Raw genomic sequence first — 449,972 nt, forward strand, 5'->3', positions numbered from 1 at the left:
ATGAAGTGGAGTTCGAGTTGCTGTTCCAGGAGCGCTATGTGCTGGCCTGCCGCCGTGACCATGAGTTGGCCGAACGCGACAGCGTAAGCTGGGCCGAAGCCTACGAGCACGACTACATCACCGTCGACAAAACGTCGGGCAACCGCTTCCTGCTGGACCAGGCTTTGCGCGGCGTGCGGGTGAAAAAGCCGAGTATCTGCGAGACCCACCACGTGACCACCATGATCGGGCTGGTGGAGGCGGGGCTGGGCGTGGCGATGGTACCGTCGATTGCGATGCCGGCGTGCGAACACCCGATTCTGGTGAGTGTGCCGCTGATCGAGCCGCAGGTGATGCGCCATGTGGGCTTGATAAAACGCCGCGGGCGGACATTGCCGCCAGCGGCGCTGGAGTTGGAGCGGTTGGTGCGCGAGATGCCGTTTCGGTCAGTGTGAAACCGAGTCCAGGCCGGTGGATTGCACCACCGGTTGCGCTTCGGGCGAGGCCAGGAACTGCAGCAACGCCTTGGCCTGGGCCGGGTGTTCGGCGTTGACCGGAATGCCTGCCGCAAAGCGCGTCACCGACTGCACGTTTTCCGGGATCTTGCCCACGTAGGTCACGCCCGGCACCGGCAACAATTCCGCCACTTGCTGCAGGCCCACCTCGTAATCACCCTTGGCGACCACTGAAGCCACCGGGATGCGTTCGATCATGCTGCCCTTGGCGGGCATGCCGAGCTTCTTGAACAGCTCCTTCTCGACATACACACCGCTGGCGCTGTCCGAATACGCCACGGACTTGGCCTGGCTCAGCACTGCCTTCAGCTCGGCATCGGTGCCGATCGCAGGTTTGGCTGCGCCGGCTTTGACCACCAGGCCGATGCGCGAATCCGCCAGTTCCACACGGGACGCCGGGTCGACCTTGCCTTGTTTGATCAAGTCATCCAGGGCATAGCCGACCATGATCACCACATCGGCGTGTTCGCCACGGGCCAGGCGGTTGGGGATCGCCTCCGGCGCCTTGCCCATCGACGGGCCGAGGATGGTGTCCAGGGTGTCGCCGCTGTGCTCGGCATATTGCGGGCCGAGCAGTTTATAGGCGGCGGTGAAACCGCCGGAGGTCATCACCTTGAGCTGTTCGGCCTGGGCCGTCAGCGCCAGGGCGCCGAGGGCCAGGGCCGTCAGGGTTTTCAATAGCGTCTTCATTACACCGCCCCCTGCATGACTTGGCCACGCGTGTTGGCACGTCGGTACAGCGCCAGGGTCGAGCACAGCGCGCACAACGCGGCAAACATCATCCAATAGGCCGGCGAGGCTTTGTCGCCAGTGATGTGAATGAACCACGTGGAGATCGCCGGCGTGAAGCCACCGAAGATCGCCGTTGCCAGGCTATAGGCCAGGGAGAAGCCCGCCACACGCACTTCCACCGGCATGATTTCGGTCAGCGCCGGGATCATCGCGCCGTTGTACATGCCGTACAGGAACGAGAACCACAGCAGGGTTTCGAGCATATGCGCAAAGCTTGGCGCATTGACCACGAACGACAGCGCCGGGTAGGCGGTGATCACGGTCAGGGCGGTCATTGCGACCAGCACCGGCTTACGGCCAAAACGGTCACTCAGGGTGCCGCCGATCGGCAGCCAGACAAAGTTCGACACGGCCACCAGCAAGGTCACCAGCAGGGCGTCGGAGGTGCTCAGTTGCAGCACGGTCTTGCCGAAGGTCGGCGCGTATACCGTGATCAAGTAGAACGCGGTGGTGGTCATGGCCACCATCAGCATGCCGCCGATCACCACACTCCAGTTTTTCACCAGGGTCGCCAGCACTTCGCGCATGGTCGGGCGATGCTTGCGGTTGGCGAACTCTTCGGTTTCCTGCAAGTTGCGACGCAGCACGAAGATGAACGGGATGATCACGCAGCCGAGGGCGAACGGAATGCGCCAGCCCCAATCGGCAACGACCGAGGGTTCCATCCACACATTCAGGCCGTAGCCCAGTGCGGCGGCCACTACGATGGAGATCTGTTGGCTGCCCGACTGCCAGCTGGTGTAGAAGCCTTTGCGGCCTGGCGTAGCCATTTCAGACAGGTAAACCGACACACCGCCCAGTTCTGCGCCAGCCGAGAAGCCTTGCAGCAGGCGGCCCAGCAGCACCAGCAACGGCGCCCACAGGCCAATGGTCTGGTACCCCGGCACGAGCACGATCAGCAACGTACCGCTGGCCATGATCGACAGGGTCACGATCAAGCCTTTGCGACGACCGACGTCATCGATATAGGCACCCAGGATAATCGCGCCCAGGGGCCGCATCAGGAAGCCTGCACCGAACACGGCGAAGGTCATCATTAATGACGCAAACTCATTAGCGGCGGGGAAGAACGCGGCAGCGATATAGGTGGCGTAGAAGCCGAACAGAAAGAAGTCGAACTGTTCGAGGAAGTTGCCCGAAGTAACGCGGAATACCGCACCAACTTTCGAGCGGGCAGAGTCGGGCCGGGAAGGGCTAGTCATGGTTTTGTGTCTCCAGCGTTCTTTTTAAAGTGCTTGTTTCGCTTAAGACCGCGGATAGTGGCTGACACATTTAGAAATGATAAGTGAGTAATTTGGATGCATTGATGCGTTTTAGCTATCAATCAGCAGGTCCGCCAAAATCTCACTGCTGTTCTATGCTTCAGAAGTGACCAATTTCTTATGGAAGGGAGGTGCGTATGGGTGACGAGCACAAACGTCAGGACGAGCCGGAGCACGAGCAGGCCCGGCGGCAACGCGAAGAAGACAAGCCGCAGACCTGGAAACATCCGGACGACGGCACCGAGCTGTCCGAGCGCGATCAGGAGCGACCGCTCAAGCCGTGAATTCCAAGGCGATGATGATCAAACTGTGGGAGCTGGCTTGCCTGCGATGGCGGCGGGTCAGTCTCTACATCTGTGCCTGACACACCGCTATCGCAGGCAAGCCAGCTCCCACAATGTTTCTGTGTTCAGCCCACTATCGGCGTACACAACTCCACCAGCGTGCCATCCGGGCAGCGCACATAAGACACCACTTGCCCCCAGGGCTTGGTGCTCGGTGGCGACAGCTCCTTCGCACCGTGTAACAGCGCCTTGGCATGGGCGACGAATACATCCTCGGTGACAAACCCCACCTCCATCCCCAGCGGTTTTCGGGAGGCGTGCGCCTCGACGTGCCCGCCGTCGAAGTTCATTTCGCCCAGTTCATGCGCGGCAAACGACAGCGTGGTGTCCCCCGTTTCCAGCTCGCCATAAGTGCCGGATTCATGCAAAAACCGGCGACTGAACCCAAAGGCTGCTTCAAAGAATGCCAGTGACGCGGCAACGTCGGGCACATAGATAATGGTGTAGGCGAATTTCAAGATAGGCAGTCCTTGCAGAAAAAGTGACAGTTCATGAAGCCAATACTGAGATAGGAAAACCCCACGCCAGCACCCAATAGGCCACTGCCGCGGCCAGGCATAAGCCAATAAACACCCGCGTCAGTGTCCTGACGGTAGGGTTGGCAATGAACCGGACGACCCAGAGGCAGAGCCCGGCGACGACCATGGCCAAGGCAATAATGACCAGCACGATGGCGTTCCTTTGACCTTCAAGCGCTGATTTATAGTCCCAAAGGCGCCGGATGAACAGTGTTCACATAGACGCAGCCCCGCGGGCTTTCTAAACTGCGGCTTGTCTTGGGGAAAGGGGCAGGCGCCGATGAATCGCAATGAATTACGCAAGGCCGACATCAACCTGATGGTGGTCTTCGAAGCACTGATGCTCGAGCGCAATGTGACGCGGGTGGCAGAGAAGCTGTTTCTCGGCCAGCCGACCATCAGTTCGGCGCTCAACCGCTTGCGCACCTTGTTCAACGACCCACTGTTTATTCGCGTCGGTCACCGCATGGAGCCCACCGCGCGGGCCGAGGAGATCATCCAGCACCTGTCGCCGGCCCTGGACTCTTTGTCGTCGGCCTTGAGCCTGACCCACGATTTCGACCCGACCCAAAGCACTATGACCTTCCGCATCGGCCTGTCCGATGACGTCGAGTTCGGCCTGCTGCCGCCGCTGCTGCGGGCCTTGCGCCAGGAAGCGCCGTTGGTGGTGTTCGTGGTGCAACACGTCGATTACTGGCGCATCCCCGACCTGCTGGCTTCCGGCGATATCACCGTGGGCATCACCCAGACCCGCGGCCTGCCGGCCAATGCCAAGCGCAAGTTGTTACGGCATATTCGCCCCTGCCTGTTGCGCGCCGACGCCTCGGACACACCGCTGACCCTCGACGAATATTGCGCCCGTCCCCATGTGCTGGTCTCTCACACCGCCAACGTGTCGGGGTTTGCCGACGAGTGGCTGGCCGAGATTGGTCGCAAGCGCCACGTGGTGCTGTCCGTACCTCAGTACAGCGCATTGCCGGCGTTGCTCGCCGGCACCGACATGATCGCCAGCCTGCCGGATTACACCGCCCATGCCATGGCCGCCGGCGGCAACCTGTTTTGCGAGCCGTTCCCGTTCGAAACCCCGACCCTGGACCTGTCCATGGTCTGGCTCAGCCACGTCGACACGGACCCTGCCGAGCGCTGGATGCGTTCACGGCTGGAAGCGTTCATGAGTGAACGTGACAGGCTGCCGGTAATCGCGGAAAAATCTTGAGATAAGCCTTCAGGGAGATCCACCGATGACTTCATCCCGTTCTTTGCTGCGTGGGCGCGGCAGTCATGACAGCGGCAAGGTGGGCATGGTCGAGCTGTTTTTCGACCTGGTGTTCGTGTTCGCCGTGACCCAGTTGTCCCACTCGCTGCTGGCCCACCTGAGCCTCGGCGGCGCGGTGCAGGTGGCGCTGATGATGGTCGCGGTGTGGTGGGTGTGGATCTTCACCTCGTGGATCACCAACTGGCTGGACCCGGAAAAAATCCCTATCCGCATCGGCCTGTTCGGCTTGATGGTCGCCGGCCTGTTGCTGTCTTCATCAATCCCCAAAGCCTTTACCGATCGCGGCCTGTTGTTCGCCGGCGCTTACGTCTTCATGCAGGTGGGCCGCACGCTGTTTGCGTTGTGGGCCGTTCGCGGCGAGTCGCTGAACATGACCCGCAACTTCCAGCGGATCCTGGCGTGGATGCTGTGTTCCGGGGTGTTCTGGCTCACCGGCGGCCTGCTCGAAGGCGAGCAACGCCTGGCTTTCTGGGCGCTGGCGCTGCTGATAGAACTGATATCGCCGTCGGTGTATTTCTGGGTGCCAGGGCTTGGGCGCTCGACCCTGGCGGACTGGAATGTCGAAGGCAACCACATGGCCGAGCGTTGCGGCCTGTTTGTGATTATCGCCCTGGGTGAATCCTTGCTGGTGACCGGCGCCACGTTCGCCGAGTTGCCGTGGAGCGTCGAAGGCCTGGGTGCTTTCCTGGTGGCCGTGGTGGGCAGTATTGCGCTGTGGTGGATCTATTTCGACAGCGGCGCCGAGCGCGCCCATCACCGGATTGCCAGCTCCGCCGACCCCGGCCGCCAGGCGCGTATCGCCTACACCTATCTGCATGTGCTGATCGTCGCCGGGATCATCGTCAGCGCGGTGGCCGACGAACTGGTACTGGTGCATCCAGGGCATGCCAGCCAGGCGGGCGTGCTGGCGATGATTGCCGGGCCGTTTTTGTTTTTGCTCGGCAGTGCGTTGTTCAAGTGGGTGATGAGTGACCGACCGTTGCCACCGCTCTCGCACCTGGGCGGGCTGCTGATGTTGCTGGTGCTGTTGCCGCTGGGGTTGCAGCATATGTTTTCGGCGCTGGCGCTGGGCGCGTTGACCACGGCGGTGTTGGTGATCGTGGCGTTCTGGGAAAATCGTTCGCTGCGGGGGCTGACCGAAGTTTCACATTGAAATCGGTCTGCCTTCGTTCAACTGCATGCTATATGTAGGTTTCTTTTCAAGCCCACTCGGAGCTTTTCATGCCGCACCTGCACCTGGAATACACCGCCAACCTGACCGGCCTTGCCGTCGAGAAAACCCTGCTGCGCCTGAACAACGTGCTGATGGCGTCCGGGCAGTTCGGTTCCGAGTTCGATATCAAGAGCCGCGCAATCAAGGTCGAGAGTTTCCAGGTGGGCACTTCCCTCAGCCCGCGCGGTTTTATTGCGGTAAAGCTCTCGCTGCTCAGCGGGCGCTCACCGCAGGTCAAGCAGCAGTTGTCGGAAAGCTTGTTGGCGGCCCTGCATGACGCGGCTGAGTGGCCGGCCGATCTGCAGGTTCAACTCAGTGTGCAGTTGATGGACATGGATCGTGATTCCTACAGCAAAGTCGCTATCGGCTAAGGGTTACAACAAGCATTGATCGGCGCACACCTTGACGATCTGCTCGCGAAACCAGGTATTGGCGCTGTCCTGGCCACTGGTTTCATTCCACTGCATATCCAGGGTAAACCCCGGCAACCCGTTCGGCGCTTCGCAATGGCCGAACACGGTGGCCGGGGCCAGCAGCTTTTGCACGCGACGGGGCAGGGTGACGATAAAGTCGGTGCCACTGATCATCTTCAAGGCGGCACTGTAGCTGTTGGCACGGGCAATCACCTGGCGCTTGTGAGCCTGGCGTGCCAGCCAGCCGTCGATCATGTTGGTGTCGGAGGTCCAGGGCGCGGGGAACACGTGGCGCCGTTCGACAAACGATTGCAGGCTGAAGGCCGGCTCGCGCGGCGTGGCGCGTTTATCAAACACACACACTAAATCGTCTTCCAGCAGCATCTGGGTCTTGAAGTCTTTGTGGGCACGGTGAAGGTGCGGGCCGAAGCAAATCACCAGGTCGAGACGGCCTTCGCGCAGGTCCTCGGCAGGCAGCTCGGTTTCCAGCTTTTGCACATTGATGATCACCGGCAAGTCGGCTTGGTCGAAGTTCTTCAACAGGCGTGGCAGGATCAGTTGCTCGAAGTATTCCGGGGCACAGACATTGAAGGTCACCGCCTGCTGCGTCGGGTCGAAGGCCTGGCTGCCGGCATGGCACAGGTTGATGCTTTCAAGGATCTTCTGCACGTGTTCGTACATGGTTGTGGCCTTGTACGTCGGGCGCATGCCGGCCCGCGTATTGATAAACAGCTCATCCTCAAAACTGGTGCGCAGCTTCTTCAGGCTGTAGCTCACGGTTGACTGACTGACGAACAGCGTCTCGGACACCTCGGTAACGCTGCTCTGGTCATAGACGGCGATAAACACCATCAAGTCCTGCATATCAAGCTTTCTGAGCAAGTTACTGTTTAGCATCGGTTTCGTCCGTAAACCCTTTGTACCGAACTCAGTACAAGACTGGCAAAAGCTTAACGGAACGGTCGTACCAATAGAAAGCGCTGTAGGGCGTTTCTATGTTTGGTGTGGGACATAAAATGTTGGCAACACGACGTCAGTGAATATGTCGGCTGTAATGCTTTGGGTTCAAGCGTGTGACGATCATCAGCTCCCACAGGGGACCGTGGTGTCAGCTAGCGCGAATCACGTGCTTGATCTCCTGAAACGCCGCCAACCCCCAGGGCCCCAGTTCGCGGCCGATGCTGCTTTGTTTGTAACCGCCCCACGCCGTCTGCGGGAAGATCACCTGCGGTGCGTTGATCCACACCAGGCCCGCCTGCAAGGCATTGGCCACGCGTTCGGCGGCTTCGGCATTGGCGCTCACCACACTGGCGACCAGGCCGAAATCGCTGTCGTTAGCCAGGGCGATGGCCTCGGCTTCAGTGGTAAAACGTCGTACACACAGCACCGGGCCGAAGATCTCTTCATTCCACAAGGCGCTGCCTGATGGCACGTCGGTAAACACTGTCGGGCGAATGAAAAAGCCTTTTTCCAGATCAGCCGGGCGAGCGCCGCCGCACAACAAGCGCGCGCCTTGGTCGATACCACGCTGGATATGCCCCAGCACCCGCTGATACTGCGCACGGTTGATCAGCGCGCCCATCTCCACATCCTCGGCAAACGGGTCGGCCACGCGAATCCCTTCAGCCCGCGCCTGCAAACGCTGCAGGAATTCATCCGCCAGGTTGTCGGCTACCAGCACGCGACTGGTGGCCGAACAGATCTGCCCGGCATTGAAAAAACCACCGCCACAGGCCAGCTCCACTGCCAGGTCGAGGTCGGCATCGGCCAGCACCAGCAACGACGATTTGCCGCCCAGTTCCAGGCTCACACCCTTGATGGTTTCGGCGGCGCGCTGCATCACCTGCACGCCCACCGCATTGCTGCCGGTAAAGGAAATTTTCGCCACGCGACGGTCCGCAGCCAGCGGTGCACCGACCGCCAGCCCCGTGCCACACACCAGGTTAAACACACCCGCCGGGAAGCCTGCTTCGGCAATAATCCGCGCCAATTGCAACTCCGCCAGGGGCGTGACTTCCGACGGCTTAAGCACCACGCAGCAACCGGCCGCTAACGCGGGGGCAAGCTTCCAGGCGGTGGTCACCATCGGGAAGTTCCACGGCACGATCAAACCCACCACGCCACAGGGTTCGCGGCGCAGGCGTGCGCTGAAATCGTCGCTGGGCAATGCCACCTTGCAGTCTTGACCTGCGTCCATTGCGTCGCAGATGCCCGCGTAGTATTCGAAGGTGGCAATCACGTCATCCACATCAATAGCCGCTTCAAACAGCGGCTTGCCGTTGTTGCTCGACTGCAACTGCATCAGTTGTTCACGTTGCTCGCTCACACTTTGGGCGACCTTGCGCAACAGGGCGCCGCGATCACGGCCACTGCTTTTCGACCAGTCGACAAAAGCCGCGCTGGCCGCGTCGACCGCCAGTTCCACTGCTGAGGCATCGCCCACGCTGACATGGGCCAAGGTCGCTTCGGTAGCCGGGTTGATCACCTCCAGCACCGCATGGCCCGCCTGCCATTGGCCGTTGATAAACACACCGTTCAAGACTGCGCTCATACCGCCACTTCCTGCATCCAGAGCCCTTGGTTGATTTCAATCAGTGTCGGCCCCTGGCGATCCGCGGCGGTGCGCAACGCGCTGCGCAATTGCTCGACGCCCTGGATACTTTCTGCTGCGCAACCCAAGGCCTTGGCTACGCCGATAAAGTCCGGGGTGTAGATGTCCACACCGACCGGCTCGATGGCGCGGTTGAGCATGTATTTCTTGATCTCTTCATAGCCCTGGTTATTCCACAGCAGCACAATCACTGGCACCTGCGCCTCTACCGCGCTGGCCAGTTCCGGCAGGGAAAATTGCAGGCCGCCGTCGCCGATCAGGCACACCACCGGCTGGCCGTCACCTCGGCCCAGCCAGGCACCGACTGCAGCGGGCAGGGCGTAGCCCAAGGTGCCGTAGCCGGTGGAGGAGTTGAACCAGCGGCGTGGGTGGTCAAGGTTCAGGGTCAGGTTGCCGCTGTACACCGGCTGGGTGGAGTCGCCCACCAGCACGGCGTTGGGCAGCGCTTGCAGCACGGTGTTGAGGAACAGGGTTTGTGCGCGGGTGGCAGCGTCCCAGTTGGGCGCCAGTTCGGCCCACAAACGCGCGACTCGTTCAGCGCCCCAATCGCGGTTGCGGGCAGGCAATGGGGTTTTATCCAATTCGGCGAGCAAGGCGTCGGCGGCTATCTGTGCATCGGCTACCAGTGCCACGTGCGGCGGGTAGTTGCGTACAGTCTGGTCGGGGTCGATGTCGATACGCAGCAGTGCGCCGGGGATCTCGAAGCCGCCGGCGAAGGTCACGTCGTAGTCGGTTTCTGCCAGCTCTGTGCCGATGGCCAGCACTACGTCGGCTTCAGCGACCAGCGCACGGGTGGCGACCAGGGTTTGCGTCGAGCCGATCAGCAGCGGGTGGGTCGATGCCAGCATGCCTTTGGCATTGATGGTCAGCGCCACCGGCGCGCCGAGGATGTCGGCCAGGCGCGTCAGCTCTGGCGCGGCATCGATGGCACCGCCACCGGCCAGGATCAGCGGGCGTTTGGCCGCTGCGAGCAATTGGCTCATCTGCTTGACCGCCGACGGCGACGCACCGGCGCGGGCAACGCTGACCGGCTCGCTGCCCAGCAACGCGTCGGCATTCTCCACCAGCACATCCAGCGGGATTTCGATATGCACCGGGCGCGGTCGCCCCGCCTGGAACAACGCAAACGCCCGTGCCAGCACACCAGGCAACTCCGCCGCCGACATCAACGTGTGGGAGAACGCCGACACGCCGGCGATCATCGCGCTCTGGTTCGGCAGCTCATGCAGTTTGCCGCGCCCGCCGCCCAATTGGCTGCGCGACTGCACGCTGGAAATCACCAGCATCGGAATCGAGTCGGCGTAGGCCTGGCCCATGGCGGTGGTGATATTGGTCATGCCCGGGCCGGTGATGATGAAGCACACGCCGGGTTTGCCGCTGGTGCGTGCATACCCGTCGGCCATGAAGCCGGCGCCCTGTTCGTGGCGCGGGGTGACATGGCGGATGCCGGAATGCGCCAGGCCGCGATACAGCTCAACGGTGTGTACGCCGGGAATGCCGAACACCTGGTCCACGCCGTAGCTTTCCAGGAGGTTGACCAATACTTCGCCGCAGGTCGCCATACATGTCGCTCTTGTTATGGATTCGAGGCGCTATTGGAGCGGCTGGCCCGTAGCGGCAACAATCGATAAAAAGTCATACTAGCCATGTCCCCACGTCATGGCTCACGCACGATGAAACGCCTTCCGCCGCTGCCTGCGCTGCACACGTTTTGGGTCACTGCCCAGTGCTGCAACTTCACCCGCGCCGCCGAGCAACTGCACATCACCCAGGGCGCAGTGAGCCGCCAGATTGCCGGCCTGGAAAGCCATTTGGGTTACGCCCTGTTTCAGCGCCAGGCACGGGGCTTGAGCCTCACCGAAGAAGGCCGCGAGTGGTCACTGCGTGCGCAGCAAGTATTCGGCCTGATCGGTGACGCGGTGGAGCAGATCGGCAGCCGCCGCGCGACCCTGCAACTCAAGGCCTCCACCTGCGTGATGCGCTGGCTGCTGCCGCGCCTGTTGCAATGGCAGAAGGAGCGCCCGGATGTGCCGGTGGAACTCACCACCACCGTGGCCTATACCGTGGACTTTCGTCGTGAGCAATTTGATGCGGCGGTGATCTATGCACCCATCGCCGAGCAGTCGGCTGAGGCACGGCACCTGTTTGATGAGCAACTTACGCCAGTGTGCGCACCGGCGCTGCTCGGCGCTTTGGATACCCCGGCAGACTTGCAGCAACAAGTGCTGCTGCACCCCACGCGGGACGAGCGGGATTGGGCGTTGTGGTTAAAGGCGGCGAATACGCGGTTGAGCAACCTGGGTCAGGGGCATCATTTCGAAACGCTGGACCTGGCCATGACGGTGGCGTCACAAGGCTCAGGTGTGGCGATTGGCGACAGTGCGCTGATTGGTGAGGATGTGAAAGCCGGGCGGCTGGCGACGCCGTTTGAACTGCGGGTGCCGACGGGGATGGGCTATTACCTGGTGTACCCGCCGGGGATCGAGCCGTCGGCTGGGCTGCAAGCGTTGATGGCGTGGCTGGTGAGCGAGGCACACCAGTCTTAACACTGAGTATCCAACTGTGGGAACCGGGTTTGTGTGGGAGCTGGCTTGCCTGCGATGCGGGCAACTCGGTCTATCTGTTAAACCGAGCTGATGCCATCGCAGGCAAGCCAGCTCCCACACAAGCCAGCTCCCACACAAGCCAGCTCCCACACAAGCCAGCTCCCACACAAGCCAGCTCCCACACAAGCCAGCTCCCACACAAGCCAGCTCCCACACAAGCCAGTTCCCTCAGAGTCAGTAACCGACGGTGAAGCGTTGGCGCGAGTGCTTCGGCGATTCCACTTCGTCGATCAGGGCGATGGCAAAGTCAGCAAAACTGATCCAGCTACGGCCCTCGGCGCTCACCAGCAGATCGTCCTGGCCCAGACGGAATTTCCCGGTGCGCTCGGTTTCAACAAACTCCGCCGATGGCGACAGGAAGGTCCAATCCAGTTCTTTTTCCTGACGCAGCACGTCGAGAAACTCAGCCCCGGCGCTGGCTTCGGCTTTGTATTCAGCCGGGAAACCCTCGCTGTCGATCACTCGACTGCCACCTGGCAACAACAGCGAACCCGCACCGCCCACCACCAGCAGGCGTTTCACGCCGGCTTTTTTTACCGGGCCGATCACGGCGCTGGCGGGCAGGGTGGCGAAGTGCGCCGCACTGATCACCACGTCGTTGCCGCTCACTGCTTGCTGCAAGGCCGTTGCATCAAGGGCGTCGACCTTTTTAACGGTAAGGCCTGGGCGTGCGGCCAGCGTGTCGGTGTTACGCGCAATGGCAGTAACGGTATGCCCACGACGCAGCGCTTCTTCCAGCAGTTGGCTACCGGCACGGCCGGTGGCACCAATGATTGCAATCTTGCTCATGACGTTCTCCAGTACGTTAGGGTTTAAAACCAATCACCACTTCATTTCGCCCTTGGCGACTTTGGCACCCAGTTCCAGGCTGCTTTCGTCTTTAAGGTTCGGGTAACGCTTTTTCATCGCCGCGATCAGCGCAGTCGAATCCTTGGCCTTGGCGGTCTCGATATCGAAGGCCTTGATGTAGTCGCCGGTAAAGGCCACGGACTGCACGGTCGGTGTGCCCAGGTAGTGGCCAGGGATCACGGTGGCCGGTTTCAGGTCCTGGATACGTTGCAGGGTGGCCAGCCAGTCTGTGTGGGATTTGGCGGTTTGCGTGTCGGCCATCCACACGTGGGTGTTTTCAAACACCACGACGCCACCGACGACCGCCTTGATCGAGGGGATCCACACAAAGGTGCGCTCAGGTTGCGGACCGTCCAGGCCGATCACTTCCAGGCTTTTGCCTTCCAGCGTCAGGGTATGGCCCTGCAACACCTGCGGGATGATGGCTTTGCTTGGCTTGTCGTCGCCGAGTTTCGGGCTCCAGAACGCGATTTTTTGCTCGACGGTGGCCTTGATATGGTCCACCACCGGCTGGGTGGCCAGCACTTTGGCGTCGGGGAACGCGGCGGTCAGGGTGTCGAGGCCGAAGTAGAAGTCCGGGTCGCCGTCGCTGACGTAGATGGTGGTGAGGTGTTTGCCGCTGCTGCGGATTTTCTGCACCAGTTGCTCGGCTTGGGTCTTGCCGAACTGGGCGTTGACCAGGATGAGGTCTTTTTCACCGCTGACCAGTACCGAGCTGACCGGCATCATGGCCGAGGTGCCAGGGTTGTAGGCATCCAGCTTCAGGTCGGCAGCCGCAGCATGGGCAGCGAACGCCAGGGCGGCCGAAGCCAGGGCAAATCGTTTAAGTACCGAGATCATGTGCAGCTCCAGCAGCAGGTAAGTGATGCACAGAGCTTAGTTGCACCAAACACAACAAAAAATGCGATGCTTGGACATAGTTTGTTTCTAAAAGCGTGCAAATCATGGATCGTCTTCAAGCAATGCGGGTGTTTGTCACGGTAGTTGACCTGGGCAGCCAGTCCGCCGCCGCCGATCAGTTGGACCTGTCGCGGCCGGTGGTCTCGCGCTATCTGGCTGAACTTGAGGATTGGGTCGGTGCGCGCTTGATGCATCGCACCACGCGCAAGCTCAGCCTCACCGCCGCCGGCAGTGAAACGCTGCCGCGCTGCCGGCAAATGCTGGAGCTGTGCAGTGACATGCAGGCGGCCGTCAGTGAGCCGGATGAAGCGCCGCGTGGCCAGTTGCGCCTGAGTGTCAGCAGCTCATTCGGCCAGGCGCAGTTGGCGGATGCCGTGGCCGAATTCGTCAAGCGCTTCCCGTTGGTCAGCATCGACCTGCAGATGCTCGACCGCACGGTAAACCTGGTGGATGAGCGTATCGACCTGGCCATCCGCACCAGCTTTGAGCTGGACCCCAACCTGATCGCGCGCAAGCTCACGCTGTGTCGCTCGGTGATCTGCGCGTCACCGGCGTACCTGCTGGAACACCCGCAGCCTCGGCAAGTCCACGACTTGGCGGAGCACAACTGCCTGACGCATTCTTACTTCGGCAAAAGCCTGTGGCACTTCACCGAGAACGGCGAAGCAGTCTCGGTGGCGGTGCAGGGCAATATCACCGCCAACGAGGCCACGACCTTGCTGCGGGTGACGCTGGCGGGCGCCGGGGTGGCGCGGCTGCCCAGTTATCAGGCGGGGGACTACATCCGCAGTGGCGAATTGATCCGGCTGCTGCCCGAGGCTGAGCCGCAGCAAATGAACGTCTACGCCGTGTATGCCTCGCGTAAACACATGCCGTTGGCGTTGCGCAGCCTGCTGGATTTTCTGGTGCTGCGGTTCCCGGAAGAGCCGGTGTGGGATATCGGTCTGTAAAGCCGACATAAAGATGTTGAATGACGCCCAATAATGGCAACTCGCCCTGACTGACCTATGCTTTAAACAGCACCGAGTCGATCTATTCAGAGGTGTGCCATGACCCTAAAAATTAGAAAGTACCTGATGATTTTCATCCTGTGCGCGTTGGCTACCGCGCTGTACGGCACAGCCGCCTATCGGGTTGAACAGACCCGTATGCAGCCGACCTTTGCGATCAGTTGCCATCAGGATCTGTGTGTGCCGCGTACCGGTAGTTTCAGCGCGCTCAGGTAGGCTGTGATCGTTCCCACGCTCCGCGTGGTAATGCAGCCCAGGACGCTCCGCGTCCCGCGTCAATCGGCCTTCAGTTGCTCGCGAAACGCCTTGGGCGAAAACCCCACCCGGCGGCGGAACAGCCGGGAGAAGTTGGTCGGGTCGGAAAACCCCAACACCTCCGACATCTCATTGATGGTCATGCTGGTGTAGGTCAGCAAGCGCTTGGCTTCCAGCAACTGGCGGTCATGCATGATCTGCAAAGCAGGCTGGCCACCCAATTCCCTGCACGTACCGTTCAGGTGTGAGACCGAGATACCCAGCTTGTGCGCCAGGTCTTCAATCTTCGGGTGTTCGCGGTAATGCTGCTCGACCAACTGCGTAAAGCGCCGAAAATATTCACGCCCACGCGGCGCGCGCGGATGGCGGCGCTGGATCGCCTGGCGGCTGATCCACACCAGCAGCACGCTGACCAGGGCATGCATCATCATGTCGCGGGCCGGTTGTTCATCGGCGTACTCATCCTGCAGTCGGGCGAACAGGCTGTTGAGGTAATCGCTGTCCTTGCCGGCGGGGTAATTGCCCAGGGCCTGCAAACCGTCCACCGTCGCGCCCAACTGTGTCTGCAAATGGCTGACCAGTGGCGCGGCCAGCGTCAGGATAAAACCTTCCACATCTTCAGAAAACCGAAACCCGTGTACACACAACGGCGGCAGCACCTGCAAGGTGGCTTCGCTGAGGGTAGTACGCTGGCCTTCGATTTCCAGCTGCGCCTGGCCTCTGTGTACGTACAGCAACTGGCACAGGTCCGCGTGCCGGTGGGGTTGGATTTCCCACTGGTATTCCCGGCTCCGTCGGGAAATGGTTTCACAGTGCAACAAATCCGGAGTCGGCCATTGCTGACTTTCTCCGTAAAGCTTGAAGACCGGAATCGCGGTACTGGCAGTTTTGGTCATGGTTTCAATCCGATACTCAGGATAGTGGTGCGGTAATCGCCCCAATTGGCAAAAAGCGCAGGCTTTGTCTCAGTTTTCACCTTCTTATGGCGGCCACTCAAGTGAAAAATGATCAGCAACAGGATGAATGACAACTCTTTCACCCTATCCGTTCGGGTGAAGCTTGCGAGCCATAAAAATAATGAAAACGCTGAAAACCCAAGTCGCCATTATTGGCGCCGGTCCCTCCGGATTGCTGCTCGGCCAACTGCTGCATAACGCTGGTATCCAGACCCTGATTCTAGAGCGCCAGAGCGCCGACTACGTGCAAGGCCGCATCCGCGCCGGTGTGCTGGAACAAGGCATGGTCGACCTGCTGCGCGAGGCCGGCGTCAGCCGACGCATGGACGCCGAAGGCCTGGTGCATGATGGCTTTGAGCTGGCGCTCAATGGCCAACTGACCCATATCGACCTCAAAGGCTTGACCGGCGGTCAGTCGGTGATGATCTACGGCCAGACCGAAGTCACCCGCGACCTGATGGCCGCCCGCGAGGCTGCCGGGGCTGTGACCCTGTACGAAGCGCGCGACGTGCAGCCCCATGACCTTAAAACTGATCGGCCCTGGCTCACCTTCGAACATGCCGGCGAAACCTATCGCCTGGACTGCGACTACATCGCCGGGTGCGACGGTTTCCACGGGGTGGCGCGCCAGGCGATTCCGCCTGAGGCGTTGCAGGTGTTCGAGCGCGTCTATCCGTTCGGCTGGCTGGGCATCCTCGCCGATACACCGCCGGTGCATGACGAGCTGGTGTATGCCAAACATTCGCGTGGCTTTGCGTTGTGCAGCATGCGTTCGCCGACCCGCAGCCGCTATTACCTGCAGGTGCCGGTCGATGAGCCTCTGGATGATTGGTCGGATGAGCGTTTCTGGGCCGAGCTGAAAACCCGCCTGCCCAGCCAGTTGGCCGAGCAACTGGTCACCGGGCCGTCAATCGAAAAAAGCATCGCGCCGCTGCGCAGCTTTGTGGTGGAGCCGATGCAGTACGGGCGCCTGTTCTTGCTCGGTGACGCCGCGCATATCGTGCCGCCCACCGGCGCCAAAGGCTTGAACCTGGCGGCCAGTGATGTGAGCACGCTGTTTCGGATCATGCTCAGGGTGTACCGCGAGGGCCGCGTGGACCTGCTGGAAAAATACTCGGCCATCTGCCTGCGCCGGGTGTGGAAGGCCGAGCGGTTTTCCTGGTGGATGACCTCGATGTTGCACCAGTTCCCGGACGCCGACGGCTTCAGCCAGCGAATTGCCGAGAGCGAGCTTGAGTATTTCATCCATTCGCAGGCGGGGCGCAAAACCATCGCAGAAAATTACGTCGGACTTCCTTACGAAGCTATCGAGTAGCCTGCTATCGTATCCAGCATTCCCGCAGGCTCTTCCTTGCCTGCGGGCCTTGCTCGAAGGTTCTGCCGTGACCAGCCTCAACCAACCCGCTCAGCCCGTTCCTGCCGTTCGCAGTGTGCTCGCCGCCTTGATGCTGGCGATTTTCCTCGGCGCCCTGGACCAGACCATTGTCGCCGTGTCCATGCCGGCGATTTCCGCGCAGTTTCACGATGTAAACCTGCTGGCCTGGGTGATCTCCGGCTACATGGTGGCGATGACCGTGGCCGTACCGATCTACGGCAAGCTCGGCGACCTGTACGGGCGCCGGCCGATGATGTTGATCGGCATGGGTGTGTTCACCCTGGCCTCGCTGTTTTGCGGCATGGCGCAAAGCATGGAGCAGTTGGTGCTGGCGCGGATTCTCCAGGGCATCGGTGCCGGCGGGATGATCTCGGTCAGCCAGGCGATCATTGGCGACATCATCGCGCCCCGTGAGCGTGGGCGTTACCAGGGCTATTTCAGCAGCATGTACGCGGTGGCCAGTGTGGCCGGGCCAGTGCTGGGCGGCTACATGACCGAATACCTGTCGTGGCGTTGGGTGTTTTTGATCAACCTGCCGCTGGGCGCCGGCGCCTGGTATGTGGCGCACCGCACACTGGTAGGGCTGCCGGTGCCGCAGCGCAAGCCGATTATCGATTACCTCGGCACCGTGCTGATGATCATCGGCCTGACCGCCTTGCTGCTGGGCATCACCGAAATCGGCCAGGGCCATCATTGGCGTGACGAGCAAGTACTGGGGCTGTTGGCCTGCGCGTTGGTGGCCTTGACGGTGTTCGTGTGGCACGAACGCCGGGCGCGCGAGCCATTGTTGCCGATGCACCTGTTCGCCAATCGCAGCGCGGTGCTGTGCTGGTGCACGATTTTCTTCACCAGCTTCCAGGCGATTTCCCTGACGGTGTTGATGCCGTTGCGTTATCAGACGGTGACCGGCTCGGGGGCCGACAGCGCCGCCTTGCACTTGCTGCCATTGGCCATGGGCTTGCCGATGGGGGCCTATTTCGCCGGGCGCATGACCTCGGTGACCGGGCGTTATAAACCGATGATCCTCACCGGCGCATGCTTGAGCCCGCTGGCGATTCTCGGCATGGCCTACAGCGCGCCGCAGGCGGTGGAGCTTACGGCGGTGTTTATGCTGCTGTGCGGGATTGCGGCGGGGATGCAGTTTCCGACGTCCCTGGTGGGTACACAGAACTCGGTGGAGCAGCGCGACATTGGCGTGGCCACCAGCACGACTAACCTGTTCCGCTCGTTGGGCGGGGCGGTCGGTGTGGCGTGCATGTCAGCACTGCTGTTGGCGTTGTTGCAGGATTCCAGCTTTGCGCATTTGGCCAGCGGCGCGCTGGGGGCTGAAGGCAGTTCCGGCAACGTGTTGCTCGACGGCCTCAACGCCGCGCCGGGGCCTGCGCAGGATGCCTTGCGCGGGGAGCTGGCGGTGACATTCCGGCATTTGCTGATGGTGAGTGCGGCGGTGTCGTTGCTGGGGTTGGCGGCGGCCATTGCGATGCCCAATCGTGTGCTGCGTGGGCGTGAAGACAAAGCACGTTAACTGACACAACGATGATCAAACTGTGGGAGCAGGCAAGCCAGCTCCCACAATGGATTGCATTCCAACTCAGATCAGGGGCTGTAGTACCCAACCGCCACCATAAAATGCCCGGCCTTGCGCACGTACGCATGCTTGTTCTCAACCTTGTCGGTCACCGGGTTCTTCCAGCGGTACTTGTATTCCCCCTGATCCTGCTCGGCCATCAGCTTCAGAATGGGTTCACCCACCGGCTTGCCATCCGGGTCTTTGATCTTGCGAAAGTCGGTATTGACCAGTCGCAAGTTGGTGCCATGCGCCACATACCGCCCGGTGTTCAGATCGACCACAAACACATACAAATCATCCTGCAGAAACCCGCCCTGCAATGAGTTGATCGCCTTGAGCGTGCCTGCCTCATCCTTGACCAGCGCCTTCACAGCCTTGTTGCGCAACGCTCGGGCCTGTTCCGGTGTGGCCCGTGGCAGGTAGTAACCCACCGCCAGGATGCGTTCACCCACGCGCTGATAAAACACGTGCTTGTGCTCAACCTTGCCGTCGTTCCAGTTCTGCCAGCGGTAGTCGGCTTGTTGGATGCCCTGGCCTTCGGGCACGGTCAGCGCCTGTTTGAACGAAGCTTGCAGGTCTGGCCCGAGCACCTCGGACACATCACGGCCGATCAATGCGGAGGAAGGCCCGCCGCTGGCTAACAACACGCCCTTGGTGTCGACCACGAACACATAGCGGTCATGGTCGATAAACTCACCCTGGCGGCTGAACGCGGCGAAGGCTTTGTCGCCGTTGCTTTGGAAGTAAGTCACAGCCTTTTCCAGTAGAGCCTTGGCGGCCCGAGCGTCCTCATCCTGAGTGGTCGCGTGCACCTGGCTGAACCCCAACAGCAGCAGGCAGGTGAGTCGGAGCAATCCCTTCATTACCGATCCCTCGTTATGGTTGATGTGAGCACAGCGTAGACGGCTCCTGCTCAGGGCGCCGCCAGCCACTGATTGACGATGCCTTCATACACCCCGGTGGCCATGCTCAGGTGCAGCCACTGGTCGACGTAGCTTTTCCACGCCACATCATCGCGGGGCAGCAGGAAGGCCTTTTCGCTGTATTGCATCTGCCGCTCGGGGTTGACCGCACACAGCCCAGGTTTCTGTTTTTGCTGGAAGCGCGCTTCGCTGGCGTCGGTGATCATCACGTCGGCTTTGCCCGCCAGCAGTTCGTCGAAAATCGTCACGTTGTCATGCAGGCGGATTTGCGCCTTGGCCAGGTGGGCGCGGGCAAACACCTCGTTGGTGCCGCCCGCCGGCTCGATCACACGCACCTGCGGCTGGTTGATCTGCTCGACGCTCTGGTAGCGCTGTACATCGGCGCAGCGCACCAGCGGGATCTTGCCATCGACGCCGAGAGGCTGGCTGAAGAAGGCTTTTTTCTGGCGTTCCAACGACACCGAAATACCGCCCACCGCGATGTCGCAGCGCTGGGCGAGGAAGTCCGGCATCAGGGTTTTCCAGGTAGTGGGCACCCATTTGATGTTGGCGTTGAGGCTCTTGGCCAGGGACTCGACCATGGCGATATCAATGCCTTCGTAGCGCCCGTCGGCTCGCAGCGAGGTGTAGGGCTTGTAGTCGCCGGTGGTGCAGACGGTGAGGGTGCCGTTTTGCAGCACCTCGTCCAGGCGTGAATCGGCCAGGGCGTGGGTGGCCACGCTTGCCAGTAAACAGAAGGCCAGGGGAGCTTTCATGCGGTCAAATCCTTGGGGCATGCTCGGGTCGCCATTATTTCCAGCTATGCGCAGGGATGGCAATTGTTTAGCCAGGCTGCAACCAAACTCCGTCAACCCTGAATTGAACAACCTTTGTGGGCGTGTGACGCTGCCGGGCATCTACCTCACTGTGAATCTCGCATGGACGGCTCCCCTGACACTCACCTCGCGACACTGCCGTCCGCGCTGGCCTTCTGGGCCTTGTTCCACTGCCGACACGCGCGCCCACCGGATACCTTTCTCTTACGTTGATTTGCCCCATGAATGACGCGCACCTGTGCGCCTGCCTGACGCAAACGTATGAGAGTTCCCATGAGTGTTTTTGCCAGCCTGCAAGAAGCCCAGTCTTTTCTTGAACAGCACTCGGACATCGAAATGTTCGAGCTGTTTATCCTCGACAACAACGGCGTGCCACGCGGCAAGTTGCTGCACCGCGATGAGCTGCTGGCGGTGTATGAAAGTGGCCGCCCGTTGCCCAGCACCATCCTGGGCCTGACGATTAACGGCGACGACGTGGAAAACTCCGGGCTGGTGTGGGAAGTCGGCGATATCGACTGCCGCGCCTACCCGGTCAGCGGCAGCTTGCAGCGTATGCCGTGGCGCCTGATCCCCACAGCCGCCGTGCAAGTCAGCATGCACCCCACCGAAGGCTTGCCGGCCACCGTGGCTGACCCTCGGCATTTGCTGGCCAAGGTGATCGACGACCTCAAGGCCGACGGTTATTACCCGGTGATGGCGGCGGAGTTGGAGTTTTACCTGCTCGACCAGAAACCCGACAGCAACGGCCGCCCACAACCGGTACGGGATGTGGACGGCAATCGCCCGCGCTCGACCCAGGTGTACGGCCTGCGTGAGCTGGAGCAAATCGAGCCGTTCCTGGCCGACCTCTACAGCGCTTGCAAGCTGCAAGGCATTCCGGCGCGCACGGCGATTTCCGAGTATGCGCCGGGCCAGGTGGAAATCACCCTGGAACATCGCGCGGATGCCCTGCAAGCCATGGACGAAGCGGTGCGCTACAAGCGTCTGGTCAAGGGCGTGGCGCATAAGCACGCAATGACCGCCTGCTTTATGGCCAAGCCGTTCGATGACCTGGCGGGCACCGGCATGCACATGCATGTGAGCCTGGCGGATGCCCAGGGCAATAACCTGTTCGCCAGCGAGGCCGCCGATGGCACGCCGCTGCTGCGCCAGGCGGTGGGCGGCATGCTCAGCACCTTGCTCGATTCGCTGCTGATGTTTTGCCCGAATGCCAACTCTTATCGGCGCTTCCAGACCAACAGCTATGCGCCGCTGGCGGCCACCTGGGGCGTGGATAACCGCACCGTCAGCCTGCGCGTGCCGGGCGGGCCTGCCTATTCCCGGCATATCGAACACCGGATTTGCGGGGCCGACGCCAATCCTTACCTGGCGGCTGCCGCCATCCTGGCGGGTATTCACCGAGGCATTCGCGAACAGCGCGACCCCGGTGCGCCGGTGGAAGGTAACGGATACGCCCAGGCCAAGGAGTTGCTGCCCACTGACTGGCTGACCACCTTGCGTGCGCTGGAGGGTTCAAGCTGGGCGCGGGAGGCGTTTGGCAGTGAGTTTCTCGGCGTCTATTTGGCGGTGAAGCGTGAGGAATATCGTCAGTTCATGGGGGAGGTGGGCGAGCAGGATTGGCGCTGGTATCTGCATCAGGCGTGATCCGCTGGCAGCAGATTTGGATACACCGAAGAGCTGCTTTTCTGTGGGCGCTGGCTTGCCTGCGAAGGCATCAACTCGGTGTACCCGATGTACCGAGGTGCCAGCATCGCAGGCAAGCCAGCTCCCACAGTCGAACGTCGGTGTTTTACAGGCGTCACGGTTTCAACCTTTTTTTCACGTTGCAGTGGTTAAGCTGCGGATCAAGGTCGTTCACCACCGTTCCACCCACATGAGCCCGCGATGTCGCCACAACCTCCATCCTCTATCGAGATCGAATTCACCGAGCGCTGTGACCGCGAGCATGCGCAGGTCTGCGGCGACACGCGTCCGCCCGCGCTGCTCAAGCGTCTGGCGGCCTGGCGCGATGAACGGCTGGTGCGCCAAGCGTTGAAAGTGGCCGGTGAGCCTGGGTTGATCCTCGACCTGGCGTGTGGCTCCGGCCGGTTTTGGCCCGTGTTGGCCGAACACGTCAACCGGGTGATCCTGGCATCCGACAACTCCCAGGACATGCTCGACCATGCGCGCACCCATCACCCGGCGGCGTTGCTCAAGCGGGTCAAAACGTTCCAGGGTTCGGCGTTTTCCATCGGTCTGTCGGCCAACGCCGTGGACTGCATTTTCTGCCTGGAACTGTTTCGTCATGTGCCCAGCAGCGACGTACGCATGGCGCTGTTGCGCGAATTCCACCGTGTCAGTCGCGACACAGTGATTGTCGCGGTGAGCTCGCGCACACCGGTGGAGGACGAATTCCGCCAGGCCGGTTTCAAGGTCCTCCATCAGCAGGAGTTCCTGCCGGGCTCCAAGCTGTGGCGTGTCTACGTCTTGCGTAAGAGAGGCTAAGTCCCGCCTGTCGGACTATTCTTCCTCTCTTGTCAGAGTTTTCATGATGGTGTGTGCACTGCGGATGCTCGCAAGTCCCTTTCGCGATATATACTGCGCGCCATTCTTCAAGGGAGAGCCGTGTGGCCATCGATATTCACTGGATCTGCGACAACGATAGCCTCGGCCAGCATTGCGCCGAATGGCAGCAGTTGCCATTCGTCGCCCTCGACACCGAATTCATGCGGGTCGACACCTTTTATCCCATTGCCGGGCTGATCCAGATCGGTGATGGCGTTCGCGCTTACCTGATCGACCCCCTGACCATCGATAACTGGCAACCCTTGGCCGCCTTGCTGGAGAACCCGGCGGTGATCAAGGTGGTGCACGCCTGCAGCGAAGACCTGGAAGTGTTGTTGCGCCTGACCGGCAGCCTGCCGGTGCCGTTGTTCGACACTCAATTGGCAGCGGCTTACCTGAACCTCGGTTTCTCCATGGGCTACTCGCGCCTGGTGCAGGCTGTACTCGACATCGAGCTGCCAAAGGGCGAAACCCGCTCGGACTGGCTGCAGCGGCCGTTGTCCGAGACCCAGGTGAGCTACGCCGCCGAAGACGCGGTGCACCTGGCCGAAGTCTATGTGCGCTTGCGCCCGCAGCTGTCGGATGACAAATATGCCTGGGTACTGGAAGACGGCGCCGAACTGGTGGCCAACCTGCGCCGCGAAGTCGACCCGTATGAGGTGTACCGTGACGCCAAGCTGGCGTGGAAACTCTCGCGTGCCCAGCTCGCCGTATTGCGTGAGCTGTGCGCCTGGCGCGAGCAGCAGGCCCGTGCCCGTGACCTGCCGCGCAACCGCATCATTCGCGAACACTCATTGTGGCCCTTGGCCAAATCCCAGCCGGATAACCTCGCTGCGCTGGGCAAGATCGAAGACATGCACCCGCGCACTGTGCGTCAGGACGGCCAGTTTCTGCTGGACCTGATCAAGCGCGCCGGCAGCGTGTCGATGGACCAGTGGCCGCCCGCCGTGGCTGAGCCGCTGCCGGTGGACGCTGCTGTGCTGATCAAGCAACTGCGCGCCCTGGGCCAGGCCGAGGCCGAGCGCCTGGAGATGGCGCCGGAACTGATGCTGCGCAAGAAAACCCTCGAAGCCCTGGTCAAGAGCGGCTACCCCGATGGGCCTTATACATTGCCAGACTCGCTGCGTGGCTGGCGCCGCGAGTTGATGGGCCAGGCGCTGCTCGACAGCCTGGCCACTGCCGGAGAACAGCCTTGAAACGTATTTGCTCCATTTATCGCAGCTTGAAAAAAGACGGGATGTACCTCTACGTGCTCAAAAGCGATGCGCTGGAGCGTGTGCCGGAACCCTTGATGACTGCCTTCGGCAAAGCCCATCTTGCATTCGAGATGATACTCACGCCGGAGCGCAAGTTGTCGCGCGAGGACATTACCGTGGTCCTGGAAAACCTCGACAAGCAGGGCTACCACCTGCAAATGCCACCGGCCGAGGACGAGTACATCGAGCACTTGCCCGAAGAGCTGCTGCGCCGCAACGACCCGATGTAACCGGTCAGTGCCCTGTCCCGGGCACATTCTTTTATGGACTCGTATTCGTTTGGCGGTGGCCGTAAGGAAGCGGGCGGCCGTCTGCACTGTTTTTGAAAGGTTTGAACCATGCGTGTTCTGATTGCTGAACAGGATCACCCGCTCTACGCCCAATTGCTGAGCGAAGCGGCCCCGGACCTTGAGGTGCTGACCAGCGGCGACTCGGCCGAACTGTCGCGCCTGGCCGCCGATTGCCCGGTTTGGCTGGGCCAGCCGGACCTGCTCGCCACCTTGCTGCGCCAGGGCCATAAGCCGCAATGGTTGCAATCGACCTGGGCGGGTATTACGCCACTGCTGGCCGATGGCTTGCCGCGCGACTATCGCCTGACCCGCGCGGTCGGCATCTTTGGCCAGGTCATGGCCGAGTTCGTGCTCACCTATATGCTCGGCCATGAGCGCGAAGTGCTGGCGCGACTGGTCAGCCAGGTCGAGCGCAAGTGGGACAACCGCATGGGCCAAAGCCTGGCGGGGCGCAAGGTGCTGGTGGTTGGCACCGGCGATATCGGCCAGAGCGTTGCTGATTTTTTGCTGCCGTTTGGCGTCAAGCTCTACGGGATTGCCAGCAGCGCGCGGGAACAGGCACCGTTTATCGAAGTGGCCGGGTTGGACCAACTGAGCCGGCTGGTGGGCGAGGTGGACTACGTGATCAACCTGCTGCCGAACACGCCTGATACCCATGATCTGTACAACGCGGCGCTGTTCAAGCAATTCAAGCCGACGGGGTTGTTTATCAACGTCGGGCGCGGCGTGGCGGTGGTCGATGCCGATTTGGTCGAGGCGCTTAAAGAGGGGCACTTGGCCGGTGCGGTGATCGACGTGTGCCGTCAGGAGCCTTTGCCGCAACGCCATCCGTTCTGGACCGCCTGGGGCTTGCTGTTAACCGGGCACAGTTCCGCGCCGACGTCGCCGGGGATGATGGTGGAATTGTTTGTGCAGAATCTAAGGGCTTATCAGGCCAAGGACGCGTTGCGCGGGGAAGTCAGCTTCGAAAGGGGCTATTAAACGTGTGAGCTGGGCTTATGTGGGAGCTGGCTTGCCTGCGATAGCATCACCTCGGTCTACCTGATTCACCGAGGTGCCTTCATCGCAGGCAAGCCAGCTCCCACACAAACCAGCTCCCACACAAGCCCGCACATATTGGATCTATGCAAGGCTTACAGGCTGAAATTACCCTCGGACACCAGTTCGCTCAGCGGCCGACGCGGGCTTGGCGCTTCACGACCTTGCAGGTACTCCGGCAAGCTCGACTTGTCCCCCAGCTTGCCCACGGCCACAGCCGCGTGCAGGGCATAACCTTCTGGAATCTTCAGCTCTTTGCGGGTCAGCTCCTGATCGAAACCGGCCATGCCGTGGGTGTGCCAGCCACTGAGGCTGGCTTGCAGCGCCAGGTGGCCCCATGCCGAACCGGTGTCGAAGGTGTGCCACAGCGCCGGGGTTTCTTCGCTGGCGCCGGGGGCGGTAAAGTTGGTTTTTGAAGCGATGATCACCAGGGCTGACGCGTGTTGCGCCCAACCACGGTTGAATTCATTGAGCAACCCCAGGAAACGCTCCCAGTTCGGCGTGTCGCGGCGCGCGTAGAGAAAGCGCCATGGCTGCGAGTTGTAGGCCGACGGCGCCCAGCGTGCGGCTTCGAAGAAGCTCAGCAGCGTCTCCTGCGGGATGCTTTCGCCGGTAAAGGCGCGGGGCGACCAACGTTCGGTGAACTGGGTGTGGATCGGGTAATCGGCAACGCGTGTCATGGGCAGTTCCTGATCGTCAATTCGGCCTTCAAAGCTACTGCGCGCCCACTAGACTGACAAGTGTTGTTACACCGCCAGTCGTAAGCGCTTGGCCCCAGGCGCCTTGGGCACTAGACTGGCGGCCTTTTCACCTTCCGATACTGATGTAGAGCCATGGCCGCCAAAGTCGAACCTTTCTGGATACGCAAAACCCTTGAACACCTCGACCAGGAGGAGTGGGAGTCGTTGTGCGACGGCTGTGGCCTGTGCTGCCTGCAAAAGCTTGAGGATGAAGAAGACAACAGCGTCTATTACACGCGCATCGCCTGCAAATTGCTCGACCTGAAAACCTGTCAGTGCAGCGACTACACCAACCGCCGCGCCTCGGTGCCCGATTGCATCCAGCTCACGCCGGGCCAGGCCGACCAGTTCAAATGGCTGCCGCCGACCTGCGGCTACCGCCTGGTCAGCGAACGCAAGGACTTGCCGCTGTGGCATCACCTGGTGTGTGGCGACCGCGATGCTGTGCACCATGAACGCATTTCCCAGTCCGGGCGCATGCTCGCCGAAGGCAGCGTGCCCGAAGATGACTGGGAGGATTACCTGATCTTCCGCGCAGGCTGAAAAAGGAGTGTGTATGAGGGTGGCAACCCGGCTGGCGGCATCCTTGGTGCTGCTGGCACTGAGCCTGCCTGCGTGGTGCGCGAAGAAAGTCGACCTCGATTATCACGTCAAGCTGCTGCCCCAGAGTGATCAGGCCGAGGTCCGCGTGAGCCTGTCCCAGGGCTCGGCTGTGCGCAGCCTGAACTTCGACCTGGGCCGTGACGGCGACTACAGTGACTTCAAGGCCGACGGCCAATGGCAGGTCACCGGCAGCCGTGGCCTGTGGCAACCCAGCGCCGACAAAGCCAGCCTGACTTACCGCGTGCGCCTCGCCCATGCGCGCAAGGCGGGCGTGTATGAGGCGCGGATGACGCCGAGCTGGGCGCTGTTTCGCGGCGAAGAGCTGGTGCCGGTTGCGCGGCTGGACCAGCAGGACGGTACCGAGTTGGTGTCGCGCCTGATGTTTGAATTGCCGGCCGGCTGGAAGAGCGTCGAAACCGCCTGGCCGCGTATCGGCAAGCACAAATTCCGTATCGACAATGTGTCCCGCCTGTTCGACCGGCCTACCGGCTGGATGCTCGCTGGCAGCCTCGGCAGTCGTCGCGTGCGCCTGGGTGAAACTGACGTCACCGTGGCCTCGCCCAAGGGTCAGGCCATGCGCCGGATGGACGTGCTGACGCTGCTGACGTTCGTCTGGCCGCAAGTCGAAGCCGCACTGCCACGCCATCCTGCCAAGCTGTTGATCGTCGGCGCCAGCGACCCGATGCGCCGTGGCGCTTTCTCATCGCGCGATTCGATCTACCTCAACAGCCGCACGCCGCTGATCAGCGAAAACGGCAGCAGCCCGTTGCTGCGCGAAGTGGTGCAAGCCATTGGCCGTTTTAACGACCACGATACCAGTGACTGGATCAGCGAAGGGTTGGGCGAGTATTACGCCATTGAACTGCTGCGGCGTGCCGGCGGCATTACCGATGAGCGGTATGCGGCGATACAGACGCGGTTGGCCAAGGAAGGCAAGGGCGTGATCAGCCTGCGCGGCAATCAAGTCAACGCTGCGACCGTGGCGCGGGCGGTGCTGGTGTTGCAGGAGCTGGACCGCGAGATCCGCGTAAAGACCCACAACAAACGTTCGCTGGATGATCTGGCGCAGGCGGTGATGCGGGCGAACAGTGTTAATACGGCGCAGTTTGTGCAGTTGGCTGAAAGTGTGATCGGCGAGTCGTCGGTGGTGCTGGACAACAAATTATTGCGTTGACCCAAAACAACTGTGGGAGCTCCCACAGTTGATTGGGGTTGGCCGGGCTATTTAGTGGCTTTCTCTGCCGCCACTTCAGCCTTGGTCTTCAAGTTCTTCAACTCTTCGCCCGCGCGTTCGATCTTGGTGCGCACACTGTTCATTTCCTGGCGGCCTTGCTCCAGCTTGTCCTTGAGCGAGCTGTGCCCGGTCACGCCGCGCACCAGCGCCACGCCACCAATCGCCACCTGGATCAGCCCGAAGATGCCGCCACGGCGCAGGCCTTTGCCGACCATCATCACACCGCCGGCCACCGAAAGAATGCGTTCCGACCCGTGTACGTTTTGCTCGCTTTTGGGGGCTGGCTGCAGGTGTTCGATGATAGGTCGCAGGGTTTTGCTGTCGCTCATGGTTTGTCTCCAACAAAGGCAAGTGTAAGTAGCTGACTGTTTGCAGGCGCCGGATGTTCCCAAAATATCAGTACTTGGGGCCTGAGCGGGTGTTGTTGCCCTTGGCCAGACGGTCGTACAGCACCACATTGACGGTGGCGGCAAGGTTCATGCAGCCGGTGGTCGGGATGTACACCACGTCTTCACACCAGTCGCGGATCTCTTTGTCCAGCGAGCCGTCTTCGGGGCCGAAGATGTACAGCGCGCGGTCCGGGTGCGTGTATTCGGGCAGAGGGCGGGCGCCTTCCACCAGCTCCACGGCGACCGGGATACAGCCCAGCGGCAGGATCTTTTTCAGGTCATCGATGCCGATCAACGGAATGTCGTGGTGGACCTTCTTGGTGTCGGTGATGAAGTCCCGGGCGCGCTCGTAACGCACGCCGGTGTAAAACACCGAGGCCACGCCGTAGCAGCCGGCGGCGCGCATCACCGAGCCGACGTTTTCGGGGGATTTGGGGTTATACAGACCGATGCAGCTGTAGCGTTTATTGCCCACGGGGAAGGGTGCCTTGGAGGAAAACCGCGATTATACGGCCTTGGAGGCATGTGTTGCTTGGGCGATCGCTATCGCGGGCAAGCCCGGCTCCCACACTTGGAATGCATTCCCCTGTGGGAGCTGGCTTGCCTGCGATGAGGCCCGCACAGACAAAGAAGGGCTTCAGTCGTCCTTTTTCATCAACCCCGCCAACGCCGCAAACGGGTTGTGCGTCGCCTTGGCAATCGTCGGGCTGCTGGTGGAGCCTTCGCCGAAATACTGCTGGTCGGTGTAGCGCGAGTGTTCGTTGTCGTGGCAGTACAGGCACAGCAACTCCCAGTTGGAACCGTCCTGGGGGTTGTCATCATGATTGTGGTTGCGATGGTGTACGGTCAGTTCGCTCAAGCGTTTGCCGGCAAACTCACGGGCACAGCGGCCGCACACGTGCGGGTACATCTTCAAGGCTTTGTCGCGGTAGCCCATTTCCCGGTCGCGCTGGGCATCGGCGAGGATGCGGTCCAGCTTGGCGGTGTGGGAGGGCGGGTTGGTCGAGCTCATCATGGCTCCTGGCTATTTGGGGGTTCACGGATAGGGTTGATTCTAGCCGCTCGCGAGGCAAATGACCGCTGGCTTTTTCAGCCGCGGTACAGCTGCGCTTGAGCGAACGTTTGTAGTATCGGCATATTCACTTCACAAGGATCTGAAACCTATGCGTGTGTACACATGGACCGCAGCCCTGCTGCTCAGCGCCCTGGCCGCTCAAGCCCAGGCGTTCTCCACACCCAAGCCCGGCCAGGTGATCGAGGTGGCCCTTGAGCAACTGCACCCGACCCAGGCCGTGGTGGGCTTTGACCAGATCTACTACAGCCTGGGGCTGTTCGCCGACAAACCGGCCAAGGTGTTCGACGAATACTGCGAAACCAACGGCCAGGGCGCCGCCGACAACGTGCCGAAGAAAGCCGACCTGCACCAACCCGATAGTTTCACCTGCAAAGACCCGGTGGGCACCCACCCCGACGACATGAAAACCGTGGTGGTCGGCCCCGGTGGCCAGTTGTACCTGACCGACGGTCACCACAGTTTCACTACCTTGTGGGAAGTGCCCGGCGGCGGCCCGCAACTGAAAATGTGGGTCAAGGTAACCGATGACTTCAGCAACAGTGCCGACATGAACACCTTCTGGCAGCGCATGGAAGCGGCCCGCAAGGTCTGGCTCAAGGACAATCAAGGCCAGACCCTGCCGCCGCAACAGCTGCCTGCGCACCTGGGCTTCAAGAACCTGCAGGACGACACGTTTCGCAGCCTGGTGTATTTCACCCGTAAGGCCGCCTACGGCAAGCCGGACGATGGCGCGATTGCGCCGGAATTCCTGGAGTTCTACTGGGGCAACTGGCTGCGTACGCAGATTGATTTGAAGGCGTACAACTTGAACAAAAAGGGCGGCTATAAGGACGCGATTGAGGCGGTTGCCAAGCGCATGGTCAGCCTGGCGCCGGGTTCGCAGGTGGGGAGCAGCGGTTTTACTGCCAGGCAACTGGGCGGTATGACCCAACTGGACCAGGGCGAGCTGGACAAGACCTTTGAGAAAAAAGTGCCGTATGTGATCGACTATCGAAAATCCCGGGGCTGACACGGGACCAAAATGTGGGAGCTGGCTTGCCTGCGATGCTGGCACCTCGGTGATTCAGGTAGACCGCGGTGATGCTATCGCAGGCAAGCCAGCTCCCACACAAGCCAGCTCCCACACCAGCGGGCTCCTACAGGTTTTTTTTTGTGTCAGCGGGCCTCAGCCCTTGAGCTTCTCGGCAATCCAGATGGTATGCCGGGTGCCCTTGTTGCCATGGGCGAACACCTGCACTTCCTCGGCCTTGAACCCGGCCTTGCGCAGTTTGTCGCTGAACAGCTTGTCGGCGCTGGCTGACCACACCGCCAGCACGCCTTTAGGCCGCAGCGCTTTGGCACACGCGGCCAGGCCACCGGCCGAATACAGCCAACTGTTGGCTTTTTGCGTCAGGCCTTCGGGGCCGTTGTCCACATCCAGCATGATCGCGTCAAAGCCTTGCGGCTCGGCCTGCAGCACCTTGGCCACGTCTTCCATGCGGATCACCGTGCGTGGGTCCAGCAGCGGGCGGCCGGATTTTTCCCCCAGTGGGCCACGGTTCCATTCCACTACGCCAGGCACCAATTCCGCTACCACCACTTCAGCGCCCTTGCCCAAATGCTTGAGTGCCGAGGCCAGGGTAAAGCCCATGCCCAGGCCGCCGATCAGCACCCGCGAACCCGGCCGACCGGCGACTTTACGGCAAGGAATCTCCGCCAGCGCGTCTTCGGAACCATGCATGCGCGTGTTCATCAACTGGCCGCCGTCACCGCCCTGGATCTTGATGACAAAATCCTCGCCGTATTCGAACAGGCACAAGGCACCGCCGTTGTCGGGGATTGGGGTGGTGTCGAGCAGAACGAAACGTTTCATGGAAATCTCATTGGGAAGGGCATTCTTGCGCGGTTGGGAGTAGCCTTACGACATTCCGGTCAGGCCATGGAGCCATCGATGAAGTGCAGCATTCTAACGGTCATTGCGTTGAGCGCGCTCACATTGGGTGCGGCGCAGGCGCAAGAGGCGCAAACCGTGCCCGTGGCGCCTACGCCAACCCCCGGTGCGCCGGGCACGCCGACGCCCACCTTGTACCCGCAAGTCACTCCGCCCGTGGCGCCCAAAACCACCGCGAACGGCTCACCGGCGCTGGTGCCGATTGTGTTGCCAACGCCGCCCAAGGATCAGACGGTGCCTGGCCTGCTGCAAAATGACAGCAAGCCGAAGACGCCCGGCGGTTAAAATTGCTGGGACAGTAATTGCCCGTCGGCCATGCGCAGGCGCTTGGACAAGGCAATCGCAATCGCGCGAATGATCTTGGCCGCTACCCTGGGGGCTTCGTTGAGCATTTTTTCCAGCGCATCTTTGCCCAGGTTCAACAGCACGCAATCACTGGCGGCCACGCAACTGGCGGAGCGCCGCTCGCCGTCAAGCACGGCCATCTCGCCAAAAGCCCGGCCACTGCGCAGGGTGGCGATGGTCAGGCGCTGGCCGGTGTGATTGGTTTTTTGCACGGCCACCTGGCCGCTGTGCAGGATGCACATGAAGGTGCCCGCATCGCCCTCGAGGAAAATCACCTCATCGCGGGCAATGCTGCTGATATTGAAGTAGCCGGCGGCCACGTGAAAATCTTCCGGTAACAGCGGGTCGAACAGGCCGCAATCCATGAGCATGTCGCGGATTTCGTTGTTCATCAGAGTCGGTAGTGGCATAGCTGCAATCTTGGTCCATCAATCAAGTCGGGCGGTCTTGTGTTCAGACAGGACCGCCTTGCTAAGTTCCTTAAACGAGCCCCAGGGCCTTGAAGACAAATCCATATTCGAGCGCTACGTCACGTAATCCCTGGTAACGCCCGCTCATCCCGCCATGGCCGGCACCGAGTTCAGTCTTGAGCAGCAACAGGTTGTGGTCGGTTTTGGTGTCGCGCAATTTGGCCACCCACTTGGCCGCTTCCCAATACTGCACGCGGCTGTCGTTGTAGCCGGCAATCACCAGCATGTGCGGGTAAGCCTGGGCCTGGACGTTTTCATAGGGCGCGTAGGCCTTGATGCGTTCATACACCTCGGGCTCTTGCGGGTTGCCCCACTCGTCGTACTCGGTAATGGTCAGCGGCAGTTCCGGGTCGAGCATGGTGTTGAGCACGTCGACGAACGGCACTTCGGCAATCGCCGCCTGGAACAGCTCCGGGCGTTGATTGAGCACCGCGCCGATCAACAGGCCGCCGGCACTGCCGCCGCTGATAGCCAGCTGCTTGGAGGTGGTCAGCCCTTCGGCGATCAAGTGCTCGGCGCAGGCGATAAAGTCGCTGAACGTGTTCTGTTTGTGTTCCTGCTTGCCATTGCGGTACCAGGCTTCACCCAGCTCACCGCCGCCGCGTACATGCGCGATGGCAAATGCCACGCCACGCTCCAGCAAACTCAGGCGCGCATGGGAAAACCAAGGGTCGAGGCTTGAGCCGTAGGCGCCGTAGCCATAGAGGTACAGCGGCGTGGGTTGGCCAAGCTGATCACGCTTGACCACCAGGCTGATCGGCACCTGAGTGCCATCTGCAGAAGTCGCCCACAGCCGTTGGCTGACATAATCGTCGGCGTTGAACACACCGAGTACCGGGGTTTCCTTGAGCACCACCTGCGCGCCGCTGGCCAGTTCAAGCTGGCGCACCTGGGCCGGACGGTTCAGGGCTTCATAACGCAGGCGGATCTTGTCGCTGGCAAATTCCAGGCTGTTCTGCACGTAAAGGCTGTAGGCGGCGTCAGGCAATTCCACGCGGTAGGCGCTCGAACCCTGCGGGTGCACTTCGATCACCGGCAGGCCGCCGATACGCAGACTCAAGGTCATGGCGCTGGCATTGAGGGTCACGCCGTCGAGCATCACGTCATCGCTGTGGGGGACCAGGTTCTGCCATTGATCCTCGCTTGGCACACTGCCAGTGTCGGCGGCGATGAACAGCGCATAGTTGATGCCGTCACGGTTGCTGCGGATAAACCAGGTCCATTGGTCATCCAGCATGCCGTGGTCGACATCGTATTCATGGTCTTCGACCCGTGGCGCCAGGCAGGTGAAAGCCTGCTGTGGCTGGTCGGCGTCCAGCGCCCAGATTTCGCTGGTGGTCTTGCTGCCCAGGGCCAGCAGCAATTGGCGCTCGGAGCTGGAGCGGTAGCAATGCAGGAAGAACCGCCCGTCGGGCTCGTGGAACACTTCCTGCGCTGCCGTGCCATCCAGGCGGTAGCGGTAAAGCTTGTGCGGGCGATGGGTGTCGTCCAGTTCGCCGAAGAACAGCGTCAGGCTGTCGTTGGCCCAGGTCATGCTGCCGTCGCAGTCTTCAAACTCCAGTTCGCTGACCTTGCCGGTGGCCAATTCCTTCACGTACAGGGTGTAAATCTCTTCACCGCTGGTGTCGAGGCTGTAAGCCAGGCGCAGGTGGTCGGGGCTGATGCTGAACGCGCCCAGGGAGAAAAAGCCGCCGTTTGCCAGCACATTCGGGTCCAGCAGCAATTCTTCGCTGCTTTCGTCCACCGTGTTGCTGTCATCCGCCGGGCGACGGCAGCGGTAGTGGCGGGCGTATTCATCACCGGCGGTGGTGCGTGTGTAATACAGGTACGGGCCCCACGGCGAAGGCAACGACAGGTCGGTTTCCAGGATGCGGCCCTTGATTTCTTCGAACAGGCTTTGACGCAGGGCTTGCTGGCCGGCGAGCTGGTCTTCCTGCCAGGCGTTTTCGGCTTTGAGGTAATCGAGGACTTCAGGTGTGTCACGTTCCTGCAGCCAGGCATACGGGTCCGGGCCTTGGGCCTTGCGGGCGATCGGGGCAGTCGATATAGGCATGGATCACTCTCTGTCTGGCGGATGGTGGCAGGCATTGCAGCCGAGACACGCAAAAGCCGTTATCATAGCCGCCTCTTTGCCAGCCTTGCCATGGACACCATGACCGAGAACGACTATCTGACCGCTTGGGGCCTTTACGCCTTCGCCGCTTTGGGCTGCCTGTTGGTGTGGTGGCGCATGACCCGCTGGATCTGGCGCTGGCTGCGTGAGCCGCTGCAATTGTTGATGGCGGTGTTGCTGTTCAGCCCGACCATCGTCGACCCGGTCAAGACCCAGTTTGCGCCAGCCGTGGCCATTACCGCCCTGGACCTGGTGCTGCACGTGGGCAATAACGCCTGGCGGGCCATCTCCGACCTGTTCATGTACACGATGATTGCGTTTGGCGTGTATATCGTGTTCGTGTTGATCCGCTGGCCCATCGAGCGTGCCGCCAACGCCCGCCGTGAGCGCAAGGCCGCCGCCGACGCCGCACTGGCCGCCGAGCCGGTAGACGAAGACGACGAACCTTTCCGTCGCCCGCCGCCTGCCGGCAATCTGCGGGTTGAGCCGCGTCTTTAACGTTGTAAGCCCTGCAGCGAGAGCCCTGGCATGTGTGAATTATTGGGCATGAGTGCCAACGTCCCCACCGATATCGTGTTCAGCTTTACCGGGCTGATGCAGCGGGGCGGGCGTACCGGCCCCCACCGCGACGGTTGGGGTATCGCGTTTTACGAAGGCCGTGGCCTGCGGCTGTTCCAGGACCCGGCCGCGAGCAGCGAGTCGGAAGTCGCCCTGCTGGTGCAGCGTTATCCAATCAAAAGTGAAGTGGTGATTGGCCATATCCGCCAGGCCAATGTGGGCAAGGTGAGCCTGGCCAACACTCACCCGTTCGTGCGTGAACTGTGGGGCCGTAACTGGTGCTTTGCGCATAACGGCCAATTGGCCGACTTCAACCCGCGCGCCACGTTCTACCGGCCGGTGGGCGACACCGACAGCGAAGCGGCGTTCTGCGACCTGCTCAATCGCGTTCGCGAAGCCTTTCCGGAGCCGGTGGAGATCGAGCAGGTGCTGCCGGACCTGATCGCCGCCTGCGCCGAATACCGCAGCAAAGGCGTGTTCAACTGCCTGCTCAGCGACGGCGACTGGCTGTTTTGCTACTGCTCGACCAAACTGGCGCAGATTACCCGGCGCGCACCGTTTGGCCCGGCGCGTTTGAAAGATGTCGACGTGATCGTCGATTTTCAGGCCGAAACCACGCCTGATGACGTAGTCACGGTGATCGCCACCGAGCCCTTGACCGACAATGAAAACTGGACCCGCTACGAACCGGGCCAATGGAGCCTGTGGCGACGCGGTGAATGCGTCAGCCAAGGCGTTACCGAGTAAGGATATCGACCATGTTGCTCAGTTATCTGCGGTTGGTGCTGTTTGCCATTGGCTTGTTGGTCGGCGTGCAAGTGCCGGGGTTTATCAACGACTACGCCAAGCGCGTTGAAGCCCATTTGATCGAAGCCCAGACCGGCCTGCGCGGCTTTGATGCCACGGCGCAGCAGTTCTTCAATGGGGACTTGCAGGCGTTGGTGGCCCATTACCGCGCCAGTGATGACCCGGTGTTTCGCAGCGATGCCAACAGCCTGGGCACTTTGCTCGATCGTCAGGTGGCGTTGGACAAGCAGTTCCAGGCCATGCAAGGCCCGTGGTACATCCGCGCGCTGCAAGTGGCGGTGGCTGCCGACCCGGATATCCGCCTGGAAACCTGGAATGGCTACAGCTACCAGATTTTGCTGACGCCTGAGGCGATGGGCTGGGGTTTGGGCGGGGCGATGCTGTTGTCGTTCGGCATCGAATGCCTGTTCCGCCTGATCGACTGGGTGGTGTTGGGCGGCAAGCGCCTGCGCCAGAGCCGGCCGATCGAAGAGCGCGACCTTAAAGGCCTCTAAAGATGATCGTTCCCACGCTCTGCGTCACTAGTGTCCGGTAAAAACCAAAGGGGGAGCTTGCTCCCCCTTGTTGTTCGCGACTGTCAGTCATAATCGGATTTTTCAGACTCGATTTTGACCCATGTTTACCAGTACCCGTTTAGCCCACCTACTCAGTGCGATCCCGCGCCAGTTCTTTCGGCAATCCACCGAAAAGCACCAGGCTGATCGCTACGTCAAACGCTGCACGAGCTGGCAATTGCTGGTGACACTGGTCAGCGGCCATATAACCCAAGCTTTAAGCCTGCGGTCCTTGGCCACTTTTTCCGAAACGCTAAGTCCGCATAGTTACCATCTTAAAGCGGGGCCCGTCGCCCGATCGACCCTGTCAGATGCCTTGAACAAGCGAAACTACCGGCCATTCCAGGATCTTTGCCAATTACTGTTGAGCGGCATCAGCCGCCAGCAGCGCAAAGAAGTCGGTGCCATGATTAGCCTGCTTGATTCCACGTCAATCACTTTGCGCGGACCTCACTTTGATGACTGGACAGCCTCCACGAAAACCCGCATCACGCAGGGCCTGAAAGTACATGTCGGACTAGATTTGGCGCAGTTGGCCCCGGTGTACGTCAACATCACTCCTGCCAACGTCAACGACCTGAGCGATGCGCTGGAAATGCCGATTCAGGTCGGCATGACGTATGTCTTTGACAAGGGATATTGCGATTACAACTGGTGGCACCAGTTGCAGACCAAAGGAGCCTTTTTCGTCACCCGCCTGAAAAAAAACGCCAATATCAAAGTGCTGCACAAGCACTCGATCGCAGCCGAGCAAAGCCCCGTCATGACCGACGAAGTCATCCTGTTCGGAAAAAAGCATCTAGGCGGCAAGCGTCTTAATGACTACCGAGAAACGCCGGCAAGACGCGTGGTGGTAGAACGCGAGGGACACGCCACGCCGTTAATCCTGGTGACCAATGACTTCGTAAGATCAGCCGAAGAAATCGCGGGATTGTACAAAGATCGCTGGAAGATCGAGCTGTTTTTCAAGTGGGTCAAGCAACATCTGAAACTCAAACGCTTCTACGCATTCTCTGAAAACGCCGTGCGTCTGCAGATTTACAGTGCCTTGATCAGCTACTTGTTATTGCACCTTTACCATCGTCGCTCAGAATTTACCGGTTCGTTGTTTGAGCTGACGGTTCGCATATCTCATGTCCTGCACGAACGGCCCGCGACGCCAGAGTTGAGGGATCGACGAAGGCAGGAGCGAGAAAAGCTGAAGGCTGCCCAAGGCAGCCTTCAGCTATGAAACATGTTTACCGGACACTAGTGACGCTCTGCGTGGGAATGCCTCTTGTGACGCTCTGCGTCAGGCTTTGGGACGCAGAGCGTCCCGGGCTGCATTCCCACGCGGAGCGTGGGAACGATCATTGGCTTAGTACCATCCTTTCTTCACCCACTTCCTCGGCATACCGCGCCACCACCTTCTGACACAACCCCACAATCTCCTCCACCAACTCCACCCCCACACGCCACGACACCACCACCTGCAAATTCGGCAGGCGTTGCGCCATGGGCAGCATCACCAGCTCTCCGCGAGCCAGTTCTTCCATCACCAGCACCGGCGGTAACGCGCCAATCCCGAAGCCATCGCGCAGCAAGCGGGTAATCGCCGACACCGAGTTCACGCAGTTCATGCGTGGCGAGGCCACCCCGTTGGCCTGCATCAGGCTCAGCACATCCTGGTGCGGGTGGGAATTTTTCGAGTAGGTGATGATGCGCTCCTGGGCCAGTTCGGCGAGGGAGGCGTAGTCACGGTTGTAGATGGAGTGGCTGGCGACTATCCAGGCCATGGGGTGGCTGGCCAGCTCCAGGCTGCGCACGGTTTCCAGGCGCAGCAGGTCGGTTTGCAGGATCAGGTCGAGGAAGCCTTTTTGCAGCTGATCACTGAGGTTAAGCGCCGTATCGGCGACCAGTTCGATTTCTACCCGCGGGAAGTGATCCATCAATTGTGCCACCAATGGGCTCAGCCAAGTGTGGATTACCGTGTCCATGGCACCGATGCGGATGCGCCCAACCTTGCTGCTGGTGGTCTCCAGGGACTGCTTCAAACCCTGCATTGTGACCATCATCTGCTCGGCATAATCGAGCACCTTCAAGCCTTCCGGGGTCAGGCTGACGCCGCGTGAATCGCGCAGAAACAGCTTCACACCCAGTTCGCTTTCGAGCACGGCGATGCGGCTGGAAATCGAGGCCTGGGTGGTGAACAGCTTTTCGGCGGTCAGGCGAAAGCTCTTGAGCTTGGCCACCCAGACGAAAGTTTCGAGGAACTTCAAATTCATGGGATCAACTTTTCTTATGCTTGGATCGGTTTTTATTAGTTGGACGCCGCACCCGGCAAACGCCAAAAATCGAGGCATTCCACGATAAGCGCCGTTAGGGTGTCAGGACAAGTTGCGAGTTCTGCGTAAAAAATCCCACACTACAAAAAATACAAAGCCTACAGGAGCAACCACCGTGAGCCGTCTGCTTTTGAATTGCGACATCGGCGAAAGCTTTGGTAACTGGACCCTGGGTCTGGACGCCGAGGTCATGCCGTTCATCGATTGCGCCAACGTGGCCTGTGGTTTTCATGCCGGCGACCCGAGCATCATGCGCCAGACCGTCAGCCTGGCACTCAAGCATGGCGTGCAAATAGGTGCGCACCCGGCCTACCAGGACCTGCAAGGGTTCGGCCGCCGTTCCATGGCCTATACGCCGCAGGAAATCCAGGACCTCATGCACTACCAGATCGGCGCCCTTGAGGGCATCTGCCGTGCGCAGGGTACCCGCGTCAGCTACGTCAAACCCCATGGTGCGCTGTACAACGACATGATGGCCAAACCGGCGCAACTGCGAGCGGTGATGCAGGCTGTGGCCGCGTATGGCGATTTGCCCTTGATGTTGCTGGCCAAAAGCGACAACAGCGAGGCCCAGGCGATGGGCGATGAATTCGGCCTGACACTGTGGTTCGAAGCCTTCGCTGATCGCGCCTATGACCCTAAGGGCCATCTGGTTTCGCGTCAGTTGCCGGGCGCGGTCCATCACGACGCCGACACCATCGTGCAGCAAGCCCTGACCATTTCCCGTGGGCAAGCCCTGACGGCCAGCGACGGCAGCGCCCTGGTGTTGCAGGCCAACACCCTGTGCGTACACGGCGACAACGCCAGCTCGATCGCCGCTGTGCAGCGCATCCGCGAGGCGTTGAAACCAGCATGAAGCCACGCATTGAAGTGGTGGCCATCGACTGCCTGATGGTGCGTCTGTTTGAGGTGATTGCGGAAGCCAACATGCCGTGGATGCTCGCCGCCACCCAACGTCTGCGTGAAGGTTTTGGTGACGCGCTGGTGGATCTGGTGCCGTCCTACACGACCTTGATGGTGCATTACGACCTGACTGCGCTGAGCCCCGCTCAAGCGCGGGAACTGATCGATCAGGCGCTGACCGACTTGCAACCCCAGGCGCAGGGCAGCGGCCAGTGCCACGTGTTGCCGGTGTGGTACGACCTGAGTGTCGGCCCGGAACTGACGTTGCTCAGCCAGCGCAGCGGGTTGTCGATCGAGCAGGTGATCCATCGCCACAGTGCCCACGAATACCAAGTCTTTGCCCTCGGCTTCGCGCCCGGTTTTGCCTTTATGGGCTTGGTCGACGAAATCCTCGCCACACCACGGCTCAACACGCCGCGTAAACGCGTGGCGGCCGGCAGTGTCGGCATTGCCGAGCGGCAAACCGCCGCCTACCCGGTGGTGTCGCCGGGCGGCTGGAACCTGATCGGTCGCACCCCGGCCAAACTGTTCGACCGCGAGCGTGACGGCTACAGCCTGATGCAGCCGGGCGATACCGTGCGTTTCGAAGCGGTCGGCCACGCCGAATTCATCCATTTGGGTGGCGATGACACGCCGTTGGAGGCGCAGGCATGAGCCGCTTGTTGATCGAGGCCAGCACGCCGCTGTGCCTGTTACAGGACGCCGGACGCTTTGGCGTGCGCCACCTGGGCGTGACCCAGGGCGGTGCGCTGGACTGGGTGTCGATGTCTTGGGCCAATTGGCTGCTGGGTAATACGCTGGATGCGCCGGTGGTGGAAATCACCCTGGGCGGGTTTACCGTGCAGGCCGAAGACTATTGTTTGCTGGCATTGGCCGGGGCGGATTTGGGCGCCTATATCGACGAACGCGCCATCAGTCCCGGGCGCAGTTTTATCCTGCAAAAGGGTCAGCGTCTGCGCTTTACCCAGCCATTCAGTGGTGCGCGGGCTTACCTGGCGGCGCCCGGCGGGTTTGATGCGCCGGCTGTGCTGGGCAGTTGTTCCACGGTGGTACGTGAGGCATTAGGTGGGCTGGACGGTTTCGGCAAGGCCTTGGCCGAAGGCGGGCGGTTGGTTTATTCCGGTACGGGCGGCGCGATGAACGTGCTGAGCACGCCTGATCTGCCGGCAAAAGCGCCGCTGGACGTGATTGTCGGCGCGCAGATCGGCCAGTTCAGTGGGCAGAGCCTGTTCGATGCATTCAATACCGACTGGTCGCTGGACAGCCGCGCCGACCGCATGGGCATGCGCCTGCTGGGCACGCCGTTGCAGTACCAGGGGCCGTCGTTGATCTCTGAAGGCATCCCGTTGGGCGCGATCCAGGTGCCGCCGGATGGGCAGCCGATTGTGTTGCTCAATGATCGGCAGACCATTGGCGGCTATCCGCGTTTGGGCGCACTGACGCCGTTGGCATTGGCGCGGCTGGCGCAGTGTTTGCCGGGGGAGAAGGTGAGGCTGGCGCCAGTGGTGCAGGAGACTGCGCATCGGCAGCACATCGAGTTTTTGCAGCGGTTTTTGAATCGCTAAAAGCATCGCAGGCAAGCCAGCTCCCACAGGGGAATGCATTTCAACTTTGGAATGCACTCCCCTGTGGGAGCTGGCTTGCCTGCGATAGCGTCAGTGAATACACCACCTACTTAGACAGAAAACGCATGCCTTCTTCCAGCCCACGCAACGTCAGCGGATACATCTGATCCTCCACCAACTCGCGCACAATCCCCGTCGACGCCGTATAGCCCCAAGTGTCTTTCGGGTACGGGTTAATCCAGATCAGCTTCTTGTACTTGGCCATGAAGCGCTGCATCCACACATACCCAGGCTCCTCGTTCCAGTGCTCGACACTGCCGCCGGCCTGGGTGATTTCATACGGCGCCATCGACGCATCGCCGATAAAAATCACTTTGTAGTCGGCGCCGTACTTGTGCAGCAGGTCCTGGGTAGAGGTGCGCTCTGAAGTGCGGCGCTGGTTGTTCTTCCACACCGACTCGTACACGAAGTTGTGGAAGTAGAAGTACTCCAGGTGCTTGAACTCGGTTTTGCACGCCGAAAACAGCTCTTCGCAGATCTTCACGTGAGCGTCCATCGAGCCGCCGATATCGAACAGCAGCAACAGCTTGATGGTGTTGCGCCGCTCCGGGCGCATCTGGATATTCAGCAAGCCGGCATCCCGCGCCGTGTGGTCGATGGTGCCGTCGATATCCAGCTCTTCAGCCGCACCCTGACGCGCAAACTTGCGCAGGCGGCGCAGGGCGATCTTGATATTGCGCGTGCCCAGCTCGACCTGATCGTCGAGATTCTTGTATTCGCGCTGGTCCCAGACCTTTACGGCTTTGCCCTGGCGTTTGCCGGCATCACCAACCCGGATACCTTCCGGGTTGTAGCCGCCGGAGCCAAACGGGCTGGTGCCCCCGGTGCCGATCCACTTGTTGCCGCCGGCGTGGCGTTCTTTCTGTTCTTCCAGGCGTTTCTTGAATTCTTCGATCAACTTGTCCAGGCCGCCAAGGGACTGGATCTGCGCGCGTTCCTCATCGGTCAGCGAGCGTTCGAATTCCTTGCGCAGCCATTCTTCAGGGATCAACGCCTGCAGGTGGTCGTCGAGCTTTTCCAGCCCATTGAAATAGGCGCCGAACGCACGGTCGAATTTGTCGAAGTGCCGTTCGTCCTTGACCAGAATCGCCCGGGCCAAGTAATAAAACTCGTCCATGTCAGCGAAGACCACGCGCTGTTTAAGCGCGTTGATCAGGTCGAGCAGCTCGCGCACCGACACCGGCACCTTGGCGGCGCGCATCTCATTGAACAGGTTGAGCAGCATCAGCGATTACCGCGACGGCTCATGAACGCCAGACGCTCCAGCAACTGCACGTCTTGCTCGTTCTTGACCAGGGCACCGGCCAGCGGCGGAATAGCCTTGGTCGGGTCGCGCTCGCGCAGCACCGCTTCGCCGATGTTGTCGGCCATCAGCAGCTTGAGCCAGTCGACCAGTTCGGAGGTGGACGGCTTTTTCTTCAGGCCCGGCACTTTGCGCACGTCGAAGAACACGTCCAGCGCTTCGCTGACCAAATCCTTCTTGATATCGGGGTAGTGCACGTCGACGATCTTTTGCAGGGTGCTGCGGTCGGGGAACGCAATGTAATGGAAGAAGCAGCGGCGCAGGAACGCGTCCGGCAGCTCTTTTTCGTTGTTGGAGGTAATGATGATGATCGGGCGTTTCTTGGCCTTGATGGTCTCGTCGATTTCGTAGACGTAGAACTCCATCTTGTCGAGTTCTTGCAGCAGGTCGTTGGGGAACTCGATGTCGGCCTTGTCGATTTCATCGATTAGCAGGATCACGCGCTCCTCGGACTCGAAGGCTTCCCAGAGCTTGCCCTTTTTCAGGTAATTGCGCACATCGTGGACTTTCTCGTTGCCCAGTTGCGAGTCGCGCAGGCGGCTGACCGCGTCGTACTCATACAGGCCCTGATGCGCCTTGGTGGTCGACTTGATGTGCCAGGTGATGAGCTTGGCACCAAAGGACTCGGCCAATTGCTCGGCGAGCATGGTCTTGCCGGTGCCCGGTTCGCCCTTGACCAGCAGCGGCCGCTCCAGGGTGATGGCGGCGTTGACGGCCAGTTTCAGGTCATCGGTAGCCACATAGGCCTGGGTGCCTTCGAACTTCATCGGTCATTCCTCGAATTCATCAATGCCCGGACTATACCGCGCAGCCCCGGCGACTGTGAACGCAGACGGGTTATTCAGTCTCTGAATGGCCGGTCACATCGCAGGCCAACGGGCGGGGTCATGCTTATGCTTGTGTGGGAGCTGGCTTGCCTGCGATGCGAGCACCTCGGTGATTCAGGCAGACTGAGTTGATGCTATCGCAGGCAAGCCAGCTCCCACACAAGCCAGCTCCCAGGGTTAGTTGGCGGAAGGCTTGGGTTGTTCGTAGCGCGCATTGAACGCCTGGATGAAGCCATTACGCAAAATCGCCAAAAATGCGGAGAACGCGCTGATATCTTGCTGATGCACGCTGCCACTGAGTTCCACGCGGGTGGCAAACTGGTTTTTGTTCTGGTTCTTGAGCACGGTTTCGCTGGTGCCTACCACGGCTTCCCAGATCGAGCGGAAGATGTTTTTGTCCTTGTTCTCCACGTCCTGTTTCCAGTCGAACACTTCTACATCGCGCAGCAGCGGCTTGATATAGCCAGTGAGCTGGCCTTTTTCCGCTTGGGCTTCAATCACCACGTCGCCGGTGCCAGCCTTGAAGTCGAATTTGCCATAGGCCGAGGCGAAGTCGTTCATGCGTTTAAGTTGCAAGTCGCGGGCGCGGAAGCGGAATTCGAAGTCTTCAAAATTATTTAAAGGATCAAAGGTTGCGTTGGCCTCCATAGGGGCCTGGCCCTGCAGCAGGGCCTTGCCTTCGAATCGCGCGTCGCGTTTGCCTTTGAGGTCTACCACGTTGGTCAGGTTGTACAGACTGGCATTGACCTCGGTGGCCTTGATGTTCACCTGGGGCTTGGAGCTGAAGTTATGAAAGGCGATTTTGCCATCTTCAATGCGCACTTCATTCAGCGTGATCGGCAGCAGTTTTTTCAACTGTTGCTGCCAGTCGGTGCCCTTACCGGTTTGGGACGCCTGTTTGTTGGCACCGCCGTCGACGAAGTTGATTTCAGGCTTTACGAAATGGCCCTCGGCGACGACGGCATGGTCGTACCACAGCGAGTGCCAGCTGACCGCAAATTCAATCAGCGGCGCGTTGACGAACGGCACAGGTACTTTACCGTCGACCTTGACGATTTTCAGGCCATTAATGCGGTAGGCGCCACGCCACAAGGCCAGGTCCACGTCAGTGACCTGGCCACGGTAGTCGCCCATGTCGGCCAGCTTGTCGTTCAGGTAATTGCGCACCAGATAGGGCAGGGCCAGGTCCAGGGCGATCAGTACTACCACCAGTACGGCGACGATCCATAGCAGCCCACTGTAGCGACGTTTCATGTCAATGCTCTCCAACGGTATAGGCGATGGACCGCACGCGCGGGCGCAACGTTCCTCTGACTGGACGCCCAAAGGCCTGAGGCATACCCTTGGGGCCTTCTTGAAATTGCCTTAAGGACCCGTCATGAGCCGTATCTTTGCCGACAACGCGCACTCCATCGGTAACACGCCCCTGGTGCAGATCAACCGCATTGCGCCGCGTGGCGTGACCATCCTGGCCAAGATCGAGGGGCGTAACCCGGGTTACTCGGTGAAGTGCCGCATTGGCGCCAACATGATCTGGGACGCCGAAAGCACCGGCAAACTCAAGCCGGGCATGACCATTGTCGAACCGACCTCCGGCAACACCGGCATCGGCCTGGCATTTGTCGCCGCCGCCCGTGGCTACAAGCTGCTGCTGACCATGCCGGCCTCCATGAGCATCGAGCGACGCAAAGTGCTCAAGGCCCTGGGCGCCGAGTTGGTGCTGACTGAGCCGGCCAAGGGCATGAAAGGCGCTATCGACAAGGCTGGCGAGATTGTCGCCAGCGACCCGGCCACCTACTTTATGCCGGCCCAGTTCGAAAACCCTGCCAACCCGGCTATTCACGAGAAAACCACCGGCCCGGAAATCTGGAACGACACCGATGGCGCCGTGGACGTGCTGGTGGCGGGCGTGGGCACTGGCGGCACCATTACTGGCGTTTCGCGCTATATCAAGAACATTGCGGGCAAGCCGATTCTGTCGGTGGCGGTTGAGCCGAGGGTATCGCCGGTGATCACCCAGGCGCTGGCCGGTGAGGAGATCAAGCCGAGCCCGCATAAAATCCAGGGCATCGGCGCCGGGTTTGTGCCGAAGAACCTCGACCTGTCGATGGTTGACCGCGTGGAGCTGGTGACCGACGACGAATCCAAGGCCATGGCCCTGCGCCTGATGCAGGAAGAGGGGATTTTGTGCGGTATCTCCTGCGGCGCCGCCATGGCTGTGGCCGTGCGTCTGGCCGAGAAGCCGGAAATGCAGGGCAAGACCATCGTGGTGATCCTGCCGGACTCCGGCGAGCGTTACCTGTCGAGCATGTTGTTCAGCGATCTGTTTACCGATCAAGAAACCCAGGCGTGATGATCTCCTGTGGCGAGGGAGCTTGCTCCCGCTGGGCTGCGCAGCAGCCCTAAAAAACGGGAGCGCTACGCACTCCAGCGGGAGCAAGCTCCCTCGCCACAGGTTTGATGTATATCAGCCGGTCGGCCTGGGCCTTCTGCATAATGGCCCAAGTGTTTATCATGGCCGGCTGCTACGTCTGGTTTCCCGTTGACGGGAGGTTGCTGGCCAGGCGCTTATTTTCAGGAGTTGCTGCATGACCTTTTCTTTGGCCGCCAAACTGTCGGTGCTGGCGTTGTTTATCGGCAGCATTCTGTATGTGCACTTGCGCGGCAAGGCGCGTTTGCCGGTGTTGCGCCAGTTCGTCAACCATTCGGCGCTGTTCGCCCCGTATAACGCCTTGATGTACCTGTTCTCGGCCGTGCCGTCCAAGCCATACCTGGATCGCAGCAAGTTCCCGGAACTGGATGTGCTCAAGGATAACTGGGAAGTGATCCGCGAAGAGGCCATGCACCTGTTCGACGAGGGTTATATCCGCGCCGCCGAAAAGAACAACGACGCCGGTTTCGGCTCGTTCTTCAAGAAGGGCTGGAAGCGTTTCTACCTCAAGTGGTACGACAAACCCCTGCCATCGGCCGAGGCGCTGTGCCCGAAAACCGTGGCTTTGGTGAGCAGCATCCCGAACGTCAAGGGCGCGATGTTCGCGCTGCTGCCGGGTGGCAGCCACCTCAACCCGCACCGTGACCCGTTTGCAGGTTCCTTGCGTTATCACTTGGGCCTGTCCACGCCGAACTCCGACGACTGCCGCATCTTCGTCGACGGCCAGGTCTACGCGTGGCGCGACGGTGAAGACGTGATGTTCGATGAAACCTACGTGCATTGGGTGAAGAACGAAACTGAAAAGACCCGTGTGATTCTGTTCTGCGATATCGAACGCCCGCTGAGCAACCGCCTCATGACCGGCATCAACCGCTGGGTCAGCAAGCAGCTGGGTCGCGCGACTGCGCCGCAGAACCTGGATGACGAGCGTGTGGGCGGGATCAACCAGGCGTATGCCTGGAGCAAGACGTTCAGTGACAAGTTCAGTGGTGTGGTCAAGCAGTGGAAACGCAAGCATCCCAAGGCCTACCGCATTGCGCGGCCGGTGCTGGCTGTGGTTGTGCTGGTGCTGCTGTGGAAGTGGCTGTTCGGCTGATCTGAACACGGTCAAAACTGTGGGAGCAGGCAAGCCAGCTCCCACATTTGATCTCCCGTGTTGCTTAGGACGCGATCAACTGGCGCAGCACATAGTGCAAGATGCCACCGGCCTTGAAGTATTCCACCTCATTAAGCGTATCAATCCGGCACAGCACCTCAACCTTCTCGCTGCTGCCGTCTTCGCGGGTAATCACCAGTGTCAGGTTCATCCGTGGTTCGATCTCGGCATCGGTAAGCCCAAGAATGTCGATCTTCTCCTTGCCGGTCAGCTTGAGCGCCTTGCGGTTCTGATCCAGCTTGAACTGCAGCGGCAACACACCCATACCCACCAGGTTGGAGCGGTGAATCCGCTCGAAACTCTCGGCAATCACCGCCTTGACCCCCAGCAGGTTAGTGCCCTTGGCCGCCCAGTCGCGGCTTGAGCCGGTGCCATATTCCTGGCCTGCAATCACCACCAGCGGCGTGCCCGAGGCCTGGTACTTCATGGCGGCGTCATAGATCGGCATTTTCTCGCCGGTGGGGATGTACAGCGTGTTGCCGCCTTCTTCGCCGCCGAGCATTTCGTTGCGGATACGGATGTTGGCAAAGGTGCCGCGCATCATCACTTCATGGTTGCCCCGGCGTGAGCCGTAGGAGTTGAAGTCGCGTGGCTCCACGCCTTGCTCGCGCAGGTAGCGCCCGGCGGGGCTGTCGGTCTTGATATTGCCGGCGGGGGAGATGTGGTCGGTGGTCACCGAATCGCCCAGCAGGGCCAGCACGTTGGCGCCCTTGACGTCTTCGATCACCGGCAGTGGCCCGGAAATATCGTCAAAGAACGGCGGATGCTGGATGTAGGTGGAGTCCTCCTGCCATACATAGGTCGCGGCCTGCGGCACTTCAATCGCCTGCCATTGCTCGTCACCGGCAAACACTTCGGCATATTCCTTGTGAAACATACCGGTGCTGACCTGCGCCACCGCGTCGGCAATCTCTTTGCTGCTCGGCCAGATGTCTTTGAGGTACACCGGCTTGCCGTCCTTGCCTTCGCCCAGCGGCTCGCTGCTGATGTCGATACGCACGGTGCCCGCCAAGGCATAGGCGACCACCAGCGGCGGCGAAGCCAGCCAGTTGGTTTTCACCAGTGGGTGCACGCGGCCTTCGAAGTTGCGGTTGCCCGACAGCACCGAAGCCACCGCCAGGTCGGCCTTCTGGATGGCTTTTTCGATCGGCTCAGGCAATGGCCCGGAGTTGCCGATGCAGGTGGTGCAACCGTAGCCGACCAGATCAAAGCCCAGCTTGTCGAGGTATTGGGTAAGGCCGGCCGCCTTGTAGTAATCGGTCACCACTTTGGAGCCGGGCGCCAGGGAGGTTTTCACCCACGGCTTGCTGGTCAGGCCTTTTTCCACGGCCTTTTTCGCCACCAGGCCTGCGGCCATCATCACGCTGGGGTTGGAAGTGTTAGTGCAGGAGGTAATCGCGGCGATCACCACCGCGCCGTTTTTGAGGCGATAGGTGTGGCCGTCGTACTCGTAATCGGTCTCGCCGACCAAATCCGCATTGCCCACGGCAACCCCGCCGCCGCCTTCACTTTCCAGGCGGCCTTCTTCTTTGCTGGCGGGTTTGAACTGCAGGTCGAGGAAGTCCGTGAACGCCTGGCCAACATTGGGCAGTGACACACGGTCCTGCGGGCGTTTCGGCCCGGCCAGGCTGGCTTCGACACTGCCCATGTCCAGCGCCAGGGTGTCGGTGAACACCGGTTCCTGGCCGGCGTTACGCCACAGGCCCTGGGCCTTGGTGTAGGCCTCCACCAACTTGACGGTTTCTGCCGGGCGGCCCGACAGGCGCAGGTAGTCCAGCGTCACCTCGTCCACCGGGAAAAAACCGCAGGTGGCGCCGTATTCCGGGGCCATGTTGGCGATGGTAGCGCGGTCGGCCAGGGGCAGGTCGGCCAAGCCGTCGCCATAGAATTCGACGAATTTACCGACCACGCCTTTCTTACGCAGCATCTGGGTGACGGTCAGCACCAGGTCGGTGGCAGTAATACCTTCTTTCAATTTGCCGGTCAGTTTGAAGCCGATCACTTCCGGAATCAGCATCGACACCGGCTGGCCGAGCATCGCCGCTTCCGCTTCGATACCGCCCACGCCCCAGCCCAGTACGCCGAGGCCGTTGATCATGGTGGTGTGGGAGTCGGTGCCCACCAACGTGTCGGGGAAGGCGTAAGTGCGGCCGTCTTCGTCCTTGGTCCACACCGTGCGCCCCAGGTACTCAAGGTTGACCTGGTGGCAGATGCCCGTGCCCGGTGGCACTACGCTGAAGTTGTCGAACGCACTTTGGCCCCAGCGCAGGAAGGCGTAGCGTTCGCCGTTGCGCTGCATCTCGATGTCGACGTTCTGTTCAAAGGCGCTGGTGCTGCCGAACTTGTCGACCATCACCGAGTGGTCAATCACCAGGTCCACGGGGGACAGCGGGTTGATGCGCTGCGGGTCGCCACCGGCCTTGGCCACGGCGGCGCGCATGGCGGCCAGGTCGACCACGGCGGGCACACCGGTGAAGTCTTGCATCAATACGCGAGCCGGGCGGTACTGGATCTCGCGGTCGGACTGGCGCTCTTTGAGCCAGGCGGCGATGGCCTTGAGGTCGGCGCCGGTGACGGTCTTGTTGTCTTCCCAGCGCAGCAGGTTTTCCAGCAGCACCTTGAGGGACATCGGCAGCTTGTCCAGGTCACCCAGGCTCTTGGCGGCTTCGGGCAAGCTGAAGTAGTGGTAAGTCTTGTCGTCGATTTGCAGGGTTTTGAGGGTTCTCAGGCTATCTAGCGATGACATTACATGACTCCTTATGGTCCGCACGGCTACGGACCTGACGGGACGAACAGAGCTTTCAACTTAGCCCTGTTTTCATTAGCAGGCTAATAACTGGACTCTATCGTTAAGTCCAAGGTTCCGAACTCGGCTATCATGCGCGCGTTTTCATGACAGGTATTGCGATAGCGCAAGGCCGGTTGAGTCACCAGGAGAGTTGATGAACACCCTTTTTATGCACTGCCGCCCGGGTTTTGAAGGCGAAGTCTGTTCCGAGATCGCGGAACACGCCGCGCGCCTGAACGTTTCCGGCTACGCCAAGGCCAAGACCGGCAGCGCCTGCGCCGAATTTGTCTGCACCGAAGAAGACGGCGCCCAGCGCCTCATGCACGGCCAGCGCTTTGCCGAGCTGATCTTCCCAAGGCAGTGGGCGCGCGGGGTATTCATCGACCTGCCGGAAACCGACCGCATCAGCGTGATCCTCGCCCACCTGCGCGAATTCCCGGTGTGCGGCAGCCTGTGGCTGGAGATGGTCGACACCAACGACGGCAAAGAGCTGTCGAACTTCTGCAAGAAATTTGAAGTGCACCTGCGCAAAGCCTTGCTCAACGCCGGCAAGCTGGTGGACGACCCGAGCAAGCCGCGCCTGCTGTTGACCTTCAAAAGCGGTCGCGAAGTGTTCATGGGCCTGGCCGAGTCGAACAACTCGGCGATGTGGCCGATGGGCATCCCACGCCTCAAGTTCCCGCGTGACGCGCCAAGCCGTTCGACCTTGAAGCTTGAAGAGGCCTGGCACCACTTCATCCCCCGCGACCAGTGGGACGAGCGCCTGCATGGCGACATGACCGGCGTCGACCTCGGCGCCGCGCCGGGCGGCTGGACCTGGCAACTGGTCAACCGTGGCATGCTGGTGACCGCCATCGACAACGGCCCCATGGCCGAAAGCCTGATGGACACCGGCCTGGTGCAGCATTTGATGGCCGACGGTTTTACCTTCGTGCCCAAGCAGCCGGTGGACTGGATGGTCTGCGATATCGTCGAGAAACCGGCACGTAACGCCGCGCTGCTGGAAACCTGGATTGGCGAAGGGCATTGCCGCGAAGCGGTGGTGAACCTCAAACTGCCGATGAAGCAGCGTTATGCTGAGGTAAAGCGTTTGCTTGAGCGCATCGAAGACGGCTTCAAGGCTCGTGGTATTCGGGTGGAAATCGGCTGCAAGCAGCTGTATCACGACCGAGAGGAAGTGACTTGCCACCTGCGTCGGCTGGTTGATGCAAAAAAACCTAAAGGTCGCTGAAACCCAATGTGGGAGCTGGCTTGTCTGCGATAGCGGTATAACGGTTGAAATCTATGTTGAATGTGCCCCGGTCATCGCGGGCAGCCCGCTCCCACACTGGAGCGGGCCAGTTTCAGGAGTGATTATGAGTATTGAATTGCCTGTCGACGGCACCCTCGACGCCACCGGCCTCAACTGCCCGGAGCCAGTGATGATGTTGCACCAGCACATCCGCGACCTGCCGCCGGGCGGCTTGCTCAAGGTGATCGCCACCGACCCGTCGACCCGCCGCGATATTCCCAAGTTCTGTGTGTTCCTGGACCACGAACTGGTGGATCAGCAGGAACACGCCGGCAAATACCTGTACTGGATTCGCAAGAAGTCCGCTTAAACCAGGCGAATCCGCCGGCGCGCGCTGCGTGCCAGGCGGATCACCAGCATCGCCGCGGCGCAGCTCAAGCCCACGATCAGCCCTTGCCACAGCCCACTCGGCCCACTCGCTGCGCCCAACCAATCGGTCAGCCCCAGGGCATAACCCACCGGCAACCCCACGCCCCAGTAAGCAAACAAGGTCAGCACCATGGTCACCCGTGTGTCCTGGTAGCCACGCAGCGCGCCGGCCGCGGTGACCTGGATCGCGTCGGAGAACTGGAACAGCGCCGCAAACACGATCAGCATCGATGCCACGTGGATCACCCGCGGGTCAGGCGTGTAAATCGTGGCAATCTGTTCGCGAAACAGCAGCATCAGGCTGCAGGACAGGCACGCGTAGGTCAGTGCCGTGCCCATGCCGACCCCGGCGGCAAAGCGTGCTTCACGCGGCTCGCCACGGCCCAATGCCTGGCCGACCCGCACCGTGACCGCCATGCTCAGCGAATAGGGGATCATAAACACCAGCGAGCTGAAGTTCAGCGCGATCTGGTGCCCGGCGACCACGTTGGCGCCCAGGCTGCCGATCAGCAGGGCGATCACCGCAAAGATGCTCGATTCGGCAAACACCGCGATCCCGATCGGCAGGCCGATGCCCAGCACGCGCTTGATCACGGCCCATTGCGGCCAGTCGAAACGCTTGAACAACTCGCTGCTCTGGTACGCCGGTGCCCAGCGGGTCCAGGCGGCGAGGCCGAGCATCATCACCCACATCACAATGGCTGTAGCCCAGCCACAGCCCACGCCGCCCATGGCCGGCACACCGAAGTGGCCATAAATGAACACGTAGTTCAGTGGAATATTCAACGCCAGCCCGCACAGGCCCATGACCATGCTGGGGCGCGTACGGCCCAGGCCATCACTGAAGCAACGCAACACGTAATACAGGGCGATGGCGGGCATGCCGGACGCGATGCCGTGCAGGTAGGCCATGCAGGGTTTGATCAGCTCGGGGTCGACATTCATCGCGTGCAGGATCGGCTCGGCGCTGATCAGCATCAGCAGGGCAGTGATGCCCACCACCACTGCCAGCCACAGGGATTGGCGCACCAGCGGGCCAATCTCGGTGTGGTGACCGGCGCCGAAGCGCTGGGCGACTTTGGGCGTGGTGGCCAGCAGCGTGCCGGTCATCAGCAGGTATACCGGAATCCAGATCGAGTTGCCCAAGGCCACCGCCGCCAGGTCTCGCGGGCTCACGCGCCCGGCCATCACCGCATCGACAAAGCCCATGGCCGTGGTGGCGAGTTGGCCGATCATGATCGGCAGGGCCAGGGTCAGCAGGCTGCGCACCTCGCGACTGACGCGGGCGGGGCGGGAGAGGGTGGCGGTGTTCAAGTGCGGTTGTCCAGTAAAAGAGTTGCAAAGGACGGCGAAGTCTACGCGTTGACGCTGTGGTCAGGAAAAAACCTGTGTTGCTGATTTGTAATGCGCTTTCCCGGTAGAGGATAAACCCCTGTGGGAACTGGCCCATGTGGGAGCTGGCCAGCTCCCACACTCGAACTACGCATCCCTGTACACTGCTGGTCCGCGAAAGGAGCCTGCCATGCTGATTATTGCCGACGAAAATATCCCGCTGCTCGATGCCTTTTTTGAAGGGTTTGGCGAGATTCGCCGCGTACCCGGGCGTTCCATCGACCGCGCCACGGTCGAGCAGGCCGATGTGCTGCTGGTGCGCTCGGTAACAAACGTCAATCGTGCCTTGTTGGACGGCACTCAAGTGCGCTTTGTGGGCACCTGCACCATTGGCACCGATCACCTGGACCTGGATTACTTCAAACAGGCCGGTATCACCTGGTCCAGCGCCCCAGGCTGCAATGCCCGCGGTGTGGTGGACTACGTGCTGGGCAGTTTGCAGACCCTGGCCGAAATCGAAGGCGCCGACCTGAACCAGCGCACTTATGGCATCGTCGGTGCCGGTGAAGTGGGCGGGCGCCTGGTCAAGGTGCTTAAAGGTCTGGGTTGGAACGTGCTGGTGTGCGACCCGCCGCGCCAGATTGCCGAAGACGGTGATTACGTCAGCCTGCAGCAGATTATCGAGCAGTGCGATGTGATCAGCCTGCACACGCCGCTGACCAAGTCTGGTAACGGCTCCACCTGGCACCTGTTTGATCGTGAACGCCTTGGTCGCCTCAAGCCCGGCACCTGGCTGATCAACGCCAGTCGCGGCCCTGTCGTCGATAACGCGGCCTTACGCGAAGTACTGCTGGAGCGCGAAGACCTGCAAGCCGTGCTGGACGTGTGGGAAGGCGAGCCCGAAGTGGACGTCGACCTGGCCGACCTGTGCGTGCTGGCCACACCGCATATCGCCGGCTACAGCCTCGACGGCAAACAGCGTGGCACCGCGCAGATCTACCAGGCTTTGTGCGCCCATATGGGCCAGGAACCCAGTATCCAGTTGAGTGATTTGTTGCCGCAGCCATGGCTGGCCGAGGTGCACTTGAATGCATCGACAGACCCGGCCTGGGCGCTGGCGACCTTGTGCCGCAGTGTGTACGACCCGCGCCGCGATGATGCGGATTTGCGCCGCAGCCTTGTGGGAACCGTGGAAGAGCAACGCAAGGCGTTCGACCTGCTGCGCAAGCATTACCCGGAGCGTCGCGAGATAGATGGCTTGAAGGTGCGGATCAATGGCGAGTCGGCAGTGTTGTCGAACATCGTCACTGCATTGGGCGCCATGCCTTTATAGGACTGTTACGCCTGTGGCGAGGGAGCTTGCTCCCGTTCGACTGCGCAGCAGTCGCAGGCTTTCAGGGGCGCTGCGCACTGGAGCGCCAGCCCGGCCCAGCGGGAGCAAGCTCCCTCGCCACAAAAGGCGGACCACAAAAAACAGGCATAAAAAACCCGGCCATCAAGGCCGGGTCTGAAAGAGCGTGGGCGCGTCAGCCTTGCTTGGCAGGTTTGACCAGTCGCTGTTCCAGGTCGCTGCACGCTTGCTGGATCATTTCTTCGGTAATCTGCACTTCGCGGCCCTTGGCGTCGATATACGAGCAAGGCAGGTGCTGCGGCTGGCGAATCACTTCAATTTTGGCGTCACTGCTGTTTTGCAAGGTCATGGCCTGTCTCCTCATCAGGTTGTGTGCCTAATCTAATACCTGCGCGTGACCGCGCTATTACAACTGCTTACACGATCACCGCTTCGAACGCCCAGTCCAACAGAAACCGATACAAATTTCCACCCAGGCGTTAGACCGATAGCCTCTAGGCATCAACATCGGCGGGCATAATTAACCTGACGCATTGTTATTTAGCTAAGTTCCCCCAATGTTGGTGTACAGGTTCCTCATCGGTATGCCCGCCATGTTCTCAGTCCGTCAACGCCGTGCCATTCGCCTGGCCAGCCGCTTTATCGCGCCGTACCGCTGGCAGGCACTGGGTGCTTTGTTGGCACTCATCGTCACTGCGGGCATCACCTTGTCCATGGGGCAGGGCATTCGCCTGCTGGTGGACCAGGGGTTCATGACCCAGTCGCCGCACCTGCTCAACCAGTCCATTGGCCTGTTCATGGTGCTGGTGCTGGGCCTGGCCGTGGGTACGTTTGCGCGGTTTTACCTGGTGTCGTGGATCGGCGAACGGGTGGTGGCGGACATTCGTCGGCAAGTCTTCAATCATCTGATCTACCTGCACCCAGGCTTTTACGAGAACAACCGCAGTTCGGAAATCCAGTCGCGGCTGACCACCGACACCACGTTGCTGCAATCGGTGATCGGCTCGTCGCTGTCGCTGTTCCTGCGCAACGCCTTGATGGTGATCGGCGGCATCGTGCTGTTGTTTGTCACCAACCCCAAGCTCACCAGCATCGTGGTGGTGGCGCTGCCGCTGGTGCTGGCGCCGATCCTGATCTTCGGTCGCCGCGTGCGCAGCCTGTCGCGGCTGAGCCAGGACCGTATTGCCGATGTGGGCAGTTACGTGTCGGAGACGCTTGGCCAGATCAAGACCGTGCAGGCCTATAACCACCAGGTGCAGGACGAACAGCGCTTTGCCATCACCGTGGAAGAGGCGTTTGCCACGGCGCGTAAACGCATCGCGCAGCGCGCCTGGCTGATTACACTGGTGATCATGCTGGTGCTCGGCGCGGTGGGGGTGATGCTGTGGGTGGGCGGTATGGATGTGATCAGTGGGCGGATTTCCGGCGGTGAACTGGCGGCGTTCGTGTTTTACAGCCTGATCGTCGGCAGTGCGGTTGGTACTCTGAGCGAAGTGCTCGGTGAGCTGCAACGTGCCGCCGGTGCCGCTGAGCGGATTGGCGAACTGTTGCAGTCGAGCAATGACATCCAGGCACCCGCCGAAGGCAGCGTGCAGTTGCCGGAGCGGGTCAGCGGTCGTATGGAACTGCAAGACTTGCGTTTTTCCTACCCGTCGCGGCCGCACAGCTACGCCATTGACGGTTTGAGCCTGAGCATCAACCCCGGTGAAACCCTGGCGTTGGTCGGCCCATCCGGCGCGGGTAAATCGACGATCTTTGATTTGCTGCTGCGCTTTTACGATCCGCAGCAAGGCCGCATCCTGCTTGAGGGCCACCCGCTGACCGAACTCGAGCCAATGGACCTGCGCCGTCATTTCGCGCTGGTTTCCCAGAGCCCGGCGCTGTTCTTCGGCAGCGTTGAAGAAAACATCCGTTATGGCAACCCGTCCGCCACCCGCGAACAGGTCGAAGCCGCGGCACGCATCGCCCACGCCCATGACTTCATCCTGCAAATGCCCGATGGCTACCAGACCCATCTGGGCGACGGCGGTATGGGCCTGTCCGGCGGCCAACGCCAACGCCTGGCCATCGCCCGCGCGTTGCTGGTGGATGCGCCGATCCTGCTGCTGGACGAAGCCACCAGCGCCCTGGATGCGCAGAGTGAGCATTTGATACAGCAAGCCTTGCCGCAACTGATGCAGGGCCGCACCACGCTGGTGATTGCGCATCGGTTGGCCACAGTGAAGAACGCCGACCGGATTGCGGTGATGGACCAGGGCAAGCTGGTGGCAGTGGGTACGCATCAACAGTTGATTGCGAGTAATCCGTTGTATGCACGGTTAGCGGCGTTGCAGTTCAGTGATGGCGGTGAGGTTGTGAAAAACGAAGGCTAGCTTGATCTATGTGGCGAGCGGGCTAGTGTGGCAGGCAGGCTAGTCGGGTGAGCAGGCTAGTAGGCTGAGCAGGTTTGTTGTGGAGAGCGGGCTTGCCCCGCGTTGGGCTGCGTAGCAGCCCCAAAACTTGCCGACTCGGTCTATCAGTTACACCGTGGCGGGGCTGAATAGGGAGCGCTTCGCACTCCAGCGCAGGGCAAGCCTGCTCGCCACAACAAGGCTGCTCGCCACAACAAGCCTGGTGGCCAAATGAAACCTGTTGGCCACAGCAAGCCTGCTGATCGCACTTCAGTCAGTCTTACTGATCATCAAAATACCGCTCATGCCAATCCACCAGCGGCTGCGGTGAATTGAGTTTCTGCCCGTAGATCACCGAATAAGACAGCACGTTCTGCACATACTGGCGGGTTTCGTCGAACGGGATGCTTTCCACCCACACATCGAAACTCAGGTGGTCGGCACCGCGCAGCCACTGGCGCACACGGCCGGGGCCGGCGTTGTAGGCGGCGGAGGCGAGTACGCGGTTGCCGTTGAATTGGCTGTGTACCTGGCTCAGGTAGGCGGCGCCGAGCTGGATGTTTTTGTCCGGGTCCAGCACCTGGGCCGGGGAGGCCAGTGGGATGCTGAATTTACGTGCGGTTTCTTTGGCAGTGCCGGGCATCAGTTGCATCAGGCCACTGGCGCCGACGCCGGAGCGCGCGTCGTCCATGAAGGCACTTTCCTGGCGGGTGATGGCGAACACCCAGCTTGAATGCAGGCCACGCACCTTGGCTTCGCGTACCAGCGTGTCGCGGTGTGCCATCGGGAAACGAATATCCAGGTCATCCCAGTACTGCGCCTGGCTGATGGTGCGGATCGCCGGGAAGTACCACTTCATGTCGTAGGCCAGCTTGGCCTGGGCGACCATTTCATCGCGGTTGAAGTGACGGCTGACGTGGTACCACTCGCGGCGGCCATCGACAATCTGGCCGCGTGCATAGAACTCCATCGCGCGGCGCACACCGGGGGTGTTGCGCACTTTGTTGATCAGCGCCTGGCTCATCACCAACGGTTTGTTTTTCAACTGGTAGGGCGCTTTGGAGCGATCAGCCGCGAGGAACCCGTAGAAATCACGTTCCTGCGCAAGGTTTTTGTACAGCACCAGCGGCTGCGGGTTCTTCGGCTCGGCCAGTTCCAGGCTACGCGCCTGCCAGTAGCGCCAGCGGTTGGTGGTGGCCAGGTCTTGCGGGAGTTTGCGGGTCAACTGGTAGGCATCTTCCCAGCGAGCCAGGCGCAACAGCAGGCGCAGGCGCCATTCGGAGACGGTGTTGTCACGCAGCTCGGGGTCGTACTTGGTCATCACGTCCAGGGCGCGTGGGTCGTAGCGGCGCGCGAGGGTCAGGCCGATTTCGCGGGCGATCGACACTTTTTCGTCACGGGAGAAGTGCATGCTGCTGGCATAGCCGTCGAGCAGGGCCATGGCCTTGTCCGGGTCCTGGCGTGCCAGGCGGCGCAGGCCCAGGCCCACAGCGTCAGACATGGCCTCGTTGGCCGGCAGGAAGCGCGACGGGTCGCTGAGCATGTCGGGCTTTTGCGCCACGTCGATCATCAAGCGGCCTTGGGCGCCAAGGGTTGGCAGGGTTTTCACCAGGCTGTTGGCCAATGCGTAGTTGCGGGCTTCGGCGGCGAGCTTGGCGCGGTCCCAGATTTTCTGTTCGGTGAGTTGGCCATCGGCGGCCCACTGGCCAAAGGTGGCGTCACAGGCGGCCGGCTGGGATTTGCCGGTCATCCAGAGTTTTTCGGTGGTCTTGTAGCCTTCGGCTTTGAGGTTGTGCGTCAGCTGGTACTGGCCATGCAGGCAGTCCAGTTCGACGAAATTGAGCTTGGCGTCGTAGTACTTTTCGAAGGTTTGCCAGTCACCACGGTCGGCCAGCCAGCGCAACCAACGCAGTTTCATCCAGTTGGCCTGGGGCAGGTCGCCGTTTTTGGCGAGGAACTGTTCGATTTCCTCGTTGCTCGCGGTTTTGAGGCGCGCGGTCAGCTCGTCGTAGGCCAGGTACGGCGTGAGCGGGTAGTCGGCCAGGGCCTGGCTGTATTGCATATACGGGCCGCTGTCGCCTTTGGCGAGGGCGCGTTTGGCTTCATCGTAATACTGACGTTGGGTGGTGAGGTCCACGGCCTGGGCGGATTGAACGGCGGTGGCGGAAAGAAGCAGACAAGATAAAAAGTTGAAAAGGCGACTGCGCATGAGACGTCCGTGCAGAGAAATCACGACTAGCACCGGCACCGCCGACACTGATTGCCCCTAGCTTAGCCTTTTGCCAGCGGCTGGCGAAAGCTTTGCCGGCCGGCTGGCAGCAGTTCACCGTAAATGTCCTACAGAACGTGTCTGTGGCAAAAATGCCGGCCGCATCCCACCCTCAAGTCAGGTAGAATGCGCGCCCAGTTTTTGGAGAAGCGTATGACCCTGCTCAAATTCAGCGATGTGTCCCTTGCTTTCGGCGCTATGCCGTTGTTGGACAAGGTGTCCTGGCAGATCGCCCGTGGTGAGCGGGTGTGCATCATCGGCCGCAACGGCACCGGCAAGTCCAGCATGATGAAGCTGGTAAAAGGCGACCAGAAGCCCGATGACGGCTCTGTATGGCGCGCGCCGGGCCTCAAGATCGGCGAATTGCCGCAGGAATTGCCGGTGGCCGACGGACGGACAGTGTTCGACGTGGTTGCCGAAGGCCTCGACGGCGTTGGCGAGTTGCTCGCGCAGTACCATCACCTGGCGCAGAACTGCGTCACCGAAGCCGACCTGGACAAGCTCATGCACGTCCAGCAAGACCTCGAAGCCCGTGACGGCTGGCGTTTGCAGCAGCTGGTCGACAGCACCCTGAGCCGCCTGCAACTGCCCGCCGACAAGACCCTCGCCGAGTTGTCCGGTGGCTGGCGCCGTCGCGTGTTGCTGGCCCAGGCGCTGGTGTCCGAGCCCGACCTGCTGCTGCTCGACGAACCAACCAACCACCTGGACATCGGCGCTATCGCCTGGCTCGAAGAAGCCCTCAAGGATTTCCAGGGCGCCGTGCTGTTCATCACGCACGACCGCTCCTTCCTGCAAAACCTGGCCACGCGCATCCTCGAACTGGACCGTGGCGGCCTGATCGACTGGAACGGCGACTACGCCAGCTTCCTGGTACACAAAGAAGCCTCGCTGGCCGCTGAAGAAACCGCCAACGCGCTGTTCGACAAGAAGCTGGCCCAGGAAGAAGTCTGGATCCGCCAGGGCATCAAGGCCCGTCGCACCCGTAACGAAGGCCGTGTACGCGCCCTCAAAGCCCTGCGTGTTGAGCGCAGTGAGCGCCGCGAGCGCACCGGCAAGGCCAATATCCAGCTGGACACCGCCGACAAGTCGGGCAAGCAGGTGATGGTGCTGGAGAATGTCAGCTTCCACCACCCGGATGGCCCGTTCCTGATCAAGGACTTCTCGATGGTCCTGCAGCGCGGCGACCGTATCGGCCTGCTGGGCGCCAACGGCACCGGCAAGACCACCTTGCTCAAACTGATGCTCAATGGCCTGCAACCGACCAGCGGCACCGTGGAAGAAGGCACGCGCATCGACGTGGCCTACTTCGACCAGTTGCGCCATCAGTTGGACCTGGAAAAGACCGTGATCGACAACGTTGCCGAAGGCCGCGACTTTATCGACATCGACGGTCAGAGCCGCCACGTGCTGAGCTACCTGGGCGACTTCCTGTTCAGCCCGCAGCGTGCGCGTACGCCAGTCAAAGCCCTGTCCGGTGGTGAGCGTGCGCGCCTGCTGCTGGCCAAGCTGTTCAGCAAGCCGTCCAACCTGCTGGTACTCGACGAACCGACCAACGACCTCGACGTGGAAACCCTCGAGCTGCTGGAAGAGGTTTTGCTGACCTTCAACGGCACCGTGCTGATGGTCAGCCACGACCGGGCATTCCTCGACAACGTGGTGACCAGCACCCTGGTCTTCGAAGGTGAAGGCAAGGTGCGTGAATACGTCGGTGGTTACCAGGACTGGATCCGTCAGGGCGGCTCGCCGCGCCTGCTGGGCGTGACCGAGAGCAAGTCCGGCAAGGCCGACCTGACCTCGGCAGTCGTGGCGCCTGTGGCCGCTGCTGCTGCACCGGTTGCGGAAGCTGCACCGGCGGCCAAGAAGAAGCTCAGCTACAAGCTGCAACGCGAGCTGGAAGCCTTGCCGGGTGATATCGACGCCAAGGAACAGCAGATCGCTGCGGTAGAAGCAGACATGGCTGACGCGGGTTTCTACCTGCGCCCGGCGGCGGAAACCGCCAAGGTGATTGCTTCCCTGGAAACGTTGAACCAGGAGCTGGAAGTGCTGATGGAGCGTTGGGCTGAGCTGGATGCCTGATTGATTCGCACGCCATAAAAAAGCCCGGCGCTCATCGGTATGATCGCCGGGCTTTTTATATGAAATGCGATTCGAAATGTGGGAGCTGGCTTGCCTGCGATAGCCTCACCTCGGTCTGCCTGAAGCACCGAGGTGCCTGCATCGCAGGCAAGCCAGCTCCCACATTAGATCTTCATCGGCCTTACGAGCTTTTTACCAGCTTCACCGCCAGCACATCACACGGCGCGCCGTGCAGCACGTCATTGGCGGTAGAACCCAGCAACAACGCCAGGCCATGACGACCATGGCTGCCGACCACGATCAGGTCGCAGTTCTGCTCTTTGGCCAGGTGATGGATTTCCTGGCGCGGTTGGCCGTAGGTGAGGTGGCAGTCTTCCTTTTTCAAGTGCGGGTACTTGAGAATCAAACGGTCCAGGCGCTCTTTGGCCTGGTCAAACTGCTGTTGCTGCAACTGGGAAAGGTCCATGGGTACGTCGCCACCAAAGGCCATGGCCATGGGCTCGACGATATGCACGAGTGACAGCTTGGCGCCGTTGGCGATTGCTGAAGCCTGAGCGCGCTTGATAACCGGGTCGCACTCTTCGGTCAGATCGACCGCGACCAGGATATGTTTGTAGGAATATTCGTTGGGCATGGCGCGTTCCTCCAGGAGACTGCAATAAGTTCAGTATGGCTGGTTTCAAGCGGATGGGGTTGCGTCAGCTCAAATCCGCGCATCTAGAAATTCGGGAGTACACATATGACGGTCTGGATAGTGGTGTCAATCCTTCTGGTGGTTCTTAGCCCCCTGGCCTGGCTGCGCCCGTCGCGCCATCAGAGCGGGCGCATGGCCCTGCGCATGGAGGCGCGCCGCATCGGTTTGGCCATGCAATTGGCGCCACAGGAGTGGCCGCACTGGCTTGCGCAAGAGCCGCCGAGCCCCTGCGCGCAGTACTGCAGGCCACGGCGCGGCAGCACGCCGGCCCTGTGGAGTTATTGGCAAATGTCGCCAGGCGTATGGGTCAATCAATGGCGTGAAGTGTGTGAGGATGAAAAGTTGTTGCCGCATTTTGCGACGTTGCCGGCCAACGTCTACAAGGTCGAGGCCGACAAGCAAATGATCGCCCTGTATTGGGGCGAGAAGGGTGAGGCCAGTGTGCTGAAGGACATCGATACGCTGCTCAAGGCCCTGGCATGACGCCATTAGCGTTAAAAGACTGGCATTAAAAAGCCCGACATCATCATCGGGCTGGAGTTGGCCAGGCAGGCCGGTAATTCTGTGTTCCTCGCGCCGGGTGTTCATCACGGGGCGCTTTGCGGTTGTCGCAAGCCTAGCGGCATATCCGATTCTGTACAGCCTTTTCCCACATCTTTTTTATTATTGATTCTGTGAATATTTGAATATTGACAGGGCGCAGGCGTGGGCGTGGAGTTCTGAACTGACTGGAAAGTCGCGTTTTTCCTGGCCTTTCGAGCGATTGACAATTGCCCTGAATTGGATGAAGGTGACGTACCCAAATCAAACGGGCGTATGAATTGAGCGTTTGTCTGTCAGACGACTCATACAGAACCCCGACTAGCGCATTGGCGGGTGTGCCTGGCGGATTGGCATGAGCATTGAGGCAACTATCAATGTCCAACCAATAGGCCAGCGTCCAGTGTGTACTGTTCAGCTTCCATATCGTGGAGATCAGTTGATGATTTACGAAGGTAAAGCCATCACGGTTAAGGCTCTTGAAAGTGGCATCGTCGAACTGAAATTCGACCTCAAGGGTGAGTCCGTCAACAAGTTCAACCGTCTAACCCTGAACGAACTGCGTCAGGCCGTAGACACCATCAAAGCAGATGCTTCGGTCAAGGGCGTGATCGTCTCCAGCGGCAAGGACGTGTTTATCGTCGGCGCTGACATCACCGAATTCGTCGACAACTTCAAGCTGCCCGATGCAGAGCTTGTGGCCGGCAACCTCGAAGCCAACAAGATTTTCAGCGATTTCGAAGACCTCAACGTGCCAACCGTGGCTGCCATCAATGGCATCGCGTTGGGCGGCGGCCTGGAAATGTGCCTGGCTGCAGACTTCCGCGTCATGTCGGCCACCGCCAAAATCGGCCTGCCTGAAGTCAAACTGGGCATCTACCCAGGTTTCGGCGGCACTGTGCGTCTGCCGCGCCTGATCGGTGCTGACAACGCGATCGAGTGGATCGCCGCCGGTAAAGAAAACCGTGCCGAAGACGCGCTGAAAGTCGGTGCAGTCGATGCCGTGGTTGCCCCGGACAAACTGGCTGAAGCCGCCCTGAACCTGATCAAAGGCGCCATCAGCGGCGAATTTGACTACAAGGCCAAGCGTCAGCCGAAGCTGGAAAAACTCAAGCTCAACGCCATCGAACAAATGATGTCGTTCGAAACCGCCAAAGGTTTTGTGGCCGGCCAGGCCGGCCCGAACTACCCGGCGCCGGTTGAAGCGATCAAGACCATCCAGAAAGCTGCGAACTTCGGTCGCGACAAAGCCCTGGAAGTGGAAGCGGCAGGTTTCGTCAAACTGGCGAAAACCTCGGCAGCACAAAGCTTGATCGGCCTGTTCCTGAACGATCAGGAACTGAAGAAAAAGGCCAAGGCCTACGACGAAATCGCCCGCGACGTGAAACAGGCTGCCGTACTGGGCGCCGGTATCATGGGCGGCGGTATCGCCTATCAGTCGGCGTCCAAAGGCACGCCGATCCTGATGAAAGACATCAACGAGCACGGCATCGAGCAAGGCCTGGCAGAAGCCGCCAAGCTGCTGGTGGGCCGCGTTGATAAAGGTCGCATGACCGCCGCGAAGATGGCTGAAGTGCTTAACGGCATTCGTCCTACGCTGTCCTACGGCGATTTCGGTCACGTCGACCTGGTGGTCGAAGCCGTAGTCGAAAACCCGAAGGTCAAGCAAGCCGTACTGGCTGAAGTGGAAGGCCAGGTTAAAGACGACACTATCCTGGCCTCGAACACTTCGACCATTTCCATCTCGCTGCTGGCCAAAGCCCTCAAGCGTCCGGAAAACTTCGTCGGCATGCACTTCTTCAACCCGGTACACATGATGCCGCTGGTGGAAGTGATCCGTGGCGAGAAGTCCAGCGAGTTGGCGGTTGCCACCACCGTTGCCTACGCCAAGAAAATGGGCAAGAACCCGATCGTGGTCAATGACTGCCCGGGCTTCCTGGTCAACCGCGTGTTGTTCCCGTACTTCGGCGGTTTCGCCAAGCTGGTCAGCGCCGGTGTGGACTTCGTACGCATCGACAAGGTTATGGAAAAATTTGGCTGGCCAATGGGCCCGGCGTACCTGATGGACGTGGTCGGTATCGACACGGGCCACCACGGTCGTGACGTGATGGCTGAAGGCTTCCCGGACCGCATGAAAGACGACCGCCGCTCGGCGATCGACGCGCTCTACGAGGCCAAGCGCCTGGGCCAGAAAAACGGCAAAGGCTTCTACGCCTACGAGGCTGACAAGAAGGGCAAGCAGAAGAAAGTGGCCGACCCGTCGGTTCACGAAGTGCTGGCTCCGGTCATCTACGAGCAGCGTGAGGTGTCCGATGAGGACATCATCAACTGGATGATGATCGCCCTGTGCCTGGAAACCGTGCGTTGCCTGGAAGACGGCATCGTTGAAACCGCCGCCGAAGCCGATATGGGCCTGGTGTACGGTATTGGTTTCCCTCCATTCCGTGGTGGTGCGCTGCGTTACATCGACTCGATCGGTGTGGCTGAGTTCGTTGCCCTGGCTGACAAATACGCTGATTTGGGCCCGCTGTACCACCCGACCGCGAAGCTGCGTGAAATGGCCAAAAACGGCCAGAGCTTCTTCGGTTAAGCGCCCAGACGACTAGAGCGAGAATATTTATGAGCTTGAATCCAAGAGACGTGGTGATTGTCGACTTCGGTCGCACGCCAATGGGCCGCTCCAAGGGCGGCATGCACCGCAACACCCGCGCCGAAGACATGTCGGCGCACCTGATCAGCAAATTGCTGGAGCGTAACGTCAAGGTCGACCCTAACGAAGTCGAAGACGTGATCTGGGGCTGCGTCAACCAGACCCTGGAGCAGGGCTGGAACATCGCGCGCATGGCGTCGTTGATGACCCAGATCCCGCACACCGCAGCTGGCCAGACCGTCAGCCGCCTGTGTGGTTCGTCGATGAGCGCGCTGCACACTGCTGCGCAAGCGATCATGACCGGCAACGGCGATGTGTTCGTGGTCGGCGGCGTGGAGCACATGGGCCACGTCAGCATGATGCACGGCGTCGACCCTAACCCGCACATGTCGCTGTACGCGGCAAAAGCCTCGGGCATGATGGGCCTCACCGCAGAAATGCTCGGCAAAATGCACGGCATTACCCGCGAAGCCCAGGACGCATTCGGCGTGCGCTCCCACCAGTTGGCCCACAAGGCGACCGTGGAAGGCAAGTTCAAGGATGAAATCATCCCGATGAACGGTTACGACGAGAACGGTTTCCTCAAACTGTTCGACTACGACGAAACCATTCGTCCGGATACCACTCTGGAAAGCCTGGCGGCCTTGAAACCCGCCTTCAATCCAAAGGGCGGCACCGTGACAGCCGGTACGTCGTCGCAAATCACCGACGGTGCTTCGTGCATGATCGTGATGTCGGCGCAACGTGCCCAGGACCTGGGCATTCAGCCGATGGCGGTGATCCGTTCGATGGCAGTGGCAGGTGTGGACCCGGCAATCATGGGCTATGGTCCAGTACCGGCCACACAAAAAGCCTTGAAGCGCGCGGGCCTGACCATCTCCGATATCGACTTCTTCGAGCTCAACGAAGCTTTCGCCGCACAGGCCCTGCCAGTGCTGAAAGATTTGAAAGTACTCGACAAGATGAACGAGAAGGTTAACCTGCACGGCGGCGCGATTGCCCTGGGCCACCCATTCGGTTGCTCCGGTGCACGTATCTCCGGCACTTTGCTTAACGTGATGAAGCAAAATGGCGGCAACCTTGGGGTTGCAACCATGTGCATTGGTCTCGGCCAAGGCATTTCCACCGTCTTCGAACGTATCTAAACGTTTCGCTGACGGAAGCCGGGGCCCAGTGCCCCGGTTTTTGTTTTTTGGAATTTTTAATATTTTTTTTCAACAAATTTTGCACGAGGGCCAAAGCATGAAAGTCGAACCAGGGCTCTACCAACATTATAAGGGCCCGCAGTACCGCGTTTTTAATGTGGCGCGGCACTCCGAGACCGAAGAAGAAGTGGTGTTTTACCAAGCACTGTATGGCGATTACGGCTTTTGGGTGCGCCCATTGAGCATGTTCCTGGAGACCGTCGAAGTTGACGGCGAGCAGGTCCCGCGCTTTGCTTTGGTGCAGGTCGAACCCAGTCTTTTTTCAGGGCAATAACGGCAGGCCGCGCAGAATGCTGCGCTTGACCTCACCTTGTTGCCACTATATATAGCGTTGCCGCGACAGGCGCCAACTGCCTTTCACTTCTCGAATTCAGGAATTTTCCGATCCATGGGCAAATCGCTGGTCATTGTGGAATCCCCGGCTAAGGCCAAGACCATCAACAAGTACTTGGGCAACGAGTACGTGGTGAAGTCGAGTATCGGCCATATCCGAGACCTGCCCACCAGCGGTTCGGCTAGCGCCAGCAAGGAGCCTGCCGCCAAGCGCGGCAAGGCCGCTGCGGGCGAAGGTCCGGTGCTCAGCCCTAAAGAGAAAGCGCGCAAGCAGCTGGTCTCACGCATGGGTGTGGACCCGGATCACGGCTGGAAGGCCAAGTACGAAATCCTTCCAGGCAAGGAAAAGGTCATCGAAGAGCTGCGCCGGCTCGCCAAAGATGCCGACACCATCTATCTCGCGACGGACTTGGACCGCGAAGGGGAAGCCATTGCCTGGCACCTGCGCGAAGCCATCGGCGGTGATGACAGCCGCTACAAGCGTGTGGTGTTCAACGAAATCACCAAGAAAGCCATCCAGGAAGCCTTCTCCAAGCCGGGTGAGCTGGATATCGACCGTGTTAACGCCCAGCAGGCGCGTCGTTTCCTCGACCGCGTGGTGGGTTACATGGTCTCGCCACTGCTGTGGGCGAAAATCGCCCGTGGCCTGTCCGCCGGCCGTGTGCAATCGGTAGCGGTCAAGCTGGTGGTGGAGCGTGAGCGTGAGATCCGTGCGTTCAACCCCGAAGAATACTGGGAAGTCCACGCCGACCTGGGCACTGCCAAGGGCGCCAACGTGCGCTTTGAAGTGGCCCGTGAGAAAGGCGAGGCCTTCAAGCCGCTGAACGAAGCCCAGGCCATGGCCGCGCTGGAGAAGCTCAAGGCTTCCAGCTACAGCATCGTCAAGCGCGAAGACAAGCCAACCAGCAGCAAGCCGTCGGCGCCGTTCATCACGTCCACCTTGCAACAGGCCGCGAGCAACCGCCTGGGCTTTGGCGTGAAGAAGACCATGATGATGGCCCAGCGCTTGTATGAAGCCGGCTACATCACGTATATGCGTACCGACTCCACCAACCTGTCGCAAGACGCGGTGGCGATGGCGCGCACTTATATTGAAAGCGAGTTCGGCAAGAAGTACCTGCCGGAAAAGCCGAACGTCTACAGCAGCAAGGAAGGCGCACAAGAGGCTCACGAAGCGATTCGTCCTTCCGACGCCAACACCGAGCCAAGCAAGCTGAGCGGCATGGAGCGTGATGCTGAGCGCCTCTACGAGCTGATCTGGCGCCAGTTCCTTGCCTGCCAGATGCTGCCGGCGCAATACCTGTCCACCACCGTCAGCGTGGGCGCAGGCGACTTCGAGCTGCGTGCCAAGGGCCGTATCCTCAAGTTCGACGGCTATACCCGCGTGATGCCGCAAATCGCCAAGCCAGGCGATGACGACGTGCTGCCGGACATGGCCCAGGGCGACACGTTGAAGCTGATCAAGCTCGACCCGTCCCAGCACTTCACCAAGCCGCCGGCGCGTTACTCCGAAGCCAGCCTGGTAAAAGAGATGGAAAAACGCGGTATTGGTCGTCCTTCGACCTATGCGGCAATCATCTCGACCATCCAGGACCGTGGCTACGTAGCGCTGCACAACCGTCGTTTCTACTCGGAAAAGATGGGCGACATCGTCACCGAACGCCTGTCCGAGAGCTTCTCCAACCTCATGGATTACGGCTTCACCGCCGGCATGGAAGAGAACCTCGATGACGTGGCGCAGGGCGAACGCGACTGGAAAAACGTGCTGGATGAGTTCTACGGCGACTTCAAAAAGAAACTCGAAGTAGCCGAAAGCCCTGAAAGCGGCATGCGCGCCAACCAACCGGTGATGACCGACATCCCGTGCCTGACGTGCGGCCGCCCGATGCAGATTCGTACCGCATCCACCGGTGTGTTCCTCGGTTGCTCGGGCTACAGCCTGCCGCCGAAAGAGCGCTGCAAGGCCACCGTTAACCTGGTGCCAGGCGATGAGATTGCCGCCGACGACGAGGGTGAATCCGAGTCGCTGGTACTGCGCGGCAAGCACCGTTGCCCGATCTGCAGCACGGCGATGGACGCCTACCTGCTCGACGAGAAGCATAAGTTGCACATCTGCGGTAACAACCCGGATTGCAATGGCTACGAGATCGAAGAGGGCACCTACCGCATCAAAGGCTACGAAGGTCCGAGCCTGGAATGCGACAAGTGCGGCAGCGAGATGCAGCTCAAGACCGGTCGTTTCGGCAAGTTCTTCGGCTGCACCAACCCGACTTGCAAGAACACGCGCAAACTGCTCAAAAGCGGTGACGCGGCGCCGCCGAAGATGGACCCGGTGAAGATGCCTGAACTCAAGTGCGAGAAGGTCAACGACACCTACATCCTGCGTGACGGCGCTTCGGGTCTGTTCCTGGCGGCCAGCCAGTTTCCGAAAAACCGCGAGACCCGTGCTCCGCTGGTGATGGAAATCGTGCCGCACAAGGACGAGATCGATCCGAAGTACCACTTCCTGTGTGAAGCGCCGAAGAAGGATCCCGACGGTCGCCCGTCCGTGATCCGCTACAGCCGCAAAACCAAGGAGCAGTACGTGCAGACCGAAGTGGACGGCAAGCCTACCGGCTGGAAAGCTTTCTACGACGGCGGCAAGTGGAAGGTCGAGGACAAGCGCCAGGGCGCTTGATCGGCTGATCTGCCAGCTACAAAGGCCGCCTGAAAAGGCGGCCTTTTTTTACGCTTGCAGGAAACTTGGCTGATCCGTGACACTGTTCAGCCAGCATCACGCTTATTTCGTTGTGGAGATTGCCGTTATGGCCAACGAACTCTATACCCGTACCAATCAGAAAATTTACTTCGCGGGTTTGTCCCTGGAAGCCCTTGGCCGCGCCGAGGAAGGGAAGGAGATGAATGCCATCGCGCTGGTCCAGGCCGGGCGTGAGGCGGCGTTGTTCCACCTCTATGGCGCTTTGCTGGGCCTGTGCCATGAAATTGCCGGGTTCTACCGCTTGCCCCAGGCGGGCGCACCACGCGCAGAAATGCTCATGAACCGCGAAGTGCTGGACAGCATGGCGATTCCTGAACTGGCCGAACTGGTGGAAATGGCGCAGAGCCCCGACAGTTGGGTTGCTCGATTGCTCAAAGCGCATGCGGATATGTTCCAGCCGCCGCGTGTTCCCCATGTGCCCAAGGGTGATGTGACACAGCCGCTGATCGTGGCCGTTGCGCTGGGAGAGGATGAGCCCAAGCCCTTGAGCCGCGAAGAGCTGGAAAGCTGGCGCCAGGAGCTGAAGAAGATGGCGTTGCGGTTTCGTGAAGGCTTGAACGAGTGTTAAGAGGTTTGCGCTGAACAAAGGTGGGAGCTGGCTTGCCTGCGATAGGCTGGGTCAGCTTGCCGGCCATTTGCTGATGCACCGTAATCGCAGGCAAGCCAGCTCCCACATTGAGAGCAGTCTTGCCGAAGAGCACCATTCATCAAGCCGTTAAGAAACCTGTTCAGATCCTCAGCGAGGCTGGGTGGATGACTGATATAATCCCGGCCTTTCGTGGAGAACAGACTTATATGCCAACGTCCTTTCTGGAAATTGTAGAGTTGCCTGACGGCCGAATCGAGCTGCGCAGGGCCGAGGACGAGGGTTCTCTGGTTATTTTGGATTTTTCCGAAGATGCAAAAGTGTTCCTGCAGGGCCAACATGTAGAAGTGGCAAAAGCCATGTTGAGCGTTGGTGTGCAGATGGCTGGTCGCCTGGCCGAAGGCGAGCCGGAGAAGGAAGATGGGCCGCGGGTGCTTCACTGAGTAGCAATGACGCGCTGTCGGAAGTGTTCTGACGACCGGGCTTCTGTGGCGAGGGAGCTTGCTCCCGCTGGGCTGCGAAGCGGCCCTGAATAGATTTAATGCGCTGTATCAGGTATTCCACGGTGCCTGGTTTTGGGGCTGCTGCGCAGCCCAGCGCGAGCAAGCTCGCTCGCCACAACAAGCTCACCTGCCACAACAGGCTCGCCTGCCATAACAAGCCCATCCATACGGCTGGCCTGCAGCAGATCCCATTACCCCAATCGAATATTCAAACTCTGCGCATCGCCCGTGCGCGCGGCGCTGATCAGCTGCTGCTTGGCTGTTGCATTCAGTGGGTTCAACCAGCTCACCACCGTGTGGCTGCGCCCCAGGCGCAAGGCTTCGCACGTCAGTTGCTGAGCACTTTGCGCACCGCGCGGTTGCAGCAGCAGGATGCGCTCACGGTTGAGCCCGGCGTCCCGCAGCCAGGCCTGGGTCAGGCTGGCGGGTGGGGCAATCAGCGTCAGCCAGCGTGCGTCCTGCTCCTCGCTCAATTCTCGAAGGATCGGCGCCAGCAGGCTCAGGCAGCTCCCGGCAGCACCGCGCAACGACAGTTCACTGAACGCCTCAGGTTCGGAGCCCCAAGGGGCCTCGACCGCTTCCTTGAGAATGGGCGCAAGGGGTTGGGCCATAAAGGCCTCGAACAGCGACAGTTGTGTGTGTTGTGGGGTGTGCACGAGTTGCATGGTGCCTCCTTTAGCGGCGAATAACGCCGACGCTCAAGCCTTCGATCACCAGGTCCTGATCTTTCAGGTTCACTTCAATCGGGGCGAACTCAGGGTTCTCGGCCATAAGCCAGACCTTGCTGCCTTCGCGCTTGAAGCGTTTGACGGTGACTTCGTCGCCGATACGGGCGACGACGATCTGACCATTACGGGCTTCGCGAGTGGTGTGGACAGCCAGCAGATCACCGTCGAAAATGCCCACGTCCTTCATGCTCATGCCGTGTACGCGCAACAGGTAGTCGGCACGCGGATGGAAGAACGTCGGGTTGATGTTGCAGGACTCTTCGACGTGCTGCTGCGCCAGGATCGGCGCACCGGCGGCGACGCGACCGATGATCGGCAGGGTCGATTCGTCGGCCTTGGCTTCAAAGCCAGGGATGCGAATACCGCGTGAAGCACCTGGGGTCATCTCGATCGCGCCTTTGCGGGCGAGGGCCTTGAGGTGTTCTTCGGCGGCGTTGGGGGACTTGAACCCCAGTTCCAGCGCAATTTCCGCTCGCGTCGGCGGGTAGCCGTTGTCGTCGAGGCAGCGCTTGATAAAAGCCAGAATCTCAGCTTGGCGTGGCGTCAGTTTTAGCATGTTGATCGCTCTGTCTTTTTATACAGTGACTGGGATTATATACAGTGAACTGCGCTTGGCAATCATCCTTTTTTGGCACTCCGCTGGACGGTCGTCTGTCACTCTTCCTGCAAGGCATAGACAGCGCTGCCTACAGGGCGCGAAGGATGTGATTAAATAGCGATGAAATAGATGACTGCCCGGCCGGAAAACGGCCTCGCAGGCTTGACAAGACACACCCTGAAACGTATGTTTCAAACAAGTGTTTGTCAGGCGGAGTAGCCATGGCCCAGTCGGAAACCGTTGAACGCATTCTCGATGCTGCCGAGCAATTGTTCGCGGAAAAAGGATTTGCTGAAACTTCATTGCGGCTGATTACCAGCAAGGCTGGGGTTAACCTCGCCGCTGTGAACTATCATTTCGGCTCGAAAAAAGCCCTGATCCAGGCGGTGTTCTCGCGCTTCCTGGGGCCGTTCTGCGCCAGCCTCGACCGTGAGCTGGAGCGTCGCCAGACCAAGCCCGAAAACAAGCCAAGCCTGGAAGACCTGCTGGAAATCCTGGTTGAGCAAGCCTTGGTGGTTCAACCGCGCAGCGGCAATGACCTGTCGATCTTCATGCGCCTGTTAGGGCTGGCCTTCAGCCAGAGCCAGGGCCACTTGCGCCGTTACCTGGAAGACATGTACGGCAAGGTGTTCCGTCGCTACATGCTGCTGGTCAACGAAGCTGCGCCGCGTATTCCGCCGATCGAACTGTTCTGGCGTGTGCACTTCATGCTCGGCGCTGCCGCGTTCAGCATGTCCGGGATCAAGGCGTTGCGCGCAATTGCCGAGACCGATTTCGGCGTCAATACTTCCATCGAGCAAGTGATGCGCCTGATGGTGCCGTTCCTTGCCGCCGGCATGCGTGCCGAAACCGGCGTGACCGATCCGGTCATGGCCGCTGCCCAGTTGCGTGCGCGCAGCAAATCTACGCCGGCCGTCGCCAAGGCGTGATTGCCCCAGGTGTGCGCGGCGGCTAAGCTAGCCGCCATGCCGATTTCAGCTATTTACTCACAACCCGTTGTGCTCGCTGCGCTTATTGCGCCAGGTGAGGGCAACGGGTTGTGTGCGTTATTTAAGGAAAGTTTATGACTGCTGCCCTGCAAGGTTCGTTAATGGTCGATGTGGCCGGTACTTGGCTGACGGCCGAGGATCGCCAGTTGTTGCGCCAGCCTGAAGTGGGCGGGTTGATCATTTTTGCGCGCAATATCGAGCACCCGCGGCAAGTGCGCGAATTGAGTGCGGCCATTCGCGCGGTGCGCCCAGACCTGCTGCTGGCGGTCGATCAGGAAGGCGGGCGTGTGCAGCGCCTGCGCCAGGGCTTTGTGCGTCTGCCGGCCATGCGCCTGCTGGCGGATAAACCCAACGCCGAATACCTGGCCGAGCAGTGCGGCTGGATCATGGCCACTGAAGTGCTGGCGGTCGGCCTCGACCTGAGCTTCGCCCCGGTGCTTGACCTCGACTACCAACGCAGCGCCGTTGTCGGCACCCGTTCCTTCGAAGGCGATCCGGAGCGCGCTGCCGTGCTCGCGGGTGCATTCATTCGCGGCATGAACAGCGCCGGTATGGCGGCCACCGGTAAACACTTCCCGGGCCATGGCTGGGCCGAGGCGGATTCCCACGTCGCGATTCCAAACGACGAGCGCAGCCTGGAACAGATTCGTGCAAATGACCTGGTGCCTTTCGCACGCCTGAGCAAGCAATTGGCGGCGGTGATGCCGGCTCACGTTATTTATCCGCAAGTGGACGCACAGCCCGCCGGTTTCTCGCGTCGCTGGTTGCAGGATATTTTGCGCGGCGAGCTGCAATTTGATGGGGTGATTTTCAGCGATGACCTGTCCATGGCCGGCGCTCATGTGGTCGGTGATGCGGCCAGTCGAATTGAGGCGGCGCTGACGGCCGGTTGTGATATGGGGTTGGTGTGTAATGACCGTGCTGCTGCGGAGCTGGCACTGACTGCGGCGCAACGCATGAAGGTCACGCCGTCGGCGCGGATTGCGCGGATGCGTGGGCAGGCAATTGCCTCTACGGAGTACAAGCAGGATCCGCGTTGGCTGGTGGCGCTTACCGCGTTGCGCGATGCTCAGTTGATCGACTGAATATCGCGTTGCTGCCATCGCAGGCAAGCCAGCTCCCACTCTCGATTTGTGAATACATTCAAGGGTGGGAGCTGGCTTGCCTGCGATAGCGATCTAACCGTCAGCGCTTCTCTTGCTTGTTGGGCAACGGCGCAAACAACGCCTCGATATCCTCATTACCCAACTGCCAATCCCCGGTCGTGCGCCCATCCAGCACGCCTGCTGCCAGATCAGACTTTTCCTTCTGCAGGTGTTGGATCTTCTCCTCCACCGTGCCTCGCGCAATCATCTTGTACACGAACACCGGCTTCTCCTGCCCGATGCGGTACGCACGGTCGGTCGCCTGGTTTTCCGTCGCCGGGTTCCACCACGGGTCATAGTGGATCACCGTATCCGCCTCGGTCAGGTTCAAGCCCACGCCGCCGGCCTTCAGGCTGATCAGAAAAATCTGTAGCTTGCCGCTCTGGAAATCCTTCACCGGCGTGCGCCGGTCGCGGGTCTGGCCGGTGAGTAATGCGTAGGGCACGCCGCGTTTTTTCAGCTCGGCTTCGATCAGGCTCAGCATCGAGGTGAACTGCGAGAACAACAATATTCGGCGCCCTTCGGCGAACAGCTCTTCGAGCATCTCCAACAGGCTGTCGAGTTTGCCTGAGCTGCTGCCACGGGCGGGCAGGGTGGCGTCGTTGACCAGGCGCAGGTCGCAACACACCTGGCGCAACTTGAGCAGCGCTTCAAGAATGATGATCTGGCTGCGCGCCACGCCCTTGCGGGTGATTTCGTCGCGCACCTTCTTGTCCATGGCCAGGCGCATGGTTTCGTACACGTCGCGCTGGGCCTCATTGAGGTCGACCCAATGGATGATCTCGGTCTTGGGCGGCAGCTCGGTGGCCACCTGCTCTTTGGTGCGGCGCAGCAGGAAAGGTTTTATCCGACCGTTGAGGTGTTGCAAGCGCACCTCACTGGCGCGCTTTTCGATGGGCACGCGGTAATCGCGGTTGAAGCTTTTTACGTCACCCAGCCAGCCCGGCAGCAGGAAGTGGAACAGCGACCACAGCTCGCCCAAGTGGTTTTCCAGCGGCGTGCCGCTCAGGCACAGGCGCTGGCGAGCAGTGAACTCGCGCGCGGCCTGGGCAGCCTTGCTGTTGGGGTTCTTGATGTATTGGGCTTCATCGAGGATCAGCACATGCAAGGGCAGGGCGGCGAGCGTGTCGATGTCCTTGGGCAGCAGCGCGTAGGTGGTCAGCAGCAGGTCATAGTCCTGCAAATGGGGGAAATGTTTCTTACGGCCAGCGCCGTATAGCGCCTGCACCCGCAGTTGCGGTGTGAAGTGCGCCGCCTCATCCAGCCAGTTGGGAATCAGGCTGGTGGGCATCACCACCATGCACGGTCGGTCGAGGCGTCCGGCGGCCTTTTCGCTGAGAATATGCGCCAGGGTCTGCAGGGTTTTGCCCAGGCCCATGTCATCGGCAAGGATCCCGCCGACATCGAGCTGACGCAGCGACTGCATCCAGCTCAAGCCTTCCAGCTGATACGGGCGCAAGGTCGCGTTCAAGCCCTCGGGCGCCACGCAGGTGAAGTCCTTGATGTCGCGCAGGCGCTGGGCGAAATTGCGGATCTTCTCACCGCCTTCCCATTGCAGCGGCAGGTCTTCCAGCGGGTTCAGGCGAATGGCGTCGGCTTTGGCCAGACGCAAGCTGGTGGTGCCGGTTTCCTGTAGGTAAAACTCGCCAAGGGTTGCCAGCACCGGCTTGAGCCTGCCGTACGGCAAAGCCACTTGCAGCGGGCCGTGGCCGTTGGGCAGGCCGGGAATATTCACCAGGATCAGCTCGTCGTCACGGCGCCGGGCAAGTTTTTCCGGGTTGAGGATTTCGGTATGCGAACGCATCAAGTTGAGCAAAATCGGCAACAGGCTCAGGCGCTCGCCATTGACGATAATCCCCAGCTCCAGGTCGAACCAGTCGCGTTCCGGGCCTTCGTCGACGGTGGCGTACCAGTCATCGACGGTGCTCAAGTCGAAACCGAAATCCTCATCGATCTGCAACTCCCAACCCTCGGCGCGCAAGGTCGGCGAGGCGTTGAGGGTGAAGTTCAACCAGGCGCTGTCATTGACCATTTCGAACAATTCACCGGCACTCTCCGGCAACGCCTTGCTCTGGCGTGTAGCGATCTTGAAGCCCAGCAGGCGCAGTTGTTCGCGATAGGGTTGCTCCAGTTCCGGATGGCGCTTGATGCGCAGGCTCTGGGTTTCCTGGCGCACGATGATGTCGGCGTTTTTTTGCCCGCTGACATAGTTGCCCAGGTAATTGAACGACAGCGCCGCACGGTGCTGGATATAGCGCTGCATCTTGCCATTACGCGGTTCAAACGCGCTGAACTCCACGCTGGCCAGCCACAGGCGCGGCACTGGCCGCACATCTTCCATCACCACCTGTGGCAGCACCACGCGGTTATCCAGCACGGCCTGGAGTTTTTCCAACAGCTCGGCATCTTGCGCGGCGGCCGGGTAAGCCAGGGTTTCCTGGACCTTGAGCAGCACTGCCGCGATGTGTTTGCAGTTGGTGTGTACCGGGCAGGTGCAGCGGCTGTCCACCAGGATCAGCGTGCCCTTGGCCGATTCGCGCAGCGAGATGGTTTGTCGGTATACATTGCCGCCAGAGCCTTCGCAGCTGGCGATGATGGTGCTGTCGCCGGACTCGACGATGCGCACGCGGTTTTCCAGGGCGTAGCGCCGCCCGCGCTCAAGGCTTTGCTCTTTAAAGCGATTGGCCCACGAAGGGGCCAGGGGTTTGGTCAACGACGACGTCAGGGGCATGGCGCTGGATCAGTCCTGAATGTCGGGCGGTGGCGCACTGGGTGGTTTGGCGGTCAGCGAAGTGATCTTGATCAGCAGCGCCAAGTGGCCGCCATCCAGGTAATTGAGTTGGTTGTTCTTGGTGCGCACGTCTTGCTGGCTCAAGTGTTCGCTGGCAATCACGCTGCCATTGGCGTCGAACTGGTTGATCCAGAAATCCGCGTCGATATCGGTAAAACGCCCCAGTTGCAGGTTCAGCGTGCCTTCGATGGGGAACTGGCCGAACTGCTCCTGGCCGTCGGTAATGGCCAGCTTCACGGGTTGCTCGCCCAGGTTCTGATCCCAGGCCCGGTGCAGCAATACGGTGTAACTATTGTCCGCACTGAGCTTGTCGACGATGTTGCCCAGCCGCGGTGGGCTTAGCTTGTCGGTCGGCAACCGCGCAGCGCCGGCATCCCAGTTTTCCGGCGCGGCGCGGCTGTTGATCACCGGTTCGGCGTTCTGGCGCACCAGGATCATTTCAACCAGGTACGGGCTGTCGGCAAACGCCGAAGGTGCGACCACCACCAACACTAAGCTCAGAATGCGGAACAGGCGCATGGGGGCGTCCTTCAAGCAGATTTCGGGATGAGGCGCTCAAACAGCGCCTCCAGGGTATTGAAGCGTTCTTCGGCACGCTCCATCGGCACCATGAATTTGAACAGCGTAGCCCCTTCGAACTTGTAGCGGTTGGGTTGGCCCTGAATCAGTTTGATCAGCACCAATGGGTCCACCGGCGTTTGCGCCTCGAACTCGATGCGCCCACCCTGCGGCCCGGCGTCGACTTTCTTGATGCCCAGCTGTTCGGCCTGCAATTTCAGCAGCGTCAGGCGCACCAGGTTCTTGGTTGGCTCGGGCAGCAGGCCGAAGCGGTCGATCATCTCGACTTGCAAGTCCTTGAGGCCTTCTTCGTCGGTGGCCGAGGCGATGCGCTTGTACAGAATCAGCCGCGCGTGCACGTCGGGCAGGTAGTCCTCGGGAATCAGCGCCGGCAAACGCAGGTTGATTTCCGGGCCGCCGCCCAAGGGTTGGTCGAGGTTCGGTTGTTCGCCCTTGCGGATGGCTTTCACTGCGCGCTCGAGCATCTCCATATACAAGGTGAAACCCACGGCCTGGATCTGTCCGCTCTGGCCGTCGCCGAGCAGTTCGCCGGCGCCACGGATTTCCAGGTCGTTGGTGGCCAGTACAAAACCGGCACCGAGGTCCTGGGTATTGGCGATCGCTTCCAGGCGCTTTTCGGCATCGGAGGTGATCTGTTGGCGCGGCGGAGTCAGCAGGTAGGCATAGGCCTGGTGGTGACTACGGCCCACACGGCCACGCAACTGGTGCAATTGCGCCAGGCCAAACTTGTCGGCGCGCTCGATGATGATGGTGTTGGCGCTTGGCACGTCGATGCCGGTCTCGATGATGGTCGAGGCAATCAGCACATTGAAGCGCTTGTGATAGAAGTCGCTCATGACTTGTTCGAGTTCGCGCTCGCGCATCTGCCCGTGGCCGATGGCAATACGGGCTTCCGGCACCAGTTCGGCGAGGTCGGCGGCGCATTTCTCGATGGTCTTCACGTCGTTGTGCAGGTAATACACCTGGCCGCCACGCAGCAATTCGCGCAGCAGTGCTTCCTTGACCGTGCTTTTGTTCTGCTCCATCACAAAGGTGCGCACCGACAACCGGCGCGCCGGCGGCGTGGCAATGATCGACAAGTCGCGCATGCCCGACACGGCCATGTTCAGCGTGCGTGGGATCGGCGTCGCAGTGAGCGTAAGAATGTCGACTTCGCTGCGCAGGGCCTTGAGCTGTTCTTTTTGACGCACACCAAAGCGGTGCTCTTCGTCGATGATCACCAGGCCCAGATTCTTGATCTTCACATCGTCCGACAGCAGCTTGTGCGTGCCGATCACGATATCGATCTTGCCCTCGGCCAGGTCAGCGACGGCGGCGTTGACTTCCTTGGCGGATTTGAACCGGCTCATCACTTCCACGGTCACCGGCCAGTCGGCAAAGCGATCACGGAAGCTGTTGTAGTGCTGTTGGGCGAGCAGGGTGGTCGGCACCAGGATCGCCACCTGGCGGCCACCGTGCACGGCAATAAAAGCTGCGCGCATGGCCACTTCGGTTTTGCCGAAGCCCACGTCGCCGCACACCAGGCGGTCCATCGGCTTGGGCGCCAGCATATCGGCGCGCACCGCTTCGATGGTGGTTTGCTGGTCGGGAGTTTCTTCGAAGGCAAAGCCGGCGCTGAAGGTGGCGTAGTCGGCTTTCGGGTCGGCAAACGCATAGCCTTCGCGCGCGGCACGGCGGGCATAAATGTCGAGCAACTCGGCCGCTACGTCGCGCACCTGTTCGGCGGCCTTGCGCTTGGCTTTCTGCCAGGTCTCGGAGCCCAGGCGATGCAACGGCGCCAGCGCGTCGTCGCTGCCGGTATAGCGGGCGATCAGGTGCAGGCTGGCCACCGGCACATAGAGCTTGGCGCCTTCGGCGTATTCCATGGTGAGGAATTCGGCGGCCTGGTTGTCGATCTCCAGGGTCTGCAGGCCCAGATAGCGGCCCACGCCGTGGTCGATATGCACCACCGGCGCGCCTTCGCGCAGTTCGGTGAGGTTCTTGATCACCGCGTCGTTGTTGGCGTCGGCGCGTTTTTCACGGCGCCGGCGCTGCATCACGCGCTGACCGAACAGCGGGCTCTCGGCGATGAGTGCCAGCGCCGGGTCGTCCAGCAACAAGCCTTCGTCCAGCGGCGCAATGGTGATCGCCAGGCGCTCTTTGCTGGCGACGAAATCCGGCCAGCTGTCGACGGTTTTCGGGCGCAGCTTCAGGCGTTCCAGCAATTCCAGCAGCACTTCGCGACGGCCGGCGGATTCGGCGGTAAACAGCACGCGGCCAGGGAAGTCGCCAAGAAAATTCGACAGCGCTTCCAGTGGCTGGGTGGCTTTGGCCTGGATCGCCAAGTCCGGCAGCGTGCTCGCCGGGAAACGCTCGCGACCACTGCCGGTGTCCACGTCCTGCTGGCTGGCGACCACGCGCGGCCAGTTTTTCAGGCGGGCGAAGCAGTCTTCCACCGGCAGGAACAGCTCGGCGGGCGGCAATAAAGGTCGCGACGGGTCGACGCGGCGCTCTTCGTAGCGGTTGCGCACGTCGTTCCAGAAGTTTTCCGCCGCCTGCTCGATGCCCGGCAGCGAGAACACTTGGGTGTCTGCGGGCAGGTAATCGAACAGGGTGGAGGTTTCGTCGAAGAACAGCGGCAGGTAGTACTCGATACCGGCCGGTGTAATCCCGCTGCTTAAATCCTGAAAGATCGGGCAGCGGCGGAAGTCGACGTCGAAGCGTTCGCGAAAGCGCGCCTTGAAGCGCGTGACCGCGTCTTTTTGCAGCGGGAATTCGCGCGCCGGCAGCAGCTTGATCGACTCTACTTTGTCGATGGAGCGCTGGTTGTCCGGGTCGAAGGTGCGCAACGTCTCGATTTCGTCATCGAACAGGTCGATGCGGTACGGCAGTTTGCTGCCCATCGGAAACAGGTCGATCAACGCACCACGCACCGCGAACTCGCCGTGTTCGTACACTGTGTCGACGCAGCGGTAGCCGCTGGCTTCCAGGCGCGTGCGCATCTGCTCTACATCGAGTTTCTGGCCGACATCCAGCACCAGGCTGCTGCCGAGCAGGAACTTGGTCGGTGCCAGGCGGTGCAGGGCGGTGGTGATCGGCACCACCAGCACGCCGTGCGCCAGTTCCGGCAGGCGGTACAGGCTGGCGATGCGCTGGGAAATGATGTCCTGGTGCGGCGAGAACAGGTCGTAGGGCAGGGTTTCCCAGTCGGGGAAATGCAGCACCGGCAAATCGGGGGCGAAGAAGCTCAGCTCCTGCTCCAGCCGCTCGGCGCTTTGGCTGTCGGCGGTGAGTAGCAGGGTAAAGCGCTTGGCTGCGCTGGCAGCCTCGGCAATGGCCAGGCTCAGGGCGGCACCGGGCAGGTTGCCCCAGTGCTGTTTACCTGCCGCGGCAGGGAGAAGCGGTAGACGCAGAACGGGCACGGAAGGTTGAGCTCCAAGCGTTGCGACAAAGTCGGTAATTGTAGCGGTCCAAGGTGCCGCCTGTCAGTTGCTGACTGAGCCTATTACGGTTTGCAGGAAATGTAGTGGCTAAGACAAACAATGGCGGGTTTTGACTCAATATGTAGTGCTATTTTGCGTGGATGTTTCGGAGGGTTACGGACAAGTCGACGTTGGCGCTCAACCAGCGGCCTTCTGGAAGCCGCGTATTTACTGGGCTGCAGCGGGGTGTGATTTTTTCGCAAGCACTTTTTGTTGCCCGACGCGCATTGCTCCGAGGCCGGTCGGGCGGCATAATGTAGCCCCTTTTTTCTGCCCCTACATGTGGAAGGTTCCCGTGACTCAGAAGCCCGACCAGTGTCTTGGTGAATGGATCGACCGTGAAGCACTCGCTGAAGCGATGATTCCGCTTATCGGTCAGCTGTACCGCAATAACAATGTGGTGAGCTCGATCTATGGCCGCAGCCTGATCAACCAGTCAGTCATCGCGATTCTCAAAGCCCATCGCTTTGCTCGCCATCGTTCTGCCGACGACAGCGAACTCTCCGTCCACGAAACATTCCCTCTGCTTAAAGCCATGAGCGAGCTCAAGCTCGGCGCGGCTTCGGTAGACCTGGGCAAGTTGGCTTACAAGTTCCGCAAAGAAGGTGCCGGCCGCAGCGCCGAGCAGTTCGTGCGTGAAGAAATGGCCGATGTGGTTGGCCAGCAAAACGCTGCAGCCCGCAAAGGCACCGACGTGGTGTTGTACGGCTTCGGTCGTATCGGCCGCCTGCTGGCGCGCATCCTGATCGAAAAAACCGGTGGCGGCGACGGCCTGCGCCTGCGTGCCATCGTGGTGCGTAAAGGCGCCGAGAACGACCTGACCAAGCGTGCCAGCCTGCTGCGCCGCGACTCGGTACATGGCCCGTTCAACGGCACCATCGTCATCGACGAAGAAAACAACACCATCACCGCCAACGGTAACCTGATCCAGGTGATCTACGCGAAGAACCCGGCCGAGGTGGATTACACCCAATACGGCATCAAGGACGCACTGCTGGTGGACAACACCGGTGTATGGCGTGATGCCGAAGGCCTGGGCCAGCACCTGGCCTGCCCAGGTATCGACCGCGTTGTACTGACTGCGCCTGGCAAGGGCAAGCTCAAGAACATCGTGCACGGTATCAACCACGGCGAAATCACCGCTGACGACAAGATCGTGTCCGCTGCTTCCTGCACCACCAACGCCATCGTGCCGGTGCTGAAGGCTGTGAATGACAAGTTCGGCATCGTGAATGGTCACGTTGAAACGGTTCACTCGTACACCAACGACCAGAACCTGATCGACAACTTCCACAAAGGCGATCGCCGCGGCCGTAGCGCCGCGTTGAACATGGTGATCACCGAGACCGGTGCCGCCACCGCTGCTGCCAAGGCCCTGCCTGAGCTGGCCGGCAAGCTGACCGGTAACGCGATCCGCGTACCGACGCCGAACGTGTCGATGGCCATTCTCAACCTGAACCTTGAGAAAGCCGCCACCCGCGAAGAGATGAACGAGTACCTGCGCTACATGGCGCTGCACTCCGACCTGCATAAGCAGATCGACTTCGTTAACTCGCAGGAAGTGGTGTCCACCGACTTCGTGGGCTCGCGCCACGCCGGTGTGGTCGACGCTGAAGCGACCATTACCCAGGACAACCGCGTTGTTCTGTACGTGTGGTACGACAACGAGTTCGGCTACAGCTGCCAGGTGGTTCGTGTGATGGAAGACATGGCCGGGGTTAACCCGCCAGCATTCCCGCGCTAAGCCTTTGCGGTAAATGAAAAAGCCCCGACTGGTTCGGGGCTTTTTTGTGGCTGTTGGTTTTGTGGTGAATATCAGGGCCTCATCGCAGGCAAGCCAGCTCCCACATTTCGACTTGTGAACACCGTCAAATGTGGGAGCTGGCTTGCCTGCGATAGCGGTCTATCAGGCGCCGCCAACCACCGAAGCCTGCGCCGTCCGCAGTTCATGCCGATTGCCTTTAAACAGCACCAACGTCGCAATCAGCCCCAACACCGCCGCACCACTGAGCCAAATCCCTGGCGCCGCCTTGTTATCCAGCACATGGATCAGGTAAGTACAGGCCGCCGGCGTAAACCCACCAAAGGTCGCCGTTGCCAGGCTATAAGCCAGCGAGAATCCAGTGGTGCGCACTTCAATCGGCATGATCTCGGTAAGCGCCACCACCATCGCCCCGTTGTACGAGCCATACAGGAACGACAACCACAACAGCACGATCAGCAGATGGCTGAAACTCGGATTCGCCACCAGCCACGACAGCGCCGGATACGCTGTGAGAATTGCCAGAATCGTCGCACCCAGCAGCAAGGGTTTGCGCCCGATCTTGTCGGACACCGCGCCCATCACCGGCAGCCAGATAAAGTTGGAGATGCCCACGCACACCGTCACCAGCAATGCGTCGAAGTCAGACAGGTGCAGTTCGGCCTTGCCGAAGGTCGGGGTGTAAGCGGTAATGAGGTAGAACGACACGGTGGTCATCACCACCAGCGCCATGCCGGCGATGACGATGCCAAAGTTCTGGCCGATCGAACGCACGATTTCCTGCAGGGTAGGGCGGTGTTTACGTGCCTGGAACTCTGGGGTTTCCTCCAGCGAACGGCGAATCACGAAGATCACCGGCACGATCAGGCAGCCGATCAGGAACGGCACGCGCCAGCCCCAGTCACCCATCTCTTCCGGGCTTAGCCAGTGGTTGAGGCCCACGCCGAGCAAACCGGCGAACACCACCGCAGCCTGCTGGCTGGCGGACTGCCAACTGACGAAAAAGCCCTTGCGGCCCGGTGTGGCGATTTCTGCCAGGTACACCGAGACACCGCCCAGCTCGACGCCGGCAGAGAAACCCTGAAGCAGTCGACCGAACAGCACGATCAGCGGCGCGGCCACACCCAATGTGGCGTAGCCGGGCACGCAGGCAATCAGGATGGTGCCGGCGGCCATCAAGGCCAGCGTGATGACCAGGCCCTTTTTGCGGCCGTGGCGGTCGATATAGGCGCCGAGGAAGATTGCGCCCAGTGGCCGCATCAGGAAACCGGCGCCGAAGGTCGCAAGCGATAGCATCAACGAGGCAAACGCGCTGTCGCTGGGAAAGAAGGTCTTGGCAATGGCCGTGGCGTAGAAGCCATAGACCATGAAGTCGAACATCTCGAGGAAGTTGCCGCTGACAACGCGAAAAATCGCTTTGCCTTTGCCCGTGGTAGTGGACATGTCATGCACTCATGTTGGCTGTCTTATTAGTGATCCCTGGTCATCATTCGTCCTTGCTGTAGTTTTGTAACCATATGTGTATTGGCCATTACCGGCAATAAAAATTGATAGCAAGCATGACTAAATGCGCAGTTGTCGAGGGCGATGAAAATCAAATGTGGGAGCTGGCTTGCCTGCGATAGCGGTGTGTCAGTCCGCAAATGAGTGGCTGACCCACCGCTATCGCAGGCAATCCAGCTCCCACAGGGTTCTTTGGTGTTTTTGGGGGCGTTGGTTAGTTCAGGAGGGCGTTGCGCAGGCTGTCCGACAGGCCTTTCGGCGCGAGCCAGATACCGAGGTAGGCCTTTGCCAATTCATCATCGCGACTGCTGAACACCACTTGCTCATTGATCTCCAGGCTCAGCCCACGCCCAGGACGAAAATCCAGGGCGTAACGGTCACCGCTGCGAATGTTGCGGAAACTGGCGTGCAGTTGGTCCAGCTCAGGCTTCAGGCGGGCGAGGGTTGCAGCGGATTGCTGACGTTCAAGGGTAGCCGTAGCGGCCTTGATCACATCATTGCGGTCGATGTCGCGAAAGTAATACAGCGCCAGGCGCACAGCCTTTTGCTGGTCCCAGGCCTGTTTGGCGCTGATATCAGCTGGAGCGTACAGCGCGGCCGCATACACATCCGCCCAGAGATACACCAGCACCGCCTGGTTTTTCAGCGCCAGCTCATGCGTTTGCGCAGCAAAACCGGCTTGCTTAAGCCGACTCGCTTCACTGGCGTGCGCTGTCAGCGAAAAAATCATCATTAAACAGAAAACCACATGCCGCATAATGGCCCCGCCTGCGAAGGTGCGTGTCAGCAGTGTAATGCCAGTTTGCAGTTCCTGTAGTAAAGGCAAGACTGGCCTACGACGCGACCAAGGGTTAATGTGCGCGGCGTTGAGCCTTATATAGACTGTGCCCCGGCTCACACACTTGAGCCAAAAATTTCCTTCATGCCCGCTGGCCGCGGCATGATTTAGCCAGGCGTCCAACCGTACGCCTGGCCTGTTCTGAGGAGTACGCATGGCTGTCTACAACTACGACGTGGTGGTACTGGGTTCCGGCCCGGCTGGAGAAGGTGCGGCAATGAACGCCGCCAAAGCGGGGCGCAAGGTGGCGATGGTCGATAGCCGTCGCCAGGTCGGCGGTAACTGCACCCACCTGGGTACCATCCCGTCCAAGGCCTTGCGTCACTCGGTGCGCCAGATCATGCAGTTCAACACCAACCCGATGTTCCGGGCCATTGGTGAGCCGCGCTGGTTCTCGTTCCCGGACGTGCTTAAAAGCGCCGAGAAAGTCATCTCCAAGCAAGTTGCGTCTCGCACGGGTTACTACGCCCGTAACCGCGTCGACCTGTTTTTTGGCACCGGCAGTTTCGCCGACGAGCAAACCGTCGAAGTGGTCTGCGCCAATGGCGTGGTCGAGAAGCTGGTGGCCAAGCACATCATCATCGCCACCGGTTCGCGCCCGTATCGCCCAGCCGATATCGATTTCCACCACCCGCGTATCTACGATAGCGACACCATCCTGAGCCTGGGCCACACCCCGCGCAAACTGATCATCTATGGCGCCGGCGTGATCGGCTGTGAATACGCCTCGATCTTCAGTGGCCTGGGTGTGTTGGTGGAACTGGTCGACAACCGCGACCAGTTGCTGAGCTTCCTCGACTCGGAAATCTCCCAGGCGTTGAGCTACCACTTCAGCAACAACAACATCACCGTGCGCCACAACGAAGAGTACGAGCGGGTCGAAGGCCTGGATAACGGGGTGATTTTGCACCTCAAGTCCGGCAAGAAGATCAAGGCCGACGCCTTGCTGTGGTGCAACGGCCGTACCGGCAACACCGACAAGCTGGGCATGGAAAACATCGGGGTCAAGGTCAACAGCCGTGGCCAGATCGAAGTGGATGAGAATTACCGCACCTGCGTACCGAACATCTACGGTGCCGGTGACGTGATCGGCTGGCCGAGCCTGGCCAGTGCTGCGCATGACCAGGGCCGTTCGGCCGCTGGCAGCATCGTCGACAATGGCAGCTGGCGTTATGTGAACGACGTGCCGACCGGGATCTACACGATTCCCGAGATCAGCTCGATCGGCAAGAACGAACACGAACTGACCAAGGCCAAGGTGCCTTATGAAGTCGGCAAGGCATTCTTCAAGAGCATGGCGCGTGCGCAGATCGCCGGTGAGCCGCAAGGCATGCTGAAGATCCTGTTCCACCGTGAAACCCTTGAGGTTCTCGGCGTGCATTGCTTCGGCTACCAGGCCTCGGAGATCGTGCACATCGGCCAGGCGATCATGAGCCAACCGGGTGAGCAAAATACCCTCAAGTATTTTGTAAACACCACGTTCAACTACCCGACCATGGCCGAAGCCTATCGGGTAGCGGCCTACGACGGCCTCAACCGGCTTTTTTGAGCGGCTCCGGCCGGTGGCCTGAGCCGGCCGGGGAGACCGATTTCAGTAATTCTCGAGGGTGGCAGTGGCCAAACCGGGAAAGTCTGTAATCAGGCTATCTACGCCGAAGTCGGCGAGCCTGCGCATCAGCGCAGGTTCGTTGACCGTCCACACGGACACGTGCAAACCCTGACGCTGGGCTTTTTCCAGGCGCTCGGGGGTGCACAACGTCCAGTTCAACGCCAAGTACTCACAGCCGTAGTTCTGCGCGACCTTCAACGGGTCGAGCCAGGCGTATTCGGCCACCAGGCCGCGTGACAGGTCCGGGGTGAGCTCAACCGCCGCTTTTAATACTTCCCGAGAACTTGAGGTCACGGTGACCTTGTCCATCAGGCCATGCCGCACGGCCATCTCGCGGATCGCCAGCACAGTGGTCGCGGCGCGGGTGCGCGAGGCACTTTTGACTTCCAGCTGCCAGTGATCGAAGTCGCACTGTTCGAACAGTTCTTCCAGGCGCGGAATCGGGCACGGTTTGACCCAGCCTGGGCCACCTTTGCGCGCGTCCATCTTTACCAGGTCTGCCGCCGAATACTCGACGACCTTGCCGCGCCGGTCGGCGGTGCGCTTGAGGGTCGGGTCGTGGATCACCATCAACTCGCCGTCCATGGACAGGTGCAAGTCCAGTTCGCAACGGCGTACACCGTGCTTGAGGCACTCCTGAAAGCTGGTCAGGGTGTTTTCCGGTGCTTCGCCTTTGGCACCGCGGTGGCCGTAAATCAGGGTCACAGTTGCTCCTTTGCGCCAGATAGGCTGGCGTGTTCAATACGTATTCAGAGGTCGTCGCTTTGTTCCCGCGCCAGACGGCGTTCCTGTGCCTGTTTCTGCAGGATATAGCGCGCCAGCAACTGGCGTTGGGCGTCGGTCATGGATTCGAACTCCGTGCCCACGTCAAAACCATCGCCTTTGGGCTCGCAATGCGTCACGCGTGCGCGCAGCAGCAGGCCGAGCGCCTGGGGCATCAGCACCAGCTTGACCGCCAGGTGCGCGCCGGGCGCCAGCGGCGTGGGGCGCTGGAAGTCGATGCCGCCTTCGGAGATGATCACCGGCTGCGGTGCGCCGACTTCGTCCAACAGACCACGGGCCATGATCTGGCTGAGCAGGTCCACGCGTTTGTTCTGGACTTTGAGAAAGGCCGCCAGGCTGCGATCTTTCTCGCTGATCTGGCGCAGCAGGTGCTGGGCTTCGAATTCGCTGAGGTGCAGTTCGCTGAGCAGATTGAACAGCGGGGAATCATCCAGCAACACTTCCTTGCTCGCCGCTTCCGGGGCAGACAGTGTGCTGATTTGAAGTGCGATCATGTCGTCGATACGGTAGTATTCGCGGCGTTCTTCTTCATCTAATGTCGACATGGCGAACCCCAGGTAACGGTAATGGTCAGAGTGTAAAGCTGCTTACCAGACCCCGCCACCGGGACGTCTTCTTTTCCTCCGAACAAGCCCCGACATGTTCAGACCTCTCTTCGTATTTATCGGCACGCGTTATACCCGTGCAAAGCGCCGCAATCATTTTGTGTCGTTCATTTCCCTGACCTCGATGATCGGGCTCGCCTTGGGCGTGGTCGTGATGATCGTGGTGCTGTCGGTGATGAACGGCTTCGATCATGAGATGCGCACCCGCGTGCTGGGCATGGTGCCCCACGCGACCATCGAGTCCGATGAACCCATCAACGACTGGCAAAGCCTGGCCGCCAAGGTCAAGCAGAACCCCAAGGTAGTGGCCGTTGCGCCGTTTACCCAGATGCAGGGGCTGCTGACCAACGACGGCAAGGTGCAGAAGATCCTGCTCAATGGCGTTGACCCGGCCCAGGAACGTAACGTGTCGATCATCGACAAGTTCATGTTGCAGGGCAAACTCGACGACTTGGCACCCGGCAGCTTCGGCATCGTGATCGGCGACAAGGCGGCGGCCAAGCTCGGCGTGGGCATCGGCGACAAGCTGACCTTCGTCGCGCCGGAAGTCACCGTGACCCCGGCCGGCATGTTCCCGCGCATGAAGCGCTTTACCGTGGTCGGCACCTTCCACGTCGGCGCCGGCGAAATCGACGGCTACCTGGGCCTCACCAACCTTACCGACCTGGCCCGCCTGCATCGCTGGCAGCCGGATCAGGTGCAGGGCCTGCGCCTCAAGTTCAACGACCTGTTCGATGCACCGCGCGGCGCGTGGGAAATCGCCCAGCACCTGGGCGACTCGCAGTACTACGCCCGCGACTGGACCCGCACCCACGGCAACCTCTACCAGGCCATCCGCATGGAAAAAGCCATGATTGGCCTGCTGTTGCTGCTGATCGTCGCCGTGGCTGCGTTCAACATCATCTCCACGCTCGTGATGGTGGTGAACGACAAGAAGGGCGATATCGCCATCCTGCGTACCCTTGGCGCCACGCCGGGCCAGATCATGGCGATCTTCATGGTGCAGGGCACCGTGATCGGCGTAGTCGGCACCTTGATCGGTACCGCCGTCGGCATTCTGGCCGCGCTGAACGTCAGCGCCGCCATTGCCGCGCTGGAAAAAGTCATCGGCCACAAGTTTCTCAACGCTGACGTCTACTTCATCGACTACTTGCCGTCCCAGGTTCAGGCCCAGGACGTGTTGATGGTGGGCGGCGCCGCGTTGCTATTGAGTTTCCTTGCCACCCTGTATCCAGCCTGGCGCGCGGCACGCACCCAGCCAGCACAGGCCTTACGTTATGAGTGAATCGGGCATGAGTGAAAAAGCTATCTTGAGCTGCCGCAACCTGGGCAAATCCTACGAGGAAGGCCCGGAGTCGGTAGTGGTGTTGTCCAACCTGCAGCTGGAACTGCACCCGGGCGAGCGCGTGGCGATCGTCGGCAGTTCCGGTTCCGGCAAAAGTACCTTGCTCAACCTGTTGGGCGGCCTGGATACGCCTTCCGAGGGCAGCGTGTGGCTGGCCGGCGAAGAACTGTCGGCACTGGGTGAAAAAGCCCGTGGCCAACTGCGCAACCGTTCGCTCGGTTTTGTGTACCAGTTCCACCACCTGCTGCCGGAATTCACCGCACTGGAAAACGTGTGCATGCCGCTGCTGATCGGCAAGACCGCGATCCCGGAAGCCCGCCAGCGCGCCAAGGCACTGCTGGAGCGCGTTGGCCTTGGCCATCGCCTGGAGCACAAACCGGCGGAACTGTCCGGCGGCGAGCGCCAGCGTGTGGCCATCGCCCGTGCCCTGGTCAACAACCCAGGCCTGGTGATGCTCGATGAGCCGACCGGCAACCTCGACTCGCATACCGCGCAAGGCATCAAGGACTTGATGCTGGAACTGAGCACCCAGATGCGCACCGCGTTCCTGGTGGTCACCCATGACATGAGCATGGCCCGCCAGATGGACCGCGTGTTGCACCTGCAGGAAGGTCATCTGGTCGCCATCTGACCCGTTTCAAGCCTGGCTTTTTAAGCCAGGCTTTTTCATTTTTTTAAACGGTGCCCGCGAATGTTCAGACCGTTATCGATTTTCATCGGCACGCGCTATACCCGCGCCAAGCGCCGCAACCGTTTTGTCTCGTTTATCTCGATGACCTCGATGATCGGCCTCGCCCTGGGCGTGCTGGCGATGATCGTGGTGCTGTCGGTGATGAACGGCTTCCAGCGTGAAATGAGCACGCGCATCCTCGGCATGGTGCCCCACGCCACTATCGTCGGTGTAAACCCGATTGATAACTGGCAGCCCGTGGCCGCCGCCGCGCTGAAGAACCCCGAGGTCACCGCTGCGGTGCCGTTCACACAGATGGACGGCATGTTCTCCTACAAGGGCGCGATGCAACCTATCGAGATCAGCGGCGTTGACCCGGCCCAGGAAGGCAAGGTGTCGATCGTGGCCCAGCATATCGTGCGCGGCAAACTCGAAGACCTGAAGGCCGGCGAGTTCGGCGTAGTGATCGGCGACATTACCGCTCGGCGCTTTCGCCTGAATGTGGGCGACAAGCTGACCCTGATCGTGCCGGAAATCAGCACGGCCGCACCGGGTGGCATCACCCCGCGCATGCAGCGCCTGAACGTGGTCGGTATCTTCAAGGTCGGCGCCGAGCTGGATGGCTCCATGGCCCTGATCAACATGGCCGACGCCGCCGAGATCCAGCATTGGCAGCCGAACCAGGTGCAAAGCGTGCGCCTGGCGGTGAAAGACTTGTACGCGGCCCCCAAGGTTTCGGCCGACATTGCCGCGAGCCTCGGCGCCGACTACAAGCCGGATGACTGGACCCACACCCAGGGTAGCCTGTTCAGTGCCATGAAGATGGAAAAGACCATGATCGGCCTGCTGTTGCTGATGATCGTCGCCGTCGCTGCGTTCAACATCATCGCCACCCTGATCATGGTGGTGAACGACAAAGGCGCGGACATCGCGATTTTGCGCACCATCGGCGCCACGCCACGGCAGATCATGGCGATCTTCATGGTGCAGGGCACGGTGATCGGTATCGTCGGCACCTTGATCGGCGGCGTGCTGGGCGTGATTGCGGCGCTGAACGTGAGTGAACTGGTGGGCTGGCTGGAGCGCGTGACCGGGCAGCATATCTTCAGTTCCGACGTGTACTTTGTCAGCAACCTGCCTTCCGAGCTGCAAGGCGGCGATGTACTGCTGATTTGCACGGCCGGGTTTGTGTTGAGCTTTATGGCGACGATTTACCCGGCGTATCGGGCGGCGAAGATTGAGCCGGCGCATGCCCTCAGGTATTCGTAAACGCTAAGACCGCTATCGCAGGCAAGCCAGCTCCCACATTTTGATGTGTGAATACATTCGAATGTGGGAGCTGGCTTGCCTGCGATAGGGCCGGCCCAGCTTGCATCAATCCCCCTTGGGCAACTCAATCACAAACCTTGTCCAGCCCATTTCAGACTCACAATAAATCCTCCCCCCATGCGCCCGCACAATCGACTGGGTAATCGCCAACCCCAGCCCAGCATGCTCGCTGCTGCCTTCACGGCGCGCGGGGTCTGCCCGGTAGAACCGATCAAATAATTTAGGCAGTAAGGCCGCTGGAATACCTTCCCCGGTATTGGCGACAGTCAGCGTCACAGCCTGTGCGCTTTCCATAATCCGCACCCGCACCTCGCCACCCACCGGGGTAAACCGCAGCGCGTTATCCAGCAAGTTCGACACGGCCCGGCGCAACATACCGCGATCGCCCGCCGTTTGAGCCGTGCCTTCGCACACCAGATTGACCTGCGCGTCTTCGGCCAACAGCGCAAAAAACTCCAGCAACGCCTCCACTTCATCGTGCAGCGCCAGCGCTTCGCGCTTGGGCATCAGCAGGCCATGGTCGGCTTTGGCCAGGTACAACATGTCATTCACCAACTGCGCCATCCACTGCAACTCCTCCAGGTTGCTGTGCAGCGCCTCGCGGTAGTCCTCCAGCGGGCGCGGCTGGGTGAGGATCACCTGGGTTTGAGTCAGCAGGTTCGACAGGGGCGTGCGCAGTTCATGGGCGATGTCGGCGGAGAAAGACGAGAGGCGCTGGAACGCGCCGTCGAGCCGCCCCAGCATCGCGTTAAACGCCTGGGCGAGTTCGGCCAGTTCCACCGGCATTTGCGCCTGGGGCAATCGTTGGGTCAGGGAGTGGGCCGACACGCCGGCGGCCACTTCACTCATGCGCCGTAACGGCCGCAGCCCGCTGCGCGCTGCCCATGCGCCGAGCAGCGCGGTGGCCAGGGCGGACAAGCCGACCGTGAGCCAGATCAACCGCTGCATGCGTTGCAGAAAGTGCTGGTGGTGCGTGATGTCGAGGATCAGCGACAGTTGCGGCGAGCCGGGTTGGCCCGCCAGCAACGGCGCGTTGTACACGCGGTAGTCGGTGCCCGCGTTTTGCAGGCTGTGCAGGCCGGGTGCTGCGGGCAGCGTGACGCTCGGCGCGCCATCAAACCAGCGTTGGCCGGCGGCGCTGATGCGCAAGGCGAGGTCCGGCTGGCGGCTGAGTTCGGCACGCAGTTGCGCTTCTCGCGGGGTGAAGGACGCCAGTGAGTCGACACCCTGCAAGGTGCTGCGCAGCGCGATCAGTTTGCCGTCGAGTTGCTGCTGGTCCAGCTCGATAAAGTGCGCTTCGCTGGCCTGGTTGAACAACACGCCAGCGATGAGCGAGACCACCGCCGTACAGCCGGCAAACAACAATGCCAGACGGCTGGCCAGGGACAGGCGCGCAATCAATTGCACCGTTCCTCCAGCACATAGCCCATGCCGCGCACGGTGTGGATCAGCTTGGTGGGGAAGTTGTCGTCGACTTTAAGGCGCAAGCGGCGGATCGCCACTTCGATGATATTGGTGTCACTGTCGAAATTCATGTCCCACACCTGGGAGGCAATCAGGCTCTTGGGCAGCACTTCGCCCTGGCGGCGCAGCAGCAGTTCGAGCAGGGCGAACTCCTTGGCGGTGAGGTCGATACGCTGGCCGCCGCGCTCGACGCGGCGGCGGATCAGGTCCAGGCGCAGGTCGGCCAGTTGCAGCGTGGTTTCCTGCGGGGTGCTGCTGCCACGGCGCAACAGGCTGCGCACCCGCGCCAGCAATTCGGAAAAGGCGAAAGGCTTGACCAGGTAATCGTCGGCGCCCAGCTCAAGGCCGTGCACACGGTCTTCCACGGCGTCGCGGGCGGTGAGGAACAACACCGGGATTTCCAGGCCGGCACTGCGCACGGCGTGCAGAATTTGCCAGCCGTCGCGGCCGGGCAGCATCACGTCGAGGATCAGCAGATCGTAATCGCCGGTCAGGGCCAAATGCTGCCCACTCGTGCCGTCGGCCACCAACTCGGTGGTAAAGCCAGCCTCGGTCAGGCCCTGGCGCAGGTAGTGGCCGGTTTTCGGTTGGTCTTCAACGATCAGCAGTTTCATGGGCAACTCGTGGCGACAGGTGGCGATGGGCTTTATACCGTGGGCGGCAGCGTCAGGGCGTAACCTGACAAAGTTGTAATCTAGCAGTCAGCTGGCTGGCAGCAGAGCCATCTTAAAGTGCTGACCAAGCTGGACACACTTTTTGGAGAAGCGTCATGGCGTTGCGTACACCTCTGTTATTGGCGGGCTGTTTGTTGGCATTGAGCGTTAATGCAATGGCTGATGAGGCTCACACCTACGCGTTTGGTCACCCGGCACCGGCCGATAAAGCCACGCGCACCGTAGAAGTAACCCTGCAGGACATTTCCTTTTCGCCCAAGGCTCTGGATGTAAAAGCCGGTGAGACCGTGCGCTTTGTGCTGGTCAACAAAGGCCAGTTGCTGCACGAGTTCAACTTGGGTGATGCGGCGATGCACGCCGAACACCAAAAAGAAATGCTCAAGATGCAGGCCAGCGGCATGCTCACGGCCACCGGCATGGGCAAGATGGACCACGCCGCCATGGGGCATGGCGATATGGGCGAGATGGGTGGCATGAAGCATGACGATCCCAACAGCGTGCTGGTGGAACCGGGCAAGACCGCCGAGCTGACCTGGACCTTCAACAAGGCCACCGGTCTTGAATTTGCCTGCAACATTGCGGGGCATTATCAGGCGGGCATGGTCGGCAAGCTGACCGTTGAGTGAGGCGATTCTTAAGGGCGGGAGCAAAGGCTGGTAGACTGGCGCGGTTTATTTAGCCAGGTTTCCGCCATGCATCCCGCAGCCGAACATTCGCCGCTGGGCAAGTCCAGTGAATACATCTCCACCTACACGCCGTCGTTGCTGTTTCCGATCCCTCGCGCCGCCAAATGGGCCGAGCTGGGCCTGACTGCCGAAACCCTGCCTTATAAGGGCGTGGATTTCTGGAACTGCTTCGAACTGTCGTGGTTGCTGCCATCGGGCAAGCCGGTGGTGGCCATCGGTGAATTCAGCATCCCGGCCGAGTCGCCGAACATCATCGAGTCCAAATCTTTCAAGCTGTACCTCAACTCGCTGAACCAGACCGCGTTTGCCGACACGCAAAGCCTGGAAGCCACCTTGCGCACCGACCTCAGCGCCGCCGCCGGCCTGCCTGTGAGTGTGCGTATCCGCAGCCTGGCCGAGGTTGAGGCTGAAGGCGTGATGGCGTTGCCGGGGGCGTGCATTGACGAGCTGGACATCAGTGTCAGCAACTACGAGCACCCGCGCCCGGAGCTGCTGCGTTGCGACGACTCGCGCATGGTTGAGGAAAGCGTGCACAGCCACCTGCTCAAATCCAACTGCCCGGTCACCAGTCAGCCGGATTGGGGCAGCGTGGTGGTGGAATACCGTGGTCACGCGCTGGATCACGCCAGTTTGCTGGAATATATCGTGAGCTTTCGCCAGCACTCGGACTTTCATGAACAGTGCGTGGAGCGGATCTTTTTGGACTTGCAGCGGTTGCTCAAGCCAGAGAAGTTGACGGTGTATGCGCGTTATGTGCGGCGCGGTGGGTTGGATATCAACCCGTATCGCAGCACGGAAGATGTGCCGTTCCAGAACGTGCGCCTGGCTCGTCAGTAGCCGTCACACAAAACAAATGTGGGAGCTGGCTTGCCTGCTCCCACATTTTGGTTCTGTGTTTGGCTTGGGGCCGGGTTAGATCCCCATGTTGCCCAAGGTGATCATGATATTGCGCAATGTCCCGGAAATGACCGGGTGTTCGGCATCGAACTCTATGGCTGCTTGATTCACATCGTCGGAAATACTGGGCGTTTGGGTGGCCGGTTCAAGTTCGAGTTGTAATTCGAACTTGGCAATCAAGGCTTCCAGTGCTTCACGTTTTTCTTCAGACAGCGGCGGTTGCTGTTCCAACTGCCCGCGCAGGATGTTGACCTGTTCTTCAAGCTTTATGCGGTCAGGCATGACGTTCTTCCTTTTATCGATAGGCACTGGCATAGACCGCGGCACGCCGTGAAAGGTCTACGGGCTGACCTGTAGATTAATCCACCGGCGCCTTGAGTGCATGATCTCTATCAGGGCTTCTCGCCTTTAAGCTGGCGCAGGCTGATATCCGCCAGGCAGGTGCCCAGCTCGCCAAGGTGATCGATCACCGAATGCACGCCCAGCCCATACAGCGCCACCGTGGCTTTGCCGCGCTTGTGCTCGCGCTGTTGTTCGGTCAACGCCTGCCATTGCTCAGGTGACAGGCCGCACAGCGAGCCGCAGGACGCCAGGCCGATGGTCCATAACCCGGCATTCAGGCCTGATTGCAGCAAACGCGGCTCGCCGCTGACCAGCACACAGCCTTCGAGGCGTTCGATATTCAGTGCCATCAAGGCTTGCCAGCAGGCATGTGGCGCCGGCCAGCGGAGGGAGGAGGGCGGTGTTGCCTTCACCCAGTCGGGCAATGCGGCCGACAGGGGTGTGGTCACCGAGGCGGGCAGTTCATCCAGCCAGGCGCAGGGCACGCCTTGGTCCTTGAGGCTGCGCAGAATCTTCAGCGCGCCGGGCGTGGCCTGGGAGTCGGGGCAGGGCGAGTCTGTGCGGGCCTGGGAACCGAAATCCACCAGGCAGCCACTCAGGCCAAACAGCACGGCAGTCAAGGTGGGGGCGCTGGCTATGGCAATTTCGGCGTGAGGCATTTCGACTTCCCTGAAATAGCTACGACGCTATCCGGGCTGCATGACAAGCGGATGACACTTAACCTGTTTGTAGGAATTTTGTGCATTTTGCGTATGTCGTTTCCTCGTTACTGCCTAAATCCACACATCCGTCATATACTGACGGTCTTATTCAGGGCATAGCGCCCATGACAGATCATTCAAGGAGCCAAAGCTATGCGCTGGAGCCAGTACTTCGCTCAGCTATCTGTGTGTGCAACTATCCTGCTCGCCCCCTTCGCGGCCCAGGCTGCGTCGGAAGACGATCCATGGGAAAGCGTCAACCGCCCGATCTTCACCTTCAACGACACCGTTGATACCTACGCGCTCAAGCCGATTGCCCAGGGTTATCAATTTGTAACCCCGCAATTTGTACAAGACGGCATCCACAACTTCTTCCGCAACATCGGCGATGTCGGCAACCTGGCCAACAACGTGCTGCAGCTCAAGCCGCACGCCGCTGGTGTGGACACTGCCCGCCTGTTGATGAACACCACCTTCGGCGTGCTTGGCTTTGTTGATGTGGGCACCAAAATGGGGCTGCAACGCAGCGATGAAGACTTCGGCCAGACCCTCGGCTACTGGGGCGTCGGCAGCGGTCCTTACGTGATGCTGCCGCTGCTCGGCCCAAGCACCCTGCGTGATGCGCCGTCCAAATACGTCGACAGCTACACCCAACCGTACCGCTACATGAACGATATCGGCTGGCGCAACAGCACCTTCGGCCTGAACATCGTTGATACCCGTGCCAGCCTGCTCGACAGCGAGAAGCTGATCACGGGCGACAAATACACCTTTATCCGTAACGCTTACCTGCAGAACCGTGAGTTCAAGGTAAAAGACGGCAAGGTCGTCGACGACTTTTAAGCCGTGACGTTTTGAAATGAAAAAAGGCGACCTCTATAGGTCGCCTTTTTTGTGCGCGTTTTTCAGCGCATTTTCAAGATCCTGAGGCCCAGGTGCTGGCGCTCGCCTTCGTTTTTGGCCCACACCACCTCGGTGTCCGCCTCCAGGCCCGTGAGGGCGGCATGTTCCGAATCGATGCGCACGGTCAGGTGGTCACCCACCTCAAACTGGCGAGGTGCCTCAACCTGCATGCCGGAGCTGGAAAGGTCCACACAAACCCCGGCAATCTCTTGCCCCGCGTGGATCAGCGCCACATCGGCATCCACGCGCATGCGGATGAAATCGCGTTTTTCGTCGTAGCCGCGCTCATGTTCGCTCACGGGTTCCATCCTTACTTTGTGTTGTGGTGGTGACTGTTCTTATAACTCCCGGTGATTTGCGGTGTAAAGACGCCCGGCGACCATCGGCATGAGCTTGAAACCCCTGACGGATGGGAGTACCGTCTGCGCCTTAGAAGGGCACCTCTGCTTTACCGTTGTGCATGGGAGAAATCCCAGTACTTTGTAGGACAGAGAGGCTAGAAAGCGAATCCAGTACGTGAGCCCGGCCATTGCCGAGCCGCCTACGCCAACCTAATTCTGGCGCCGTTTGCCCACATGCAAAAAACCAGTGCCACGCTGCTGATAATCGATGACGACGAAGTAGTGCGCGCGAGCCTCGCGGCCTATTTGGAAGACAGTGGCTTCAGCGTCCTGCAGGCCAGTAATGGCCAACAGGGTCTCCAGGTGTTCGAGCGCGACAAGCCCGACCTCGTGATCTGCGACCTGCGCATGCCCCAAATGGGCGGCCTCGAGCTGATTCGCCAGGTAACCGAGCGTGCGCCGCAGACGCCAGTGATTGTTGTGTCCGGTGCCGGCGTGATGAACGATGCTGTCGAGGCTCTGCGCCTGGGCGCTGCCGACTACCTGATCAAGCCCCTGGAAGACCTGGCGGTGCTGGAGCATTCGGTGCGCCGCGCGCTGGACCGTGCTCGCCTGCTGCTGGAAAACCAGCGCTACCGCGAAAAGCTCGAAACCGCCAACCGCGAACTCGAAGCCAGCCTCAATTTGCTCCAGGAAGACCAGAACGCCGGTCGCCAGGTGCAGATGAACATGCTGCCGGTGAGCCCGTGGACCATCGACGAATTCAAGTTTGCGCACCAGATCATCCCGTCGCTGTACCTGTCGGGTGATTTTGTCGACTACTTCCGCGTCGATGAGCGACGTGTGGCGTTCTACCTGGCCGACGTGTCCGGCCACGGCGCTTCTTCTGCGTTTGTTACCGTGTTGTTGAAGTTCATGACCACACGGCTGTTGTTCGAATCCAAGCGCAATGGCACCTTGCCGGAGTTCACCCCCTCCGAGGTGCTGGGCCACATCAACCGAGGCCTGATCAGCTGCAAGCTGGGCAAGCACGTGACGATGGTTGGCGGCGTTATTGATGAAGAAACCGGTCTTTTGACCTACAGCATCGGTGGTCACCTGCCGATGCCGGTTTTATACACTCCCGACAGTGTGCGTTACCTGGAAGGCCGTGGTCTGCCGGTGGGCTTGTTTAACGAAGCCACCTACGAAGACCACATCCTGGAGCTGCCGCCGACGTTCAGCCTTACGCTGATGTCCGACGGCATACTGGACCTTCTTCCAGAGCCTACACTCAAAGAGAAAGAAGCCGCCTTGCCCCAAAAGGTCAAGTCGGCGGGCGGCAGCCTGGATGGCCTGCGGCAGGTTTTTGGATTGTCCACGCTAGGGGAGATGCCGGATGATATCGCCCTATTGGTGTTGAGCAGGAATCTTTGATGAGTACCGGAAGAATCCAATTCGCCGAGCAAGACGGGACCTTCGTCCTGAAGTTTGTCGGTGAAGTGCGCCTGACCTTGTGTTCGGCGCTGGATGCGACGATTGAGCGGATCTTCACCGCGCTGAACTTCTCAGCGATCGTGATCGATCTGACCGAAACCCGCAGCATCGATAGCACCACCCTTGGCCTGCTGGCCAAGTTGTCCATTCTGTCTCGGCAGAAGGTTGGCCTGTTGCCGACCGTCGTCACCACCCACGAAGACATCACCCGTCTGTTGCAGTCCATGGGTTTTGACCAGGTGTTCAACATCGTTGACCGCCCGATCCCGTGCCCGGAATGCCTGACCGACCTGCCTTCGCAAGACCAGTCCGAAGAAGTGGTACGGGTCAAGGTGCTGGAAGCGCACAAGATCCTGATGGGCTTGAACGAGTCCAACCGCGAAGCGTTCCACGACCTGGTCAACGCCCTAGAGCGCCACTGACCTTCAGTTGAAACCCAATCCAATGTGGGAGCTGGCTTGCCTGCGATAGCGGTATGTCAGCCACCTATTCATTGCTGACCCACCGCTATCGCAGGCAAGCCAGCTCCCACAGTTTGAACGGTGACTGGTTTGAGAACTGCGAACCACAAAAAAGGGCGGCACCTTCACAGGTGCCGCCCTTTTTGTCGCCGCCTGCCTTACAGCTTGGCAGTCAACAACGCCTCCAGCTTCTCCTGGTCCCGAGCAAACTGACGAATCCCCTCTGCCAGCTTCTCAGTCGCCATCGCATCCTCGTTGGACTCCCAACGGAACTGCGCTTCAGTCAAATGCACCCGCGCTTCACCGGCATGGCCTGGCGACAGCTTGCGCTCCAGCTTGCCTTCATCGGCGGCCAGCTTCTCCAGCAGGTCCGGGCTGATGGTCAGGCGGTCACAGCCGGCCAGCTCTTCAATCTGGCTGAGGTTACGGAAGCTCGCACCCATCACTACAGTTTTATAGCCATTGGCCTTGTAGTAGTTGTAGATGCGCGTTACCGACACAACGCCTGGGTCTTCAGCGCCGGTGTAGTCGTTGCCGTTAGCCTTCTTGTACCAGTCGTAGATACGGCCTACAAACGGCGAAATCAGGAACACACCGGCTTCGGCGCAGGCCACGGCCTGGGCAAACGAGAACAGCAGCGTCAGGTTGGTTTGAATGCCTTCTTTTTCCAGCTTCTCCGCTGCGCGGATACCTTCCCAGGTGGAGGCGATCTTGATCAGCACGCGGTCACGGCCTACGCCGGCTTTGTCGTACAGGTCGATCAGACGGTGCGCACGCTTGAGAATCGCGGCTTCATCGAACGACAAACGCGCATCCACCTCAGTGGAAATACGCCCCGGCACGACTTTGAGAATCTCTTGACCTACCGCCACCGCAAAACGGTCGCTGGCCAGGCCGACGTCACCGTTGCAGTCCTTCACAGCCTCATCCAGCAGCGTGGCATAGCCTGGAATCGACGCCGCCTTGAGCAGCAGGGAAGGGTTAGTGGTGGCGTCTTGCGGCTTGAGCTTGGCGAGGGTGGAGAAATCGCCGGTATCGGCTACAACGGTGGTGAATTGCTTGAGTTGTTCCAGCTTGGAAGTCATGGGCGTGCTCTGTCCTGTGGGTCTGATGACATTACCCGAGCGCCGACAAGCGCTCAAGGGCGCAAATACATTCAGTTGTTTGCGAGGGCAACAACCTGAAAACAGCCGTTTGAATGCCCCGTCTTGGTGCTAAATAGGAGACCAAAACCCCCAACAGGTTCAACCCAAGTTCCCCCAACCCACGCGGCCCCGTGTGAGAGCTGGCTTCCTGTGGCGAGCAGGCTTGCCCTGCGTTGGGCTGCGAAGCAGCCCCAGTAAGGCGATCGAGTTTTTCATTCAGAACGCCGTCATAGTCATCAGGGCCGCTACGCACCCCAACGCAGGGCAAGCCTGCTCGCCACAACAGCCCAGCCACCGACCAACCCTGACACCCATCACCCAAAACGGTGGGAGCTGGCTTGCCTGCAATAACGCCAGCCCAGCCACCAACCACCCCCTGACACCCTGCACTCAAACTGTGGGAGCTGGCTTGCCTGCGATAACGCCAGCCCAGCCACCAACCAACCCCCTGACACCCTGCACTCAAGCCTGTGGGAGCGGGCTTGCTCGCGAAAGCGGCCTGTCAGCCTCCAAATAAACCAACTGACACCCAACCCCTCACCGCCCCTCCAACAACTCCCCAGCCTGATCCAACAAAGCCAACGGATCACTCGCCTTATGAATATCCACCGACAACAACTGCCTGAACCGACGAGCCCCCGGAAACCCGGTCCCCAACCCCAACACATGCCGAGTAATGTGATGCATCGCACCACCGCTCGCCAAATGCTCCGCAATATAAGGCCGCAACAACGCCAACACCTGCGCCCGACTCACCACCGGCGCCTCACTGCCAAACAACCGCTGATCCACCTCCGCCAACACATACGGATTGTGATAAGCCTCCCGCCCCAACATCACCCCATCAAACACCTGCAAATGCGCCTGGCACTGCTCCAGCGTCTTGATCCCGCCATTCAACACAATCTCCAGCGCCGGGAAATCCTGCTTCAACTGCGCCGCCACGTCATACCGCAACGGCGGAATATCCCGATTCTCCTTCGGCGACAACCCCTCCAGAATCGCAATCCGCGCATGCACCGTAAAACTGGTACACCCCGCGTCCCTCACCGTGCCAACGAAATCACACAGCTCGGCATAACTGTCCCGCCCATTGATCCCGATACGATGCTTCACCGTCACCGGAATCGACACCGCATCCCGCATCGCATTCACACACTCCGCCACCAGGGCAGGGTGTGCCATCAGGATCGCGCCGATCATATTGTTCTGCACCCGATCACTCGGGCAACCGACGTTCAAGTTCACTTCATCGTAACCGGCAGCCTCAGCCATACGCGCACAGGCGGCGAGGTCGGCGGGGACACTGCCACCCAGCTGCAAAGCAAGCGGGTGCTCGGTTTCGTTGTGGCGTAGGAAACGGTCGTGGTCGCCATGCAGGATCGCGCCAGTGGTGACCATCTCGGTGTAGAGCAGGGCGTGCTTGGAGAGCAGGCGCAGGAAGTACCGGCAGTGGCGGTCAGTCCAATCCATCATCGGGGCGACGGAGAAGCGGCGGGAGAGTGGGGCGGATTGTAGGGGCATGGGGGGATCTGAGTCAGCGGGGTGAATGGGGCGCAGTTTATCAGGGATGGGTATTATGTGTGGGGGAGGCGTGGTCTGTGCGCTTCACCTTTTCGTAAGGACGGTCTTTCCGACTGCCTGAGGGCGGAAACTGCGTAAATGTCGATATGTAGCTGAATAAGATTTTAAGAGAGCTGGACGCCATTCGGCATAATGGGTTCGCCTGGGGCTTGATCTTGGTGAAGAAATGGAGCAATTTTATCCGCGCTTGATGCTCTTTTTGGTTTTTCACTGAGCAGTAATAAACTATATTTATAAAAAACCAGACTGAGCTGGTTTTTTATTCAGTTGTAGCTGGTACTTATTTCTAATAACGGAATATTGCGTGTTGGGATGCCTTTTTTGGCACTGCACAAGTGGGGAAGGATATGGCGACTGTAGTTTCTATGATAAATATGAAGGGCGGTGTTGGAAAGTCTACTCTGACTTTTAATTTAGCTTGGAGGTCAGCGTGGAAAGAAAATCTTCGTGTACTGGCTGTGGATTTAGATCCGCAAGCGAACTTAAGTCAGTATTTTTTGGGGGCGCAGGCATATCTAGAGCTCCTCCAGAAATCTAAAACAATTGTAGATGTGTTTGAACAGTTTTCTGCGCCTAATGCCGCACACGGCGCACCAACATTAGTTCAGCCTCACGAAGTAATCCATAAATTAAGAGAATGGACGGATGGGAGTCTGTTACACCTCGTTCCGTCCAGATTGGAGCTTTCATGGACTTTAAAAAATCCTACTGAGAAAGCACATCTTTTGCCTCAGTTTTTGTCTAGAGTTCAAGATCAATATGATCTGATTATTATTGACTGTGCTCCGACTGAGTCTATTTTAACTGTTGCGGCTTATCGGTCTAGTAGATATGTTTTTGTTCCTGTAAGGCCGGAGTTTTTAGCTACAATCGGGCTACCTTTACTTGCTCGCTCCCTGAATGAATTTAAATTGCAGCATCCAGGTCAAGTCATAGATATGGGTGGAATTATATTCAACGGATTGCGTAGGACGAATACGCCAAATGAGCAAATTCGCTCAATGGCCGATGTTGCTGAAATCGCCAAAAAACAAGGCTGGTCTGTGTTGAAAAATGCCGCCCATCATTCAGACTCATATCCTGCGGGTTCTAGAGATGGCACACCCATATTTCAGACTAACTATGCGCGAGATTACGTTGTTTCGGAGTTCAATAATGTATCTGATGAGTTTCTCAGAAAGGTAGGGTTGAAGTGAGATCGAAAGTAAAGCAAGCAGTGATAAAAATACTTTCGCTTCAAAATGAGTTTACTAAAGGTGAGCTGATTGAAGCCTTTGAATTTATTAGGAAGTCTCGGATAGATACTATCTTTGATAACGTGAGGGCGAACCAGAAGACTGGTACTGGTCAGGACGCAGGTACGAGGAGAGTTTCGGCCAAATCGGCTGGTGGTGAAAGAGTGATTGATCTTTCAAGTTTTCAGGTGGATGATCCTGAAAAACTTGAAGTTCTGTCGGTATTCGTGGCAGGTCTGGAGAGCGGGAAGTACCTATCGAGTTTAGATAGCATCAGGAAATTTGGGCTTTCTTTGGAGAAAAGCTTTTATGCTGGGAAGTCAAGAAAAGACGCAGTCCCTAAGCTAGTAGAGTTGGTCGCGAAAATGCCTGTTGATGATGTGAAGAAGTTTGTACGGCGAGTTATGGATACAAAAGAGGACGCGGGTATGCTCGATAAAGGTTATCAAAATTTGGCGGAGTTTTTATTGCGTAACTGAAGTTGCCATATAGCGAGTCGAATGTTCAGGTTGAGTAGCTAGGGGCTTGAGAAAATTCTCACAGTCTACTCAGCTTGCCGCTCAGACATCTTCTGGCTAACCCCTCCAGCCGCTGCAAACCCAGCGGCTGGATGTGGAAGTCCGACCAAGCTAAAGGCGTTTAATCGCCCATAAACACCTACCTACGTTTTTTTACGCCTGTATGATTGCTTATGGAAAAATAGGGTCAGACCACCATTATCTAAATATGGTCTGACCCTATTTCTACTGCGTGGTGACCATCTCGGTGTAGAGCAGGGCGTGCTTGGAGAGCAGGCCCAGGAAGTACCGGCAGTGGCGGTCGGTCCAATCCATCATGGGGGCGACGGAGAAGCGCGGGAGAGGGTTTGAGGTGGAGCTATATCTGAGAGCATTGGGATCTGGGATGGAGACTACGAGGGGTGGGGAGTTTATCAGGAACGGACCTAAGGGGGCTGGGTGTTGATTGTGCCACGCGCGACCCAGTGTTAAATAAATCTGTCCCACTTTTTCTTTGTCTCTAATATAGCTACGGAATAGCCATTGCTATTTGCGCAGAAAGTGATCGTTGAGGAAAATAGATGGGGGCGTCCAATAGTTCTTTTATTTCTACGAAGTATGTTAAGTTTGATTTGTAAGATTTTCTGTTTTTAGCTTTTGATTTTAAGGAGCGTTGCTTGATGGAAGCGGTTCTCGACTAAGAGGAGTTTTGTGTGGATATAACCTTTGCGTGGTGGAATGTCGGGTTGAAGCCACCAGTGGCATCAGCTAAAGAACCAGCTATATCTAGTGTATTGCGCCCCTGGTTTTTATTTTGCCATTTGGAAGAGACGTTAAAGCTTGATGTTATGGCTTTTGGGGAAGTTTCTGATTTGTTTGTTCAAACATTGGCGATTTCGTTTTTAAGGATGGGGTTTGAGTCGGTTAGTATAACTGGTAAGGAAGGGCGAATAATATTTGATATTGCTATTTTCTATCGGGTTGACAAGTTGGAGTTTGTAAGGAGTCAGAATATAGTGCATCCACATTATTCGGGTGCGTTGCGAGTGGCAGTTAAGCTGGAGTTTAAAAACAAATCTACAGGTGAGGTTTTTTATTTTTATGTTTCTCATTGGCCTAGTCGTATGTCTCGGCCAGACCTGGGGCGAGATGAGCTTGGATATAAGTTGAGATCTGAAATCGATGAGGTATTTGAGGAGGAAGGGTACGCTGCAAAAATTATTCTAATGGGAGATTATAATGATGAGCCATTTGACAAGCCTATATATGATAAGCTAATTGCTACTCGCGATAGGGATGTAGTGTTTAATAAGCCTTTTATACTTTACAATCCTTTTTGGAGAACTTTAGGTGGGATTAAACCGTATAAACGAAAAAATATTATGTCGCCCTGCTATGGGACTTATTATTATAAGGCAAGTGGGCATGTGACTAAGTGGTTTACATTTGATCAGATTATAGTGTCGTCTGCATTCATGGGGCATACCGCTTGGCATCTTGATGAGGAGTTCACATCTGTGTTTAACTATCAAGAGGATGAGTATCTTGATGGTAGTTTTTTTAAAAAATTCGATCATTTACCTGTGTATGGACGAGTGACTAGATATTATGACTGACTTTATGAGTGCGTTAGCTGCGGGCCTTGAATCTGCGAAAAATACTGATAGGCAAAGACGTGAAATTGATGAAAAATTAAATTCGCTCCAGGCTCTGGTGTTACAAGGGACTTTTGGTGCTGCTGAGCTCCAATTCGAACCGTATGCGAACCATAATATGGCGATTCTGGGGCATTCTGTCTTCTCTCTTTATGCAGTATCAACGCATGATACGACGAAGGGGCGGCGGATTGCATATTTTATAATTGATCGGGATCACGGTTATCCATTTGTACTCGAAGCTCCGGATTCTAAGTGGGTATGTGTATCAGTAGACGAAATTGAATATGCTTTTTCTGAACTAGTTCAGGCGACTGCGGTGGCAAATTTCCTCTTTGAACTGATAGAGTTGAAAAACCGATAAATTATTGTATGCAGAGATTTAAAATTTATTTTTTGGAATCCAAAATTTTTTGGAGGCGTGCGCTTTTTCTGGGGTTGACCGCTCTCATCGTTAACTTCCTCAAGCTGCCGCAGATCTTGCGGCCGTATGTGTGGCGGATACAGGGTGCAGGCCACGATATTGCCAGGAACTTTCCCACACTCTTTTAGGCTTGCCCGTGGGACCCTCTGTGGCTAGTCTACCCAAGCCGCTGCAAACCCAGTGGCCGGAGGTGGAAGTCCGTATTGCTAAGGCGTTTTAACTCCCGAAAATATTTGGAGCTTCGCCCATGCATAACAAATCACCCAATCTTTATGTCGATCAAAACACCGCACCCGCTGATGCCAAGCTACAAAAGGCTGCCCAGAGAGCGATCCACCATTACCTGCCGCCATCTGACGCCGCCGCCCCCGCCGACAACCCAACCAGCAACCTATTCTCCGTCAGCCCCAACATCGACACCGAAACCCTCCTAGCCAACGCCGCCGAGCACCTCGATTCCGCCAACCAAATAACCGCCACCCTGGCCTTCGACCTCGAAGACCCGCACCGCGCCATCATCCTCGGCATCCAGCAACTCATCGACCTAAGCGCTTTACTCGTCGCCCGCGCCCAAGAGCAAGTCGCCCCTGCCGCCAGCCCAGCCACCGCCTGACCCCAACCCCGCCGCCTTACTCCAAGGCGGCAACCTGAACCCCTGCTGTCACCGCGCAAAATTTCATAATCCCCAGCGCCTTTGAGGTCTACGATCCTCTTCAAGAGAGGCCCCCCGCACCTCCAGCCCATAGAGAACTGAAAACATGATCTCGAACCTGGTTAAAGTCGCGCTGATTGCTGGTGCGTTGCTGTTGGGCGCTTGTTCGACGGGGTCGTCGGGCGGGAGTGGTGATCCTTGCTTTACTGGCGGATGCCAGGCGTTTGGGGACCATAGCCCGAGCAAGGCGGCCAAGATGAGTTTTGGCGGGAGTGGGTTGGGGAGTAGTTATGGGGAGTATGGGTCGGGGTTGTTGCATGATGATTGAGTGGGCGGGTGGGCAGTCGTTGATTTGTTGACTGGCCCACCGTTATCGCGGGCAAGCCCGCTCCCACATGGGTGCAGGGCTCCCACATTGGTACAGGGGTGGCCTGTGATGTATCAGTGGCCGTCTTTCATGCGGCGGGCGATGAGGTAGATGCCCAGGCCGACCAGCGCGGTGGCGGCGCCAATGTAGCCGGTGCTGGTCCAGCCATATCCCGCTGTAATTGCCATTCCACCTAACCATGGGCCCAACGCGTTTGCCAGGTTGAACGCTGCGTGGTTGGACGCCGCCGCCAAACTTGGGGCTTCGTGGGCAATGTCCATCAGGCGGATTTGCAGCGGCGCGGCCATGGCAATCATGGTGCCGACCAGGCCGATGCCCAGCAGTACGCTCCACAGCGAGCTGGCGGCGAAGGTGAAGAAGATCAGTACGGCCATCGACCACACCATGATCCAGCCCACGGCGCGAAATTGCATACGGTCGAACAGTTTGCCACCGGCGATGTTGCCGATGATGCCACCGACGCCAAACGCGGCGAGGCCGAAGGGGATCCATTGGGGCGAGACTTTGGTCACTTCGAGCATGGTCGGGGCGAGGTAGCTGAACACGCAGAACATGCCGGCAAAGCCAATCGCGCCGATGGACAGGGCCATCCACACTTGGGGTTTGGTGAAGGCGCGCAGTTCTTTGCGCGGGTCGCTGCGCGGTTCGTCGTGGCGGTCGGGGACGAATTGCCAGACGAGGGCGATAGTGCACAGGGCGATGGCGCTGACCAGTGCGAACGCCGAGCGCCAGCCCAGGTGTTGGCCCAGGAAGGTGGCGATGGGGTTGCCGAGCAGCATGGCGAGGGTGAGGCCCATCATCACGCGGGCCACGGCGCCGGCGCGTTTGTCGTTGGGCACCATGCTGGAGGCGACGACGGCCGCGATGCCGAAGTAGGCGCCGTGGGGCAGGCCGCTGATGAAGCGGAAGGCCACCAGCGAGCCGAAGGTGGGGGTGAAGGCGGTGGCGAGGTTGCCCAGGGCGTAGAGTCCCATCAGCAGTAAGAGCATGTGTTTGCGCAGCAATTTGGCGCCGAGGATGGCCAGCAGTGGCGCGCCGACCATCACGCCCAGGGCGTAGGCGCTGATGGCGTGGCCGACTTGGGGTTCGCTTAAGCCCAGGTTTTGGGCGATGTCGGGCATCAGGCCCATGATGGCGAATTCGCCGGTGCCGATCGCGAAGGCGCCCACGGCCATGGCAGCTTCCATTTTGGCGGCGCTGCGCGCGGGCAGTACGTGCCCGGGTGTTTGCTGGATAGTCATGGGTAACTCTGTAGGAAAAAAGTGCACGAAGGACAGTGGCGATGCTACGCAAGCCGCCACGAAGGTGTCTAGAACAGCGTTTTGCGCGAGCGTTCAGTTTGATTAAACGCCCTGTGACCCCAGGTCGCGGCTGCGATGCTTGACACGTGCGCGTTAAAAGCCGCGATTTAGAGCTGTCAATTGGCCAAACGGCGCATAAATGCGGTTCAGCGTGATATTCTGCGCGCCGTCTTGGTCTAGTCTTTCCCCGGTGCGTACACCCGTATACGTCCCGGCGGTCGGCTGTCGCCCAGGTAGCTGAAGCCAATAATGATAAGAAGTCAGCGCAGAAGGGACAAAAACAGTGAGGTCGCTACGTCGGCCTTGTGTGCCCACCCTACGGCCTGCAGAGTCAGGGGCGGTGGGGCGGATGGCGTTTTATCATAGGTGCTACTGATGTTTAAAAAAGTAAACACTGCCCTGCTGGGGCTGGCTTTGTCGATGGGGATCACGTCCGTTCACGCGGAAGAGGCAAAGAAAGTCGATGTGCTGCTGATCGGCGGCGGCATCATGAGTGCGACCCTGGGTGTTTGGCTCAATGAGCTGCAGCCGGACTGGTCGATGGAGATGGTCGAGCGTCTTGATGGCGTGGCCGAAGAAAGCTCCAACGGCTGGAACAACGCCGGTACCGGTCACTCGGCCCTGGCCGAGCTGAACTACACCCCGGAAAACAAGGACGGCACCGTTGAGATCCCGAAAGCGGTCGAGATCAACGAAGCGTTCCAGATTTCCCGTCAGTTCTGGTCCTGGCAGGTCCAGCAGGGCGTGCTGAAGAACCCGCGTTCGTTCATCAACTCCACACCGCACATGAGCTTTGTGTGGGGCGATGACAACATCAAGTTCCTGAAAAAGCGCTACGAAGCCCTGCAAGCCAGCCCGCTGTTCGCCGGCATGCAGTACTCCGAAGACCCGGCGCAGATCGCCAAATGGGTTCCATTGATGATGGAAGGCCGTGATCCGAAGCAGAAGATCGCCGCCACCTGGACCCCGATCGGCACCGACGTGAACTTCGGCGAGATCACCCGCCAGTTCGTCGCTCACCTGCAAACCACGCCGAAGTTTGATCTCAAACTGTCGAGCGAAGTGCAGGACATCACCAAGAACGCCGACGGTTCGTGGCGTGTGAGCTACAAAAACCTGAAAGACGGCACCAAGACCGAAACCGACGCCAAGTTCGTGTTCATCGGCGCCGGCGGCGGTGCACTGCACCTGCTGCAAAAGTCGGGCATTCCTGAAGCCAAGGAATACGCAGGCTTCCCGGTTGGCGGTTCGTTCCTGGTGACCGATAACCCGGCCATCGCCGAGCAGCACATGGCCAAGGCCTACGGTAAGGCTTCGGTTGGCGCGCCACCGATGTCGGTTCCGCACCTGGACACCCGCGTGCTGGATGGCAAGCGTGTGATTCTGTTTGGCCCATTCGCAACCTTCTCGACCAAGTTCCTCAAAGAAGGCTCGTACCTGGACCTGCTGACCAGCACCACCACCCACAACATCTGGCCTATGACCAAAGTCGGTATTCGTGAATACCCACTGGTCGAGTACCTCGCCGGCCAACTGATGCTGTCCGATGACGACCGCTTCAAGGCGCTGCAAGAGTACTTCCCGAACGCCAAGCAGTCCGACTGGCGCCTGTGGCAAGCCGGTCAGCGCGTGCAGATCATCAAGCGTGACGAAGAGCAGGGCGGCGTACTGAAACTCGGCACCGAAGTGGTCAGCTCCGCCGACAACACCATCGCCGGCCTGTTGGGTGCATCGCCAGGCGCGTCCACCGCGGCTCCGATCATGCTGACCGTGCTGCAAAAAGTGTTCAAGGACAAGGTCGCGACCCCTGAGTGGCAGGCCAAACTGCACCAGATCGTGCCGAGCTACGGCACCAAGCTGAACGACAGCCCTGAGGCTGTTGCGAAGGAGTGGGCCTACACCGCCGGTATCCTGCAATTGACGCCTCCGCCTGCGATCCCGCAGCTGACCGCGCCAAAGGCCACCGAGGCTGCCAAGCCTGCGGCTGAGCCGAGCAAGCCGACGTCTGACCTGGCGCTGTAAGCCAAGCCTGATGTTAAAAAGCCCGCTGAACCGGTAACGGTCAGCGGGCTTTTTTGTGGGCGTGGGTTCAGGTGCGGGAGCGTTCGGCTGGCGGCAGTTCAACTGTGCGCTCGGCGGCGGCCAATGCGGCCTTTAAACCGGCTTTATCCAGCGCCACGCAGTACGCAGGCTTGGCCCGCTCAAAGCGCCAGCTTTCATCCAGCGTTCCCGCGTCCACCGCGTCGAAACCCAGCTCGTCGAGCAGCGTGATCACGTGCGCCTTTGCCGTCGCATCATCGGCGGCCACCGGCAGGGCGCGACGGTCAGGCGCGCCGTGGGGGCGTGCATCGCGGTTGATGTCTGAGTCAAAGATCGCATTAAACACTTTGACGACCTTTGAGTCGGCAAAATGCTCGGCCAACAGGCGGCTGGTGGTGGTTTCAAAACGGTCCAGCACCGGGATATGCCCATCGCGGTCAGGGTAGTAATTGTTGGCGTCCAGCACCGTTTTGCCTGCCAGCCACTGCGCGGGCACGCTGCGGTAGTGTTCAAGCGGGATCGCCACCAGCACCACGTCGCCAAACTGGGCGGCATCCTGCGCGCTGCCCACTTGCACACCGGGTATGCCGCTGCGCACGCTGCTCATGGTCTGCGGGCCACGGGAGTTGCTCAGCATCACCGCGTGCCCGGCAGCCAGGGCCAGTTGGGCCACGGCGCGCCCGATAAAACCTGCTCCAATCACGCCAATCTTCATGGCCTTGCTCCTGCGAAGTGGGGGAGTGGCTATGATGATTGGCAACCATTGGGTGATAAATGGGTGGTTTGGAGTCAGTGTAGTTACTGGGAGTAGTTAATTGTGGACCGTCTAACCAGCATGAGTGCGTTTGTAACGGCTGCCGAGCTGGGCTCTTATGCCCGCGCCGCCGAGCGCTTGAACCTGTCGCCGCAGATGGTGGCCAAGCATGTCACCGCGCTGGAGCAACACCTGGGCGCCCGCTTGCTCAACCGCACCACGCGCCGGCAAAGCCTGACGGAGCTGGGTAGCGCGTACTACGAGCGCTGCAAACATATTCTCACGGAAGCCGAGGCGGCCGATTCGTTGGCGCAGATCATGAATGACACCCCGCGCGGCAAGTTGAAGGTCACCGCCCCGGTCACGTTCGGCTCCTACAGCCTGATGCCGCTGATAACCGGGTTTTTGCGTGACAACCCGGATGTGGAAATCGACTTGCACCTGACCGACCGTTTTGTCGACCTGGTGGAGGAGGGTTATGAAGCGGCTTTTCGCATCGGCCCCCTGGCGACGACCGGCCTTACGGCTCGGCCGCTGGCACCTTATCGCCTGGTGGCCTGCGCTGCGCCTGCCTACCTGACCGCACGGGGCGTGCCTTTGGTGCCGGCAGACCTTGAGCATCACGAATGCCTGGGTTATGCGTTCTGGTCACGCCCGGCAGAGCGTGAATGGGTCTTTTACCAAGGCACCACTGTGCACAAGGTGCAGGTTGCCAGCCGTTTGCAGGTCAACGAAAGCCGGGCGTTGATGACGGCGGCACTGGATGGTTTCGGCATCGTGCTTGGCCCTGAAGACTTCTTGCGCACGGCACTGGCCAAGGGCGAGTTGGTGCGGGTGCTGCCAGGCTTCGAGGCGCCGAGCCGCTCCATGCACCTGGTCTACACGGCGAACCGCCAGCGCACGGCCAAGTTGCGGCGCTTTGTCGAGGCGGTGCTGGGGCGTTTCGGACCCGCTTGAGCGCTCAAATACCGGCCCTGTGGTGCGAATACCTCAGGTTCAGCAACCTGACAGACACCACCTGTTAAAAATAACCCAGAGCCAAGCAGGAGCGAGGCTGCAGCAAGGGGGCATTTTTTACCGGTGTATTCTTTGGGCGCTGGCGCCCGAGGGGTGTGTATGTTGCTACGTTATGCGGCATTGGCGGCGTTTGTCGTCGCGGCGTCCGGGTGTGTACAAGAGCGCGTGGTGCACGAGCGCGGGCCGGTGCAACGAGAGTATGTCGAGGTGGTGGCGCCGCAGCCGCCGCCGGTGCAGGTGATCGAAGTCGAGCCAGCGGCTCGCTACGGTTATGTGTGGTCACGCGGCTACTGGCGTTGGGAAGGTGGGCGCTATGTGGCGGTGCACGGCCATTGGGAGCAGGTGCGCGAAGGTTATCGTTATGTGCATCCGCACTGGGTGCAGCGTAATGACGGTTATCACTGGCAGGGCGGTGGCTGGGTTCGCTGAACCTGGCACCTGACAAAACGGCTAGCTCGGCTTTTGGGTGCCTAACAGCTTGACCTCGCGCAGCAGCGCGGCACCGAGTTGATCGCTGCCCAACTCCTGATAGCCAACTATCTGGGTGTCGCCGTGTTCTTCGGCCTGGATGATGATCACCGGTGTTTCCTTGCCGGTGGCTTCATCCACATGCAGGGCGTACTGCGGCACATCCACCTTGATCGGTGAACCCGCGGGCTTGCCTTGCACATTCAGCGTAAACGCCGCGCAGCCGCTGTCGATATCCACGCTGGTCGCGGAGCGGCCGCTGACGAAGCAGGTTTTGGGCAGGTCGGGCCAGGTGATGGTCTCGGCCAGGGCGAGGGTGGGCGCCAGGGCCATGGCAACAAGAAGCAGCATGCGCACGTGGGGAGTTCTCTTGATCAAGGGCAGTGGCGTTTTTTACCAAAGCCCGGCATGCGTCGCAATGCGGCGGCTCAAGCCAGGCGCTTCATTCCCGTGGCTTTTGCCGCATCAAGGTCGAAGGTGGCGGTGTATTCACAGCCGGCTGCATGGGCGCAGCGTTCGATCAGGTAGTCGGCGAAGTCGGCTTTGCCGCCTGTGAATCGTCGCAGTGCCTGCCAGATAATCTCGGCGTGCTCGACGGTCAGTTCACGGGTGCGCAGCAGGGTTTCCAGCACGGTCACCACGTCGCTTTTGGCCGATTGATAGCAGCTTTGCAGCACCCAGACCAATTCCACCACCGACACCAGGCTGACAAAGCCCGGTGACACGCTGGTGAGCGACTCGATCAGCGCCGAGGCCTTGGGCGATTGCACGGGGTCATCCTGGGTGACATAGCGCACCAGCACATTGGTATCGAGCCCGATCATCCGGCGTTTGCTCCTTGCGCGGCGATGGCGCGGTTCATGTCTTCGATCGACACGGCCTGTGCGGGCTTGCGGATCAGCCCCTTGAGGTCCTGCACGGTTTTGCTCGCGGCGATAATGGAAAACTTGCCGTCTTCCGTTTCGACAAATTCAACCCGATCGCCTGTTTCCAGGCCAAGCGCGGTGCGCACTTGCACGGGGATAGTGATTTGCCCTTTCGAGGTGAGTGTGGCGGTGGCCATAGTGAAAATCTCCATCGTGATATTCCTTACGTTAAGGTAAGGATTGATGAAGGACAAGATCCGTTGGTCCATAGGGTGCTCTGCTGGTGTGAGTGAGTGGGAACAGGTAAAACCCTAGCTCGAACTCTGCGCGCTCACACGCCCGCCTGCGACCCAAAGAGATACAAGCTATGACCGAACGTCAGCTCATCATTCCTGCCGCCATGCAACCCATTGTCGAGCGCGCCGGCTACGTGCCTGCGGTAAAAGTTGGCAACACTCTTTACTGTGCAGGCCAGGTCGGCCGCACGTCGCAGCTGGCCGTGATCGAAGACCCCGAGGCGCAATTTATCGCGGCCTGGGAAAACCTGAGGGAAGTATTGAAAGAGGGCGGTTGCAGCTTCGATGACGTGGTGGACATGACCACTTATCACGTGAACATGCGCCAGCACATGGCGGTTTTTCGGGAGGTGAAAAACCGCCTGTTCCCGCGTGGGCATTGCGCCTGGACCACGATCGGGGTGTCCGAACTGGCACACCCCGGCCTATTGGTGGAAATCAAATGCGTGGCGGTGCAGCGCTAGTTACTGCACCACGCGATAGCACGGCACATAGGCTGCGCCGCCCGGCAACTTCATACGGTGCTGGGCGACAAATGCCTGCAACAGCTCGTCCAAGGGTTTCATGATCGCCGGGTCACCGTGAATCTCATACGGGCCATGCTGCTCGATCAGGCGAATACCCTTGTCCTTGACGTTACCGGCCACAATCCCCGAGAACGCGCGGCGCAGGTTGGCCGCCAGCTCATGGGGCGGCAGCGCGTGGCTCAGTTGCAGGCTGGCCATGTTTTCGTGGGTGGGGTCGAACGGGCGCTGGAAGCCTTCGTCGATCTTCAGCAGCCAGTTGAAGTGGAACGCGTCGTTGCGCTCGCGGCGGAATTGCTTCACGGCCTTGAGCCCGACGGTCATCTGGCGGGCCACTTCGGCCGGGTCGTCGATGATGATCTGGTAGTGCGCCTGCGCCGCTTCGCCGAGGGTGGCGCCGACGAACGCGTGCAGTTGTTGCAGGTACGGCGCGGCCTGTTTCGGCCCGGTGAGGATGACCGGGAACGGTACATCGCGGTTATCCGGGTGCATCAGGATGCCCAGCAGGTACAGGAACTCTTCGGCCGTGCCGGCGCCGCCCGGGAAGATGATGATGCCGTGGCCCACGCGCACAAAGGCTTCCAGGCGTTTTTCGATGTCCGGCAGAATCACCAGCTCGTTAACGATGGGGTTCGGTGCTTCGGCCGCGATAATGCCCGGCTCGGTCAGGCCCAGGTAACGGCCGTTGGTAATGCGTTGCTTGGCGTGGGAAATGGTCGCGCCTTTCATCGGGCCTTTCATCACGCCGGGGCCGCAGCCGGTGCACACGTCAAGGCTGCGCAGGCCCAGTTCGTGGCCGACTTTCTTGGTGTATTTGTATTCTTCGGTATTGATCGAGTGCCCGCCCCAGCACACCACGATTTTCGGTTCGACACCCGGGCGCAATGTACGGGCGTTGCGCAGCAGGTGGAACACGTAGTCGGTGATGCCCTGGGAGTTGCTCAGGTCGATGCGCTGGCTGTCCAGCTCGTTCTCGGTGTAGACGATATCGCGCAGGGCGCTGAAGAGCATTTCGCGGGTGCTGGCGATCATCTCGCCATCGACGAAGGCGTCGGCGGGGGCGTTCAACAGTTCCAGGCGCACGCCACGGTCTTGCTGGTGGATACGCACTTCAAAGTCTTTATAGGCGTCGAGGATGGTCTTGGCGTTGTCGATATGCGCGCCGGTGTTGAGGATGGCCAGGGCGCACTGGCGGAACAACGTGTAGATGCTGCCGGTACCGGCTTCACTCAGTTGCTGGACTTCACGTTGGGACAGGGTTTCGAGGCTGCCCTTGGGGCTGACGGAGGCATTGATGACTTGACGTTGGGGCATTCTGATTCCTTGAAAGCACAGCCATCGCAGCCGCCAGGGGCGGCGATGGCTGGAGAATGGTGAGCGCCGAACTCGGTCGCACTAGACAGTTAGTTTGGCCGCCGCAAGGGCAGGGCGCAAACGCCGTCAACACCATCATGCCGCAGAACTTACTGAATCAGCTTCCAGTTTTTGTAGAAAACCCGACGCAGGGTAAACACCAACCCGGCAAAACCCGAAATCACGGCGTTGAGCACTGAGGGCAGCAAGGTCGGCCGCACGATGTCAATGAACAGGCAGTAACGCTTTGCGTCGTTTTTGTTGAAGGAGGCATGCATCAGCGTGTCATCGAAGATGAACAGCGGGTCATCGTGCCAGTAGTGCTTGTGCTTGCCCACCTGGATGTAAACACCGTCGTGATGCGGCGCCGGCGCCATGTTGTAGAGCACGCGGAACATCATGCGCAGCGGGCCGAAGTGGAAGGACGTGGAGCGGTTTTCGTTGAACACCGAGACGCCGATGGTCTTCACAAACGGCAGTTTCTTGCGCAGTTGCGGGATGTCCAGGGTGGTTTCGATCGGGCGACCGTACCACTGGAAGAACAACATGCCGCGCTTTTTCTCGGCCATGCGCTCGTCCAGGTAGCTGATGATTTCGTCCTTGTTGGCCATGGCGTCGTCGATGACTTGTTGCAGGTCTTCGCGCCAGGCGGGCGGCAGGTCGCGCATGGTGTAGACGTGGCGGTTGCGAAGGCTCAACAGGTCGAACAGGGTATTGAACGGCGCCAATATCCAGGTGTTGCGGCCGTTACCGACGAAGTATTTCTTGATGGTGTCGCGGTCGTACAGGCCGTTGCGCAGGAAGTCATAAATGCCGCAGAACAGCACCAGCAGCAGAAACACCAGGCTGGTACGTGGGAAGCAATAGATGAACAGCAGAACGCCGAGTACCCAGGCGACTGAGACCAATTTTTTTTGCACAGCACTTTTACTCATGAAGCGAGGCTCCGGACCTGAAACAAAGCGAAACAATCCCGCCATGATAGTGGGTTATCACGGTGCCGGGCGTTTTAAATATTGCGAATTTGTGAACGTTGAACACAGTTTTTAACCAGGCGGTGCTGCGCGCCAGCTGTTTTGCCGATTGGATTTTGTAAACAGAAGATTTGCGTCTATCGTGACGCTTCGGTTTTTCGCGCGTCATAGACCGGTACGATTGAAGTTGAATGGCCACCACTGGCCGTCGACCCCTTGGAAGAGGCAGAAATTTTATGATCATCAAACCGCGGGTTCGTGGCTTTATCTGTGTGACCGCTCACCCTGTTGGCTGTGAAGCGAACGTCAAAGAGCAGATCGACTACGTAACCCAGCATGGCGCCATCGAAGGCGGCCCAAAAAAGGTGCTGGTCCTCGGTGCTTCCACCGGTTACGGCCTGGCCGCGCGCATCAGTGCTGCGTTTGGCTGCGGCGCCGACACCCTGGGCGTGTTTTTTGAGAAAGAAGGCGAAGAAGGCAAGCTGAGCTCCGCCGGCTGGTACAACAGCGCGGCGTTCGAGAAGTTTGCCGTGGAAAAAGGCCTGTACGCCAAGAGCATCAACGGCGACGCGTTCTCTGACGAGATCAAGCGCCTGACCATCGAAACCATCAAGAAAGACCTGGGCAAAATCGACCTGGTGGTTTACAGCCTGGCCGCGCCGCGCCGTACCGACCCGCAAGGCGTGGTGCACAACTCCACCCTCAAGCCGATCGGCAAGGCCGTGACCCTGCGCGGTATCAACACCGACAAAGGCGTTGTGGTCGACACCACCCTTGAGCCTGCAACCCAGGAAGAAATCGACGGCACCGTGAAAGTCATGGGCGGCGAAGACTGGCAGCTGTGGATCGACGCCCTGCGTGACGCCGACGTGTTGGCCGAAGGCGCCAAGACCACTGCGTTCACCTACCTCGGCGAGAAGCTGACCCAGGATATTTACTGGAACGGCTCCATCGGCGAAGCCAAGAAAGACCTCGACAAAAAAGTCCTGACCCTGCGCGACAACCTCGCCGCGCTGAAGGGCGACGCCCGTGTGTCGGTGCTCAAGGCCGTGGTTACCCAGGCAAGCTCCGCGATCCCGATCATGCCGCTGTACCTGTCGCTGCTGTTTAAAGTGATGAAAGAGCAGGGCACCCACGAAGGTTGCATCGAGCAGGTTTACGGCCTGTTCAAAGACAGCCTGTACGGCAGCGAGCCGAAGCTGGACGCCGACGGCCGCCTGCGCGCCGACTTGGCTGAGCTGGAGCCGAAGGTTCAGGACGCCGTGGCTGCACTGTGGAATCAGGTGACCGATGACAACGTCAACGAGATCAGCGATTTCGCTGGCTACAAGGCGGAGTTCCTGCGTTTGTTCGGGTTTGAAATCGACGGCGTGGACTATGAAGCTGATGTGAATCCGACTGTGAAGATCAAGGGCCTTATCCAAGCCTAAACACGGTCAGAAAATGTGGATGCCTGGCTTATGTGGGAGCTGGCTTGCCTGCGATACAGTCACCTCGGTATATCAGTTACACCGAGGCGATGCTATCGCAGGCAAGCCAGCTCCCACACAAGCCAGCTCCCATACAACCCCGCTCCCACATTTGCCTTGGGTTAATTCAGAACCCTCCTACATTCCCTCGTGCTCCCACCCTTCCTCACAATCTGCCAGACTCCTTGCGCTATCAAGCCACGCTAACGGAGGATCTGATGACGATTCGTGCAGTAGTTTTTGATTTTGGCGGTGTCCTGTTCGATTGGAACCCGCAGCACCTTTACCGCAAGCTGATTGCCGACGACGCCGAACGGCAACACTTTCTCGACACCATCTGCACCCAAGCCTGGAACACCGAGCAAGACGCCGGCCGCAGCCTGGCCGAAGGCACCCGCCACCTTATCGAGCAATACCCGCAGCACGAACTCCTGATCCAGGCCTATTACGACCGTTGGCACGAAATGCTGCGTGGCGCGTTGCCCGATGGCGTGGCCATTCTTGAGGCGCTGCATAAGGCCGATATGCCGCTGTTCGGGCTCACCAATTGGTCGGCTGAAACCTTCCCTTACGCACGGGCCAACTACCCGTTTCTGCAGCACTTGCGCGATATCGTCGTGTCTGGCGAGTTGAAGTTGATCAAGCCGGACCCCGCGATCTATCACGCGAGCCTTGATCAGGTTCGCGCTCACTTGCCGGATATACAGGCCAGAGAAGTGGTGTTTATCGACGACGTTGCCGGCAATATCGAGGCCGCTGAAGCCCTCGGCTGGCAGGGCATTCACCATGTGTCGGCCGAGCGCACTGCGGCGCGTTTGCGCGCGTTGGGCGTGAGCTTTTAGCGCGCCCACTTTTCCATGGCGAAATCCACAAAAGCGCGCAGCTTGGGCAGGCGGTAGCGGTCCTGTCGGTAGAGCAGGTGCATGGGGCGGCTGGGCAGTTGATAGGTGGTCAGCAACGCCACCAGCTTGCCGCTCTCCAGGTCCGGCTGCACCAGGGCATCGGCCAGCATGATGATGCCCATGCCGTTCACGGCTGCCTGGCGCAAGCCTTGGGAGCTGTTGATGGTCAATGCTCCGGCCACCGGCACCTCCACTTCGCCTGCATCGCCGGTCATGCGCCACAGTTTGCTGGTGTCGCGCCAGTTATCGTTCGCCGGGTAGGCAAATGCCAGGCAGTCGTGCTGGCGCAAGTCGTCGGGCGTCTGCGGAATGCCACGTCGCGCCAGGTACGCCGGTGACGCGCAGAGCGTCAGGGTGTAGGCCTGCATCGGCCTGGCGATCAGGCTTGAGGTTTCCAGCTCGCCCAGGCGGATGGCAACGTCGAAGCCGCTGTCGACCAGATCCATGCGCTCATTGCTGAGTTCGACATACAGATTGATCTGCGGGTAGCGCTGGGCAAATTCGCTCAAGGCCGGTGTGAGGCGTTCGGTGCCGAACACGGGTGGCGCGGTGATGCGCAGGCTGCCTTTGGGCGTTTCGCTGTGGATCTGCTCTGCCAATAGTTCAGAGTCGGCCACCAGCCCCAGCACCTCCAGGCAACGCTGGTAATACTGCCCGCCAAATTCGGTGAGGCTCTGTTTGCGCGTGGTGCGCTTCAGCAAGCTGACCCCCAGCCGTTGCTCCAGCGCGCGCAAGTGGTTACCGACCATGGTGGTCGACAGCCCGCATTCCTGCGCGGCGGCGGTCATGCTGCCGGCTTCGACCACTTTCACGTACACCGACATCGACTGGAACAGATCCATTATCAAGCCCTGATTTAAAGTCATTGCAGGAATGCGCAGTTTATCCAGCTCAGGTGGCTAACGATACTGGCAGCATCACAACGATGCACTGGAGCCTGCCACCATGACCGCCGCCTGCCTGATGACCACCTATCAACCCATGGCCCTAAGCTTTACCCGTGGCCTGGGCACGCGCCTGTGGGACCAGCAGGGCCGTGAATACCTCGACGCCGTGGCCGGTGTGGCGGTAACCAATGTCGGGCACTCCCACCCCAAATTGGTCACGGCGATCAGCGAGCAGGCGGGCCTGTTGCTGCACACCTCCAATCTCTACAGCATCGACTGGCAGCAGCGCCTGGCCGAGCGCCTGACGCAGTTATCCGGCCTGGACCGTGCGTTCTTCAATAACTCCGGCGCCGAAGCCAACGAGACCGCGCTGAAACTGGCGCGGCTGCATGGCTGGAAAAAAGGCATTGAAGATCCTTTGGTGGTGGTGATGGAGAACGCGTTTCACGGGCGTACGCTGGGCACCATGGCCGCCAGTGACGGGCCTTCGGTGCGCCTGGGGTTCCAGCGCCTGCCGGGGGACTTTCTCAAGGTGCGCTTTGGCGACTTGGCCGCATTGGCGGCCATTACCGAGCAATTCGGCACGCGCATCGCGGCGGTCTTGCTCGAGCCGATCCAGGGTGAAAGCGGCGTGCTGCCCGCGCCGCCCGGTTACCTGAAGGCGCTGCGCGATCACTGCACGCGCCACGGCTGGTTGATGATGCTCGATGAAATCCAGACCGGTATCGGCCGCACTGGCGCCTGGTTTGCGTTCCAGCACGAAGGCATCGTGCCCGACGTGATAACCCTGGCCAAAGGCCTCGGCAACGGCGTGCCCATCGGTGCCTGCCTGGCCCGGGACGCCGTGGCCCAGTTGTTCACGCCAGGCAGCCACGGCAGCACGTTTGGCGGTAACCCGCTGGCCTGCCGCGTGGGTTGCACGGTGTTGGACATCATTGAAGAACAAGGCTTGCTGCACAACGCCGCGCTACAGGGCGAGCGCCTGCTGGCGCGGTTGCGGGTGGAGTTGAGCGAGCACCCGCAGGTGCTGGCGATTCGCGGCCAAGGCTTGATGGTCGGCATCGAGTTGGCCAGGCCTTATCGTGACCTGGCCCAGCGTGCGGCCCAGGAGCATGGGCTGCTGATCAATGTGACCCGTGGCAAGATCATCCGCCTGTTGCCGCCGCTGACGCTGGATGCCAAGGAGGTTGAGATGATTGTGCGGGCCATCACCCGCCTCCTGGATTGAAACCGGATCAAACTGTGGGAGCTGGCTTGCCTGCGATAGCGGTGTGTCAGCCACTGTAGTTGGCACAGACAGTCCGCTATCGCAGGCAAGCCAGCTCCCACATTGGATCGGCGTGATATTCAGAGATCCGGGCCATTGAGCCATTCCTGGTTCATGGTTTCGGTATCGCCCAGGTACTCCAATAACCAACTCATCGCCGGCGATACCTTATCCTGCGCCCACGCCACACACGACGGGCTGGCCGGAAACGGTCGGCTCAGTTGCAGCGCCACCAGGTCGCCACGCTCGACCCACGGCAATACCTGATGAGCCGGCGCCATGCCCACGCACAGCCCATCGCGCAGGCAATCGAGTGCCGAGGCCCAGTTGGGCACGACCAAACGGCGCTGGTTATCCAGGGTCCAGGTGTCACGCTTGGGCAGGTTGCGCGAGGTGTCGGTCATGCACAGCGAGGCGAACGGGCGCAGTTGGTCGTCACTGAGCAAGCCGTTGACGCTTGCCAGCGGGTGCTGGGCGCTGACCACACACAGCCAGTTGAGCAGGCCCATGTCCCGAAACGTGAAGCGGCTGGCCACCGGCACTGCGCTGGTGGCGCCGATCACAATGTCGGTGCGCTCATCGGCCAGGGCGTCCCACACGCCGTTGTACACCTCGTATTCGAGCAGCAATTCCACCTCAGGGAATTGCCGATAAAAATCCAGCACCAGTTGCCGGCAGCGCTGGGGTTTGACGATGGAGTCCACCGCGACCTTCAACTGGCCGCTCCAGCCATTGGCCACCTGCTGGCACAAACGCCGGGTGCCGAGCATTTTTTTCATCACCCCGCGCGCTTCGTCTATAAATAGACGGCCGGCGGGGGTCAGCTCCACATCGCGATGGCGGCGCACAAACAGCGGCACCGCCAACCATTCCTCCAACTGGCGCACCGTATAGCTGATGGCTGACGGCACGCGGTGCAATTCCTGGGCGGCGGCGCTGAAGCTGCCATGGCGTGCCACGGCATCGACTACATCCAGGGAGTATTCGGACCACATAGCGGTTGCCTTCAAAATATTTGATTCAAGTGTCCAATTATTATCGCTTCACACACAGCCTGTCAGCTTCATAATGGGCGCCAGTCAGCAAATAGTTTGATGGCAGCATCCACAAGGCTTCAATGAAAAATTCTTTTGGTTTCACCTGGTATTTGGCGGGGCTGAGCATGCTCGGTTATCTGGCCATGGACATGTACTTGCCGGCGTTTGGCGCCATGGGCGAGCAGTTGCAGATCAGTGCGGGCGCGGTGGGCGCCAGCTTGAGTATTTTCCTCGCCGGCTTTGCGCTCGGGCAGTTGCTGTGGGGGCCATTGTCCGATCGCCTGGGGCGCAAGCCGGTGCTGCTCGCCGGGCTGAGCCTGTTTGTGCTGGGCTGCGCCGGGATGTTCTGGGTCGAGACGGCGCCGCAGTTATTGGCGTTGCGTTTTATCCAGGCGATTGGCGTGTGTTCCGCCGCCGTGAGTTGGCAGGCGCTGGTGATTGACCGTTACCCGGCCGACAAGGCTCACCGGGTGTTCGCCAGCATCATGCCGTTGATGTCGCTGTCACCGGCGTTGGCGCCGCTGTTGGGCGCGATGGTGCTGAACCACTTTGGCTGGCAGGCGATTTTCGCGGTGTTGCTGGTTGTGTCAGTGCTGTTGCTGTTGCCGACGTTGTTGCTGCGCAAAATGCCGAAACGTCTGGCCGAGGAGGGCGAACCTTCGCGCCTTGGCTACGGGCAGTTGCTGACCTCCCGCGTATTTACCGGCAATGTGATGATCTTCGCCGCCTGTTCAGCCAGCTTCTTCGCCTGGCTCACCGCGTCGCCGTTTATCCTTGGCGACATGGGTTACAGCCCGAATGACATCGGCTTGAGTTATGTGTTGCCGACCTTGTCCTTTCTGGTCGGCGGTTACAGCTGTCGCAGTGCCTTGCAGCATTACCAGGGCAAAACCCTGCTGCCGTGGTTGCTGGTGGCCTATTGCATCAGCATGGTGGCGTTGTACCTGGTTGCGACCTTGACCGTGCCGACCCTGACCACCTTGTTGATTCCGTTCTGCCTGATGGCGTTGGTCAACGGTGCGAGTTACCCCATCGTGGTGGCGAATGCGTTGATGCCCTTTGCGGAAAATTCCGGCAAGGCGGCGGCGCTGCAGAACACCCTGCAGTTGGGCCTGTGCTTTCTGAGCAGCCTGCTGGTGTCGTCGTTGATCGACCAGCCGCTGTTGATCACCGTGATCGTGATGCTGGCGACTGCGCCGCTGGCGGTGTTGGGTTACTGGCTGGCGCGGCCGAAAGCCGATAAGTCGGAACTCGCAAGCGCCTAAAACTGAAACCCAAGCAAAAATGTGGGGAGGGCTAGTGTGGGAGCTGGCTTGCCTGCGATGGCATCAACTGGGCGCACCTGATGTACCGAGTTGTCTGCATCGCAGGCAAGCCAGCTCCCACACAAGCCAGCTCCCACAGTTGATTGGTTTTTTTCAGTTAGAACGTCACTTCCATATTCAGCGTAGGCGTGGAGGTCCGGGTGCCCATGCCACCATCCACCCCGAACTTGTTATGCCAGTACTCGTAACCCACCCCCAGGTACAGGTTCGGCTTCACGCTTTTACCCGGCCGCACCGCCACCATCAGCGCGGTGCGCATCAGGGTTTCCGGCGCGGTGTCGCGGCCGTGGTAGTCCTCGCCCTTTTCCCCGACGTAATTGATAAACCCCTGGAACTTCGCCGCGTGGTTGGCGATGTCGAACGGGCGCATCCAGGTCAGGTTGAGCATGTAGGTGTCGTCGAAGGTGTGGTTCGACTCTTTCGCACCGGGGATGCCGGTGTGGTTCTTTTCCTTGTAGTACATCAGGCTCAAATCCAGCACGCCGACGGTGTTGAACTTCAACGTCGGGCCGATCACCAGCGCGCGTTTTTTAGCTGAGGCGAAGTTGTTGTTGCGGTTGGCGTCGAAGCCCAGGGTCAGGGCGTAATCCTTGACCAGGCCGGTGCCCAGCGGCACATCGAATACCCGTGAGGCGTACAGCTGGTGTCGGTACACGGCGTAGACCTCACTGCCACCGTGGTCGGTGCCCTTACGTGGGTCGCTGCTGTCGGACAGAAACACATCGAGGTTCAGGTAGTTGCTGCCGTACTGGTAGCCGCTGGCGTGGGTAAAGCTGTAGATGCGCTTGCTGAAGTCGTCGGGGTTGTTGGGGTTGGTGAAGTGCTGGCCGTAGCGAAACCCCACGCTGTTGTTCATCCATTCCAGCGCGACGGCCTCCCCACCGCCGAGAAGGGTCAATGCAACGGTGGCGCCCTGTAATGCCTTTTTCATTGTTCTAGGTCCTTTGGCGTTCTGGCTCATGACGGCCGGATTGTTTTTGTAACGCCGATGGAGGGTATCTTGTTCGATTGATTGTATACAACTCTATGGACATCCAGTCCAAACATTGCATACAGTGTTCGCACAACAAAAACAGAGAACCCCTCACCATGACTATCCCGAAGGCGTCACCGCAGCGGCCAGAAGACGAGAATCTCGGCGTCGCGGCCAACATGGCTTACGGCCTGCAGCATGTGCTCACCATGTATGGCGGCATCGTTGCCGTACCGTTGATCGTCGGCCAGGCGGCCGGGTTGTCGCCGGCGGATATCGGCCTGCTGATCGCCGCCTCGCTGTTTGCCGGTGGCCTGGCCACGTTGCTGCAAACCCTCGGCCTGCCGTTTTTTGGCTGCCAGTTGCCGCTGGTGCAGGGCGTGTCGTTTGCCGGTGTGGCAACCATGGTGGCGATTGTCGGCAGTGATGGCGCGGGCGGGGTGCCGGCGATTCTCGGGGCGGTGATGGCCGCGTCGTTTATCGGCTTATTGATCACGCCGGTATTCTCACGGATCACCAAGTTCTTCCCGCCGCTGGTCACCGGCATCGTGATCACCACCATCGGTCTGACGCTGATGCCGGTGGCAGCGCGCTGGGCCATGGGCGGCAATAGCCGCGCAGCGGACTTTGGCAGCATGGCCAACATCGGCCTGGCGGCACTGACCCTGGTGCTGGTGTTGCTACTGAGCAAGATCGGCAGCGCGACCATCTCGCGCCTGTCGATTCTGTTGGCCATGGTGATCGGCACCGTGATCGCGGTGTTCCTGGGCATGGCGGATTTCTCCAGCGTCGCCCAAGGGCCGATGTTCGGCTTCCCGACACCTTTCCATTTCGGCATGCCGACCTTCCATGTGGCGGCGATCATTTCCATGTGCATCGTGGTGATGGTGACGTTGGTGGAAACCTCGGCGGACATCCTCGCGGTCGGCGAGATCATCGACACCAAAGTCGACTCCAAGCGCCTGGGTAATGGCCTGCGTGCCGATATGCTGTCGAGCATGTTTGCGCCGATCTTCGGTTCATTCACCCAAAGTGCCTTCGCCCAGAACGTCGGCCTGGTGGCGGTTACGGGGGTGAAAAGCCGCTTTGTAGTGGCCACTGGCGGTGTATTTCTGGTGGTGTTGGGCCTGCTGCCCTTTATGGGGCGGGTGATTGCGGCTGTGCCGACTTCGGTGCTTGGCGGCGCCGGTATTGTGTTGTTCGGCACCGTGGCGGCCAGTGGGATTCGCACGCTGTCCAAGGTGGATTACCGCAACAACATGAACCTGATCATCGTGGCAACGAGCATCGGTTTCGGCATGATCCCGATTGCAGCGCCGAACTTTTATGATCACTTCCCCACCTGGTTTGCGACCATTTTCCATTCGGGCATCAGTTCGTCGGCGATCATGGCGATTCTGCTGAACCTGGCGTTCAACCACTTCACCGCCGGTAACTCGGACCAGCAATCGGTGTTTGTGGCCGGCACCGAGCGCAGTTTGTGCTTCCACGACGTGGCGGCGTTGCGCGATGGCGATTACTTCAGTGGCGGTAAATTGTTTGATGCTGAAGGGAAGGAGATTCCAGTGGTGGCTGAGGTGCCGAGGAAGGCCGCAAAGCCTGAGACCACCGAGGTCTAAAACTGTGGGAGCTGGCTTGCCTGCGATGGCGGCGAGCCAGTCACTGCACCTGTAACTGATGTACCGCTATCGCAGGCAAGCCAGCTCCCACAGTTGAACTCAGCCGGCCTTGAGTGCTCGGTGCGGCAGCGAACACGCCTCGTCCAGAAACTTCACCACCGTCCCCATGCACGCCTGGCGTTCTTCCACGTGGGGCATGTGGCTGGAGTCTTCAAACAACGCCCAGCGCACGTCGGTGATTTCATCCAGGAACGGCTTGACCACCAAGGGCGTGGCCTCGTCGTGGCGTCCTGATATCACCAGCGTCGGCACATTGATCGCCGACAGGCGCCCGATCACGCTCCAATCCTTCAAGCTGCCGATGATGTGAAATTCGGTCGGGCCGCTCATGGCGTGGTACACCGTCGGGTCGGTGTCTACGGCTGCAAAGGTGCGCGCCACTTCTTCCGGCCATGGGTTGACTCGGCACACATGCTGGTCATAGAAGATCCGCGCCGCCGCAAGGTATTCCGGGTCTTGGTAAGTGCCGGCCTGTTCGTGTTTGAGCAGGGTTTGGTGCACGCCTTCGGGCAACAGTTGGCGCAGGCGGTTGGCTTCGCTGACCCAGGTGCGCATGCAGGTGGGCGAGTTGGCCGGGATAAACGCGCGCAGGCCCTTGGGTCGCAAAATCGCGTGTTCGCTGCCGAGCATGCCGCCCCAGGATTGCCCCAGGATCGCGTAGTTGTCACTGATCTGCAGGTGGTCCAGCAGGTTGTTCAGCTCGTCGAGGAACAGGTCGATGGTCCAGAACGACGCGTCCTTGTCCGGCAAGTGCGTAGAGCGGCCATTGCCGATTTGATCGTAGTGAATCACCGCATGGCCGCTGGCGGCGACGTCCTTGAACGCGTCTACGTAGTCATGGGTGCAACCGGGGCCGCCATGGAGGATCACCAAGGGCGTGCGGCCGGTGCCCAGGTCGCCTGTGACGCGGTACCAGGTCTGGTAGGCGCCGAAGGCCGCGTAGCCTTCGCGGACTTTCTCGATGAATTCCATTTCGTACCCTGCTCTGAAAAAAAAGGATCAGGGATACGATAGTCGGCACGCAGCGTTTAAGTAACTAGCAAAACAGCTAGGTTTTACCGACGGATCAATCTTCGAGCAGGCGGTAATGGGTCGCGCGCACCACCGCCTGTACGCGGTTCTTGGCACCCAGTTTGTGCATGGCCGAGGCCAGGTGCAGGGTGACCACCGCCAGTGAGCGGCTTAACTGCGTGGCGATCTCGGCGGCGGTCAGGCCCTCGGCCGCCCATTTAAGGCACTCGCGCTCGCGTTTGGTCAGATGGATGTGCGGGTAGGTGCGTAGCTCTTTGCTCAGCAGCGGGTAGGCCGCTTCCTGCAAGGCATGGGTGATCAGGCTGAAGTCCGTCAAGGTTTGCTGGGCATCTTCCAGCACCGTGCTGGCCTTGCCGGTGCGCAGGCCGGTCAGCGACGCGAAGCCGCCACGCGGCAGGTGGATCGGCACGGTGACGCCGCAGGTCAGTTGGCGCTCATGCAGGTAAGAGGACACGGGCGCATGGCACGGGTCGATGATCTTTTGCAGCGCAGTGTCGGCTTTGGCCTCATAGGACCACACGAACGGCGACACCGTGCTCAAGGCCAGGTGCTGCACCGGGTCGATCTGGTAAAACCCTTCGCTGCACCATAATGCGTGCCAGTCCGACGGCGTGTTACGCGACTCCAGCACCGAAGGCGTGATCAGCGAACCGTCCTGGTCGATGGGCACCGGCGTGTAGTCATACACCAACGCATCAAAGCCCAACTGCTGGGCGAGGACAAACGTGTTGTCCATCTGTTCAACCAGGCTCCTGCCGGGCATGAGGCGGTTGTTGAAGGCAGTAAGTTTGGACAGCATCCGTTCTGCTCCCGAATTCATTTGAATCTCGACTTGCGGCAAGTAGAATGCCACGCCCCGGCGAAGGACTGCCAGGCCAAACCTATAAGAACTACTAGGTTATGGACGCGCGGCATCCTCGGTAGTGTTGGCCCTGTAAACGGCCGCTACCTGCCAGGCCGATACAACACAAGGAATGTATGCATGTGGCGTGAAATTGCCCCCGACCAGCAGTACAACGTGCAGGTCGATGGCCATAACCTCGTGGCCTACAGCTTTGGCGACGGCGATGAGGTGCTCTTGTGTCTCAACGGCGGCCCGGGCCTGCCGTGTGACTACTTGCGCGACGCCCATGGCTGGCTCAAAGAGCATAACCTGCGAGTGGTTGCATTCGATCAGCTTGGCACGGGCGCATCAGCCAGACCATCAGATGTTTCCCTGTGGGAAATTGGCCGTTATGTCGAAGAAGTCGAAACCGTGCGCCAGGCACTGGGCCTGGGCCGCGTGCATCTGCTTGGGCATTCGTGGGGCGGCTGGTTGGGCATCGAGTACGCCATCCACTATCCCGACGCCCTGAAAAGCCTGATCCTGGAAAACACCGTCGGCGATATTCCGCACCTGTCCCAGGAGCTCGAACGCCTGCGCGGTGCCCTCGGCAGCGAAACCGTGGCCATGATGCAGCGCCATGAAGCCATGGGCACACTCGACCATCCGCAGTATCAGGCCGCTATCACCTTGCTCAACTACCGCCACGTCTGCCGTCTGGACGAATGGCCGGAGCCGGTCAAGCGCTCCCTGGGCGACTGGAACATGGGGCCTTACGAAACCATGCAAGGCCCCAACGAGTTCCTCTATATCGGTAACCTCAAGGACTGGAACCGCATCCCGGAGATGGCCGATTTCAAGATGCCGATCCTGATCACCACCGGCCAGCACGACGAACTGACACCCGCCTGTGCCCATCGCATGAAACTCGCCGCCACACACGCCGAGTTGCATGTATTCCCCAACAGCAGCCATATGCCGTTTTATGAGGAACCCCACGCGTACTTCCCGGTGCTGCTGGACTTCCTCGCTCGCCACCGAGGCTGACGGATGAATCTTGCGCGTTACCGTTTTGTGTTGTCCCGGCCGCTGCAATTGCTGCCGGTGTTGTTTGGCATCAGCCTGATCACGTTTGTGCTGGTGCGCTCGATCCCCGGCGACCCGGCGCGGGCCTTGCTGGGCTCGCGCAGCACGCCGGACGCGCTGCTGAAAATCCGCGCCCAATACGGCCTGGACCAGCCCTTGTGGCTGCAATATTTCTACTTCCTCAAGAACCTGCTCAAGGGCGATCTCGGCCAGTCACTGCTCTATAAGGTCGACGCGTTGAAACTGATCGTCACCCGTATCGAACCGACGCTGGTGCTGGTGCTCGGCAGTGTGCTGCTGGCGCTGTTGATCGCGGTGCCGCTGGCCACCGTGGCGGCGCGCAACAAAGGCGGTTGGGCGGATAACCTGATCCGCGTGTTCACCACGGTCGGCCTGGGCATGCCGGCCTTCTGGCTGGGCTTGATGCTGATTCTGTTGCTGAGTGTGAAGTGGGGGTTGTTCCCGGTATCGGGCTACGGTCGCACGTTTACAGATAAAGTCCACCACATGGTCCTGCCGTGCTTGACCATTGCGCTGGCGCTGGCGGCGGTGCTGGTGCGCAACCTGCGGGCGAGCATGCTGATGGAGTTGCAGGCTGACCATGTCACCGCCGCGCGCGCACGCGGGTTATCGGAGGCGGCGGTGTTTCGTCGGCATGTGTTACCCAATTCCCTGGTGCCGACGGTTAACCTGCTGGCGGTGAATATCGGCTGGCTGATCAGCGGCACGGTGGTGATCGAAAGCCTGTTCGCGATTCCCGGCATCGGCCAATTATTGGTGCGCGGCATTTTTACCCGCGACTACATGGTGGTGCAGGGCGTGGCGATGGTGCTGGCGTGTGCGACGGTGGTGGTCAACTTCGTCGCGGACGTGGCGACCGTGGCCCTCGACCCACGGGTGAAGATGCAATGAGCAGCCGACCACTGATTGCGCCGTGGCGTTTGCGCCTGCGGTTTGGTTTTCGCAACGGCCGGCTGACCGCTGCGTGGGGGCTGTTGATCTTGTTTATGTGGTTGGCCCTGGCGTTGTTCGCGCCGTGGCTCGCGCCGTATGACCCGATTGCGCAGAACACCGATCTGAGTTTGCTGGCGCCCAGCCTTGCCCACCCATTTGGCACGGATAACTACGGCAGAGACATCCTTTCGAGGGTGATCTGGGGCGCGCGGATTGACCTGCAACTGGCCGTTATCGGCGTGATCTTCCCGTTCCTGATCGGCACTTTTATCGGCGCTGTTTCCGGCTACATCGGCGGGCGCTTCGACAGCGTGTGCATGCGCGTGATCGACGTGGTGCTGGCGTTCCCGTTCCTGGTGTTGATGCTGGCGATCATGGCCATCCTCGGGCCGGGCTTGCAGAGTTTTTATATCGCCATGGCGTTGGTGGGCTGGGTGTCGTATGCGCGGTTGATCCGCTCGCAGATCCTGGTTCTCAAGGAAAGCGACTTCGCCCTGGCTGCCAAGAGCCTGGGCTTTGGCCATGGGCGCATTCTGTTCCGGCACTTATTGCCCAACGCGATGTTTGGCTCGATTGTGTTTTCGATGTCCGACGCCGTGCTGGTGCTGCTCAACGGCGCCGCCGTGAGCTACCTGGGCCTGGGCGTGCAACCGCCGACGGCGGAGTGGGGCACGATGGTCGCCGAAGGGCAGGCGTTTATCACCACCGCCTGGTGGCTTTGCACCTTCCCGGGCCTGGCCATTGTGACCCTGGCCATGGGTTTCAGCCTGCTCGCCGATGGTGTGGCGCAAGTATTGGGGGATCGTTCATGAGCCTGCTTCACGTGCAGGACCTCAGCGTGATCGCCAACAATGGTGGGCGAGAGGTCACGCTGGTTGATCGTGTGTCCTTTGATTTGGCCGAAGGTGAAATCCTCGGCCTGGTGGGTGAAAGCGGCTCGGGCAAAACCCTGGCCTGTCGCGGCCTGATGCGCCTGTTGCCGTCGCCCAACCTGCGGGTGCAAGGCGGCGCTGTGCGCCTGGCCGGTCGCGACCTGTTGCAACTCGATGAGGCTGGCATGCGCGCCGTGCGCGGTGGGCAACTGGGCATGATTTTCCAGAACCCCAGCAGTCACCTTGACCCGTTGATGCGCATTGGCGAGCAGATCGCCGAAGGCATCCGTTTGCATCAGGGTGCGTCGAAAAAAGACGCGCGCCTGCAAGCCATCGAGGTGCTGCGCCAGGTCGGTATTCCCGATCCCAAGGCGCGGGTCGACAACTACCCCCATGAGTTCTCCGGCGGCATGCGCCAGCGCGCGATGATCGCCGTGGCCCTGGGCTGCAACCCGCAAGTGCTGATTGCCGACGAGCCGACCACCGCGCTGGATGTGACGGTGCAGGCGCAGATCCTGCGCCTGCTGCTGGAGCTGCGAGACCAGCGTGGCCTGGCGATCATCATGATCACCCATGACCTGGGCGTGGTGGCGCAGACCTGTGATTCCATCGCGGTGATGTACGCCGGACGCCTGTGCGAGCACGCGAGCAAATACGACGTGCTGGCCCATCCACAACACCCGTACACCGCTGGCCTTATCGATTGCCAACCCGCCCACAGCAGCGGCCACGCCTTGCTGCGCACCATCCCTGGCCAGCCGCCGTTACTGGATGCCTTGCCCGACGGTTGCCGATTCAACCCGCGCTGCCCGCAAGTGGCGGCGTTGTGTACTGAGGTGCTGCCCGAAGGTGCGCGCGTAGCCTGCCACTATCCGCTGGGAGAGCACCCATGAGCCTGTTGCAGATCAAGGACCTGGAGGTGCGGTTTGCCGCGTCCGGCACGGGTGTGCTGGGCCTTAATAAACAGTGGGTGAGGGCGGTCAATGGTGTGTCGCTCAACCTGGCCGCAGGTCAAACCCTGGGGTTGGTGGGCGAGTCCGGCAGTGGCAAAAGCACGCTGGGGCGGGCAATTCTGCACCTCACCCCGATCAGCGCCGGGCAGGTGTTGTTCGATGGCGTCGACATGGCCCGGGGCAGTGCTATCGACATCGCCCGCCTGCGGCATGAAACCGCGATGATTTTCCAGGACCCTTACGCCGCCCTGAACCCGCGGCACAGCATTGGCGAAACCCTTGCCGAAGTGCTGCGGGTGCAGCGCAAGGTCGCCCCGGAGCAGATACCGGCTCGCGTGGTCGAGCTGCTTGACCTGGTGGGCCTGCGCCCTGAACTCGCCAGCCGTAAACCCGGCTCCCTCAGCGGTGGCCAGTGCCAGCGCGTCGGCATCGCCCGCGCCCTGGCGGTGGAGCCGCGTCTGATCATTGCCGATGAATGCGTGGCGGCACTGGATGTGTCGATTCAGGGCCAGATCATCAACCTGTTGCTGGAGCTGCAACAGCGCATGAACCTGGCGATTCTGTTTATCGCCCATGACCTGGCCATCGTGCGGCGCCTGTGCGACCGCGTGGCGGTGATGTACCTGGGCAAAATCGTCGAAGAAGGGCCAGTGGAAGCAGTGTTTACTGCGCCACGCCATCCGTATACGGCGGCGTTGATCGAGGCGATTCCCGAGATCGATCCGCACCGGCCGTTGCCCGCAGAACCGTTGCCCGGTGAGCCCCCGAGCCCGCTGAAGTTGCCCACCGGCTGCGCCTTTCACCCGCGCTGCCGGCATGCCCGGACGATGTGTTCCGTGGTGTTGCCGCCGACCCATTACCTGCACGAGCATCGGTACAGTTGCGTGCTTGAAGAACCTCTGTTTTGACCCACTTCTGCCATTCATGAACAAGGAGTTATGACATGCAATCGCGCCACTTGAAGTTGCTCGCCGCCGCGACACTGACCGCCTGGTCCCTCACTGCCGGGCTGGCCCACGCCGCCGGCGTGCTGACCATCGGCTGCCGTGAAGACAGCACCACGTTCGACCCGATCAAAAGCGCACAGAACCGCGATACGTGGGTGTTCGCCAACGTCTACGACACCTTGGTGCGCGTGGATAACCTGGGCACCAAGATGCAACCGGGTCTGGCCGAAAGCTGGGAGATTTCCAAGGACGGCCTGACCTACACCTTCAAGCTGCGTGACGCCAAGTTCTCTGATGGCTCGGCGATCACCGCCGATGACGCGGCGTTCAGCCTGTTGCGCATCCGCGACAACAAGGCGTCGCTGTGGGCAGATCCGTTCAGCCTGATCAACACGGCCAAGGCCAGCGACCCGCAGACCCTGGTGGTCACGCTGAAAACCCCGGCTGTGGCCTTCCTCTCGCAACTGGCCTCGCCGACGGTATCGATCCTGTCGCAAAAAGCCATGACCACGATGGGCGAAGACGCCTACTCGGAAAACCCAGTGACCTCCGGCGCGTTTACCGTGGAGGAGTGGCGCAAGGGCGACCGCGTGATCCTCAAAAAGAACCCGAACTTCTGGCAGGCCAGGAACGTGAGCCTGGATGGCGTGGAGTGGGTCTCGGTCACCGACGACAACACGCGCATGCGCATGGTGCAGAATAACGAGCTGGACACGGCGATCTTCGTGCCGTTCTCCCGCGTGGAAGAGCTGAAGAAAGACAAAAGCGTGGTGATCCACGCCGACCCGTCGACCCGCGAAGATCACCTGCTGATCAACCACGCCCACGGCCTGCTGGCCAAGCCGCAGGTGCGCGAGGCGCTGGACATGGCCATCGACAAGCAGTCGCTGGTCAAGAGCGCCACGTACGGCCAAGGCACCGTGGCCTATTCCTACATCCCCAAAGGCTCGTTGTACCACTACGCCAACAACCTGCAACGCCCGTATGACCCAGCCGCCGCCAAGAAACTGCTGGAAGAGGCTGGCGCCAAGGAGTTGAAACTCAACTACGTGGTCAACGCCGGCAACGAAGCTGACGAGCAGATTGCGGTGATCATCAAGGACCAGTTGGCCAAGGTCGGCGTGACCGCCAACCTGCAAAAGGTCGACCCGACCCAAAGCTGGCAGATGCTGGTGGACGGTGAGTACGATATTTCGGTGATGTACTGGACCAACGACATCCTCGACCCGGACCAGAAGACCACCTTCGTGCTCGGCCATGACACCAACCAGAACTACATGACCCGCTACAAGAACGATAAGGTTAAAGAGTTGGTAGCGCAGGCGCGGATCGAGGCCGACCCGGTCAAGCGGGAGCAGATGTATGTGGAGTTGCAGAAGCTGGCGAAGCAGGATGTGAACTGGATTGACCTGTACTACAGCCCGTACATCAACATCTCACGCAAGAACGTGAGCAACTTCCTGCAGAACCCGCTGGGGCGTTTTACCCTTGAGGAAGTGGTGAAGAACTAACGGTCACCGCTAAGCAAATGTGGGAGCTGGCTTGCCTGCGATGGTATCAACTCGGTTTAACAGATAGACCGAGTTGCCCGCATCGCAGGCAAGCCAGCTCCCACACAAGCCAGCTCCCACACAAGCCAGCTCCCACACAAGCCAGCTCCCACATGAACCCAGTTCCACATTGGGTTCCCTGTTGTTTCAGGTGAACAGTGTCAGTGCTTACTGCGCATCAAACGCCTGCCCATTGATCCCGGCACTGTCCGGCCCCATCAGGTACAGGTACACCGGCATGATGTCTTCCGGTGCCGGCCTTTCCATCGGGTTTTCCCCCGGATACGCCTGGGCGCGCATGCTGGTGCGTGTGCCGCCCGGGTTGATGCTGTTGGAGCGTACCGATGCCACATCTTCCAGCTCGTCTGCCAGGGTTTGCATCAAGCCTTCGGTCGCAAACTTCGACACCCCATAAGCGCCCCAGTACGCCCGGCCCTTGCGCCCGACGCTGCTGGAGGTGAACACCACCGACGCATCCTGGGACAGCTTGAGCAGTGGCAATAATGTGCTGGTCAGCATGAACATCGCGTTGACGTTTACGTGCATCACGCGCATGAAGTTCTCACCGGAAAGCTGCTCGATCGGCGTGCGTGGGCCAATGATCGAGGCGTTGTGCAGCAGGCCGTCGAGGCGACCGAATTCTTTCTCGATCATTGCTGCCAGCTCATCGTATTGATGGGGCAGGGCGGTTTCCAGGTTGAACGGGATCACCACCGGCTGCGGCTGGCCGGCCGCTTCGATCTCGTCATACACCTGGGCCAGGTTGGCTTCGGTCTTGCCCAGTAGCAACACGGTGGCGCCATGGGCGGCATAGGTTTTTGCCGCCGCCGCGCCGATCCCGCGACCGGCACCGGTCACCAGGATCACCCGGTCTTTGAGCAGTTCTGGACGTGCGGAGTAATCAAACATAAAAAACCTCGACAGAATTCAAGCTGATACAGGCCTTGAAGTGGAATCCATTTCATGTGGGAGCTGGCTTGCCTGCGATGGCGGAGTATCAGTCACCGCAAGTGCTGGCTGGCAGACCGCTATCGCAGGCAAGCCAGCTCCCACAGTGATCTCAGTGCTAGTGGGTATCTCGAACAATCAGCAACTGCACAGTGCGTTATCCAGCACCTTGCGCAGCTCCAGCGGGTGGTCCACTACCACGTCGGCGCCCCAGTTGCGTGGGTTGTCGTCCGGGTGGATGTAGCCGAAAGTGACCGCCGCAGTGCGGGTGCCGGCGTCGCGGCCAGACTCGATATCGCGCAGGTCATCGCCCACGAACAACACGCTGGCCGGGTCCAGGTCGAGCATCTTGCACGCCAGGATCAGCGGCTCGGGGTCGGGCTTGCTGTTCTTCACGTGGTCCGGGCAGATCAGCAGTGCCGAACGCTCGGCCAGGCCCAGTTGCTGCATGATCGGTTCGGCAAAGCGCAACGGTTTGTTGGTGACCACGCCCCAGACCAGTTTGGATTTCTCGATGTCTTCCAGTAACTCGGCCATGCCGTCGAACAGTTTGCTGTGGATTGCGCAGCCCTTGAGATAGCGCTCCAGGAACTCCAGGCGCAACGCTTCAAAGCCAGGGGATTCGGGGTCCATCGAGAAGGTCACGGCGACCATCGCCCGTGCCCCGCCGGAAATTTCATCGCGGATGTGCTGGGGGTTGATCGGCTCCAGGCCGCGGTCGGTGCGCATGGCCTGGCAGATCGCGATAAAGTCCGGCGCGGTGTCCAGCAAGGTGCCGTCCATGTCGAAGAGAACTGCTCGCAACTTCACAGGCTTACTCCTCGCGCAGGGTCTGGATCATGTAGTTGACGTCCACGTCGCTCGCCAGCTTGTAGTGCTTGGTCAGCGGGTTGTAGGTCAGGCCGATGATGTCCTTGACGGTCAGCCCGGCCTGACGGCTCCAGGCGCCCAGCTCGCTTGGGCGGATGAATTTCTTGAAGTCGTGGGTGCCACGCGGCAGCAGCTTCATGATGTATTCGGCGCCGATGATCGCGAACAGGTAGGCCTTGGGGTTGCGGTTGATGGTGGAGAAGAACACCTGGCCGCCCGGCTTGACCATACGGAAGCAGGCGCGGATCACCGAGGACGGGTCTGGCACGTGCTCGAGCATCTCCAGGCAAGTAACCACGTCGAACTGCTCGGGCATCTCTTCGGCCAGGGCTTCGGCGGTGATCTGGCGGTATTCGACGCTCACGCCGGATTCCAGCTGGTGCAGTTGGGCCACGGCCAGCGGCGCTTCGCCCATGTCGATGCCCATCACGGTGGCGCCGCGCTGGGCCATGGCTTCGCTGAGGATGCCGCCGCCGCAACCGACGTCCAGCACCTTCTTGCCGGCCAGGTTGACGCGCTCGTCAATCCAGTTGACGCGCAGCGGGTTGATGTCGTGCAGGGGTTTGAACTCGCTTTCGCGGTCCCACCAGCGGTGGGCCAGGGCTTCAAACTTGGCGATTTCGGCGTGGTCGACGTTGCTCATGGTGAATCCTCTAAATCTGATAAATCGGTTATTCAGTCCTGAACGGCGCGGTTCAAGACCTTCGTTATTCGCTGTGCCCGCTGATCCGTTGGCCCCAGGCGATGGCCGTGGCGGTCAACTGCTGTTCATCCATGCGGGTCAATCGCCGGTCGTCGAGCAACTGCTTGCCGGCGACCCAAAGGTGTTTCACACACTCGCGTCCGGTGGCATATATAAGCGTTGAGACCGGGTCGTAGATCGGTTGTTGCGCCAGCCCCGAAAGATCGAATGCGACGATATCTGCCGCCTTGCCGACTTCGAGCGAGCCAATCTCGCTGTCCAGGCCCATGGCACGCGCCCCATTGAGCGTAGCCATGCGCAGGGCGCGATGGGCGTCCAGGGCAGTGGCCGAGCCGGCGACGGCCTTGGCCAGCATCGCCGCCGTGCGGGTTTCGCCCAACAGGTCGAGGTCATTGTTGCTGGCCGCGCCGTCGGTGCCGATGGCCACGTTCACGCCAGCCTGCCACAGACGCTCTACCGGGCAAAAACCGCTGGCCAGTTTCAGGTTCGATTCCGGGCAATGGATGACGCTGGTGTTGCTTTCTACCAGCAAAGCCAGGTCGTCCTCGCTGATTTGGGTCATATGAACGGCCTGGAAGCGTGGGCCGAGCAGGCCCAGACGGCCCAGGCGCGCCAGTGGGCGTTCGCCGGTCTTGTCCACGGCTTGTTGCACTTCGAAGGCGGTTTCGTGCACATGCATATGGATGGCGGCGTCCAGTTCTTCGGCGATCACGCGGATTTTTTCCAGGTTCTCATCGCTCACGGTGTAGGGCGCGTGAGGGCCGAAGGTGATCTTGATACGCGGGTGGTGCTTGAGGTCGCCGAACAGCTCCACGCCCTGGCGAATCGCCTCATCAGCGCTGCTGGCGCCTGGGATCGGGAAGTCGAGGATCGGCAGCGCGATCTGCGCGCGCATGCCGCTGTTGTGTACGCAGTCGCTGGCGACCTTGGGGTAGAAGTACATGTCCGAGAAGCAGGTGATGCCGCCCTTGAGCTGTTCGGCGATGGCCAGGTCGGTGCCGTCGCGCACGAAAGCTTCATCGACCCATTTGGCTTCGGCGGGCCAGATGTGTTTTTCCAGCCAGGTCATCAGCGGCAGATCGTCGGCCAGGCCGCGAAACAGGCTCATCGCCGCGTGGCCGTGGGCGTTGATCAAACCGGGGCTGAGCAGCATGCCCGGCAGCTCGCGCACTTCGCTGGCTGTCAGCTTCAAGGCCGCCGCCCGTGGCCCGATAAACGCAATGCGCCCGTCACGGATGCCCAGGCCGTGCTCCTTGAGCACCACGCCAGCGGGTTCGACAGGTACCAGCCAGGTTGGCAGCAGCAATAAGTCGAGCGGGGCGGCAGTGGAGGTCATCGCAGGCTTCTTCCCAGGCAGCTATAAAAGAAGGGCGAAGTATACCCGAGCGTCCTGGCTGGCGGATCGCTATAATCGGCGGCTTTTGTTCATGAGTGCGGGGTAAGGGATGCGCGACCGACTGTTAGCTGCAGAGAAAGTGAAGGCCATCGATTGGCGTGATGGCGCACTGCACCTGCTCGATCAGCGTGCCTTGCCCTCGCGGGAAACCTGGGTGGCCTGCACTTCGGCGGCTGAAGTCGCCCAAGCCATTCGCAGCATGACTGTGCGTGGCGCGCCGGCTATCGGCATCAGTGCTGCCTACGGCCTGGTGCTGGCCGCCCGCGAGCGGATCGCCGAAGGCGGTGACTGGCAGGCGGCATGGGAAGAAGACTACGCATTGCTGGCCGATAGCCGTCCGACCGCCGCTAACCTGTTCTGGGCCTTGAAGCGCATGCGTGACCGCCTGGATCGGGTCAAAAAACACGCCGACCCGCTGGCGGTGCTGGAAGCCGAAGCCATTGCGATCCATGAAAGCGACCGCGAAGCCAACCTGGTCATGGCCCAATTGGGCCTCGAGCGCATCCGCAAGCACCAGGGCAACGCCCAGGCGATCCTCACCCATGGCAATGCGGGCGCCCTGGCCACTGGCGGCGTGGGCACGGCCCTTGGGGTAATCCGCGCGGCGTTCCTGGAGGGTTTGGTCGAGCATGTCTACGTCAATGAAACCCGCCCCTGGCTGCAAGGTTCGCGGCTGACCGCGTGGGAGCTGGCGGGTGAGGGCATCCCGGCCACGGTCAATGCTGACTCGGCCGGTGCGCATATCCTCAAGACCAAAGGCGTGACCTGGGTCGTGGTCGGCGCCGACTGCATTGCGGCCAATGGTGATGTGATCGGCCCGATCGGCACTTATCAATTGGCGGTGTGTGCCATGCACCACGGCGTGCGTTTTATGGTGGTGGCGCCCAGTTCGACGCTCGATTTGATGCTGGCCACGGGTGAGGATGTCAGCCTGGAGGAGCGCGATGCGGCGGAGTTGCTGGAGGTGGGCGGTCAGCGGCTGGAGGTTGCGGCGTTTAATCCGGTCTTCGATGTGACGCCGGCGGACCTGATTGATGTGATCGTGACCGAAAAAGGCATCGTCGAACGGCCTGATACCGCCAAGCTGGCCAAGTTGATGTGCCGTAAGCGCCTGCATTGAGGGCTTTGGTGGCTGTTGGATCGCTATCGCAGGCAAGCCAGCTCCCACACTTACGGTGCTCGCAGGCCAACATGTGGGAGCGGGCTTGCCCGCGATTGGCCCTGTAAGTCAATAAAACCCTTGGATCCAGCCTCAAAAAACAGCACCCACCCCGCTCTGAGCCTCTCTCGTCCCCCTCAAGCCTGTCATCCGTCAAATTACTAGCCTCCATGCGCATCAGGGGGATAGGTGCGTGGCGGCGATTGTGATAACATCCGGCGGTTTCCAGGGCCGCCCCGAGGGGTTGCCCATAACGTGCAGATCCGTGTCATAACTCGTTGATTTGTCGTAAGTCGTTGTCAGGCACTCTGCCAGCAACGGCGAGCTTCGTTCGTCCCATATGGATGTGACGAGGTTTCACCCGAAAAAGGAATCAGGCTTCTCATGGGCGAACTGGCCAAAGAAATCCTCCCGGTCAATATCGAAGACGAGCTGAAACAGTCCTACCTCGACTACGCAATGAGCGTAATTGTCGGTCGGGCACTGCCTGATGCGCGCGATGGCTTGAAGCCCGTGCACCGGCGTGTGCTGTTCGCGATGAGCGAGCTGGGTAACGACTGGAACAAGCCGTACAAGAAATCTGCCCGTGTTGTCGGTGACGTGATCGGTAAGTATCACCCTCACGGCGACACTGCGGTGTACGACACCATCGTTCGGATGGCCCAGCCGTTTTCCCTGCGCTACCTGCTGGTAGACGGCCAGGGCAACTTCGGTTCGGTCGACGGCGACAACGCTGCGGCCATGCGATACACCGAAGTACGCATGACCAAGCTGGCGCACGAGCTGCTGGCTGACCTGCATAAAGAAACCGTGGACTGGGTGCCGAACTACGACGGCACCGAAATGATCCCGGCCGTCATGCCAACCCGTATTCCCAACCTGCTGGTCAACGGTTCCAGCGGTATTGCCGTGGGCATGGCCACCAACATCCCGCCACACAACCTCGGTGAAGTCATCGACGGTTGCCTGGCCCTCATCGACAACCCTGAGCTGACTGTCGACGAGCTGATGCAATACATCCCCGGTCCGGACTTCCCGACCGCCGCGATCATCAACGGTCGCGCCGGCATCATCGAAGCCTACCGCACCGGTCGTGGCCGCATTTATATGCGCGCCCGCTCGATGATCGAAGACATCGACAAGGTCGGTGGCCGCCAGCAGATCGTTATCACCGAACTGCCTTACCAGCTGAACAAGGCGCGTCTGATCGAGAAGATCGCCGAGCTGGTTAAAGAGAAGAAGCTCGAAGGCATCACCGAACTGCGCGACGAGTCTGACAAAGACGGTATGCGCGTGGTGATCGAGCTGCGTCGTGGCGAAGTGCCTGAGGTGATCCTCAACAACCTCTACGCCCAGACCCAGCTGCAAAGCGTGTTTGGTATCAACGTAGTGGCCCTGATCGACGGCCGCCCGCGCATCCTGAACCTCAAGGACCTGCTCGAAGCCTTCGTGCGTCACCGCCGCGAAGTGGTCACCCGCCGCACCGTGTTCGAACTGCGCAAGGCCCGCGAGCGCGGCCACATCCTGGAAGGCCAGGCGGTAGCGCTGTCGAACATCGACCCGGTGATCGCGCTGATCAAGGCTTCGCCGACGCCGTCGGAAGCCAAGGAAGCGCTGATCAAGATGCCATGGGAATCCAGCGCCGTCGTGGCGATGGTTGAACGTGCCGGTGCCGATTCGTGCCGCCCGGAGACCCTGGACCCGCAATACGGCCTGCGCGACGGCAAGTACTTCCTGTCGCCGGAACAGGCCCAGGCCATTCTGGAGCTGCGTTTGCACCGTCTGACCGGCCTGGAACACGAGAAACTGCTGGCCGAGTACCAGGAGATTCTCAACCAGATCGGCGAGCTGATCCGCATCCTCAACAGCGCTGTGCGCCTGATGGAAGTGATCCGCGAAGAACTGGAAGTGATCCGCGCCGAATACGGCGACGTGCGCCGCACCGAGATCCTCGATGCGCGCCTCGACCTGACCCTGGGTGACATGATCCCGGAAGAAGAGCGTGTGGTGACCATCTCCCACGGTGGCTACGCCAAGACCCAGCCATTGGCTGCGTACCAGGCTCAGCGTCGTGGCGGTAAAGGTAAATCGGCTACCGGCGTGAAGGATGAGGACTACATCGCTCACCTGCTGGTTGCCAACAGCCACACCACGCTGTTGCTGTTCTCCAGCAAAGGCAAGGTGTATTGGCTCAAGACCTACGAGATTCCGGAAGCCTCCCGCGCTGCCCGTGGTCGTCCGTTGGTCAACCTGCTGCCGCTGGACAGTGATGAATACATCACCACCATGCTGCCGGTTGAGGAATACACCGAAGGTCACTTCATCTTCATGGCCACCGCCAAAGGCACCGTGAAGAAGACTCCGCTGGAATCCTTCAGCCGCCAGCGCAGCGTGGGCCTGATCGCCCTGGAGCTGGACGAAGGCGACGTATTGATCTCTGCGGCCATCACCGATGGCGAGCGTGAAGTCATGCTGTTCTCCGATGGCGGCAAAGTGACACGCTTCAAGGAATCCGACGTTCGCGCCATGGGCCGTACCGCTCGCGGTGTGCGCGGTATGCGTCTGCCGGAAGGGCAGAAGCTGATTTCGATGCTGATCCCGGAAGAAGGCAGCCAGATCCTCACCGCTTCGGCGCGTGGTTATGGCAAGCGGACCGCCATCAGCGAGTTCCCGGAGTACAAGCGTGGCGGCCAGGGCGTAATCGCCATGGTCAGCAACGACCGCAACGGCCGTCTGGTTGGCGCGGTGCAGGTGCTTGATGGTGAGGAGATCATGCTGATTTCTGACCAGGGCACTCTGGTGCGTACCCGTGTGGCTGAAGTGTCGAGCCTGGGCCGTAACACCCAGGGCGTGACGCTGATCAAGCTGGCCAGCGACGAAACGCTGGTAGGCCTGGAGCGCGTTCAGGAGCCATCGGAAGTCGAAGGCGAAGAGCTGGAAGGCGAAGACGGTGCGGTATTCGATGGCGAGGTGATCGCAACCGGCGATGACAACGTCGACGAGCCAACCCTCGATGCTGCCGCAGACGAAGAAGAACCGCAGGAATAAGCGGACACACAGGGGGCGGATGAAGATTCGCCCCCTTGTTGTTTGTGTCCCCTTTGAAACACATGTCCTTGGTCTGGCTTCGATCCCTGTGGGAGCTGGCTTGCCTGCGATAGCATCACCGCGGTATCACTGCAACTACCGAGGTGCCTGTATCGCAGGCAAGCCAGCTCCCACAAGGGCTCGCGCCAGCGCAAGGCCGTTGCCGAACATGATTGCAGCCCCAACCAGATCAGAGTGAGATTGGATGTGAGCAAGAGAGCCTATAACTTCTGTGCCGGTCCCGCGGCGCTTCCTGAAGCAGTCCTGCAGCGTGCGCAGGGTGAACTCCTCGACTGGCATGGAAAAGGCCTCTCCGTGATGGAAATGAGCCATCGCAGCGATGAGTTTGTGTCCATCGCCACCAAGGCCGAGCAGGATCTGCGCGACTTGCTGGACATCCCTTCCAACTACAAAGTGCTGTTCCTGCAAGGTGGCGCGAGCCAGCAGTTCGCGCAGATCCCATTGAACCTGCTGCCGGAAGACGGCACTGCCGACTATATCGACACGGGTATTTGGGGTCAGAAGGCGATTGAAGAGGCCTCGCGCTACGGTCACGTCAACGTGGCGGGCACCGCCAAGCCGTACGATTACTTCGCCATTCCCGGTCAGAACGAGTGGAAGCTGTCGAAAGACGCGGCCTACGTGCACTACGTCGCCAACGAAACCATCGGCGGCCTGGAGTTTGACTGGGTGCCGGAAGTGGGTGACGTGCCGTTGGTGTGCGACATGTCTTCGGACATCCTCTCGCGTCCGATCGATGTGTCCAAATACGGCATGATCTACGCCGGTGCGCAGAAGAACATCGGTCCGAGCGGCATCCTGGTCAACATCGTCCGCGAAGACCTGCTGGGTCGCGCGCGTTCGCTGTGCCCGACCATGCTCAACTACAAGGTCGCGGCCGATAATGGCTCGATGTACAACACGCCGCCGGCGTTCGCCTGGTACCTGTCGGGCCTGGTGTTTGAATGGCTGAAAGAGCAGGGCGGTGTTGCCGCCATGGGCAAGCTCAACGAAGAGAAGAAGCGCACCCTGTACGACTTCATCGACGCCAGCGGCCTGTACAGCAACCCGATCAACCTCACCGACCGCTCGTGGATGAACGTGCCGTTCCGCCTGGCCGATGACCGCCTGGACAAGCCATTCCTGGCCGGTGCCGACGCACGTGGCCTGCTGAACCTCAAGGGCCACCGTTCGGTCGGTGGCATGCGCGCCTCCATCTACAACGCTGTCGACATCCACGCGATCAACGCGCTGGTTGCCTACATGGCAGAGTTCGAAAAGGAACACGGCTAATGTCTGAGCAAGAACTCAAGGCCCTGCGTGTACGCATCGACAGCCTGGACGAGAAAGTCCTGGAGCTGATCAGTGAGCGTGCGCGCTGCGCCCAGGAAGTCGCCCGCGTGAAAATGGCGTCCCTGGCTGAAGGCGAAGTGCCGGTGTTCTACCGGCCTGAGCGCGAAGCCCAGGTGCTCAAGCGCGTGATGGAGCGCAACAAAGGCCCGTTGGGCAACGAAGAGATGGCGCGGTTGTTCCGTGAAATCATGTCGTCGTGCCTGGCGCTGGAGCAGCCACTTAAGGTGGCGTACCTCGGCCCGGAAGGCACCTTCACCCAGGCAGCGGCCATGAAGCATTTTGGCCACGCGGTGATCAGCAAACCGATGGCGGCCATCGATGAAGTGTTCCGCGAAGTGGCGGCCGGTGCGGTGAATTTTGGCGTGGTGCCGGTGGAAAACTCCACCGAAGGCGCGGTCAACCACACGCTGGACAGCTTCCTTGAGCACGACATGGTGATCTGCGGTGAAGTCGAACTGCGTATCCACCACCACCTGCTGGTGGGCGAGAACACCAAGACCGACAGCATCAGCCGTATCTACTCCCACGCCCAATCGCTGGCCCAGTGCCGCAAGTGGCTGGACGCGCATTACCCGAATGTCGAGCGCGTGGCGGTGTCCAGCAACGCCGAAGCGGCCAAGCGGGTCAAGGGTGAGTGGAATTCGGCGGCCATCGCCGGTGACATGGCTGCGGGCCTGTATGGCCTGACGCGCCTGGCCGAAAAAATCGAAGACCGCCCGGATAACTCCACGCGCTTCTTGATGATCGGCAGCCAGGAAGTGCCGCCGACCGGCGACGACAAAACCTCGATCATCGTCTCCATGAGCAACAAGCCCGGCGCACTGCATGAGCTGCTGGTGCCGTTCCACGATAACGGGATTGACCTGACGCGAATCGAAACTCGCCCTTCGCGCAGCGGTAAATGGACGTATGTGTTCTTTATCGACTTCATCGGCCACCACCGCGACCCGCTGGTCAAAGGGGTGCTGGAGAAAATCAGTCAGGAAGCCGTGGCACTCAAGGTGCTGGGCTCTTACCCGAAAGCGGTTTTGTGAGGCTTTAACATGAGTGGCAACTTCCTCGCCCTGGCTCAGCCGGGCGTGCAACAACTGTCGCCTTACGTTCCAGGCAAGCCTGTGGACGAGCTGGCGCGTGAGTTGAACCTGGACCCGTCGAAGATCGTAAAGCTGGCCAGTAACGAAAACCCGCTGGGCCCAAGCCCAAAAGTATTGGCGGCGATTCGTGAGGAACTGACTGAGCTGACCCGCTACCCGGACGGTAATGGCTTCGCCCTCAAGTCGCTGCTGGCGGAAAACTGCCGCGTCGAGCTGAACCAGGTAACCCTGGGCAACGGTTCCAACGACATTCTTGAGCTGGTCGGCCGTGCGTACCTGGCGCCAGGCCTGAATGCGGTGTTCAGCGAGCACGCGTTCGCCGTCTACCCGATCGTGACCCAGGCTGTGGGGGCTGACGCCCGCGTCATTCCTGCCAAGGATTGGGGCCATGACCTGCCGGCCATGCTGGCGGCCATCGACGCGCAAACCCGCGTGGTGTTTATCGCCAACCCGAACAACCCGACCGGCACCTGGTTCGACGCCCAGGCGCTGAACGACTTCCTGCAGGACGTGCCCGAGCACGTGCTGGTGGTGCTGGACGAAGCCTACATCGAGTACGCCGAAGGCAGCGACCTGCCGGACGGCCTGGACTTCCTGGCGGCTTACCCGAACCTGCTGGTGTCGCGTACCTTCTCCAAGGCCTACGGCCTGGCATCGCTGCGCGTGGGTTACGGCTTGTCCACCGCGGTGGTTGCCGATGTGCTCAACCGTGTGCGCCAGCCGTTCAACGTCAACAGCCTGGCGTTGGCGGCGGCGTGTGCGGCGGTCAAGGATGCCGAGTACCTCGAAGAAGGCCGTCGCATCAATGAAAGCGGCATGCTGCAGCTGCAGGAAGGTTTCCGTGAGCTGGGCCTGGGCTGGATTCCTTCCAAGGGCAACTTCATTTGTGTGGACCTCGGCCAAGTCGCCGCGCCGGTGTTCCAGGGCCTGCTGCGCGAAGGCGTGATCGTGCGCCCGGTGGCCAACTACGGCATGCCGAACCACCTGCGTATCACCATTGGCTTGCCGGCCGAAAACAGTCGCTTCCTGGAGGCGTTGGCCAAGGTTCTGGCTCGTGGTTGATGTCACTGCATTGCAACCTGCTGTGCCTATGATCGGTCGCCTGGTGGTGGTTGGCCTGGGGTTGATCGGTGGCTCCTTCGCCAAGGGCCTGCGTGAAAGCGGGCTGTGTGGCGAGGTGGTCGGTGTGGACCTGGACCCGCAATCGCGCAAGCTGGCGGTGGAGCTGGGCGTGGTGGACCGCTGTGAGGCAGACCTGGCGCTGGCGTGCCAGGGCGCGGATGTGATCCAGCTCGCCGTGCCGATTCTGGCGATGGAGAAGTTGCTGGCCTTGCTGGCCGGCATGGACCTTGGGCAGGCGATCCTCACGGACGTCGGCAGTGCCAAGGGCAATGTGGTGCGCGCCGCCAAACTCGCCTTTGGCGGCATGCCGGCGCGTTTTGTGCCGGGCCATCCGATTGCCGGTTCCGAGCAGAGCGGCGTCGAGGCGTCCAATGCGCAGTTGTTTCGTCGCCATAAGGTGATTCTGACCCCGCTTGAGCAGACCGATCCGGCGGCCTTGGCGGTGGTGGATCGTCTGTGGCGCGAGTTGGGCGCCGATGTCGAGCACATGCAGGTCGAGCGCCACGACGAAGTGTTGGCGGCGACCAGCCATTTGCCGCACTTGCTGGCCTTTGGCTTGGTGGATTCTCTGGCCAAGCGCAACGAAAACCTTGAGATTTTCCGTTACGCCGCCGGTGGTTTTCGCGATTTCACGCGGATTGCCGGCAGTGACCCGGTGATGTGGCACGACATCTTCCTCGCCAATCGTGAAGCTGTGTTGCGCACCCTGGACACCTTCCGCAGTGACCTCGACGCCTTGCGCGATGCGGTTGATGCGGGTGATGGCCATCAATTATTGGGCGTGTTTACCCGTGCGCGGGTGGCGCGTGAGCATTTCAGCAAGATCCTGGCGCGCCGGGCCTACATGGAAACCGCTGTGAACGCCGATGAGCAGACCTTTCTCGCCAAACCGGGCGGCCGCTTGAGCGGGCAGATCCGGGTGCCGGGCGACAAGTCGATCTCCCATCGCTCGATCATGCTGGGCTCATTGGCCGACGGCGTGACCGAAGTCGAAGGTTTCCTCGAAGGCGAAGATGCCCTGGCAACCCTGCAGGCGTTTCGTGACATGGGCGTTGTGATTGAAGGGCCGCACCACGGGCGCGTGACGATTCATGGTGTGGGGTTGCACGGTTTGCAGCCGGCGCCGGGGCCGATCTACCTGGGTAACTCCGGTACGTCGATGCGTTTGCTGTCCGGGTTGCTCGCGGCGCAGCGCTTTGACAGTGTGTTGACCGGTGATGCATCGCTGTCCAAACGCCCGATGAACCGCGTGGCCAAGCCACTGCGGGAAATGGGCGCAGTGATCGAGACCGGGCCGGATGGGCGTCCGCCGCTGACGATCCGCGGTGGCCAGGCGCTCAAAGGCCTGGATTATTTGATGCCGATGGCCAGTGCGCAGGTGAAGTCCTGCCTGTTGCTGGCCGGGTTGTATGCCGAGGGCAAGACCTCGGTGACCGAGCCTGCGCCGACCCGTGATCATACCGAGCGGATGTTGCGTGGGTTTGGTTATCCGGTTGCCGTGGCGGGGGCTACGGCGTCTGTCGAGTCGGGCCATGCATTGAAGGCTACACATATAGAAGTGCCGGGGGATATTTCCTCTTCGGCGTTCTTTCTGGTGGCGGCTTCGATTGCTGAAGGCTCCGAGTTGCTGCTGGAGCACGTTGGCGTTAACCCGACGCGCACTGGCGTGATCGATATCCTGCGGCTGATGGGCGCGGATATCACCCTGGAAAACCCGCGTGAAGTGGGCGGTGAGCCAGTTGCCGACCTGCGCGTGCGCGCCGCTGAGTTAAAAGGCATCGAGATTCCCGAGGCCCTGGTGCCGCTGGCGATCGACGAGTTCCCGGTGTTGTTCGTGGCGGCGGCCTGCGCCAAAGGGCGCACCGTGCTGCGTGGCGCCGAAGAACTGCGGGTCAAGGAGTCCGACCGCATCCAGGTCATGGCCGATGGTCTGTTGGCCCTTGGCGTGAAGTGTGAACCGACACCTGATGGGATTATCATTGACGGTGGCCCGATGGGCGGTGGCGAAGTGCAATCCCATGGTGATCACCGCATCGCCATGGCGTTCAGCGTGGCCTCCCTACGGGCGGCCGCGCCGATTCGTATCCGTGACTGCGCCAATGTTGCTACGTCTTTTCCGAATTTTCTTACACTGTGTGCCCACGTCGGCATCCGTGTTGCCCAAGAGGCTCAATTGTGAATATCAAAGCACCGGTGATTACCATCGACGGGCCAAGCGGCTCGGGCAAAGGCACGATCGCCGGCATTCTGGCCAAGCGCCTGGGCTGGTGCCTGCTGGATTCCGGCGCGCTTTACCGCCTGCTGGCCTTTGCCGCACGCAACCATGGCGTCGACCTGACCAACGAAGAATCCCTGAAGCTGCTGGCGGCGCACCTTGATGTGCAGTTCGTCGGCGCGACGGAAGGTCATCCGCAGCGCATCATCCTTGAGGGTGATGACGTGACCGATGACCTGCGCAACGAACAAGTCGGCTCCTGGGCCTCCCAGGTTGCCGCTCTGCCGGCCGTGCGTGACGCATTGCTGCAGCGCCAGCGGGCGTTTCAGGAGCCGCCGGGCCTGGTCGCTGATGGCCGTGACATGGGTACCGTGGTGTTTCCCGAGGCGCCGCTGAAGGTTTTCCTGACCGCCAGCGCCGAGGAGCGTGCTCGCCGCCGTTACTTGCAGTTGAAGGGCAAAGTCGATGGTGTTAGTCTGTCGAGTCTGCTAGATGAGATCCGTGCACGCGATGAGCGTGATACCCAGCGTGCGGTAGCCCCGCTAAAGCCGGCGGCTGACGCCATACAGCTGGATTCCACGGAGTTGTCCATCGAGCAGGTGCTGGAACGCATCTTGAGTGAAATCGCCATTCGCGATATCGCCGGGTGATCAAGAAGGCCGCAGGGGACCAGTCATAGTCCTGCGGTGGCTTCTTTTAACTGAAACTGACCCACACCGTCTGGGGTGTGGAGATGGGCGTATTCTTCGCCCTTATCAACAGGAATTAAAATGAGCGAAAGCTTTGCGGAACTCTTTGAAGAAAGCCTAAAAACCCTGAACCTTCAGGCAGGCTCCATCATCACCGGTGTTATCGTTGATATCGATTACCAAGCTCGCTGGGTAACCGTTCACGCTGGTCTGAAGTCTGAAGCTCTGATCCCGCTGGAACAGTTCTACAACGATGCTGGCGATCTGACTATCAATGTCGGTGACGAAGTTCACGTTGCTCTGGACTCGGTTGAAGACGGTTTCGGTGAAACCAAGCTGTCCCGTGAAAAAGCCAAGCGCGCTGAATGCTGGATTGTTCTCGAAGCAGCCTTCGCAGCTGAAGAAGTGGTCAAGGGCGTTATCAACGGTAAGGTTAAAGGCGGCTTCACTGTCGACGTTAACGGCATCCGTGCGTTCCTGCCAGGTTCTTTGGTCGACGTTCGTCCTGTGCGCGACACCACGCACCTGGAAGGCAAAGAACTCGAATTCAAGGTCATCAAACTCGACCAGAAGCGCAACAACGTTGTCGTTTCCCGTCGCAGCGTCCTGGAAGCAGAGAACTCCGCCGAGCGTGAAGCTCTGCTGGAATCGCTGCAGGAAGGCCAACAAGTCAAAGGTATCGTCAAGAACCTCACCGATTACGGCGCATTCGTCGATCTGGGTGGCGTCGATGGCCTGCTGCACATTACCGACATGGCTTGGAAGCGTATCAAGCATCCTTCCGAAATCGTCAACGTTGGCGACGAGATCGATGTCAAGGTTCTGAAGTACGATCGTGAGCGTAACCGCGTTTCCCTGGGCTTGAAGCAGCTGGGCGAAGATCCATGGGTTGCTATCAAAGCTCGTTACCCAGAAAGCACTCGCGTAACCGCGCGCGTTACCAACCTGACCGACTACGGCTGCTTCGCAGAGCTGGAAGAAGGCGTGGAAGGCCTGGTACACGTTTCCGAAATGGACTGGACCAACAAGAACATCCACCCTTCGAAAGTCGTACAAGTCGGCGACGAAGTGGAAGTTATGGTTCTGGACATCGACGAAGAGCGTCGTCGTATCTCCCTGGGCATCAAGCAGTGCAAATCTAACCCATGGGAAGATTTCTCTGGCCAGTTCAACAAGGGCGATAAAATCTCCGGCACCATCAAGTCGATCACCGATTTCGGTATCTTCATTGGTCTGGACGGCGGCATCGACGGCCTGGTTCACCTGTCCGACATCTCCTGGAACGAAGTGGGCGAAGAAGCTGTTCGTCGTTTCAAGAAGGGCGACGAGCTGGACACCGTTATCCTGTCGGTTGACCCAGAGCGCGAGCGCATCTCCCTGGGTATCAAGCAACTGGAAAGCGATCCGTTCTCCGAGTACGTTCAAGAGAACGACAAAGGCGCAATCGTTAAAGGCACTGTGAAAGAAGTTGACGCCAAAGGCGCCATCATCGTTCTGGCCGACGATATCGAAGCGACTCTGAAAGCCTCCGAAATCAGCCGTGACCGCGTTGAAGACGCGCGCAACGTTCTGAAAGAAGGCCAGGAAGTAGAAGCCAAGATCATCAGCGTTGACCGCAAGAGCCGCGTGATCCAACTCTCCATCAAGTCCAAGGACGAGATCGAAGAGAAAGAAGCAATCCAGAGCCTGCGCGACAAGCCAGCTACCTCTGACATCGCTTCGGGTCCGACCACTCTGGGCGACCTGCTGCGTGCACAAATGGAAAAGCAGAACTAAGTTCTGTCAGACCATAGAAAAAGGGCGACTTCGGTCGCCCTTTTTTGTGCCTGAAATTCGTTGAATCAACAAGTTAGAACCAAGGCGTGCAGCCCAGTGTCAGAGCTGACTATAGTTCTTAACAAATGCTCCGCTGTGTTGTTGTTTCAATAAGGATTTGAATGAACAGGCTTATCGTTTTATTTGCAGTGGTGCTGCTGGCAGGCTGCACTGCCACCAGTGCCAAAACCCACGCCAAGCGCGGCGTCAGCGGCATTGAGATCGACTGCTCGGGCCTTGGCAGCAACTGGGACAAGTGTGAGAAGCGCGCTGCCCGGGAGTGCAAGATGCAGGGCTACAAGGTCATCACCCGATCCAGTGATGCCAAGGACGAGGAGGGTGACTATCTGTTCGGCTGGAACCCTGCCGGCGCTGTCACTCGTACCATGTTGGTGATCTGTAATTGAGGGGGTCAAGCATGTGTTCCGGGTATCCGTTTATGCTGCAGATAAGTTGGCAGGTGGGCTGTTCAAATTCACCAAGTCATGCTAAAACCTTCGAAGCGCTTTTCCTAGCTGCTTGAAAAAGAAGGGAAAAATATGACGAAGTCGGAGTTGATCGAACGAATTGTCACCCATCAAGGGCTGCTTTCATCCAAGGATGTAGAGCTGGCTATCAAGACTATGCTTGAACAGATGTCCCAATGCCTGGCTACCGGGGATCGGATTGAGATCCGTGGTTTTGGCAGTTTCTCCCTGCACTACCGTGCACCGCGAGTGGGCCGCAACCCGAAAACCGGGCAATCCGTCAGCCTTGACGGTAAGTTTGTGCCTCACTTCAAGCCGGGCAAGGAATTGCGCGATCGAGTTAATGAGGATGAAGACGAGGTTTGATACTCGTGAGGGAGTGGGCATGAGTAGATTGACGCGTGTTATTGCAATGCTGGTAGTGTTGATGCTGCTGCTGTGCATCGTGGCATTTGTGCTGGAAAATCAACAGTCGGTTTCTCTGCAGTTTCTGAGTTGGGCAGCCCCGCAGTTACCAATTTCTGTTTTCGTAGTGCTCGCTTTATTGGTCGGAATGCTTGTTGGCCCACTGATGGCGTGGGTTGCCAGGGCGCGGCGCAAGACTCGAGTTTGATCCTGGCCACTATTGATGAGTGGAAGGAAGGGGAGGCGATCGCCGCCCCTTTGCACTGGTTCAATTCGGTTCTTTCTCTCCAGCCCTGAACTTTACGGCCAACGCTATCAGCGGCAGATAGGCCACCAGCAGTCCCAGAAAGCCATCCACCGTGCCGTTGCCCACGAGCAGCGCCATAGGTAACAGCCATCCAATGTTGATTGCCGCTACCACCAGGGTAACGGGTGCGTGTTTACCGAACTGGCGAGAAGCGAACTGGTAGGCGTGGCTGCGGTGGGCCTCATAGACTTTGTCGCCTCTGAGCAGGCGGCGCAGCAAGGTCCATGTCGCATCAGTGATAAACACACCCAGCAGGATCAGCCAGCTCCACAGTAGCTGCGGCGAGACCCAGGCCGCTTGCAGCGACAGCACCCCCAGCGTGATGCCGAGGAACCCGCTGCCCGCATCGCCCATGAAGATACGGGCTTTTGGGAAGTTCCAATACAGGAAACCAACCACTGCAAACGCCAGTAATAACGGTGTAAACGCGATCAGCTCATGACCTGTTAGCCAATAGAGCAGCGCACTGCCAAGGCATACGCAAATAGCCTCGACGCTGGCGATTCCATCAATTCCATCCATGAAGTTATACAAGTTCAGCAGCCATACCAGGTAGACCGCTGCCAGCATATGGCCGATCCAGCTCAAGTCGACGGCGAATCCCGCCACCACCAGCGGCGGCAGGCCACCGATCCAGAACAGTGCCCATGCCGCGGCTATAAAGTGCCCTAGCAGGCGCCAACGTGCGCTGATATGGCCATGGTCGTCCAAAAAACCCAATACCGCGATGCCGGTCCCGGCGCCGAATAATGCGTACGTGAGTGGCCATGTAATCAGGCCAAGGCTGGCAGTCAGCAATAGCGCTAACAGAAAGCTGACGACGATCGAGACACCACCGCCCCTGGGCGTAGGCACGACGTGCGAGCTGCGCGCATTCGGGATGTCGATCAGGCTTCGAGCCAGAGCGTAATGACGCAAGGCCCCCGTTAAAAGGAGTGCGACAATCGTCACAGCCGGTAACAACCACCACATATTCATTTAGTTTGCCGTTCCAAAAAGTGTTTACCTGTTTTACTCAGTGCCTGGTCAACGCTGCTCGGCGGTGTCCAGCCCAGCAGTTCGCGGGTCTTGCCAATATCGACCTGCAGGGAGCCGCATAGCCTTTGAGCGAGTGCCCGGCGACCCAGCGCAGTGGCGCCGGTTTGCAGCAACCAACTCGGCACAGGTAGCAAGCGTGCGGGCTTGTTCAGAGCCGTTCCCATTCGACGCAAAAGCGCTGTGGTCGAGAGGTCCTCCCCGTCACTGACCAGGAAGGTTTGATTGGCGGCAGCGGGGTGCTCGGTGCACGTCACAATCAAATCAATCAAGTTGTCCAGGGCAACCAGGCTGCGTCGATTGTTCACGGCGCCAAAGGGCAAGGGCAGGCCTTTATGCAACCAGCACATCATGCTCAGGAAGTTCGCTTGAACGCCGGGTCCGTAGACCAATACGGGACGAATGATCACCACTTCCATGCCAGTTTCAGAAGCCAGTTTTCGCAGGCCTTGCTCTGCTTCCTTTTTGGAGATGCCGTAAGGGTCGGTAGGGGTTGTGGGACCGTCAGCCGTATACGGCGCGCCAGTCGCCGTGCTCTCGCCATTGACCTTGATCGAGCTGATAAATATAAAGCGCTTAACCCCGGCAGCCGCCGCTTGGCGGGCCAGGTTTAAGGTGCCTTCGACATTGATCCGCCGGTATTCGGCAAGTGGATCGGTGGATGCGTCACTCATGACATGGACCCGGGCGGCCAGGTGGATCACCGTTTCTTGGCTCTCGAGCAACACCTGCCAATCCTGATCGTCGGATAGCCCGCCGATAAGGCGCTGGTTGACGCGCGTATCAAGATCGGCCTTGAGCTCGCGTACAGCAGCGGTAATCGAGTGCTGGCGTTTAAGCAGTGGCGCGATTAACCCGCTACCGACAAAGCCACTCGCTCCCGTCAGGAGGATTTGCATAATCAAGGAGTTCCTGTGAGTGAAAGAACATCTTTCGCCATTTCGCGCATGATGCGGCCACGCGCGAAACGCTCGACGAAGGCATGGCGCGGGCGCGTCATAATATTGAGAGTCTTGAAGGACTGGATCCCTGCGGCGGCGTCACACGGCGCAAACACGGCAGCGTTTTCAATATGTTCAGAGACAAAACTGGCTGCGTAACCAGAGATGCCCGCCCAGATCGGTTTGCCCAGTGCAGCGTATTCAAAGACTTTTGATGGCAAGACTTTGCGGAAGGCGTCGTGGTCGTTCAAATGCAGGAAAAGCACATCCGCCGACTGATAAGCCTCGATCAATTGTTCGCGCTTGACCGGTTTCAAGAGTTCAACGTTAGTACAGGCGTGAGTGACAATGGCTTGTTTTAACAGCTCGATCCGGCCTCCGTCGCCGATCACGCGGAATCGCACCTTCCCTTCAAGTTGTTTGGCCAGTTGGGGGATAATGTTGTGCAGCCCCTGGCCTTCACCGATATTTCCCGCATAGACAATGTCCAGGATCGGGCTGGGCACCTTTTCTTCAGCGACGGGTTGCGCATCCAGGAATTCGCCATCGATGCCATTCGTATAGGTGGAGTAGCGTTGGTCGGGATAGCGTGATTTGAAGTAAGGAAGAAAACCTTCAGAGACCAGGTTGACCTTTTGCGCCGAGTGAATGGTAAAACGTTCAACCAGCGATAATAAGGGTTTAAGCAACCAGACTTTTTCTTTGGACAGCACATCCTTGATCGTGTCGACAAAGATGTCGCGTATATCCAAGTAGAGTGGCGTTCGTTTTGTGCGTGCGATCACCGCTCCCAGCGTAGCGGTCATCAGGCGTGAAGAAGTCGCATAGACAAGATCGTAGTCTTGGTTTCGCACAATCTTGCGTGCAGCGTTGGCATACACCAGAAACGCTCTTGCTTGATCGACCATCCCGCTCTTGTGGCCAGGCAGGGCCACTCGGCGGATGGTGAGCCTCGGGTGCTTCTCCAGTTCCGGGGCTTGACTGCTGAAGGAGCTGTAGCGATTCGGCAGGGTTGTGATCAACTCAATATGGGCGTCTGCAGGGAGTTGCTCCAGAAGTGCGTCTACCAGTGCTGTCGTGCGGAATGAACCGGCTGACAGATCAGGCTGGTAGTAAAAGCTCAAAATCAAAAGTTTCACGTAAGCCTCACCAGGTTATGCGGGTGGTCAGTTTGTCTGTCGACATTTCAGCGACGATGCACTGATTGGGAACAGACTTGCCGAATTCCGGATGCCATGTGGAAGACACCACATTGATCCGGGTTGCGCCCTCTAGTGTCGCGACAGCGACCTGACCGCCGGGCAGGGTGATCGTTACCGTGTTGCCTTGTTGAGTGGTGTGGATATCAGGGTGTAAAAATAGCCTTGATACAGCTTGATCGAATTTGCCGGAGACGGAATCTATCACCTGTAATTCACCGGCCATCGCAACCCACTCACGAGCGTGCAGGTTTTTCCCCGGTAGACGCAGGTAGCCGTCATGGCTGCCACTGACACGTACGGTGTCGACTGTGTGTTCCAGCTTATCCACGCAGGTGCGTGCGCGTCGTGCGACCCTGAATCCGGCCCAGACTTCAGATGAGTTTTCACCGTTCACTTCTATTGTGTTGTGCGCTGCCGTGCTGCGTTGCCGTTGACGTTCCGCGTCTTCGCCGTATTGAGACGTTCCAGAGTTGACGAACACGCGCTGTCCAAACAGGCTGAGTTCGAAGCTCAGGGTGTCCGCATGGGTATGACCTGGCTGGTAATCAGGCGCAACCTGCGCAAGGTTCAACAATGCCTTGCACTGATCGCCAAAATTGATCGCCACGTAGCCACTTTCAGCCTGGTGTACAGCTGCAATCGTAGCGGTGGGCATGTCATTGGGCGCACGGCATCCCAATTCAAACGCGTACGCCTCTATATCGAGCAGTGTGGGTGCAATGCCGAATGCCGAGTCATTAAAGAACGCAATGCCACCGTCCGGGTGCTGGAGGCTGCGTAACCAGACCAGGCCTTGCTCAATCTGGTGCTTCCATTGGTTTTTGCGAATGTTAAGTTCCGGCAGCTCGGAGTGAGTGGCCAGGTTCAGCAGGTCGCAGATGTCCCAAAGAAGAGACGCGTGGTACATGGGTGAAAGTTCGAAGTGCGCACCGTCCGCCAGAAACTGCTCCTTGATTTCCTCATCAAGGATCTTCAAACCCTTGGACAGCCAGCTGTCTGCCCGATCGCCGTTCAGAAAGCTCCCGGCAAACACCAGTGCCTTGCCATTCACGAACAAATGGTTAGCGAGAATGTGATATTCGATCTGTTCAGACAGCGCGTAGGCCTGTGTAGCCAGGCTGTCCAGCCAGTGCGGTTCCAGGCTCGGTTGTTGTTGCATCCACTTGATCAGATTTACGATGCGCAAAGAGAGCGTATAGGGTTCCCAGCCGCATCCGTGAAAGGGGGCGTTGTTTGTGATCCAACTGTTGACCAGGCGCGTGTCGAAGTCTCTTCGGTCTTCGCCTGAAGAGGCCAGATGATCCAGATAATGCAGGTTGTATTGCCAAATTTTCGGGCGTGTCTGATCGTGCCAATCAATCGGTGCCGTCAGGCCCATGAATTCAAACTGTTCGTCGGCACCGAAGCGCGAGGCACACCAATGGGGAGCCTTCGCCAGGTTAATTCCGGGGCGCCGGGTAAAGCCTTGTGCCGAAAAAGGCCGAACTTTAGCGAAGCGATAGTAAAGACGGTAAACAACCTGCTTCAATCGCAGCATTTTAACGGTGTGGTAGAGCTTGATTATTCGTTGCATCAACGTCCTGCTTAGGTCAGTCACTTGAAAGTTAAAGTAGTGAGTATTGACTGACGCCAGTTAAGGGAAATTTATTTTCAGCCAGCGCTCGAAGTACAACACCTGCCAGAGTTTGTAGGTGTTGTTTGCGCTGCCTGAAAAATGATTGTTCACTAATTTTTCCACCTCTCCTCGGGCCACATAGGTGTAGATGCGCTCGAACTCGGCGAGCAGGCGTTGTTGGCCTATGCGTTGAATAATGCCATCCAGAGGTGGGTTGAAGCCTGTTTTGGGGCGATCAACCAATGAGGCGGGAAGCAGACTTTTCAGGAGCTGTTTGAGTGGGGCCTTTGGCGCTCCGCCTTTAAGCAAATCTGCACTTGAGGTTGCAAGACCGCTGGCCACCACACGCTCGTCCAGCAACGGAACGCGCAGTTCGATACTGGCCAACATACTGGCCTTGTCCGAGACACTCAGGTTATGGCTCAAGAAGCCTGTCTGGTCAAAATGCTGTGCACATTTGACTTTGTCTTCAACGGCGCCGCTGTACTGATCCATTACGCCGGACAGGCGTTGCTTGTAGTGTCGTTCAAGCTCGTTGTAGTCACGAAAAAAGCCCTGCAACTCTTGGCGGGAGAAGTACCCCAGCATGCGCGAATACGCCAGGGGCCAATAGTTTTCCTGAGCATAGGACACCAACCGTTCGAACTTTTTGTCGAGCCGCTTTGGAAATAACTTGAGTTTTAGCAGTGCACTTAATGCGGGATACAGCAGCCTGATGAGTGTGTGATGCTTGAGTACTGTGTAGCGTGGGTATCCTGCAAACGCCTCATCTCCGCCCATGCCACTGAGCATGACGGTATATCCACTTTTCCTGGCTTCGGTGGACAAGCGGTAGGTTGCCCAGAACGTATAGTCGGATACCAGTTCTTCGGTGTTGGCAGCGACGAAGTCGATGGACTCGAAGGGGTCTATATCTGAGTCGAGAATCTCCGTGACCACCAGCTTTTTGCCAAGGTGTTCGGCGATCCTGGCGGAAAACTTCGTATCGACAGCGGAGTCGTCCGTTGCGTCGTACTGTGCAAAAAATAAGTCAGCATCACCGGTGAAACTTGCCAGGATGCTGGAGTCTGCGCCACCACTGAAAAATACCCCGACCGGGACGTCCGCTTCCAATTGGCGCGTCACGGCAGAACGCACATCCTGCACGAGGCTTTGCTCGGTCTTGAAGTGCATGGCGCTCTGGTAACGCTGGGTTGTCATCTTGCCGGTTGCCAGGTCGAACGCCAGGTAACTACCGGGCATCAGTTTCTTGATGGATGTGTAGCCGGTGTTGGGCTCGTAGAGAAAGCCGTTGTTGAAAAACTCAAAGACATCATCAGGGTCTATGTCGGTGTTTACCTGCGAAAAACATTTCAGGCCGCGGATTTCTGAGCAGGCGTAGAAGCCGTCGACGCCGGTGTAGCAATACACCGGCTTGATGCCAACGACGTCCCTTACCAGAAAGGTTTTTTGGCGCGGCTCATCCAATATGACAAACGTGAACATGCCTTCAAGCAGTGCAAAGGCCTGCTCTTGATGTTCTACGTACAATTGCAGGATAACTTCGGTATCGGAGGTGCCTTTGAAGGTATAGCCTTTTTCGATCAGTTGCCGGCGCAATTCGTGATGGTTAAACACCTCGCCATTGAACACGATACTTACACCATGATTGTCGGCAAACATCGGCTGGCTGCCAGTCGGTGACAAATCCAGGATGCTCAGCCTGTTGTGTCCTAGCCCTACCTGATAGCCCGCGACACTGGCGAAATAGGTGCCGGATGCATCCGGGCCACGGTGCCGTGTAACCGCCAGGCTTTTTTCCATTTGGGCCTGGGTCTCGGGTACACCGTCTTTGACTGCAAAAAAGCTGAGGCCACACATTATACCGACGTCTCCCTGGGGTCTTTGACGACCGTTTCCGGCCTGGTGTTGGAGAGTGACGCTGTATGCCCGTCAGGCAAGGCGGTACCCATCATTTGATTTGAATGCTTATGCGCCAGCATTACGCCCCAAGCTGCTGCGAGCAGTAAGTTGAAAGAGATCAGGCGAAACACCGCGAAGAACAACCCGTAGATCGCCAGCGTCATGACCGCCGTGCGAATCACGGTGAGGTGAGCGGGGTCGGATTTTAGAGTGGTGAACCGATATAAAACGGGAGCACCGAGGACAGTGATGTACATCAGCAGCCCTAAGACGCCGCCGACCATCAGCATGTACAGTGGCCAGTTATGGATATAGCCAACTGACTCCGTGAATGAATCACCGCCGGGTCTCTCCCAGCGCATCTCGTGTTTGATCCCGATACCATTGCCCAGCGCGGGGTGGTCCTGAAACATGCGCCAGGCGATTTTATATTCCTGTACCCGGGAAGAGACGTTGAAGTCCTGCTTCTCGTTGGCAGCGGGCTTGGATTCGGAGGCTACAGGCGCCGCAGCGTCAGGTTGCGTGTGTTTCTCTCCCATGGACGCAATGGAAGAGGTTGCGATAGGTAATGCAGTATTCGCCAGGGAGTTCATGCGCCCGAGCCATACGTCTTGCATGCCGGTGGCAAAAATAAACACAAGGCAAAACAGCGCTTGAATGACAATGCCGGATACTACTTTTAGCCATAAGTGCCTGCGCGCGAAAAAGGTATAGAGCGCGAACAAGCCAATGACGAGAAATGCACTGATCAGCATGCTTCGTGTGAATGTGATCAGCACGGCGGCTGTGCACAGCAGCGATATCAGGCCACTGATCCATGCAACCCTTCGGTCAGGCGTCAGCGTGCCGACGACATAGCCGAGCACCATGCCCAGCGGCAGGATCGCGTCGGTTGCTTGCGCCAGCACCATGGTGATGCGATCACGCATTGGGCCCTGTGCGTTAACGTTGCGCAGCGCTTCTTCATAAGGGATTTTTACCATCTCCCCGTTGACCTCAAGGGTCCAGTACGGCTGCCACAGACCGTGATAGAAGTAATAGAAAACGATGTAGCCTGCGGTCAATAAAATCAGGGTTCCCACCGAAGCGCCGAGCCAACGAACGTTGTTTTCTTCGCGGCCTACAAGAGCGCAGATCGGGATCAGTGCATAGATAAACAGAAAGGGCACGACCCCTCTGAGCCAATCAGTCATCGGAACATGGTGGTACATCGCTACAACCAGGTTCAGCACTAGAAACCCAAGGCCTATTAGCAATGGCGCGGCGAACAGGCGCAGGACCGATGTAAAACCCAGAGTACGGAGCAATTTGATCAATGCGCTGAGGAATACCGTCACCAGCAGGGCAGCAAACGCCACTTCCTGAGCGCCCAACGAAGTGGGCGCGGGGTGGAGAGCAAAGGCCAATGGGAATAGCGCCAATAAACCCAGCCAAGGCGACATGATGGCCGTCAATACCAATAAAGCGCTGCCGATAATGGCCGTGTAGAAAAGCACGCCAGGATCCAGCATAAATAAAATGGCGATGAGCGCTGCCGCCGTGATCGCCATGGAATTTTTTACGCAGTCAGGTTGACGCATTGCGGTACTCCATTGTTCAAGGGCGTATGGCTTTATAGTCGCTGGCTGTTTGTCCAATCACTTTTGCGGGTATTCCCACAACGATTGAATTATCAGGCACGTCTTTCAATACGACCGCTGAAGCGCCAATTTGACAGTTATTGCCGATGACGATATCGCCAATGATCTTTGCCCCGGCCCCTATGTAGCAGTTGTCACCGATGACGGGGCAGCGATTGATCTCGCTGGTGACATAACCCTCAGCGGCGCCGATGGTGATGCCTTGGCCCAGCACACAGCCGTCGCCAACCTTGGCATTTGCGTGCAGTACAACGCCGATCGCGCCATAGGCGAATATCGTGCCCCTTCCGATCGTTGCGGTAATTGGAATGTAAGAGTTGAACAGTAGGAAAATCACATTTCGAACAAGGCCTGGTAATAACGGCACTCGACGCCGGTGCAGCCAGTTTCCAACTCGATAAAGTTTTACTGCGTTCACGGTTAAAACCTCAGCGTGCGAAGATCAGCGGGTCGAAGCTGGAGTGCTCCCACTGCAATGATCATGAGCGAGCACATATACAGCACGGCCCAGACCAGGCTGATGTGTGTCAAAAAGATAGTCAGGGGAGAGAGTAAGGCGACCCAAAAAACTACCGGCAAGCGAATGTCTGGACGGCAGCTTATGTGCAGGAACAACAAGTAGGCCGAGAACCCGATAGCGTAGAACAACTGTGCCTGGTTCAAGTCTTTGACAAACAGAATCATGCTCGTTATGGCCAGTGGGGCAATGACAAGGTTTGCCACGATGACTTTACGGTGCAGGCCGGAGGCGACCAGATAGCGCTCTGTTACCACTGCCCAGTACAGCACTGGCAGGCAGGGCAGCATCACCAGATAGTTCGAGTACTGAGGGAACAGCCAAACCGCTGCGTACCCCGATAAGCCTACCAACGCGAAGTAGAAAATAGCGATCGACGTGATGATTCTATATTGCGCTTGGCGTTGCCCGCCCGAGACGAAGGCGACAAACACTGCCCTGACGTTGATGGGGAACAGGCTGGTAGCGGATTGAATGATCGAGACGATGACCCTGAACAATCCAAGGTCGCGCACGGGCAGGCTCTTGGAAAGAATGAAGGGCAAGATGTTGGTGAACAGATTGAACACCAGGGTGATGGATATCATTCTGGGTAATAACAGCAGCACACCTTGGCAGGTCTGCAGCAGCTGTTTGCCGACGGGCAGTTTCGCACCTTTGAAAAACAGCACCGCTACCGCAAACGCGCACGGAATCAAGTTGGTCAGAATCAGTATGTCGACGATAGTCAGCGAGACTATTTGTTGGTAGCTGATAAACAGGAGCGTGAAAAACACGCCAAGAAATAGCACCAGGTAGGCCACGATCCAGCGTTGCAGGCGTAGCCCGAACAGCGATAACAGGCATGCCGAGCTCAAAAGCATCACCCCAAGCAGGAGTGGGTTGCCAATGTGGTCAATCAGGTTCACAGCGCTGAACAGTACAAAAATCAGTACGGCCATAAATAATGAAGTCACCAGAATGTACTCGGCCTCCACGGTGGCAATCAGCTGCTCATTGACGATATCCAACAGTTTTTGAAATAAAAATACCAGCACGTTGGCCTTGATGAATGCGCCGTACGCTTCCAAGCCGTAAAGTCCGGGAATCACAAAGTTAACAACCAGGCCACTTATCAGTGTCAGCACCTGGATCAATAAATTGACCATGCCAGAACCTCTTGAACCTCATCATGACAAATGCAATTGCATGATCATTTAACAAACGTGCCCAGCTCGGTGCTCGGAAACCGACGCAATACTAACGGCTTGCGTCGATTTCCAAGCGGTATTCATCAAGCTTTTTTCAAGCCCACACACCGCGTGTGTCGATGACTTTGAGCGAGGACAGGCGTGCGCCCGGGATTTTCTTGAATACGCTGTGATCGACCAGCAGGACAATCACGTGCGCAGATGACAGCGCCTGATCGATTCCGCTCAGGGTTGCAATACCTTCAAGGCGAGCCGGCAGGTGCGCGATATTCGGTTCAATCGCCAGAACAGTACCGGGATGGGACTGGGCAATGTGTGCGGTGATCTCTAAGGATGGACTTTCACGCAAGTCGTCGATGTCCGGCTTGAAGGCCAGCCCGAGGCAGGCAACCGTAACGTCCTTGGCGGTTTTCGACGGGTGTTCCTGCAGGAATTGACCGATAGCCAGTTGAACCTGCTCCAATACCCACTTTGGCTTGCTGTCATTCACTTCCCTTGCGGTGCGGATCAGGCGTGCCAGGGCGGGCGTTTTGCTGACAATGAACCAGGGGTCGACAGCGATGCAGTGACCGCCCACACCGGGGCCAGGTTGCAGGATATTAACGCGAGGGTGGTGATTCGCAAGGCGGATCAGCTCCCATACATTGATGTTGAGTTCGTCGCAGATCATCGACAGTTCATTGGCAAACGCGATATTCACGTCGCGAAAGCTGTTCTCTGTGAGTTTGCACATTTCGGCGGTGCGGGCGTCGGTGATGATGCATTCACCCTCAACGAATGTTTTATACAGAGACCGCGCTGCTTCTGAACATTTGCTGGTAAGCCCGCCGATGATGCGATCGTTTTCGATCAACTCCCGCAGTACGTGACCCGGCAGCACGCGCTCGGGGCAATGCGCTATGCGGATGTCCGACTCTGCGCCATGGGTTTGCGGAAATGTCAGGTCCGGACGGGCTTCTGCCAGCCAGGCAGACATTTGCTCGGTAGCCCCGACTGGGGAGGTTGATTCCAGCACGACCAAGTCACCCTTTTTCAGGACGGGAGCAATGGCTCGGCTGGCTGATTCGATGTAGGAAAGATCGGGTTCGTGATCGCCCTTGAACGGTGTCGGGACGGCAATCAGGAAGGCATCGGCCGGCTCTGCGGTTAGAGTTGCCCGCAAATAGCCTTCGGTAACGGCGGCCCGTACGACGATATCCAGATCCGGTTCGATAATATGGATTTCGCCGCGGTTGATGGTTGCAACTGTGTTCGGGTTGACGTCGACGCCAATGACTTTTTTCTTACGTGCAGCGAAAACAGCTGCCGTCGGAAGCCCTATATAGCCGAGGCCGACTACAGAAACAGTTTCAAAGCTCATGAATTAGCCTTTTTAATTCGTGAAAGTACATCGAGAATTCGTGCGGATGCTTTTCCGTCACCATAGGGGTTGTGAGCGAAGCTCATCTGGCCATAGGCTTCAACATCAGTCAGCAAGACTCTCAAGTTAGAGGTAATGGCCTCAATTTCAGTCCCGACAAGTTTGACTGTGCCCGCGTCAACCGCCTCTGGACGCTCTGTGGTGTCACGCATCACCAGCACAGGTTTACCTAAAGAGGGGGCCTCTTCCTGAATGCCACCTGAATCACTCAAAATTAGATAAGAGCGATCCATCAAATACACAAAGGGCAGATAATCCAGGGGTTCGATCAGATGGATATTCTGGATGTCGCTGAGCAGGCGATTGACTGGCTCGCGTACATTCGGATTCAGGTGAACGGGGTACACAATCTCGACATCGGGGAACTCCAGGGCCGTATTGATCAAGGCCTGGCAGATATTCTCAAAGCCACCGCCGAAACTTTCGCGGCGATGACCCGTGACCAGGATCACTCGCTGGCAATCGCCCAGAAACGAGAACTGCTGGTGAAATTGCTGTTGCAGGGCAGGACGGGTCTTGATTCGGCCCACCACATCCAGCAACGCGTCAATGACAGTGTTGCCGGTCACATGGACGCTTTGGCTTGCGACCCCCTCTCTCAGCAAATTCTGCCTGGACGTTTCAGTGGGTGCGAAGTGCAATGCCGCAAGAGCGCCAGTCAGCTTGCGGTTTGCCTCTTCAGGCCACGGAGAATAGAGGTTTCCGGTGCGCAGGCCGGCTTCGACGTGAGCCACAGGAATTTGGTGATAGTAAGCGGCCAATGTGGTGGCGAACGTCGTCGCTGTGTCGCCATGGACCAGGACAATATCCGGTTTGAAGGTTGCGAAGACAGTTTTCATTCCCTGCAAGATGGCACTCGTGACATCGGTCAGATCCTGGCCGGACTTCATGATGTTCAAATCGAAATCAGGCTTGATTTCAAAGAGACTGAGCACTTGGTCGAGCATTTCTCGGTGCTGTCCAGTCACGCAGACCTTGGCAGTGAAGCGCTCATCTGCTGCAAGGCTCAACGCCAAGGGAGCCATTTTGATTGCTTCAGGTCGTGTGCCGAATACACACAGGGTTCTTAAAGTCATCGCAACACCGCTACTTAAAGTAAAAATCAATGCACGCTTACGTCATAATCCGCGGATTAGGGTGCCGTCAGTTGTGATACGTTTTTGCACACGCTATGCCAGGGCGCAGGGCCGCGGGACAGCACAATCAGATAGTGGAAACATGACATCTGATAGTTGTGCATGCGTTATTTTTTGGAATTCCACTCGCAGGCAGTTGCAGGCCCGTGAGTTGAGGTTCGTGCGAATTCCAAGCCATTTGCCTGGGTCTAGTGAAAATTCTCGGGCGTCCTCCTTTCGTCCCGTTTGGCAGTGCGTATGTACACCTGCGATGATCACTCAGCAAGTAGTGCGCATACTCGAAAGTATCCCTCCCATTCGGCTCCAAGGCAAAAATTGGCTTGCATTGGGGCTGGTTAGTTTCGTTAAAACATGATCGCGGATTAGCATCTCTATGATTAAAGTCAACCGTCAAGTGCGGGTGATCCGGTCATTATTTTGTCGCGGCGGATGCTTACAGATTTTTCCTACAGCGCTTTCCGCTGTAGCGGCGCAGGTGAACGCGTTGCGGAGTATAGCCTCTTTAGGCGTGTTTTTTCCAAGATTGGAATGGAACAGCTGTTCGACTGGCTCTAAAAGGGCATTCGCGGGACGTTCTAGATTAAGGGACTTAGAGTCCAGCTATACCATTAATGAACATCGACGGTGGCATCAGCCTCTCTCGTATTGTTTTAAGGGTGACCATTTTTGTTACATTTTGCTATACGATACTGTTGCTGTGCTAGCTAATGATACGGCTGCAACTCAACGTCTCGGGCCAAGCCTAGCAGCTTGTCAGGTGTTCGCCATTTTTTGTTCGTGAGCGCTCGAACCCCGCGGTTTCGTAGGGGTCAGTGCCTACCCGTCCTGGTTTTTTTTGGGGCTGAGAAAGGATTTCAAAGGATTTCCGACACAACAAGGGTATCATCCCATCTATGGTGTTTACTGTAGGTGTCGAGTACCACCGTGGTATTTTCTGTACAGAATAGGGGTTATTAACCCAAGGAAAGGTCGTCAAAGGAGTGCGATTTTTCTGAAAGGAGATTTTCATGCAGTTGCCACGTCTGTACGATTTTTGTTCAGTGCGGGTTATTCATTGTGGATCGCTATTTTCGTCTATTCGCGGGCAGGGTTTTGATTCTAGGAGCGTGGAAAAGTGTTGGAGAGGGGCATGGATAAGATGAGAGTTTTTTTATTAAATCTGCCGCGCCGCCACAAGCGCATTCTTCAGGTGCTTGTCGATATTGTACTGGTGTGGATTTCATTATGGTTGGCCTTCGTCGTACGGCTTGGAATTGCCGAGATGGAACAACCGATCCAGCGATACTTATGGCTGTTCGTGAGCGCTCCGGTTATTGCCATTCCCCTGTTTGTTCGCTTTGGCATGTACCGCGCCGTCATGCGTTACTTTGGTAACGATGCACTTATTACTATTATCAAGGCGGTGAGCCTTTCTTCACTTATTCTTGGCTTGGCTGTCTATCTTTACAGCAACCATCAATACGTTGTTCCACGCTCGGTTATTTTCAATTATTGGTGGTTGTGCCTGGTTACCGTAGGCGGGTTGAGACTAGCGATGCGCCAGTACTTCATGGGGGATTGGTTCTCTGCAGCACAGCATGTTCCCTTTACCAATCGTGATGATGGCTTGACGAAAGTTGCCATTTACGGAGCCGGCTCGGCGGGTAATCAATTGGTTGCTGCGTTGCGCATGGGGCGTGTCATGCGGCCGGTCGCCTTTATCGATGACGACGGGAGTATCGCAGGTCGTGTCATCTCTGGGCTGCAGGTGTTCAAGCCCAAGCATATTCAGCAGATGATCGACACAACAGGCGCTCAGCAGATATTGCTCGCAGTGCCTTCGGCGGGCCGCGGGCGCAGGCGTGAGATTCTCTCGAACTTGGAGCGTTTTCCGCTGCATGTGCGCAGTGTTCCGGATTTTATGGACCTGGCCAGTGGCCGCGTCAAGGTCGACGATATTCAGGAAGTCGATATTGCCGACTTGCTGGGGCGTGATGCAGTGCCAGCCCAGGAAGACCTGCTTGCACGTTGTATCGTTGGCCAGTCGGTCTTGGTCACGGGAGCAGGGGGGTCGATCGGGTCTGAGCTATGCCGGCAGATTTTGACGCAGAAACCCAAGACCTTACTCTTGTTCGAACACAGCGAATTTAACCTCTACAGTATCCTGTCCGAACTTGAACACCGCGTTGCGCATGAGTCAATGCCCATTAAGTTATTGCCCATTCTGGGTTCGGTACGCGACGAGAATAAATTACTTGATGTTATGAAGAGCTGGCACGTCGACACGGTTTATCATGCGGCTGCGTACAAGCATGTGCCGATTGTCGAACACAACATTGCCGAAGGTGTCTTGAATAACATCATTGGTACTTTGAATACCGCCCAGGCAGCCTTGAAGGCCGGTGTGGTGAACTTTGTGCTGATTTCCACCGACAAGGCTGTTCGCCCCACTAATGTGATGGGGAGTACCAAGCGCCTTGCAGAATTAGCCCTGCAAGCCCTCAGCGTTGAAAAAGCGCCGGTGATGTTTGGCGACAAGTCTGGCGTGGCCCGCGTAAACAAAACGCGCTTCACGATGGTCAGGTTCGGCAATGTACTGGGTTCTTCCGGCTCAGTGATTCCGCTTTTTCACCGGCAGATCAAGGCAGGCGGTCCATTGACCGTCACACACCCAAAAATTACGCGTTATTTCATGACCATCCCCGAAGCGGCCCAACTGGTGATCCAGGCCGGTTCCATGGGGCAGGGGGGGGACGTGTTCGTTCTGGACATGGGTGAGCCCGTAAAAATTGTAGAGCTTGCGGAAAAGATGATTCATTTATCCGGGCTGAGTGTACGCACGGATAAAAACCCTCTCGGGGATATCGCGATTGAGTTCACCGGATTGCGGCCAGGCGAAAAGCTTTACGAGGAGTTGCTGATCGGCAACAACGTCGTCGCTACCCAGCACCCGATGATTATGAGCGCCAACGAGGATCACCTGGCGTGGGACGTACTCAAAAGCAAACTGAGCGAATTGCTCGGCGCGGTGAGTGAGGACGACTACACCCGTGTGCGTCAGATCCTGCGCGAGACAGTCAGTGGCTACTCGCCCGACGGCGAAATCGTCGATTGGATCTACCAGCAGCGCCGTTTGGAGCCGTGAGTTAACACCCTGTTACTCACCCGTTTTTGACTCTCTCCCCACATCGCCTAAGTTAGAAAAGCAGCTTTTGGAAAGCTGCTTTTCTTCTACCGATGTCATGGAGTGTCACCAATGCAAAACGCCTATATCTCTTCCCTGATCTTTGCAGTCCTCACCAGCCTCTCCGTAGCAACCACCGCAGCCCCCTCCATCAAACCCGAAGCCCCGGCGCCTATCACGGCCCAGATGGCTAACGTCGAGCAATCCACCAAGGTCAATCTCAACACCGCCGACGCTGAAGTCCTGCGCCGCGACCTGTTCGGTATTGGCGCCGCCAAGGCCAAGGCGATCATCGCCTATCGCGACAGCAACGGGCCTTTCACGGCGGTAGACGAGTTGCTGGAAGTCAAAGGCATCGGTAAGGCGTTGCTGGAGAAAAACCGCGACAGGCTGGCAATCAACTAAGGGTGTAAATCCTGGGCAAGAGGCCGGTCATTGACCGGCCTTCTGTTTGTCCGAGACCTGTTCTTTCAAACACCCGCGTACCACTTCCATGATATGGGCTGCCAGTCCCGGGTTTTCGACGCTTCTGGCCAACACCAATGCGCCCACCAATGTCGACATCAGTACCAGGCTCTCGTGTTCCCCCTTTGGGTGCTCCAATGCTGAGTCGATCTGCGTCAACCTGGCTTCAAGTACCGCATCCGTTACCGGACTATGCTGCCCTCGCAGGCCCAGCTCCGACGACATCGTGGGCAGCGGGCAGCCTTCACCCGGCGAGGTCTGGTGCCATTGCGAAAGGTAGCTGTCGATGAACGCATCCAGTGGCCGTTTCTGGCTGAACAACATTGCGCAATGGGCATCCAGCTCTGCGGCGGCGGCCAGAAGGGCTTTGTCCACCAGTTCATCCTTGGACTTGAAATGCGCGTAGAACCCGCCGTGTGTCAGGTTCAACGCTTTCATCAAGGGCTGCAGGCCGGTGGCGCCAATACCATCGCGGCGAAATCGTACGGAGGCTTCCTTGATGATGCGTTGGTGAGTCTGGGCTTTGTGGTCTGTTGAATAACGCATAGGACGGCCTCGAGAACGAGTGCGCATTTTAGCGGAGTCGAACCTGTTTACCCATAGAGACGGCATTCAGCGGGCTTGGCATGAAAAGTGATTACATCTGCTGCATGAATTGTTCAACAATCGAGACTCGATGATGACGCTCAGCTTGTCTTTAGCCGATCAGATTGCCCTTGAACTGCGCGCCGACATCATGGGTGGGCGGCTGCTGCCAGGTGTGGCGCTGGTCGAAGTGGACCTGGTCAAGCGCTACAACGCCTCGCGCAATACCATTCGCGAAGCGTTACACCGTTTGGGGCAGGAGGGGCTCACCCGTTATGTGCGCAACAAGGGCGTGATGGTCCGGCGTGTGGCGCGCGACGACGTGCGTGACCTGTTTGTGGTCCGCCGTACCCTTGAGCTGCAGGCCATCGCCCAGAGTGGCACGCTGACGGGCGACCACGACATGCGTATGCAAAATGCCATCGACGCCACCACGCTGGCGCGAGAGCGCGAAGATTGGCGCGCCGTTGCCACTCATAGCCTGGTGTTCCACCAGCACATTGTCGGGTTGATGCGCAGCCCTTTATTCGATGAGTTTTTCGCCCAAGTGATTGCTCAATTGCGCCTGGTGTTTTGTGCGGCGCCCGATGAACAACGTTTTCAGTCGCCCTGGCTGGAGCGTGATCGTGAGATCTACACCTTGCTGGCGCAGGGCAATAAACCAGCTGCGCAGGAGGCGATGAGCCTTTACCTGCACGATTCTGAACGCCTGTCCCTGGCGCTGTTTGATTACCCTTGATGGAGGATTGCACCCATGTACAAAGACTATCCGGCTGCCTATCAGGTCAGCAAAGGCTCGGCGCTGCAAGTGGACAAGGCCTTCTACGCACGTATTCGCGACCAGGCGGGTAAACGCACATTGATCGAGCAGTTCGAAGTGCCGATTCGCACGGGCAGGGCGTGGAAAGTGCCGGCCGGGCATGTGTTTCGCGTGACAACGCCGGTAGGGCCACAGGTCGGCGATTTCAACGTGTGGAACGCCAATGACCCGCGCGAACGCCTATGGGCGGCACGCACGCGGCAGTTGCAGGGCGCCCATGTCAGTACCCATGACCGGCTATGGTCGAACCTGCCGTTTCTGCGCCCCTTGGTAACCATCACCGATGACTCCCTGGCGGGCTATGGCATCGATGAACACGGTGGGCGCCTGCACGATTTGCTCGGCACTCGCTGTGACCCGTATGTGAACCGCATGCTCACCGGCGAAGACTTCCACCACCATTGCCATTCCAACTTGACCCGCGCCGTGCTGCCCCATGGCCTGACCGAATTTGACGTGCACGATGTGCTGAATATTTTCCAGTGCACCGGTCTTAATCATGACGACATGTACTTCATGAAAGCCTGCCCGGCGCAGAAGGGCGATTACCTGGAGTTTTTTGCAGAGATTGATTTGCTCTGCGCATTGTCGACGTGCCCGGGCGGGGACTTGTCGCTACCGATGTGGGGGCCGGACGCACAAGACCCATTGACCGTGTGCCGCCCGCTGGGCGTAGAGATCTATCGCTTGGAGGCGGAGTTGCTCAACGGCTGGAGCCAGCCTGAGCGTGCTGCCTACAAAGGGCAGCACGGCTTGCATATTGCCAAGGCAGCCTGGGAATAACCTGCTTCAGCGGTCCTGCGCATCCTTGGCGTCCGCCTGGGCGTTGCGCTCGACCACGCGTTTGCGTTGTTCGTCGGTGAGTTCCACCTTGTTGGCGCTGTCACGCAGCATCAGCAGCCCACCGACGATCGACCCGATCGCTACCACTAAAATCAACCACGCATACCACGGCATAAGGCTCTCCTTGAGGCGGACCAGCGTCGGAGGATGTTCCCACGCTAATAACGGCTTTGAGTAACAGGCGTTCTGAGTAGTTCATTGTAGGCCTGTTCCGCCTCGTTAACCTTAGCGCCCGGTCAACATCGCATCAGCCGGTGCGTCGGCACGGTCTTGGGCGGTCAGCTGGAAGTAGATGAACCCCGCCAGCATAAAGCCCAGGAATATCAAGCCGATCAGCGCATTGAACCAGGCCATGGCCACCAGGCACACCAGCGCCAATACCAGCGCAATAGCCGGCACGATCGGATAGCCCGGTGCGCGGAATGTGCGCTCCAGCAGCGGTTCGGTCTTACGCAGCTTGAACAGGCTGAGCATGCTCATGATGTACATCACAATGGCGCCGAACACCGCCATGGTGATCATCGCTGCGGTCAGCGTCATGCCACCCAGGTTGATCAGGCCGTCGCTGTAGATCGCGGCGATACCGACCACACCGCCGGCGATAATGGCCCGGTGCGGTGTCTGAAAACGCGACAGTTTGGCCAGGAACGGCGGCAAGTAACCAGCACGGGCCAGGGCAAAGAACTGCCGCGAATAGCCGAGGATGATGCCGTGAAAGCTTGCCACCAAGCCAAACAGACCAATCCACACCAGCATGTGCAGCCAGCCAGAGCCGGTGCCCACCACACTTTTCATCGCCTGCGGCAGCGGGTCGTTGATGTTCGACAGGGTGCGCCAGTCGCCCACGCCACCGGCGAAGAACATCACGCCCATGGCCAGGATCACCAAGGTCAGGATGCCGCTGATGTAGGCTTTTGGAATAGTGCGCTTGGGATCTTTCGCCTCTTCAGCTGCCATGGCTGCGCCCTCGATGGCGAGGAAGAACCAGATGGCGAAAGGAATGGCCGCAAACATCCCGGCAATGGCCGGTGCGCCAAAGGTGTCGGAACCCGCCCAGCCGTTCAGGGCAAAGTTGCTGAAGCTGAACGCCGGCGCGACCACGCCCATGAACACCAGCAATTCAGCGACGGCGAGCACGCACACCACCAGTTCAAAGGTCGCGGCGAGCTTCACCCCCAGGATATTCAGGCCCATGAACACGATGTAGGCCCCCACAGCCGCGTGTTTCGGATCGAGTGCCGGGAACTGCACGTTCAGGTAAGCGCCGATGGCCAAGGCAATCGCGGGTGGTGCGAAGACAAATTCGATCAAGGTCGCCAGGCCCGCGATCAAACCGCCTTTCTCGCCAAAGGCGCGACGGCTGTAGGCGAACGGCCCGCCCGCGTGAGGAATCGCGGTGGTCAGTTCGGTGAAACTGAATATAAAGCAGGTGTACATGGCGGCGACCATCAACGAGGTCACCAAAAAGCCCAGCGTGCCGGCCACGCCCCAGCCATAGCTCCAGCCAAAGTATTCGCCGGAAATCACCAGCCCGACGGCAATGCCCCATAAATGCAGGGTGCCCAAGGTGGGTTTGAGTTGTGTGTTCATCGTGTGGCGCTCCCTGAACGGGTTGGAATGATTACTGGGTGTTGCAGCGGCCATGCCATTGCGCGAACTCATGTCGTAAAGGCGCCGAACTGTCGCCATGGGGACGGTTTGGCGTTTGAATTTTTTCGGCGTCGCACCAGATGGGTGCGGTGGTGGCCTCACCGACGCCATCGCGGGCAAGCCCGGATCCCACAGGGAATGCATTTCAATGGTGGGAGCCGGGCATGCTCGCGATGAGGCCCGCCCAGGCGCTGAAAATCCCCCTGTAAACCCCGCATAAACCCACTCTTTACGCCGTCTTTACGCCCCGCCCATACCCTCGCTCTCGTTCCTTTACGCCACTCCTGCCGACAATTGCCCCACACGCGGCAATCGCCGCAAAACGGAGAGACTTCCATGAGCGTTCTGGACGGGGTGTCACTGCTATTGGCCGTGGCGCTGTTCATTTATCTGCTGGTTGCGCTGTTACGCGCGGATCGGAACTAGGAGCAGGCTATGCACAGTTATGACTATTGGCTGATCATCGCCTTCTTTGCCGTGGTACTGGTGCCGGCACCGTTCCTGGGGCGGTTCTACTACAAGGTGATGGAAGGCCAGCGCACCTGGCTCTCGCCCGTGCTCGGCCCTGTCGAGCGCGCCTGTTATCGCCTGTCCGGCGTGGACGAGCACCAGGAACAGAGCTGGCAGAAGTACACGCTGGCACTGCTGGCGTTCAACCTGGCCGGTTTTGTGTTGCTGTTTACCGTGTTGTTGTTCCAGGAATATCTCCCACTGAACCCGCAGAAATTGCCGGGTCAGGAATGGACGCTGGCCTTCAACACGGCGGTCAGTTTCATGACCAACACCAACTGGCAGAACTACAGCGGTGAAGCCTCCCTGAGCTATCTCAGCCAGATGATCGGTCTCACCGTGCAGAACTTCGTCAGCGCCGCCACTGGCCTGGCTGTGCTGGTCGCGTTGTGCCGTGGTATCGGGCGTAAATCCACCAAGACCCTGGGCAACTTCTGGGTCGACATGACCCGCGCCACCCTCTACGGCCTGCTGCCGATGTGCCTGGTGTTCGCGTTGTTCCTGGTGTGGCAGGGCGTGCCGCAAACCTTCGCTCACTATGTGAATGCCGTGACGATGCAGGGCGTGGACCAAGTGATCCCACTCGGCCCGGCAGCCAGCCAGATTGCGATCAAGCAGTTGGGCACCAACGGTGGCGGGTTCTTCGGTGTCAACTCGGCGCACCCGTTTGAGAACCCGACTGCCTGGGCCAACCTGTTCGAGTTGTCGGCGATCATCCTGATCCCGGTGGCGCTGGTGTTCACCTTCGGCCATTACGTGAAAGACCTGCGTCAGAGCCGGGCGATCCTCGGTTGTATGCTGGCCTTGTTCCTGATCGGCGGCGCGACCTCGCTGTGGGCCGAATACCAGCCCAACCCCACCCTGAACAACCCAGCTGTTGAGCAAACCGCGCCGCTGGAAGGTAAAGAGGTGCGCTTCGGTACCACTGCCACCGTGTTGTGGTCGGTCACCACTACAGCGGCGTCCAATGGTTCGGTCAACGGTATGCACGACAGCCTCAACCCCCTGAGCGGCATGGTGGCGCTGGTCAACATGATGGTCGGCGAAGTGATCTTCGGCGGCGTCGGCGCCGGTATGTACGGCATGTTGCTCAACGTGTTGATCGCGGTGTTCCTCGCCGGCCTGATGATCGGCCGCACCCCGGAATACCTGGGCAAGAAGCTGCAGGCCAAGGAAGTGCAATTGCTGGTGGTGACTTTGCTGGTGATGCCGATCGGCACCCTGGTACTGGGCGCCATCGCCGCCAGCCTGCCGGGTCCGGCGGGGGCCATCAGCAACCCCGGCCCGCACGGTTTCAGTCAATTGTTGTATGCCTACACCTCGGCCAGTGCCAACAACGGCTCGGCGTTCGGCGGCTTCAGTGCCAACACCACGTTCCACAACCTGATGATGGGCCTGGGTATGTTGATCGGCCGCTTCGGCTACATCCTCCCGGTACTGGCCCTTGCCGGCAGCCTGGCGATGAAGAAAACCGCACCGATTGGCCAGAACAGCTTCCCGACCCATGGCCCACTGTTCGTGACCCTGTTGACCGTGACCATTTTGCTGGTGGGCGGCCTGACTTTCCTGCCGACGCTGGCACTGGGCCCAATTGCTGAACACCTGAGCATGGCTGCTCCTAAATAAAGAGCTAGAGGGGATATGAAAATGAATATGCCTGCAAAAAATGCGGCCCCTGTGAGTTCTCAGGAACCGGCCAAAACCGCCATCTCCGCTCTTTGGCGTCCGGCGCTGGTCCAGGCTTTCGTCAAGCTGGACCCACGCCAACTGCAACGCTCGCCGGTGATGCTGGTGGTCGAGTTGACCGCCATCCTCACCACCGTGTTGTGCTTTGTGCCGGACACTTCGGTGCCGACCTTTGTGGCGGTACAAATCGCCGTGTGGCTGTGGTTCACCGTGCTGTTCGCCAACTTTGCCGAAGCCTTGGCCGAAGGTCGCGGCAAGGCCCGCGCCGACAGCCTCAAAGCCGGCAGCGAAGGCCTGAGCGCTCGCCGCAAAGAGGCCGACGGCAGCTTCAAGGTCGTGCCGGCCACCAGCCTGCGCAAAGGTGATGTGGTGCGCGTCGCGGCCGGGGAGATGATCCCCGGTGACGGCGAGGTCATCGAAGGTATCGCGGCCGTCAACGAGGCGGCGATCACTGGCGAATCCGCACCGGTTATCCGTGAATCCGGCGGCGACCGTTCGGCCGTCACCGGCAACACGCGGCTGGTGTCGGACTGGTTGCTGATCCGCATCACCGTCAACCCGGGCGAGTCCACGCTGGACCGCATGATCGCCCTGGTGGAAGGCGCCAAACGCCAGAAAACCCCGAATGAAGTGGCGCTGGATATCCTGCTGATCGGCCTCACGCTGATCTTCCTGCTGGTGGTGGTCACCCTGCAGCCGTTCGCCCACTTCGCCAATGGCAGCTTGCCGCTGGTGTTCCTGGTCGCGCTGCTGGTGACGCTGATTCCGACCACCATCGGCGGCCTGTTATCGGCCATTGGTATCGCCGGCATGGATCGCCTGGTACGCCTCAACGTCATCGCCAAATCCGGGCGTGCGGTGGAAGCGGCGGGTGACGTGCATGTGCTGCTGCTGGACAAGACCGGCACCATCACCTTCGGCAACCGTCGCTGTGCAGCCGTGATTGCAGCGCCTGGCGTCAGTGGTCGCGACCTGGCTGAAGGCGCGTTGCTGGCGTCCCTGGCGGACGACACGGCGGAAGGCAAATCCATCGTCGAATACCTGCGTGCTTTGCACCCTCAGGCCGAGCCAACCGTGGAGGAGCTGACCTCCGTGCCGTTCAGTGCCGAAACGCGCTTGTCCGGTGTCGACTACCAAGGCCGTGTGTTCCGCAAAGGCGCGGTCGATTCACTGCTGGCGTTCATCGGCCAACAACGCCGTGACCTGCAGCCGGCACTCTCGCGGGAAATCGACAAGATCGCCCAGAGCGGCGGCACGCCATTGCTGGTATGCGCCGATGGCAAACTGCTCGGCGCGATCCACCTCAAGGACGTGGTTAAACCCGGCATCCGCGAACGCTTCGCCGAACTGCGCAAACTGGGGATTCGCACCGTGATGGTCACCGGCGACAACCCGTTGACCGCCGCCGCGATTGCCGCTGAAGCGGGCGTGGACGACGTGCTGGCCGAAGCCACGCCAGAGAAAAAACTCGCCCGCATTCGTCACGAGCAGAACGACGGTCGCCTGGTTGCGATGTGCGGCGACGGCGCCAACGACGCTCCGGCGCTGGCCCAGGCCGACGTCGGCATGGCGATGAACGACGGCACCCAGGCCGCTCGCGAAGCGGCCAACATGGTCGACCTCGACAGCGACCCTACCAAGCTGCTGGACGTGGTGCAGATCGGCAAGGAACTGCTGGTGACCCGCGGTGCGTTGACGACCTTTTCCATCGCCAACGACGTGGCTAAATACTTCGCGATTTTGCCGGCGCTGTTTGCCTCGATCTACCCGCAGTTGGGCGTGCTCAACGTGATGCATTTGCAAAGCCCGCAGAGCGCGATTCTCTCGGCGATCGTCTTCAACGCGCTGATTATCGTGGTGTTGATTCCCCTGGCACTGCGCGGTGTGCGCGTACAGGCGGCGAGTGCGGCGGCGTTGCTGCGCCGCAACCTGCTGATCTACGGGTTGGGCGGGCTTTTGGTGCCGTTCGTGGGCATCAAGGCGATCGACATGCTCCTGACCGCGCTGCACCTGGTGTAACTGGATCGCACTTTTTGTGGAGAGGGAGCAAGCTCCCTCGCCACAGTGGTTACTCGATTTATTGAGGATTTCAAGATGACTAACATGATCCGCCCGGCCCTGAGCCTGCTGGTCCTCATGACCCTGATCACCGGCGTTGCCTACCCGCTGGTGGTCACCGGTGTCGCCCAAGTTGCGTTCCCCGACCAGGCCAACGGCAGCCTGGTGCGTGACGCCGAGGGCAAAGTGCGCGGCTCCAGCCTGATCGCCCAGGATTTTACCGGTGACAGCTGGTTCCACCCACGCCCATCGGCTGGCGCGTTTGCGACGGTCTCCAGCAGCGCCAGCAACCTGGCCCCAAGCAACCCGGCATTGGCCACGCGTATTTTTGATGACGCGAATAAACAGTTGGTGCCAGGCCAGGGGCCGGTGCCTTTGGCCTCCCTGACTACCTCCGGCAGCGGCCTTGATCCGCACTTGCCACCGGCGGCGATTGCCTATCAACTGGCGCGAGTGGCGGCGGCGCGAAATGTGCCCGTGTCTACACTGCAGCGCTTGCTCGATGAGCACATCGAAAGCCCGTTGGTGGGGCCGCCGGTGGTGAATGTGCTGGCGCTGAACATGGCGCTGGAAACGTTGTAAACCGTGGTGCCGTTATCGCGGGCAAGCCCGCTCCCACAGGGAAATGCATTCCAAATGTGGGAGCAGGCTTGCCCGCGATGACGGCCTGAAGGATTCCAAATAAACACCTGAAGGAACTCCAAAGCATGAGCGACTCCGGCCGCGCCGATGCCCTGTTAGCCGATCTGCCACGGGACGGCCGTGGCCGGCTCAAAGTCTTCCTCGGTGCGGCGCCCGGTGTGGGCAAGACCTACGCCATGCTCCAGGCCGCCCACACCCAACTGCGCCAGGGTGTGCGCCTGATCGCAGGCGTGGTGGAAACCCACGGCCGCGCCGAGACCGAAGCCTTGCTCAGCGGCCTGCCGCAGCAACCCTTGCTGCGCAGCGAATACCGTGGCGTGATGCTCGAAGAAATGGACCTCGACGGCCTGCTCGCCGCCAAGCCCAAGCTGGTGCTGGTGGATGAGCTGGCCCACAGCAACGCCCCCGGCAGCCGCCATGAAAAACGCTGGCAAGACATCCAGGAACTGCTCGCCGCCGGCATCAACGTGTTCACCACGGTCAACGTCCAGCACCTGGAAAGCTTGAACGATCAAGTGCGTGGCATCACCGGCGTGCAAGTGCGTGAAACCTTGCCCGACTGGGTGCTGCAAGAGGCCGACGAGCTGCTGCTGATCGACCTGCCGTCCCGCGAGCTGCTCGAGCGCCTGCGCGACGGCAAGGTGTATGTGCCGGAACAGGCCCGCGCCGCCATCGACGCATTCTTCACCCAGACCAACCTGATGGCCCTGCGCGAGCTGGCCATGCAAACCGCTGCTGCGCATGTCGATGACGATTTGGCCCAAGGCTACCGCCAGCTCGGCCAGGCCGCCCCGGCGGTGCGCGGGCGTTTGCTGGTGGGCGTGGACGGTGATGCGCAGGCCGAACGCCTGGTGCGTCACGCCAGCCGCGTGGCCCAGCGCCGGCATTTGCCGTGGAGCATGGTGCATATCGATAACGGCCGTGCGCACGACGAGCAATCGCGCCTGCGCCTGCAGAACGCCCAGCAGTTGGCTGAACGGCTGGGCGGCGAAGTGGTGTTGCTGCGCGCTGGCGAAGTGGCCAAGACGCTGATCCAGCATGCCGCCGAACGCCGTGCCAGCCTGCTACTCGTGGGGCAGTCGCGGATGCGCTGGCGGCGCAGGCTGTTCGGAGGGGGTTTGGCGGCACGCTTGCTGCGCAATGCGCGGGGTTTGGAGATCAACGTGCTCGACAGCGACGACATGCCCGCGCCGCCACGCCTGCCGGACGTGCGCGGGCTGGTGTGGTTCGACTATGGCCTGGCGGTGGTTGCAACCATCGTCGCGGCGGCGCTGGCCTGGGCGGTAGCCAGTGTGTTGCCGCTGCCGAATATCTCGTTGGTGTTTCTCGCTGCGGTACTGCTGGTCGGTGTGCGCAGCAGCCTGGGACCGTCGCTGGTGTGTGCGGCGCTGTCGTTCCTGAGCTACGACTTTTTGTTTATCCCGCCGAAATTCTCCTTCGCCATCCAGCGTGAAGAAGACGTGCTGACCCTGTTGTTTTTCTTGCTGATGGCGGCGCTGACCGGCAACCTCGCGGCGCGTCAGCGTCGGCAGTTGCAGGCCTTGCGCGACACCCAGGAAGAAACCAGCGAACTGCTCGACCTGTCACGCAAGCTCACTGCGGCCACCGACCGCCAGGCGGTGATCAGTGCAGCGGCCCATCATCTGGACGGCTGGAGTGATCTGGACCTGTGTCTGCTTAATCGCGACGGCCAGGGCGGCTGGAAGGTTGAAACCGGCACCGCGCTGAACCTCACCGAAGCCGAACGCGCCGCCGCCGATTGGGCCTGGCAGCATGATCAACCGGCTGGCATGGGCACCGGCACGTTGCCGTTTGGGCGTTGGTGGTGGTGGCCGCTGTCTGGCGAGGAGGGACCGTTGGGTTTGCTTGGCGTCAGCCCCAAACCCGGCCTGGAATTGAGCGGCCAACGCCGTCGCCTGCTCACTGCATTGAGCCAGCCATTGGCCCAGGCTCTGGCGCGCGCACAGCTGGCGCAGGAGCTGGAATCGGCGCGCCTGCACGGCGAAACCGAACAACTGCGCAGCGCCTTGCTGGCCTCGGTGTCCCACGATTTGCGCACGCCGTTGACCTCGATGCGCGGCAGCATCGACAGCCTGCTGGCGCTCGGTGAAGCCATCCCGCTGGAAGACCGCCGCGAATTGCTTGAAGGCACCCGCGATGAAGCCGAGCGCCTGGACCGCTATATCCAGAACCTGCTGGACATGACACGCCTGGGTCACGGCGCCCTGAAGCTGGCACGCGATTGGGTCTCGCCGGGTGATATCGTCGGCAGCGCCCTGGGCCGCTTGCGCGCGGTACTGGCGCCGTTGCAGGTACACACCGACGTGCCGGCGCAGTTGCCGTTGCTGTATGTGCACGCCGCGTTGATCGAGCAGGCCTTGGTCAATGTGCTGGAAAACGCCGCGCGTTTCTCACCGCCCCACGGCCGTTTGCAGGTGAGTGCCGGCGTGGCCAATGAGCAACTGTTTTTTTCGGTGGCCGACGAGGGGCCGGGGATTCCCGAGGACGAGCGTGCGAAGATTTTCGATATGTTCTACACCGCCGCCCGTGGTGATCGCGGTGGGCAGGGCACGGGCCTTGGCCTGGCGATCTGCCAGGGCATGGTGGGCGCTCACGGCGGGCATATCCGCGTCGAGGATGGTATAGAAGGGCGCGGCACCTGCATCAGCTTGTTCCTGCCGTTACCGACGCAACCTGGCCCGGAGCGCGAGCCTTGAGCTACCCTCTTTTCTCCACGGATTTTGATTGGACACCATGAGCCAGACCGCGACGATTTTAGTCATTGATGACGAACCGCAGATCCGCAAATTCCTGCGTATCAGCCTGGCCTCCCAGGGCTACAAGGTGATCGAGGCCGGCACCGGCAACGAGGGCCTGGCCCAAGCGGCATTGAGCAAGCCGGATTTGCTGGTGCTCGACCTTGGTCTGCCCGACATGGACGGCCAGCAAGTGTTGCGCGAGTTTCGTGAGTGGTCGACGGTGCCGGTATTGGTGCTGTCGGTGCGCGCCAGCGAAGTGCAAAAAGTCGAAGCCCTGGACAGCGGCGCCAATGACTACGTGACCAAGCCCTTTGGCATCCAGGAATTTCTTGCCCGTGTGCGCGCCTTGTTGCGCCAGGCACCGGCGGGAGAGGCTCAGGAAGCGGCGTTGAGTTTCGGCCCGTTGACCGTGGACCTGGCCTATCGCCGGGTGCTGCTGGACGGTGTCGAGGTGGCCCTGACCCGCAAGGAATACGCGGTGCTGGCGCAACTGGCGCGGCATCCTGGGCGGGTGATCACCCAGCAGCAATTGCTCAAGGATATCTGGGGGCCGACCCATACTGAAGACAGCCATTACCTGCGCATTGTGGTGGGCCATCTGCGTCAGAAGTTGGCGGATGATCCGACCCAGCCACGGTTTATCGTGACCGAGGCGGGTGTGGGGTATCGGTTGTTGAATGCCTGAATGTTGCAGTGCCTGAACGGGCCTCATCGCAGGCAAGCCAGCTCCCACCTTTTGATTTGTGAATACATTCAAAGGTGGGAGCTGGCTTGCCTGCGATAGGGCCATCAGCCACATCCACACGTTCAACCCTGCTCACTCTCATACTTGTCCAAGGTATCACTGGCAATTTCCCGCCCCAACGCGATCAACTCCGGCGCCTTGTAGAACTCGAAAAACCGGCACACCCGCTTCGGCACGTTGATCAGCACGTCCGGCGGATAACCGGCAATCTTGTACTGCGCCAACGAGGTCTGCATCACTTCGAAGCTCTGGTTGATCAGGTCCAGCAGTGACGCCGGCCCGACGTTATCGATAATGAACGAGCCGGTCGCGGACTTCGGTGCGCCTTGTTTTTCCGGGGCGGCCGCAGGTTGTTGGGCCTCGGGTTCGGCCGACTCCAGCCACGGGTTGATTTCGGCGGCCTGGGACTGCAAGGCTTCCTGTTCCAGCTTCATCAGTTGCTCGGCCTGTTTGCGCCGAAACGGCAGGTGCGAACCCAGTGATTTGGCCAAGCTGTTGAAGCGGCTCTTGAACGCCGGCGGGCGCTGGATCACTGGCAGGTGGTAGTGCTTCTGGTTGGTGGCGTTGAGGTTGACTGCGATGATCAAGTCGCAATGGCTCGACACCACCGGCACGATCGGCAGCGGGTTGAGCAGGCCGCCGTCCACCAGCATGCGGTTGCCTTGCATCACCGGCGTGAACAGGCTGGGAATCGCCGCCGAAGCGCGCATGGCCTGGTGCAGGCAGCCTTCCTGGAACCAGATTTCCTGTTGGTTGGTCAGGTCGGTGGCCACGGCGGTGTAGGGAATCCGCAGTTCTTCGATATTGATCTCGCCGACGATCTTGCGGATTTGCCCGAAGACTTTTTCGCCACGAATTGCCCCCAGTCGAAAGCTCACGTCCACCAGGCGCAGCACGTCCAGGTAGTCGAGGCTCTCGATCCAGTTGCGGTATTCGTCGAGCTTGCCGGCGGCGTAGATCCCGCCGACCACGGCGCCCATGGAGCAGCCGGCGATACAGGCGATGTCGTAGCCGCGCCGTTCGATTTCCTCGATCACGCCGATGTGGGCGTAACCGCGGGCGCCGCCGGAGCCGAGCACCAAGGCAACACGTTTTTTCATGAGCTGATCCTTCGCAAAACAGTGGCCCACAATGCGCTTACCGGCCGAGGGCATCAAAATATTTTTCCAGAATAGCCATTACGCTCGGGTATGCTCTGGCGGTAGGCATTTCTGAGCAGGCACTGCTGAAAGCACTTTTGAATGGACACTTCTGATTTCAGGCGGCCCCCAAGGCACTTTTCCTTGGAGGCAACGTCTACAGCCTACGACTGTTTTTCTATATTTGAGGTGTCATTGATGAAAGCCTGGATGTGTGTGCCTGTGATCGTGTTGGCCCTGGCCGGTTGTGCCGGCAAAACCGCATACCGCGACAGCTGTGGCACGCAATTGGATGCGGCCTGGCACGAGTTGGATTTGGCCAAGGCCGAAGGCTTTGCCGGCACCGTGAGCTACTCTAAGGCTTTGTCGCTGTTGACCGGCGCCAAGACCCAGCAGCAATTCGAAGCGTTTGAAGGCTGTTCCAACAAGGCCGAGAAAGCGCGCTTCTACATTCGTGAGTCCCGCGCCGGGCGTTGATCGGTAAGCGGCGACTAGGGTTTCATCGTTAAGGGGGAAGGGATGTCAGCGCTGGTTGATCAGTTAGTCGCTCAGGTCATTGGCCTGGAAGTAGGGTTACTGAGCTGCCAGGCTCGCCTCGCCGCCGTTACCGACGATGAAGCCTTGCATGACCTGCGCACCACCGTGCGGCGCCTGCGCAGTTTGTTGCGCCCCTTGCGTGGGCTACCGGGTGTCGAGCAGCTGGAATTGGCCGCCAGCACGGTCGGCCAATTGACCACGCCGTTGCGTGACCGTGAGGTACTGGCGGCGTATTTGCAGCAGCACGGCCATCACGCGGCGGCCGACCGGCGCCTGCGTTTGCAGGCCGATGCTTACCGCCAGGTGGCGCAAAGCCCGGAACTCGCGCATTTGCTGCTGATCCTGGATGCCTTCCCGCGTTTTATCCGCGCCTCCCAACACCAGAGACTGCTCAAAGGCCTGCGCCCGCGCATCGAGAAGCGTCTGGCCAAGCAGTCGCAGAAACTCGATGACGCCCTCAAAGACCCGGATCATGACCGCCACCGTCTGCGCCTGCTGATCAAGCGCGTGCGCTACGCGGCCGAAGCCTACCCCGAACTGGACAAACTGCCGGCCAAGGCGATGCAACGCCTCAAGCAAGCGCAAGGCGCCCTCGGCGATTGGCACGATTGCTGGCAATGGCTGGCCCAGGCTGAACATCAACCCGACCTGCAGCCGTGTGTTGCGGTTTGGCAGCGCACCATGGCCATGGCTGAAGGCCAGGCGGATCGTGTGCTGGACAAGCTCAGCGCGGATTGTTTCTAAACCGGTCCGGCTTTTGGCCGGAATAGGCGCTGTGCCTGCTCAACCTGCTGGTTAAGATCCCGACATCGGTTTTCTGGATGTGAGGTTGCCATGCGCTTTTGTGATTTGCTCGATGCCGCCCGTAACAACCCGCTCGAAGTGAGCATCCCTGCCGAGTGGGCGCAGGGCCGCGCAACCTTTGGTGGCCTGGTGGCTGCCTTGCAATACGAAGCCTTGCGCGCCCAAGTGCCGGCGGATCGGCCTTTGCGCTCGCTGGCCATCACCTTTGTCGGCCCGGTAGCGCCGGATGTGCCCGCCAGTTATCAAGTCGAAGTGCTGCGCGAAGGCAAGGCGGTCAGCCAGTTGCTCGGCCGCGTGGTGCAGAACGGCGAAGTGGCGACCTTGGTACAAGCCAGCTTTGGCGCGGCCCGTGAGTCGGTAATTGATGTGTCGAGCGAAGCGCCGCCGGTGTTCAAACACTGGGATGAGTGCCAGGAACTGCCCTATATCAAGGGCGTTACCCCCGAATTCATGCGCCACCTGGCGATGCGCTGGAGTGTCGGCGGCCTGCCGTTTACCGGTAATAAATCCCGCGACATGGGCGGTTGGGTGCGTTTGCGTGGGGACGTGAAGGAAGAGCCGCTGACCGAGTCGCATATTCTTGCTCTGGTCGACGCCTGGCCACCGGCCTTGCTGCCGCACCTGACCAAGCCCGCGCCGGGCAGCACCTTGACCTGGACCATCGAGTTCATCCAGCCGCTGCAAAGCCTGACCACCCTTGACTGGTGCCAGTACTACGTCAACATCGAGCACGCCCGCGACGGCTACGGCCATGCCGCTGCCGCGCTGTGGAGCCCGAGCGGCGAGTTGATCGCCATCAGCCGCCAGACCGTGGTGGTCTTCGCCTGAGCCTCAGAAGTGCTGGCTGCCCTGGGCCTCCAGCGTGCGGCCGTGGCGTTGCAGCGCCACGCCCGCCAACACGCCGACGACGCCGATGGCAAAACTGGCCAGGCTGAAGCTGAATACGCCAGACACCATCAACAAAAAACCAATGATCAGCAAAGGCACGGCAATCAGTTGCAGGCCCAGGTTGGTGGGGTGCTGGTGAGCCTGTGGCTGAGTGCGCCATTGCCAGGCGGGGAAGTTGGGGTGACGTTTGCCCATGATGATCAATCCTCTGTCCGTTGAAACAACATGGACAAAGTTTAGGTCGCAGGCACCTGGGACGGCGAATCAAGGCTCGCTATGGAGGCCATAGCCAGCCTTGTTTGGCTTATAGCTTCAATTGCCCGATCGCCTTGCTCAACTCCCCGGCCAAGGTCGCCAGCTGATTGCTGGTGGTGGCCGACTCTACCGTCTGCTGCACGGTGTTCTCGGTGACATCGCGAATGCTCACCACCGCGCGGTTCATCTCTTCGGCCACATGGCTCTGCTGTTCGGCGGCCACGGCAATCTGGGTGTTGCTTTCGCGCATCTGGGCCACAGCACTGGTGATTTCGGCCAGTGCGGCACCGGCATCCTGGGCTTGTTGCACACAGTCGTCAGCCTTGAACGAGCTTTCCTGCATGAAGTCCACCGCGTCGCGGGTGCCGGCTTGCAGCGCCGACACCATGCGGGTGATTTCATCGGTGGAGCTTTGCACGCGCTTGGCCAGGTTGCGTACTTCGTCGGCGACCACGGCAAAACCACGGCCCATTTCGCCGGCGCGGGCGGCTTCGATGGCGGCGTTGAGGGCGAGCAGGTTGGTCTGTTCGGCAATGCTGTGGATCACGCCGACCACACCGTTGATTTTCTGACTGTCTTCGGCGAGTTTCTGGATCATTTCAGCCGTCTGCTGCACGCCGGTGGACAGGCCGGCGATAGAGCGCTGTACCCGGGTGACCACTTCCTGGCCGCTGCCGGCGAGGGTGTCGGCGGTCTGGGACAGATCGCGGGTAGCGCCGGCATGTTGAGCGATATGGTAGACGGTGGCGGTCATCTCATTGATGGCGGTAGCCGCCTGGTCGGTTTCGCTTTGCTGGCCGAGCATGCCGTGCTGTACCTCGTTCATGCTGCTGGCCAGGCGCGCGGCGCCGTCATCGAGTTGCTGGGCGGTGCGCGCCACGGTACTGACCACGCGCTGATAGCCGGCCTGCATGGCGTTGAAGGCGCTGGCCATCTGGCCCACCTCGTCCGTGCAGGCCAGGGGCACGCGGGCCGACAGGTCGCCGGTCTTCTCCACGTGCAGCATCACGTCCTTGAGGGTGTTGAGTTGGCTGAGCAGGAAGCGGATCAACAACTGCGAGGCACCGAGCATCGCCAGCATGAGGATCAACACGGCCACGGCGTAGTTGGCGAAGCGTTCGCTGAAGACCTGACTGAGGCTGCGGCCATAGGCCAACACGGCGATCTGTTGGCCATCGGCCCGTGTGACGACGTCGGCACCGATCAGTGGGTTTTCCCCGAGCAAGGGCATGTGATTGAGTTCGACCCAACCGCTGGCGGTGCTCAAGGCGGACAGATCCTGATCAGCCAACGATGGGGTTTGGCCGCGGGCAAAGGTCAGCCAATGTTCATCTTTGGGTAATGGGGTGTTGGCCGGCCAGGCACCGAGTAATCGCGCCTGGGCCTGCGCCGAGGCCCGAGATGCATCGCTGCGGGCCTGTTGCTCGAGCTGCACGGCGTAGAGCACCAGCAGTAAGGTGGTGATGAAAGCGACCGCATTCACGGCCCAGAATTTGTACTTCAGCGAGATATTGCTAAGCCAGGCACCCATGGAAGGTTTTCTCTGATAGCGGAAACAGCATTGGCAAGGTGCCATTATTGTGCCGCTACTCAGGAAAGCGTTTTTGACATGGGTCAATGCGCCGCATCATGTGTGAGCTGGCTTGCCTGCGATGGCATCAACTCGGTACACCTGACATACCAAGGTGTCTGCATCGCAGGCAAGCCAGCTCCCACATTTAATCGGGTATGGCTTCTGAGCTCACGTCGAACCCTGCGTTGCCACCGAGGGCAAACCGAAAAACGCACGGGAGCAGGCGGTGCTGTGCTCGGCCAGGTCTTCCGGCGTTTCATTGCGATGCAGTGCCACTTCACGCAGCACTTCGGGCAAATAAGCCGGTTCATTGCGGCCATTTTTCGGTTTCGGCCGCAGGGTGCGCGGTAGCAAGTACGGCGCATCGCTTTCCAGCATCAGGCGGCCACGGGGAATTTCTTTGACCAGCGGATGCAGGTGTGTGCCACGGCGCTCGTCGCAGATCCAGCCGGTGATGCCGATATGCAAGTCGAGGTCCAGGTAGCTGAACAGCGCCTGTTGCTCGCCGGTAAAGCAATGCACCACGGCGGCGCTGAGGTGGTCGCGGTAATCCTTGAGGATCTCCAGCAGGCGCTGGTTGGCGTCACGTTCGTGCAGAAACACCGGCAGTTTCAGCTCAACCGCCAGTGCCAGGTGCTCTTCAAGGACTTTTTCCTGCTGCGGACGCGGGGAAAAGTCGCGGTTGAAGTCCAGCCCGCATTCGCCCACCGCACGCACGCGGCTTTCGTTGAGCAACCCGCGCAAACGTTGGGCGCTGTCGCCGTTCCAGTCACTGGCCGAGTGCGGGTGGATGCCGGCGGTGCTGAACAGGCGTTGGCCGCTGTCATCGAGGTTTACGCACAGTTCCAGGGCTTGCTCGCTGCCTTCGACGCTGGTACCGGTGAGCACCAATTGTTGCACGCCGGCGGCGTAGGCACGGTCGAGAACGGCCTGGTGCCTCTCGTCGAAACTGGGGTTGGTCAGGTTGACGCCGATATCAATGAGTTGCATGGTGCTAGCTCCGCCTGCGGCCGGAAAGCATATCAGAGCTGTAGATTTATAAGAAAAACTAAGAACTACAACGCGTTATAGCTGTCTTTGAACGTCGCAAGTGACATTGTGGCTGGCCCGCCGCCTGCCCCGACGCCACCGTTGCGTGCCTTGCCAGCGCTTGAAGCGCTCTGTTTCTGACCTCCAGCTTCTCGTCTTTCACGAGATGGCTGGCCAGTATTCTTTCCGGAGAGCGGATGATCCGACCCTCGGCGTTGCTTATGTTGTGCCTGACGTTACTGCTGCCCATGGCGGCGGTCGCACGTCTGGACGGGCCGCTGGAAGTGACCAAGCCCGGCAAGGTTCGTGATTTGGCGCAGATCCGTTCCAGCCGCACCCTGCGTGTGCTGGTCAACCAGAGCCGTAACAGTTCCGGTGAGGTCCAGGGCCAGGCCATCGGGGTCGAATACCATCGTCTGCGAGCCTTCGAGCAATACCTGAACGGCCATGCCCGGGATGGAGAAGCAATCAACCTCAAGATTATTCCCAAGGCCAAGGACCAATTGCTCGGCGCGTTGGCCCGTGGCGAAGGCGACTTGGTGGCGCCGGGTGAATTACTCGATGTGAAGGCCGCGCACAAAATCAGCACCAGCGACCCGATTGCCAGTGGTGTGCCGCTATGGCTGGTGGGCGTGAAGGGTGAGCGGCGGTTTACCAAGCTGGAGCAATTGTCCGGGCGCACCCTGGCGTTGACCACCGGCAGTGCGGCGGCGGACGCGATCAATCAGGTCAACCAGCAACTGGCGCTGCACAAGCGCCCGCCAGTAAAGGTGGAGTGGGTTGACCCGACGCTGGCCGTGGAGGATGTGTTGGAGATGGTCCAGGCCGGGATCTTCCACCTCACCATCGTTGAAAAACCGATTGCCGAGCGCTGGTCGAAAATCCTGCCCAAACTGCGTTTTGATCGGCAGGTGGTGATCAGCGAGCCGGGCGACGAATACTGGTTTGTGCGCCAGGATGCCTCGATGCTGCGGGCCAGTATCGATCGCTTCCTCAAGACTTACCATACGCCGTCCGACCAGGACGTGGCGTTCCAGCGGATCTATCGACGTCTCTACCAAGTGCGCAACCCGCTGGCCCGCGCCGACCGCCAGCGCCTGGAGAAACTGCGTCCGGTGCTGCAAAAGCACGCCCGTGAGCAGGGCATGGACTGGCTGAACCTGGCCGCGCTGGCGTTCAAGGAATCCGCACTCGACCCTGGCGCGCGCAACAGCGGCGGGCCTACCGGCCTGATGCAAATCACGCCATCGGCGGCCCAGCGGGTGGGGGTGAACAATATCGAGAGCCTGGACAGCAACGTGCAGGCCGGTGCGCGCTACCTGGCGATGATCCGCCGCAAGTTCTTCGCCAGCCCCAAACTCAACGAGCGCGAGCGCATGGCCTTTGTGCTGGCGGCTTATAACATGGGGCCGGAGCGGGTCCAGGGTATGCGTGCAGAAGCTCGCCGGCGGGGCTTGAACCCCAATCAGTGGTTCTTCCAGGTCGAGCGTATTGCCATGGAACAGGTGGGAATGGGCGGCGTCAGCTATGTTAATAGCGTGAACAAGTATTACTTGGCGTTTGATCGGGAGCGTGAATCCCTGGAGCCGTCGGCGCCGAAAATTGCCTCACGAAAATAATCGGTTTTATCGATAAGTATTAGGCGATTTTTGCGCTTTTATCATTGTCTGATCCGATTAATATAGCGGCCAACCAACCCCTACTTTGAAAAGGATTCTCTCCATGAGCCCACTGATCACTCGCATTCTGTCCACTCGCGCCGGTTACGGCCTGACCATCCTGCGAATTTTTGTCGGCATCGTTTTCGCCGCTCACGGTTCGCAAAAGCTCTTTGGCTGGTTTGGCGGCGGCGGCTTGGCCGGTACTGCGCAATACATGGAAAGCCTCGGCCTGACCCCAGGCACGCTGATGGCGGTGTTGTCCGGCGGTACTGAGTTCTTCGCCGGCCTGGCCTTGATCATCGGCTTGCTGGCGCGTCCAGCGGCTTTGGGCCTGACCTTCCTGTCGCTGGTGGCAATCTTCTCGGTGCATATCCATAACGGCTTGTTCATGGCCAACAACGGTTATGAGTTCGCCTTGGCCTTGCTCGGTGGTGCGTTGGCGGTACTGTTCGAAGGTGCTGGCAAACTTTCGGTCGACCGCGCCATCGCCCACTGATGACCCGCGTTACCTGCTGAAAAAGCCCGCCATGAGCGGGCTTTTTCATTGCTCGGGATTCTTGACATCGCCCCACCGGCTTCTCTAGGATGCTGCTCATGCGCCGATTTAAACAGCTAATTGCGGGGCGCCACTGGGACTCAATGCAGCCCGACAGAAGCATGCACTCATCAAGAGTCAGGTTTCGAAATACCGCTAAAGCGCTGGTTCGGTGTTGCCTCTCACCTGCCCGCAGACTTTTGAGGCAGAGACACGACACGATGAATGCACCACGCCCCCTCATACGCCTGGCTCCGATCACCGCGGACCTGACTCAACGCAACCCCAAAATCCTCTTGGGTGGCAAGCATCAGCCGACCTTGCTGCGTTACCTCGACGGATGGCCGCGCCGCACCGGGCGCCCTTCAGCATTTCTGATCCAGTTTGTGGAAGATGGCGACTCCCTGGCGCGTTTTGCCAGCAACAGCTTTGATCTTGCCGTTATCCAGGCACCCAGCGCGGGCGATGCCGAGGAAGTGATCCGCCAACTGACGCGCATCGCCCGGCAAGGGCTGATTGCGCGTCGTTGACGGCTGATCAGTGAACGACAGCCGCCGATCGACGACGCCGGTGGTAGAGGAACACTGCACAGGCGATCAGGCATAACGGCAGCGGTACTGCGCCAATCATCAGCAGCTTGAGGTTGCGTTCTGTTCGATGCACCGATGCATACGCCTGGACCTTGAGTGCCTGCAACTCCATGGGCAGCCGCAGGCGTTCCTTGTTGAGCGCCTGCAACTGGATATTGGTGTCCACTGCACGGGTGCCGAAGCCAATACTCGGTGGGTTCAGGCGTTGCCATTCTTGCTCGGTTTGCTCCAGCCGTTTTTGCAGTTCCCCGGCCTTTTGTGCATAAGCCTGTGCGGCCGCCTCGCGCAGTTGCTCCAGTGCGTGGGTGGACTGGCTGCTTGCACGGGGTTGAATGCTTGCGAGCACGTCGGGAGCCGCAAGGTTATCCAAGGTGTTCAAGACAAACATCACGTTGTTGTTGGGCGCAGAGTTGATCACAGCGTCCATCAGTAAATCGGTGTCCGCGACCACCACCACCTCGATCTGTGCGGCCTTTTGCAAGCCTGCAGGCTGCCCGTCAATGCCGTCTGGAAAGGCCGAGTAGGCGGGGCCTTCGAGGCGCGCCGCGATCACGTGGGGTTGCGTGGCAGCCGGTATCCTTTCAGCCAGTAAGTCGTCTGCAGACGTTGCTGCAAAGCGGCCTGCGTCCAGCAGGGTGGAGCGCCTGGAGCTTTGTAACAGAGGCGTGAGTGTGGTGCGGCTTTTCCTCACGCGCGACAGCGCACCGCTGCTTGATACGATGACTGTATCCAATTTCCAGGCACTCACATCGTTGGCCGCCATTGCTTGCCGTGGCAGGTTCAGCTTGGCCGGGTGCAGTACTGCTGGCGCACCTGAACCAAATGCGTGATCGACCAGCAGTTTGTCCGCCGGCATCTGTATGCCCCAAGCCGCCAGTAGCCCGTCCAGCCTTGTGTCGACGGGTTTGGCGTCTGTCTCGGCCTCGCTCACCGGGTCAATAAAGAGCATCAGTTTGCCGCCCCTCAATACAAACTGGTCAATTGCATACAGGGTTTGTTCCGGCAGGGCGCGCGGGTGCACAACCATCAGGGTTTTGATCGATTCGGGCACTGTCGGAGTGCTTGATGCCAGGCCTGTCAGATCAAAATGCTGATGCATCTGTGCCAGCAACTGTTCACCGGACGCGTTCAATGCCAACCCCGTCAATACGCCGACGGTGGGGGGCTCGGGGTGCATCAGTTGGTGGATCAGATGGCTGATTTCGTACTCAAGCAAGGGCTCGTCATCCAGGCGCAGTACATTGATACGTTGCGCGGGCTGGCCTGGGCGGGTGCCGATGAGGCCAAGAAAGCCTTGCTTGTCATCCAATCCGAACAGGCCGGCCTTGTAGGCATCCTCTGAATAAGGAGTAGGATCTATAACATGTAGGTTAATCATGGTTGCTGACGCTTTTTCGAACTCTTTGAGTAAATCTTCCACTCGTTCGCCGAAGCGGTTTATTGCCTGGCTTCTTCTTGGGTCATTACTTGAGTTGAAGTAATACAAATCCAGTGGGTGTTCCAGAGAGGCAAGCAGTTGTCGCGCAGGGGGCGATAACGTGTGGATTTTCTGCTGTGAGAAGTCCCAGCGGATATTCGGTAGTTTGCCGACCCACGCGAGATTGAATGCAAGGAAAAGCAGCAATATGACCACCAGTGTCATACCCGTACTCAGAGTAGAACGCATCGTTTGCTTTCCTTCTCAACTGGTTTTGTAGTTGAGCGTGACGGTGGATGCCGAGAGAAAGGCAAGGATCATGCTGATGTAGTACAAGCCGTCATGCAGCGTTAGTTTGCCGTTGTCGATAGCCCCGAAACGTGAAATCGGGTTAATCGAGACCAGGCTGTCTACGACCCAGATCGGCGCCTGATGCTCAAGTGCGTCGAGAACCGATGAAAGTCCGCTGGCGGCCAGTAACATCACCACCGTTATCAGGAAGACAGCCAAACGTTGGTGGGTCAGGGTAGACGTAAAGCATCCGACAGAAAGATAAGCGCCGGCCAGCAACCAACTGGCTAGAAACTGTGAAGCGATAACACGGTTGTCGGCGGTGCCGAGGTAGTTGGCGAGGATTACCAGTGGGAAAGTAAGCAGCAATGCGATTGCGCACACGACCCACGCAGCCAGAAACTTTCCGATGACCCGCTCTGCGCTGGTGATAGGCAGGGTTTTCATCATGTCGCGCATGCCGGCGTGGTGTTCGTCCGACCATAATTGTGTCGACAACATGGGAATCAGCAGCAGGTAGAGCCAAGGGTGCAATTGGAAAAACACCTGCAGGTCGCCGCTTTCCTGTTCCAGCCATTTGCTTGTGTACAACCCCAAGGTGGCGCACAACACTAGAAACGCGGCAATACCGAGGTACGTGCTGGGTGTACAGGCATAACTGGCCAGTTGGCGCTTGAAAATGACAGGCAGCAGTTTCAAAGAGTGACCTCGTGGCTCAGATGCTGAACGACTTCGTTCAGGCGACCTGGCTCCAGATTCAGTGACGTTATGTTCCAGCCGCGGCTGGCGATAAGTGCGTTGATATGGGGGTAGATGGCGTGCCCGGGCATCGCCAGAACCGTTACGGTGCCGGGCGCATGCCGGTCCTCTTCTATACCTGCCACGCCGGGTAATACGGCAAGGGCGAGTAAATCCAGGGGTGTTTCTGCGGCCAGCGTGACAGCTCGGTAATGCCGGGAGTTGCGCTGCAAATCGGGCAGCGGGGTGTCTGCCACAAGGTGCCCTGCTGCGATAACCAAGGCGCGCGTGCAAAGGCTCGACAGGTTGTCGCAATGCCGGGAGGCGATCAGGACCGTCATGTCTTCGGTCAGCGACTGGATCAGGGTCTTGAACTTGAGCAGTTGATCCGTTGCCAGCCCCTCAATCGGTTCATCGAGCAGCAGCAGGCCGGGGGTGTGCAGGATCGCCTGGGCGATAGCGACTCTGCGCTTCAAACCGACGGAAAGCGTATCGATCGGTGCATCGAGTACACGTGATAATTCCAGGCGCATGGCTGCTCGATCAACCCGGCTGCGTTTTTCAGCACCGCTGAAGCCGCGTACGGCGGCAATGAAATTGAGCACGCCTTTGACCGACATCGTTTGATGGCTAAGGCCGTCCTGGAGTTGATAGCCGAGGGCTCTTCGCGCTTGCAGAGGATGAGCCTGGGTATCAAAGCCTTCGACAGTGACATGCCCGGCCGAGGGGCTGGCCAAACCGGAGATAACATTCAGCAGTGTGGTTTTGCCTGCGCCACTCTCCCCGAACAAGCCGATACATTCCTGGCGTTGAGCGCTGAACGAGAGATTAGTGATGACGTTTCTTTTACCCAAACGCTTTGTCAGGCTGCTTATCTCGAGCATCTTTTTACCGAATAAGTTTTGCGAGGCGTAAGAACTTGTACCGTCATGCACGGTAAGCGCCGAGAAAGATACGTTTAATCATTGGACTTGGGAACAAGGGGACATACTTCTCAGATAATTCCTACGCCGAATCGGATAACTTGCTGAAACAATTGCGTTGTTCCGAGGTTAGTTAATGGCCGGGTATTTATCTGGCGCTTATATAAGGTTTACTCTTTCGCAATAAGGCCTGAATATCATGATGCTTCTTCGCACGCTTGTTCTTGAACGCAGCGGTCAGGACACGCCGGTCAACGGTGCACTGCTTTGTGGGTTTGCCGTTGCACAGACCGATTCCAATTTTTTGGTCTATAGCCTGGATGAAGAGACCGAACCTGGTAACTCCAGGGTCTACATCGCGGCGCTACGCAAGAAACTCGACCGGTACTTCCTCGGCGGGGTCGAGTCCAAGGAAGACCTGCAAGTTGCCATGCAAGTGTTCAAGCAAATCCTGATGGTGGCCGCCGCTTCCGGGACTAAGAACGGCACCGTTATCGAATCCTCGGTGCCTTTTCATTTCATTGATTTGAAAGGCTGCAAGTTACCGCCCGCCAGGCCTGAGGACCATCACTCGATGATCATCAAGAAGGCATTGGTCATGAAGGTCATTACCCTGGGCATGTCGGCACCCGTACTGCCGGCCATCGAAAGTGCTTCGTTGATCGTGCCTTCGATTCGCTTCTCGTCGCAGATGATTTCGCCGCCCAGGGCCACGAACCCAGCCAGGCCCGTCGAGCCGCCAGTTTCAGAGCCGGCCCAGGCTCAGCCATTGGAGGCTCCCGCCGCGATAGCCCCTGCGCCAGAACCTGAACCAGAGCCAGAACCAGAACTAGCGCCAGAGCCAGAGCCAGAGCCAGTGCCCGTCGAGCTCAGCGTGCCACCTGTTCAGGTCGAGCAAGCAGCGCCTGCACCGCGCCCACCTGTGCCGAAGATGGAACATGCCTCGTTGGTTGAGGTAGACAGCACGTTGTCCAGCCTGGCAAAGGTCGCCCAAGAGCTGTCGCAACAGCAACTTGCGGTGAACGAGCGCGATGAAATGCTAACGCAGTGGCAGGCACGACTCGAGCAGGAACAGGGTGAGCTGGACGAAAGGAGCCAGGAGTTGCAGCAACAAGCAACGCAGTTGCAGGCGCGAAACCTTGAGGTTGGCCAAAAGGCTGAGAAGTTGACGCTGGCGCTGTCGCAGGTGGCGGGAATACGCCAGCGCCTGCAGAGTGTACTCCTGGAGCTTGATCAAACCCTGGACGGCCAGGCTTGAAGCTGATGTGTTCTACGGTCTGGCTACTTTTCAGGGTTCATTTATCATCAACCCCAGCCGGCCGGCGCCAGGGCATGACGCCTTGGCGTATCGGCACCATTGGACACTGTCTGGGGATGCACGCGTTTGAGTACCAAGCTGATAACCAAAGAAGGTCATGAGGCGCTGAAAAAAGAGCTGGATTACCTGTGGCGTGAAAAGCGTCCAGATACCACCCGCAAGGTGACTTGGGCGGCGTCCCTCGGTGATCGCAGCGAGAACGCGGACTATCAATACAACAAGAAACTGCTGCGTGAGATTGATCGGCGTGTGCGTTACCTGCGCAAGCGCCTGGAAGACATGCGGGTGGTGGAGTACATGCCCGAGCAGGAGGGCAAGGTGTTTTTCGGCGCCTGGGTCGATATCGAAAATGAGCAGGGCGAGACCAAGCGGTTTCGGATCGTCGGCTATGACGAAATTTATGAGCGCATGGATTACATCTCCATCGACTCCCCGATGGCCCGGGCGTTGCTGCGCAAGGAAGTCGACGATGAAGCCATGGTGCAGACGCCAACCGGCGAGGTGTGCTGGTGGATTACGGGTATCGAGTATGTGAAGTAAACGCTGGCCGGCACGCCGTCGGGCGTGCTGGCCAGCGCTGGTTTTCAACCTTCGCGTAACACCGTCAATGGGCTGGCATTCAACGCGCGACGCGTACCGAATACACCAGCGCCGCCGATCAGCACGGCACCGATCACTGGCAGCAATAGCATCCACGCGTGCGGATGCCACGCCAGGTCAAAGGCGTAACGGTACAGCACCCAGGTCACCAGCTCGGTGCCCAGGGCTGCCAGCAAGCCGCTTACCGCACCCAGCAAGCCGAACTCGATCCGTCGCGCCTTGACCAGCAACTTGCGCTCGGCCCCCAGCGCCCGCAACAGCGCGCCTTGGCGAATCCGCTCATCCAGAGTGGCCTGCAGGCCCGAAAACAGCACGGCCATGCCCGCCGCCAGCACAAACAGCAACACGTACTCCACCGCCAGGGTCACTTGGGCGAGGATGCTGCGCAACTGCTCCAGCAAGGCTTCGACCTGCAGGATAGTGACGGCCGGGAAGGCCCGGGACAGGTCGACGATCTGTTGGTCATGCCCCGGCGCCAGATAGAAGCTGGTCAGGTAAGTAGCGGGCAGGTCCTTCAAGGTGCCCGGCTGGAAAATCATGAAAAAGTTGGGCTGGAAGTTGTCCCAGTTGATGGTTCGCAGGCTCGTCACCCGTGCTTCGCGGTTCTCGCCACCGACGGTGAACACCAGGTGATCATCGAGCTTCAGCTTCAGGCTTTCAGCGACCTTGGCTTCTACCGACACCCCTGGGATGCCATCGCCCGGTTGCTGTGACCACCAAGCGCCTGCAGTGAGGAGGTTGCCCGGTGGCAGGTCGGCTGCCCAGGTCAGGCTCAGGTCGCGCTGCACAGCGCGGTCACCGCTGGAGTCTTTGCTGACAATCTCCTGCACTGGCGCGCCATTGATGCTGATCAAGCGGCCCGGCACCACCGGGTACAGCGGCGCCGCTTGTGCTTGCAACTCCAGCAGGCGGGCGCCAAAGGCGTCTTTATCGGCCGGCAGGATGTTCAAGGCGAAATAGTTGGGGGCGTCCTTGGGTAGCTGGTTTTGCCAGGTGTCGAGTAATTCGCCGCGCAGCAGGGCGATCAAGCCCATGGACAACAGGATCAAGCCAAATGCCAGGGACTGGCCGGCTGCGGCCAAGGGATGGCGCAGCAACTGGCCCAAACCCAGGCGCCAGGGCAGCGAGGCGCGAGCCAGTAGCCGGCGCAGGCTTTGCAGTAACAACAACAGCAGGCCGCCAAGGATCAGCGCGGCCATCACGCCACCGCCGAGCAATGCGAAGGTCAGCACCAGATCGAGGCTCAGGCGCCACATGATCAGGCCGAGGGCGAACAGCGCAGCGCCATACACCATCCAGGTGCTGGAAGGGATCGGCAGCATGTCACGTCGCAATACCCGCAGCGGCGGCACCCGGCCCAACGCTGCCAGGGGCGGCAATGCGAAGCCGGCGAGGGCGACCAGCCCGGTGCCGATGCCCGCCACTGCTGGCAGCAGCCCGCCGGGCGGCACGTCGGCCGGCAGCAAGTCATGCAGGAAATAGAACAGGCCAAATTGCGCCAACCAGCCGAGCACGGCGCCGGTGAGGCTGGCTAACAGGCCCAGTACGCTCAGTTGCAGGCTGAACAGCAGCATTGTTTCGCGGCGTGACAAACCCAGGCAACGCAGCAGCGCGCTGGCGTCGAAACGGCGGCTGGCGAAGCGGTTGGCCGACAGCGCCACGGCCACGCCGGCCAGCAGCACTGCCACCAGGCTGGCCATGTTCAGGTAACGCTCGGCCTTGCCCAGGGCTCCGCCGATCTGCTGGTTGCCGTCACGCGAATCCTGCAAGCGCTGGTTGGCGGCAAGGCCCGGCTTGACCAGGTCGCGATAGGTTTGCAGTGCCGTGCTGCCCTGGGGCGCACGCCACAGTTCGCGGTAGCTCACGCGGCTGCCGGGTTGCACCACGCCGGTGGCGTCCAGGTCGGCGAGGTTGATCATCACCCGTGGCGTGAGGCTGTAGAAGTTACCGGCGCGATCGGGCTCGTAGGTCAGGATGTGCGTCAGCCGCAGGGTTTTCATGCCCACGTCGATGCTGTCGCCGACTTTGAGGTCCAGCGCCGTCAGCAGCCGTGCTTCCACCCAGGCTTCGCCGGGTTTTGGGCCGCCTCCTGCAGTTTCTGCGCCGAACGGCTGCGTGGCGCTTTTGAGTTCGCCGCGCAACGGGTACTGCTCGTTGACCGCCTTGATGCTGGAGAGCTGGATGCCATTATCGGTCGCGATAACGCTGGAGAACTCAACAATGCGCGCGTGATCCAGGCCCAGTTCGGTGCCTGACCTGATTTGCTCGAAGCGGGCCGGCGAGCTGCCTTCGAGTACCAGGTCGGCACCGAGGAATTCGGTGGCACGCAACAGCATGGCGCCGTTCAGGCGTGCACCGAAGTAGCCAATGGCGGTGCTGGCCGTGACCGCCACCAGCAGGGCGAAAAACAACACGCGCAACTCACCGGCGCGGGCGTCGCGCAGTAATTGGCGCATGGCAAGGCTGAACAGGCGCAACAGCGGCAAACGTGCCATCAAGGCTCCAGGGGCGCGACCATCAGGCCGGCTTCAAGGCGGATCAGGCGCCGGCAACGGTGGGCCAGGCGCTCGTCGTGGGTGACCAGCACCAGGGTCGTGCCGCTTTCTTTGTTGAGTTCGAACAGCAGGTCGCTGATGCGCTCGCCGGTGTGGCTGTCGAGGTTGCCGGTGGGTTCATCGGCAAACAGCACATCCGGTTCGGCGGCGAAGGCCCTGGCGATAGCGACGCGCTGCTGCTCGCCACCGGAAAGCTGGCGCGGCGAGTGGGTCAGGCGTTGGCCCAGGCCCACACGCTCCAGCAGGTGGGTGGCGCGCTCGCGGGCGTCCTTGCGGCCGTCCAGCTCCAGCGGCAGCATGACGTTTTCCAGCGCATTGAGGCTGTCGAGCAGTTGGAATGACTGGAAGACAAAACCCACGTGCTCGGCGCGTATGCGTGCGCGCTGGTCTTCGTCGAGGGTGCTCAAGGCTTGCCCGGCCAGCGTGACTTCACCGCTGCTGGGCAGATCGAGGCCGGCCAGCAGGCCGAGGAGGGTGGATTTACCGGAACCGGAGCTGCCGACGATAGCCAGGCTATCGCCCTTGTTCAGTTCCAGGCTCAGTTCGTGCAGGATAGTCAGTTCACCTTCCGCGCTGGGAACCACTTTGCTAAGGTTTCGCGCGGTGAGAATGCTTGCGCCCATGGAGAATCCGATGCGAATGTGGTTTTTGAGTGCTGGCCTGGCCTTGATGTGCATGGCCCAGAACGCAGCGGCGGGTACAGTCCTGATCGTTGGCGATAGTATCAGTGCCGGTTTCGGGCTGGATACCAGCAAAGGGTGGGTAGCGTTGCTGGGACAACGGCTCAAGAGCGAAGGTTTCGACGATAAAGTGGTCAACGCCTCCATCAGCGGCGACACCAGTGCCGGAGGCCTGGCGCGGCTGCCGGCGGCGCTTGCAGAGCATAAACCGGATGTGGTGATTCTCGAGTTGGGTGGCAATGATGGCCTGCGTGGGCAGCCGCCAGCGCAATTGAAACAAAATCTTGCGTCGATGATTGACCAGTCCAAGGCCAAGGGCGCCAAGGTGCTGCTGCTGGGGATGCAGTTGCCCCCAAATTATGGCCCTAAATACACCACGGCATTTGCCGAGGTCTACGGTACCTTGGCCAAGGAAAAAAGCATCCCGCTGGTGCCGTTTTTCCTTGAGGGCGTGGGCGGCCATCCCGAGTTGATGCAGGCCGATCAGCTTCACCCGGCAGTCGGCGCACAGGGCAAGTTGCTGGAAAATGTCTGGCCGACGCTAAAACCGCTGCTATGACGCTTTTCTACCGGCAGGCTTTCGGCTAAGGTGGCGCCCCCCCGATCTGGAGCCCCCGATGTCGCGCCCTGCCTGGTCCCTGTTCAACTACCAACTGATCGAGCCTGACGAGCAGCTGGATCTGTTCGCCTGCCAGGAAGTCCGGGTGCATCTGGTTGCGCGTCAATTGGAGCTGGGTGGCTCGATCGACCGCACGCTGTGCGGCACTTTGTTGCCGGCGCAACCACGCTGGTCATCGGTGGACCGTGCGATTTTTCAGGACCAGCGCCTGTGCCCGCTGTGCCGGGCAATTCTCGAATCGCAAAAGCGTGGCACGCCGCTGATCTGGCCAGAGCTGCGCTTCGAGTAGCAGCGGGGCAGGTTGATGCCTGGATCGCGCTTCACGTATACAATCAGTGTTTTCCTACCCGTCGTTCTGCGAAGGATTTTCCGGATGTTGTCGCGCCTTTCCGTCGTTACCTGCTGCCTGTCTCTTGCTGCCTTGTGTGCAGCCGGTTCGGCGTCAGCCTTGCAGTTGCCCTTGCCCCCGCCGGGTGAAGACATCGTCGGTCAGGTCCAGGTGATCAAGGCCAAGTACGAAGACACCTTTGCCGACCTGGGCACCACCTATGACCTGGGCTATTCGGAAATGGTCGCGGCCAACCCGGGTGTGGATGCCTGGTTGCCCGGCGCGGGCACCGAGATTGTGCTGCCCACGCGGTTTATTCTGCCGCCCGGCCCGCGCGAAGGTATCGTGATCAACCTGGCGGAATACCGGCTCTATTACTATCCCAAGGGCCAGAACGTGGTGTACACCTTCCCGTTGGGCATTGGCCGTGAGGGCTGGGGTTCGCCGGTCGCGCACACCACCATCACCGGCAAAATCCCCAACCCGACCTGGACCCCGCCCGCCTCGATCAAGGCCGAGCACGCCGCCAATGGCGACCCGCTGCCCAATGTGGTGCCGGCCGGGCCGGATAACCCACTGGGGCCGTTCAAGTTCACCTTGGGCACGCCGGGTTACCTGATCCATGGTTCGAACATGAAATTTGGTATCGGCACGCGTACAAGCCACGGTTGCTTCCGCATGTTCAACAACAACGTGCTGGAGATGGCCGACATGGTGCCGGTCGGCACCTCGGTGCGCATCATCAACGATGCGTACAAGTTCGGCAGCAGTGGCGGCAAGGTCTACCTTGAAGCGCATACGCCGCTGAACGACGATGGCACGCCTTCGGTGGTCGACAAGCACACTGCGGTCATCAATGCCCTGCTCAAGCGCGAAGACCTGGCCAACAATTTGCGCGTCAATTGGGATCAGGTGCGTGATGTGGTGGCCGCCGAAGATGGCCTGCCCACCGAGATTGGGGTACCGGGTGCCAACACGCCGGTGGTGTCCAGCACGCCTATCGATCTGCAGCAATAAGCCTGTTCGATCAAAAGCCCGCCAAGGCCTTGCGCTATGGCGGGCTTTTTATTGCGCTGGATTCAGGGCTGAATTGCAGGCAATAAAAAAGCCGATCCAAGAATGGATCGGCTTGATAACAACCCCGAGGGATTATTACTTGCGGCTTGCTTTTTCAAGCATGCGCAGAGCGCGCTCGTTAGCTTCGTCAGCAGTCTGTTGTGCTTTTTGAGCAGCAGCCAGAGCTTCATCAGCTTTACGGTAGGCTTCGTCTGCACGAGCCTGGGAGCGAGCTGCTGCGTCTTCAGTTGCCGTCAGACGAGCTTCGGTTTCTTTGGAGACGCTGCTGCAACCGGTAGCCAGAACTGCGGCCAGAGCCAGAGCAGAGAATTTCAGAACGTTGTTCATCGTGTTCCCCTTCAAGGACTTTCTATTAAATGGCTACTTTCTCAGGGTGAGCTGATAGCCGGCGTACATACTACTCATTACTTGTAGTAAGTAAACTGACGTAGCGCAAGAAGCAAAAAAAATTCTTGTGCCGTATCTATTTTGGCTAATCTTTTGGAGGTTTGTATAAAAACTGCTCAAAAATTTTCATTTCGTCGGGAACTGGATCCAAGCTGAGAGGTCCGGCCAGCCTGTGTCAGGCTGGGTAAGCAGGTGTAAATTTATATATCTACGATGACACTTTTTTTCAGTTGGCCTTTGCCTGGCCCGGCATCTTTTGCGCATGTAGGCGCATCTAGAGGTGACTTTAAGAGCGGCAGTTCGTCTCAAGCTTCAACTGCCGGCAATGTTCAGGCTATCGATCATCGATTGATCGAAGCCCTTTCTGTAACCGCCAGCGGCAAGGGATGACGAGTGCGCCTTGAGCTATTGCAGCATTGGTGCCTACTATTCTCTACGTGCTGGTTGTGAGCGCTATAGGTTTTCTCGTTGTCGAAACCGGCACGGGGTGGCGTAGATGTTCCTTCGCCGGAAAAACATCGGTAAGGTAGGGGTCGAAATCCAAGACCCGCGAGGAGTAGTGATGAGCGAGGCGTTGTCCATCCACCATGACCAGGCTGGTCATCAGTTCGAGACCAATGTGGACGGTCATCGTGCCTATCTGACCTATATGGACCTGGGCAAACAGACCCTGGACATCTATCGCACCTTCGTGCCCAACGCATTGCGCGGGCGCGGCATTGCTGCTGCGTTGACCGAGGAAGCGTTGAAGTTCGCCGAAGAGGCCGGGTACACCGTGATCCCTTCGTGCTCTTACGTAGAGCGCTACATGGAGCGCCATCAGCGCCATGCCGCGAAGCTCTGAATATTGAGTGAGGCGGGACGCGGAGCGTCCATGGCTGCATTCCCACGCAGAGCGTGGGAACGATCAATCAGATGCCGCACACAAAAACGCCGGGCTAAGCCCGGCGTTTTTGTGTGCGCAGTGTAAGGTCAGGTGCGTTTGCGCTTGGGCAACACGTCCTTGAGCTTGGCATGCATGCTGCGCAGGGTGGTCTCGGTGGCTGACCAGTCGATGCAGGCATCGGTGATCGACACGCCGTACTGCAAGTCGGCCAGGTCTTTTGGAATCGACTGGCAGCCCCAGTTCAAGTGGCTTTCGACCATCAAGCCGATAATCGACTGGTTGCCTTCAAGAATCTGGTTGGCGACGTTTTCCATCACCAGCGGTTGCAGGGCCGGGTCCTTGTTGGAGTTGGCGTGGCTGCAGTCGACCATGATGTTCGGCTTGATCCTGGCCTTGTTCAGCGCCTGTTCGCACAGCGCCACGCTGACCGAATCATAGTTGGGCTTGCCGTTGCCGCCGCGCAGTACCACGTGGCCATAGGCGTTGCCCTTGGTGGTGACGATGGACACGCCACCTTCCTGGTTGATACCCAGGAAACGGTGCGGGCTGGACACCGATTGCAGGGCGTTGATCGCAACCGTCAGGCCGCCATCGGTGCCGTTCTTGAAGCCCACGGCCGAGGACAGGCCGGACGCCATTTCGCGGTGGGTCTGGGACTCGGTGGTGCGTGCGCCGATGGCCGACCAGCTGATCAGGTCCTGCAGGTACTGCGGGGAGATCGGGTCCAGCGCTTCGGTCGCGGTCGGCAGGCCCATTTCGGCCAGGTCCAGCAGCAATTGGCGACCGATATGCAAACCATCCTGAATCTTGAACGAGTCGTCCAGGTACGGGTCGTTGATCAAACCTTTCCAGCCGACGGTGGTGCGTGGTTTCTCGAAATAGACGCGCATCACCAGATACAAGGTGTCGGACACTTCAGCCGCCAGCACTTTAAGGCGCTCGGCGTATTCGTGGGCAGCCTTGAGGTCGTGGATCGAGCACGGGCCGATCACTACAAAAAGGCGGTGGTCGGTGCCATCGAGAATGTCACGAATGACTTCGCGGCCCTTGGTCACGGTCTGCAGGGCAGCATCGCTCAAAGGGATTTCGCGCTTGAGCTGATCAGGGGTGATCAGGGTCTCGTTGGATTCGACGTTAAGGTCATTGATCGGTAAATCAGCCATCGTGTTACTCGCCAGGGTCACGGGTGCCGGCCGCCTGCTATCCCCGTGCGGCGGGCACAGCATGATTTGAATGCAGGGGGGAGGAACCTTAGCGCGTAACACGGGGCCGCGACAATGGGCAAAGCCGGCTTTAATCCAGCACCGGCGCCACAAAGGTGTCGTGGGCGAACTCACTGGCATGGCGTGAAACCCACTCACGGGCCATGGTCTCGAGCTGGGCAGGGGTTGGCTCGGCGTCTTCGTGCAGGCGGCAGTAGCGTTCGATCTGGCACACTTGCTCGCCCATGCGCGCACCGAACAAGGCATGTTCATCGGTAAAGGAAATGCCGATACGGTAGCCATTTTCGACTTTGCGACACCAGGCTACATAGCCCGGATAACGGGCGCTGGCACCCAGTGACGGGATGCGCAGATCAACCGCCGTGCCCTGGCGCCAGGCACGCGGGCAATTGCAGGCGACGCCGCCCAGGCCGATAGTGTGCAGGCGTTGGCGGGGAATAGCTGGGGCGGGACGTTGGATTAACTCGACAGCGACATCATCAGGGTGAGGTAAAAAACGACCCATGTACACGGACTCCGAGCACCGTCCAATTGACGGCAGTGGCAGCAGTATAGTGAAGGAACTGGAATTGACCGACCTGGATATTGACCAGCAATTGCTGGGATTGCCAGGTATTTCGCTGCTGGTGTTTACCAGCGTGGGCTGTTCCAGTTGCCGTTGGGCACGCCAGCAACTGCCCGGCTGGACGTTGCCGGTCGAGCGCGTGTGCTGGGTGGATGCCGGGCACAACGGCGGGGCGGTTGAGCGCTACCAGATCTTTCATTTGCCCGCGTTGTTCCTCGTGTGCGAGGGTCAATTCCTTGGGCAATTACAGGCGCGTCTTACCCGGCCCGACCTTGCGGACGCGATTAATCAAGCACTTACCCGTACTCCAGAGGATCTGCCATGACAGCACAGTCGCCCCGCATCGGCATTATCGGCACCGGTGCCATCGGTGGTTTTTACGGCCTGATGCTGGCGCGTGCCGGGTTCGATGTGCACTTTCTGTTGCGCAGTGAATATGCGGCGGTCGCCGAGCATGGCCTGCACCTCAACAGTACTGTGCACGGCAAGTTGCACCTGCACCCTGTGCAGGCCTATGCCCAGGCTGCCGATATGCCGGCGTGCGACTGGCTGCTGGTCGGCACCAAATCCACCGGCAACGTGGAGCTGGCCCCAACCCTTGCCCAGGTCGCCGCACCGGGCGCCAAGGTAGTGCTCCTGCAAAACGGCCTCGATGTTGAAGACAGCCTGCGCGAACACCTGCCATCGTCGCTGCACCTGTTGGGCGGCTTGTGTTACATCGGCGTGCATCGTTCCGGGCCGGGTGTCGTCGAGCATCAGGCGTTGGGCCGGGTGAATCTTGGCTATCACAGTGGCACGGCGGCCAACGATGAGGCGCAGCAGAAGGCCATTGTCGAGGAGGGCGCCGCGCTGTTTCACCAGGCCGGCATCGAGTCCCAGGCCATGGCCAATGTGCACCAGGCCCGCTGGCATAAATTGGTCTGGAATGTGCCGTTCAATGGCCTCTCGGTATTGCTGGGCACCGGCACCAGCGCGATGATGGCCGATGAGTCCAGCCGCGAACTGATCCAGGCCTTGATGACTGAAGTGGTGCAGGGCGCCCACGCCTGTGGCCATGAAATTCCCGGCAGTTACGTCGAGCAAATGCTCACCATGACCGACACTATGGCTGACTACCTGCCCAGCATGTACCACGACCACGTGCACAAACGCCCGCTGGAACTGGCGGCGATCTACGCCCGGCCATTGGCCGCTGCCAAAGCGGCGGGCTGTGAATTGCCATGCATGCAGGCGCTCTACCAGGCCTTGAGTTTTATTGATCGGCGCAATCGCTGAATTGGGGAGAAACACTATGGCGAAAGGATTGGGCGACAAACTGGTGCTGGCGATTTCGTCGCGGGCACTGTTCGACCTGAGCGACAGCCACAAGATCTACCTGAACGAAGGGGTGGAGGCGTATCGCAAATACCAGATCGAACACGAGGAAGAAACCCTCGAACCCGGCGACGCCTTCCCGCTGGTCAAAAAGCTCCTTAGCCTTAACGCCAGCCTCGGGCGTGCCCGCGTCGAAGTGGTGCTGGTGTCACGCAACAGCGCCGACACCGGTTTGCGCGTGTTCAATTCGATCCAGCATTACGGCCTGGATATTTCCCGCGCCGCTTTCGTAGGAGGGCGTAGTCCATATCCTTATTTGGCCGCGTTTGGTTGCCATTTGTTTTTGTCGACCCATGCTGAAGATGTGCGCAGCGCCCTGGATGCTGGTTTCGCTGCGGCGACGATTCTGTCCGGCGGCGCGCGCCGGGCATCGAGTGAAGAACTGCGCATTGCATTCGACGGCGATGCGGTGCTGTTTTCCGATGAGTCGGAGCGCGTGTATCAGGTCGGTGGGATAGAGGCGTTTCATGCCAGCGAGCGCGAGTCGGCACGCGAGCCTTTGCACGGCGGTCCGTTCAAGGGCTTCCTGGCGGCGCTCAACCTGTTGCAGCGCGAGTTCGCGGACGACGCCTGCCCGATCCGCACCGCCCTGGTCACCGCGCGTTCGGCGCCGTCCCATGAGCGGGTGATTCGCACCTTGCGCGAATGGGACATCCGCCTGGATGAGTCACTGTTCCTTGGCGGCCTGGAGAAATCCGCGTTTTTGGAGGCGTTCGCCGCCGATGTGTTTTTCGACGACCAGGCCGGTCATTGTGAGAAAGCCAGGGAGGTGGTAACCACCGGGCATGTGCCCCATGGCATCAGCAATGAGTTGAAAATCCAGACCGAGAGCTAGCTGCTAAGCTCAATCAATCCCCGCCATCCTGGCAGTCCAGGAGGTTCTATGATTCGTTCGATGTTGTATGCCACGGACCTCGGTCTGTATGCGCCGTATGTCATGCAACATGCGCTGGCGCTGGCCCGGACGTTCAAGGCGGATTTGTATGTGATTCATGTGGTCGAGCCGATCGGGTTGTTCGCCGAATCGGTGTTGCAAAGCTACCTTGATGAGAAGGCCCTGAGTGAATGGCAGAGCCAGGGCCTGAACACGGTGATGGCGACCATTGAGCAACGGGTGCTCGACAGTTTTCGCGAGGAGTTGGGGGAGGGCGAGCAAGACCTGCAGTTGATTCGCTCGGTGCGCGTGATCCAGGGGGACCCGTGCGAGGTGATTCTCGACCAACTGCGTAAACTTTCCGTTGACCTGTTGATCGTAGGTAGTCATAGCCACACAACCGCGACCGCCACACCGCTTGGGCGCACGGCGGCGCGGGTACTGCAACTGGCCACAGTGCCGGTTTACATGGTGCCGTCGCTGCAGCGTCGACGCACTGATGACACGTGATGGGTAAAAACGATAAAAAGTTCTAGATTTATCTGTCTGACCTTTAATATAGTTATATACCGTCGCTGATACCCGTGGCGTCTATCCGCTTTGAGGGACATATATGAAGCTTCAACAACTGCGCTACATCTGGGAAGTGGCGCACCACGACCTCAACGTTTCCGCTACCGCTCAAAGCCTTTACACCTCGCAACCCGGTATCAGCAAGCAGATCCGCCTGCTCGAAGACGAGCTGGGCGTCGAAGTATTCGCGCGCAGCGGCAAACACCTGACCCGTGTGACCCCGGCCGGTGAGCGCATTATCACCACCGCCGGCGAGATCCTGCGCAAAGTCGAAAGCATCAAGCAGATCGCCCAGGAATTCTCCAACGAGAAGAAAGGCACCCTGTCGATCGCCACCACCCACACCCAGGCGCGTTATGCCTTGCCGCCGGTGATCCGCGATTTCATCAAGCAATACCCCGATGTGGCCCTGCACATGCACCAGGGTTCGCCGATGCAGATCGCCGAGATGGCTGCTGACGGCACCGTCGATTTTGCCATCGCCACCGAAGCCCTTGAGCTGTTCGGCGACCTGGTGATGATGCCGTGCTACCGCTGGAACCGTTGCGTGGTCGTGCCCCAGGGCCACCCGTTGGCCAAGCTGCCGAAGCTGACCCTCGAAGCCCTGGCTGAATACCCGATCGTCACTTATGTGTTCGGCTTTACCGGCCGCTCCAAGCTCGATGAAGCCTTCAGCCATCGCGGCCTCACACCGAAAGTGGTGTTCACCGCCGCTGACGCCGACGTGATCAAGACCTACGTGCGCCTGGGCCTGGGTGTGGGTATCGTCGCCAAAATGGCGGTCGACACCAACCTCGATAAAGACCTGGTCGTGCTCGACGCCAGCGAATTGTTCGAGTCCAGCGTGACCAAGATCGGCTTCCGCCGTGGCACCTTCCTGCGTGGTTTCATGTGCGACTTCATCGAGAAGTTTGCACCGCACCTGACCCGTGAAGTCATGGCCAAGGCGATCCAGTGCCATAACAAGCAGGAACTGGAAGAGCTGTTTGACGGCGTTGAATTGCCCGTCCACTGATATTGATTATTGCAGGTGTGGCGAGGGAGCTTGCTCCCGCTGGGCTGCGTAGCGGCCCCAAAAAGCTTGCGGGCGCTGCGCACCCGAGCGGGAGCAAGCTCCCTCGCCACGGTAAGCCCCTGTGCTTAGAGTGGTTTACTTGGCCTCGGTAACCGTGAAGTGTTGCCGGGCGCCCGCCACCAGAATCTCCACCTCATCACCCTCGAACTTGCCCAGCAGGCTTTTGCCCAGGGGCGAGCGCGGGGTGATGACGGTCACCGGCTGGCCCACCACATCGACTTTCAAGCCTGCCGCATCCGGCGCCAGGAACAGCCACTGCTGGCGGCTGTTCTCGTCCTCCAGGCCTAGTAGCGTGCCGACCTCAATCCCGCGTTGATCATCGTAGGCGCGTAGTTGCAGGTTCTGGCACAACGCCAGCGCTTGCTTGATCTCTTCGACGCGTTTGGCTTGCCCGGCCGCGAGGTAGGAAGCTTCCAGCCCCAAGGTGTCGTACTTGTTCTCCGCGATGTTTTCTTCGTGGGTCGCGGTTTCGTAGGCGGTCTGTGCGGCACGCTGAGCGATGTCGAGGTCGACGCTGAGTTTTTCCAGGATCAACTGGTGAACGGCATGTTTATTCATGAGTGTGCTGGGTCATTCGCAAAATTGCAGGACATTCGCCTTGCTCTTTTCATTGGGCGCGTTCTGGTCTTGTTGCAGCCAGAACTGGCATTTGGGGTTAGACAGGTTGCGCGCATTGTTGCGCGCCTGGTCCAGGGTTTGTTGTTGTTCCTGCTTGCGCAGGTTCTCGGTGTATTGCTCGAACATACGGTTCGGCGGCTCCGGCGCCACAGCGGCCGGTTTGCCCATCTGTTGAACGGCTTGTTGAACCGCTTGAGCCACGGGTGCGAGGCTTTGCGGGAACAGGTAGCGCGAGGCCAGCCAGGCGGTCAGCACAATGGCGATAAACCCCAGCCACAGGCCAAAGGCCACGGCAGCACTGAGCTTGAACAGCGACAACGGACGTTCGGACATGTTGGCCTCCTGGCAGGCATTGACGGCGTGGCGGCGATTGTCGCACAGCCACTGTGCAGAATAATCGCGATCAAGCCTTCTGCATCGGCGCATTTATGCGGACAATCGAGCCTTTGAATGTTGGAGCCCGGAATGAAAGCCCGCTGGGATATTTTTTGCAGCGTCGTCGACAACTACGGCGACATCGGCGTGACCTGGCGCCTGGCCCGGCAGTTGGTGGTTGAGCATGCGTGCGAAGTGCGCTTATGGGTCGACGACCTGCGCGCCTTCGAACGCATGTGCCCCGAAATCGAGGTGCAGCGCGATCAGCAATGGCAGGAAGGCGTTGAAGTGCGTCACTGGTCGGCCGACTGGCCGCAGACGCCACCCGCCGACGTTGTGATCGCCGCCTTCGCTTGCCAGTTGCCGCCCGATTATATGGAGGCCATGGCCGCGCGCGAACGCACGCCGTTGTGGATGAACCTGGATTACCTCAGCGCCGAAGACTGGGTGGTGGGTTGCCACCGTCTGCCGTCGGTGAAGTTCAAGGGCGTGCAAAAGTACTTCTTCTTTCCGGGGTTTCGTCCGGGCACGGGCGGGCTTTTGCGTGAAGGCGGGCTGTTGGAGCAGCGTCAGGCATTTCAGCATGACGGCGCAGCGCGACAACAATTCCTGCAGTCGATAGGCGTCGTTCCGGCAGCCGGTGCGCGGCTGATGTCGTTGTTTGCCTATGAAAATGCCGGGCTCGCCAGCTGGCTGGACGTGTTGGCGACGGATGGGCATGCCACTCATCTGTTGGTGCCGGAAGGCCGCATCCTCGGCGACGTGCAGCGCTGGCTCGGTGTCGAGGCGCTGGCGGTGGGCGATGTGCATCAACGCGAGGCGCTGACCGTGCAGGTGCTGCCGTTCGTGCGCCAGGAACAATATGACCGCCTGCTGTGGTGCTGCGACTTCAACGCCGTGCGCGGCGAAGACTCGTTCGTGCGTGCCCAATGGGCAGGGCGGCCGTTGCTGTGGCACATCTATCGCCAGGACGAAGACATCCACCTGGACAAGCTCGACGCCTTTCTGGCGCTGTACACCGCCGCGTTGTCGCCCGCCGCCAAGGTCGCTGTGGTGACCCTGTGGCAAGCCTGGAACGCTGATGGCGATATGGCACAAGCGTGGAAAATGCTCATGGAACACTGGCCGGAGGTACACCTGCACGCGCAAACCTGGTGTCTGGAACAAGGCTTGCAGGCCGATCTTGCGACGGCGCTGGTACAGTTTTATGAAAGTTGGATATGATACGCCACCTTGAATTTTGTAAATCCCATCCAAATTTCGGATATATGCAATGAAAACTGGTAAAGAACTGAAACCCGGTACAGTGATCCGTCTCGAAAACGACCCTTGGCTGGTTCAGAAAGCTGAGTTCACCAAGTCTGGTCGTAACAGCGCAATCATGAAGACCAAGCTGAAGAACCTGCTGACCGGTTACAAGACCGAGATCGTCTACAGCGCCGATGACAAACTGGACGACGTGATCCTCGACCGCAAAGAAGCGACCCTGTCCTTCATCAGCGGCGACACCTACACGTTCATGGACACCACCGACTACACCATGTACGAGCTGAACGCTGAAGATATCGAAGCCGTTCTGCCGTTCGTGGAAGAAGGCATGGAAGACGTCTGCGAAGCGATCTTCTTCGAAGACCGTCTGGTTTCCGTAGAGCTGCCGACCACCATCGTGCGTAAAGTTGCCTACACCGAAGGTTCCGCTCGCGGCGACACTTCGGGCAAGGTGATGAAGCCTGCCAAACTGGCTAACGGTACCGAGCTGCAAGTTGCTGATTTCATCGAAATCGACGACATGATCGAAATCGACACCCGTGAAGGTGGTTCGTACAAAGGTCGCGCCAAGAAGTAATTCTGGCCCAACCGTACGACAAAAAAAGCCCGACCTGGCGTCGGGCTTTTTTGTGCGCGTGTGTAAATCAGACCGTCACGTGCAGGCGCACATCGACGTTGCCACGGGTGGCGTTGGAGTACGGGCAGACCTGGTGCGCGGCGTCGACCAGGCTTTGCGCCTCGTCTTGTGCCAGGCCCGGCAGGCTGACGTGCAGGTCGATGTCCAGGCCGAAACCGCCGGGGATTTGGCCGATGCCGACGTGGGCGGTGATCGAGGCGTCATCCGGGATTTTGCGTTTTGTCTGGCTGGCGACGAATTTCAGCGCGCCGATAAAGCAGGCCGAATAGCCGGCGGCGAACAGTTGCTCGGGGTTGGTGGCCTGGCCGCCAGCGCCGCCCAGTTCTTTTGGGGTGGAGAGTTTGACGTCGAGGATGTTGTCGCTGGAAACAGCGCGACCATCACGGCCGCCGGTGGCGGTGGCTACTGCGGTATAGAGCGTTTGCATGGTGTCGTCCTCTTTTGGTTTAGCGCTAAATGTTTGCGCGCTAAGTAGTTGGTGAGGCGAATATATAGCGCTAATATTTAGCGCGCAAGATAAATATAAAAATATTTGATGGGCTCAAAAAAACAAATGTGGGAGCGGGCTTGCCCGCGATGGCGGTGAATCAGTTAGCACATCTGGCGACTGACACACCGCCATCGCGGGCAAGCCCGCTCCCACATTCAGATTTTTAGTGTTTGGAAAATCGCGTCAGACAGCACCCTGCAAATTACTACGCAACGCAATCAGATCCGCCTGTAGCTTGCGCAACTGCTCAAGCTGCATACCGCTCGCCCCCAGAATGCACTGCGGAATCCCCATTGCCTTTTCCTGCAAGGCACGTCCCGCTTCGGTCAGTTCCACCACCACCACCCGCTCATCTTCACGCTTGCGGGTGCGGCTGAGCAGGCCTTCGGCTTCCAGGCGTTTGAGCAATGGCGTGAGGGAGCCCGGGTCGGTGAGCAAGCGGTGGCTGATTTCGCCGACGGTCAAGCCATCCTCTTCCCACAGCACCATCATGGCCAAGTACTGCGGGTAGGTCAGGCCGAGGGCTTGTAGCAGCGGCTTGTAGACTTTGGTCATCAGCAACGAGGTGGAGTGCAGGGCGAAACACAGCTGGTTGTCCAGCATCAGGTTTTCGCACGGGTTGGGATTTTTACTCATGGTGCTGCCTTAAAAAGCGTGTATGCCCAGGAATCTAGCGGGCAAACCTTTAATGCGCCAGATAATTCTGGCGCACCGGTCAGACCAGGCCGCTTTGCAGCGCCAGATCCCATGGCGGCACAGGGCTGAAACGCGATTTGAGGTATTCCAGCAGCAAACGGCTGCGCGCATTCGGTTGCTGTTCCAGGCGCAACGCGTAGATGCCAGCGGTTTCCGGGCTGGGCAGGCCGTTTTCGCAAAACAGCGGCAGCAACTCGCCGCGCACCAGGTATTCGCTGGCCAGCCACGTGGGCAGGTGGGCGATACCCAGCCCGGCAAGGGCGCCAGACAGTAGGGCTTCGGCGTTGTTGGCGCTCATGCGGATACGCCGCGGTCGGTAGAGGGTGCGGCGCCCATCCAGTTCGAAGCGCCACGCGAACATCGGCGCCAGGCCGTCCCAGTCCAGGCCATCGTGCTCGCTCAGCTCGCGTGGGTGGCTGGGCGTGCCATGGCTTTTGAGGTATGCCGGGCTGGCACAGGCGATGCGCACAATGCTCGCCAGGGGCGTGGCCACCAGGCGAGTGTCAACGATATGCCCGGCGCGCAGCACCAAATCGACTTTGCCCAGGTGCGCGCCCTGCATATCGACAAAGCTGTCGATCAAGTGCAGGTGCACATCGAGCCCAGGGTACACATTCAAAAAGTCGGCAATTACCGGCGCCAAGTGCCGTCGACCAAAGGCGGCCGGGGCGTCCACCCGTATCAAGCCTTCCGGCGCATGGCTCAAGGACACGGCTTCGGCACGGGCCAGCTGCAATTCGCTGACGATCCGCCGCGCCCGCTCGGCGAAGGCCAGGCCCGCCGGCGTGGGCAGCACCGCGTGGGTGCTGCGCTGGAACAGGCGGCTGCCCACCGAGCTTTCCAGGCTGTCGATGCGCCGCGCTACCGCCGATGGTGTCAGTGGGTGGCGGCGCGCGGCGGCGGAAAAACTGCCGGTCTCCAATACATCCAGAAACAGGCTCAGTTGCTCGGTCAGAGTGTTGGGGTTCATGGGTGTGCGCTTATGCGAGATTGGCACAGCCATTGTGCGTTGCTGTGCGTTTCCACGCTATAGCCGACTGCGTAGCATGCAAGGCCTGGGCTTCTGGAGTGGTGAGCGGTGATGGATTTGGCGATGTATCTGGTATTGGGCGCGGCGCTCGGTACGGTCGGCGGGTTGTTTGGCATTGGTGGCGGGCTGATCGCAATTCCGGTACTGGGCGTGTTGTTCGGCCTGGATCAACAGATTGCCCAAGGCACGGCCTTGGTGATGGTCGTGCCCAACGTGATGCTGGCGTTGTGGCGTTACCATCAACGCAACCGGATTGAATTGCGTCACGCGCTGCCGCTGGGGGTCATGGGCTTCAGCTTTGCCTGGCTGGGTTCGATCTGGGCGGTGGGCCTGGACGCCGGGGCCATGCGCATCGGCTTCATCGCGTTCTTGCTGACGCTGGCGGCGTACAACCTGCTGCGCCTGTTCACCCGCAACGCACCGCCGACTGCGCAAATGCGTTATTCCTGGCCATGGCTTGGCGTGCTGGGTGCTGCGTCCGGTTCCATGGGCGGCTTGTTCGGCGTGGGCGGCGCGGTGGTTGCCACGCCGGTACTGACCAGCCTGTTCGGCACCACCCAAGTGGTTGCGCAAGGCTTGTCGCTGGCCCTGGCATTGCCCAGTACCAGTGTGACGCTGGTCACCTACGCCTGGCACCATGAAGTGGACTGGATGATCGGCGTGCCGCTGGCGGTGGGTGGCCTGCTGAGCATCAGTTGGGGCGTGAAAGTCGCCCATGCGTTGCCGGAGCGTGTGTTGCGCGGGCTGTTCTGCGCTTTCCTGGCGGTGTGCGCGGTGATGTTGACCTTTAAAGTCTGAAGCCTTCGACGATGTATTGCGCCAGGCATTCGGTGATCGGCGAGGTCATTGCCGGGTTGCGTAACAAGTGCAGGTTCATCGAGGGCAGTGGCGGGAAGCCGTCGTCGCTGCTCAGGATTCGCAAGTCGTCGGTCACCAGGCTTTCCATGCACACCATCACTGCCAGGCCAGCGTTAACCACCGCCTGGATCGCCGCCACATTAGAGCTGTGGTAGGCCATGCGATAATCACGCCCGGCCGCATCCAGCGCTGCACGGGTCCACTGGTAGTAAAGGCAGTCAGTACCGGAACCGGCCAGGGGCAATGCATCGTGCTCGTCCACGCAGAAGCAGGGCGCGGCCGCCCACACCATGCGCTCGGTGCGCAACAACTCGCCGATTTCCTTGCCGGGTTCACGGCTGATGACGGTCAGCGCCAAGTCTCTGCGCTGCATCAACACCGATGACGACTCACAGTGCATCTCGATCTGGATCAGCGGGTAGGCCTTGGAAAACTGTTTGAGAATGCCCGGCAGAAAACGCATCACGTAGTCATCCGGCGTGCCGATGCGCACCAATCCCACCATATGCGGTTCGCGCAGGGTGTTGAACACTTCACTGTGCAGTTTCAGGATGCGCCGTGCATAACCCAGTAATACCTCGCCTTCCGGCGTGAGCCTTACTTGGCGGCCATCGCGCTCGAACAACTTGCGTTGCAGCACGTCTTCTTCCAGCCGCTTCATCTGCATGCTCACCGCCGATTGCGTGCGGTTGACCAACTCGCCGGCGCGGGTAAAGCCGCCCTGGTCGGCGATGGCGACGAAGGTGCGCAGTACGTCGGTGTCAATGCTTGGGTAGCTGGACAATTGATCAATCTCAGAGATGTATTGCATAAGAAACATTCGTTGGATTGATCATAAGGCCAGGCACACACTTGCGCCATCCCCACTGGAGGGCGAGAAGATGAAAGGTCAGAAAGGTTTTGTGTTGCTGGGCAAGCGCCCGTTTTCCGTGCTGCTTCGCAGCATTGCCCGCTGGCAGGCGCTGCATGAGGAGCGCCATGCCCTGGCAAGCTTGAGCGATGAAGCGCTTAAGGATATTGGGCTTAACCGCAGCGATGTCGAGCAGGAGCGTCATCTGCATTTCTGGCAAGACCCGCTGCGAAAATAAGCCAGGATGCAGTAGGGTGGTCGGCGAGCTCACACGGAGAGACCCATGCCCGCCGACCTGTCGTTTTCCCTCAAGCAAGCACGCCGCATGGCGCTGGTGGCCCAGGGATTTTCCGGGCGCCAGGCGCCAGCATTGATCAAGGCTGCGCACCTCAACCGTTTGATTGAGCGGTTGGGTGTATTGCAGATCGATTCGGTCAACGCCGTGGTGCGCTCCCATTACCTGCCGCTGTTTTCGCGCCTGGGCCATTACTCCCCGTTGATCCTTGAACACGCTGCCTGGAGCCAGGGCCGGCGCCGCTCGTTGTTTGAGTATTGGGGCCATGAGGCCTCCTTGCTGCCCATGGCGCTGTACCCGTTGATGCGCTGGCGCATGGAGCGGGCAAAGTTAGGGCAGGGCATCTATTCGCAGATGGCGCGCTTTGGGCGTGAGCAGCAGGCCACCATTCAGCGCGTGCTGCACACGGTCGAGCAGCAAGGCGCATTGGGCGCGGGCAGCTTGTCGACCCGCGAGGAGCGTGCCGGCCCCTGGTGGGATTGGAGTGAGGAAAAACACGCGCTGGAATGGCTGTTCGCCGCCGGTTTGGTCACCGTCGCGGGGCGGCGCGGTTTTGAGCGGCTCTATGATTTGCCGGAACGGGTCATTCCCGCCGATATTCTTCACGCGTCTGTGAGCGAAGCCGAAGCTCAGCGCGGTTTGCTGCTGCACAGCGCGACTGCATTGGGCGTCGCCACCGAAAAAGACCTGCGCGACTATTTCCGCCTGGACCCCGCCGACAGCCGTGGCCGCCTGGCCGAGTTGGTCGAGGATGGGCAGTTGCAGGTGTGCCAGGTGCAGGGCTGGAAGCAGGCGGCTTACTGCCTGCCTGAACCCAAAGTGCCACGCAAAGTGCCCGCAAGCGCCTTGCTCTCGCCGTTCGATTCATTGATCTGGGAGCGCAGCCGCACCGAGCGTCTGTTCGATTTTCGTTACCGGCTGGAGATCTACACCCCGCAACACAAACGGGTGTATGGCTACTACGTGCTGCCGTTTTTGCACAATGAGCGGATTGCCGCGCGGGTTGACCTGCGCGCCGAACGCGCCAATGGGCGCCTGGCAGTGCACGCGGTGCACGAGGAAGAACCGGGGCTGGATGAGGAAGGGATGCAGGCGTTGGCCCTGAATCTGCGGCAGATGGCGGGCTGGCTTGGGTTGGAGCAGGTGCAGCTCAACTGCCAGCGGCCGAGTGCGGCGCGGCTTCGGGTGGCGATGTTGCAAATATGAGTTGTCGAGGGCTTTTGTGGCGAGCGGGCTTGCCCCGCGTTGGGCTGCGAAGCAGCCCCATCACAAACACCTCGGTATATCTGGAAGAACGGGGTGGCTGGTTTCAGGGTGGCTTCGCCACCCAACGCGGGGCAAGCCCGCTTGCCACAACAAGCCTATGAGTCAGCGTTTGACTTGCTTCAACGTCTCGGCAATCAAAAACGCCAATTCCAGCGACTGATCGGCATTCATCCGTGGGTCGCAATGCGTGTGATAACGGTCAGACAAGCCATCTTCGGTAATCGGCCGCGCGCCGCCAATGCATTCGGTGACGTTCTGCCCGGTCATCTCGATATGGATCCCGCCGGCATAGCTGCCCTCGGCCTGGTGGACCTGGAAGAACTCCTTCACCTCGCCAAGAATCTGCGCAAAGTCGCGGGTCTTGTAGCCGCTGCTGGCCTTGATGGTGTTGCCGTGCATCGGGTCCGAACTCCACAGCACCTGCTTGCCCTCGCGCTGTACCGCACGAATCAGGTTGGGCAGGTGGTCGCCGACCTTGCCGGCGCCCATGCGCGCAATCAGGTTGAGGCGGCCTGGGTCGTTGTCCGGGTTGAGGATGTCGATCAGGCGGATCAGGTCCTCAGGCTTCATGCTCGGGCCGACCTTGACCCCGATCGGGTTGTTGACCCCGCGCAGGAACTCGACGTGGGCACCGTCCAGCTGACGGGTGCGGTCGCCGATCCAAAGCATATGGGCCGAGCAGTCGTAGTAGTCGTTGGTCAGGCTGTCGCGGCGCACGAAGGCCTGTTCATAGTTCAGCAGCAGCGCTTCGTGGGCGGTGAAGAAGCTGGTTTCGCGCAATTGCGGCGAGCTGTCCATACCGCAGGCGCGCATGAACGCGAGGGTTTCGTCGATGCGATCGGCCAGTTGGCTGTATTTTTCGGCCAGCGCGGAGTTGGCGATAAAGTCCAGGTTCCACTTGTGCACCTGGTGCAGGTCGGCAAACCCGCCCTGGGCAAACGCGCGCAGCAAATTCAGGGTGGCAGTGGACTGGTGGTAAGACTGCAGCAGGCGGTCCGGGTCTGGCACGCGGCTTTTTTCGTCGAAGCCGATACCGTTGACGATGTCGCCACGGTAGGCGGGCAGGGTGACGCCGTCGATGGTTTCATCGTTGGCCGAACGCGGCTTGGCAAACTGGCCGGCCATGCGTCCAACCTTGACCACCGGGCAACCGGCGGCGAAGGTCATCACGATCGCCATCTGCAGCAGCACCTTGAAGGTGTCGCGGATTTTTGCAGCAGAAAACTCGGCAAAGCTTTCGGCGCAGTCACCACCTTGCAACAGGAAGGCGCGGCCCTGGGTCACTTCGGCAAACTGACGGCGCAATTCGCGTGCTTCCCCGGCAAATACCAGTGGCGGGTAGCTGGCCAGGCTTTGCTCCACTTGCAGCAAGTGCGCAGCGTCCGGGTACTGGGGTTGTTGCTGGATCGGCAGGGCGCGCCAGCTGTCGGGGCTCCAGGGTTGGCTCATCATGAACTCGATAGGTTGATTGACGGTCGGGCGCCAATGTTAGCAGCAATTAGTGCGTGACCTGTTGCCGCCGCTTGGCCGACAATCGCGCCTTTGCCGTGCGGTAAACCCTTTAGGAGTAGTGATGAGCGAGGAGCGTGTCGAGCGCCTGCTGGCTGAAGTCCATGATGATTTCGGCATGATTCGTGTGCTCGAAGTGGCTGATTACCGTTTTCTCGAGTTTGGCGATGCCATCGAGCAAAGCTGCGTGTTTACCGCCGACCCGAGCTGGCTCGAGTACGACTACACCCGCGCGATGTTGATTGGCGCGTTGTGCCATGAGCAACCGGAAAGCGCGCTGTTCCTCGGCCTGGGCGCCGGTACGCTGACCCAGGCGTGCCTCAAGTTTCTGCCGCTGGAAGACGTCGAGGCCATCGAGCTGCGCCCGGATGTGCCGCGCCTGGCCATCGAGTACCTGGGGCTGGATGACGACCCGCGCTTGTACATCCGTATTGGTGACGCGTTGCAATTGCTCGATACCGCCGAGTCGGCCGACTTGATTTTCGTCGACTTGTATACGGATGTTGGCCCAGGCGTCGGGCACCTGGCCTGGACCTTTCTGGAAAACTGCCAGAAAAAACTCAACCCGGGTGGCTGGCTGGTGATCAACCAGTGGGCGACCGATGACGGTAAACCATTGGGTGCGGCGTTGTTGCGCGGGTTGTATCACCGGCATTACTGGGAACTGCCGGTGAAGGAGGGCAATGTGATTTTGCTGGTGCCATCGGAGCTGGATCAGGAACTGGATATGGCAGCGTTGTCGGACCGCGCCGAGGCGTTGGCGCCGCGGTTGGGGTATTCGTTGCAGGCGTTGATCAAGGCGATTCGGCCGGCGACTTAGTTGCCCGTACTGACGCCATCGCGGGCAAGCCCGGCTCCCACAGTTGAATAGCATTTTCCGGTTGAAATGCATTCCACCTGTGGGAGCGGGCTTGCCCGCGATGAGGCCCGCACAGCCTACTCAAATCCCCTTGAACACCCCCGGCCGCTTCTCAACCATCGCCCGCACACCTTCTTTGGCATCTTCACTGTTCAACAATTTCTCCACCACCACCTGCAACCCGGCCGCCGCCACGGCTTCACCTTCCATGCGTGCCTGGCGCGCCGACATCAACGTCGCCTGCACGCCCAGCGGTGCCTGGCGGGCAATGCGGCTGGCCAGTTCGATGGCGCGCGGCAGCAGGTCTTCACTGGCCATCACTTCCTGCACCAGCCCCAGACGCAGCGCCTCATGGGCGTCGAACTCATCGCCGGTCAGCAGCCAGCGCATCGCGTTGCCCCAGCCGGCGATCTGATGAAAGCGCAGGGTCGCGCCGCCAAACGGGAAAATCCCGCGCTGCACTTCCATCTGCGCAAAGCGCGTATTGCTGGCACAGAGGTTGATATCCGCCGCCAGCATCAATTCGATGCCGATGGTCAGGCAGTAACCCTGGGCCGCGACGATCACCGGTTTATTGACGCGGGGGCCGGCAAACACGCCCCACGGATCGCAGCCGCCCAACGGTGGTTGCCAGCCTCCCGACATCACGCCACTGACATTGGCCAGGTCCAGCCCGGCAGTAAAATGTTCGCCGTGGGCGAATACCACGGCCACGCGAGCGTCGTCGTTTCGATCAAATTCGCCATAGGCCAGGCTCAGCTCATTGAGCAGGTCCAGGTCAAAGGCATTGCGCTTGGCCACTCGATCCAGTCCCAACAGCAGGACATGACCCTGTAATTCACGGCTGACGCGACTGCTGCTGGCTTGATTCATCGGGGGTGGCCTCGGGGGCTTGGGTAGGGTTTTAGACCAGTGGGCCTTAATGGGCAGGTGAACCGTTTAAGTGTTGTGACCAACAGGGCCGGGCCTTTGAAAAATAGACCTTGGCGCGGGTATACGCAAAGAAGGTGACGCAGCGCGGTATATCGGCACTTTCGGATAAAAAAAGCTCCCTTTTTCAGCTATTTCCGGTATAGTGCGCGCCGGCCTTTAACCGGGCCGCGTTTAGGTAGCGCAATTCCCCGAAGTCAGCTTCGGCTGCACGTCCGCACAGCGGACTCTCCCTTGACGAATCTTTTTCATTCATTCGTTTTCGCAAATCCCCGCCGACAAAGCAGCCAGGGCGACTCTTGAGTCTCAACACGGCATGCGCAGCTTTGGAGCATGGGTCTTTGCGGATGCACTTAGAGGCAGACCCATGACCCAGGAAACCGGCGGCTTCGCCGCTTTTAATCTTAACCCGAACATTCTCGCTGCCGTCATCGCGACCGGCTACGAAGAACCTTCGGCTATTCAGCAGCAATCGATCCCGATCATCATGGCCGGGCAGGACATGATTGGCCAGGCGCAAACCGGTACCGGTAAAACCGCCGCGTTCGCCCTGCCTATCCTGCACTGCATCGATCCTGCCAAGCGCGAGCCGCAAGCCCTGATCCTGGCGCCAACCCGTGAGTTGGCGCTGCAAGTAGCAACCGCTTTTGAAACCTACGCCAAGCAAATGCCAGGCGTAACCGTTGTGGCCGTTTACGGCGGCGCGCCTATGGGCCCACAACTTAAAGCAATCCGTAACGGCGCACAGATCGTTGTCGCCACGCCGGGCCGTCTGTGCGACCACCTGCGTCGTGACGAGAAAGTGCTGTCGACCGTGAACCACCTGGTTCTGGACGAAGCTGACGAAATGTTGAAGCTGGGCTTCATGGATGACCTGGAAGTCATCTTTAAAGCACTGCCACCGACCCGTCAGACCGTACTGTTCTCGGCCACCCTGCCACAGTCGATCCGTGCCATTGCCGAACGCCACCTGCGCGATCCGCAACACGTGAAGATCCAGACCAAGACTCAGACCGTTACCGCGATCGAACAGGCTCACCTGTTGGTTCACGCTGACCAGAAGACCTCGGCTGTATTGAGCCTGCTGGAAGTCGAAGACTTCGACGCCCTGATCATGTTCGTGCGCACCAAGCAAGCGACCCTGGACCTGGCCAGTGCCCTGGAAGCCAAAGGCTACAAAGCCGCTGCGCTGAACGGTGACATTGCCCAGAACCAACGTGAGCGCGTGATCGACTCCCTCAAGGATGGCCGTCTGGACATCGTTGTGGCGACCGACGTCGCCGCCCGTGGCCTCGACGTTCCACGTATCACTCACGTGTTCAACGTTGACATGCCTTACGATCCAGAGTCCTACGTTCACCGTATCGGCCGTACCGGCCGTGCGGGTCGCGAAGGTCGTGCACTGCTGCTGGTGACTCCGCGTGAGCGCCGCATGCTACAAGTGATCGAGCGTGTAACCGGTCAGAAAGTTGCCGAAGTCCGCCTGCCGGATGCCCAGGCCGTTCTCGATGCTCGCATCAAGAAACTGACCAACAGCTTGTCGCCGCTGGTGGCTGACGCTGAATCGACCCACGGCGACCTGCTGGACCGCCTGACTGCCGATATCGGTTGCACCCCACGTGCCCTGGCTGCAGCTCTGCTGCGCAAAGCCACCAACGGTCAGGCCCTGACCCTGGCAGCGATCGAGAAAGAACGCCCACTGGTACCGAACAACGCGCCACGCGGTGATCGTCCAGAGCGTACCGGTGACCGTCCAGACCGTGGTGATCGTGAGCGTCGCGCTCCGGTTCCATTGGCTGAAGGTCGTGCTCGCTGCCGTACCGCGCTGGGCGCGCGTGATGGCATCGCCGCCAAGAACCTGCTGGGCGCTATCCTCAATGAGGGTGGCCTGGCACGTGAAGCCATCGGTCGCATCCAGGTTCGTGACAGCTTCTCCCTGGTGGAGCTGCCGGAAGACGGTCTGGAAAAACTGCTGGCCAAGCTCAAAGACACTCGCGTTGCCGGTAAGCAGCTGAAGCTGCGTCGCTACCGCGAAGATTGATCCGCCTTTGGGCTGATTGATCGCATATAAAAAATCCCCGACTGGTTCGGGGATTTTTTTTGCCTGGCATTTCTTTCGGATCAGCACCCGATCAAATGTGGGAGCTGGCTTGCCTGCGATAGCGGTGTATCAGTGGCAAATAGGCTAACTGAACCACCGCTATCGCAGGCAAGCCAGCTCCCACCTTTAGATCTCTGTTAGCCGAAACGATAGATGTCCATCCCCAGCGCGCCCAAGGTGAACCCCTGATGCGCCACACTGAAATCCCCTCCGGCGCCCCGTGCAAAGTACAACGGCAACAAATGCTCATCGCTGGGATGGCTGCGCACGGCATGCGGCGCCTGGCGGCGGTAGTCGTGCAGGGCCGCTTCATCGTTGGCGGCAAGTTTATCCACCACCCAATCGCGAAAATCCCGCGCCCACGGCTCGATGCTCTCAGGGCCGGCGCGCCAGTTTAGCTCACCCAGGTTATGGGTGATGCTGCCGGAGCCGATCAACAGCACACCCTGTTCACGCAGGCTCGCCAGGGCATGCCCGACTCGGGTTTGCAGCGCCGGGCCCATGCGGCTGGGCAAGGAAACCTGCACCACCGCAATATCCGCCGCCGGGTACATCAGTGACAGCGGCACCCAGGTGCCGTGGTCGAAGGGGCGGCGTTCATCGAGTTGCGCGTCGAGGCCATCGGCTTGCAGCAGCCCGACGATTTGCGCGGCCAGCTGCGGGTTGCCCGGCGCCGGGTACTGCACGGCAAACAGTTCGGGAGGGAACCCACCGAAGTCGTGCCAGGTTTGCGGGGCGGCGCTGCCAGTGACGAGTAATTGGTCGCTTTCCCAATGCGCCGATACCACCACAATCGCTGTTGGCCGTGGCAGTTCAGCCGCCAGACGCCGCAACGCCGGGCCACTGGCGCCGGGTTGCAGGGCAAGCATGGGCGAGCCGTGGGAGATAAACAGGCTGGGGAGCATAAGTCGGGTCCTGAGGGTTAACATAGGCCCATCTTCAATCAGATCATTGATCTAAATCTAATATAAGTTTTAGCGCCTTTTGATCGATTTTTCAGGGTGATTTATGGAGCCTAAGTTTTGGCAAGAGCGCTGGGCGCGCAATCAGATTGGCTTTCACCTGCCTGACGTCAACCCTTACCTGCAACGGCATTAGCCGAAACTGGTACTGCCGGTTGGCGCAAAAGTGCTGGTGCCGTTGTGTGGCAAGAGCCTGGATATGATCTGGCTCGAAAGCCATGGGTATCGCGTAATGGGCGTGGAATTGTCGGAGCAGGCGGTTGAAGCCTTCTTCAATGAGCAATCGTTGACGCCGCATATCCGCCAGCAAGGCGCGTTCAAGGTGTATGCGTCCGGCTTGATCGAGGTGTGGTGCGGCGACTTCTTCGCTGTCGACGCCGAGGCGGTGAGCGATTGCACTGCACTCTATGATCGCGCGGCGTTGATCGCTCTGCCGCCGCTGATGCGGGCGCAATATGCTGAGCATCTGAATACGCTTCTGCGCCCTGGTTGCAAGGGGCTGCTGATCACCCTGGACTATGATCAGACGCAGAAGGCTGGGCCGCCATTTGCGGTGACTGACGAGGAAGTCAGGGTGTTGCTGGGCTTGCGTTGGGGCCTGAATGTACTTGAAAAGCAAGACATCCTGGGCGAGAGCTGGAAGTTTGTGCAGGACGGCGTTACGCGGCTGGAGGAGCGTGTGTATCAACTGACTCTGCGTTGACTATTGCATCGCCATTGCGGGCAAGCCCAGCTCCCACAGTGAATGCGTTCCAATGTGGGAGCCGGGCTTGCCCGCGATGGCGTTATCAGCACCTACAAAAAAGGGGCGATCAAATCGCCCCTTTCTGTGTCGCATCAGCCCCGACGACGCAGCGCGTCGATACGCTCCTCCAGTGGCGGGTGGCTCATGAAGAAGCGGGCAAAGCCTTGCTTGATGCCACCGTTGATGCCAAACGCGGTCAGGCTGTCGGGCATGTGTACCGGCAGGCCCTGTTCAGAGCGCAGGTGTTGCAGCGCTGCGATCATTGCACCGGTGCCGGCCAGGCGGGCGCCGGCTTCGTCTGCGCGGAACTCGCGTTTGCGTGAGAACCACATGGTGATCGCACTGGCCAGGAAGCCCAGCACCACTTCAGCAAAGATGGTCGCCACGAAGTAAGCGATACCACGGCCTTCTTCGTTCTTGAAGATCACCTTGTCGACAAAGTTGCCGATGATCCGTGCGAAGAACATCACGAAGGTGTTCACCACGCCTTGTACCAGCGCCAGGGTGACCATGTCGCCATTGGCTACGTGGCCGATCTCGTGGGCCAGCACGGCCTTCACTTCGTCGTAGGAGAAGCGTTCGAGCATGCCCTGGCTCACCGCAACGAGCGCGTCGTTCTTGTTCCAGCCGGTGGCGAAGGCGTTGGCTTCATAGGCGGGGAAGATCCCGACCTCAGGCATCTTGATGCCGGCCTCGCGGGACAGTTGCTCAACGGTTTGCAGCAACCATTGTTCATGCCGGGTGCGTGGCTGGGTGATGACCTGGGTGCTGGTGCTCATCTTCGCCATCCATTTGGAGATGAACAGCGAAAACAGCGAGCCGGCAAAACCAAAGACCGCACAGAAAACCAGCAGCTGATTGAGGTTCAGATCAACCCCGTTGGCCGCCATGAACCCGTTGAAGCCGAAAAGGCTCAGGGTGATGCTGGCAATCAGCACGACCGCCAGGTTAGTGGCCAAGAACAGCAGGATGCGCATCATGGTTGTAGAGTTCTCCTCATGCTTAATATGTCGCGTACTGCGGGGTATATAAGGTGCGGCCTAAGGTGATTCAACCGAGCGACTATTTCAAACTGTGTCCTACAGCATCAATGTAGAGCCTTGAAGGGAATTTCTGACCTGGAAAGTGACGGGTGATCACCCCGCTCATGCCTTGGCGCCCTGTAATTACAAGGGGTTGACCGGTGCGTGGTGTGCAGCGGCGAGCGAGGAGGGTAGGCAGGCTAGAGAAGTGTTGCCAGATACTCGCTGTACGACCGAATGGCGGTCGTACAGCGACTTTTAGGTTACTGGCGATAGGACTTGAGGAAGTTGCCGATGCGACCAATGGCCATGTCCAGGTCATCCACACGCGGCAAGGTCACCACGCGGAAGTGATCCGGCCACGGCCAGTTGAACGCCGTTCCCTGCACCACCAGCAGCTTTTCCGACAGCAGCAGGTCGAGCACGAATTTCTCGTCGTTGAGGATCGGGCAGACTTTCGGGTCGATGCGTGGGAAGGCATACAACGCGCCCATGGGTTTCACGCAGCTGACGCCCGGGATCGCGTTGAGCAGTTCCCAGGTGCGGTTGCGTTGCTCCAATAGACGGCCCTGGGGCAAGACCAGGTCGTTGATGCTCTGGTAGCCGCCGAGAGCGGTCTGGATCGCATGTTGGCTCGGCACGTTGGCGCACAGGCGCATATTGGCCAGCATGTCGATGCCTTCGATGTAGCTCTGGGCATTGTGCTTGGGGCCTGAGATGGCGATCCAGCCGGAGCGGAAACCCGCCACCCGGTAGGACTTGGACAGGCCATTGAAGGTCAGGCACAGCAGGTCCGGTGCCAGGGAGCCGGTGCAGATGTGCACGGCGTCGTCGTAGAGGATCTTGTCGTAGATCTCGTCGGAGAACACCACCAGGTTGTGCTGGCGCGCCAGTTCGAGCATGCCCAGCAACACTTCTTTGGAATAGACGGCGCCGGTGGGGTTGTTCGGGTTGATGATCACCAGGGCCTTGGTGTTCGGGGTGATCTTGGCCTTGATGTCGGCCAGGTCCGGGAACCAGTCCGCGCCTTCATCGCACAGGTAGTGCACCGGGTGGCCGCCGGCGAGGGTCACGGCAGCGGTCCACAGCGGGTAGTCGGGCGCCGGCACCAGCACTTCATCGCCATTGTTGAGCAAGGCCTGCATGGACATCACGATCAGCTCGGACACGCCATTACCCAGGTAGATGTCTTCGATGCCGACACCTTCGACCTGCTTTTGCTGGTAGTACTGCATCACGGCTTTACGCGCGCTGAACAGGCCCTTGGAGTCGCTGTAGCCCTGGGCTGTCGGCAGGTTGCGGATCACGTCCTGGAGGATTTCGTCCGGCGCTTCGAAACCAAAAGGCGCCGGGTTGCCAATGTTCAGCTTGAGGATGCGATGGCCTTCCTCTTCCAGGCGTTTGGCGTGCTTGAGCACCGGGCCGCGAATGTCGTAGCAGACGTTGGCGAGCTTGTTCGATTTGCTGACCTGCATGGCGATGTGATCCTGAAAATGAACGATCCAGACGGCGTGGACACTACCGTACTGCGAAACCTGCGGGGCTCGCACCCATAAATACGTTTGAATGCCGGTAGCGCGGGTGCCAGACTGGCGTTTTGAAGAGGCGCAATCATACGTGCCGCCTGATCCATGGAAAAGACACAGATCAGGGTTTTTCAGTTGCCGAGGTGTATCGATGGATAAGTTGCAGAAAACCGTTGAAGAATGGAAGGCGATGCTCGATCCGGAGCAGTACAACGTGTGCCGTCTCAAAGGCACCGAGCGACCTTTCAGCGGCAAATACAATGCCACCAAGACTGATGGCGTGTACCACTGCATTTGCTGCAATGAGCCGCTGTTCGATTCCACCACCAAGTTTGATTCCGGCTGCGGCTGGCCGAGTTTCTACGCGCCGATTGCCGACAGCGCGATGATCGAGATCCGTGACATCAGCCACGGCATGATCCGCACCGAAGTCACCTGTGCCAAGTGCGACGCGCACCTGGGGCATGTGTTCCCGGACGGTCCGCCGCCCACCGGCCTGCGTTACTGCATCAACTCGGTGTGCCTGGACCTCGTTCCACGCTGACTGATCGTTCCCACGCTCCGCGTGGGAACGCCTCCTGTGGCGCTTCGCGTCACGACTTTAGAAGCGGACGCAGAGCGTTCTGGGCTGCATTCCCACGCGGAGCGTGGGAACGATCTATGCGCAGGCATCACTGCGGTCAATTAAATTGCACGCAATTGAATTGCCGACTATCTTTATAGCTCTTTCTCCGTATCCGAGGCGCTGCCATGAGCGACAACCTGCTGAGCATCCCGTGCACCACCATCAAGGGTGAGCAAAAGACCTTGGCCGATTTTGCCGGCAAGGCCATTTTGGTGGTCAACACCGCCAGCAAATGTGGTTTCACCCCACAATACAAAGGCCTGGAGCAGGTTTGGCAGCAGTACAAGGACCAGGGTCTGGTGGTGCTGGGCTTTCCCTGCAATCAGTTCGGCAAACAGGAGCCAGGCAACGAAGGGGCGATTTCCGAGTTCTGCGAGCTGAACTTCGGCGTCAGCTTCCCGCTGTTCAAGAAGATCGACGTGAATGGCAGCGACGCCCACCCACTGTTCGTGCAACTTAAAAAACAAGCGCCGGGGCTGCTGGGCTCCAAAGGTATCAAGTGGAACTTCACCAAATTTCTGATCGGCCGTGATGGCAAGGTGGTCAAGCGTTTTGCCCCGACCACCAAGCCCGAAGCCCTGACCCAAGAGATTGAAGCCCTGCTCAAATGACCGACTTGCCCCGCGTGTCCCTGGCGCTGGACGACCAGCTGTGTTTCAAGCTCTATGCCGCGTCCCGAGCGGTGACGCGGGCTTACAAGCCCATGCTCGATCAGTTGGGCCTGACCTACCCGCAATACCTGGCGATGCTGGTGTTGTGGGAATGGCACTGCGCGACCCCAACGCAACCCACGGTCAAGGCCCTGGGCGAGCGCCTGATGCTGGACTCTGGCACGCTGACGCCGCTGCTTAAGCGCCTGGAACAGCTGGCGCTGGTGCAGCGCCGGCGCAGCGCGCTGGATGAGCGCGAGGTGCATCTGAGCCTGAGCCCCGCGGGCGTACAGTTGCGCGACCAGGCCCATGCCCTGAAAACCCGGCTGCTGTGCGACAGCGGTGTCGACCTGAACCAGGCCGACGTGTTGCGCAATGGTCTGGACGAGCTGCTGGCGCAGATCAAAAACTTGTCGAGTTCGGCACCCACAGGTCCAGCAGGGCTTTGAGCTCTTCGCGGCGAAACGGTTTGGCCAGGTAGTCATCCATTCCCGCCGCCCGGCAGCGCTCGCGTTCTTCCGCCAGGGCGTTGGCGGTCAGGGCGACGATAGGCAGCTCCGGCCAGCGCCCGCTGCGGCGAATCTGCCGGCTGGCCTCGTAGCCGTCCATCACCGGCATATTGCAGTCCATCAACACCATGTCGAAGCGCTGCTCCTCCAGCAACTTGAGCGCCTCGCCGCCATGGGCAGCCACAATCACTTCGCAGCCGAGCTTGCTGAGCATGCCCTTGGCTACCAATTGATTGACCGGGTTGTCCTCCACCAGCAGGATGCGCGCGCGATGTGCCAGGGGCACGGCTTCTATCTGGACAGGGTCGAGGATCAGTTGCGCCTCGCTGCGCAGGTTGCGCTGCAGAATCTGATACAGCGCGTTGCGGCTCAACGGGCGTGCCTGTTGCTGCAGCGGCATCAGAGCCGCGACTTCTTCGCTGGGCATGAAGTTGCCATAGGCCGTCACCAGCAGGATCGGCGCGCTGATGCCAGGGCGCAGGCGGAACAGGCACTCCGGGCAATCGGTGATCAGCAGGTCGGGGGCCAGCCCGGTCAGGTCGTCATCCTGGGAGTAGCAGCGCAGCGCCAGCCCCCAAGCCGGCAGCAAGGTGCCGAGCAATTCCGCCAGGCCACTCCCGGTGTTGGTGATGGCGATGACTTCGCCCAACAGCGGCGCTTGTCGTGCGGCCGGCAAATGTGTGGGCAGCGGCAGGTCGGCGCAGAACTGGCTGCCAAAACCGACTTCCGAGCTGATGCTCAAGCGGCCCTTCATCGCTTCACACAGGTTATGCGTCAACGCCAGCCCCAGCCCGGTGCCGCCGAACTGGCGTGTGATACCCGCACCGGCCTGGGTAAACGGCTGGAATATTTTCACCTGCGCTTCCTGGGCAATGCCGATGCCGGTGTCACAGACTTCGATTTTTACCCGGCCACCCTCGGCACTGAGGCGCACGTCCACACGCCCGAAGCGGGTGAACTTCAAGGCATTGGAAAGCAGGTTGCTGACGATTTGCCGCACCCGTGTCGGGTCGCCAATGACTTGCGCAGGAAACAGCGGGTCGATCAGGCAGGTCAACTCGACACTCGGCGCCGCGTTCTGCGACAGCAGGTTGGCGGTGTCTTCCACCAATGAGCCGAGGTCGAACGGGATGCGTTCGAGCTCCAACTGGCCGGCGTCGAATTTCGACAGGTCGAGGATATCGTTGAGCAGTTCCACCAGCACCTTGCCCGAATCGTGGGCGATGGACAGTTGCTGGCGTTGTTCGGCGTTCAGCGGGCTGTCGAGCGACAGCGCGATCATGCCCAGCAAGCCATTGAGCGGCGTGCGGATCTCATGGCTCATATTGGCCAGGAACGCGGCGCGCGCCTGGGCCATGGCCAGGGCGGTCAATTTGGCGGCTTCGAGTTCATCGTTGGATTGGCTCAAGCGCTGGTTGCTGGCCTTAAGCTCCAGAGTGCGTGCCGAGACGATATCTTCCAGTTGGCCCAGGTACTCGGTGAGGCGGTCCTCGGCATGGCGCCGTTGCTGGATTTCGGTCTGCATGTTTTCGAATTGCTGGTTGGCGACGTTCACCAGCACGCCGATTTCATCGTTTTCGTGACCTGGCGGGCAATCCAGGCGAGCCTGCTTGCTGGTGCTCAGGGCACGGATGATGCGCACCAGTGGCTGGGTCAGCATCACGTAGAACAGGCCCAGCAGAATGCCTGTCAGCAGCAGGCTGCGGGCGAACCCGTTGAGCAAGGTTATCTCGGCGCGGTGCAGGAAACGGCTGCCAAAGGCGTAGGTGTCGACGTCCAGGCGCAGCACGCCGAGGGAATCCTCGGGCATGTGGCTCAGGAACAGTCGATCTTCAAACAAGCGGTTGGCGCCAAACAGGAAGTCACTGATGGGCCGGTAGGCGCTCTCTTTGCGCGGCCGGTTCACGTCGGCCAGTACCACGCCATTGTTATCGACCAGTTGCGCGTGGGTAATGGCCGGCGAGTGCAACAGGCCCAGGGTCAGTTCCTGGGCAAGTTCGGCATCAATGTTGTAGGCGATACGTGAGGCAGGGTTATGGCTGATTTCGATCAGTGAGCGTATTTCACGGTTGATCGAGGCGTCTTCGCTGGCATAATCAATGCCGATTTGGATCAGGCTGAGCAAGGTTCCCAAGACGAAACCGACCAGCACAGTCAATCGAGCTTGTTTATAAGACAAGCGGTGGGCGAACTTGATATCCATCGGGTGTTGAACCACTTCACGTTTCCCTTCGCCCGGCAAGCATAGCTGAACATCCACAGGCTTTGGCTTGGCCGGCATGAATCGTTTTATACGCAGCCTCGTGGGGTCTGCCACAGGGTTGCCAATACGCCATCTTTTGCAAGAACTTGCCAGAGGAATAATCGTGGATTCTCGATTGAATGCCTTTCTTGAGCGGGCCGATGCGGTCCTTGCGCGCCTGGAACCGCTGTTACCTGCACCGCGCCAAGCCATCGATTGGAATAACTGCCTCGCCGCCCGTTGGCAGCGCGAAGGCCGTACTGGCTTTTTGCTCCCGCTGGAAGTGAGCCTGGACATGCGCCTGTCCGACCTTATCGGCGTGGACAAGCAACGTGAGCAACTGGCTCGCAACACTCAGCAATTTCTCGATGGCCTGCCCGCCAACCATGCGTTGCTGTGGGGCTCGCGCGGCACCGGCAAATCTTCCATGGTGCGTGCTTTGCTGGCCCAGCATGCCAAGGCCGGTTTGCGCCTGATTGAAATCGAGCGCGATCACCTGGCTGACCTGCCGCGCGTGGTCGAGCAACTGCTCAAGCTGCCGCAACGGTTCATCCTGTTCTGTGACGACCTGTCTTTCGAAGCGGGTGAGGGCGATTATCGCGTACTCAAGAGCGTACTGGACGGCTCCCTTGAGCAAGCGCCGGAAAATGTGTTGCTGTATGCCACCTCCAACCGTCGTCACCTGGTGCCGGAAAACCAGAGCGACAACGACAATTGGAAGCGCGTGGACGGTGAGTTGCACCCCAGCGAGGCGGTGGAAGACAAGATCGCCTTGTCCGACCGTTTTGGCCTGTGGCTGTCGTTCTATCCGTTCAGCCAGGAACACTTCCTGGATGTGGTCGAACACTGGATCGGCGAACTGGCCAGCAAGGCCGGCTTGCAGTGGCAGCGTGATGAAGCCCTCGACATCCTGGCCGTGCGCTGGGCCACCGGGCGTGGCAACCGCAACGGCCGTTGCGCGTATCAATTCGCCCGTTACTGGGTGGGTCTCAAGTTGTTGGAGCGTCAACCATGATCGATTTACAACAGGCCGGCACCGGCCTGGATGGCTACGCCATGCTCTGCGCGCAGCTGGAATCGCTGCTCGCCGATGAGCGTGACTTTATCGCCAACAGTGCGCAGTTCTCGGCGTTCCTGTTCAACCAGTTGGACGACTTGAACTGGGCGGGCTTCTACCTCAATCGCAATGAAGAACTGGTGCTTGGCCCGTTCCAGGGCCAGATCGCTTGCGTGCGTATTCCCTTCGGTCGTGGCGTCTGCGGTGCGGCGGCGGCATCCCGGCAAACCCAGCGGGTAGAAGATGTGCATGCGTTCCCAGGCCATATTGCCTGTGACAGTGCCTCCAACAGCGAACTGGTGGTGCCATTGGTCAAGGATGGCCTACTGGTGGGTGTCCTGGATCTGGACAGCCCGTCGCTGGCCCGTTTTACCGCGCAGGACCAGGCGGGCATCGAGCAGTTGGCGGCGATTTTCCTGCGGTTGACCGACTGCTGATCCCGCAGGAGAGGGTCGGCCGCCGTTATTGGCTGTCCAGCTTATGGAGCTGCACTTGCAACGTCCTCTCCAGCTCCAGCATGAGTTTTTCCAGGGCCTTGACCCCCATGTCTATCGTGGGGCGCTCCTCGTTGCGGGCGCAGGCCAGCTCCAGTGCTTCGCATTGCGCGGCCAATGCACTTGCCTGGACGATGCGCGCGGCGCCCTTGATCTTGTGGGCTTGCTCAATGATCGCCTGGGGCGCTGCCTGGCGGGCCATCAAGGCCACCAGGTCCTCGCGGTCCTGACGGCTGCTGCTTAACAGTTGCGCAAGCAAACGCTGGCTCAACTGCGGGTCGCCTCCGGTCAGTGCGTCCAGGCAATCGAGTTCCAGCCGCTGGCCGCTGGATCGGGGTTTGATCTGCGCCAGTTGCTGCTCCAGTGCAGTGAGGCTGATGGGCTTGAACAGGCAGTCATTCATGCCCGCCTGCGCACAGCGAAGTTTCTCCTCGGGTTGGGCATTGGCGGTGAAACCGAGGATTACGCAGGGCACCTGCTGTTCTCGCTGCTCGTATTCACGGATCGAACGGCTCAGCTCATAGCCATTCATGATGGGCATGTTGCAATCGGCAATCACCAGGTCGAAGTGCTCCTGGCGCCAGGCCTGAAACCCGGCGGCGCCATGTTGGGCTGCCGTGAACTGGTGCCCGAGGTAACCTAATTGCTGGCACATCAGCAAACGGTTCGCCGGGTGGTCGTCCACTACCAGCACATTGAGCACCGCCGCGGCTGTTGGCGCCTGAGACTTGAGCTCGTCCAGCGCTTCAATGGGCTTGAGGCAGGTCATCTTCAGGCTGACCTGCACTTGAGTGCCCACCATTGGCACGCTGCTCAGGCTCAGTTGCCCACCCATCATCTCGCACAGGCTGCGACAGATCACCAGCCCCAGGCCCGCTCCGCTCCTGGCCAGGTGCCCGGAGTTGTCCGCCTGGGCAAAGGGTTCGAACAGGCGCAATTGGTCGTCCCGGCTGATGCCGATGCCTGTGTCCTCGACCACCAGCTTCATCTGCACCTCTTGGGGCTGCTCGGTGGCTTGCACCTGCACCTTGATCTTCACCTGCCCGCGCTCGGTGAACTTGATCGCGTTGCTGACCAGGTTGGACAGCACCTGCTTGAAGCGCAGCGGGTCTATCAGCACGGCGGTGTTGTCGAGGTTGGGGTCGAATTCGAGTAACAGGCTGAGGGTTTTCTGGCGGGCCAGACCATCGAAGACGCGCACCACCGATTCGATCACTTCGCGCAGGTTCACGCGCTCGGGAGCCAGGCTCAGGCGGCCGGATTCGATACGTGCAATGTCGAGGATATCGCCGATCAGCTCCAGCAGGTCCTTGGCCGAGTTGTAGGCCACTTCGATAGCCGGACGGTCGAGATGGCCCTGATCGGCGCGCTTGAGCGTCAGTTCCAGCATCCCGATCACGGCATTCATCGGCGTGCGGATTTCATGGCTCATGGTGGCGAGGAAGGTGCTTTTGGCGCGGTTCGCCTCGTCGGCGCGTTCCTTGGCAGTGCGCAACTCGTCGAACAGTTGGCGCCGGTCACTGATATCGATCCAGCCACCGATGATGCCCTGGACTTCGCCGTCCGAGTCGCGATAGGGCAGGATCCAGTGGTAGATCGTGAGTTTTTTGCCGTGAATGTGCAGGGTGCGATCAAGGATCAGCGGAGTGCCTTCCACCACCACCCGTTGGTAGTCGGCATGGTACTGCGCGGCTTCAGGCGCCAGGGCCATGTCCATTTGCACCACACTCTTGCCGATGACCTCTTCGCGTTTGACCCCGAACACTTGCAGGTAGCTGTCATTGCAGGTCTGCAACAGGCCCTTGCGATCACGCACATAGATTGGGTGCGGTGTTTCATTAACCAGTGCGCGCATGAACTCGAACTGGTCATTGAGGGCGCGCTCGGCCATTTTGCGGTGCTTGATCTGGCGGCGCATGTAGGCGTTCCAGGTCAGGGAAATCAGCAGCAGCAACCCGGTGCCAATGATGATTTGCGCAATCAGTTGGTGGTAATTGCGCCAGTAACTGTCCGAGGCTGGCGTGTAACCGCGCCAGCGGCTGTTGATCACGCCCATTTCGTCCGGGGCAATGCTCAGCAGCGCCTTGTCCAGGATTGAGCTCAGTTCGACGGCACCGCGCGGCGTGGCCAGGGCGAAGGTGGCGGGCAGCGTGCCAATGCTGGCGCTGATCTGCAGTTTGTCCTGGAACACCTGGGAGGCCAGGAAATAGTTGGCGATGACCAGTGAGTTCACTGCCCCGTCCACGCTTCCCTGAGCCAGCATTTCCGAGGCCTTGAAGGTATCGCTGACTTCCACCAGGCGAATCTGTGGGAAGTTTTCTTGCAAGGTTTTTTCCAGCGGGTTACCGAGGGTGATTGCCAGGCGCTTGCCTGCCATCTGCTCCAGGTTTGTGGCCGCGTCGGGCTCCTTGCGGGTCAGCAGGACGTAGGAGTTTTCCAGGTACGGGCGGCTGAAGCTGAGCTGAACCTCGCGTTCGGTGCTGGGGACGATGGCCCCGATGATATCGGCTTTACCCGCGGTGAGCTGCTCGATCATCGTGCTGACTTCGCGACTGCGCTGTATTTCAAAACGCAGGCCGGTGCGCAGGCGGATCAGTTCCAGCAGGTCGGCGGTAATACCGCGAAAGTTGCCGTCGGCATCGAAGAACGTCAGCGGCGCGAACGTCTCATTGACCACGACTTTTACCACCGGGTGATCTTTGAGCCAGCGCTCTTCACGCTGGGTCAGTTGCAGTTTCTTGTCGGTCAGCAAGATGTCGCTGCCGGCGCTCCAGCGCTTGGCAATGCTGTCTCGTTCATTAACGGGGACGGCCGTCAGCACCGCGTCGACGATGCTCTGTAGAACCTCCTGATCGTGACGCAAGGCGAAGCTGAACCCATAGGCTTCATGCTTGCCGAAGTTGGCCATGTGGATATTTTTGAGGTAGCCCTTGTTGATCATGTAATGGGTGGAAATAGTGTCCCCCAGAAACACATCCGCCTGATCGAACGCCACGGCATTGAGCGCGTTTTGATAGGAAGGAAAGGCGCGGATATCCGCCTGCGGGTATAACTTTTCCACTTCGTTCAGCGGCAGGTAGTGATAAACAAGGCTCAAGCGCAGGCCGGCCAGACCATCGCTTAAACTGCGCGTTTCACCTTCGCGGGTCACCAGTACGGGCTGGTCCACCGCATACGGCTGCGACAGGATGAGTTTCGGGTTGGCGGCCTCAAAGCCATTGGATGAGCCCAGCAGGTCGATTTCCCCGGTTTCCAGCGCATGGATCGCGGCTTCTCGTGTCGGATAACGCAATACCTTGACGGGCAGGGCCATGGCTTTGGCCAGCAGCCCTGCGTAATCGGCGGTCAGGCCTTCATAGTCGCGACCGCTGGAGGTGAGGTCGAAGGGCGGATAGTCGGGTGCCGAGGTGCCCAGTACCAGCTCGCGTTTGTACATTAGCCACTGGCGCTGGGTCTTATCCAGCTGAATATCGAGTTGAACGGTACCCGCGCGGCTCAATAAGGTGAAGTGTTCCGGTCCGATTTGAGGGGCCGCGGGCACGGTAGTGCTCAAGCACAGGCCGGCCAATAATATAATCAGATAGTCCTTTATACGCCTTGGCATCCGCTTTCTCACACTAGCGCGTTTCGTTTTGCCATCTCGATAAGTTCTACCAAGGACTTGGCTTTAAGTTTTTGCATCAGCCTTTTTTTGTAGGTACTTACTGTCTTGTTACTTAGAAACATACCTTTGGCGATTTCTTTGTTTGTACGACCTTGTGCAAAAAGTTGCAGCACCATCAGTTCCCGGTCGTTCACGGCCTTGAATAACTCAAGTTCCAGTGCGTCCTTGCTGTCGGCGCCATTGGAATTGAGTGCCTGGCTGGGGAAGTAGTTGTAGCCAGACAGTACCGCACGAATGGCACTCAGCAGTTCGCTCAGGTCGCCTTCCTTGCACACATAGCCGTCTGCGCCCGAGCGCATGCAGCGGGTGGCAAACAACGTCGGGCTCTGGGCCGTCAGGATCAGGGTTTTCATCGAGGTGTTCATCGCGTTGAATCGGCAGAGCACTTCGAGGCCGTCGAGTTTTGGAATACTGATGTCCAGGATGATCAGGTCGGGCAGGCATTCGCGAACCATTTGTATCGCGTCACAACCGTTGTCCGTTTCGCCAACGATTTTATAACCTTCGTGTTCCAGCAACATGCGAATCGCCAGCCTGATAACCGGGTGATCATCAATGATAAAAACCGTGTTCATAATCATATTCCATGCAAGTGCAAATAAAGCGGGCACATTAGCTCAGAAGAAGAGGGAGGAGGACGAGCGTTGGGGGGAGTAGATATAAAACAGGAGAATTCCTACATAATAAAAGGTAACGACCTACGGTTCGATAAGGCTTTGCGTCGTCGGATGTAAGTAATAGTTGGATCAGTAAGCCTTGGAGCCGTGCCTGGGATTCGGCGATGGTTTTGCGGCGATTGTTTACCGGTGAACGGTGTTTATAGTCCTACAGTTATAACGAGAGCAGTGGCGCAATCAACTCTGTCAGTGCATCTTTATTCAGGGGCTTCAATAAATAACCAAGCAGGGGCAGCCCGCGCCGCCGGGCCTGGAGTGTCAGGTTGGACAACTCTGTTGCGGGCAGCCCGCTCAACAGGATTGCGCCGGTGATGAAGTGTTGGCGGCTGGCAATGTCTACCAGTTCCAGCCCAGGCAGGTCAGGCAGGCATTGATCGCACAGCATCAAGTCAAAGGGGCGGGTGGCGCAAGACATCGAGCGGATCGCCTGCTCGGCATTTTCCGCAAGGGTCAGTTGTTCGAAACCGAAGCTTTTGAGCAGGCACTGCGTGGCCAGGAGTTGAAAGGGATGATCCTCCACCAATAGGATTCGAAGACGGGGTATGGGCATAGAAGGCACATGGCTCAGTCAGAGGGGCGTGACGTAGGAATTGCGTGTCGGGTTCGCAAGAAGCGTGCTCGATTATTCCTCGAGCGGATGTGCGAATTCGATCAGGCCGCTCTGTTCCCGTCGTAGGTAAAGTCTGTACGGGACGCAGGCGGCATAACCTAAGGTTTTACTGTGGGCTGGATCGCCCGGTCATCTCCCGTGCCATTTCGGTGGCGTAGCTGTCGGTCATGCCGGCGATAAAGTCGATCATGCGCAGAAACGAAGCGTGCAGCGACCAGGCTGGGTTCGGCGCGCTGTTGCCCAGCAAGTCAAGGATGCGTCGGTTCTTGAACGACGGCGTGCGCCCGCCATGCTGCTCCAGGGCGGCACCGCAAAACGCGTTCAGCAGGATTTCCAGGGTGGTGTAGGCGCCGATCTCGTGCAGGGTCTTGCGTTTGTCCTGGAAGATTTTCTTGCGCGCCATGTCCTTGGCGTCCAGTACACAGCGCTTGGCCGGGCCGTGCATGTGTTCCACCAGGTCGCCCGGCAGTGTGCCGGCGAGCAATGCGTCCTGCTGCTCGACGAAGGCGCGTGCCGCTGCGTTGGTCAGGTGCTCGATGGCCTTGCCGCGCAGGATCGCCAGCTTGCGCCGGCGTGAATCCTGCGGGCCCAGTTGCCGGTAGGTCTGGGGCAAATCATCACCCACCAGGTCGAGCAGCAGCGACTCGACTTCGGCATATTCGAGCAGCTCCATTTCCAGGCCGTCTTCGAGGTCGATCAAGGCGTAGCAGATATCATCGGCCGCCTCCATCAGGTAGACCAGCGGGTGACGGGCCCAGCGTTGCTCTTCCAGCTGGGGCAGGCCGAGCTTGTGGGCGATCTGTTCAAGGATCGGCAACTCGCTCTGATAACAACCGAACTTATGCTTCTTGTAGCCCAACGAATCCGCGTGGCGGGCGGTCCAGGGGTACTTCAGGTAAGTGCCGAGGGTGGCGTAGGTCAGCCGTGTGCCGCCGTCGAACTGGTGGTACTCCAGCTGGGTAAGCACCCTGAAGCCTTGGGCATTGCCTTCGAAATTGAGGAAATCGTTGCGTTCGGCACTGCTCATGTCATCCAGCCAGCCGCGTCCGGCCGCCTGTTGGAACCAGTGGCGAATGGCATCTTCACCCGAGTGCCCGAACGGCGGGTTGCCGATGTCATGGGCCAGGCAAGCCGATTGCACCACCATGCCCAGGTCGCTTGGCTCGCACCAGTCGGGCAGGGCGCTGCGCAAGGTTTCGCCGACACGCATGCCAAGGGAGCGGCCGACGCAGCTGACTTCCAGGGAGTGGGTCAGACGTGTATGGATATGGTCATTACTGGACACCGGGTGCACTTGAGTCTTGCGGCCCAGGCGGCGGAACGCGCCGGAGAAAATAATCCGATCGTGGTCTTTGTGGAACGGACTACGGCCGAGTTCTTCCGGGCTGTGCAGGGGTTTTCCAAGACGTTCGCGGGTAAGCAGGGTGGGCCAATCCAAGGCGGTTACTCTCCGTGCGGTGAATGACCCTCCCAGCTTCCCGGTTCAGCGCGGCATCGGCAAGCAAAAATCTACAGGCCGGCCGCATCGATATCGATTAACAGCAAGCGCTGACCGTTATCGAAGAACTGCCCGGCGGTGAGGCAGTATTGGTTGGTAGTGGCATCGCGGTAGGTCGACGACAGCGTCAGGCGCCGCTCCTCCCAGCCTTCGGCGAGCAGGTGATAGAAGTATGGCCGCCATGACCAGTTGTGGCCCAGGTAGCGGCTGTCGGCCTGCCAGGCATCCTGGCGCCACTCGAAGTTGGGCGTCAGCTGGGTGCCATGGCGGTCGCACTGGTAAAAGCGCAGCAGCCATGGAAAGTCCGGCAATTGGGGCAGTTGATCGAGCGGCGCGCGGGCCTGTGCCCAGCGTTGGAGGATGCTCATCAGCTCGGCCAATTGCACGCGCAACTGCATCACACGGCCACGCTCGGCGAGTTTGTGTTGCACGTAAACCCCGCGCAGTTGGGCAAAGCGCGCGACGAACGCATCGGCCGCAAACCAGTCCAGTTGGGCCTGGGCAAACAGATAACCCTGCACATAACGCGCGCCGCACTCCAGGGCAAAATTCAGTTGCGCCTCGGTTTCCACGCCCTCGGCGATGATCCAGCAGCCGGTTTTTTCGGCCATTTGCGCCAGTGCCCGCACCACGTCACTGCTCGGCCCGCCTTTGGCGGCTTCCTGGAACAGTCGCATGTCGAGCTTGAGAATATCCGGCTGCAGCGCCAGTACGCGGTCGAGTTGCGAATAGCCGGCACCGAAGTCATCGATGGCGATGCGTGCGCCAGCATCGCGGTAGCGTGCGACCACCTCGGCCAGGCGCTGGATGTCGCCGCCCAGTTCGGTGATTTCAAACACAATGCGCCGCGGATCGACATTGTGGGCCTGCACTTGTTTCAGGCTGGGCAAGGCTTGGCCAGGGCGCAGGCGGTTGATCCAGCGCGGTGAGATGTTCAGGCTCAGAAACCAGTCGGCGGGGGCTTCATGCAGGCGGCTCAAGGCGTTTTCGCGGATCTGCCGGTCCAGACGGCGCAGGGCCACACCCGGTGTGCGTGGGTCGGCAAACAGCGGGCCTACCGACTGCAAGTGACCATCGGCCTGACGCAAGCGGCCCAGGGCCTCGACGCCGGCAATGCGCCCGGTGGCGGTGTCGATGAATGGCTGGAAACAGGCGAGCGGTTGCCCGTCGATCACGGGGCCTCCTTAAGAGAGCTGGCGAAAAAAAGGCCCGGCCCTCAGTGACGAGGGCCGGGCCGATTCTGTTTGCAAGAATGCAGCCAGCCAGCTTCAGCCTTTACGCTGCATGGCCAATTTGATCAGCGGGATCAAACCGGCACCCAGCCGCACCAGGCGCGTCAGGCTGCTGATGCCGCCGCCCTTGGCGCCCTTGCCGGTGAAAAAGCCCATCAGGGTCACCGCCGCCACGCCCCACAGCGGCGCGTGCTTGATGCCCAGGCTGTCTTGCCAGTTGTGGCGCATGTCGCGCATTTTGTTCAACGGCGCCATCAGTTGCTGGGACTCGTGACGGATCTCCTGGCGATGCATTTCCATGCGCAGGCGAATCAACGCCTTGCGCATTTCCCGGCGCGAGGTGTTTTGCGGGATTTCAGTCATGCTCATGGCAGCAGGCGCTCCCGATCATTGGCCAACTCTTCAAGGGTGGCGTGGAAGGGCGTGGACTCATCGAACACCGCCGCTTTCAAGCGCACCCCGCAGAAGGCCGCGGCCAGGCTGTAGAACACGCAAAGGCAGATAATCCCGGTGAGACGATAGCCGGTGTCCCACACCAGAATCATCACCAACGTCGACAACCCCACCAGCAATAACAGCGCAAACACCAGCGCCAAGCCTGCAAACAGCAGCAGGCTCACGGTGCGGGCCTTCTGTTCCTGCAACTCGATGCCAAATAATTCGACGTGGCTGTGCAGCAAGCCCAGAACGGCTGCGCCCAGGCGTCGTGAAGTGGAACTGGTGCCCGTGGACGAGCCGGTTTCGCCGATAGACATGATAGTTAGCGCCTTGTAGCCAGCAGACCGATCAAAAAGCCCACGCCGGCGGCAATGCCTACAGACTGCCAAGGGTTGGCCTGAACGTAATCTTCGGTGGCCGTGACCGCCGCCTGGCCGCGTTCACGCAGGGAATCTTCGGTCAGTTGCAGGGTTTCACGGGCTTTGAGCAGGCTCTCGTGAATCTTGCTGCGCAGCTCATCGGCCTGGTCACCGGCCAGCACGGCGGTGTCGTCGAGCAACTTTTCGGTGTCACTGACCAGGGTTTGGAAATCCGCCATCAGTATTTCTTGAGCAGTCTTTGCAGTTCTTCTGGCCATGGGTATCTCCGTGATTGGCTGATCTGTTTGGTACGTGTGGTTTCGAGTCACCGGTTTCGGTGAAGGTTCAGTTCAATTGTCTGGTACAGCTTTTGCTTTGCCTTGGTGCGCAGGCCCTGGGGCTTGCGCCGAGTCGGGGCGGATCGAGGCCGATGCCTGGAAAAACCTTACCCTAAATCACACAAACTCGCGGAAAAACCCTGTCGGCAACGGCCCATTGTGTTGATCGCTGCGCTAAAGCGGTTCACGCCCTCTCAAGAGGGGCGGTGCCGGTGGTGCCAATTTAGTGCGCGCAACCCTGGCTTGAACCGCTTTGGTGCTTTTTGCCTTGAATGCAGGCCTGCCAACCTCCATGGAAAATTTGCAAAGCGCAGTGGACACCCTCGTCCACAGCTCCAATACCCTGTTTATCCTGATTGGTGCGGTCATGGTCCTGGCCATGCACGCCGGCTTCGCGTTCCTGGAAGTCGGCACCGTGCGCCAGAAAAACCAGGTCAACGCCCTGTCGAAAATCCTCAGTGACTTCGCCATCTCGACCCTGGCTTATTTCTTTATAGGCTATTGGATCTCCTATGGCGTGAGCTTTATGCAGCCGGCGGCGGTGATCAGCGCCGATCACGGCTATGGCCTGGTGAAGTTCTTCTTTCTGTTGACCTTCGCGGCAGCGATCCCGGCGATCATTTCCGGCGGCATTGCCGAACGCGCCAAGTTCGCCCCGCAGCTGTGTGCCACCGCGCTGATCGTGGCGTTTATCTACCCGTTTTTCGAAGGCATGGTGTGGAACGGCAATTTTGGCCTGCAAGCCTGGTTGCTCGCGCGCTTTGGCGCCAGCTTCCATGACTTTGCCGGCTCCGTGGTGGTGCACGCCATGGGCGGCTGGCTGGCGCTGGCGGCGGTGCTGCTGTTGGGCCCGCGCAACGGGCGCTACAGGGAAGGGCGGCTGGTCGCGTTTGCGCCTTCGAGCATTCCGTTCCTGGCGCTGGGTTCGTGGATTCTGATCGTCGGCTGGTTCGGCTTTAACGTGATGAGCGCGCAAACCCTCAACGGTGTCAGCGGCCTTGTCGCCGTCAACTCACTGATGGCGATGGTCGGCGGTACGGTCGCGGCCTTGGTGATCGGCCGCAATGACCCTGGCTTCCTGCACAACGGCCCGCTGGCAGGGCTGGTGGCGATTTGCGCCGGCTCCGACCTGATGCACCCGGTGGGCGCGCTGGTCACCGGTGTGGTCGCGGGTGGGCTGTTCGTGTGGTGCTTTATCGCCGCCCAGGATCGCTGGAAGATCGACGACGTGCTGGGCGTATGGCCGCTGCATGGCCTGTGTGGTGTGTGGGGCGGCATTGCCTGCGGGATCTTTGGCCAGACCGCATTCGGTGGCCTGGGCGGCGTCAGCCTGATCAGCCAGTTGATCGGCACCGCGCTGGGCGTGGCCGTGGCACTGGGCGGCGGCTTGCTGGTATACGGCGTGATCAAGCGCGTACACGGGCTGCGCCTGAGTCAGGAGCAGGAGTATTACGGCGCGGATCTGTCGATTCACAAAATTGGTGCGGTCAGCCAGGATTGATCGACTGTCTGGCAACAGGCTGGCCCGCTCGCCACAGTCAGGTGGGTGGGCTTAGAATGGTTGCCTGTTTTTGATCGGGTCCATTCGCCATGCTTCCTGAATGCCAGTTGTTCGGCACCCTGGGTTGCCATCTCTGTGAGCTTGCTGAAGCCGAAATCATGCCGCTCGTCGAGGGCGGGTTGCTGGTGGAGTTAGTGGATATTACTGACCCCGACGACCTCACTGAAGTTTACGGGCTGCGCATCCCGGTGCTTCGGCGCGCCGATACAGGGGCGGAGCTGGATTGGCCGTTTGAGAGCGAACAGGTGGTCAACTTCCTTAAATAGCGCGAACCCGGTGGCTTGCCGACCACCAGGCTTTGGTTGTTCAAGCGCTTTAAGTGTTCTCCAGACCGCAGCGCTCATGCGCGATCAAGTCATCGTGGGTTTCGCGCCGCCGTATCAATTTGGCGTGTGCTCCCTCCACCAGCACTTCTGGTGGGCGCCCTCGGGAGTTGTATTGGCTGGCCATGCTCATCCCATAAGCGCCACATGAGAAAATCGCCAACAAGCTTGCGTCTTCCAGTACGGGCAAGGGCCGGCCTAATGCGAAGTGATCGCCGGTTTCACAAATGGGGCCAACAATGTCGACCTCTTCCAGAGGCGCGGCTCCCGCCTCACGGACGCTTTCGCTCAACGCCGTCCAATGGCCGGAAAAGTCGCCAAATCGGGTTGGCCAGATGACGTGATTCGCGCCGTATAAAGTGGGGCGCAGCAGGACGTTCATACCCGCATCAACAATTGCAATCTTGCGATCCCAGCCTTGTTTGATGTACTCGACCGTGGTGAGTAAAACGCCCGCGTTCGCGCTGATCGAACGGCCCGGCTCAATGATGAAGCGCAGACCACGACGTTTCAGTTCTTGCAGACGCTCACAAATATGCGCTCCCGTTTCAGTCAATGAACAGACGGGATTGCTTTCGTTTCCGTATTGCGCTGGAAACCCACCGCCGATATTGATGAACTCAATCGGGCAGTCAGCGGCCTGAAGCCGGTTGACCATTTCTTCAATCTTGTCGATGGCAGACAAGTAGGTGTGGGCCGATGGGATCGGGGACCCGAGATGTATATGGATGCCAACGACATCGACGCTCGCGTAACGCTTTGGGGCAAACAGTTCATAGGCGCGTTCAATCGGTATGCCAAATTTCGTCTGGCGGCCGCCAGTGGCCGTTTTCTCATGGGTACCGGCATCCACCACATCCGGATTGACCCGAATGGCCACCTTTACACGCTTGCCGGCCGCCGACGCTACCGCATCCAGGCGCAGCAACTCTGCCTCGGACTCCACATTGAAAAGGAATACGCCCACGTCAACGGCATAGCTGATTTCTTCGTGGGACTTGCCGACACCCGCGAACACTATCTTGTCTGCGGTCACGCCTGCCATCAGTGCCCGGTACAGTTCACCGCCACTGACCACATCGAGGCCGGATCCTTGGTCGACCAAGAGCTTGAGGACGCTGAGATTGCTGCAGCTTTTAACCGAGAAACAAATCAAAGGCGCCAGTGCAGAAAATGCGTTTTGTAGTACGGCATAGTGATTTTTCAGCGTCTGTGCTGAATAGAGATAAACAGGGCTGCCGTGCTGTTCGACAATGGCATTTACATCCACTTGCTCTACATGTAAATGGCCGTTGATAAAATTAAAATGGTCCATCTTCCTACCTCGATTGGATGACTCCGACTAAACGCACTGACAACTTTCTCGGCGCAGACGATGCAAGTGTGCATGGCGAAAAAATAAAGAAAAAATATCAAAATGATGGCCATCTATTCATTTCTGATATGGTTCGACCCATTCAATTCAACGCGTGGGTTTGCTCATGAATTTCAGTTTTCGCCATGTGGAAGTGTTCTGGGCGGTCATGACCACCGGCAGTGCAACCGCTGCCGCGGCATTGCTGCATACCTCGCAGCCCACTATCAGCCGCGAGCTGAGTCGTTTTGAAACTTTGACTCAGTTGACCTTGTTCAAACGCGCGGGCGCGAAACTGATTCCCACCGAGCATGGCCTGATGCTCTTCGATGAAGTTCAGCGCAGCTATGTGGGCCTGGCTCGCGTCAAGAACGCCGCTGAGGCCATCCGGCACTTTCGCCATGGGCAAATTTCGCTGACCTGCCAGCCGGCGTTTTCGAATGCCTTGCTGCCACAGGTCTGCCAGGATTTTTGTATTAAATTCCCGGGTGTCAGCATCAATGTCACGCCGCAGGAATCTCCCGCCCTGGAAGAGTCACTGACGGCTCAGCGTTATCATTTGGGGCTGACTGAAACCCTTGAGACACCACCTGGAACCCACAGCGAAACCTTGTTAAACCTTGATGTGGTGTGTGTATTGCCTTCTCATCATGTGCTCAATGCAAAAGCAGTCCTCACGCCAGAGGACTTCAATGGGCAAAACTTTGTTTACCTTGCGGCGGATGACCCCTACAGGATCAAAACCGACGCGATCTTTCAGCAGGCGGGCATTGAGAGACGGCTGGTGGTCGAAACGCATAACGCCAGCGCTGTGTGTGCGACCGTAAACCTGGGTGTGGGCGTTGCAATCGTCAATCCGCTCACCGCTCTGGACTATGTAGGCAGAGGTTTGCAGATCCGGCGTTTTTCCCATTCGATTTCTTACTGTGTGAGTGTCGTGCGGCCGTTGCACCGCCCTGAATCGTCCAGCGTCATTCACTTTGTGGATGTGCTGCGCAGCCATTGTCAGCGCATAAGTGCTCAGTTGCAGAACCTCTGAGCAGGCCCACTGGTCGCGCACGGGTGGTCTTGATTGCACAGGCGCGTTTTCGCGATGGCGAGTTTCCGAATATTAAGTTACTGTATGTTTGTACAGCGATTGAATAGAGGGAACGCCCGTGGTGAATGTTGAACAACTGAAAAGCAGCGTCAATCGCATGTCCGCCGACGTCGTGCGCGACGCGGTGAATGAGCTGCGCCTCGACGGCCTGGTCACGGAAGGCAAGACGCCGTTTAACAAAGTGCATTTCAATACCTGCTTCGCCGAGATCGAGGCGTTGTTCCAGCGCGCTGGTTACCACAAGCAGCTGGACGTGGTGGGTTACCAGGGCTTGTTGTACGCGCTCTACGATCCCGGCCGCTGGGAAGCGGTGGACGTGTTGCGCTGGCTCAAGGAATTTACCGAGGCGGCCAGCGCCTCGCCGGTGTTGCGAGCGCAATTGGCCAAGGCCTGAGATCCGCCCTAGGCCCAATCGCGTTCCATGCGGGATAATGCCTGCCGGTTTATCCAGGTTTCGAGCATTGCATGTCCACATCCGCTTTCTCTGCGTCCCAGCATCAAGCCAGCACCTTGTATCTGCCACCCGGCCCGTGGGCGACAGTGCTCGATTGCCTGTGCGAGCACTTTCCGGCGATCAGCCGTGAACACTGGCTGGACCGCGTCGCCCGTGGCCGCGTCTTGGACATCAATGGCCTGCCAATCAGCCTGGACCTCGCCTACAAGGAAGGCCTGTGCATTTATTATTTCCGCGAAGTGCCGAATGAGAAGGTGATCCCGGTTCAGGAAAGCATCCTGTATGCCGATGAGCACTTGGTAGTGGCCGACAAACCACACTTTCTGCCGGTGACCCCGGCCGGCGAATACGTCGAACAAACCCTGTTGCGCCGCCTGATTCGTCGCCTGGATAACCCCGCGCTGGTGCCCCTGCATCGCATTGATCGGCACACGGCGGGGCTGGTGCTGTTCTCGGCCAACCCGCAAACCCGGTCGGCGTATCAACAGCTGTTTCCCACACGGCGCATCGATAAATTCTACGAAGCCATTGCCCCGGCCTTACCCGACCTGACCTTCCCGCTGGTGCATAAAAGTCGCCTGGTCGATGGCCAGCCGTTCTTTCGCATGCAGGAAGGGCCGGGCGCCAGCAACACCGAAACGGCGGTGCAAGTGCGCGAGAAAAATGGCGATCTGTGGCGCTACGGCCTGTTCCCCGTGACCGGCAAGAAGCACCAGCTGCGGGTGCACATGACGGCGCTGGGGGCGAGTATCTGCAACGACCCGTTCTACCCCGATGTGCTCAAGGATGCCGAGGACGACTACGCCAACCCACTCAAACTGCTGGCCCAGGGCGTGCGCTTTATTGACCCGGTGACCGGTGAACAACGCCATTTTCGCAGCCGCATCACCCTCGACTGGTAACCGCCAGAAACGACAAGGCCCGCACATGGCGGGCCTTGTGGGCAAACGCTTAAGACTTACAGGTCTTTAACGGTGCGAACCTGATCCTTGTTGATACGGGTCTGCTTGCCGTCAAGTTGTTCGAACTCGTAGAAGCCCGAAGCCTTGTCGTATTTAGGGGTGTCGACGGCCTGGATTTCGCGACCGTCATTCAGGGTGATCACTGTAGGCGAAGCGCAACCGGCGAGAGTGGCGAGGCCCAGTGCAAGCATGAGAGCGGCGATGGTCCGTTGAGTCATGAGTTTGTCTCCAAGAGAATTCTTTTAAATAGCTGACCTTGTGACGCGCATGGCGTCGACAAAGTTCCTTGTGCGAGGTTCATTCTGACACGCCAGACCCAGGGTGCAACAGCTCGGGTGTATTCAGATTGGCCAGGCGTGGGTCGTCAGCTTGGCATTCCAGGCCCACACCGCCCAACTGCAGGAATATCTTGCGCGGGCTGCGCTCACCGGCGTCCCATGCCTGTTGTACCTGGGTTTTGAGGTGGGTGGGGATGATGCAGATCAAGGGTTCCCAGAACTCGCCATGGCGTACCATCACCGGCACCTGCGGGTTGCGGTGTGCCGTCTCACACAAATCGGCCAACAGTCCCACGTCGATGTTGGGTACGTCACACGGCAGTATCAGCACATGCGCATGGCGCGCGGCGGCCAGGCCCGCGCGGATGCCCGCCAGCGGGCCGGGGAAGTCCGGGCTGTCGTCGCTCACCAACTGGTCGGCATAGGGCGCGTACTGCTCATGGTTGCGGTTGCACGAGATGATCAGGTCATTGGTCAGCGGTCGGGTCAGGCGCTGCAAATGTGCAACCAATGGCTGGCCGTGCCAGGGCAGCAGGCCTTTGTCCTGGCCGCCCATGCGTTGGCCACGGCCGCCGGCCAGCAGCAGGATCGAACAAGGCAGGGGCGAAGAATCAAGCGACATGGTGGTTCCGCAGCGGCAGGCAAATAGGGGCCTGTGATATAACATCGGGCTGTTCATTCGACAACCGGACCAAGCCATGAAAGCCAAGGCTGATGCGCCCTTCGTACCCCTCAATATCGCTGTGCTGACTGTCAGCGACACCCGCACCCTGGACACCGACACCTCCGGCCAGGTCTTCGTCGATCGCCTGGCCGCCGCCGGCCACAACCTGGCCGAGCGCGTACTGCTCAAGGACGACCTGTACAAAATCCGCGCCCAGGTCGCCCACTGGATCGCCGAAGACGTGGTGCAAGTGGTGCTGATCACCGGCGGCACCGGCTTCACCGGCCGCGACAGCACGCCCGAAGCCGTCAGCTGCCTGCTGGACAAGCAGGTCGATGGTTTTGGCGAACTGTTCCGCCAGATCTCCGTGGCTGATATCGGCACCTCCACCGTCCAATCACGCGCCCTGGCCGGCCTGGCCAATGGCACGCTGGTCTGCTGCCTGCCGGGTTCGACCAACGCGGTGCGCACCGGTTGGGATGGCATCCTTGCCGAGCAACTGGATAACCGCCACCGCCCGTGCAACTTTGTGCCGCACCTGAAGCAGGCCGAACCCTGCGAATCCCGTGGATAAGCCTGGCAAGTCCGGTGCACTGATGCCGGTGGAACAAGCGCTGCAGCAACTACTGGACATGGCTGAAGCAACGCCGATTCGCGAGCACGACGTGCAGCCCTTGGCCGAGTGTGATGGCCGCGTATTGGCGCAAGATTTGGTCTCCACCCTCGACCTGCCGCCCTGGCCCAACAGCGCCATGGACGGTTACGCCCTGCGCCTGTCGGATTGGACCGGCGAGCCGCTGCCCGTGAGCCAGCGCATCTTCGCCGGCCAGGCACCGCAGCCACTGGCGGCCGGCACTTGCGCGCGCATCTTTACCGGCGCGCCGGTGCCCGAAGGCGCCGATTGTGTGCAGATGCAGGAAAACGCCGTGGTCCACGCCGACGACCGCGTGAGCTTCACCGAGCGCTTGCGGGCCGGCCAGAACATCCGCCCCCAAGGCCAGGAAACCACGGTCGGCGAGTTGGTGCTAAACGCAGGCACCCGGCTTGGCCCGATAGAGCTGGGCCTGGCTGCTTCCCTCGGGCATGACTGTTTAAGTGTGGTGCGCCGGGTACGCGTGGCCGTGCTGTCCACCGGCGATGAACTGATCGAACCCGGCCTGCCGCTGGGGCCGGGGCAGATCTACAACAGCAACCGGCGTGTGTTGTGCAGCTGGCTTGTGCGCATGGGCTGTGAAGTGATCGATGCCGGGATTCTTCCGGATGACCTGGAAAAGACCCGCACACGCCTGGCAAGCCTGGGCAGTGTCGACCTGATCCTGTCCACCGGCGGTGTCTCGGTCGGCGAGGCGGACTTTCTCGGCATCGCCCTGCGCGAAGAGGGCGAACTGGCCCTGTGGAAACTTGCGATCAAGCCGGGCAAACCGCTGACCTTCGGGCACTTTCGCGGTGTGCCGGTGATTGGCCTGCCCGGCAACCCGGCGTCGACTTTGGTGACCTTTGCGCTGCTGGCCCGGCCCTATCTGCTGCGCCGCCAAGGCGTGCAGGACGTGGCGCCGCTGCGCTTCGAAGTGCCGGTGGGGTTCGTGTGGCCTCAGCCGGGCAACCGCCGCGAGTACCTGCGCGGGCGTATCGAGCAGGGCCGGGCGATTATCTACCGCAACCAGAGCTCCGGCGTGCTACGCAGCGCGGCGTGGGCCGAAGGGTTTGTGGAGGTGTTGGAGGGGACGACACTCGATATTGGCGACCGCGTCAATTTCATTCCCTTGAGTGAAGTCCTGAACTGACAATAGAGACCGACTGTGGGAGCTGGCTTGCCTGCGATGCAGACACCTCGGAGTGTCAGGTACACCCGGTTGATGCCATCGCAGGCAAGCCAGCTCCCACATTTGGATTTGCGTGTAGCTAGTAATCATCCCCACGCGCAGTCACATCCCGCTCCATCGGCTCGGCATTCGGGTCATAGCCCACCGGGAATTTGCCCTTGAGCGTCCACGCAAACGCAATAATCTCGGCCACCGTGCGGTACAGCTCCTCCGGGATGCTGTCGCCCAATTCCATGCGCGCCAGCAGTTTCACTAGCTCGGCATTCTCATAGATCGGCACTTCATTTTCCCGCGCCAACTTCAAAATGGCTTCGGCCAGGGCATCGTCGCCCTTGGCCGTCAGGGTTGGCGCTTGCTGGCCGTCGTACTTGAGGGCAATCGCCTGGCGTGGCGGAAGGGAGTTTTTCATGCGGTTTCATCCACCCAGCGTTGCTCCAATCCGGTTCGTGGCCCACGTGGCGGCGTACCGAGGTGGCAGTCCAGGTCGCCGACATTGATGCCCGAGGTCACCAGGCGCTCGCGCAAGCTGCCCAAATGGCTTTCGATCAGGCTGGCGGTAAACGGGCGCGAGGCCCACAGCTGGCTGGACAATTTGCCCTGGGTCAGTTGCGCCTGCACCTGCAACGGCCCCAGCGGCTCCATGTCGAAGGCCAGCTCGACGCGCCAGAGCATTTGCTTGGGGTCTTTCTTTTCCTTGCGCTCCGGTTGGTCCTTGTCCGGCGGCGGTTCTTCACGCTGGAACTTGACCTGCAACGGCACAATGTCCTGCAAGGTGCGCATGGGGATTTCCAGCTGCCAAGTGGTTTGCAGGCGGCCATCGGCGGTAGTGCCGGTTTGCTCCAGGCTCGATAACTGGTGGCTTTGCAGCCGGGAAATGGCCCCGGCGGCCAGGCGCAGCAGGTTTTCCAGGTCGCCTTCGCCTGCAAGTTTGGCCATCAGCCGGTCCGGCAGCGGAAAGCCCGCCGGGGCTTGTCGTGCGCCGATCTGGCCGAGGGTGCTGAGCGGGTTGCGCACGAAGTTGGGCAGTACCTGGGCCAGGGTATTGGCGGCGAGGATGGCGTTCAGATTAGTGGCGGCGGGCAGGGCGGGCAGCAGTTCGGCGACCAGCCGCAGCAGGCTGCCTTTCATGTCCAGCGGTGGCACTTGCGGGTCTTGCCCGGCCAGCAGTTTGGCTTCAAGAAACACGCCGCTACTTTGTACCAACTGCGCCAGCACCTTGGGGTTGCTGACTTGAGCCAGGTCGGGCAGGGCGTTGAGCAAGCGCGCGGCGGCGGCGCGCAGGTCGCTGGAGGTGGTGTCATCGGTAGGCAGGCTTTGCAGCGCGTTGAACAGCACATCCAGCGAGCCTTGTCGACTTTGCTGGGTCGACAGCTGTTGCGCCACGGCCAGTTGATCCTTCAGCCCGCTCAACGGCACGAAATTCAGGGTTTGCGCATTTTGCACCACGGCGCTGAGCAAGCTGCCGACCCGCAGCGGCTGCGGGCTTTCCAGACTCAACGTGGTGCCGGCCAGGGCGTTATTGAGTACGCTGACCAATGAGCGATAGATCGCCGGTTGCGCGGTGCCTTGCGGCAGCATCTGGGTGGTCAGCACCTTGGCCTGCAACAGCGTGCCCACCGGCAGTTGCGTGGTGTCGATGCGGGTCAGGGCGGCCACATTGGCGCTCAGGGCTTGCTGCAAGGTGATGGTCAGGTTGCCGGTCGGCGTCTGGCTCACCGCCACGTTGCTGCCCAGCGGCAACGGCTGGGCGCTGCTGGCCTGTACCAATGTCTGGCGGCCGCTTTCGAGGGTCAACTTGAGCAACAGCTGAAATGCATCGCCGCCTTGTTTAAGCGCTATCACCTCGGCGTTCGCGGTTTTGCCAGGGTCGATCAGGCCGGTCTGCGGCTCCAGCAGTTTCAACAACTCGCCGGTCGGCGGCAGCGGGGCAGGCCCGGGCGTCGGTGCTGGCGGCAGCGTAGGAAGGTTGATCTCACCGGTCATCGTGCGCGTCGTCTCTGGGGAAATTGCCCTCTTTAGAGTAGGGCATCACATGTATAATGCCGCCCGTCTGCAAAGAGAGCGGTAAAAACCTCACAACTATTTGATCCAGCTCTCTAAAATCGGTCGCCAAAGCCGTTATTGTGCACTTCTCTATAACGGCCGCTGCACCGCCGACTTGAACCGTAAAGGCCCGCGATCTTTTGACCAGCCCTCTTCTAGAAGCCGTAGCGCTTGCCTGTGAACGCGACCTGCGCCTGCTGTTCGAGCACCTCGAACTGCGGCTGGCGGGCGGCGACATGGTGCAGATCAGCGGCCCCAATGGCAGCGGCAAGACCAGTTTGCTGCGCCTGCTGGCCGGGTTGATGCAGCCGACGGCCGGTGAGGTTCGACTCAACGGCAAGCCCCTCAACGAACAACGCACCGAGCTTGCGCGCAACCTGATCTGGATCGGCCACGCCGCCGGCATCAAGGACGTGCTCACGCCGGAAGAAAACCTCAGCTGGCTCAGCGCCCTGCATCATCCGGCGCCCCGCGATGCCATCTGGCAAGCCTTGGCCGCTGTTGGCCTTAAAGGCTTCGAAGATGTCCCTTGCCACACCTTGTCCGCCGGCCAGCAGCGCCGCGTGGCGCTGGCACGTTTGTATCTGCCTGGCCCGCCGCTGTGGATTCTCGACGAACCCTTCACCGCCCTCGACAAGCAGGGCGTCGCCCAACTCGAAGAACACCTGGCACAGCACTGTGAACAGGGTGGCCTGGTGCTGCTCACCACCCACCACACGCTGGCGCGCAGGCCCGCCGGTTACCGCGACCTGGATTTAGGGCGGTGGTCGGCATGAGTGTGTTCGCGCTGTTAGTCGCCCGTGAAGCCCGCCTGTTGTGCCGTCGCCCGGCTGAATTGGCCAATCCCTTGGTATTTTTCGCCATCGTCATCGCGCTGTTCCCGCTGGCAGTCGGCCCCGAGACTAAACTGTTGCAAACCTTGTCCCCGGGACTGGTGTGGGTGGCCGCGCTTTTATCGGTGCTGCTCTCGCTGGACGGGCTGTTTCGCAGTGATTTTGAAGACGGTTCCCTCGAACAGTGGGTCCTTTCGTCGCACCCCTTGCCACTTCTGGTACTGGCCAAGGTGCTGGCACACTGGGTTTTTTCCGGCTTGGCGCTAGTATTGCTCTCGCCGCTGCTGGCGATGATGCTCGGCTTGCCCGTTGAGTGCCTGCCGGTGTTGCTCCTGTCCTTGTTACTCGGTACGCCGGTGCTCAGCCTGTTGGGGGCGGTGGGCGCAGCGTTGACCGTCGGTTTGAAGCGGGGTGGCCTGTTGCTGGCCCTGCTGATTCTGCCTTTGTACATCCCGGTGTTGATCCTGGGCAGCGGCGCCTTGCAGGCCGCGCTCATGGGCATGCCGGCGACCGGTTACCTCCTGTGGCTTGGCAGCCTGACCGCCCTGGCGGTAACCCTGACACCCTTTGCTATAGCGGCTGGCCTGAAGATCAGCGTCGGCGAATAATGAGGTCTGGCCAAGTGTTATGCCTTGGCCAGTAAAGACCCTGAGCTTTGCGCAATGACGCACAGCCACCGTGATGGAAACAGCAATGAACTGGACCTGGTTTCACAAGCTCGGCTCGCCCAAATGGTTTTACGGCATCAGCGGCAAATTGCTGCCGTGGTTGAGCATCGCCGCCATTTTGCTGATCGGCATCGGCCTGGTCTGGGGCCTGGCCTTCGCGCCGCCGGACTACCAGCAAGGCAACAGCTTTCGCATCATCTATATCCACGTGCCCGCCGCCATGCTGGCCCAGTCCTGCTATGTGATGCTGGCGGTGTGCGGCATCGTCGGGCTGGTGTGGAAGATGAAACTGGCCGACGTGGCCCTGCAATGCGCCGCGCCCATCGGCGCCTGGATGACCGCCGTGGCGCTGGTCACCGGCGCGATCTGGGGCAAACCCACCTGGGGTTCGTGGTGGGTGTGGGATGCGCGACTGACCTCCATGCTGATCCTGCTGTTCCTGTACTTCGGCCTCATCGCCCTGGGCAATGCCATCAGCAACCGCGACAGCGCGGCCAAGGCCTGTGCGGTGCTGGCGATTGTCGGCGTAATCAACATCCCGATCATCAAATACTCGGTGGAGTGGTGGAACACTCTGCACCAGGGCGCCACCTTCACCCTCACCGAAAAACCGGCGATGCCCGTGGAAATGTGGGCGCCGCTGCTGCTGATGGTGCTGGGGTTCTACTGCTTCTTCGGCGCCGTGCTGCTGATGCGCATGCGCCTCGAAGTGCTCAAACGTGAAGCCCGCACCAGTTGGGTCAAGACCGAAGTGCAAAACAGCCTGGAAGCGCGCGGATGAACTTCAACTCGTTCAGTGAATTTCTCGCCATGGGCCATCACGGCCTGTATGTCTGGACGGCCTATGGCATCTGCCTGGCAGTGCTGGCCCTCAACGTTGCCGCGCCGATCCTGGCCCGCAAGCGTTACCTGCAACAAGAGGCGCGTCGTTTGCGCCGGGAGACCGATAAGTGAATCCGCTGCGTAGAAAGCGTCTGTTGATCATCCTCGCCATCATGGCCGGCGTCGGCATTGCCGTGACCCTGGCCCTGAGCGCCTTGCAGCAGAACATCAACCTGTTCTACACCCCGACCCAGATCGCCAATGGCGAAGCGCCTGTCGACACGCGCATCCGCGCCGGCGGCATGGTCGAGAAGGGCTCCTTGAAGCGTTCCGGTGATTCCCTTGACGTGACCTTTGTGGTCACCGACTTCAACAAAGCCGTGACCATCACCTATCGCGGCATCCTCCCGGACCTGTTCCGTGAAGGCCAGGGCATCGTCGCCCTGGGCAAGCTCAACGCCGACGGCGTGGTGGTGGCCGATGAAGTACTCGCCAAGCACGATGAGAAGTACATGCCGCCGGAAGTGACCAAGGCGTTGAAAGACAGCGGCCAATCGGCCCCAGCACCTGCCAAGGAGGGCTAAGCCATGACGTCCGCACTGTTTATTCCGGAGCTGGGCCAGTTGGCGATGATCCTCGCCCTGTGCTTCGCCATCGTCCAGGCCGTGGTGCCGTTGCTCGGCGCCTGGCGCGGCGACCGCCTGTGGATGAGCCTGGCGCAGCCGGCCGCCTGGGGCCAGTTTGCCTTTTTGGTGTTCGCGTTTGGCTGCCTGACCTACGCCTTTATGACCGACGACTTTTCCGTCGCCTATGTCGCCAATAACTCCAACAGCGCGCTGCCGTGGTACTACAAGTTCAGCGCCGTGTGGGGCGCCCACGAAGGTTCGTTGCTGCTGTGGGCCTTGATCCTTGGCGGCTGGACCTTTGCCGTATCGGTGTTCTCGCGCCAACTGCCGCAGGTCATGCTGGCCCGCGTGTTGGCGGTGATGGGCATGATCAGCATCGGCTTCCTGCTGTTTTTGATCATGACCTCCAACCCGTTCACGCGCATCCTGCCGCAGATCCCGATGGATGGGCATGACCTCAACCCGTTGTTGCAAGACATCGGCCTGATCGTGCACCCGCCGATGCTCTACATGGGCTACGTCGGTTTCTCCGTGGCCTTTGCGTTTGCCATCGCCGCCTTGCTCGGCGGGCGCCTCGATGCGGCCTGGGCGCGCTGGTCGCGGCCATGGACCATTGTGGCCTGGGCGTTCCTCGGTATCGGTATCACCCTCGGTTCGTGGTGGGCCTACTACGAACTCGGCTGGGGCGGCTGGTGGTTCTGGGACCCGGTGGAAAACGCCTCGTTCATGCCCTGGCTGGTGGGCACCGCGCTGATTCACTCGCTGGCCGTCACCGAAAAACGCGGCGTGTTCAAAAGCTGGACCGTGTTGCTGGCCATCGCCGCGTTTTCCCTCAGCCTGCTGGGTACTTTCCTGGTGCGTTCGGGCGTGTTGACCTCGGTGCATGCGTTTGCGTCCGACCCGGAGCGCGGCGTGTTCATCCTGATCTTCCTGCTGTTTGTAGTCGGTGGCTCGCTGACCCTGTTTGCGTTGCGCGCACCCGTGGTCAAGAGCCAGGTCGGCTTTAACCTGTGGTCGCGGGAAACCCTGCTGCTGGGCAATAACCTGGTGCTGGTGGTGGCCGCGTCGATGATCCTGCTCGGCACCCTGTACCCCTTGGTGCTGGACGCTTTGAGCGGCGCCAAGCTGTCCGTCGGGCCGCCGTACTTCAACGCGTTGTTTATCCCGTTGATGGGCCTGTTGATGGTGGTCATGGCCGTTGGTGTGCTGGTGCGCTGGAAAGACACGCCGGTCAAATGGCTGGCCGGCATGCTGATGCCGGTGCTGCTGGGCAGCGTGGCCCTGGCAGTGATCGCCGGGTTCGCCTACGGCGATTTCAATTGGGCGGTGCTCGCCACTTTCCTGCTGGCTGCCTGGGTATTGCTGGCCGGCGTTCGCGATATTTTCGACAAGACCCGTCACAAAGGCCTGATCAAAGGCTTGCCGACGTTGACCCGCAGCTACTGGGGCATGCAAGTCGCCCACATCGGCATCGCCGTGTGCGCCCTCGGCGTGGTGCTGTCCAGCCAGAACAGCGCTGAGCGCGACCTGCGCCTGGCGCCGGGTGAGTCCATGGACCTGGCCGGTTACCACTTCATTTTCGAAGGCGCCAAGCACTTCGAAGGCCCGAACTTCACGTCCGACAAAGGCACTGTTCGTGTCGTGCGCAACGGCAAGGAAGTGGCGGTGCTGCACCCGGAGAAACGCCTGTACACCGTGCAAAGCTCGATGATGACCGAAGCGGGTATCGACGCCGGTTTCACCCGTGACCTCTATGTGGCATTGGGTGAGCCGCTGGGCGACGGCGCCTGGGCGGTGCGCGTGCACGTCAAACCGTTTGTGCGCTGGATCTGGTTCGGCGGTTTGCTCACCGGTTTCGGCGGGTTGCTGGCCGCGCTGGACCGGCGTTATCGCGTCAAGGTCAAAAGCCGTGTGCGTGAAGCCCTCGGCCTGCAAGGAGCGGCGGCATGAAGCGTTGGTTGATGGTGTTGCCGCTGGCGGCCTTTCTGGTGATGGCAGTGTTCTTGTATCGCGGCTTGTACCTCGATCCGGCCGAGTTGCCCTCGGCGATGATCGGTAAACCCTTCCCTGCGTTCAGCCTGAAGACCGTGCAGGGCGACAAAACCCTGACCCAGGCCGACCTGCTGGGTAAACCGGCGCTGGTCAATGTGTGGGGCACCTGGTGCATTTCCTGCCGCGTTGAACACCCGGTACTGAACAAACTGGCCGAGCAGGGCGTGGTGATCTACGGCATCAACTACAAGGACGACAATGCTGCCGCCTTGAAGTGGCTGGCCGAGTTCCATAACCCCTACCAGTTGGATATCCGCGATGAGGACGGCAACCTCGGTCTCAACCTCGGTGTATACGGCGCGCCGGAAACCTTCTTCATCGATGCCAAAGGCGTGATCCGCGACAAGTATGTTGGCGTGATCGACGAAGTGGTCTGGCGCGAGCAACTGGCCGCCAAGTACCAGGCACTGGTCGATGAGGCCAAGCCATGAAGCGTCTGTTAGCCGCTGCGGTTCTTGCACTTGGACTGGTTGGCGTCGCCCATGCGGCCATCGACACCTACGAGTTCGCCAAGGACGGTGACCGTGAGCGTTTTCGCGAATTGACCAAGGAACTGCGCTGCCCCAAGTGCCAGAACCAGGACATCGCCGACTCCAACGCCCCGATCGCCGCCGACCTGCGCAAAGAGATTTTCCGCATGCTGGGGGAGGGCAAGGACAACCAGCAGATCATCGACTTCATGGTCGACCGCTACGGTGATTTCGTGCGCTACAAACCGGCCCTTACCGGCAAGACTGCGTTGCTCTGGTTCGGCCCCGCTGGGCTGTTGCTGGCCGGCGTGGTGGTGATGGCCGTGATCGTGCGCCGTCGCCGCGCTGCGCCTACTGATGGTTCCGATGCGCTCTCCCCGGATGAACGCAAACGCCTCGACCAATTGCTGGACACCAAGACTGATGATTGATTTTTGGCTCGCAGCAGGGTTGCTGCTCCTGATTGCCCTGAGTTTTCTGTTGATCCCTGTACTGCGCGGCCGCCGTGCCCAGCGTGAAGAGGACCGCACCGCACTGAACGTGGCGCTCTACCAGGAACGCGTAGCCGAGCTGCAAGTGCAGCAGGACGAAGGCGTGCTGAATGCCGCCCAGCTCGACACCGGCCGCGCCGAGGCTGCGCGTGAGTTGCTGGCTGATACCGAAGGCGTGGAAAAGCCGCGTGAATCGCGCCTGGGCAAACCACTGCCGTTGTTGGCGGCGTTTCTCGTGCCGGTCCTGGGCGTTGCGCTGTACCTGCATTACGGGGCGAGCGACAAGGTCGAGCTGACCCGCGAATTCTCCCAGCCGCCGGTGTCGATGCAAGACATGACCCGCCGCCTGGAGCGCGCCGCCGCCGCCCAGCCGGACTCGGCGGAAGGCTTGTACTTCCTCGGTCGCGCTTACATGGCTCAGGACCGTTCCGCCGATGCCGCGAAAATCTTCGAGCGCACCGTCGCTCTCGCCGGTCGCCAGCCCGAACTGCTCGGCCAATGGGCCCAGGCGCAGTACTTTGCCGACAACAAACAATGGTCGCCCAAGGTGCAGGCGCTGACCGATGAAGCCTTGAAGCTCGACCCCAAAGAAGTCACCAGCCTTGGCCTGCTGGGTATCGCCGCCTTTGAAGGCCAGCGTTATCAGGAAGCCATCGATTACTGGAACCGCCTGTTGGCCCAGTTGCCAGCGCAAGACAACTCCCGTGTCGCGCTGCAAGGCGGTATCGACCGCGCGGCCGAGAAGCTCAAGGAAAGCGGTGGCACCGTCGCGGCAAAAACCGTGATGAAAGTCCGTGTGGACCTGGCACCTGAGGTAAAGGCCAAAGCCCTGCCCACCGACAGCGTGTTCATCTTCGCCCGTGCGGTAAACGGCCCGCCTGCGCCGCTGGCAGCCAAGCGTGTCACCGTGGCTGAACTGCCGGTCACCGTCGAACTGGGCGATGCGGACGCAATGATGCCGCAGTTGAAACTGTCGAACTTCCCCGAAGTCCAACTGGTTGCGCGCATATCCCGGGCCGGTCAGCCGACCACTGGCGAGTGGATCGGCCGCAGCCAACCTTTGGCCAGCACTACCACTGCGCTGCAGCAACTGACCATTGACACTCCGGACAAGTAAATCGAGGAAACGCCTATGACCGCATTTGCACGTATCACCTTGCTCAGCCTGGTATTGGGGCTGAGCGCTTGTGCGGTCCATCGGCCTCCCGCACCCACCGGCCCGACCATCCCACCGTCTAGCCCGTCGACCCAACCGAGCACCAAGCCTTCCGGCCCGGTAACACCGCCGCCGAAACCTGTGCCAAGCAAGTCGCCGACCTTCGCCCCTCCACCGGGCGCCGCCAGCCACTGGGACGGCAAGATGCAGGTGTATGTATTGGACGAACAGCCCGACACCTTCTACCGCCAGCGCACCTACTACCGCTGGAGCAACGGCTGGAGCCGCTCCATCAGCCCGAACGGGCCGTGGGAAGACACCGATGTGCATGGCGTGCCGCCGGGGTTGAGCAAGCAATACGCGCAATAACAAAAGGCGACCTTTGAAAGGTCGCCTTTTTTATTCCTGACTTGAAACGCAATCCCCTGTGGGAGCTGGCTTGCCTGCGATAGCGGTGTATCAGCTACCCATCTGCCAACTGACCCACCGCCATCGCAGGCAAGCCAGCTCCCACAGTAGATCCCCTTTGATCGTTCGAATTTGATCGTTCCCACGCGCAGCAAAGGAATGCATCCGGTGACGCTCTGCGTCAGGCCCACTTGGGGACGCAGAGCGTCCCAGGCGGCATTCCCACGCAGAGCGTGGGAACGAGCGTTACCTGACTTGAAATGCAATCCACTGTGGGAGCTGGCTTGCCTGCGATAGCGGTACACCTGCTGCCTAGGTATTGCCTGGTCCACCGCTATCGCGGGCAAGCCCGCTCCCACAGTTTTGATCTCCATTTGATCTGAGATTTACGCCAGTTCTCGAACCTGGCGCGGCGCACCGAGCCAGTGAATCACCCCAGCCACCACCCCCAACACCACCCCAAATTCCACAATCCCCACCCAACCAAACTGCGCCATCAACCACCCACTCACCGTCGCCCCAACCGCTCCACCCACAAACGTCGCGGTCATATACAAACTGTTAATCCGCCCCTGCGCCTTGGGGTCCACCGCAAACGCCCGCGTCTGATTGGCCACCAACCCGGCCTGCACACCGATATCCAGCACAACTACGCCCAGCACCAGCAAGATCAGCGAGGTCTGCGCCCCCGCCAGCAGCAAAAACGCCAAGGTCACAATCCCCACGCTGGCCCCGATCACCTTGCGACAACCCAGTTTGTCCGCCGCCCGGCCGCCATACGACGCTGCGAACGCACCCACTGCGCCGATAATCCCGAAACCACCGGCCCAGGCACTGCCCAGCTGCCACGGTCCATTGGCGAGCAACCCGGCCAAATTCACCCAAAACGCGTTGAAGCACGCCCACAACAACGCCTGCACCATCATTGATTGCCGAATCGGGCTGTTATCGCGCATCAACGGCCACAGCGATGCCAGCAGCCGAGGGTAGGACAGGTTCGTACTCGGCACGCCCGCCGGCAGTAGCCTCGCCGCGATAAACCACACCGGGATCATGAACGCCGCCTCCATGGCGTACACCGCCCGCCAGCCATACGCCTCACCGACCACACCACTGATGGTGCGGCCGAGCAAAATCCCCAACATGATCCCGCTGACCACCGTGCCCACATTGCGCCCGCGTTCGTGGGGCTGCGACATCACTGCCGCAAAGGGCACCAGTTGCTGCGGAACGCAACACACCACGCCCAGCCCGAACGAGGCGCCGATCAACGCCCAGATACTCGGCGCAAAAGCCGCCGCCAAGGCAAAGCAGAACGCCAGCGCAATCTGCCCGAGTACCAGCTTGCGCCGGTCAAAGCGGTCGCCCATGGGCAATAAAAACGCCAACCCGGTGGCAAACCCCAGCAAGGCTGCGCCTGCCACCAGGTTGACCGTCGACACTGCGACGCCCATGTCCGAGGCGATCAACGGCAGCACCGGCTGGGTGCAGTAAATGTTGGTGACCACCGCGCCGGCGATCACCGCCATCATGATGATCTTGCCTCGCGGCGGTGCATTCTCGGATGTCATGGCGTTTGCCTCATGTCGCTGGGGGATGAGTCGCCAACCTTACGCAGTCGCGTTTATATCGATAATCCCCTAGGATCGGTAATCATCCTTCCAAAAAATGATAGGGCGTTATGAACCGTCTTGAATCGATGTCGGTGTTTGTTGCGGTGGTGGAGGCGGGCAGCCTGTCGGCGGCAGCGCGCCAGTTGGGCATGCCGCTGGCCACCGTCAGCCGTAAAGTCGCGGAACTGGAAGCTCACCTGAAATCCCGGCTGCTGCACCGCACCACGCGGCAGTTGTCGCTGACGGACGTGGGCGCTTCCTATCTGGCGGCGTGCCGGCGGATCCTCGAAGAGATCGGCGAAGCCGAACGGGCCGCCACCGGCGAATATGCCGTTCCCAAAGGCGAGCTCACGGTGACCGCGCCCATCGTGTTCGGGCGCCTGCATATCGTGCCGGTGGTGGCGGAGTTTCTGGCGCAATACCCCGAGATCAGCGTCAACCTGATGCTCACCGACCGCGTAGTACACCTGATGGAAGAACAGTGCGATGTGGCCGTGCGCATTGGTGACCTGCCGGACAGTTCGCTCAAGGCGCTGCAAGTCGGCACGGTGCGGCGGGTGGTGTGTGCCAGCCCTCGGTATTTGCAAACCCATGGCGAACCGACCACGCCGCAGGCGCTGACGGACCACAGTTGCATCACCTTTGAAGTGCTGTCCTCGGTGGGCGCCTGGGTGTTTGGGGCGGGTAAAGCGCAACAGGCCGTGCCCGTGCATTCGCGGCTGTCGGTAAACACGGCGGACGCGGCGATCACGGCGGCAACACTGGGTGTTGGCGTGATTCGAGTGCTGTCGTATCAAGTGGCGGACGCAGTGCAAAAGGGTGATTTGCAGGTGGTGTTGCAGCCCTATGAATCAGCGGCATTGCCCATCAGCCTGGTGCATAAAGGGCAGGCGCCATTGCCGTTGAAAGTGCGCGCCTTCCTGGATTTCGTCACCCCGCGACTGCGCGTGCGTGACGCAAATATCCCCTGATGTACGCTCCCACACTAGATCGCCTCAGCCATCAGGCCACGGGACACTCCCGATTCAGCGCTTGATCCACCAACAACTGCGCAATCTCAACCATCTGCACCACCGCCAGCACCTGTTTGCGGCTTGAACCGTCCAAATGCTCGGCACAGTCATAGGCACACACCGTCGCCGATTCCAGCATCTCGCTGGCATTGCTCAAGGCAACTTCGGTACTGAGGCCGGGGCGGACGGTGAAGATGATGTTCTTTGTGGCTTGTGAGGTTTCATCCGGGGTAGACGATATTGGGTTAGGCGTTACTTTTTTCATACGGATACTCCGTGAGTTATGAAAAAAGCGCTCACTTCTGTGGGCGCTAAGGCGCCTGGATCATTCGGGCTTCCACACCCGGTCGTTGATTTTGCAACGACTCGAGAAGGTTAGCGGTGAGCTATGTTCGGACGCAACCCGAAATCTGTGTAGGGCATGTCCTAACAAGAGGGCTGCTAAGAAGAGAGAGCCATACGCAGGCTACCGATCGTTCCCACGCTCTGCGTGGGAATGCATCCCGTGACGCTCTGCGTCACCGTTGCGCAAACCTTCGCCTGCTTCGGGACGCAGAGCGTCCCAGGCGGCATTCCCACGCAGAGCGTGGGAACGATCGGTCAACACTGAATACCTTAAGGCAAGCCAATCCCCTGTGGCGAGCAGGCTTGCCCTGCGTTGGGCTGCGAAGCGGCCCTAAAACCTGAGGACGCGTTCTGCCTGAATAAGCGCGGTGGTCTTATTGGGGCTGCTGCGCAGCCAAACGCAGGGCAAGCCTGCTCGCCACAACAAGACCTCTCAGGGTCGCATCCAACCTTTCACAAAACCTTCATCAAACCGCCGCCCGGCAGTCATGTGCAAGTAATAGCACTGACACCTCCCGCGCCTACTGTCGTTTGAACTCAACCGCAGCCCTTGTGTGGCTGTTCAAACCAGACAGAGAAGCCCATGACTCACGCTATCCATGTCGATCACTTGAACAAGACCTTTGCGAAGAAGTCCGCATTGGTCGACCTCGAACTCACCATTGCCGCAGGTGAGATGGTCGCGCTGATTGGCGCTTCCGGTTCCGGCAAGTCCACGTTGTTGCGCCATTTGGCGGGCCTGGCCTGTTGCGACAAGAGCAACGGTGGCAGCGTCAAGGTGTTGGGCCGGGAGGTGCAGGCCAGTGGGCGCTTGAATGGCAAGGTGCGGCGGTTGCGCGCAGACATCGGCTACATCTTCCAGCAGTTCAACCTGGTCAACCGCCTGAGCGTGCTCGACAACGTATTGCTCGGCTGCCTGGGCCGCATGCCACGCTGGCGCGGCAACCTCGGTTTGTTCAATGCCGAGGAAAAAGCCTTTGCCCTCGAATCCCTCGCCCGCGTGGGCTTGGCCGACCTGGCCGGGCAGCGTGCTTCGACCTTGTCCGGCGGCCAGCAGCAGCGGGTGGCGATTGCCCGTGCATTGACCCAGCGCGCCGAAGTCATCCTCGCTGACGAGCCTATTGCCTCGCTGGACCCGGAGTCGGCGCGCAAGGTCATGGAGATCCTCGCCGACATCAACCGCCGCGACGGCAAGACCGTGGTGGTGACCCTGCATCAAGTCGATTACGCCATGCGTTATTGCCCGCGTGCCGTGGCCCTTAAAGGTGGGCGCATTCATTTCGACGGGCAGGGCAGCGCCATGAGCAGCCAGTTCCTCAACGATTTGTACGGTGCCGACGTCGACACCAGCCTGATGTTTTCCGACCACACCCGCACAGCCGTCGCCACGCCTCGGCTGGCCATGGCGCGCGCTTGAAACCCTACTCACGACCCACAGGAATCCCGTCCATGTTGAACCGTATCGGCCAAGTGTTTCTGTCTGCGGTGTTGCTGGCCGGCGCCGCCATGGGCACTGCCCAGGCTGCCGACAAAGCCATCAACTTCGGCATCATGTCCACCGAGTCTTCGCAGAACCTCAAGAGCATCTGGCAGCCGTTTTTGGATGACATGCACAAGAAAACAGGCCTGACCATCAACGCCACCTTCGCCTCCGACTACGCCGGTTTGATCCAGGGCATGCGCTTTAACAAGGTCGACGTGGCCTGGCTGGGCAACAAGGCGGCGATGGAAGCCGTGGACCGTTCCAACGGCGAGATTTTCGCCCAGACCGCCGCCGCCAACGGCGCCGCCGGTTACTGGAGCGTGCTGATCGTGCGCAAGGACAGCCCGATCAACAACGTCGACGACATGCTCAAGAACGCCAAGAACCTGACCTTCGGCAACGGTGACCCGAACTCCACCTCGGGCTACCTGGTGCCGGGCTACTACGTGTTCGCCAAGAACCATGTGGATGCCGCCACCGCGTTCAAACGCACGCTCAACTCCAGCCATGAAGTCAACGCACTCAGCGTCGCCAAGGGGCAGTTGGACGTGGCCACCTTCAACACCGAAAGCTGGGACCGCCTGGAAGTCACCCAGCCGGACAAAGCCGCAATGCTCAAGGTGATCTGGAAATCGCCGCTGATTCCGGCCGACCCGATGGTGTGGAGCAAGGCGCTGACGGACAGCGAGAAAACCAAGATCCGTGATTTCTTCGCCCACTACGGCGACACCGATGAAGAGAAGGCGGTGTTGAAGAACATGCAGTTGGGCAAGTTCCTCGCCTCCAACGACGACCAGCTCTTGCCGATCCGCCAGCTGGAGCTGTTCAAGCAGCGCACCACCATCAGTGCCGACAACAAGCTTGAGGCAGCCGACAAGGCCAAGAAGCTCGCCGACATCGATGCTGACCTGGCCAAGCTGCAACAGCGCATCTCCGAGCTGGACAAGAAGACCGCAGCAAACGGCTAACCCCAGTAGGAACCGGCTTTTGTGGCGAGGGAGCTTGCTCCCGCTGGGGTGCGAAGCACCCCAATAGCTGGCGACTGCTTCGCAGTCGAACGGGAGCAAGCTCCCTCGCCACAGAAAGCACACCTCACAACAACTGAGAGTGAACCCATGACTACCTTACACGCTGAAGCCGTCGGCAAGCGCACCTGGCCGCAATACCTCGGCTGGGGCCTGTTCCTGGTCCTGCTGGCCTGGGCCTGGCACGGCGCCGAGATGAACCCGCTGGCGCTGTACCGCGATTCCGGAAACATGGCGACCTTCGCCGCCGACTTCTTCCCGCCGGACTTTCACGAATGGCGCTCCTACCTCAAGGAGATGATCGTCACCGTACAAATCGCCCTGTGGGGCACGGTGCTGGCCATCGTCTGCTCGGTGCCGCTGGGCATCTTGTGCGCCGACAACATCACCCCGTGGTGGGTCCACCAACCGCTGCGCCGCGTGATGGATGCCTTCCGCTCCATCAATGAAATGGTCTTCGCCATGTTGTTCGTGGTCGCCGTCGGCCTCGGTCCGTTTGCCGGTGTATTGGCCTTGTGGATCAGCACCACCGGCGTGCTCGCCAAGCTGTTTGCCGAAGCCGTCGAGGCCATCGACCCCGGCCCGGTAGAAGGCGTGCGAGCCACCGGCGCGAGTGCTTTGCAGGAGGTGATCTACGGCGTGATCCCGCAGGTCATGCCGCTGTGGGTGAGCTACGCGCTGTACCGCTTCGAAGCCAATGTGCGTTCGGCAACCGTAGTGGGCATGGTCGGCGCCGGCGGGATCGGCGTGATCCTCTGGGAAAACATTCGCGCTTTCCAGTTCGTACAAACCTGCGCGGTGCTGCTGGTGATCATCGTGGTGGTGAGCTGTATCGACGTGCTGTCCCAACGCCTGCGCAAGCAGTTCATCTGACGCCTGAGGGGTGCCCGCGCGGCGCTTTTTTTAAGCATGCAGTTGTCTAGACAAGATGAGCCGGTGTACCGCGAACTCGCGGATATCCTGCGCCGTGAATTGAGCAGCTACCAGGCCGGTGACTTCCTGCCCGGCGAGGTGCACATGGCCGAGCGCTTTGGCGTCAACCGCCACACCTTGCGCCGCGCCATCGACGAGTTGGTGTTTGAAGGCAGCCTGTTGCGCCGTCAGGGCAAGGGCACTCAAGTGCTCGACCGCCCGCTGATTTACTCGATGGGCGCCGAGACCTCCTACAGCCAATCGCTGTCGGCCCAGGGCGTCGGCGTGCAGGCGGTGTTGCTCAAGCGCCGCTATTGCTACGCCAGCCGCGACGAAGCCGAGCATTTGGGCATCGCCGAGATGGCCCCGATGATCGAGCTGCAAACCCTGCGCAAGCTTGATCACCAGCCCGTCAGCCTGATCCGTCATCGCTACTGCGCCAGCCGTGCGCCATTGCTGGCTGATTACAACGGCGGCTCCCTGCGTCAGTACCTGCGTGAACGAGCGCTGCCGCTGACCCGCACCCAAAGCCTGATCGGTGCGCGTTTGCCCAACCGTGATGAAGCCGCGCTGCTGATGATGCCTCGGCACTTGCCGGCCCTCACGGTGTTTACCCTTTCCTGCGATCGCGATGGCCGCCCGGTGGAGCTGGCGCAGTCCACCAGCCGTTCGGATCGCTTCCAGTACCAAGTGGTGACTTGAATGATGAGTGTGTCCCCGCGACAACATTGGATCGGCGTATTAGCCCGCGCCCAGCTCAATGAACTGCAACCCTTTGAGGCCGCCTTGAAGGACGCCGAATACCAACTGATCCGCGCCCCGGAAATCGGCATGACCCTGGTACGCGGGCGCATGGGCGGTGACGGCGCAGCCTTCAACGTCGGCGAAATGAGCGTGACCCGCTGCGTGGTGCGCCTGGCCGACGGCCGCACCGGCTACAGCTACCTGGCCGGGCGCGACAAGCTGCATGCCGAGTTGGCCGCGTTGGCGGACGCCCATCTGCAAGGCACGCAACCGAGCCTGTGGCTCAGCGACTTGATCACCTCCCTGGCCACTGCCCAGGCCCAGCGCCGTGCGCAAAAAGAAGCTGACACCGCTGCCACCAAGGTCGAGTTCTTCACCCTGGTGCGAGGAGAAAACTGATGAACGCTCACCTGTTGCAACCGGCGTTTGTCGAGCCGGTGCTGGATGCCCAACGCGGTTTTCGTGCGGCCCTCAAGGCGCTGGCCGAACCCGGTTTGATCCAGCATCTGCCGTCCGCGCCACGCCTCGACGGCCTGGCGCCGGCTACTTACGCGCTGTGCCTGGCCCTGCTGGATATGGACACGCCGCTGTGGCTGGCGCCGAGCTTCGACACGCCATTGATCCGCGCCAACCTGGCCTTCCACTGCGGTTGCCCGCTCACCGATAAACGCGAAGACGCGGTGTTCGCGCTGCTCGGCGAGCAAGACCTGCTCGACCTCGGCGGCTTCGACCACGGCAACGACCGTTACCCGGATCAGTCCTGCACCTTGCTCGTGCAGCTTACCGACCTGGAATCCGGTCGCGGCCTGCACTGGCGCGGCCCAGGGATCAAAACCCAGCGCCTGGTCAACCTGCCGGTGCCGCAAGCCTTCTGGCAAGAGCGCCAACGCCGTGAAGCTTTCCCGCGTGGCCTGGACCTGGTGTTCACCGCCGGCCACCACCTGATCGGCCTGCCGCGCAGCAGCCGTATTGCACAGGAGCACGCCTGATGTACGTAGCCGTCAAAGGTGGCGAACAGGCCATCGACAATGCCCACCGCCTGCTGGCAAAAAAACGTCGGGGCGATACCGCCATTCCTGAACTCAGCGTGAGGCAAATCCGCGAGCAATTGCCGCTGGCGGTGGCGCGGGTGATGACCGAAGGCTCGTTGTTCGACGAAGAGCTGGCTGCGCTGGCGATCAAGCAGTCAGCAGGGGATTTGGTCGAGGCGATCTTCCTGCTGCGCGCCTACCGCACCACGCTGCCGCGCTTCAGCCCGAGCCTGCCGATTGATACGTCGCAGATGTGCTTGAGCCGACGTTTGTCGGCCACGTTCAAGGACGTGCCCGGCGGCCAACTGCTCGGCCCGACCTTCGACTACACCCACCGCCTGCTGGATTTTTCGCTGCTGGCCGAAGGTCAATACCCAGGCCCGCAGACCACGACGGACGCGCAGATTGACGCCTGCCCACGGGTGCTCGGTTTGCTTGCCAAAGAAGGCCTGATCAAGCACGAAGCCGACGACAACGCCAGCGTCGCCGACATCACCCGCGACCCGTTGGAATACCCGGCCAGCCGCGCCGAGCGCCTGCAAGCCCTGGCCCGTGGCGACGAGGGTTTTCTGCTGGCGCTGGGCTACTCGACCCAACGCGGTTACGGCCGCAACCACCCGTTTGCCGGTGAGATTCGCATCGGCGACGTCGAAGTGTGGATCGACCCCGAAGAGTTGGGCTTTCCCATCTGCCTGGGCAGCATCGAAGTCACCGAGTGCGAGATGGTCAACCAGTTTGTCGGCTCGGCCACTGAGCTTGCGCAGTTCACCCGTGGTTACGGCCTGGCGTTCGGGCATGCGGAGCGCAAGGCCATGGGCATGGCGCTGGTCGACCGCTCGCTGCGCGCCGGGGAATACAACGAAGAAATCATCTCACCGGCCCAGCGCGAAGAGTTTGTGCTGGCCCATTGCGACAACGTCGAGGCGGCGGGGTTTGTCTCGCACCTCAAATTGCCTCACTACGTGGACTTCCAGTCCGAGCTGGAACTGATCCGCAAACTGCGCCAACCGGCCGAGGGCAGCCGCCATGAATGACTTGACCCTACCGGCTGTGCGCGACCCGGCGTACAACTTCGCCTACCTCGACGAACAGACCAAACGCATGATCCGCCGCGCCTTGCTCAAGGCCGTGGCGATTCCCGGTTACCAAGTGCCGTTTGGCGGCCGCGAAATGCCATTGCCTTACGGCTGGGGCACCGGCGGCATGCAATTGACCGCCGCGATCCTCGGTGATGATGACGTGCTCAAGGTGATCGACCAGGGCGCCGACGACACCACCAATGCCGTGTCGATCCGGCGCTTTTTCGCCCGCACGGCGGGGGTTGCCACCACTGAAGCGACGCCCGACGCCAGCGTGATCCAGACCCGCCACCGCATCCCGGAAACGGCGCTGCAGGCCGGTCAGATCATGGTTTACCAAGTGCCGATCCCCGAGCCGCTGCGCTTTATCGAACCCTCGGAAACCGAGACCCGCACCATGCACGCCCTCAACGACTACGGGGTGATGCACGTCAAACTCTACGAAGACATCGCCACCTTCGGCCATATCGCCACCAGCTACGCCTACCCGGTGATGGTCGATGAGCGCTACGTGATGGACCCGTCGCCGATCCCCAAATTCGACAACCCCAAACTCGACATGAGCCCGGCGTTGATGCTGTTCGGCGCCGGTCGCGAAAAGCGCCTGTACGCGGTGCCGCCGTACACCCGGGTCACCAGCCTGGACTTCGAAGACCATCCGTTCGAAGTGCAGCAGTGGGAACACAACTGCGCCATCTGCGGCAGCCACGATTCCTTCCTTGATGAGCTGATTCTCGACGACGCGGGAACCCAGAGTTTTGTGTGTTCCGACACCTGGTATTGCGCCCAACGGGTCAAGGAGAACAACCAGTGAGCCAGCCTTTGCTTCAAGTACGTGACCTGTCGTTGCTGTACGGCCCGGAGAAGGGTTGCCAGGGCGTGAGCTTTGATCTTTACCCTGGCGAAGTGCTGGGAATTGTCGGCGAATCCGGCTCAGGTAAATCCACCTTGCTCTCGCTGCTGAGCGGGCGTTTGCCGCCGCAAGCGGGCAGCATCGGCTACCGCAGCAAGGACGGCGAATGGCTGGATTTGTACAGCGCCAGTGAAGCCGAGCGCCGCACCTTGCTGCGCACCGAGTGGGGCTTTGTCGAGCAGAACCCACGGGACGGCCTGCGCATGGGCGTGTCGGCCGGTGCCAACATCGGCGAACGCCTGATGGCCCAAGGCGTGCGCAACTACGCGCAACTGCGCGGCGCCGGTCTGGATTGGCTCGGCCAGGTGGAAATCGACCCGCAGCGCATCGACGACTTGCCGCGCACCTTCTCGGGCGGCATGCAGCAGCGCCTGCAAATCGCCCGCAACCTCGTCTCCAGCCCGCGCCTGGTATTCATGGATGAACCCACCGGCGGCCTGGATGTGTCGGTGCAAGCGCGCCTGCTCGACCTGTTGCGCGGCCTGGTACGTGAGCTGGATCTGGCGGTGGTGATCGTCACCCACGACCTGGCCGTTGCGCGTTTGCTCGCCGACCGCCTGATGGTGATGCGCCGCTCCCATGTGGTGGAAACCGGGCTCACTGACCAGATCCTCGATGATCCACAGCACCCTTACTCTCAACTGCTGGTGTCTTCGGTATTGCAGCCATGACAAATGCCTTGATCGAGGTCCGTGACCTCTCGAAAACCTTCACCCTGCATCAGCAACACGGCGTGGTGCTTAACGTGTTGCGCGGTGTGGCGTTCAGTGTGCAGGGCGGTGAGTGCCTGGTGCTGCATGGCCAGTCCGGCGCGGGTAAAAGCACCTTGCTGCGCACCCTGTACGGCAACTACCTGCCGGCGGGCGGCAGTATTCGTGTGCAGCATGCCGGTGAGTGGCTGGAGCTGGTCGGCGCCGAGCCGCGTGACATTCTTCAGGTGCGTCAGCAGACCCTCGGTTACGTCAGCCAGTTTCTGCGTGTCATCCCCCGCGTGGCCTGCCTGGACGTGGTGATGGAGCCGGCCCTGGCGCGTGGCTGGTCGAAGGCCGATGCGCAAGCCCGCGCCGAACAGTTGCTTACGCGTCTGAACATCCCGCAGCGCTTGTGGCAACTGGCGCCCGGCACGTTCTCCGGTGGTGAGCAACAGCGCGTCAACATCGCCCGGGGCTTCATGGTCGCCTGGCCGGTGATGTTGCTGGACGAACCTACCGCGTCCCTGGACGACAACAACCGCCAAGTGGTGCTGGAACTGATGAACGAAGCCAAGGCCGCCGGCGCGGCGCTGATCGGCATCTTCCACGACCGCGCCGCCCGTGAAGCGGTCGCCGACCGCCATTTCGACATGACCCCATCGCCCGTCGCCCAAGAGGAATACGCCCATGCCCGCTGAACAGATCCTCACCCATGCCCAGGTCGTCACGGCGGAGCGCATGTTCCAGGGCACGGTGGTGCTGCGCGACGGCAAGATTGTCGACATCGCCGAAGGCCGCAGCCAGTTGCCCCAGGCTCAGGACCTGGGCGGCGATTGCCTGCTGCCGGGCCTGGTAGAGCTGCACACCGACAACCTGGAAAAACACATGACCCCGCGCCCAGGCGTGGATTGGCCGTCGATCTCGGCGGTGCTCAGCCATGATGCGCAAATCATCGCGGCGGGGATCACTACAGTGTTCGACGCGGTGTCCATCGGCGATGTGAACCCCAAGGGCAACCGCATGAAAAAGCTGCCGGCGATGCTCGACGCGATCGCCCAGGCTGAAGACGCCGGCCTGACCCGCGCCGAACACCACCTGCACCTGCGCTGCGAGCTGTGCCACCCGGACACCCTCAGCGTGTTCCGCGACCTGGTGGAAAACCCGCTGGTGCGCCTGGTGTCGGTGATGGACCATTCGCCGGGCCAGCGACAGTTCGTGCTCGAATCCAAGTACCGTGAGTACTACATGGGCAAGTACCACCTCAACGACGAAACCATGGACGCGTTTATCGTGCTGCAAATGGCCAATTCCAAGCAATACAGCGACCGCTATCGCGCCGCCATTGTTGCGCATTGCCTGGAGCGCGGCCTGTCGGTGGCCAGCCATGACGACGCGACGCTGGCGCATGTGGAGGAGTCGGCGGGCTATGGCATGACCATTGCTGAATTCCCCACCACGCTGGAGGCGGCCAAGGGCTGCCAGGCGCTGAACATGAAAGTGCTGATGGGCGCGCCGAACGTGGTGCGCGGCGGGTCGCACTCGGGTAATGTGGCCGCCGCCGGCCTGGCTGCCGAGGGATTGCTGGATATACTTTCCAGTGATTACTACCCGGCCAGCCTGTTGCAGGCGGCGTTTGTGCTGGCCGATCAACAGGACGGCGGCGACCTGTCGCGGGCCGTCAAGATGATCAGCCTGGCGCCTGCACAAGCGGCGGGCCTCAATGATCGCGGTGAAATTGCCATTGGCCTGCGAGCGGATTTGGTGCAAGCCCGCCGCTGCGAGGGGCTTCCTGTGGTGCAACAAGTCTGGCGACAAGCGAAGAGGGTGTTTTGATGGCAGGCAGGTTGATCTATCTCATCGGGCCATCCGGTTCGGGCAAGGACAGCCTGCTGGATGCCGCACGCCCGCGCTTGGCCGAGCGCGGCTGCCGCATTGTGCGCCGGGTGATCACCCGCTCGCTGGAAGCGGTGGGCGAGGCCGCACAAGGGGTGAGCCCGGAACAGTTCGCCGCGCTGCTGGCCGAGGGCGCGTTTGCCCTCAGTTGGCAGGCCAATGGCTTGTGGTATGGCATTCCCAAGGCCATCGACGAATGGCTGGCGGCGGGGGACGATGTGCTGGTCAATGGTTCGCGTGCGCACCTGGCGCAAACCCGCGAGCGCTATCCGAGCTTGCTGGTATTGCTGTTGACGGTGGATCAGGCCGTATTGCGCCAGCGCCTGATGGCACGCGGGCGCGAGTCCCAGGCCGATATCGAGGAACGCCTGGCGCGCAATGCGCGGTTTACTGCTGATTTGATCGCGGGCAATGGCCGCGGATTGTTTGTACTCGACAATTCCGGTCCGCTGGAAAACACCGTCGAGCGCTTGCTCTGCTGCCTCGATCACGGGCACACGGCATGCGCCTGACTTTACTGGGCACCGGTGACGCGCGGCAGGTTCCGGTGTATGGCTGCGAGTGCGCGGCGTGCGGATTGGCGCGCAGCGATGCCAGCCTGCGCCGCCGCCCGTGCAGCGCGTTGATCGAGTGCGGCGAGCAGCGCTGGTTGATCGACAGCGGCTTGCCCGACCTCTGCGAACGCTTCCCGCCACGCAGCTTCAACGGGATTTTGCAGACGCACTATCACGCCGATCATGCGCAGGGTTTGTTGCACCTGCGCTGGGGCCAGGGCTTGATCATTCCGGTACACGGCCCCGCCGACTCGGAGGGTTTGTCCGACCTTTACAAACATCCGGGCATTCTCGATTTCAGCCAGCCGTTTGCCGAGTTTGAAACACGGCAGTTTGGTGAGCTGAGCGTCACTGCATTGCCGTTGCAACATTCAAAACCGACCTTGGGTTATCTGCTGGAAGGCGAGGGGCGGCGCATCGCCTACCTCACCGACACGGTGGGTTTGCCGCCGGCCACGTTGGCCTGGTTGCAACGGGAGCCGTTGGACGTGTTGGTACTCGACTGCTCCATGCCGCCGCAGCCGCAAGCGCCGCGTAACCACAATGACCTGACGTTGGCGTTGCAGAGCATTGAGGAGACGGGTGCGAAATTGGGCGTTTTGACCCATGTGGGGCACACCTTGGATGCGTGGCTGCTGGAGCACCGACGCGAGTTGCCACGGCATGTGACGGTGGCCTGGGATGGCCGGATTATTTGAACACCGCATAACCCTGTGGGAGCTGGCTTGCCTGCGATGGCATCAACTCGGTGTGCCTGATGTGCAGAGGTGCCTGCATCGCAGGCAAGCCAGCCCCCACATTTAGACTGTGTTGCATCAGGTAGATAGGCTTTTGCTTTGCACTTGATCTGGCTCTTGCTTCAACCACTCGACTCCAAAGCGCGCTGCAAACGCCTTGCGCCCATTGGCGGTGACCCCCAGCGCGCGGCTGTCCAGATCCTGAGTCACCCACCCACGACGAATCACGCACTGCAAGACCGCTGCGCCCAATGCCCCGGCCAAATGCGGGCGGCGCATGCTCCAGTCCAGGCAGGCACAGGCGAAACGCCGACGTTGCGCGCGCAACGCAGGCATATCCAGCCCCAACGCGATCATTGCGGTTTCGCCGGGGGCCGTCAGTGCATAGGTGCCGTCGCCAATCAGCCAGCCAGAGGCAATGAAATGGTCGTGCAGGTGCACCGCCAGCGTGCCGGCCATGTGGTCGTAGCAGGTGCGTGCGAGCTGCAGGCGGTTGGGCGTGCTGGGGACAAATGCCTGGGCGGTGTTGCGGCTGATCACCATCAACCCTTCGATGGCCTGGGCCACGTGTGCGCCGGCGAGGCTGTAATAACGGTGTCGGCCCTGGGTGTGCAGCGTGAGCAGGCCATCGTCCTTGAGCCTGGCCAAGTGGGCGCTGGCCGTTGAGGTGCTGACGCCGGCAATCACGGCCATCTCGGTACTGGTGCGCGCATGGCCATCCATCAGCGCGCAGAGCATTTTTGTGCGCGCAGGCTCTGCTATCGCCCCGGCGATTTGTGAGAGTGCCGCGTCATCATCAAAGGCGTTCATATTTCGTTCCTGAACGAATCATTGCCGCGTGGGAGGGCTGATAGTAACGCTTCTTTAAGCACAGGACGTCCCGGATGACACCGCTGCAAGCCGCTACCCATGTTGATCCCTATCCGTATTACGCAAGCCTGCGTCGCCATGAAGAACTGCTGTTCGATGCCGAGCTGGGCCTGTGGGTCGCCAGCCGCGCCAAGACGGTAGAGGCGGTGCTGGCACACCCGGATTGTCGCGTACGCCCGTTGCATGAGCCGGTGCCCAAGGCGCTTGCACAGGGCGCGGCAGGACAGGTTTTTGCGCGGTTGATGCGCATGAACGAAGGCCCGGCGCATCGATGCCCGCGGGCGGCGATTGAACCCGCGTTGGCGGCGGTGGAGGCGTCGGCCATTGCTGAACGGGTCGCTCGGTTGATCGGCAGCGTGCAGACCCTGGATGCACTGATGTTTACCTTGCCCGTCTCGGTGGTCGCGTCGCTGCTGGGATGCCCGGCGCCACAGCTGGCATGTGTCGCCGGGCTAACGCGGGCGTTTGTCGCCGGCCTTTCACCGCTGAGCAGTGAAGCGCAGTTGTGCAATGCGCAGGCCGGCGCGTCGCAGTTGCAGCAGATGTTTTGTGCGGTGTTGGAAGAAACAGCGCTGCTGGCTCATATCCGCAGTGGCAACTGGGAAAGTGCGCAGGTATTGACGGCCAATTTGATCGGCCTGTTGTCGCAGACCTGCGAAGCCAGCGCCGGGTTGATCGGCAACTCACTGGTGATGCTCGCGCGGCACCCTGAGCGGGTTGCGCAGATTATGCGCACGCCAGCCCTCGCCACGGCGCTGGTGGAGGAGGTGGCGCGTTACGATTCACCGGTGCAAAACACACGGCGATTCGTGGCGGCGCGCTGCACCATCGGCAACCGGGTGTTGGCGGCGGGAGAGAGTGTTTTAGTCCTGCTGGCATCGGCCAATCGGGACGCTGAGGCCAACCCCAATCCTGATAGCTTCCAGTTGGAGCGCGCGCAACGGCGGCTGTTCAGCTTTGGTATCGGGCGCCATCAGTGCCCAGGCCAACAGATGGCGTTGACGATCGCCGCGCAAGTGCTGTTGGGTTTGTTGCGTCATCAGCCTGCCTTGCTGGCGGACGCTGGCCGGTTCAGCTACTGGCCCTCGCTTAACGGCCGTATCCCCAGGTTCAGCGCTGCGGCGCTAAGCCAGTAACCCTTCTCCCTATTCCACAAACGCTTGAGCCTTGGTACTCGCCATTCGACCTGCCGGAAGCGATCAGCTCGGCGGTAGCGCGCTCGATGAGGGCGAGAATATTCTGGCGGATGCGGCGTTGGAGAAGTGGGTGCGTTGTTAACCGGTCAATTCCGGCGCCCGGCTATACAGGTCCTGAGACACCCATTGCTGCACGATAACGTTCGGTAAAAACGCCGGGCTCAGCGCCCCTGCTGCGCTATGATCCTGGGCGGACCATTACGCGAGTGAATTATCCAGTGAGCCCGTTACCACGGATTGGTGTTGGCCTCAGAGCCCCCCACTATCAAGATTTCATGAACCATCACCCTGCGGTCGATTGGCTGGAGGTTCATACGGAGAACTACCTGGGCCCCGGAGGGAAAGACCTGCATATCCTCCGTCAGTTGGCACAGCGCTACCCGATCAGCCTGCATGGCGTCGGTTTGGGTATCGGCTCAGTCCATGGCTTTAGCAACGCACATGTCGAGCGAATTCGGGCCTTGGCCGAGCTGATCAACCCCTTTCTGATTTCGGAGCATTTGAGCTGGGGGGCTGTGGAAGGGCGCTGCTTGAATGATTTGTTGCCATTGCCCTTGGTGGAGGCGTCACTGAACCTGGTCTGTGATCGGGTCGATCAGGTTCAAAACGCTCTGGGCCGGCCGCTCATGCTCGAAAACGTGTCCACCAGCTTGCGGTTCAAGGGCGACACGCTGGGAGAAACCCAATTTCTCGCTGAAGTGGTCGCACGCACGGGGAGTGCTGTGTTACTTGATCTGAACAACCTTTACGTGAACCAGTGCAACCACGGTGAACCTGCGCTCGAGGCGATGCGCAGGCTGGATTCGACCAGCGTTGGCGAATTGCACCTGGCCGGCCATAGCCACGCTGAGGGGCTGTTGATCGATGACCATGGCAGTGCTGTGGCGGAGCCGGTCTGGTCGTTGTATCGCACGGCTTTGCGTCAGTTTGGGCCGGTGCCGGTGCTGGTCGAATGGGACACTCACCTGCCGCCGCTGGGCGAGTTGCTTGATCAAGTACGGATCGCCAGGGCGATTGCCGAAGAGGTGTTGCATGACACTTGAAGAACTGGCGGTGTTACAGCTCGAATTTTCCCGCGCTCTGGAGGACCCGGCTCCATCACCCCGCTTACCGCAGAGCTGGCTGCTGGCCGGTGTATCGGGTAGTGAACGACGCTTCGCTCGCTACCGCAGTGGCCTGTGGCAGCATCAGGAGCAATCGTTGGCACTCACTCATCCGGTGATCAAGGCATTGGTGGGCGATGAATTCTTTCGCACCCTGGCTTTTTCCTATGGTCAACGGTATCCCTCGCATCACCCTGATCTGGGGCGGTTCGGTGAGCACCTCGCGGAGTTTCTGGGTACTTATGTGCCCGTGGCAGCGTATCCGTATTTCGCCGACGTGGCAGCCTTGGAGTGGGCAGTTCATTGCGCCTGCACAGCCAGTGACGTCAATGCATTGGATGCTCGGGCAATGGCGGCGATAGGTGCCCAGGCCCTGGAAAGTACGCAACTCACTTTGGCTCCGGGTTGTGCATTGGTGAGCAGTGGGTGGCCGATCTTTGCTATCTGGGCGGCCCATAACAAGGGTGACCAGAGCGTGCCGAAGGTGGCCGGTGGCGCCTGTTCGGCGCTGGTGTATCGAAGTGGCTGGCGCGTGGAGGTTCGCGAGGTTGATGCTTGGGAGTTCACTGCACTGGCCCGTCTGCTGGAGCATGCGACCTTGGGGGATGCACTGCTGGCCGCGCAGGAACACTATGCAATGAATCGCGATGACGGCGCGTTCATTGACAGCGCTGCATGGGTGACGCGCTGGTTGTGTGATGGGTTGCTGGTCGCCATACCGTAGGTTTTTGAACAGCATTGTTTCACTGGGTGTCACGCCGCTTTCCCAGGATAGGCGCGCAGAGCCGTGGCCGGGAACCAAGGGCCTTCAGATGATTGGATCCAATTTTAACATCTTGAAACATTTGCCGGTCTGAATTAATTCGACATATTTAAGCCATGGGCTATAAAAAATAACGCATAGAACAAAAGCAGTTACCAAGTGTGCATTCAGGAATAAGCACTGTCCGTGCTCCTTTGCTGATCTGGTAACGATACGCTTGGCAGCGTGCGTCTTTGGCTAAGAAAGACGCGTCGCAGACCCGGGTCAGGAATGGATTCCGACGATGCCGCCCCGTGCGGCAAAGTTTTGCAAGGAGCAACACATGCATCCGATCTGCTTAACAGCCGCCTCTGCGTCGTGTCGGCCGGAGAACCTTCTGGTTGCGGGGCACAAAAGCTCCGAGCTTCGGCGTCATGTCGAGTGCCTGGTTCATTCCCTTCGTCTGATCTTCTGCCCCACCTTGATCGCCGAGCCCTGAAAGGCTCCGATCGGCTCAGTGTCGTCTTCACATCTTTGATGAATAACCCCTGACTGGCTCCAATGTTAGTTGGCTCACGTACGTGAGCGTAAAAAAAATAATTGAATGTACCCATCCTTAACCGGGAACTTGCGTGATGAATCTAAAAGATATTCTGGTAGCCACCGCCTTGGCTTCTATCAGCGGTGCTGCGTTGGCCGATGCAGCCACCGAGAAAACAGTAGAAACCGAGGTCTGCTACGGTGTGGCCAAGGCAGGGCACAATGATTGCTCCGACAGCAGTTGCCTGCATGACTGCTCGGAATCGAGCAAGGTCGACAATGACCCGAACGAGTGGATGGCTGTGCCCAAAGGCACGTGTACGCAAATGGGCGGGGTGCTCAGAGCCCAGCCTTATGCATGCCAGGCCGATGAGCAGACGGAAACTTCGGTGAAGAGTGCGCAAATGGGCGAGCGCCTGTTCAATCAAGGCGATCATACCCGTGGTATTCCTGCGTGTTCTTCATGCCATGGCGTGGCCGGTGATTCGCAAAATGCCGACTATCCGAAGTTGTCAGGACAGTTCGGCAAATACCTTGACTCCCAACTGCGTGCCTTCCGCGACGCTTCTCGCCCGTCCCCTGTCATGGTAGCGGCTGCCAAATCCCTGAATGACGAAGACATTGCCAACGTGGTGCAGTACCTGGTCCAGCCCTCGACAACAGCGGTGCCGGCGACGGTGCAAGGTCAGGCTGATACGACCGGCCCGGTAACGGCGGTCACACGCTGATAACAGCGACTGCGCCGGGATGAAATCCCGCCTTTTTAAATACACTCACCTTACGCTGCTCATGCGTTGAATATCGACTAAGTATCACAGTCGATTGCGTGGTTAGTTGCGCGGGCGAGGCGTTATTAAGTTGCAGGTTTTAATGCGGCTCGACGGCCGTCGAGTGTAAAAAAGCAAAATAAAAAAAGACAAAGGCTTGTTGATTTAAAGATGGTTTTCAGTATTGTCTGTCTATGGACGCCACCGCTTGAAAGGGACTGCAAACATGTCGGGTGAAAATGTGGAATATGACTCAGTGGCTGACCGTTTGAATTCGGTGATAGTGAGTTCATTCACGGGGCAATGCGTTGAGCAGAAGGGCACCTCCAAGTATGAATTCAGGCAAGACGAATTTTGGCGCAAGCTGGAGCGTTGGCATTCGGTGGATGCGGATACATTTCTCAATCATCTCTGGCAAGAAAAGAATGCGGTGACTAGTGTTGCGGTACTGGGCGATCTCATCAAAGATATAACGCCTGCCGGTTTTGTGAGCGATATTGAGAAGGGCCATCAACTGGCCCCGATGTCGATAAGACTGACACCCTATATTTTGTCATTGATTGATTGGTCTAATCCTTATTTTGACCCGTTGCGTCGACAGTTCTTGCCACTGGCGTCGGAAATCGAAGTTGATCACCCCATGGTCCAGCTTGATCCGATGGGCGAACAGAATGACTCCCCCGCCATGGGCCTTACTCACCGTTACCCGGACCGTGTGTTGTTTCTGGCAACCAATGTATGCCCGGTCTACTGTCGTTACTGCACCCGTAGTTATGCGGTGGGGCTGGATACCGATGTGGTGACTAAGCAGAAAATCAATGCACCTGGAGAGCGTTGGGAGCCGGCGTTTCGCTACATAGCAGCCAACTCCAGCGTGGAGGATGTGGTGGTTTCCGGTGGCGATGCTTATCGCCTCAAAGCGCGGCAGATCACTGATATTGGCGAGCGTTTGCTGGAGATTCCCCACGTGCGGCGCATGCGTTTTGCCACCAAGGGGTTGGCTGTACTGCCGATGAAAATCCAGAGTGATCACGAATGGACCGATGCCATCGCTCGCTTGTCCGATCGTGCACGCAAAATGGGTAAGTCGATCGCCATTCATACGCACTTCAATCACCCTAATGAAATTACCGACATGACGGTGAAGGCACTGCGGATTTTGTATGAGCGGGGTGTGGAGGTCAGAAATCAGGCGGTTATCTTGAAAGGCGTTAATAATAACGCGACGGACATGCATCGGCTGAATGAGTGCCTGGCGTATTGTAATGTGCGTCCATATTACTGTTTTCAAGGTGACATGATTCGGGGCGTAGAAACACTAAGAACCAGCCTTGCCGACTCTATCGCCCTGGAGAAGTCGACGCGCGGCTTAATCGCCGGGCATAACACGCCGCACTTTATTGTGGACTTGCCGGGTGGTGGCGGTAAACGTGATATTCATAGTTTTGATTATTATGACAAGCACGTAGGTGTGGCTGTTTACCGAGCGCCAGCGGTTAAGAAAGACAAGTTCTTTTTGTATTGTGATCCGTTGCATACGTTGGCTTCGGATGTTCAGGCGTTGTGGCTGAGTCCCGCGTCGAGGACGCAGTTGCTGAATGACGTTGTACACGCTGCATACTAACGAAATGTTCAATCACCGTGAATGGAAGCATCGAAATGAACCAAGTTAATAAGATTGATTGGATTCGTCACCAGGACTACCTTCAGGCCATCGCGCAGTCCAAGTCGACGGGTAAGCCGATACTGATTTATTTCAATAGCCGCTCATGTGGCGGTTGTAACCGGCTGGTGGACAGTGTTTTGAATGATCCGCAATTGATTGGAGCGGTCAGCGGCTCGGTGATTCCAGTCTGGGTCGAAGTGGAAAACGACAAGCCGGATCCACGTATTTCAGAATTGGTAGGCAGCCACATTTTTATTATGTCGCCGGTCCTCCAGCTTATTTCCAGTGAGGGGGATATTTACCACAAGTTCCTGGGCGCTCCCCTGCACACAAGGCTGGACTTGGGTTATTGCCGTGTGCATCACGATGTGGCCGGTGATATCGATGCCAAAGAAGTCCTCGCGCAATTGTCGGTAGGCCTGGCTAAACAGGCGATGGCCTCCCACAACTATAGCGTGGCTGAGTCTCTCCTGAGAAAAGGACTGGATACTCGCGATGCCGAAAGTATCGCAGTGCGTGAAGCTGAGTACTGGCTGCCGATCGCCCAGGCGCGTGGGCAATATCCTGAAGACAGCCTGCCCGAAACGGGGATTGCGCAGACCCCTATCGCTCGAGAAGTGCGACGTTTTTGCAATACGCTGATTCAAGTGCCGGATCATGAATTGATGGTCGACTGGCCCGGCGTACAGGGTGAAGGCGGTTGGGCGCATTACACCGACTGTCTGCGTGAACTGTGCCTGGGTATTTATCAAATGCTGATGGATGTTGCCACGGACGCAGCGCAACAGCGAAACGCGCAAGGTCGAGGCTTGAGTCGTGCGCAGATGATCGTTCGTGACTGGCAAGTGGCATTCCGGGATCTGCAGGCCAGCCTCATCGGGCTCAAGGGCGCTGAATACGATCAGCAGCATCTCCATCAGAATTACACCCTCGGCAAGCAGCGCACGATCCGCAACAATATTGTGCACTGCGTCATGGCTGAGTTCTGGGCGCATGCCCCCGCCATACGTTCGACCCTGGAGGCGAGCCGCTCGAATATCGAGAGAACGGATAAGGTCAGCCCGGCGATGCTCAACTGGGAAAAATATGGCCCAGCGCCGTCTAACTTCGGCAACCTCCATTCTCTGCTGGCGCTTTGGGAGCAGCGTCATCAGCAATTGGTTGAGGAGTTCTCGGGTATCAGCGATGCCGAGCTCGACGCCACCCGCAGCTGGTGGGAGGACTCACCGGTCTCGATAAAATTCCGTATGTGCCGCTTGGGTTGGCATTTCCATGATCATGCAGCGGTTGTCGAAACCATCTGCCAGCGCATCGGCCACGAACGTTCGGAGACGGAGTTGCTGGCCAAGCTTCTGTTTAATGCGCTTGGACGTGCCGAAGGGGAAATGGTTGGCTTGTCTCACGAAGAACAGCACGCGCTTTTCGCCAATGCCGCGCAGCAATTGAAAGAGCGCAGTGACGAGCTTGCCCGGGTTTACGAGGGGTATCTCAATAAGTCCAATGCTGGCGCCCATGCTCCATTGAAAGCCCAGTCGCAAGCAGCTGCGGTGTGAATGACCCGGCGGCGCGCCTTGCGCGCCGCTTCAAGGATGGAACCGTGATGAATATAGTGCAGCAGATGTTTGGTGATCAAACCGAGACGTTCCTGGGAACATGCTGGCCGAAACACGCCTACGTCGCGGACGGTGAGATGAGCCGGTTCAGCGCGTTGGCAGCCTTGGATGAGTTCCAGGATATCCGCAAGCTCTTCAGTGCACTGCCGGGATCTGTCGATCTGCTTTTCCCCGGAGGCAAACGTATCACCGTGGCAAAGTCAGCCGACGCTCTTGCGCCTTACAACGACGGTGCCGCGATGGTTTATATAAAGGACCTGGAAGCGATTCCGACCATTTCCAAGGCCTGTGATGAGCTGGCCAGTGTGTTGGATATTCCACGGCACTATGTCAGCTGTGAAGCGTTTGCCGCCAACTATGGCGTAGAGGTCGCCACGCACTTTGATCACGAAACGAATTTCATGATCCAGATAAAGGGCGAGAAGACCTGGGCCTTTGCCGAAAATACCGCATTGCCCGATCCGATTTATCCGTTTTTCCCAAACAACCCGAACCGCTTTTACACCGACGGTATTCAGCCCTATACAGGGGCGGCCTTACCGCGCGTGATGCCTGAAAATAAACAGGTGCGGTTAGTCAAGCCGGGCACCACAACCTTTATGCCGCGTGGCTATTGGCACAGTACGGTGGCCCATGAGGAGTCGTTTTCAATAGGCTTCGTGATTAATCCTCCGACGCTGGCCGATCTCATTACCTACGCCGTGTTGGAAAAGTTGCATGGCATTGAAGCGCTCAGGGCGCACCCGCTTGATACGTTATCGGTACAGGCGCGCACGTCGATTCTGGAGAGTATTCAGCAGGGTCTTGATGAAGCCGGGAGGTTATCCAGCCAGTTGACGCCCGAGCAATTGCTTCAACGCTATAAGCAATCACGTAAAGGCAATGTGCGTACGTTGAGCGCTCTTTAAGTACGATTTAACCAGCGGACCTCTCGCCATGCGTGCAGCTCAAAGTTTATTTATCGGGATAACCGCCCTGATGCTCGTCAATGCAGTGGACGGGCTTAAGGAAGTTTACTTCGGTATGTTGGTACAAGCGCTCGACACGGTTGTCGTGACATTCGTGTTGTTTGCCATCGCTTGGCCGGTGTTTTTTATCAGTTACCTGTTGAACCCCGGTTCAGCCCGCGGGATGCAAAGCCTGACCACCCACAAAGCGTCCGTGAGACGTTGCGTGGTGATGTTGAATTTCAGTTCGGCTGCGCTGTGGATCTCTTTTCTGTGTGCCTTGAAATGGGTCGAACCGGCAATTGTCAGTGCGCTGGTGGGCGGTGTCGGGATGGTGTCGGTATTGATACTGAACAAGCTGATGCGCCCGTCGGCAGTCATGATCGGTGCCGATTATTTGGCCGCTGGTCTTATCGTTTTCGCCAGTCTCTATTTGTGCTGGGCCTCATTTGCTGACCGCACCGCGGTCCAGGATGAACCAGAACGGTATCAGGTATTACTGGGTTATCTGATGATGCTGGTGTGCGGTGTTGCCATGGCATTGACCACGATTCTTTCAAAAATGGTCGCCGACCATGGTGTATCCAGTCGTTATCTCTACGCACATCGGTTTTATCTGTTGCTGGCGATTTCGGGCACCTACGCAGCGTTGAATACCGGCGCGCTGTCTGCGGTGGTCGAGCATCTAGTGACGTTAACCCTGCTGGCATTGGGAGGCGTGATATTACCGCTGCTTTTACTCCAGGAAGGCATAAAGCGCTGCGAACCTGTGACCATTGAAGCCATCCTGGCGATGGCACCGCTATTTACGATCATTTTTCAAGCTGCTGATTCGAGGCTGACGTTTTCAATGTTCAGTTTCATCGGCGTCATCCTCATTTGCATGGCGGCCACCTATAACGGTTATGCCCATTTAAGTCGGCTGCCGACTGAAGGAGTTAACGTATGAAATATGCGGTGATTGTTGATGCTTATTCCACCGGTGCGCGCCTTGCTGACGAACTTAAGCTCCGTGGCTTTGCTTGTATTCACGTGCAGACATCCGCTGAAATTCTCGATTACGACGTCGATAGCTTTCAGCCCGATGATTTTCAGCACCTGTTTGTCGCGACCCAGGATCTCAAGGCGTTGACCGACGCTCTGGCTGTTTTTGAGCCGGCCTTTATCATTCCGGGGTGTGAGTCTGGCGTTGAATTGGCGGACCAGCTCAGCGAGTTGATGGGCACGCCGGGAAATGGCACGGCATTGTCCCCTTGCCGCCGCGATAAATGGCATATGGCGCAGCGCCTGCATCACCTGGGGATTCCGGCCGCACGCGTCGCGCTGATCCATCACGCACACGATATACCCCAGGCCATCGATTTGATTGGCGACTGGCCGGTGGTCATCAAACCCGTGAACAGCGCGGGTGCCGACGGCATCTACTTTTGCTTTGATCAAGAGCAAGTCCGTCACGCCATCGACAAAGAGTTGGGCCGGCTCAACGAAATGGGGTTTATCAATGATCGCATGTTGGCAATGGAGCATCTGGCTGGGCAGCAGTACCTGATTCAAGCGGTTTCACGAGACGGCGAGCACTTGGTGTTTGAAATCTGGCGAGACAATCGCAAGCGTGTACTGGGCGCTGGCGTGGTCAATGACCGCGAAGTGCTGATTGATCTGCAATCACAAGAGGCCGCGCCGATCATCGCTTATGTGCAACGTTGCCTGGATGCCTTTGGAGTGCACATTGGGCCTTCGTTTCTTGAAGTGATGGTGACAGCGGACGGCCCCAAGTTGATCGAGTGGGCGGCCAGGATGATGGGCACCCAGGAACTCAGCGCAATGACGCGTGTAAGTGGGGTGAATGCGGTCAATCTGTGCGTGGCCTGTTACGCCGACCCAACGGCGTTTGATGCCATGCTCGATAAAGTCAATCGTTCGAATGCGACCTGTGAAGTCATCGGCATGATCAATAGCGTGTCAGGCACCGTTGTGCATCGGCATTGGCTCGATGAGCTGAGCGCCAGGCCGAGTTTTTTCAAGATGATCAGAGCTCCGCAGATAGGCGACAGTGTTGCGCCCACCATCGGCATTTCGACCAATTACGGGTTTATCTACCTTATTCACGAAGACCCGGCGGTCACCTATGCAGACTACCTGTGGATCCGTGAGAAAGAGGCTCAAGCCACCGGCTTTTTTGACGTGAAACTCAGTAGCGCAGTTGTCGCGCACCTGTGCTGAGCGCTTTGTCGCACCTGGCCCGAACCTTCCAATTGGCGGAGCATCGCTCATGAAACTTTATGTCGATCATCAATGTACTTCACCGTTCGCGATGTCGGCCTTCGTGGCCCTTCGTGAGTGTCAGGTGGCGTTTGACATGCACTATCTGAACTTGTCCCGTGGCGATCACCACCAGCAACCCTTCAGTGAGGTTTCGCTGACGCAGCGTGTACCGACGTGGGTGGAGGACGGATTTTCGCTGACCGAATCGTCCGCGATTGCCGAGTACGTGAATGAGTGTTCGGTGAACAAACCGTTGTATCCCATTGATGCGCGGGCGCGAGCCCAGGCCCGGCAGATTCAGGCTTGGTTGAGGAGCGATTTTTTCAACTTGCGCGGCGAGCGGCCCACCGAAACCATCTTTATTGAACCTGCCCATGAGCCGCTCGGGCCACTGGCTGCGAGCGACGCGCGACGGCTGGTTGAGGGCTTGTCGCACAGCTTGCGCGACGGCCGGATGTTTTTACTGGGCGAGTGGTGTATTGCCGATGTTGATGCTGCAGGCATGTTGAATCGGCTTATTTATAGTGATGATCCAGTTCCTGATGTACTCAAAGATTACGCACTTCGGGCATGGGATCGTGCGTCTGTTCGTGAGTGGCTGGAGATTGACCGTAGCAGGGCGCGGGCAGGCTGAATCAAGGTGTGAGCCCGCACCGGCAGAAATAAGAAACCTAGGGATGGCACATGGAATTATTCAACACACTGGGTAAGACGCTAATGCCCTTCGTCCCGGTTGCAGGGAAAAACGTGGGGTTTTATGCGTGTGGGCCGACGGTTTATCACTACGCCCACATCGGCAATATGCGTACCTACATATTTGAGGATGTGCTCGCCAAAACGTTACGCGAGCAGGGTTTCAGTGTGCGGCACGTGATGAACATCACGGATGTCGGCCACCTGCAATCGGACGCTGATTTTGGTGATGACAAATTGATGCTGGGGGCGGCGCGTGAACAGAAAACCCCTTGGGAGGTTGCTCGGTTTTACGAGGAGGCATTCTTCAGGCACAGCGCGTCGTTGAATGTAAAACGGCCGGATATCGTATGCCGAGCGACGGAGCATATCCCTGAAATAATCGCCATGGTCGAGCAACTGTTGGAAAAAGGCGTGGCTTATATCAGTGCCGGAAATGTCTACTTCAGCCTGGAAAAATTTCCCACCTATCACGAACTGGGCCAGCTGAAACTTCAAGACCAGCAAGCTACCGACCGGGTTGCTCATGACCCGCTGAAGCGCTCACAGTCGGATTTCGCGTTATGGTTTTCGACGTCGAAATTTCCCGATCAGATCATGAAGTGGGAATCGCCCTGGGGGCTTGGGTTTCCGGGCTGGCATATTGAATGTTCGGCTATGGCAAGCCGCTATCTCGGCGATCGAATCGACATCCATTGCGGGGGTATTGACCATATCAATGTGCACCACTCCAACGAGGTGGCCCAGTCGGAATGCTGTTTTGGCCACCGCTGGGTCAATTATTGGTTTCACTGTGAGTTTCTCAATGTCGATGCAGAGAAAATGTCCAAGTCCAAGGGCGAGTTCCTCACAGTCGACACACTGATCGATAAAGGCTACGACCCGCTCGCGTTCAGATTGCTGGTACTGGGATCCCATTACCGCAGCGCGTTGACGTTCTCGTGGGATGCCCTGGACGCAGCGTCGACCGCCTTACGCAAGGCTCGGCTGCGTATCGCGCAGATCCAGGGCGACAATGTCCAGCCGCAGGCTTCGTTCTCGCCAGAGTATGTTGCAGCTAAAACGCGTTTTTTCGGCGCGCTGGATAAGGATCTGCATACGCCAGGGGCGGTTGCCGAGCTGTGGTGGGTGCTCAAGGCTGATGTGTTGGATGACGCCGAACGCCTCGATTTACTGCGTAGTTTTGACGGCATACTCAGCGTGGGCTTGTTTGACGAGGTACAGGTTGAATTAACCCAGGAGCAGGCAAGTTTGATTGAGGCGCGACGTGTCGCACGCCTGATGAAGAACTGGTCAGAGTCTGATCGGATCAGGGACTTGCTGTTGGCGCAGGGTATCGGTGTCAGCGATCTGAAAGCTTGAGGCATCTGTGCATTGAACAAGGAGCGGCATTGTGGATGTAGCGCTAATCAGGCAGCAGTTTCCGGTCTTTTCCGTGCCCTCTCTGGAGGGTGCGGTATTTTTTGACGGCGCTGCAGGCACGCAGATGTGCAGCAGGGCACTGGAGGCGAGTGTCAGGGCGTCCATTGAAAACAACGCGAATCTGGGGGGGCATTTCTCGACCTCCATCATTGCCGAGCAGGATCTCGACCGCGCGCGATCGGCTGCAGCGGCACTGCTTAATGCATCGTGTGCGCAGGAAATTGTCTTCGGCCAGAACATGACCGCCCTGACGTTTCATATGTCGCGTTGCATCGGGCGAAGCCTGCGCAAGGGCGACGAGATCGTCCTGACCCGTTCAGACCACGAAGCCAATATCTCCCCTTGGCTTGAATTGGCAAAAGACCTGGAATTAACCGTGCGCTGGCTACCTTTCGATTTCGAAACCTATGGTTTTGATCTATCCCAGGCAGCCTCGTTGATCACTGAGCGCACCCGGGTCGTAGCCTTGAGCTATGCGAACAATGTCACGGGCACGATTAACGATGTAGCAGCAGTTGCAGCGTTGGCCAGAAACATGGGCGCGATCGTCTACGTGGATGCGGTTCAGTACGCCCCGCATGGCGTGATCGACGTCCAGGCCTTGGGGTGTGACTTGCTGGCCTGTTCTTCGCACAAGCTCTATGGACCTCATCAGGGGGTTCTGTGGGGCCGTCTTGCTCTGCTTGAGCAGCTCATTGCCTACAAACCTCGACCTACGCTCGATAAGCCTCCCTACAAGTTCGAAACCGGAACTAAAAGCAGGGAGGCCATCGCGGGTGTGGGAGGAGCGATCGAGCATTTAGCGTGGATAGGGCGCACCCTGGGTGGCAGCCCTGTGAATGGGAGCCAACGCAATCAGATCGTGAGTGGCATGCACGCGGTGATTGCCCATGAACAACGCTTGGTGCAAGAGGTGTTGGCGGGGCTCGAAGCACTGGACGAAGTGAAGATTTATGGCCTATGCAAGCCCCATGATCTGCAATGTCGAGTTCCAACCCTGTCTTTTACACTCAAGTCGACGCCCAGTGCGGTGGTCTCCCAGCATATGGCCCGGCAGGGCATTCGCCTCTGGCATGGCAATAACTTCAGCCCTGAAACCCTCCATGCACTCGGCCTTGACCAGAATGATGGTGTGGTCCGAATCAGCTTTGCTCAGTACACGTCTTCGGAGGATGTTCAGCGCTTCCTCTTGGCCATGCAGCATTTTCGCTGAGAGGCGTTGAGCCGCTGATGGCCGCCAGGATTATGAGGCAATCGCGGGTGAGCCCTGGCGCGAAGCACCCAGGAACCGCAACAACGCCACCAGCGGGAACGCACTGCCCACCAGCATCACGCCCAGCCAGCCGCCGTGTTCATACACGCTGCTGGCAATCGCCGAGCCGAAGGCGCCGCCGATGAAGATGCTGGTCATGTACAGCGCGTTCAGGCGGCTGCGGCTGTTGGCGTCGAGGGCGTAGATGGTGCGTTGGCCGAGGACCATGTTCATCTGCACGCAGAAGTCCAGGACCACGCCGGTCACCGCCAGGCCGATCACGCTGTACAACGGGTGCACAAAGGCTGGCAGAAAACTCAACGCGGCAAACAGCATGGCCAGCAGTGAAGCGCGGTGCGTGTGCCCGGCATCGGCCAGGCGCCCGGCGATAGGCGCGGCGATGGCGCCCAGGGCGCCGACCAGGGCAAACAGGGCGATTTCGCTTTGGCTCAGGCCGTGGTTACGCGCCAGCTCCAACGGTGCAGCGGTCCAGAACAGGCTGAAAGTGGCGAACATGCAGCCTTGGTAGAAGGCGCGCTGACGCAGTAGCGGTTGCTTGCGCAGCAAGGTGCCCAGCGAGCCCAGCAGTTGGCCGTAACTGGCGCTGTGGTCGGGTTGGCGCTTGGGGATAGTCAGCATCAGCACGGCACTGATAAACACCATCACCGCGGCCGCCGCCATGAACATCGCACGCCAGCCAAAGTGGTCAGCCACCAGGCTGGACACCGGCCGCGCCAGCAGGATGCCCAGCAACAGGCCGCCCATGATGCTGCCGACTACACGGCCTCGGGACTCGGCGGGCGCCAGGTGCGCGGCCAGCGGGATAAGAATCTGTACCGAGACGGAACTGAAGCCGATCAGCAACGACACAAGCAGGAACACATTCGGCTGCTCGGCAAACGCCGCACCCAGTAGGCTGGCGATGGCCACCAGGTTGGTGATGATCATCAGCTTGCGGTTTTCCAGCAGGTCGCCCAGCGGCACCAGAAAGAACAGGCCCAGGGCATAGCCGATTTGCGTGAGTGAGACAATCAGGCTCGCCAGTGCCGGGGTCAGGCCGATGTCCGGCGCGATCAACTCGATGATCGGCTGGGCGTAGTAAATGTTGGCAACAATGGCGCCGCAACAGAACGCAAACAGCATCACCATGCCTCGGGTCATGGTGCTTGAAGCGTGTGAGGTAGCGGTCATGGTGTTCTCATTCAAGCGAAGGAAGGTAGCGGGCGAGAATAAAGACAACGCCTGCGCCGGTGTAGAGCGCGCGCATTGATATCACTCATGCCGCAAATTAATGACTGAATCGTTAACTTTTGGGGCGAGCGCCAATGATACATTCAGGCATAACTGTCGAAACAGGAAATCCACTGCGATGAAAATCACGCTGAACAAGATGCTCCTGGCCTCCACCCTGGCTGCGGCCATGGCCATCGGGCTGGCCAACGCCGCCGAAGCCCCACGGGTCGGCGTACGCGGCGCCATTACTGCGATGGACGGTGACGCGATGCACGTCAAGGTCAACAGTGGCGAAGAGGTGGTGGTGCATCTGACGCCGGCCACCCAGGTACGCGCCGTTACCCTGGCCAAGATCGATGAGATCAAGCCCGGCAGCTACATTGGCTCGGCCGCCATGCCGAACGCCGATGGCACCCTGACTGCGCTGGAAGTCCACGTATTCCCACCGGCCATGGCCGGCACGGGTGACGGGCACCGCGCGTTTGATTTGAAAGAAGGCAGCAGCATGACCAACGGCACGGTTGGCGACCTGGTGGTCAGCAACGGGCGCACCCTGACCGTGAAGTACAAAGGCGGCGAGCAGAAGATTGTGGTGCCGGATGATGTGCCAATCGTGAACCTGGAGCCGGGCGATCGCAGCTTGCTCAAGGCGGGCGTGAAGGTGGTGTTGTTTGCGGCGCAGGGCGCGGATGGGACCATTACGGCCCAGGCGATCTCGGCCGGCAAGGATGGCGTGACACCGCCGATGTAACGGACCCAACACAAAACAAATGTGGGAGCTGGCTTGCCTGCGATAGCATCCCCTAGGTGTAACTGACACACCGAGGTGATTGCATCGCAGGCAAGCCTGCTCCCACATTTTTTACCGCGTACCTTCAGTTATTGACCCGAATAGATCTGGTCAAAAACCCCGCCATCATTGAAGTGGGTCTTCTGCACGGTACGCCAGTCACCAAAGGTCTTCTCCACCGACAGGAAGTCGACTTTCGGGAAGCGGTCGGTGTACTTGGCCAGCACTTTCGGGTCACGTGGGCGCAGGTAGTTGTTGGCGGCGATTTCCTGACCTTCCGGCGACCACAGGTACTTCAGGTAATCCTCGGCAGCCACACGGGTGCCTTTCTTGTCGACCACTTTGTCGACCACCGACACCGGCGGCTCGGCTTCGGCGGAGACGCTTGGGTAGATCACTTCGAACTGATCACGGCCGAATTCACGGGCGATCATTTCCGCTTCGTTCTCAAAGGTCACCAGCACATCGCCGATCTGGTTGGTCATGAAGGTGGTGGTAGCGGCACGGCCGCCAGTGTCCAGCACCGGTGCATGTTTGAACAATTCACCGACGAACTTCTTCGCCTTGTCTTCATCACCACCATTTTTCAGCACATAACCCCAGGCCGACAGGTAGGTGTAGCGGCCATTACCCGAGGTCTTCGGGTTGGGCACGATTACTTGCACGCCATCTTTGAGCAGGTCGGGCCAGTCTTTCAGGGCTTTGGGGTTGCCCTTGCGCACGATAAACAAGGTGGCGGAGGTGAACGGCGCGCTGTTGTTCGGCAGGCGCGTGACCCAGTTGTCCGGCACCAGTTTGCCGTTGTCCGCCAGGGCATTGATGTCGGTGGCCATGTTCATGGTGATTACATCCGCCGGCAGGCCGTCGATCACCGAGCGCGCTTGTTTGCTGGAACCGCCGAAGGACATCTGCAACGTCAGCTTGTCGTCCGGATGCTCGGCTTCCCAGTGCTTCTGGAAGGCGGCGTTGTAGTCCTTGTAGAAGTCGCGCATCACGTCGTAGGAGACGTTAAGCAGTGTGACCGGTGCGGCTTGCACGGCACCGGCCAGGGCCAGGCCCGCGGCCAGAAGAGAGGCGCTGAGGATTTTTTTCACTGCTCATTCCTTGTTGTTCGAGAGAAGACTGGGGGCAATTTGCCAGCAACTATAGCCGGGCCTGCATAGGCGTTTAAAGATTAAAACGTACTGTGCTTATTCCACTTTATGAAACAGGTTGCTGCCGCAGCGCGAGCAAAACGCTGCGTTGGGTTCGTGGCTGTTTTTCTTGCACACCGGGCAATCGTGTTCCAGTTGTTCCCCGCGCATGGCGCTGGCCAGTTCAGCGGTAAAAATCCCGGTGGGCACGGCGATGATCGAGTAACCGGTGATCATCACCAGCGATGAGATCACCTGGCCCAGCGGCGTCTTCGGCACGATATCGCCAAAGCCTACGGTGGTGAGGGTCACGATCGCCCAGTAAATGCCCTTGGGAATGCTGGTAAACCCGTGCTCCGGGCCTTCAATCACGTACATCAGGGTGCCGAATACCGTCACCAGGGTGCACACGCTGACCAGGAACACCACGATCTTCTGTTTGCTGCCGCGCAGCGCCGCCATCAAGTAGTTGGCTTGCTTGAGGTACGGGCTGAGCTTGAGCACGCGGAAAATCCGCAGCATCCGAATGATGCGGATAATCAGCAGGTATTGGGCATCGCTGTAATACAGCGCGAGGATGCCGGGCACGATGGCCAGCAAGTCCACCAAGCCATAAAAGCTGAAGGCGTAGCGCAAGGGTTTGGGCGAGCAGTACAGCCGCAAGCCGTACTCGATGGCGAAGATCAGCGTGAAGCCCCATTCGATATAGGCCAGCACATCGGCGTAGTTCTGGTGGATTTCGTCGATGCTGTCGAGCATCACGATCACAATGCTGGCAAGAATGATCAGTAGCAGGATGCCGTCAAAGCGCCGCCCGGCTGCGGTGTCGCTCTGGAATACCATGACATAGAGGCGCTGGCGCCAGTCGCTGTTGCTGTTCATAAAACCCGCCTGAATCGAATATCGAGCAAGCCTAGGGGGATTCGAACGGGCTGTCCACGCGGGCTTTGAACATCCGCTGCGTGGCGCGCACCAGCCAGCAGGCGAGGATAAACGGCGCAGTCAACGCGGGCAGGTGCAGGGTGGCAAAACCGGGTGTGAGGATAATCGCCAGCAGGATGCCCAGCAGTGGCAGCCACGGCTGGCGTCGTGACTGGCTCAAGGCCAGTGCCGCCAGCGCCGGGTTGTAGCTGTGCAGGCCGAGGAGGGCGCTGGCGGGTTCGTCGAGCAGTAGAGCGACCAGCACGCCAGCAGTAGCGCCGATCAAGGCCCACAGGGCGGCGCGCCGGTTGGCCAACAACAAGCCGACGGCAATCAAGACTCCCGCCAGTGGTTGGTCCAGCAGCATGACTTGCGCAAGGCCAATAAAGGGCGCGCTGACAATCGCAAAGAAGTTGGGCTCGACCAAGGCAAACGTAGGCTGAGGCGCGCTGCCGATCAACAGCCAACCCAGGCCGACAAAGGGCGCGGTGTACGCGGACAAGTCATCCGGGTGATGGGTATGTTTCAACCATAGCCGCGTGAGCATCGCACTCAGGCCGCCGCACGCCAGGATCAACGGCGGCAACAACGCAGACCAGGCGAAGTGCTGGCTGATCAACACACCCAGCAGCACGCCGTTGTAGCTATACAGGCCGGCCTGGCGCTCTGCCTTGGGATAACCCCGGCGCTGGGCCGTGAGCAAACCGGCGAGGCCGCCCAGCAACGCCCCGCCGAGCAAGGCCGGGGCGCCGATCAGGATGGCCAACAGGCACAGCAGGCCGCACAACGGCTGGCGCTGCAGGAATATCTGGCTGAAGCCGTTGAGCAGCGCTTCGGCCCAGTCGGGGCAGGTTGGGTTGTGCATGGTGGTTAGTCAGTGAGACCGAGTTGCCCTTATCGCAGGCAAGCCAGCTCCCACAGTTGGCTGTGTTCACACATAAAGAGGTGTGAACCCAATCAACTGTGGGAGCCGGGCTTGCCCGCGATGAGGCCCTTACAGACGCTAAATCAACGTCTCGATACGCAACGAATTGGTCGACCCCGGCTGCCCGAACGGCACCCCCGCGGTAATCACCAGGGTGTCCCCGCGCTGCGCCATGCCCTGCGCCTGGGCAATCTCCAGCGCCGTCGAGCACACCTCGTCCACCTGGCGCAGCCGGTCATTGACCACCGAATGCACGCCCCAGGCCACACTCAAACGCCGCGCCGTGGACAGGTTCGGCGTGAGGTTGAGGATCGGCGCCACCGGCCGTTCCCGCGCCGCGCGCAAGCTGGAACTGCCGGACTCGCTGTAGTTCACCAGCACCGCCACCGGCAGGATGCTGCTGATGCGCCGGATCGCGCAGCTGATGGCGTCCGACACCGTGGCATCCGCCTTGGGCCGGCTCACATCCAGTTGCGTCTGGTAATCCGGGCCGTTTTCCACTTGGCGGATGATCTTGCTCATCATCTGTACGGCTTCGAGCGGGTATTCGCCCGAGGCGGTTTCGGCCGAGAGCATCACCGCGTCCGCGCCTTCGGCCACGGCGTTGGCTACGTCGGTCACTTCGGCGCGGGTCGGTGCCGGTGAGAAGCGCATGGATTCGAGCATCTGCGTGGCCACCACCACCGGTTTACCCAATTGGCGGCAAGTGCTGATGATATCTTTCTGGATCTGCGGCACGCTCTCGGCGGGCACCTCCACGCCCAGGTCGCCTCTGGCCACCATGATCGCGTCGCTCAGTTCGGCAATTTCCCGCAAGCGCAGCACGGCTGAGGGTTTTTCGATCTTGGCCATCAGGAAGGCTTTGTCGCCGATCAGTTCGCGGGCTTCGCGGATATCTTCCGGACGTTGCACAAACGACAGCGCCACCCAATCCACGCCCAGCTCCAGGCCGAAGCTCAGGTCGCGGCGGTCCTTGGCGGTCAGCGGGCTGAGTTCCAGCAGCGCTTGCGGCACATTCACGCCTTTACGGTCGGACAGCTCGCCGCCATTGAGCACGGTGGTGTCGATGGCGTCGGCATGTTTGGTGATCACGCGCAGGCGCAATTTGCCGTCGTCCAGCAGCAGGTCCATGCCCGGCTCCAGCGCCGCGATAATCTCGGGATGGGGCAGGTTGACCCGGCGCTGATCGCCCGGGGTCGGGTCCAGGTCCAGGCGCAGCGCCTGGCCGCGCACCAGTTGCACTTTGCCCTCGGCAAAGCGCCCGACCCGCAGCTTCGGCCCTTGCAGGTCCATGAGGATGCCCAGCGGGTAATTGAGCTGGCGCTCCACCTGGCGAATCCACTGGTAGCGCTGGGCGTGGTCGGCATGCTCGCCGTGGCTGAAGTTCAGCCGGAAGATATTCACCCCGGCTTCCACCAACTCGCGGATGTCATCGATGCCATCGGTGGCTGGGCCGAGGGTGGCGAGGATTTTGACTTTCTTGTCAGGCGTCATGTTTGGCAGTCTCAAGAATCAGGATGGCGCGCAAGTCATTGACATTGGTGCGGGTCGGCTCGGTGACGATCAAACCGTCGAGTGCGGCGAAGTAGCCATAGCCATTGTTGTTGTCCAGCTCGTCGCTGGCCGACAGGCCCAGGGCTTCGGCGCGGCGGTAGCTGCACGGGGTCATGATTGCGCCGGCGTTGTCTTCGGAGCCGTCGATGCCGTCGGTGTCACCGGCCAGTGCGTACACGCCGGGCAGGCCTTTGAGGCTGTCGGTCAGGCTCAGCAGGAATTCGGCATTACGCCCGCCACGGCCATTGCCGCGCACGGTGACGGTGGTTTCACCGCCCGAGAGAATCACGCACGGCGCCGCCAAGGGCTGGCCATGCTGCACGATCTGCCGGGCGATACCGGCGTGTACCTTGGCCACGTCGCGTGCTTCACCTTCGAGGTCACCGAGGATCAACGGGCTGAACCCGGCCTGGCGAACTTTCACCGCTACCGCTTCCAGCGATTGCTGCGGGCGGGCGATCAACTGGAAGTGGCTGCGGGCGAGCACCGGGTCGCCGGGTTTGACGGTTTCCGAGGCGGGGTTCTGCAACCAGCTGCGCACCGATGCCGACGCCTCAATGTTGTAGCGCTTGAGAATCGCCAGGGCTTGCTGCGAGGTGCTCGGGTCGCCGACGGTGGGGCCGGAGGCGATCACCGTGGCCTGGTCGCCCGGCACATCCGAGATGGCGTAGGTGTACACCGTCGCCGGCCATGCGGCCTTGGCCAACCGGCCGCCCTTGATGGCCGAGAGGTGCTTGCGCACGCAATTCATCTCGCCAATGGTCGCGCCGGATTTGAGCAAGGCTTTGTTAATGGTTTGTTTGTCGGCCAGGGTGATGCCTTCGGCGGGCAGGGCCAGCAAGGCCGAACCACCGCCGGAGAGCAGGAAGATCACGCGGTCGTCTTCGGTGAGGTTGCTGATCAGTTCCAGCACACGCTTGGCGACGGCCAGGCCGGCCGCATCGGGCACCGGGTGTGCGGCCTCGACCACTTCGATTTTCTTGCACGGTGCGTCGTGGCCGTAACGGGTGACCACCAGGCCCGAGACTTCGCCCTGCCAGCAGTTCTCGACCACCAGCGCCATGGCGGCCGCGGCTTTGCCGGCGCCGATCACGATTACACGGCCGCTGCGGTCGGCGGGCAGATAAGGTTCAAGGACTTGTCGGGGGTGGGCGGCGTCGATGGCTGTGGCAAACAGCTCGCGAAGCAGGTGTTGCGGATCGACCGACATAAGCGGGCTCCCGGGGGATTCTTGTTATTAGAATTAAGACTTGAAACGGGATCAAAATGTGGGAGCTGGCTTGCCTGCGATAGCGGTGTACCAGGCAATGAATGTCTAACTGAAAGACCGCTATCGCAGGCAAGCCAGCTCCCACATTGGCCTGCATTTCAAATCGAATTACTTATCGCGAATCGAAAAATTCGCCATATGCTCCAACCCTTTGATCAGCGCCGAGTGGTCCCAATTACCGCCACCAATCGCCGTGCACGTGCTGAACACCTGCTGCGTGCCAGCCGTGTTCGGCAGGTTGATCCCCAGCTCCTTGGCCCCGGCCAGCGCCAGGTTGAGGTCTTTCTGGTGCAGGTTGATGCGGAAGCCCGGATCAAAGGTGCCCTTGATCATGCGCTCGCCATGCACTTCCAGGATCTTCGACGAAGCAAACCCGCCCATCAGCGCTTCGCGCACCTTGGCCGGGTCGGCGCCGTTCTTCGATGCGAACAGCAGTGCTTCGGCCACTGCCTGGATGTTCAGCGCGACGATGATCTGATTCGCCACCTTGGCGGTCTGGCCATCGCCATTGCCGCCGACCAGGGTGATGTTCTTGCCCATGGCCTGGAACAGCGGCAGGGCGCGTTCGAACGTCTGCGGCTCGCCACCGATCATGATGCTCAAGGTGCCGGCCTTGGCGCCGACTTCACCGCCGGACACAGGCGCGTCGAGGTATTGCGCGCCGGTTGCATTGATCTTGGCGGCAAAGGCCTTGGTGGCGGTGGGGGAGATCGAACTCATGTCGATCACTACTTTGTTGGGTGACAGGCCGGCGGCAACACCGTCGGCGCGGAACAGCACATCGTCCACCTGTGGGGTGTCGGGCACCATCACGATGATGAACTCGGCTTCCTGGGCGACTTGCTGCGGGTTGGCCAGGGCCACGGCACCCGCCGCGATCAGGGCTTCGGGCGCCTTGCCGTGATGCTCGGACAGAAACAGTTGGTGGCCGGCCTTTTGCAGGTTGGCGGCCATGGGTTGGCCCATGATGCCGGTGCCGATAAATCCGATTTTAGCCATGATCAACATCCTCTTTTTATTCTAGGTGCAGGGCGGACACGGTCCACCAAACACTGAAGATCCAAATGTGGGAGCTGGCTTGCCTGCGATGGCATCACCCGGTTTTGCCTGATACACCGCAGTGTCTGCATCGCAGGCAAGCCAGCTCCCACCTTCTTTTGTGTTGTGTCAGTCAGATGGCGTTATGGGTCTTGAGCCAACCCAGTCCCGCCTCGGTGGTGGTCAGCGGCTTGTACTCACAGCCGACCCAACCGGTGTAACCAATCCGATCCAGATGCTCGAACAGGAAGCGATAGTTGATCTCCCCGGTCCCCGGCTCGTTACGCCCAGGGTTGTCGGCCAACTGGATGTGGTTGATCTCACCCAGGTGCGCGGCCATGGTTCGGGCCAGGTCGCCTTCCATGATTTGCATGTGGTAGATGTCGTATTGCAGGAACAGGTTGGCGCTGCCCACCTGCTCGCGAATCGACAGGGCCTGCGCCGTGTTGTTCAGGTAGAAACCCGGGATGTCGCGGGTGTTGATCATCTCCATCACCAGCTTGATGCCCGCCGCTTGCAGCTTGTCGGCGGCGTACTTGAGGTTGGCGACAAAGGTCTTTTCTACGGTTTCGTCATCCACACCGGCGGGGCGAATCCCGGCCAGGCAGTTGATCTGGGTATTGCCCAGCACCTGGGCGTAGGCGATGGCCAGCTTGACCCCGGCACGGAACTCCTCGACCCGATCCGGGTGGCACGCCAAACCGCGCTCGCCCTTGGCCCAGTCACCGGCCGGCAGGTTGAACAGCACTTGGGTCAGGCCGTTGGCATCCAACTGCGCCTTGATCTCGGCGGAGCTGAACTCGTACGGGAACAGGTATTCCACACCCTGGAAGCCGGCGTCGGCGGCCGCTTTGAAACGGGCGAGAAAGTCCTGCTCGGTAAACAGCATGGACAGGTTGGCGGCAAAACGCGGCATAGGGTTCTCCTTAATCGAGCAGGGAAATGGCAGTCGGCGCGTCGTTGCCGACCAGGGCCAGATCTTCGAATTCGTTGACGGCGTTGATCTCGGTGCCCATGGAAATATTGGTCACGCGTTCCAGAATAATCTCAACAATCACCGGAACCTTGAATTCTTCGATCATTTCCTGCGCCTTGCGCAACGCCGGCTGGATCTGGCCCGGCTCGAATACGCGCAGCGCCTTGCAACCCAAGCCTTCGGCGACAGCCACATGGTCGACGCCATAGCCGTTAAGTTCCGGGGCGTTGAGGTTGTCGAAGGACAGCTGCACGCAGTAGTCCATCTCAAACCCGCGCTGGGCCTGGCGAATCAGGCCCAGGTAGGAGTTGTTCACCACTACGTGGATGTACGGCAGCTTGAACTGCGCGCCCACCGCCAGCTCTTCGATCATGAACTGGAAGTCATAGTCGCCCGACAACGCCACCACTTTGCGGCTCGGGTCGGCCTTGACCACGCCGAGTGCCGCCGGAATGGTCCAGCCCAAGGGGCCGGCCTGGCCGCAGTTGATCCAGTGGCGTGGTTTGTACACGTGCAGGAATTGCGCGCCGGCAATCTGCGACAGGCCGATGGTGCTGACGTAGCAGGTGTCTTTGCCGAACACCTGGTTCATCTCTTCGTACACGCGTTGCGGCTTGACCGGCACGTTGTCGAAGTGGGTCTTGCGGTGCAGGGTGGCCTTGCGCTGCTGGCAGTCATGCAGCCAGGCGCTGCGATCCTTGAGCTTGCCGGCGGCTTTCCACTCGCGGGCCACTTCAATGAACATCGTCAGCGCAGAACCGGCGTCGGACACTATGCCCAGGTCCGGCGTGAACACGCGGCCAATCTGCGTCGGTTCGATGTCGACGTGAATGAACTTGCGGCCTTCGGTGTATACCTCCACCGAACCAGTGTGGCGGTTGGCCCAGCGGTTGCCGATGCCCAGCACCACGTCCGACTTGAGCATCGTTGCGTTGCCATAGCGGTGCGAGGTTTGCAGGCCGACCATGCCCACCATCAGCGGGTGATCGTCCGGGATCGTGCCCCAGCCCATCAGGGTCGGGATCACCGGGATGCCGGTGAGTTCAGCAAATTCAACCAGCAACTCGCTGGCGTCGGCATTGATCACGCCGCCACCGCTGACCAGCAAGGGGCGTTCGGCCGCATCCAGCAGCGCCAGGGCTTTTTCCACCTGGATGCGCGTAGCCAAGGGCTTGGCCAGCGGCAGTGGCTGGTAGGCGTCGATATCGAATTCGATCTCGGCCATCTGCACGTCGAACGGCAGGTCGATCAGCACCGGGCCAGGGCGGCCGGAGCGCATTTCATAGAAGGCTTTCTGGAACGCGTAGGGCACTTGGCCGGGCTCCAGAACAGTGGTCGCCCACTTGGTCACCGGCTTGACGATGCTGGTGATATCCACGGCCTGGAAGTCTTCCTTGTGCATCCGTGCACGTGGGGCCTGGCCGGTGATGCACAGAATCGGGATCGAGTCGGCCGAGGCGCTGTACAGGCCGGTGACCATGTCGGTGCCCGCCGGGCCGGAAGTACCGATGCACACGCCGATATTGCCGGCCTTGGTGCGGGTGTAGCCCTCGGCCATGTGCGAGGCGCCTTCAACGTGGCGAGCAAGGACGTGATCGATGCCACCGACCTTCTGCAAGGCCGAATACAGCGGGTTGATCGCGGCGCCCGGGATACCGAAGGCGGTGTCCACGCCTTCACGGCGCATTACCAGGACGGCGGCTTCGATTGCTCTCATTTTGCTCATGGTTTTGGTGCCTCTTGCGTTTTGTAATTGTATACAAGTGGTGTCTGGACAAAGTTTATTCACGGCGAGCGGCGAAGGTCAATGCATTTTGCAAAGTGGCCATGGCGTTCGTCGGAAGCACTTTTTTCGACGTGTGGAGCCTTTGTGCGAAAATATTGTATACAAAAATAAATGTCATTGTGTTCTATTTGTTTGATCGAGCATCTGATCAAACAGACCCCCACCGCATTCCCAATAACAAAAGAAGGACGGCACCATGAGCGCTTTAACCTTGAAACTTGCCACCCAACTGGCCAGCCAGGCCCTCACCGCTGGCCGCACGATCTCGGCTGCGCCGCTGACCATCGCGGTGCTCGACAGCGGCGGCCACTTGATCACCCTGCAACGCGAAGACGGCGCCAGCCTGCTGCGCCCACAAATCGCCATCGGCAAGGCCTGGGGCGCGATTGCACTGGGCAAGGGCTCGCGCCTGCTGGCGCTGGACGCACAGCAGCGCCCGGCGTTTATCGCCGCGTTGAACAGCCTGGGGCAGGGCAGCGTGGTGCCGGCACCGGGTGGGGTGTTGATTCGCAATCATGACGGGCTGGTGCTGGGGGCGATCGGGATCAGCGGCGATACCTCGGATATCGATGAGCAGTGCGCGATTACGGCGATTGAGGGGGTGGGGTTGTTGGCAGATGCGGGGGTTTCTGCTTGATTCTGTGGTGACTGTAAGGGCCTCTTCGCGAGCAAGCCCGCTCCCACACTTGGCTGCATTCCAAAGGTGGAACTCGGTCAAGTGTGGGAGCGGGCTTGCTCGCGAAGGCGGCGACCCGGTCTTGGCTTTAAACCCAAATCGCATCCCACAACGGATAGTCGCCAATCCGCTCTACCAACCCTGCTCGCAGTGGATTGGCCACCACATACCTGGCCATTTTTACCAAATCATCCTCCCTGCGCAGTGCCCGATCATGAAAACCGGTTTGCCAAAGCCGGCCCTTGCGCCCGGTTGCACCATTCACCGATCGCGTACTTTTGGATTTCACCTGACACATCAAATCCCCCAACGAGCCTTTTTGCAGTTCGATCAGCCAGTGGAAATGGTCTGGCATCACCACCCAGGCCAATGAATTAGCCAGGCCTTGGTATTGGGCCAGTCTGAACTGCCAGACCACCAGGCGGCCGAGGTGAAAGTCGCCGAATAGTGGGACTCGCTCCTGGGTGTTGGTGGTGATCAGGTAGACGCGGTTCGGTTCGCTGAACCGCCCGATGCGCAGGCGGTGTGAAGTCGCTAGATCAGGCATTCCATGGCCTCTCTTCAGATGGGTTCTGAGAGGCTAGATCTCGGTGGCTGATGCTGATCGGCAGGCTTTTGGCAGGATGTGTCTGGATGGGCGCTTTCGCGAGCAAGCCCGCTCCCACATGGGGTCTGCGGTGTTAATACAATTTATGTCTCGCGCGGATCAAAATGTGGGAGCGGGCTTGCTCGCGAATAGCACCGGCACCTCGGTCCATCAGCCCAACTCACACCCCTTCAACACCAACCGAATAATCGTTTGCGCCGCCGCCTCATAATCCGCCTCATCCAGCTTGGCTTTGCCGGTCACCGCCGATATCTGCCAGTCAAAATCGGCATACGTCTGCGTCGCCGCCCAGATGCTGAACATCAGGTGGTTGGGGTCTATGGCGGCGATCAGGCCGCGATCTACCCAGCTTTGGATGCAGTTGATGTTGTGCTTGGCCTGGGCGTTGAGCTGCTCGATCTGCTCGGGGCTCAGGTGCGGGGCGCCGTGCATGATTTCGCTGGCAAACACCTTGGATGCAAACGGCAAATCGCGGGAGATGCGGATTTTCGAGCGGATGTAGTTGCTCAGCACCACCGACGGCTCGCCCTCGGGGTTGAACGGTGTGGAGGCGGCCAGGATCGGCTCGATAATGCTTTCGAGCACCTCTCGGTAGAGGTTGTCCTTGGACCTGAAGTAGTAATAGACGTTGGGCTTGGGCAGCCCGGCCTTGGCGGCGATGTCGCTGGTTTTGGTCGCGGCGAAGCCCTTGTCGGCAAACTCCTCGCTGGCCGCCCGCAGGATCTTTTCTTTATTGCGCTCGCGAATGGTGCTCATAAACCAGGAGTTTCCTTGCCAGATCGGCGGTTGTGCATGGTAGCACCGGCTATCCGCGAGCCTCAAGAATGCGCCCGTAAAGCTTTGCGCCGCGCTATGCTCGGCGTTTCTCATTCTTATGGAAGCCCGATTGATGGCAGGAAGCAGCTTGTTGGTATTGATCGACGATATCGCCGCCGTACTCGATGACGTTGCGCTGATGACCAAAATGGCCGCCAAGAAGACCGCCGGCGTGCTGGGCGATGACTTGGCACTTAACGCCCAGCAGGTTTCCGGCGTGCGCGCCGAGCGGGAAATCCCTGTGGTGTGGGCGGTGGCCAAGGGGTCGTTTGTCAACAAACTGATCCTGGTGCCGGCGGCATTGCTGATCAGCGCCTTTGCGCCGTGGGCGGTCACGCCGCTGTTGATGCTCGGCGGCGCCTATTTGTGTTTTGAAGGCTTTGAGAAGCTTGCGCACACCTTCTTGCATAAACGCACCGAAGAACAGGCTCACCTGGTTGAAGCCGTGGCTGATCCGGCGACTGACTTGGTGGCATTTGAGAAGGACAAGATCAAAGGTGCAATTCGCACCGATTTCATCCTCTCGGCGGAAATCATCGCCATCACCCTGGGTACCGTTGCGGATGCGCCTTTGATGCAGCAAGTGATAGTGCTGTCGGGCATCGCCATTGTCATGACCATTGGCGTGTACGGGCTGGTGGCCGGTATCGTCAAGCTCGATGACCTGGGTCTGTGGCTGACGCAAAAGCCCGGCCAGGCGGCTCGCAGTATCGGTGGGGCGATCTTGCGCGCCGCGCCTTACATGATGAAAAGTCTGTCGGTGATCGGCACAGCGGCGATGTTCATGGTCGGCGGCGGCATACTCACCCATGGCGTGCCGGCGGTGCATCACTGGATCGAGACGCTCAGCCAGAGTGTCGGCGCGGTGGCGTGGTTGATGCCTACGTTGCTCAACGCAGTGGCCGGGATTATTGCCGGGGCGCTGGTGCTGGCCGTGGTTTCACTGGTAGGCAAAGTGTGGCGCGCGCTGAAACGCTAGATTGGCATTCGGCGGGCATATAGATACTATGCTAATCATTAGCTAGCTATCTATGTGTTCGCTGAATGAAGCTTTCCACGTTTCAACTGCCTGACTTCTGGCAAGCCACCCTGGCGCCCTCGCGGGACGATCTGCTGTTTGCGTTGCGCAACATGATCGCCGGCGGGGTCGCGTTGTATCTGGCCTTTTGCTTGGACTTGCAGCAGCCGCAATGGGCGCTGACCACGGTATTTATCGTCGGCCAGTCCACCAGCGGCATGGTCTTGGCCAAGGGTGCCTATCGGTTACTGGGCACGTTTGTGGGCGCGGCGGCTTCGGTGGTGATGATTGCTGTCTTCGGCCAAGCGCCTTTGTTGTTTCTACTGTGCATGGCGTTGTGGTTGGCGTTTTGCACCACAGGCGCGTCGTTGCTGCGCAATCACGCCTCTTATGGGTTTGTGCTGGCGGGCTACACCACGGCGATTATCGCGCTGCCTGCGACTGCGGCGCCGCTTGGGGTTTTCGATGAGGCGGTAGCCCGTTGCCAGGAAATCAGCCTGGGGATTCTCTGCGCGTCTATCGCCAGCACGATTTTATGGCCGCGCCGGGTTGAGCAGACGCTGGCGGTTCAAGGCCGTGCGGCCTGGCAGGCGGGCCTGCGCGCCGCGGCGTCGGAGCTGCTGGGCACCGATCAGCGCAAGGGGTTGCTCGAAGCACTGGGCCGTTTGGTTGCAGTTGATGCCCAGCGTGACCATGCCTGGTTCGAAGGCCCCAAGGGCCGGCGCAGATCCCAGGCGCTGCGGGTGCTGAGCCGGGACTTGCTGGGACTCTTGCGCGCGGCCCGCGGCGTGGCACGGCAGCGACTGATGCTGGAAGATGCGACCCGCGTGGCGCCTTGGGTGGACGAGGTGGCCGCGACGCTACAGCAAGAGCGGCCCGATGCGCTGCCTGCACTCTCGCAGCGCCTGAGGTTGGCGCTGGGTGATCCAGGTTTGAGCGCGGAGGCGCACTTTTGCCTGGTGCAATTGGCCGAGGTGCTGCGCTTGATCGATGTGGGCGCATTGACCCTGGCGGCCGTCGAAGCTGGCAGGGTGCCGCCCGGTGCGCCAGGCGCCCTGTCCTGGCATCGGGATATCGAGCAAGGCGTGCTCGGTGGGCTGCGCAGTGCCTTGGCGTTTCTGGCCGTTGCGGCATTCTGGATTTTTACCGACTGGCCCTCGGGCCTGGGCGCAGTGTCGATCAGCGGCGTGGTCTTGAGCCTGTTTGCCGCACGGGAAAACCCTTCTGCGTCGGGCCTCAATTTTCTCAAGGGCATTGCGCTGTCGATCCCGATAGCCGGCTTTGTGCGCTTTGCCTTGTTGCCCGGGTTTGATGCTTTCGCGCTGTTATGCGTGGCATTAGGCGTGCCGTTGTTTTTCGCCTCGCTGTGCATGAGCCGGGTAAAGCTGGCCGCCACAGCCTCGGCGTTTTGCATCTTTTTCGTCAACAACGTCGGGCCGAGTAACCTGATGAGCTACGACATTGCCGCCTTCCTCAACAAGGCCATCGCGACCTTGGTGGGCGTCGGGATTGCGGTGCTGGTGTTTCGCCTGATCCAGCTCAACCCTGGCGAGCGACACTACCGGCGTATGTTCAAGGCTTCGTTGTTCGATTTGGCGCAGTTGACTTCGCGCCCTCTGGAGCAAGCCGAGAGCTGGTTTGGCGGGCGCATGGCCGATCGCTTGATTCGCCTGTCACGCTACAGCCAAACCTTGCCCGCCGAGCGTCGTACCCATTGGGATAATGGCCTGCTCGGGTTGGACCTGGGTGATGAGTTGCTGGAGTTGCGTGCAAGCCTTGCGGGCAGCCAGGGCGCCTTGGCTGGCGAGCGTGATAATTATCTGCGGCAGTTGGCGGTGATACTCAGGCACGCGGGGCCAGGCTTGGCAACGGCGGGGATGCTGGATGGGCCAAGTGCTGCACTGCTTCAAGCACTTGAGCAGCCGTCGGGGTTGACGGAGCAGGATCGGGAGATGGCCAGGGCGGCGGTGCTGCAGTTGCGGTTTACCTGGCAGAAATGGTGTCAACGGGGCGTTGAGCAGTAGGAGCTGGCGAACCAGCTCCTGCAGGGAGGTTACTCGGCGATCTGCAACTTGCGCGACTCGGTATAGATGTAGCGCACCTTTTCATACTCAAACGGCGAGTTCATCTGACCGTAGCGGAAGCTGGTCTGGTAGCGCTTGTCGACGGCGCGCAAAGCCCAGATTTCCGGGTGGTTTTCGCTGACCTTGGAGACGTTGAGGAAGTTGATCTCGGTCTCGGCGCCGTAGTCGACGATCAGGCCGGTAGTGTCACGCAGGTTCGAGGGCCCGAAGATCGGCAGCACCAGGTAGGCGCCGCCAGGGACGCCGTAGAAGCCCAGGGTCTGGCCGAAGTCTTCGCTCTGGCGCGGCAGGCCCATGGCGGTGGCCGGGTCCCACAGGCCGGCGATGCCGATGGTGGTGTTGAGCAGCAGGCGCCCGGTGGTTTCCAGGGAGCGGTGGCCCTTGAGTTGCAACAGGCTGTTCACCAGGTTGGGCACATCGCCCAGGTTGTTGAAGAAGTTGCTCACACCGGTACGCAGGAAGCTGGGAGTGACGTAGGTGTAGCCGTTGACCACCGGCAGGAACACCCATTGGTCGAAGCGGTAGTTGAAGTGGTACACGCGGCGGTTCCACGACTCCAGCGGGTCATAGACGTTAAGTGCCGTCAGTGATGAACGCTCGAATTCACGCTGGTCCAGGCCCGGGTTGAACTTGAGTTTGGTCAGCGGTTCCTTGAAGCCGTCGGCGCCGACTTTGACCGGCTCGTGGGCCTTGCTGTTGTCGGCATTGGCCACGCCTGCGCACATCAAGGCGGCAAGCAGCAGAAGATATTTAGCCACGGAAGAACTCCAGCATGGCGTCGGCGTTGACGCGGTAATTGAGGTTGCCGCAGTGGCCGCCCAACGGGTAGACGGTCAAGCGATCGCCGAAGGTTTTACGCAGGAAACCCAGGTCGCCAGGGCCGAGGATCAAGTCGTCGGCGTTGTGCATCACGGCAATTTTCGGGCTGTCGTGCAGGTAGTCCTTGAGGGCATACAGGCTGACCTGATCGATCAGTTGCAGCAGGCTGCCGCCGTCGGAGCGCGCGCGCCACATCGGGATCACTTGTTCGGTGAGGTAGCAGTCGAAATCGCATTGCAGCGCACGCTTGAGGAACGGCGTGAGGCTGGTGCCTTCGGTGATCGGGTATTTCGGCGGGATGATAAGGCCGCGACGGTTGATCAGGTCCGAGGTGAAGGCAATGTCGGCCGCCGAGAAGCGGAACGAGGTGCCGATCAGCATCGCCATCTGTTCGTTGGTCAAGTGCTGCTTGGACTGCTGGAAGTCATAGAGCAGGGCATCGTTGAGGTCGATGTAGCCTTTTTGCTGGAAGTAACGGGTCAGCTTGCTCAGCACCAGCTCATAAAACGTGGTGGTGTTGTTGATGCCCTTGACCTCGGTCTGTACCAGCTTGTCGAGGTTGGTGATCGAGGTGTAGAGGTTGACCGGCGGGTTGAGCAGCAGCACTTTCTTGAAGTTGAAGCTGCGGCGGGTCTCGTCGAGCTTGCTCACAAATGCCGCGTCCAAAGCGCCCAGGCTGTAGCCGGAGAGGTAGTAGTCGGTCACCGGCAGCGTGGAGTTCTGCGCGCGCACCGCCTGCATCACGCGGTACATGTCTTCGGCGTCTTCCTGGGTAATGCCGGGAGTGGCGAAGCGCGAAGCCGCGGCGATGAAGTCGAAGCTGGTGGGCGAGGACAACTGGACCACGTGGTAGCCGGCTTTGTAATAGAGCTTTTTGAGGTATTCGTTGATGCTGCTGTCATACCGCGCACCGGTGCCGGAAATCAGGAAAATCAGCGGTGCGGCGTGGTCTTGCTTGGCGATGCGGTAGGTGAGTTTCTTCACCGCCCAGAAGTTGTCCGGCAGGCTGAACTGGCGCTCAGGGCGCATGGTCAGGCTGTAGTCGGACTGGTTGATCTCGTCGTCGCTCGGCAATTGCGGGCGCAGATTCGGCGGAGTGGTGGCGATAGTCGCTTCGAACGGGTTGGTCAAAGGGTAGCCATAGCTGGCTGGGTCGATATCGACGGCCAGTGCTGACGCACTCAAAAATAGGCTGCCCAGCAAGGCAGCGCAGCGCAAGGAACGGAGCATGACTTAATCCCTAAGAGGAAACGTGCTGAATGAAGTTCGCAGGCTATGACCACCGCGTTGCCACCGAAGTGCCAGCCCTCGGCACTAAAAGTCGGAAAAAACCACGGAATCGGGGTAATAGTAGCCAGAAGATACACGTTGCCATGCATTGATGAACACTAATTGTGTGTATGCGCCTTGCTAACGGCTGCCGGCGCATTAAGCTGAGCGCCGTTTTTGCCTATCGGAGTACCCCATGTCCCGTCGTTTGCCACTGATCCTGCTGCTTATTGCCCTGCCGTTATGGTTGGCCGCCAGTTATGGCGCCCGTTACGGGTTTATGGAAGATGGCCAGTGGGTGGGGGTCTGCGTTGACGAGGCCAGCCGCTGGGAATGCCAGTTGCGCTCGAACCTGGGGCTGATGATTCACTTCAAGGTATTGGGCTGGGCCGCATTGGTTACGTCGGTGCTGGCGTTTTTTGTGCCGGGGCGAGCGGGCTGGGGTTTGGCGGTGTTGGGGATGGTGTTCGGGTTGCCGGCACTGGCGTTGTATAACACCACGTTTGCGGTGTTTGCGGTGGTGATTGCGGGGTTGCGGTTGGTCAGGAAGCCTCGGGGCGTCTGATAGAGCCTCATCGCAGCGGTGCGACGATTCGACAAGCCAGTTCCCACATTAGATTGGGTGCATCCCATGGAATGCGGTCGAATGTGGGAGCTGGCTTGCCTGCGATAGCATTTTTAAGCTTTGCGCACCCGCAAGCAACGCCACAACGCTACAACCATCAACCCGCTGACCACCGCCCAACCCCACGCCTGCTGGTTCAGCAAGCCTTCGCGATACAGCTGCGGCGCAATGCCGGCGCCAATAATGAAGGCCAGCAGCGCAATCTCCCGACGCGGGCCGGTGACCGGGCGAACCAGGTAAACCAGTGCCGGCAATACCAGTGCCGCACTTGGGAAGCTGCGATAGCGCGGGTCAAACACCAGCGCCAGCATCATCACTGCACCGGCGAACCCGGCAATTGCCACCAGCCAACCTGCGCGTTGCTCCAGCCAAGTGAAGGCGCGTTCCCGCCAAGCTTCCCGAGCGCTTAAAGCCAGCGCGGCATGGGCAAGTACCAACAGGTTCAACACCACCAGTAAGCCCGCCCACACCCATTCATCGTTGAAACGTGCTGTGACACGGGTCAGCTCGGCCCAGGTGCCAATGGAGCAGGCGGCCACTACGCCGAGTAATGGCAGCATGAATGCGGCACGCGCGCTGCGCACCCGACCGCCCAGTGCCAGAGTGCCCAGCAGAATCAGGCCGCCGATGCCCAGCCACAGCGGCCAATACGGCACGTTACTCACCGGCCCGGCAAGGATGCCCTTGTCCTGGCGGTCGGCGTCAAACAAGCCCCAGTAACCACCGACTGCACCTTCGCTGGCGCGTTTCCACGGCTGGTCAAACGCTTCGATCAGGTTGTAGCGCCAGCCATTGGCCTCGGCCATGGCCACAAAACCACGCATGAACTTGGCCTCGTTGACCCGGCTCGGCACCGCGGTTTCGCGCTGGCGGCCTTCGCTGGGCCAGCCGGTCTCGCCGATCAGCACATCTTTAGGGGCGAATTTGTTGCCAAAGGTCTGGCGCACATCCCCAACATGCTTGAGGGCCTGGTCGATGCCCGACGGGTCATCTTCCCAGTAGGGCAGCAGGTGAATGGTCAGGAAATCCACCGCCGGGGCGATTTCCGGGTGTTGCAGCCAGAACTCCCACACATCGGCATAAGTGACCGGCTGCTTGATCTGGCTTTTGACCTGATGGATCAGCGTCACCAACTGCTTGGCGGTGACTTCCTTGCGCAGCAGGGCCTCGTTACCGACGATCACCGAAGTGACCACATCGGGGTTGGCATTGGCAGCAGCAATCAGTTCTTTGATTTCTTTTTCGGTGGCCACCGGGTCACTGCTGACCCAAGCGCCGGCCATCACCTTCAAACCATGCTTGCGCGCCATGCCAGGCAGGGCTTCCAGGCCGGTCATGGAATAAGTGCGGATGCATTCAAAACGGGTGGCCAGCAGCGCCAGGTCGGCGTCCATGCGCTCAGGGCGCAGTTTGAACGGCTGGTCGAACGGCGACTGGTCCTTGTCGAACGGCGTGTAGGACGCGCATTGCATCTTGTGGCTGGCACTGGCCACATCCGGCAACACCACCGGTCGGCCAAGGCCGTACCAATAGCCGACGAGGGCAAGCACGCCGAGGATCAAGGCGCAGAAATAGGGCAGGGCAGGAAAGCGGGCAGTCGCGGGCATGGTCAGCTTATCTGGGGGAGCAAAGGCGCGCATCTTACCCGGATTTAGCCCGTCCCAGTGGGGCTGCATAATTTAGACATGCAAAGTTCGGGCGGGAAATTGACGCCAAGTCCTAAGAACTGTCCTGCTGGCGATGTGATGTCGTTTCTTGCTTACCCGAGGTCGCTGACAGAGCAGGTCCAAGGCCCCGGCAGGTTGATGATCGAAGTGTCAGCACTCCACTGGCGGCGCACCACCGTGATCGACGCGCGTGAAGGGGGCGCGATGCACCCTATAACAACAGGTTGACGTCGCTCGGCATCCGCCGAGCGCAGCACTTTCGGGGAAGTATTATGAAGATGCGACGACTCTTGGGCGCAGCTGCCACTCTGGTAGTTGCGATGGGCTCCACACTGGCCAGCGCCGACAGCAAAACCCTGAGCATCGGCTATGTAGATGGTTGGTCCGACAGCGTTGCCACGACCCATGTGGCAGCCGAGGTGATCAGGGAAAAACTCGGTTACGACGTGAAACTGCAAGCGGTCGCCACCGGGATCATGTGGCAGGGCGTAGCTACCGGCAAACTCGACGCCATGCTCTCCGCCTGGCTGCCCGTGACTCACGGTGAATACTGGACCAAGAACAAGGACAAGGTGGTCGACTACGGCCCCAACTTCAAGGATGCCAAAATTGGCCTGATCGTGCCGGAGTACGTTAAAGCCAAGTCCATCGAAGACCTCAAGACCGACACCACCTTCAAGAACAAGATCGTCGGCATCGACGCCGGTTCAGGCGTGATGCTCAAGACCGACGAAGCCATCAAGGCCTATGGCCTGGACTACAAACTGCAAGCCAGTTCGGGCGCTGCGATGATCGCCGAGCTGACCCGTGCCGAAGACAAGCAGGAATCCATTGCGGTGACCGGCTGGGTGCCACACTGGATGTTCGCCAAGTGGAAACTGCGCTTTCTGGACGACCCAAAAGGGATTTATGGTGCTGCTGAGACCGTCAACAGCATCGGCAGCAAGGGCCTGGAGAAGAAAGCGCCGGAAGTCGCCGCTTTCCTGAAGAAATTCCAGTGGGCCTCCAAGGACGAAATCGGCGAAGTGATGCTGGCAATTCAAGAGGGCGCCAAGCCTGATGCCGCGGCCAAGGATTGGGTCGCCAAGCACCCTGAACGTGTCGCCGAGTGGACCGCAAAATAAAGCACTAACCCTTGTGGGAGCGGGCTTGCCCGCGATGGCAGCGTATAAGTCACAGATGTTTTGACTGATACACCGCCATCGCGGGCAAGCCCGCTCCCACATTAGCCTCGCACGCCCGTAAACCCTCGCTACACTCCCTCTACTACTAAGGTCGTCTGGAACCTGTTCCGCAGCCGCATACAGTGGATATGTTCCAAAATAATAAAAAGCTGTGCTGCGAGGATAAAAACAATGAACGACAGCATTTACCTCTCGATTCAAAACAGCCCGCGTTTCAAGGAGCTGGTCAGAAAAAGGGAAAGGTTCGCCTGGATTCTCTCGGCGATCATGCTAGGGCTTTACTCCGCTTTCATCCTGTTGATTGCCTACGGGCCACAAATACTGGGGGCCAAACTCAGCCCCGGCTCATCCATCACCTGGGGCATCCCCATCGGGGTCGGCCTGATTGTCTCGGCCTTTGTCCTCACCGGCATCTATGTACGACGCGCCAACGGCGAATTCGACGACCTGAACAATGCGATTCTCAAGGAGGCTGCGCAATGATCCGTCGTCTATTGGCTGTACTTGGCGCTTCGGTCTTTGCGCCCGCCGTTTGGGCGGCGGATGCATTGACCGGTGAAGTGCACAAACAACCGCTGAACGTTGCAGCGATCCTGATGTTCGTGGTCTTCGTCGGCGCGACGTTGTGCATCACCTACTGGGCGTCCAAACGCAACAAGTCGGCGGCCGACTACTATGCGGCCGGCGGCAAGATCACCGGTTTCCAGAACGGCCTGGCGATTGCCGGCGACTACATGTCGGCGGCGTCCTTCCTGGGGATTTCCGCACTGGTGTTCACCTCCGGCTACGATGGCCTGATCTACTCGATCGGCTTCCTGGTGGGCTGGCCGATTATTCTGTTCCTGATCGCCGAGCGCCTGCGTAACCTGGGCAAGTACACCTTTGCCGACGTGGCGTCCTATCGCCTGGGGCAAACCCAGATCCGCAGTCTGTCGGCCTGTGGCTCGCTGGTGGTGGTGGCGTTCTACCTGATCGCGCAAATGGTAGGGGCGGGCAAGCTGATTCAGCTGCTGTTCGGTCTGGACTACCACGTAGCGGTGATCCTGGTGGGTATCCTGATGTGCATGTATGTGCTGTTTGGCGGCATGCTGGCAACCACTTGGGTGCAAATCATCAAGGCGGTGCTGTTGCTGTCCGGTGCTTCGTTCATGGCGTTGATGGTGATGAAGCACGTCAACTTCGACTTCAACATGCTGTTTTCCGAGGCGATCAAGGTTCACCCTAAAGGTGAGGCGATCATGAGTCCCGGCGGCTTGGTAAAAGATCCGATTTCGGCATTCTCGCTGGGCCTGGCGCTGATGTTCGGTACGGCCGGCCTGCCGCACATCCTGATGCGCTTCTTCACCGTCAGTGACGCCAAGGAAGCGCGTAAGAGCGTGCTGTATGCCACCGGTTTCATCGGCTACTTCTATATCCTGACGTTTATCATCGGCTTTGGCGCGATCCTGCTGGTGAGCACCAACCCGGCGTTCAAGGATGCTGCAGGTGCCTTGCTCGGCGGTAACAACATGGCGGCGGTGCACCTGGCCAACGCGGTGGGTGGCAGCATTTTCCTCGGCTTCATCTCGGCCGTGGCGTTTGCCACCATCCTGGCAGTGGTTGCCGGTTTGACCCTGGCCGGTGCTTCGGCGGTGTCCCATGACCTGTACGCCAGTGTGATCAAGAAGGGCAAGGCCAACGAGAAAGATGAGATTCGCGTGTCGAAGATCACCACCGTGGCGTTGGGCGTGTTGGCGATCGGCCTGGGTATCCTGTTCGAAAGCCAGAACATCGCGTTCATGGTCGGCTTGGCGTTCTCGATTGCTGCCAGCTGTAACTTCCCGGTGCTGCTGCTTTCCATGTACTGGAAAAACCTCACCACCCGTGGCGCCATGATTGGCGGCTGGCTGGGCTTGATCAGTGCCGTCGGCCTGATGATCCTTGGCCCGACCATCTGGGTGTCGATCCTGCACCATGAAAAAGCGATCTTCCCTTACGAATACCCAGCGCTGTTCTCGATGATCATTGCGTTCGTCGGCATCTGGTTCTTCTCCATCACCGACAAGTCGGCGGCGGCAGAGAAAGAGCGTGCGCTGTACTTCCCGCAGTTTGTGCGTTCGCAGACTGGCCTGGGGGCGAGTGGGGCGGTAAACCACTAAGATTTGTAACGGCTACAAAAAAAATGCCCCGGTCGTGAGATCGGGGCATTTTTTTGCTTTTATTGGTAACGGATTTCACAAAACAGTTTCTCAACGCTTGCATCAATAAAGTGCCTCTACGCCGATCGTTCCCATGCTCTGCGTGGGAATACAGCCATGGACGCTCTGCGTCCCGGTTGGCGCTGGCCTCCGGTCTTGCGCTCAATTCCTGCACAAATAAAAACGGCCTCCTTGTGAAAGGAGGCCGTTTTTAAGACCAAATAGTTAGATGCTTACTTGCGATCTTCCAGTTTGGTGATATCACGCGACTCGTAGCCGGTGTACAGCTGGCGCGGACGGCCAATCTTGTACGGGCTGGAGAGCATTTCTTTCCAGTGCGAGATCCAGCCGACAGTGCGTGCCAAGGCGAAGATCACGGTGAACATGCTGGTTGGAATGCCGATCGCCTTGAGGATGATCCCCGAGTAGAAGTCGACGTTCGGGTACAGCGAGCGTTCGATGAAGTAAGGGTCGGTCAGGGCGATCTCTTCCAGGCGCATGGCCAGTTCGAGTTGCGGATCGTTCTTGATGCCCAGCTCCTTCAACACTTCGTCGCAGGTCTGTTTCATCACGGTGGCACGCGGGTCACGGTTCTTGTAGACGCGGTGACCGAAGCCCATCAGTTTGAACGGATCTTCCTTGTCCTTGGCCTTGGCGATGAACTTGTCGATGTTGGACACATCGCCGATTTCATCGAGCATGGTCAGCACGGCTTCGTTCGCACCGCCGTGGGCAGGGCCCCACAATGCGGCAATGCCGGCGGCGATACAGGCGAACGGGTTGGCACCCGAAGAACCCGCCAGACGTACGGTGGAGGTGGAGGCGTTTTGCTCGTGGTCGGCGTGGAGGATGAAAATCTTGTCCATCGCCTTGGCCAGCACCGGGCTGATCGGTTTGATCTCGCACGGGGTGTTGAACATCATGTGCAGGAAGTTTTCCGCGTACGTCAGGTCGTTGCGCGGGTACATCATGGGTTGACCCATGGAGTACTTGTAAACCATTGCGGCCAGGGTTGGCATCTTGGCAACCAGGCGGATCGCGGAAATTTCGCGATGCTGCGGGTTATTGATGTCCAGGGAGTCGTGATAGAAGGCCGACAGGGCGCCGACTACACCGCACATGACGGCCATCGGGTGGGCGTCGCGACGGAAGCCGTTGAAGAAGGTCTTCAACTGCTCGTGAACCATGGTGTGGTTCTTCACGGTGCTGACGAACTGGGCTTTCTGCTCAGCTGTTGGCAATTCTTCATGCAGCAGCAGGTAGCAGGTTTCCAGGTAGTCCGATTTCTCGGCCAACTGTTCAATCGGGTAGCCGCGGTGCAGCAAAATACCATTGTCACCATCGATGTAGGTGATCTTCGACTCGCAAGAGGCGGTCGACATGAAGCCTGGGTCGAATGTGAAACGGCCCGTGGCCGTCAGGCCCCGTACGTCGATAACATCGGGACCAACGGTGCCGGTTAAAATGGGCAGCTCGACGGGGGCTGCGCCCTCGATGATCAACTGCGCTTTTTTGTCAGCCATGTGGCCTCCTATTTATGCTTCAAATCATCAGACAGACCCCCCACGCAGGGCCCGCACCACTATATTGATATAAATCCAGATGTCAATTTGCCTAAAGTCTTGCTCCAGAAGGCTTTAACCATACTTTTTCGTCGAAATTGACTGCCATTTACGCCTTTTATACCGCCAGCGCAATCCGCTATTAGGGTGAGGAGTGCGCGTTGTCATTAGTAACCTAACTGTCTATACTCGGCCACCGACCGCCAAGGGCTTTTGGGCTTGCTTTCATTGGGGGTCGCACTCCCTGGGTGGTGCTTACCTGACCAGTGCACTCCCCAACAACTTTGCCCTGATTGTTAGGGGCTCTTCAGTGTGAAAAAAAGCCGTGAATAGCCAACGACCTGTAAACCTAGACCTAAGGACCATCAAACTCCCCATCACCGGCGTTACGTCGTTCCTGCACCGTGTTTCCGGCATCATCCTGTTCCTGGGCTTGGGCATCATGCTTTATGCATTGAGCAAATCCCTGGGTTCCGAGGAAGGATACGCCGAGGTGAAGGCATGCTTGACCAGCCCGCTGGCCAAGTTCGTAGCATGGGGCCTCCTGTCCGCTCTGCTGTATCACCTGGTAGCCGGTGTGCGCCACTTGATCATGGATGCGGGTATCGGTGAGACGCTGGAAGGCGGCCGCCTGGGCTCGAAAATCATCATCGCCATTTCCGTGGTGCTGATCGTTCTGGCAGGAGTTTGGATATGGTAACCAGCGTTACGAACCTTTCGCGTTCGGGCCTCTATGACTGGATGGCACAGCGTGTGTCTGCGGTCGTTCTCGCGGCTTATTTCATTTTCCTGATCGGATACCTCGTCGCAAACCCGGGCATCGGCTATGAGCAATGGCATGGCCTGTTTTCCCACAATGCGATGCGAATCTTCAGTCTGCTGGCCCTTGTAGCCCTGGGCGCTCACGCCTGGGTCGGCATGTGGACCATCGCGACCGACTACCTGACGCCGATGGCGCTGGGCAAGTCCGCGACTGCAGTACGTTTTCTCTTCCAGGCAGTCTGCGGCGTTGCGATGTTCGCGTACTTCGTCTGGGGTGTGCAGATTCTTTGGGGTATCTGATTCATGGCTAACATTCCAACTATTTCCTTCGACGCCATCATTATTGGTGGCGGCGGTGCCGGCATGCGCGCAGCGCTGCAGCTGGCTCAGGGCGGTCACAAGACTGCCGTGATCACCAAGGTGTTCCCGACCCGTTCCCACACTGTGTCGGCCCAGGGTGGCATCACCTGCGCCATCGCCTCCGCCGACCCGAACGATGACTGGCGCTGGCACATGTACGATACCGTCAAGGGTTCCGACTACATCGGTGACCAGGACGCTATCGAGTACATGTGTCAGGAAGGCCCGGCTGCCGTGTTCGAGCTGGACCACATGGGTCTGCCGTTCTCGCGTACCGAGCAAGGTCGTATCTACCAGCGTCCATTCGGCGGCCAGTCGAAGGATTACGGTAAAGGCGGGCAGGCTGCCCGTACGTGCGCCGCTTCCGACCGTACCGGTCACGCGCTGTTGCATACCCTTTATCAGGGCAACCTGAAAGCCGGTACCACGTTCCTGAACGAGTACTACGCCGTTGACTTGGTGAAGAACGCCGACGGCGCCTTCGTCGGTGTGATCGCCATCTGCATCGAAACCGGTGAAACCACCTACATCCGTGCCAAGGCTACTGTGCTGGCAACCGGCGGTGCAGGTCGTATCTACGCGTCGACCACCAATGCCCTGATCAACACCGGTGACGGCGTCGGCATGGCCCTGCGTGCTGGCGTGCCGGTACAAGACATTGAAATGTGGCAGTTCCACCCGACCGGCATCGCCGGCGCCGGTGTACTGGTTACAGAAGGTTGCCGTGGTGAAGGTGGTTACCTGATCAACAAGCACGGCGAGCGTTTCATGGAGCGTTATGCTCCGAACGCCAAAGACCTTGCGGGTCGTGACGTTGTGGCCCGTTCGATGGTTAAGGAAATCATCGCCGGTAACGGCTGTGGTCCGAACGGCGACCACGTACTGCTGAAACTCGATCACCTCGGTGAAGAAGTCCTGCACAGCCGCCTGCCAGGTATCTGCGAATTGTCCAAGACTTTTGCGCACGTTGACCCGGTAGTTGCTCCGGTTCCGGTTGTTCCGACTTGCCACTATATGATGGGCGGCGTGCCGACCAACATTCATGGCCAGGCGATCACCCAGAACGCCGAAGGCGTGGACGAGATCATCCACGGTCTGTTCGCCGTAGGCGAAGTGGCTTGCGTATCGGTACACGGTGCCAACCGTCTGGGCGGCAACTCGCTGCTCGACCTGGTGGTATTCGGTCGTGCTGCCGGCCTGCACCTGGAAAAAGCCCTGACCGACGGCATCGAATACGATGACGCCACCGACGCCAACATCGAGGCCGCCCTGGCGCGCCTGAACGCTCTGAACGAGCGTACCGATGGCGAAGACGTGGCTACCCTGCGTCGCGAGCTGCAAAGCTGCATGCAGAACTACTTCGGTGTATTCCGTACCGGCGAATACATGCAGAAGGGTATTGCCCAGCTGGCCGACCTGCGCACGCGCATCGCCAACGTCAAGATCAACGATAAGAGCCAGGCGTTCAACACGGCTCGTATCGAAGCCCTTGAGCTGCAAAACCTGCTGGAAGTGGCCGAAGCCACTGCGATCGCCGCCGAGGTTCGTAAAGAATCCCGTGGTGCCCACGCCCGTGAAGACTTTGAAGATCGCGACGACGAAAACTGGTTGTGCCACACCCTGTACTTCCCGGGTGACAAGCGCGTGACCAAGCGTGCCGTGAACTTCTCGCCGAAGACGGTGCCGACGTTTGAACCGAAGATTCGGACTTACTAAGGGTGGCTGCCATGTTGAAAGTCAGTGTTTACCGCTACAACCCTGATCAGGACGCCGCGCCGTTCATGCAGGAATTTCAGGTCGATACCGGTGGTAAAGACCTGATGGTGCTGGATGTACTGGCACTGATCAAAGAGCAGGACGAAGGTTTCTCCTATCGTCGCTCTTGCCGTGAGGGCGTTTGTGGCTCCGACGGCATGAACATCAACGGCAAAAACGGCCTGGCGTGCATCACGCCGCTGTCGGCTGTTGTTAAAGGTAACAAGCTGATCGTTCGTCCTCTGCCAGGTTTGCCGGTTATCCGTGACCTGGTGGTCGATATGAGCATCTTCTACAAGCAATACGAGAAAGTTAAGCCGTTCCTGCAGAACGACACGCCGGCTCCGGCCATCGAACGTCTGCAGTCCCCTGAAGAGCGTGAAAAGCTCGACGGTCTGTACGAGTGCATCCTGTGCGCTTGCTGCTCGACCTCGTGCCCGTCCTTCTGGTGGAACCCGGACAAGTTCCTGGGTCCAGCTGCCCTGCTGCAAGCGTACCGCTTCCTGGCAGACAGCCGTGACACCAAGACGTCCGAGCGTCTGGCTTCACTGGATGACCCGTTCAGCGTATTCCGCTGCCGCGGGATCATGAACTGCGTCAACGTATGTCCCAAAGGCCTGAACCCGACTAAGGCCATTGGTCACATCCGTAACATGCTGCTGCAAAGCGGCGTGTAAGCGACGTTGTAGCAAAGCAGGACCGTTGTGCCCGTAAATGCTACGGCGCAGGCTTCAACCGGCGCCGTAGTTTTAACTTGAGCAGCGACTTACAAAGCCGCAGCTCTTATTTTGAAGAAATGAGACAAGCAGGGGCATTCGGGTTGGTACCCGAACTATCAGCGTGATCCTAAGTGGCTTGTTTTGGTCGCTGCACTTGGCCTTTTGCAAGCAAACTCGGTGTTTTCGCCGGTGGTGTCCCCAAATCGAGGGTGACCAAGCATGCAAGAAAGCGTGATGCAGCGCATGTGGAACAGCGGCTATCTTTCAGGTGGTAACGCTGCCTATGTGGAAGAGCTTTATGAGCTCTACCTGCACGACCCTAACGCTGTGCCAGAAGAATGGCGCACCAAATTTCAGACGTTGTCTTCAGACGGCAACGCTGCCACCGATGTATCGCACGCAACAATTCGCGATCAATTTGTGCTGCTGGCAAAGAACCAGCGCCGCGCCCAACCGGTTTCCGCCGGTAGCGTGAGCAGCGAGCATGAGAAGAAGCAAGTTGAAGTATTGCGACTGATCCAGGCTTACCGGATGCGTGGCCACCAGGCGGCCCAGCTTGACCCGCTGGGGCTCTGGAAGCGTCCTGCACCTGCTGACCTGTCGATCAATCATTACGGCTTGACCAATGCCGATCTTGATACGACCTTCCGTGCCGGCGACCTGTTCATCGGCAAAGAGGAAGCGAGCCTACGCGAAATTCACGAAGCGTTGCAGCAGACATATTGCCGCACCATCGGCGCTGAGTTTACGCACATCACCGATTCCGAGCAGCGCCACTGGTTCCAGCATCGCCTGGAAGGTGTGCGTGGCCGTCCGGTTTTGTCCGCCGACGTGCGCAGCCACTTGCTGGAGCGCGTGACCGCGGCCGAAGGCCTCGAGAAATACCTGGGTACCAAATACCCGGGCACCAAGCGTTTCGGCCTGGAAGGCGGCGAAAGCCTGATTCCAATGCTCGACGAGCTGATCCAGCGTTCCGGTTCCTACGGCACCAAGGAAATCGTGATCGGCATGGCTCACCGTGGTCGCCTGAACGTGTTGGTCAACACCTTCGGCAAGAACCCGCGTGAACTGTTCGATGAGTTCGAAGGCAAGAAGAAGGTCGAGCTGGGTTCCGGTGACGTCAAGTATCACCAGGGCTTCTCGTCCAACGTAATGACTACCGGCGGTGAAGTTCACCTGGCCATGGCCTTCAACCCGTCCCACCTGGAAATCGTTTCTCCGGTGGTCGAGGGTTCGGTGCGTGCTCGCCAGGATCGTCGTAACGATTCCACCGGTGAGAAGGTCCTGCCGATTTCCATCCACGGTGACGCGGCGTTCGCCGGTCAAGGCGTGGTCCTGGAAACGTTCCAGATGTCGCAGACTCGCGGCTTCAAGACCGGCGGTACGGTTCACATCGTCATCAACAACCAAGTCGGTTTCACCATCAGCAACCCGCTGGACGCGCGCTCTACCGAGTACGCGACCGACGTTGCCAAGATGATCCAGGCGCCGATCCTCCATGTGAATGGTGATGATCCGGAAGCCGTGTTGTTCGTGACCCAGCTCGCCATCGACTACCGCATGCAGTTCAAGCGTGACGTGGTCATCGACCTGGTTTGCTACCGCCGTCGCGGTCACAACGAAGCGGATGAGCCGAGCGGCACCCAGCCGTTGATGTACCAGCAGATCACCAAGCAGCGCACCACCCGTGAACTGTACGCCGACAGCCTGATTACGGCCGGCGTGGTTGACGATGCGCGTGTTCAGGCGAAAGTCGACGAATACCGCAACGCGCTGGACAACGGCCTGCATGTAGTGAAAAGCCTGGTTAAAGAACCGAACAAAGAGCTGTTCGTGGACTGGCGCCCGTACCTGGGCCACGCCTGGACGGCGCGTCACGACACCTCGTTCGACCTCAAGACCCTGCAGGAACTGTCCGCCAAGCTGCTGGAAATTCCAGATGGCTTCGTGGTGCAGCGCCAGGTTGCGAAGATCTACGAAGACCGTCAGAAGATGCAAGCCGGCGGCCTGCCGATCAACTGGGGTTACGCCGAAACCATGGCGTACGCGACCCTGGCGTTCGAAGGTCACCCGATCCGCATGACCGGCCAGGACATCGGCCGTGGTACGTTCTCGCACCGTCACGCGGTACTGCACAACCAGAAAGACGCGACCACCTACGTACCGCTGCAACACCTGTACGAAGGCCAGCCACGTTTCGACCTGTACGACTCGTTCCTGTCCGAAGAGGCCGTACTGGCGTTCGAATACGGCTACTCCACCACCACGCCAAATGCGCTGGTGATCTGGGAAGCCCAGTTCGGCGACTTCGCCAACGGTGCCCAGGTGGTTATCGACCAGTTCATCACCAGCGGTGAGCACAAGTGGGGCCGTCTGTGCGGTCTGACCATGTTGCTGCCACACGGTTATGAAGGTCAGGGTCCGGAGCACTCCTCGGCCCGTCTGGAGCGTTACCTGCAGCTGTGCGCCGAGCACAACATCCAGGTGTGCGTGCCGACTACCCCGGCCCAGATCTACCACTTGCTGCGTCGTCAGGTGATCCGCCCGCTGCGCAAGCCGCTGGTAGTGCTGACCCCGAAATCGCTGTTGCGTCACAAATTGGCCATCTCGACCCTGGAAGATCTGGCCGACGGTTCGTTCCAGACCGTGATTCCAGAAATCGACACCCTGGACGCTGCCAAGGTCACTCGCCTGGTCCTGTGCAGCGGCAAGGTTTACTACGACTTGCTGGAAAAACGCCGTGCCGAAGGCCGCGAAGACATCGCCATCGTGCGTATCGAGCAGCTTTACCCGTTCCCGGAAGACGACCTGATGGAGGCCATCGCGCCTTACACCAACCTCACCCACGCGGTGTGGTGCCAGGAAGAACCGATGAACCAGGGCGCGTGGTACAGCAGCCAGCATCATTTGCGTCGCAGTATCGGTAACCACAAAACAGGCCTGGGCCTGGAGTACGCCGGTCGTGATGCTTCTGCTGCACCTGCGTGTGGTTATGCGTCGATGCACGCCGAGCAGCAGGAAAAACTGCTGCAAGATGCTTTCACTGTTTAACGCCTTCGCGCTGACTGAAACCGAATTTTAAGGACCCACAGATAATGGCTATCGAAATCAAAGCCCCGTCATTCCCGGAATCGGTTGCCGATGGCACCGTTGCCACCTGGCACAAGAAACCAGGCGACGCTGTAAAGCGTGACGACCTGATCGTCGACATCGAGACCGACAAAGTCGTTCTGGAAGTGTTGGCCGAAGCTGACGGCGTGCTGGGCGCGATCGTGGCTGAAGAGGGCGCTACCGTCCTGTCGAACCAGATCCTGGGCTCGATCGAAGCGGGCGGCGCCGCTGCTGCTCCGGCCGCCGCTGCTGCTCCGGCCGCCGCTGCTGCTCCAGCTGCCGCTGCCGCTCCGGCTGCAGGTGGTGAAGACCCGATCGCTGCACCGGCTGCGCGTCAGCTGGCTGAAGAAAACGGCATCAACCTGGCGTCCCTCAAGGGCACCGGCAAAGACGGCCGCGTAACCAAGGAAGACGTGGTTGCTGCTGTCGAAGCCAAGAAAAACGCTCCGGCTGCTGCACCGGCCAAGGCTGCAGCACCTGCTGCCGCTGCGCCTGTGTTCGCTGCTGGCGACCGCACCGAGAAGCGCGTACCGATGACCCGCGTGCGTGCCACCGTGGCCAAGCGTCTGGTTGAAGCACAGTCGAACATGGCGATGCTGACCACCTTCAACGAAGTCGACATGACCGAAGTCATGGCCCTGCGTTCGAAGTACAAGGATCTGTTCGAGAAGTCCCACAATGGCGTGCGCCTGGGCTTCATGTCGTTCTTCGTGAAAGCGGCCACCGAAGCGCTGAAACGCTTCCCGGCAGTCAACGCTTCCATCGACGGCAGCGACATCGTTTACCACGGCTATGCAGACGTCGGCGTTGCCGTGTCCAGCGACCGTGGCCTGGTAGTACCGGTTCTGCGTAACGCCGAGCTGATGAGCCTGGCTGAAATCGAAGGCGGCATCGCCGGCTTCGGCAAGAAAGCCCGTGACGGCAAGCTGACCATCGACGAGATGACCGGCGGTACCTTCACCATCACTAACGGTGGTACCTTCGGTTCGATGATGTCGACCCCGATCGTCAACCCGCCGCAAGCTGCGATCCTGGGCATGCACAACATCATCCAGCGTCCGATGGCCATCAACGGCCAAGTCGTGATCCGCCCGATGATGTACCTGGCGCTGTCGTACGATCACCGCCTGATCGATGGTAAAGAAGCCGTGACTTTCCTGGTAACCATCAAGAACCTGCTGGAAGACCCGGCTCGTCTGCTGCTGGACATCTAAAGACGCAGCTGCAAGTTGCGAGCTACAAGCTGTAGGAAAAAGCAGCTTGGCTTGCAGCTTGTCGCTTGAAGCTTGTCGCTGAATAGAGGATCTATTTTCATGACACAGAAATTTGACGTTGTAGTGATTGGTGCCGGTCCTGGCGGCTACGTTGCCGCGATCAAGGCCGCACAACTGGGCCTCTCGACTGCTTGCATCGAAAAATACACCGACAAGGAAGGCAAACTGGCGCTGGGCGGTACTTGCCTGAACGTTGGTTGCATTCCTTCCAAGGCGCTGCTGGACAGCTCCTGGAAATTCCACGAAGCCCAAGACGGTTTCGCGATCCACGGCATCAACCATGCTGGCGTGACCATGGACGTGCCAGCAATGGTCGGCCGTAAAGCCAACATCGTTAAAGGCCTGACTTCCGGCGTTGCCACCTTGTTCAAGGCCAACGGCGTCACTTCCCTGCAAGGCCACGGCAAGCTGCTGGCTGGCAAGAAAGTTGAAATCACCAAGCCGGACGGCTCGGTTGAAGTCATCGAAGCCGAAAACGTGATCCTGGCACCAGGTTCGCGTCCAATCGACATTCCGCCTGCTCCTGTTGACCAGAACGTGATCGTTGATTCGACCGGCGCCCTGGAATTCCAAGCGGTTCCCAAGCGTCTGGGCGTGATCGGCGCTGGCGTAATCGGCCTGGAACTGGGTTCGGTATGGTCGCGCCTGGGTTCTGAAGTGACTGTGCTGGAAGCCCTGGACACGTTCCTGCTGGCTGCCGACACTGCAGTGTCCAAAGAAGCGCTGAAAACCCTGACCAAGCAAGGTCTGGATATCAAGCTGGGCGCCCGTGTTACCGGTTCCAAGGTCAACGGCGAAGAAGTCGTTGTGACCTACACCGATAAAGAAGGCGAGCAGACCATCACCTTCGACAAGCTGATCGTAGCCGTGGGTCGCCGTCCAGTGACCACCGACCTGCTGGCTTCCGACAGCGGCGTGAACATCGACGAGCGTGGTTTCATCCACGTTGACGATCATTGCGCTACTACCGTGCCAGGCGTGTATGCCATCGGCGACGTGGTTCGCGGCATGATGCTGGCGCACAAGGCTTCCGAAGAAGGCATCATGGTTGTCGAGCGCATCAAGGGTCATAAAACCCAGATGAACTACGACCTGATCCCATCGGTTATCTACACCCACCCGGAAATTGCATGGGTCGGCAAGAACGAACAGCAGTTGAAAGCTGAAGGCGTTGAAGTTAACGTCGGCACCTTCCCGTTTGCCGCTTCTGGCCGTGCCATGGCAGCTAACGACACCGGTGGTTTTGTCAAAGTCATCGCTGATGCCAAGACTGACCGCGTATTGGGCGTCCACGTGATTGGCCCGAGCGCTGCAGAACTGGTTCAGCAGGGCGCGATCGGTATGGAATTCGGCACCAGTGCCGAAGACCTGGGCATGATGGTCTTCTCCCATCCGACCCTGTCCGAAGCGTTGCACGAAGCAGCGTTGGCAGTGAATGGCGGCGCCATCCACATCGCCAACCGCAAGAAGCGCTAAGCGAGATAATAAGAAACCACGGCGGAGTTGCCCGTCGTGAGCCTTGCGCGCAAGACTCACCGCGGAATATCCGCTGGACGCAGCCTTGCACAGTTTTACGGGTCTTAAGCCTCGCAAATTGTGCAAGCAGCAGTCACAGGTGGTGCGGCACTCATAATGAGCGCAGCGCCGAATGCGCAGTACCTAACGAAGACGGTAAAAAGCATGAATCTTCACGAGTATCAGGGTAAGCAGCTGTTCGCTGAATACGGCCTGCCAGTATCCAAGGGTTACGCAGTAGACACCCCGGAAGCAGCAGCAGAAGCTTGCGACAAAATCGGTGGTACCGAATGGGTTGTCAAAGCCCAGGTCCACGCCGGTGGTCGCGGTAAAGCGGGCGGCGTCAAGCTGGTTCGCAGCAAAGAAGACGCCAAGGCCTTCGCACAGCAGTGGCTGGGTAAGCGTCTGGTGACTTACCAGACTGATGCCAATGGCCAACCAGTCACCAAGATCCTGGTTGAATCGTGCACTGATATCGCTAAAGAGCTGTACCTGGGCGCTGTCGTTGACCGTTCGAGCCGTCGCATCGTGTTCATGGCTTCCACCGAAGGTGGCGTGGACATTGAGAAGATCGCCGAAGAAACCCCAGAAAAAATTCTGAAAGCCACTATCGATCCACTGGTTGGCGCTCAGCCATTCCAGGGTCGCGAGCTGGCTTTCCAGCTGGGCCTGGAAGGCAAGCAAGTTGCCCAGTTCGCCAAGATCTTCGTAGGTCTGGCCAAACTGTTCCAGGATCACGATCTGGCCCTGCTGGAAGTGAACCCACTGGTGATCAAGGCTGACGGCGATCTGCACTGCCTCGACGCCAAGATCAACATCGACGCCAACGCCATGTACCGTCAGCCTAAGCTGAAGACTTTCCACGATCCGTCGCAAGACGATCCGCGCGAAGCGCACGCTGCCAAGTTCGAACTGAACTACGTAGCCCTGGAAGGTAACATCGGTTGCATGGTCAACGGTGCTGGCCTGGCCATGGGTACCATGGACATCGTCAACCTGCATGGCGGCAAACCAGCCAACTTCCTCGACGTGGGCGGCGGTGCTACCAAAGAACGCGTTACCGAAGCGTTCAAGATCATCCTGTCCGACTCCAACGTCGCCGCAGTATTGGTCAACATCTTCGGCGGCATCGTTCGTTGCGACATGATTGCCGAAGGCATCATCGGTGCAGTGAAAGAAGTTGGCGTTAAAATCCCGGTGGTTGTTCGCCTTGAAGGTAACAACGCTGAACTGGGCGCTAAAGTACTGGCAGAAAGCGGTTTGAACATCATCGCGGCTACCAGCCTGACCGACGCTGCTCAACAAGTTGTCAAAGCTGCGGAGGGCAAATAATGAGCGTCCTGATCAATAAAGACACCAAAGTTATCTGCCAGGGTATTACCGGTTCGCAAGGTAGTTTCCACACCCAGCAAGCCATCGAATACGGCACCAAGATGGTTGGCGGCGTAACTCCGGGCAAAGGCGGTACCGAGCACCTGGGCCTGCCAGTGTTCAACACCGTGAAAGACGCTGTAGCTGCCACTGGCGCCACCGCCAGTGTGATCTACGTTCCAGCTCCTTTCTGCAAAGACTCGATCCTGGAAGCGGCATTCGGCGGCATCAAGCTGATCGTTTGCATCACCGAAGGCATTCCTACCCTGGACATGCTGGACGCTAAAGTTAAGTGCGACGAGCTGGGCGTAGTCCTGATCGGCCCTAACTGCCCAGGCGTGATCACCCCAGGCGAATGCAAGATCGGCATCATGCCAGGTCACATTCACTTGCCAGGCAAAGTCGGTATCGTTTCGCGTTCCGGCACCCTGACCTACGAAGCTGTCAAGCAGACTACTGACGCCGGTTTCGGTCAGTCGACTTGTGTCGGCATCGGCGGTGACCCGATCCCAGGTTCGAACTTCATCGACATCCTGAAGCTGTTCCAGGAAGACCCGAAGACCGAGGCGATCGTAATGATCGGTGAGATCGGCGGTTCGGCTGAAGAAGAAGCGGCTGCCTACATCAAGGCCAACGTGACCAAGCCGGTTGTTTCCTACATCGCTGGTGTGACTGCCCCTGCAGGCAAGCGCATGGGCCATGCTGGCGCAATCATCTCTGGCGGCAAGGGCACAGCAGACGAGAAGTTTGCTGCCCTGGAAGACGCAGGCGTTAAAACCGTGCGTTCGCTGGCAGATATCGGCAAGGCTTTGTCCGAACTGACCGGTTGGGCTGTCAAGTAAGCCTCGCGCTTAGCTGACGCTTCACCACACAAAGGCCACCTTCGGGTGGCCTTTGTGCATTCTGGATTTGCCCATTTTTTGGCAGATTTACTCGGTCAAATGTGGGAGCTGGCTTGCCTGAGATAGCAGTGTGTCAGCCAACACATTTGGCACAGACAGATCGCTATCGCAGGCAAGCCAGCTCCCACAGGGACGGCACTGCCAAATTAAGTATGAAAACGCGACATTTGGATGTCGCTTATCGGACAGTCCGCCCCGCAACAGTGCGTTTGTCGGCTTATTTCTGTACTCTAGCCGCCTCTTTATGCGTCCGCCTCCCAAAAGGAAGCCGCGCGCTAGACCGGTCGGTCCCCATCAGGGCCGGCAGCAGTTCCCTCATCCACAGGGAATCCCTCTCTAAATTCCGATTCAGTAGTGTGGTATTTCCTGAAATGAAAGTGTTGAAAAGCCAGGACATCCTGGCGTTAGGCTTTATGACTTTTGCCCTGTTCGTGGGCGCCGGCAACATCATCTTCCCGCCTATCGTTGGTTTGCAGTCCGGGCCTCACGTCTGGATGGCAGCGCTGGGCTTCCTGATCACCGCAGTTGGCTTGCCGGTGGTTACCGTGATCGCGCTGGCCAAGGTCGGCGGCGGCATGGACGCATTGAGCAGCCCGATCGGCAAGATCGCCGGTGGCCTGCTGGCGGCGGCGGCGTACCTGGCGGTAGGTCCGCTGTTCGCCACCCCGCGCACCGCGACTGTTTCGTTTGAAGTGGGCCTGGCGCCGCTGACCGGCGAAAGCCCGCTGGCGCTGTTCCTCTACAGCTCGGTGTACTTCCTGCTGGTGTTCTTCATTTCCCTGTACCCAGGGCGTCTGCTGGACACGGTAGGGCGTTTTCTCGCACCGTTGAAGATCATCGCCCTGGCCGTGCTGGGCATCGCTGCGTTTGCCTTGCCGGCCGGTGATGTCGGTGTTGCCACCCCGGAATACGTCGCTGCACCGTTCTCCCAGGGCTTTATCAATGGCTACTTGACCATGGATACCCTCGGCGCGCTGGTGTTCGGTATCGTCATCGTCAACGCGATTCGTTCCCGTGGTGTTGAGTCGCCAAAGCTGATCACTCGCTATGCGATCATCGCCGGGCTGATAGCCGGCGTGGGCCTGGCGCTGGTGTATATCAGCCTGTTCCGCCTGGGTTCGGGCAGCCACGCGGTGGCGGCCGGTGCCAGCAATGGCGCGGCAGTGTTGCACGCCTACGTGCAACACACCTTCGGCTCCCTGGGCAGTGGCTTCCTCGCTGTGCTGATCTCCCTGGCGTGCCTGGTCACTGCCGTGGGCCTGACCTGTGCTTGCGCCGAGTACTTCAGCAAAGTGCTGCCATTGTCTTACAAGACGCTGGTGGTGATCCTGGCGCTGTTCTCGCTGTTCGTGTCCAACCTGGGCCTGACCAAGCTGATTGCCTTCTCGATCCCGGTGCTCACCGCGATCTACCCGCCGTGCATCGTGCTGGTGGCCCTGAGCTTCTGCAAAGACTTCTGGCAGGAGCAGGGCCGTATTGTTGGCCCGGTGATGCTGGTGTCGTTCATCTTTGGTTGCATCGACGCGCTTAAAGGCGCTGGCTTGGCCGATTGGATGCCTGCACAGTTGGCGCACCTGCCGCTGAGTGAGCAAGGCCTGGCATGGCTGGTGCCGTCGGTGATGACGCTCGGCGTGGCGGTAGTGGTTGACCGTATGCTCGGCAAGCGTAGCGAAGCCATCGCCTAAGCCGCGGTTTCACGCTGTACTGAAATGCCCCGTATCAATCGATACGGGGCATTTTTTATGCCTGCAAGACCACAACGCTCTAAAGTTGGAGTTCGGTCAATGTGGGAGCTGGCTTGCCTGCGATGGCGTCGGTTCAGTCACTGCTGTGTCGCCTGATCCACCGCCATCGCAGGCAAGCCAGCTCGCACATTTTTAACCGTGTTCGTCTTCATCCATCGTATACAAGGCCCCGCATGTCGTTCATCGAAACCAATCAAATCCACCTGCTGGCCGCCTTCTGGTTTGCCCTGTGCTGGGGTGGCTACACCCGCTATGCCAGTTGGAAAGCCCGAGACACCGCCTGCCTGGCCAGCGTGCTGCACCTGTATCGCGAAGACTGGATGCGCCGTATGCTGCTGCGCGATAACCGGATTGCCGACGCCAGTGTGATCGGCAACCTGGAGCGCAATGCCTCGTTCTTCGCCTCCAGCACGTTGATTATTCTCGCCGGTATTCTCACCGTGCTGGGCGCGTCCGAGCGTGCGGTATCGTTGCTGGCGGACATCCCCATGGTGCAGCAGGCGTCACAGGGCATGTCGGAAATCAAGCTGCTGTGCCTGGCGCTGGTGTTCGTCTACGCGTTCTTCACCTTCAGCTGGTGCATGCGTCAATACAACTTTGCCGCCGTGCTGGTGGGCTCGGCGCCGATGATCGGTGAGCGGCAGGTGTCGGAGCAGGAGCGCAAGGCATTTGCCCTGCGGGCGGCGCGGGTGATTTCGATGGCGGCCAACCAGTTCAACTTTGGCCTGCGCTCGTATTACTTCGGCATGACCATGCTGGCCTGGTTTGTCAGCCCCTGGTTGTTCATGTTGATGAGCAGCGGTGTGGTACTGGTGCTGTATCGCCGCGAGTTTCATTCCGACGTACTGCAGGTGATGGTTTATACGCCGACCGATATGCCGGTAGCCGAGCCGGCTAAAGAAACCGTGTCTTGATGAGTGGCACCCAGGGTTAATCAAATTCTATAAATCGCAGGCAAAGTAAAGCCCGCTATGTAAGCGGGCTTTCTTTTTGCAGCAAATGCCAGGCTATTAGTTCTTGGCAGGTTCTGCAGGTGCGGCAGGTGCAGCTTCTTTCGCGGCGGCTTCGTTCGATTCAGCCTGAGCTTTGGCAGCATCGGCGTTTTCTTTCGCAGCGTCGTTCACTTTATCCTGTGCTTTCGCCATGTCCTTCTGAGCTTGCTCAGAATGCGCGGCGGCATCTTGGGCTTTGTCTTCGGATTTCTTATCGCAGGCAGCGAGACCGAGGGCAGCGGCCAACATCATGGAAATAGCTAAAGTCTTGCGCATGGGGTGTTTCTCCTTATTGAAGATATCTACTGGCCTTTCGAGCTTGGACGGCCAGCATTAGTTCCTTTTGTTTCAAAGATATATAAAACACCGCTGCCAAGGAACTTTTAGTCCTGTCCCGGCTACTGCGCAAACCCACACTAATAAGAGTCTGCACACATGACCGAAAATCCCTTGTTAGAGCGTGCCACACGCTTTGTTTTGGCCCTGCGCCATTGCCAGGTGCTGGGCATTATCGTGCATGCCGCCAGCGAGGAGGGCATGACGCTGGCCCTGCCTTACGGCCCGCATATCGTCGGTGACCCTCAGACCGGCGTGATTCACGGCGGCGCGCTGACCTCACTGATGGACACCGCCTGCGGCATGGCCACGCTGTGCGTACTGCCGGAGTTCGAGGTGTGCCCGACCCTGGATTTGCGCGTCGACTACATGCATCCCGCCGAGCCGCACAAGCCGGTGTATGGCTTTGCACAATGCTACCGGGTGACCACCGACGTGATCTTTACCCGTGGCTTTGCCTACCAGGATGATCCTCAGCAACCCATCGCCCATGTGGTGGGCACCTTCATGCGCATGGGCAAGCGCCTCAAAGGCACGCAAGGACTCGGCAATTCGATCAAGGGAGACCAGGCATGACGCATCGATTCAAGACCCGCCTCGAACAGGCCCATGAGCGCGGCGACTATGAGGCGTTGCTCAACCTGGTGCCCTACGCCAAGCTGATCGGCATCGAATGCTCAAGGTTGGGGGATGAGCTGCTGTTTCGCCTGCCGGCCAACAAGGACAATATTGGTAACCCGATATTGCCAGCGCTGCACGGCGGTGTGATCGCAGGCTTTATGGAGCTGTCGGCAGCGTTACATTTGCTGGTATTTACCGGTGTGCCAGGTTTGCCGAAAATCATCGATTTTTCCCTGGATTACTTGCGTGCCGGGCAGTTTCGCGACACTTACGCCAAATGCCAGGTGTGGCGCCAAGGCCGCCGGGTGGCGAATGTGGCGATCACCGCCTGGCAAAGCACCGCCGCTGAGCCGATTGCCACCGCTCGCGCACATTTCAAAATTGAGGAATTGGTGCGCCCTTGAAATCCTGGTCTTAGCCCCCAACTTTGATGACAACCCGCCGCCAACCCTTTCGGGCGCGGCCACTGCCATCCAATTGGAGTTTGATGACCATGAGTGTGGAAACTCAAAAGGAAACCCTGGGCTTCCAGACCGAGGTGAAGCAACTGCTGCACCTCATGATCCATTCGCTGTATTCCAACAAGGAAATCTTCCTTCGCGAATTGATCTCGAACGCCTCTGACGCTGTCGACAAATTACGTTTCGAAGCCCTCTCCAAGCCTGAGTTGCTGGAAGGTGGCGCCGAACTGAAAATCCGTGTGAGCTTTGACAAGGACGCCAAGACCGTCACCCTCGAAGACAACGGCATCGGCATGAGCCGTGAAGACGCGATTACCCATCTGGGTACCATCGCCAAGTCCGGCACCGCAGACTTCATGAAGAATCTGTCGGGCGACCAGAAGAAAGATTCGCACCTGATCGGTCAGTTCGGCGTGGGCTTCTACTCGGCCTTCATCGTTGCCGACAAGGTTGAAGTATTCAGCCGCCGTGCTGGCCTTGACGCCAGCGAAGGCGTGCACTGGGCCTCCAAAGGTGAGGGCGAGTTCGAAATCGCCACTATCGACAAGGCTGACCGTGGCACGCGTATCGTGCTGCACCTCAAAGCCGCTGAAGATGAATTCGCCGACGGCTACCGACTGCGCAATATCATCAAGAAATACTCCGACCACATCGCTTTGCCGATCGAACTGCCGAAAGAACAAGCGGCTGTCGAGGGCGAAGAGAAACCTGCCCAGGAATGGGAAGTGGTCAACCGTGCCAGCGCCTTGTGGACCCGCCCTCGTACCGAAGTCAAAGACGAGGAGTATCAGGAGTTCTATAAGCACATCGCTCACGACTACGAGAACCCGCTGAGCTGGAGCCACAACAAGGTCGAAGGCAAGCTGGAATACAGCTCGCTGCTTTATGTACCGGCCCGTGCCCCATTCGATCTGTACCAGCGTGAGGCGCCAAAAGGCCTGAAACTGTACGTGCAGCGCGTGTTCGTGATGGACCAGGCGGAATCGTTCCTGCCGCTGTACCTGCGCTTCATCAAAGGTGTGGTCGACTCCAACGACCTGTCGCTGAACGTGTCGCGGGAAATCCTGCAGAAAGACCCGATCATCGACTCCATGAAGTCGGCGCTAACGAAGCGCGTGCTCGACATGCTGGAAAAACTGGCGAAGAACGAGCCTGAGCAATACAAGGGCTTCTGGAAAAACTTCGGCCAGGTCATGAAAGAAGGCCCGGCAGAAGATTTCGCCAACAAGGAAAAAATCGCCGGCCTGCTGCGTTTTGCCTCGACTCAGGGTGACGACGGCGAGCAGATCGTGTCGTTGGCCGAGTACCTGGCACGCGCCAAGGAAGGTCAGGACAAGATCTACTACCTGACCGGCGAAACCTACGCCCAGGTCAAGAACAGCCCGCACCTGGAAGTCTTCCGCAAGAAAGGCATCGAAGTGCTGCTGTTGACCGACCGTATCGACGAGTGGCTGATGAGCTACCTCAGCGAGTTCGACGGCAAGACCTTCGTCGACGTGGCCCGTGGTGACCTGGACCTGGGTAACCTGGACTCCGAAGAAGAGAAGAAGGAAGCCGAAGAAGTCGCCAAGGCCAAAGAAGGCCTGGTTGAGCGGATCAAGACTGCCTTGGGCGATGCCGTCAGCGAAGTGCGGGTTTCCCACCGTCTGACCGACTCTCCGGCGATTCTGGCCATCGGTGAGCAGGACCTGGGCATGCAGATGCGTCAGATCCTCGAAGCCAGCGGGCAGAAAGTGCCGGATTCCAAGCCGATCTTCGAATTCAACCCGGCTCACCCGCTGATCGAGAAACTCGATGGCGAGCAGAGTGAAGAGCGTTTTGGCGACCTGTCGCACATCCTCTTCGACCAGGCAGCCCTGGCTGCCGGTGACAGCCTTAAAGATCCGGCCGCGTATGTGCGCCGCCTGAACAAGCTGTTGGTTGAACTGTCGGTTTAACACCGTTGTAGAAAAACCCGCTTCGGCGGGTTTTTTCGTTCTAACGCACCTCAACTGGAGTAAATGATGAGCCAAGTCACTGTACGTTCCGTGGTCTATCAGATTGATGGCCAGTCTTATGAAAGCCGCCTGGCGTTCGATGCCAGCCACAAGGGCCCGCTGCCGGGCCTGCTGATGGCGCCGAACTGGATGGGGGTGAGTGCGGGTGCCGAGGAAATCGCCAAGAGCGTGGCCAGCCAAGGCTACGTGGTACTGATCGCCGACCTGTACGGGCAAACCGTGCGCCCGACGAATGGCGATGAAGCCGGCGCTGCGATGATGCCGTTGAAGAACGATAACCCGGCGCTGCTCAAGCGCATGCAGGCGGCCTTTGAGCAACTGCAAAGCCAGACCGAAGCGGCCGTTGATACCTCGAAGCTGGCGACCTTCGGTTTCTGCTTTGGTGGTTTCTGCTCGCTGGAGCTGGCACGTACCGGTGCACCGTTGAAGGCTGCCGTGTCGTTCCACGGCACGATCGACACACAAAACCCGGCAGGTGCCAAGCACGTCAAGGGTTCGGTGTTGGTGCTGCACGGCGCGTCCGATCCGTTGGTGCCGAAAGAGCAACTGCCGGCGTTTGAGCAAGAAATGAACGCCGCCGGTGTGGATTGGCAACTGCTGAGCTACGGCGGCGCGGTGCATTCCTTTACTGACCCGCACGCCAATGTGCCGGGCAAGATGATGTACGACGCGCAGACGGCCAAGCGTGCGTTCCAGTCGATGCATAACTTGCTGGATGAAGTGTTCAAGGGCTAAAGCTTTAGCGCCTGTTCCGGCCTCATCGCAGGCAAGCCAGCTCCCACACTTTGAACTGTGAAAACAGTCGACAGGTGGGAGCTGGCTTGCCTGCGATAGCTATCTGACAGGCAACTCGATTCTTTCTGACTCACCCGGCACCGTCGGCCAATCCCCGGCCGCCCAGCGCTGCCTGGCCTGTTCAATCACCGCCGGATCGCTCGCGACAAAATTCCAATTGATCCGCCGTGGCCCATCCAGCGGCGCGCCGCCGAACACCACCACGTGGCAATCGCTTTCGGCAAACAAGGTCATTTCCTGCCCGCTCGGCAATACCACCAGGCTATGCGCCTCCACTGCCTCACCGTCCAACTGCACCTCGCCGTCCAGCACATACACCGCGCGCTCCTCATGCTCATCCGGGATCAGCAGCGTCGTGGCCGTGTGCATCTGCACCTCGGCATATAGCGTAGGCGACAGCACCGGCACCGGCGATTTAAGGCAGAAACCCGCGCCTGCGATCAGGCGAATCTGCACGCCCAGGTTATCGCTCACCGGCAGGCTTGCCGCCGGGTGATGGCTGTAGTGGCCCGGCCCGGTTTCATGGTCCTTGGGCGAGGCCAGCCACACCTGCAGGCCGTGCAAGCTGAAACCACTGGCCTTGAGGGCTTCGGGCGTGCGCTCGACGTGGGCAATTGCGCTGCCGGCGGTCATCCAGCTGACGTCGCCGGCTTGCACTACCTGGTCCGAGCCCAGGCTGTCCTTGTGTTGCAGGGCGCCTTCGAACAGGTAGGTGAGGGTGGACAGCCCGATATGCGGGTGCTGGCGGATATTCATGCCGGTGCCGGGTGCATAGCGGGTCGACAACATATGGTCGAAAAACACAAAAGGCCCGACGCTGCGGCATTCGCGTGACGGCAGCGGTCGCAGGATCGGCTGGCCTTCGACGTCTTCGGCGCGCGGGCGGATCACGGTAAGGGTGGTCATGGGGCGTCCCTGTCTGAGCGGGTTAGGTGCTACTGAGCATAACCCGCTCGACGGGAGGTTGGGGCTACTGGCTGAAAGCGCCTTCGGACAGTTTGGTTTCGATGGTGACGTCGGCAGTGGTCATCAGCTTGTGTACCGGGCACTTATCGGCGACGCGATGCAGCTCATCGCGCTGCTCATCGCTGAGTACGCCCTTGAGCGTCAGCTTGACGTTGAGCTTGTACTTGCCTTTTTGCTCCTCTGAGCTGTCGTGGGTAACTTCCACGGTGACGCCGGTGAGCGGGATGTCTTTTTTCTGCGCGTAGAGCTTGACGGTCAGCGCCTTGCACGAGGCCAGGGCGGCGTCGAAATAATCGTGGGGCGAGGGCGCCGAATCATCACCGCCCAGGCTCTTGGGCAGGTCGGTGAACAGTTCGTGGTTGTTGATGTTCACGCTGTGGCGAAAGTTGTCGTGGTTAAGCGTATTGACGGTAACAGGCATGGCAAACCTCACGAGGGCAGTAAAAGGTCATGCAGTTATAGAGCATGCTGGCACTTCAGTGTTCCGTGTTTTTTCCAATGGCTGCCCGCGCGATTGCCAAGCGCGTTGATATCGCGTTTTCGTCTTACGCAAACGCGACAAAGGGCCGATACCTTTCAGGAGACCTGCTGCAGGTGGATGCAGCGCATTCGGAAGGAATCCAGGCATGAGTATCCGTAGTTTGAATATCGCCCCGCGCGCAGGCTTAGGCTTTGGCGTGCTGGCATTGATGGTGTTTGCCCTGGGCGGCTTCGCCCTGCTGCAGATGGCCAATATGCGCCAGCAGTCCGATCAGGTGGAGAACAACTGGCTGCCCAGCGTGATGGCGGTGGGGGAGATGAGCCAGGACCTGTTGCGGGTGCGTGCCCTCACCCTGCGTTTGGTGGTCAACCGTGACCCGCAGGCGCTGGCGCAGAACGAACAGAAGCTCACCGACCTGAAAAACGGCCTGCACCATGCGCAGACGCTCTACGAAGGGTTGATCGTACTGCCCGAAGAGCGTGTACTGTTTGATCGTTTCAAAAACCAGGAGCAGCAATACCTGCAACGTCAGGAGCAGGTGATGGCGTTTTCCAAGGCCAACCAGCTGGAGGATGCGGTCAGGATCGTCAATGGGGAGATGAATCAACTGGCCGATGAGATGGCCGCGACCCTGCACGACCTGGTCGCCTTGAACAAGGCCAGTGCCAACCAGGCCGCGAACCTCGCGCAGAGCGTATTCACCCAATCGCGCACATGGGTGGTTGGCATGATAGTGCTCACAGCATTGATCACCATTGGCCTGGCGGTATGGCTGACCCGCAGCATCGTGCTGCCGTTGGCGCAGTCGCTGAAGGTTGCCCAGGGCGTGGCAGGCGGCGACCTCACTGGTGAGATCAACGTAACCGGCAACGATGAACCCGCGCGCTTGCAGCAGGCGCTCAAGGGCATGCAGGAGAACCTGCGCGACACCATTCGACGGATTGCCGAGTCTTCGAACCAATTGGCCTCGGCTTCTGAAGAACTCAGTTGTGTGACTGAAGATGCGACCCGTGGTTTGCACCAGCAGAACCAGGAAATTGAACAGGCGGCCACGGCGGTCAACCAGATGACCGCGGCGGTGGAGGAGGTGGCGAGCAATGCGGTGGCCACGTCACAGGCGTCCCGTGAGTCTGACCGCATTGCCCAGCGTGGGCGCGAGCAGGTGCATCAGACAGTGGTGTCGATTGAAGCGCTGGCCGATGACGTCACATCCAACGCGACCCAGGTTGAGGACTTGGCGCAGAAGGTCTATGGCATCAGCAAGGTGTTGGATGTGATTCGCTCGATTGCCGAGCAGACCAACTTGCTGGCGCTGAATGCCGCGATCGAAGCGGCGCGCGCGGGCGATGCCGGACGTGGGTTTGCGGTGGTGGCCGATGAAGTGCGGGCACTGGCCCATCGCACGCAGCAGTCGACTCAGGAAATAGAATTGATGATAAGCGGGATTCAGCAAGGCACCGATCAAGCTGTCAGTTCGATGCAGCAGAGCAATACGCGGGCGCGCTCTACGTTGGATATCGCCAAGTCGGCGGGCACGGCGTTGGAGGAGATTGCGTCGGCCTTTACCTTGATCAACGAGCGCAACCTGGTGATTGCGAGTGCCTCGGAGCAGCAGGCAGCGGTGGCGCGGGAGGTGGATCGCAATTTGATGAATATTCGCGACCTGGCGCATCAGACGTCGACGGGCGCTAACCAGACCAGTGCGGCGAGCCAGGAGTTGTCGCGGTTGGCGGTGGACCTGAATACCATGGTGGCGCGGTTTTCGGTGTAGGGCTTGGGACCGAGGTGACGCTATCGCAGGCAAGCCAGCTCCCACATGTTGAATGGCGAACACCGCCATATGTGGGAGCTGGCTTGCCTGCGATGAAGGCGACTCGGTCTCATTCCATTGCCCACAAAAAAGCCCCGAACCAGTCGGGGCTTTTCCAGGTGATCAACCTGCGGGGCTTACTTGCCCTGCCAGCGTTTCAGTACCAGGGTGGCGTTGGTGCCACCGAAGCCGAAGCTGTTGCTCATCACGGTGTCGATTTTTGCGTTTTCAACGGTCTTGGTCAGGATCGGCATATCGGCGACGACCGGGTCGATCTCGTCGATGTTGGCCGAGCCGGCCATGAAGTTGCCTTCCATCATCAGCAGGCAGTAGATCGCTTCGTGAACGCCGGCGGCGCCCAGGGAGTGACCCGACAGGCTCTTGGTGGAGCTGATGGCCGGAGCCTTGTCACCGAATACCGCACGCACGCCTTCCATTTCCTTGGCATCGCCGACCGGAGTCGAAGTGCCGTGGGTGTTCAGGTAGTCGATTGGGGTGTCCACGGTGGACATGGCCATCTGCATGCAACGAATGGCACCTTCGCCGCTCGGCGCAACCATGTCGTAGCCGTCGGAAGTAGCGCCGTAGCCGACGATTTCCGCGTAGATTTTTGCACCACGGGCCAGAGCGTGTTCCAGCTCCTCGACCACCACCATGCCGCCACCGCCGGCGATGACGAAGCCGTCACGCTTGGCGTCGTAGGCGCGGGAGGCCTTTTCCGGGGTTTCGTTGTACTGGGTGGACAGCGCGCCCATGGCGTCGAACAGGAACGACTGGCTCCAATGTTCTTCTTCGCCGCCGCCAGCGAATACGATGTCCTGTTTGCCCAACTGGATCTGCTCGACCGCAGTACCGATGCAATGAGCACTGGTGGCGCAGGCAGAGGAGATCGAGTAGTTCACACCCTTGATCTGGAACGGGGTGGCCAGACAGGCCGAAACAGTGCTGCCCATGGTCCGCGTTACACGGTACGGGCCAACGCGTTTCACGCCTTTTTCGCGCAGGATGTCCAGCGCTTCCATCTGGTTGAGGGTCGATGCGCCGCCGGAGCCGGCGATCAGGCCGGTGCGTACGTTCGAAACCTGGTCTTCGCTCAGGCCGGAATCGGCAATGGCGTCTTTCATGGCCAGGTAAGCGTAAGCGGCAGCGTGGCCGACGAAGCGATAGATCTTGCGATCAATCAGTTCTTCGAGGGGCAGGTCAATGGAGCCGGAAACCTGGCTACGCAGACCCATTTCGGCATATTCCGGGTTGAAGCGGATGCCAGGGCGACTTGCACGCAGGTTAGCGGTGACGGTCTCTTTGTCATTGCCCAGGCAAGAAACAATGCCCAGACCAGTGATAACGACGCGGCGCATGCGGATAACCCTTAAAAGTTGTCAGTGGAAGTGAATACGCCGACCCGAAGGCCTTCGGCAGTATAGATCTCGCGACCGTCGACAGTCACCGAACCATCGGCGATAGCGAGGTTCAGCTTGCCCTTGAGGACGCGCTTGATTTGAATGTTGTAGGTGACTTTCTTGGCAGTCGGCAGGACCTGGCCAAAGAACTTCACTTCGCCCGAACCCAGGGCGCGACCGCGACCTGGCAGGCCTTGCCAGCCCAGGTAGAAACCGACCAGTTGCCACATGGCATCAAGGCCCAGGCAGCCCGGCATCACAGGGTCGCCTTCGAAATGGCAGGCGAAGAACCACAGGTCAGGGGTGATATCCAGCTCGGCGACCAATTCACCTTTGCCGTACTTGCCACCCTCTTCGCTGATATGGGTGATGCGATCCACCATCAGCATGTTCGGGGCGGGCAGTTGCGCGTTACCTGGGCCGAACAGCTCACCGCGACTGCAGCGCAGCAGGTCTTCCCGAGTAAAGGCGTTTTGTTTGGTCATGCGAGCTCCTCAATAATCCCATGCGGCAGGGCAGGGTAAATCTTCCCGGACCGAATGAAGCGTTCATGCCTCATACCGGCAGCCTACACATAGACTATTGCGTTGTAGTGAAAGTCACAGCGTCAAGGTACTCAATGTACACTTGTTCACTGAAATTTTAAACCGAGCCTGTTTATCGGCCCGTTTGGGTGCCTAAGACTGCCGCACTTTCGTCTCTCGCGCCAGTCGCAGTTGGTTGATGGCGCGGCGCTATTGCACCCAGCGCTGCAGTATTTGCTGCAAATCCGTGCGTTTGAACGGCTTGGCCAGGTAATCGTTCATTCCGGCTGCCAGACAGGCTTCGCGATCGCCCTGCAAGGCGTTGGCCGTCAACGCGATAATCGGCAGGTCGGCGCAGCCGGGCAGTTGGCGAATCCGCCGGGTGGCTTCGTAGCCGTCGATCAGCGGCAGGCGGCAATCCATCAGGATCGCGGTAAAAATCAGGCTCTCGGCGCTGCGGATTGCCTCGGCGCCATCGGTGGCCAGGCTCACTTCAAAGCCCAGGCTGCGCAACATGGCCTCGACCACGGTGCGGTTGACCGGGTTGTCTTCCACCAGCAACACATGGCGGCCATCACCCGCGCTGGCCTTGCCCTCGGCGTCCAGGGCGATCGCCGGCAAGCTGTGCTGGTCGATGGCCAGTGGAATTTCCAGGGTAAATACCGAGCCACGGCCTTCCTGGCTTTGCGCGCGCAACGTGCCGCCCATTCGTTCGGCCAGCGTGCGAGCAATAGGCAGGCCCAGGCCGGTGCCGCCGTAACGTCTGGAAATGGAACTGTCAGCCTGCTGGAACGCATCGAACATCAGCTCCAGGCGTTCAGCGGAAATCCCGATGCCGCTGTCGCGCACCGTGCAGGTGAACCACACCAGTTCATGGTCGAGAGTTTGCCAATGGGGCTCGACGGTGACGCTGCCGTGCTCGGTGAATTTGAGCGCGTTACCGATCAGGTTCACCAGGATTTGGCGGATACGCGTCGGGTCACCCCTCACGCGCAAGGCGTCCATGCCTAGCGGAATCGGTAATTCCAGGCTCAGGCCACGTTGCTGTGCGCTGTGCTGGAAGGCCTGGGCGCAACTGTTGATCAGGTCCGCCAGGTTGAAGGCGATATGTTCCAGCTCCAGCGCGGCGCGTTCGATACGTGAGAAATCGAGGATGTCGTTGATGACTTTAAGCAGGTGCTCGGTGGACTCCGAGGCCAGCGCCGCGTACTCGGTCTGCTCCTCGGTCATCTCGGTGGTTTCCAGCAGTTGCAGCATACCCAGCACGCCGTTCATGGGCGTGCGCAACTCGTGGCTCATCATCGCCAGGAAGTCCGACTTGGCGTTGTTGGCCCGTTCGGCTTCTTCGCGGGTCTGGATCAACTGGGCCATGGCCTGGTGCTGTTCGCGGCTGGCCTGGTTAAGGCCTTCGGCGAGGTTGTTGATGTGCCGCGACAAGTCGCCCAGCTCCGAATCATCGACAATCGGCAGCGGTGTCTTGTAGTCGCCTTGCTGGATGGCTTTTACCGCGTGGCCCATGGCGCTGATCGGCTGCGACAGGCTCGCGGCCAGGCGTCGCGCGAGCAGGAAGGTAAACAGCAGGGCGAACAGTGCGAGGATGCCGGCCTTGAACAGAATCTCCTGCTGGCGCTGGCTGAAGGCGTCGTTGGACATGCCGACGATCACCCGGCCCAGGTAATCGGCACGCGGCGCCTTGGGTTCGTTGAGGTTGTCCTGGAAAAAGTCATTGCCCAGCTGGATATGCTGTAAGCGGATGGGCGCCTGGAACACTTTCACCGACAGCGAACGGTCGTGTTTTTCCGAAGGTTGTTCGACGTACACCAGGATGTTCTCAGTGCTGTCCTGAATCTCCAGGAAGCGCACATGCGGGGTGGCCAGCGTGGCACGCAGCAGGCTTTCGAGCACATCGTTGTTGCCGGAAATCACCCCGTACTCCGTGGCCGGGGCCAGTTGGTTGGCGATCAACTGGCCGGTGTGGTCGAGTTCCTGGCGCAGGTCCTGGATACGCACGAAGGTAAAGAAGCTGATCAACAGCAAGGTCAGCAACAGCGCCGGGCCCAGGGTGATGAGCTGGGTGCGGGTGTTGATGTCCCAACGACGGCGCAAGGTCATGGGCGTTTTTCTCCTTCGGCCAGGCGGGCGGCGACGGCGGTTTCGTCCACCTGTTCGATCCCCAGTGAGCGCGCGACCTGCGGGTTACCCACGACTTTGAAGTGTTGCGGGTACAGGCTGCGTGGCCAGTTGGCTGGTGGATGATCCAGCAGCCGGTCGAGCACCGCCAGCCAGTCGGCCTGGTCGCTGTAGGTGCTGGCCAGGCTGCCGGCCTTGACGAACCCGGCGTTGGGCCCCACCAGCGGCAGTTGCTGGGCGTAGCTGCTGAGCAACAGGTTCTTCACGGTTTTCGGGTTGTACAACTGCGGGTCGTCGAGCCCGAGCAGCACGTCACTGTTCTTGAGCAGGTTTTGCAACGGGCGGCTGTCGTTAATGTTGTCCCAGCGTTGCGCCACGATTTCCAGGCCCATGGGCGCTGCATACTCGCGCAACTCCGGCAGCAGGAACTCACTGTCGCTGCCATAGAGCACACCGATGCGTTGGGCCTGCGGCAGGATGTTGGCGATCAGCTTGAGTTGGCGCGCCAGCGGCGGGTCGCTCCACAACAGGCTGATTTTTGCCGGGTGGGTGGTGCCCAGGCGCTGGCGTGCCTGTAAGCGGCTGATGCGCAACACCAGGGTCGGCGGGCCCTGGTCATCCTGCAGGCGCCAGTCGAGGCCGGGCAGGTCCAGCAGGATCAGGCGCGTGCCGGGCGGCAACTGGCTCGGCGCGGGCAAGTCTTTGAGCGGGACAAAGCTCACCTGGTCTTCGGGGCGTTGCTGGGCGAGGGCCAGGGTAAATGCCTGAACGCCGGCACCGTCTTCGGCGGCGGTCAACAGGATATCGGCGCTCCACGCCGGCGCGGTCAGCAACAGGCACACCAGCAGCAAGGCGCGGCGCCAGAGCCGAAAGATAAAGAAGGGGGTCATCCGTGACTGAGCGCCCATGTCAGAATTCCAGCTCCGCGCTGAAATACAGGACATGGCGACTGTCGTAGTTGTTATCGGCCCAGGTGGTGGGCTGGTTATCGAGGCGTTGTTGCAACATGCCGGCCAGCTCCACATTGGCTTTGCCCAGGGCAATGCGCTTGGCCACCCGCAGGTCGACCCGTTCGAAGCGATATTGGTTGAGCGCATCGTCGCCATAGTAGAACAGCGCACTGGACCAGCCGTGGCCCCACTCGCGCAGCCAACCGGCCGAGCCGCTGTTGCGCGCGGTTTGCGCCTTGTCCAGCGGGTTGCTGGAAGCGGCGTCGACGTAAGCATAGGTCAGGCGCAGACGGTCGGTATTGCTCATGCGCCAGTCGAACTGCGATTCGGCGCCGGTGAACCGTGCGCTGTTGGCGTTGCTGGCAATGTATTGGTTGTTGCGCAGCGGCGAGCTGATCATCTCGGTGATTTCGTCGTAGAACAGTTTCACGTCGACATTCAACCCGAAATCGGCAAAGAAGCCGTTGTAGCCCAGCTCTCGTGAACGCATCAACTCTTTATCGAGGTTGCCGGGGCCTCGCGTTACCACAAAATATTGCCCGGAGTTCTGCCCGTAGGTCGGGGAGCTCAAATTGGTGACGCGGTAACTCCAGTTGACGTTGTTCTCGAACATGTCCGGCGAGCGAATCGCCTCGGAGTACACCGCCCGCAAGCCGTGGCGCGGGTTGATCAGGTAGTTGACCGCCACCCGTGGCGTCAGCGAGTTGCCGCTCAGGTGGGTGTCTTCGTACATGGCGCCGCCTTGCAGCAGCCAGTGTTCGCTGGCGCGCCATTCCAGGTGGCCGAACAAGCGCCAGGTGGTGTCGTCTAGGGTGCCGTTGAAGTAGGTGTCGGAGTCGGCGCGGTCGTAACGGTAGTTCATGCCGCTGACCAGGCGCAGGCTATCGGACAGGCTCAGGGTGTCCTGAATCTCCAGGTCGTAGCGGCTTTCGCGGGTGCTTTGGTCGATGTCGCCGCACACGCTTTGGTTCGCGCCGTTGCGCCACTGGTCGAGTACCTGGTTGCCCAGCGTTTGTTCGGCGGCACTGCCGGGTGGTGCAACGCCCTGGCTGTAGGTGTCCATGTGCCGCGCCAACCGTTCGGCATAGTTGGGGTTCAACTGCCACAACTGCGTCAGTTCCGGGCTGAACGAGACCTTGGCGTCACAGGCTTTCCAGACCTGCTGGCGGTCCCATTGCTGGGCCGAGCCTTGAATGTACAGGCTGTGTTCGGGGTTGAAGTCGAAGTTCCAGCGCAACGACCCGGCATAGTCCTTGGCGACGGCATCGGAATTGGTGCCGCCTTCGGTAATCCCGGCGAACACCGGCAGGTAGGTATAAGGACGCTGGTTGGTGCCTTCCTTGGCGTCAAATTGCCAATCGAGACTCTGTTGCGCATTCAGGGTCTGGCTCACCGCCAGGCTGAAGCGGTTGAGGCGGCGGCCGTCACGACGGTCGGCACCGACGGCGTCGCTGTCAAAGCCATCGTCCTGCTGGCCGGACAAGGACAGGCGCAAGTCACCGGTTTCCCAGCCCACACCCTGGCTGGCGTAATAGTCGTTGATGCCGCGTTGGCCACGGATGACTTTAATCCGCGAGCCGTGGCTGTTGGCCGGTGAGCGCGTGAGGATATTGACCACCGCCATCAGTGCGTTGGCGCCGTAGCTGACGGTGTTGGGGCCACGGAACACCTCGATGCGCTCGATATCTTCCATGGCCACCGGGATGTCGCTCCAGTCCACGGTGGCCAGGCCCGCGCGGTACACCGAGCGCCCGTCGATCAACACCTGCATGCGTCGCGCGTCGCTGGCGCTGGTGCCGTGGTAGTTCACCGCCGCCTGGTTGCCGGTGGTGTAGCCGACCATCATCCCCGGCACCAGCCGCAGCAGTTCGGCGATGTCGCGTGCGCCGCTGGCCTTGATCAGCTCGCTGTCGATCACTGTCATGCTGCCGGGCACGGCCGCGGCCGATTGCTTGAGGCGTGTGGCGGTCAACACTTGCGGCAGTGGCTGGCTGTCGAGAAACAGGTCATCCGCCAGCGCAGCTGTGCTGCACAGCAATATCAGCAACAGAGATGAGCGAGGAGGATGGCCCAGATGCACGGTGCAGCCTTGATAATTACGGATAGCCGCCCATGTTAACTGAGGTGGGGCCATTTGCCAGTCGTGGGACTTGCAATTACTTCACACAAGTGTGGCATTTTCCGACAAGCGCACGAATTGACGCGGGGGCTGGCCGCAAGCGGGTCGCCCCGTATAATGCCGCCATCGCCATGTAAGGATTAACGGATTGCATATGACTGAACAGCGCCCTATTGCGGTCCTGGGAGGCGGAAGTTTTGGTACCGCCGTGGCTAACCTGCTGGCTGAGAACGGCCACGCGGTGCGCCAGTGGATGCGTGATCCCGAGCAGGCCGAGGCCATCCGCGTGCATCGGGAAAACCCCCGTTACCTTAAAGGCATCAAGATTCATCCGGCGGTGGAGCCGGTCACCGACCTGTTGGCCACGCTGACCGACTGTGACCTGTGCTTTGTCGCGCTGCCTTCCAGCGCCTTGCGCTCGGTGTTGGCGCCCCACGCTGAACGCCTGGCCGGCAAGCTGCTGGTCAGCCTGACCAAAGGCATTGAGGCGCAGACCTTCAAGCTGATGAGCGAAATCCTCGCCGAGATCGCCCCGCAGGCGCGCATCGGCGTGCTGTCCGGGCCGAACCTGGCACGGGAAGTCGCCGAGCACGCGCTGACCGCCACGGTGGTGGCCAGTGAAGACGAAGCACTGTGCGAACGTGTGCAGGCCGTGCTGCATGGCCGTACCTTCCGCGTCTACGCCAGTGGCGACCGCTTTGGCGTCGAGCTGGGCGGGGCGCTGAAAAACGTCTACGCGATCATCGCCGGCATGGCCGTGGCGCTGGGCATGGGCGAGAACACCAAAAGCATGCTGATCACCCGCGCGCTGGCGGAGATGACCCGCTTTGCCGTGAACCAGGGCGCCAACCCGATGACCTTCCTCGGGCTGGCCGGCGTAGGTGACTTGATCGTCACCTGCTCGTCGCCCAAAAGCCGCAACTATCAAGTCGGCTTCGCCCTCGGCCAGGGCCTGAGCCTGGAAGACGCGGTCACGCGCCTGGGCGAAGTCGCCGAAGGCGTCAACACCCTCAAGGTGTTGAAGGCCAAGGCCCAGGAAGTCGGTGTGTACATGCCGCTGGTCGCCGGCCTGCATGCGATCCTGTTTGAAGGGCGCACCTTGGACCAGGTGATCGAGGTGCTGATGCGCGCCGAGCCCAAGACTGACGTCGACTTCATTTCCACCAGCGGTTTCAACTGAGGAACGCGCACATGAACGATCCTAAAGACACCCCAAAATACGAGTCCATCCTGCTGCGCGTCCTGTGGATGCTGGTGTTTGCCCTGGTGTGGCAAGTGGCGCAGTTCCTGCTCGGTGCGCTGGTGGTGGTGCAGCTGATTTATCGCCTGATCTACGGCGCGCCGAACCTGGGCCTGATGAACTTTGGCGACAGCCTCAGCCAGTTCCTGGCGCAGATCGGCCGTTTCGGCAGCTTTCATACTGAACAGAAACCTTGGCCGTTTGCCGATTGGCCAACCCCACGCGCACCCGAAGGCGAAGCCGCCCACAGCGTGCCACCCGCGCCGCACCCGGCGCGTGATGAGGAGCCAAAGCTGTGAAGCTATGGATTTTGCGTCACGGTGAAGCCGAAGGGCATGCGCGCACCGACGCCGAGCGCAACCTCACCGAGCATGGCCGTGGTGAAGTGTTGCGCAGTGCTGCGCATCTGATTGGTCAGCCCATCAGTGCAATTATCGCCAGCCCTTATGTGCGGGCGCAGCAGACGGCGCAGTTGGTGCGTGGTGCACTGGGGTTCGAGCCGCAGGTGCGCACGGTGCCGTGGTTGACGCCTGAGGGCAACCCGCTGCAAGTGCTGGAAAAGCTCGACACCGATGACAACGTGCTGCTGGTCAGCCACCAACCCTTGGTGGGCAGCCTGATCAGCTTTTTGCAGCATGGTCACCAGCGCCAGCCAGAGCCGATGCACACCGCCAGCCTGGCGGAGCTGGAAGGCGATTTTCCGCTGGCAGGGCTGATGAGCCTGGTCAGTGTGAAGCATCCGTAGGAAAAGCAATCGCGACTTTGTGTGCTATATAGTCAACCAAGCAAGTGCTTGGTTGGCTATCATCGGATCACAAAGGAGCGCGTCCCATGCCTGTCGCTTTTCGTTTGCCGTTGCAGGTCTTCTTCGAACGTGAAGCGCGACACCCGCGCAAACCCTTTCTGGTGCAACCCATCGGCGGCGGCGAGGTGCAGACGCTCACCTGGGGCGATGTCGGCCATCAGGCCCGTTGCGCCGCGCATTGGCTGCGCGCCCGGGAATTGCCCCAAGGCTCGCACATTGCCCTGATCTCGAAAAACTGTGCGCACTGGATCATTGCCGACCTGGCGATCTGGATGGCCGGGCATGTGTCGGTGCCGTTGTACCCCAACCTCACGGCCGAGTCCGTCAACCATGTGCTTACGCATTCCGAGGCGGCGCTGGTGCTGATCGGCAAGCTGGATGACTGGCCTGCGATGGCGCCCGGCATCCCGGCCGGGTTGCCGACCATCAGCTTGCCGTTGTGCCCGGCCGGCGACTTTGATTTCAGCTGGGCAGACCTGCAAGCCAATGCGTCGATCCAGGACAACCCCGCGCCGGATGCCGCAAGCCTGGCAACCATCGTCTACACCTCCGGCACGACCGGCCTGCCCAAAGGCGTGATGCAAACCTTTGGCGCCCTTGGATTTGCGGCCACGCGCGGCACAGAGATATTTGGCTTGGGCGAGGGCGACCGGCTGCTGTCGTACTTGCCGCTGTGCCATGTGGCGGAGCGCATGTTTGTCGAGCTGGCCTCGATCTATACCGGGCAAACCGTGTTTTTCGCCGAAAACCTCGAGACTTTTCTGACCGACCTGCGCCGGGCGCGGCCCACAGCCTTGTTCGGCGTGCCGCGTATCTGGACCAAGTTCCAGATGGGCGTCTATGCCAAAATCCCGCAAAAACGCCTCGATACCTTGCTGAAACTGCCCTTTATCGGCAAACGTGTTGGGCACAAAGTGCTGGCCGGGCTGGGCCTGGATGCACTGCGCATCGCGCTGTCCGGCGCCGCCCCGGTGCCAGAAGCCTTGCTGCGCTGGTATCAACGCCTGGGCCTGGATGTGCTGGAGGTGTATGGCATGACCGAAAGCTGCGGCTATTCCCATGTGTGCCGCCCTGGCCAACAAACGCTGGGTTGGATCGGCCTGCCGTGCCCTGGCGTCGAAGTGCGCATCGACTTGACGGGTGAAGTGCAGGTGCGCAGTGGCGCGACCATGCTCGGCTACTTCAAGGACCCGCAGAAAACCGCCGAAACCCTCACTGACGATGGCTTCCTGCGCACGGGCGACAAGGGTGAGCAGGACGCCGCCGGCCGCCTGCGCCTGACCGGGCGCCTCAAGGAGATCTTCAAGACCAGCAAGGGCAAGTACGTGGCCCCGGCGCCGATCGAAAACCGCCTGGCTGAACATGCACGCATCGAACAGGTGTGTGTAGTCGGCGATGGCTTGCTGGCGCCGATGGGCTTATGCGTATTGTCGGCTGGCAGCCAGGACCGGCAGGCACTGCGCAGCAGCCTGGAACGCTGGCTGGAACAGGTCAACGGCGCATTGGACAAGCATGAACGCTTGCGCCAACTGGTGGTGGTCAAAGACAACTGGGCGGTGGAAAACGGCTTTTTGACGCCGACCTTAAAGATAAAACGCAACGTGATCGAGTCGACTTACGGTGCACAATTTTCGGCTTGGAGCGAACGCAGTGAGCCGATTGTGTGGCAGGATTAGGACCGTAATAAAACCAATAAGGACGACTTCATGAGCTTGTGGCGCACCCAACCGAATATCGAGCAACTCAACGCCATCCAGAAAAACACCATCGGTGAACTGCTGGATATCCGTTTCGAAAGCTTCGACGACGAGTCGCTGACCGCGAGCATGGTGGTCGACCATCGCACCCACCAGCCGTACGGCCTGCTGCACGGCGGTGCGTCGGTGGTGCTGGCCGAAAGCGTTGGCTCCATGGCGGCTTACCTGTGCATTGATGCCAGCAAGTTCTATTGCGTGGGCCTTGAGGTCAACGCCAACCACTTGCGTGGTGTGCGCAGCGGGCGGGTGAGGGCGGTAGCACGGGCGATTCATATCGGCCGTACCACTCAGGTGTGGGACATTCGCTTGACCAGCGACGATGGCAAAGCCAGCTGTGTGTCGCGCCTGACCATGGCCGTGGTGCCGTTGGGCGAGAACCCACCCGTACGATAGGCGTGGCGTGAGTGTCATCATTCCTGGCGGTTACAGTCATTGCTGTACGGCTCAAGGCTGGTGACAATTCACTTCTGTTCCCGTAGATGGATCCTGTATGTCGCAGCACGTGTTTTTTGCCCATGCCAATGGCTTTCCTTCGGCCACTTACGGCAAGTTGTTTGCCGCCCTGGCCCCGGAGTACGCGGTGGCGCATTTGCCGCAGCACGGTCACGACCCCAGGTTTCCGGTGGATGACAACTGGCAGAACCTGGTGGATGAGCTGATCCATCACCTGGAACAGCAACCGGAACCGGTGTGGGGCGTGGGCCATTCCTTGGGCGGCGTGCTGCACTTGCACGCGGCCATGCGCCGCCCGCAGCTGTACCGTGGTGTGGTGATGCTTGATTCGCCGGTGTTGACCCGCGCTGACCGCTGGGTAATTCGCGCTGCCAAACGTTTTGGCTTTATAGACCGCCTGACCCCGGCGGGGCGCACCTTGGGCCGGCGTGAAGAATTCAGCGACCTGGCCGCCGCACGCAGCTACTTCGCTGGCAAAACGCTGTTTCGCGGCTTCGACCCGGAGTGCTTTGACGCGTACCTGCAACACGGCCTGCAACAGGTGGGCGATCGCCTGCGCTTGCGCTTTGACCCGGCCACCGAAATCAGTATCTACCGAGGCGTGCCCCATACCAGCCCAGGCCAGGTTCGCCAGCTGAAGGTGCCGCTGGCGGTGGTGCGCGGGCGTCAGAGCCGGGTGGTGATGCGTCACCATGCCAGTGGTGTCGATCGTCTGCCCATGGGTGAAATGCTCACCATGCCCGGCGGCCATATGTTCCCTCTCGAACGCCCTCAGGACACCGCGACGTTGATCAAGAACCTGTTTTCCCGCTGGGAAGCCCGTGAGCGCAGCTGCGCATGAGCAACCCCGTCGAAGAAGTGCGCCTGAGCCTGCCGCATATCGAATTGGCCGCGCATTTGTTCGGGCCTGAAGACGGCCTGCCGGTGATCGCCTTGCATGGTTGGCTGGACAACGCCAACAGCTTTGCGCGGCTGGCACCCAAGCTTGCGGGTTTGCGCATCGTTGCGCTGGACATGGCCGGGCATGGGCACTCGGCGCATCGGCCTGCCGGGGCCGGCTACGCCTTGTGGGATTACGTGTTTGATGTGCTGCAAGTGGCTGAACAACTGGGCTGGAAACGTTTTGCATTACTTGGCCATTCCCTTGGCGCCATCGTTTCCCTGGTGTTGGCCGGAGCGCTGCCGGAACGCGTCACACACCTGGGGTTGATCGACGGCGTGATCCCGCCGACCGCCGCTGGCGAGAACGCCGCCGAGCGCCTCGGCATGGCGTTGCAGGCGCAATTGAGCCTGCAAGACAAGCGCAAACCTGTCTACAGCACCTTGGATCGAGCCGTCGAAGCGCGCATGAAAGGTGTAGTGGCGGTCAGCCGTGAAGCCGCTGAACTGCTGGCCCAGCGCGGTTTGATGCCCGTGCCGGGCGGCTATACCTGGCGCACCGATGCACGCTTGACCCTGGCGTCGCCGATGCGCCTGACCGATGAACAGGCGATGGCTTTCGTGCGACGTGTGGGTTGCCCTACACAATTGGTCGTCGCGGCTGACGGCATGCTGGCGAAACATTCCGAATTGCTTTCTCAGCTACCTTTTACGGTGAACACGCTGCCGGGCGGCCATCATTTACACCTTAATGATGAGCCCGGCGCGATCCTTGTTGCAGACTGTTTCAATCGGTTTTTCTCCATGCCTTGACTTGGCGGGGTCAACTGCCGACGCTGGGCGGATTGAAAGGGAGTCAACCATGTACGAACTCAACACCGCTGCGCACTTCGATGGCCAGGGCTCAATCATCCGATGAGCCTGCGTAAAGAATGTCTCCGTGTCCTCGGGCTGTGCTGTTTCAGCCCCTTGGTGTTCGCCGCCGATGTGCCAGGCAGCCAGGATCTGCCGACCGTGGCCCGTCAGGTCGACGCGCAAATCGTCGATTATCGCCCCGCCGAAGAAAAAGAACGCATCTACCCCATGGGCGCGATCCGCAAGATCAGCGGCCAGTTGCGCTACGAAGGCCAGGCTACGGCGCGCGGCCAAACCACTGCAATCACCTATGAGCTGCCTGCCGAGCACACCTCCAGCGCCGCATTTACCGCGACGCGCGAAGCGCTGCAGGCCAAGGGCGCGCAGCTGTTGTTCTGGTGCCAGGCGCGTGATTGCGGCGAAAGCAGCCTGTGGGCCAATGAAGTGTTCGGCAATGCCAAGCTGGTCGGCGCCGACGGCCAGCAGGAATACCTGCTGCTGCGCCTGGCCGCCCCGCAAGACAACTCGTTGGTGGCGCTGTATGGCATAACGCGCGGCAACCGCCGGGCTTATCTGCATGTAGAACAACTGGACGCCGGAGCGCCGTTGGGCGACTTGCTGCCCACCTCGGCAACCTTGCTGCGCGAGCTGAAAAGCACCGGCGAGCTGGACTTTCCGGCACTCGGCAGCGCGCCTGACGCCACTTGGCTGACCTTGATTTCCCGTGGCTTGAACCTCGACGCCACCTTGCGCGTGAGCCTCACCGGGCCGACCGCCGAAGCCTGGCGCCAGGGCCTGATCGACAGCGGTGTGCGGGCTGCCCGCCTGGAAACCGGCAGCGGTGACGCTAAGGGTTTGCACCTGCATCTGATACGCTGACCGTTATCAAGGCGAACGGACCCGTGCCGTTCGCCTAAGCTCTCTTCCTACAGCCTTATTCTCGAGATACCCGATGCTCAATAACGATCGCCTACTGGTGCAAATCCTGCTGCTGGTGTTGTTTGGTGCCAGCTTCTGGGTGATGGCGCCGTTCTGGTCGGCGCTGTTCTGGGGCGCGGTGCTGGCGTTTGCCAGCTGGCCGCTGATGCGTTTGCTCACGCGCTGGCTGGGTGGCCGCGAATCCCTCGCGGCGGGCATTCTGACCCTGGGCTGGATGTTGCTGGTGGCGGTGCCGCTGGTGTGGCTGGGGTTCAACCTGGCCGACCATGTGCGCGATGCGGTCGGCCTGATCAAGGATATCCAGGTTGACGGCTTGCCCGCCGCACCTGCCTGGCTGAACTCGATCCCCTTTGTTGGCGAGCGGCTGGTGGCGACCTGGGACAGCATCGACCAACAGGGCGCGGCGCTGATGGTCAGCATCAAGCCGTACCTGGGGCAGGTGGGTAACTGGCTGCTGGCGCGCAGTGCGCAAATTGGCGGCGGTATCCTCGAGCTGACCCTGAGCCTGGTGTTCGTGTTCTTCTTTTACCGTGATGGGCCACGGCTGGCGATGTTTGCCCATCGGTTGCTGGAGCGCCTGATCGGCGAGCGCGCCGGTTACTACATCGAGTTGGTGGCCGGCACTGTGCAGCGCGTGGTCAACGGCGTGATTGGTACGGCGGCGGCCCAGGCCCTGCTGGCGCTGATCGGCTTCCTGATTGCGGGGGTGCCGGGCGCGCTGGTGCTGGGCATCGTCACCTTCCTGCTCAGCCTGATCCCCATGGGCCCGCCGCTGGTGTGGATCCCGGCCACGGCCTGGCTGGCATGGAAGGGCGACTACACCTATGCGGTGTTCCTCGGTGTATGGGGCACGTTCATCATCAGTGGCGTGGACAACGTGCTCAAGCCGTACCTGATCAGCCGAGGCGGCAACCTGCCGCTGGTGATCGTGCTGTTAGGCGTGTTTGGCGGCTTGATTGCCTTTGGCTTCATCGGCCTGTTTATCGGCCCGACCTTGTTGGCGGTGGCCTACAGCCTGCTGACGGATTGGAGCGCGACCCAGTCCCAGGAACGTCGCGAAGATAAAGCACTTTAGGCCCTCGGTAACCACATCACGGCCGTGAGGCCACCGCCTGGGGTTTCCTCCAGGCTGAGGTGGCCGCCGAGGCGCTCTACGGCTTCCTTGGAGATCGTCATGCCCAGGCCAACGCCGCCGGAGTTGCGGTTGCGTGAGCCTTCGAGGCGAAAAAACGGTTCGAACACCGCCTCGCGTTTATCCGCCGCAATCCCCGGCCCGTGGTCGATCACGCGGATCACCAGGGCGCCACGGCTGTCCGCCAACTCAATACGCGCCGTGCCGGCATACCGCAGGGCGTTGTCGATCAGGTTGTTGAGGCACGAACGCAGTGCCATCGGTTGCACCTGCAACGGTACGCACGTGCCGGAGAACTGCACGTCCGAGCCTTGGTCCTGGGCGTTTTCGCTGAGGGACTCGACCAGCGCCTGCACATCGAGCCAGTGCCGGGTCTCGCTGGTGCGTTGTTCGTGCAGGTAGCTCAAGGTGGCGTCGAGCATACCGATCATGTCGTCCAGGTCCTGGCGCATCTGGCCTTGCAGCTTGGTGTCTTCGATCTGCTCCAGACGCAGCTTGAGGCGTGACAGCGGCGTGCGCAGGTCATGGGAGACGGCGCCGAGCATGCGCGCGCGCTGGCTGACTTGTTCGCGGATGCGTTTTTGCATCAGGTTGAAGGTCGATGCAGCCTGGCGTGCTTCCCGTGGCCCGGATTCGTCGAGTGGCGGGCTATCGAGGTCAAGGCTCAAGCGTTCGGCCGCTGCGCTCAGGCGCTGGATCGGCCGGCTCAGCAGTTTGGCGCCGTACCAGGCGGCGATGATCAGCGAGATAAACTGGAAGGTCAGCGGTACCACGGGGCCGCCGTACCATGGGCGGTGATGGCGGGCCAATGGCTTCATCGTGCCGTCTGGTTGCTCGACAAAGGTTTCCTGGGGCCGTGGTGGTGGCGGGCCGTAATGACGGAACCAGAAGATCGCCAGCACATGAGCGAGCACAATAGCCACCAGCAATACGCCGAACAGCCTGCCAAACAGCGTATTGAAGGTGGCGCGCATCAACCGATATCCCGGGCGTCGAACAGGTAGCCTTCGCCACGCACGGTTTTGATCAGTTGCGGTGCTTTCGGGTCATCCCCAAGCTTCTGGCGCAGGCGCGATACGAGCAGATCGATGCTGCGGTCAAAGGCTTCGATGGAGCGGCCACGGGCAGCATCGAGCAATTGTTCGCGGCTCAACACACGGCGCGGGCGCTCGATAAACACCCACAGCAAGCGAAATTCCGCGTTGGACAGCGGCACCACCAGGCCATCATCGGCCACCAGTTGGCGCAATACGCTGTTGAGCCGCCAGTTGTCGAAACGGATGTTGGCGCGCTGCTCGGTGCGGTCATCGCGCACCCGACGCAGGATGGTCTGGATACGCGCCACCAGCTCGCGCGGTTCGAACGGCTTGGACATATAGTCATCGGCGCCCAGTTCCAGGCCGATGATGCGGTCGGTGGGTTCGCAGCGTGCGGTGAGCATCAAAATCGGGATGTCCGATTCAGTGCGTAACCAACGGCACAGCGACAGGCCGTCTTCGCCCGGCAGCATCAGGTCGAGCACCACCACATCAAAGGTTTCGGCTTGCATGGCGGTGCGCATGGCCGTGCCGTCGGTGACGCCGGTGGCAAGAATATTGAAGCGGGCCAGGTAGTCGATCAGCAGTTCACGGATCGGCAGGTCGTCATCGACGATCAGCGCGCGGGTGTTCCACCGCTTGTCTTCGGCGATCACCGCGCTTTTTTGCTCTTCGTTTACAGAGACGGTAGGGGTATGCATAGTGCGATCATCTGCCTGGGTTGTTGCATTGAGCATAGGCGCCCGGCTCCATGGCTGGAAGTGCCGGGCGAGCGGTCATGTGCGCGAGGCTAGTCGCGGGGCGTGTTGAGGGCATGTCGGGAATGTATCAGTCTTGACACAACTTCTTAAAACACTGGGTTATGCGCGTTTGATCAGCATTTTACCGATCATCGGATCCCGCAACGGCGCCGCTTGCGCTACAATCCGCGCCGATTTCGACTTGCCTGAGAGCCCATTCCAATGTCCGTCTGCCAGACTCCTATCATCGTCGCCCTGGATTACCCCACTCGTGACGCCGCACTGAAGCTGGCTGACCAGTTGGACCCCGCGCTTTGCCGGGTCAAGGTCGGCAAGGAGCTGTTCACCAGCTGCGCCGCCGAAATCGTCGGCACTCTGCGTGACAAAGGCTTCGAAGTATTCCTCGACCTGAAATTCCATGACATCCCCAATACTACGGCCATGGCGGTTAAAGCCGCCGCCGAAATGGGCGTGTGGATGGTCAATGTGCACTGCTCCGGCGGCCTGCGCATGATGAACGCCTGCCGTGATGTGCTCGAGCAGCGCAGCGGCCCGAAACCCTTGCTGATCGGTGTGACCGTGCTCACCAGCATGGAGCGCGAAGACCTGGCCGGCATCGGCCTGGACATCGAGCCGCAGGAGCAGGTACTGCGCCTCGCAGCCTTGGCGCAGAAGGCTGGCCTGGATGGCCTGGTGTGTTCGGCCCTGGAAGCCCAGGCGCTGAAGACCGCGCACCCGTCGCTGCAACTGGTAACCCCGGGGATTCGTCCGGCGGGCAGTGCCCAGGATGACCAGCGTCGTATCCTGACGCCGCGTCAGGCGCTGGATGCAGGCTCGGACTACCTGGTGATCGGTCGCCCGATCAGCCAGGCGGCGGACCCGGCCAAGGCACTGGCCGCAGTCGTCGCCGAAATCGCCTGATGATCGTTCCCACGCTCTGCGTGGGAACGCCTCTTGTGACGCTCTGCGTCACGCTTTGGGACTCAGAGCGTCCCGGGCTGCATTCCCACGCAGAGCGTGGGAACGATCGGGTCAGCTGACTTTAAGCACCAATTTCCCAAAGTTCTCGCCGTTGAACAGCTTCATCAACGTCTCCGGGAACGTCTCCAGCCCCTCGACAATATCTTCCTTGCTCTTGAGCTTGCCCTGGGCCATCCAGCCGGCCATTTCCATGCCGGCGGCGGCAAAGTTCGCCGCATGGTCCATTACCACAAACCCTTCCATGCGCGCACGATTGACCAGCAACGACAAATAGTTGGCCGGGCCTTTCACTGCTTCTTTATTGTTGTACTGGCTGATTGCGCCGCAGATCACCACCCGTGCCTTCAAGGCCAGGCGGCTGAGCACGGCGTCGAGAATGTCGCCGCCGACGTTATCAAAATACACATCCACGCCTTTAGGGCATTCGCGCTTGAGGGCGGCGGGCACGTCTTCGCTTTTGTAGTCGATGGCCGCGTCAAAGCCCAGTTCATCAATGAGGAACTTGCACTTGTCGGCGCCCCCGGCGATGCCCACCACGCGGCAACCCTTGAGCTTGGCAATCTGCCCGGCAATGCTGCCCACTGCGCCAGCGGCGCCGGAGATCACCACCGTATCGCCAGCCTTGGGCGCGCCGGTGTCGAGCAGGGCGAAGTAGGCGGTCATGCCGGTCATGCCCAGCGCTGACAGGTAGCGCGGCAGCGGGGCCAGTTTGGGGTCGACCTTATAAAAGCCGCGCGGCTCGCCCAGGAAATAATCCTGCACACCCAGCGCGCCGTTCACATAATCACCCACGGCAAATTTCGGATTGTTCGAGGCAATCACCTTGCCCACGCCCAGCGCCCGCATCACTTCACCGATGCCGACCGGTGGAATGTAGGATTTACCCTCGTTCATCCAGCCACGCATGGCCGGGTCCAGGGACAAGTATTCATTGCGCACCAGCACTTGCCCATCACCTGGCGTGCCCACCGGCACTTCCTGGTAGGTAAAGGTCTCCCGCGTGGCGGCGCCGACCGGGCGTTTGGCGAGCAGGAATTGGCGGTTGGTCTGGGCAGTCATGGCAGGGACTCTGTTAGAAGTGAACCCTGAGTGATAGACCTTCAGCGGCCTGGGGGCAAGGTTAAGGGTGGCTGCGAATGCCCGCCGATAGGTTGGACTGATAGTTGGCCTGGGCGTCTTATCACTGCGATTCATGCAACCCCAACCGGCCATATGATAGTACTGACGCGCCCGCCGTCGGCTTGGCTAGACTCGGTCCACGGCTATTTCTTGCATAGGACACCCCCCATGAGCATGACGTTTTCCGGCCAGGTTGCCCTGGTGACCGGCGCCGCCGCCGGTATTGGCCGCGCCACCGCGCTGGCATTTGCCGCAGAAGGCTTGAGAGTAGTGGTAGCCGACCTGGATGTGGCGGGCGGCGAGGGCACGGTTGCGTTGATTCAACAAGCAGGCGGCGAAGCGCTGTTCGTGCGTTGCAATGTCACGCTGGACGCCGATGTGCAGCAATTGATGGCACAGACCCTCGCCGCCTATGGGCGCCTGGACTATGCCTTCAACAACGCCGGCATCGAGATTGAGAAGGGTAAGCTGGCCGACGGCAGCCTGGATGAGTTCGATGCAATCATGGGCGTCAACGTCAAGGGCGTGTGGTTGTGCATGAAGTATCAACTGCCGCTGTTACTGGCCCAGGGCGGCGGTGCAATCGTCAACACCGCCTCGGTAGCCGGGCTGGGCGCTGCGCCGAAGATGAGCATCTATGCGGCGTCCAAGCATGCTGTGATCGGCCTGACCAAATCGGCCGCAATTGAATATGCAAAGAAGAAAATCCGCGTGAATGCGGTGTGCCCTGCGGTGATCGACACCGACATGTTCCGCCGTGCCTATGAAGCAGACCCGCGCAAAGCCGAGTTCGCCGCCGCCATGCACCCGGTTGGGCGCATCGGCAAGGTCGAGGAAATCGCCAGTGCCGTGCTGTACCTGTGCAGTGATGGGGCGGCGTTTACCACCGGGCAAGCCTTGGCGGTGGATGGTGGCGCAACGGCTATCTAGGACTCCATGCCATGCACTCTTAGAAAAGGATGGGGCTGCTGTGGGGCGTTTCCATGGCTGGCACAAGGCCTCGTCAGAATGTGTATCAGCAGGTAAATAAGTCAATAAAATCAATACTTTAATAATTTTTTGCGGCCGGCTTGAGCGAGCTTCTGTGCTTAACTGTTTGGGGTTGAATAACAGACAGTTCAAGTGAGTGGCTCATGGATTTAGGGATCGATCGACAAGCCCTTGTACCGGTGGTGCAGCAAATCGTCAGCGCGGTGGCGCAATGGATACGCAAGAGCGGCGCGAGCCCCGGCACGCGCTTGCCGTCCATCCGGCAACTGGCCCTCGACAACCTGCTCAGCCAGTCCAGCGTGATCGAGGCTTTCGAGCGAATGGTGGCCCAGGGGTTGTTGGCGTCCAGGCAAGGTTCGGGATTTGTGGTCGCCCAGCCGCCTGTTTGCCTTGAAGGCCACTGGTATGAGGGTGCAGAGCTGGGCTGGGGCGCCTATGTCGATGGCCCGTTGGGCGAGTTGAAGCTCGGTTGCGGCTGGCTGCCGGACACATGGCGTGAAAGTGATGACCTGTGCTACGCGATACGGGAAATCAGCCGCACCGACACGGCCGGTCTCTTCAACTACAGCACGCCATTGGGCCTGCCAGCATTGCGCGAGCAACTGCTCAAGCGGCTGACCCAGATAAAGGTGGGCACCTGCCTGGATCGCATCCTGACCACCCATGGTGCCGGCCATGCACAGGACCTGTTGATCCGCTCATTGCTCAAGGCTGGCGATACGGTGGTGGTCGAGACGCCGGGCTACGCCAACCTCTATCGACAATTGGAGCGCCATGGCGTCACGTTGCTGGAAGTTCCGCGCACCGTGGGCGGCCCGGACATGCCAGTGCTTGAGCAACTGCTGCTACGGCATCGTCCCAAGTGCCTGTTCATCAACTGCCTCTACCACAACCCAACCGGCACCAGCCTGTGCCGCGCCGTGGCTGAACGGTTGCTGGAGCTTTCGCGACGCGATGGCTTCCTGATCATTGAAGAAGACGTCTATGGCGACCTGCAGCACGCCAGTTGCACGCGGCTGTCGGCGTTGCCCCATGATGACCGGGTGATCTACGTATCAAGCTTTTCCAAAACCCTGAGCAGTGCCTTGCGCGTGGGCTACGTCAGTGCCGGCACAGACATCGTTGCGAAAATGGCCAGCCTCAAGACCCTGACCGGTATCGGCACTTCACGGTTTGCCGAAGCAGTGGTCGCCACATTGCTGGCCAATGGCACCTACCGCAAGTGGGTGCAACGCCTGCGCAAGCGTTTGAATGCGCAAATGGCAGCCACCCTGCAGGTGCTGGAGGATGAGGAATGGCAGGTGTTTGCCGTGCCTGCTGGCGGTATGTTTGTGTGGGCGCGGCCGGGCCTGGGCGATCATTCACGGTTGCAGGCGTGCGCGCGCAGGCTTGGTGTCCTGCTGTCTTGCGGGGCGCTGTTCACTCCCCGCGGTGAGCACAGTGACTGGCTGCGCATAAATGTGGCCTATGCTGCTGATCAGCGGGCTTTGGAGTTGTTCCGTGCCATGGGGCCTGCCAGATCGACCTCAACCATTCTGAAAACGACGAGCATGTAGCTTTTTGCCATTATTGTGACGCCAACGTCTTGTGCCAATGGCGTCTCGTTGCGAATCTCGCTGCATGGCAACCAGGCTTGCTGGCATCTGCCCGTGCAAGAGGATTCAAGTGCAATGATTTCGGCCGTGCAACGACGTTTCGCCAACCTCGGTATGGCAAAAAAGCTGGGCTTGGGCTTCTTCCTGGTGCTGCTGCTGACGGCGCTGGTGGCGGCCATTGGCGTGTGGTCGCTGCAAACCATTGGCCAGCGTTTCGAAGGCCTCAATGCCATGTCCTCGCTCAACAGCGGCTTGCTCAAGGTGCGCTTGATCGAGCAAGACTACGCGTTGCACGCCGACCCCAAAGCCGTTGATGCCTTGCATGAGAGCGTCGATGCACTGGCCGCCCTGGCGGCCACGCTCAAGGCCCAGTCCGCCGCCAATGTGCCGGTGATGGGCGACGTTGAACAGGCGTTGGCCGCGTATCGCAAGGCGTTCGATGAATTTGTCGAGTTGACCCAGACCAAGGACCTGGCTTTGGAAATGGCCAGTTGGTCCGTTTCCAGCGTGGCCAATAACCTCGATGTGCTGCAAGCCGGCCTGGCCGACGATGGCGCCTATGGCCTCAAGGAAAGCCAGGGCAAGGAGGGCGCCGAGTTTATCGAACAGGCCGGGCAGGTCAGCCAGGTGTCTCGCTTGATGCTGCAAGCCATGAACGAGGCGCGGGTACGCCTGGACCAGAGCCGCAAGGCCGATGCCGACAACGCCGAACAGGGCAAGATCGAACAGGCCGACCAGGCCCTTGCGCAGGTTGAGCAGTTGAAAACCTCGGTCAAGGACGCGGGTTACCAGACCGTGCTCAATGAGGTGTCCGGGCATATTGCGGCCTTCAGCGAAAAGCTCGGTGAGTACACCGGTTTGCTGGCTCAGGAAAAAATCGTCTACAAGCAATTGCATGACCGCGCCGACCAGGTGGTCAGCCGGGTCAACCAGGCGTATGCCGCCGAAGACCAGTCGATGCAGGCGCAATTGAAGAAAAGCACGCTGCTGATCATCGGTTCCTCGGCACTGGCGTTACTGGTGGGGCTGGTTGCAGCCTGGCTGATTACCCGCCTGATCGTGGCGCCGCTGCGCAGTGTAATCGCAGTGGCCCAGCGGATCGCCGCCGGTGACCTGAGCGGGCGGATGGAGGTCAGTCGCCGCGATGAAATTGGCCAGCTGATGCAAGCGATGCAACAGATGGGCAATGGCTTGAGCCAGATGGTCAGCGGCTTGCAGGCCGGCATAGAGCAATTGGCCAGCTCTGCGCAATCCCTCTCCAGCGTCACCGAACAAACCAATCTAGAGGTCAGCAGCCAGAAGGAGGAGACCGAGCAGGTCGCCACGGCGATGAACCAGATGACCGCCACCGTGCATGACGTGGCGCGTAACGCCGAAGAAGCCGCGCAAGCGGCGCAGACCGCCGATGCCAAGGTCGACAGCGGCCAGCAGGTGGTGCGTCAGAGCCTGCAACGCATTGAGTTGCTGGCGTCCTCCAGCACCAGTGCCAGCGCCAGCATCGACAGCCTCAGTGCCGAAATCCAGCACATCGGCACGGTATTGGGGGTAATTAAAAGTGTCGCCGAACAGACCAATCTGTTGGCCCTTAACGCAGCCATTGAAGCCGCCCGCGCCGGCGAGCAAGGCCGGGGGTTTGCGGTGGTGGCCGATGAGGTGAGGGCACTGGCCAAGCGTACTCAGCAATCGACCGAGGAGATCGAGCGGTTGGTGAGTACTTTGCGCAGTGCGGCGCAGTCATCGGTGCAGCAGATTCAGCAAAGCGGCGAGCTGGTGAAACTGGCCGTCAGCGATGCGCTGGAAACCGAGAGCGCGTTGGGCAGCATCGCCGCTGCCGTGTCCCTGATCCAGCAGATGAATCAGCAGATTGCCGCCGCCGCCGAGGAGCAAAGTTCGGTGGCCGAAGAGATCAATCGCAGTGTCACCAGTATCCGCGCGAGTGCCGACCAATCGGCGCTGAGCATGCAAGGCAACGCCGCCTCGAGCATTCAGCTGGCGCAGCTGGGGGCCGAACTCAAGGGCATGGTGGGGCACTTCCGCCTTTGATCAGTGAGCAAAGGCGGAGCCGTACGATCAGGCGTTGTTGGCGAGGAAGGTCAGCAGGGCTTCATTGACGAAGTCCGGGTTTTCGCGGCTGGAGATGTGCCCGGCGTCTGGAATCAGGGTCAGGCTGCAACCGATCAACTCAGCCATTTCCCTGGATTCGGCGGGTGGGCGTGGCTTGTCCTGCTCACCGCACATGATCAGGGTGGTGTCGGTGTCCAGGCGGTGCAGTTGGTCGAGGATATCGGCGCGGCTGAAGATCTGGCGGCCCAATGGCACGATGCTGTCCAGCAAACGCTCCTTGGAGAAGGCTTGCAGCGACTGGCGGAAATCCTGGTACAGCGCCGACTCGCGGTCGATACCTGGCCGGAAGAAGATCGGTGCGATCACATCCAGCAACGGCTCAGGGATGGCACCGGCGTCTTCGATCATCTTGAACAGCGAGAAATAATACTGACGCGTGGCCTCGGGCTCGGCGCCCAGGTAGGTGTCCATCAGCACCAGGCTGTTGATGCGCTCTGGGGCCAGTAATGCCAGGCGTGCGCCCCACATGCCGCCGACCGACAAGCCCACCAGATTGATTTGTGGGATGTCCAACTGATCCAGCAGGGCCAGGGTCTGGCGCGCCAGGTCGTCCAGGGACTGGGTTTGGGCCGGTAGCGCGCCGGATTCACCATGGCCCCAGAGTTCGGGGACGATCACGCGGTACTGTTGCGACAGCGCTTCGATTTGCGGCGCCCACATGTGGCGGTCCCACAGGTAGCTTGAGCCCAGCAGAACGACCGGGCCGGTGCCCTGGTCGACGTAGTGCAGCGGTTGTCCATCAATGACGGCGACAGGCATAGCAGGCCTCTGACTTCATGGAGTTAGGGGCACTTTTTTACGCTAGTCGGGGGCGGGGGGATAGGTGCAAAGTGATGGCACTTTGTTGTGGCGTGTTGCGTTGGGGGGCATATCCGTTATTTAGGTAACGGCGGCTTAGGAGTCCGCCCTGACGGCGGGGCACTTTTGGAAAGACCGGAATGGCGGCCCAGACAAAAGCAACCAAAAAGTCTTCGCCCCAACACTCGGCAACAGCGACAGCAACAGCAAAGCCAAACTCGGTCAACTGTGGGAGCTGGCTTGCCTGCGATGGCATCAACTCTGTGTACCTGATACACCAAGGTGTCTGCATCGCAGGCAAGCCAGCTCCCACAGAAAAGCAGATCTTCAGTGTATGCAAATCCGCTTTTGCTTTTGAACTAACCACTCAGGTCGGCTACTAGGCCGCCGTGCTCTGCTTTTGATCTTGCTTTTGATCTGAGGCGGCCCACGGATTCAAGCCTTCGTTCTGGCACACCGAGCCTAAGCGAGGTGCCGAGTGGTGGGGCGAAGACTTTTTGGTTGCTTTTGGCTGGGCCGGCATTCCGGTCTTTCCAAAAGTGAGCCGCCGTCAGGGCGGAACCCTAAGTAGCCGTTACCGCGGCAACGGATATGTACCCAACCCATCCATCCACCGCGCGCGCCAAACGATCAATCGTAAATAGCCTTCTTTTTCCACTCCGCATCCGCATCCACAACTTTAAGCCCTTCAGTCAACTCATTGACCTCATCTTCAGCCGGCTTGCTGTTAGTCAGTACCGTCGAATTAGCACGGGCCAATTGATTCTCAAGCAATTGCAACTGCGCGCTATAGAGCACCGGCTCTGGCTGTTTACGCAGGTACTGCACACCGCGCTCGAATGCCAGGCGTGCCTGGCCGGGTTGGTTCTGTTGCAGGGCGTGCTGGCCGAGGTTGTTGAAGAACTCGATGTGCAGCAGCACCAGGATATGACGAATTTCCTTGATCCAGTGCTTGGCCTCGTTGGTCGGCAGAAAACCATCCTGGGCCGCGCGGGTCACTTGGCCATGCAGGGCTTCAAGGAGGAAACGCACATCCTTGGCCTTGGCTTCGGTCTGGATCGGCGCCGGCGGGTTGGTCACCGGAATCGATTCGCCCTGGGCGATCAGCGCATTCAACTCAGTGATACGCGCCTTGAGTGCTGCACTGGACTTGTTGAGGTGCAACAGACGCTGGTTGACGTTCAGCTCAAGGCGGGTGAGCAGCAGCTTGAGCGCCGGGGTCATCAATTGGCCAGGAAAGGTCTCGGTGATTTCACCGCACCGACGCAGCCGATCATTGAGCTCGATCTCGGTACGTTTCTTTTCCAGCTTGTTGTTTTCCACCACGTGGTTCATGTAGCCAATGGCGATCAGTATTACGATCCCGGCTATTACCAGCAGGGTGATCATGAGTGGTGTCACCGGTGTGACCTCTTTTATAGGGTTTGCTGTGGAGTGTAGTGACTGGACCATCCGGCGGATAGGACTGTTCGACCAGTTGCCCAGGTAGTTTCTTCTATATAGGTAAGCGTTGCCGGGCGGGCTCTCTGCATAGATGCACATTGCCATCATTTGCTTGGGCGAACTATAGCGCCTTGTCGGGCGCCAGAATATAGGCGTCAAAGCCCGGACGGGCAGAGTGCCCGCCAAGGCCCGGAAAGCAGGGCGAAGTCATTGATTTAAATAAATTTATCCTTGGGGGTTGACGACCTTTCAATCCATCCATAGAATGCGCGCCACTTACAGCGTAAAGCACACAGCGAAACGCGGTAGGGAGTGAATGTTGTACGTGTGTCCCCTTCGTCTAGTGGCCTAGGACACCGCCCTTTCACGGCGGTAACAGGGGTTCGAGTCCCCTAGGGGACGCCATATGCGGGAATAGCTCAGTTGGTAGAGCACGACCTTGCCAAGGTCGGGGTCGCGAGTTCGAGTCTCGTTTCCCGCTCCAATTTACAAGCAATGTGGCCCTCGGGCGGCATTGAGTGAAACCAGGGCATAATCTTCGGATTTAACCTCTGGGCACTGAAACACACACCATGTGTTTCAGTTGTGTGTCCCCTTCGTCTAGTGGCCTAGGACACCGCCCTTTCACGGCGGTAACAGGGGTTCGAGTCCCCTAGGGGACGCCATTTTGCGGGAATAGCTCAGTTGGTAGAGCACGACCTTGCCAAGGTCGGGGTCGCGAGTTCGAGTCTCGTTTCCCGCTCCATATTTAACGAAAACGCCGATCAGCAATGATCGGCGTTTTTGTTTGTGCTGATTTTAATCAGCCGGGTCAGGAATCTGCGCCAGGGCATAGGCGAGAAGGAACAGGCTTATCAGGCCGCCTGCCTCGGCGTTGCTCATGTCGAATTCTTTGCGAATAAATGGCATCGCCACACCGAGGTTGGCGCGGTCGGCCGCCGCAATGGCGTAGATGACGAAAATCCAACCGGCGACCACCCAGCGATAGCGGCTGCACGCGACATGTGTAGGCCTTGTTGTGAAGTGCGTGGGAATAGTCTGTAGTTAATAGCGGGTGGGTGTGTACTGGTTCTGCTGTCTCTACTCTGGCCAGACCCGTGTGCCTGTTCACTTCAGAGAACTGCCCAGATGTTCCAACTCGATTTTTACTCAACCCTGGTCGCCGCCTCTCTGGTGCTGCTGTTGGGGCGTTGGCTGGTCGCCCGTATCGGCTTTTTACGCGCCTACAGTATTCCGGAGCCGGTGGTCGGCGGCTTATTGGTGGCTGCACTGCTGCTGTTGCTGCGCGCATTAACGGATATCGAGGTTCGATTCGACGCCTCATTGCAGGCCCCCTTGATGCTGGCGTTCTTTGCCACCATCGGCCTGAATGCGGACTTTGCCAGCCTGAAGAAAGGCGGGCGCATCCTCGGCATCTTCCTGCTGGTCGTGACGGCCCTGCTGGTGGTGCAAAATGCCATGGGCATTGCACTGGCCAAGGCGCTGGGGCTCGACCCGTTGATGGGGCTGTTGGCAGGCTCCGTCACCTTGTCCGGCGGGCACGGCACCGGTGCGGCCTGGGGCGCGGTGTTCAGCGAAAAATATGGCGTGGCTTCTGCGTCCGAACTGGCGATTGCCTCGGCGACGTTTGGCTTGGTATTGGGTGGGCTGATAGGTGGCCCCGTTGCCCGCTTGCTGATCAAACGTGTGCAGGTGCCCGGCGTTGAGCTGGCGCAACCGCCCCAGCCCAAAGGCTTTGAGCAGCCCAACCAGGAACGCATGATCACCTCGTTTTCATTTATCGAGACCCTGGCGTTATTGGCGATCAGCTTGCAGGTCGGCACCTTCTTGTATGGCTTTATTAAAGGTACGGCTTTCGAATTGCCGACGTTTGTATGCGTGCTGTTTGTGGGCGTGGTGTTGCGCAACGGCTTGTCGGCGCTTGGCTGGCATCAGGTGTTTGAGCGTGAAGTGTCGCTGCTGGGTAATGTCAGCTTGTCGTTGTTCCTGGCGATTGCGCTGATGTCGCTCAAGCTCTGGGATCTGGCGGCGTTGGCCTTGCCGATAGTGATTCTGTTGGCGGCCCAGGCGTTGCTGATGGCCCTGTTTGCGATCTTCGTGACGTTCCGGGTTATGGGCCGCAACTACGATGCGGCCGTGCTGGCGGCGGGGCATTGTGGTTTTGGCTTGGGGGCCACGCCGACCGCCATTGCCAATATGCAGGCGGTCACGCAGCGCTTCGGGCCATCGCCGATTGCGTTTCTGGTGGTGCCGATGGTGGGGGCGTTTTTTATCGACATTACCAATGCGGTGGTGATCAAACTGTACCTGGCGTTGCCGTTTCTGGGGGCGGCGGGTTGAGGGTACCTGCGAATGGTCGCCAAGCGGCGCCGTCCTGACGGATCAGTACGGCGTCGTGGCTCATGTACAGGTCGATGACTTGCTCTATTTGCACGTGGCGAAGCTTGAAGTCATGCGTGGGGGTGATTATCGCGCCATGTTTGTACAGCGTGTAAAAATGCACCTCACCCGAGAGTTGCAAGCCGGCCTCTTGCTGCGCAACTTCGAACGCTTGATCCGGTAATTGCACCTGAAAAAACGCCAGCAGAGGCCAGCGTTTTTGTTGTTCTTTGTCTGATCCGGCGCCTACTGCCTCATAAGCACGACGCATCCCCAGTACCCTCTGGTGGTACTGCGCGGTGCTGGTCTGCCCGGTGATGGCCAGCGACAGTTGGCCCTCCAATGCGGCTTGTGTGTAGTCGCTGTATTCATAAGCACGGTACTGCACCACTGTGCGCCCCTGGGATTCAATCAAGGTGGGGCCGGCGCGACCATCCCAGGCCGGGCTGTCGCCCAGGCCGATTTCGCTGTCTGTCAGCGGAATGACCGTGGCCGAAACATTCCGCGGTTCAAAGCTGCGGGTGGAGTCAGGCGCCACCCCCGGCCAGTACGAGCCGAGTGCCGCACAGATGCGTGCATCCTCGGTAAACGGGCTGGCTAGCTGATAACCGCACAGCATGTTCGTAAACGGAGCGTCGACCAGGCCCCGGCCCACTTCCCAGCCCGGCCCAAAGACCCCGCTGGCGAAATCCGGCAGCCAGGATTGCCGTTGTGTGCGTTGCACAGGTAGCGTCGGGCCTGGTGTTGTAGAGGACTGTGGGTGGGAGACGATGGCGGTGACGCCACGGTCTTCAGGGGCGAAGTAACCACCGGCAAGGGCTTGATTGATGAAAAAGCGCACGTCAGACAGTGGGTTGACCCGTGTATGCCAAACCTCTGGGCAGGGCGGCGCAGGGCAAGGGAAAACCGCCGGGTCGCTGGACCATTGCTTGAGCTCTCGTTGCCCACATAACGGAAAAAAATCCGGCGCACCGATGATGGAGTAGGCGGCGATGCTCGCCAGTTCCAGCGCAGGGCAGTGGGCCCGTACCCAGCCGTCGGCCATGGCATCCTGATAATGCAGGGCTCGGTAGCCGCCCGCCTTGACGATGGCGTCGACATCCTCACGCTGGTTGAGGTCTTCGATCGAACCGTCGTCGCGCAAATGATGGCGCCCATGCACCAACCCACCGGTATTGGGAGGCATCATGAACGACAGCGGACGGTCTTGGTAATAGGCCAGTTCCACCAGCGCTTCTTTGGCGTCGGGCATCAACAGCCCCGGCGCGAACTCATCGGTATTCGCCCAATGGCACAAGCCCTCGGTAATGACGAAAGGCGCGTTGAGAATGTCAGGCTCTTGCCAGCCGGTATCGCGAAATCGCCTATGGATCTGTCCGATTTTTTCATTGATCTGGTGGTTTTCCAACTGCACAGTCAGGTCCATTCCGGCCAGGCACTCGTTGCCATCGAACACTTTGTGCAGGGGCACCCAGAACTCCAGATCCTCATCGATAGGTTGAGCATCCATTGGGCCAAACCGCGCCGGTTGGCCGGTGTGCCGGGCAGCGATGAACGCGCCGTAGCGCGCCGGTATCACCCGCATCTGGTTTGGCTGGCCCTCGACAAAGGGCAAAAAACCTCTTTGCTGCGGGTTATACAGCGCGTCCGCCGTGCCGACCCGGGCCACCCCGGTACGCGAGAAACACAGGTCCGCCTGGCGCCTGTGCACAGTTTCGGCGTAGGGCCGGTATTCATACGCGAACACTGCAATCGCCAGTTGCGCCTCACCGGCCAGTTGCTGCAAAGCCTCCAGGGTCGGGGGAGCGGCGCCGTAGACATAATTGAGGACGTGCTCGATTTCAGCGGCTGTGGGGAAGGCCGTGAGCGTTTTACCCTGGACCGCGGTGACCACATTGGGCGAGGCGAAGGCATGAAACAGCAGGCTGTCGGCCGGGTGCCCAGGCTCTATACCGCGTGTGGCATCAGCGGAAAAATCCTCAAAGCCTGGCTGGGTGCGATCAATCTGCACAGGCCTGGCGAGTTCCTCACGCAGGCTTGTCGAGGTGATGTCCAGGCCGTGGTGCAGCAACAGGTCATGCCATCCTGCTGAGGCCAGGCGTGTGCAAGCGCGTTCTACATCGCTGATCAAGGACATCACGCCCCCTCCGATAGAAACCAGGGGAAAGGGTAAGTAAAGGGGGCATGCGCGGTAACTGACCGAACGGCTAGGTTACCGCCCGGGGGCTTCTTGAGGATGGCGAGTGATCGCGCGCCTAATTCAGCGTGTAAACGTCCTGTTTAGGCATGAAAAAACGCGAAAAGAGTTCGGACTGCGATTTGATGTTGAGCTTGGTGTAGATATTGCGCCGGTGCACCTTGATGGTTTCTGTCGACAGCGCCAGTTTGCCGGCGATTTCTTTATTGGAAAAACCACTGAGCAGCAACTTGAGCACGTCCTTCTCGCGCGTGGTGATCTGTGTGCCCAACTGCACAATGGCTTCGGACCAGGGCGGCGGCTCACTGAGGTTTTTTTCTTCATCGACTTCAAAACACATGCGTTGATGCATCAATGCCATGACCCACGGCTTGATGATATCCAGTGTGGTGATCTGTTCCGGGGTGTAGCGCGTGTTACTGCCAAATGAAATACACAGGGTTCGATCCGCGTCGAGCTGGACGTTGTACTGCACCTCATCGACGGACACGTACCGGGCGAAATACTGATGGTAGTACTCGGTGGTCAGGAAGTGCTCGGGGGCAATGTCTGACAGATGGAAAAAACCGCTCTGCGGGTTTTCACGGTTGGCAATGTAAAACGGGTCCAGCAGGTAAAGGCCTTTTACATAAAGTTGCGTCAGGGCGTCGACTTCGTCGGCATCGGCAACCTCGGTCACGCTGACGACGTTGACTTGCTGGTTGCTGAACACCAGGACCACCCAATTGTCGATCTGCACGTACTCATTCAGGACGCGAACCAGCGAGCTCCAGAAAGCTGGGCGGTTCAGCTCCATGATCAGCTTGCCGGCCGACCGGTGCCAGGCGAGATTGTGTAGGTCGAGTGACATGGACTACCCCTTTTGGGTTAGGGATTCATGGGGCTGAGCTAAGTATTTGTAGGTATTTACTATTCGACGACGCCGGGTATATTCACCCACCAGCGTTGATGGCCATGAAGGCCTGTCGTTTTTGACAAGGATAGTTATATGAATAAATCACATTTGCGAGCCCTTTTTTTAGCCTCGCTTGTCTGTGTCGGGGCCAGCACGCCCGCAGCGGCGGCAGAACCCCGGGTTAACCTGTACAACTGGTTCGGGTTGATCGCGCCAGAAACGCCGAAGGAATTCGAGCAAAAAACCGGCACCAAGATGCACATCGATACCTTCGACAGTGCCGAGGTCATGCAAAGCAAGGCCATGGCCGGGCGCACCGGGTATGACGTCGTTGTCGCCACCTCCAACGTGTTGCCAAGCCTGATCCAGGCGGGTGTGCTGGCCCCGCTGGATCGCAGCCAACTGAGCAACTATGCGCATATCGACCCGGAAATGCTGGCCTTGCTCGCCACTAATGATCCGGGTAACCAATACGCGATTCCGTACCTGTGGGGCACCACCGGCATTGGTTATGACGTGGATAAGGTCAAGGCGGCACTGGGTGATAACGCCCCGGTGGACAGCTGGGACTTGATTTTCAAAGAAGAAAACATCAGCAAACTCAAGTCCTGCGGCGTGGCGATGCTCGACTCGCCGAGTGAAATCATCTCCATCGCCTTGCATTACCTTGGCCTGCCGAGCAACAGCCAGAACCCCGAGGACTACCAGAAGGCCCAGGCGCTGCTGCTGAAAATCCGCCCTTACGTTCTCTACTTCGACTCCTCCAGAACCGACGCCGACTTTGCCGATGGCAATATCTGTGTGGTCGTGGGCTGGGCGAGCGGGGCACTGACGGCTCAGGCCATCAATGAGAAAAACCACACTGGCCGCAAGATCGCCTATAGCTTGCCGCGCGAGGGTGGGCTGGTCTGGTCGGAAAACTTTGTGTTGCTCAAGGATGCGCCCAACGCCAAGGCCGGCTTGGCGTTTATCAATTACATGCTTGAACCCGAGGTGATTGCCAAGAGCTCCAACCACACGCTGTACCCGAATGCCAACAAGGACGCCACCGCGCTGGTTGAGCAGAAGTTGCGCGATAACCCGTGGATTTATCCGTCCAAAGCCACCATCGCCACGCTGGTGCCGCTTGAGCCGTTGCCCTTGAAGCTGGAGCGTATCCGTACACGTGTGTGGACCAAGGTGAAGAGCGGTACGTGACTGGCTGAGTGAGGCCCGAGTGCTTTCGCATAGATCCCAGAGAGGGAGATAAATCATGGCCCGACGTGATGACCCGTGCGATGTGAAATCGGACGATTATCAGGCGTACAAGGAGATTGAGGAGCAGATCGGTCACTGTACGCCGGAGCAGGCCTGGGCCATGTATTACGTCTCGACCGGGATGGTGCGTGAACACGTTACGCGGGCGGTCATGGAGCATATCGGCAGGGGTAATCGGGCGCTGCTGCTGGAGTTTCCTGAGTTGGCGCGGGTGCAAGAGCGGTCTCGTTTGATGCTTCCTCTTTGAGGGTGGTGCTTTTTCAGGTCTTTTGAGGTGGTCTTAGGGGCGGTGGTTTTGAGTGTATATCCGTTGCTGCGGTAACGGCTTCTATTGGTTCCGCTCTTACAGCGGGTCACTTTTGGCAAACGCCCGGAATGCCGGCCCAGCCAAAAGTAACCACTGAATACACTGAAAAACTGCCTTTCTGTGGGAGCTGGCTTGCCTGCGATGCAGGCACCTCGGTGTGTCAGGTACACAGAGTTGATGCCATCGCAGGCAAGCCAGCTCCCACATTAGACCGAGTATGGCTCTGCTGTTGCTGTTGCTCTGGCCCTTACATCCTTTTCGATGACGAAGTCAGCGGTCTTTTGATCTGCGCTTTTGATCTTGATCTGAAATCGCCCCCCAAATCACTGGCGGATTGCGGGCATGCCGAGCCATAGCGAGGCACCGAGTGTTGGGGCGAGGACCTTTTGGTTACTTTTGACTGGGCCGGCATTCCGGTCCTTGCAAAAGTGACCCGCCGTAAGAGCGGAAGCATAAGCCGCCGTTACCGCAGCAACGGATATGTATTCAACAACCCACCCCCACACATAGCGTTCGGCCTGTGTTCAACACATCTTCATGGCCCGCGCCAAGCGCAACGTACCCTGGCGGATCTCATCCCGATTGAGCGAAGCAAACCCCAGGCGCAACGCGTTCTCCGCCAAGCCCTCAGGCGAAAACTGACGCGCACTGCGCACCACAACTCCCTGGCCCAGGGCATCCTCCACTAACCGGTCAACATTCGTCTCATCCTGGAAACGCACCCACAGCGCCAGCCCGCCCTCGGGCGTACGCACCTGCATACGCTCGCCGAACGCCTCGTGCAGACAGCTCTGCAACACTTCGCGCCGCGCGGCGTATTCTTTCGAAACACGGCGCAAGTGCTTCTTCAATTCACCCTCATTGATCAGGTCCGCCAACATTTTCTGCGCGACGGCATCGGTGTCGCCCACTACCAATGCGGCGCTTTTTTGCAGCACTTCAGTCACATGGGCAGGCGCCACCACATAGCTGCAACGAAACGTCGATCCCAATGCCTTTGAAAGCGAGCCGATGTAGATCACATGGCGTTGCGCGCTGTCACTGGCCAGCGGCAAATAGGGCCGCCCGTTAAAGTGATACTCGTGGTCGTAGTCTTCTTCGATCACGCAAAAATCATGCAGCGCCGCTAAGGCCAGCAGCTGTTGCCGACGTGCCGCATGCAGGCTTACGGTGGTGGGGAATTGATGGTGCGGGGTGAGATAGATCATGCGCACTTTATGCGTTTGGCAGAGCTGCTCGATATGGTCGGTGCGGCAGCCCTCATCGTCCATGTCGACCGTGATCAAACGCGCACCGAGTTTGCGGAAAATCTCCCACGCCGGCGGGTAACTCAGGCGCTCCACCAACACCACGTCACCGGGCTGGATCAGCAGGCTGGCCGTGAGGTACAGCGACACCTGGGTGCCTGGCGTCAGGCAGATATTCTCGGCGCTGATCATCAGCCCGCGATTGTTGCGCAGCATGTCGGCCAGCGCGCAGCGCAGGTAATAGCCGGTGCCTTCGCTGCCGTAGCGCACTGTGTTGGTGGTAAAGCTGCTGCGCAAGGCGTTGCGGTAGTAACGATGCAGCACGGCTTGCGGCAGCAAGCGGTGATCGCACGCGCCGTTATCGAAAAATAACGCGTCATGCCGGTGCTCCAGGGCAATCACCTGGGCGTTCTGGGCGAAGTAGGGCACGACCGCCTGTGGCACCAGCGCTGGGGCGAAAGACGGTTGCGAGCGACTGGGCACGGGCTTGGGCGCCAGTTGCGCATTGACGAAGGTGCCACGGCGCGGCTCGCTGATCAGCCAGCCTTTGGTCATGGCCTCTTCGTAGGCCAGGATCACGGTCTTGCGGTTGACGTCGAGCAGGTGCGCCATCTCCCGAGTGCCCGGCAGCAGCGTGCCGGGCGGCAGCCGCCCTTCGAGGATGGCCGCGACGAGGCCTTCGGCAATCTTGCGATAGGAGGCTTGGCTTGAACCGTCATCAAGCTTGAGCAAGGGGCGCCACTTACGCATCTGGACCATCTGAAGTATCCAAAACTGGAGGTTTTAATGGGCCTAGTCTAGCGCAACAATCAGGCCTCACTTACTCCGAGGTCTTTATGAACACACGCCATGTAATCGAACTCTCTCCCTCGGGTAAAACCTTTGAAGCCGGTGACGAGCTGTTGCTGGACGCGATGCTCGCCAGCGGTTTGTCAGTGCCGTTCTCGTGCCGACGCGGTGCCTGTGGGTCGTGCAAGGTGGTGGTCACCCAAGGTGAATACCGCGCCAAGCAACTGGCCCCCGGCGCACCCGCGCCCAGCTACCCGCTGGCGGCCAATGAGATGCTGCTGTGCCAAAGCCATGCCTGCGCCGACATGCGCCTGGAAATTCCCGGCTGGTCGCTGGACACGCCCGCGCTGGTCGTCGAGTCGACAGTGCTGAGCAAGCGCGCACTGAGCCCCGACATCATCGAGTTGGTGGTGATGCCGGATATGCCATTGGCCGTGCGGGCAGGCCAGTACCTCAAGGTCCGCCTGGTCGATGGCGATTCGCGGTGCTTCTCGATCGCCAACTTGCCGGCCGACGGCGATGGGCGGCTGGTGTTTCAGATTCGCCAGGTGAGCGGCGGGTTGTTTTCCGAGACCCTGCTGGGCAGCCTTGAGGCCGGCGACCTGTTGCCGCTGGAAGGGCCTTTTGGTGCCTGCACCTGGCAGGACGATGACGCTGCGCCGGTCGTCCTGTTTGCCACCGGCACCGGCTATGCGGGTATCAAGCCGATCTTGCTGACCGCCTTGAAGCGTGATGTAGAGGTGACGTTTTACTGGGGCGGCGCGCAAGCAGCAGATTTTTACGACCGCGCATTCCTGGACCAGGCGGTCATCGACCACCCGCGTTTCCACTGGCACCCAGTATTGGCCTCGCAGGGCAAGGTGCAGGAAGTCGCGCTAGGCCACGGGCACCGTTGGGAAGCCGCTCAGGTGTATGCCTGCGGTAATGGCGGCATGATCAGCCAGACGCGTGCCAAGTGCCTGGAAGCAGGTTTACCGAGCCATCGGTTTATCGCCGAAGCCTTTGTGCCCAGCGGCCAGTCGAGCGCCGACGCGCTGCTCAAGACCCTGGATGACACCTGGGAAAAGGTCGGCCCGAGGTATTCGCTGGACGGCATGCTTGCCGCTCGTGAAAAAACCATCCGCGCCCTGGCAGCGATTGCCAGCCAGCTCAAGGTCGGCATGACCACCGGGGAAGCCCTCGACATGGCCGCCGAGCAGTTGCAGGCCATGGGCGCCTCCCACACCTGGCACCCGACGTACATCCGTTTTGGCGACGACACGGTTCGCCCACCGAGAGAAGGCATTGACCCACTGCGCCCGCTGCGTGCCAGCGATATCGTGGTGGTCGACCTCGGCCCGGTGTGGGACGGCTACGAGGGCGACTATGGTGACACCTTCGTCTTCGGCGAGTCAGCGCTGCATCGCGATTGTTTCAAGGCCGTGCATGAAGTGTTCGATGAAACCCGCGAGGCCTGGAAGCGTGGCATGACCGGCTGTGAACTCTATGACTTTGCCGAAGAACGGGCCGTTTCCAAGGGCTGGCGGCTGTCGCGCAACCTGGCCGGCCACCGTATTGCGGATTTCCCCCACGCATTGTTCGGCACCACGGAATTGGCCGAGCTTGAGATCACACCGAGTGAAATGGTGTGGGTGCTGGAGATCCAGCTCTGCCACCCCACCGAGCCGGTTGGCGGGTTCTTTGAAGATATCCTGATGCTTGAAGCTTGAAGGGCTGAGGCACTCTAGGTGTTAGGTAGGAGGTTTCCCGAGTTTCCCTGAACTATATGGGCGCAGTCGGCTCATACAGACATTGCCAATCACGGCAATTATTTCTGTGCGATAGGGATATCACCTGTGAAATATGCAATCTGCGCCACCTTGCTGCTGTCACTGAGCGGCTGCCTGACCATGTCGGGTGAATACACCGTGACGGCTCAGGACGCCTCCGGCGCCCCGTTAACCAGGCTCGGCACCTTCACCGCCGAGGGCCATAACATTTACCCCATACGCAATGCGTTCTGCCTCAATGCGCCGGGGGCGACGGTCATCATTCGCGATGCCCGGACCGGCGAGGAACTGCGCAGCGAAAGCCCTTATCACTGCCGTTAAGCCTCAAAAAAAGGATTTCCATGAGAGCGTTTCTGATAGCAGGCCTGGCCGTGGCCGTGAGTGGCTGCGGCAATATTTCCAATATCCGTGCTTACAACACGGCCTATGTTGAACCCACATCCGGGGATACCGCACGTTTGCGTGTAATCACCAATGGCATGGCGCGCGGCGTGCCGGGCCGTGATTGCATCGACTGGCGTGTGCCTGGCGCCGGGGTGATGGCCGTGTCCGAATCAGGCTTTGCGGGTCAGAATAATGGCCGCAGCCTGGGCATGCCCGAGAGCAACCGCCGGGTGGAGGCGCAAGGCTCGGCGCGTAGCGAACTGAAGGTGCCGGCGAACAAGCCTTTTGCCATGAACTTCCAGAGTGAGGGCTATGTTTCTGGCGGCAATTCCTACAGCTGCAGGCAGAGCTTTCACTTCACCCCTAAGGCCGGGCAAGATTACGAACTGATCCTGCTGGACGGTGGCCAGTGCCTGATTGCATTGCAGCGCCTGAACCCGACGGGGAAACCGCAGAACGTGCCGGTAGAGAAGGCCAAGCTGTGCAATGCGATGGATATGTTTTAGGCCGCAAGCCAGACCTGTTTAACCACAACGCCGATCAATGTTGATCGGCGTTGTGGTTTTTACCTGCGCTTATCAGAGCTTCGGCAGTTGCCCCACACGGCCGATCATTTCCGTGACGATCTGCAGGTCCAACAGGAACTGCTCGACGGTCTTGAACTCACCGTCGGTGTGCCCGGTGTACTTCACGTCCGGCTTTGCCAGGCCGAATTGCACGCCATTGGGCAGCTCATGCACGGAGGTCGCGCCGGCTGAGGTGCCGAACTTGTGCTCCATGCCGAGGTTTTCGCTGGCCACGGCCAACAGCGCTTTGACCCACTCACCTTCAGGGTTGCGATACATCGGTTCTGCCACCGAGTAAGTGACGTCCATGGCCACTTTGGTGTGTTTGTCCCAGGCGCTGATTTTCTCTTCGATCTCGGCCTTGAGTTTTTCCGGCGACTTGCCCTTGGGAATGCGCAAGTTCACCGCCAGTTTGAAGGCTTTGGCGTCTTGGCCAACAAAGGTCAGCGAAGTGGTCAGCGGCCCCATGAATGCATCGGAGAAGCCCACGCCCAACTTGCCGCCCAGGTAATCCAGGCCCCAGTTGTCGGCGGCATATTTTGCGGCGTCGGTGATGTGGTTGTGCTTAAGGGCGATCTTGCCGTCGACGCTGTGGATCAGCTCCAGCATGCGTGCGACCGGGTTCACGCCGGTTTCCGGCTCGGACGAGTGCGCGGACACACCAGTGACCGTCAGCTTGACCTCTTTGCCCACCACCTTGGCCGCCACGGTGAAGTCAGCGCCGTTATTTTTGGCGTATTCGTCGCCGGCTTTTTGCAGGTTGGTCGCCAGCTCCGCAGGCTTGTCGCTGAGCAGAGTGGCCACCGACACCGAAGGAATCTGATTGGTGGCCGCGCCGCCGGTCATGGCGATGATTTCTGCGCCTTTGCCGTCACCTTTGCGCACCGGGAAGCTTGCCATGACGGTGCCGTAGCCTTTTTCGGCAATCACCACCGGGTAGCCGCCATCCAGCGCCAGGTTGTATTGCGGCGTCGGGTTATGCTCGAAGTAGTAAGGAATGGCGTCTCCGGACGTTTCCTCGGTGGTGTCCACCAGCAGCTTGAAGTTGCGCGCCAGTGGCAGCTTTTCTTCCTTGATGACCTTCATCGCATACATCGTCACCACGATGCCGTTCTTGTCATCCTCGGTGCCACGGCCGTACATGCGGTCGCCGATCAGGGTGACTTTGAACGGGTCAAGCCTGGTGCCGTCCTTGAGCACCCAGTTTTCCGGGGTCACTGGCACCACGTCGGCGTGGGCGTGAATGCCGACCACTTCATCGCCGCTGCCTTCCAGGGAGATTTCATAGACGCGGTTGTCGACGTTACGGAAGTTCAGGTTGAAGGCTTTGGCCAGGCCCTGGATCTTGTCGGCGATCTTGAGGAATTCCGGGTTCTTGTACTGCGGCAGGCCGTCGATGTTGAAGGTTGGGATCTCGACCAGCTCGCGCAGGGTTTCCAGCGCGGCCTTGCCGTACTTCACGCGGGTATAAATCCCCAGCAGGCGATTGATTTCGTTCTGCTGGTCGGCGCTCAGGGGTTTGTTGGCGAGGAAGGCTTCGATGGCCGGGCCGACGTCGTCGGTTTTTGCCAGGTCGCCCTTGGCCAGGCTGCCGAGGAAACCACGGAAATCGGTGGTTGGGGTTTCACCAAAGTGCTTGATGATGGCTGTGCTTTGTTCGACGCTGATATTGGCGGACGCAGGCGTGGCGACGGCCGCAAAGCTGGCGGCGAACAGGGTGGCAGCCACCAGTTTCTTGAGTGGAAAGTGCATGGTTAGAGGCATTCCTTTGCAGGCGGTGAGTAAGAGGTTTCTGATCGATCTGTCAGAAACATTTCCACACACTACCATCACCAAGGCCGGGATAGGGAGCCTTGTGGGAGCTGGCTTGCCTGCGATAGCGGTGGATCAGCAATGAAGTTGTCGACTGACAGTCCGCCATCGCAGGCAAGCCAGCTCCCACACAAGCCGGTTCCCACAGGGGAATAGGGTGAAGTTTGAAATGAGTGCTCAAGGCTTACCCGGATGCGGCTCCGGATACGGTGCAATCACGTCCAATGCCTTGGCATACGGCCCCTCCCACAACTGCTCGTGCAACTGCCCGATGCGCTTGGCCATCGCCGCGTCGTGCATCACCACTTCCAGGTTGCGCGAGTTATCCAGATACCCGCCCAACCAGTTGCTGGTGCCAACCCAGGCCACTTGCCCGTCGATCTCCATGGTCTTGCTGTGGATCACCCGCGCATACGGAATAAACCCTTGTTTGGCCTCGGGCAGGGTGACGATCTTGACCTCCACGTTGGGCAGCACGGCCAGGCTTTTGAGGTAGGGCAGTTCCAGTTTGTCGGTGTTCCAGTTGGACACCATCAGCTTGACCGATACCCCACGCGCAGCCGCGGCGCGCACGGCGTTGTCGATCACCGCGTAGTAGGGGCGGGTTCGGTCCGGTCCGTAGGAAAGTGGCGCGTAGTCGAGCAATTGCACGCGCACTTCTTTCTTGGCTTCGCTTAGCAGGCGCGGCAGTTCCAGTTGTGAGTCGCCCACGCCGGGCGGGTTGTAGCGTTGCGGGCTGGCCACCAGGTAGTTGCCGGTGCGCGCAGGCTCCTGGGCCGCAGCGGGCAGTGGCACCGGTTGCTTATCCGCCAAGGCGGCCTGGGCTTGCCAGTCCTGGTTGAAGATCGCCTGCACCTGGCTGACCACGCTGGCATCGCTGATGCGCAAGCCGGTTTCATGGATATGCTCCAGCGAGCGCCAATCGAAATTCTGGCTGCCGACAAACGCCTGCTTGCCGTCCACCACCATGTACTTGGCGTGGATGATCCCACCGCTCAACTGCCCATAGGCCAGCACGCGAAACGTCAGGTTAGGAATTGCGCGCAGGCGTTCCAGGGTAGACGCCTCCGACAGCCGAATGCCTTTTTCCTCCAGCAGAAAGCGAATCTTCACACCCCGTTTGCCGGCAGCTTCCAGATGCTCGATTACCTTGTCCATCACCGAACCGGGATGGTCGGCCGCGTAGAACTGGCCGATATCAATGCTGCTTTTTGCGCCGTCAAACAGCTCGATCCACACCGGCCCTGGCTGGCGCAAGTCGGCAGTCCCCAGCGCAGTGTCCACCGGCACGGTGTGTACCAGTTCAAACCCTGGAATTGAAAAGTCCGCCTGGGCAAGCGGACTCAACAGAAGGCCGGTCAGGCCTGCGATACGCAACTTTATCGAGAGGGACATAGGCGTCTCATCGGGGCAAAAAGAAAGGCGGGCGCATCATGCGCCCGCCCTGAAGGTCATGCCGTGCGGGTGTGCAACGGCGTTGGCACCAGATGCGGTACTTCACCCTGTACACGGGCGCCGGTGGCCGCGCGGATCAGCAGGATTTTCAGCTGGTCGTTGATGCGCTCCAGGCTGTCCTGGAAGAAGTTGTGGAACACCACGCAGAACAGCGCAATGGCGATACCCAAGCCGGTGGCGAACAAGGCCGTACCGATGCCACCGGAAATCTGGCCTGGGTCGGACACGCCGGCACTGGCCAGCGCCTTGAAGGTGTCGATGATGCCGAGGATGGTGCCCAGCAGGCCCAGCAATGGCGCGGCGGTGGTGATGGTCTCGATGATCCACAGGCTGCGCGACAGCGGCGCACGGGTCTTGAGGTACTGGGTTTCGATTTCGTCGTCCAAGTCCTTGCGCGAGCCGTTGGAGGCCTTTTGCGCGAGGATCGGCAGCACCATGTTCAGCGGCAGGCTGTCGCGGCGGGTGAGGCTTTCTGGCAAGTCGCGCTCGCTGTGCACGTTGGCGCCCAGCACGTCGGTCAGGGCGCGGGCCTGGCGGCGCACGTAAGCGAAGTAGATGCCCCGTTCGATGGTGATGAAGATCGCGATCGCCATCGCGGCGTACATCACATAGAAGGTGATTTGGTGCAGCAGGTCCATGTCCATGAGTGTGTTCCTCTCAGGTGATTAATCAGAAATTCGCTTCCAGGGAAACCGTGACGGTACGGTCCAGGCCGACGATGTAAGCCGGGTCGCCATCGCGGAAACCGCTGTAGCTCGCTGCGTTGGTCTTGGTGGTGTACACGCCGTCCAGGTACTTCTTGTCAAACAGGTTGTCGACGTTCAGGCGCAGGGTGGCGTCCTTGACCACTTTCTTGTCCACGGGCAGGTAGATACCGGCGCCGAGGTTGAAAACGGTGCGCGCCGAAATGGCTTCGTCGTTGGTCAGGTCACCGTAGAGCTTGCTGGTGAATTTGCCGCCGAAGGTGCCGTAGAAGCGCCCGTCGTCGTAGCCGATGTTGGCCGCCAGCATGTTGGTCGGCACGTTGGCGAACTGCTTGCCGCTGGTGGGCAATACGATCGGTTTGCCGGCGCTGAAGACGGTCAGGTCATCCTGCTGCTTGGAGCTGGTATAGGTGTAGGAGGTGTAGTAGTTGAAGTTGTGCGGCAGCTTGCCGCTCCACTCCAGTTCCAGGCCTTTGTTGATCACGGTGCCGGCGTTGATGTCGGCCGAATCGCCGTTGCTGTCCAGGGACGTGAGCTGGCGGTTCTTGAACTGCATGTAGAACAGGGTGGCGGCGAGGGTCATGTCTTCGCCGGTGTAGCGCCAGCCCAGTTCCTGGTTCCAGCTCAGTTCCGGCTTGGAGTCCAGGGAGCCCACGCCTTTGTCGTACAGCACGTAGTTCTGCGGGATACGCATGTTGCGCGAAAGGCTGTAGAACAACTGGTCACGCTCGTCGAGCTGGTATTTCAGGCCAGCGTTGGGCAGCAACTTGTTGTAGGTCTGGTTGGCCTTGCCCGGTTGTTCGGTGAGGCTGCCGTGGTTGGTGCCCTTACGCTCGACATTCATGTAGGCAAGGCCCGCGATCAGGGTCCAGTCCGAGTTGATGTACCAGGTGTCCTGAGCCCAGACTTTTTGCGCTGGCGTCACGGTGTAGCGGTCGCGGCCTTGTACGGTGTTGCCATTGGCGTCGACCACGGAGCTGGCGTCCGGCCAAGTGTCGCTGGGCTTGCCGCTGTTCTTGAGGGCAATGAACGGTTGGGTCTGGCTTTGGCGGGCGCGTTCGTACCAGTAGCCGAATTGCAGGCTGTGGTCGCCCAGGTCCCAGTTCAGTTTGGTGGTGATGCCCGGGCGCCAGGTCTGGGTGCGCGAAGGGCGATAGTAGACACCCGTCGTCGCCGAGCCGTCGGCGTTATATTGGGCCTGCGTCGGCAGGTTGCCGAGGTCGAATACGCCGCCTTTGTTGGAACCGCTGTTGAGCGCATAGGCGGAGGAGCCCACGCCGCTGCCGTTGCCGTAGTAGTAATACGGGATCACCGAGAGCGACAGGTTGTCGCTCAGCTTGTACTGGGTGTTGAGCACGGCGGTGAAGGTCTGGAACGGGTTCTGTGCCAGGTCGTAATAGCTGCTGATCTTGCCGTTGGAGCCCAGCGCCGGCTTGGCCGGGTACGGGTCATACTGGCGGCCGAACTGCTGGAACTGCGCCTTGGTCAATTGGCTGTAACTGTTGTTGTCCTGCTCGTGGTACTTGAGGATCAGGTTGGCGGTGTTGCCGTTGCCGGCGTCGAAAAAGCTGTTCCACTCCACCTTGTCCGCACGCACCGCGCCCGAGCCGCGCCACATCTGGCCTTCGGTGTGGGACGCCGACAGCCAGTTGGAGAGGCCGTTGACTTCGCCGGTGTTGAGGCGCGCAAAGGTCTTGCGGGTGGCGTTGCTGCCCACCACTTGTTTAACGAACGCACCGGTTTCCTTGGTCGGGCGAATCGTCACGATGCCGATGTTGCCGCCACTGGAGCCGATGTGCGGGCCGTCGGCTTCCGACGAGCCCTGGGTGACGAAGATCTGGTCGATGTTTTCCGGATCGCCGAGCAGGTTGGAGTACAGCGCGTAGTTGCCGGAGTCATTGATCGGCATGCCATCGACCGACATACCGACCTGGTCGGAGTTCATGCCGCGCATGGTGAAGCGAAAGCCCGACAGACCGGTGTTGTCCTCACTCGAGATGTTCAAACCCGGCGTGTACTTGAGCTTGTCGATGGCGTTGCCGGTGGCGGTTTGCTTGTCCAGCGCTTCCTTGGTGATGGTCGAGCGGCCCTTGGCGCTCTCTTCCTGGACCATGTAACCGCCCCCCGCGGTCGCCTTGCCTCCCTGAACTCCGATCGTGCCGACGTCACTGTCGCTGGTAGCTGCCATGACCACTGCGTGGGTCATGCTCGTCGCGGCAACAAGTGCCAGATGAATACGTGTGAACCTCATCACTGTCGTCCTGGTGTCGGTGCTTATTGCACGCTGTAGTTGAAGGTGGCGGTGAAGCGTTGCTCGTTACGTCCACCGAAGGCTTGTTCGGGGAACGGCTTGACCTGCTTGATGCGGCGCAGGCTATTGGTAGCGGCCCGATTGAGCAGCATGCTCGGTGCCGGGGTCTGGATCCCGGCATCAAGGACGCGGCCTTGTCGATCCACCATCAACCACACCACCACCTCGCCACTGGGGCGCTCGAGGGACGCCTGGCGCCCGGTGGGGTATTGCTTGTAAGTGTCCAGCTCGTTGCGCAGTCCTTTGAGGTAACCGCCTTCCAGTGCCTGGCCATCCACTTTGGGCGGTGCCGGTGGCGCGGGCGGCGCAGGTGTCGGCGTAACGACGGCCTGTACCGGCTTGGCCGCCACTGGTGCGACTGGCGCTGGCGTGGGAGTCGGTTTGGCGGCCACCACGGGCTTGGGTTTGGGCACCGGCTTGGGCTTGGGTTCAGGTTTTGGCAAGGGTTTGGGCGGTGGTGGCGGCGGGGCCGGTTCGGCCTCTTCGTCCTCGATCACCGGCGGTGGCGGCTCTTGCTCGACCACAGGCTCGGGAACCACTTCAGGCTCGGGTTCGACCAGGGCCAGCTCGACCGCCGACTCGTCGTACTGCGGCTGGATTTTCAACGGTTGGGACTGGATACCCAGTGCAATCAGCACCAGGGCGATCAGGGCCGGGACACTGCCCAGCAGCTGACGCGCACGAAACAATACATACATGATCAAGACTTACGCGTGGCAATGGACACGGAGGTAAAGCCACCCAGGCGCAGGGTGTCCATGACTTCCACCAGGCGCGAAACCTCTACGCCTTTGTCGCTGTTGACGATGATGGTCGACTTGGTATCAGGCTTTTCTGCAGCCTTCAGTGCCGGCACCAACGCATCGACCGTGATGGCCTTGCCGTCGAGTTGCAACTGGCTTTCCAGGCCCAAGGTAAGGATGAATTTATTCTGCGGCTTGAGTTGCTGCGAGCTGCTGGCGCTGGGCAGTTGGGTCTTCATGCCGAGTGCGGGGATCACGTTCAAACTCACCAGTACGAAAAACACCAGGAGGAACATCATCACGTCGATCATGGGGATCAACTCGATATGTGCCTTGCGTTTCTTGGGTTCATCCCAGGTTCTCATTCTGTTACCCCGTCGTTGAATTAGGGGCGACACGCTAACAACCAAAAATGACCGAATGGTTAACTTTAATTGACGTTTTAAAGGCTCTAGGACGCGTCTTTCAGAGATTTTACCTTGCGGTTTCATGACGTAATGCAATTGACACGAAGGCAGTACATTCTGGGGGAATTTACTTGAAGAGCTGCCGCGTATGCCCACTGCACTGCCTCAATTGTCGACCCCGCGACTACTATTGCGGGCGCTGGAAATGGACCAGGCCGAGGTGCTCTTCATGCTCGCCAACGGGCCGAAAATCGCTGACAACACGGCCAACATTCCGTCGCCCTATACCTTGGAAACTGCACAGAGTTTTATTGCCGGGGCCGCAGACAAATATCGGGCGGGCGAGTTGTTGAACCTGGGCATGCATGTGCGTGAAACCGGTGAGTTGGTTGGCATGGTCAGCCTGCGCCTTAACGCTCGTCATCACGCAGGGCATTTGGGCGGCTGGGTCGCGGCGCATGCGCGTAACCTGGGGTATGCCGCTGAGGCGGCGAGCGCGATGATGAGTTTTGGCTTCACCGAGCTTGGGCTGCAGCGTGTCGGCAGCCAATGCTTTGGCCGCAACAAGGAATCGGCGCGAGTGATGCAGAAAATCGGCCTGCGCTACGAGGGTTGCCTGCGTCAGGCGTTTCTCAAAAATGGCGTGTACGAAGACCTGCTGGGCTTTGCCACCGTGCGTGAGGACTGGGAGCGCGCGTTGTGAATGACGCAGTGGACCACGGCAGGCGGCGAGTCCTTACCGGGCTGGCGGTCGCTACCGCGTTTTCAATCCTCAGCCCGTTTGCGCGCAGTGCCGGGGTGGATTACCCGTTCACCCTTGGCGTGGCTTCGGGCGACCCGCTGCCGGATGGTTTCGTGATATGGACGCGCCTGGCGCCGTTGTTCAACGCAGCGGATGGGCAGGGCGGCTTGAGCCGCGCGGTGCCAGTGCGATGGTGGGTGGCCAGTGATGCGGCGATGACGCGTATCGTGAAGCAGGGTGAGGTCTTGGCGACTGAGCGGTTCGCCCATTCGGTGCATGTTGAAGTGGCCGGGCTTGCGGCGGGCCGGCCGTATTGGTACCAGTTCGAAGGCCTCGGCGCGCAGAGCCCGGTGGGCCAGGCACGTACCACGCCACCTTTGCAGGCGATGGCCTCGGCTCGGCTGGGGTTTGTTTCCTGCTCGCATTGGGAGCGCGGTTACTTCAGCGCCTATCGCCATTTAGCCGCAGAGCAACCTGACCTGGTGTTTTTTCTCGGGGACTACATTTACGACAGCTCTTACGCCGTCGACTCGGGGAAAGTCTTTCGGGCCCACGGCAGCGGCAACGCGGTGAGCTTGAGCGACTACCGCAACCGCTACGCGCTGTACAAAACCGATCCGGACCTGCAAGCCCTGCACGCGGCTGCCCCCAGCGTGGCAACCTGGGATGACCATGAAGTGCAGAATGACTACGCCAACCGCTGGTCCCAGGACCCGAAGATTCCCGTGGCGCAATTTCTCCAGCAGCGGGCGGCGGCGTACCAGGCGTTTTACGAGCACATGCCGCTGCGCGCCAGCAGTGTGCCGAAGGGGCCGGACATGCGCATTTACCGGCGCCTGGATTACGGTCGGCTGGCGCGCTTCCATGTGTTGGATGGGCGCCAGTATCGCTCCGAGCAACCCTGCATCCAGGCCAACGGCAGCCATCAGGGGCATATCGCCGCCAACACTTGCAGCGACCTGCGTGATCTCGGCCGCACCATGCTGGGTTGGCAACAGGAAGCCTGGCTGGACCAGGGCTTTGCCCAGTCGCAGGCACAGTGGAATGTGATCGCCCAGGACTTGCTGGTGGCGCCCTTGCTCCAGCGCGACCTGAGCAACCACAAGGTGGGCCATTGGACCGATGGTTGGGACGGCTACGTGGCCAATCGTTCGCGCATGCTGGCGTCCATCGGGCGTCACAAGGTCAGCAACCCGGTGTTCTGGGGCGGTGATATCCATTCGTTCTGGACCACTGACCTGCACGCCGACGCCAACAACCCGGACTCGCCAGTGATCGCCACTGAGTTTGTCGGCAGCTCGGTGACCTCCGATGGCCCGCCCTTTGAAGCGTTCAGCAAGATCCTGCCGCTTAATCCGCATGTGAAGTTTTTCGACAGCCGCCAGCGAGGGTATGTGTCGGTAGAGCTTACGGCTCAGAAGATGCTGACGAACTTTCGGGTGATAACTGACCCGCGCGATCCCAACGCCACGGTGTCGACCCTCAAGTCGTTTGTGGTGGAGCCGGGGCGGGCGGGGGCGATTGCGGTTTAGCGCACTTGTAGGGTGTAAATACTCAACGTGGCGAGCGCGGGGGGATTTGTGGCGAGCAGGCTGTTGTGGCGAGCGGGCTTGCCCCGCGTTGGGCTGCGAAGCGGCCCCAAAACCAGGCGCTTATGTTTGCCTGAAAAAACGCGGTGACTGTATTAGGGCCGCTTCGCGCCCCAACGCGGGGCAAGCCCGCTCGCCACAACAGCCTGCTCATCACAACAGCCCGGTGACCACAAAAGCCGCGTGGTCTGTCAGTTGATTTCGTAACGCACCGACAGCGCGCCTTTTTTCTCCGACAAGGCCAGGATGGTCACTTGGCCGAGCTCGTTCAGGGCTTGCACATGGGTGCCGCCGCAGGCGTAGGCGGGCAGTTCGCCGAAACCCACTTCGCGGGCGCCGTCTTCCAGGGTCATATGGCGCGGGTAGTCGGCGGCGATCCATTGGTTGACCTGTTGCTGGATCGCCTCGGCGTCGATGGCCTGGGCCATTTCGCCACGGATAAAGGTGATTTTGCACTCGCCCGGCCAATGGTGGGCTTTGATCGGCATCCAACCGAAGCTTTCTCCCGCATTGCCGATCAGGTGCCCGGCCGAATGCAGGCGCGTGTACAGGGCACGGCGTTGTGCGTCGACCCGTGCGCTGATCGGGCCGGGCTGCACAGGCTGGTCCACGTAATGCACCACACGGTCAGCCTCCTGAGTCACGCGCAGCACCTGGCTGTCGCCCAGCCAACCGGTATCAAAGGGTTGCCCGCCGCCTTGGGGATGAAAAATCGTCGACTGCAGGGTGACCGCGAACAGGCCTTCGTGGGGTGTGCAGCTCAGCACTTCAAGCTCGGCGGTCAGGTGGTCGTGGGTGAAAAACAGGCGCTCGGTCATCATTTACATCCGCATCAGGGTTCTACGGGCAGTATAAATAGTGCGTGGATGGGTGATAATCCGTTCAATTATCAATGGACCTGTGCGTCATGAGCATCAATCTTCCTTTGCCACTGCTGGGTGAAATGGCGATTTTCGTCAAAGTCGTGGAGACCGGCAGTTTCTCCGAAGCGGCGCGACAACTGAGCGTTTCGCCCTCGGCCGTGAGCCGCAGTATCTCGCGTCTCGAACAGGCGCTGGCGACACGCTTGCTGCAACGCACCACGCGTAAATTGCGCTTGAGCGAAGGCGGCGAAGAGGTGTTCAAGCGTTGCCAGGAGATGGTCAACGCGGCGCGCTCGGTGATGGAGATCAGTGGCCAGTTCACCCATGAAGCCGAAGGCCTGGTGCGGGTCAGCGTGCCCAAGGCGGTGGGCCGGTTTGTGGTGCACCCGCATATGTCGGAGTTCTTGCGGCGCTATCCCAAGGTGGATGTGCAATTGATCCTGGAAGACCGGCATGTGGACCTGATCGACGACAATGTGGACCTCAGCATCCGCATCACCGACAGCCCGCCGCCGGGCTTGGTCGGCCGCCAACTGTTACCCATCGAGCACCTGTTGTGTGCCACGCCGCAGTACCTGGCCGCGCAGGGTACGCCTGAACATCCCCATGATTTGCTGGAACACAGCTGCATTTACCTGGGCGAAACGCCGGGGGATTCACGCTGGAAGTTTCGTCAGGGTGCCAAGGCGGTGACCGTGGGCGTGCGCGGGCGCTACGCCGCGAACCACACCGGCGTGCGCCTGGATGCGGTGTTGCAGCATGTGGGGATTGGTAGCTTGCCGTACTTCACGGCGCGCCACGCCTTGGCGGCGGGGAGCCTGGTGCAGGTATTGCCCGAGTGGGATTTTATTGCGTCCTACCATGGTGAGGCGTGGTTGCTGCATTCGCCCACGCGGTATCTGCCACCGAAGTTGCGGGTGTTTATTGATTATCTGGTGGAGTGCATGGCGAAGGAGCCGACACTGCGCCGCCGCTGATTGTGGGCGCTGGCGTGTGTGAGAGCTGGCTTATGTGGGAGCTGGCTTGCCTGCGATTGTATCACCTCGGTTTAACTGACAAACCGAGTCGCCTGCATCGCAGGCAAGCCAGCTCCCACAGAAAAGCAATTTACTGCATACGGTCTTAGCTGGACTCAGTGCTTGCTCTGATCCTGCGGCATGGCCAGCAGCTGTTTTTCCTGGTTCCAGTCGAACGGTTCATCGTTCTGTTCGGCTTCAAAACGACGTTCTTCCAGGGCCTGGTACAGGTCCAGTTCTTCATCGGGCATGAAGTGCAGGCAATCACCGCCGAAGAACCACAGCAGGTCGCGTGGCACAAGGTGGGCGATTTGCGGGTAACGCAGGATGACCTGGCTCATCAGGTCCTGGCCCAGGTACTGGCTCTCGATCGGGTCGATCGGCAGCAGGGCGCGCAATTCGTCGAAGCGCTCCAGGAACAGGGTGTGGCTTTCCTCGGGCACCTGTTCGGCTTCGCCGACGGCAACCAGGATGCTGCGCAAGTGGTCGAGCAAGACGAGATGATCGGCAACGACGTTGGACACGAGATAAGTCCTCTAAAGCAAAAACGGGCGCGAGAGTATATGCCTCTCGCGCCCGTATTTATATGACCTTAGCTTTATAGGGTGTGAGCGGTCAGCGCACTTTACCCTCAGCCTGGGTCAGCTCTTCCTTGCTGAAATCATCCACATCGATCACCTTGCGGCGCGCGGCTTCGGCGTCGCGCAGGGTTTGCGCTTCGGCCGGTTGCAATACGCCCGCGTGCAGCGCCGCGTCGATGGCATGCTCGCCGGCGGCCGGTTTGACCTGGCCGCTTTTGAGCGCGGTGTGGAGTTTTTTCTGCAAGGGGTGGCTGGCACCCAGCAGGTCGTAGGCATGTTGCAGGGCACCCACCGGGTCTTCTGCCGATTGCGGGCGATAGCAACCCGCCAGCAACTCTTCCAGGGTCGGGTCGCCTTTGGCACGGCCAATCACCGCAGCCACTTCGGCGTCCAAAGCATCGGACGGCCCGGTGTGACGACGGCCGAACGGGAACACGATCACCCGCAGCAGGCAACCGAGGACCTTGTTCGGGAAGTTGCTCAGCAGCTCATCCAGGGCACGCTCCGACTCACCGAGGCTTTCTTCCATGGCCCAGGCAAACAGCGGCTCCAGGTGATCCGGCGAATCCAGGTCGTGATAACGCTTGAGCGCGGCCGAGGCCAGGTACATATGGCTCAGCACATCACCCAGGCGTGCCGACAGGCGTTCGCGGCGTTTCAATTCGCCACCCAGCAACATCATGCTCAAGTCGGCGAGCAGGGCGAATGCGGCGGCCTGACGGTTCAGTGCGCGGAAGTAGCCCTGGCTCAAGCGGTTACCCGGTGCCTTCTCGAAGTGGCCGATGCCGAGGTTCAGCACCAACGTGCTGGCGGCGTTACTCACGGCAAATCCGATATGTTGCATCAGCAGGCCGTCAAATTCCTTGAGCGCCTGGTCATGGTCTTCACGACCGGCCAGGGCCATTTCCTTAAGCACGAACGGGTGGCAGCGGATCGCGCCCTGGCCAAAGATCATCAGGTTGCGCGAGAGGATGTTCGCGCCTTCCACTGTGATGAAGATCGGCGCGCCTTGCCAGTTGCGGCCCAGGTAGTTGTTAGGCCCCATGATGATGCCCTTGCCGCCATGCACATCCATGGCGTGGCTGATGCACTCGCGACCGCGCTCGGTGAGGTGGTACTTGAGAATCGCCGACAACACCGAAGGCTTTTCGCCCAGGTCGACCGCGTTGGCGGTGAGCATGCGCGCGCTGTCCATCAGCCAGGCGTTGCCGCCAATGCGCGCCAGGGCTTCCTGGATACCTTCAAAGGCCGACAGCGGCACGTTGAATTGCTCGCGCACTTGAGCGTATTGGCCGGTCACCAAACTGGTGAACTTGGCCGCGCCGGTACCGACCGCAGGCAGGGAGATCGAACGGCCGACCGACAGGCAGTTCATCAGCATCATCCAGCCCTTGCCGAGCATTTCCTGGCCACCGATAAGGAATTCCAGGGGGATGAACACGTCCTTGCCGGAGTTGGGGCCGTTCATAAAGGCGGCGCCCAACGGCAGGTGGCGACGGCCGATTTCCACGCCGGGCGTGTCGGTGGGGATCAGCGCCAGGCTGATGCCCAGGTCTTCTTCCTCACCCAACAAGTGGTCCGGGTCATGGGCCTTGAAAGCCAGGCCGAGGAGGGTCGCGACCGGGCCGAGGGTGATATAGCGTTTTTCCCAGTTCAGGCGCAGGCCGAGGGTTTCCTTGCCTTCCCATTCACCTTTGCAGATCACGCCGGTGTCGGGCATGGCGCCGGCGTCGGAGCCGGCCAGTGGGCCGGTGAGGGCGAAGCAGGGGATATCGTCGCCACGGGCCAGGCGTGGCAGGTAGTGGTTGCGTTGTTCGTCGGTGCCGTAATGCAGCAGCAGCTCGGCCGGGCCGAGGGAGTTAGGCACCATCACGGTGGAGGCGAGGTCGCCGCTGCGGGTGGCGAGTTTCATCGCGACCTGGGAGTGGGCATAGGCGGAGAAACCCTTGCCGCCATATTCCTTGGGAATGATCAGGGCGAAGAAACCGTGGGTCTTGATGTGCTCCCAGGCGGCGGGCGGCAGGTCCATGGCCTGGCCGATTTCCCAGTCGCTGACCATGGCGCAGAGCTCTTCGGTAGGGCCGTCGATAAACGCTTGTTCTTCTTCAGTCAGTTGCGCCTTGGGGTAGGCCAGCAATTTGTCCCAATCGGGGCGACCGCTGAACAGTTCGCCGTCCCACCACACGGTGCCGGCGTCGATGGCGTCGCGCTCGGTCTCGGACATCGGCGGCAGGACTTTCTGGAACCAGCTGAACAGCGGCTTGGTGAAGTATTGGCGGCGCAGGTCGGGCAGCAACAGGGGCACGGCCACGGCGGCGATCAGCACCCAGAGGATGACCAGCAGCCAACCCGGTGCATGGCTCCAGGCGCCCATCGCCAGCAGGTAGACGGCAACCACGCCCAGCGCGGGCAGGGGCGCGGTGCGGCGGTGTGCCAGGTAGGCAATGCCGACCACCAGAACCAGTATCCACAACAACAGCATATTCAATCCTCCGTGAAACCAAGGGCGAAACCACCATGGAGCTTAGTCGGCATCCGAAAAAGCGCGGTGGCGAGGGTGTAACGAGTTGTGCTGGCGCACGCCGACATTTGGCCGAATCGTCGTTATCTCCACGGCAGGCCTGTCGTTAGACTCAAGGCTTCCCTTGGAGATAAAGCTCATGGATACGTACTTGAATCCCAGCCGCTTCATCGATAGTGACCACCCTGCGGTGGTGGAGTTCGCCGAAAAACATCGCGGAACCCGCCCGGATTTAAGTGACCAGGCGGTCAGTCTCTACTACGCCGTGCGTGAGGCGATTCGCTACAACCCGTACACCTTCAGCCGTGATCCAAATACCCTCAGTGCCAGCTTTGCCCTGGCCACCGGCGAGAGCTACTGTGTACCCAAGGCCACCTTATTGGCCGCCTGTGCCCGTCATTGCGGGATCCCGGCGCGCATTGGCCTGGCGGACGTGCGCAATCATTTATCGACACCGCGCCTGCTCGCGCTGCTCAAAAGTGATGTGTTCGCCATGCACGGCTATACCGAGTTGTACCTGCACGGCCGTTGGGTCAAGGCCACGCCGGCGTTCAACAGTCAACTGTGCGAGTTGTTCGACGTGCCACCGCTGGCGTTCGATGGGGTCAACGACAGCGTGTTCCACGCCTTCAACCGCCAGGGCCGGCGCTCGATGGAATATGTGCTGGACCACGGCCAGTTCAGCGACGTGCCCGAAGCGTTTTTTTTCGCGCATATTCAGCAGTGTTACCCGCACCTGTTTGCCGACGACACGCCGATCTCGCTGAAGGACATGCACAGCGATATGCACAGCGATTTAAGCCGCAGGTGAACCGGCGTATGCTGCTGCGTTCATCAAGCCATGTTCATCAACGATAAGGCGCGGTCATGCTGAAAATCTGGGGTCGTAAAAATTCATCAAACGTCAGGAAGGCACTTTGGTGCGCCGAGGAACTCGGCCTGGACTATGAGGCAATTGATGCGGGCGGGGCTTTTGGTGTGGTCGACACGCCGCAATACCGGGCCTTGAACCCCAATGGCCGGGTGCCGATGATCGAAGACGGCGACTTTGTGTTGTGGGAATCCAACACCATCGTGCGTTATCTGTGCGCCAAGAGCGCGTCGGATTTTTACCCGAACGACCTGCAAGCCCGGGCCAGCGCCGAGAAGTGGATGGACTGGACCACGTCGACGCTCGCCGATCCGTTCAAGGCGGTGTTCTGGGGCATCCTGCGTACCCCGGCGGAAAAACAGAACTGGGACAGCATCAATGCCGGGCGCCAAGCCTGTATCGATGCGCTTAACACCGTTGACCAGGCCCTCGCCGAGCAACCCTACCTCAGCGGCCAGCATTTCGGCATGGGCGATATCCCCTTGGGCTGCTTTGCCTACGCCTGGTTCGAGATGCCCATCGAGCGCCCGGCAATGCCCCATCTAGAGGCCTGGTACCAGCGCCTCAAAGATCGCCCGGCCTACCGCAAGGCCGTGATGACCGCGTTGACTTAATACTGACTATTAATACAGGTGACTGTACTTGTGCGGCGCGGGCAAGCACCATGCTTGTCATGCGCCGCCGTTGAACTACATGCGCTGCGCGCTCATCTACTCTTTCTATTCCCTTCTCTGGTGCGTAATCCGATATGAGTTCCGCTCTGTCCATCCGGCAGCTAACCAAAACCTACGGCAACGGTTTCCAGGCCCTGAGTGGTATCGATCTGGACGTTGCCGAAGGTGACTTCTTCGCCTTGCTCGGCCCCAACGGTGCCGGCAAATCCACCACCATCGGCATCCTCTCGACCCTGGTCAACAAAACCAGTGGCTCGGTGAATATCTTTGGCCATGACCTGGACAAATCCCCGGCGGCGCTCAAGCGCTCCATCGGCGTGGTGCCCCAGGAATTCAACTTCAACCAGTTTGAAAAGACCTTCGACATCGTCGTGACCCAGGCCGGCTATTACGGCATCCCGGCGAAAATCGCCAAGGAACGCGCCGAGCAGTACCTGACTCAGTTGGGCCTGTGGGACAAGCGCGACGTGCCTTCGCGTTCGCTGTCCGGCGGTATGAAGCGCCGCCTGATGATCGCTCGCGCGCTGGTGCATGAACCGCGCCTGTTGATCCTCGATGAGCCGACCGCCGGTGTGGATATCGAGCTGCGCCGTTCGATGTGGACCTTCCTCACCGAGCTGAACGAGAAGGGCATCACCATCATCCTCACCACCCATTACCTGGAAGAGGCTGAGCAGCTGTGCCGCAACATCGGCATCATCGACCACGGCACCATTGTCGAGAACACCAGCATGCGCAACCTGCTGGGCCAGTTGCATGTGGAAACCTTCCTGCTGGACCTGAAAAACAACCTGTCGGTGGCGCCGCAACTGCTCGGCTACCCAAGCCGCCTGGTCGATGACCACACCCTGGAAGTGCAGGTGGACAAAGCCATGGGCATCACCGCGTTGTTCACCCAGTTGGCGGCCCAGAGCATCGAAGTGCTGAGCCTGCGTAACAAAACCAATCGCCTTGAGGAGTTGTTCGTGTCCCTGGTGGAGAAAAATCTGGCGAAGGTGGCGGTATGAGTTCCGAACTGCAACCCAACCTCGTCGCACTGCAGACCATCGTTTACCGCGAAGTGAAGCGCTTTACCCGGATCTGGCCGCAGACCCTGCTGCCGCCGGCGATCACCATGGTCTTGTACTTCGTGATCTTCGGTAACCTCATCGGCCGCCAGATCGGCGACATGGGTGGCTTCACCTACATGGAGTACATCGTGCCGGGCCTGATCATGATGTCGGTGATCACCAACTCCTACGGCAACGTGGTCTCGAGCTTTTTCGGCAGCAAGTTCCAGCGCTCGATCGAAGAACTGATGGTCTCGCCGGTGTCGCCGCACACCATCCTGATCGGCTACACCCTGGGTGGCGTGCTGCGCGGCTTGATGGTCGGGGTGATCGTGACCTTGCTGTCGCTGTTCTTCACCCATCTGCAAGTGCATCACCTTGGGGTCACCCTGCTGGTGGTGGTACTGACGGCGACGATCTTCTCGCTGCTGGGGTTCATCAACGCCGTGTTTGCCCGCAACTTCGATGATATTTCGATCATCCCGACGTTCGTGCTGACGCCGCTGACCTACCTGGGCGGGGTGTTCTACTCCATTACCTTGCTGCCGCCGTTCTGGCAGACCGTGTCGCTGGCCAACCCGGTGTTGCATATGGTCAACGCCTTCCGCTACGGCATCCTGGGCGTGTCGGATATCAAGATCAGCGTGGCGATCACCTTTATGCTGGTGGCGACCGTGGTGCTGTATGTCGGCTGTGCGCGGTTGCTGGTGAGTGGGCGCGGGATGCGTACCTAAGCCGTTAGCTGCAATAAAAAACGGCCTCCAAGTGAGGCCGTTTTTTATTGACTGCAGGCAGGGTCAATGTGGGAGCTGGCTTGCCTGCGATAGCGATGGGTCAGGCAGCCATTGTTTAACTGACAGACCGCCATCGCAGGCAAGCCAGCTCCCACCTTTGGTTTTGTGCAGAGGTTTAACCTTTAAGTGCCAGCTCGATCAGTCCGTGCAGCTCTTGCACCGTCAGTGGTTCGGTCGAGAACAAAATGCGAAACACCGTCGGCGCCGCCAGCAGGTTGATTAAATGGTCCACGCTCGGCGGCGTACTCTGTGGGTAGCGATCGATAATCGTCTGAAGCTGCCCACTCAGAATGCTCACGCAATAACCCGGTGTGATCATGCTCTGCAGGTCACGCATCATGTTGCGCCCTGGCTCGGAGCTCATTTCATCCAGGTATTGCTCGGCCCAGGCCCGCAGATCACCGCGCAGGCTGCCGGTATTCGCCGGCTCACAGTCGGGGCGCATGCGGGCCAGGGCCACATCAGCCAACAGCACGGATAAGTCGCCCCAGCGCCGGTAAATGGTCGAGGGCGTGACGCCTGCGCGCGTCGCAATCATCGGTACGGTAACGCTGGAGCGCTCATGGGCTTCCAACAGCTCACGCACTGCTGAATGCACCGATTCTTGGACCCGGGCACTGCGGCCTCCCGGGCGAAGGCCTTCTTTTATCGCCATGCGTAAAACCTTAACACAAAGAATTTGCTTTAAGCGCGCGCCGGTAGCACACTGCGCAAAAGCAAAGTATTAGCTTTAGTGGAGTGTGCCCATGTCTCGCGTTATTTCCCAGCGGTCCAGCCTGGCGTTCCTGGTCATCACGGTGTTGACCTTCCTCGCCGCGTCCAGCGCGCCGACGCCGTTGTATCAGGTGTATCAGGAAAACCTGCATTTCTCCGCGACAATGCTCACGGTGATTTTCGGCGTATACGCCGTCAGCCTGTTGGCAGCGTTGCTGACCGTGGGTTCACTGTCGGATCACCTGGGGCGCAAGCCGGTGATTTTCGTCGCATTGCTGCTCAATATTGCGGCGATGCTGCTGTTTATCAACGCCGACAGCACCGCGCACCTGATTGCCGCCCGCGCGCTGCAAGGTTTCGCCACCGGCATGGCCACGGCGGTGCTGAGTGCGACCTTGCTCGACACCGACCGCCAGCGCGGCCCGATGCTCAATAGCCTGGCGCCGCTGTTGGGCATGGCCAGCGGCGGGCTGGGCAGTGGCCTACTGGTGGAGTTCGCGCCGCGTCCTACCCAATTGATTTACTTCACGCTGTTGGGGTTGATGGTGTTGCAGGCTGTGTATGTGTGGCGCCTGGCGGAAACCGTCAGTCGTATTCCGGGGGCCTTGAAGTCGCTGGCGCCGACCCTGCATGTGCCGCAGCAAGCGCGCCGGGCTTTATGGTTGGTGATGCCGCTGAATGTGGCGGTGTGGGCGCTGGGCGGGTTCTTCTCATCCCTGGCGCCGTCGCTGATCAAGGCTGCCACCGGTTCCACTTCGCACCTGATCGGTGGCGGCCTGGTGGCGGTCGTGACCTTGAGTGGCGCGGTGATGATCTACAGCGTGCGCGAGCGCCCGGCCGATAAAATCATGCGGCTGTCGGCAGGGCTGTTGGCCGTGGGCGTCGCGTTGCTGCTGGTGGCCGTCCACATGGGTATTTTGTGGCTGTTCTTTGTCGCCAGTGTGATTGCAGGTTTTGGTTTTGGCGGCGGCTTCATGGGCAGTGTGCGCAGCATTGTCGGACTGGCGTTGCCCCATGAGCGGGCCGGTTTGATGTCGGCGTTCTATGTCTTGAGCTACTTGGCGTTTTGCCTGCCAGCGCTGTTGGCGGGTTACTTGTGCCAGGTTTACGGCCTTATCGTCACGACTGAAGGCTATGGTGCGGCGCTGATACTGCTGGCCCTGAGTGCCTTGGTCGGTTTAATGCTGCAGAACTCGGTGCGGGCCAAGGCGGCAGTAGAGTGATGCTGTATATTGGTAAAGTAGATAACTTATAGAGATATTACCCGTTATATAGATATTCGATCAGGTTCTATGATGGCTTCAACCTCATACGAGGAAGAGGATTGCCATCATGACCTGCACGACGACTCCCAGTTGCACGCCCCCAGGCTGCAAAACCCCAAGCTATAAGCCCTTGAGCCACCTGACCCGCCCACGGGAAGTAATTCGCCAGTTCACCCCCAACTGGTTTGCCGCGACCATGGGTACCGGCGTGCTGGCCCTGGCCTTGGCTCAACTGCCGTTCAACCTGCCAGGTTTGCACGCCATTGCCGAAGGGCTGTGGCTGTTCACCATTGGCCTGTTTGTGCTGTTCAGCCTGTTGTACGCGGCGCGTTGGGTGATGTTCTTCCACGAAGCGCGACGCATCTTCGGGCACTCCACGGTGTCGATGTTCTTCGGCACCATTCCCATGGGCCTGGCCACCATTCTCAACGGCTTGTTGCTGTTTGGTCTGCCGCGCTGGGGCAGTGAGGTGATCCCGCTGGCAGAAGCCTTATGGTGGCTGGACGTGGCGATGGCCCTGGCCTGCGGTGTGTTGATCCCGTTCATGATGTTCACCCGCCAGGAACACAGCATCGACCAGATGACCGCCGTCTGGCTGTTGCCAGTGGTTGCCGCCGAAGTCGCCGCCGCCAGCGGTGGCTTGCTGGCGCCGCACTTGGCCGACGCCCATGCGCAACTGGTGATGCTGGTGACCAGCTACGTGCTGTGGGCGTTTTCCCTGCCGGTGGCGTTCAGCATCCTGACCATCCTGATGTTGCGCATGGCCCTGCATAAACTGCCACCTGCCAATATGGCCGCATCGAGCTGGCTGGCCCTTGGCCCCATCGGCACTGGTGCGCTGGGCATGTTGCTGTTGGGCGGTGACGCACCGGCGATTTTCGCCGCCAATGGCTTGCCGGGTGTGGGTGAAATGGCCAATGGCCTGGGCGTGGTGGCCGGCATCACCTTGTGGGGCTTCGGTTTGTGGTGGATGTTGATCGCGGTGCTGATCACCCTGCGTTACCTGCGCGCCGGCATTCCGTTCAACCTCGGCTGGTGGGGGTTTACCTTCCCGCTGGGGGTTTACGCGTTAGCCACGCTGAAGCTGGCGAGTCTGCTGCACCTGAGCTTTTTCAGCATCTTTGGCAGCGTGCTGGTGCTGGCATTGGCGCTGATGTGGCTGATCGTGGCCAAGCGCACTGTGCAGGGCGCCTATAAAGGTGAGCTTTTTGTTTCGCCATGCATTGCAGGACTAGCGAATAAGTAAGCGCGATTAGGTAAAGTCGTGGCCTGAGAAACTACACGCCTTCAGGCCACGCAGGAACACGGACGATGAGCCACCCCTCACAATTCACCTTGCTGCGCACACGGCGCTTTCTGCCGTTTTTCATCACCCAGTTACTGGGCGCATTCAACGACAACATCTTCAAGCAATCGCTGATCCTGGCGATTCTCTACAAGCTCACCATCGAGGGCGACCGCTCCATCTGGGTCAACCTGTGCGCCTTGTTGTTTATCCTGCCGTTCTTCCTGTTCTCGGCGCTGGCCGGGCAGTTTGGCGAGAAATTCAACAAGGACGCGCTGATCCGCGCGATCAAGATCGGCGAGATCGTGATCATGGCCGTGGGCGCCACGGGCTTTCTGTTCAACCACCTGGAACTGATGCTGCTGGCGCTGTTTGCCATGGGTACGCATTCGGCGTTGTTCGGCCCGGTGAAGTACTCGATCATGCCCCAGGCGTTGCACGACGATGAGCTGGTGGGCGGCAACGGGCTGGTGGAAATGGGCACGTTTCTGGCCATTCTGGCCGGCACCATTGGCGCCGGGATCATCATGTCGTCGAGCAATTACGCGCCCTTGGTGGCGGTAGCGATTGTCGGCGTGGCGGTGCTCGGCTACCTGGCCAGCCGCAGTATTCCGCGGGCGGCGGCGTCCACGCCCGAGCTGCGCCTGAACTGGAATATCTTCAGCGAATCCTGGGCCACCTTGCGCCTGGGCCTGGGGCAGACGCCGGCAGTGTCGCGCTCGATTGTCGGCAACTCGTGGTTCTGGTTTGTCGGTGCGATCTACCTGACGCAAATCCCGGCCTACGCCAAGGAATGGTTGTACGGCGACGAAACTGTGGTGACGCTGATCCTTACGGTGTTTTCGGTGGGCATCGCCGTTGGCTCGATGCTCTGCGAAAAGCTCTCGGGCCGTAAGGTCGAGATCGGCCTGGTGCCGTTTGGCTCGTTTGGCCTGACGGTCTTCGGCCTGCTGCTGTGGTGGCACTCGGGCGGCTTTCCGCAATCGGCCCAGGAACATAGCTGGCTGGCGGTACTCAGCTACGGTCAGGCGTGGTGGGTGTTGTTCGATATCCTTGGCCTGGGTGTGTTCGGTGGTTTCTATATCGTGCCGCTCTACGCGCTGATCCAGTCGCGCACGGCCGAGAACGAGCGCGCGCGGGTCATTGCGGCCAACAATATTCTCAATGCGTTGTTCATGGTGGTTTCGGCCATCGTTTCGATCCTGCTGCTGAGCGTGGCCAAGCTGTCGATCCCCGAGTTGTTCCTGGTGGTGTCGCTGCTCAACATTGCGGTCAACACTTACATCTTCAAAATCGTCCCCGAGTTCACCATGCGCTTCATGATCTGGCTGCTCAGCCATTCCATGTACCGCGTGGAGCATCGCAACCTTGAGCTGATTCCGGATGAAGGCGCGGCGCTGCTGGTGTGCAACCACGTGTCGTTTGTCGATGCACTGTTGATTGGCGGCGCGGTACGTCGGCCGATTCGCTTTGTGATGTACTACAAGATCTACCGTTTGCCGGTGCTGAACTTTATCTTCCGCACGGCCGGGGCGATTCCGATTGCCGGGCGCCATGAAGATATCCAGATCTACGAAAAGGCCTTCATGCGAATTGCCCAGTACCTGAAGGAAGGGGAGTTGGTGTGCATCTTCCCGGAAGGCAAGCTGACCGCCGATGGCGAGATCAATGAGTTCCGTAGCGGGTTGACGCGGATTCTGGAGCAGACCCCGGTGCCGGTGATTCCGATGGCGTTGCAGGGGTTGTGGGGGAGCTTTTTCAGTCGCGATCCGAACAAGGGCATCTTTCATCGGATCTGGTCGCGGGTGGTGTTGGTGGCGGGTGAGCCGGTTGCGGTGGAGGCCGCGACGCCTGAGCAGTTGCAGGCGCGGGTAAGGGTGTTGCGCGGGAGTGTCAGGTAGTTATTTGCTGGCTGTAAGGGCCTCATCGCAGGCAAGCCAGCTCCCACATTTGAACGCTGAACACCGTCCAATGTGGGAGCTGGCTTGCCTGCGATAGCGGTAGTGGCTCAGGCGCTGATCTTGAGCCCAACCAGCCCGCAAATGATCAACGCCACACTCGCCAACCTGAACATCGCCATGGACTCCCCAAACAGGATAATCCCGGCGATCACCGTGCCTACCGCACCCACACCGGTCCAGATGGCATAGGCGGTGCCCAGCGGCAGCTCCTTCATGGCCAGGCCCAGCAGGCCGAGGCTGATGGCCATGGCGGCGATCGTCAGTGCTGTCGGCAGCGGCTTGCTGAAACCGTCGGTGTACTTCAGGCCGACCGCCCAGCCGACCTCAAACAGCCCGGCAAAAAACAGAATGATCCAGGACATGTTGATCTCCCCTCTATAGCTGGGGTCGTCCCCGGATTAAGCGCTTGAGAGCGTCGCGAGGTCGTCCCCGCGAAGCCCGGTAGCTTGCCGAAAATTGATCAGGTGATCAAGTTTACGGCGCGCTCTCCAGGGCGCGGCGGTCCTCTTTTTCGCTCATTCTGCGAAAGTAAGTCGACAGCAATGCCCCGGAAATATTGTGCCACACGCTGAACAGCGCGCTCGGCACCGCCGCCAAGGGCGAAAAGTGCGCACTGGCCAGCGCGGCGCCCAGCCCGGAGTTCTGCATGCCCACTTCCAGCGCCAGGGATTTACGCTGCGCCAACGGCAGTTTGAACAGGCGGCCGGTGAAGTAACCGAGCAGATAACCGAAGCTGTTGTGCAGCATCACCACGGCCATGATCAACAGGCCGGACTCGGCGATCTTCGCCTGGCTCGCTGCAACGACTGCAGCGACGATGATTACGATGCTTACCACTGAGACCAGCGGCAATACCTCCACGGCATGGCGCACCCGGTCGCCCAGCACGCGTTGCGCCACCACGCCCAGCACGATCGGCAGCAATACCACTTGCAGGATCGACCAGAACAGCTCCATGAATGACACCGGCAGCCAGGCCGAGGCCAGCAGCCAGATCAATGCGGGCGTCAGCAGCGGGGCGAGGAGGGTGGTGACGGCGGCGATGGCTACCGACAGCGCGAGGTCGCCCCGGGCCAGCCAGGTCATGACGTTGGACGACGTGCCGCTTGGGCAGCACCCGACCAGGATCACGCCGACGGCGATTTCCGGCGGCAGGTGGAACGCCTGGCACAGCAGCCAGGCCACGCCCGGCATGATCACAAAATGCGCAACCACGCCGAGGGCCACGCGCCAGGGATGGCGGGCGACTTCGGCGAAGTCTTCCAGTTTCAAGGTCAGCCCCATGCCGAACATCACCAGGCCCAGCAGCGGCACGATGGCGCCTTTGAGGCCAATGAACCAGCCGGGCTCAAGGAAGGCGAGCACCGCGAAAATCAACACCCAGTAGGCGAAGGTATTGCCAACGAAGCGGCTCAAGGCGGCGAGTGCGCGCATGGGGAAGTCCTTGTTATTAGAGTTCGAGGATGTAACTGCAATCAATGTGGGGCTTGTGTGGGAGATGTTTGTGTGAGGACTGGCTTGTGTGGGAGCCGGGCTTGCCCGCGATGCAGGCACCTCGGTCTTCAGCTGGATCGAGTTGATGCTATCGCAGGCAAGCCAGCTCCCACACAAGCCAGCTCCCACATTTTGATCTTCACATGGCTTAGATGCCCTGCGGGGTTTCTTCGCCGCCCAGTGCCTCAACCAACGCCGGCAGGAACTCACCAAACGTCAGCATCATCAGGGTAAAGCTGGCATCCAGCTGGCCCAATGCCTCGTCGCCGCCGTCCTGTTCAGCCTGGTCTTGCAGCAGGTCTTCGAACTTCAGGCGCTTGACGGTCATTTTGTCGTCGAGCATGAAGGACAACTTGTCCTGCCAGGCCAGGGACAATTGCGTCACGACTTTGCCGGTAGTCAGGTGCAGTTGGATCTCTTCGCCGGTCAGGTCCTGGCGCTTGCAGCGCACGATGCCGCCGTCTTCGTGGGTGTCGCGCAGTTCGCATTCGTCGAGGACGAAGAAGTCATCGGCCGGCTTCTGCGTGGTGACCCAGTCGGTCATGATCGCCGTTGGTGCGGTTTTAACCGTCAGCGGGCGTACCGGCAGGGTGCCGATTACTTCGCGCAGGGTCGACAGCAGGTCTTCGGCGCGTTTCGGGCTCGCCGAGTTGACCAGGATCAGGCCCTGTTTCGGCGCAATGGCGGCGAAAGTCGACGAGCGACGGATAAAGGCGCGCGGCAGGAAGGCCTGGATGATTTCATCCTTGATCTGGTCGCGTTCCTTCTTATAGACCTTGCGCATTTGCTCGGCCTCGATCTCTTCGACTTTCTCTTTAAGCGCGTCACGCACCACGCTACCCGGCAGGATGCGTTCTTCCTTGCGTGCAGCGATCAGCAGGAAGTCACCGCTGACATGCACCAGGGGAGCGTCTTCACCTTTACCAAAAGGTGCGACGAAACCGTAAGTGGTCAACTCCTGGCTTGCACACGGGCGCGCCAGTTTGGTGGCCATGGCCGCTTCCAACGCCTCGGCATCAACAGGCAGATCTTGGGTCAGGCGATAGATAAGCAGGTTCTTGAACCACATGGGGTGAGTCTCTCCTTTATACAAAGGGGGGCATTATTCTCTTGATCCGGGCTGAGGCCAACCCTGCCTAAGCCATTGGAAGGGCTGAAAAAAAAGATTTAAGAAAGTGCTTGCCAGACTTAAGGTCGCTCCGTAGAATGCGCGCCACACCGAAGCGAAGGGTGATTAGCTCAGCTGGGAGAGCGTCTGCCTTACAAGCAGAATGTCGGCGGTTCGATCCCGTCATCACCCACCATTCGTTTCAAGTGTTACGCGCAGCGGTAGTTCAGTCGGTTAGAATACCGGCCTGTCACGCCGGGGGTCGCGGGTTCGAGTCCCGTCCGCTGCGCCATATTCGGTAACCTGGAACACTGAACGCCAGGTCACCACAGAAAGCCCGCTCATTGAGCGGGCTTTTTGCTGTCCGGGGTTTGTAAAACCAAAAAAACGCCGCCGATCATTTCCGATGATTGGCGGCGTTTTTTTATGGGCTGATCAGAAATCCCAACGCGTTGTCACCATCACGTTGCGCGGCTCAGGTGTCATTGATAATGGTTTTTAACAGTGCCGCCAAGCAACGTATAAACGCAATAGACTCACATTTGGGGCTTGAGGCCCCGTTTTCAGGGGCGCGGAGGGCACCAGAGAAATTATTTTAAATAAATTGCATTTAAATCAAGACATTGCAGATTTTTGGTGTATTATGCCGCCCACACCGAAGCGAAGGGTGATTAGCTCAGCTGGGAGAGCGTCTGCCTTACAAGCAGAATGTCGGCGGTTCGATCCCGTCATCACCCACCATTCGTTTCAAGTGTTACGCGCAGCGGTAGTTCAGTCGGTTAGAATACCGGCCTGTCACGCCGGGGGTCGCGGGTTCGAGTCCCGTCCGCTGCGCCATATTCGGTAACCTGGAACACTGAACGCCAGGTCACCACAAGAAGCCCGCTCATTGAGCGGGCTTTTTTTTGCCTGCGATTCAGCTTTGCGCTTCGGCGGCGAGCGCCACAGGCGCGGGTGCAATCTCACGTCGGCTCAGAAACACAAACACCACCACCGCCGTAAACAGGGTGAGCCCGGCCAGCCATTGCAGCAACGTATTGAAGCCCGCGAGGTAGGCCGTGCGCAGCAATTCCAGCGGGAGGTTTGCACGGGTGTCGCCCATGACCAACTGCTGGGCAACCCCAGCAATGTCCTGCGAACTGTCTGCGGGCAGATGATGGGCAACCAGCGCACTCAACACAGCCACGGTGATGGCCAGCGCCACACCTTCACTGGCAACCCGGGTCGTATTGAAAATGCCCGCGGCCATGCCCGCACGCTCTGTGGGCACCACGCTGATCGCCAGGCCATCCATCAAACCCCACGGCAAGCCCGTACCTATCCCGATCACCAACATTGCCACGACAGTCGGCAATGGCTGGCCGGGCTGGGCCAGGCTCAGCCCATACAACCCCGACGCCGCGATCAACAGGCCAAGGCCACACAACAGCCCCGCCGACAGCCAGCGTGTCAGCGTTGCGGCCAGTAACGGCACCACCAGCATCGGCGCAGACAGCGCCAGCATCATCAAGCCCGCCTCTGACGCGCTGGCGCCTTCGACCCCAATAAACCGCAGCGGCAGCAACACCACCAGCACGATGTAGCAGTAGCAGGTGCCAATCGGCAACAATTGCACGCCGATAAAACGCGCAAAGCGAAACAGGCGCAGATCCAGCATCGGTTGGCTCGCACGCTGTTCAACCAGGATAAACACCAGCAAGAAAGCCGCAGCCGCCGCAAGCAGGCAACCGGTCGTCACCGAAGCCCAACCCAACTGCGGCGCGAGAATGATCGCCGTGGTCAAGCTCACCAGCATTGCCGAAAACGTCAGTACGCCAGGCAGGTCCAACTGCAGCGCTTGCGGGTCGCGGCTCTCTCGCATTGTGGGTGCGGCGAACAGCAACGACAGGCCCGCCAGCAATGCGGTGGTGAAGAAAATCGCACGCCAGCCCCACAGTTCAATCAGCCACCCAGACAGCAGCGGCCCGAAAGCCAGGCCCGCGCCAAAGGTGGTGCCCAGCAAGCTGAAGGCGCGTGTCCTGGCATGGCCATCGAACTCCTGCGCCAACGCTGCGCAGCCGCTGGCCAATGCGGTAGCTGCCGCAACACCTTGAACACCGCGCAGTACATCCAGCCAGAGCATGCCCGGTGCCACGGTCAGCAGCAGCGAGACACCTGTAAACAGCGCCATGCCCCACAGGAACAAACGCTTGCGACCATACCGATCGGCAAGGGTGCCGGCGGCCATCAGCAGGCTGCCGAAACTAAGCATGAACGCGTTGGTGATCCACGCCAACTGTGTGGGGTGCGCAGCAAATGCGTGGCCGATAAAGGGCGTCGCTACGGCGCCACCGGTAAAGCTCATGGGCAACACCAGAGCCGCCAGGCAGATCGCGGCAAGAATGGCATAGCGGCCATGGGCGGAGTCGGCTGTGTTCATCGGGAGATTCCTGTGGACCTGTAAAGATAAAGACTCTAATCAGGATGTAATGGCGGATAAATGGGCCTACATTCCACACATAACGGACAAATTGGATGCATTGGTATGAGCGACAATCTCAGCGGTGTTATCGCCTTCGTGAAAACCGCTGAAGCGCTCAGCTTCACAGGCGCGGCGCGGGCGATGGGCATTTCCGCCTCGGCGGTGGGCAAAAATGTGGTCAAGCTGGAAGCGTCGTTGAATGTGCGGTTGTTGCACCGCAGCACGCGCAAAGTCAGCCTGACTGCTGAAGGCCAGTTGTTCTACGAGCGCTGTCGGAAAATTCTCGATGACCTGCAGGACGCCCGCGCCATGCTCTCCCATGCCATGCAGGCCCCCCGCGGCAAGTTGCGGGTCAGCCTGCCCACCATCGGTTACAGGTTTCTATTTGCGCATATGGTCGCCTTCAGGCGGGCCTACCCGGAAATTGAGTTGGAGCTGGATTTCAACGACCACCTGGTGGATCTGATCGAGGAAGGCTTCGACGTGGTGATCCGCAGCGGCGGTCTGGCCGATTCGACCTTGATGGCGCGCCGACTCGGGCCATTTCGCTTTGTGTTGTGTGCATCGCCTGAGTACCTGCGTGCGAACGGTCGGCCAGCAACCCTCAGTGACCTTGAGCGCCACCAATGCCTGCGTTATCGCTTCGCCACCACCGGCAAAATCATGGAGTGGACCTTATCCGCCAACCCGGCGATCACCCAATTACGGCTGCCCACGGCGCTGACGTTGAACAATATGGAAGCGATGCTTCGGGCCGCAATCGATGGCCATGGCATCGCTTACGTGCCGGACTTTCTGGCCCGTGAGGCGCTGGCCCAGGCACAGTTGGAAACCGTGTTGGACGGGCACTCTGATGACCAAGGCCAATTCTGGGCGCTGTGGCCTTCCAGTCGGCACCTGTCGCCAAAGATCCGGGTGTTTGTGGACTTTGTTGCTGAACGCCTGTTCACAGTCCCATCAACCGATACCCCACCTGCAACTCGGTAATAAAATGCTGCGGCTGCGCCGGATCCGCCTCCAGTTTTTGCCGCAAGTGCGCCATGTGTACACGCAGATAGTGCGGGCGGTCGATGTAGTCCAGCCCCCACACTTCGAGCAATAACTGCCGATGTGTCAGCACCCGGCTCTGGCCGCGAATCATTGCGCAGAGCAGGCGGTACTCGATGGGTGTGAGGTGCACCGGCTGGCTCTGGCGCCACACTTCGTGGGTCGACAGGTCGACTTCAATTTCGCCAAACGCCACCTTGCTGGTCGCCGCCACAGCGCCCGTCTGCCCGTGCCGGCGCAGTTGTGCGCGGATGCGAGCGAGCAATTCGGGCACGCCGAACGGCTTGGTCAGGTAATCATCGGCCCCTGCGTCCAAAGCGGCGACTTTCTCTTCTTCGCGATCACGCGCCGACAACACCAGAATCGGCACCGCCAGCCAACCACGCAACTCACTGATCAGTTGCTTGCCATCGCCATCGGGTAAGCCGAGGTCGACGATCACCAGGTCCGGTTGACGGCTGGCGGCATGAATCAGCGCACGTTTGACGCTGTCGGCTTCGAACACCTGAAAGCCTTCATCTTGCAGGGCGATCCCGACAAAGCGGCGGATATTGGCTTCGTCTTCAACAATCAAAATGCGTGCAGTGCTCATAGGTTTTCCATGGCCGGCGGGGTGCCGGCCGGTAAGGTGATGATGAAGTGCATGCCGCACGTCTCAAGCGGGTGGGTGTGGATATGCCCGCCATGGGCTTCAACGATGCGTTTGGCCAGCGCCAGGCCCAGGCCGATGCCCGTGACGGAAGATTCCTGCTGGCCACGTGCGAAAGGTTCGAACAGGTTGGCGGGAGCCTTGCCCGGGCCGTTGTCGCTGACTTCCAGCACGATGCTGTCCGAAACTTTGCTGCCAGTGACGGTAATGAGGGTGCCCGCCGGCGTGTATTTGGCGGCGTTATCCAGCAGGTTGACCAGCACCCGCTCGATCAGCAGGGCGTCGATATCCACCAGCGGCAACTGTGAATCCAACAGGGTTTGCACGCGGTGGTGTGCCAACGGCTCACGCAACTGGCGCAGGGCGCTGCCGAGGATTTCTTCCAGCGAATGCCACTGCCGGTTCAGGCGCACGCCGCGCTCTTGCATGCGCGCCATGTCCAGCAGGTTTTCGATCAGCCGCTGCATCGATGTAGCTTGTTCATGGATGCCGTGCAGCAATTCGGTCAGCGGACCTGGTGGGGCATGGGGCAGGGCGGTGTCGGCGGCGCCGATCAGGGTGGTCAGGGGCGTGCGCAAGTCGTGGGAAATAGCGGCGAGCAGGGTGTTGCGCATCTTCTCGCCTTCCATCTGCACCAGCGTGCTTTGCGCCACTTCGACGAAATGCACGCGCTCCAGTGCAATCGCCAATTGGCTCATGCAGGCTTCCAGCAGACGGCGCTCCTGCGGGTCGTTCAAGCGCTCGCTCTGGGCCAGTTCCAGTACCAGCACGCCGCGCACGCGCATCGGCGCTTTGAGCGGTAAGTAACAACCTTTGGCTGCTGACAAGGTGTCGGTGCCATGGCCTGCGGCTTGGCCATGGTCGTAAGTCCATTGGGCGATGCTTTCGTCAATCGGCAAGCCGCTGGCACTCACGCTGTGCACGCCATCGGCGGCGTCCGGCAACACCAAGCCGACCCGTGCTTCGAACACGCCACTGAAGGTGCGCAGCGCGACTTCGCTGATGTGCTCTACGGTCAGTGCCGCCGACAAGTCGCGAGCCAGCCGCGCCAAAGAGGTAGCGCGCCGTTCGCGCGCGGCCGCCGTGCGTGCTTCATGGCGCAGGCGGGCGGTGAGTTGCCCGGTGATCAAGGCAATGCCGAGCATCAGCGCAAAGGTGAAGAAATACTGAGTGTCATTGACGGTGAACGAGTAGCGCGGCTGTACGAAAAAGAAGTCGAAACACAGCACCGCCAGCATCGCCGCCCACACACCGGGGCCGCGCCCATAACGCAAGGCCACCAGCACCACGGTGAGCAAAAACAGCATGACCACGTTGGCCAGGTCGAACACTTGCAGCAGCAATGCAGCGACGGCGCTGGCGCTGAAGCAGGCGAGTGTGGCCCACAGGTAGGCCAAGGCGCGGCCGGGGGGCAGCGAGGGTTTTTCGAGGGTCGGCGCAGGCCCGGGCAAGACGCTGTGAGCGATCACGATCTGATCGATCTGCGGGTGATGTCGGCTGATCCGGTCGCTGACCGACTGATGCCAGAAGCGCCACGCCTGGCGCGGATGATGGCCGAGCACCAGGCGATTGGCGTTGTGTTCGCGGGCGCAGGCGGCCAGGGCTTCAGCCACGTCCATGCCCGGCAGCGTCGCGGTATCAGCGCCGAATTCGCTGGCCAGGCTCAGGGTTTTCATCGCCGTGAGGTAACGCTTGGCGCCGCTGCCTTGGGCCGTTGCGACATGCACGACGATCCAGTCAGCTTCGAGCTTTTGCGCCAATCGTGCAGCTTCGCGCACCAGACGTTCATCACCGGCGTCGCCCGCCACACCTACCAGCAAGCGTTCGCGGGCTGGCCACAGGGCTTTGATCGACTGTTCGCGACGGTACACGCGCATTTGCGCGTCGACCCGATCCGCCGTGCGCCGCAGCGCCAGTTCGCGCAGGGCCAACAGGTTGCCCTTGCGAAAAAAATGCTGTGCGGCGCGCTCCGCTTGCGGGCCGAGATAGACCTTGCCGTCCTTCAAGCGTTGCAGCAAATCGTCGGGCGGCAGGTCGATCACCACCACGTCATGGGCGTTATCAAACACGTGGTCCGGTACGGTTTCGCGCACGCGAATGCCGATGATGCCGCTGACCAGATCATTCAGGCTTTCCAGGTGCTGGACGTTGAGCGTGGTCCACACGTCGATGCCGGCGCTGAGCAGTTCTTCAACGTCTTGCCAGCGTTTGGGATGCCGCGAGCCAGGCGCGTTGCTGTGGGCCAACTCGTCCACCAGCAATACGGCGGGCTGCCTGCGCAACGCGGCGTCTAGGTCGAATTCGCTGAGCGAAAAATCGTGGTGCAGCAAGGCAGCGCGGGGCAGTTGCTCCAGGCCGTCGAGCCGCTCGGCAGTCTCCGTGCGGCCGTGGGTTTCTACTACGCCGGCAAGCACATCACGGCCCAGGGCGACTTCGCGTTGCGCCGCCGCGAGCATGGCGCAGGTCTTGCCCACCCCGGCATTTGAGCCGAAGTAAATACGCAATTTGCCGCGCAAGGCGGCCTGTTCTTCGAGCTGTACCCGCGCGAGCAAGGCGTCGGGGTCGGGGCGTTCGTGGTTGAGTGCGGGCATGTTCTTCCTGTTGAATACAACACGATTAACTGTGGGAGCTGGCTTGTTGTGGCGAGCAAGCTTGCTTGCGCTGGGGTGCGAAGCACCCCCAAAAAGCCAGCTCCCACATTGGGTTTGTGGTGTTACACCAAGCCCAATCCACTCAGCAGCATGTCGATCACCTTGATCCCGGCAAACGGCACCAGCACGCCGCCCAGGCCGTAGACCAACAGGTTGCGGTTAAGCAACGCCGCTGCGCCGATGGCCCGGTACTTCACGCCGCGCAAGGCCAGCGGAATCAACGCGACAATGATCAGCGCGTTAAAAATCACCGCGCTCAAAATTGCCGAATTGGGGCTGCTCAGGTGCATCACGTTCAAGGCGCCCAGCTGTGGGTAGGTGGCGACAAACGCCGCCGGGATGATTGCGAAGTACTTCGCCACGTCATTGGCCACGCTGAACGTGGTGAGCGCGCCACGGGTCATGAGCATCTGTTTGCCGACCTCGACCACTTCGATCAGCTTGGTCGGGTTGCTGTCGAGGTCGACCATGTTGCCGGCCTCTTTGGCCGCCTGGGTGCCGCTGTTCATCGCCACGGCCACGTCGGCCTGCGCCAGCGCAGGTGCGTCGTTGGTGCCGTCGCCGGTCATGGCTACCAGCTTGCCCAGGGCCTGGTAGTCGCGGATCAGTTGCAGCTTGTCTTCCGGGCGGGCTTCGGCGAGGAAGTCATCGACACCGGCTTCCACCGCAATCGCAGCGGCGGTCAGGCGGTTGTCGCCGGTGATCATCACGGTCTTGATGCCCATGCGCCGCAACTCGGCAAAGCGCTCCTTGATGCCGCCTTTCACCACGTCTTTCAGCTCGACCACGCCCAAGGCCTTGGCACCGTCGCTGACCACCAGCGGTGTGCTGCCGCGCCGCGAGACTTCATCGACCTTGGCCTGCAATGCCGCCGGGAAACTCCCGCCCAGGGTTTCGATATGGCTGCGAATCGCATCCGCCGCGCCTTTGCGAATCGCCCGGCCTTCGGCCAGGTCGACGCCGCTCATGCGGGTTTGCGCGGTGAAGTGCACAAAGCGTGCGCCCAGGGCGTTGATGTCCCGCGCACGGATGTCGAATTTTTGCTTGGCCAGTACCACAATGCTGCGGCCTTCCGGGGTTTCGTCTGCCAGTGAGGCGAGTTGCGCGGCGTCAGCCAGTTCAGCTTCCTTCACGCCGGGTGCCGGCAAAAAGCTGCTTGCCTGGCGATTGCCCAAGGTGATGGTGCCGGTCTTGTCCAGCAGCAACACGTCGACATCACCCGCCGCCTCGACGGCACGGCCGGAGGTGGCAATCACATTGGCCGACATCATGCGGCTCATGCCCGCCACGCCGATGGCCGAGAGCAGGCCGCCGATGGTGGTGGGGATCAGGCACACCAGCAACGCCACCAACACCGTGGCGCTGATCACGCTGCCATTGCCGCTCATGGCCACGGCGAAGATCGAGTAGGGGCTCAGCGTGGCGATCACCAGCAGGAACAACACGGTCAGGCCCACCAGCAGAATCGTCAGCGCGACTTCATTCGGCGTCTTCTGGCGCTTGGCCGATTCGACCATCGAGATCATGCGGTCCAGGAACGATTCGCCGGGGTTGACGCTGATGCGCACCACCAGCCAGTCCGACAGCACCCGCGTGCCGCCGGTGACCGACGAAAAGTCGCCACCGGCCTCGCGAATCACCGGCGCCGATTCGCCGGTAATTGCGCTTTCATCCACCGACGCCACGCCTTCAATCACCACGCCGTCGAGCGGCACCAGATCACCGGCTTCGATCAACACTACGTTGTCCTTGCGCAGCAGGCTCGCCTCCAACGGCAGCCACGCTGCGCCGTGGCGCGGTTGCTGCAGCAATTTGGCCAGGGTCTGGCGTTTCATGCCACGCAGGCTCGCGGCCTGGGCACGGCTGCGCCCTTCGGCCAGGGCTTCGGCGAAGTTGGCGAACAGCACGGTAAACCACAGCCACAAGGTGATGCTGAGGATAAAACCGCTGGGCGCTTCACCCTTGCCGCCCAGGGACTGGAACCACAGCAAGGTGGTGAGAATGCTGCCCAGGTACACCACGAACATCACCGGGTTTTTCCACTGGGCCTGGGGCAGCAATTTCTTCAGTGCATCGACGCCGGCAGTCAGCACGATGCGCCGGTCAAACAGAGGTAAACGAGCATTTTTCATGAAGGAATCTCTTACTCACTGAGCGCAATAGAGGGCTGACGCGCATCCAGCGCCACGTTGAGTTGCAGCACATTCACCCGTGGCTCGCCGAGCAGGCCGAAGGTGCGTGCGGCGGTGTGGTCGTTGAGCAGTTGCAGCAGTTCGGGTTCGGGGATGTGCCGCAGCCGCGCCACGCGTGCCAACTGCAGGCGGGCGTTGGCCACCGAGATATGCGGGTCGAGGCCAGAGGCTGAGGCGGTGACTGCGTCCACCGGCACCGGGGCGTCAGCGGCCAGGCCGTTATCCTGGCGATAGGCTTTGGCGCGGGCAGCCACCTGGTCGAGCAGTTTTTGGCTGGTGGGGCCGAGGTTGCTGGCGCCGCTTGCGCCTGCGTTGTAGGGCTGCGGCACGCTTTTGCTCGGGTCTTGCGGATCAGCGCCGAGGGTCATGCTGGGGCGGCCCTGGAAGTACTCCGGCTTGGTGAAATTCTGGCCGATCAGCACCGAGCCGATCACCCGCCCATCGCGTTCAATCAGCGAACCTTGAGCCTGAAACGGGAACAGCCATTGCGCCGCCACGGTGGTGAGCGCCGGGTAAGCCAGCCCGGTCAGCAGCATGAAAAACACCGCCGACACCAGCACCGGGCGCAGCAGCCCTTTGAAGATCGATTGAGTGGTCATCAACATGTCCTTAGTTGTAGGTCTGGCCGGACAGCAACTGCAGTTGCTCCACCAGCGGGCCAAGCGCGAGCGCGGGCAAGAAGGTCAGGCCACCGACCACCAGCACCACGAACACCACCAGCAACATGAACAGCGGGGTCGCGGTAGGAATGGTGCCTGCGCCGGCCGGCACGGTTTTTTTCATCGCCAGGGAACCGGCCACGGCGAGCATCGGCAGCATCGTGAAGAAGCGCCCGATCAGCATCGCAAGGCCAATGGTGGTGTTAAAAAACGGTGTATTGGCATTCAGCCCGGCGAACGCCGAACCGTTGTTGGCGGTGCCGGAGGTGTAGGCGTACAGCACCTCGCTGAAACCGTGCGGGCCAAGGTTGTTGAGACTGGCCAGGGTGTCTGGCCACAGGGCGGCGAGGGCGGTGAAACCCAGGATACTGACCGGGTGCGCGAGCACCGAGAGCATCACCAGTTTCATCTCGCGGGCCTCGATTTTCTTGCCAAGAAATTCCGGGCTGCGGCCGATCATCATGCCCACCAGAAACACCGTGAGCAGCGCGTACTGGATCAGGTTGATAAAGCCCACGCCGTCACCGCCGAACACGCAGTTGAGCATCATCTGCGCCAGGGGCACGAAGCCGCCCATGGGCGTCAGCGAGTCGTGCATGGTATTGACCGAGCCGGTGGTGGCTGCCGTGGTGGTGGCGATAAACAAGCTGCTGTCGGCAATGCCGAAACGCAGTTCCTTGCCTTCCATGTTGCCGCCGCTTTGCTCGATCGACAGCACCTGGTTGGCGCCGGCCTGGGTCAGCAACGGGTTGCCGGTTTGCTCGGCGCCATACACAAGCGCAAGAAAGCCGATAAACATCACCAGGAAGGTGCCGAAAAACACCCAGCCCTGACGACGTTGCAACAGCATGCTGCCAAAGGTGTAGGTCAGCGCCGAGGGGATCAACAGCATGCTGAGGATGTGCAGGATGTTGGTCAGCGGCGTCGGGTTTTCGAACGGGTGCGCGGCGTTCATGCTGAAGAAACCGCCGCCGTTGGTGCCGATGTGCTTGATCGATTCAAAGCTGGCAACCGCGCCGACGATCAGCTGTTGTTGCGCGCCTTCCAATGTTGTCGCCAGGGCTTGGGAGGCTAAGGTTTGCGGCATGCCCTGCCACACATACACCAGCGCCATGCCCACGCACAGCGGCAGCATCACGCGGTAGAGCGTGCGGGTGAAGTCGACCCAGAAGTTGCCGATATCGGCCGCGCTTGAGCGGCTCAAGCCACGTATAAAACCGGCGGCCGCCACCACGCCGGAGGTGGCACCGACAAACATCAAAAAGGTAATGACCGCCATCTGGCTGAAGTTCGACAGGCTGGTTTCGCCCGAATACGCCTGCCAGTTGGTGTTGGTGATAAAGGACACGGCGGTGTTGAACGCCAGGTCCGGGGTTTGCGCAGCCAACCCCAGGGGGTTGATCGGCGTTACCGCCTGCAGGCGCAGGATGCTGTAGCCCAGCAGCATCATCGCCGCGTTCGACAGCAACAGCGCTGAACCGTAGCGGCCCCAACTCATGGTTTCCAATGGGTTGATGCCCAGCAGGCGGTAGGTAAAACGTTCCGGCAAGGCGTGGCGGTTCCCGGTGAATACTCGGGTCAGCCACTTGCCCATGAGCACGGCAAGCGCGGTCATCAACCCCAGGACCAGCGCAAATTCCAGCAAAGTGCTTAGCATGTCGTGGCTCCGTTCAAAGCTTGCCCATGGCGACAATGGCCATGGCAGTCGCAACAAAAAACACCAGGGAGAGGCCCATAAACATCACGTCGTACATGGCGGGCTCCCTAGAACTTTTCGGCGCGAATGAGGGCGTAGCCCAAGTAAGCGAACAGCCCCACGGCGCATAAGCCGCTGGCCACATAAATGAACGTTAGTGTCAGCACGGTGTAACTCCCCTTGTTGAGTAAGCCGGGGAGGTTAGGCGCTCTTGTATCAAGCTCGGGCACTGATTACGGCGGGCGGTATTAAGACGGTATATAGAAGGTTTAAAGCAGGGCGCACGAAAACAAGGGATAGCCCGCGGGTGGCTGATCCCTTGAAAGTCTGGGGTTCTGCTGATTTCGTTGACCAGCTTATTTGGCTTTCTTTTTCTTCTCGCTGCGGGTGGCGAGGTGTTCGAAGCAAAACGCGGCGGTGCCGAAGAGCGCAATCATTGACAGGACGACCATGCCTAAAGTTGAACTTTCCACGATGACTTCCTACGGGTTTTGGAGGTGGGAAGTGACGGTAGAGTTTAGGGCTTAGTTGTTCAATAGAGGCGACGTAATCGTTATGGGGAACTTCGGATTTATACGGATTCTTTACGGTGATTGGCTTTTCTGTGGGAGCTGGCTTGCCTGCGATGGCGGCTTGTTGGTGGTGTACATATCCGTTGCTGCGGTAACGGCCGCCTATGGTTCCGCTCTTACAGCGGCTCACTTTTTGAGGGACCAAAAAGTAAGCAAAAAGTCCTCGCCCCAACACTCGGTGCCTCGCTGTGGCTCGGCATGCCCGCAATCCGCCAGTGATTTGGGGGGCCGCCGCGATGGGCCATCCTTGGCCCAGCGCGGCTAAACCGGCATCCCTGCCGGTTTACCCCCCAAATCCCTGTCAGATTCCGGCCATCGTGTTTGACGGGGCGATTTCAGATCAAGATCACGATCAAAAGCGCAGATCAAAAGACCGCTGACTTCGTCATCGAAAAGAATGTAAGAGCCGGAGCAACAGCAACAGCAACAGCAACAGCAACAGCAACAGCAGAGCCATACTCGGTCAACTGTGGGAGCTGGCTTGCCTGCGATGGCATCAACCGGGTGTACCTGATGTACCGAGGTGTCTGCATCGCAGGCAAGCCAGCTCCCACAGAAAAGCAGTTCCCAGGTGTATGCAAATCCGCTTTTCGCTTTTGATCTAACCACTCAGGTCGGCTACTAGGCCGCCGTGCTCTGCTTTTGATCTTGCTTTTGATCTGAGGCGCCCCGTTAACCACGATGGCCCATCGCGGCGGCCCACGGATTCAAGCCTTCGTTCTGGCACACCGAGCATTAGCGAGGTGCCGAGTGGTGGGGCACAGACCTTTTGGTTACTTTTGGCTGGGCCGGCATTCCGGGCGTTTGCCAAAAGTGACCCGCTGTAAGAGCGGAACCATAAGCCGCCGTGACCTAAATAACGGATATGCCCCCAAGATAAAACAGCCCAACACCACAAACGCCAATATTTGTGTAGAAGCCTATGCTGCATCACAAGCCAGCTCCCACCTGTTGACCGAGTGTTGCTTTTAATTGCGGCCTCTCTGCTCACAAATTCCGACTATGCCGATAGTCGCTCACCGCCTCATACACCGCCTTGCGCAACCGGTTGATCCCACCAATCGGCCGATGCGCCTCCAGCCCGAACCACGGGTTGAACGACTGGTTATCACAGGCAAGATTCAACGCGGGCGTATCAAAGTCCTGCGCAGGAATCCGCACCTTGGCCACTGTCTCATAGGGCGCATCACTTTCCTTCCATTCGATGCTGGTGTCTTCGATCGGCATGAATTTCTGCGGATTTTGCCGCTGAATCTGCAACACAAAACACGCCGGTACACGGTCGGTGGACAGTTGCTGGTTCAGTGCGCTGCGCAGAAAGTTCGGCAGGTCCTGATTCTGCTTGGGCAACACATATTCCGGGCAACTCTGCGGGTCGGGTGTTACACGAAACTTGGCATTTGCCGCGCCAAATTTGTAGGGGGAAACCGAAAAGTACGTCGTCTGCGTCGGGCTCGCCGGAGCGGGCGCCAGGGTGGCCAGGGCGATAAACAGGTGGCGCACTTGCCAACTGCTCGGGTCGGCTTTAGGGAAGAACGCCAACACCTTTTTGCCGTCAGCCTGGGCACCGATGTTCTGCGCGTATTCGGCCACATCACTGACAAAAAAGTTCGGGTGGCTGAACATCACAAAGTCCTGTTCGGTGCGCGTCTGTTGGTCGGCCATCAATTGTTTGCCTGGCACATCCAGCAGCTTGATCGCCATGCCCCGCGCATCGCGGATGCTGTCGAACTGCGGGTAGGCGTTGCCGTTGGACAGGCGCATCTGCGCCTGCCAGGTCTTGCCAGGTTCAGCGAATACGCCTTGGCGCAGCGCCGGGTCGAGGTCCGTCAGCACGCTGACTTCGGCCTTCACGCAGCCGTGGGCCTTGGCATGCGCGTCACGCAGGTAGCGCGTGCCTTCGCGATGCTGATCGACGATGCGCACTGCCGTCTGGATGATGCCTTGGGTCATGGCTGTTTCGCCGGGAGGGATCTGTTCATCCGGCGACACCGGGCCGCTGTGTTGCCAGGCGAACCAGGCCGTGGCGAACAGCCAGCCCAGCAGCCCCAAACCCAACAGCCACAGCAGGGTTTTACCGAGAAAGGCGCCCAGGCGTAGCCAGAGGCGTGCGAGCAGCGAACGTTGGTTGTATTGAGATCGGATAATCATGGCAGTGGTTGCTCCAGCGGGCCGCCCAGCACTTTGAGGTATTCCAGCAGCGCCCAGCGTTCCTGCGGCAGCAAGCCACGGCCGATCACGCCATTGCCACGTTTGCCATCACGGAATTCGTGACCGCTGTTGTGGTTGCCGGTTATTTTGGTATCGAACAAAAAGGCGTTTTTGAACGCACCCGTTTCAAAGCCCAGGTGACGCGGGTCGTAATTGAACGTGCCTTTGTAGAAGGTGGTGCTGCGCTCGTCCTGGGGCGAGAGCAATTGATAGATCGTCGGCACCGAGCCGTTGTGCAGGAATGGTGGTGTGGCCCATACGCCGGCCAGCGGTCGGGCCTTGTAGGCGCGCAATTCACGCACACCGATGGGCAGGCCAAAACCATCCAGGCCTGGGCGTTCGGCCGGGGTTACACCGGCGGCGTGGTAGGCGTGTGCTTCGACGAAGGCAGTGACGTAGGCCAGGCCTTGGGCCACCGACAGGTTGTGCAGGTCCAGCGGTGCGGTGGGCGTGGGGTGCAGCTCGACATTGAGCCTGGCCAGTTCGGCCGGATCCCACTGCAGGGCGCTGAGGTCATAGCGCTGGTCGGCGATGTTATTGGCCGTGCCTGGGTCGGTACCGATGTAGTCCACGGGCAACATCTTCAGTTGCTGCACCGGGCGGCCGTTTTCCTGCGTGACTGCAGGCACATGGCAACCGGCGCAGTTCTCGGCGAACAGCGCGCGGCCTTGGGCGGCGAGGGGCTTGTCGATGGCGCCGAACAGGTCTTGCGGCCAGGTCGGCGGCTTGAGGCGTTGCAGGGTTTCTTCGATCCGGTTGAGGTCGCGCACGCGCACGCTGGAAGGGTAACGGGCATCGCCCTGGAGGGGTTGGCCGGCCGCGTCGAAAAAGGCCAGGGTCGCACCCACGCCCAAGGCCTCGCCGATGTTACGTGCCATGGGCTGCTGGGCCGAACCGTTCCATTGCACCCAGTCGAAGGTCCAGATATCCCACAGGTGCGGGTAGTCCACCGGCGCATTGGCGACCCGGTAGTTAGCCGGCGAGATAGCGTCGCCGAAGCTGGCATTGGCGATGCGGCCAAAGGCGTCAGTGCGGCCCGGTCCTTCTTCGGTGGGGTAGAGGCCACGGTGCGTGTCGTTCCAGGCGACTTTAAGGAACTGGTTCAGCGACTGCTTGAAGTCCTGACGCAGCTGTTGCTTGTTGTGATCGTCATAATCGTGGCCGAGCACGTTGTGGGCGAAGCGATCGAACTTCCAGGGCAGGTAATAGGTGGCGGCAAGACTGGCAACCAAGGCCTGGCCGAAACTGCCACCACGCAAGGTCGGTACGCTGGACGGCAGCACATGCTGGGCCGAACCGCCGTCGATGCGCAGCGCCTGGTTTTTGAAGTGCAGCTCGCCGGTGTGGCAGGCGGCGCAGGTGATGTCCAGGTACTGCACCTGGCTGCCGGCGTTCTGGTGCCGGGCGAAACCCACCGGCAGGTTGCCGGGGTTTTGTGCGCTGGGCACCTGCTTGGGATCGACCAGAAAGCCGAAGCGTGCGAGGTAGTCGGGTGTGGCAAAACGCCGGTCCGAAAAGGGCAGTTCGAGGGCGGTGAACCAGTCGTAATGCAGGCCTTTTACCTGGGTGCCCTGGGGCGTGAAGTAGTAGGTCTGGCGATCGGCTTCGCTCCATTGTTCCTGATAGTGCACCTGCTCCACGGGCACGTAGTCCGGCAGCTTGGGGTTGAGGGTGTAATAGAGGACCACGCCCAGCAGCAAACCCAGGGCGAGCAATATCAGAAGTAAAACACGGGAAAAAATGCGCAAGATGGCTATCCTTGTCTCGGCCTTGTCGAGTTGTAGCGTTCTTATGCCATTGCGTCACAGGTGCGGCAAGTGGCCAGCAGCCTGGTTGCGAATGGTCCCGCGATCCTTCGCGGGCCTCCATAATGAATGAAAATGCTTTTAAACACGTGAACTTATCAGAAGTTTCCTGCTCACATGCCGGTAGCCATTGGTCGTGGCCGCCTGATAAGCTCGCGACTTTACTCGAATGCCCTTTTGGCGCACGAACAAGGAAATAGCATGAAACAGCATCGGTTGGCGGCGGCGGTGGCCCTGGTTAGCCTGGTACTTGCGGGTTGTGATTCGCAGACCAGCGTAGAGCTGAAAACCCCGGCGCAGAAAGCTTCCTACGGCATCGGCCTGAACATGGGCAAAAGCCTTGCTCAAGAAGGCATGGATGACCTGGACTCCAAAGCGGTAGCCCAAGGCATCGAAGATGCCGTCGGCAAGAAAGAACAGAAGCTGAAGGACGACGAACTGGTTGAAGCGTTTGCCGCACTGCAAAAGCGTGCTGAAGAACGCATGACCAAAATGAGCGAAGAGTCGGCAGCCGCCGGCAAGAAATTCCTCGAAGACAACGCCAAGAAAGACGGCGTAGTCACTACCGCTTCCGGTCTGCAATACAAGATCGTGAAGAAGGCCGACGGCGCTCAGCCTAAGCCGACCGACGTAGTGACTGTTCACTACACCGGCAAGCTCACCAACGGCACCACCTTTGACAGCTCCGTAGATCGCGGCAGCCCGATTGACCTGCCGGTCAGCGGCGTGATCCCGGGTTGGGTCGAAGGCCTGCAACTGATGCACGTGGGCGAGAAGGTCGAGTTGTACATCCCGTCCGACCTGGCCTACGGCGCACAGAGCCCGAGCCCGGCGATTCCAGCCAACTCCGTGCTGGTATTCGACCTGGAATTGCTGGCCATCAAGGACCCAGCCAAGGCTGAAGCCCCTGACGCACCTGCGGCGCCAGCTGCCAAGAAGTAATCGGCACCTGAACACACAACGCCCCGTTTTTACGGGGCGTTGTTGTTTCTGACGTTTGCATGATTGTTCCCACGCTCTGCGTGGGAACACATCCGGTGACGCTCTGCGTCACATGTGCCTTGGGGCGGCATTCCCACCCAGAGCGTGGTAAGGATCGCAAATCCGACCGAACCCCTGGAAACTGTCACAGTCTGATATAAGACTCGAGCACGGGTAGCCGCACATCAATGCCAAGTCAATGAATTCTTGGGTTTTTTTTATGTGCGCAAAAAACGCCCGATCTGACTGCAAGCCTTGTAAATCGCGGCTTTCAGCCGATAAAACAGGCTCTGTTCACAAGGTTATCCACAATTTGTGTGGATAACCTTTTATGTCGCCTGGAACTGGAGTGACCGATGAAACCACCCTTCAATTTCACCCGTTTCCTGCCCATGGCCGCACGCTTGCTTGGTCGTGGCCGGTTGCCGACCCTGCTGTTCGCCGTGGCCGCCAAAGGCTCAAGCCAGGGCAATCGGCTGGGTAAACTCAAGGATGATCTCAAATTGCTCCAGGCCTTGTGCCTGGCTTACTGGCGCGGTGAGTATCGCGCCATAAGCCCCAAGGCGCTGATCTCGGTAGTGGCGGGGCTGATGTACTTCCTCAGCCCGATTGACGCGATCCCGGACTTTATCCCGGTGTTCGGCATGCTCGATGACATTGCCGTGCTGGCATGGGTCATGAAGACCCTGGACGGCGAACTGAGCGCGTTTCGCGCCTGGCGCGACGCCCAGCGCCCGGAAAAACTCGCGGTGGTTGAGCGGCTGCCTGCGACGCCTGCGCTGTTGGCCCAGGAAAACCCGCAAAAAAACTGAACACGCTTATATCCCCCTGCGACCTTTGTGGCTGTTAGGATTACACTTCTAAGGAAAGAACTTACTTAGTAAGTGTTGTTATCCTACGGGGCAGTCATGGATATTCAGATAATTTCACGCGATGGCGCACCCGAGTATGCGGTGCTGCCATGGGACCAGTACCAGGCGCTACTAAAAGCAGCCGGTCAGCAACAGCCTGTCGCCACTCCTTCTTCTACCGCTCAGGTCGCGCCCGATCAGGCTTTACGCCCGCTCGCGGACCTGCGCGGCCTGCGTGAGGCCAAGGGATTGGCTATTGAAAGCCTGGCCCGCACCGTGGGCATCAGCCCTTCGTACCTCGGATTGATTGAAAGTGGTGAACGCCAGCCGGATGCCGCCATCCGCCGCAGCCTGGCCTGGGAATTGGGCGTTGCAGGTTGGAGGGATGAATCTTGAGTCTACGAATCAGTCGTCAACACTGGGATGGGTTACTCAACGAACTGGACCAGGCGCGCCGCCAGCGCCATTTGCTCACCTACCGCGCGCTGCTGGAGCGCCTGCAATTTCCCACGCCGGCAATGCAAACCCTGGCCGCTGCCCTTGAGCACCTGGCCGCGTTGGACGCCAAGGCCGAGCAGCCGTTGCGCAGCTCCCTGGTGATCAGCCAGGGCGCCAGCCGCTTGCCGCGTACCGGTTTCTTTGAGTGTGTGGAGCGCCTGGGGCGTTTCAGCGGGCCGTCCGATGGTGTGGCTGCTGCGTCCTGGCATGCTTCGGAAGTGGTGCGGGTGTTCGAGTACGAGTATCCGGAGTCCGCCGAGGCCTAAGCGGGCAGGTTGTCCATGCTGTCGATCACATGGATGCTGTAGCCGGCGATGTCTTTGGCGTGGTGCTTGGCTTGCGAGGCCAGCTCCGCTAACTGGCTGGCATCCAGTTGTGCACAGGCCTGTGGATATAAATGCACCACGCCGATCGACAACGACAGCAAAGCGAATTCCTGACGCACGCCCTGACGGTTCAAGGCCACGAAGCAACCGGCGTCCAAGTGCTCGGCACGATAGAAGCGTCGGCATTGGGTGTGGAAGTCATCCAGTAACTGGTTGAGCCGCTTGCGCCAATCCTGCGGGCCGAGCACCAGCAAAAAATCATCACCGCCGATATGCCCGACAAAATCGCGGCTAGGGTCAACCCGATCGTTCAGGCACTGCGCCAGGCACAACAACACCTCATCCCCACGCCCGTAGCCGTAGATATCGTTGAACGGCTTGAAGCTGTCGATATCCACGTAGCAGATCACCGACTCGCGCTGTTGCTGCAGCAACCGCGTCAGGCATTGCTGGATCGGCACATTGCCCGGCAGCAGCGTCAGTGGGTTGGCATAGCGTGCCTGCTGGATCTTCAGCTCAGTGATCAACTTGAGCACATCGATCACCCTACCCAGGCCCAGGTAGTCACCGTTGAGGGTGATGATGAAGTCTTCCTCGATCCGTTGCCGCGCGCGGCTGGTGAGCAGGCGGCTGACCTGTTGCAGGGACTGGCTCAACTCCACCGCCAGGAAGTCATCGCTCATCAAGCGGCTGATGGGTTTGCGCGCGAACAGGTCGGTGGCGAACGGTTTGAGCAGCGCATCCGACAACGAATGCCGGTGCACGATGCCGACCGGGTGACCGCGCCCATCCAGCACGGCCAGCGAGTTGAGGTTGGCCTGACGGCGGAAGGATTCGAGCACCTGGGCGGTGGCGGTGTCCTGATCCACCGCCGGTTGCTCGTTGAGCAAGGCGCTGAGGTCGCTGCCTTCTTCGTTGAGGGTGATGTTGGTGTGGTCCTGCTTGGGCAACATCAGCCGCGCTTCCTGGGGCGGTTGTTCCTGGGGGCGGCAAAGCAGGTAGCCCTGGACCAGGTCAACGCCCATTTCCGTCAACACCGCCAACTCCTCCGGCAGCTCGATACCTTCGGCAATCACCTGGGCGCGGGATGCCTTGGCGATTTGCAGGATGGAGCCGACGAACTCGCGCTTGAGCGCATCCTGATGGATACCGTCGATAAAGTGCCGGTCGATTTTCACGTAGTCCGGGCGTAGCTCAGACCATAAACGCAGGCTGGAATACCCGGCGCCCAAGTCATCCAGAGCGATGGCAAAACCCATGTCGCGGTAATGATGCAGCGCGGTTTGCAGCAGGTCGAAGTCGTCGGTGGGCGTTTGCTCGGTGAGTTCGATCACCACCTGGCTCGGCGGGATGCCGAAGTCGCGCAACAACTGCAAGGTGCGGCCCGGTTGATGCGCCGTCTCCATCAAGGACTCCGGCGAGATGTTCAGGAACAGCTTGCCCGGCAACTTTTGCTCGCTGAAGCGTCGGCAGGCACTTTCGCGGCAGGCCATTTCCAGTTCGCTGAGGCGCCCGGCATGGCTGGCCACGCTGAACAGGGCGACGGGGGAGTGCAAGGGGCTATTGGACGGGCCACGGCTGAGCGCTTCGTAGCCGAGGATTCGTCGCTCGGACAGGCAAATGATCGGTTGGAACAGGCTGTGTAAACTGCCTTGAGCCAGGATTGAGCCCAATGCATTCAGCTGTTCGGTCATGGTCATGGCGATCTCGATCGAAAAAAAAGGACCGCAGGCTAACGCCTGCGGTCCCTTCATTTCACGACAGAATGATGTCTATATGATGACACTCCGTGGAGCGCTCACATTAAATTGCCATCATTTACTGCTTGGCCACCTGCTTGCTGATTTTCAGGTAGTCCAGCAGAACCCGGCCTGTCTCGGACAGATAGGCGTCGTCTTCCGGCTTGGTTTTTTCCGGCTCGGCCGGCAGCGCATCTTCATCTTCTTTCTTCAGCTCTTTGAGCGGATCTTCGCCTTTGGCCTTGCGGCGAGCGTTTTCCAGTACAAGCTGCTGATTTTCGATGCTGGTGTGCTGCGCACGACGATCGACTTCGTTGAGGCTGACGGTTTTTTCTTCCATCAGCTTCTTGGCCAGGGCCAGTTTGTCGCGGATAAACACGAACTCGGCATCCTTGGCGGAGCGGGTCTCGTGGTCAGCCTTCAACTGCGTCAGGTACGGCTTGAACGGGTCCGAAGCCGGCTTGATCGCAGGGCGGATGGTGTCCCATGGCATTGCCTCAGGCAGCGCGCTTTCGCCGATTTCCTTGGTATCGATGATCGACGGGAAGTCCACATCCGGCAATACGCCCTGGTGCTGGGTGCTCTGCCCGGAAACCCGGTAGAACTTGGCAATGGTCAGCTTCAGTTCGCCATGGTTCAGCGGCTGAATGGTCTGCACGGTGCCTTTACCGAAGGTCTGGCCGCCAACGATCAACGCGCGGTGGTAGTCCTGCATGGCGCCGGCGAAAATCTCCGAAGCCGAGGCCGAGAGGCGGTTGACCAGCAGCGCCATCGGGCCTTTGTAGAACGCGCCCGGGTTCTCGTCTTCGAGCACGTCGACACGGCCGTCCGCGTTGCGGACCAACACGGTTGGGCCTTTGTCGATAAACAGGCTGGTCAGCTCGGTGGCTTCCTGCAGGGAACCGCCGCCGTTGTTGCGCAGGTCAATGACCACGCCGTCGACTTTCTCTTTCTGCAGTTCTGTCAGGATTTTCTTAACGTCACGGGTGGTGGACTTATAGTCCGGGTCACCGGCACGGAACGCTTTGAAGTCCAGGTAGAACGCAGGAATCACCACCACGCCCAGTTTGTAGTCCTTGCCATCCTGCTTGAGGTTGAGGACTTGTTTCTGAACGGCCTGGTCTTCGAGTTTCACCGCTTCACGAGTGATGGACACGATCTTGCTGGTCTGGTCGTTCGGCGCATTGGTGTGCGGAATCACTTCCAGGCGCACCACGCTGCCTTTCGGCCCACGGATCAGCTTGACCACTTCGTCCAGGCGCCAGCCGACCACGTCGACCATCTCTTTGTCACCCTGGGCGACGCCGATGATCTTGTCGGCCGGTGCGACCTGCTTGGTCTTGTCGGCCGGACCTGCCGGCACCAGACGCACGATCTTGACCTGGTCATTGTCGCTTTGCAGGACGGCACCGATGCCTTCCAGCGACAGACTCATGTTGATATCAAAGTTCTCGGCGTTATCAGGCGACAGATAATTGGTGTGCGGGTCGTAGGACATCGCGAAGGTGTTGATGTAGGCCTGGAAGATATCTTCGGCGCGGGTCTGATCCAGACGTGCCAACTGATTCTTGTAGCGCTTGGTCAACAGCTCTTGAATGGCCTTGGGCTCTTTGCCGGCGATCTTCAGGCGCAGCACTTCGTCCTTGACGCGTTTGCGCCACAGGTCGTCGAGGGCGGCGGTACTGGTCAGCCAGGGCGCGTCCTTGCGATCCACCAGAAGGGTTTCCTTCTGGGTGAAGTCGAGCTTGTCGACGCCTTTGTTCAGCTCACCCAAGGCGAAGTCCAGACGCGCTTTGACGCGATCCAGGTAGCGCTTGTAGATGGTGAACGCAGGCTGCAGGTCGCCGCTCTTGAGGAAGTCGTCGAACTGGGTCTTCCACTTGTCGAACTCAGCGATATCGCTGGCCATGAAGTAGCTGCGCGACGGGTCCAGCAGCTTGAGGTAGCTGTCGTAGATGATCACCGAGCGCGCGTCGTCCAGCGGCGGCTTGCTGTAGTGATGGCGCTTGAGCAACTCGACGACGTTAAGGCTGGCAATCACCTCATCGCGATCAGGCTGAAGATTGTCCCAGCTATTGGCTGCGAACGTATTGGTCGACATCGACGCAAAGCCGAGACCAATGAAAAAAGCGAGGGCGGTACTGGGGAACAAATGCTTCATGCTGATTCGACGCGGGGGCAATTGATAACGCATATTAGGCCGTCTTTGAGGGAGCCGGTTCCATATGATCCGGTCGCATAATGCAAAAAGCCCGGCGCTACAGCTACGGGCTCAGTCCAGACTCACTATGGAGGCACTGTGAAAGCATTGCAAGGCGTTGAAGGTCATGTGGAGTGGATGGAAGAACCCAGTCCTACTTGCGATGTAGGCCAAGTTCGCATTCGGGTGGCGGCAGCGGGCCTTAATCGCGCCGATTTATTACAACGTGCGGGGCTCTATCCGCCACCTCCTGGCGCCAGCCAAGTGCTGGGCCTGGAGTGTTCCGGGGTGATCAGCGAGGTAGGCGCGGGTTCTTCCTGGCAAGTCGGCGACCGCGTCTGTGCGCTGCTGGCCGGGGGCGGCATGGCCGAGGAAGTGGTGGTGGATGCCCGCCATGTGCTGTCGGTGCCTGAAGGTTTGACGTTGACCGAAGCGGCGGCGTTGCCCGAGGTGTACGGCACTGCGTGGCTGAATCTGTTCCAGTTGGCGGGCCTCAAGCCCGGCGAAAAAGTCTTGCTGCATGCCGGCGCCAGCGGCGTGGGCTCGGCAGCGATCCAGTTGTGCAAGGCGTTTGGCAGCCCGTGCTGGGTCAGCGTCGGCTCGGCAGAACGCCTGGCTTACTGCGAAGCACTCGGCGCCCAGGGCGGCGTGGTGCGTACCGACGGCATTGAAGGGCTGCGCGATTTCGGGCCGTTCGACGTGATCCTCGACCCGGTCGGCGGCAATTATGCGGCGATGGATCTGAAGCTGCTGGCCCTCGATGGGCGTTGGGTATTGATCGGCTTGATGGGCGGCCGTGATGCGCAACTGGACCTGGCGCAGGTGCTGGGCAAGCGCATCCAGCTGCTGGGCTCGACCCTGCGCAGCCGCAGCGATCAGTTCAAGGCCGACCTGTTCAGCGACTTGAGCCAGCATGTGTGGCCGCTGTTTGTTGAAGGTCGCCTGAGCCCGCAACTGGCCAGGACGTTTGCGATCAAGGATGCCGAGGCAGCATTTGCGGAGCTGGCGACTAACCAGATTTCCGGCAAGTTGGTGTTGGTGATTGACGAGACCCTGGTCTGATCTCAAGTTGAAATACAGCCACTGTGGGAGCTGGCTTGCCTGCGATAGCGGTGCATCAATGAAGAATGTTTCATCTGATACACCGCTATCGCAGGCAAGCCAGCTCCCACCGTTGATTGGGTTTCAATTCAAACTGTCAGACCCAATGATGAATCGGCCAGCCAGCCTTTTCAGCATGCTCACGCAAAACCGGATCCGGGTTCACCACCTGCGGATGATCCACCTTCAGCAACAGCGGCAAATCATTGCGCGAATCCGAGTAGAAATACGCGCCCTCCAGGCTTTCACCTTCCTGCTTCAACCATTCCAGCAACCGCGTGATCTTGCCTTCACGGTAAGTCAGTACCCCCACGGTCTTGCCGCTGTACACACCATGGCTGAGGTCCAGGTCAATGCCCAGCACTTCATCAATTCCGATACGTGCCGCAATGGGCGTGACCAGGTGCGTGCCCGAGGCAGAGATCACCAGGATCCGGTCACCCTTCGCGCGGTGGCGGGCGATGGTCTTGGTGGCGTCGCTGTAGATCAGCGGCTCGATGATGTCTTCTACCCACGGTTCGACCAGATGCGCGATCTCTTCCGGCGTGCGCCCGATCATCGGCTCCAGGCTGAAGTCCATGAAGTCTTCCATGGCCAGCTCGCCGCGGCTGTAGGCGGCCATGAGTTCGTCGTTCTGGCGCATGAACGACTCTGGGTCAACCCAGCCCAGGCGGCCCATCTGTTCGCTCCACAAGGTGGCGCAGTCGCCGTGGATCAGGGTGTCGTCCAGATCAAAAATTACCAATGCCATCTGTCACGCTCTCTCAAATCAATCGTTGCGTCAGGCTACTTCACACAACGCACTGGGGTCGATGGAAAGTGCCAGGCGCTGACCATCCGGGTGCAGATCGTCGGCCGAGCGGTTGAGCACGTCCACCACCAATTCCACGCCACGCGCTTCGATGCGATAGCGGATCACGTTGCCCAACAAACTGTGGCTGCGTACCAGCGCGTCGAGTTCGCCGCTGCGACTCAGTTCGATGGCTTCCGGGCGAATCGCGATGCGCCCGCTGATAGGCCGTTGCAGCAACTGGCTGGCCTTGTCGGCGTCAAGCAGGTTGTAGTTGCCGATAAAGCCGGCGGCAAATACATCCACGGGCGCAGTGTAAAGGGTCTCGGCATCACCGCTTTGTACGATTTTGCCCTGGTTCATGAGGAAAATGCGGTCTGACATGGTCAGCGCTTCTTCCTGGTCATGGGTCACGAAAATCGTGGTCAGGCCCAGTTCGCGCTGGATCTGGCGGATCTGCTCGCGCAGGTGCTTGCGAATCCGTGCATCCAGCGCCGACAGCGGCTCATCCAGCAACAGCAGGCGCGGACGCGTCACCAGCGAGCGGGCGAGGGCCACACGCTGGCACTGGCCGCCGGACATCTGGTGCGGGTAGCGGCCGGCGAGTTCTTTGAGCTCCACCAGTTGCAGCACTTCCTGCACGCGCTTGTGGCTGTCGTCGGCGTTGACCTTTTGCATGCGCAGGCCGAAGGCGACGTTCTGTTCCACGGTCATGTTGGGGAACAGGGCGTAGCTCTGGAACACCATGCCGATGTGCCGTTTCTGCGGGCTCAAGGGCACGATGTCCTGGCCATCCAGCAGGATCTTGCCGCTGTCCACCGAGGTCAGCCCGGCGATGCAGCGCAGCAGGGTCGACTTGCCGCAACCGGACGGGCCGAGCAGGGTGACGAATTCACCCTTGGCGATTTCGCAGTTGATGTCACTGAATACCGGCGTGCCGGCGTAGCCTTTTTGCAGGTGTTGGACGCTGACGAAGCTCATTGGCTTTTGTCCTTGTTCAAGATATTGGCGGCCCAGGTCAGCACCAGCACAAAGAAGAAATAGGAAATGACGATGGCACTGGTGAAGTGGCCGCTCGTGTTGCGCATGTTGTTCAGGTACACCTGCAGGGTCTCGTAGCGAGTGCCCACGAGGATGTTGGCGAACACGAACTCACCGAACAGGAACGAGAACGACAGCAACAGCGCCACCATCAGGCCTTTGCGCAGGTTCGGCAGCACGACAAAAATTGCGGCCTGCCAGGTGCTGGCGCCCAGCAGCTGCGAGGCGTCCATCAGGTCGCGAAGGTTGATCGCTTGCAGGTTGTTGGTGATCGCGCGGTACATGAACGGCAAGGCCACGGTGAAGTAGCAGCCGATCAGGATCCACGGCGTGCCCACCATCGCAAATGGCCCGGAGCCGTAGAGTTGCAACAAGCCCACCGATGACACCACCGGCGGCACCGCGAAGGGCAGCAGGATCAGGATGTTCATCAGCGCGTCGAGCTTGGGAAAGTGGTAATGCACCACGAACAGCAGCGGCAGAATCAGCACCACCGAGAGGATCAGCGCACCCACGCACACCAGCAATGACTGACCGAAGGCGGCCAGAAAGCGCGGGTCACTCCACAGCTGCACGTACCACTTCAGGGTAAAACCGGCGGGCAGGATGGTGGCCGACCAACTGCTGGCAATGGAGTAGACAAAGGTGCCCACCAGCGGCAATACCAGGATCGCAAACAACAGGTACACCACTGCCCGATGGTAGAGGGAGGCCGAGCCAGCTTCAGCGCGAGACATGATAGCTCCTCTTGAGCAGCAGTTGATGGACGACGGTGACCACCGTCATCAGCGCCACCAGCACCACGGCCAGGGCGCTGGCCATGTTCGGGTCCAGCGAGATGTCGCCGGAAACCATTGCCGCGATACGAATGGGCAGCACGTTGAAGTTGCCGGTGGTCAATGCATACACCGTGGCATAGGCGCCGAGGGCGTTGGCCAGCAGGATCACGAAAGTGCCCAGCAGGGCCGGAGTGAGCACCGGCAGGCCGATGTGCCGCCAGAACTGCCAGCTGCTGGCGCCGAGCAGCGAGGCCGATTCGCGCCAGTCTTCGCGCAAGGCGTCGAAGGCCGGGTAGAGCAGCAGCACACCCAGCGGAATCTGGAAGTAGGTGTACAGAATGATCAGGCCAGTCTTGGAGTACAGGTTGAAGTCCTGAATGATCCCCGCCTGCTTGAGCATGATGGTGATGCTGCCGTTAAAGCCCAGCAAAATGATGAACGCGAAGGCCAGGGGCACGCCGGCAAAGTTGCTGGTCATGTTGGCGAAAGCCGTCACGAAGTTACGCAGTGGCCCATCCACACGGCGCAATGAGTAGCTGCCGAGCACCGAGATGATGATCCCGAACACGCTGGAGTAGAAGCTGATCTCCAGGCTGTACTGGATGGCTTGCAGGTAGAACTTCGAACTGAAGATCTTGGTGAAGTTGGCCAGGCCCCAGCCGAACTCCTCCGACTGCAGGCTGTTGATCATTACCCACAGCAGCGGGGCGATTTCAAACACGATAAAGAACAGCGCAAACGGCACCAGGCACAGGATCGCCAGCCATTTGCCACGGGTTATGGCGTTCACTTGAGCAGCTCCCGGCATACAGGTTTGTCGTGGGGCACACCGAGCAGTTCGCAGACGGTGCCGCACAGGTCGGTTTGCTTCGGGATGGCGCCTGGGTCGAAGGTGAAGGCCGAGCCCATTACGAACAACGGCACTTCGCGTTCTTCCGGCAGCACACCGTTATGGGAGCGGTCGTTATTCATGCCGTGATCGGCAGTCACCAGCACCTGGTAGCCGGCGTCGAGCCAGGTTTGCAGGTAGTCGGCGAGGATGATGTCGGCCGAGCGCGCGCTGTTGCGGTATTGCGCGGTATCCAGGCCATGCTTGTGGCCGGCGTCATCAATGTTCATCGGGTGTACCACCAGGAAATTCGGCGCGTGTTTGCGGCGCAGGCTTTCGGCATCGGCGAACAGGTGTGAGTCGGGGTAGTGGTCATTCCAGTAGAAATGCCCGTGCTGGATCGCCAGGGCCTGGTCGTCGGTATGACGATCACGCACGGCATCAAAGGGCGTGCGGTTATACAACTCGCTGACCCAGTGGTAAGCCGCCGCCGCGGTGGTGAGACCCGCATCGGTGGCGTAATGGAAAATGCTGCGCTGGTTGGACAGGCGCGAGACATGGTTGTGGACAATGCCGCTGTCGATCGGGGGCACGCCGGTGAGGATGCATTCATACAACGGCCGGGACAGGGCCGGCAGTTCACATTCCAGTTTGTAAAGCGCTGCGCGTCCTGCGCCGATATAGGCCTGGAGATGCCCCATGGCATGTCGGGCAACCTCGTAGTTCAGGCCGTCGAGCACCACAAGGATGACGTTGTGCTTCATAGGGGGAGACGCTCCGCGACGATAGGCTTGACTCAATTTCACTTGGGGAACGGGGTCAAAACTGTGGGAGCGGGATTGTGTGGGAGCTGGCTTGCCTGCGATAGCATCACCTCGGTTCACATCACAAACCGAGTCGTCTGCATCGCAGGCAAGCCAGCTCCCACACAAGCCAGCTCCCACACTGACCGCTTTCACAGCTCTGGGTCTAAATAAGACCCGGGAGCCTTACTGCATATTGATGATGACTTCTTCCTGCCACTTCTGCGGCAGTGCCTTGGAGGTTTTCTCCCACGCGTCGGCATCTTTGATCGGCGTGACTTTCTTGTACTGCTCGTTCGGCAGCAGTTTGGCCTGTACATCGGCTGGCAGGGTCAGGTGCTCGGCGCGGATTGGACGTGCGTTGCCACGTGCCAGGTTGGTCTGGCCGGCGTCGCTGAAAATGTACTCACGGGTCAGCTTGGCGGCGTTCGGGTGCTTGGCGTATTTGTTGATGATGGTGGTGTAGCCGGAAATTACCGAGCCGTCCGACGGGATCAGCACCACGTAGTCATCCGGGTTGGCCATTTTGGCTTTGTAGCTCAGGCCGTTGAAGTCCCAGACCACGCCCACTTCGACTTCGCCCTTTTCCATGGTGGCGATGGTCGGGTTGGCCAGTGACAGGCGGCCTTGCTTGGCGATCTCGGCGAACATCAGCAGTGCAGGCTGGATGTTCTTCTCGTCGCCACCGTTGGCCAGGGCGGCAGCCAGCACGCCATTGGCGGCTTGGGCGGCGGTGCTCACATCACCAATAGAGACTTTGTATTTGCCGGTTTTAAGATCAGCCCAGCTTTTTGGCGCTTCAGAGCCGTGCAGCAGTTTTTTGTTGACGATAAAGGCGATGGTGCCGGTGTAGGCCAGGGCCCAGTTGCCGTCTTTATCTTTGGCCCAATCCGGCACTTGTGCCCAAGTGGTCGGTTTGTACGGCTGTGCCACGCCCTGTTTCACCGCAATCGGGCCGAAGGCAGCGCCGACGTCACCGATATCGGCGCTGGCGTTGTCTTTTTCGGCGGCGAACTTGGCGATTTCCTGGGCCGAGCTCATGTCGGTATCGATGTGCTTGAGGCCGTAGGTTTTGGCCAGGTCGTCCCAGGTGCCTTTCCAGTTAGCCCAGTCATCGGGCATGCCGACGCTGTTGACGGCGCCTTCCGCTTTCGCGGCGGCTTCCAGAGTTTTTAGATCGGTATCAGCAGCCATGGCGGCGGTGCACATGGCAATGGTCGAGCCTAACAGTGATGCCAGGAAAAGCTGTTTCATCCGAAGCTCCTTTGGGCGTTTTCAACGCTGCGTTTTTATCGACGTTTGCGGTGGTGTTGGTCTAGGTCAGCAATACCTGAGCCAATTTAGGCTCGGTGGATGACAGTTTCATGTCGATGTCGTTTTTAAATCGTTTATGTCGCTGACTTCAGACTCAGCGTAGACCATGCCCAAGCGCCCGCAGGCCCTGGACTTGGCCGATGTATTGCAGGGTGTGGAGTGGGGCGGCGGCACGGGCTGTCATCTGTCGGTCATCTGTAATGCCTAGGCTGGCAGGTAACGGCAGACGCCCGAATACAGCGCGGTTTGTGCACCTGAACGGTGCTGGTCTAGTCCAGATAGGTAACGTTGATGCGTGATGAGGCAATCAAGGCGGTGACATCCATCGGCCTGGCACTGCAAGAGCAGATCGGCCACGGGCTGTTGCCACCCGCGAGCAAACTGCCCGCCGAGCGCAAGCTCAGCGAGTTGTTTGGTACCACGCGTATTACGGTGCGGGAAGCCTTGTTACAACTGGAGGCCCAGGGCCAGATCTATCGCGAGGAGCGGCGTGGCTGGTTCGTCTCGCCGCCGCGCCTGGCTTATAACCTGATGCAACGCAGCCATTTTCACGCGATGGTCAGTGAGCAAGGGCGCGTAGCCTCGACCGAAGTGATTTCGGCGCGGCTGCAGCCGGCATCGGCAGCGGTGTGTGCATGGTTGCAGTTGCCGGCGTTGTCGAGTGTGATCCAGATCTGCCGGGGCCGGCGGATCGATGGGCGGTTGGTGCTGTATGTGGAGCATTACCTGAACCCGCAATATTTTCCGGGGATTCTGGCGTGCGACCTTAACCAGTCGATGACCGAGTTGTATGCACGCAAGTACGACCTGCACTACGGCCGCGTGCGTTTCGAGATTGTGCCGACTTCACTGCCGGTGGAGGCTGCTGGCGCATTACGTGTGTCGGTGGGCAGCCCCGGCTTGCGGATCGCCCGGGTCAACTATGACCAGCATGAGCGCTTGATCGACTGCGACCTGGAATTCTGGCGCCATGATGCGATTCACGTGGGTGTGGATGTGGTTTGACCGCCGGACATTCAACGGATGCACCACACACTGAATGTGGGAGCTGGCTTGCCTGCGATAGCATCACCGCGATCTGACAGTGATACCGAGTTGCCCGCATCGCAGGCAAGCCAGCTCCCACATTCAGGGCGTCAGTGCCTTGATCACCTGATCCACATTGCCTTCCAGCTCCGCCACCGGGTCAGCTCCGTCGACATTTAATACCAGCAATTGCGCACCGCCTGCCGTCACCGCCGTTTTAACGGCCTCACTCGGTTGGCGGTGATGCAGCACCACGGCCACGTCGTTGCTTTTCAAGTCGGCACTGAGGGTGTGCAAGGCCTCAGGCGTCCACTGCGCATCCGGCCGGGCATCGGTGCTGAGCACTTCCAGGTTCAAGCTGCTGACCAGATAAGCAAAGTGATCACTCAAGCTGACCACACTCAGGTTGTCCGCCTTGGCCAGTCTTGCTTCGCTGTCGGCGCTGAGCTTGAGCAGGCGCTGTTTGAGCGCCGCGAGGTTGGCGTCGATCCTGGGTTTGGCCGCGGGCGCCAGGCGGCTCAGGTCGGCCGCCATCACATCGGCCATGCGCCCCATATTGTTGCTCGACTGCCACGGCTGGCTGTTCAGGCCATCGGCACCGCCCGGTTGCACAGCAATACCCGGCAAGCCGCCGTCCACCGGGCGCGCGGCGTCCACTTCGACGATACGGATATTGCTGCGCCGCGCCACGGGGTAGAGCGGGTCATCCGCCCACAGCGAGCGCAGGCCGATAGCCGCGTCGGCGTCCTGGGCCAAACTGCCCAAGGCCGGCGCACCCCGGCCGGTGAAGTAGGACACCTGCCGCGAACCGGGCAGGTTGGCCGGTGCTGCGCGCTCAAGCTGTACATCGGTGCCTTTGAGCAGCACCTCGGCCAGGCCGTAGGTGATGGGCAGCGAGGCCAGCACTTTCACCGGTTTGGCGGCGTGAACCGCAGGTTTTGCAGCTTCAGCGGCCATCAACGGCGCAGTGAATAAACAGGCAATGGCCAGGGCCAGCGGATGAAAAACAGAGCGCATTATCCAAGATTCCCTTTGAGGCTGGGCACGATGCCGCGCGCGATGGCGGCAACGGCGAAGGCGATACCGGCCACCAGAATGATCGCGGCACCGGACGGGATGGGCAGGTCGAAGATGATCGGCAGCAGAATGCCGCACAGCGTGCTGAGCGTGGCGATCACCACCGAGACCCAGAAAAAACCCTTGAGCGACTGGCTCAACAGGCGCGCTGCCGCCGCCGGAATCACCAGCAGGGCGCCGACCAAAATGGCGCCGATCACCTTGACCGCCGCCACGGTGATCAAGGTCACCAGGATCACGAACAGGTAATCCAGGGTTTTGACGGCCACGCCACGCACAGCGGCCAATTGCGGGTTGAAGCTGGCCAGCATGATGCGGTTGTACAGCGGCAACGCCAGGGCCATCACCAGTGAGCCGACGACCGCCAACACCAGCAGGTCATTGCCGTTAACCGTCAGCACCGAGCCAAACAGTACGTTTTCCAGAATGTGCACATTGATCTTGCCCGCCAGAATCAACAGCAGGCTCGCACCCAGCGCCAGGGACACCGAGAGGAACACGCCGATCAGGGTGTCTGGCGCCAAGCCGGTGCGGTTGCGCAGGTAATTGAGCAGGATGCCGAACAACAGGCAGTAGCCGAACAGGCTGCCGTAAGGCCCGGTATAGGGCTCGCCGAGCAGAATGCCCACGGCCACGCCGGTCAACGCGGCGTGCCCGACGGCTTCAGAGAAGAACGCAAAGCGCTTGACCACTACCAGTGTACCCAGGCCCCCCAGCACCGGGCCGATCAGCAAGCCGGCGAGCAAGGCGTTCACCACAAACCCATAGGCCAGTGCTTCCGGCAGGTACCCGGATGAAGCCCAGCCCTGGACCATCAAACGAAAGGCTTCATAACTCATTACGCCGCGCTCCGAGGATGGGTGGAAAACAGGGTCAGCAGGCGGTCCGGGGTCAGCGCTTCTTTCGGCGTGGCGTCGAACAGCACGCGACGGTTCAGGCCGGTGACGCGATCGGCCAGGCGGCCCACGGCTTCCAGGTCATGCTCGATCCACAGCACGGTGATCCCGGCCAGGCGCCAGTCATTGAGCAGCCGTTCGAACACCTGGATACCGGCTTCATCGAGTGCCGACATCGGTTCATCCAGCACCAGCAACTGCGGCGTCGGAATCAGGCCTTGGGCCAACAGCACGCGCTGACGCTCACCGCCGGACAACGCGCCCATGCGGCGCTTGCGTTTGTCCTGCATGCCGACCCGTTCCAGTGCTTCGCCAATCGCAGCGGCGTAATGCCGGGACAGGCCGAGAAATGCCGGGCGTCGCTGGCACATGGCGGCCATGAAATCGTCGACGGTCATCGGCAAGCCCCGATCAAACTCCAGCGCCTGGGGCACATAGCCGACCGTGCCTGGCGTGTTCGGCCAGTGCAGGCGCAATTGGCCCTGGTGCGGGGTCTGCCCCAGCAAGGTCTTGATCAGCGAGCTTTTGCCGCCGCCGTTCGGGCCGACCAGGGCGTGGATGCTGCCTGGTTCGACCTCAAAACTCACCGCGTCGAGAATCACTGTGCGGCCCAAGGTCAGGGAGATCGTGTCGAACTCAAGGGTCGGGCCAATGCTGGCGACTTTCAATTGCTGCGCTGCCGTCATGCCCCTGACTCCTGAATCGCCCGTACCACGGTGTTGAGGTTGCCGGTCATTTCCACTTCGTATTTCTCTGGCGTGTATTCGCCGTAGGAAATATGCGACAGCGGGTATAGCTTGACCCCGGATTCACGCTGGATGGTCTCGACGTAGGTAGACGGGAAATCCATCTCCGAGAAGATCACCTTCACATCCAGTGCGCGCAGTTCATCGATGGTCTTTTTCAACTGGCTGGGGCTGGGCTCGATGCCATGGGCGGGCTCGACCACGGCGGTGACTTCCAGGCCAAATTCGCGCAGCAGGTAGTCGTAGGCCGCGTGCACGGTCGCAACGCGCAGGTCCGGGTTCGGCGCGCTGGTCAGTTTTGCCAGCGCATCGGCACGCATCTGGCGCAGGCGCTTGCCGTAGGCGCGGGCGTTTTGGGTGTAAGTCTTGGCGTTGTCCGGGTCGAGCTTGCCCAGTTCGCGGGCGATGTTGTTGACCTGGGCAATCGACGCACTGATCGACAGGAAGGTGTGCGGGTTGACCACCTTGCCCGCACCGCGCGCGGCGTTACCGGTGGCGGCCAGCAGCGGTACGTTGGCGTTGGCTTCGATCACCGGGATGTCCGGGCGCTCGCTGGTGGCGATCATGCGGTCGGCAAAATCATCATGGCCGACGCCATTGAGTACGATCACGTCCAGGGTGCCGATGCGCTTGATGTCTTCGGCGCGCGGTTCGTAGGCGTGGGGGTTGAAACCGGCGGGAATCAGCGGCACCACCTCGGCCTTGTCGCCGACGATATTGGCCACGTAGCTGTAATACGGGTGCAGGGTGATGCCGATGCGCAGGCGCTTGACCGCTTCGGCATTCGCGAGCGGGGCGAGCATCAGGCTGAACAGGCCAACCAGCAACAGGCGTAACAGGGGCGATGAAATAGACATGGGCACTCGGTCTTCTGGTTCAGTGACGGTGCTGGCGGGTCACGCCGGCATCGAATTGCGTGACCACCTGGCGCCAGCCGGCGGCGATCAGCGCCGCGTCGGTGAGGTCGGCAGGGGCGGCGAGGTTGGCCTGGCGGTTGAGCCACACATCCGGCTCGTCACCTTGCACGCGCATCAGCACCGAGCCGCTGGTGCTTGGCGCTTGGCTCAAACCCAGGTAGGCCGCAGGCTCGAGCAGCTGCCAGCGATGGTCGCCACGGCTCACCGAACTGGCGTCCTGGGCAAACGGTGCGAAGCCTTCTTCGGCCAGTTGCGTGGGCGTCGGCAGGGCGTTTTGCTCCTGCTGCAACAGCTGGATTTCATCCAGGGTCACGCGCAGGTCGGCGTAGATGCCTTGCTCGGCAGCGCTCAGGTCACGGCGTGCGTCCAGTTGGTGGCTGGGCACGGCGGCGACCTCCTGGGTTTCACCGTGCAGCGCCACCACCGTGCCAGCCACCGCGAGGATGATCAGGCACAGCAGCAACACGTAAAGGGTTTCATGGCCGGCCCCGGCAGGGCGTACAACCTGTGTGGTGCTCATTGGGGCTGGATATCCGCTTGGTCGATTTCCACCACATGGCCGGGGCCTGCATCAAACAGTACGTAAAACTCGGCCGAGGGCTTTTTGAACGTCAGGGTCGAGTCCTGACCGAGCTTGCCCGGCAGCAGGATGGTTTCGTCGTAGCCGATCACATCCAGGGTCACGCCCGGCGCGCCGCTGCCGTCGGAAAAACCGCCGGTGCACTGGATCTGTTCGCCGGGGATTTCCTTGCATTCGCACATCGGGTTATGGGCCAGGGCAACGGTACTGAAGCCGGCGCAGAGCAATAAAACGACGCGAGTCAGGCGCATTAAAATCATGGTTTAACTCCTTGCTTGTTCAGCCAGGCAATGGTGGCAGGCGAGGCCTGGCTCAGCGGAATGGAACCCTGGTGCATGGAGCCGTCCCAGCCTTCCATGGTCACCCACACTTCGGCATCCACGGGTGTGCGTTCCGGCACCGGCAACACCGCACCCATGCGGTACGGCGTGCCGAAGAAAATCACCCCGGCCGCGCGCAGGCTGCGCGGTTTGCCGATACGCAGGTAAGTGGCCTTGACCTGCTCGGCGCAGGTGTCGCACAGGGCGGCGTTGAAAAATTTCATCGGGCCGGCCGGGTCCGGGCGCGGGCCTTCGTTGCGAAACTCTGCGAGGGTCAGGCTCCACGGCCCCACCTGCACTTCGCCGGCCACGCGCTCGCCAATGCCGCTGTCACCGCGAAACAGTGCAGCGTCGGCAAAGTACTTGGGCATGAACCCCAGGGGCACCAGCAACAGCAGGACATTGATGTGGAAGCGCCACTTGAGCCAAAAGGCCCGCAGCGGCGAAGGTGGTGTGGTGGTCGCACGTTTGCTCATCAATTGGCCTCCGAGGTTTCAGCCTGCCTGGCCGTGGCGGGGGCCGGCGCGCGTTGCGTCTTGGCCTCGCGCTTGAAGGCGTTGAGGGTGGCCAGCGCGGTGCGTTTGGTCCAGATCAGCAGACCGCTCAACACCATCATGCTCATGATCAGGCCGAAGAATGCCCAGATCAGTTTGACCCACAGGCCGCCAAAGTCGCCGGTGTGCAGCGGACGCATGGATTCGGTGACGAACTCCAGTGTCGAGCGGTCGGACAGCAGGTGCGACACGGCAATTTCACCGTCGTACGGGTTGAGCTGCGCCGTCTGGAACATCAACGGGTACCAGCCGCGCCCGCCGATCTGCAGGTGGCTATAGGCGTTGCTGGGCAGGAACACAAAACTGGCCTCCAGCCCGGGAATGCGCTGCGTGGCGATCTCGATGGCCCGATCGATCGGGATCATTGGAGCCGGTACGCCCGGTGCTGACACAGGCACCTTCTCCCGGGCAATTACCGGCACGATGGGCTCACTGGAGATGGAAATCTGGTTGTCGCCCAGAATTGCCCGGATCAGGAACCAGATGCCGGTGATGGAAATTACCGCGATAAACCAGATCGACCAGATACCGCTCAAACGATGGAAGTCACCCCAGAAGATCCGCGCGCCATGGCGGATTCGCAGGGTCGGGCGCAGAAACCCTTTCCAGAAACGCTTGTACACCACCAGCCCGGTGACCAGGGATGCCAGCAGCGGTATGCCAAGCGCCGACACCAGGTACCAACCCCAGCTGTAGCCATTGGTAAACGGCACCAGCCACCAACCGTGCAAGGCACGGGTAAATTGCTGGAAGTTGAACGCTGGGCTGATGCCCTGGATCACGCCGGTATACGGGTTGACGTAGACCTCCACCGAGCGCCCGTCGGGGTAACTGAGGTCGACACTCAGCGCGAAGTGCGACTCGTCCGGGCGGGTGATCGACTGCACGATTGCCTGGGGTTCGTTGCGCTTGATGGCGCCGATGACCTGGTCGTAACTCAGCCGTTCGGCATCGTCCGACGGCTTGCTGGCGCGGATGTCCGGGTTGGCCAGCCAGACGATTTCCTGGCTGACCACCGCCAGGGTGCCGGTGACGCAGACGATCAGTACAAAAAACCAGATGGGCAACGCCAACCAGCTATGAACCAGAAACCAGAGTTTTGAGCGTGACTTCTTCGACATGTGAATGCGGGTCTTGATCGGAGGAGGGCGAAGGAGGCCCGGAAAAGGCCAGTCGTAGCTTTTGCTGACGCGACGGGCTGTATCTAAGTTAAGACGGATGAGAATGAGAAATCCCTAAGCGGGATATGAAAGAAAATGTTTCAGCGTTGCCGGATTGAACACGAAACATGTTCCAAGCCATCACCCAGGTGCCATTGATGGGGCCGGGGGGCTGCGTAGGATGGGGTCATACCGTTGAGCGAGCGCTTATAAAAGTGAGTCCACAAACATGACTGCCAGAACCCTCTACGACAAACACATCGACTCCCACACGGTGTGCGCCCTGGATGACCAGGGCCATGTGCTGCTGTATATAGACCGCCAGGTGATCAACGAATACACCAGCCCCCAGGCGTTCAGCGGCCTGCGCGAGGCCAAGCGTGGCGTATGGCGCCCCGGCACCGCGCTGGCGGTGGTCGACCACGTAAACCCCACCACGCCCATGCGCATTGCCGCGATGCCTGACGCAGGCGGCGCGCGGCAAGTCTCGTACCTGGCGGAAAACTGCCAGGACTTCGGTATCGAGCTGCTGGACATCCTCGACAAACGCCAAGGCATCGAACACGTGATTGCCCCGGAGCAGGGCTTTATCCTGCCGGGCATGGTGATTGCCGCCGGCGACAGCCACACCACCACCTACGGTGCCCTCGGCGCCTTCGGGTTTGGCATCGGCACCTCGGAAATCGAGCACCTGCTGGCCTCGCAGACCCTGGTGTACAAACGCCTGAAAAGCATGCGCGTGACGGTAGACGGCACCCTGGGCAACGGCCTGACTTCCAAGGACGTGATCATGGCACTGATCGGCAAGATCGGCGCGTCCGGGGCCACCGGTTACGCCATCGAGTTTCGCGGCGCCACCATTGATGCGCTGAGTGTTGAAGCGCGCATGACCATCTGCAACATGGCGGTGGAAGCTGGCGCGCGGGGCGCGTTTATGGCACCCGACGAAAAAGTCTTCGCCTACCTCAAAGGCAAGCCGCGTGCGCCCAAGGGCGAGTTGTGGGAACAAGGCCTGGTGCAATGGCGCACGTTGCATACCGACGCCGACGCGGTGTTCGACCAGGAAGTGCAGCTGGACGCCAGCACCCTGGAACCCATGGTCACCTGGGGCACCAGCCCCGACCAGGCCGCGCCCATCGGCGCCCGCGTGCCGGACCCGCAAGACGTCAGCGACCTGATCCTGCGCCAGGACATGCGCCGCGCCCTCAACTACATGGGCCTGGAAGCCGGCATGCCGCTCAGCGACATTGTGATCAGCCACGCGTTTATCGGCTCTTGCACCAACGCGCGCATCGAAGACCTGCGCGACGCCGCCAGTGTGGTGCGCGGCAGGCAGGTGGCCGAGCATGTGCGGGCGATGATCGTGCCGGGCTCCACCGAGGTACGCGACCAGGCCGAAGCCGAAGGGCTGGCGGCGATCTTTATCGACGCCGGCTTCGAATGGCGCCAGTCAGGCTGCTCGATGTGCCTGGCGATGAACGATGACGTGCTGGCGCCCGGTGATCGCTGCGCGTCCAGCACCAACCGCAACTTCGAAGGCCGCCAGGGCGCCGGGGCGCGCACTCACTTGATGAGCCCGGCGATGGTCGCCGCCGCGGCCATCACCGGCCGCCTCACTGATATCCGTCATTTTGGAGACCGCCCATGAGCCTGCAACCGTTTACCCAGGTCACCGGCCAGGCCGCGCCGATGCTGGCGGCGAATATCGACACTGACGTGATCATGCCCAAGCAATTTCTCAAAGGCATCGACCGCGCAGGCCTCGATCGCGGGCTGTTCTTCGACCTGCGCTTTTTGCCCAATGGCGCACCCAACCCCGAATTCGTATTGAACCAGCCGGCCTGGCTGGGCGCACGTTTCATGGTGGTGGGGCCGAACTTCGGCTGTGGTTCCAGCCGCGAACACGCGGTGTGGGGCTTGAAGCAGATGGGCATTCGCGCGCTGATCGGCAGCAGCTTTGCCGGGATCTTTTATGACAACTGCCAGCGCAACGGGGTGTTGTTGATCACCTTGGACGAGGCGGTGCTGCACACACTCGGGCAGACGGTCAGCCAGCCTGCGCAGGCGCAGATCAGCGTGGACCTTGAGGCGCAACAGATTCGCTTGGCCGATGGCCAGGTGATCTCGTTCCAGATCGACACCTTGCGCAAGACCGCGTTGTTGCTCGGCCTGGATGCGATTGGCAGCACGTTGCAACGCAGTGAGCAGATCAAAACCTTCGAGCGCCAGCATCTGGCGGCCAACCCCTGGCTTGGTTGAAAACCTTAATGGGGTAACTACGTAGTTATATAAGTAGAACAAACGCCCTCCAGTTATTGGGGGGCGTTTTTTTTGGGGGACTATTTACTTTTCAAATAACGCCGGTTGCACCGCGTAACCTCAGTGATTGCAAGGGCGGTGTAGCGTTAGTAGATGAAGCCCTGAAAAAATACAAGGGTATTTGTTGACACCTTGTAGGTCATCGGCTTAAGTGGATGCTGACTTGGAAAGTCGCACATTATAAGAAAAGGAAGTTGATGCCATGCCCCGTGAATTAGTGGTCATTTATATCTCTCTGGTGCCGGTGATCGAGTGGGTAACTTGATCGACTTCTGCCACCTGTCAATCAGTTGTCGTTGTTGCGGATATTACGGTCTTTTCCAGTGTGAAAAGGCACATATGCCGATGCCTTAACATTCGTTCAGAACACAGAGAGTTCAAACTCATGTCGATTTTTGATCAAGCGATCCACCGTTCGGTACAGTGGCAGGATTGGCGTTGGCAGCAGAAGAATGCCATCCGCGATGAACCGGCACTGCGGGCTGCCTGCGGTGGCTGGAGCGAGGAAACCAGCGCGCATATCGAACACAACTTGCAAGACCGCAAGCTGCAGATAACCCCTTATTACATTGACTTGATCAAGCGCTCTCTCACCGATGGCGAGGTGATGGACCATCCGCTGTGGCGCCAAGTAGTGCCCTACTGGAGCGAACAGGTCGCTGGCGATTACGACGGCACCTCGGAGAACTGGGAACTTGGCCACGAAATGAAAACGCCGATTTGCCAGCACAAATACGACAACCGCGTGATCCTGCGCATGACCAACACCTGCAACGCCTATTGCCAGTTCTGCTTCGAAGCGCTGCGCACCCTGCAAGTGGGTACCGAGAAGGCCAATGCCAGCGCCGACTCGTTCAAGGACTCGCTCGAGTACATCCGCAACAACCCGGCCATCGAAGAGGTGATTCTCAGCGGCGGTGACCCGTTGATGCTCGCCGACCGCAAGCTCGAAGAGAACCTCGCCGCCCTGCGTGGCATCCGCGACGACCTGCTGATTCGCCTGCACACACGGGCCTTGAGCTTTAACCCGTTTCGCGTCACCGATGAGTTATTGGCCATGCTGGAAAAGTACAAGGTCAATGCGTTTGGCGTGCATGTATGCCACCCGCTGGAACTGAGTGCGGACTTTGCCGTGGCGGTTAAACGTATCCAAAGTGTGGTGCCGATTGTGTTCTCCAACATGCCGCTGTTGCGCGGTGTGAATGATGATGAAGCCACCTTGCATAAACTGTTTATTGATCTTTATCGGTTGGGCGTAAAGCCATATTACTTGTACCACTTCATGCCGTTTTCTCCGGGGGCGTCGGAATATAAAGCATCGATCAGCCACGCCATCGCTATTATGGATCGCCTCAAGCGGCGCGTGTCCAATATAGCCATGCCGGAATATGTGCTGCCGCATGCACAGGGCAAGTTTACCGTGCCGCTGCTGGACTTTGAAAAGCCACAAGACTTGCCGCACTTTGAAGTGCGCGATGGGCAACGTCATTACCGCTTCCGTAATTGGGAAGGGCAGTGGTGCAGTTGGCAGGATGCCTGAAGTGACTGACGCATGAGGCGGTATTAATGATGAAACAAGATGCCATTCTTTTTATTGATGTTGATGACAGTGCCTCTGTTCGCTATTGCTACCGCGAGCCGCACTTCGCGGTGGCCCGTGCCCAAGGCCTGGCCTGCTTGACGGCGGGTGTGGCCGGACGCGAGCATCTGCAACGGCTGCGGGACGACAGTGATGCAGTGTTCCTGCTCGACGCGTTGAATGAACAATCGATTCTGGATTTGGTGGGGCGGCTGGATGGGCAGTACCAGATCCGCGCAATCTTCTGCCAGGCCGGCCACCCGTCTGCGCAGGGCGAAGTCGGCTGCATCGTGGCGCAGGCCTCTCGGCGGCTGGGCCTGGTGCATAGCGACCCACTCGCCATTGCTGCGTGTAACAACAAGTTCCTGATGCGCCGCGCGCTGAAAAAACTCGGCGTGCGTTCGGTGCCGTTTGCGCTGTGCAACAACGAACAGCAACTGCGCGAAGGTGCCGAGCAAGTCGGTTACCCGCTGATCGCCAAGCCACCCTTTGGTGGCGCGTCGGCATTTATCAAGAAATGCTCTGACTGGGCGCAGTTGCGCAGCCACTACGCGCATTTCCTGGCAGATCATGCCAGCGCAGCCTATGCGGATTTCTACGGCTGCGCCCACACGTTGCCGGAGAACGATGGGCAGCGACGAGAATACCTGCCGGGGCGTAGCCTTTTGCTTGAAGGGTTCATCCCAGGTATTGAAGGCAGTGTGGAGTGTGTGGTGGCGGGCGAGCAGGTTCATGCGCTGCTGATCAATGAAAAACTGATGTTGACCGAGCGCAGTGGCACCGTCCTGGAGAACCTGCTGATTTCGCCGCCGACGTCCTTTACCGACGCCCAGTGTGAGCAGATCCGCCAGTACGCCGTGGAGTGCCTGCGCGCGGTGGGCCTGACCAATGCCGTGGTGCATTTCGAGTTCCGCATGACGGACGCGGGGCCGGTGGTGATCGAAATCAACCCACGCGTCGGCGGGCTGTACGTCAATGCCGCGTTCCGTGACTTGGCAGGCATTGACCCGTACCAGCTGTATCTGTCGCTGCTGCTGGGTGAGCCAGGTGTGAATGCGCAGTTGGACGCCGGCGCACGCCAGGTCGCGCAGGCCTCGCAACACTACTCGATGCTGGCGATCTATCCGGAGCACAGTGGCCACTTCAAGGGTATTGAAGGCCTTGAATGGCTCGCTCAACAGCCGGCGGTGCTGGAATATGCCCAACAGGAGTCCGGTCACTCTATTGATGCCGATATCGAAGAGCATTACTTGCTCAAGTGCTGGGCCAGGGTCGACGATGCTGCCCACGCCCATGCGGTGCATGATGCAATACGGCACAATCTGCGCGTGATTATCGACAATAAGGGTTAGCGATATGGATATCCCACAGATTGGCGCGTACTTGCGCGAGCACCACTATTGTCACCGTCGGGACTTTGGCCAGTTGCTCAAGGTTGAGCCCGGCGAGGAGCAAAGCTTTCGCGCCTACTGGGCGAACCTGGTGCGCGATGAGGCGTTCAAGGCATACACGCATCGCGAACGGCGGATCCTGCGCTATCGTTTATCCCCGACGCGGCAGTTGCAGATCGACCGCAATAGCGCGTTCAAGTCGCCGGTCACCTATGCGGTCAACTATCGCCAGGGCGTCAACCACTTGAGCTACAGCGAGGAGGGCTTTATCGAGCACCCACTGATGCAGAAATTGCTCGCCACCGACCTGGCGGTGCTCGAACCGCACCTTGGCCCGCATGCCTACACCATTGATATCCACCAGTTTCGCGTGCGTGCAGAGGGGCCATCGCCCAGCCCGACTACCTCGGGTATTCATCAGGATGGCCTGGACTGGGTGTTCATGCACTTCATTGGCCAGAGCAACACGGTGCCGGTGGTGTCCGAGGTGTTTACCGGTGAGGCGGAGCATAGCCGCGTGCTGGACCTGGCGATGGAGCAGTTCCTGGAAACCATCGTGATCAACGACCGTGGGCTATATCACCGCGCCGGCGCCGTGCGGGCGCAGGCCGATTCGGCACCGGCCTGGCGCGATGTGCTGCTGGTGAGCCTGCGCGGCGTGACGGCTGATGACGTACGGGTAGAAGACGAGGTACAACCGGCATGAGTGACGTTCAGCCATTGGGCCTGTCGACCCGCAACGCACGCTTGATCATCTTTGCGCGGGGCGTGTCGGACTTCGGCGCATTCCTCAACATGGTGGCACTCTCGACCTACGTTTACTGGCTCAGCCAAAGCGTGGTGTTTGTCAGTGTGTTCCTGGCGTGCCGGGTGACCGGCGGGATTGTCGCCAGCCTGTTCGGCATCCCGTTTTTCCGGCGCTTCCCGGGGCGCAGTACCTTGGCCGGGCTGGACCTGGCCCGCGCGCTGTTACTGGTGCCGCTGCTGGTGCTGATCCCGTCGCATCAACTCAACGTGTTGCCGTTTATCGCGTTCGGCATCGGCCTGTGCAATTCGCTGTTTGCCATTGGCCTGAACAGCCAGTTGCCGACCTGGGTGGCGCTTGAACAGCGGGTGGGCACCAATGCCTGGATCACCTCGGCGGCGGCTACCGGTGCGGTGTTTGGCAGCTTGCTTTCCGGTGTGCTGATCGCCACGGGCGGATTCGAGGCGGTGTTTGCCGTCAACATCGGCACTTACGTGGTGGCGGCTTGCCTGATCCTGCCGTTGCGCGCCTTGTATTCAGTCGCCGTTGCCGCGCATCGTGGGCTTGCGGCCGAATGGCATGAGTTGACCAAAGGCCTGCGCGGTGCACCGGTGTTGGCGGCGATGTTGCTGATCAGCATGCTCGACACCCTCGGCAGCGCGGCACATAACGTCGGCTGGCCGGTGTTGTCGCAATACATTTCGCCGGACACCGCGAAAACCGTCATGGGCTACCTGCTGGCGGTGTGGGCCTGCGGCAAGTTCATCGGTGCGCGCCTGGCCAGTGCGTTGCTCAAGGGCCGTGGCACCCAAGGCATGGAGCGCTGGTTCATGGCGGGTGTGGCGCTGATGTCCAGCGGCTTTATCCTGACCTTCCAGCAAACCGAACTGTGGCTGGCGCTGCTGCTGGTGGTGTGGGCCGGGCTGGGCGATGGCATCTCCGAGGTGGCGCTGGTTTCCCGCGCACAAAGCGAACCCGATAGCTTGCGCCTGCCGCTGTTCAGCTTGTTGACGCTGATCCAGATGGCCGGCTTTGGCGTGGGCATGCTGGTGGTGGGGCCGTTCTACCTGACGTGGACGCCAGCCCAGGTGATCGTGCTGTTCCACGGGTTGCCATTGACGGCCCTGGTGATCATGACGGTATGGCTGGGTGTCAGCGCCACGCGGGGCGTTAGATCGACAACCCCTTGAAGTGCTCCTGCAAAAACTCCACGCAGGCGCGCAATTTACCGGAGTAGGCCAAACGTGTCGGGTACACCGCCCACACGTTGGCACTCTGTGTGTAGGTGTGCAGCACCTGCACCAGCTTGCCCTGTTCCAGCAGCGGTTTTACGTCCCACATCGAGCGCAGTAACACGCCGCGCCCGTCCAACGCCCACTGCAACACGATCTCGCCGTTGTTCGATGACAGCGGCCCGCGTACACGCACGCTTTCGGGCGCGCCGTCACGCTCCAGGTTCCAGATGCCGAACGCATTGTCGCGCTCCTTGAGCACCAGGCAGTCGTGCTGCTCCAGGTCGCTCAACTGTTGCGGCGTGCCTTTGCGTTGCAGGTATTCCGGTGCCGCGCACAGCACGCGGCGATTGCTCACCAGCCGCCTGCCGATGTGCTGGCCGGGGATGTCATCGCCGACGCGAATCTCCAGGTCAAACCCTTCACTGACGATATCCACCACGCGGTCGAACAGGTCCAGGCGGATTTCCAGGTCCGGGTACTGCTCGGCCAGCAACGACAGGGCCGGCGCCACATGATTGCGGCCGAAACCGAAGCTGCTGCACAGGTGCAGATGCCCGCGCGGGCTGTCGTGGGCATCGCTGAGTTCATCGGACAGTTGCTGGAAATCTTCGAGGATACGCACAGCCCAGCGTTGTACTCGCTCGCCGTCTTCGGTCAGGGCGATGCGGCGGCTGGTGCGGTGCAGCAGGCGCGTGGCCAGGGTGGTTTCGAGGATCTGAATGCGCTTGCTCACATACGCAGGCGACAGCCCCAGTTCATCGGCGGCGGCTGCGAAGCCGGCCTTGCGGATCACGGTGAGGAACACCCGCAGGTCTTCGGGTAGGGGCACGGTATCTTTCTTATGAGTCATCAGCGACAGATGTGGCGGCATGAGCTGCCAGAATAGCACCGGTGTGGTGAGGGAGCTTGCTGCCGCTGGACCTGGTGGGTGTGCCCAGGATTCTGGGGCTGCTGCGCAGCCCAGCGGGAGCAAGGTGATTGTCTTTAAAGCTTACTCGGCGGCGACCTTCGCCTGCGCGGCAGCCCGCGCATGGCGGCCATGCTTGAGGGCGATAGGGGCCATTTTTTCGCGGTCCAGTTCACCCTCCCAGGCGGCTACCACCAATGCCGCCACGGCATTGCCGATGATATTGGTCAGCGAGCGGCATTCAGCCATGAAGCGGTCGACACCCAGAATCAGCACCATCGCTGCCACCGGCACGGTCGGCACCACGGCCAGGCTTGCGGCCAGTGCCACAAAACCTGCACCCACCACCGCACCGGCGCCCTTGGAGGTCAGCATGGCCACCGCCAGCAAGGTCAATTGTTGCTCCAGCGGCAGGTGGATATTGGTGGCTTGCGCCAGGAACAACACCGCCAGGGTCATGTAGATGTTGGTGCCGTCGAGGTTGAAGGTGTAGCCGGTCGGCACCACGATGCCCACCACGCCTTTGGACGCACCCAGGCTTTCGAGTTTCTGGATCAGTTGCGGCAGCGCCGACTCCGACGAGCTGGTGCCGAGCACAATCAACAGCTCCGACTTGATATAGCTCATCAACTTGAAAATGCTGAAGCCGGCGTAGCGCGCGATGCTGCCCAGCACCACGGCCACAAAGAAAAACGCGGTGAGGTAGAACGTACCCACCAGCTTCAGCAACGGCAGCAACGAGCCCACGCCGTATTTGCCGATGGTGAAGGCAATCGCCCCAAACGCGCCGATGGGCGCCACGCGGCTGATGATGCCGACGATGCGAAAGAACACTTCGCTGGCCTGGTTGATCACGCCCACCAATGGCCGGCCTTTTTCCCCGACCATCACCAGGCCGACACCGAACAGTACCGAGACAAACAGGACCGGCAGGATTTCGCCCTTGGAGAACGCATCAAAAAACGTGGTGGGTATCACGTGCAGCAGGAACCCGGTGATGCCTTCGCCATGTTCGGCCTGGCCGACAAAACCGGCGATGGCCGAGCTGTCGAGAGTCTTCACATCTATGTTGAAACCCACGCCCGGTTGCAGCAGGTGCGCGGCGATGAGGCCGATCAGCAGCGCGATGGTGGAAACGATCTCGAAGTACAGCAGCGCCTTGCCGCCGACTCGGCCCACCTGTTTCACATCGTGCATGCTGGTGATGCCGGAGACCACGGTGCAGAAGATGATCGGGCCGATGATCATCTTGATCAGCTTGATAAACCCGTCGCCCAGCGGCTTGAGGTCGATACCGATTGGCGGCCAGACATGGCCGATCAACACACCCAGCGCGATGGCGATGAGCACCTGGATATACAGGGTTCCCAGCAGTTTTCGGATTGTCATTGTTATTATCTCGGGATGTTTTTTGGGCAAAGCGAACCCGTCGCAGGTCATTGGCAGCCTGCGAGGCGGGTGTTTCAGATCACGGTGTCAGTGCACTCAGCGAAGGAAGGCCAGGACTTCGCCCAGCAACAACTCAGGGGCTTCTTCGGCAATGTAGTGCCCGGCCGGCAGCGCCTTGCCACGCACGTCGGTGGCGACTTTCTGCCATTCCTTGAGTGGCTCGAAGCAGCGGCCGACGGTACCTTCGGCGCCCCACATCACCAGCAACGGCAGGTTCAGATGGTTGCCGGCGTCGATGTCGGCCTGGTCGTGCTCAAGGTCTATACCGGCGGCAGCGCGATAGTCCTCGCAGATACCGCGAGCGGTGCCGGGCAGTTGCAGGCAGCGCAGGTATTCGGCGAAGGCTTCATCGGTGAATGGCTTGAGCCCGGCGCTGCGGCTGCCCATGACGCTGCGCAGGTACAGCTCGGGGTTGCTCTCGATCAGCGCTTCGGGCAACGGCGCCGGGCGGATCAGGAAGAACCAGTGCCAGTAGGCGCGGGCGAAGGCTTCGTCGGTCTGGGCGTACATCGATAAGGTGGGCGCGATATCCAGCAGCACCATGCGCTGCACGGCGGCGGGGTGGTCCAGGGCCAGGCGGTGGGCCACACGAGCGCCACGGTCGTGGGCCAGTACCGAGAAGGTGTCAAAGCCCAGGGCTTGCATCAGCTTGACGCCGTCGCGGGCCATTTCGCGTTTGGAATAGTTGGTGTGGTGGTCGTTGACGGGTGGTTTGCTGCTGTCGCCATAGCCGCGCAGGTCGGCGGCGACCACGGTGAATTGTTCGGCTAACTGTTCGGCGACTTTGTGCCAGATGACGTGGGTTTGCGGGTGCCCGTGCAGCAGGAGCAGACCGGGACCTGTACCGCCTTTGCGGTAACTGATGTCCACGCCGTTGACGTGGCACTGGTCTTTTTGGAATCCGGCGAACATGGAATGACTCCTCTTTGTAAGTGCTTGCATCGTGGAATCACGTGGGATTCGGGGCAAGGGGGAAAGCGTGGAGGGGTTGTTCATGAAGTGTGTAGGAGCGGGGTACATATCCGTTGCTGCGGTAACGGCTACTTAGGGTTCCGCCCTTACGGCGGGTCACGGATTCAAGCCTGCGTTCGGCCATCGTGGTTAACGGGGCGCCTCAGATCAAAAGCAGAGCACGGCGGCCTAGTAGCCGACCTGAGTGGTTAGGTCAAAAGCTAAAGCGGATCCGCATACACCGAAGATCTGCTTTTCTGTGGGAGCTGGCTTGCCTGCGATGCAGACACCTCGGTACATCAGGTACAACCGGTTGATGCTATCGCAGGCAAGCCAGCTCCCACATTGGATGTGCAGGGTTATTGAGACTTCAGCCTTGCTTGAACATTTCCGTGGCTCGTTCGCGAATCTGCGCTTCAGTCAGGTCCTCCTTGCGCGTAGCCAAAAACCACAGATGACCAAAGGGGTCTTTCACACTAGCCGAGCGGTCGCCGTAAAACTGATCTTTTGGCTCAGACACCGAAAGGGCGCCTGCATCAATGGCCTGTTGGTACTGCGCATCCACGTCGCTCACATACAGGTGCAAACCGACGCTGGTGTGTTCGTCAGGGTTGCGCAAGGCCATTTCGGGGCAAGGCGAGCCGAGCATGATCGCCGAGTCACCGATGCGCAGCTCGGCGTGGCCGACCTTGCCATCGGGCATGTCCAGGCGCATGACCTGGGTAGCGCCAAAGGCTTTCTGGTAGAACTCGATAGCCTCGGCGGCGTTATCGATGCCCATATACGGCGTGACGCTGTGATAACCCTCAGGGATTGGCTTAACGCTCATATCGTTCTCCTCAGGTGGGGTTGTGAAGGTCCGGCCTTTTCACTATAGGCCACGCCCGCCGTGGCTTGCAGGTAACCGACGAGGTGTTGGCAACTCGGTTTAACTGACAGGCCGGGTTGTCTGCATCGCAGGCAAGCCACACACATTGATTGGGTTTTCAGGTCAGGTTTCGGGGCTGGGCTCAAGTAATTGCGCGCCGGGCCCACATTCCCCCAGCTTGTCATCCTGATTACGCAGGGGACACGCCTCCAGCGATAAACACCCGCAACCAATACAACCACTGAGTTTGTCGCGCAGCAGCATCAGCTTGTTAATGCGTTCATCCAGATCCTCGCGCCACAGCGCCGACAAGCGTTCCCAGTCCTGTGTAGTGGGCGTGCGCCCGTCCGGCAAGGTCTGCAACGCCTCGCCAATGGTCGCCAATGGAATCCCCAAACGTTGTGCGATTTTGATCACCACCACGCGCCGCAACACATCCCGTGGGTAGCGCCGTTGGTTACCGGCGTTGCGGTTGCTCTTGATCAACCCCTTGGACTCATAAAAGTGCAGCGCCGTAACCGCCACGCCACTGCGAGCGGCGAGTTGGCCAACGGTGAGTTCCTTGGTAAGCATAAAAAACTCCAGATAAGCGCTTGACCTTGACTTAACTAGAGGTTTTACCCTGCGTGGCATCGAATCGCAAGATTCTGCCTACAGAGAGAGGGGAGTGTTCATGCAGGTATCAGAGAAAAATCGCAGCTTCACTCAGTTGATCGAGTTTCAGATCGAGCCCCGGCAGCAATTTGCCCTGGTAGCGGCCTTGTCCACCCAGAGCGAGCGTCTGGCCCAGGGCCATGGCGGTTTTATCAATGCCAGTGTGCAAGTCAGCGACGACGGGCGGCGGGTGCTCAATTACCTGCAATGGCGCTCGCGTGAGGACGGCGAGGCGGCGTTCAAGTGTTTTGAGCACGGCGAGGAAGACTTCTGGATGCTGATTCGCGCCCACCAGGCCACGGCGGTGACCTTCGGTTCGTTCCAGGTGCTGCGCAGCTTCGAGCGCAGCCATGACAACGCGTTGCACTGCCGCCTAAATGGATAAATGCAGCATGCGCTCGCCCTGCACGTTTTCGCCGGGGCGGCGTTTGTTTACCGCCAACTCGCCGATCTTGATCAGGCGCGTGCGCGTGACGTTGCGGCTCAAACCCAGCAGGTTCGCGGTGTGCACCTGGTTGTAATGGCTGAAACGGTAAGCGGCGCGCAATAGCGCGTCTTCGACCTTTTCATGCAGGGCGCCGGCCTGTTCTTCGAAGAGCTTTTGAAAGGCGCGGGCCAGCAAGGCGTCGGCGCTGTTGTCGGTGCCATGCTGGCTGTCGTCCTGGCGCTCGATGCGCATGTTCGACAGGCGCAGATCATCACGCTCGATCACGCCATTACGGCAGATCAGCAAGGTGTGGTGAATCACGTTTTCCAGCTCGCGGATATTGCCCGGCCAGCTGTAGCTTTTGAGCTTGTGCTCGGCCTCGCGGCTGATGGTGATCGGGCCGTAGCCCAGGCGCTGGCTATAGGCTTCGATAAAATGCCGGGTCAGCGGCAGGATATCGCCGGGGCGCTCGCGCAATGGGCTGAGTTCGAGGCTGACCACATCCAGGCGGTAGTAGAGGTCTTCGCGAAAGTGCCCCGCGTTGATGGCTTTTTCCAGCTGCACGTTGGTGGCCGCCAGTACGCGTACATCAATCGCAATGCTCTTGCGCGAACCCAGGCGCACGACTTCGCGTTCTTGTAGTACGCGCAATAATTTGACCTGGATCGCCATCGGCAAATCGCCGATCTCATCGAGGAACAAGGTGCCGCCGTCGGCCTCTTCGAACCAGCCGGCCTTGGCGCTGAGGGCGCCGGTAAACGCACCTTTTTCATGCCCGAACAACTCGGCTTCCACCAGGGATTCGGAAAACGCACCGCAGTTCACCGCCACAAAGGGTCGGTTGCGCCGCGCACTGAGGTTATGAATATGGCGTGCCACCAGCTCTTTGCCGGTGCCGGTCTCGCCGATGATCAGCACACTCGCTTCGCTGGGCGCCACTTGCTGGATATGGTCGAGCAGCGCCTGGGATTTGGGGTCTTCGAAGACCTGGGCCGTAGCGCGAATCGAGGTCGCGAGGGCGGGCGAGGGCGGTAAGGTTAACAGCTGCATGGGCACCTCTCTCAGGAGTAGAACGTCGGGATCGGCAGGGACTGGTTCAACGCCCAGTCCCCCAGTTCGTGGAGTTTGTAATCCACCGGGTCGTGCAGGGTTTGCGTGCGCAAGTTGCGCCAGTGGCGATCCAGGCGCAGTGAGGCATGGGTCGAGCGCGCGCCGGTGACTTCAAACAGGCGGCTGCACAGGTCCAGGCCTTGGCGGGTGGCGGCGACTTTGGCGGTGGCGATGGCGATGGCCAGTTCGCCACGTTGCTGTTCGCTTAAGCTGGCACCTTTGGCCCAGGCCTGGTCGAGCAATTCGCCTGCGCGTTCGACCAGCAGGCGCACGCCTTCCAGGGCCACCCAGAATTCGCCGTAGTGGTGCAGCACGTAAGGGTCCTGGCGCACATCGCCCGCCGAGGATTTGTGCCACGCACGGGTTTCGGTGCGGGTGTAGTTGCGCGCTTCTTCAAAGGCGCCTTCGGCAATCCCGAGAAACATATACGTGAACGTCAACTGCGCGATCAGCGGGCGCAGGCAGGCGAAGGGCGTGCTCAACGGGCCGGGATCGAGCAGCAACTCGGACTCTTCGACGCGCACCCGTTCAAAGCTGGCGCTGCCGCTGTCGGTTTGGCGCTGGCCGATGTTGTTCCAGTCGCTGTGCAACGTAATGCCGCTGCGCCCGCTGGGAATCGCGGCGATCAGCAGTTTGCCGCCGGCGCTTTCGTCCACGGCCGAGGCGATGAGCATTTCCGAATCGCTGGCGCCGGAGCAGAAGCTCTTCTTGCCGGAAAACTCTCGCCAGCCGCCGAAATCCTTGACCACCGTGCGCGTGTCCAGCGGGTTGAGGGCGTTGCCCCAGAACCAGTTTTTACGCGCAGTTTGTTCGAACCACGGCTGCCATTGGTCCGGGCGCGCAAACAGGCGCACGGTGGCGAGCATCAGGTGGTGAAAGCCGAAGACATGGGCGATGGAGCTGTCGACCTTGGCGAACTCGCGCACGATGCCCAGGGTTTCACTCCAGCGCGCGCCGAGGCCGCCGTATTGCGTGGGGATGCTCAGGGCCAGCAGGCCGCTTTGGCGCAGCGCGTCCCGTTCGGCCTTGGGCGTGCCGCCGCGCTCATCGCGTTCAACGGCGGTGAGGGCAAATTCGGCGGCCAGCAGCTTGGCGGTCTGCAAGGGTGAAGGCAGCACGCTGTGGGGGTTGGCTGTCACGCGGGGTTCCTCAATGTCTGTCTGGCAATCACGTTCAAATGTGGGAGCTGGCTTGCCTGCGATAGCATCGCTGTGGTGCAACTGAAGCACCGCGTCGCTTGCATCGCGGGCAAGCCCGGCTCCCACAGGAGAGCAGTGTCCACATAGGGGGGGATTTCAGCGCGCTCAGGCTTTGGTGTTCGGCAACACATCATTGGCAATCATTTCGCCAAACGGCCCCGTGAGGTTGGTGATGCCGCGCCCGGCGAGGCTGGCGTAAGGTTCCGGCAACAGCGGGAACACCAGCTCGGCAAAGCGATAGGCTTCTTCCAGGTGCGGGTAGCCGGAGAAGATGAAGCTCTCGATGCCAAGGTCGGCGTATTCCTGGATGCGTTCGGCCACCTGCTGCGGGTTGCCCACCAACGCGGTGCCGGCACCGCCGCGTACCAGGCCGACACCGGCCCACAGGTTGGGGGCGATTTCCAGGTTGTCGCGGCGCCCGTCATGCAGCGCCGCCATGCGCCGCTGGCCTTCGGAATCAAAGCGCGAGAAAGATTTTTGCGCCGCGGCGATGGTTTCATCGCTGATGTGTTCGATCAGTTTGGCGGCGGCTTTCCAGGCGTCTTCTTCGGTTTCGCGCACGATTACATGCAGGCGAATGCCGAACTTGACGGTGCGCCCATGGCGCGCTGCGCGTTCACGCACGTCGGCAAGTTTTTGCGCAACGGCGGCGGGCGGCTCGCCCCAGGTCAGGTACACGTCGACCTGCTCGGCGGCCAGGTCGTGGGCAGCATCCGACGAACCGCCGAAGTACAGCGGCGGATACGGCTTCTGCACCGGCGGGTAAAGCGCTTTGGCGTTCTGCACACGCAGGTGCTTGCCTTCAAAATCCACCGACTCGCCCTGCAACACACGGCGCCAGATCTGCAGGAATTCGTCGGAGACTTCGTAGCGTTCACTGTGGTCGAGGAAGCTGCCGTCGCCACGGTTTTCGTCGGGGTCGCCACCGGTGACCACGTTGATCAGCAATCGGCCGTTGGACAAGCGGTCCAGGGTCGCGGCCATGCGCGCCGATACCGTGGGCGAGATGATCCCCGGGCGAATCGCCACCAGATAACGCAGGCGTTCCGTCAGCGGTACCAGCGCCGA

General features: G+C 60.0%; 421 protein-coding genes, 8 tRNA genes and 4 pseudogenes (2 of these 433 running past the window's edge). 242 read left to right on the top strand and 191 right to left on the bottom strand.

The window, feature by feature from the left end:
* Positions 1-434: the final stretch of a LysR family transcriptional regulator gene (locus HU759_RS08540; RefSeq protein ID WP_017137357.1), read on the top strand. 469 nt of this gene lie to the left of the window's left edge; the window shows 434 of its 903 coding nt (coding positions 470-903); the start codon falls outside the window, past its left edge; the stop codon is at positions 432-434.
* Here HU759_RS08540 and HU759_RS08545 read toward each other — a convergent pair.
* Together HU759_RS08545 and HU759_RS08550 are read right to left on the bottom strand one after the other, a co-directional pair.
* Positions 426-1,184: a substrate-binding domain-containing protein gene (locus tag HU759_RS08545; RefSeq protein WP_186617480.1), complete on the bottom strand. Its 759-nt coding sequence runs from the start codon at positions 1,182-1,184 to the stop codon at positions 426-428. The two genes, HU759_RS08540 and HU759_RS08545, sit on opposite strands and share 9 nt — an antisense overlap.
* Entirely contained in the window at positions 1,184-2,488 is a 1,305-nt protein-coding gene (locus HU759_RS08550) for an MFS transporter (protein ID WP_138453932.1), read from the bottom strand. Before HU759_RS08550 ends, HU759_RS08545 begins: the two co-directional genes overlap by 1 nt.
* Positions 2,489-2,679: 191 nt before the next feature.
* Between HU759_RS08550 and HU759_RS08555 the strand changes: the two genes are divergently transcribed.
* Complete coding sequence (locus HU759_RS08555; protein WP_157786503.1) at positions 2,680-2,832, top strand: hypothetical protein; 153 nt, start codon at positions 2,680-2,682, stop codon at positions 2,830-2,832.
* Between the two features lie 125 nt (positions 2,833-2,957).
* On the opposite strand, the gene HU759_RS08560 is transcribed toward HU759_RS08555, so the two are convergent.
* Together HU759_RS08560 and HU759_RS08565 are read right to left on the bottom strand one after the other, a co-directional pair.
* Positions 2,958-3,350 (bottom strand): VOC family protein, encoded by a 393-nt coding sequence (locus HU759_RS08560; RefSeq protein WP_017137361.1) that lies wholly within the window; start codon positions 3,348-3,350, stop codon positions 2,958-2,960.
* A gap of 31 nt (positions 3,351-3,381) precedes the next feature.
* On the bottom strand, positions 3,382-3,561 hold the full coding sequence (locus HU759_RS08565) for a hypothetical protein (RefSeq protein WP_017137362.1): 180 nt from the start codon (positions 3,559-3,561) through the stop codon (positions 3,382-3,384).
* 129 nt (positions 3,562-3,690) lie between these two features.
* On the opposite strand from HU759_RS08565, the gene HU759_RS08570 reads away from it, so the two are divergent.
* The 3 genes from HU759_RS08570 (at position 3,691) to HU759_RS08580 (ending at position 6,270) form a co-directional block, all read left to right on the top strand.
* Positions 3,691-4,626 carry a LysR substrate-binding domain-containing protein gene (locus HU759_RS08570; RefSeq protein ID WP_017137363.1) on the top strand — a complete coding sequence of 312 codons (936 nt, stop codon included), beginning with the start codon at positions 3,691-3,693 and terminating at the stop codon, positions 4,624-4,626.
* Between the two features lie 25 nt (positions 4,627-4,651).
* Positions 4,652-5,839, top strand: a complete 1,188-nt coding sequence (locus HU759_RS08575) for a low temperature requirement protein A (protein WP_017137364.1) — start codon at positions 4,652-4,654, stop codon at positions 5,837-5,839.
* A gap of 68 nt (positions 5,840-5,907) precedes the next feature.
* On the top strand, positions 5,908-6,270 hold the full coding sequence (locus HU759_RS08580; RefSeq protein WP_017137365.1) for a 5-carboxymethyl-2-hydroxymuconate Delta-isomerase: 363 nt from the start codon (positions 5,908-5,910) through the stop codon (positions 6,268-6,270).
* A 3-nt stretch (positions 6,271-6,273) separates the two neighbouring features.
* Here the strand turns inward: HU759_RS08580 and HU759_RS08585 are convergent, their stop codons facing one another.
* From HU759_RS08585 to HU759_RS08595, 3 genes are all read right to left on the bottom strand, one after another.
* On the bottom strand, positions 6,274-7,209 hold the full coding sequence (locus HU759_RS08585; RefSeq protein WP_170040563.1) for a LysR family transcriptional regulator: 936 nt from the start codon (positions 7,207-7,209) through the stop codon (positions 6,274-6,276).
* 211 nt (positions 7,210-7,420) lie between these two features.
* Complete coding sequence (locus HU759_RS08590) at positions 7,421-8,863, bottom strand: aldehyde dehydrogenase family protein (protein WP_186617482.1); 1,443 nt, start codon at positions 8,861-8,863, stop codon at positions 7,421-7,423.
* A complete protein-coding gene (locus HU759_RS08595; protein ID WP_186617484.1) occupies positions 8,860-10,485 on the bottom strand; it encodes a 5-guanidino-2-oxopentanoate decarboxylase in 1,626 nt (541 codons plus the stop codon). The genes HU759_RS08590 and HU759_RS08595 overlap by 4 nt, the downstream gene beginning before the upstream one ends.
* Positions 10,486-10,596: 111 nt before the next feature.
* Between HU759_RS08595 and HU759_RS08600 the strand changes: the two genes are divergently transcribed.
* On the top strand, positions 10,597-11,469 hold the full coding sequence (locus tag HU759_RS08600; RefSeq protein ID WP_186617486.1) for a LysR substrate-binding domain-containing protein: 873 nt from the start codon (positions 10,597-10,599) through the stop codon (positions 11,467-11,469).
* A gap of 234 nt (positions 11,470-11,703) precedes the next feature.
* Here HU759_RS08600 and HU759_RS08605 read toward each other — a convergent pair whose 3' ends face one another.
* Together HU759_RS08605 and HU759_RS08610 are read right to left on the bottom strand one after the other, a co-directional pair.
* Positions 11,704-12,318, bottom strand: coding sequence for an NAD(P)-dependent oxidoreductase (locus tag HU759_RS08605; RefSeq protein ID WP_017137370.1), 615 nt, complete (start codon positions 12,316-12,318; stop codon positions 11,704-11,706).
* 33 nt (positions 12,319-12,351) lie between these two features.
* Complete coding sequence (locus HU759_RS08610; RefSeq protein ID WP_170040560.1) at positions 12,352-13,218, bottom strand: MBL fold metallo-hydrolase; 867 nt, start codon at positions 13,216-13,218, stop codon at positions 12,352-12,354.
* A gap of 104 nt (positions 13,219-13,322) precedes the next feature.
* Here HU759_RS08610 and HU759_RS08615 point away from each other — a divergent pair, with 104 nt between their 5' ends.
* Both HU759_RS08615 and HU759_RS08620 read left to right on the top strand, forming a co-directional pair.
* The gene (locus HU759_RS08615) at positions 13,323-14,228 is read left to right on the top strand and encodes a LysR family transcriptional regulator (protein WP_170040559.1); all 906 of its coding nucleotides are present in this window, start codon (positions 13,323-13,325) and stop codon (positions 14,226-14,228) included.
* A gap of 99 nt (positions 14,229-14,327) precedes the next feature.
* Complete coding sequence (locus tag HU759_RS08620) at positions 14,328-14,504, top strand: hypothetical protein (RefSeq protein WP_017137373.1); 177 nt, start codon at positions 14,328-14,330, stop codon at positions 14,502-14,504.
* Positions 14,505-14,563: 59 nt separating this feature from the next.
* Here the strand turns inward: HU759_RS08620 and HU759_RS08625 are convergent, their stop codons facing one another.
* Complete coding sequence (locus HU759_RS08625) at positions 14,564-15,439, bottom strand: helix-turn-helix domain-containing protein (RefSeq protein WP_017137374.1); 876 nt, start codon at positions 15,437-15,439, stop codon at positions 14,564-14,566.
* A 190-nt stretch (positions 15,440-15,629) separates the two neighbouring features.
* Between HU759_RS08625 and pobA the strand changes: the two genes are divergently transcribed.
* Together pobA and HU759_RS08635 are read left to right on the top strand one after the other, a co-directional pair.
* Complete coding sequence (gene pobA / locus HU759_RS08630; protein ID WP_186618449.1) at positions 15,630-16,814, top strand: 4-hydroxybenzoate 3-monooxygenase; 1,185 nt, start codon at positions 15,630-15,632, stop codon at positions 16,812-16,814.
* Between the two features lie 67 nt (positions 16,815-16,881).
* Positions 16,882-18,399, top strand: coding sequence for an MDR family MFS transporter (locus HU759_RS08635; protein WP_169985528.1), 1,518 nt, complete (start codon positions 16,882-16,884; stop codon positions 18,397-18,399).
* 71 nt (positions 18,400-18,470) lie between these two features.
* Here the strand turns inward: HU759_RS08635 and HU759_RS08640 are convergent, their stop codons facing one another.
* On the bottom strand, positions 18,471-19,307 hold the full coding sequence (locus tag HU759_RS08640) for a cache domain-containing protein (protein ID WP_017137378.1): 837 nt from the start codon (positions 19,305-19,307) through the stop codon (positions 18,471-18,473).
* Between the two features lie 50 nt (positions 19,308-19,357).
* The gene (locus HU759_RS08645; protein WP_186618444.1) at positions 19,358-20,122 is read right to left on the bottom strand and encodes a transporter substrate-binding domain-containing protein; all 765 of its coding nucleotides are present in this window, start codon (positions 20,120-20,122) and stop codon (positions 19,358-19,360) included.
* Positions 20,123-20,455: 333 nt separating this feature from the next.
* Here HU759_RS08645 and HU759_RS08650 point away from each other — a divergent pair, with 333 nt between their 5' ends.
* The 5 genes from HU759_RS08650 to HU759_RS08670 all read left to right on the top strand — a co-directional run bounded on the left by HU759_RS08650 (position 20,456) and on the right by HU759_RS08670 (position 25,253).
* Positions 20,456-21,826, top strand: a complete 1,371-nt coding sequence (locus tag HU759_RS08650; protein WP_186618446.1) for a glutamine synthetase family protein — start codon at positions 20,456-20,458, stop codon at positions 21,824-21,826.
* A gap of 240 nt (positions 21,827-22,066) precedes the next feature.
* Entirely contained in the window at positions 22,067-22,666 is a 600-nt protein-coding gene (locus HU759_RS08655) for a class I SAM-dependent methyltransferase (protein WP_017137381.1), read from the top strand.
* 122 nt (positions 22,667-22,788) lie between these two features.
* Positions 22,789-23,922 (top strand): ribonuclease D, encoded by a 1,134-nt coding sequence (gene rnd / locus HU759_RS08660; RefSeq protein WP_017137382.1) that lies wholly within the window; start codon positions 22,789-22,791, stop codon positions 23,920-23,922.
* Positions 23,919-24,212 carry a YcgL domain-containing protein gene (locus HU759_RS08665; RefSeq protein WP_017137383.1) on the top strand — a complete coding sequence of 98 codons (294 nt, stop codon included), beginning with the start codon at positions 23,919-23,921 and terminating at the stop codon, positions 24,210-24,212. The genes rnd and HU759_RS08665 overlap by 4 nt, the downstream gene beginning before the upstream one ends.
* Positions 24,213-24,320: 108 nt before the next feature.
* A complete protein-coding gene (locus tag HU759_RS08670) occupies positions 24,321-25,253 on the top strand; it encodes a D-2-hydroxyacid dehydrogenase (protein WP_017137384.1) in 933 nt (310 codons plus the stop codon).
* Between the two features lie 152 nt (positions 25,254-25,405).
* Here HU759_RS08670 and HU759_RS08675 read toward each other — a convergent pair whose 3' ends face one another.
* On the bottom strand, positions 25,406-25,990 hold the full coding sequence (locus tag HU759_RS08675; protein WP_186618448.1) for a nitroreductase family protein: 585 nt from the start codon (positions 25,988-25,990) through the stop codon (positions 25,406-25,408).
* 153 nt (positions 25,991-26,143) lie between these two features.
* On the opposite strand from HU759_RS08675, the gene HU759_RS08680 reads away from it, so the two are divergent.
* The gene (locus tag HU759_RS08680; protein ID WP_017137386.1) at positions 26,144-26,593 is read left to right on the top strand and encodes a YcgN family cysteine cluster protein; all 450 of its coding nucleotides are present in this window, start codon (positions 26,144-26,146) and stop codon (positions 26,591-26,593) included.
* A gap of 13 nt (positions 26,594-26,606) precedes the next feature.
* Positions 26,607-27,827, top strand: coding sequence for a hypothetical protein (locus tag HU759_RS08685; RefSeq protein ID WP_099548660.1), 1,221 nt, complete (start codon positions 26,607-26,609; stop codon positions 27,825-27,827).
* A gap of 47 nt (positions 27,828-27,874) precedes the next feature.
* On the opposite strand, the gene HU759_RS08690 is transcribed toward HU759_RS08685, so the two are convergent.
* From HU759_RS08690 to HU759_RS08700, 3 genes are all read right to left on the bottom strand, one after another.
* Positions 27,875-28,216 (bottom strand): DUF2892 domain-containing protein, encoded by a 342-nt coding sequence (locus HU759_RS08690; RefSeq protein WP_017137388.1) that lies wholly within the window; start codon positions 28,214-28,216, stop codon positions 27,875-27,877.
* A gap of 67 nt (positions 28,217-28,283) precedes the next feature.
* A complete protein-coding gene (locus HU759_RS08695; RefSeq protein WP_003189607.1) occupies positions 28,284-28,751 on the bottom strand; it encodes an RNA methyltransferase in 468 nt (155 codons plus the stop codon).
* A gap of 162 nt (positions 28,752-28,913) precedes the next feature.
* Positions 28,914-29,288: a YajD family HNH nuclease gene (locus tag HU759_RS08700; protein WP_003210675.1), complete on the bottom strand. Its 375-nt coding sequence runs from the start codon at positions 29,286-29,288 to the stop codon at positions 28,914-28,916.
* Between the two features lie 151 nt (positions 29,289-29,439).
* Between HU759_RS08700 and HU759_RS08705 the strand changes: the two genes are divergently transcribed.
* The gene (locus tag HU759_RS08705; RefSeq protein WP_099548661.1) at positions 29,440-30,360 is read left to right on the top strand and encodes a ParB/Srx family N-terminal domain-containing protein; all 921 of its coding nucleotides are present in this window, start codon (positions 29,440-29,442) and stop codon (positions 30,358-30,360) included.
* Between the two features lie 156 nt (positions 30,361-30,516).
* Here HU759_RS08705 and HU759_RS08710 read toward each other — a convergent pair whose 3' ends face one another.
* Entirely contained in the window at positions 30,517-31,203 is a 687-nt protein-coding gene (locus HU759_RS08710; RefSeq protein ID WP_099548662.1) for a hypothetical protein, read from the bottom strand.
* Between the two features lie 78 nt (positions 31,204-31,281).
* On the opposite strand from HU759_RS08710, the gene HU759_RS08715 reads away from it, so the two are divergent.
* Complete coding sequence (locus HU759_RS08715; protein ID WP_026013726.1) at positions 31,282-31,566, top strand: hypothetical protein; 285 nt, start codon at positions 31,282-31,284, stop codon at positions 31,564-31,566.
* On the opposite strand, the gene HU759_RS08720 is transcribed toward HU759_RS08715, so the two are convergent.
* Both HU759_RS08720 and HU759_RS08725 read right to left on the bottom strand, forming a co-directional pair.
* Positions 31,563-32,036 (bottom strand): cyclic nucleotide-binding domain-containing protein, encoded by a 474-nt coding sequence (locus HU759_RS08720; protein WP_017137392.1) that lies wholly within the window; start codon positions 32,034-32,036, stop codon positions 31,563-31,565. The two genes, HU759_RS08715 and HU759_RS08720, sit on opposite strands and share 4 nt — an antisense overlap.
* A gap of 70 nt (positions 32,037-32,106) precedes the next feature.
* Positions 32,107-34,149: a S9 family peptidase gene (locus HU759_RS08725; RefSeq protein WP_170040555.1), complete on the bottom strand. Its 2,043-nt coding sequence runs from the start codon at positions 34,147-34,149 to the stop codon at positions 32,107-32,109.
* Positions 34,150-34,170: 21 nt separating this feature from the next.
* Here HU759_RS08725 and HU759_RS08730 point away from each other — a divergent pair, with 21 nt between their 5' ends.
* The 4 genes from HU759_RS08730 to HU759_RS08745 all read left to right on the top strand — a co-directional run bounded on the left by HU759_RS08730 (position 34,171) and on the right by HU759_RS08745 (position 37,359).
* Positions 34,171-34,707 (top strand): hypothetical protein, encoded by a 537-nt coding sequence (locus tag HU759_RS08730; RefSeq protein WP_017137394.1) that lies wholly within the window; start codon positions 34,171-34,173, stop codon positions 34,705-34,707.
* 30 nt (positions 34,708-34,737) lie between these two features.
* Positions 34,738-35,514: a class II glutamine amidotransferase gene (locus HU759_RS08735; protein WP_017137395.1), complete on the top strand. Its 777-nt coding sequence runs from the start codon at positions 34,738-34,740 to the stop codon at positions 35,512-35,514.
* Positions 35,515-35,525: 11 nt separating this feature from the next.
* Positions 35,526-36,068 carry a DUF2937 family protein gene (locus HU759_RS08740; protein ID WP_099548664.1) on the top strand — a complete coding sequence of 181 codons (543 nt, stop codon included), beginning with the start codon at positions 35,526-35,528 and terminating at the stop codon, positions 36,066-36,068.
* A gap of 121 nt (positions 36,069-36,189) precedes the next feature.
* Positions 36,190-37,359 carry an IS4 family transposase gene (locus HU759_RS08745; protein ID WP_099549335.1) on the top strand — a complete coding sequence of 390 codons (1,170 nt, stop codon included), beginning with the start codon at positions 36,190-36,192 and terminating at the stop codon, positions 37,357-37,359.
* Positions 37,360-37,477: 118 nt separating this feature from the next.
* Here the strand turns inward: HU759_RS08745 and HU759_RS08750 are convergent, their stop codons facing one another.
* Positions 37,478-38,392 (bottom strand): LysR family transcriptional regulator, encoded by a 915-nt coding sequence (locus HU759_RS08750; RefSeq protein WP_170038786.1) that lies wholly within the window; start codon positions 38,390-38,392, stop codon positions 37,478-37,480.
* Between the two features lie 175 nt (positions 38,393-38,567).
* Here HU759_RS08750 and HU759_RS08755 point away from each other — a divergent pair, with 175 nt between their 5' ends.
* From HU759_RS08755 to HU759_RS08765, 3 genes are read left to right on the top strand one after another with little or no spacing between them, the layout of a single operon-like run.
* Positions 38,568-39,308 carry a 5-oxoprolinase subunit PxpA gene (locus tag HU759_RS08755; protein ID WP_017137398.1) on the top strand — a complete coding sequence of 247 codons (741 nt, stop codon included), beginning with the start codon at positions 38,568-38,570 and terminating at the stop codon, positions 39,306-39,308.
* Positions 39,305-40,009 (top strand): 5-oxoprolinase subunit PxpB, encoded by a 705-nt coding sequence (gene pxpB, locus HU759_RS08760; protein ID WP_170038796.1) that lies wholly within the window; start codon positions 39,305-39,307, stop codon positions 40,007-40,009. Before HU759_RS08755 ends, pxpB begins: the two co-directional genes overlap by 4 nt.
* Positions 40,006-40,920, top strand: coding sequence for a biotin-dependent carboxyltransferase family protein (locus HU759_RS08765; RefSeq protein WP_169985547.1), 915 nt, complete (start codon positions 40,006-40,008; stop codon positions 40,918-40,920). The genes pxpB and HU759_RS08765 overlap by 4 nt, the downstream gene beginning before the upstream one ends.
* 106 nt (positions 40,921-41,026) lie before the next feature.
* Here the strand turns inward: HU759_RS08765 and HU759_RS08770 are convergent, their stop codons facing one another.
* The 3 genes from HU759_RS08770 to HU759_RS08780 all read right to left on the bottom strand — a co-directional run bounded on the left by HU759_RS08770 (position 41,027) and on the right by HU759_RS08780 (position 44,364).
* A complete protein-coding gene (locus HU759_RS08770) occupies positions 41,027-42,205 on the bottom strand; it encodes a VWA domain-containing protein (protein ID WP_138816246.1) in 1,179 nt (392 codons plus the stop codon).
* Positions 42,205-43,050 (bottom strand): MoxR family ATPase, encoded by an 846-nt coding sequence (locus HU759_RS08775; protein ID WP_017137402.1) that lies wholly within the window; start codon positions 43,048-43,050, stop codon positions 42,205-42,207. Before HU759_RS08775 ends, HU759_RS08770 begins: the two co-directional genes overlap by 1 nt.
* Before the next feature lie 237 nt (positions 43,051-43,287).
* Positions 43,288-44,364: a DUF748 domain-containing protein gene (locus HU759_RS08780; RefSeq protein WP_017137403.1), complete on the bottom strand. Its 1,077-nt coding sequence runs from the start codon at positions 44,362-44,364 to the stop codon at positions 43,288-43,290.
* A gap of 124 nt (positions 44,365-44,488) precedes the next feature.
* Between HU759_RS08780 and cysK the strand changes: the two genes are divergently transcribed.
* Together cysK and HU759_RS08790 are read left to right on the top strand one after the other, a co-directional pair.
* Positions 44,489-45,463, top strand: a complete 975-nt coding sequence (gene cysK / locus HU759_RS08785; protein WP_099548669.1) for a cysteine synthase A — start codon at positions 44,489-44,491, stop codon at positions 45,461-45,463.
* 235 nt (positions 45,464-45,698) lie between these two features.
* The gene (locus tag HU759_RS08790) at positions 45,699-46,637 is read left to right on the top strand and encodes an aspartyl/asparaginyl beta-hydroxylase domain-containing protein (RefSeq protein ID WP_017137405.1); all 939 of its coding nucleotides are present in this window, start codon (positions 45,699-45,701) and stop codon (positions 46,635-46,637) included.
* A 64-nt stretch (positions 46,638-46,701) separates the two neighbouring features.
* On the opposite strand, the gene acnA is transcribed toward HU759_RS08790, so the two are convergent.
* Entirely contained in the window at positions 46,702-49,443 is a 2,742-nt protein-coding gene (gene acnA, locus HU759_RS08795; RefSeq protein ID WP_099548671.1) for an aconitate hydratase AcnA, read from the bottom strand.
* Between the two features lie 196 nt (positions 49,444-49,639).
* On the opposite strand from acnA, the gene rlmM reads away from it, so the two are divergent.
* Both rlmM and tusA read left to right on the top strand, forming a co-directional pair.
* Complete coding sequence (gene rlmM / locus HU759_RS08800) at positions 49,640-50,716, top strand: 23S rRNA (cytidine(2498)-2'-O)-methyltransferase RlmM (RefSeq protein WP_017137407.1); 1,077 nt, start codon at positions 49,640-49,642, stop codon at positions 50,714-50,716.
* A 124-nt stretch (positions 50,717-50,840) separates the two neighbouring features.
* Positions 50,841-51,086 (top strand): sulfurtransferase TusA, encoded by a 246-nt coding sequence (gene tusA, locus HU759_RS08805; RefSeq protein ID WP_017137408.1) that lies wholly within the window; start codon positions 50,841-50,843, stop codon positions 51,084-51,086.
* Here the strand turns inward: tusA and HU759_RS08810 are convergent.
* The gene (locus tag HU759_RS08810; protein ID WP_186617504.1) at positions 51,083-52,459 is read right to left on the bottom strand and encodes an MATE family efflux transporter; all 1,377 of its coding nucleotides are present in this window, start codon (positions 52,457-52,459) and stop codon (positions 51,083-51,085) included. The genes tusA and HU759_RS08810 overlap by 4 nt on opposite strands.
* Before the next feature lie 208 nt (positions 52,460-52,667).
* On the opposite strand from HU759_RS08810, the gene pdxB reads away from it, so the two are divergent.
* On the top strand, positions 52,668-53,810 hold the full coding sequence (gene pdxB / locus HU759_RS08815) for a 4-phosphoerythronate dehydrogenase PdxB (RefSeq protein WP_170038800.1): 1,143 nt from the start codon (positions 52,668-52,670) through the stop codon (positions 53,808-53,810).
* A 193-nt stretch (positions 53,811-54,003) separates the two neighbouring features.
* Here pdxB and HU759_RS08820 read toward each other — a convergent pair whose 3' ends face one another.
* A complete protein-coding gene (locus tag HU759_RS08820; RefSeq protein WP_017137411.1) occupies positions 54,004-54,177 on the bottom strand; it encodes a PA1571 family protein in 174 nt (57 codons plus the stop codon).
* 235 nt (positions 54,178-54,412) lie between these two features.
* On the opposite strand from HU759_RS08820, the gene HU759_RS08825 reads away from it, so the two are divergent.
* A complete protein-coding gene (locus HU759_RS08825) occupies positions 54,413-56,200 on the top strand; it encodes an ABC transporter transmembrane domain-containing protein (RefSeq protein WP_170038811.1) in 1,788 nt (595 codons plus the stop codon).
* Positions 56,201-56,498: 298 nt separating this feature from the next.
* Here the strand turns inward: HU759_RS08825 and HU759_RS08830 are convergent, their stop codons facing one another.
* The gene (locus tag HU759_RS08830) at positions 56,499-58,427 is read right to left on the bottom strand and encodes a transglycosylase SLT domain-containing protein (protein WP_017137413.1); all 1,929 of its coding nucleotides are present in this window, start codon (positions 58,425-58,427) and stop codon (positions 56,499-56,501) included.
* A gap of 213 nt (positions 58,428-58,640) precedes the next feature.
* On the opposite strand from HU759_RS08830, the gene HU759_RS08835 reads away from it, so the two are divergent.
* Positions 58,641-60,563: an ATP-binding cassette domain-containing protein gene (locus tag HU759_RS08835; RefSeq protein WP_017137414.1), complete on the top strand. Its 1,923-nt coding sequence runs from the start codon at positions 58,641-58,643 to the stop codon at positions 60,561-60,563.
* Positions 60,564-60,744: 181 nt separating this feature from the next.
* On the opposite strand, the gene HU759_RS08840 is transcribed toward HU759_RS08835, so the two are convergent.
* Positions 60,745-61,197 (bottom strand): universal stress protein, encoded by a 453-nt coding sequence (locus HU759_RS08840; protein ID WP_170038813.1) that lies wholly within the window; start codon positions 61,195-61,197, stop codon positions 60,745-60,747.
* Positions 61,198-61,302: 105 nt separating this feature from the next.
* Here HU759_RS08840 and HU759_RS08845 point away from each other — a divergent pair, with 105 nt between their 5' ends.
* The 7 genes from HU759_RS08845 (at position 61,303) to HU759_RS08875 (ending at position 69,772) form a co-directional block, all read left to right on the top strand.
* Positions 61,303-61,740 carry a hypothetical protein gene (locus HU759_RS08845; protein ID WP_017137416.1) on the top strand — a complete coding sequence of 146 codons (438 nt, stop codon included), beginning with the start codon at positions 61,303-61,305 and terminating at the stop codon, positions 61,738-61,740.
* 499 nt (positions 61,741-62,239) lie between these two features.
* Positions 62,240-64,387: a fatty acid oxidation complex subunit alpha FadB gene (gene fadB, locus HU759_RS08850; RefSeq protein WP_099548674.1), complete on the top strand. Its 2,148-nt coding sequence runs from the start codon at positions 62,240-62,242 to the stop codon at positions 64,385-64,387.
* 29 nt (positions 64,388-64,416) lie between these two features.
* A complete protein-coding gene (fadA, locus tag HU759_RS08855) occupies positions 64,417-65,592 on the top strand; it encodes an acetyl-CoA C-acyltransferase FadA (protein ID WP_017137418.1) in 1,176 nt (391 codons plus the stop codon).
* Positions 65,593-65,689: 97 nt separating this feature from the next.
* Positions 65,690-65,926: a DUF1653 domain-containing protein gene (locus HU759_RS08860; protein ID WP_017137419.1), complete on the top strand. Its 237-nt coding sequence runs from the start codon at positions 65,690-65,692 to the stop codon at positions 65,924-65,926.
* Positions 65,927-66,040: 114 nt separating this feature from the next.
* A complete protein-coding gene (topA, locus tag HU759_RS08865) occupies positions 66,041-68,662 on the top strand; it encodes a type I DNA topoisomerase (RefSeq protein WP_099548675.1) in 2,622 nt (873 codons plus the stop codon).
* Between the two features lie 127 nt (positions 68,663-68,789).
* On the top strand, positions 68,790-69,311 hold the full coding sequence (locus HU759_RS08870; RefSeq protein ID WP_026013729.1) for a DUF6586 family protein: 522 nt from the start codon (positions 68,790-68,792) through the stop codon (positions 69,309-69,311).
* A gap of 227 nt (positions 69,312-69,538) precedes the next feature.
* Positions 69,539-69,772, top strand: coding sequence for a hypothetical protein (locus HU759_RS08875; RefSeq protein WP_010212068.1), 234 nt, complete (start codon positions 69,539-69,541; stop codon positions 69,770-69,772).
* A gap of 251 nt (positions 69,773-70,023) precedes the next feature.
* On the opposite strand, the gene sulA is transcribed toward HU759_RS08875, so the two are convergent.
* Both sulA and lexA read right to left on the bottom strand, forming a co-directional pair.
* Positions 70,024-70,497 carry an SOS-induced cell division inhibitor SulA gene (gene sulA / locus HU759_RS08880; RefSeq protein ID WP_170038815.1) on the bottom strand — a complete coding sequence of 158 codons (474 nt, stop codon included), beginning with the start codon at positions 70,495-70,497 and terminating at the stop codon, positions 70,024-70,026.
* 10 nt (positions 70,498-70,507) lie between these two features.
* Positions 70,508-71,116, bottom strand: coding sequence for a transcriptional repressor LexA (gene lexA, locus HU759_RS08885; RefSeq protein ID WP_017137423.1), 609 nt, complete (start codon positions 71,114-71,116; stop codon positions 70,508-70,510).
* A gap of 263 nt (positions 71,117-71,379) precedes the next feature.
* On the opposite strand from lexA, the gene HU759_RS08890 reads away from it, so the two are divergent.
* Both HU759_RS08890 and nagZ read left to right on the top strand, forming a co-directional pair.
* Complete coding sequence (locus HU759_RS08890; RefSeq protein WP_017137424.1) at positions 71,380-72,087, top strand: TetR/AcrR family transcriptional regulator; 708 nt, start codon at positions 71,380-71,382, stop codon at positions 72,085-72,087.
* Positions 72,088-72,221: 134 nt separating this feature from the next.
* Entirely contained in the window at positions 72,222-73,232 is a 1,011-nt protein-coding gene (nagZ, locus tag HU759_RS08895; RefSeq protein ID WP_017137425.1) for a beta-N-acetylhexosaminidase, read from the top strand.
* Between the two features lie 100 nt (positions 73,233-73,332).
* Here the strand turns inward: nagZ and HU759_RS08900 are convergent, their stop codons facing one another.
* The 3 genes from HU759_RS08900 to mfd are packed head-to-tail and all read right to left on the bottom strand — an operon-like array spanning position 73,333 to position 80,063.
* A complete protein-coding gene (locus HU759_RS08900) occupies positions 73,333-76,023 on the bottom strand; it encodes a DEAD/DEAH box helicase (RefSeq protein ID WP_170038817.1) in 2,691 nt (896 codons plus the stop codon).
* A 9-nt stretch (positions 76,024-76,032) separates the two neighbouring features.
* Complete coding sequence (locus HU759_RS08905; RefSeq protein WP_017137427.1) at positions 76,033-76,602, bottom strand: CsiV family protein; 570 nt, start codon at positions 76,600-76,602, stop codon at positions 76,033-76,035.
* Positions 76,603-76,613: 11 nt separating this feature from the next.
* A complete protein-coding gene (gene mfd, locus HU759_RS08910; protein ID WP_017137428.1) occupies positions 76,614-80,063 on the bottom strand; it encodes a transcription-repair coupling factor in 3,450 nt (1,149 codons plus the stop codon).
* Between the two features lie 340 nt (positions 80,064-80,403).
* Here mfd and HU759_RS08915 point away from each other — a divergent pair, with 340 nt between their 5' ends.
* On the top strand, positions 80,404-81,867 hold the full coding sequence (locus tag HU759_RS08915; RefSeq protein ID WP_017137429.1) for a glyceraldehyde-3-phosphate dehydrogenase: 1,464 nt from the start codon (positions 80,404-80,406) through the stop codon (positions 81,865-81,867).
* 162 nt (positions 81,868-82,029) lie between these two features.
* Here HU759_RS08915 and HU759_RS08920 read toward each other — a convergent pair whose 3' ends face one another.
* Positions 82,030-83,328 (bottom strand): MFS transporter, encoded by a 1,299-nt coding sequence (locus tag HU759_RS08920; protein ID WP_017137430.1) that lies wholly within the window; start codon positions 83,326-83,328, stop codon positions 82,030-82,032.
* Between the two features lie 274 nt (positions 83,329-83,602).
* The gene (locus tag HU759_RS08925) at positions 83,603-84,145 is read right to left on the bottom strand and encodes a chalcone isomerase family protein (protein ID WP_138454216.1); all 543 of its coding nucleotides are present in this window, start codon (positions 84,143-84,145) and stop codon (positions 83,603-83,605) included.
* A 235-nt stretch (positions 84,146-84,380) separates the two neighbouring features.
* Here HU759_RS08925 and sthA point away from each other — a divergent pair, with 235 nt between their 5' ends.
* Positions 84,381-85,775, top strand: coding sequence for a Si-specific NAD(P)(+) transhydrogenase (gene sthA, locus HU759_RS08930; RefSeq protein ID WP_017137432.1), 1,395 nt, complete (start codon positions 84,381-84,383; stop codon positions 85,773-85,775).
* A 42-nt stretch (positions 85,776-85,817) separates the two neighbouring features.
* On the opposite strand, the gene HU759_RS08935 is transcribed toward sthA, so the two are convergent.
* Together HU759_RS08935 and HU759_RS08940 are read right to left on the bottom strand one after the other, a co-directional pair.
* Positions 85,818-86,540, bottom strand: a complete 723-nt coding sequence (locus tag HU759_RS08935; protein WP_017137433.1) for a glycerophosphodiester phosphodiesterase — start codon at positions 86,538-86,540, stop codon at positions 85,818-85,820.
* A 44-nt stretch (positions 86,541-86,584) separates the two neighbouring features.
* Complete coding sequence (locus tag HU759_RS08940; RefSeq protein WP_170038819.1) at positions 86,585-87,163, bottom strand: PilZ domain-containing protein; 579 nt, start codon at positions 87,161-87,163, stop codon at positions 86,585-86,587.
* A 94-nt stretch (positions 87,164-87,257) separates the two neighbouring features.
* Here HU759_RS08940 and HU759_RS08945 point away from each other — a divergent pair, with 94 nt between their 5' ends.
* The 3 genes from HU759_RS08945 to HU759_RS08955 are packed head-to-tail and all read left to right on the top strand — an operon-like array spanning position 87,258 to position 90,507.
* A complete protein-coding gene (locus tag HU759_RS08945; protein ID WP_017137435.1) occupies positions 87,258-88,508 on the top strand; it encodes a lipoprotein-releasing ABC transporter permease subunit in 1,251 nt (416 codons plus the stop codon).
* 7 nt (positions 88,509-88,515) lie between these two features.
* Entirely contained in the window at positions 88,516-89,199 is a 684-nt protein-coding gene (gene lolD / locus HU759_RS08950) for a lipoprotein-releasing ABC transporter ATP-binding protein LolD (protein ID WP_020372695.1), read from the top strand.
* 60 nt (positions 89,200-89,259) lie between these two features.
* Positions 89,260-90,507 carry a lipoprotein-releasing ABC transporter permease subunit gene (locus tag HU759_RS08955; protein ID WP_056857275.1) on the top strand — a complete coding sequence of 416 codons (1,248 nt, stop codon included), beginning with the start codon at positions 89,260-89,262 and terminating at the stop codon, positions 90,505-90,507.
* A 105-nt stretch (positions 90,508-90,612) separates the two neighbouring features.
* On the opposite strand, the gene HU759_RS08960 is transcribed toward HU759_RS08955, so the two are convergent.
* Both HU759_RS08960 and HU759_RS08965 read right to left on the bottom strand, forming a co-directional pair.
* Positions 90,613-91,968, bottom strand: a complete 1,356-nt coding sequence (locus tag HU759_RS08960) for a heavy metal sensor histidine kinase (protein WP_186617506.1) — start codon at positions 91,966-91,968, stop codon at positions 90,613-90,615.
* Positions 91,965-92,645, bottom strand: a complete 681-nt coding sequence (locus HU759_RS08965; protein ID WP_169985568.1) for a heavy metal response regulator transcription factor — start codon at positions 92,643-92,645, stop codon at positions 91,965-91,967. Before HU759_RS08965 ends, HU759_RS08960 begins: the two co-directional genes overlap by 4 nt.
* 155 nt (positions 92,646-92,800) lie before the next feature.
* Here HU759_RS08965 and HU759_RS08970 point away from each other — a divergent pair, with 155 nt between their 5' ends.
* The gene (locus HU759_RS08970) at positions 92,801-93,331 is read left to right on the top strand and encodes a cupredoxin family protein (protein ID WP_026013731.1); all 531 of its coding nucleotides are present in this window, start codon (positions 92,801-92,803) and stop codon (positions 93,329-93,331) included.
* A gap of 66 nt (positions 93,332-93,397) precedes the next feature.
* Entirely contained in the window at positions 93,398-94,228 is an 831-nt protein-coding gene (gene queF, locus HU759_RS08975) for an NADPH-dependent 7-cyano-7-deazaguanine reductase QueF (RefSeq protein ID WP_186617502.1), read from the top strand.
* A 75-nt stretch (positions 94,229-94,303) separates the two neighbouring features.
* On the opposite strand, the gene HU759_RS08980 is transcribed toward queF, so the two are convergent.
* Both HU759_RS08980 and HU759_RS08985 read right to left on the bottom strand, forming a co-directional pair.
* Positions 94,304-94,570 (bottom strand): DUF4404 family protein, encoded by a 267-nt coding sequence (locus HU759_RS08980; RefSeq protein ID WP_017137441.1) that lies wholly within the window; start codon positions 94,568-94,570, stop codon positions 94,304-94,306.
* A gap of 110 nt (positions 94,571-94,680) precedes the next feature.
* The gene (locus tag HU759_RS08985) at positions 94,681-95,289 is read right to left on the bottom strand and encodes a phosphatase (RefSeq protein ID WP_099548682.1); all 609 of its coding nucleotides are present in this window, start codon (positions 95,287-95,289) and stop codon (positions 94,681-94,683) included.
* A 195-nt stretch (positions 95,290-95,484) separates the two neighbouring features.
* Between HU759_RS08985 and HU759_RS08990 the strand changes: the two genes are divergently transcribed.
* The gene (locus HU759_RS08990) at positions 95,485-96,174 is read left to right on the top strand and encodes a VacJ family lipoprotein (protein ID WP_065929195.1); all 690 of its coding nucleotides are present in this window, start codon (positions 95,485-95,487) and stop codon (positions 96,172-96,174) included.
* A gap of 62 nt (positions 96,175-96,236) precedes the next feature.
* Here the strand turns inward: HU759_RS08990 and HU759_RS08995 are convergent, their stop codons facing one another.
* The gene (locus tag HU759_RS08995) at positions 96,237-96,533 is read right to left on the bottom strand and encodes a PilZ domain-containing protein (RefSeq protein WP_099548683.1); all 297 of its coding nucleotides are present in this window, start codon (positions 96,531-96,533) and stop codon (positions 96,237-96,239) included.
* Between the two features lie 276 nt (positions 96,534-96,809).
* Between HU759_RS08995 and rssB the strand changes: the two genes are divergently transcribed.
* Together rssB and rssC are read left to right on the top strand one after the other, a co-directional pair.
* Positions 96,810-97,991, top strand: a complete 1,182-nt coding sequence (rssB, locus tag HU759_RS09000) for a two-component system response regulator RssB (protein WP_099548684.1) — start codon at positions 96,810-96,812, stop codon at positions 97,989-97,991.
* Positions 97,991-98,473, top strand: a complete 483-nt coding sequence (gene rssC, locus HU759_RS09005) for an anti-sigma factor antagonist RssC (protein ID WP_003172602.1) — start codon at positions 97,991-97,993, stop codon at positions 98,471-98,473. Before rssB ends, rssC begins: the two co-directional genes overlap by 1 nt.
* 197 nt (positions 98,474-98,670) lie before the next feature.
* Here the strand turns inward: rssC and tal are convergent, their stop codons facing one another.
* The gene (gene tal / locus HU759_RS09010) at positions 98,671-99,597 is read right to left on the bottom strand and encodes a transaldolase (RefSeq protein WP_138454296.1); all 927 of its coding nucleotides are present in this window, start codon (positions 99,595-99,597) and stop codon (positions 98,671-98,673) included.
* Between the two features lie 597 nt (positions 99,598-100,194).
* Positions 100,195-101,181: a tRNA dihydrouridine(20/20a) synthase DusA gene (dusA, locus tag HU759_RS09015; protein ID WP_186617500.1), complete on the bottom strand. Its 987-nt coding sequence runs from the start codon at positions 101,179-101,181 to the stop codon at positions 100,195-100,197.
* Between the two features lie 407 nt (positions 101,182-101,588).
* On the opposite strand from dusA, the gene HU759_RS09020 reads away from it, so the two are divergent.
* Together HU759_RS09020 and HU759_RS09025 are read left to right on the top strand one after the other, a co-directional pair.
* A complete protein-coding gene (locus HU759_RS09020) occupies positions 101,589-102,437 on the top strand; it encodes a ParA family protein (RefSeq protein ID WP_176991215.1) in 849 nt (282 codons plus the stop codon).
* Positions 102,434-102,955 (top strand): hypothetical protein, encoded by a 522-nt coding sequence (locus tag HU759_RS09025; RefSeq protein ID WP_176991214.1) that lies wholly within the window; start codon positions 102,434-102,436, stop codon positions 102,953-102,955. Before HU759_RS09020 ends, HU759_RS09025 begins: the two co-directional genes overlap by 4 nt.
* Before the next feature lie 270 nt (positions 102,956-103,225).
* Here HU759_RS09025 and HU759_RS29970 read toward each other — a convergent pair.
* Positions 103,226-103,381: pseudogene (locus HU759_RS29970) on the bottom strand (tRNA-dihydrouridine synthase); the annotation flags it as partial.
* A gap of 305 nt (positions 103,382-103,686) precedes the next feature.
* Between HU759_RS29970 and HU759_RS09035 the strand changes: the two are divergent.
* The 4 genes from HU759_RS09035 to HU759_RS29820 all read left to right on the top strand — a co-directional run bounded on the left by HU759_RS09035 (position 103,687) and on the right by HU759_RS29820 (position 106,032).
* Positions 103,687-104,589, top strand: a complete 903-nt coding sequence (locus tag HU759_RS09035; protein WP_176991213.1) for a hypothetical protein — start codon at positions 103,687-103,689, stop codon at positions 104,587-104,589.
* Positions 104,582-104,992 carry a hypothetical protein gene (locus HU759_RS09040; protein WP_176991212.1) on the top strand — a complete coding sequence of 137 codons (411 nt, stop codon included), beginning with the start codon at positions 104,582-104,584 and terminating at the stop codon, positions 104,990-104,992. The genes HU759_RS09035 and HU759_RS09040 overlap by 8 nt, the downstream gene beginning before the upstream one ends.
* Positions 104,993-105,299: 307 nt before the next feature.
* Entirely contained in the window at positions 105,300-105,665 is a 366-nt protein-coding gene (locus HU759_RS09045; RefSeq protein WP_176991211.1) for a DUF6124 family protein, read from the top strand.
* A 145-nt stretch (positions 105,666-105,810) separates the two neighbouring features.
* Positions 105,811-106,032 (top strand): hypothetical protein, encoded by a 222-nt coding sequence (locus tag HU759_RS29820; RefSeq protein WP_225933040.1) that lies wholly within the window; start codon positions 105,811-105,813, stop codon positions 106,030-106,032.
* A 113-nt stretch (positions 106,033-106,145) separates the two neighbouring features.
* Here the strand turns inward: HU759_RS29820 and HU759_RS09050 are convergent, their stop codons facing one another.
* Entirely contained in the window at positions 106,146-107,333 is a 1,188-nt protein-coding gene (locus HU759_RS09050) for an MFS transporter (RefSeq protein ID WP_186617498.1), read from the bottom strand.
* A 435-nt stretch (positions 107,334-107,768) separates the two neighbouring features.
* On the opposite strand from HU759_RS09050, the gene mqo reads away from it, so the two are divergent.
* Positions 107,769-109,415, top strand: a complete 1,647-nt coding sequence (gene mqo, locus HU759_RS09055; protein WP_017137456.1) for a malate dehydrogenase (quinone) — start codon at positions 107,769-107,771, stop codon at positions 109,413-109,415.
* Between the two features lie 67 nt (positions 109,416-109,482).
* On the opposite strand, the gene HU759_RS09060 is transcribed toward mqo, so the two are convergent.
* Complete coding sequence (locus HU759_RS09060) at positions 109,483-110,181, bottom strand: NAD(P)-binding domain-containing protein (RefSeq protein ID WP_264082989.1); 699 nt, start codon at positions 110,179-110,181, stop codon at positions 109,483-109,485.
* Positions 110,182-110,268: 87 nt separating this feature from the next.
* Between HU759_RS09060 and HU759_RS09065 the strand changes: the two genes are divergently transcribed.
* Positions 110,269-111,144 carry a LysR family transcriptional regulator gene (locus HU759_RS09065; protein WP_169985859.1) on the top strand — a complete coding sequence of 292 codons (876 nt, stop codon included), beginning with the start codon at positions 110,269-110,271 and terminating at the stop codon, positions 111,142-111,144.
* Positions 111,145-111,303: 159 nt separating this feature from the next.
* Positions 111,304-111,633, top strand: coding sequence for a YXWGXW repeat-containing protein (locus HU759_RS09070; RefSeq protein ID WP_099549597.1), 330 nt, complete (start codon positions 111,304-111,306; stop codon positions 111,631-111,633).
* Positions 111,634-111,654: 21 nt separating this feature from the next.
* Here the strand turns inward: HU759_RS09070 and HU759_RS09075 are convergent, their stop codons facing one another.
* The 3 genes from HU759_RS09075 to HU759_RS09085 form a co-directional block, all read right to left on the bottom strand.
* On the bottom strand, positions 111,655-112,023 hold the full coding sequence (locus HU759_RS09075; protein WP_170039025.1) for a hypothetical protein: 369 nt from the start codon (positions 112,021-112,023) through the stop codon (positions 111,655-111,657).
* Between the two features lie 77 nt (positions 112,024-112,100).
* The gene (locus HU759_RS09080; RefSeq protein WP_017137461.1) at positions 112,101-112,496 is read right to left on the bottom strand and encodes a type II toxin-antitoxin system VapC family toxin; all 396 of its coding nucleotides are present in this window, start codon (positions 112,494-112,496) and stop codon (positions 112,101-112,103) included.
* Positions 112,493-112,750 (bottom strand): AbrB/MazE/SpoVT family DNA-binding domain-containing protein, encoded by a 258-nt coding sequence (locus HU759_RS09085; RefSeq protein WP_017137462.1) that lies wholly within the window; start codon positions 112,748-112,750, stop codon positions 112,493-112,495. Before HU759_RS09085 ends, HU759_RS09080 begins: the two co-directional genes overlap by 4 nt.
* Positions 112,751-112,905: 155 nt before the next feature.
* Here HU759_RS09085 and HU759_RS09090 point away from each other — a divergent pair, with 155 nt between their 5' ends.
* Positions 112,906-113,298 carry a RidA family protein gene (locus HU759_RS09090; RefSeq protein WP_186617495.1) on the top strand — a complete coding sequence of 131 codons (393 nt, stop codon included), beginning with the start codon at positions 112,906-112,908 and terminating at the stop codon, positions 113,296-113,298.
* Here HU759_RS09090 and ppnN read toward each other — a convergent pair whose 3' ends face one another.
* Both ppnN and HU759_RS09100 read right to left on the bottom strand, forming a co-directional pair.
* A complete protein-coding gene (gene ppnN / locus HU759_RS09095; RefSeq protein ID WP_186617494.1) occupies positions 113,299-114,672 on the bottom strand; it encodes a nucleotide 5'-monophosphate nucleosidase PpnN in 1,374 nt (457 codons plus the stop codon). It lies immediately after the preceding gene.
* Positions 114,673-114,821: 149 nt separating this feature from the next.
* Positions 114,822-115,646: an aspartyl/asparaginyl beta-hydroxylase domain-containing protein gene (locus tag HU759_RS09100; RefSeq protein ID WP_017137465.1), complete on the bottom strand. Its 825-nt coding sequence runs from the start codon at positions 115,644-115,646 to the stop codon at positions 114,822-114,824.
* Positions 115,647-115,921: 275 nt separating this feature from the next.
* Between HU759_RS09100 and fabV the strand changes: the two genes are divergently transcribed.
* The gene (gene fabV, locus HU759_RS09105) at positions 115,922-117,115 is read left to right on the top strand and encodes an enoyl-ACP reductase FabV (protein ID WP_017137466.1); all 1,194 of its coding nucleotides are present in this window, start codon (positions 115,922-115,924) and stop codon (positions 117,113-117,115) included.
* A 257-nt stretch (positions 117,116-117,372) separates the two neighbouring features.
* Positions 117,373-117,996 carry an HAD family phosphatase gene (locus HU759_RS09110; protein ID WP_170038919.1) on the top strand — a complete coding sequence of 208 codons (624 nt, stop codon included), beginning with the start codon at positions 117,373-117,375 and terminating at the stop codon, positions 117,994-117,996.
* Here HU759_RS09110 and HU759_RS09115 read toward each other — a convergent pair.
* Positions 117,993-118,898 carry a LysR family transcriptional regulator gene (locus tag HU759_RS09115; protein WP_138450197.1) on the bottom strand — a complete coding sequence of 302 codons (906 nt, stop codon included), beginning with the start codon at positions 118,896-118,898 and terminating at the stop codon, positions 117,993-117,995. The genes HU759_RS09110 and HU759_RS09115 overlap by 4 nt on opposite strands.
* Positions 118,899-119,001: 103 nt before the next feature.
* On the opposite strand from HU759_RS09115, the gene HU759_RS09120 reads away from it, so the two are divergent.
* Positions 119,002-120,171: an aspartate aminotransferase family protein gene (locus HU759_RS09120; RefSeq protein WP_170038921.1), complete on the top strand. Its 1,170-nt coding sequence runs from the start codon at positions 119,002-119,004 to the stop codon at positions 120,169-120,171.
* Positions 120,172-120,290: 119 nt separating this feature from the next.
* Here the strand turns inward: HU759_RS09120 and punR are convergent, their stop codons facing one another.
* A complete protein-coding gene (gene punR / locus HU759_RS09125; RefSeq protein WP_099549104.1) occupies positions 120,291-121,205 on the bottom strand; it encodes a DNA-binding transcriptional activator PunR in 915 nt (304 codons plus the stop codon).
* A gap of 122 nt (positions 121,206-121,327) precedes the next feature.
* Here punR and punC point away from each other — a divergent pair, with 122 nt between their 5' ends.
* Positions 121,328-122,512 (top strand): purine nucleoside transporter PunC, encoded by a 1,185-nt coding sequence (gene punC, locus HU759_RS09130; protein ID WP_169985654.1) that lies wholly within the window; start codon positions 121,328-121,330, stop codon positions 122,510-122,512.
* Between the two features lie 157 nt (positions 122,513-122,669).
* On the opposite strand, the gene HU759_RS09135 is transcribed toward punC, so the two are convergent.
* The gene (locus HU759_RS09135; protein WP_176991204.1) at positions 122,670-123,503 is read right to left on the bottom strand and encodes a nucleoside-binding protein; all 834 of its coding nucleotides are present in this window, start codon (positions 123,501-123,503) and stop codon (positions 122,670-122,672) included.
* Positions 123,504-123,661: 158 nt separating this feature from the next.
* On the opposite strand from HU759_RS09135, the gene HU759_RS09140 reads away from it, so the two are divergent.
* Positions 123,662-125,164 carry a nucleobase:cation symporter-2 family protein gene (locus tag HU759_RS09140; RefSeq protein ID WP_138454049.1) on the top strand — a complete coding sequence of 501 codons (1,503 nt, stop codon included), beginning with the start codon at positions 123,662-123,664 and terminating at the stop codon, positions 125,162-125,164.
* Between the two features lie 99 nt (positions 125,165-125,263).
* On the opposite strand, the gene HU759_RS09145 is transcribed toward HU759_RS09140, so the two are convergent.
* Positions 125,264-126,196, bottom strand: coding sequence for a proline iminopeptidase-family hydrolase (locus tag HU759_RS09145; RefSeq protein ID WP_186617492.1), 933 nt, complete (start codon positions 126,194-126,196; stop codon positions 125,264-125,266).
* 94 nt (positions 126,197-126,290) lie between these two features.
* Complete coding sequence (locus tag HU759_RS09150) at positions 126,291-127,055, bottom strand: LuxR family transcriptional regulator (RefSeq protein ID WP_170038929.1); 765 nt, start codon at positions 127,053-127,055, stop codon at positions 126,291-126,293.
* A gap of 183 nt (positions 127,056-127,238) precedes the next feature.
* Here HU759_RS09150 and HU759_RS09155 point away from each other — a divergent pair, with 183 nt between their 5' ends.
* From HU759_RS09155 to HU759_RS09180, 6 genes are read left to right on the top strand one after another with little or no spacing between them, the layout of a single operon-like run.
* A complete protein-coding gene (locus HU759_RS09155; protein ID WP_017136114.1) occupies positions 127,239-128,126 on the top strand; it encodes a proline iminopeptidase-family hydrolase in 888 nt (295 codons plus the stop codon).
* A 3-nt stretch (positions 128,127-128,129) separates the two neighbouring features.
* Positions 128,130-129,077, top strand: coding sequence for an ABC transporter permease (locus HU759_RS09160; protein WP_186617490.1), 948 nt, complete (start codon positions 128,130-128,132; stop codon positions 129,075-129,077).
* On the top strand, positions 129,074-129,931 hold the full coding sequence (locus tag HU759_RS09165; RefSeq protein WP_017136112.1) for an ABC transporter permease: 858 nt from the start codon (positions 129,074-129,076) through the stop codon (positions 129,929-129,931). Before HU759_RS09160 ends, HU759_RS09165 begins: the two co-directional genes overlap by 4 nt.
* Positions 129,928-130,884: an ABC transporter ATP-binding protein gene (locus tag HU759_RS09170; RefSeq protein ID WP_138454157.1), complete on the top strand. Its 957-nt coding sequence runs from the start codon at positions 129,928-129,930 to the stop codon at positions 130,882-130,884. The genes HU759_RS09165 and HU759_RS09170 overlap by 4 nt, the downstream gene beginning before the upstream one ends.
* On the top strand, positions 130,881-131,852 hold the full coding sequence (locus tag HU759_RS09175) for an ABC transporter ATP-binding protein (RefSeq protein ID WP_169985660.1): 972 nt from the start codon (positions 130,881-130,883) through the stop codon (positions 131,850-131,852). Before HU759_RS09170 ends, HU759_RS09175 begins: the two co-directional genes overlap by 4 nt.
* A gap of 35 nt (positions 131,853-131,887) precedes the next feature.
* Positions 131,888-133,402: an ABC transporter substrate-binding protein gene (locus HU759_RS09180; protein WP_186617488.1), complete on the top strand. Its 1,515-nt coding sequence runs from the start codon at positions 131,888-131,890 to the stop codon at positions 133,400-133,402.
* 207 nt (positions 133,403-133,609) lie between these two features.
* Here the strand turns inward: HU759_RS09180 and HU759_RS09185 are convergent, their stop codons facing one another.
* The 4 genes from HU759_RS09185 to HU759_RS09200 form a co-directional block, all read right to left on the bottom strand.
* Entirely contained in the window at positions 133,610-134,350 is a 741-nt protein-coding gene (locus tag HU759_RS09185) for a YciK family oxidoreductase (protein ID WP_017136110.1), read from the bottom strand.
* Between the two features lie 177 nt (positions 134,351-134,527).
* Positions 134,528-135,199, bottom strand: coding sequence for an N-acetylmuramic acid 6-phosphate phosphatase MupP (gene mupP / locus HU759_RS09190; protein WP_099549098.1), 672 nt, complete (start codon positions 135,197-135,199; stop codon positions 134,528-134,530).
* Positions 135,200-135,203: 4 nt separating this feature from the next.
* Positions 135,204-135,902, bottom strand: a complete 699-nt coding sequence (ubiG, locus tag HU759_RS09195) for a bifunctional 2-polyprenyl-6-hydroxyphenol methylase/3-demethylubiquinol 3-O-methyltransferase UbiG (protein WP_003172645.1) — start codon at positions 135,900-135,902, stop codon at positions 135,204-135,206.
* Positions 135,903-135,966: 64 nt separating this feature from the next.
* On the bottom strand, positions 135,967-137,298 hold the full coding sequence (locus HU759_RS09200; protein WP_169985666.1) for a TRZ/ATZ family hydrolase: 1,332 nt from the start codon (positions 137,296-137,298) through the stop codon (positions 135,967-135,969).
* 109 nt (positions 137,299-137,407) lie between these two features.
* Between HU759_RS09200 and mtnA the strand changes: the two genes are divergently transcribed.
* The 11 genes from mtnA to HU759_RS09255 all read left to right on the top strand — a co-directional run bounded on the left by mtnA (position 137,408) and on the right by HU759_RS09255 (position 150,972).
* On the top strand, positions 137,408-138,478 hold the full coding sequence (gene mtnA, locus HU759_RS09205) for an S-methyl-5-thioribose-1-phosphate isomerase (RefSeq protein WP_186617312.1): 1,071 nt from the start codon (positions 137,408-137,410) through the stop codon (positions 138,476-138,478).
* 423 nt (positions 138,479-138,901) lie between these two features.
* On the top strand, positions 138,902-141,565 hold the full coding sequence (gene gyrA, locus HU759_RS09210) for a DNA gyrase subunit A (protein WP_017136106.1): 2,664 nt from the start codon (positions 138,902-138,904) through the stop codon (positions 141,563-141,565).
* Positions 141,566-141,811: 246 nt separating this feature from the next.
* Positions 141,812-142,897: a 3-phosphoserine/phosphohydroxythreonine transaminase gene (gene serC / locus HU759_RS09215; protein WP_026013609.1), complete on the top strand. Its 1,086-nt coding sequence runs from the start codon at positions 141,812-141,814 to the stop codon at positions 142,895-142,897.
* Positions 142,897-143,991 carry a prephenate dehydratase gene (pheA, locus tag HU759_RS09220; protein WP_003172650.1) on the top strand — a complete coding sequence of 365 codons (1,095 nt, stop codon included), beginning with the start codon at positions 142,897-142,899 and terminating at the stop codon, positions 143,989-143,991. The genes serC and pheA overlap by 1 nt, the downstream gene beginning before the upstream one ends.
* Positions 143,992-144,000: 9 nt before the next feature.
* On the top strand, positions 144,001-145,113 hold the full coding sequence (gene hisC, locus HU759_RS09225; protein WP_138449030.1) for a histidinol-phosphate transaminase: 1,113 nt from the start codon (positions 144,001-144,003) through the stop codon (positions 145,111-145,113).
* A gap of 28 nt (positions 145,114-145,141) precedes the next feature.
* The gene (locus HU759_RS09230; protein WP_264082990.1) at positions 145,142-147,352 is read left to right on the top strand and encodes a bifunctional prephenate dehydrogenase/3-phosphoshikimate 1-carboxyvinyltransferase; all 2,211 of its coding nucleotides are present in this window, start codon (positions 145,142-145,144) and stop codon (positions 147,350-147,352) included.
* Positions 147,349-148,038 (top strand): (d)CMP kinase, encoded by a 690-nt coding sequence (gene cmk / locus HU759_RS09235; RefSeq protein ID WP_169985669.1) that lies wholly within the window; start codon positions 147,349-147,351, stop codon positions 148,036-148,038. The genes HU759_RS09230 and cmk overlap by 4 nt, the downstream gene beginning before the upstream one ends.
* A 120-nt stretch (positions 148,039-148,158) precedes the next feature.
* Complete coding sequence (rpsA, locus tag HU759_RS09240; RefSeq protein ID WP_017136102.1) at positions 148,159-149,853, top strand: 30S ribosomal protein S1; 1,695 nt, start codon at positions 148,159-148,161, stop codon at positions 149,851-149,853.
* Positions 149,854-150,014: 161 nt separating this feature from the next.
* Positions 150,015-150,299: a hypothetical protein gene (locus HU759_RS09245; RefSeq protein WP_017136101.1), complete on the top strand. Its 285-nt coding sequence runs from the start codon at positions 150,015-150,017 to the stop codon at positions 150,297-150,299.
* Between the two features lie 132 nt (positions 150,300-150,431).
* A complete protein-coding gene (ihfB, locus tag HU759_RS09250; RefSeq protein WP_003172657.1) occupies positions 150,432-150,725 on the top strand; it encodes an integration host factor subunit beta in 294 nt (97 codons plus the stop codon).
* A 19-nt stretch (positions 150,726-150,744) separates the two neighbouring features.
* Positions 150,745-150,972, top strand: a complete 228-nt coding sequence (locus HU759_RS09255; protein ID WP_186617316.1) for a LapA family protein — start codon at positions 150,745-150,747, stop codon at positions 150,970-150,972.
* Positions 150,973-151,032: 60 nt separating this feature from the next.
* Here HU759_RS09255 and HU759_RS09260 read toward each other — a convergent pair whose 3' ends face one another.
* The 10 genes from HU759_RS09260 to wecB form a co-directional block, all read right to left on the bottom strand.
* On the bottom strand, positions 151,033-152,049 hold the full coding sequence (locus tag HU759_RS09260; protein WP_017136099.1) for a glycosyltransferase family 4 protein: 1,017 nt from the start codon (positions 152,047-152,049) through the stop codon (positions 151,033-151,035).
* A complete protein-coding gene (locus HU759_RS09265; protein ID WP_186617318.1) occupies positions 152,046-153,005 on the bottom strand; it encodes an SDR family oxidoreductase in 960 nt (319 codons plus the stop codon). The genes HU759_RS09260 and HU759_RS09265 overlap by 4 nt, the downstream gene beginning before the upstream one ends.
* A gap of 2 nt (positions 153,006-153,007) precedes the next feature.
* Positions 153,008-154,186: a glycosyltransferase family 4 protein gene (locus HU759_RS09270; protein WP_017136097.1), complete on the bottom strand. Its 1,179-nt coding sequence runs from the start codon at positions 154,184-154,186 to the stop codon at positions 153,008-153,010.
* Positions 154,187-154,193: 7 nt separating this feature from the next.
* Complete coding sequence (locus HU759_RS09275) at positions 154,194-155,822, bottom strand: heparinase II/III family protein (RefSeq protein WP_170038947.1); 1,629 nt, start codon at positions 155,820-155,822, stop codon at positions 154,194-154,196.
* Between the two features lie 60 nt (positions 155,823-155,882).
* Positions 155,883-157,724 carry an asparagine synthase (glutamine-hydrolyzing) gene (gene asnB, locus HU759_RS09280; protein ID WP_186617320.1) on the bottom strand — a complete coding sequence of 614 codons (1,842 nt, stop codon included), beginning with the start codon at positions 157,722-157,724 and terminating at the stop codon, positions 155,883-155,885.
* Positions 157,724-159,346 carry an O-antigen ligase family protein gene (locus HU759_RS09285; protein ID WP_186617322.1) on the bottom strand — a complete coding sequence of 541 codons (1,623 nt, stop codon included), beginning with the start codon at positions 159,344-159,346 and terminating at the stop codon, positions 157,724-157,726. Before HU759_RS09285 ends, asnB begins: the two co-directional genes overlap by 1 nt.
* A 16-nt stretch (positions 159,347-159,362) precedes the next feature.
* Positions 159,363-159,824 carry a serine acetyltransferase gene (locus HU759_RS09290; RefSeq protein ID WP_026013606.1) on the bottom strand — a complete coding sequence of 154 codons (462 nt, stop codon included), beginning with the start codon at positions 159,822-159,824 and terminating at the stop codon, positions 159,363-159,365.
* A gap of 2 nt (positions 159,825-159,826) precedes the next feature.
* Complete coding sequence (locus HU759_RS09295) at positions 159,827-161,071, bottom strand: hypothetical protein (protein ID WP_186617324.1); 1,245 nt, start codon at positions 161,069-161,071, stop codon at positions 159,827-159,829.
* A 136-nt stretch (positions 161,072-161,207) separates the two neighbouring features.
* Complete coding sequence (wecC, locus tag HU759_RS09300) at positions 161,208-162,473, bottom strand: UDP-N-acetyl-D-mannosamine dehydrogenase (protein WP_099549091.1); 1,266 nt, start codon at positions 162,471-162,473, stop codon at positions 161,208-161,210.
* Positions 162,470-163,609, bottom strand: a complete 1,140-nt coding sequence (wecB, locus tag HU759_RS09305; protein WP_099549090.1) for a UDP-N-acetylglucosamine 2-epimerase (non-hydrolyzing) — start codon at positions 163,607-163,609, stop codon at positions 162,470-162,472. Before wecB ends, wecC begins: the two co-directional genes overlap by 4 nt.
* A 1,189-nt stretch (positions 163,610-164,798) precedes the next feature.
* Between wecB and HU759_RS09310 the strand changes: the two genes are divergently transcribed.
* Together HU759_RS09310 and HU759_RS09315 are read left to right on the top strand one after the other, a co-directional pair.
* Positions 164,799-166,793, top strand: a complete 1,995-nt coding sequence (locus tag HU759_RS09310; protein ID WP_099549089.1) for a nucleoside-diphosphate sugar epimerase/dehydratase — start codon at positions 164,799-164,801, stop codon at positions 166,791-166,793.
* A 111-nt stretch (positions 166,794-166,904) separates the two neighbouring features.
* Complete coding sequence (locus HU759_RS09315) at positions 166,905-167,237, top strand: helix-hairpin-helix domain-containing protein (protein ID WP_017136089.1); 333 nt, start codon at positions 166,905-166,907, stop codon at positions 167,235-167,237.
* Between the two features lie 27 nt (positions 167,238-167,264).
* On the opposite strand, the gene HU759_RS09320 is transcribed toward HU759_RS09315, so the two are convergent.
* Positions 167,265-167,843 carry a TetR/AcrR family transcriptional regulator gene (locus HU759_RS09320; RefSeq protein ID WP_169985677.1) on the bottom strand — a complete coding sequence of 193 codons (579 nt, stop codon included), beginning with the start codon at positions 167,841-167,843 and terminating at the stop codon, positions 167,265-167,267.
* Positions 167,844-167,976: 133 nt separating this feature from the next.
* On the opposite strand from HU759_RS09320, the gene HU759_RS09325 reads away from it, so the two are divergent.
* Together HU759_RS09325 and HU759_RS09330 are read left to right on the top strand one after the other, a co-directional pair.
* Positions 167,977-168,621 (top strand): GntR family transcriptional regulator, encoded by a 645-nt coding sequence (locus HU759_RS09325; RefSeq protein ID WP_186617353.1) that lies wholly within the window; start codon positions 167,977-167,979, stop codon positions 168,619-168,621.
* 15 nt (positions 168,622-168,636) lie between these two features.
* On the top strand, positions 168,637-169,485 hold the full coding sequence (locus HU759_RS09330) for a DUF1989 domain-containing protein (RefSeq protein ID WP_169985679.1): 849 nt from the start codon (positions 168,637-168,639) through the stop codon (positions 169,483-169,485).
* A 6-nt stretch (positions 169,486-169,491) separates the two neighbouring features.
* On the opposite strand, the gene HU759_RS09335 is transcribed toward HU759_RS09330, so the two are convergent.
* Entirely contained in the window at positions 169,492-169,659 is a 168-nt protein-coding gene (locus HU759_RS09335) for a DUF2897 family protein (protein ID WP_017136085.1), read from the bottom strand.
* 111 nt (positions 169,660-169,770) lie between these two features.
* Positions 169,771-171,135: an ethanolamine permease gene (eat, locus tag HU759_RS09340; RefSeq protein WP_017136084.1), complete on the bottom strand. Its 1,365-nt coding sequence runs from the start codon at positions 171,133-171,135 to the stop codon at positions 169,771-169,773.
* Between the two features lie 396 nt (positions 171,136-171,531).
* Here eat and kdpF point away from each other — a divergent pair, with 396 nt between their 5' ends.
* From kdpF to HU759_RS09370, 6 genes are all read left to right on the top strand, one after another.
* Positions 171,532-171,621, top strand: coding sequence for a K(+)-transporting ATPase subunit F (gene kdpF / locus HU759_RS09345; RefSeq protein ID WP_003218754.1), 90 nt, complete (start codon positions 171,532-171,534; stop codon positions 171,619-171,621).
* Positions 171,622-171,630: 9 nt separating this feature from the next.
* Positions 171,631-173,331 (top strand): potassium-transporting ATPase subunit KdpA, encoded by a 1,701-nt coding sequence (kdpA, locus tag HU759_RS09350; RefSeq protein WP_170038953.1) that lies wholly within the window; start codon positions 171,631-171,633, stop codon positions 173,329-173,331.
* Between the two features lie 21 nt (positions 173,332-173,352).
* The gene (gene kdpB, locus HU759_RS09355; protein WP_026013603.1) at positions 173,353-175,410 is read left to right on the top strand and encodes a potassium-transporting ATPase subunit KdpB; all 2,058 of its coding nucleotides are present in this window, start codon (positions 173,353-173,355) and stop codon (positions 175,408-175,410) included.
* A gap of 75 nt (positions 175,411-175,485) precedes the next feature.
* A complete protein-coding gene (kdpC, locus tag HU759_RS09360; RefSeq protein WP_017136081.1) occupies positions 175,486-176,031 on the top strand; it encodes a potassium-transporting ATPase subunit KdpC in 546 nt (181 codons plus the stop codon).
* Positions 176,032-176,156: 125 nt separating this feature from the next.
* Entirely contained in the window at positions 176,157-178,808 is a 2,652-nt protein-coding gene (locus HU759_RS09365) for a sensor histidine kinase KdpD (RefSeq protein WP_170038955.1), read from the top strand.
* Between the two features lie 37 nt (positions 178,809-178,845).
* Complete coding sequence (locus HU759_RS09370; RefSeq protein ID WP_053255124.1) at positions 178,846-179,535, top strand: response regulator; 690 nt, start codon at positions 178,846-178,848, stop codon at positions 179,533-179,535.
* A gap of 122 nt (positions 179,536-179,657) precedes the next feature.
* Here HU759_RS09370 and HU759_RS09375 read toward each other — a convergent pair whose 3' ends face one another.
* On the bottom strand, positions 179,658-180,695 hold the full coding sequence (locus tag HU759_RS09375) for a patatin-like phospholipase family protein (protein ID WP_099549110.1): 1,038 nt from the start codon (positions 180,693-180,695) through the stop codon (positions 179,658-179,660).
* A 237-nt stretch (positions 180,696-180,932) separates the two neighbouring features.
* Here HU759_RS09375 and HU759_RS09380 point away from each other — a divergent pair, with 237 nt between their 5' ends.
* From HU759_RS09380 to HU759_RS09390, 3 genes are all read left to right on the top strand, one after another.
* Positions 180,933-181,211, top strand: a complete 279-nt coding sequence (locus HU759_RS09380) for a hypothetical protein (protein ID WP_010176194.1) — start codon at positions 180,933-180,935, stop codon at positions 181,209-181,211.
* A gap of 42 nt (positions 181,212-181,253) precedes the next feature.
* Positions 181,254-182,015 (top strand): CHAD domain-containing protein, encoded by a 762-nt coding sequence (locus tag HU759_RS09385; protein WP_170038957.1) that lies wholly within the window; start codon positions 181,254-181,256, stop codon positions 182,013-182,015.
* A 90-nt stretch (positions 182,016-182,105) separates the two neighbouring features.
* On the top strand, positions 182,106-182,903 hold the full coding sequence (locus tag HU759_RS09390; RefSeq protein ID WP_169985685.1) for an acyl-CoA thioesterase domain-containing protein: 798 nt from the start codon (positions 182,106-182,108) through the stop codon (positions 182,901-182,903).
* 6 nt (positions 182,904-182,909) lie between these two features.
* Here the strand turns inward: HU759_RS09390 and HU759_RS09395 are convergent.
* The 3 genes and pseudogenes from HU759_RS09395 to HU759_RS09405 all read right to left on the bottom strand — a co-directional run.
* Positions 182,910-183,158, bottom strand: a pseudogene (locus HU759_RS09395) (terminase); the annotation flags it as partial.
* 109 nt (positions 183,159-183,267) lie between these two features.
* A complete protein-coding gene (locus tag HU759_RS09400) occupies positions 183,268-184,749 on the bottom strand; it encodes a methyl-accepting chemotaxis protein (RefSeq protein WP_170038959.1) in 1,482 nt (493 codons plus the stop codon).
* 210 nt (positions 184,750-184,959) lie between these two features.
* Positions 184,960-185,781: a TatD family hydrolase gene (locus HU759_RS09405; protein WP_099549080.1), complete on the bottom strand. Its 822-nt coding sequence runs from the start codon at positions 185,779-185,781 to the stop codon at positions 184,960-184,962.
* Positions 185,782-186,017: 236 nt separating this feature from the next.
* On the opposite strand from HU759_RS09405, the gene HU759_RS09410 reads away from it, so the two are divergent.
* The 3 genes from HU759_RS09410 to HU759_RS09420 all read left to right on the top strand — a co-directional run bounded on the left by HU759_RS09410 (position 186,018) and on the right by HU759_RS09420 (position 188,546).
* On the top strand, positions 186,018-187,439 hold the full coding sequence (locus HU759_RS09410) for a transglycosylase SLT domain-containing protein (RefSeq protein WP_017136131.1): 1,422 nt from the start codon (positions 186,018-186,020) through the stop codon (positions 187,437-187,439).
* Positions 187,440-187,542: 103 nt separating this feature from the next.
* Positions 187,543-187,977, top strand: a complete 435-nt coding sequence (locus HU759_RS09415; RefSeq protein WP_017136132.1) for a DoxX family protein — start codon at positions 187,543-187,545, stop codon at positions 187,975-187,977.
* A 260-nt stretch (positions 187,978-188,237) separates the two neighbouring features.
* Complete coding sequence (locus HU759_RS09420) at positions 188,238-188,546, top strand: hypothetical protein (RefSeq protein ID WP_003172695.1); 309 nt, start codon at positions 188,238-188,240, stop codon at positions 188,544-188,546.
* Positions 188,547-188,553: 7 nt separating this feature from the next.
* Here the strand turns inward: HU759_RS09420 and HU759_RS09425 are convergent, their stop codons facing one another.
* From HU759_RS09425 to HU759_RS09435, 3 genes are read right to left on the bottom strand one after another with little or no spacing between them, the layout of a single operon-like run.
* On the bottom strand, positions 188,554-190,272 hold the full coding sequence (locus HU759_RS09425) for a Gldg family protein (RefSeq protein ID WP_026013613.1): 1,719 nt from the start codon (positions 190,270-190,272) through the stop codon (positions 188,554-188,556).
* Positions 190,273-190,287: 15 nt separating this feature from the next.
* Positions 190,288-191,013 carry an ABC-2 transporter permease gene (locus tag HU759_RS09430; RefSeq protein ID WP_017136134.1) on the bottom strand — a complete coding sequence of 242 codons (726 nt, stop codon included), beginning with the start codon at positions 191,011-191,013 and terminating at the stop codon, positions 190,288-190,290.
* Entirely contained in the window at positions 191,010-191,936 is a 927-nt protein-coding gene (locus tag HU759_RS09435) for an ABC transporter ATP-binding protein (RefSeq protein ID WP_099549078.1), read from the bottom strand. Before HU759_RS09435 ends, HU759_RS09430 begins: the two co-directional genes overlap by 4 nt.
* Before the next feature lie 238 nt (positions 191,937-192,174).
* Here HU759_RS09435 and HU759_RS09440 point away from each other — a divergent pair, with 238 nt between their 5' ends.
* Complete coding sequence (locus HU759_RS09440) at positions 192,175-193,233, top strand: hypothetical protein (protein ID WP_186617326.1); 1,059 nt, start codon at positions 192,175-192,177, stop codon at positions 193,231-193,233.
* A 126-nt stretch (positions 193,234-193,359) separates the two neighbouring features.
* Positions 193,360-193,833 carry a transcription elongation factor GreB gene (gene greB / locus HU759_RS09445; protein WP_056857197.1) on the top strand — a complete coding sequence of 158 codons (474 nt, stop codon included), beginning with the start codon at positions 193,360-193,362 and terminating at the stop codon, positions 193,831-193,833.
* A 44-nt stretch (positions 193,834-193,877) separates the two neighbouring features.
* On the opposite strand, the gene HU759_RS09450 is transcribed toward greB, so the two are convergent.
* Positions 193,878-196,388 (bottom strand): ABC transporter permease, encoded by a 2,511-nt coding sequence (locus HU759_RS09450; protein ID WP_186617328.1) that lies wholly within the window; start codon positions 196,386-196,388, stop codon positions 193,878-193,880.
* On the bottom strand, positions 196,388-197,071 hold the full coding sequence (locus HU759_RS09455; RefSeq protein WP_017136140.1) for an ABC transporter ATP-binding protein: 684 nt from the start codon (positions 197,069-197,071) through the stop codon (positions 196,388-196,390). The genes HU759_RS09450 and HU759_RS09455 overlap by 1 nt, the downstream gene beginning before the upstream one ends.
* Positions 197,072-197,081: 10 nt before the next feature.
* Between HU759_RS09455 and HU759_RS09460 the strand changes: the two genes are divergently transcribed.
* The 3 genes from HU759_RS09460 (at position 197,082) to HU759_RS09470 (ending at position 199,092) form a co-directional block, all read left to right on the top strand.
* A complete protein-coding gene (locus HU759_RS09460; RefSeq protein ID WP_017136141.1) occupies positions 197,082-197,687 on the top strand; it encodes an arylesterase in 606 nt (201 codons plus the stop codon).
* Between the two features lie 58 nt (positions 197,688-197,745).
* A complete protein-coding gene (locus HU759_RS09465; RefSeq protein ID WP_017136142.1) occupies positions 197,746-198,036 on the top strand; it encodes a hypothetical protein in 291 nt (96 codons plus the stop codon).
* 84 nt (positions 198,037-198,120) lie between these two features.
* Positions 198,121-199,092, top strand: coding sequence for a L,D-transpeptidase family protein (locus tag HU759_RS09470; RefSeq protein WP_017136143.1), 972 nt, complete (start codon positions 198,121-198,123; stop codon positions 199,090-199,092).
* A gap of 135 nt (positions 199,093-199,227) precedes the next feature.
* Here the strand turns inward: HU759_RS09470 and oprI are convergent, their stop codons facing one another.
* Entirely contained in the window at positions 199,228-199,479 is a 252-nt protein-coding gene (oprI, locus tag HU759_RS09475) for an outer membrane lipoprotei OprI (RefSeq protein WP_003172710.1), read from the bottom strand.
* A gap of 622 nt (positions 199,480-200,101) precedes the next feature.
* On the opposite strand from oprI, the gene HU759_RS09480 reads away from it, so the two are divergent.
* Entirely contained in the window at positions 200,102-200,383 is a 282-nt protein-coding gene (locus HU759_RS09480) for a GNAT family N-acetyltransferase (protein WP_003189869.1), read from the top strand.
* A 128-nt stretch (positions 200,384-200,511) separates the two neighbouring features.
* On the opposite strand, the gene HU759_RS09485 is transcribed toward HU759_RS09480, so the two are convergent.
* Both HU759_RS09485 and HU759_RS09490 read right to left on the bottom strand, forming a co-directional pair.
* Complete coding sequence (locus tag HU759_RS09485) at positions 200,512-201,588, bottom strand: 3-deoxy-7-phosphoheptulonate synthase (RefSeq protein WP_017136144.1); 1,077 nt, start codon at positions 201,586-201,588, stop codon at positions 200,512-200,514.
* A 130-nt stretch (positions 201,589-201,718) separates the two neighbouring features.
* Complete coding sequence (locus HU759_RS09490) at positions 201,719-202,153, bottom strand: PilZ domain-containing protein (protein ID WP_186617330.1); 435 nt, start codon at positions 202,151-202,153, stop codon at positions 201,719-201,721.
* Here HU759_RS09490 and HU759_RS09495 point away from each other — a divergent pair.
* The 5 genes from HU759_RS09495 to cysB all read left to right on the top strand — a co-directional run bounded on the left by HU759_RS09495 (position 202,152) and on the right by cysB (position 206,049).
* Positions 202,152-202,538 carry a hypothetical protein gene (locus HU759_RS09495; RefSeq protein WP_017136146.1) on the top strand — a complete coding sequence of 129 codons (387 nt, stop codon included), beginning with the start codon at positions 202,152-202,154 and terminating at the stop codon, positions 202,536-202,538. The two genes, HU759_RS09490 and HU759_RS09495, sit on opposite strands and share 2 nt — an antisense overlap.
* Entirely contained in the window at positions 202,535-203,488 is a 954-nt protein-coding gene (locus HU759_RS09500) for a putative 2-dehydropantoate 2-reductase (RefSeq protein WP_186617331.1), read from the top strand. Before HU759_RS09495 ends, HU759_RS09500 begins: the two co-directional genes overlap by 4 nt.
* Before the next feature lie 16 nt (positions 203,489-203,504).
* Entirely contained in the window at positions 203,505-204,422 is a 918-nt protein-coding gene (locus HU759_RS09505; RefSeq protein ID WP_017136148.1) for a 5'-nucleotidase, read from the top strand.
* A gap of 48 nt (positions 204,423-204,470) precedes the next feature.
* On the top strand, positions 204,471-204,971 hold the full coding sequence (locus tag HU759_RS09510) for a universal stress protein (RefSeq protein ID WP_017136149.1): 501 nt from the start codon (positions 204,471-204,473) through the stop codon (positions 204,969-204,971).
* A gap of 103 nt (positions 204,972-205,074) precedes the next feature.
* Positions 205,075-206,049: an HTH-type transcriptional regulator CysB gene (cysB, locus tag HU759_RS09515; RefSeq protein ID WP_003189876.1), complete on the top strand. Its 975-nt coding sequence runs from the start codon at positions 205,075-205,077 to the stop codon at positions 206,047-206,049.
* A 135-nt stretch (positions 206,050-206,184) separates the two neighbouring features.
* On the opposite strand, the gene HU759_RS09520 is transcribed toward cysB, so the two are convergent.
* Together HU759_RS09520 and HU759_RS09525 are read right to left on the bottom strand one after the other, a co-directional pair.
* Positions 206,185-206,667 (bottom strand): GreA/GreB family elongation factor, encoded by a 483-nt coding sequence (locus tag HU759_RS09520; RefSeq protein WP_069788694.1) that lies wholly within the window; start codon positions 206,665-206,667, stop codon positions 206,185-206,187.
* Positions 206,668-206,679: 12 nt separating this feature from the next.
* Entirely contained in the window at positions 206,680-207,060 is a 381-nt protein-coding gene (locus tag HU759_RS09525) for a hypothetical protein (protein WP_069788695.1), read from the bottom strand.
* A 132-nt stretch (positions 207,061-207,192) separates the two neighbouring features.
* Here HU759_RS09525 and earP point away from each other — a divergent pair, with 132 nt between their 5' ends.
* Complete coding sequence (gene earP / locus HU759_RS09530) at positions 207,193-208,326, top strand: elongation factor P maturation arginine rhamnosyltransferase EarP (protein WP_138452415.1); 1,134 nt, start codon at positions 207,193-207,195, stop codon at positions 208,324-208,326.
* Positions 208,327-208,375: 49 nt separating this feature from the next.
* On the top strand, positions 208,376-208,948 hold the full coding sequence (locus HU759_RS09535) for an elongation factor P (protein ID WP_017136152.1): 573 nt from the start codon (positions 208,376-208,378) through the stop codon (positions 208,946-208,948).
* 67 nt (positions 208,949-209,015) lie between these two features.
* Here the strand turns inward: HU759_RS09535 and HU759_RS09540 are convergent, their stop codons facing one another.
* The 3 genes from HU759_RS09540 to HU759_RS09550 form a co-directional block, all read right to left on the bottom strand.
* Complete coding sequence (locus HU759_RS09540; RefSeq protein ID WP_076017342.1) at positions 209,016-209,435, bottom strand: organic hydroperoxide resistance protein; 420 nt, start codon at positions 209,433-209,435, stop codon at positions 209,016-209,018.
* Positions 209,436-209,681: 246 nt separating this feature from the next.
* Entirely contained in the window at positions 209,682-210,134 is a 453-nt protein-coding gene (locus tag HU759_RS09545) for a MarR family transcriptional regulator (protein WP_017136154.1), read from the bottom strand.
* 79 nt (positions 210,135-210,213) lie between these two features.
* Positions 210,214-211,164: a LysR family transcriptional regulator gene (locus HU759_RS09550; RefSeq protein ID WP_058422841.1), complete on the bottom strand. Its 951-nt coding sequence runs from the start codon at positions 211,162-211,164 to the stop codon at positions 210,214-210,216.
* 108 nt (positions 211,165-211,272) lie between these two features.
* Here HU759_RS09550 and HU759_RS09555 point away from each other — a divergent pair, with 108 nt between their 5' ends.
* Positions 211,273-212,022: a sulfite exporter TauE/SafE family protein gene (locus HU759_RS09555; RefSeq protein ID WP_065929730.1), complete on the top strand. Its 750-nt coding sequence runs from the start codon at positions 211,273-211,275 to the stop codon at positions 212,020-212,022.
* Here the strand turns inward: HU759_RS09555 and HU759_RS09560 are convergent.
* Positions 212,012-212,893 (bottom strand): LysR family transcriptional regulator, encoded by an 882-nt coding sequence (locus tag HU759_RS09560; RefSeq protein WP_032865497.1) that lies wholly within the window; start codon positions 212,891-212,893, stop codon positions 212,012-212,014. The two genes, HU759_RS09555 and HU759_RS09560, sit on opposite strands and share 11 nt — an antisense overlap.
* A gap of 70 nt (positions 212,894-212,963) precedes the next feature.
* On the opposite strand from HU759_RS09560, the gene HU759_RS09565 reads away from it, so the two are divergent.
* Entirely contained in the window at positions 212,964-213,170 is a 207-nt protein-coding gene (locus HU759_RS09565; protein ID WP_026013616.1) for a DUF1127 domain-containing protein, read from the top strand.
* 45 nt (positions 213,171-213,215) lie between these two features.
* Positions 213,216-214,433: a winged helix-turn-helix domain-containing protein gene (locus tag HU759_RS09570; protein ID WP_170038975.1), complete on the top strand. Its 1,218-nt coding sequence runs from the start codon at positions 213,216-213,218 to the stop codon at positions 214,431-214,433.
* A gap of 162 nt (positions 214,434-214,595) precedes the next feature.
* On the opposite strand, the gene HU759_RS09575 is transcribed toward HU759_RS09570, so the two are convergent.
* Positions 214,596-215,942 (bottom strand): 3-deoxy-7-phosphoheptulonate synthase class II, encoded by a 1,347-nt coding sequence (locus HU759_RS09575; RefSeq protein ID WP_017136160.1) that lies wholly within the window; start codon positions 215,940-215,942, stop codon positions 214,596-214,598.
* 124 nt (positions 215,943-216,066) lie between these two features.
* Here HU759_RS09575 and HU759_RS09580 point away from each other — a divergent pair, with 124 nt between their 5' ends.
* Positions 216,067-216,822 (top strand): spermidine synthase, encoded by a 756-nt coding sequence (locus HU759_RS09580; protein ID WP_017136161.1) that lies wholly within the window; start codon positions 216,067-216,069, stop codon positions 216,820-216,822.
* Between the two features lie 120 nt (positions 216,823-216,942).
* On the opposite strand, the gene HU759_RS09585 is transcribed toward HU759_RS09580, so the two are convergent.
* Positions 216,943-217,734, bottom strand: coding sequence for a crotonase/enoyl-CoA hydratase family protein (locus HU759_RS09585; RefSeq protein ID WP_017136162.1), 792 nt, complete (start codon positions 217,732-217,734; stop codon positions 216,943-216,945).
* Between the two features lie 424 nt (positions 217,735-218,158).
* Between HU759_RS09585 and HU759_RS09590 the strand changes: the two genes are divergently transcribed.
* Positions 218,159-219,832, top strand: coding sequence for a DEAD/DEAH box helicase (locus tag HU759_RS09590; RefSeq protein WP_017136163.1), 1,674 nt, complete (start codon positions 218,159-218,161; stop codon positions 219,830-219,832).
* Between the two features lie 197 nt (positions 219,833-220,029).
* Here HU759_RS09590 and HU759_RS09595 read toward each other — a convergent pair whose 3' ends face one another.
* Complete coding sequence (locus HU759_RS09595) at positions 220,030-220,797, bottom strand: class III extradiol ring-cleavage dioxygenase (protein WP_170038977.1); 768 nt, start codon at positions 220,795-220,797, stop codon at positions 220,030-220,032.
* A gap of 103 nt (positions 220,798-220,900) precedes the next feature.
* Here HU759_RS09595 and HU759_RS09600 point away from each other — a divergent pair.
* Positions 220,901-221,557: pseudogene (locus tag HU759_RS09600) on the top strand (thiopurine S-methyltransferase).
* A gap of 134 nt (positions 221,558-221,691) precedes the next feature.
* Here HU759_RS09600 and htpX read toward each other — a convergent pair.
* Together htpX and HU759_RS09610 are read right to left on the bottom strand one after the other, a co-directional pair.
* Positions 221,692-222,579 (bottom strand): protease HtpX, encoded by an 888-nt coding sequence (gene htpX, locus HU759_RS09605; protein WP_017136167.1) that lies wholly within the window; start codon positions 222,577-222,579, stop codon positions 221,692-221,694.
* 305 nt (positions 222,580-222,884) lie between these two features.
* Positions 222,885-224,096: a pyridoxal phosphate-dependent aminotransferase gene (locus HU759_RS09610; protein ID WP_017136168.1), complete on the bottom strand. Its 1,212-nt coding sequence runs from the start codon at positions 224,094-224,096 to the stop codon at positions 222,885-222,887.
* A gap of 202 nt (positions 224,097-224,298) precedes the next feature.
* Here HU759_RS09610 and msrB point away from each other — a divergent pair, with 202 nt between their 5' ends.
* From msrB to HU759_RS09625, 3 genes are all read left to right on the top strand, one after another.
* Positions 224,299-224,691, top strand: coding sequence for a peptide-methionine (R)-S-oxide reductase MsrB (msrB, locus tag HU759_RS09615; protein WP_017136169.1), 393 nt, complete (start codon positions 224,299-224,301; stop codon positions 224,689-224,691).
* A 206-nt stretch (positions 224,692-224,897) separates the two neighbouring features.
* Positions 224,898-225,383 (top strand): glutathione peroxidase, encoded by a 486-nt coding sequence (locus HU759_RS09620; protein WP_099549066.1) that lies wholly within the window; start codon positions 224,898-224,900, stop codon positions 225,381-225,383.
* Entirely contained in the window at positions 225,380-225,871 is a 492-nt protein-coding gene (locus tag HU759_RS09625) for a MarR family transcriptional regulator (protein ID WP_017136171.1), read from the top strand. The genes HU759_RS09620 and HU759_RS09625 overlap by 4 nt, the downstream gene beginning before the upstream one ends.
* Here HU759_RS09625 and HU759_RS09630 read toward each other — a convergent pair.
* Positions 225,825-228,134, bottom strand: coding sequence for a response regulator (locus HU759_RS09630; RefSeq protein WP_170038982.1), 2,310 nt, complete (start codon positions 228,132-228,134; stop codon positions 225,825-225,827). The two genes, HU759_RS09625 and HU759_RS09630, sit on opposite strands and share 47 nt — an antisense overlap.
* A 163-nt stretch (positions 228,135-228,297) precedes the next feature.
* Between HU759_RS09630 and HU759_RS09635 the strand changes: the two genes are divergently transcribed.
* Both HU759_RS09635 and HU759_RS09640 read left to right on the top strand, forming a co-directional pair.
* Positions 228,298-229,188 (top strand): ATP-binding protein, encoded by an 891-nt coding sequence (locus HU759_RS09635; RefSeq protein WP_017136173.1) that lies wholly within the window; start codon positions 228,298-228,300, stop codon positions 229,186-229,188.
* The gene (locus tag HU759_RS09640) at positions 229,185-229,667 is read left to right on the top strand and encodes a GAF domain-containing protein (protein ID WP_017136174.1); all 483 of its coding nucleotides are present in this window, start codon (positions 229,185-229,187) and stop codon (positions 229,665-229,667) included. The genes HU759_RS09635 and HU759_RS09640 overlap by 4 nt, the downstream gene beginning before the upstream one ends.
* Positions 229,668-229,692: 25 nt before the next feature.
* Here the strand turns inward: HU759_RS09640 and HU759_RS09645 are convergent, their stop codons facing one another.
* The 8 genes from HU759_RS09645 to HU759_RS09680 form a co-directional block, all read right to left on the bottom strand.
* Positions 229,693-233,328, bottom strand: coding sequence for a transporter substrate-binding domain-containing protein (locus HU759_RS09645; RefSeq protein WP_170038985.1), 3,636 nt, complete (start codon positions 233,326-233,328; stop codon positions 229,693-229,695).
* Positions 233,329-233,336: 8 nt separating this feature from the next.
* Positions 233,337-233,963: a response regulator transcription factor gene (locus tag HU759_RS09650; protein WP_017136176.1), complete on the bottom strand. Its 627-nt coding sequence runs from the start codon at positions 233,961-233,963 to the stop codon at positions 233,337-233,339.
* Between the two features lie 256 nt (positions 233,964-234,219).
* Positions 234,220-234,615 (bottom strand): response regulator, encoded by a 396-nt coding sequence (locus HU759_RS09655; protein ID WP_017136177.1) that lies wholly within the window; start codon positions 234,613-234,615, stop codon positions 234,220-234,222.
* A 166-nt stretch (positions 234,616-234,781) separates the two neighbouring features.
* On the bottom strand, positions 234,782-236,113 hold the full coding sequence (locus HU759_RS09660) for a deoxyguanosinetriphosphate triphosphohydrolase (protein WP_017136178.1): 1,332 nt from the start codon (positions 236,111-236,113) through the stop codon (positions 234,782-234,784).
* Positions 236,114-236,184: 71 nt separating this feature from the next.
* Positions 236,185-237,348: an EAL domain-containing protein gene (locus tag HU759_RS09665; RefSeq protein ID WP_169985702.1), complete on the bottom strand. Its 1,164-nt coding sequence runs from the start codon at positions 237,346-237,348 to the stop codon at positions 236,185-236,187.
* A gap of 93 nt (positions 237,349-237,441) precedes the next feature.
* Entirely contained in the window at positions 237,442-237,774 is a 333-nt protein-coding gene (locus HU759_RS09670; RefSeq protein ID WP_017136180.1) for a hypothetical protein, read from the bottom strand.
* Positions 237,771-238,160 carry a phage holin family protein gene (locus tag HU759_RS09675; RefSeq protein ID WP_017136181.1) on the bottom strand — a complete coding sequence of 130 codons (390 nt, stop codon included), beginning with the start codon at positions 238,158-238,160 and terminating at the stop codon, positions 237,771-237,773. The genes HU759_RS09670 and HU759_RS09675 overlap by 4 nt, the downstream gene beginning before the upstream one ends.
* A gap of 5 nt (positions 238,161-238,165) precedes the next feature.
* Entirely contained in the window at positions 238,166-238,480 is a 315-nt protein-coding gene (locus HU759_RS09680; protein ID WP_017136182.1) for a YqjD family protein, read from the bottom strand.
* 352 nt (positions 238,481-238,832) lie between these two features.
* Here HU759_RS09680 and HU759_RS09685 point away from each other — a divergent pair, with 352 nt between their 5' ends.
* Positions 238,833-240,041, top strand: coding sequence for an ammonium transporter (locus tag HU759_RS09685; protein WP_138450029.1), 1,209 nt, complete (start codon positions 238,833-238,835; stop codon positions 240,039-240,041).
* 89 nt (positions 240,042-240,130) lie between these two features.
* A complete protein-coding gene (locus tag HU759_RS09690) occupies positions 240,131-240,367 on the top strand; it encodes a glutaredoxin family protein (protein ID WP_170038987.1) in 237 nt (78 codons plus the stop codon).
* A gap of 49 nt (positions 240,368-240,416) precedes the next feature.
* Here the strand turns inward: HU759_RS09690 and lysA are convergent, their stop codons facing one another.
* Positions 240,417-241,739 carry a diaminopimelate decarboxylase gene (gene lysA, locus HU759_RS09695; protein WP_170038989.1) on the bottom strand — a complete coding sequence of 441 codons (1,323 nt, stop codon included), beginning with the start codon at positions 241,737-241,739 and terminating at the stop codon, positions 240,417-240,419.
* Between the two features lie 166 nt (positions 241,740-241,905).
* Here lysA and HU759_RS09700 point away from each other — a divergent pair, with 166 nt between their 5' ends.
* The 3 genes from HU759_RS09700 to HU759_RS09710 all read left to right on the top strand — a co-directional run bounded on the left by HU759_RS09700 (position 241,906) and on the right by HU759_RS09710 (position 244,233).
* Positions 241,906-242,817, top strand: coding sequence for a LysR family transcriptional regulator (locus tag HU759_RS09700; protein WP_099549060.1), 912 nt, complete (start codon positions 241,906-241,908; stop codon positions 242,815-242,817).
* A 118-nt stretch (positions 242,818-242,935) separates the two neighbouring features.
* Complete coding sequence (locus HU759_RS09705; RefSeq protein ID WP_003189932.1) at positions 242,936-243,271, top strand: hypothetical protein; 336 nt, start codon at positions 242,936-242,938, stop codon at positions 243,269-243,271.
* A gap of 71 nt (positions 243,272-243,342) precedes the next feature.
* A complete protein-coding gene (locus tag HU759_RS09710) occupies positions 243,343-244,233 on the top strand; it encodes a pseudouridine synthase (RefSeq protein ID WP_099549059.1) in 891 nt (296 codons plus the stop codon).
* A gap of 56 nt (positions 244,234-244,289) precedes the next feature.
* On the opposite strand, the gene HU759_RS09715 is transcribed toward HU759_RS09710, so the two are convergent.
* Together HU759_RS09715 and mobA are read right to left on the bottom strand one after the other, a co-directional pair.
* The gene (locus HU759_RS09715) at positions 244,290-244,511 is read right to left on the bottom strand and encodes a YgdI/YgdR family lipoprotein (protein WP_017136187.1); all 222 of its coding nucleotides are present in this window, start codon (positions 244,509-244,511) and stop codon (positions 244,290-244,292) included.
* Positions 244,512-244,590: 79 nt separating this feature from the next.
* Positions 244,591-245,193, bottom strand: a complete 603-nt coding sequence (gene mobA / locus HU759_RS09720; protein ID WP_017136188.1) for a molybdenum cofactor guanylyltransferase MobA — start codon at positions 245,191-245,193, stop codon at positions 244,591-244,593.
* Between the two features lie 76 nt (positions 245,194-245,269).
* On the opposite strand from mobA, the gene moaB reads away from it, so the two are divergent.
* On the top strand, positions 245,270-245,809 hold the full coding sequence (gene moaB, locus HU759_RS09725) for a molybdenum cofactor biosynthesis protein B (RefSeq protein ID WP_017136189.1): 540 nt from the start codon (positions 245,270-245,272) through the stop codon (positions 245,807-245,809).
* 22 nt (positions 245,810-245,831) lie between these two features.
* Positions 245,832-247,019: a gephyrin-like molybdotransferase Glp gene (glp, locus tag HU759_RS09730; protein ID WP_170039029.1), complete on the top strand. Its 1,188-nt coding sequence runs from the start codon at positions 245,832-245,834 to the stop codon at positions 247,017-247,019.
* A 118-nt stretch (positions 247,020-247,137) separates the two neighbouring features.
* On the opposite strand, the gene HU759_RS09735 is transcribed toward glp, so the two are convergent.
* Both HU759_RS09735 and HU759_RS09740 read right to left on the bottom strand, forming a co-directional pair.
* Positions 247,138-247,467, bottom strand: coding sequence for an EscU/YscU/HrcU family type III secretion system export apparatus switch protein (locus HU759_RS09735; RefSeq protein ID WP_017136191.1), 330 nt, complete (start codon positions 247,465-247,467; stop codon positions 247,138-247,140).
* Positions 247,464-249,041, bottom strand: a complete 1,578-nt coding sequence (locus HU759_RS09740) for a flagellar hook-length control protein FliK (RefSeq protein WP_170038991.1) — start codon at positions 249,039-249,041, stop codon at positions 247,464-247,466. Before HU759_RS09740 ends, HU759_RS09735 begins: the two co-directional genes overlap by 4 nt.
* A 200-nt stretch (positions 249,042-249,241) precedes the next feature.
* Between HU759_RS09740 and ccmA the strand changes: the two genes are divergently transcribed.
* The 10 genes from ccmA to HU759_RS09790 all read left to right on the top strand — a co-directional run bounded on the left by ccmA (position 249,242) and on the right by HU759_RS09790 (position 256,588).
* On the top strand, positions 249,242-249,877 hold the full coding sequence (ccmA, locus tag HU759_RS09745; protein ID WP_138451781.1) for a cytochrome c biogenesis heme-transporting ATPase CcmA: 636 nt from the start codon (positions 249,242-249,244) through the stop codon (positions 249,875-249,877).
* The gene (gene ccmB / locus HU759_RS09750; RefSeq protein WP_014717701.1) at positions 249,874-250,542 is read left to right on the top strand and encodes a heme exporter protein CcmB; all 669 of its coding nucleotides are present in this window, start codon (positions 249,874-249,876) and stop codon (positions 250,540-250,542) included. Before ccmA ends, ccmB begins: the two co-directional genes overlap by 4 nt.
* An 85-nt stretch (positions 250,543-250,627) precedes the next feature.
* Positions 250,628-251,383 carry a heme ABC transporter permease gene (locus tag HU759_RS09755; RefSeq protein WP_138451783.1) on the top strand — a complete coding sequence of 252 codons (756 nt, stop codon included), beginning with the start codon at positions 250,628-250,630 and terminating at the stop codon, positions 251,381-251,383.
* Positions 251,380-251,556 (top strand): heme exporter protein CcmD, encoded by a 177-nt coding sequence (gene ccmD, locus HU759_RS09760; protein WP_017136196.1) that lies wholly within the window; start codon positions 251,380-251,382, stop codon positions 251,554-251,556. Before HU759_RS09755 ends, ccmD begins: the two co-directional genes overlap by 4 nt.
* A complete protein-coding gene (gene ccmE, locus HU759_RS09765) occupies positions 251,553-252,008 on the top strand; it encodes a cytochrome c maturation protein CcmE (RefSeq protein WP_017136197.1) in 456 nt (151 codons plus the stop codon). Before ccmD ends, ccmE begins: the two co-directional genes overlap by 4 nt.
* 3 nt (positions 252,009-252,011) lie before the next feature.
* Positions 252,012-254,000 carry a heme lyase CcmF/NrfE family subunit gene (locus tag HU759_RS09770; RefSeq protein ID WP_017136198.1) on the top strand — a complete coding sequence of 663 codons (1,989 nt, stop codon included), beginning with the start codon at positions 252,012-252,014 and terminating at the stop codon, positions 253,998-254,000.
* Positions 253,997-254,533 (top strand): DsbE family thiol:disulfide interchange protein, encoded by a 537-nt coding sequence (locus HU759_RS09775; protein ID WP_017136199.1) that lies wholly within the window; start codon positions 253,997-253,999, stop codon positions 254,531-254,533. Before HU759_RS09770 ends, HU759_RS09775 begins: the two co-directional genes overlap by 4 nt.
* The gene (locus HU759_RS09780) at positions 254,530-255,003 is read left to right on the top strand and encodes a cytochrome c-type biogenesis protein (RefSeq protein WP_017136200.1); all 474 of its coding nucleotides are present in this window, start codon (positions 254,530-254,532) and stop codon (positions 255,001-255,003) included. The genes HU759_RS09775 and HU759_RS09780 overlap by 4 nt, the downstream gene beginning before the upstream one ends.
* Positions 254,996-256,180 carry a c-type cytochrome biogenesis protein CcmI gene (ccmI, locus tag HU759_RS09785; RefSeq protein WP_099549052.1) on the top strand — a complete coding sequence of 395 codons (1,185 nt, stop codon included), beginning with the start codon at positions 254,996-254,998 and terminating at the stop codon, positions 256,178-256,180. The genes HU759_RS09780 and ccmI overlap by 8 nt, the downstream gene beginning before the upstream one ends.
* A 15-nt stretch (positions 256,181-256,195) precedes the next feature.
* A complete protein-coding gene (locus HU759_RS09790; RefSeq protein WP_170038993.1) occupies positions 256,196-256,588 on the top strand; it encodes a hypothetical protein in 393 nt (130 codons plus the stop codon).
* Between the two features lie 425 nt (positions 256,589-257,013).
* Here HU759_RS09790 and HU759_RS09795 read toward each other — a convergent pair whose 3' ends face one another.
* Positions 257,014-258,198: an MFS transporter gene (locus tag HU759_RS09795; RefSeq protein WP_170038995.1), complete on the bottom strand. Its 1,185-nt coding sequence runs from the start codon at positions 258,196-258,198 to the stop codon at positions 257,014-257,016.
* Positions 258,199-258,308: 110 nt separating this feature from the next.
* Between HU759_RS09795 and HU759_RS09800 the strand changes: the two genes are divergently transcribed.
* The gene (locus HU759_RS09800) at positions 258,309-259,211 is read left to right on the top strand and encodes a LysR family transcriptional regulator (RefSeq protein WP_170038997.1); all 903 of its coding nucleotides are present in this window, start codon (positions 258,309-258,311) and stop codon (positions 259,209-259,211) included.
* Positions 259,212-259,242: 31 nt separating this feature from the next.
* Here HU759_RS09800 and HU759_RS09805 read toward each other — a convergent pair whose 3' ends face one another.
* Positions 259,243-259,518 (bottom strand): DUF6124 family protein, encoded by a 276-nt coding sequence (locus HU759_RS09805; RefSeq protein WP_138454414.1) that lies wholly within the window; start codon positions 259,516-259,518, stop codon positions 259,243-259,245.
* A gap of 663 nt (positions 259,519-260,181) precedes the next feature.
* On the opposite strand from HU759_RS09805, the gene phnC reads away from it, so the two are divergent.
* The 13 genes from phnC (at position 260,182) to phnP (ending at position 270,622) form a co-directional block, all read left to right on the top strand.
* Positions 260,182-261,015 carry a phosphonate ABC transporter ATP-binding protein gene (phnC, locus tag HU759_RS09810; protein ID WP_017136206.1) on the top strand — a complete coding sequence of 278 codons (834 nt, stop codon included), beginning with the start codon at positions 260,182-260,184 and terminating at the stop codon, positions 261,013-261,015.
* A 32-nt stretch (positions 261,016-261,047) separates the two neighbouring features.
* Positions 261,048-262,049 (top strand): phosphonate ABC transporter substrate-binding protein, encoded by a 1,002-nt coding sequence (gene phnD, locus HU759_RS09815; RefSeq protein ID WP_099549047.1) that lies wholly within the window; start codon positions 261,048-261,050, stop codon positions 262,047-262,049.
* A gap of 147 nt (positions 262,050-262,196) precedes the next feature.
* Complete coding sequence (phnE, locus tag HU759_RS09820) at positions 262,197-262,979, top strand: phosphonate ABC transporter, permease protein PhnE (RefSeq protein ID WP_017136208.1); 783 nt, start codon at positions 262,197-262,199, stop codon at positions 262,977-262,979.
* Between the two features lie 36 nt (positions 262,980-263,015).
* A complete protein-coding gene (gene phnF / locus HU759_RS09825; protein ID WP_169985717.1) occupies positions 263,016-263,720 on the top strand; it encodes a phosphonate metabolism transcriptional regulator PhnF in 705 nt (234 codons plus the stop codon).
* A gap of 3 nt (positions 263,721-263,723) precedes the next feature.
* Positions 263,724-264,161 carry a phosphonate C-P lyase system protein PhnG gene (gene phnG, locus HU759_RS09830; protein WP_138451749.1) on the top strand — a complete coding sequence of 146 codons (438 nt, stop codon included), beginning with the start codon at positions 263,724-263,726 and terminating at the stop codon, positions 264,159-264,161.
* Entirely contained in the window at positions 264,161-264,751 is a 591-nt protein-coding gene (phnH, locus tag HU759_RS09835; protein WP_138451751.1) for a phosphonate C-P lyase system protein PhnH, read from the top strand. Before phnG ends, phnH begins: the two co-directional genes overlap by 1 nt.
* On the top strand, positions 264,751-265,827 hold the full coding sequence (locus HU759_RS09840; protein WP_176991180.1) for a carbon-phosphorus lyase complex subunit PhnI: 1,077 nt from the start codon (positions 264,751-264,753) through the stop codon (positions 265,825-265,827). The genes phnH and HU759_RS09840 overlap by 1 nt, the downstream gene beginning before the upstream one ends.
* Positions 265,820-266,686, top strand: a complete 867-nt coding sequence (locus HU759_RS09845; protein ID WP_017136213.1) for an alpha-D-ribose 1-methylphosphonate 5-phosphate C-P-lyase PhnJ — start codon at positions 265,820-265,822, stop codon at positions 266,684-266,686. The genes HU759_RS09840 and HU759_RS09845 overlap by 8 nt, the downstream gene beginning before the upstream one ends.
* The gene (phnK, locus tag HU759_RS09850) at positions 266,647-267,456 is read left to right on the top strand and encodes a phosphonate C-P lyase system protein PhnK (RefSeq protein WP_171045849.1); all 810 of its coding nucleotides are present in this window, start codon (positions 266,647-266,649) and stop codon (positions 267,454-267,456) included. The genes HU759_RS09845 and phnK overlap by 40 nt, the downstream gene beginning before the upstream one ends.
* Complete coding sequence (gene phnL / locus HU759_RS09855) at positions 267,453-268,175, top strand: phosphonate C-P lyase system protein PhnL (RefSeq protein WP_170039004.1); 723 nt, start codon at positions 267,453-267,455, stop codon at positions 268,173-268,175. The genes phnK and phnL overlap by 4 nt, the downstream gene beginning before the upstream one ends.
* Complete coding sequence (locus tag HU759_RS09860; RefSeq protein ID WP_186617332.1) at positions 268,165-269,310, top strand: alpha-D-ribose 1-methylphosphonate 5-triphosphate diphosphatase; 1,146 nt, start codon at positions 268,165-268,167, stop codon at positions 269,308-269,310. Before phnL ends, HU759_RS09860 begins: the two co-directional genes overlap by 11 nt.
* Positions 269,310-269,882 carry a phosphonate metabolism protein/1,5-bisphosphokinase (PRPP-forming) PhnN gene (gene phnN / locus HU759_RS09865; protein ID WP_170039008.1) on the top strand — a complete coding sequence of 191 codons (573 nt, stop codon included), beginning with the start codon at positions 269,310-269,312 and terminating at the stop codon, positions 269,880-269,882. The genes HU759_RS09860 and phnN overlap by 1 nt, the downstream gene beginning before the upstream one ends.
* On the top strand, positions 269,873-270,622 hold the full coding sequence (phnP, locus tag HU759_RS09870) for a phosphonate metabolism protein PhnP (RefSeq protein ID WP_177033516.1): 750 nt from the start codon (positions 269,873-269,875) through the stop codon (positions 270,620-270,622). Before phnN ends, phnP begins: the two co-directional genes overlap by 10 nt.
* 117 nt (positions 270,623-270,739) lie before the next feature.
* Here phnP and HU759_RS09875 read toward each other — a convergent pair whose 3' ends face one another.
* Positions 270,740-271,471: a helix-turn-helix transcriptional regulator gene (locus tag HU759_RS09875; RefSeq protein ID WP_186617333.1), complete on the bottom strand. Its 732-nt coding sequence runs from the start codon at positions 271,469-271,471 to the stop codon at positions 270,740-270,742.
* 74 nt (positions 271,472-271,545) lie between these two features.
* On the opposite strand from HU759_RS09875, the gene HU759_RS09880 reads away from it, so the two are divergent.
* From HU759_RS09880 to HU759_RS09935, 12 genes are all read left to right on the top strand, one after another.
* The gene (locus HU759_RS09880; RefSeq protein WP_186617334.1) at positions 271,546-272,667 is read left to right on the top strand and encodes a cytochrome P450; all 1,122 of its coding nucleotides are present in this window, start codon (positions 271,546-271,548) and stop codon (positions 272,665-272,667) included.
* 278 nt (positions 272,668-272,945) lie between these two features.
* Positions 272,946-273,770, top strand: a complete 825-nt coding sequence (locus tag HU759_RS09885) for a DUF692 domain-containing protein (RefSeq protein ID WP_017136221.1) — start codon at positions 272,946-272,948, stop codon at positions 273,768-273,770.
* A complete protein-coding gene (locus HU759_RS09890; protein WP_017136222.1) occupies positions 273,760-274,554 on the top strand; it encodes a DNA-binding domain-containing protein in 795 nt (264 codons plus the stop codon). Before HU759_RS09885 ends, HU759_RS09890 begins: the two co-directional genes overlap by 11 nt.
* A 653-nt stretch (positions 274,555-275,207) precedes the next feature.
* On the top strand, positions 275,208-275,840 hold the full coding sequence (locus HU759_RS09895; RefSeq protein ID WP_017136223.1) for a DUF2282 domain-containing protein: 633 nt from the start codon (positions 275,208-275,210) through the stop codon (positions 275,838-275,840).
* A gap of 265 nt (positions 275,841-276,105) precedes the next feature.
* Positions 276,106-277,503, top strand: a complete 1,398-nt coding sequence (locus tag HU759_RS09900) for a KamA family radical SAM protein (protein WP_017136224.1) — start codon at positions 276,106-276,108, stop codon at positions 277,501-277,503.
* Between the two features lie 35 nt (positions 277,504-277,538).
* A complete protein-coding gene (locus HU759_RS09905) occupies positions 277,539-279,098 on the top strand; it encodes a thioredoxin family protein (protein ID WP_017136225.1) in 1,560 nt (519 codons plus the stop codon).
* Positions 279,095-280,066: a cupin domain-containing protein gene (locus tag HU759_RS09910; RefSeq protein WP_157786482.1), complete on the top strand. Its 972-nt coding sequence runs from the start codon at positions 279,095-279,097 to the stop codon at positions 280,064-280,066. The genes HU759_RS09905 and HU759_RS09910 overlap by 4 nt, the downstream gene beginning before the upstream one ends.
* A 28-nt stretch (positions 280,067-280,094) precedes the next feature.
* A complete protein-coding gene (locus HU759_RS09915) occupies positions 280,095-281,054 on the top strand; it encodes an EamA family transporter (RefSeq protein WP_186617335.1) in 960 nt (319 codons plus the stop codon).
* Positions 281,051-282,328 carry an ATP-grasp domain-containing protein gene (locus tag HU759_RS09920; RefSeq protein WP_017136228.1) on the top strand — a complete coding sequence of 426 codons (1,278 nt, stop codon included), beginning with the start codon at positions 281,051-281,053 and terminating at the stop codon, positions 282,326-282,328. Before HU759_RS09915 ends, HU759_RS09920 begins: the two co-directional genes overlap by 4 nt.
* 49 nt (positions 282,329-282,377) lie before the next feature.
* Entirely contained in the window at positions 282,378-283,004 is a 627-nt protein-coding gene (gene yfcF, locus HU759_RS09925) for a glutathione transferase (protein WP_017136229.1), read from the top strand.
* A 50-nt stretch (positions 283,005-283,054) separates the two neighbouring features.
* Positions 283,055-284,425: a cysteine--tRNA ligase gene (gene cysS, locus HU759_RS09930; protein WP_017136230.1), complete on the top strand. Its 1,371-nt coding sequence runs from the start codon at positions 283,055-283,057 to the stop codon at positions 284,423-284,425.
* Between the two features lie 31 nt (positions 284,426-284,456).
* Positions 284,457-285,698: a cysteine desulfurase-like protein gene (locus tag HU759_RS09935; protein WP_017136231.1), complete on the top strand. Its 1,242-nt coding sequence runs from the start codon at positions 284,457-284,459 to the stop codon at positions 285,696-285,698.
* 30 nt (positions 285,699-285,728) lie between these two features.
* On the opposite strand, the gene HU759_RS09940 is transcribed toward HU759_RS09935, so the two are convergent.
* The gene (locus HU759_RS09940) at positions 285,729-286,928 is read right to left on the bottom strand and encodes an MFS transporter (RefSeq protein WP_170039945.1); all 1,200 of its coding nucleotides are present in this window, start codon (positions 286,926-286,928) and stop codon (positions 285,729-285,731) included.
* 178 nt (positions 286,929-287,106) lie between these two features.
* On the opposite strand from HU759_RS09940, the gene HU759_RS09945 reads away from it, so the two are divergent.
* Entirely contained in the window at positions 287,107-287,721 is a 615-nt protein-coding gene (locus HU759_RS09945) for a DUF5666 domain-containing protein (RefSeq protein ID WP_017136233.1), read from the top strand.
* A 128-nt stretch (positions 287,722-287,849) separates the two neighbouring features.
* Here the strand turns inward: HU759_RS09945 and HU759_RS09950 are convergent, their stop codons facing one another.
* The 8 genes from HU759_RS09950 to gcl form a co-directional block, all read right to left on the bottom strand.
* The gene (locus HU759_RS09950) at positions 287,850-288,854 is read right to left on the bottom strand and encodes a sulfate ABC transporter substrate-binding protein (RefSeq protein ID WP_186617337.1); all 1,005 of its coding nucleotides are present in this window, start codon (positions 288,852-288,854) and stop codon (positions 287,850-287,852) included.
* A 96-nt stretch (positions 288,855-288,950) separates the two neighbouring features.
* Complete coding sequence (locus HU759_RS09955; protein WP_017136235.1) at positions 288,951-289,775, bottom strand: ion transporter; 825 nt, start codon at positions 289,773-289,775, stop codon at positions 288,951-288,953.
* Positions 289,776-289,806: 31 nt separating this feature from the next.
* Positions 289,807-290,679, bottom strand: coding sequence for an urea transporter (locus tag HU759_RS09960; RefSeq protein WP_169985739.1), 873 nt, complete (start codon positions 290,677-290,679; stop codon positions 289,807-289,809).
* 138 nt (positions 290,680-290,817) lie between these two features.
* Entirely contained in the window at positions 290,818-292,233 is a 1,416-nt protein-coding gene (pyk, locus tag HU759_RS09965; RefSeq protein ID WP_170039950.1) for a pyruvate kinase, read from the bottom strand.
* On the bottom strand, positions 292,223-293,503 hold the full coding sequence (locus HU759_RS09970; RefSeq protein WP_170039952.1) for a glycerate kinase: 1,281 nt from the start codon (positions 293,501-293,503) through the stop codon (positions 292,223-292,225). The genes pyk and HU759_RS09970 overlap by 11 nt, the downstream gene beginning before the upstream one ends.
* 168 nt (positions 293,504-293,671) lie before the next feature.
* The gene (locus HU759_RS09975; protein ID WP_026013623.1) at positions 293,672-294,562 is read right to left on the bottom strand and encodes a 2-hydroxy-3-oxopropionate reductase; all 891 of its coding nucleotides are present in this window, start codon (positions 294,560-294,562) and stop codon (positions 293,672-293,674) included.
* 172 nt (positions 294,563-294,734) lie between these two features.
* On the bottom strand, positions 294,735-295,517 hold the full coding sequence (gene hyi, locus HU759_RS09980; RefSeq protein ID WP_017136239.1) for a hydroxypyruvate isomerase: 783 nt from the start codon (positions 295,515-295,517) through the stop codon (positions 294,735-294,737).
* Positions 295,518-295,527: 10 nt separating this feature from the next.
* On the bottom strand, positions 295,528-297,303 hold the full coding sequence (gcl, locus tag HU759_RS09985; RefSeq protein WP_017136240.1) for a glyoxylate carboligase: 1,776 nt from the start codon (positions 297,301-297,303) through the stop codon (positions 295,528-295,530).
* 256 nt (positions 297,304-297,559) lie between these two features.
* Between gcl and HU759_RS09990 the strand changes: the two genes are divergently transcribed.
* A complete protein-coding gene (locus tag HU759_RS09990) occupies positions 297,560-298,000 on the top strand; it encodes a heme-binding protein (RefSeq protein WP_056857113.1) in 441 nt (146 codons plus the stop codon).
* Positions 298,001-298,127: 127 nt separating this feature from the next.
* Here HU759_RS09990 and HU759_RS09995 read toward each other — a convergent pair whose 3' ends face one another.
* Positions 298,128-298,586, bottom strand: a complete 459-nt coding sequence (locus HU759_RS09995) for a transposase (protein WP_099549031.1) — start codon at positions 298,584-298,586, stop codon at positions 298,128-298,130.
* Between the two features lie 210 nt (positions 298,587-298,796).
* Positions 298,797-299,402: a TetR/AcrR family transcriptional regulator gene (locus tag HU759_RS10000; protein ID WP_017136243.1), complete on the bottom strand. Its 606-nt coding sequence runs from the start codon at positions 299,400-299,402 to the stop codon at positions 298,797-298,799.
* Between the two features lie 133 nt (positions 299,403-299,535).
* Here HU759_RS10000 and HU759_RS10005 point away from each other — a divergent pair, with 133 nt between their 5' ends.
* Both HU759_RS10005 and HU759_RS10010 read left to right on the top strand, forming a co-directional pair.
* Positions 299,536-300,441, top strand: a complete 906-nt coding sequence (locus HU759_RS10005) for a DUF808 domain-containing protein (protein WP_186617339.1) — start codon at positions 299,536-299,538, stop codon at positions 300,439-300,441.
* A gap of 65 nt (positions 300,442-300,506) precedes the next feature.
* On the top strand, positions 300,507-302,504 hold the full coding sequence (locus tag HU759_RS10010) for an FUSC family protein (RefSeq protein ID WP_186617341.1): 1,998 nt from the start codon (positions 300,507-300,509) through the stop codon (positions 302,502-302,504).
* Between the two features lie 29 nt (positions 302,505-302,533).
* Here HU759_RS10010 and HU759_RS10015 read toward each other — a convergent pair whose 3' ends face one another.
* Together HU759_RS10015 and HU759_RS10020 are read right to left on the bottom strand one after the other, a co-directional pair.
* The gene (locus HU759_RS10015) at positions 302,534-303,322 is read right to left on the bottom strand and encodes a VacJ family lipoprotein (RefSeq protein WP_017136246.1); all 789 of its coding nucleotides are present in this window, start codon (positions 303,320-303,322) and stop codon (positions 302,534-302,536) included.
* Entirely contained in the window at positions 303,315-304,613 is a 1,299-nt protein-coding gene (locus HU759_RS10020; RefSeq protein ID WP_017136247.1) for a serine protein kinase PrkA, read from the bottom strand. Before HU759_RS10020 ends, HU759_RS10015 begins: the two co-directional genes overlap by 8 nt.
* A gap of 235 nt (positions 304,614-304,848) precedes the next feature.
* On the opposite strand from HU759_RS10020, the gene HU759_RS10025 reads away from it, so the two are divergent.
* Positions 304,849-305,217, top strand: a complete 369-nt coding sequence (locus HU759_RS10025; RefSeq protein WP_099549028.1) for a hypothetical protein — start codon at positions 304,849-304,851, stop codon at positions 305,215-305,217.
* 113 nt (positions 305,218-305,330) lie between these two features.
* Here the strand turns inward: HU759_RS10025 and HU759_RS10030 are convergent, their stop codons facing one another.
* Positions 305,331-306,884 carry a glycosyl hydrolase family 17 protein gene (locus HU759_RS10030; RefSeq protein WP_186617343.1) on the bottom strand — a complete coding sequence of 518 codons (1,554 nt, stop codon included), beginning with the start codon at positions 306,882-306,884 and terminating at the stop codon, positions 305,331-305,333.
* Between the two features lie 332 nt (positions 306,885-307,216).
* Between HU759_RS10030 and HU759_RS10035 the strand changes: the two genes are divergently transcribed.
* The 3 genes from HU759_RS10035 (at position 307,217) to HU759_RS10045 (ending at position 310,266) form a co-directional block, all read left to right on the top strand.
* Positions 307,217-308,068: a glycine betaine ABC transporter substrate-binding protein gene (locus HU759_RS10035; protein ID WP_017136250.1), complete on the top strand. Its 852-nt coding sequence runs from the start codon at positions 307,217-307,219 to the stop codon at positions 308,066-308,068.
* Between the two features lie 231 nt (positions 308,069-308,299).
* Positions 308,300-308,611, top strand: a complete 312-nt coding sequence (locus HU759_RS10040) for a DUF485 domain-containing protein (protein ID WP_017134441.1) — start codon at positions 308,300-308,302, stop codon at positions 308,609-308,611.
* A complete protein-coding gene (locus HU759_RS10045; RefSeq protein WP_017134442.1) occupies positions 308,608-310,266 on the top strand; it encodes a cation acetate symporter in 1,659 nt (552 codons plus the stop codon). The genes HU759_RS10040 and HU759_RS10045 overlap by 4 nt, the downstream gene beginning before the upstream one ends.
* Before the next feature lie 272 nt (positions 310,267-310,538).
* On the opposite strand, the gene gltA is transcribed toward HU759_RS10045, so the two are convergent.
* Positions 310,539-311,828, bottom strand: a complete 1,290-nt coding sequence (gene gltA, locus HU759_RS10050; RefSeq protein ID WP_170039970.1) for a citrate synthase — start codon at positions 311,826-311,828, stop codon at positions 310,539-310,541.
* A gap of 364 nt (positions 311,829-312,192) precedes the next feature.
* On the opposite strand from gltA, the gene sdhC reads away from it, so the two are divergent.
* The 11 genes from sdhC to HU759_RS10105 all read left to right on the top strand — a co-directional run bounded on the left by sdhC (position 312,193) and on the right by HU759_RS10105 (position 326,295).
* On the top strand, positions 312,193-312,567 hold the full coding sequence (gene sdhC / locus HU759_RS10055; protein WP_016979564.1) for a succinate dehydrogenase, cytochrome b556 subunit: 375 nt from the start codon (positions 312,193-312,195) through the stop codon (positions 312,565-312,567).
* Positions 312,561-312,929, top strand: a complete 369-nt coding sequence (gene sdhD / locus HU759_RS10060; protein ID WP_003172805.1) for a succinate dehydrogenase, hydrophobic membrane anchor protein — start codon at positions 312,561-312,563, stop codon at positions 312,927-312,929. Before sdhC ends, sdhD begins: the two co-directional genes overlap by 7 nt.
* 3 nt (positions 312,930-312,932) lie before the next feature.
* Entirely contained in the window at positions 312,933-314,705 is a 1,773-nt protein-coding gene (sdhA, locus tag HU759_RS10065; protein WP_017134444.1) for a succinate dehydrogenase flavoprotein subunit, read from the top strand.
* A gap of 11 nt (positions 314,706-314,716) precedes the next feature.
* Positions 314,717-315,421, top strand: a complete 705-nt coding sequence (locus tag HU759_RS10070; RefSeq protein WP_003172807.1) for a succinate dehydrogenase iron-sulfur subunit — start codon at positions 314,717-314,719, stop codon at positions 315,419-315,421.
* 261 nt (positions 315,422-315,682) lie between these two features.
* On the top strand, positions 315,683-318,514 hold the full coding sequence (locus HU759_RS10075; RefSeq protein WP_017134445.1) for a 2-oxoglutarate dehydrogenase E1 component: 2,832 nt from the start codon (positions 315,683-315,685) through the stop codon (positions 318,512-318,514).
* A 44-nt stretch (positions 318,515-318,558) separates the two neighbouring features.
* Positions 318,559-319,788 (top strand): 2-oxoglutarate dehydrogenase complex dihydrolipoyllysine-residue succinyltransferase, encoded by a 1,230-nt coding sequence (gene odhB / locus HU759_RS10080; RefSeq protein ID WP_186617345.1) that lies wholly within the window; start codon positions 318,559-318,561, stop codon positions 319,786-319,788.
* A gap of 99 nt (positions 319,789-319,887) precedes the next feature.
* Positions 319,888-321,324 carry a dihydrolipoyl dehydrogenase gene (gene lpdA, locus HU759_RS10085; protein ID WP_017134447.1) on the top strand — a complete coding sequence of 479 codons (1,437 nt, stop codon included), beginning with the start codon at positions 319,888-319,890 and terminating at the stop codon, positions 321,322-321,324.
* A gap of 204 nt (positions 321,325-321,528) precedes the next feature.
* Complete coding sequence (gene sucC / locus HU759_RS10090) at positions 321,529-322,695, top strand: ADP-forming succinate--CoA ligase subunit beta (RefSeq protein WP_003210567.1); 1,167 nt, start codon at positions 321,529-321,531, stop codon at positions 322,693-322,695.
* Entirely contained in the window at positions 322,695-323,576 is an 882-nt protein-coding gene (sucD, locus tag HU759_RS10095) for a succinate--CoA ligase subunit alpha (RefSeq protein WP_056859731.1), read from the top strand. Before sucC ends, sucD begins: the two co-directional genes overlap by 1 nt.
* Positions 323,577-324,007: 431 nt before the next feature.
* A complete protein-coding gene (gene brnQ, locus HU759_RS10100) occupies positions 324,008-325,321 on the top strand; it encodes a branched-chain amino acid transport system II carrier protein (RefSeq protein ID WP_056859730.1) in 1,314 nt (437 codons plus the stop codon).
* Positions 325,322-325,554: 233 nt separating this feature from the next.
* On the top strand, positions 325,555-326,295 hold the full coding sequence (locus tag HU759_RS10105) for a DUF599 family protein (protein WP_017134479.1): 741 nt from the start codon (positions 325,555-325,557) through the stop codon (positions 326,293-326,295).
* Positions 326,296-326,391: 96 nt separating this feature from the next.
* Here HU759_RS10105 and HU759_RS10110 read toward each other — a convergent pair whose 3' ends face one another.
* The gene (locus tag HU759_RS10110; protein ID WP_017134478.1) at positions 326,392-326,649 is read right to left on the bottom strand and encodes a hypothetical protein; all 258 of its coding nucleotides are present in this window, start codon (positions 326,647-326,649) and stop codon (positions 326,392-326,394) included.
* A gap of 159 nt (positions 326,650-326,808) precedes the next feature.
* Here HU759_RS10110 and HU759_RS10115 point away from each other — a divergent pair, with 159 nt between their 5' ends.
* The 4 genes from HU759_RS10115 (at position 326,809) to HU759_RS10130 (ending at position 330,523) form a co-directional block, all read left to right on the top strand.
* Entirely contained in the window at positions 326,809-327,285 is a 477-nt protein-coding gene (locus HU759_RS10115; protein ID WP_017134477.1) for a PaaI family thioesterase, read from the top strand.
* Positions 327,282-327,734: a PaaI family thioesterase gene (locus HU759_RS10120; protein WP_170039974.1), complete on the top strand. Its 453-nt coding sequence runs from the start codon at positions 327,282-327,284 to the stop codon at positions 327,732-327,734. Before HU759_RS10115 ends, HU759_RS10120 begins: the two co-directional genes overlap by 4 nt.
* Before the next feature lie 89 nt (positions 327,735-327,823).
* Positions 327,824-329,728 carry a molecular chaperone HtpG gene (gene htpG, locus HU759_RS10125; RefSeq protein WP_169985747.1) on the top strand — a complete coding sequence of 635 codons (1,905 nt, stop codon included), beginning with the start codon at positions 327,824-327,826 and terminating at the stop codon, positions 329,726-329,728.
* A 66-nt stretch (positions 329,729-329,794) separates the two neighbouring features.
* Positions 329,795-330,523: a dienelactone hydrolase family protein gene (locus tag HU759_RS10130; RefSeq protein ID WP_170039975.1), complete on the top strand. Its 729-nt coding sequence runs from the start codon at positions 329,795-329,797 to the stop codon at positions 330,521-330,523.
* 99 nt (positions 330,524-330,622) lie between these two features.
* Here the strand turns inward: HU759_RS10130 and HU759_RS10135 are convergent, their stop codons facing one another.
* Complete coding sequence (locus HU759_RS10135; RefSeq protein ID WP_099549022.1) at positions 330,623-331,489, bottom strand: pirin family protein; 867 nt, start codon at positions 331,487-331,489, stop codon at positions 330,623-330,625.
* A 64-nt stretch (positions 331,490-331,553) separates the two neighbouring features.
* Positions 331,554-331,970, bottom strand: coding sequence for an OsmC family protein (locus HU759_RS10140; protein ID WP_099549021.1), 417 nt, complete (start codon positions 331,968-331,970; stop codon positions 331,554-331,556).
* 205 nt (positions 331,971-332,175) lie between these two features.
* Here HU759_RS10140 and HU759_RS10145 point away from each other — a divergent pair, with 205 nt between their 5' ends.
* Positions 332,176-333,801 carry a methyl-accepting chemotaxis protein gene (locus HU759_RS10145; protein WP_017134471.1) on the top strand — a complete coding sequence of 542 codons (1,626 nt, stop codon included), beginning with the start codon at positions 332,176-332,178 and terminating at the stop codon, positions 333,799-333,801.
* 176 nt (positions 333,802-333,977) lie between these two features.
* On the opposite strand, the gene fabB is transcribed toward HU759_RS10145, so the two are convergent.
* The 5 genes from fabB to HU759_RS10170 all read right to left on the bottom strand — a co-directional run bounded on the left by fabB (position 333,978) and on the right by HU759_RS10170 (position 340,924).
* Entirely contained in the window at positions 333,978-335,198 is a 1,221-nt protein-coding gene (gene fabB, locus HU759_RS10150) for a beta-ketoacyl-ACP synthase I (RefSeq protein WP_017134470.1), read from the bottom strand.
* An 11-nt stretch (positions 335,199-335,209) separates the two neighbouring features.
* Entirely contained in the window at positions 335,210-335,725 is a 516-nt protein-coding gene (fabA, locus tag HU759_RS10155; protein ID WP_003210552.1) for a 3-hydroxyacyl-[acyl-carrier-protein] dehydratase FabA, read from the bottom strand.
* A gap of 249 nt (positions 335,726-335,974) precedes the next feature.
* On the bottom strand, positions 335,975-337,876 hold the full coding sequence (locus tag HU759_RS10160; protein WP_017134469.1) for an ATP-binding protein: 1,902 nt from the start codon (positions 337,874-337,876) through the stop codon (positions 335,975-335,977).
* Positions 337,873-338,802: an ABC transporter substrate binding protein gene (locus tag HU759_RS10165; RefSeq protein WP_186617347.1), complete on the bottom strand. Its 930-nt coding sequence runs from the start codon at positions 338,800-338,802 to the stop codon at positions 337,873-337,875. Before HU759_RS10165 ends, HU759_RS10160 begins: the two co-directional genes overlap by 4 nt.
* A 1-nt stretch (position 338,803) precedes the next feature.
* The gene (locus HU759_RS10170) at positions 338,804-340,924 is read right to left on the bottom strand and encodes a TonB-dependent receptor (protein WP_099549020.1); all 2,121 of its coding nucleotides are present in this window, start codon (positions 340,922-340,924) and stop codon (positions 338,804-338,806) included.
* Positions 340,925-341,117: 193 nt separating this feature from the next.
* Between HU759_RS10170 and HU759_RS10175 the strand changes: the two genes are divergently transcribed.
* The 9 genes from HU759_RS10175 (at position 341,118) to HU759_RS10215 (ending at position 348,966) form a co-directional block, all read left to right on the top strand.
* Positions 341,118-342,143, top strand: a complete 1,026-nt coding sequence (locus HU759_RS10175) for an NAD(P)H-dependent glycerol-3-phosphate dehydrogenase (RefSeq protein WP_099549019.1) — start codon at positions 341,118-341,120, stop codon at positions 342,141-342,143.
* 11 nt (positions 342,144-342,154) lie between these two features.
* Positions 342,155-342,502: a DUF4389 domain-containing protein gene (locus tag HU759_RS10180; protein WP_099549018.1), complete on the top strand. Its 348-nt coding sequence runs from the start codon at positions 342,155-342,157 to the stop codon at positions 342,500-342,502.
* Positions 342,499-342,948: a phosphohistidine phosphatase SixA gene (gene sixA / locus HU759_RS10185; RefSeq protein ID WP_017134464.1), complete on the top strand. Its 450-nt coding sequence runs from the start codon at positions 342,499-342,501 to the stop codon at positions 342,946-342,948. Before HU759_RS10180 ends, sixA begins: the two co-directional genes overlap by 4 nt.
* Positions 342,949-343,034: 86 nt before the next feature.
* Complete coding sequence (locus HU759_RS10190) at positions 343,035-344,684, top strand: AMP-binding protein (RefSeq protein WP_099549017.1); 1,650 nt, start codon at positions 343,035-343,037, stop codon at positions 344,682-344,684.
* A 30-nt stretch (positions 344,685-344,714) separates the two neighbouring features.
* On the top strand, positions 344,715-345,158 hold the full coding sequence (locus HU759_RS10195; protein ID WP_186617349.1) for a hotdog fold thioesterase: 444 nt from the start codon (positions 344,715-344,717) through the stop codon (positions 345,156-345,158).
* A 97-nt stretch (positions 345,159-345,255) separates the two neighbouring features.
* Positions 345,256-346,059, top strand: coding sequence for an alpha/beta hydrolase (locus HU759_RS10200; protein ID WP_099549015.1), 804 nt, complete (start codon positions 345,256-345,258; stop codon positions 346,057-346,059).
* Positions 346,056-346,910: an alpha/beta fold hydrolase gene (locus HU759_RS10205; protein ID WP_099549014.1), complete on the top strand. Its 855-nt coding sequence runs from the start codon at positions 346,056-346,058 to the stop codon at positions 346,908-346,910. The genes HU759_RS10200 and HU759_RS10205 overlap by 4 nt, the downstream gene beginning before the upstream one ends.
* A gap of 102 nt (positions 346,911-347,012) precedes the next feature.
* On the top strand, positions 347,013-347,831 hold the full coding sequence (locus tag HU759_RS10210; RefSeq protein ID WP_017134459.1) for a DUF4892 domain-containing protein: 819 nt from the start codon (positions 347,013-347,015) through the stop codon (positions 347,829-347,831).
* A gap of 73 nt (positions 347,832-347,904) precedes the next feature.
* A complete protein-coding gene (locus HU759_RS10215) occupies positions 347,905-348,966 on the top strand; it encodes an AI-2E family transporter (protein WP_056859710.1) in 1,062 nt (353 codons plus the stop codon).
* Here the strand turns inward: HU759_RS10215 and HU759_RS10220 are convergent.
* Positions 348,963-349,997, bottom strand: coding sequence for an ATP-binding protein (locus HU759_RS10220; protein ID WP_017134457.1), 1,035 nt, complete (start codon positions 349,995-349,997; stop codon positions 348,963-348,965). The genes HU759_RS10215 and HU759_RS10220 overlap by 4 nt on opposite strands.
* Positions 349,997-350,761 carry a response regulator gene (locus tag HU759_RS10225; protein ID WP_026013476.1) on the bottom strand — a complete coding sequence of 255 codons (765 nt, stop codon included), beginning with the start codon at positions 350,759-350,761 and terminating at the stop codon, positions 349,997-349,999. The genes HU759_RS10220 and HU759_RS10225 overlap by 1 nt, the downstream gene beginning before the upstream one ends.
* Before the next feature lie 261 nt (positions 350,762-351,022).
* On the opposite strand from HU759_RS10225, the gene pyrF reads away from it, so the two are divergent.
* Complete coding sequence (gene pyrF, locus HU759_RS10230; RefSeq protein ID WP_169985757.1) at positions 351,023-351,721, top strand: orotidine-5'-phosphate decarboxylase; 699 nt, start codon at positions 351,023-351,025, stop codon at positions 351,719-351,721.
* Between the two features lie 111 nt (positions 351,722-351,832).
* Here the strand turns inward: pyrF and HU759_RS10235 are convergent, their stop codons facing one another.
* Positions 351,833-352,840: an NADP-dependent oxidoreductase gene (locus HU759_RS10235; RefSeq protein ID WP_017134454.1), complete on the bottom strand. Its 1,008-nt coding sequence runs from the start codon at positions 352,838-352,840 to the stop codon at positions 351,833-351,835.
* Between the two features lie 228 nt (positions 352,841-353,068).
* On the opposite strand from HU759_RS10235, the gene HU759_RS10240 reads away from it, so the two are divergent.
* The 3 genes from HU759_RS10240 (at position 353,069) to HU759_RS10250 (ending at position 357,528) form a co-directional block, all read left to right on the top strand.
* On the top strand, positions 353,069-353,830 hold the full coding sequence (locus HU759_RS10240; RefSeq protein ID WP_186617351.1) for an SDR family oxidoreductase: 762 nt from the start codon (positions 353,069-353,071) through the stop codon (positions 353,828-353,830).
* 203 nt (positions 353,831-354,033) lie between these two features.
* A complete protein-coding gene (locus HU759_RS10245; protein ID WP_017134452.1) occupies positions 354,034-355,446 on the top strand; it encodes a PLP-dependent aminotransferase family protein in 1,413 nt (470 codons plus the stop codon).
* A 114-nt stretch (positions 355,447-355,560) separates the two neighbouring features.
* Positions 355,561-357,528: a methyl-accepting chemotaxis protein gene (locus tag HU759_RS10250; protein WP_170039985.1), complete on the top strand. Its 1,968-nt coding sequence runs from the start codon at positions 355,561-355,563 to the stop codon at positions 357,526-357,528.
* 27 nt (positions 357,529-357,555) lie between these two features.
* Here the strand turns inward: HU759_RS10250 and HU759_RS10255 are convergent, their stop codons facing one another.
* Positions 357,556-358,368, bottom strand: coding sequence for an alpha/beta fold hydrolase (locus tag HU759_RS10255; protein ID WP_138449188.1), 813 nt, complete (start codon positions 358,366-358,368; stop codon positions 357,556-357,558).
* A gap of 669 nt (positions 358,369-359,037) precedes the next feature.
* Positions 359,038-359,808 (bottom strand): hypothetical protein, encoded by a 771-nt coding sequence (locus HU759_RS10260; protein ID WP_017136282.1) that lies wholly within the window; start codon positions 359,806-359,808, stop codon positions 359,038-359,040.
* Between the two features lie 371 nt (positions 359,809-360,179).
* On the opposite strand from HU759_RS10260, the gene HU759_RS10265 reads away from it, so the two are divergent.
* The 4 genes from HU759_RS10265 to HU759_RS10280 all read left to right on the top strand — a co-directional run bounded on the left by HU759_RS10265 (position 360,180) and on the right by HU759_RS10280 (position 360,595).
* Positions 360,180-360,255: transfer RNA gene (locus HU759_RS10265), tRNA-Glu, on the top strand.
* Positions 360,256-360,258: 3 nt separating this feature from the next.
* Positions 360,259-360,334 (top strand) — tRNA-Gly (locus HU759_RS10270).
* 105 nt (positions 360,335-360,439) lie between these two features.
* Positions 360,440-360,515 (top strand) — tRNA-Glu (locus HU759_RS10275).
* Positions 360,516-360,519: 4 nt separating this feature from the next.
* Positions 360,520-360,595, top strand: a tRNA-Gly gene (locus HU759_RS10280).
* 68 nt (positions 360,596-360,663) lie between these two features.
* Here the strand turns inward: HU759_RS10280 and HU759_RS10285 are convergent.
* Positions 360,664-360,885: pseudogene (locus HU759_RS10285) on the bottom strand (hypothetical protein); the annotation flags it as partial.
* Positions 360,886-360,978: 93 nt separating this feature from the next.
* Here HU759_RS10285 and gltS point away from each other — a divergent pair.
* Positions 360,979-362,190 carry a sodium/glutamate symporter gene (gene gltS / locus HU759_RS10290; RefSeq protein ID WP_099547845.1) on the top strand — a complete coding sequence of 404 codons (1,212 nt, stop codon included), beginning with the start codon at positions 360,979-360,981 and terminating at the stop codon, positions 362,188-362,190.
* Here gltS and HU759_RS10295 read toward each other — a convergent pair.
* Positions 362,147-364,366 carry a hypothetical protein gene (locus HU759_RS10295; RefSeq protein ID WP_170039987.1) on the bottom strand — a complete coding sequence of 740 codons (2,220 nt, stop codon included), beginning with the start codon at positions 364,364-364,366 and terminating at the stop codon, positions 362,147-362,149. The two genes, gltS and HU759_RS10295, sit on opposite strands and share 44 nt — an antisense overlap.
* 118 nt (positions 364,367-364,484) lie before the next feature.
* On the bottom strand, positions 364,485-365,276 hold the full coding sequence (locus HU759_RS10300) for a helix-turn-helix transcriptional regulator (RefSeq protein ID WP_017136286.1): 792 nt from the start codon (positions 365,274-365,276) through the stop codon (positions 364,485-364,487).
* 138 nt (positions 365,277-365,414) lie between these two features.
* On the opposite strand from HU759_RS10300, the gene HU759_RS10305 reads away from it, so the two are divergent.
* Together HU759_RS10305 and HU759_RS10310 are read left to right on the top strand one after the other, a co-directional pair.
* On the top strand, positions 365,415-366,518 hold the full coding sequence (locus HU759_RS10305) for a polyamine ABC transporter substrate-binding protein (RefSeq protein ID WP_058420166.1): 1,104 nt from the start codon (positions 365,415-365,417) through the stop codon (positions 366,516-366,518).
* Between the two features lie 55 nt (positions 366,519-366,573).
* Entirely contained in the window at positions 366,574-366,825 is a 252-nt protein-coding gene (locus tag HU759_RS10310; protein WP_017136288.1) for a hypothetical protein, read from the top strand.
* Between the two features lie 584 nt (positions 366,826-367,409).
* Here HU759_RS10310 and HU759_RS10315 read toward each other — a convergent pair.
* Positions 367,410-368,891 (bottom strand): PLP-dependent aminotransferase family protein, encoded by a 1,482-nt coding sequence (locus HU759_RS10315; protein ID WP_176991165.1) that lies wholly within the window; start codon positions 368,889-368,891, stop codon positions 367,410-367,412.
* Positions 368,892-368,968: 77 nt separating this feature from the next.
* Between HU759_RS10315 and HU759_RS10320 the strand changes: the two genes are divergently transcribed.
* The 3 genes from HU759_RS10320 (at position 368,969) to HU759_RS10330 (ending at position 371,580) form a co-directional block, all read left to right on the top strand.
* The gene (locus tag HU759_RS10320) at positions 368,969-370,630 is read left to right on the top strand and encodes an NAD(P)H dependent flavin oxidoreductase family protein (RefSeq protein WP_169985772.1); all 1,662 of its coding nucleotides are present in this window, start codon (positions 368,969-368,971) and stop codon (positions 370,628-370,630) included.
* A gap of 126 nt (positions 370,631-370,756) precedes the next feature.
* Positions 370,757-371,011 carry a hypothetical protein gene (locus HU759_RS10325; protein WP_017136409.1) on the top strand — a complete coding sequence of 85 codons (255 nt, stop codon included), beginning with the start codon at positions 370,757-370,759 and terminating at the stop codon, positions 371,009-371,011.
* 20 nt (positions 371,012-371,031) lie between these two features.
* Positions 371,032-371,580, top strand: coding sequence for a hypothetical protein (locus tag HU759_RS10330; protein WP_099547853.1), 549 nt, complete (start codon positions 371,032-371,034; stop codon positions 371,578-371,580).
* Between the two features lie 72 nt (positions 371,581-371,652).
* Here HU759_RS10330 and HU759_RS10335 read toward each other — a convergent pair whose 3' ends face one another.
* From HU759_RS10335 to HU759_RS10360, 6 genes are all read right to left on the bottom strand, one after another.
* Complete coding sequence (locus HU759_RS10335; protein WP_186618378.1) at positions 371,653-373,392, bottom strand: dipeptidase; 1,740 nt, start codon at positions 373,390-373,392, stop codon at positions 371,653-371,655.
* Positions 373,393-373,629: 237 nt separating this feature from the next.
* Positions 373,630-374,847, bottom strand: a complete 1,218-nt coding sequence (locus tag HU759_RS10340) for a phospholipase D-like domain-containing protein (protein WP_186618379.1) — start codon at positions 374,845-374,847, stop codon at positions 373,630-373,632.
* Between the two features lie 56 nt (positions 374,848-374,903).
* Positions 374,904-375,551, bottom strand: coding sequence for a MotA/TolQ/ExbB proton channel family protein (locus HU759_RS10345; protein ID WP_017136406.1), 648 nt, complete (start codon positions 375,549-375,551; stop codon positions 374,904-374,906).
* A gap of 25 nt (positions 375,552-375,576) precedes the next feature.
* Positions 375,577-377,862 carry a TonB-dependent receptor gene (locus tag HU759_RS10350; protein ID WP_186618381.1) on the bottom strand — a complete coding sequence of 762 codons (2,286 nt, stop codon included), beginning with the start codon at positions 377,860-377,862 and terminating at the stop codon, positions 375,577-375,579.
* A gap of 23 nt (positions 377,863-377,885) precedes the next feature.
* On the bottom strand, positions 377,886-378,620 hold the full coding sequence (locus HU759_RS10355; RefSeq protein WP_186618383.1) for an energy transducer TonB: 735 nt from the start codon (positions 378,618-378,620) through the stop codon (positions 377,886-377,888).
* A gap of 2 nt (positions 378,621-378,622) precedes the next feature.
* Positions 378,623-379,030 carry a biopolymer transporter ExbD gene (locus tag HU759_RS10360; RefSeq protein ID WP_186618385.1) on the bottom strand — a complete coding sequence of 136 codons (408 nt, stop codon included), beginning with the start codon at positions 379,028-379,030 and terminating at the stop codon, positions 378,623-378,625.
* A gap of 190 nt (positions 379,031-379,220) precedes the next feature.
* Between HU759_RS10360 and HU759_RS10365 the strand changes: the two genes are divergently transcribed.
* Positions 379,221-379,775, top strand: coding sequence for a GNAT family protein (locus HU759_RS10365; RefSeq protein WP_170039993.1), 555 nt, complete (start codon positions 379,221-379,223; stop codon positions 379,773-379,775).
* Positions 379,772-381,346 carry an alkaline phosphatase D family protein gene (locus HU759_RS10370; protein ID WP_170039995.1) on the top strand — a complete coding sequence of 525 codons (1,575 nt, stop codon included), beginning with the start codon at positions 379,772-379,774 and terminating at the stop codon, positions 381,344-381,346. The genes HU759_RS10365 and HU759_RS10370 overlap by 4 nt, the downstream gene beginning before the upstream one ends.
* Before the next feature lie 248 nt (positions 381,347-381,594).
* Here HU759_RS10370 and HU759_RS10375 read toward each other — a convergent pair whose 3' ends face one another.
* Complete coding sequence (locus tag HU759_RS10375; RefSeq protein WP_138454177.1) at positions 381,595-382,221, bottom strand: alanyl-tRNA editing protein; 627 nt, start codon at positions 382,219-382,221, stop codon at positions 381,595-381,597.
* Positions 382,222-382,310: 89 nt separating this feature from the next.
* On the opposite strand from HU759_RS10375, the gene HU759_RS10380 reads away from it, so the two are divergent.
* On the top strand, positions 382,311-383,243 hold the full coding sequence (locus tag HU759_RS10380) for a LysR family transcriptional regulator (protein ID WP_099547859.1): 933 nt from the start codon (positions 382,311-382,313) through the stop codon (positions 383,241-383,243).
* 155 nt (positions 383,244-383,398) lie between these two features.
* Here the strand turns inward: HU759_RS10380 and HU759_RS10385 are convergent, their stop codons facing one another.
* Positions 383,399-383,806: a PA2817 family protein gene (locus tag HU759_RS10385; RefSeq protein WP_010567536.1), complete on the bottom strand. Its 408-nt coding sequence runs from the start codon at positions 383,804-383,806 to the stop codon at positions 383,399-383,401.
* 91 nt (positions 383,807-383,897) lie between these two features.
* Positions 383,898-386,345: an acyl-CoA dehydrogenase gene (locus HU759_RS10390; RefSeq protein ID WP_017136398.1), complete on the bottom strand. Its 2,448-nt coding sequence runs from the start codon at positions 386,343-386,345 to the stop codon at positions 383,898-383,900.
* A 178-nt stretch (positions 386,346-386,523) separates the two neighbouring features.
* Here HU759_RS10390 and HU759_RS10395 point away from each other — a divergent pair, with 178 nt between their 5' ends.
* The 4 genes from HU759_RS10395 to HU759_RS10410 all read left to right on the top strand — a co-directional run bounded on the left by HU759_RS10395 (position 386,524) and on the right by HU759_RS10410 (position 389,712).
* Entirely contained in the window at positions 386,524-387,195 is a 672-nt protein-coding gene (locus tag HU759_RS10395) for a transglutaminase family protein (protein WP_138453680.1), read from the top strand.
* Between the two features lie 56 nt (positions 387,196-387,251).
* Positions 387,252-387,869, top strand: a complete 618-nt coding sequence (locus tag HU759_RS10400) for a glutathione S-transferase (protein WP_099547862.1) — start codon at positions 387,252-387,254, stop codon at positions 387,867-387,869.
* 134 nt (positions 387,870-388,003) lie between these two features.
* Complete coding sequence (locus tag HU759_RS10405; protein ID WP_017136395.1) at positions 388,004-388,936, top strand: ABC transporter ATP-binding protein; 933 nt, start codon at positions 388,004-388,006, stop codon at positions 388,934-388,936.
* Positions 388,933-389,712, top strand: coding sequence for an ABC transporter permease (locus HU759_RS10410; protein ID WP_017136394.1), 780 nt, complete (start codon positions 388,933-388,935; stop codon positions 389,710-389,712). The genes HU759_RS10405 and HU759_RS10410 overlap by 4 nt, the downstream gene beginning before the upstream one ends.
* Positions 389,713-389,887: 175 nt before the next feature.
* Here the strand turns inward: HU759_RS10410 and HU759_RS10415 are convergent, their stop codons facing one another.
* The gene (locus tag HU759_RS10415) at positions 389,888-390,427 is read right to left on the bottom strand and encodes a TetR/AcrR family transcriptional regulator (RefSeq protein WP_099547863.1); all 540 of its coding nucleotides are present in this window, start codon (positions 390,425-390,427) and stop codon (positions 389,888-389,890) included.
* 91 nt (positions 390,428-390,518) lie between these two features.
* Between HU759_RS10415 and HU759_RS10420 the strand changes: the two genes are divergently transcribed.
* The 3 genes from HU759_RS10420 (at position 390,519) to HU759_RS10430 (ending at position 394,937) form a co-directional block, all read left to right on the top strand.
* Positions 390,519-391,709: an MFS transporter gene (locus tag HU759_RS10420; protein ID WP_017136392.1), complete on the top strand. Its 1,191-nt coding sequence runs from the start codon at positions 390,519-390,521 to the stop codon at positions 391,707-391,709.
* A gap of 109 nt (positions 391,710-391,818) precedes the next feature.
* On the top strand, positions 391,819-392,997 hold the full coding sequence (locus HU759_RS10425) for a TDT family transporter (protein ID WP_017136391.1): 1,179 nt from the start codon (positions 391,819-391,821) through the stop codon (positions 392,995-392,997).
* A 65-nt stretch (positions 392,998-393,062) separates the two neighbouring features.
* Positions 393,063-394,937, top strand: coding sequence for an MFS transporter (locus tag HU759_RS10430; protein WP_186618387.1), 1,875 nt, complete (start codon positions 393,063-393,065; stop codon positions 394,935-394,937).
* Between the two features lie 107 nt (positions 394,938-395,044).
* On the opposite strand, the gene sugE is transcribed toward HU759_RS10430, so the two are convergent.
* The 3 genes from sugE to rdgC form a co-directional block, all read right to left on the bottom strand.
* On the bottom strand, positions 395,045-395,359 hold the full coding sequence (sugE, locus tag HU759_RS10435) for a quaternary ammonium compound efflux SMR transporter SugE (protein ID WP_099547866.1): 315 nt from the start codon (positions 395,357-395,359) through the stop codon (positions 395,045-395,047).
* A 112-nt stretch (positions 395,360-395,471) separates the two neighbouring features.
* Positions 395,472-396,431: a bile acid:sodium symporter family protein gene (locus HU759_RS10440; RefSeq protein ID WP_099547867.1), complete on the bottom strand. Its 960-nt coding sequence runs from the start codon at positions 396,429-396,431 to the stop codon at positions 395,472-395,474.
* A gap of 208 nt (positions 396,432-396,639) precedes the next feature.
* Entirely contained in the window at positions 396,640-397,560 is a 921-nt protein-coding gene (rdgC, locus tag HU759_RS10445; RefSeq protein WP_003172886.1) for a recombination-associated protein RdgC, read from the bottom strand.
* Between the two features lie 159 nt (positions 397,561-397,719).
* Between rdgC and HU759_RS10450 the strand changes: the two genes are divergently transcribed.
* The 4 genes from HU759_RS10450 (at position 397,720) to HU759_RS10465 (ending at position 398,436) form a co-directional block, all read left to right on the top strand.
* A tRNA-Val gene (locus HU759_RS10450) sits at positions 397,720-397,795 on the top strand.
* A gap of 19 nt (positions 397,796-397,814) precedes the next feature.
* Positions 397,815-397,891, top strand: a tRNA-Asp gene (locus tag HU759_RS10455).
* A gap of 373 nt (positions 397,892-398,264) precedes the next feature.
* A tRNA-Val gene (locus tag HU759_RS10460) sits at positions 398,265-398,340 on the top strand.
* A gap of 19 nt (positions 398,341-398,359) precedes the next feature.
* Positions 398,360-398,436, top strand: a tRNA-Asp gene (locus HU759_RS10465).
* 79 nt (positions 398,437-398,515) lie between these two features.
* On the opposite strand, the gene HU759_RS10470 is transcribed toward HU759_RS10465, so the two are convergent.
* Positions 398,516-400,018 (bottom strand): MFS transporter, encoded by a 1,503-nt coding sequence (locus HU759_RS10470; protein WP_170040007.1) that lies wholly within the window; start codon positions 400,016-400,018, stop codon positions 398,516-398,518.
* 105 nt (positions 400,019-400,123) lie between these two features.
* Here HU759_RS10470 and HU759_RS10475 point away from each other — a divergent pair, with 105 nt between their 5' ends.
* Positions 400,124-401,047, top strand: a complete 924-nt coding sequence (locus HU759_RS10475; RefSeq protein WP_170040009.1) for a LysR family transcriptional regulator — start codon at positions 400,124-400,126, stop codon at positions 401,045-401,047.
* On the opposite strand, the gene HU759_RS10480 is transcribed toward HU759_RS10475, so the two are convergent.
* The 7 genes from HU759_RS10480 to HU759_RS10515 form a co-directional block, all read right to left on the bottom strand.
* Positions 401,007-401,699 (bottom strand): response regulator, encoded by a 693-nt coding sequence (locus HU759_RS10480; RefSeq protein ID WP_138450464.1) that lies wholly within the window; start codon positions 401,697-401,699, stop codon positions 401,007-401,009. The genes HU759_RS10475 and HU759_RS10480 overlap by 41 nt on opposite strands.
* Positions 401,696-404,347 carry a sensor histidine kinase KdpD gene (locus HU759_RS10485; RefSeq protein ID WP_186618389.1) on the bottom strand — a complete coding sequence of 884 codons (2,652 nt, stop codon included), beginning with the start codon at positions 404,345-404,347 and terminating at the stop codon, positions 401,696-401,698. Before HU759_RS10485 ends, HU759_RS10480 begins: the two co-directional genes overlap by 4 nt.
* A 122-nt stretch (positions 404,348-404,469) precedes the next feature.
* A complete protein-coding gene (gene kdpB / locus HU759_RS10490) occupies positions 404,470-406,539 on the bottom strand; it encodes a potassium-transporting ATPase subunit KdpB (protein WP_186618390.1) in 2,070 nt (689 codons plus the stop codon).
* A gap of 11 nt (positions 406,540-406,550) precedes the next feature.
* Positions 406,551-407,198, bottom strand: coding sequence for a potassium-transporting ATPase subunit KdpC (kdpC, locus tag HU759_RS10495; RefSeq protein WP_186618391.1), 648 nt, complete (start codon positions 407,196-407,198; stop codon positions 406,551-406,553).
* Between the two features lie 10 nt (positions 407,199-407,208).
* Complete coding sequence (gene kdpA, locus HU759_RS10500; RefSeq protein WP_099547873.1) at positions 407,209-408,915, bottom strand: potassium-transporting ATPase subunit KdpA; 1,707 nt, start codon at positions 408,913-408,915, stop codon at positions 407,209-407,211.
* 1,598 nt (positions 408,916-410,513) lie between these two features.
* Positions 410,514-411,677, bottom strand: a complete 1,164-nt coding sequence (locus tag HU759_RS10510) for a catalase family protein (RefSeq protein ID WP_186618352.1) — start codon at positions 411,675-411,677, stop codon at positions 410,514-410,516.
* Positions 411,674-413,485 (bottom strand): di-heme-cytochrome C peroxidase, encoded by a 1,812-nt coding sequence (locus HU759_RS10515; protein WP_186618350.1) that lies wholly within the window; start codon positions 413,483-413,485, stop codon positions 411,674-411,676. Before HU759_RS10515 ends, HU759_RS10510 begins: the two co-directional genes overlap by 4 nt.
* Positions 413,486-413,743: 258 nt before the next feature.
* On the opposite strand from HU759_RS10515, the gene HU759_RS10520 reads away from it, so the two are divergent.
* The 4 genes from HU759_RS10520 to HU759_RS10535 all read left to right on the top strand — a co-directional run bounded on the left by HU759_RS10520 (position 413,744) and on the right by HU759_RS10535 (position 416,138).
* Positions 413,744-414,484, top strand: a complete 741-nt coding sequence (locus HU759_RS10520; RefSeq protein ID WP_017136377.1) for an FKBP-type peptidyl-prolyl cis-trans isomerase — start codon at positions 413,744-413,746, stop codon at positions 414,482-414,484.
* A gap of 395 nt (positions 414,485-414,879) precedes the next feature.
* The gene (locus tag HU759_RS10525) at positions 414,880-415,335 is read left to right on the top strand and encodes a YkvA family protein (RefSeq protein WP_017136376.1); all 456 of its coding nucleotides are present in this window, start codon (positions 414,880-414,882) and stop codon (positions 415,333-415,335) included.
* Positions 415,336-415,431: 96 nt separating this feature from the next.
* Positions 415,432-415,770: a helix-turn-helix transcriptional regulator gene (locus HU759_RS10530; RefSeq protein ID WP_026013635.1), complete on the top strand. Its 339-nt coding sequence runs from the start codon at positions 415,432-415,434 to the stop codon at positions 415,768-415,770.
* On the top strand, positions 415,767-416,138 hold the full coding sequence (locus tag HU759_RS10535; protein ID WP_005786715.1) for a hypothetical protein: 372 nt from the start codon (positions 415,767-415,769) through the stop codon (positions 416,136-416,138). Before HU759_RS10530 ends, HU759_RS10535 begins: the two co-directional genes overlap by 4 nt.
* Here HU759_RS10535 and HU759_RS10540 read toward each other — a convergent pair.
* Positions 416,135-417,898 (bottom strand): bifunctional diguanylate cyclase/phosphodiesterase, encoded by a 1,764-nt coding sequence (locus tag HU759_RS10540; RefSeq protein WP_026013634.1) that lies wholly within the window; start codon positions 417,896-417,898, stop codon positions 416,135-416,137. The two genes, HU759_RS10535 and HU759_RS10540, sit on opposite strands and share 4 nt — an antisense overlap.
* Before the next feature lie 118 nt (positions 417,899-418,016).
* Positions 418,017-420,131 (bottom strand): carboxy terminal-processing peptidase, encoded by a 2,115-nt coding sequence (locus HU759_RS10545; protein WP_017136373.1) that lies wholly within the window; start codon positions 420,129-420,131, stop codon positions 418,017-418,019.
* Between the two features lie 105 nt (positions 420,132-420,236).
* Between HU759_RS10545 and HU759_RS10550 the strand changes: the two genes are divergently transcribed.
* On the top strand, positions 420,237-421,199 hold the full coding sequence (locus tag HU759_RS10550; RefSeq protein ID WP_186618348.1) for a zinc-binding dehydrogenase: 963 nt from the start codon (positions 420,237-420,239) through the stop codon (positions 421,197-421,199).
* Between the two features lie 136 nt (positions 421,200-421,335).
* Here the strand turns inward: HU759_RS10550 and HU759_RS10555 are convergent, their stop codons facing one another.
* The 6 genes from HU759_RS10555 to HU759_RS10580 form a co-directional block, all read right to left on the bottom strand.
* Entirely contained in the window at positions 421,336-421,989 is a 654-nt protein-coding gene (locus HU759_RS10555; RefSeq protein WP_099547875.1) for an HAD family hydrolase, read from the bottom strand.
* 30 nt (positions 421,990-422,019) lie between these two features.
* Positions 422,020-423,009 carry an ABC transporter ATP-binding protein gene (locus HU759_RS10560; RefSeq protein ID WP_010565203.1) on the bottom strand — a complete coding sequence of 330 codons (990 nt, stop codon included), beginning with the start codon at positions 423,007-423,009 and terminating at the stop codon, positions 422,020-422,022.
* Complete coding sequence (locus HU759_RS10565; protein WP_169985813.1) at positions 423,006-423,806, bottom strand: ABC transporter permease; 801 nt, start codon at positions 423,804-423,806, stop codon at positions 423,006-423,008. Before HU759_RS10565 ends, HU759_RS10560 begins: the two co-directional genes overlap by 4 nt.
* Positions 423,793-424,638 carry an ABC transporter permease subunit gene (locus HU759_RS10570; RefSeq protein WP_017136369.1) on the bottom strand — a complete coding sequence of 282 codons (846 nt, stop codon included), beginning with the start codon at positions 424,636-424,638 and terminating at the stop codon, positions 423,793-423,795. The genes HU759_RS10565 and HU759_RS10570 overlap by 14 nt, the downstream gene beginning before the upstream one ends.
* Positions 424,635-425,441, bottom strand: a complete 807-nt coding sequence (locus tag HU759_RS10575) for an alkaline phosphatase family protein (protein ID WP_017136368.1) — start codon at positions 425,439-425,441, stop codon at positions 424,635-424,637. The genes HU759_RS10570 and HU759_RS10575 overlap by 4 nt, the downstream gene beginning before the upstream one ends.
* Before the next feature lie 225 nt (positions 425,442-425,666).
* The gene (locus HU759_RS10580) at positions 425,667-426,734 is read right to left on the bottom strand and encodes an ABC transporter substrate-binding protein (protein ID WP_017136367.1); all 1,068 of its coding nucleotides are present in this window, start codon (positions 426,732-426,734) and stop codon (positions 425,667-425,669) included.
* A gap of 351 nt (positions 426,735-427,085) precedes the next feature.
* Here HU759_RS10580 and HU759_RS10585 point away from each other — a divergent pair, with 351 nt between their 5' ends.
* Positions 427,086-427,799: a UTRA domain-containing protein gene (locus tag HU759_RS10585; RefSeq protein WP_017136366.1), complete on the top strand. Its 714-nt coding sequence runs from the start codon at positions 427,086-427,088 to the stop codon at positions 427,797-427,799.
* A 123-nt stretch (positions 427,800-427,922) separates the two neighbouring features.
* Here HU759_RS10585 and HU759_RS10590 read toward each other — a convergent pair whose 3' ends face one another.
* Genes HU759_RS10590 through HU759_RS10625 form a run of 8 tightly spaced genes read right to left on the bottom strand, consistent with a single transcriptional unit; the run spans position 427,923 to position 434,031 of the window.
* Positions 427,923-428,837, bottom strand: coding sequence for a zinc ABC transporter substrate-binding protein (locus tag HU759_RS10590; RefSeq protein WP_017136365.1), 915 nt, complete (start codon positions 428,835-428,837; stop codon positions 427,923-427,925).
* Positions 428,837-429,736, bottom strand: coding sequence for a metal ABC transporter permease (locus HU759_RS10595; protein ID WP_017136364.1), 900 nt, complete (start codon positions 429,734-429,736; stop codon positions 428,837-428,839). Before HU759_RS10595 ends, HU759_RS10590 begins: the two co-directional genes overlap by 1 nt.
* Positions 429,736-430,479 (bottom strand): metal ABC transporter ATP-binding protein, encoded by a 744-nt coding sequence (locus HU759_RS10600; RefSeq protein ID WP_017136363.1) that lies wholly within the window; start codon positions 430,477-430,479, stop codon positions 429,736-429,738. The genes HU759_RS10595 and HU759_RS10600 overlap by 1 nt, the downstream gene beginning before the upstream one ends.
* Positions 430,476-431,396, bottom strand: a complete 921-nt coding sequence (locus HU759_RS10605) for a metal ABC transporter substrate-binding protein (RefSeq protein WP_170040027.1) — start codon at positions 431,394-431,396, stop codon at positions 430,476-430,478. Before HU759_RS10605 ends, HU759_RS10600 begins: the two co-directional genes overlap by 4 nt.
* A 19-nt stretch (positions 431,397-431,415) precedes the next feature.
* Complete coding sequence (locus tag HU759_RS10610; RefSeq protein ID WP_170040029.1) at positions 431,416-431,976, bottom strand: DUF6162 family protein; 561 nt, start codon at positions 431,974-431,976, stop codon at positions 431,416-431,418.
* Positions 431,973-432,296 carry a hypothetical protein gene (locus HU759_RS10615; RefSeq protein WP_170040031.1) on the bottom strand — a complete coding sequence of 108 codons (324 nt, stop codon included), beginning with the start codon at positions 432,294-432,296 and terminating at the stop codon, positions 431,973-431,975. Before HU759_RS10615 ends, HU759_RS10610 begins: the two co-directional genes overlap by 4 nt.
* Positions 432,293-432,832 carry a hypothetical protein gene (locus HU759_RS10620; protein WP_017136359.1) on the bottom strand — a complete coding sequence of 180 codons (540 nt, stop codon included), beginning with the start codon at positions 432,830-432,832 and terminating at the stop codon, positions 432,293-432,295. The genes HU759_RS10615 and HU759_RS10620 overlap by 4 nt, the downstream gene beginning before the upstream one ends.
* Positions 432,832-434,031, bottom strand: coding sequence for a PepSY domain-containing protein (locus HU759_RS10625; RefSeq protein ID WP_017136358.1), 1,200 nt, complete (start codon positions 434,029-434,031; stop codon positions 432,832-432,834). The genes HU759_RS10620 and HU759_RS10625 overlap by 1 nt, the downstream gene beginning before the upstream one ends.
* A 268-nt stretch (positions 434,032-434,299) precedes the next feature.
* Here HU759_RS10625 and leuC point away from each other — a divergent pair, with 268 nt between their 5' ends.
* The 6 genes from leuC (at position 434,300) to HU759_RS10655 (ending at position 441,294) form a co-directional block, all read left to right on the top strand.
* Positions 434,300-435,718 (top strand): 3-isopropylmalate dehydratase large subunit, encoded by a 1,419-nt coding sequence (gene leuC / locus HU759_RS10630; RefSeq protein ID WP_186618346.1) that lies wholly within the window; start codon positions 434,300-434,302, stop codon positions 435,716-435,718.
* Positions 435,715-436,329: a 3-isopropylmalate dehydratase small subunit gene (gene leuD, locus HU759_RS10635; RefSeq protein ID WP_176991150.1), complete on the top strand. Its 615-nt coding sequence runs from the start codon at positions 435,715-435,717 to the stop codon at positions 436,327-436,329. The genes leuC and leuD overlap by 4 nt, the downstream gene beginning before the upstream one ends.
* A 445-nt stretch (positions 436,330-436,774) precedes the next feature.
* Positions 436,775-437,929, top strand: a complete 1,155-nt coding sequence (locus tag HU759_RS10640; RefSeq protein ID WP_169985824.1) for a radical SAM protein — start codon at positions 436,775-436,777, stop codon at positions 437,927-437,929.
* 26 nt (positions 437,930-437,955) lie between these two features.
* Positions 437,956-439,320 carry an ATP-grasp domain-containing protein gene (locus HU759_RS10645; RefSeq protein WP_225933041.1) on the top strand — a complete coding sequence of 455 codons (1,365 nt, stop codon included), beginning with the start codon at positions 437,956-437,958 and terminating at the stop codon, positions 439,318-439,320.
* 4 nt (positions 439,321-439,324) lie between these two features.
* A complete protein-coding gene (locus HU759_RS10650) occupies positions 439,325-440,065 on the top strand; it encodes a 2OG-Fe dioxygenase family protein (RefSeq protein ID WP_186618345.1) in 741 nt (246 codons plus the stop codon).
* The gene (locus HU759_RS10655; RefSeq protein ID WP_186618342.1) at positions 440,062-441,294 is read left to right on the top strand and encodes an MFS transporter; all 1,233 of its coding nucleotides are present in this window, start codon (positions 440,062-440,064) and stop codon (positions 441,292-441,294) included. The genes HU759_RS10650 and HU759_RS10655 overlap by 4 nt, the downstream gene beginning before the upstream one ends.
* Here the strand turns inward: HU759_RS10655 and HU759_RS10660 are convergent.
* The 5 genes from HU759_RS10660 to soxR all read right to left on the bottom strand — a co-directional run bounded on the left by HU759_RS10660 (position 441,275) and on the right by soxR (position 446,087).
* Positions 441,275-442,189: a LysR substrate-binding domain-containing protein gene (locus HU759_RS10660; protein ID WP_017136351.1), complete on the bottom strand. Its 915-nt coding sequence runs from the start codon at positions 442,187-442,189 to the stop codon at positions 441,275-441,277. The two genes, HU759_RS10655 and HU759_RS10660, sit on opposite strands and share 20 nt — an antisense overlap.
* Positions 442,190-442,330: 141 nt before the next feature.
* A complete protein-coding gene (locus HU759_RS10665; RefSeq protein ID WP_186618340.1) occupies positions 442,331-443,635 on the bottom strand; it encodes a dicarboxylate/amino acid:cation symporter in 1,305 nt (434 codons plus the stop codon).
* Between the two features lie 96 nt (positions 443,636-443,731).
* Positions 443,732-444,607 (bottom strand): alpha/beta hydrolase, encoded by an 876-nt coding sequence (locus HU759_RS10670; protein ID WP_170040041.1) that lies wholly within the window; start codon positions 444,605-444,607, stop codon positions 443,732-443,734.
* A gap of 409 nt (positions 444,608-445,016) precedes the next feature.
* The gene (locus HU759_RS10675; protein WP_099547891.1) at positions 445,017-445,475 is read right to left on the bottom strand and encodes a VOC family protein; all 459 of its coding nucleotides are present in this window, start codon (positions 445,473-445,475) and stop codon (positions 445,017-445,019) included.
* A gap of 162 nt (positions 445,476-445,637) precedes the next feature.
* Positions 445,638-446,087, bottom strand: coding sequence for a redox-sensitive transcriptional activator SoxR (gene soxR, locus HU759_RS10680; RefSeq protein ID WP_186618338.1), 450 nt, complete (start codon positions 446,085-446,087; stop codon positions 445,638-445,640).
* Between the two features lie 100 nt (positions 446,088-446,187).
* Between soxR and HU759_RS10685 the strand changes: the two genes are divergently transcribed.
* Positions 446,188-446,553: an antibiotic biosynthesis monooxygenase gene (locus tag HU759_RS10685; RefSeq protein WP_099547893.1), complete on the top strand. Its 366-nt coding sequence runs from the start codon at positions 446,188-446,190 to the stop codon at positions 446,551-446,553.
* Here HU759_RS10685 and HU759_RS10690 read toward each other — a convergent pair.
* From HU759_RS10690 to ssuD, 3 genes are all read right to left on the bottom strand, one after another.
* Positions 446,542-447,645 (bottom strand): sigma-54 dependent transcriptional regulator, encoded by a 1,104-nt coding sequence (locus HU759_RS10690; RefSeq protein WP_017136346.1) that lies wholly within the window; start codon positions 447,643-447,645, stop codon positions 446,542-446,544. The two genes, HU759_RS10685 and HU759_RS10690, sit on opposite strands and share 12 nt — an antisense overlap.
* A gap of 11 nt (positions 447,646-447,656) precedes the next feature.
* Positions 447,657-448,844, bottom strand: a complete 1,188-nt coding sequence (locus HU759_RS10695; protein ID WP_169985832.1) for an acyl-CoA dehydrogenase family protein — start codon at positions 448,842-448,844, stop codon at positions 447,657-447,659.
* 165 nt (positions 448,845-449,009) lie between these two features.
* A protein-coding gene (ssuD, locus tag HU759_RS10700; protein ID WP_186618337.1) for an FMNH2-dependent alkanesulfonate monooxygenase crosses the window boundary here: on the bottom strand, positions 449,010-449,972 show its 3' portion. It continues 180 nt past the right edge of the window; 963 of the gene's 1,143 nt are visible here — the last part of the coding sequence; the start codon falls outside the window, past its right edge; the stop codon is at positions 449,010-449,012.

Origin of the sequence: Pseudomonas sp. OE 28.3, assembly GCF_014268205.2 — a bacterium.
Taxonomy (GTDB): Bacteria; Pseudomonadota; Gammaproteobacteria; order Pseudomonadales; family Pseudomonadaceae; genus Aquipseudomonas; species Aquipseudomonas edaphica.

Excerpts from the sequence above, each read along its gene's own strand:
- HU759_RS10675 (WP_099547891.1), bottom strand. The coding sequence starts at position 445,475 with ATGAGCGTTAAGCCAATCCCTGAGGGTTATCACAGCGTCACGCCGTAT.
- phnF (WP_169985717.1), top strand. The coding sequence starts at position 263,016 with ATGCAGTTGTCTAGACAAGATGAGCCGGTGTACCGCGAACTCGCGGAT.
- HU759_RS10690 (WP_017136346.1), bottom strand. The coding sequence starts at position 447,645 with ATGCAGCTGTTAACCTTACCGCCCTCGCCCGCCCTCGCGACCTCGATT.
- HU759_RS09180 (WP_186617488.1), top strand. The coding sequence starts at position 131,888 with ATGCAATCGCGCCACTTGAAGTTGCTCGCCGCCGCGACACTGACCGCC.
- HU759_RS08690 (WP_017137388.1), bottom strand. The coding sequence starts at position 28,216 with ATGAGCGACAGCAAAACCCTGCGACCTATCATCGAACACCTGCAGCCA.
- mqo (WP_017137456.1), top strand. The coding sequence starts at position 107,769 with ATGTTTAAAAAAGTAAACACTGCCCTGCTGGGGCTGGCTTTGTCGATG.
- HU759_RS08780 (WP_017137403.1), bottom strand. The coding sequence starts at position 44,364 with ATGAAACGTCGCTACAGTGGGCTGCTATGGATCGTCGCCGTACTGGTG.
- HU759_RS10470 (WP_170040007.1), bottom strand. The coding sequence starts at position 400,018 with ATGAACACAGCCGACTCCGCCCATGGCCGCTATGCCATTCTTGCCGCG.
- HU759_RS08990 (WP_065929195.1), top strand. The coding sequence starts at position 95,485 with ATGCGCTGGAGCCAGTACTTCGCTCAGCTATCTGTGTGTGCAACTATC.
- HU759_RS09175 (WP_169985660.1), top strand. The coding sequence starts at position 130,881 with ATGAGCCTGTTGCAGATCAAGGACCTGGAGGTGCGGTTTGCCGCGTCC.
- HU759_RS10165 (WP_186617347.1), bottom strand. The coding sequence starts at position 338,802 with ATGGGCGCTCAGTCACGGATGACCCCCTTCTTTATCTTTCGGCTCTGG.
- HU759_RS09800 (WP_170038997.1), top strand. The coding sequence starts at position 258,309 with ATGAACCGTCTTGAATCGATGTCGGTGTTTGTTGCGGTGGTGGAGGCG.
- HU759_RS09365 (WP_170038955.1), top strand. The coding sequence starts at position 176,157 with ATGAGCGACTCCGGCCGCGCCGATGCCCTGTTAGCCGATCTGCCACGG.
- ccmI (WP_099549052.1), top strand. The coding sequence starts at position 254,996 with ATGATTGATTTTTGGCTCGCAGCAGGGTTGCTGCTCCTGATTGCCCTG.
- HU759_RS09465 (WP_017136142.1), top strand. The coding sequence starts at position 197,746 with ATGTCGCGCCCTGCCTGGTCCCTGTTCAACTACCAACTGATCGAGCCT.
- sulA (WP_170038815.1), bottom strand. The coding sequence starts at position 70,497 with ATGCAACTCGTGCACACCCCACAACACACACAACTGTCGCTGTTCGAG.
- kdpB (WP_186618390.1), bottom strand. The coding sequence starts at position 406,539 with ATGAAAAATGCTCGTTTACCTCTGTTTGACCGGCGCATCGTGCTGACT.
- HU759_RS10645 (WP_225933041.1), top strand. The coding sequence starts at position 437,956 with ATGATGAAACAAGATGCCATTCTTTTTATTGATGTTGATGACAGTGCC.
- HU759_RS09990 (WP_056857113.1), top strand. The coding sequence starts at position 297,560 with ATGAGCGCTTTAACCTTGAAACTTGCCACCCAACTGGCCAGCCAGGCC.
- HU759_RS08685 (WP_099548660.1), top strand. The coding sequence starts at position 26,607 with ATGAGGGTGGCAACCCGGCTGGCGGCATCCTTGGTGCTGCTGGCACTG.
- HU759_RS09485 (WP_017136144.1), bottom strand. The coding sequence starts at position 201,588 with ATGGCTGATTTACCGATCAATGACCTTAACGTCGAATCCAACGAGACC.
- HU759_RS09100 (WP_017137465.1), bottom strand. The coding sequence starts at position 115,646 with ATGAGTAAAAGTGCTGTGCAAAAAAAATTGGTCTCAGTCGCCTGGGTA.
- leuC (WP_186618346.1), top strand. The coding sequence starts at position 434,300 with ATGACTGCCAGAACCCTCTACGACAAACACATCGACTCCCACACGGTG.
- HU759_RS10175 (WP_099549019.1), top strand. The coding sequence starts at position 341,118 with ATGACTGAACAGCGCCCTATTGCGGTCCTGGGAGGCGGAAGTTTTGGT.
- HU759_RS09415 (WP_017136132.1), top strand. The coding sequence starts at position 187,543 with ATGAGCCCACTGATCACTCGCATTCTGTCCACTCGCGCCGGTTACGGC.
- HU759_RS10045 (WP_017134442.1), top strand. The coding sequence starts at position 308,608 with ATGATCCGTCGTCTATTGGCTGTACTTGGCGCTTCGGTCTTTGCGCCC.
- HU759_RS09460 (WP_017136141.1), top strand. The coding sequence starts at position 197,082 with ATGCGAATGTGGTTTTTGAGTGCTGGCCTGGCCTTGATGTGCATGGCC.
- asnB (WP_186617320.1), bottom strand. The coding sequence starts at position 157,724 with ATGTGTGGCCTCAGCTTTTTTGCAGTCAAAGACGGTGTACCCGAGACC.
- HU759_RS09995 (WP_099549031.1), bottom strand. The coding sequence starts at position 298,586 with ATGCCTGATCTAGCGACTTCACACCGCCTGCGCATCGGGCGGTTCAGC.
- HU759_RS10105 (WP_017134479.1), top strand. The coding sequence starts at position 325,555 with ATGTCGTTCATCGAAACCAATCAAATCCACCTGCTGGCCGCCTTCTGG.
- HU759_RS10600 (WP_017136363.1), bottom strand. The coding sequence starts at position 430,479 with ATGACGGCAGCGCAGCAATTGAAAGTCGCCAGCATTGGCCCGACCCTT.
- acnA (WP_099548671.1), bottom strand. The coding sequence starts at position 49,443 with ATGTCATCGCTAGATAGCCTGAGAACCCTCAAAACCCTGCAAATCGAC.
- HU759_RS10410 (WP_017136394.1), top strand. The coding sequence starts at position 388,933 with ATGAGTTCCGAACTGCAACCCAACCTCGTCGCACTGCAGACCATCGTT.
- ccmB (WP_014717701.1), top strand. The coding sequence starts at position 249,874 with ATGAGTGTGTTCGCGCTGTTAGTCGCCCGTGAAGCCCGCCTGTTGTGC.
- HU759_RS10010 (WP_186617341.1), top strand. The coding sequence starts at position 300,507 with ATGAAGCTTTCCACGTTTCAACTGCCTGACTTCTGGCAAGCCACCCTG.
- HU759_RS09090 (WP_186617495.1), top strand. The coding sequence starts at position 112,906 with ATGACCGAACGTCAGCTCATCATTCCTGCCGCCATGCAACCCATTGTC.
- HU759_RS10340 (WP_186618379.1), bottom strand. The coding sequence starts at position 374,847 with ATGTCCCTCTCGATAAAGTTGCGTATCGCAGGCCTGACCGGCCTTCTG.
- HU759_RS09575 (WP_017136160.1), bottom strand. The coding sequence starts at position 215,942 with ATGAGCCAACCCTGGAGCCCCGACAGCTGGCGCGCCCTGCCGATCCAG.
- sucC (WP_003210567.1), top strand. The coding sequence starts at position 321,529 with ATGAATCTTCACGAGTATCAGGGTAAGCAGCTGTTCGCTGAATACGGC.
- HU759_RS09480 (WP_003189869.1), top strand. The coding sequence starts at position 200,102 with ATGAGCGAGGCGTTGTCCATCCACCATGACCAGGCTGGTCATCAGTTC.
- gcl (WP_017136240.1), bottom strand. The coding sequence starts at position 297,303 with ATGAGCAAAATGAGAGCAATCGAAGCCGCCGTCCTGGTAATGCGCCGT.
- dusA (WP_186617500.1), bottom strand. The coding sequence starts at position 101,181 with ATGCCCCTACAATCCGCCCCACTCTCCCGCCGCTTCTCCGTCGCCCCG.
- HU759_RS08585 (WP_170040563.1), bottom strand. The coding sequence starts at position 7,209 with ATGCTAAACAGTAACTTGCTCAGAAAGCTTGATATGCAGGACTTGATG.
- HU759_RS10350 (WP_186618381.1), bottom strand. The coding sequence starts at position 377,862 with ATGAGGTTCACACGTATTCATCTGGCACTTGTTGCCGCGACGAGCATG.
- HU759_RS09020 (WP_176991215.1), top strand. The coding sequence starts at position 101,589 with ATGGCGACTGTAGTTTCTATGATAAATATGAAGGGCGGTGTTGGAAAG.
- HU759_RS08840 (WP_170038813.1), bottom strand. The coding sequence starts at position 61,197 with ATGCCCAACGAATATTCCTACAAACATATCCTGGTCGCGGTCGATCTG.
- phnP (WP_177033516.1), top strand. The coding sequence starts at position 269,873 with ATGCGCCTGACTTTACTGGGCACCGGTGACGCGCGGCAGGTTCCGGTG.
- HU759_RS09685 (WP_138450029.1), top strand. The coding sequence starts at position 238,833 with ATGGAAAATTTGCAAAGCGCAGTGGACACCCTCGTCCACAGCTCCAAT.
- HU759_RS09595 (WP_170038977.1), bottom strand. The coding sequence starts at position 220,797 with ATGCTCCCCAGCCTGTTTATCTCCCACGGCTCGCCCATGCTTGCCCTG.
- HU759_RS10420 (WP_017136392.1), top strand. The coding sequence starts at position 390,519 with ATGTCTCGCGTTATTTCCCAGCGGTCCAGCCTGGCGTTCCTGGTCATC.
- HU759_RS09645 (WP_170038985.1), bottom strand. The coding sequence starts at position 233,328 with ATGCCAAGGCGTATAAAGGACTATCTGATTATATTATTGGCCGGCCTG.
- lpdA (WP_017134447.1), top strand. The coding sequence starts at position 319,888 with ATGACACAGAAATTTGACGTTGTAGTGATTGGTGCCGGTCCTGGCGGC.
- HU759_RS09565 (WP_026013616.1), top strand. The coding sequence starts at position 212,964 with ATGAAAGGTCAGAAAGGTTTTGTGTTGCTGGGCAAGCGCCCGTTTTCC.
- ccmD (WP_017136196.1), top strand. The coding sequence starts at position 251,380 with ATGAACTTCAACTCGTTCAGTGAATTTCTCGCCATGGGCCATCACGGC.
- HU759_RS09740 (WP_170038991.1), bottom strand. The coding sequence starts at position 249,041 with ATGACCGGTGAGATCAACCTTCCTACGCTGCCGCCAGCACCGACGCCC.
- HU759_RS09570 (WP_170038975.1), top strand. The coding sequence starts at position 213,216 with ATGCCCGCCGACCTGTCGTTTTCCCTCAAGCAAGCACGCCGCATGGCG.
- nagZ (WP_017137425.1), top strand. The coding sequence starts at position 72,222 with ATGACTGCTGCCCTGCAAGGTTCGTTAATGGTCGATGTGGCCGGTACT.
- HU759_RS09735 (WP_017136191.1), bottom strand. The coding sequence starts at position 247,467 with ATGAAAAACTCCCTTCCGCCACGCCAGGCGATTGCCCTCAAGTACGAC.
- sugE (WP_099547866.1), bottom strand. The coding sequence starts at position 395,359 with ATGTCCTGGATCATTCTGTTTTTTGCCGGGCTGTTTGAGGTCGGCTGG.
- htpX (WP_017136167.1), bottom strand. The coding sequence starts at position 222,579 with ATGATGCGCATCCTGCTGTTCTTGGCCACTAACCTGGCGGTCGTGCTG.
- pyrF (WP_169985757.1), top strand. The coding sequence starts at position 351,023 with ATGTCCGTCTGCCAGACTCCTATCATCGTCGCCCTGGATTACCCCACT.
- HU759_RS10440 (WP_099547867.1), bottom strand. The coding sequence starts at position 396,431 with ATGCGCGCACTCGCCGCCTTGAGCCGCTTCGTTGGCAATACCTTCGCC.
- HU759_RS10215 (WP_056859710.1), top strand. The coding sequence starts at position 347,905 with ATGCTCAATAACGATCGCCTACTGGTGCAAATCCTGCTGCTGGTGTTG.
- hisC (WP_138449030.1), top strand. The coding sequence starts at position 144,001 with ATGAGTGGCAACTTCCTCGCCCTGGCTCAGCCGGGCGTGCAACAACTG.
- HU759_RS09045 (WP_176991211.1), top strand. The coding sequence starts at position 105,300 with ATGCATAACAAATCACCCAATCTTTATGTCGATCAAAACACCGCACCC.
- HU759_RS10180 (WP_099549018.1), top strand. The coding sequence starts at position 342,155 with ATGAACGATCCTAAAGACACCCCAAAATACGAGTCCATCCTGCTGCGC.
- sdhA (WP_017134444.1), top strand. The coding sequence starts at position 312,933 with ATGGCTAACATTCCAACTATTTCCTTCGACGCCATCATTATTGGTGGC.
- HU759_RS10670 (WP_170040041.1), bottom strand. The coding sequence starts at position 444,607 with ATGTTCGCCGGATTCCAAAAAGACCAGTGCCACGTCAACGGCGTGGAC.
- HU759_RS10565 (WP_169985813.1), bottom strand. The coding sequence starts at position 423,806 with ATGTCTCGCGCTGAAGCTGGCTCGGCCTCCCTCTACCATCGGGCAGTG.
- rpsA (WP_017136102.1), top strand. The coding sequence starts at position 148,159 with ATGAGCGAAAGCTTTGCGGAACTCTTTGAAGAAAGCCTAAAAACCCTG.
- lexA (WP_017137423.1), bottom strand. The coding sequence starts at position 71,116 with ATGCTAAAACTGACGCCACGCCAAGCTGAGATTCTGGCTTTTATCAAG.
- HU759_RS08720 (WP_017137392.1), bottom strand. The coding sequence starts at position 32,036 with ATGCCACTACCGACTCTGATGAACAACGAAATCCGCGACATGCTCATG.
- HU759_RS09670 (WP_017136180.1), bottom strand. The coding sequence starts at position 237,774 with ATGAGCATGACTGAAATCCCGCAAAACACCTCGCGCCGGGAAATGCGC.
- HU759_RS10255 (WP_138449188.1), bottom strand. The coding sequence starts at position 358,368 with ATGCCTGTCGCCGTCATTGATGGACAACCGCTGCACTACGTCGACCAG.
- HU759_RS09900 (WP_017136224.1), top strand. The coding sequence starts at position 276,106 with ATGTCGGGTGAAAATGTGGAATATGACTCAGTGGCTGACCGTTTGAAT.
- HU759_RS10650 (WP_186618345.1), top strand. The coding sequence starts at position 439,325 with ATGGATATCCCACAGATTGGCGCGTACTTGCGCGAGCACCACTATTGT.
- HU759_RS09500 (WP_186617331.1), top strand. The coding sequence starts at position 202,535 with ATGACAGCACAGTCGCCCCGCATCGGCATTATCGGCACCGGTGCCATC.
- wecB (WP_099549090.1), bottom strand. The coding sequence starts at position 163,609 with ATGACTTTAAGAACCCTGTGTGTATTCGGCACACGACCTGAAGCAATC.
- HU759_RS09945 (WP_017136233.1), top strand. The coding sequence starts at position 287,107 with ATGAAAATCACGCTGAACAAGATGCTCCTGGCCTCCACCCTGGCTGCG.
- HU759_RS09755 (WP_138451783.1), top strand. The coding sequence starts at position 250,628 with ATGAACTGGACCTGGTTTCACAAGCTCGGCTCGCCCAAATGGTTTTAC.
- phnH (WP_138451751.1), top strand. The coding sequence starts at position 264,161 with ATGAACGCTCACCTGTTGCAACCGGCGTTTGTCGAGCCGGTGCTGGAT.
- HU759_RS09790 (WP_170038993.1), top strand. The coding sequence starts at position 256,196 with ATGACCGCATTTGCACGTATCACCTTGCTCAGCCTGGTATTGGGGCTG.
- HU759_RS10315 (WP_176991165.1), bottom strand. The coding sequence starts at position 368,891 with ATGGTCCAGATGCGTAAGTGGCGCCCCTTGCTCAAGCTTGATGACGGT.
- HU759_RS10135 (WP_099549022.1), bottom strand. The coding sequence starts at position 331,489 with ATGACCACCCTTACCGTGATCCGCCCGCGCGCCGAAGACGTCGAAGGC.
- HU759_RS10620 (WP_017136359.1), bottom strand. The coding sequence starts at position 432,832 with ATGAGCAAACGTGCGACCACCACACCACCTTCGCCGCTGCGGGCCTTT.
- HU759_RS09610 (WP_017136168.1), bottom strand. The coding sequence starts at position 224,096 with ATGCAGGTCAGCAAATCGAACAAGCTCGCCAACGTCTGCTACGACATT.
- msrB (WP_017136169.1), top strand. The coding sequence starts at position 224,299 with ATGGATAAGTTGCAGAAAACCGTTGAAGAATGGAAGGCGATGCTCGAT.
- oprI (WP_003172710.1), bottom strand. The coding sequence starts at position 199,479 with ATGAACAACGTTCTGAAATTCTCTGCTCTGGCTCTGGCCGCAGTTCTG.
- hyi (WP_017136239.1), bottom strand. The coding sequence starts at position 295,517 with ATGCCGCGTTTTGCCGCCAACCTGTCCATGCTGTTTACCGAGCAGGAC.
- HU759_RS08595 (WP_186617484.1), bottom strand. The coding sequence starts at position 10,485 with ATGGCGACCTGCGGCGAAGTATTGGTCAACCTCCTGGAAAGCTACGGC.
- HU759_RS08940 (WP_170038819.1), bottom strand. The coding sequence starts at position 87,163 with ATGTCGACATTAGATGAAGAAGAACGCCGCGAATACTACCGTATCGAC.
- pyk (WP_170039950.1), bottom strand. The coding sequence starts at position 292,233 with ATGACGCCTGACAAGAAAGTCAAAATCCTCGCCACCCTCGGCCCAGCC.
- cysS (WP_017136230.1), top strand. The coding sequence starts at position 283,055 with ATGGAATTATTCAACACACTGGGTAAGACGCTAATGCCCTTCGTCCCG.
- HU759_RS10210 (WP_017134459.1), top strand. The coding sequence starts at position 347,013 with ATGAGCCTGCGTAAAGAATGTCTCCGTGTCCTCGGGCTGTGCTGTTTC.
- HU759_RS10395 (WP_138453680.1), top strand. The coding sequence starts at position 386,524 with ATGGATACGTACTTGAATCCCAGCCGCTTCATCGATAGTGACCACCCT.
- lolD (WP_020372695.1), top strand. The coding sequence starts at position 88,516 with ATGAGTGAAAAAGCTATCTTGAGCTGCCGCAACCTGGGCAAATCCTAC.
- HU759_RS08915 (WP_017137429.1), top strand. The coding sequence starts at position 80,404 with ATGTGGAAGGTTCCCGTGACTCAGAAGCCCGACCAGTGTCTTGGTGAA.
- HU759_RS09535 (WP_017136152.1), top strand. The coding sequence starts at position 208,376 with ATGAAAACTGGTAAAGAACTGAAACCCGGTACAGTGATCCGTCTCGAA.
- HU759_RS09970 (WP_170039952.1), bottom strand. The coding sequence starts at position 293,503 with ATGTCGGTCGATCCGCAACACCTGCTTCGCGAGCTGTTTGCCACAGCC.
- HU759_RS08745 (WP_099549335.1), top strand. The coding sequence starts at position 36,190 with ATGTTTACCAGTACCCGTTTAGCCCACCTACTCAGTGCGATCCCGCGC.
- HU759_RS10330 (WP_099547853.1), top strand. The coding sequence starts at position 371,032 with ATGAGAGCGTTTCTGATAGCAGGCCTGGCCGTGGCCGTGAGTGGCTGC.
- fadA (WP_017137418.1), top strand. The coding sequence starts at position 64,417 with ATGAGCTTGAATCCAAGAGACGTGGTGATTGTCGACTTCGGTCGCACG.
- HU759_RS09075 (WP_170039025.1), bottom strand. The coding sequence starts at position 112,023 with ATGCTGCTTCTTGTTGCCATGGCCCTGGCGCCCACCCTCGCCCTGGCC.
- HU759_RS09050 (WP_186617498.1), bottom strand. The coding sequence starts at position 107,333 with ATGACTATCCAGCAAACACCCGGGCACGTACTGCCCGCGCGCAGCGCC.
- HU759_RS09040 (WP_176991212.1), top strand. The coding sequence starts at position 104,582 with ATGACTGACTTTATGAGTGCGTTAGCTGCGGGCCTTGAATCTGCGAAA.
- HU759_RS10530 (WP_026013635.1), top strand. The coding sequence starts at position 415,432 with ATGGATATTCAGATAATTTCACGCGATGGCGCACCCGAGTATGCGGTG.
- HU759_RS09625 (WP_017136171.1), top strand. The coding sequence starts at position 225,380 with ATGACCGACTTGCCCCGCGTGTCCCTGGCGCTGGACGACCAGCTGTGT.
- HU759_RS09975 (WP_026013623.1), bottom strand. The coding sequence starts at position 294,562 with ATGGCTAAAATCGGATTTATCGGCACCGGCATCATGGGCCAACCCATG.
- HU759_RS09110 (WP_170038919.1), top strand. The coding sequence starts at position 117,373 with ATGACGATTCGTGCAGTAGTTTTTGATTTTGGCGGTGTCCTGTTCGAT.
- topA (WP_099548675.1), top strand. The coding sequence starts at position 66,041 with ATGGGCAAATCGCTGGTCATTGTGGAATCCCCGGCTAAGGCCAAGACC.
- HU759_RS10380 (WP_099547859.1), top strand. The coding sequence starts at position 382,311 with ATGAGCATCAATCTTCCTTTGCCACTGCTGGGTGAAATGGCGATTTTC.
- odhB (WP_186617345.1), top strand. The coding sequence starts at position 318,559 with ATGGCTATCGAAATCAAAGCCCCGTCATTCCCGGAATCGGTTGCCGAT.
- rlmM (WP_017137407.1), top strand. The coding sequence starts at position 49,640 with ATGAACACCCTTTTTATGCACTGCCGCCCGGGTTTTGAAGGCGAAGTC.
- HU759_RS09200 (WP_169985666.1), bottom strand. The coding sequence starts at position 137,298 with ATGACCTCCACTGCCGCCCCGCTCGACTTATTGCTGCTGCCAACCTGG.
- HU759_RS09840 (WP_176991180.1), top strand. The coding sequence starts at position 264,751 with ATGTACGTAGCCGTCAAAGGTGGCGAACAGGCCATCGACAATGCCCAC.
- HU759_RS08770 (WP_138816246.1), bottom strand. The coding sequence starts at position 42,205 with ATGCTGCTCAACCTGTTCAATGAGATGCGCGCCGCCAAGGTGCCGGTG.
- phnL (WP_170039004.1), top strand. The coding sequence starts at position 267,453 with ATGACAAATGCCTTGATCGAGGTCCGTGACCTCTCGAAAACCTTCACC.
- HU759_RS09320 (WP_169985677.1), bottom strand. The coding sequence starts at position 167,843 with ATGCGTTATTCAACAGACCACAAAGCCCAGACTCACCAACGCATCATC.
- HU759_RS08835 (WP_017137414.1), top strand. The coding sequence starts at position 58,641 with ATGACCCTGCTCAAATTCAGCGATGTGTCCCTTGCTTTCGGCGCTATG.
- eat (WP_017136084.1), bottom strand. The coding sequence starts at position 171,135 with ATGAACACACAACTCAAACCCACCTTGGGCACCCTGCATTTATGGGGC.
- HU759_RS10525 (WP_017136376.1), top strand. The coding sequence starts at position 414,880 with ATGAAACCACCCTTCAATTTCACCCGTTTCCTGCCCATGGCCGCACGC.
- HU759_RS08700 (WP_003210675.1), bottom strand. The coding sequence starts at position 29,288 with ATGAGCTCGACCAACCCGCCCTCCCACACCGCCAAGCTGGACCGCATC.
- HU759_RS09775 (WP_017136199.1), top strand. The coding sequence starts at position 253,997 with ATGAAGCGTTGGTTGATGGTGTTGCCGCTGGCGGCCTTTCTGGTGATG.
- glp (WP_170039029.1), top strand. The coding sequence starts at position 245,832 with ATGCCGGTGGAACAAGCGCTGCAGCAACTACTGGACATGGCTGAAGCA.
- HU759_RS09890 (WP_017136222.1), top strand. The coding sequence starts at position 273,760 with ATGACACTTGAAGAACTGGCGGTGTTACAGCTCGAATTTTCCCGCGCT.
- HU759_RS09185 (WP_017136110.1), bottom strand. The coding sequence starts at position 134,350 with ATGTTTGATTACTCCGCACGTCCAGAACTGCTCAAAGACCGGGTGATC.
- HU759_RS09260 (WP_017136099.1), bottom strand. The coding sequence starts at position 152,049 with ATGAATATGTGGTGGTTGTTACCGGCTGTGACGATTGTCGCACTCCTT.
- fadB (WP_099548674.1), top strand. The coding sequence starts at position 62,240 with ATGATTTACGAAGGTAAAGCCATCACGGTTAAGGCTCTTGAAAGTGGC.
- HU759_RS08970 (WP_026013731.1), top strand. The coding sequence starts at position 92,801 with ATGGCGTTGCGTACACCTCTGTTATTGGCGGGCTGTTTGTTGGCATTG.
- rssB (WP_099548684.1), top strand. The coding sequence starts at position 96,810 with ATGCAAAAAACCAGTGCCACGCTGCTGATAATCGATGACGACGAAGTA.
- HU759_RS09525 (WP_069788695.1), bottom strand. The coding sequence starts at position 207,060 with ATGTCCGAACGTCCGTTGTCGCTGTTCAAGCTCAGTGCTGCCGTGGCC.
- HU759_RS08820 (WP_017137411.1), bottom strand. The coding sequence starts at position 54,177 with ATGACCTTGCAAAACAGCAGTGACGCCAAAATTGAAGTGATTCGCCAG.
- HU759_RS10475 (WP_170040009.1), top strand. The coding sequence starts at position 400,124 with ATGAGCGACAATCTCAGCGGTGTTATCGCCTTCGTGAAAACCGCTGAA.
- HU759_RS08615 (WP_170040559.1), top strand. The coding sequence starts at position 13,323 with ATGGATCGTCTTCAAGCAATGCGGGTGTTTGTCACGGTAGTTGACCTG.
- HU759_RS09875 (WP_186617333.1), bottom strand. The coding sequence starts at position 271,471 with ATGAACGCCTTTGATGATGACGCGGCACTCTCACAAATCGCCGGGGCG.
- HU759_RS09710 (WP_099549059.1), top strand. The coding sequence starts at position 243,343 with ATGTCCACATCCGCTTTCTCTGCGTCCCAGCATCAAGCCAGCACCTTG.
- HU759_RS09265 (WP_186617318.1), bottom strand. The coding sequence starts at position 153,005 with ATGCAAATCCTCCTGACGGGAGCGAGTGGCTTTGTCGGTAGCGGGTTA.
- HU759_RS08985 (WP_099548682.1), bottom strand. The coding sequence starts at position 95,289 with ATGCCTCACGCCGAAATTGCCATAGCCAGCGCCCCCACCTTGACTGCC.
- HU759_RS09080 (WP_017137461.1), bottom strand. The coding sequence starts at position 112,496 with ATGATCGGGCTCGATACCAATGTGCTGGTGCGCTATGTCACCCAGGAT.
- HU759_RS09390 (WP_169985685.1), top strand. The coding sequence starts at position 182,106 with ATGCGCTTTTGTGATTTGCTCGATGCCGCCCGTAACAACCCGCTCGAA.
- HU759_RS10485 (WP_186618389.1), bottom strand. The coding sequence starts at position 404,347 with ATGCCCGCACTCAACCACGAACGCCCCGACCCCGACGCCTTGCTCGCG.
- HU759_RS10355 (WP_186618383.1), bottom strand. The coding sequence starts at position 378,620 with ATGTATGTATTGTTTCGTGCGCGTCAGCTGCTGGGCAGTGTCCCGGCC.
- HU759_RS09375 (WP_099549110.1), bottom strand. The coding sequence starts at position 180,695 with ATGAAAAAACGTGTTGCCTTGGTGCTCGGCTCCGGCGGCGCCCGCGGT.
- HU759_RS09410 (WP_017136131.1), top strand. The coding sequence starts at position 186,018 with ATGATCCGACCCTCGGCGTTGCTTATGTTGTGCCTGACGTTACTGCTG.
- kdpF (WP_003218754.1), top strand. The coding sequence starts at position 171,532 with ATGAGCGTTCTGGACGGGGTGTCACTGCTATTGGCCGTGGCGCTGTTC.
- HU759_RS08775 (WP_017137402.1), bottom strand. The coding sequence starts at position 43,050 with ATGAAGTTCGAAGGCACCCAGGCCTATGTGGCTACCGATGACCTGAAA.
- HU759_RS08765 (WP_169985547.1), top strand. The coding sequence starts at position 40,006 with ATGAGCCGCTTGTTGATCGAGGCCAGCACGCCGCTGTGCCTGTTACAG.
- HU759_RS08710 (WP_099548662.1), bottom strand. The coding sequence starts at position 31,203 with ATGAAACGTTTCGTTCTGCTCGACACCACCCCAATCCCCGACAACGGC.
- HU759_RS10190 (WP_099549017.1), top strand. The coding sequence starts at position 343,035 with ATGCCTGTCGCTTTTCGTTTGCCGTTGCAGGTCTTCTTCGAACGTGAA.
- HU759_RS09380 (WP_010176194.1), top strand. The coding sequence starts at position 180,933 with ATGAAAGCCTGGATGTGTGTGCCTGTGATCGTGTTGGCCCTGGCCGGT.
- leuD (WP_176991150.1), top strand. The coding sequence starts at position 435,715 with ATGAGCCTGCAACCGTTTACCCAGGTCACCGGCCAGGCCGCGCCGATG.
- HU759_RS09370 (WP_053255124.1), top strand. The coding sequence starts at position 178,846 with ATGAGCCAGACCGCGACGATTTTAGTCATTGATGACGAACCGCAGATC.
- HU759_RS08680 (WP_017137386.1), top strand. The coding sequence starts at position 26,144 with ATGGCCGCCAAAGTCGAACCTTTCTGGATACGCAAAACCCTTGAACAC.
- HU759_RS10655 (WP_186618342.1), top strand. The coding sequence starts at position 440,062 with ATGAGTGACGTTCAGCCATTGGGCCTGTCGACCCGCAACGCACGCTTG.
- HU759_RS08575 (WP_017137364.1), top strand. The coding sequence starts at position 4,652 with ATGACTTCATCCCGTTCTTTGCTGCGTGGGCGCGGCAGTCATGACAGC.
- HU759_RS09540 (WP_076017342.1), bottom strand. The coding sequence starts at position 209,435 with ATGCAAACGCTCTATACCGCAGTAGCCACCGCCACCGGCGGCCGTGAT.
- HU759_RS10025 (WP_099549028.1), top strand. The coding sequence starts at position 304,849 with ATGTCCCGTCGTTTGCCACTGATCCTGCTGCTTATTGCCCTGCCGTTA.
- HU759_RS09650 (WP_017136176.1), bottom strand. The coding sequence starts at position 233,963 with ATGAACACGGTTTTTATCATTGATGATCACCCGGTTATCAGGCTGGCG.
- HU759_RS09145 (WP_186617492.1), bottom strand. The coding sequence starts at position 126,196 with ATGGAATTCATCGAGAAAGTCCGCGAAGGCTACGCGGCCTTCGGCGCC.
- ihfB (WP_003172657.1), top strand. The coding sequence starts at position 150,432 with ATGACGAAGTCGGAGTTGATCGAACGAATTGTCACCCATCAAGGGCTG.
- HU759_RS09860 (WP_186617332.1), top strand. The coding sequence starts at position 268,165 with ATGCCCGCTGAACAGATCCTCACCCATGCCCAGGTCGTCACGGCGGAG.
- HU759_RS09955 (WP_017136235.1), bottom strand. The coding sequence starts at position 289,775 with ATGAACAGCAACAGCGACTGGCGCCAGCGCCTCTATGTCATGGTATTC.
- HU759_RS09440 (WP_186617326.1), top strand. The coding sequence starts at position 192,175 with ATGATGCTTCTTCGCACGCTTGTTCTTGAACGCAGCGGTCAGGACACG.
- HU759_RS09700 (WP_099549060.1), top strand. The coding sequence starts at position 241,906 with ATGAATTTCAGTTTTCGCCATGTGGAAGTGTTCTGGGCGGTCATGACC.
- sdhD (WP_003172805.1), top strand. The coding sequence starts at position 312,561 with ATGGTAACCAGCGTTACGAACCTTTCGCGTTCGGGCCTCTATGACTGG.
- HU759_RS09470 (WP_017136143.1), top strand. The coding sequence starts at position 198,121 with ATGTTGTCGCGCCTTTCCGTCGTTACCTGCTGCCTGTCTCTTGCTGCC.
- punR (WP_099549104.1), bottom strand. The coding sequence starts at position 121,205 with ATGTGGTCCGAATACTCCCTGGATGTAGTCGATGCCGTGGCACGCCAT.
- HU759_RS10545 (WP_017136373.1), bottom strand. The coding sequence starts at position 420,131 with ATGCGTTATCAATTGCCCCCGCGTCGAATCAGCATGAAGCATTTGTTC.
- HU759_RS08590 (WP_186617482.1), bottom strand. The coding sequence starts at position 8,863 with ATGAGCGCAGTCTTGAACGGTGTGTTTATCAACGGCCAATGGCAGGCG.
- cysB (WP_003189876.1), top strand. The coding sequence starts at position 205,075 with ATGAAGCTTCAACAACTGCGCTACATCTGGGAAGTGGCGCACCACGAC.
- HU759_RS10560 (WP_010565203.1), bottom strand. The coding sequence starts at position 423,009 with ATGAGCTTCGTCAGCGTCCAACACCTGCAAAAAGGCTACGCCGGCACG.
- HU759_RS10220 (WP_017134457.1), bottom strand. The coding sequence starts at position 349,997 with ATGCGCGCCACCTTCAATACGCTGTTTGGCAGGCTGTTCGGCGTATTG.
- phnN (WP_170039008.1), top strand. The coding sequence starts at position 269,310 with ATGGCAGGCAGGTTGATCTATCTCATCGGGCCATCCGGTTCGGGCAAG.
- HU759_RS10070 (WP_003172807.1), top strand. The coding sequence starts at position 314,717 with ATGTTGAAAGTCAGTGTTTACCGCTACAACCCTGATCAGGACGCCGCG.
- HU759_RS09585 (WP_017136162.1), bottom strand. The coding sequence starts at position 217,734 with ATGAATCAAGCCAGCAGCAGTCGCGTCAGCCGTGAATTACAGGGTCAT.
- HU759_RS10335 (WP_186618378.1), bottom strand. The coding sequence starts at position 373,392 with ATGCACTTTCCACTCAAGAAACTGGTGGCTGCCACCCTGTTCGCCGCC.
- HU759_RS10130 (WP_170039975.1), top strand. The coding sequence starts at position 329,795 with ATGAGCCAAGTCACTGTACGTTCCGTGGTCTATCAGATTGATGGCCAG.
- HU759_RS10575 (WP_017136368.1), bottom strand. The coding sequence starts at position 425,441 with ATGAAGCACAACGTCATCCTTGTGGTGCTCGACGGCCTGAACTACGAG.
- HU759_RS09155 (WP_017136114.1), top strand. The coding sequence starts at position 127,239 with ATGTGGCGTGAAATTGCCCCCGACCAGCAGTACAACGTGCAGGTCGAT.
- earP (WP_138452415.1), top strand. The coding sequence starts at position 207,193 with ATGAAAGCCCGCTGGGATATTTTTTGCAGCGTCGTCGACAACTACGGC.
- HU759_RS10415 (WP_099547863.1), bottom strand. The coding sequence starts at position 390,427 with ATGGCGATAAAAGAAGGCCTTCGCCCGGGAGGCCGCAGTGCCCGGGTC.
- HU759_RS09550 (WP_058422841.1), bottom strand. The coding sequence starts at position 211,164 with ATGAACCCCAACACTCTGACCGAGCAACTGAGCCTGTTTCTGGATGTA.
- pxpB (WP_170038796.1), top strand. The coding sequence starts at position 39,305 with ATGAAGCCACGCATTGAAGTGGTGGCCATCGACTGCCTGATGGTGCGT.
- HU759_RS09620 (WP_099549066.1), top strand. The coding sequence starts at position 224,898 with ATGAGCGACAACCTGCTGAGCATCCCGTGCACCACCATCAAGGGTGAG.
- HU759_RS10320 (WP_169985772.1), top strand. The coding sequence starts at position 368,969 with ATGAACACACGCCATGTAATCGAACTCTCTCCCTCGGGTAAAACCTTT.
- HU759_RS09085 (WP_017137462.1), bottom strand. The coding sequence starts at position 112,750 with ATGGAGATTTTCACTATGGCCACCGCCACACTCACCTCGAAAGGGCAA.
- punC (WP_169985654.1), top strand. The coding sequence starts at position 121,328 with ATGAAAAATTCTTTTGGTTTCACCTGGTATTTGGCGGGGCTGAGCATG.
- HU759_RS10245 (WP_017134452.1), top strand. The coding sequence starts at position 354,034 with ATGGATTTAGGGATCGATCGACAAGCCCTTGTACCGGTGGTGCAGCAA.
- HU759_RS08890 (WP_017137424.1), top strand. The coding sequence starts at position 71,380 with ATGGCCCAGTCGGAAACCGTTGAACGCATTCTCGATGCTGCCGAGCAA.
- HU759_RS08900 (WP_170038817.1), bottom strand. The coding sequence starts at position 76,023 with ATGCCCCTGACGTCGTCGTTGACCAAACCCCTGGCCCCTTCGTGGGCC.
- HU759_RS08955 (WP_056857275.1), top strand. The coding sequence starts at position 89,260 with ATGTTCAGACCGTTATCGATTTTCATCGGCACGCGCTATACCCGCGCC.
- brnQ (WP_056859730.1), top strand. The coding sequence starts at position 324,008 with ATGAAAGTGTTGAAAAGCCAGGACATCCTGGCGTTAGGCTTTATGACT.
- ubiG (WP_003172645.1), bottom strand. The coding sequence starts at position 135,902 with ATGAGCAACGTCGACCACGCCGAAATCGCCAAGTTTGAAGCCCTGGCC.
- HU759_RS10360 (WP_186618385.1), bottom strand. The coding sequence starts at position 379,030 with ATGAGAACCTGGGATGAACCCAAGAAACGCAAGGCACATATCGAGTTG.
- HU759_RS09510 (WP_017136149.1), top strand. The coding sequence starts at position 204,471 with ATGATTCGTTCGATGTTGTATGCCACGGACCTCGGTCTGTATGCGCCG.
- HU759_RS09245 (WP_017136101.1), top strand. The coding sequence starts at position 150,015 with ATGAACAGGCTTATCGTTTTATTTGCAGTGGTGCTGCTGGCAGGCTGC.
- HU759_RS09420 (WP_003172695.1), top strand. The coding sequence starts at position 188,238 with ATGAATGCACCACGCCCCCTCATACGCCTGGCTCCGATCACCGCGGAC.
- HU759_RS10225 (WP_026013476.1), bottom strand. The coding sequence starts at position 350,761 with ATGCATACCCCTACCGTCTCTGTAAACGAAGAGCAAAAAAGCGCGGTG.
- HU759_RS09495 (WP_017136146.1), top strand. The coding sequence starts at position 202,152 with ATGTACACGGACTCCGAGCACCGTCCAATTGACGGCAGTGGCAGCAGT.
- HU759_RS08570 (WP_017137363.1), top strand. The coding sequence starts at position 3,691 with ATGAATCGCAATGAATTACGCAAGGCCGACATCAACCTGATGGTGGTC.
- sthA (WP_017137432.1), top strand. The coding sequence starts at position 84,381 with ATGGCTGTCTACAACTACGACGTGGTGGTACTGGGTTCCGGCCCGGCT.
- HU759_RS09960 (WP_169985739.1), bottom strand. The coding sequence starts at position 290,679 with ATGCACAACCCAACCTGCCCCGACTGGGCCGAAGCGCTGCTCAACGGC.
- HU759_RS09115 (WP_138450197.1), bottom strand. The coding sequence starts at position 118,898 with ATGGATCTGTTCCAGTCGATGTCGGTGTACGTGAAAGTGGTCGAAGCC.
- HU759_RS10035 (WP_017136250.1), top strand. The coding sequence starts at position 307,217 with ATGAAGATGCGACGACTCTTGGGCGCAGCTGCCACTCTGGTAGTTGCG.
- HU759_RS10195 (WP_186617349.1), top strand. The coding sequence starts at position 344,715 with ATGAGCTTGTGGCGCACCCAACCGAATATCGAGCAACTCAACGCCATC.
- HU759_RS10520 (WP_017136377.1), top strand. The coding sequence starts at position 413,744 with ATGAAACAGCATCGGTTGGCGGCGGCGGTGGCCCTGGTTAGCCTGGTA.
- HU759_RS09505 (WP_017136148.1), top strand. The coding sequence starts at position 203,505 with ATGGCGAAAGGATTGGGCGACAAACTGGTGCTGGCGATTTCGTCGCGG.
- HU759_RS08875 (WP_010212068.1), top strand. The coding sequence starts at position 69,539 with ATGCCAACGTCCTTTCTGGAAATTGTAGAGTTGCCTGACGGCCGAATC.
- HU759_RS10405 (WP_017136395.1), top strand. The coding sequence starts at position 388,004 with ATGAGTTCCGCTCTGTCCATCCGGCAGCTAACCAAAACCTACGGCAAC.
- kdpA (WP_170038953.1), top strand. The coding sequence starts at position 171,631 with ATGCACAGTTATGACTATTGGCTGATCATCGCCTTCTTTGCCGTGGTA.
- HU759_RS08735 (WP_017137395.1), top strand. The coding sequence starts at position 34,738 with ATGTGTGAATTATTGGGCATGAGTGCCAACGTCCCCACCGATATCGTG.
- HU759_RS09455 (WP_017136140.1), bottom strand. The coding sequence starts at position 197,071 with ATGGGCGCAAGCATTCTCACCGCGCGAAACCTTAGCAAAGTGGTTCCC.
- HU759_RS10005 (WP_186617339.1), top strand. The coding sequence starts at position 299,536 with ATGGCAGGAAGCAGCTTGTTGGTATTGATCGACGATATCGCCGCCGTA.
- HU759_RS09680 (WP_017136182.1), bottom strand. The coding sequence starts at position 238,480 with ATGGCCAGAAGAACTGCAAAGACTGCTCAAGAAATACTGATGGCGGAT.
- queF (WP_186617502.1), top strand. The coding sequence starts at position 93,398 with ATGCATCCCGCAGCCGAACATTCGCCGCTGGGCAAGTCCAGTGAATAC.
- HU759_RS09880 (WP_186617334.1), top strand. The coding sequence starts at position 271,546 with ATGACACCGCTGCAAGCCGCTACCCATGTTGATCCCTATCCGTATTAC.
- HU759_RS09915 (WP_186617335.1), top strand. The coding sequence starts at position 280,095 with ATGCGTGCAGCTCAAAGTTTATTTATCGGGATAACCGCCCTGATGCTC.
- HU759_RS09590 (WP_017136163.1), top strand. The coding sequence starts at position 218,159 with ATGACCCAGGAAACCGGCGGCTTCGCCGCTTTTAATCTTAACCCGAAC.
- HU759_RS09135 (WP_176991204.1), bottom strand. The coding sequence starts at position 123,503 with ATGAAAAAGGCATTACAGGGCGCCACCGTTGCATTGACCCTTCTCGGC.
- HU759_RS10235 (WP_017134454.1), bottom strand. The coding sequence starts at position 352,840 with ATGACTGCCCAGACCAACCGCCAATTCCTGCTCGCCAAACGCCCGGTC.
- HU759_RS09630 (WP_170038982.1), bottom strand. The coding sequence starts at position 228,134 with ATGGATATCAAGTTCGCCCACCGCTTGTCTTATAAACAAGCTCGATTG.
- HU759_RS10250 (WP_170039985.1), top strand. The coding sequence starts at position 355,561 with ATGATTTCGGCCGTGCAACGACGTTTCGCCAACCTCGGTATGGCAAAA.
- tusA (WP_017137408.1), top strand. The coding sequence starts at position 50,841 with ATGAGTATTGAATTGCCTGTCGACGGCACCCTCGACGCCACCGGCCTC.
- HU759_RS09160 (WP_186617490.1), top strand. The coding sequence starts at position 128,130 with ATGAATCTTGCGCGTTACCGTTTTGTGTTGTCCCGGCCGCTGCAATTG.
- HU759_RS10305 (WP_058420166.1), top strand. The coding sequence starts at position 365,415 with ATGAATAAATCACATTTGCGAGCCCTTTTTTTAGCCTCGCTTGTCTGT.
- HU759_RS10020 (WP_017136247.1), bottom strand. The coding sequence starts at position 304,613 with ATGCTCCGTTCCTTGCGCTGCGCTGCCTTGCTGGGCAGCCTATTTTTG.
- HU759_RS08580 (WP_017137365.1), top strand. The coding sequence starts at position 5,908 with ATGCCGCACCTGCACCTGGAATACACCGCCAACCTGACCGGCCTTGCC.
- lysA (WP_170038989.1), bottom strand. The coding sequence starts at position 241,739 with ATGGACCATTTTAATTTTATCAACGGCCATTTACATGTAGAGCAAGTG.
- HU759_RS08605 (WP_017137370.1), bottom strand. The coding sequence starts at position 12,318 with ATGAGCAAGATTGCAATCATTGGTGCCACCGGCCGTGCCGGTAGCCAA.
- HU759_RS10610 (WP_170040029.1), bottom strand. The coding sequence starts at position 431,976 with ATGAGCACCACACAGGTTGTACGCCCTGCCGGGGCCGGCCATGAAACC.
- HU759_RS09140 (WP_138454049.1), top strand. The coding sequence starts at position 123,662 with ATGACTATCCCGAAGGCGTCACCGCAGCGGCCAGAAGACGAGAATCTC.
- HU759_RS09285 (WP_186617322.1), bottom strand. The coding sequence starts at position 159,346 with ATGCGTCAACCTGACTGCGTAAAAAATTCCATGGCGATCACGGCGGCA.
- HU759_RS10685 (WP_099547893.1), top strand. The coding sequence starts at position 446,188 with ATGCAGGTATCAGAGAAAAATCGCAGCTTCACTCAGTTGATCGAGTTT.
- HU759_RS10390 (WP_017136398.1), bottom strand. The coding sequence starts at position 386,345 with ATGCTGTTGTTGTGGATACTGGTTCTGGTGGTCGGCATTGCCTACCTG.
- HU759_RS10605 (WP_170040027.1), bottom strand. The coding sequence starts at position 431,396 with ATGTCTATTTCATCGCCCCTGTTACGCCTGTTGCTGGTTGGCCTGTTC.
- HU759_RS08920 (WP_017137430.1), bottom strand. The coding sequence starts at position 83,328 with ATGTCCACTACCACGGGCAAAGGCAAAGCGATTTTTCGCGTTGTCAGC.
- phnD (WP_099549047.1), top strand. The coding sequence starts at position 261,048 with ATGTTGAACCGTATCGGCCAAGTGTTTCTGTCTGCGGTGTTGCTGGCC.
- HU759_RS10040 (WP_017134441.1), top strand. The coding sequence starts at position 308,300 with ATGAACGACAGCATTTACCTCTCGATTCAAAACAGCCCGCGTTTCAAG.
- rdgC (WP_003172886.1), bottom strand. The coding sequence starts at position 397,560 with ATGTGGTTCAAGAACCTGCTTATCTATCGCCTGACCCAAGATCTGCCT.
- HU759_RS08825 (WP_170038811.1), top strand. The coding sequence starts at position 54,413 with ATGCCCGCCATGTTCTCAGTCCGTCAACGCCGTGCCATTCGCCTGGCC.
- mobA (WP_017136188.1), bottom strand. The coding sequence starts at position 245,193 with ATGTCGCTTGATTCTTCGCCCCTGCCTTGTTCGATCCTGCTGCTGGCC.
- HU759_RS09330 (WP_169985679.1), top strand. The coding sequence starts at position 168,637 with ATGTACAAAGACTATCCGGCTGCCTATCAGGTCAGCAAAGGCTCGGCG.
- HU759_RS09715 (WP_017136187.1), bottom strand. The coding sequence starts at position 244,511 with ATGACTCAACGGACCATCGCCGCTCTCATGCTTGCACTGGGCCTCGCC.
- HU759_RS09845 (WP_017136213.1), top strand. The coding sequence starts at position 265,820 with ATGAATGACTTGACCCTACCGGCTGTGCGCGACCCGGCGTACAACTTC.
- fabA (WP_003210552.1), bottom strand. The coding sequence starts at position 335,725 with ATGACCAAACAAAACGCCTTTACTCGGGAAGACCTGCTGCGCTGCAGT.
- HU759_RS08870 (WP_026013729.1), top strand. The coding sequence starts at position 68,790 with ATGGCCAACGAACTCTATACCCGTACCAATCAGAAAATTTACTTCGCG.
- HU759_RS10375 (WP_138454177.1), bottom strand. The coding sequence starts at position 382,221 with ATGACCGAGCGCCTGTTTTTCACCCACGACCACCTGACCGCCGAGCTT.
- HU759_RS08925 (WP_138454216.1), bottom strand. The coding sequence starts at position 84,145 with ATGCGGCATGTGGTTTTCTGTTTAATGATGATTTTTTCGCTGACAGCG.
- HU759_RS09065 (WP_169985859.1), top strand. The coding sequence starts at position 110,269 with ATGAGTGCGTTTGTAACGGCTGCCGAGCTGGGCTCTTATGCCCGCGCC.
- HU759_RS08725 (WP_170040555.1), bottom strand. The coding sequence starts at position 34,149 with ATGCCTATATCGACTGCCCCGATCGCCCGCAAGGCCCAAGGCCCGGAC.
- HU759_RS09675 (WP_017136181.1), bottom strand. The coding sequence starts at position 238,160 with ATGTCTATCGGCGAAACCGGCTCGTCCACGGGCACCAGTTCCACTTCA.
- HU759_RS10295 (WP_170039987.1), bottom strand. The coding sequence starts at position 364,366 with ATGTCCTTGATCAGCGATGTAGAACGCGCTTGCACACGCCTGGCCTCA.
- HU759_RS09520 (WP_069788694.1), bottom strand. The coding sequence starts at position 206,667 with ATGAATAAACATGCCGTTCACCAGTTGATCCTGGAAAAACTCAGCGTC.
- HU759_RS10540 (WP_026013634.1), bottom strand. The coding sequence starts at position 417,898 with ATGACCATGACCGAACAGCTGAATGCATTGGGCTCAATCCTGGCTCAA.
- HU759_RS08730 (WP_017137394.1), top strand. The coding sequence starts at position 34,171 with ATGGTGGCAGGCATTGCAGCCGAGACACGCAAAAGCCGTTATCATAGC.
- HU759_RS09425 (WP_026013613.1), bottom strand. The coding sequence starts at position 190,272 with ATGCGTTCTACTCTGAGTACGGGTATGACACTGGTGGTCATATTGCTG.
- HU759_RS10140 (WP_099549021.1), bottom strand. The coding sequence starts at position 331,970 with ATGCCTGTTACCGTCAATACGCTTAACCACGACAACTTTCGCCACAGC.
- HU759_RS09895 (WP_017136223.1), top strand. The coding sequence starts at position 275,208 with ATGAATCTAAAAGATATTCTGGTAGCCACCGCCTTGGCTTCTATCAGC.
- rssC (WP_003172602.1), top strand. The coding sequence starts at position 97,991 with ATGAGTACCGGAAGAATCCAATTCGCCGAGCAAGACGGGACCTTCGTC.
- phnC (WP_017136206.1), top strand. The coding sequence starts at position 260,182 with ATGACTCACGCTATCCATGTCGATCACTTGAACAAGACCTTTGCGAAG.
- HU759_RS08620 (WP_017137373.1), top strand. The coding sequence starts at position 14,328 with ATGACCCTAAAAATTAGAAAGTACCTGATGATTTTCATCCTGTGCGCG.
- HU759_RS08650 (WP_186618446.1), top strand. The coding sequence starts at position 20,456 with ATGAGTGTTTTTGCCAGCCTGCAAGAAGCCCAGTCTTTTCTTGAACAG.
- HU759_RS10345 (WP_017136406.1), bottom strand. The coding sequence starts at position 375,551 with ATGGACATGGACCTGCTGCACCAAATCACCTTCTATGTGATGTACGCC.
- HU759_RS09120 (WP_170038921.1), top strand. The coding sequence starts at position 119,002 with ATGACCGCCGCCTGCCTGATGACCACCTATCAACCCATGGCCCTAAGC.
- phnE (WP_017136208.1), top strand. The coding sequence starts at position 262,197 with ATGACTACCTTACACGCTGAAGCCGTCGGCAAGCGCACCTGGCCGCAA.
- HU759_RS10145 (WP_017134471.1), top strand. The coding sequence starts at position 332,176 with ATGAGTATCCGTAGTTTGAATATCGCCCCGCGCGCAGGCTTAGGCTTT.
- HU759_RS09400 (WP_170038959.1), bottom strand. The coding sequence starts at position 184,749 with ATGGGTGCCTGGCTTAGCAATATCTCGCTGAAGTACAAATTCTGGGCC.
- HU759_RS08715 (WP_026013726.1), top strand. The coding sequence starts at position 31,282 with ATGAAGTGCAGCATTCTAACGGTCATTGCGTTGAGCGCGCTCACATTG.
- HU759_RS10425 (WP_017136391.1), top strand. The coding sequence starts at position 391,819 with ATGACCTGCACGACGACTCCCAGTTGCACGCCCCCAGGCTGCAAAACC.
- HU759_RS08845 (WP_017137416.1), top strand. The coding sequence starts at position 61,303 with ATGACGGTCTGGATAGTGGTGTCAATCCTTCTGGTGGTTCTTAGCCCC.
- gltS (WP_099547845.1), top strand. The coding sequence starts at position 360,979 with ATGTTCCAACTCGATTTTTACTCAACCCTGGTCGCCGCCTCTCTGGTG.
- HU759_RS10160 (WP_017134469.1), bottom strand. The coding sequence starts at position 337,876 with ATGACCTTGCGCCGTCGTTGGGACATCAACACCCGCACCCAGCTCATC.
- pdxB (WP_170038800.1), top strand. The coding sequence starts at position 52,668 with ATGCTGATTATTGCCGACGAAAATATCCCGCTGCTCGATGCCTTTTTT.
- HU759_RS10595 (WP_017136364.1), bottom strand. The coding sequence starts at position 429,736 with ATGAGTTATGAAGCCTTTCGTTTGATGGTCCAGGGCTGGGCTTCATCC.
- phnG (WP_138451749.1), top strand. The coding sequence starts at position 263,724 with ATGAGTGTGTCCCCGCGACAACATTGGATCGGCGTATTAGCCCGCGCC.
- HU759_RS09170 (WP_138454157.1), top strand. The coding sequence starts at position 129,928 with ATGAGCCTGCTTCACGTGCAGGACCTCAGCGTGATCGCCAACAATGGT.
- HU759_RS09335 (WP_017136085.1), bottom strand. The coding sequence starts at position 169,659 with ATGCCGTGGTATGCGTGGTTGATTTTAGTGGTAGCGATCGGGTCGATC.
- HU759_RS09920 (WP_017136228.1), top strand. The coding sequence starts at position 281,051 with ATGAAATATGCGGTGATTGTTGATGCTTATTCCACCGGTGCGCGCCTT.
- HU759_RS10030 (WP_186617343.1), bottom strand. The coding sequence starts at position 306,884 with ATGCCCGCGACTGCCCGCTTTCCTGCCCTGCCCTATTTCTGCGCCTTG.
- yfcF (WP_017136229.1), top strand. The coding sequence starts at position 282,378 with ATGAAACTTTATGTCGATCATCAATGTACTTCACCGTTCGCGATGTCG.
- kdpC (WP_017136081.1), top strand. The coding sequence starts at position 175,486 with ATGACTAACATGATCCGCCCGGCCCTGAGCCTGCTGGTCCTCATGACC.
- HU759_RS10665 (WP_186618340.1), bottom strand. The coding sequence starts at position 443,635 with ATGACAATCCGAAAACTGCTGGGAACCCTGTATATCCAGGTGCTCATC.
- HU759_RS09490 (WP_186617330.1), bottom strand. The coding sequence starts at position 202,153 with ATGGGTCGTTTTTTACCTCACCCTGATGATGTCGCTGTCGAGTTAATC.
- HU759_RS10625 (WP_017136358.1), bottom strand. The coding sequence starts at position 434,031 with ATGTCGAAGAAGTCACGCTCAAAACTCTGGTTTCTGGTTCATAGCTGG.
- pheA (WP_003172650.1), top strand. The coding sequence starts at position 142,897 with ATGTCTGAGCAAGAACTCAAGGCCCTGCGTGTACGCATCGACAGCCTG.
- htpG (WP_169985747.1), top strand. The coding sequence starts at position 327,824 with ATGAGTGTGGAAACTCAAAAGGAAACCCTGGGCTTCCAGACCGAGGTG.
- HU759_RS10580 (WP_017136367.1), bottom strand. The coding sequence starts at position 426,734 with ATGAAACAGCTTTTCCTGGCATCACTGTTAGGCTCGACCATTGCCATG.
- HU759_RS10400 (WP_099547862.1), top strand. The coding sequence starts at position 387,252 with ATGCTGAAAATCTGGGGTCGTAAAAATTCATCAAACGTCAGGAAGGCA.
- HU759_RS29820 (WP_225933040.1), top strand. The coding sequence starts at position 105,811 with ATGATCTCGAACCTGGTTAAAGTCGCGCTGATTGCTGGTGCGTTGCTG.
- HU759_RS08740 (WP_099548664.1), top strand. The coding sequence starts at position 35,526 with ATGTTGCTCAGTTATCTGCGGTTGGTGCTGTTTGCCATTGGCTTGTTG.
- HU759_RS10310 (WP_017136288.1), top strand. The coding sequence starts at position 366,574 with ATGGCCCGACGTGATGACCCGTGCGATGTGAAATCGGACGATTATCAG.
- HU759_RS09070 (WP_099549597.1), top strand. The coding sequence starts at position 111,304 with ATGTTGCTACGTTATGCGGCATTGGCGGCGTTTGTCGTCGCGGCGTCC.
- HU759_RS10240 (WP_186617351.1), top strand. The coding sequence starts at position 353,069 with ATGAGCATGACGTTTTCCGGCCAGGTTGCCCTGGTGACCGGCGCCGCC.
- HU759_RS08600 (WP_186617486.1), top strand. The coding sequence starts at position 10,597 with ATGAAACGCCTTCCGCCGCTGCCTGCGCTGCACACGTTTTGGGTCACT.
- kdpA (WP_099547873.1), bottom strand. The coding sequence starts at position 408,915 with ATGCTAAGCACTTTGCTGGAATTTGCGCTGGTCCTGGGGTTGATGACC.
- kdpB (WP_026013603.1), top strand. The coding sequence starts at position 173,353 with ATGAATATGCCTGCAAAAAATGCGGCCCCTGTGAGTTCTCAGGAACCG.
- HU759_RS10000 (WP_017136243.1), bottom strand. The coding sequence starts at position 299,402 with ATGAGCACCATTCGCGAGCGCAATAAAGAAAAGATCCTGCGGGCGGCC.
- HU759_RS08675 (WP_186618448.1), bottom strand. The coding sequence starts at position 25,990 with ATGACACGCGTTGCCGATTACCCGATCCACACCCAGTTCACCGAACGT.
- HU759_RS08905 (WP_017137427.1), bottom strand. The coding sequence starts at position 76,602 with ATGCGCCTGTTCCGCATTCTGAGCTTAGTGTTGGTGGTGGTCGCACCT.
- HU759_RS08945 (WP_017137435.1), top strand. The coding sequence starts at position 87,258 with ATGTTCAGACCTCTCTTCGTATTTATCGGCACGCGTTATACCCGTGCA.
- soxR (WP_186618338.1), bottom strand. The coding sequence starts at position 446,087 with ATGCTTACCAAGGAACTCACCGTTGGCCAACTCGCCGCTCGCAGTGGC.
- HU759_RS08790 (WP_017137405.1), top strand. The coding sequence starts at position 45,699 with ATGACCTTTTCTTTGGCCGCCAAACTGTCGGTGCTGGCGTTGTTTATC.
- fabV (WP_017137466.1), top strand. The coding sequence starts at position 115,922 with ATGATCATCAAACCGCGGGTTCGTGGCTTTATCTGTGTGACCGCTCAC.
- HU759_RS08670 (WP_017137384.1), top strand. The coding sequence starts at position 24,321 with ATGCGTGTTCTGATTGCTGAACAGGATCACCCGCTCTACGCCCAATTG.
- HU759_RS08640 (WP_017137378.1), bottom strand. The coding sequence starts at position 19,307 with ATGAAGGGATTGCTCCGACTCACCTGCCTGCTGCTGTTGGGGTTCAGC.
- HU759_RS10075 (WP_017134445.1), top strand. The coding sequence starts at position 315,683 with ATGCAAGAAAGCGTGATGCAGCGCATGTGGAACAGCGGCTATCTTTCA.
- HU759_RS10110 (WP_017134478.1), bottom strand. The coding sequence starts at position 326,649 with ATGCGCAAGACTTTAGCTATTTCCATGATGTTGGCCGCTGCCCTCGGT.
- HU759_RS10430 (WP_186618387.1), top strand. The coding sequence starts at position 393,063 with ATGAGCCACCCCTCACAATTCACCTTGCTGCGCACACGGCGCTTTCTG.
- HU759_RS09560 (WP_032865497.1), bottom strand. The coding sequence starts at position 212,893 with ATGCAATACATCTCTGAGATTGATCAATTGTCCAGCTACCCAAGCATT.
- HU759_RS09165 (WP_017136112.1), top strand. The coding sequence starts at position 129,074 with ATGAGCAGCCGACCACTGATTGCGCCGTGGCGTTTGCGCCTGCGGTTT.
- HU759_RS10120 (WP_170039974.1), top strand. The coding sequence starts at position 327,282 with ATGACGCATCGATTCAAGACCCGCCTCGAACAGGCCCATGAGCGCGGC.
- HU759_RS09780 (WP_017136200.1), top strand. The coding sequence starts at position 254,530 with ATGAAGCGTCTGTTAGCCGCTGCGGTTCTTGCACTTGGACTGGTTGGC.
- HU759_RS09450 (WP_186617328.1), bottom strand. The coding sequence starts at position 196,388 with ATGGCACGTTTGCCGCTGTTGCGCCTGTTCAGCCTTGCCATGCGCCAA.
- HU759_RS10510 (WP_186618352.1), bottom strand. The coding sequence starts at position 411,677 with ATGATTATCCGATCTCAATACAACCAACGTTCGCTGCTCGCACGCCTC.
- HU759_RS10660 (WP_017136351.1), bottom strand. The coding sequence starts at position 442,189 with ATGACTCATAAGAAAGATACCGTGCCCCTACCCGAAGACCTGCGGGTG.
- HU759_RS08980 (WP_017137441.1), bottom strand. The coding sequence starts at position 94,570 with ATGCCTGACCGCATAAAGCTTGAAGAACAGGTCAACATCCTGCGCGGG.
- HU759_RS10555 (WP_099547875.1), bottom strand. The coding sequence starts at position 421,989 with ATGGCATTGGTAATTTTTGATCTGGACGACACCCTGATCCACGGCGAC.
- tal (WP_138454296.1), bottom strand. The coding sequence starts at position 99,597 with ATGACTTCCAAGCTGGAACAACTCAAGCAATTCACCACCGTTGTAGCC.
- HU759_RS09310 (WP_099549089.1), top strand. The coding sequence starts at position 164,799 with ATGGATAAGATGAGAGTTTTTTTATTAAATCTGCCGCGCCGCCACAAG.
- HU759_RS10205 (WP_099549014.1), top strand. The coding sequence starts at position 346,056 with ATGAGCAACCCCGTCGAAGAAGTGCGCCTGAGCCTGCCGCATATCGAA.
- HU759_RS09255 (WP_186617316.1), top strand. The coding sequence starts at position 150,745 with ATGAGTAGATTGACGCGTGTTATTGCAATGCTGGTAGTGTTGATGCTG.
- HU759_RS08610 (WP_170040560.1), bottom strand. The coding sequence starts at position 13,218 with ATGATCTCGGTACTTAAACGATTTGCCCTGGCTTCGGCCGCCCTGGCG.
- HU759_RS09435 (WP_099549078.1), bottom strand. The coding sequence starts at position 191,936 with ATGCTCGAGATAAGCAGCCTGACAAAGCGTTTGGGTAAAAGAAACGTC.
- cysK (WP_099548669.1), top strand. The coding sequence starts at position 44,489 with ATGAGCCGTATCTTTGCCGACAACGCGCACTCCATCGGTAACACGCCC.
- HU759_RS08830 (WP_017137413.1), bottom strand. The coding sequence starts at position 58,427 with ATGCGCAGTCGCCTTTTCAACTTTTTATCTTGTCTGCTTCTTTCCGCC.
- HU759_RS09655 (WP_017136177.1), bottom strand. The coding sequence starts at position 234,615 with ATGCCCATACCCCGTCTTCGAATCCTATTGGTGGAGGATCATCCCTTT.
- HU759_RS09275 (WP_170038947.1), bottom strand. The coding sequence starts at position 155,822 with ATGCAACGAATAATCAAGCTCTACCACACCGTTAAAATGCTGCGATTG.
- fabB (WP_017134470.1), bottom strand. The coding sequence starts at position 335,198 with ATGCGCCGCGTCGTTATCACTGGTCTGGGCATTGTTTCTTGCCTGGGC.
- HU759_RS09905 (WP_017136225.1), top strand. The coding sequence starts at position 277,539 with ATGAACCAAGTTAATAAGATTGATTGGATTCGTCACCAGGACTACCTT.
- HU759_RS10365 (WP_170039993.1), top strand. The coding sequence starts at position 379,221 with ATGCCCACTGCACTGCCTCAATTGTCGACCCCGCGACTACTATTGCGG.
- HU759_RS10115 (WP_017134477.1), top strand. The coding sequence starts at position 326,809 with ATGACCGAAAATCCCTTGTTAGAGCGTGCCACACGCTTTGTTTTGGCC.
- moaB (WP_017136189.1), top strand. The coding sequence starts at position 245,270 with ATGAAAGCCAAGGCTGATGCGCCCTTCGTACCCCTCAATATCGCTGTG.
- HU759_RS08860 (WP_017137419.1), top strand. The coding sequence starts at position 65,690 with ATGAAAGTCGAACCAGGGCTCTACCAACATTATAAGGGCCCGCAGTAC.
- HU759_RS10640 (WP_169985824.1), top strand. The coding sequence starts at position 436,775 with ATGTCGATTTTTGATCAAGCGATCCACCGTTCGGTACAGTGGCAGGAT.
- HU759_RS10300 (WP_017136286.1), bottom strand. The coding sequence starts at position 365,276 with ATGTCACTCGACCTACACAATCTCGCCTGGCACCGGTCGGCCGGCAAG.
- HU759_RS09325 (WP_186617353.1), top strand. The coding sequence starts at position 167,977 with ATGACGCTCAGCTTGTCTTTAGCCGATCAGATTGCCCTTGAACTGCGC.
- HU759_RS09230 (WP_264082990.1), top strand. The coding sequence starts at position 145,142 with ATGATCGGTCGCCTGGTGGTGGTTGGCCTGGGGTTGATCGGTGGCTCC.
- HU759_RS08705 (WP_099548661.1), top strand. The coding sequence starts at position 29,440 with ATGCGTGTGTACACATGGACCGCAGCCCTGCTGCTCAGCGCCCTGGCC.
- HU759_RS09385 (WP_170038957.1), top strand. The coding sequence starts at position 181,254 with ATGTCAGCGCTGGTTGATCAGTTAGTCGCTCAGGTCATTGGCCTGGAA.
- HU759_RS10480 (WP_138450464.1), bottom strand. The coding sequence starts at position 401,699 with ATGAGCACTGCACGCATTTTGATTGTTGAAGACGAAGCCAATATCCGC.
- HU759_RS09805 (WP_138454414.1), bottom strand. The coding sequence starts at position 259,518 with ATGAAAAAAGTAACGCCTAACCCAATATCGTCTACCCCGGATGAAACC.
- HU759_RS10615 (WP_170040031.1), bottom strand. The coding sequence starts at position 432,296 with ATGATTTTAATGCGCCTGACTCGCGTCGTTTTATTGCTCTGCGCCGGC.
- wecC (WP_099549091.1), bottom strand. The coding sequence starts at position 162,473 with ATGAGCTTTGAAACTGTTTCTGTAGTCGGCCTCGGCTATATAGGGCTT.
- HU759_RS10590 (WP_017136365.1), bottom strand. The coding sequence starts at position 428,837 with ATGCGCTCTGTTTTTCATCCGCTGGCCCTGGCCATTGCCTGTTTATTC.
- HU759_RS10200 (WP_099549015.1), top strand. The coding sequence starts at position 345,256 with ATGTCGCAGCACGTGTTTTTTGCCCATGCCAATGGCTTTCCTTCGGCC.
- HU759_RS09545 (WP_017136154.1), bottom strand. The coding sequence starts at position 210,134 with ATGAGTAAAAATCCCAACCCGTGCGAAAACCTGATGCTGGACAACCAG.
- HU759_RS08645 (WP_186618444.1), bottom strand. The coding sequence starts at position 20,122 with ATGAAAGCTCCCCTGGCCTTCTGTTTACTGGCAAGCGTGGCCACCCAC.
- HU759_RS09295 (WP_186617324.1), bottom strand. The coding sequence starts at position 161,071 with ATGGTCAATTTATTGATCCAGGTGCTGACACTGATAAGTGGCCTGGTT.
- gltA (WP_170039970.1), bottom strand. The coding sequence starts at position 311,828 with ATGGCTGACAAAAAAGCGCAGTTGATCATCGAGGGCGCAGCCCCCGTC.
- kdpC (WP_186618391.1), bottom strand. The coding sequence starts at position 407,198 with ATGACCACTCAATCGATCTTCAAAGGGCTGCTGCGCCCGGTGCTGGTG.
- mtnA (WP_186617312.1), top strand. The coding sequence starts at position 137,408 with ATGCGCGACCGACTGTTAGCTGCAGAGAAAGTGAAGGCCATCGATTGG.
- HU759_RS10585 (WP_017136366.1), top strand. The coding sequence starts at position 427,086 with ATGCGTGATGAGGCAATCAAGGCGGTGACATCCATCGGCCTGGCACTG.
- HU759_RS09315 (WP_017136089.1), top strand. The coding sequence starts at position 166,905 with ATGCAAAACGCCTATATCTCTTCCCTGATCTTTGCAGTCCTCACCAGC.
- gyrA (WP_017136106.1), top strand. The coding sequence starts at position 138,902 with ATGGGCGAACTGGCCAAAGAAATCCTCCCGGTCAATATCGAAGACGAG.
- HU759_RS08550 (WP_138453932.1), bottom strand. The coding sequence starts at position 2,488 with ATGACTAGCCCTTCCCGGCCCGACTCTGCCCGCTCGAAAGTTGGTGCG.
- HU759_RS09405 (WP_099549080.1), bottom strand. The coding sequence starts at position 185,781 with ATGCAACTCATTGATATCGGCGTCAACCTGACCAACCCCAGTTTCGAC.
- HU759_RS09150 (WP_170038929.1), bottom strand. The coding sequence starts at position 127,055 with ATGCTGTCCAAACTTACTGCCTTCAACAACCGCCTCATGCCCGGCAGG.
- HU759_RS08655 (WP_017137381.1), top strand. The coding sequence starts at position 22,067 with ATGTCGCCACAACCTCCATCCTCTATCGAGATCGAATTCACCGAGCGC.
- HU759_RS09580 (WP_017136161.1), top strand. The coding sequence starts at position 216,067 with ATGAGCGAGGAGCGTGTCGAGCGCCTGCTGGCTGAAGTCCATGATGAT.
- HU759_RS08965 (WP_169985568.1), bottom strand. The coding sequence starts at position 92,645 with ATGAAACTGCTGATCGTTGAAGACCAACCGAAAACCGGCCACTACCTG.
- HU759_RS08545 (WP_186617480.1), bottom strand. The coding sequence starts at position 1,184 with ATGAAGACGCTATTGAAAACCCTGACGGCCCTGGCCCTCGGCGCCCTG.
- HU759_RS09795 (WP_170038995.1), bottom strand. The coding sequence starts at position 258,198 with ATGACATCCGAGAATGCACCGCCGCGAGGCAAGATCATCATGATGGCG.
- HU759_RS09640 (WP_017136174.1), top strand. The coding sequence starts at position 229,185 with ATGATCGATTTACAACAGGCCGGCACCGGCCTGGATGGCTACGCCATG.
- HU759_RS08750 (WP_170038786.1), bottom strand. The coding sequence starts at position 38,392 with ATGAATTTGAAGTTCCTCGAAACTTTCGTCTGGGTGGCCAAGCTCAAG.
- HU759_RS09940 (WP_170039945.1), bottom strand. The coding sequence starts at position 286,928 with ATGACCGCTACCTCACACGCTTCAAGCACCATGACCCGAGGCATGGTG.
- HU759_RS09770 (WP_017136198.1), top strand. The coding sequence starts at position 252,012 with ATGACGTCCGCACTGTTTATTCCGGAGCTGGGCCAGTTGGCGATGATC.
- HU759_RS08625 (WP_017137374.1), bottom strand. The coding sequence starts at position 15,439 with ATGACCAAAACTGCCAGTACCGCGATTCCGGTCTTCAAGCTTTACGGA.
- HU759_RS09690 (WP_170038987.1), top strand. The coding sequence starts at position 240,131 with ATGCTTCCTGAATGCCAGTTGTTCGGCACCCTGGGTTGCCATCTCTGT.
- sucD (WP_056859731.1), top strand. The coding sequence starts at position 322,695 with ATGAGCGTCCTGATCAATAAAGACACCAAAGTTATCTGCCAGGGTATT.
- ppnN (WP_186617494.1), bottom strand. The coding sequence starts at position 114,672 with ATGCCCCAACGTCAAGTCATCAATGCCTCCGTCAGCCCCAAGGGCAGC.